Raw genomic sequence first — 343,843 nt, forward strand, 5'->3', positions numbered from 1 at the left:
TCCATCCGGGGCACGCTGCCGCGCCGGCGGACCAGCGCCCAGCCCATCGCCAGCCAGTGCCGCAGCGTACGCGGGGTGAGCACGGCCACGTCGAGCCAGCCGTCGTCCGGCTCGGCGTCGGTGAGCAGGCGTACCCCGCCCTGGAGCCGGCCCACGTTGGCGACCAGCACGGAGCGGGCGCGGCGGCGCATCGGCGGCCGGTCGTCGATCCGGATGGTGAGCCGCATCGGCCGGTCCCGCAGGTGCTTGGCGGCCCCCAGCACGTAGGCCGGCCAGCCGATCCGGGCCTTGGTGGTCTCGGAGGTGTCCGCCAGCATCTGGGCGTCGAAGCCCATCCCGGCCATCACCGCGAAGCACTGGTCGTCGACGACCCCGACGTCCAGCCGGCGCCGGCCGCGCTCGACGGCCACCTCCAGGCCGGCGGCCAGTTCGGTGGAGAGCCCGAGGTTGGCGGCGAGCAGGTTTCCGGTGCCCTGCGGCAGCACGGCGAGTGCGACGTCGGTGCCGGCCAGCGCGGTGACGCAGGCCATCACCGTGCCGTCCCCGCCGCAGGCGAAGACCAGCTCGGCGCCGGCCTCGACGGCCCGCTCGGTCTGCCCCCGGCCGGGGTCCTCGACGGTGGTCTCGTACCAGGCGGGGGCGGGCCAGCCGGCGGCGGCGAGGGCGCCGTCCACCGTCTCGCGGAACTCGTCGAGATCGGTCACCTTCACCGGGTTGACCACCACCGCCGAGCGCGGGGCGTGGTCGTCGGCGGTCACCGGGGGTTGCTGTTCTCCACCATCCACGGCGCAAGTGTGCAGCAACTCGGTGCGGTCAGCGAGCCGGCGGAGACCGACGTCGCAGCTACCGCAAACAGGTTTCAGACGGGCCGACACCGGTGATGGTCCGGTCTCGGCCGGTGGCGGCCCGGCGGGTGGCTCGCCCGGCCGGCGTGGCGGCCCGCCCCGACCCGGGGCCGACGACCCGGACCGGCCGGGGCGGCGGTCACCGGTCGACGGGTCAGGCCGCCGTCCGCAGCGCGGTCTCCACCCGGCGGCGCAGGTCGGCCAGGTCCACGCCCGCCTCGGTGAGCACCAGGGCGCCGAGGCCGCCGCCCTCGCGGAGCAGGCCGAGCAGGATGTGCTCGGTGCCGATGTGGTGGTGGCGCAGCCGCAGCGCCTCGCGCAGCGCCAACTCCAGCACCTTGCGGGAGCGGGGGGAGAACGGGCCGCCGACGGTCCGGCGCAGGCCCCACCGGCGGCGGGGGGCCGGGGCCGCCTCGCGGAACGCGTCCGGCCCGAAGGAGTCCTCGATCCGGGCGACGATCGCCGCCAGGTCGATGCCGATCTCGCGGAGCGCGGCGGCGTCCGCCTCGCCGAGCCCGACGCCGCCGGCGTGCCGCCGGACCCGGGCGCGCAGGTCGTCCGCGCTGACCCCCGCCTCGACCAGCACCCGGGTGGCGAGCGCGTCGCCGTCGGCCAGGACGGCGAGCAGCAGGTGCTCGGTGCCGACGGGGCGCTGCCCCTCGCTCCGGGCCTCCTCGACCGCCCGCCGGACGACCGTACGGGCCCGGTCGGTGAACCGTTCGAACATCACGCCTCCCAGCTTCCTCGGACCGCCGGTCGCCCGGCGTGCTTCTTGTGGACCGCCTGTCGGCTGACCTCGAGCGCGTCGGCGATCTCCTGCCAGGACCAGCCCTGCCGTCGGGCGTTGTCCACCTGGACCACCTCCAGCCGTTCGAGGAGCCGGCGCAGGGCGAGCACCGCCCGCAGGCCGACCCTCGGGTCCGTGCTGCCGGCGGCTGCCGCGAGTTCCGTCGCCTGACTCATGTCGTCAACTTACGTTGACAACGCGGCGTTTGTCAACCCTGGTTGACGGCCTGGCCCCGTCCGCCGATCCCCCCAACACGGCACGACCCGCACGACCGGATGACCTTGTCCCGGGGCGTCCACCGACACGACGGCGGACGCCCCGGTCCGGGTCCCGGCGGTGCTACCGTCCGCTGGTGTTCCGTCGCCGCACCGCCGACCAGCCCGTCGAGGCGGCCTGTCGGCTGCCCGTCGGTCGGGTCGGGTGGGAGGTCGCCGGCGGCAGCGTGGTCGGTCACCACTACCCGGCCAACTTCGACGTCCTGCACGTCGACGCGGAGCTGCCGTTCGTGGCGGTCGCCGACGGGATGGGTGACGGCGAGGGCAGCCGGGTCGCCGGCCGCACCACGCTGGACACCCTGCGCGAACTGGTCCACGCCGGCTGGCCCGCCGTCGGCCCCCGCGAGCTACGCGCCGCGGTCACCGAGGCCCAGATCCGGGTACGGCGGGCCGGCGCGGCCCTGGACGAGCTGACCGGCTGCACGCTGACCGCGCTGCTCGCCGAGCCCGACGGCGAGCTGGCCTGGATCGTCCAGCTCGGCGACTCCCGGGCGTACCGGCTGCGCGACGGCGTACTGGAACTGGTCACCGTCGACCACACGATGGCCTGGCTGGGGGTGTTGCACGGCTGGTGGCCGGCGGCCTCGCCGGAGGCGACCCGGGCCCGCTACCAGCTCCTGCGCTACGTCGGCCACCCCGACCGACCGGACCCGGACCTGCTGGCCGTCCCGCTGCGCGCGGGTGACACCTGGCTGCTCTGCACCGACGGGGTGACCGACCAGGTCGACTACCACCGGCTCCGCGACCTGCTGGCCGAGCCGGATCCGACCCGGGCGGTCCGCGCCCTGCTCGCCGCCACCCTGGCCGAGGGCGGTGGCGACAACGCCACCGCCGTCGTGCTCCGGGTACGCCCGACCCCCTGACCTCGCCGCCGGCCCGGCCCGCCGCCCGGGTGGCGTACACCCGGGCGGGGCCGGCGACCAGGTACGCCACCCGGGCGGCGGGTCGGTGATCCGGCCCCACCACCCGGCCGGCACGACTACCGTCGGTGGGGACGGCGTGGCCGTACGGTGCGGGACGCCCGGGAGGTGAGCCGGATGACCGGATCGGCCGGCACGCCGGTGGTGGCCGGCGTCGGCCCGTCGCCGGAGGACCTGGTGGTGGTCCGGCTGGCCGCCCGGGAGGCCGCCGCGCACGGCCGGGACCTGGCCCTGCTGCACGCCTTCAACTGGCAGGCCGCGTCGGCGGAGCCCACGACGGTCGGCACCCGGGCCGCCGCCGAGGACCTGATCGCCCGGGCCGCCGAGGTCGTCGCCGAGGTCGAGCCGGAGGTGACGGTCAGCGGTGAGATCGTCGAGGGGGCGCCGCTCGCGGCCCTGGTCCGCCGGTCCGAGACGGCGTTCCTGGTGGCGATCGGGGACGGCGGGATGGCCGACTGCCGGGACTGCGTGTCGGCCGACGCGCCCGCCGTCCAGCTCGCCGCCCGCGCCGGCTGCCCGGTGCTGGTGGTCCGCCCCGAACTGCCGTCCGCCGGGCCGGTCCTGGTCGGGGTGGACGGCTCGGCGAGTACCCGGACCACGCTCGACTTCGCCTTCGACTGCGCCGCCCGCCGCCAGGCCCGGATCATCGCGGTGCGGGTGATCGAGCCGGGCCGCCCCGACGACGGCGACGACCTGCTCGCCGAGGCGGTCGCCGAGGCGGCCCGACACCACCCACAGGTCGCGGCGGAGTGCCACACCGTACGCGGCGACCCCGGCGCCGTCCTGGTGGAGCAGTCCCGTTCCGCGCAGGTCGCGCTGGTCGGCGCCCGGGGCGACGAGCCGTGGCGCGGCATGTTGGGCGAGGTCAGCCAGACCCTGCTCTACCACTCACCCACGCCGGTCATCGTCGTCCGTGGATTGGTTTCGGTCGCCCCGAGCGGGCATGACGTCCCCACCGGCCGGGACCAACGGCCCTGACCGGCGGCCACCGCAGGCGCGAAGACTGGACCTGCCCGGGACGAAAACCCGCTTCCGGGTGCAGAACTCCCCGACCCGCGAGAGGCTTTGCCAGCATGGACACCGCTCTCGACCCGCACAGCCCCCTGACCGAAGACGAGCTGCGCCGGCTGGACGCCTACTGGCGGGCGGCGAACTACCTCACCGTCGGGCAGATCTACCTGCTCGACAACCCGCTGCTACGCGAACCGCTGACCCCGGAGCACGTGAAGCCCCGGCTGCTCGGCCACTGGGGCACCAGCCCCGGCCTGAACCTGCTCTACGCGCACCTCAACCGGGTCATCGTCGACCGTGACCTGTCGGCCGTCTTCGTCACCGGCCCCGGTCACGGCGGCCCCGCCCTGGTGGCGAACACCTGGCTGGAGGGCACCTACAGCGAGCTGTACCACGCGGTCGGCCGCGACGAGACCGGCATGCAGCGGTTGTTCCGCCAGTTCTCGTTCCCCGGCGGCATCCCGAGCCACGTCGCCCCCGAGGTGCCGGGTTCGATCCACGAGGGCGGCGAGCTGGGGTACGCCCTCAGCCACGCCTACGGCGCCGCGTTCGACAACCCGGACCTGCTGGTCGCCTGCGTGATCGGGGACGGCGAGGCGGAGACCGGACCGCTGGCCGGTAGCTGGTTGTCCAACGTGTTCCTCAACCCGGCCCGCGACGGCGCGGTGCTGCCCATCCTGCACCTCAACGGCTACAAGATCGCCAACCCGACGGTGCTGGACCGGATCCCCACCGACGACCTGCTGGCCCTGATGGGCGGCTACGGCTACCAGCCGTACGTGGTGGCCGGCGACGACCCGACCCAGGTGCACCAGCTCCTCGCGGCCACCCTGGACCGGGCGTGCGACCAGATCGCCGAGATCCAGCGGGTGGCGCGGTCCGGGGGACCCGTCGCGCGGCCCCGCTGGCCGATGATCATCCTCCGTACGCCGAAGGGCTGGACCGGCCCGGCCCGGGTCGACGGCCGGCAGGTCGAGGGGACCTTCCGCGCCCACCAGGTGCCCATCGACGAGGTGCGGGACAACCCGGAGCACCTGGCCGAGCTGGAGCGCTGGCTGCGCAGCTACCGGCCGGAGGAACTCTTCGACGCCACCGGCGCCCCGGTCGCCGAACTGGCCGCGCTGCCCCCGAAGGGCGACCACCGGATGAGCGCCAACCCGGTCACCAACGGCGGGAAGATGCTGCGCGACCTGCGACTGCCGGACTTCCGCGACTACGCGGTCGACGTCGCGCGGCCGGGCGAGCCGGCGGCCAGCGCGACCGGCGTGCTCGGCCAGTGGGTCCGGGACGTGATCAGCGCCAACCCGCAGACCTTCCGGCTCTTCGGGCCCGACGAGGTCGCCTCGAACCGGCTCGGCGCCGCCTTCGAGGTCACCGACCGGGCCTTCGACGCCCGGATCGAGCCCACCGACGACCACCTCTCCCCCGACGGCCGGGTGATGGAGGTGCTCTCCGAGCACCTGTGCCAGGGCTGGCTGGAGGGCTACCTGCTGACCGGCCGGCACGGCATCTTCACCAGCTACGAGGCGTTCATCCACATCGTCGACTCGATGGTCAACCAGCACGCCAAGTGGCTGAAGGTGACCCGGGGCATCCCGTGGCGGGAGCCACTGGCCTCGCTGAACTACCTGCTCTCCAGCCACGTGTGGCGGCAGGACCACAACGGGTTCTCGCACCAGGATCCCGGCTTCATCGACCACGTGGTCAACAAGAAGGCCGAGGTGGTCCGGATCTACCTGCCACCGGACGGCAACACGCTGCTCTCCACGATGGACCACTGCCTGCGCAGCCGGCACTACATCAACGTGGTGGTGGCCGGCAAGCAGCCCGCACCGAACTGGCTGACCATGGACGAGGCGGTCCAGCACTGCCGGCGTGGCCTGGGCATCTGGGACTGGGCCAGCTCCGACGACAACCAGGAGCCGGACGTGGTGCTCGGCTGCGCCGGCGACGTGCCGACGCTGGAGACGCTGGCCGCCGCCGACCTGCTCCGCCGGCACCTGCCCGAACTGAAGGTACGGGTGGTCAACGTGGTCGACCTGATGCGGCTCCAGCCGCCCTCGGAACACCCGCACGGCCTGCCCGACAACGAGTTCGACACCATCTTCACCCGGGACCGGCCGATCATCTTCGCCTACCACGGCTACCCGTGGCTGATCCACCGGCTCACCTACCGCCGGGCCAACCACGGCAACCTGCACGTGCGCGGCTACAAGGAGGAGGGCACCACCACCACGCCGTTCGACATGGTGATGCTCAACGACCTGGACCGGTTCCACCTGGTCATCGACGTGATCGACCGGGTGCCGGGGCTGGCCGCCCGGGCCGCCCACCTGCGCCAGGACATGGTCGACGTCCGCCAGTCCTGCCGCGACTACACCCGCCGTTACGGCGAGGACGACCCCCGGGTCGCCGAGTGGCGGTGGATCCGGGAGACCGACCCGGCGCTGCGCAGCGGCCAGTGACCCCGATCGACCCCAGCACGGAACGGAGGTTCGCCGCGATGAACAACGACGAGATCCTGGTCGGCTACGACGGCTCCGCCGACGCCACCGTCGCCCTCGACTGGGCGCTGGCCGAGGCCGGGCGCAGCGGCCGTCCGGTCCGCCTGGCGTACGTCTTCGAGTGGCTGACCGTGGCCGGCTGGGTCGGCCCCGGGGTGGCCCCCGGCATCTGGCCGGACGAGAACGCCCGCCGGCAGGTCGAGGAGCTGGTCCACAAGGCCGCGTCGGACGCCGCCGCCGCGCACCCCGGTGCCACCGTGCACGGCGAGGTCTTCGACGGCCCGCCCGCGCTGGTGCTGGAGGAGCGCTCCGTCGAGGCGGGGCTGCTGGTGCTCGGCAGCCGGGGGCACGGCGGGTTCGCCGGCCTGCTCGCCGGCTCCACGGCGGTGTCGGTGAGCGCGCACGCGCACTGCCCGGTGGTGGTGGTCCGCCAGGAGCAGGCGGGGGCCGCCGGCCCGGTCGTGGTCGGCTTCGACGGCTCCGACCCGGCCGTGGCGGCGCTCGGCTTCGCGGTCGAACGGGCCGCCCAGCGGGAAGCGCCGCTGCGGGTGGTCCGGGCCGTCGAACCCGCCGACCAGCGCCGCCCCGCCGAACGCGACACCGACGCCGCCGAACGGGCCGAGGTGGACGGGGCCCTCGCCCGGTGGCGGGAGACCTTCCCCGACGTGCCGGTCACCGTGGACGTCAGCCCGGGTCGCCCGGCGGCCACCCTGGTCGAGGCGAGCCGGGACGCCCAGCTCGTGGTGGTGGGCAGCCGGGGCCGGGGCGGGCTGCGCGGCATGCACCTCGGCTCGGTCGGCCAGCAGCTCATCCAACACGCGCACTGCCCCGTCGCGGTCGTCCGGGAACGCTGAACCCGCCGACTCCGGGTCGTCGACGTGCCGGGACTGCCGGGACCTGCGGGTCGTCGCAGCGACCGGGTCGACGTACCACAGATCCGGCGGAACCGGATAGGCCGAAGTACCCGCCCGGTAGGGCCCGCGTACCGTGCCCCGGTCGGGGCGGAGCGGAGAGGATGGGAGCCGCATCCCCGCCCCCGGAAGCGTCCGGATGGGGCACGATGGGAGAAACGGAAAGGTCGTGACGATGAGCCACGAGACGCCGGCAACGGACCGCCCGCTGACCACCGCGCTCGCGGAGGCCGCCGCGACGGCCGGCTACGCCCCCTCGGTGCACAACACGCAGCCGTGGCGCTGGCGGGTCCTGCCGGACGCCCTGGAACTGCGGGTGGTCCGGGACCGCCAGCTCACCGCCGCCGACCCGGAGGGCCGGCTGCTGGCGCTGAGCTGCGGCGCGGCGCTGCACCACGCCCGGGTCGCGCTGGCCGCCGAGGGCTGGACGGCCGTGGTCGAGCGGCTGCCCGACCCGGCGCACCCGGAGCTGCTGGCCCGGCTGACCGGCCTGACGCGCGCCGGGGCCGCCCCGGACGCCATGCGGCTGGTGCAGTGCATGCAGGTGCGGCACACCGACCGCCGTCCGGTCAGCGACGAGCAGGTGCCCGCCGACGCGATCGGCGAGATCACCCGCGCGGCGAGTGCCGAGGGCGCCCAGTTGCAGATCCTCGACTCCGACCAGGTGATGGAGCTGGCCGCCGCGGCCTCCCACGCCGGCGTCGTCGAGGCGGAGGACCCGCAGACCCGCGACGAGTTGCAGTACTGGACCAACCGGGCCGGCAGCGGCACCGGCCTGCCGCCGGAGGTGCTGCCGCAGGACCAGCCGCAGACCACCGTGCCCGGCCGCGACTTCGGCCGCACCGGCAGCCTGCCGGTCGGTCCCGGCCACGACAAGGCCGCCGGGTACGCGCTGCTCTTCGGCGACGAGGACGAGCCGCAGAGCTGGCTGCGGGCCGGTGAGGCGCTCTCCGCGCTCTGGCTCACCGCCACCCGGCGCGGGGTGTCCGTGGTGCCGCTCTCCGGCGTGGTCGAGGTGCCCGGCACCCGGCAGACGCTGCGTCAGCTACTCAGCGGGCTCGGCTTCCCGTACCTGGTGCTGCGCCTCGGGATCGCGGACCCGGCGCAGGCCGGTCCGCCGCGCACCCCCCGGCTGCCCACCGAGCAGGTGGTGGACACCTCGGCGGTACGCGACCAGCCCGCCTGACGAGCAGGTGCCGGACGATCGGCGGGCGGTAGCATCGCCCGGGTGGCCACCAGCGCACCGCCTCCCCGCAGCGAACACCCGACCCCGTCGCTGGGGCTGAGCCCGCTGTCCCGGGTCCGGCTCGACGAGCTGCTCCAGGAGATGCTGGATCGGGTCGGCGACGTGATGACCAGCCGGGAACGGCTGCGGGCGCTGCTCGACGCGGTGGTCGGCATCGGCTCCGACCTCGACCTGCGCAGCACCCTGCAACGGATCGTGCGGTCGGCCTGCGAGTTGGTCGGGGCCCGTTACGGCGCGCTCGGCGTGATCGGGCCGGACCGGCTGCTGCACGACTTCATCGTGCACGGGATCAGCCCCGAGCTGCACGCGGAGATCGGCGACCTGCCGCACGGGCGGGGCGTGCTCGGCCTGCTGATCGACGAGCCCCGCCCGGTCCGCATGCCGGACATCACCCAGCACCCCCAGTCGTACGGCTTCCCCCCGCACCACCCGCCGATGCACAGCTTCCTCGGGGTGCCGGTACGCATCCGCGACCAGGTCTTCGGCAACCTCTACCTGGCCGAGAAGCAGGGTGCCCCGGAGTTCAGCGAGGACGACGAGGAGATCGTGGTGGCGCTGGCCGCCGCAGCCGGCGTGGCCATCGAGAACGCCCGCCTCTACGCGCTGGCCCACCGGCGGGAACGTTGGCTGGCCGCGACCGCCGAGATCACCTCGGTGCTGCTCGGCGAGGTGCGCCGCACCGACGCGCTGACCCTGGTGGCCCGGCGGGCCCGGGAGGTCTCCGAGGCGGAACTGGCCCTGGTGCTGCTCTACGACGAGGACGCCGGCCAGTTCACCGTCGAGGTGGTCGACTCCGCCGACGGGGCCGCCCGGGAGTTGGTCGGCGCGCTGCTGCCGGCCGCCGAGACCAGCTTCGCCGGCTCGGTGACCGAGCACCGCCACGAGCTGCTGGACGACCTGGCCGAGGCCGCGCCCTGGCCGGTACCGGTGGTGGCCGGCCCGGCGGTGGTCTCCCCGCTCGCCGCCGCCGACACCCTGCACGGCGTGCTGGTGGTCGCCCACCGGCCCGACGCCGGCCGGACCGCCGACGAGGACGTCCGGCTGCTCGCCAGCTTCGCCGGGCAGGCGGCGCTGGCCATGGAGCGCGCCCGGGGCCAGGAGGAGCGCGAGCTGCTGGTGGTCCTGGAGGACCGCGAACGGATCGCCCGGGACCTGCACGACGTGGTGATCCAGCGACTCTTCGCCACCGGGCTGCAACTCCAGAGCGGTGCGATGAACGCCCGCCCCGAGGTCGCCAAGCGGATCAACGCGGCCGTCGACGACCTCGACGCCACCATCCGCGACATCCGCCGTACCATCTTCGAGCTGCGCACCCCGATGAGCGCGGCGCTGCGCACCGAGATCCGGGAGGCGGTCGACGTGGCCGCCGGGTCGCTCGGCTTCCGCCCCGCCGTCGAGCTGGACGGCCCGATCGACAGCGCGGTGCCGGAGGCGGTCCGCCCCGACCTCACCGCCGTGCTGCGCGAGGCGCTGTCCAACGCGGTACGCCACGCCGGGGCCGGCCGGGTCACCGTCGCCGTCCGGGTGGACGCCGGTCGGGTCACCGTGACGGTCACCGACGACGGGGTGGGCTGTGACCCGGCCGCCGCCCGGGGCGGCCTGGTCAACCTCCGTGAACGCGCCGAACGCCACGGCGGCGAATTCGAGGTACGCCGGGTCGAGCCGCACGGCACCCGGCTCCACTGGTCGGTCCCGCTGCGCGACTGATCCGGGGGCGCCCGGTCGCGGCCGTCCGGGGTCAGGTGTCGTCGCTCGTCGGCGCCGTTGCCGGCGGGCGGCGGGGCGTTGGCGCCGGGCGGGACCGGCGGGTCAGTGGCGCTGGCCGAGGAGACGGGTGGCGAGGACGGCGGCCTGGGTACGACGCTCCAGGCCCAGCTTGGCCAGGACGCTGGAGACGTAGTTCTTCACCGTCTTCTCGGCCAGGAACATCTTGCCGGCGATCTCCCGGTTGGTCAGCCCCTCGGCCACGTACTCCAGGATGCGGCGCTCCTGCTCGGTGAGGGTCTTCAGCTCGCGGGGCTGCTCGACGCCGCTGCGGATGCGCTCCAGCACCCGGGTGGTGATCGCCGGGTCGAGCAGCGACTGACCGGCCGCCACCCGGCGCACCGCGTCGACCAGGTCGGTGCCCCGGATCTGCTTCAGCACGTAGCCGGCGGCACCGGCCATGATCGCGGCGAAGAGCGCCTCGTCGTCCTCGTACGAGGTGAGGATCAGGCCCTTGATCGAGGAGTCCACGGCCCGGATGTCCCGACACACGTCGATGCCGTTGCCGTCGGGCAGCCGGGCGTCGAGGATCGCCACGTCCGGCCGGAGCGGGGGGATCCGCCGGGATGCCTCCTGCGCGGAGCCGGACTCGCCGACCACTTCGATGTCACCGCTGCTCTGCAACAGGTCGGCAAGGCCACGACGGACGACCTCGTGGTCGTCGAGGAGGAACACCCGGATCATCCCTCGTTTCTACCCGTCCCGCCCGGCGGGCGCACGGGCCGAAGGTCCCTAACCCGGCGCGTCACCCCGCCGGGGCCGACCGCGCCCGTGGCCGGCCGGCACAGCACCGACGGCGGGTCACCGCACCCGGTCCGGGCGGGGCGGACGGCCGGTGGTCGCCCCGGGCAGGGATGCCCGGCCGGTCGGGACGTCCGGCCCTGCCCGGACCGCCCCCGGGTGACGGACCGTGGAGAGGAACCACCACCGCCACGACGGGTGTCGCCGGGCAGGGGCATCCGCACCCGGACCGTCGGGACCGCCCGCCGGGCGGCGGCACCACGGGTCGTCCGGCCCGGGCGGGCCGACGCCGATCCACGGAAGGAGCATGACCATGGGCACCGGCTTCACCGTCGCGCAGCTACGGGCCGCCGCCACGGACGCCGTCCGCGCGCCTTCGCTGCACAACACCCAGCCGTGGCGGTTCCGGCTCCACGACGGCGGGATCGAACTGTCCGTCGACCCGGCCCGCCGGCTGCCGGCCACCGACCCGAGCGGCTGGGCGGCGCGGGTCGCCTGCGGGGCGGCCCTGTTCAACCTGCGCCTCTCGCTCGCCGTGGCGGGCACCCCGGCGACCGTACGGCTGCGTCCGTACCCGACCGAACCGGACGTGCTGGCCCGGCTGGTCCCGGACCTGCCGCGCCGGCCCTCCCCCGCCGAGCGGAGCCGGTACGCGGCGATCCCGCGCCGGTTCAGCAACCGGGCGCCGTTCTGGCCCGACCCGGTGCCCGCCGACGCCCGCTGGCGGCTCGGCGAGGCGGCCCGCGCCGAGCAGTGCTGGCTGGAACTGGTCATCGGGGTGAGCGCCGTGAACGCCTTCGCCGAGATCGCCCGCAGCGCCCACCGGGTGCTCGAACGCGACCCCGCCTACCGGGCCGAACGCGCCGCCTGGGTCCGCGCCGAGCCCTCCCCCGACGGGGTCCCGACCCGGGCCGGCGGACCGCAGGCCGAACCGCAGGACCTGCTGCCGGCGCGGGGCTTCGGCGGCCTGGACCGGGCACCCGGCCGGGACTTCGAGCCGGAGCCGCTGGTGGCGGTGGTCGGTTCGGCCGGCAACACCGTCGTGGACCAGGTGCTCGCCGGGCAGGCGTTGCAGCGGGTGCTGCTCGCCGCGACCGACTCGGGGCTGGCGGTGTCGCTGCTCTCCCAGCCGATCGAGGTGCCGGGGGCGCGGGAGGCGCTGCGGCTGTCGCTCGGGCGGTACGGCACGCCGCAGATGGTGATGCGGATCGGGTACGGCCAGCCGGGGGTGCCCACCCCGAGGCGGAGCGTGGACGAGGTGCTGGACCTGGCGGCGACCCGAACGTGATGACCTGGCGCGTCGACGGATCGGCCGGCTGCCCGGCCGCCGCACGCCCGTCACCGCACCGTCGTGAGCAGGGCGGCCTCCCGTTCGGGGTCCAGGCCCACCGCCGCCCGCACCGGCCGGCCCGCCCGGGGCGGCACCGCACCCACCCGCCGTAGCCAGCGCCAGGTGTCGCCGATCGTCTCGGCCACCGGGCGGCAGGTCAGCCCCGCCGCGTACGCCTTCTCGACGCCGCGCTCCTGCAACCACCGGTACTCGTGGCCCGGCGGGATCCAGATCGGCAGGTCGTTCCACGGCACCACCCCGGCGGCCAGGATCGGCTCCGGGTCGGTCCACCGCAGCCGGGCGTCGGACCCGGTCGCCGCCACCGCCCCGGTCAGCAGCTCGCCCATCGTGGTGTGCCCGGACCGGCTGATCACGTTGAACGCCCCGCCGACGCCTTCGGCGGCCCGGTCCAACGTCCAGGCGGCCAGGTCCCGCACGTCGACGTACTGCACGGGCAGGTCCGCCGGGCCGGGGGCGAGGACGTCGCCGCCCCGGGCCACCCGGTGCAGCCACCAGGGCAGCCGGCCGATGTCCTCACCCGGGCCGAGGATCAGCCCCGCCCGTACCAGCAGGGCCCGGTCGCCGAACACCTCGGTGGCGGCGAGTTCGCCACCGGCTTTGCAGCGCGGGTAGTCGTCGTCCGAGGTGTCACCCGCCTCAGCCATCACGACGGGCGCCTGCTCGCCGACGCCGGACGGCACCGGTGGGGCGTACACGGATCCGCTGGAGATGTAGGCGTAGTGGCGGGCGGCGCGCAGCAGCGTGGCGGCGTCGAGTACCGCGCGGGGCCGGCCGTCCCAGGTGTCGACCACCAGGTCCCACTCGCCGCCGGCCAGTTCGGCCAGCCCGTCCGGCGCGGACCGGTCGCCCCGCAACCGGCGTACGCCCGGTGGGGTGTCGCCGTGCAGCCCCCGGTTGAGCATGGTCACCGCCCAGCCCCGACGTACCCCCTCGGCCACGAGGGCGGAGCCGACGAACCCGGTGCCGCCCAGCATCAGCAGTCTCATGCGTCCCACCCTGCCGGCCGCGCCGGCCGATCGGCTCACCTGTTCACCGGTAGCGGATCTGCCCTCGGCAGAACCCGCGTGACGCGGCCGGTCCGTGCCGGGACGTCCGGTTCCGGCCCCGACCACCGGCGGATTCCGGCGCGCGTCCGGTTCCATGCCGCCGGTGCCGAAGTGAGCCGTAAATCCGGTTCCACGCCCGGGGCGGGCGGGGTTTCGGACCGGACGTCCCGCCTCGCGGCGGCGCGGGGTACCCGGCCCGGACGGATCGGGCACCCTGGGGCCGGTGTCCCGTGACCGGTGGCACCCCCACGGCGGAATCCCGGCCGGCCCGCAGTCGTTACACCCTCCGTACGACCGCAGCAGCGCCCCCGCCCGGCCAGCCCGGGAGGCGGGCAGCGCCCCGGAATGACCTGGGGCCGCCGGTCGTTACACCTGGTCCGGGCGCGAGTCGCAAGGCCGCCCGGGACTCCTCGAACTTCCCCCGCATGAGCGCCCCGTCGTGGTGCTTGCCCAGTCGTGCCCCCCGGCACGCTCCGGGCCGACCCCCCGAAGGAGCATCCCCATGAACACCACCATCCTGCGCAAGAGCGTTCTCGGTATCGCCGGTCTGGCCTTCGCCGGTGGCGTCTTCGCCGGCCCGGCCACCCACGCCCACGCCGCCCCGGCGATGGACGCCAAGCCCGTCGCAGTCGTGCAGGTCGACAAGCCGGCCGTGGACAAGGGCAAGCTGATCCCGCACGGCGTGCAGGGCGCGCAGTCCCGCATCGACCTGGGTGACGAGCAGACCGCCAACGTCAAGGCGATCATCGACGCCACCAAGAAGTCCGGCATGGACGAGCGGGCCGCCGTGGTCGCCATCGCGACCAGCCTCCAGGAGTCCAAGCTGGAGAACCTGGGCCACCTGGGCGACCGCAACGACCACGACTCCCAGGGCCTGTTCCAGCAGCGGCCGTCCTCGGGCTGGGGCACGGTGGAGCAGATCACCGACCCCGGGTACGCCACGACGGCCTTCCTCAAGGGCCTCAAGCAGGTCGACGGTTGGCAGGACATGCCGCTGACCAAGGCCGCCCAGACCGTGCAGGTCTCGGCGTACCCCGACCACTACGCCCAGTGGGAGCAGCAGGCCGCCGACCTGGTCGCCCAGCACTGGAACGGCTGACCCGCACCCGCAAGCGACCGGTGACACGACGAAGGCCCCGGCTCGATGAGCCGGGGCCTTCGTGACGCTCTGGTGGAACTCATGGAGGCCCTTGTACACCCCTGTTGGGAGGCCAGACGTCTGCTTGCGATGGCCAGACGATGGGCATGACGACGCAGAGTCTCTTGACCGTTCCGGGACCCTGACCCGTCTCACATGGCAGGGACGAGCTGCTCCAGGTTCCGCCAGTCCTTGGCTGCCCAGTCCATCAACTGACGGACGCGCTCCTTACCCTCGTTGATCACGACGTCAACGAAGCACTCACACCTCGCCAGATCCCGACCGTTGAGCATGCACACCGCGATGCCCGCGATCTGCATACCTCTCGACACGGCCACGAGCTGCTGGTCCCAGGGCAGCGGGATGCGCTTGGCGATCTCCCTGCCGAAGACTCTGACCACACGCGGCGTACTGAGCACCTCCAACAGGTAGCTCACCAGGTCGCCGACCCGGTCATGGAGCCAGTCCTTGCCGTCCAGCGCGGCACGGGCAAGGCGAGCGAGTCCCTTGCAGTTCCGCCCCGACCAGTCGCGCGTCAGCCGATCCCACACCCTGTCCCCTGCGTAGCTGGCCGCTTGGGCCACGGCTGCGTCGACCGCTCCGCCAGTGACCGTCGCCTCGATGTACTGGATGGCCTCGGCAACCAGGGCGTCCCGTACTGCGGGTGAGAGCCTCGGGCGTGATCGTGTCGATGCTCGGGATGGACGGGGCGAGCTTGCTGTCCGTTGAGTCTGCGGCGGTGGCTTCGACTTGGCCTTCTTGGGAGTGTGCTTGGCGTACTCGGATAAGCGACCACGAAGGGGGACCTCCGGCCGACCGCGATGCTGCGGACATCTCTGACCTACGTGGCTGACCGGGCGCTGACAGGCGCGCCCGTCCTCGTCACGCGGTCCCCTGCACTTGACCTTCTGCTTACGCGGCCTCTGAGCCATGGCCGTACGTAATCAGACCGGCACTCGACGCGGCAGCCTCCGATCTTGTCGGATCTTGGACAGGTGACAGCCATCAGCCCAGAAGGCCGGGTTTGCACACAGTCGACGAGGTGCACCTGATCCAGGGTCTTATGAACCCGGACTGGGAGGCGCGAGGCTGCTCAGGACCGCTACTCGCCAAAGGAAGACAGTAACAAAGCACACCTAACGTTCTGCGGCATCAAACAACTCGACCATTCCATAGGCGTTGAGGGCTAGCAACTGATCGATCAGGTCGAGGGCTTCGCGTCGCTGACCATGTGAAGTTGCCTGTGCGTATGCTCTGAATACAAGCTGCCCCACCTCCCTCGCGTCTCCAGCCGCACCCGTCGAAATGTCGCCAATATCCGCACCATGGACTTCGGTGAACCGACGAGCACACAAAATTACAAGGGCATCAACGCGATCGGGCGCACGTTCGAGCGTTATTAACAGTTGCGGCACGGCCTCGGAGTATGCCTCTGAGGAGATCAAGGCGGTCAGGACGCGAGAGAATCGACGCAGCCGTTCATTGCGAAGAACGCCAGCAACCTCCGCTGCCACCTCACGAACACCCTTGTCACTATCGTTCATCAGGTGGATGAGGGTGTCCTCTGCCACGGCCGAATTCGTAGCGGCGGGAAGCAAATGAGCGCATGCCATGGCCGCGCCTGTCCGAGCTGCGGCATCTTGGCCCGCAACAACAGCCTGAAGAAGACCTTCCTGCCCCCACTGCACAGCAGCGATAGCCGCCAGGGCGCCGCCGCCTTGCCGTACTTCCGCAGCCTCTGCAGCTAGCATGCGCGGCACAAGTGGCATTACGATCGCAGGGTCGGCGTTGCCGATGTACCTAATAAGTCGAGTTACCGTCTCAACAACAAGCAACCTATCGTCGCCCTGCACTAACAGCTTGAATGCATCGACTGCCTGAGGTCGCGCATGCATCAAGCAACCCGCAACAATCTGGGCAACGCATGCTCGAACTGCTACAGATGGATCCTGCGCCAACCGGTCTAAGACTGGCACTACCAGCGCCGTGCGACGCCCGTCTGAATCGTAAACAAGAAGATACCCCAACGTGAGGGCGAGGCTACCTCTCGCCGTGTTCATACCCTCCGACATGATTACACCGTCGAGCGATTCCCGTTCACCCAACTCATGGTTTGGCCATCTGTCTGCGACAGGGTCCTCTGAGCTCATGATCCGTTCGATGAGCATTGTAATGATGTCAGCGGGAACATCGCTCTTAAGGTAGTTCTTTCGAAGCGGCCAGCCGAGCCATCGGTCGTTCTGCCCAAGGTGAAGCGAAGCAATGTGACGTATAGCTACGAAAACCGGATTGGGATCTGGGAGTGGGTCACCTTCACCCAGGCCCATCAGGATCGCCTCGGTATAGTCGGGATTAATCGAGTCATCGAGCCGCAAGGCAAGTCTTGCGAATCGCACAGGATCCTTCGCCACCTCGCCCTGCAGAACATGCGATAGTTCGCGGGAACCGCCTCGAAAGGTCGTAAAGCTCTCCCGATTCGAGTTGTGTCTCGCCATGGCGCGGAACCAGTCTTCGTCAGACATGTACTGGGCCGCATCCGGTGCAATAGGCGACTCGACCTGACGAACGACGATTGGCTCGGGCTCCTCTGGAGAATCCATTCCCGTGAGACGCCTGAGTTCGCCTAGCCGTCTCCGACCCAGAAGGGACAGCCTGGACTCACCCATGGCAGACAGGAGACAAAAGACGTACCAACCGGGGTTCCTCCTCTCCCACGAGAACCGGAGAGCGACCACCTCGCTCTCCAAACGGCTAAACAGTTCGGGGGACAAGTGAGGAGTAATAGCCTCTATGAGTTGACGGGTTGTCCAGACACCATTGGACATGTAACCGCTTAGGAAACGGGTAGAGCCCTCCAGAAGAAGACTACCCGCCCAATCCGCATAGTGTGAAGCCGCCGCACCTCTCAGACCTTCATACAATAGCCATTGCGCCGCCTCATGCTGGTCTGCTGCCAACTTCTCCAGCAAGGGCCGGGCAGCCGCTGGGTCATTCCCGGCGAAGCTTCGAAGAGCGCTGGCCGCACCAAAAAGCACCGCGTCCTCAAGCTCATGGAAGCTGTCGTCAGGAACTCGATAGCCGAAGTGTGCATCTGCAAGGAGATGCTCCGCCCACGGTCGTTCCGTCAGGCGCATTACGGACAATAAGTAGGGTGTGATTAACTCACAGAAGACCCGCGGAGCACCCTTTGCAGCCCCTGTCGTTAGTCTGATCAGCGCGTCGTCGCCGTCAAGGAGAAGCGCTACCCTTCCGGACTCATCTACAGCCAAAGCATTCGGCCGCAAAGCTAGGTGCGCGACAAGCAGTTCCGCCGCCCATGCAGGCTGATGCTCCGCCAGGTCGTAGGTAAACATCCACAGGTCGTGGCCATAATCTTGTAGCTTGCCAGTACGGATGGCATCGAGGAGGATATCGAAGAGTGGGCGGCTTTCGTGAACGTTTGCAAAACGTACAGTCCAGAGCAGCCAGTTGGCGTACCTTTCACGTCCCGCGTGTGGCGCGAGAAGTTCCGCCATTCGCTCTGGCCTTTCCTTCATCCCACCGAGCGCCATATGCAGCGCGTTGTCCTGGACTCGCTCATCGCCACTAGCGAGCCATTCCTCGAACATCCCCTCGGCGTCAAGGCGATCGAACCAAGGCAAGGTGCGCAGGGACAACCACACTCGACTTTCGAATGGCGGGTTGGCGTCAAGGACTCGGTTCATCATGTCCCAGTCAGCACTCGACGGTTCCGAAAGCGAGCGAACGATGCCGAGCACCACTTCTTTGATGTGGAATCTAACCTGCTCATGCATGAGCAGGCCCTCAACCTCTTCTACGAATCTCCCCGGATCTGATGCCCTGAGATGACTAAGAATCTGACGAACTTGAGATCGCCGGAATAGCTCCTGTTCCCCAGCGAGGAGGAACTCGACGATGCTTTGCCGTTGACTAATCCACGCCCGAGTAAAGACATACCCGAAAAACGCCTCATGGAAGAAGGCGATCCGCTGGCCGTCCCTAACCAAAACATGTTCCGACACCAGCACACCGGCATCGACAGTCAGATCGTCATGGTCAAGGGTCGAGACATCTATCCAAAGCCGCTGCCGCGAACTCATCGCGCTCGCAACGGTTCTAGCGACCTGCGCGAAGCGCGTGCCTTCACGACGATGCAAACAGGCAATCACTTTGCGATCCCAGAAAGCATCAAAAAGACCGTTCGGAGTCTGAAAGGACAGGGCTCCGGCTTGGTCGGCAATGCTCTGCAATAGCACGAGGTGCAGCGGCGATCGGAGTAAATCTACTTGTCGTTGGTCGAGAGAATCTGGATCAAGCCCCATCTTGTCGACCGCGTCTGCCACCTGCGACTCAGATAGCTTCCCTAGCTCTACTCTTGCAGAGCGTTCACCAGTAACCAGTTCCCGAATACGGTGGTCATTCTCAACGTCAAACTTTCGACAAGCGAGCACGATCCGCATCGTCGGGAAAGCGGCAGCCTCTCTAATCGTGTTTGCAATAGCGTCAAAGCTGCGCGGCATCCGCCCCGAGGCGAGACTGACGGCGTCAAGCTGATCTATTACGAGTACAGACGGGCGTTGGCCCGCTACCACCGAGAGCGCGGACACCGGCGAGACTGTCAGCCCAAGCTTTTCACCGAGTTCGGCCGTTGACGCGAAAGCCTCAAGACGATCGAGGCGGAAGCCAAGAACTGCTACATCCTTGGTGGTCAATTCACCGGCCAACTCGTGAAGGACGGCGCTCTTGCCATAACCTGCGTCACCCGTAAGGAGTAGTAGCTGGTCCTCGCCCTCCAATAATTCAACGAGCCTAGCCGTCTCACTCCTGGGAATGGCCGGCTTTATGAGTTCGCGTTCAATCCCGGCGATCCAACCCGCCGTGATGGCAGCGGCATGTTCGGCGATCGTCGCCGTTCGCACTTGTTGGGCGCGCCGTAGTCCGTACTCAGACAAGCCTGCCTCAATAGCCGCAGCATCTAGTCGGACTCCTAGATTCTGCTGAACAAAGTCCCCTAAACCAACTGCAGCCAATCGGCCTGCCGCACCCTCCAGAAGCATGTCAGCAATTACAGCGTTTATGTCATTGAGGCTTCGCTCGTCATGCCACTCGATCCAAAAGCCCCGAAGAATAGTCCATGCTGCCTCAGGCGATCCGAAGATATCAGTAGAGGCAAGCTGATCGAAAGATTCTTTCAGCTCGTCACTTAGAAAATTCTTGGTAAACGAATCTAGGTCGGACGAGCGCCGAGCCCTATCAGCCAACTCTTGAATTGGGCGGGCAGGAATTATGGAGACGAAGTGGAACCTGCGACCAGCGCTGACATGTTTGCGAGCGTTTTCCCAAATACCCTTTTCCTGCAATGACTTGGGAGTCCAGCTGTTCGCGTTACGGTTCTGACGCTTCACCTGGTGGACTTGTATCGACATGCCATCACTAAAAGTAAACTCCGCGCCTTCCGCGAACTCGTCGATATCTTCGACTGTAATAGACATTCCAGCCCCCGATAGAACCCGCAGGACATGCCGTACCGTCCAAGCGCCTTCGTATCGGTTGCCGAACTTGTCAGTCTCGCCGCCAGGTCGCGGACTCATGCTCCGGTCTCCGATTCAATCCAAGCAGAGTACAAGCGTCGTGCAGATGGCCTCGGGCAAGTGGAACTCATAGCATCTATATTGTGGGAACACAGCAATATTTGTCAAACATCTCTGGGAAGTGAATGAGCTGGCCTCATCACAAGGATGCCTCGCCCCTTCCTGTTGCCGAATCAATACAGGTTGCCCAGAGTTACATCACCGTGACCGTTCAGTACTCTGATTCGTATGACAGCGCAACGCATCACCATGCAGTATTGCACCTTCTCAAGGAAGCGCTGGTACTCGTCTTCTGGTACAAGAAGGAATTGCGCAGCTTCCTGACTTCGGTCTTGCAAACCCGGGCCGAGAGGCGTGAAGACCGCTGGATGGAGTTCATCAACTAGATCCAGTAGCTTTCTTCCATGAGGGGGTGCGGCGCGAGCAGCCCTGCTCCAATGCTCATACCGTGGGTCTTCATCCTCCACTCTTCGAACTCCTTTCGAGCGCCATTCAGTGCATCACACTGCTCCTGGGAAAGATAGAACTGGTATGCCTTCACCTTGTCCCAGGCGCCGTACACCTCCTTAAAGATCGGATGCCTTACGACGGCGAGTGTAAGGTAGCGCTCAACGGCAGCAGCGACAGCTTCCTTGGCAACCCGAGGCTCTAGCTTTGGCAAGACATCTACGCCCCCGTCAGTGCTGTAAACAACCACTACTGCCGGAGGAGGACTTGAGTCCAGATAGCGCAACGCATTGTTAAATCGACTACCCCGTGCGGGGTCACCCCGCCCTGCAGCGCGCCCATCGAGAATAACGCCAATCGCGTGGCAATTGCCTTCGGGGTCAACTAAGATAGCGCCGTCCATCGCCGTTAGCTGGCTGAGCATATCTTCCGACAGAGCAAACGGTTCCACGGACCATGCTTGCGGCTCAAGGCGCGCAGCCTCAGTTGCCGCGTCGTCTGAAATCACAAGCATCGCACCATGATCGTTCCGGCTGGCTGCCCTTGCCAAGGCTGCCAGCTTGGAAACATCAGGTCGAGTGAGCTTGCGAGTTACACTATCCGCCAGGATCTCGAAGTCGAGGATATTTGCAGGAAGATGTGCAATTCCATCTCGGACACTGAGTAGTGCAACTGCTCCATGACGGACATCCCAGGAACCGCGTCCAAGGAGCGCAACTTCAAACAGCGCCTCATCTGTCTCATCATAGCCTTTCGAAACGCTTCCCAAACCGTAGATGTCACCATCGTGCATCAAAATCCCAGTTGTTTCCGTGCTTGCTTCAACCAGCTTTCGTACGGCGCGTGTGTCCTGAACCGGCACCGGATTTCGGAGCTTAAGTGCCACCTTAATGGCGTTATTTGCCGGATCGCCGATAATCAGGCGACCAACTCCAGACCGACCCTCGTAGGGCAACGCCGATATGGCACTGAAAAGCAGGTCATGATCTTCGGCGAAGATAGAGCCAGCACGATAAAGGATACCGCGAACGAACTTCGAGGTAGCACTTCTCACAAGTTCCGGGCTTCCGGCACCCAGAACTTCAAGGTCTGCGCCAGCGTCCGGCACAAACAAATTCATGCTCGCACGGTACAGAATCTCCTCTACAAGGGCATGTACCAATGAGGGTGCTAGGCTGAATCGATCGCGCCGAGTTGACTGCAGTCGCGGAACCTTGGCGAGCTCTTCTTTCGCCACATGAATAACTGCGTATACACGGTAATCGCCTACCACAGTCGGACCACCGAAGAAGAACTCTCGGCCGTGGCTTGCATGGTGTTGTTGCAGAGTCTCCACGATTGCCTCGCCCAGCAGCCGACGCTTCAGTCGCCGATGGAACGTCTCATGCATGCCGGGGTGGCTGTGTATCATGTTTCGTTCCTCATGATTATCGTACAGCTCTACTGCTCGCCTTCTCGCTCCAGCGAAATCGCTGGGCTTGTACGGGCCATCCTCGGGCTCGATGCATACGTCATATGCATGCTGTCCTGATATTTGAAAGCCTACAAGCATCGCCTTAGGTTCACCAGCGAACCCGATTGCCTTCAGCGCGCTATCGGAACTATGTTCCAGCGAGGAACGGAACAGGTACTGGTAGCCCCACATGAACTGGTCGATGACCTTCCGCCTAGACATATTTCAACTCTTTTGCAGCTTGAAAGCTCCCAGCCAACTTCTTTGAGCGGCCAGAGGTTTCTATCCGACCCTTTGTCTTGCGTTCCGTCCAGTAGTCACCAGCCAATCCCGGCCGCCCTTGCAGAGATATATATAGCATCATTGCTCCACGATGCGGAGGGTTACCCTCCTGCTCAAGTGCATGACCCTCGCTCCGGTATGTAAACCACAGCGTTGATCGACCCTCCCCCTGTAGGATATTCGCACTCGTAGAAACAGAGTCTGAGATGGCGAAGTAGACCTCGATGCAGAGTTTCGAATAGGACTGGTGAACGACGATGTAGCAGTCCCCCTCGACTGGCTTGCCATCGGCGTCGGTCCAGCTCGATCGAAAAGTAGCCTTCCACGTTCCGCGAATATTCGGGCGCTTAACCAGCCATGCCGGAAACCAGCGCCAAGCAAAAAGGTCAAATGCTAGAAGCAAAAGAACGACGATCGAAGCTACGCCACCGACGAGCCTCAGCCATGTCTCGTTAAGAGGCATGCCCAGGATGAAAGCCAGGCCAAACCAAATGCCTGCTGCAAGAAAGATTAAGCCACGCGTCCAGGCACTGTTTGGCATGGTCAGTCTAGCTCCAGGTATGCAAGGGCAGTGCGAGCGAAGAAGTCCGCCTGCGTTTCAGTCCATGGTTGGGAGTCATGGAACAGGTACTTGATGTTGTTGGCCTCAACCCACCCATCCCGTTCCTTGTACGTCCGAGCGATAGCGTTCAACGTGCCACGCACTCGCTCTGTCCAAGTCGCATGGTTATTGAAAACGCCGTTTGACACGTTGAACACAAGAGACTCGATCAGAAACGAGGGCACGGCATCGATTGCGCCAACATCCACCATTTCATTTTCGAGTCGCTTCAAAATACGCACCGTTCGTTTGTATCGTCGATATGTTCTCTCGTTCTTCGCAACCCCCTCGGACAGATGCTGCTTAGGAAAGTTATGAATCTCGCCCCCGTTATCGGGTCGGATCAGAATGCCCTGACGCTCAGAATGTCGGCTACTGTGTGAGATGAGGGTCTGACAGACAACCACATCCGCCTTAAGGCTTCGTGCAGATTCCCGGACATGTATGGCCTTGTTGCCGCGCTCGACTGCGGCCCGCCCAAACCGGTCTACCAGCGCCGCCTCAACCTCGTTCTTAAACCGCAGTACGTTGTATGACCCGGTGTAGACAGGGATCCCGAAATCTCTCAGCGAGAGCCCCGAAGCGCCATGAATGAACTCGTGTCGAGTCAACCCGGTCAACTCGACAGCAATGTCCACATCACTGTCCCGCACGACGTTTGTGTGATTTGGATATGACCCTTTCGGGTACACATCGTAGGAATTTCCATCGAAAGAGCAGGCCTTGATCGCCTCGGAGATCTGTTCCTTGGTCCACTGGTATCGCACATCTTCACTGTCGCTCGCTTTTCCGGTCCAACCGGCGAGAGTCGCTTCGTTCTTTCTTGGCATTGATTTGCCCCCAACTAATATGAAGTTATATTCTTCTGTCCGCAACATTACGTCAATAGCCATCATGACAGGCAGTGCGCTTCAGATGGTTGCAGGGACAGTAACGCACGGGTCCGACAGCTTAGCGCTTGTCAGGTGCTCAGAGGGACGCGAGGGAAAGCGATCATCCATTGCTCCCCGTGCGGATGTCGTAGAACTTCGTCACCATCTGCAATCCTTCGCCTACTCCTTGACGTCTCTCCTCCCCGCCCGCAGGATGGCCCCGTCGCAACATCCCGCAACCAGCAGGACAGGGAGTGGAACATGCGCCTAACGTTGATCGGCATGGATCCGGAGTCGAACCCGACCGGCTCGCCCACGGTGTACCGCACCGACCGGGACAGCTGGGTGGTGCAGGGTTGGGTGGTGTCGGACCCGGCCGTGTTGGCACAGATGAGCATCCCGGAGGGTGAGTCCTGCGTGGAGATCCCTGACCGGATGCTCCAGTTCTTCAGGCAGGAGGACCGTGGCCTCGATCAGTGAGGGCGAGTTCGATCGGCTGCTCGTGACCTTCGAGCGCGACGCCGTCCACCTGGAGACGCGCGACGCCTACGGCACCGCGGTCGAGCTGCCCTACATGGCGAAGTGGGCCGCCGGCGAGCCGGATGACCTGGCGTGGCTGGAGGACTGGTGCGAAAGCCTGCGCGAGCACGTCAAGGCAGGCCGGTCGGTACGCCGCGCCCGCATCGTGTCTGAACCACTCAGCGACTATCAGCGCTGGTCGCACAGCATCGCCGAGCCCATGGTGGACGCTGGCGAGGACATCCGCTGGGTGCCGCGTCGGTTGGTGTCGTCGCTTGCACTGCCGGGGAACGACTACTACCTGTTCGACGACCGCGTGGCGGTCTTCCTCATCTACGCGGGCAACGGCCTGGCGGTAGACCGGGTGGCGTCCGACGATCCCCACGACCTGCGGCTGTGCCGGTCGGCGTTCGAGGACGTGTGGAAGTTGGCCATCCCGCACCGTGACTACCAACCCGTCTAGCGCTGCCCGCCAGGGCCAGGAGGCTCTCGGCGTCCGCCTCCGTGAGCTACGCAAGGAAGCAGGGCTCACGGGGCGGGCGCTGGCGGCCTTGACCGGCCAGCACTTTACGCGGGTCAGCAAGATCGAGCATGGCGTCCAGCCGCCGACCGACAACGACATCCGCGCCTGGTGCCGAGCCTGCAACGCAGAAGACCAGATCCCGGACCTGACCGCCACGCTGCGGGCGGTGGAGTCGGCGTACCTGGAGTTCCGGCGCCAAAGCCGCACGGGCATGAAGCGAGTACTCGGCGCGCATACCCTCGCCCTGTACGAGCAGACGTCGGTGTTCCGGATCTACGAACACAACGCCATCCCTGGGCTCTTCCAGACCGCCGACTACACAGCGGCGATGCTGTCGTTCTGGATCGACTTCCTGGAGACACCCAACGACCTGGACGAGGCCGTGGCGGTGCGGATGGAACGTCAGCGGGTGCTCTACCAGCGGGGCAAGCGGTTCGTAGTGGTGCTGGAGGAGCAAGCCCTGCGTACCTGGTTCGGGGACGCCACTACCCAGGCCGGGCAGCTGGACCGCCTGCTCGCGGTGATGTCCCTCCCGAACGTCTCGGTGGGCATCGTCCCTCTAATGACCGAACGCCCGGCGGTCGCCTCCACCGGCTTCTGGATCTTCGACAATCTGCTCGTCGCCCTGGAGACGCCCACAGCGAGCATTGAGGTGACCCGACTCCAGGAGATCGAGTTGTACGCCCGGATGTTCGACCGCCTCCAGGTGTCGGCTGTGTACGGCCCCGAGGCACGGGCGATCATCGGCCGCACGATCGATCAACTTAGCCAGTAGCGTCGCAACACTTCGCAACATCGTGGACGACGTCGGCGGCCTGCTCATACCGTCATTGCGGAACTTCGGTAAGACGGACGCCAGGTGCGAAAGGCGGTCGTTGCAGTGGACTCCGGGGACGGCACCCAAGCCGGATGTCCACTGACGACGGGACGAACGGCCGGCCATTCGCCTGGCCATGACGTCTCGACGTCTGTCCGTTCGGTGACGAGGTTCCCTTGGGCTGCCGGACGGCCCGCGGCAACGGTGTCCGTCCGGCAGCCACCCTCAAACAGGCGAAGGGTGAACCGCAATGACGCTTGGTGCGCTGGTTAGCGCCATCTTGTTGGGATTCTTGGCTGGGCTTTTCAGCTTCAAGGTCAAGGAGCGGTGGTGCCCGGAGTGCGGCGCGTCGACCCTGCGGAAGGCCCCGGCCGACGTCCTCAGGAAGCGGGACACAGTCAGCAGCAGGACAGGCACGGCAACCCGTCAGCACGATGAACGCGAACGGTAAGCCCGGCAGGAGCGACGGGCACCCGCCTTCCCCACCTGAACTGCCGATGCCCAAGCCGGGTGACGTGCTGGAGATCGACAAGGCCGCCAGCATCCAGTTCGCGGGCGACCGAGGGTTCCGGTTCCGAGTCATCAAAGTCTGCCCGAAGCCGACGTACTGGGGGTGGGTGTGGCTGACGGGGTACGTGCTCGACAGCAAGGGACAGGCCAAGGATCGGCGGGAGATTTTCGTGCAGCGGGAGGGGCTAAAGTGGGTAAACCACGAGGAGTCTCAACATCGGCGGAACCATCCGAGCCATAAGCAAGCGAGCCGCGATCGAAGCTAAAGCTGTCCCATTCCAGTCCATGAGGCCAAGTGTCACCTCGGTACCATGACCTTGAGGTAGTCAAACTCGCAGACAGGAATATCTCCGCGACTCCCTCAGCAAGGATCGATGCCATAGGTCGCATCGCTTCGTCGCTCACCCTAAGCCGCATAGCGCGATACCCGTTAACGAGGAAAGCAATCTCGTCACCGCCTCTAAAAACCGCCACTGTCGTCCAATCCCTGCGGTCCGGCAAAAAATAGACAGAACGACGTACGAATGGCAACTCAGTGAGCTGACTCAAGGGTTTCACCGCCTCGGTTTGCACGGTTCGATCGAGCGGATCGCCCAGCCGGAGGCTAACTACTTCGGGCCGGTATCGTTTACCTACCTCGTCATATTCCTCTGAGTTGACGCGAAAGAAAAGATCATGGTCTCCGGTCTTCAACCTTATCCCACATGAGGTGATCGAACCCTCTGCGCGAAGTCGGGTTTCCACGTAGTAGTCTTCCAGAAGCGTTGCGTCTCCACCGTAGCTCTGTATGGCGATAGTAGGCGAGTCGCCCAGGTCGAGGCGCAGGGCGTCGCCACCGACGCTGCATGCGTTTGGCAGATTTTCTTCAATCGTGCGACAAGCCCCGGAGCGCTCAAATCTGTTCTCGTAGAGCGTATGCCACGAAGAGATTTCTTTTCGAATGTATCCGGACTTATTTACAAGCACCGTATCATTCCACAAGATACCCATATGTAGGGGGAAAAACAGAATCGGCAAAACCCCCGCCACGCCGAGATTGAAACGAAAACGTTCACGCACCGCGAGAGTCACTGTACCAGCAAGTAGCGAAAAGACTGCAGCAAAGGTGTAGCCTATCGGATGGCTCGCAGTCCTCTGCACTTCCCAAAGCACTCCAATCGTACTTGCCGGCGAGAAGTCGAACGCGAGAATAACGAAGAGTGAACTCATGAATGGCACTAGCGCGAAGGTTGCAGTCGCACGAATCCGCCACCAATGCGGCCTCACAAAAGCTTTCAGGGAGACCCAGAATCTCACCGAAGAGTAGACCTCATCTTGGCGCAAAACTTTTTCAAAATCGTTAGGCGTGTAGTTCCGCAAAACCGAAGACGGCACACGGAAAGCGGCGGCCAAGTTTTTGACCTCCTTCTCATCCGCAGCCAGCGAGTGAAGTAATTCCGACGCGGAAACGACACCTTCGGTTCTTGAGTGGCCCTTCCCTGGGACTCCAGCGTCATTATTCGGGATTCCCCCATCGACACTAGCGCCCATGGCTAGGGTGGGGATTTCCAGCGTCGAGTTGATCCGGCTCACTTTCGGGGAATGAAAGCGTTCTCGCAGGGAGGACTTATTATCATCGGAGTCGAGGTATGCATGGATTGCGTCGAGCATCGCTGCGGTCAGGATTGGCTCCGCCTTGCCATCCTTCCAATTTTCTGAATGCCGGATGATCGACTTCGCACTTGGTGTCTTATTGAGCCACAGCGCAGCTTGAAGTCGCCGCGGCATTAGCGGACCAGTCGCCGCCAAGCATTCCGAGGTCAAACGCTTGAGGGCTCGAATTTCTCCAAGCGTATTAATAGCTTCCCTGCCACTCGGATAGACGAGTTCGCTAAAAGCGGCAACTCGCGACACGTCTTGCCGGGGCACCCCATTCTTCCTATATGCATCAAAAGCTTCACCCCTGGCAGACCTAATCACCTGCAATAGTACATAGTGCATGGCCTCAGGGAGAACATCATCGAACGCGGCATCGGCACCGTAAATATTTCGACGCAGGACGTCGATGAGCGGTGCGCATCGCTGCTCAAGCAATACGGGAGAAACTGTCTTGCCAACCAGGTCAATCAAGCCCTGGATCTGCTCTCGGCGAGTTTCCTCAAGAGTCACTTCAGCTGACCTCCCACCCAATCCAACGAGAGATTACCTGGCCACTGACAGTGACCTCTAGGCGGGGCACTTAAGCGATGGCTGCGCAGTAGTCAGCCCTGCAGATTTAACCAAATTTGCACGATATTGACTTTTTGCATATTATGTTCATAATAATCCCCTGCAAGGTTAGCCTTCTGAAAGGACTTGCGGTGGAGCATCTGATTTCACTCGAAGACGAGTTCATCGCGTTCGTGGAAAATAGATACGCGGAAAATTCATTCTGCGACATGCTCGATTACTGGGCAGAGTTCGGCAATGCAGTCGAGTACACCGCTGGCGACTTTACTCTGTGGGTACAGACAATTTTTTACCTGCGAGAAAGCCCCAGGACTGCCGTAGCCCTAGATCGAAACGACCTGAGCCTTTCCTTCGCGAAAGGCGTACCTGACTGTCTCAATCCACTCATCTGGAACTACTACGTCTCAAGGTATTCGTCGGCTCGGGCGTCAACCACCCAGCAAGCCAAATCTTGACACCCGCCCACCCCAACCCGGGGTGGGCTCGTCATTTTGCGGCTTGTCCTGGCGCTGTCCAAAGCTTGTCCAAGTCCTGCATACGGCCGTCTGGCCTGGTCAGAATGTGGCCAGAACCGCGCTAGCTCTTGGCGGGTGTTGGTCCGGGTCCTAGCTTCGTTGGCGATCCCATTTGAATCGCAGGCGAAAGGAGTCACATGTCCAACACCATCCGCCGAGACGTGTCCTCGGCTGTTGCCAGGCGACGTACGTCGTCGGCTACGACACGGGCAGTCGGTAGGGCTGTCGAGCAGGTTGCGGGTAGCGCAGTGATACACGCGGCCGAGGTTGAGGCCGGGGCCTACGTGGCCCACGTCGGTATGCGGTACACCGAGTCCTTGACACAGCAGGAGCTGCAGGCGGCCGAGATGTACCCTGAGCGCGCGTATCGCTTCAAGGCCATCGCGGACAGCTTCACGGCGCTGGTCGTCAACGAGCTGCAGGAGATGGGGTACGAGTGAAGGCCTTGGTGGTGTTCGTCGTCGCCATCGTGGTCATGGCGAGCCTCATGGGATTCGGTGCGCTGCTGTTCTACTGGCTCATGGACGAGCCGACCGAGCGGGAGCAAGCACTTGAGCGCCAGATCCAGGCCCTGAAGCGTGCCAACCGAATGGGTGTGGCCTACTTCAACGCCCAGGCGCGGATGCACGACGAGATGACCCGAGCCTCCAACGCGCGGAGAGGGCCTACCGGTCGCGCCACTGTCGGCCGGACCGGTGTCCCGCGCCGAGGCGTCATCGACGGCGACTGGCGGTGAGCCGGGAGCCGGTGTCCACCTGGCGGTCGAGGCTGCTGGGGGCGGTACTCCTTCTGGTAGGTACGGCCCTGGCGGCGCGGGTGGTCTGGGAACTGCTTCGCCCGCTGATCTCGTTCCTGACGGTCATTCTCGTTCTGTCGCTCATCTACTGGCTGGTGTTTTCGCGGCGACGGTAGGCGGCAGACAAAGCAAGCCGCATTAGCGGTCTTGCGTAAGTTATCTCACTCAAGGAAGGGAGACACAGTGCCTCTATGCCTAGAAAAGGCCGGAAAGAAATCATCGGCAAGCGCGAGGACCTTGCACGACGGCTGCAGGAGGAAGAGCTTCGCGAGTTGATACACGAGCTGCGGCAAGGGTGGCGCAAGAAGCGCCGCAAGCCACAGCCGGATAAGTAGGTAGATCACGGCCGCATCCACGCCACCAAGCCCGCAGGGCTCCCGGCTTGGATGCGGCCGTCATCCCGCTACAAATACCGACACTCGCCTCGTGGTAGAAGGCTGCCGATCGGTGATGCGGAAATTACTTAACTATCTTGACCAAATTCAAAGATTCCCGCATAAGTGAAGGCGGGCGGGACTGGGCTGCCGGGCAGTATCGGGTCGGTTTGTAGGACGTGATGACTGCCCCGCAGCAAGTGAGCCGGAGTAACCGGTCATTGGATATTTAAGCAAAATTCGACCGCGCAAATCAATGCGCAGGTCTTGTTCAAGATACCCAAACGGCCGCCGCTACTCCGGTCCGCCTCCTAATCGGAAGGAGGACAAGACGTGAGTCAGATCAACAACAAGCCGGTCGCAGTGACCGGCTACAAGGAGAGGAGCCACCCAGAAATCAGGAAGCTGGCGAGAGCCTGCATCGAGCTCGCACAGCTGCGCCAGGGCAAGCAGTCGCCGGGCGAGAAGCCCAGCAAGCCGGAGTCCGTTGCGGAGGATGCGGCATGAGTCGCCTGAGCTGGTACTCACTGAGCTTGCCGCGCGACATGGAGCTGGCCGACGTGACAGCAGTGCTGCGCCCGCTGGCCGCCCGGCCACGCTTCGGCGTGGCTGGCGCGGTGCCCTTGGTGGTGCTTGAGGTCTGGAGCATTGGCGGGCGGGTGTCGTGGCGCCTGGGGCTGGACTACCGGATAGCGCGGAGCTTGTCGCAGCAGATGGCTGCGCACCTGCCCCGGCTGGGTGTTCGGGAGGAACAGGAGATAGAGCGCCCGGTGCTATCCACGGCGGCCGAGATGCGGATGCACGGCTTTGCAATGCCGCTGCGGCTGGAAACCGCCGGAGCGGTGGCCTCGGGACTGCTCGCCGTTCTCGGTGGGCTCGCCGGTTCGGAGACCGGAGTCGTGCAGTGGACGGTCGGGCCCGGTCGTACTCAGCCGCACCCGCCTACCCGACTGGACGTCGGGGAGATCCTCGGGCTGCGTGCGCGCCACGCACCAGATGCCACCGCCCTCAGGTTGTGGCGAGAGAAGGTCACGGAAGCACTGTTTGCGTGCCGGGGCAGAGTCGCGGCAGATGGTCCGACACCGGCCCGAGCGGCGGCGATCGTGCGGAGCCTGGGCGATGCCCTCGCCCTTGCCGACACCGCCCACGCCGGACTACGCAGAAGCCGGGCCAGTGCCCGGTATGCCCGCCGAGTCATCACCGCTGGACGTGCCCCGCTGACATGGAGCTGCCTGCTCTCGGCAGCCGAGCTGGCGGCCGTGATCGGCTGGCCGCTCAAGGAGACGCCGAGCGAACACCTGCCCCTCACCGGCGGCCACATCAACGAGGCCCCGCAGCAACTTCTCGTCGACGAGGACGAGGAAGCAGGCGACGACGGCCGGGTGCTCGGCGAGAGCATGCACGCCGCCCAGCGCGGCCAGCTGGTGGCCATGCCGGTTGAGACTGCCCTGCACCACGTCCAGATCGTGGGCCCGACCGGATCTGGCAAGTCGACACTGCTGGCCTCGATGATCCTGGCTGACATCGCGGCGGGCCGTTCGGTGCTGGCGGTTGAGCCACGCGGGGACTTGATCAATGATGTGCTTGCCCGGATTCCACAAGGCCGGCGCGACCGGGTAGTGGTCATCGACCCAGCGAGCGGCGACCATGGCCGGGCCATCGGCGTCAACGTCCTGGCGTGCCCGCGAGAAGACGCCGAGCGCCACGCCGACGAGGTGGTGCACCTGCTGACCGAGCTGCACGGCGGCAACCTTGGCCCTCGCAGTACCGATGTCCTCCTACACGGGCTCATCACGGCTGCCCGTCTGCCGGACGGCACCTTGTGCGACGTACCCGCCTTGCTTACCAATCCGGCGTTCCGCCGCCAGGCCCTCGCCCAGGTCGGTGATCCGCTGGTGCTATCGCCCTGGTGGGCAGGCTTCGACACCTTGTCCGAGCCGGAACGCGGCCGGTACGTCGCCCCGCTCATGAACAAGCTCCGCCCGATCCTCAGCCGGTCGCACCTGCGCCGGATGCTTGGCCAGTCCGCGCCGAGGTTCGGCCTCGACGGGCTGTTCAACACGCCCGGCACGGTCGTCCTGGTGAACCTCAACCGCGGGCTGCTCGGCACACCAGCCGCGAACATGCTCGGGGCGCTGGTGCTCAGCCAGGCATGGTCCGCCATCCAGCGACGGGCCGCACTGTCACCAGAGAAGCGGGAAGCCGTGTCGATCGTCGTCGACGAGTTTCAAGACTTCCTGCGCCTTCCGGGCGGAGTGGACTTCGGGGACGCTCTCGCTCAGTCCCGCGGCCTCGGGGTGGCCTGGACACTTGCCCACCAACACCTCGACCAACTCAGTTCCGCCCAACAGGCGGGAGTACTGGCCAATGCCCGGTCCCGGATCGTCTTTCGCCCCTCGCCCGGTGACGCCAAGCCACTCGCTGCGGCCCTCGGCGGCGGCGTAACCGCCGACGATCTGCTCAGCCTGCGGGCCTACCAGGCGTGCGTACAGCTCCACCTCGACGGACAGCCGACGCGACCCTTCTCGATCCGCACCCGGTCGCTGCCGCCCTGGACCAGCGACCCAGCCAAGCTCCGCCAGGCCAGCGCCGAGCGCTACGGCATGGACGGCGAAGAACTCGATCAGGCCCTCACCCAGCGGTGGCAAAGCAACCACACCGCCACCAACGCCCCGGTCGGCTTCAAGCGGAGGGAGACCACATGAGCCCGCATCCCGATTCCTCTACCCCTACCGGTCGCCCTGCCTGCCGCGTCGAGCCAATCACGCCGCCGACCTGCGAACGTGTCGTCGTCGCGCCAACGACTGTCGAGCCGTTACCGGCTCGACCCCGGAGCCCACGGGCACAGCTCCTGTGGAAGCGGCTCAGCGACCGCGACATGGCCGTGCTGCACTCCCTGGCCATGCTGCGCCTCCTGACTGGCGATCAGGTGCAGCGGTTGCACGTCGCGGACGGATCGGCTGGAACAAGGGCTCGTCGGGCACGGGCCTTGCTGCAGCGCCTGGCCGAACTCAACCTGGTCGTCCGGCTCGACCGCCGCATCGGCGGCGTGCGCGCGGGCAGCGCCGGATACGTCTACGGACTGAGCGGCCACGGCCAAGCGGTGCTGGCCGTCGACGGGCCCATGGGCGGACGGCGCCGGCGGGCATGGGAGACCAGCCCCAGCTTCATGGGGCACGTCCTCGACGGCAGCGAGGTGTATGTCCAACTGGTCGAAGCGGAACGGGCAGGTGTACTGGAGATCCTGGATTTCCAAGCCGAACCCGCAGCCTGGCGATCGTTCCCCGGTCCCAGCGGACAGGCAGCCATCCTGAAGCCCGACGCCTTTGTCCGTCTCGGTGTCGGTGAGATCGAGTCCAGCGCCTTCCTGGAAGTCGACCGCGGCACCGAAAGCGTGCCGACCCTCGTACGTAGGTGCCGCATCTACGCCGCCTACTGGCACAGCGGCATCGAGCAAGCCGCGCACGCGGTATTCCCCCGCGTGCTGTGGCTGGCCAGCGGCGCACGCAGCGTCGAACGCGTCTCCAGGGCGCTCACCCAACTCCCCGCTGACATCCAACACCTGTTCCACGCATCGTTCCTGGAAGACATGGTCACGGTGCTCACCGCTACGGCCCGGGGAGGCCGCAGTGCATGAGCGGGGCAGAACGGACCCGGCTTCCGCTCGGGCAGATCGTCGTTGGAGACGCACGCCAGCGGTTGGCCGAGCTACCGGATGCGAGCGTCGACACCTGCATCACCAGCCCGCCCTACTGGAACCTCCGCGACTACGGCCACCACGGGCAACTCGGTCTTGAGGCCGACATCAACGGCTGGGTGCGCAACCTGGTCAGCGTCTGCCGCCTGGTCGCCCGGGTACTCAAGCCCGGCGGCTCACTCTGGCTGAACGTCGCGGACTCGTACTCGATCCACCAGCGCCAGGGCGCACCGAAGAAGAGCCTGCTGCTTGGCCCGCAGCGGCTCGCCCTGGCCCTGCTCGACGACGGCTGGCTCATCCGCAACCAAGTCGTCTGGGCCAAGACCAACCCGATGCCGTCCAGCGTGGGCGACCGGCTGAGCTGCACCTACGAGGCGATGTTCCTGCTGGTGCGCTCACCGCGCTACTACTTCGACCTTGACGCGATCCGCCTGCCGCTCATCACCAAGGCGAAGAAGCGCCCCAACGCCTCCGGCTACCGCTACCTCCCGGAGGACGCGCTGCCGCCGGACATCGGGTTCGACGACGACCAAGGTCTCAACCAGCTCAAGGCCGAAGGCCGCGCCGGACACCCGCTCGGTAAGAACCCCGGGGATACCTGGTCCTTACCGACCGCTGGCTACCGGGGTGCCCACTTCGCCACCTTCCCGCTAGTGCTCGCCGAACGTCCGCTGCTGGCCACCTGCCCGGAAAGAACCTGCGCGTCATGCGGCACCCCGTGGAGGCGGGAGGCCGTCGACCGCCAGCAACCGATCCCGACGCTCGGCACGCTGCGACCTGGCTGCCGGTGCAACGCCACCACGCAGCCGGGTGTTGCGCTCGACCCATTCATGGGATCCGGCACTGTCGCCGTGGCGGCCGAGAAGCACGGCCGCCACTGGATCGGCATCGAGCTGAACCCGGCGTACGCAGCCCTTACACAGGAACGGCTCGGCGCATGGCGAAAGCGGCAAGGCCGATGAACCCGCGTCCCGGTACTCCCCGGTGCCGTGCGGCTGTTGTCGCCACCTGCATCAAGAGCGGGTGGCCAGCCGCACCAACACCGAGGAGGGAGTTCCAGAAGATGGAACCCGGAAACGGCAAGACCGGCGTCAAGACACTCGGCCTGAAGCTGCCGGACGAGCTGCACGCCCAGTTCGCCCTGGTGGCGCAGCTCGACGGACTGAGCTTGACCGACGCCATGCGGCGGGCGGTGGAGCTGTACGTCGAACACAAGCAGGCACAGCCGGACTTCGCTGCGCGAGCCGCTGCCGTGCTTGAGGAGATCGAGCGGGAGGCCGCCGCCCGGCGCGGCGCGATCCAGGCGCTGTTCGGGGACACCGGCACGCTGCCCGTCGAGGCAAAGGCTGCGGGCAAGCGGCGGGGCAACGAGGCCCCCGCGCAGGCGTAAGGCATTGCCGCGAAAGGGGGTGGAGGGTTCGCGCGACACGCCGGCCTTCCACCCCCACTTATCCACAGCAAAGCTGCAAAAACCACAGCTTCCAATTAGATTTCGGCCTGACAAAATAGAAGGGAATATGAATGAAGAATCAAGATCAAGAAGATTTGCGCCGGGATCGGCGAGAACATATCCTGCCTGGCCCCAGGACGCGCGGAGGCGCGATGAAATGAAGGAATGGGAGGAAGAAGTGCCTGCTGACCTGCCGGTTTGCACGGACCAAGATCAGGGAACGGATCAAGATCGGGAAACCCGAGACGATGTCACTTTGCGCAGCATGGCATACCAACGGCTGCAAAAGACAACCCGCAAGGACATCATCGAGGGTCTCCGTAACCAGACATCAGACCAGCCACGAACAAGCAGTGCCATCGCTACCGCAAGCCAGGCACCACCGCGCAGCAGCCGCAGCAAGGCTCCAGCAGTTAACGACACGAGCGAGGCGTTCCTCTATGCTCGTGTCAGCACCCGCGACCAAGCCCGTACAGGTGGTGGCGAAGAGGGGTACTCGATCCCCTACCAACGAGAAGCCTGTGAGGCGAAAGCGCAAGCGCTCGGTGCCGTGATCGTCGGGGCCTACATCGATGCCGGAGAAAGCGCCAAGTCGACCCAGCGGCCGCAGCTTCAGGCGATGCTCAAGGATCTCAAGAAACGTCCTATCCGCTACCTTATCGTCCACAAGATCGACCGGCTGGCCAGGAACCGCGAAGACGACATGGCGATTCGGCTGATGCTCGCCCGCGCTGGCGTGGAGCTGGTCTCCTGTACTGAGAACATCACCAACAGCGCCCACGGCCGGTTTCTACACAACATCATGGCCGACACGGCGGAGTTCTACCGTGAGAATCTGGCCGAAGAGGTCATGAAGGGCCTTGTGCGCAAGGCCCAGGAAGGCGGAACACCATTCCGCGCTCCCCTGGGCTACTTGAACGTACGCGAGTTCGTCGAAGGCATAGGTGTCTCCCGGGTCATCCTCGATCCCGAGCGGGCACCCATCGTGCGCTGGTGCCTGGAGCAATACGCCACCGGTGAGTGGACCGTAAACGAACTTGTCATTGCGGCTCGCAGCCGAGGCCTGACCGCCCGTCCCACACGGACCAAGCCCTCCGAACCCATCAACCCAACGAGTATGCACAACCTGCTGCGCAACCCGTACTACATGGGCGTGGTTGCCTACAACGGCTTCCACTACGAAGGACGGCACGAAGCTCTCGTGACTCCCGAGACGTGGTTGCGCATCCAGGATGTACTGGCGGCACACCGGCATGCTGGCGAGAAGGACCGTAAGTGGCCCCACTACCTGCGTGGCTCGATCTTCTGCGGTTCCTGCGGCGGTCGCCTTGTCTTCAGTCGCCATCGAGGCAACGGCGGGATCTACGAGTACTACCACTGCGTCAAGAAGAAGCTGAAGGCCAACAACTGCCGCCGAGGTGGGATTCGGCTGCACGCTGTCGAGGATGGGATCGCCCGGTTCTATCGGACGTTCGAGCCCAGGCCGGAGAGGGTCGCAGAGGTGCGCGACGCCGTCCTGACAGAGTTCGAGGCCCAGCGCGTCGACGCCGAGGTGAACGCCGAGCGCGCCAAGAAGCGCCTGGCTCGGCTCAAGGATGAGCGAGCGAAGCTCATGCAAGCCCACTACGCGGGTGCTGTGCCAGTCGATCTTCTCAAGACCGAGATGGACCGACTCACCCACGCCCTGGCCGAAGCAGAGACGCAGATCACCACGGCGGCATCGAGCCTGGATGAAGTGACCCAGACGCTGGAGGACGCCCTGTTGGTCGCTGGCCACTGTCAGCGGCACTACGCCGCCGCTCCCCCGCCAATCCGGCGTCAGATCAACCAGGGGTTCTTCAAGAAGCTCTACCTGGGCCAGGACGGGACCGTCGAGCGATACGAGCTGACAGAGCCGTTCCGGCAGCTTCTCGGCCCCATGCCGCCGTGCATGCCCTCAGCGACGGGGCCAGTCGGAGACGAGGCCGCCTCAACGGCTGCATCGCCGACCAGCAAGTTTGATCTACAAAAAGAACACACCAGACCGGACTTTGATCTTGTCCGATCTGGTGTGCATCAGCAATACGTGGTGGGCGATACTGGGTTTGAACCAGTGACCTCTTCCGTGTCAAGGAAGCGCGCTCCCACTGCGCCAATCGCCCGTGATCGCGAGCGGACGACGGGATTCGAACCCGCGACCCTCACCTTGGCAAGGTGATGCGCTACCAGCTGCGCTACGTCCGCGTGTCACCGGTTTCCCCGGCGACGGGTTGAACTCTACCCGATGGCAAGATCGCCGCCCGCCCGGCCCCACCCCGTCGACGGTGGCGCTGCTCACCGCCGGGAGACCGACTCACCTCGACAGCGCACCGCATCCCGCCGAGAAGTCTGTCGGGGGTACCGGACCGAGCAGCTTCCCGCTCGCGGTCGGCGCGACCGAGCCGGTGGAGTACCGGCGGGTCGAGGAGCATCGGGCCGTCGCCCGCCCCGGTGGGCCGGCCGCCGGAGCCGACCGGTCGGCCGGGATGCGGGTACGACGGAAAAGGCTCGTCACCTGATCAGGTGACGAGCCTTTTCACTGGTGGGCGATACTGGGTTTGAACCAGTGACCTCTTCCGTGTCAAGGAAGCGCGCTCCCACTGCGCCAATCGCCCGCGCTCTGTACTGCCGAGGTGGGGACGGGATTTGAACCCGCGTACACGGCTTTGCAGGCCGTTGCCTCGCCTCTCGGCCACCCCACCGAGGTTGCCCCCGTCGTGCGTGGCGGCAGCTCCGAGCGGACGACGGGATTCGAACCCGCGACCCTCACCTTGGCAAGGTGATGCGCTACCAGCTGCGCTACGTCCGCGTGTCGCCGGGTGAACCCGGTGACGGATGGAAACTTTAGCCGAGCCGTCGGACCGATGCCAAATCGGGGGTTGCCCCGGCGCGTCCGGGGGTGGACGGGTGTCCACCCCCACCTCCCCTAGAGCATCCTAGGAGACTTGGTGGGCCAGGCCGGAGCGATGCGACCCCACACCCGCCCTGAGCAGGACGGGAAGGCGTCCGGCGTGCCAGGAAGTCGTTGTCCGGCTTCCGACTGCCGCCCGTCCGGCCGGGCGAGTCGGTAACTCCCTGTGCTCGCGTCGATAGGTTACCGTAGCGGCGTGACGAGACGTGCCGCCGCCGATGTCCGCCTGGATTCCCTGCTGCGAACGGCCTGCGACGTGATCGTCGAACGTGGACTGGCCAACACCCGCACCGCCGACGTGGCCGCCGCCGCCGGGGTCAGTCAGGCGCTGGTCTTCTACCACTTCGCCACCAAGGAACGGCTGCTCGCCCAGGCCTTCGCGTACGCCGTCGAGCAGGACCTGGCCCGGCTGGACACGGTGCTCCGGTCCACCGCCCCGCCGCTGGCCAAGCTGCGCCGCATTCTGCGCCTCTACACCCCCACCGGCCGCCCCTGGTCGATGTGGATCGACGGGTGGGCGGAGTCGCTGCGTACCCCGGAGTTGGAGAAGGTCTGCCGCCGGCTCGACCTGCGCTGGCGGCAGGACCTGGCGGCGGTGATCTCCGCCGGGGTCGCCGACGGGACCTTCGACTGCGCCGACCCGGCCGGCGCCGCCTGGCGGATCAACGCGGTGATGGACGGGCTCGCCGTCCAGCTCGCGGTACACGAGCGGGTGATCTCCCGGCGGCAGTTCGGCGAGTGGATCCGGCTGGTCGCGGCGCGCGAGCTGGGCCTCGAAACCGTCCAGCTCGCCTGACCGCGCCGGACCGACCGGCGGGCGGGCCGCCGCAGGACCCCGGCCACCGCCGCAGGACCCCGGCCACCGCCGCAGGAACCCCAGCCACCGCGCCGGACCGGCCGGCGGCGGGGCGGCGGAAACCGCTCGCACCGGCAGGTCGGGCGGGACAATCGAGGGCATGGACCTGCTGGACACCTACCGCCGCAGCCTGGCCGAGTTCACCGACCGGGTGGACCAGGTCGCGCCCGGGCAGTGGGGGGAACCGACCCCCTGCCCGGACTGGGACGTGCGCACCCTGGTCGACCACGTGGTGAGCGAGGACCGCTGGACGGTGCCGCTGCTCGCCGGGCGCACCGTCGGCGAGGTGGGCGACCGGTTCGGCGGGGACCAGCTCGGCGACGATCCGGTCGCCGCCGCCCGGGAGGCGGCGGCCCAGGCCGAGATCGCCGCCAGCCACCCCGGCGCGCTGGACCGCACGGTCGCGTTGGCCGCCGGGCCGACCGCGGCCGGCGAGTACCTGCACCAGCTCGTCGCCGAGCACCTCGTACACGGCTGGGATCTGGCGGTGGCGGTCGGCGCGGACCCCCGGCTGGACCCGGCGGCGGTCGACGCGTGCCTGCGGTGGTTCGCCGGGCGGGCCGCCGGGTACCGGCGGGTGGAGCTGGTCCGGCCGGACGTGGCGGTGCCCGCCGACGCGGACCGCCAGGACCGGTTGATCGCCGCCTTCGGCCGCGACCCGGACTGGACCCCACCGGCCTGACCGGGGCACGGCCGGCGGCCGGCCACCGGACCGGACCCCGGCGGGGCGCTGCGCGGCGGCGAGCGGGAGTCGGGGGCAGGCACCCGCACGTCGGCGCGGTGGCCGGTCAGCCCTCGACCGGGGCGCGGCCGTGGCGGCGGCGCAGCCGACGCCGGGCCGGCGGGTGCACGTTGGCCAGGTCGAGGTCACCGCCGTAGTGGGCGAGCACCCGGGGGTCCATCACCCGCCGCCACACCGGCGGGAGCAGCGCCGCGACCACCATGGTGGCGTAGCCGGCCGGTAGCTGTGGTGAGGCGTCGAAGCTGCGCAGGGTCTGGTAGCGGGATGTCGTTGCGGTACGTCCACGGGCTGCGGCCACGCCGCCGGAACCGGCCGGCCTCCAGCACCGGTGCCCCACCAGGCCAGGAAGCCCTCGAAGGGCAGGGTCGGGACGAGCAGGGCCAGCGGCCAGAGCGGCTTGCCAGTGTCGCGCCAGGCGGTCGGGGCGGCGCTGGTGTCCATCGTCGACCTCCGATCTCGCGGGGTTGTCCCGACCGTGGCAGCCGGTGCGCCGTTTTACAAGAGGCGGCTTCTTGTAAAGAGATCGGGGGTGACCTCGGCGGGGTCGGCCGCCACTGATGACCTTGCCCCGGTCCGGCTCGCCTGGTATCCACTTATGCGCATGCGTAGGAACGCCTGCCCCGGGCCGGCCCACCCGCCGGCCACCGCTCCCACAAGGAGGTTCCGTGCCCAGACCGGAGTGGACACCCCGAACGAGCCGGCGCCGACGCCGGCTCGTTCCCGTACTGGCGACCGCCGCCGTGGTCGCCGCCCTGCTGCCCGGCGGGGCCACCGCCACGGCCGCACCGGGCGACGCCCCGACCCCGAGCCGCTCCGGCGCGTTCACCGACGACACCCACCAGTCCGCCGACGTCGACAACCGCGCCGGTACGGCGGCCCCCGACGCCCGCCAGCGCGGCCTCGCCCGGGCCACCGGCGCCGACGTCCGGTGGAACCGGCTGGGCACCCCGCACGCCCTCGGCCCGGCCCGGGAACCGCTCGCCACCGGCCTGCCCGCCGACCCCGAGGCCGCCGCCCGGCGCTACCTCACCGACAACCGGGACCTGTTCGGGCTGGACGCCGGGGCGGTCGCCGCGCTGGACCGGCTGCTGGTCCGGCCGGTCGGCGACGGGGCGGTGGTGACCCTGCGGCAGCGCTTCGGCGACCTGCCCGCCGGCCACGACGGCCTGGTCACCGTGGCGGTCACCCGGGGCACGGTGCTCGCGGTCAGCTCCTCGCTGGCCCGGGACTCCGCGGCCCCCGCCCCGGCCACCCGCACCGCCGAGCAGGCGTACGCCGCCGCGCTCGCCGACGCCGGCCTGGACGCCGCCGGGGTGGCCAGCCACAGCGTCCGCCAGGTCGCCGTGCCCACCCCGGTCGACGGCAACCGGGCCGCGTACGAGGTGACCCTGATCGGGAAGGCCACCGACCACCCGACCGCCGTCACCAGCTACGTCGACGGGATCACCGGGGCCGTGCTGGTCCGCGAGGACCTGGTCGACTTCGACTCCGACAACCCGAGCTGGGCGGTCTACCCGGCCACCCCGCCGCAGGACCTCGCCCCCGGCCTGGACCCCCGGGTCCGCTGGTGCGCCACGACCGCGCCGAACTGCGCCGCCGCCTTCCGCGACCCGGTCGGCGGGCAGCCCTGGGACCTCGACCTGGCGACCGGCGCACCCACCGGCACCTCCCGGGGCAACTCCGCCAACACGGTGGTCTCCTGGGGCGCCGGCAGCCCGATGGTGAACGCCCCGGACAGCCCGCAGCGCCGCTACGAGTACCCGTTCACCGACCAGTGGCACCAGGCCCGCTGCAACCCGGCGGTGTTCACCTCCGCGCAGCGCAACGACGCCGACGCGGCGACCGCCAACCTCTTCGCCATGCACAACCGGATGCACGACTGGGCCTGGCACCTCGGCTTCACCGAGGCCACCTGGAACCTCCAGGCGGTCAACGTCAGCGGCGCCGGCCTCGGTGGCGACGCCGAGCAGGGGCGGGCCCAGCAGGGCGCGCTGAGCGGCAACCGGAACAACGCCAACCAGGGCACCCCGCGTGACGGGCTGCCCCCGACCACGAACATGTACCTGTGGCAGCCGCAGGCCGGCGGGCCGTACCCGCCGTGCGTGGACGGCGACTACGACATGACGGTGATCGGCCACGAGTACACCCACGCCATCACCAACCGGATGATCGCCGGCCCGGACACCGGGATCAGCGGCCACCAGGGCGGGTCGATGGGCGAGTCGTGGAGCGACCTGCTCGCCGCCGAGTACCTCTACGAGCACGGGATCCGCCCGCCGGGCGAGACGCCGTTCGTCACCGGCGGCTACGTCACCGGCAACCTGGTCAGCGGCATCCGCAACCACGACTTCAGCCGCAGCCCGCTCAACTACTCCGACGTCGGCTACAACACCGGCGGCCCGGCGGTGCACGCCGACGGGGAGATCTGGAGCGCGACCAACTACCGGATCCGCGCCGCCCTGGTCAAGAAGTACGGCCAGGGCACCCCGCAGCGGCAGCTCGACTGCGCCCAGGGCAGGGTCGCCGCCGACACCTGCCCGGGCAACCGGCGCTGGGTGCAGCTCGTCTTCGACTCGTTCCTGCTCCAGGCGGCCAGCCAGGTCAGCATGCTCGACATGCGGAACAACCTGCTCACCGCCGACCTGCTCCGCTTCGGCGGGGCCAACCAGGAGCTGATCTGGGCCGAGTTCGCCCGCTCCGGGATGGGCCGGGACGCCGCCACCAACGGCGCCGCCGACACCGACCCGACGCCGAGCTTCGCCAGCCCGGCCGGCGGCAACGCCACGCTGACCCTGCGCCCGAAGGGCGACAGCGCGGACGCCCCGATCCGGCTCTACGTCGGCGACTACGAGGCCCGGGCCACCCCGGTCGCCGACACCGACCCGGCCACGCCGCTGCCGGACACCTTCGAGGCGGTCGCCGGGACGTACCAACTGCTGGCGGTCGCGCCCGGCTTCGGCCACCAGCGGCTCGACGTGGTCGCCAAGGCCGGCAAGCAGACGTACGTCGACCTGCGGCTGAGCCGCAACCTGGCGTCCACCGCCGCCGGGGCGACCATCACCGGTGACGGGGTGAACCTGGACCGGATCGGCGACGACACCGAGGCCACCAACTGGGCCTCGTTGACCGGGGTGGCCGGCACGGGCGTCACCGTGGCGCTGCCCGGCGACGCGCCGCAGGTGGTGAAGCGGATCAACGTCAGCGGGATGCTCCGCCCGGCGATCACCGGCGACGCCGACGCCGGTTCGCAGAACGCACTGAGCGCGCTGCGCGCGTTCGCGGTGTCGGCCTGCAACGCGAAGACCACCGACTGCGCCGACCCGGCCCGCTGGGAGCGGATCTACACCAGTGCCGACGACGCGTTCCCGGGTGGGAAGTACCGGGCCTACACCCGGGACATCAACCTGCGGTCGTTCCGGGTGCCGACCACCCTCGCCACCCACGTCCGGCTGGAGGTGCTGACCAGCCAGTGCACCGGCGGGCCGGCGTACGCCGGTGAGCAGGACGACGACCCGGCGACCAGCACCGACTGCGCGACCGCCAGCCCGGCGCGCGACCAGGTACGGATCGCCGAGTTCCAGGTGTTCGACAAGTGACACCCGCCGGGGCCGGGTGGTAACGCCACCCGGTCCCGGCGGCCCCGATCAGCGCCGGCCCCGATCAGCGGCGGCCCCCCGATCAGTGGCGGCCCGATCAGCGCCGGCCCCCGATCAGCGCCGGGCCGCAGTCCAGCGCACCGGCCGGCGGGTGGGACCGATGTCGTCCCCGCCGCCGGCGGACCCGGCCCGGGTGAGCTGACGCAGTCGCAGCAGCAGTCCGACGCCGAGGAAGAGCAGCAGGCCGCCGAGGAGGAAGGCCGCCTGCACCACCCCGAAGCCGCCGGGCTGGTTCGCCGAACGGTTCGCCGCAGCCGGCGGCGGCACCTCGGCGACCGCCTCGTCGGTCGGGTCGGCCGCCTCGGTCGGCTCCACCGCCGCCCCGATCGACTCCGGCGACCCGGTCGGCGTCGGGGCGGCTGCCCGCGTGGTGGGGACAGCCGTACCGACGACCTGTCGGGTCGCGCTCTGCCGGGCCAGCAGGCGCAGGTCCGCGTCGTACGCCTCGGCGGCCATGGTGATCCGGCCCCGAGTGACGTCCTCGGCGAAGGCCACCCGGTAGGTGGCGGTGACCGTCCGGTCCGGGCAGAGCGTGCCCGGATCGAGCTGCCGGTCGGTCAGCCGGGCCACGTCCCCCTCGGTCCGGATCTCCAGCGGGAACGAGCCGGACTCCTCGACCCGGTCCATCTTCACCTGGTCCAGCCGCAGCCCCTGCACCGTGAGCACCATCGACCAGCGCACCTTCACGCACCCGCCACCGCCGTTGCGGGACACCACCGCCGAGACCGTCCGCACCTGGTCACCGGCGGTGAACTCGTCCGGCAGGCCACTCAGCTCGGTGGCGAAGCGGTCCGCCGCCGACGCCGGCGCCGGCCCGGCGAGCCCTGTCCCCGACAGGCAGGCCAGCACCACCCCGACCCGCAGCGCGTTCCGCCACACCATCACCACCGCCTCGTCCGCCCCGTCGGTCTGGTCCACCCGCCACGCTATGAGCGGCCCGGGGGAAGCCGGTAGACGGGCGTGTTGGCACAGACCGTGAAGTACGGGACGGATTATCACCGACAGTGGTGAACCGGTCACGACCGACCCGCGACACGCCGGGATTCGTCGCCGGGGCACACTCTCCGGGTGTCCGAACTCTCCGCGGCCTTCGTCCGGCTGCACGCCCGGCTCACCCCGGTCGCCTTCGTCCCCGAGGTGCGGCTGCACCAGGCCGACGAGCCGATCGGGCTCTGGGAGCTGACCGAGGGCGAGTTCCGCAGCGCCCAGCCGCCGCCCTTCTGGGCCTTCGCCTGGGCCGGCGGGCAGGGCCTGGCCCGGTATGTCACCGACCATCCGGACCTGGTCGCCGGCCGCCGGGTGCTCGACCTCGCCGCCGGCTCCGGCCTGGTCGCCATCGCCGCCGCCAGGGTCGGCGCGGCGTCCGTCCGGGCGGTGGAGATCGACGAGCGGGCGGTGGCCGCCGTCGCGCTCAACGCCGAGGCCAACGGGGTACGCGTCGACGCCGAGCTGGGTGACGTCCTCGACGGCGACGCCGGGGACGCCGAGGTGGTGCTCGCCGGGGACGTCTTCTACAGCGAGGCGATGGCCCGGCGGATGCTGCGCTTCCTGCTGCGGGCCGCCCGCTCCGGGGCCCGGGTGCTGGTCGGCGACCCGGGCCGGGCGTTCCTGCCCCGGGAACGCTTCCGCGAGCTGGCCGCGTACGACGTGCCGGTGCCGGAGGCGCTGGAGAGCGTACGGGTGAAGCGCACCACCGTCTGGGAGCTGGACCCGACCCCGCCCGGAGCCGCCCGCTAGCGTGACCGGGTGCTGTTCCGGGGCTGGGGGGCGTCCCTCGACGGACCGTGGCCGGACGTGGCCACGGTCACCGACCACGTCGGCGTCGACCACCTGGTGGTGACCCGGCACGCGCTGGTCCGCCAGGTGCTCGCCGACCCGGTGACCTGGCGGCCCGACAACGCCCTGGACGCGGTGACCCCGATCCCGGTCGCCGCGCTGCGGGTGCTGGCCGGGCACCGGTTCCGGCTGCCGCCGACCCTGGCGAACAACGGCGGCCCCGACCACCCGGCGATCCGGGCGATCGTCGCCGAGGCGCTGCATCCGACCCGGGTGGCCGCCCAACGGCCGTGGCTGACCGCGCTGGTCCGCGAGCGGGTGGCCGGGATCGCCGCCGACCTGGCCGCCGGGAAAGAGGTCGACCTGTACGCCCGGCTCGCCGCCGACCTGCCGCTGCTGGCGCTGGCCCGCCTCGTCGAGCTGCCGGACGCCCCGGTCGGCGCGGTGAAGAACTTCGCCCGGGCGGCGCTGGAGCTGTTCTGGGCACCACTGGACGCCGACCGGCAGCGGACCCTCGCCGCCGAGGTGGGCCGGTTCCACACCGTGCTGCGCGAGTTCGCCGGCACTGGAGGCGGCCTGGCCGGCCGGCTGCGCGCCGCCGGGCACTCCCCCGACGTCCTGGTCGGCGCGCTGTTCTTCCTGCTGGTCGCCGGCCAGGAGACCACCGCCCAGTTCCTCACCCTGCTGCTGCACCGGCTCACCGGCGAGCCCGAGGTACGCGCCGGACTGCGCGCCGGCACCCTCGCCGTCGCCGACGTGGTCGAGGAGGGGCTACGGCTGGAACCGCCGATCGTGACCTGGCGGCGGGTGGCCGCCACGGACGCCACCCTGGGCGGTACGGCGGTACGGGCAGGCACCTCCGTGCTGCTCTGGCTGGCCCGCGCCGGCCGCGACCCGGAGGTGGTGGCCGACCCGGCCGGATTCCACCCCGGGCAGCGCGGGTCGCGCCGGCACCTGGCCTTCGGGGCGGGGGCGCACCGCTGCGTCGGCGCGCAGCTCGCCCGGATGGAGGCGGCGGTGGTGGTGGCCGAGGCCACGCCGCTACTGGACTCGGTGACGGTGCTCCGGCCGCCGTGGTGCCCGGACAATCTCACCTTCCGGATGCCGGACTCGTTCGTGGTCCGGCGCAGACTGCCCACTGGTTGATTGTTCGCATTCCCGGCACCCACGGCCTTCACCGGACCGCATCGGCCGACAGCTCGCCCGTCACCACCGAATCGGCACCGGGCCCGCCACAACATCCAGGATGTAGTCCCCTCCCGCTGCCACGGAGGGGACTACATCCTGGATCGAGCACGATCTTGGGCCGGTGCCCACGGCGGACCATGCGGCCGGCGGGTGAGACGGCGCGCAACACCCGGTGCCCACCACCCGGCACCCAGCCACCCGGCACCCCGCCATCCGGCACCCCGCCACCCGACGCCCACCACCCGCTGCCCGCTGCCCGCTCCCCGCTGCCCGCTGCCCGCTGCCCGCTGCCCGGCGAACGACGAACAACGAACAACGGCCGCCATCCGGCGCCCAGTGACCGGCGACCGGCGACCGGCGACCGGCGACCGGCGACCGGTAGACGCTTGCACGTTTCCCGATCAGCGCTCCGCAGCTCGCCGACCCTGCCGTCGTCACAGGCAGATCCCGTTTCACCTGCTGAAACGGGCGTAACCGACGCCTACGGCGGCGGGTTGGTCCCGATGTGGACGCGCGGTCGCGCGCACGCGTACCGGCCTGGGGGGTGAGGGTGCAGCGCAGGCTCGTCGCCCTGGTCCCACTGCTCGTCTTCGTTGTCCTCCTGCACGTCGCGGTCGCCTGCCGCCCCGTACCGGGGCCTGCCGACCACACCGCCGTCGTGCCCGCAACCCCCGCCGCCGGTCCCGCAACCCCCGCCGCCGGTCCCGCAACAGTGGCCGTCGCACTCGCAACACCTGCCGCCGATCCCCCAGCACCCGCCGTCGCGCCCACACCGCCGGCAGGAGCCACCACAGCGCCGGCAGGAGCCACCGCGAGGGCGGCAGGAGCCACCGCGACGCCGACCAGCCTGGCCCGCCCGCAGCCCCGGATCCTGCCCGGTTCCGCTGCGGCGCTCGGTGCGGCGGTGGACCATCGGCCACGCCTCGTCCTGACGGGCGCGCGGGACGCCCGGGTGACGGCCATGCCCCATGCGGTGAACGCACGCGCCGGCTGGTCGCCCGACTATGCCAGGGTGGCCGCCGTCGGCGGGAAGACCTGCGCGTCGGTCACCCGCACCGGACGTCACCAGCAGTCGACCGACCGCCGTGACCCGGTGGCCCAGGAGGCCCGGTGCGTCCCCGGCGTACTCACCCGGCGGCAGCACACCGGCGACGGGCGTCCGCTCACCGCCGACGCCGTGCCCGACCCGGTCCGGCGGAGCGTCCTGCGCTGCTAGACGGCGCACGCCACATCCACCACCGCCGCCTGTCCGCCGTCCCACGACGTACGGCCGACCCGTTGACCGCCGCGCAGCCTCCCGGATGTGAACCATGCCGTCTTTCCTGCCCTGGCGCGCCCTCCGCGCCGACCTGCCCGCCTCCCTCGTCGTCTTCCTCGTCGCGTTGCCGCTCTGCGTCGGCATCGCCGTCGCCTCCGGCGTACCGGCCGAACTCGGCCTGGTCACCGGCGTTGTCGGCGGCCTGGTGGTGGGCCTCATGCCCGGCAGCAGCCTCCAGGTCAGCGGGCCGGCGGCCGGCCTGACCGTGCTGGTCGCCGAGGCCGTCGACCGCTACGGGCTGACCGGCCTCGGCACCATCGTGGTGGTCGCCGGCCTGCTCCAGGTCGGCCTGGGGCTGCTCCGCCTCGGCCGCTGGTTCCGGGCCATCTCGGTGGCCGTGGTGCACGGCATGCTGGCCGGCATCGGCCTGCTGCTGATCGCCGGCCAGCTCCACGTGCTGGCCGGGGCCGCCACGCCGACACCGGGGCTCGGCGCGTTCGCCGGGCTGCCGGCACTGGTCGCAGACGTCACCGACTCCGGTACGGCACAGGTGTCGCTCGCCGTGGGCGCAGCCACGATCGTGGTCATGGTGCTCTGGGACGCCCTGCCCGGCCGGCTGGGCACCGTCCCGGGCGCGCTGGTCGCCGTCGTGGCGGCGGCCGGGGCGAGCGCGGCGCTGGGGCTGCCGGTGGACACCATCCGGGTGGAGGGGCTGCTGGCGGCGGTCCAGCCGTCGCTCGGGCACTGGGGCACCCTGGCCGACCTCGGGGTACTCGCCACCGTCGTCACGTTCGCCCTAGTCGCCTCGGCGGAGAGCCTGTTCAGCGCGGCAGCGGTCGACCGGCTGCACCAGGGCCCCCGGACGGACTTCGACAAGGAACTCGTCGCGCAGGGCACCGGCAACACGGTCTGCGGCCTGCTCGGCGCGCTGCCGATGACCGCCGTCATCGTCCGCAGCGCCGCCAACGTGCAGGCCGGCGCGCGGACGAAGGCGTCCCGGGTGCTGCACGGGGCGTGGCTGCTGCTGTTCGCCGCCGCCGTGCCCGGCCTGATCGGGCTGATCCCGATGCCCGCGCTCGCCGCCGTGCTGGTACACGCCGGAAGCAAGCTGCTGCCGCTGCGGGCCCTGCCCGCACTGTGGCGGGAGCACCGGGGCGAGGCGGTGGTGCTGGTGGTGACCGCCGCCGCGATCCTCACCACGGACATGTTCACCGGTGTGCTGGTCGGCCTCGGCCTGGCCGTGGTGAAGGCCGCGTGGGAGACGTCCCACGTACGGGTCACCGTCGGAGCCGGCGACGCCGGGCCGATCGACGTCACCATCGCCGGCAACGCCACCTTCCTCCGGCTGCCCACCATCCTCACCACATTGAACGCGCTGCCGCCCGACCGGACCGTCCGGCTGGACCTGCGCGACCTGCGCCATGTCGACCACGCCTGCCGGACGGCGCTGGACGCCTGGATCGAGACGCACAACCGCAACACGGGGGTCAGCGTGCAGGTCGTCGCACCGCGTCCGGCGGAGGACGACCGCACGCGCCCGGTCCGCGCCACCGAGTGAGCGCAGGTCGGGTGCTCAGCCGGCGTCCTCGGCCCAGGTACGCCAGTCGTCGAGCACCCCGTACAGGTCGGGGGTGAGCCAGCCCGGGGCGGAGCGGCGGAACACCCCCGGGTCCATCGCCCCGGCGCCGGTGGGCAGCGCGCCGCGTAGGTGCGGCACCAGCTCGGTCAGGTTGGCCCAGTGCACCAGCTCCGGCTCGGCCGGCCAGGCGCCGATCACCACGCCGGCGGGGATGGCCCGCCGCTCCAGCGCCTCCAGGGTGAGCGCGGTGTGGTTGAGGGTGCCCAGCCCGGCGCGGGCCACCACCACCGCCGGAGCGCCGAGCGAGACGGCCAGGTCCGCGACGGTCCACGGCTCGCCGGACGGACGCAGCCCCATCGGTACCAGCAGCCCGCCGGCCCCCTCGACGAGCACCAGGTCGTGCTTGTCGACCTCGTCGCGGATGGCGTCGACGGCGGTGTACAGCTCCAACGGCTCCAACTCGGCGACCCGGGCGGCGGCCAGCGGGGCGAGCGGATCGGGGTAGCTGGCCAGGGTGCGGCCGGTCAGCGGGGCGGCCAGCCGGGTCACCGAGTCGACGTCGCCGGGCTCGCCGGTGGCCGTACCCGTCTGGCCCGGTTTGACCACCGCGACCCGCAGGCCGGCGGCCTGCGCGGCGGCGGTGATCGCCGCCGTCACCACCGTCTTGCCCACCTCGGTGTCGGTGCCGGTCACCAGCACCGCCCCGGTCCACCCACTCATCAGGACACCCCGGTTCGCGACTGCGGGGCTCGCAGGAACGGCTCACTCCTCGCGCTCACGGCGCACACTCCACGATGACCTCCAGGGCCCGCTCGAAGTCCGCCCGGGTCACCCCGGCCGAGAGAGTCAGTCGCAGCCGGGAGCGGCTGTCCGGGGTGGACGGCGGCCGGAAGCAGCCGACCGCGACCCCCCGGTCGCGGCAGTCGGCCGCCCAGGCGGTGGCGGCCTCCGGGCCGGGGGCGGTCACCGACACCACCGCGCCGTCGGGGGTGGAGACGGTCAACCCGGCCGCGCCGAGGCGGCGCACCGCGTACCCGGCCCGGTCGGCCAGCTCGGCGCGCAGGTCGTCGGCGGACCGGGCCAGCGCCACGGCGGCCCGCACCCCGGCGGCGACGGCCGGCGGCGGCGCGGTGTCGAAGATGAACGTGCGGCCGGTCTCCACCAGGTGCCGGACGAACTCGGCCGGGCCGGCGACCACCCCGCCGGCCCCGCCGAGCGCCTTGGAGAGGGTCGCGGTGACCACCACGTCCGGCTCGCCGGCCAGCCCGGCGGCGGCGACCCCGCCGGACCCGGCCGGGCCGGTGACGCCGAGCGCGTGCGCGTCGTCGACCAGCAGCAGCGCGCCGTGCCGGCGGGCGACGGCGTGCAGCCGGGCCAGCGGGGCGAGGTCGCCGTCGACGGAGAAGACCGACTCGGTGACCACCACGGCCGGGCGGCCGGGCGCGGCGGCGAGCGCGGCGGCCACCGCGTCGACGTCGGCGTGCGCGGTGACCACGGTCTCGGCGCCGGAGATCCGGCAGCCGTCGATCAGCGAGGCGTGGTTGTGGGCGTCGGAGACGAGCAGCGTACGCGGCTGGACGAGGCCCCGGACGGCGGCGAGGTTGGCCAAATAGCCGGAGGAGAACACCAGCGCCCGCTCGACGCCGAGCCACCCGGCGAGGTCGTCCTCCAGGGCGTGGTGGGCGTCGGTGGAACCACGGACCAGCCGGGAGCCGGTGGCGCCCAGGCCGTACCCGGCGAGGGCCCGCCCGGCGGCGGCGGTGACCTCGGGGTGGGTGGCCAGCCCGAGGTAGTCGTTGCCGGCCAGGTCGACCATCGGGTCAGCGGCGGCGCGCGGGCGCAGGGTACGGGTGAGCCCGGCCTTGGCCCGCAGCTCGGCGCGGCGGTCCAGGGCCGCCAGCCAGTCCGCCACCGGTCTACCTCCCTGCCGTCGACCCCGTCTTCCGCGGGCGAAGTTACCACCCGCCGGTCGGTGCCCGGCGGATCCACTCGGTTCACCTTGACCTCAACCCCGCGTCAACTCGCAGGATCGAGTGATGCCAATCCGATCACGCCGGGTCACCAACCTGTCACGCCGCTGTCTCGACGTCGCCCTGCTGGCCGCCGCCGCCGACCCGGGTCGGCCCGCGCCGGTACGGCTGCTGCTGGCCGACCATGTGGCCCCGACCGACCCGGCGGGCGGCGCCGCAGCGGCCGTGTCCCGGCGGAATACGGCCTTGTAGGGTACGAGCCATGCCAGAGATCCTCGACCAGGCCCGGACCCAGGTGCTGGAGAACGGCGTCGGCCTCGACGAGGCCGGCGTCCTCGCCGTGCTGCACCTGCCCGACGAGCACCTTCCCGCCGCCCTCCAGCTCGCCCACGAGGTACGGATGCGCTGGTGCGGCCCGGAGGTGGAGGTCGAGGGCATCGTCTCGCTGAAGACCGGCGGCTGCCCCGAGGACTGCCACTTCTGCTCGCAGTCCGGCCTGTTCACCTCGCCGGTCCGGTCGGTCTGGCTGGACATCCCGTCGCTGGTCGAGGCGGCCAAGCAGACGGCGGCCACCGGGGCGACCGAGTTCTGCATCGTGGCCGCCGTACGCGGCCCGGACGCCCGGCTGATGACGCAGATGCGCGAGGGGGTCGCCGCCATCAAGGCGGAGGTCGACATCCAGGTCGCCGCGTCGCTGGGCATGCTCAGCCAGGAGCAGGTCGACGACCTGGTCGAGATGGGCGTGCACCGCTACAACCACAACCTGGAGACCTGCCGCTCCTACTTCCCGAACGTGGTCACCACGCACTCCTGGGAGGAGCGCTGGGAGACGTTGCGGATGGTCCGCGAATCGGGCATGGAGGTCTGCTGCGGCGGCATCCTCGGCCTCGGCGAGACGGTCGAGCAGCGGGCCGAGTTCGCCGCGCAGCTCGCCCAACTCGACCCGCACGAGGTCCCGCTGAACTTCCTCAACCCGCGTCCGGGCACCCCGCTCGGTGACCGTCCGGTGGTCGAGGGCAAGGACGCGCTGCGGGCCATCGCCGCGTTCCGGCTGGCCATGCCGCGCACCATCCTGCGGTACGCGGGCGGCCGGGAGATCACCCTCGGTGACCTGGGTACCCGGGACGGTCTGCTCGGCGGCATCAACGCGGTCATCGTCGGCAACTACCTGACCACGCTGGGTCGGCCGGCGACCGACGACCTGAAGCTGCTCGACGACCTGAAGATGCCGGTCAAGGCGCTCTCCGCCACCCTGTGACCGCCAGAGCCACCCGGTGACCACGGAAGCCACCCGGTGACCGCCAGAGCCACCGGTGACCACGGAAGCCATCCGGTGACCACGAGAACCATCCTGTGACGACGGGAGCGATCCGGTGACGACACCCGACCCGGGGGCGGCGGGCCGCACCGCGACGGCCGGTCCCCGCCCGGCGGCGACCGGCCCGGCCTGGTGCGACCGCTGCGGCGAGCCGGCCGACCCGGGTGACCACCCGGCCTGCCGGGCGGCCCGCGAGTGGGAACCGCCCCGGTTCTGCGGCCACTGCCGGCGGCGGATGAAGGTGCAGGTCGTACCCGCCGGCTGGGTGGCGCGCTGCGTGGAGCACGGCGAACTGCGGGGCTGACCGGGTTGCCGCAGGGGCGCTGCGGCCGGTGACGGAGTCGGACCTGCCCGCCCGCACGGCGATCCCGGCCGGTGGGCAGTGGGCCCGGTAGGCCCGGTGGACGACCGTGGCCGGTCGCCGTCCGGACGGGACGGCGACCGGCCACGGCACCGGTCACGGGTCAGGCGATGGCGCAGGTGACCCCGTTGAGGGTGAACGCGGTCGGCTTCGGGTTGCTCCCGGTGTGGGTGCCGTTGAAGCCGATGCCGGTGGACGCGCCGGGGGCGAGCGTCCCGTTGTAGGAGAGGTTCGTCGCGGTCACCGCCGCGCCGGTCTGGCTGTACGTCGCCGACCAGCCCTGGGCGACCTTCTGCCCGGCGTTCGGGAAGGTGAAGGCCAGGGTCCAGTTGTTGAGCGTCGTCGTACCGGTGTTGGTGACGGTGATGTTCGCGGTGAAGCCGGTGCCCCAGTCGTTGGCGGCGTACCCGATCTTGCAGGCGCCGGCCGGCGGCGGGGTGGTCGGGGGCGGGCTGGTCGGGGGCGTACCGGTGGTGGTCACCGTCACGGTGGGCGACGGGGTCGAGAGGTTGCCGGCGGCGTCCAGCGCGACCACGTAGAAGGTGTACGAGGTGGCCGGGGTCAGCCCGGTGACCTGGTGGCTGGTGCCGGCGACGGTGGCGACGACGGTGTCCACCGGCCAGGTCTGCCGGTAGACGCGGTAGCCGGTGACCCCGACGTTGTCGGTGGACGCGCCCCAGCCGAGGGTGAGCCCGTTCGTGCCGACCGCCGAGGCGGTCGGGGTGCCGGGCACGGTCGGCGGGCTGGTGTCCGGGCCGTTCCCGGCCGGCGTGCTCACCGCGACCGTCGGCGAGGCGGTGGAGAGGTTGCCGGCGCCGTCGCGGGCGAACACCCAGAACCGGTAGTTGCGGGCCGGCGAGAGCGAGGTCAGGGTCAGGCTGTTGGTGGTGGTGCGGTGCGTCACCAGCGCGTCGCTGCCGACCGTCTCCTGGGTGACGTCGTAGCCGGCCAGGCCGCTGCCGCCGGTGTCGGTGGCGGCCGGCCAGGTCAGCGTCACGCCGGAGGCGGTGAGCCCGGACGCGACCGGGGTGCCCGGCACGCTGGGCGGGGTGGTGTCGGCGGGCGGCGTACCCGGCTCGTCACCCCAGACCCGGGTGGTCCCGGCGTACAGCGGCACCTTGCGGTTCGGCCCGGCGGTGCTCTGGTACGACGGGTCGTTGGTCGGGTCCCAGGTGCCGCCCTCCGGCACCCCGACCTTGAACTGGACCTCCATCCGGTGCTGCGACTGCCCGGCCGGGGCGATGGTGTAGCCGGTGCAGTCCACCTCGACGTACCAGATGTCGGCGGAGAACTGCTTGGCGGTGGCCGGCGACGGGCAGCCCTGGGTGTAGCCGGGGGTGACCTGCACCGGGCCGGTGCCGTCGGGGCGGAAGTAGTAGCGGAACTTCCCGTTGGTCAGCGCGCGGGCCGGGAACGCCGACTTGTTGTAGATGATCGCCTTGAGCCCGGTGGCCCGGGGCTCGGCCTGCATCACGGTGGTCTCGACGGTCAGCTCGTCGAGGTCCGGCCGCTCGGCGGTGGGGAAGCCGGCCAGCGGGGTGCCACCGTACTCGGCGGAGAGCCGGGCCAGGGCCGAGGTGAAGCCGGCGTTGTAGTCGGTGGCGACCTCGTTCATCACGTAGTCGGACCGGCTGTCGGTGTACGCGTCGTTGGCCGAGGACGGGCCGCCGACCAGCGCGCCGTAGAGCACGTGCCGGGTCTCCACGGGGACGGTCTGGCTGTCCCACCAGGAGCCGTGCGCGGTGCGGTGGTGCGGGTTCTTCGGCGCGTTGGCCCCGAACCCGATCACGTAGCTGGAGCTGCGCGGGTTGTCGCCGAGCGCGTAGTTGATCTGCCGGACGGCGAAGTCGTGGTAGCGGGTCCGGCGGGTGGCGTCGGCGGTCCGGTCGCTGTAGACCAGCGCGGCGAACGCGGTGTTCGCGGCGTAGCGCAGCGCACCCCAGGAGTCGAGCACGGCCATCCCGCCGGGCGAGTAGTTGACCTTCGCGCCGTTGACCCCGACGGTCCACCAGTCGAGCCAGCGGTTGGCGTCGTCGACGTACTTCTGCTTGCCGGTCAGGTTGGCCAGCAGCACGTACGCCCCGAACTGCTTGTTGTCCCAGGCGATGGTCCACTTGTAGGACCGGGTGGTCGACTGCGGCTCGGTGCCGAGCTTGTCGTACTCGCTCTCCGCCTTGGCCAGGTAGCCGGCGTCGCCGGTGGCCCGGTGCAGCCAGATCGCGGCCCAGACCAGTTCGTCCTGGTAGCCGCTCCACGACCGGTAGAAGCTGGTCGCGTCGGTGATGCACTCGTGGTAGCTCTTGCGTACCGTGTCGGCGAACGTGTAGAGCTGCTTCGCGTGCCCGAGGAGCTTGTCGGCGTAGGCGGCGTCGGTGGGCCGGAAGACCATCGACGACGCGGCCATCGCCGCCGCCGTCTCCCCCGCCAGGTCCGCGCCGCCGCAGCTCGCGTCGATCTTGTACGCGGGCCGCGCCATCGGCATCACCTCGGCCGGACCCCACCACTTGTGGTCGTCGTCGCCCTTGCCGACCTGCCCGTAGAGGACGTTCGGCGCGGGGTGCGCCTTGACGAAGTAGTCGTTGACGAAGCGCAGGTTGTTGAGCAGCGGGGTGAGCTGCCCGGAGGCGGCGTAGCCGTCGCGGTACTCGACCGCGCCCCAGGCCAGCATGGTGGCGCTGAACGCCATCGGGAAGCCGAACTTGACGTGGTCGCCGGCGTCGTACCAGCCGCCGGTGAGGTCGACGCCGACGTCCGTGCCGTCGGTGAGCGCCGAGTCGCCGCGCCAGGAGACCCGGTTCCAGGACGGCTTTTTGCCGGACTGCTGCGCCTCGTAGAAGAAGAGTGACTTCTGGAGTGCCTCGGCGTAGTTGAAGGTGGGCGCGGCGGCCACCGTGGTGGCGCGGTCCGGGCCGAGCGGCACGGCTCCGGCGGCGGGTGGGAGCGCGCTGACGGCGAGGGCCAGGCCGGTGGTCAACGCGGCGCCGGCGGCGAGCAGGCGGCGGAGCCGGGGTCGGCCGCCGCCCGACCGGCCGGGCCGGTTCGGGTGCTGCATGGCGGAACTCCTGTCGGTGGGTGCCGCCGGCGGCACCCACCGGACGCGGGACGGACGTCACGGGTGGTGGGGCCGCCGGCGGCGGATGGTGGTGGTGCCGCAGGAGTCGCGGGAGCGCTCCCATGGATGAGCGACAATGTAATCGCCGTGTCACCGGTTTGTGAAGAGCGGCCGGCGTGACGACACCGGCCGGACATCGGCGCGTCCGCCTCGGACATTCCTCACACCATCGATGCGTGTCGATGGAAGCCAGGAGTTGTCCCAGGTCAGCTCCGTGCAGCACTCACACCGCCACCCGCCATGGCGGCCCTCGACGCAGCTTCACGTCCTGGAATACGAACGTACTGTTGCCCCCGCCTTCGACGGCGCGGGACAGTACGGCACACCAGTGGTGCCATCGACGCCGCCGCTCCCCCGCTCGACGCTGAGGAGACCCCGATGGCGCTACGACTCGCCGACGGCACCGCCTGGTCCGACACCCTCGCCCGCGCGGTCGCCGCCGTACCCGAGGCGTTCGGTCCCGAGGTGGACGGCGTGACCACCCTGCACAACCTGGTCTCCGGCCGGTGGCAGGCGGTCGGCGCACCCAGCCCGGTACGCACCCCGGTCGACAACACCGTCCTGGTCAACCTGGCCCGGCTGGACGCCGAGACCGCCCGCGCCGCCGTCGCCCACTCCGCCGCCGCGCACCGCGACTGGGCGGCCACCGGCCTCGCCGACCGCAAGGCCCGGGTCACCGACGCCCTGGCCGCCCTCACCGCCCACCGCGACCTGCTCGCCCTGCTGCTGGTCTGGGAGATCGGCAAGCCGTGGCGGCTCGCCTGCGCCGACGTGGACCGCGCCCTCGACGGCGTCCGCTGGTACGTCGAGCAGATCGACCGGATGCTCGCCGACGGCCGGGAACCGCTGTCCGGCCCGGTCAGCAACATCGCCTCGTGGAACTACCCGATGAGCGTGCTGGTGCACGCCGAACTCGTCCAGCTCCTCGCCGGCAACGCGGTCATCGCCAAGACCCCGTCGCAGGGCGGCGCGGTCTGCCTCACCGTGGCGCACGCGCTGATGCGCCGCGCCGGGCTCCCCGCCACGCTGGTCAGCGGCGGCGGCGAGGAACTGTCCGAGGTGCTCGTCCGGGCCCCGGAGATCGGCGCGGTGGCCTTCGTCGGTGGTCGCTCCAACGGCGGGAAGGTGGCCGCCGCGCTGCTCGACACCGACAAGCGGCACTTCATCGAGCAGGAGGGCCTGAACGCCTGGGGCGTCTGGAACTTCTCCCAGTGGGACCTGCTCGCCGGCCACCTGAGAAAGGGCTTCGAGTACGGCAAGCAGCGCTGCACCGCGTACCCCCGGTTCGTGGTGCAGCGCGACCTGGTCGACGAGTTCCTCGACGTGTACCTGCCGGTGGTGCGCTCGATCCGGTTCGGTCACCCGCTCGCCGTCGACGAGACCTGGCGGGCCGGCGACCCGCTGCCCGAGCTGGACTTCGGCCCGCTGATCAGCGCCGCCAAGGCCGACGAGCTGCGCCGCAAGGTCGACGAGGCGGTACGCGGCGGCGCGGTGCCGCTGCACCGGGGCAAGCTGACCGGCGCTCCCTTCCTCGACGGCCAGGACACCTCGGCGTACGTCGCCCCGTCGGTGCTGCTCGCCCCGCCCGGCCGGTCCCGGTTGATGCACGCCGAGCCGTTCGGTCCGGTCGACACGATCGTGGTGGTGGACACCACCGACGAGCTGCTGGCCGCGATGAACGCCTCCAACGGCGCGCTGGTCGCCTCGCTGGCCTGCGACGACGAGGAACTGGCCGGCAAGCTCGCGGTCGACCTCCAGGCGTTCAAGGTGGGCATCAACAAGCCGCGGTCCCGGGGCGACCGGGACGAGCCGTTCGGCGGCCGGGGCGCGTCCTGGAAGGGCGCGTTCGTCGGCGGCGACCTGCTGGTGCAGGCGGTCACCCAGGGCGGCGACGGCCGGCTCTACGGCAACTTCCCCGACTACAGCAGCTACCCGGCCACCTGACCCCGGAAATGGGCAGGGCCCCCGCACCGGGGGCCCTGCCTTTGCACCGTCCTCCGCATCGGAGGTCGGCCCTCGCACCGGGTGGCGTCTCGCCCCCCACCCGGCGCTGTCCGGGTCGTCTGGGTGTGGTGTCGGCCGGTCAGCGGCCCCCACCGGCGGGGCGCGCCCGCTCCGGTCCACCGGCGACCGCGCCGGTGCGGCCGGTGTCGTGGGTGACCGGGCCACCGGCCGGCCGGGCGGCCAGTGGGACGGTCACGGTCAGCAGCGAGCCGTCGCGCTCGACCGGCACCGGCCGGCCCAGCCGGGCCACCGTGCGCATCATCGGCGCGTTCTCCGCCTGGGTGTGCAGCACCAGCGCCGCGTACCCGGACCGCTCGGCGTGGCCGACCAGCCGGCGCAGCAGCGCGGTACCCACCCCCCGGCGCTGCCAGTCGTCCCGGACCAGCAGCGCCAGCTCCGCCTCGTCCCCCTCGGCCAGCAGGTTGGCCATCGCCACGACCGACTCCGCCGCCCCGTCGGAGCCGGTCGTGGTCGCCACCAGGGTCACCCCCCGGGCCGGTGCCAGCAGCCGGCGCAGCCGGGACGGCGAGGGCAGCGCGGCCCCGCTCAGGTAGCGCCGGTGCCGGCTCCGCGCCGAGCAGCCCTCGTGCAGCGCCACCACGCCCGCCAGGTCGTCGGCGGTCGCCGGCCGGACGGTCAGCTCCGCCCCGTCGGGCAGCGCCAGGGTCACCCGGTCCGCCTCCCGGCGGGCCACCGCCGAGGCCAGCTCGACCAGCGCCTGCGCCCGGGCGTACTCCGCCGGGGTGAAGCTGGGCGCCCGCCGGGCCAGCTCGTACGAGCCGCCGGCCGGGTCGTTCAGCAGCATGGTCGTCGCGCCCACCGCGTCGTGCGGGACGGCGGGCGTGGGCCGCCAGACCACCTCGTCCGCACCGAGCATGGTACGGAGCACCTCGCCGGCCCCCTCCGGGTCGCGCACCAGCCGGGTGGCCAGCCCGAGCACCCGGGTCGGCTGGTCGACCAGGCCGCGCGCCTCGCTGCGCGCCACCCAGCAGTCCCGCCCCCGCCCCCGTTCGACGGCCGCGACCAGGTCCGCCTCGTCGATCGTGTCCGGCGCGTCGACGAGGAAGTCGTCGACCGCGCCGGCCTCGGTGGTGTGCACCTGCACGGTGAGGATGTTGACCCCCCGCAACGCGAGACTCGCCGTGAGGACCGACAGATAACCCGGCCGGTCGTCCACGGTCGCTCGGATCCGCCACAGCGCCATGTCCGCTCCCTTCCCCACCCCGAACCCTGCCCGGCGCCTGTTGCCGTGGCGTTGCCCGGCGGTGTCGCACCGGGAACCGTTCACCCAGCTCAGGTGACGGTGGTCACCGGCGGCGGGCCGACCAGGTCGAGCCGGTCACCGAGGATCACCGCGCTGGCCCGGACGAGCTGGGCGAGCCGGTCCACCTCGGTGGCGTGGAACCCGGCGGCGGTCAGCGGCTCGGTGTAATCCCGGGCGACCACCAGCACCAGCCCGGCCCGGCCGAACGGCGCGATCGCGTAGTGCGTGCCGTCGGCGACGGTCAGCGTGCGGGCCCGCAGCGGGGTCACCTCGGGCAGCCGGGGCGGCTCGGGGGCCCGCCAGCTCGCCCGGCCCACGGTCGCCGTCCCGCCACCGGCCCGCGACGCCCAGTCCACCGGGACGACGGCGGCCACCGCCCAGTCCGCGGCGAGCAGGCCGGGCACCGCGTCGACCAGGGTGGCCACCCCGTCGGCGGGGTTCGCCGCGACCTGGGCGAGCAGTTCGGCGTCCTGACCGGTGGTGGTCGGCGCGCCGATCGCCCGCCACACCCCGTCGACGCGTACCCCGGGGATGGCGGCGAGACCGGCCAGCAGCCCCTCGACCCGGGTGGCCCCCGGCCAGACCACGGTGAAGTCGTCCACCGCCCGGCCGCCGAGCCGTTCCAGCACCACCACCTGGACGATGTCCGCACCGGAGACGCCGAGTGTGCGGGCCACCTGGCCGAGCGTGCCGGGGCGGTCCGGCAGGGTCACCCGAACTCTCAGCAACATGTCTGTCCCTCCGCTCGGCGGGCCGGCCGTCACGGCCGACAGGCTGGTCCCAGCCTGCCGGCTGACCATTTCGCCCCTGTTGCAGCGGCATGTCCCGGGCGGAAAATCCCCGACCTTGACAACAAGGCTGAGCTGCCATCAACTATTCGGATGACCGAACCGGCCGTCGACGCGCACCCGGGCGGCGACGGCCCGACCGGCGCGGCGGAGCGGTCCCCGGCGGGGCTGGATCTCGACCGGCTCGGCGGCTGGCTGGCCGGGCACCGGCCGGAGCTGGCCGACGGCCCGCTGCGGGCCACCCTGATCGCCGGCGGCAAGTCCAACCTGACCTACCTGCTGCGCTGCGGCGAGCGGGAGCTGGTGCTGCGCCGCCCGCCGCTGGGGCACGTGCTGGCCACCGCGCACGACATGGCCCGCGAACACCGGGTGATCTCCGCGCTCGCCCCGACCGCCGTGCCGGTCCCCCACGTGGTGCTGCTCTGCGCCGACCCGGCGGTGATCGGCGCGCCGTTCTACCTGATGGAACGGGTGCCCGGCGAGGTGTTCCGCCGCCGCCAGCAGACCGACCCGCTCACCGCCGGGCAGCGCCGCGACCTGGCCTGGGCGATGATGGACACCCTCGCCGCGCTGCACGCCGTCGATCCGGCGCAGGTCGGGCTGGCCGACTTCGGCCGCCCCGGGGGCTACCTCGGCCGGCAGGTGCGCCGCTGGGCCGGCCAGCTCGACCGGTCCCGCAGCCGGGAGCTGCCCGGGATGGACGAGCTGCGGGACGCGCTGGCCGCCTCGGTGCCCGAGGGGGCGAACGCCGGGCGGATCGTGCACGGCGACTACCGGCTGGACAACCTCCTCGCCACCGTCGACCCGGTCTCGGTGCGGGCGGTGCTCGACTGGGAGATGGCCACCCTGGGCGACCCGCTGGCCGATCTGGGGCTGCTGCTGACGTACTGGGACGTGCTCGGTGACAGCGAGCTGGCCGAGGGCAACCCGGTGGCCGACGGGGTCGGCCCGCGCGCCGGCTTCCCCACCGGCGCCGAGCTGATCGACCGGTACGCCGGGCGCAGCGACGTCGACGTCGGGCCCCTGCACTGGCACCTGGCGCTGGGCTGCTTCAAGCTCGCGGTGATCTGCGAGGGGATCCACTACCGGCACACCCTCGGGCAGACGCTCGGTGGGGGCTTCGACCGGATCGGCGAGATGGTGACGCCGCTGGTCGAGCACGGTCTGCACGCGGTCGGGGAGACGTGATGGACTTCGCGTACGACGCCCGTACGGTCGAGCTGCGCGAGCGGCTGGGCGCGTTCCTGGACGAGTGCGTCCTGCCGACCGAGCCGGTGCACGCCGAGCAGGTCGCCGCGGCGGGCGACCCGTGGTCCCGTTCCCCGGTGCTGGCCGACCTGAAGGCCGAGGCGCGCCGGCGCGACCTGTGGAACCTCTTCCTGCCCGATCCGCGCTACGGCGCCGGGCTGACCAACCTCCAGTACGCGCCGCTCGCCGAGCTGACCGGGCGCAGCCCGCACCTGGCCCCCGAGGCGGTCAACTGCGCCGCCCCGGACACCGGCAACATGGAGCTGCTGGCCGAGTTCGGCTCCGAGGCCCAGCGGCAGCGGTGGCTCACCCCGCTGCTGGCCGGCGAGATCCGCTCGGCGTTCTGCATGACCGAGCCGGAGGTGGCCTCCTCCGACGCCACCAACATCGCCACCCGGATCGTCCGGGACGGCGACGAGTACGTGATCAACGGGCGCAAGTGGTGGTCGTCCGGGGCGATGGACCCGCGCTGCGAGATCCTCGTCGTGATGGGCAAGACCGACCCGGACGCCGACCGGCACCGCCAGCAGAGCATGGTGCTGGTCCCCCGGGACACCCCCGGGGTCACCGTCGGTCGGGGCATGACCGTCTTCGGCTACCGCGACGCACCGCACGGCGGGCACGCCGAGATCGACTTCACCGACGTCCGGGTGCCGGCCGAGAACCTGATCGGCGCGCCGGGCGCCGGCTTCGGCATCGCCCAGGCCCGGCTCGGCCCGGGGCGGATCCACCACTGCATGCGGCTGGTCGGGATGGCCGAACGCGCCCTGGAGCTGCTCTGCCGGCGGGCCAACCAGCGGATCGCGTTCGGCCGGCCGCTGGCCGAGCAGGGCGTGGTGCGGGAGTGGATCGCCGAGTCCCGGGTCCGGATCGAGCAGGCCCGGTTGCTGGTGCTCAAGACCGCCTGGCTGATGGACACCGTCGGCAACAGGGGCGCGCACACCGAGATCCAGGCCATCAAGATCGCCACTCCGGCGATGGCCGAGTGGGTGATCGACAAGGCGATCCAGGGGTACGGCGGCGCGGGCGTCAGCCAGGACACCCCGCTCGCCGCCCTCTGGGCCCAGGCCCGCACCCTGCGGCTGGCCGACGGCCCGGACGAGGTCCACCGCTCGTCGCTGGCCAAGCGCGAACTCCGCCGCTGGTCCTGACCGGCAGGCCCGCCGCTGTCGAAGCGCTTCAGGCGGAGGCACGCTCGATGAGTTCGGTCTCCAGCAGGATGTGCGGGGTGGGGATCTCGTCGCCACGGATCCGGGCCACCAGCAGCCGGGCCATCTGCCGGCCCATCTCCTCCACCGGCTGGAAGATCGTGGTCAGCGGCGGGTCGGCCTGCTGGGCGATCGGGGCGTCGTCGAAACCGATCATCGCGACGTCCTCGGGCACCCGGCGGCCCGCCTCGCGCAGCGTCCGCAGCGCGCCGAAGGCCATCAGGTCGGAGGCGACGAAGACGGCGTCCAGGTCGGGGCACGCCTCCAGCAGCCGCCTCATGCCGGCCGCGCCGCTGCCCTCGCTGAAGTCCCCGTACGCGATCATGCGGGGGTCGAGCCCGCCGACGGTGGCCTCGACGGCCTCCCGGTAGCCGACCAGGCGGGCCAGACCGGCGCCCATGTCCTGCGGGCCGGCGATGGTGGCGATCCGCCGCCGGCCGCGTCGGGCCAGGTGCTGCACCGCCTTGCGGGCGCCGCCCACGTTGTCGACGTCGACGAACCAGGACGGCCGGGCCCCGGGCCGCAGCATCCGGGCCGGCCGGCCGCCGAGCACGGTCGGCAGGTCGCGCTCCTCCAGCAGGGTGGGCAGCGGGTCGGAGTCGTGCAGCGACAGCAGCAGCACCCCGTCGACGTGCTGGTTGGTGAGGTGGTGCTCGACCCGTTCCCGTTCGATCGGGGACTGCACCATGGCCAGCCAGAGTTGCAGCGGCGTCTCCAGCAGCCCGGAGCTGACCCCCCGGACGATGCCGGCGAAGAACGGCTCGGTGAAGACCCGCTCCCCCGACTCGGAGACCACCAGCGCCACCGAGTCGGTCCGCTGGGTGACCAGTGCCCGGGCCGCCCGGTTCGGGACGTACCCCAGCTCGGCGATGGCCTGCTGGACGGCGGCCCGCGCCTCCGGACTGACCTGGGGCGAACCGTTGACCACCCGGGAGACCGTGCCCCGCCCGACACCCGCGCGGGCGGCGACCGCGTCGAGGGTCGGGCGCCCGAGTGACCGGGTGCGTTGCGTTGTCATCGTCTGCTCCTCCGACGTCGGACGGTCCCCGCCGCCCGCCCCCGGGGGCGGGCGCGGCGGCGGGGCCGTCCGGAGAACTGGCTGGCCTTCGCCTATTGTGCGGCCAGACCGTTGCGTCGGATCACCTCGGCGTACCACCTGGCGCTGGACTTGGGGATACGGGCCTGGGTGTCGTAGTCGACCCAGACCATCCCGAAGCGCTTGGTGTAACCCCAGGCCCACTCGAAATTATCCATCAGCGACCAGGCGAAGTAGCCCCGCAGGGGCACTCCGGCGCTGATCGCCTCGTGCGAGGCCCGCAGGTGGGCGTCGAAGTACGCCAGCCGGTCGACGTCGTCGACCTGCCCGTCCCGCACGGTGTCGACGAAGGCCGAGCCGTTCTCGGTGACGTACAGCGGCAGGTCGGTGTACTCCTCGTGGACCCGGCGCAGCGTCTCCACCAGACCCGGGGCGTCGATCTCCCAGTCCATGTCGGTGACCGGGACGCCCCGGGTGACGAACCGCACGTCCTCGCTGCCCGGCCAGCAGGACGGCGCCCGCCAGTACTTCTCCGGCTCCGCGCCGGGCACCGGCGCGGCCACCACGTGCCGGCTGTAGTAGTTGACCCCGACCAGGTCCAGCGGGGTGGAGATGATCTCCAGGTCACCGTCGCGGACGTGCCCGAAGTCGGTCACCTCGCCCAGGTCGGCGACGAGGTCGGCCGGGTAGGACCCGCGCAGCAGCGGGTCGAGGAAGAACCGGTTGGCCAGTCCGTCGATCCGGCGGGCGGCGTCGACGTCGGCGGGCGCGTCGGTGGCCGGGGTGACCGGGTAGAGGTTGACCGTGACCCCGAGCTGGGCCTGCGGCAGCGACGCCCGCAGCGCCTGCACGGCGAGCCCGTGGCCGAGCATGAGGTGGTGTCCGGCGCGGACCGCGTCGGCCCCGTCGGAGCGGCCGGGGGCGTGCGCCCCGGAGCCGTAGCCGAGGAACGCCGAGCACCACGGCTCGTTGAGGGTGGTCCAGTACTTCACCCGGTCGCCGACGGCGTCCGCCACCAGGGACGCGTAGTCGGCGAACCGACCGGCGGTGTCCCGGACCGGCCAGCCGCCGGCGTCCTCCAGCGGTTGGGGCAGGTCCCAGTGGTAGAGGGTGAGCCACGGCTCGATGCCGTTGGCCAGCAGTTCGTCGACCAGCCGCCGGTAGAAGTCCAGGCCCTGCTGGTTGGCCGCGCCGGAGCCGCCGGGCTGCACCCGGGGCCAGGAGACCGAGAAGCGGTACGACTTCAGGCCCAGCTCGGCCATCAGCCGTACGTCGTCGGGCATCCGGTGGTAGTGGTCGCAGGCGACGTCCCCGGTGTGCCCGGCGACCACCCGCCCCTCGGTGTGGCTGAACGTGTCCCAGATCGACGGGGTCCGGCCGCCCTCGGTGGCCGCCCCCTCGATCTGGTAGGCGGCGGTCGCCGCGCCCCACAGGAAACCGGGCGGGAAGGTCAGTTCCGGCCCCTGGTCGAGTACGCCGACTGCGGGCGGGTGGGTCGGGTTGCTCACGACTTGACGGCACCTTCCATGATCCCGCCGATGATCTGGCGGCCGAACAGGATGAACACGATCACCAGCGGCACGGTACCGATGGCGGTCGCGGCGAACACCTGCGAGTAGTCGGTGTAGTAGGCGTACGACAGGAACGCCAGCGACACCTGCAGCGTCGGGTTTTCGGGGGTGAGCACGGCGTACGGCCACAGGTAGGAGTTCCAGGTCTCCATGAAGGTGAGCAGGCCGAGCACGGCGGCGGCGGGGCGCAGCGCGGGCAGCACGATGTTCCAGAAGATCCGGAAGGTGCTGGCGCCGTCGACCCGGCCGGCCTCGATCAGCTCGTCGGAGATGGCCTGGATGGCGTACTGCCGCATCATGAACACCCCGAAGGCGCTGACCAGGAAGGGCACGGTCACCGCGTAGAGGGTGTCGTACCAGCCGAAGTCCTGGATCATGCCCCAGAGCGGGATCAGGCCGAGCTGGGTCGGGATCATCATGGTCACGATGATCGTCAGCAGCAGCGCGTTGCGGCCCCGGAACCGCAGCTTGGCGAAGGCGAACCCGGCCAGCGATCCGGTGATCACCACCGAGACGGTGACCACGCTGGAGACGATCACCGAGTTGAGCAGGCCGGTGAGGAAGTTCGCCGCGTCGTTGTCGAGCACCCGGCCGAAGTTCGCGCCGAACTCCCCGGCCGGGGTGAACGGCGGCGGCACGTCGTTGATCTGGTCGAGGCTGCGGGTGGCGATGACCACCATGTAGTAGAAGGGGTAGATCGAGAAGAGCACCGCGAGGACGAGCGCGCAGTACATCAGCGGGCTGGTGCGCCAGAGGCGCTGGGATGCCTGGTTCACGGTACGTCCCTCACTTCACCGAACGGCGGACGAGCAGGAAGTTCACCAGCGAGACCAGGGCGATCATCACGAACATCGCCCAGGCCACCGCGGCGCCGTAGCCGGCGGTGTTGAGGTTCTCGATGCCGAGTTCGTACATGTACATCGCCAGGGTCTGGAACTCACGCTGGTCGCCACCGATGATGTTGCCGTTGCCGAAGACCAGCGGCTCGGTGAAGAGCTGGAGTCCGCCGATGGTGGAGAGGGTGACCACGAAGACGAAGGTCGGGGTCAGCATCGGCAGGGTGATCCGCCAGAACTGCTTCCACTGGTTCGCGCCGTCGATGGCGGCGGCCTCGTAGAGGTCCTTCGGGATGGCCTGCATGCCGGCCAGCAGGATCAGCGTGTTGTAGCCGGTCCACCGCCAGTTGACCATGGAGGCGATGGCGGTCCAGGAACTCCACTTCTGGGCGTCCCAGTCGACCGCGTCGACGCCGACCAGGCTGAGCAGCCAGTTGATCAGGCCGAAGTCGCGCTGGAAGAGCATCCCGAAGACGATCGCGACGGCGGCCACCGAGACCACGTTGGGCATGAAGATGGCCATCCGGAACAGCGTCCGGGCCCGCAGCATGGTGCGGTTGAGCAGGGTGGCCAGGAAGAGCGCCAGGAGTAGCTGCGGGACGGTCGACAGCAGGAAGATGCCGAACGTGTTGACCGTGGCGTTCCAGAAGTACTCGTCGGTGAAGAGCCGGGTGTAGTTGTCGAACCCGATGAAGCTGTGGTCACCGATGAGGTTCCAGTCGTGCAGTGACATCCAGGCGGTGCGGAGCATCGGGTAGAACCCGAAGATGCCGAAGACCACGAAGAACGGGGCGATGTAGAGGTACGGCGAGACCTTGAGGTCGAGGCGGTTCAGCGTGATGGCCCGGCTGCGGTGCCGGGTGGGCGCGGGGGGTGGTGCGCTGGGCGACGGCGGGGCCGTCGTGGCCGACAGGCTCATGCGGGATCCTTTCCCGGCTCCGGCGGGGCCGGTGAGGCGGGCAGTACGCGGAACTGGACGCCATTGGTGGCGTCCGGGAGACTCCCGGACGCCACCGCCGGTGGTGGTGCAGTGATCAGAAGGCGCCCTGCGTGGCGGCATCCTTGACGAACTGCTCCCAGGCCTTGTCCTTGGGCGACTGCCCGTTCTCGTACGACCGCAGCGCCGGCTCGAACGCGTTCTCCTTGACCGCCTGGTGCTTCGGGCCGAGGTGCAGCGGCTGGATCTTCTCGACGCTTCCGCCGAAGATCTTGCCGGTCGGCGCACCGCTGAAGTACTCGTTGGTGTAGCTGGTGAACTCGGGGTTCTTCAGCGCCTCCAGGTTGGTCGGCAGCGGGCCCTTGAGCTTGAAGGCCTCGACCTGGCTCTTCGCGCTGGTCAGGTACTCGGCGAGCTTCGCCGCCTCCTTGGGGAACTTGCTCTGGGTCGGCACGGCGAGCCAGGAGCCGCCCCAGTTGCCCGCGCCACCGGGGACCGGCGCGACGTCCCACTTGCCCTTGTTCTCCGGGCCGGAGTTGTCGGAGACGATGCCGAGCATCCAGGACGGGCAGAAGGTGGCCGCGAAGGTGCCCTGCTTGAAGCCGGCCGACCACTCGGGTGACCAGGTGGCGCTCTGCGAGGAGATCTTCGCGTCGGACATCGCGACCGCGGTGTCCCACGCGGTCTTCACCGCGGCGCTCTTGTCGGCGACGACGTTGTCCTCCTTGTCGTAGAACAGGTCACCGCCCTGCTGGAACATGACCGCGCTGGCCGCCGTGGTGACCGAGTCGATCAGGCCCTTGCCGGTCGCGGCACGGTACTTCTTGCCGGTCTCGATGAAGGCGTTCCAGTCCGGCCAGAGCGCCGCCACCTGGTCCCGCTCGGTCGGCAGCTTGGCCGCCTGGAACAGGTCCTTGCGGTAGCAGACGGCGAGGCTGCCGACGTCGGTGGGCAGGCCGATCAGCCGGCCGTCCGGCGCCTTGCCCAGCTCCCACTTCCAGGGCAGGTACTCCTTGCTGTGGTCGGCCACCAGCGGCGCCAGGTCGGCCCAGTTCGCCGGGTTCGTCTTGAACTCGTTGAGGATGCCCTCTTCCAGGCCGATCACGTCGGCCGCGCCCTTGCCGGTGGCCAGCGCCCGGACGATCTTCGGCCGGTACTCGTTGAGCTGCGCGGTCTTGCGCAGTTCGACCTTGATGCCGGTGTCCTTCTCGTACTGCTTGATGATCTCGTCGTAGCCGAACTCGCCGAAGGTGTCGACGACCAGCTTGCTGGGCTTGCCGCCGGACTCCGTCGCTTCGTCGTCCTTGCCGCAGGCCGCGAGACCGCCGATGGCGGTGACCGCGGCCAGGGCGGCGGCGGCGAGGCGGGTACGCCGCGTGGTGACGCTCATCCTGACCCCTCTTTCGATGGTGAGGCTGGGTGGGTGTGGTGGGGGAGGTGCCGTGCGCGTCCCGGGCCGTCCGGCGTCGGCCGCCGGCTCGGGTCGAGGTGGTCGCGGGTGATCCACGCCACCCCTTGGGAACGCTCCCATGAGATTGCCGGGAGGTGTCAGGGGTGTCAATAGACCGTTGGGAGCGTTCCCAGATCGTTACCGGCGACCGGCCCAGGACCGCCGGAAGATCGACGACGGGCGCTGGCGGATCAGCAGAAGCGGCGCAGCAGGGTGGTCGCCCGGCCCGGGTCGAAGGCCGTCGGGTCGTACCCCGGCCCGGCCCAGTCCCGCATCGTGGCGTGCTCGGGATGGCCCGGGTCGGCCAGCGCGGCCAGCAGGAGCGACTGCCCGGTGGGGCCGCCGACACCCTCCGGCGGGCAGGCCCGCGCCCCGTCCGGACAGCACGGGTAGCGCTCGTCCGGATCGGCGGCGAGGACGTCCTCCACCATCAGGTCGTGCTCCCACCAGTCGCCGAAGTCGTAGAGGTAGCCGAACCGGTCGCCCTTGCCGGCCACCGCGTCCAGCCGGGTGTCCAACTCGTCGCGCAGCGACAGCTCCCCGCCCGGGTCCGGCTCGCCGTACTGCACCCCGTCGATCTCGAACGAGTGCAGGTGGCAGTCCCGCCAGCCCATCGCGTGCTGCACCACCCGGTGCAGCCGGTCGAGGGTGAAGCCACCGGGGACCAGCACCCGCCGCCAGACCGACGGGCGGACCCCGGTCAGGGACACCTTCAGCTCGAAGATCTGGCGTGGCATGCTGCCCCCTCCTCCCGCCGCATAGGCTGCCGGCATGATCTGCCGAGCGTGCCGACAGCGGCGGCACGACGACTGCCCCGGCCGGAAGTGGTGCGACTGCCAGCACCGTACCCCCGCACCCACCCCGCCGGGCACGGGTCCGGCCGGCGAATGAGCGTTCGAATGCCGATTTTCCGGATCTGGCCGGCACCGGCCACCGGCGCGCTGGACGACGCGGAGCTGACCGCGCTCTACGGCCGGGCGGACGAACCCCGGCTCCGGGTCAACTTCGTGGCCAGCGTCGACGGCGCGGTCACCGTGGACGGCTACTCCGCCGGGCTCTCCGGCGAGCCGGACAAGCGGGTCTTCGGCCTGCTCCGGATGCTCTGCGACGGGCTGCTGGTGGCCGCCGGCACGTTCCGGCACGAGGGCTACCGGGCGGTACGGCTCAGCGCACCGCGCCGGGCCTGGCGACGCGAGCGGGGCCTGGCCGAGTACCCGACCCTAGTGGTCGTCTCCCGGTCGCTGGACCTCGACCCGGAACAGCCGGCCTTCGCCGACGCCCCGGTGCGGCCGGTGGTACTGACCACCGGGGCGGCCACCGCACCGGCGGGCCTCGCCGACCGGGTCGACCTGGTCCGCGTCGGCCGGGACACCGTCGACCTCGCCGCCGGCCTGGCCGAACTGCGCCGGCGCGGGCTCGGCCAGGTGCTCTGCGAGGGCGGTCCGCACCTGTTCGGCGCGCTCACCGCGGCCGACCTGGTCGACGAGCTCTGCCTGACCGTCGCCCCGCTGCTCGCCGGGGCCGGCCCCGGCCGGATCGCCGCCGGCGTGGCCGGCCCACCCCGGCGGCTACCGCTGCGGCACGCGCTGGCCGCCGCCGACGGCGTGCTGATGCTCCGTTACGCCCGCGACGACGCCGGGCCGCCGCCCGCCGGGGCAGCGCCCGGCGGCTGAGGCCCCGACGGGTCCGCGCCCGCCGGCTGGGGCCCGCCACGATCCGGGCGACCCGGGTACCCGGACCGCCGTCCCCGCCACGGCGACGGGCGCGGGCACGCCGGCCGGCCTGCCCGCGCCCGGGACGCGGTGGGTGGACCGGAGCCGGCGGAGGAATCGGTCCGCCGGCTCCGGTCCGGGGTCAGTTGACGCTCACGGCCGACCAGGCGGCGGCGACCGTCCGGTACTCGGTGCTGGTGCTGCCGTACAGGTCCGTGGCGGCCGACAGGGTCGCGGTGCGGGCCCCCTTGTAGTTGGTGGTCGAGGTCATGTAGCGGGTCAGCGCCCGGTACCAGATCGCCCCGGCCTTGGTGTTGCCGATCCCGGTGACGGTGCTGCCGTTGCAGGTCGGGCTGTTGCCGTACGACGAGGAGCCGCTGCCGACGGCGAGCAGGTAGAAGAAGTGGTTCGCCACGCCCGAGGAGTAGTGCACGTCCAGCCCACCGACGGAGCTGCTCCAGCAGTCCGCCGACTTGCCGTCCTTGGCCGGCTTGTCCATGTAGCGCAGCGGCACGCCGGTGGAGCGCAGCTTCTCCCCGATCAGGTAGTCGCCCGGGTCCTTGGCGTTGGCCGCGTAGAACTCGACCAGGGTGCCGAAGATGTCGCTGGTGGCCTCGTTGAGGCCGCCCGACTCGCCGCTGTAGCGCAGCCCGGCGGTGTTGCTGGTGACGCCGTGGGTCATCTCGTGCCCGGCGACGTCGAGCGAGGTCAGCGGGTACCAGCCGGAGCCGCCGTCGCCGTAGGTCATGCAGAAGCAGGAGTCCGACCAGAACGCGTTGGCGTAGTTGCTGCTGTAGTGCACCCGGCTGTACGCGCCGACGCCGTCGTTGCGGATCCCGCTGCGGCCGTGCGCGCTCTTGTAGTAGTCCCAGGTCTTCTGCGCGCCGTAGGCGGCGTCCGCGGCGGCGGTCTGCCGGTTGGCCAGGGTGCCGTTGCCGAAGACGTTGGTGGTGCTGGTGACCAGGGTGCCGGTGCCGCTGGTGCCGCCGTTGAGGTCGTAGGTGCGGTGGTTGCCCCGGGTGGGGTCGGCGAGCTGGTAGGTGCCGCCGGAGAGGTTGCTGCCGACGGAGACCGAGCCGGAGTGGTAGGTGTTGCCGGTGCCCTCGCGCTGCACCCCCTCCCAGGAGTCGCGGACCGCGCCGGTGCTGGCGTCCACCAGCACGTGCAGCTCGCTCGGGGTGCCGTCGGCGTAGGTGCCGCCCACCACCACCTCGTACGCGAGGGTGGTCGCGGTGGCGCCGGCGTCGAAGACCAGTTGCGCGCCGGCGACGGAGCGCCGGCCGGCGGTCGACGCGGCGAGCGCGAGCTTGCCGGCGGCGGCCTGGCTCAGCTTCGCCTTCGGGGCGCGCTGCGGGGCGGCGGCGAGGCCGTCGGTGGCGCCGCGCCAGCGGTTGCCCTCGCCGAGGTGGACGATGAGGTCGCCGCCGAGCACGGGCAGGCCGTCGGAGTAGCGGTTGAGCCGGACGTGCTCGGTGCCGTCGGCGTCGGTCACCACGTTGCGCGGGGTGAACGTCTGCCCGTCGGCGGCGAGGCCGGTGCCGGCGTGGGCCCTGAACTGGGCGACGGCGCGGGTGAACGCGTCGCCGGAGACGCCGGGCGCGGCGGAGGCCGCGGTCGGCACCGTGCCGACGCTGGCCAGGAGAGCGGCCGTGGCGAGGCCGCTCAGGAGGGTGGTTCGACGCATCGGGTTCTGCCTCCAACAGGGACAGCCGGGGGGGTACCGGCTGACGACGGCCCGGCGTGGGTGGACCGCGGGCCGGCCATGGAACCGCAGGTTACGACCATGGCGGCAGGCATCGAGAGACGCAAGATCCTCGATGTCGGCTGTGACTATTCTGAACCCGGACGACCCCCTCCTGTCACGACCTGGGCCGAGATTTCTTCGGGGATTTTCCGGCCGCCGCCGCCACCTGCCGCGACGGCGCCGCGCCGACCCCGATGATCGACCAGGAGTGACCGGACGACGCCGGACAGTCACCGGGTCGGCGTCGGTGGGTGGCGTCCGCCGCGTCGCGTGGCAACCTGTCGTACTCCTCGGGCAGGATGCACCACGTGTGCCCTGACCGAGACGACCAGCCGACCGGAGTCCGCCGATGACCGACGACCGGATCGACGCCCCCGGCGAGCCGGTCGGCCGGGTCCTCGGCACCGCCGACGCCACCCCGTTGCAGTTCTGGACGGCCGTCTCGCCGGACAGCTACCTCCAGCTCGACGACGTGGTGGTCACCCGTCGTGAGCTGCCCGACCGGGAACCGGTCACCATCGCCGGAGTGGTCACCCAGGTCCGGGCCCGGCACGAGGGCGCCCAGTTCGACTCGGACGTCTTCGCCATCGCCGACGGCACCCTTCCCGCCCAGGTGCAGGAGGCCGCCGAGATCACCACCACCCGGGTCGACCCGGAGTTCTACGTCCCGCCCCACCCGGGCGCGGCCGTCTACCGCGCCGAGGGGGACGCCCGGGCCCGGGCGCTGCACTTCGACCGGATGGAACGGCGGATCCCGATGGGGATGGGCCGCGACGGCGTGCCGGTCTACCTCAACGCCGACTTCCTCGACGGCAGCCGGGGCGCGCACGTCTCCATCTCCGGCATCTCCGGCGTGGCCACCAAGACCAGCTTCGCCACCTTCCTGCTCTACTCGGTCTTCCGCTCCGGCGTGCTCGGTGGCGACGCGGTCAACGCCAAGGCGCTGATCTTCAACGTCAAGGGCGAGGACCTGCTCTTCCTCGACCACCCCAACACCCGCCTGGACGACCCCACCCGGGCCGCGTACGCGAAGCTCGGGCTCGCCGCCGGCGCCTTCCCCGACGTCCGGGTCTACGCCCCGCCCAGGGTCGGCGACTCCTCCGGCACCCCCGACGTGAGCAGCCGGCTCACCGGGGTGGACGCCTTCTACTGGACGCTGAGCGAGTTCTGCGCCGACCGGCTGCTGCCCTACGTCTTCGCCGACGCCGACGACGAGCGCCAGCAGTACACGATGGTGGTCCACTCGGTCGCCGCCCACCTGGCCCGGTACGCCCAGCCGGCCGACGGCGGGGTCAGCGTCGACGGGGTCCGCCTCGGGTCGTACGCCGACCTGGTCGACCACGTCGTCGAACAGCTCAACGACGACGAGACCCGGGGCGACTGGGCGGGCAGCGCGGTCGGCCTGGGCACCGTCAACGCGTTCGCCCGCCGGCTGATCGGCAGCAAGAAGGACCTGGGCCGGCTGATCCGGGGCGACCTGGCCACCCGCCGCCCGCACTCGATCAACACCGCCGAGAGCGCCCAGGTCACCGTGGTCGACCTGCACAACCTCCCCGACCGGGCGCAGCGCTTCGTGGTCGGCGTGACGCTCAAGAGCGAGTTCGAGCGCAAGGAGAAGGCCGGCACGGCCAAACCGCTGCTCTTCGTCGTCCTCGACGAGCTGAACAAGTACGCGCCACGCGAGGGCTCCTCCCCGATCAAGGAGGTGCTGCTCGACATCGCCGAGCGGGGCCGCTCGCTCGGGGTGATCCTGGTCGGCGCGCAGCAGACGGCGAGCGAGGTGGAGCGGCGGATCGTCACCAACTCGGCGATCCGGGTGGTCGGCCGGCTCGACCCGGCCGAGGCGTCCCGCCCCGAGTACGGCTTCCTCCCGCCCGCCCAGCGGCAGCGCGCGCTGCTGGCCAAACCGGGCACCATGTTCGTCAACCAGCCGGACATCCCGGTCCCGCTCTGCCTGGAGTTCCCCTTCCCGGCCTGGGCCACCCGGGTCTCCGAGGCCGGCCGGGCCCCCTCGGAGACGCTGCGCTCGATCACCCAGTCGGCCGACCCGTTCGTCGTGGTCGGCTCGGCCGCCGACGACGACATCCCGTTCTAGGGGGCTGGCCGCCATGAAGATCCTGCACACCTCCGACTGGCACGTCGGCAAGGTGCTCAAGGGGCAGTCCCGGGCCGACGAGCACAAGCAGGTGTTGGCCGGGGTCATCGAGATCGCGCACGCCGAGCGTCCCGACCTGGTGATCGTCGCCGGTGACCTGTACGACACGGCCTCGCCCACCCCGGAGGCCACCCGGCTGGTCACCCGGGCGCTGACCGCGCTGCGGCGCACCGGCGCGGACGTGGTGGCGATCGGCGGCAACCACGACAACGGCCAGGCCCTCGACGCGCTGCGCCCCTGGGCCGAGGCGGCCGGCATCACCCTGCGCGGCGGGGTCCGGGAAAATCCGGCCGAGCACGTCATCGACGGCACCACCCGCGACGGCGAGCGCTGGCAGCTCGCCGCGCTGCCCTTCCTCTCCCAGCGGTACGCCGTCCGCGCGGTCGAGATGTACGAGCTGACCGCCGCCGAGGCCACCCAGACGTACGCCGACCACCTGGGCCGGGTACTGGCGAAACTGACCGAGGGCTTCACCGAGCCGGACCGGGTGCACCTGGTCACCGCCCACCTCACCGTGGTCGGGGCGGCCACCGGCGGCGGTGAGCGGGACGCCCACACCGTGCTGGGCTACGCGGTGCCGGCGACGGTCTTCCCGGGCACCGCGCACTACGTGGCCCTGGGCCACCTGCACCGCTCGCAGCGGGTGATCGGGCCCGGCCCGATCCGCTACAGCGGCAGCCCGCTGGCGGTCGACTTCGGCGAGCAGGAGAACGTCTGTTCGGTGACCCTGGTCGAGGTGACCGCCCGGACCGCCGCGCAGATCCGGGAGGTGCCGGTGCCGGCGGCGGTGCCGCTGCGCACGGTGCGCGGCACGCTGGCCCAGCTCGCCGAGCTGACCCCGCCGGAGGGCTGGCTACGGGTGTTCGTCCGCGAGCAGCCCCGGGCCGGCCTGCGCGAGGAGGTGCAGGAGCTGCTCCCCCACGCGCTGGAGATCCGGATCGACCCGGAGCTGGTCCCCGCGCCGGGCAGCGGCACCCGGGTCGCCCAGCGGGCCGGCCGGTCCCCCCGCGAGCTGTTCGGCGACTACCTGGACAGCCGGGGCCACGACGACGACGGGGTCCGCGACCTCTTCGACGAGCTGCTGGAGGAGGTGGAGCGCTGATGCGACCGATGCGGCTGGACATGGCGGGCTTCACGGTCTTCCGCGACGAGACCACCGTCGACTTCACCGACGCCGACTTCTTCGCCCTGGTCGGGCCGACCGGCTCGGGCAAGTCCACCGTGCTGGACGCGATCTGCTTCGCCCTCTACGGCACGGTGCCCCGCTGGGGCGGCACCCGGGGGCTGGCGAACGCACTGGCCCCGTCGGCCGTGGAGGCCCGGGTCCGGCTGGTCTTCGAGTCGGCCGGCGACCGGTACGTGGCCACCCGGGTGGTCCGCCGGGACGGCCGGGGCACCGTCAAGACCGCCAACGCCGGGCTGCAACTCATGCCGCCCGGCTTCGACATCACCAAGCTCGACACCGGGCTCAGCCCGGAGGACCTGGGCGAGGTGGTGGCCGGCACGCCGGCCGAGATGGAACGGGCCGTGCTGGAGGCGGTCGGGCTGCCGTACGAGCAGTTCACCTCGTGCGTGGTGCTGCCGCAGGGGCAGTTCGCCGACTTCCTGCACGCCAAGCCGGCCACCCGGCAGCAGATCCTGGTCAACCTGCTCGGCCTCGGCGTCTACGAGGGCGTGCAGAAGCGGGCCACCGAGCGGGCCGGGCAGGCCGAGGCGAAGCTGGAGGCGGTCGACCGGATGCTCGCCGGGCTGACCGGCACCGACGACGAGACGCTGGCCACGGCGACCGCCCAGGCCGAGCGGGTCGGCGCGCTGTCCGGGGCGGTCGCGGCGGCCCTGCCGGAGCGGGAGCAGGCCCGGGCGGCGGCACGCGCGGCGACGGCGGCGCTGGCCGCGCTCGACGCCGACCTGGCCGGGCTGTCCGGGGTCCGGGCGCCGGCCGGGGTGGCCGAGGTGGCCCGGGCGGTGACCACGGCCCGGGAGTCGGTCGACGAGGCGGCGCGCACCGTGGCGCTGGCCGAGGAGCGGGAGGAGAAGCTGCGCGGCGAGCTGGCCGGCGCGGGTGACGAGAGCGCGCTGCGGCTGCTGCTGCGGGCGTACGCCGACGTCGACCGGCTGACCGACGAGACGGCGACGGTCCGGGCGGCGCTGGACGCGGCGCAGGCCGAACACGACGCGGCGGTGGTGGCGCTCGGCACCGCCCGGGAGGCGGCGACGCGGGCCGACGCCGAGCTGGACGCGGCGTTCCGGGCGTACGACGAGGCGCAGGCCACCGAGCAGGCGATGGCGGTCCGGGCGCACCTCACCGACGGCGGGACCTGCCCGGTCTGCGAGCAGCGGGTGCCCCGGGTGCCGCGACTGCCGGCCGGTTCGGCGGTGGCGGAGGCCAAGGCGGCCGGCAAGTCGGCGCGGGCCACCAGCGACACGGCGAAGCGACTGCTCCAGGAGCGGGACGCCGCCGCCCGGGACCGGGAGCGGACCCTGGTCCACGCCCGCGCCCAGCACGACCAACTCACCGCCCGGCTCGCCGAGCTAACCGGCCAACTCGCCGGCGCGGCCACGCCGGAGGCGGTACGCACGGCCCTGGCCGAGCACGCCCGGCTGCGGCAGGCGTTGGACGACGCCGCCGGGACGGTCCGGGCCGGCCGGGACGCCGCCCGGCGGGCGCGCGGCACGTTGGACGCCGCCGAGGAGCGGCTGCGGGCGGCCTGGCGGGCCTTCGACACGGCCCGGGACGGGCTGGCCCGGTTCGGCCCGCCGGCCGCCGACCGGGACGACGTCGCCGCCGCCTGGACCACCCTGGTGGAGTGGGCCGGCGAGCAGGCCCGGCAGCGGCGGGCCGACCGGGCCGGGCTGGCCGGCTCGGTGACCGGGGCGATCACGGCCGCGGAGGCGGTCGAGGAACGGATCGGCGACCTGCTCGCCGCCGCCGGGTTGCCGCCCGCGGACGACCCGGCGCGGGCGGTCGCGGTGGCGCTGGAACGCGCCGAGGCCGAGCTGCGACGGGTCACCGAACGCCGCGCGCAGGCCGGCGAGCTGCGGGAGCAGCGCGCCGAGCACGAGCGCCAGGCGCGTACGGCCCGGGCGCTGGCCGGGCACCTGCGGGCCAACAACTTCGAACGCTGGCTGCTGGCCGAGGCGCTGGACCTGCTGGTCGACGGCGCGTCCCGGATCCTGCGGGAGCTGTCCCAGGGCCAGTACGACCTGGTCCACGACAAGGGTGAGTTCTTCGTGGTGGACCACCACGACGCGGGGCTGCGCCGGGGGGTGCGGACGCTGTCCGGCGGGGAGACGTTCCAGGCGTCGCTGGCCCTGGCGCTGGCCCTGTCGGAGCAGCTCGCCGGGATGTCCACCACCGCGGCGAGCCTGGAGTCGATCGTGCTGGACGAGGGGTTCGGCACCCTCGACGCGGCCACCCTGGACACCGTCGCCGCCACCCTGGAGGGCCTGGCCGCCCGGGGCGACCGGATGGTCGGCGTGGTCACCCACGTGCCGGCGCTGGCCGAGCGGATCCCGGTCCGCTACGAGGTCCGCAAGGACGCCCGCACGGCCCGGGTCGAACGGACCGGCCTGTGAGCGGGGCGGTGACGTGACCGGGCCGAAGCTCTACGTCGACGCCTGGGACCCGTCCTACGGCGCGTCGTTCGAGGCGACCCCGGGCGGGCCCGCCGCACCGAGCAGCGCCCAGGTCGACGCCGACGTCGAGCTGCCGGCGGTGGACTGGCGGGCGATCGGCCCCCGGCCCGGGGTGCCCGCCCCGGACGTGGTGCTGCTCGTCGACGGGGTGCGCCGGATCGACGCCAGCGTGTGGACGGCCGAGGACGACGGCGCCTCGTACCCGGGCATCGCCGCCTCGTACGCGGCCGGGGTGGTCCGCTGTGACCTGGAGCGCGGCGCGGCGGAGCTGGCCGGCGCGCGGGTCGGCCGGGGCCTGTTCACCGCCAGCCCGTCGGCCGAGGAGGTGGTCTGCGGCCGGGTCCGCTACCCGGTGCACCGGGTCGGTGGCTCGGGCGAGCTGAGCAAGCTGCCGGCGGCGGTGCAGGCGCCGCTGACCGCGTTGGAGGTGGCCGTCTCCGACGCCGCCCGTACCGACGGGGACCTGCTGGTGGTGGACGGCCCGCTGCGGGCCCGGCGGCAGCTCCCGCGCACCCTCGGCTACATCAAGACCCAGCACAGCCAGTACCTCGACGCCCGGCTCACCGCCGTGGTGACCGGGCTCGACTCCGGCGAGCGGTCGCCGGTGTTCCGGCTCGGCACCGCCTGGGGCGGCTGGTCGTGGTATCTGCGGCTGCCGGTGGCGACCGGCGCGCCGTGGGCCGGCATCGTCCGGTTGGAGTGCTCGGCCGACCTGCCGCCGGAGGAGGCGATCGCGTTGGCCGACCTGTCGCTGGTCACCCTGCCCCGGTTCGCCTCCTCGCCGTACAAGGACCCGCGTGCCCCGCAGAATCTGGTGCCGATCGCCGGGCTGGAGCGGCGGCTGCGCGGGTTGCTGGGCGACGCGCGGCTGCTGCACCGGGCGCTGGCGATGGCCACCCGGGGTCGCGGAGCGCGGCGCTGATGGGCCGCCGCCGTGGCGACGACCGGATCGTCGCGCCGGTCGACACCGGCCGGGCCGAGCTGGTGCCGGACCCGGACCGGTCCCGCTCCTGGACCCTGCTGCTGGACGACGCCCCGCAGTCCCACGTCGACCTGGCCGACCCGACACACCTGGAGTTCGAGTACGTGCGGCGGCTCGGGGCCGCGCTGGACCTGCTCGCCCCGGCCGGTGCGCCGCTGCGGGTGCTGCACCTGGGCGGGGGCGCGCTGACCCTCCCCCGGTACGTCCAGGCCACCCGGCCCGGGTCGACCCAGCGGGTGTCCGAGGTGGACGGCGCGCTGGTGGAGCTGGTCCGGCGGGAGCTGCCCTGGCCCGCCGACCCGAGGCTGAAGGTGCGGGTCGCCGACGCCCGGGTCACCCTGGAGTCCACCCGGGACGCCGGGTACGACGTGGTGGTCGCCGACGTGTTCGCCGGCGCGCGGACCCCGGCCCATCTGACCAGTGTGGAGTACGCCGCCCAGGTGGCCCGGGTGCTCGCGCCCGCCGGCTGGTACCTGGCCAACCTGGCGGACGGCCCGCCGCTGCGGCACGCCCGCGCCCAGGTGGCCACGGTGCGTTCGGTGCTGCCCCGGGCGGCCCTGGTCGGGGACGCGGCGGTGCTGCGCGGCCGGCGGCACGGCAACCTGGTGCTGGTGGCGGGGCGGGTCGAGCCGCCGGTGCCGGAGCTGACCCGGCGGGCCGCCGGGGACTGGTTTCCCGGTCGGGTGCTGGCCGGGCAGGAGCTGGATCGGTTCGCGGCCGGCGCTGCGGTGGTCACGGATGCGGACGCCACCGACTCCACCCCACCGCCGCCCGGAATTTTTTCGGTCCGCCGTTGATCCGTTGCGGGAAGCCGTCCGTATCACGGGGCGGCCCTTCCCGTGGGCCCGCTGATGTCGGTGGACAGCAGGAGGTCTGGATGAGTGCGGTCGCGGCCGGCTTGCACGGCGAGATGGCCAGGCCAGGGTGGATGTTCGCCCGGGCCCAGCCACAGTCCCGTGCGTCGAGGTCGAGCCGGGGGGTCGACGCCGGTCCCACCGATCGCCAGAATGGCCCGGTGACGCCGCGACCGACGCCCGGACGGCACCAGGCCACGTCGGCGGAGGCGAGCCACTCCGACCAGTTGGTCCGGCTGCTCTACGCCGAACACGCCGGTCCGCTGCTGATGTTCGTGATGCGGCTGACCGGCGGCGACCGGCAGCGCGCCGAGGACATCGTCCAGGAGACGCTGCTGCGGGCCTGGCGCAACGCGCACCGGTTGGGCGTCCAGGGGCAGGGCTCGCTGCGGCCCTGGCTGGTCACCGTGGCCCGCCGGATCGCCATCGACGAGCACCGCAGCGAGCAGGCCCGGCCGGCGGAGACGTACGACCGGGACCTGACGGCGTTCGCCGAGGCGGACAGCACCGACCGGGTGCTGCGCACCATGACCGTGGCGGACGCGCTACGTACGCTGAGTCAGTCGCACCGGGAGATCCTGGTGGCGACGTACTTCCGGGGCCGGACGGTGCCGGAGGCGGCCGAGGAGTTGGGGCTGCCGCTCGGCACCGCCAAGTCGCGGGTCTACTACGCGCTGCGCGCACTGCGCACGGCCCTGCAGGAGAGGGGGGTGACGGAATGAGCCGAGCGGACCACATGGACGTCGCCGCGTACGCGCTCGGCGTCCTGGACGAGCAGGACACCGAACGGTTCGAGGAACACCTCGCGGCCTGCTGGGCCTGCGCCGCCGAGTTGGAGACCATGGTCCCGGTGGTGGGGCTGCTCTCCGACATCGACGGCGAGACGATGATGGCGTTGGAGCAGACCGCGACGGATCCGGCCCTGTTGGACCGTACCCTGGTCGCGGTCCGGACCCATCGGCGCAAGGCGCGGTTCCGCCAGGTGCTCGCCATGGCCGCCGCGGTGGTGGCGGTCGGCGCGCTCAGCGGCGTCGGGGTGGCCACCTTCGGCGGCACCGGCGGCGGTGACGGTCCGGTGGTCGCCGGCCCGACGGCGACCGCGCCGGTCGACGGGCCGCCGAGTCCGCAGCCGACCCGTTCCGGGCCGGCCGTCGGCGGCAACGAGATCGAGGGTGACCAGTTCGACGCCACCGACGGCAGCACCGGGGTGAAGGCCACCATGTGGCTGGCCAGCAAGGAGTACGGCACCTGGATCGGGTTCAACCTGACCAGGCTGCCCGGCCCGCGCACCTGCCGGCTGGTGGTGGTGCGCAAGAACGACACCACCGAGGTGATCTCCACCTGGGGGGTGCCGGGCGGTGGCTACGGCACCAACACCAATCCGCAGGATCTCCAGTTGGAGGCGTCCACCTCGGCGCCGCGCAGCGAGATCGCGAAGTTGCAGGTGCAGTCGGTGGACGCCAACGGGGTGGCGAGCCCGCTGGTCACCGTCGTCCCCTGAACCAGCCGCCGAATCGGCGTCGGCCCGGACATCCGGGTCGGCGCCGATTCGACGTTTCCGGCCGACCGAGGTCCGGCAGCCGGGCATACGTACAGCCGGCCGGTTCGGTTCAACGCTTTCGTTGTGAAATTGTCCACGGTCAATCGTTCAACCTTGACAGTGGACCCTCCGTACTACTCGGTGAACTGCCAAGAATGAGGAGGGCACGTGGCACAGATCAAGCGGACGACCGTCATCGTCGCGAGCGCGATGGTCGCACTTACGGCCTGCGCTCCCGCGGGTTACGACGGGGCGAACTCCAGCGCCGCCGAACCGGTCGCCGTCGCCGCGGCCGAGCCCACCGCGTCGGTCGAACCGGAGGCGTCGGCCTCCCCCGGGGCGCCCGCCGCCGAGCAGGCACCGCCCCCCGCCAACGTCCAACTGACCGACCAACTCGTCGGCAAGAAGGTCGCCCGGATGGGCAACGTCGTGCTGGACCAGGACGGCTTCATCCTGTACCGCTTCGACAAGGACTCCGCCGATCCGCCGTCGTCCAACTGCGTGGACAAGTGCGCCCAGGTCTGGCCGCCCGCGCTGACCGACGGCAACCCGCAGTTGCAGGGCGTCTCCGACGACAAGGTCGGCACCGTCACCCGCCAGGACGGCACCCGGCAGATCACCATCGGCGGCTGGCCGGTCTACCGCTACATCGGCGACAAGAAGCCGGGCCAGTGGAAGGGCCAGGCCGTCGGTGGCACCTGGTTCGTGGTCGACCCGAACGGCAAGAAGAACCTGACCTGCCTGCCCACCGGCACCCCGAAGGCGGTCGCCCCGCCGGCGGCCGGCGGCGCGAACAGCGGCGGCTCGGACTACACCTACTGATCCACCGCCCGCCGGGCCTTCCCCACGAACCCCCGGAGCGGACGAGGGCGGTGGACGCGCCAAACGCCAGCGGGCGCGCCACCGAGGTCCCCCCAACCCCGCACCCACGGCCGCTCGGGCGGTCGGTCCGCCCCGGGATGGAGACACCGCCGACGCGCAGCGCGTCGGCGGTGTCGTCCGTTGCCGGCCGGGGTCGTGGCAGAGTGTCGGGGTGACCTGGGACGAGCCGGCCGTACGCCGGGTGCTGCGACCGCCGGCCGACTACCGGCTGGCGGCCTCCGTCCGGGCACTGACCTTCAGCCCGTACGACCCGTGTGCGCGGATCGCCGCCGGCACCTTCTGGTGGGCCACCCGCACCCCGACCGGCCCGGCCACCCTGACGCTGCACGCCAGCGGCGGGGAGCTGGTCGCCGAGGGGTACGGCCCCGGCGCGGACCAGGTGGTCGAGCGGGCCGACGCCGTCGCCGGGCTGCGTGACGACCTCGCCGGGTTCGCCGACCTGGCCGCCGGGCATCCGCTGGTGGCCGAGCTGGCCGCCCGGCACCGGGGGCTGCGGCTGCCGGCCACCGGGCAGCTCTTCCCCCGGGTGCTGCGGGCGGTCTTCGAGCAGAAGGTCACCGGCAAGGAGGCGTACCGGGCGTACGCGGCGACCGTGCGGCACTTCGGCGAGCCGGCACCCGGGCCGTTCCCGCTGCTGCTGCCGCCGGAGCCGGCCACGGTCGCGGCGACGCCGTACTGGGTGTTCCACCCGTTCGGGGTGGAGCAGCGCCGGGCCGACACGCTGCGTCGGGCCGCCGCCCTGGCGGACCGGCTGGAACGCTGCGCGGACAGCGCCGAGGCGACCCGTCGGCTCACCGCGATCCCCGGCGTCGGCCCGTGGACCGCCGCCGAGGTGGTCCGGATCGCGTACGGGGACCCGGACGCGGTCAGCGTCGGCGACTACCACCTGCCGAACACGGTCGCCTGGGCCCTCGCCGGCGAGGCGCGGGGCGACGACGCCCGGATGCTCGCCCTGCTGGACCCGTTCCGGGGCCACCGGGGGCGGGTCTGCCTGCTGCTGGCCGCCGCCGGCATCCAGGCGCCCCGGTTCGGCCCCCGGATGCCGATCCGCTCCTTCGCCCGGTTCTGAGCCGGGCCGTCAGCGCTGCCCGCCGAGCCGGCGCAGGGTACGGGCCAGCCAGTGCGCGTACCCGTGCTGGACGGCGCGCCCGGCGGGCCCGGCGGCGGCCATGAACCAGCGGTCCGGCCGGCTGAACGCGGTCACCTCGAACGTGACCTGCCCGTCGACGTCGCAACTGACCAGGAACGACTCCTCGCCGCGCTCCGGATGGCCGGGCAGGGTGCCGTACCCGAAGCCGGCCTCCCGCTCACCCTCGACCACCCAGACCACCTCGCACGGCCCCGACACCCGCAGCGGACCCACACCCAGCCCCGGGGTGACCCGCACCCCCGGCGCGGCCCGTGGGGCGTCGGTACGCATCCGTACCCCGGCCGCCCGGTGCAGCCGCCAGCTCAGCACGGCCTCGGCGGCCACCGGAAAGCTGCCGGGCGGCATCGGGTAGCGGTGGCGCAGGTGGTGGTAGCCCGCCGGCAGCGGCCCCCGTCGGGTGGCTCCCACCTCCGGGTACGTCAGCTCGGACACCGCCACCTCCCTGGGCTCCCGTCCAGCGTACGGAGGGTGACGGCGGGCGGGCCGGCGGGCGGACCCGGGGGGCCAGCGGGCGGGCGGGGATGGGCGTGGTCAGGCCCGCTCGCAACGACGCCTGAGCCCGTCGGCCTCCAGCCGCAGGTAGCGGCGCGTCGTCCGGCCGCCGAGCCGGCCGGTCAGCCCGGCGAGCGGGCCGGTGAGCACCACGGCCAGCTCCACCCGGACCCGATCGTCGGCCAGTGGCACGATCCGGTGCTCACCCCGGACGTGCACCCCGGGACTGTCGGACTCCCAGACGAACCAGCGGGGCGGGTCGATCTCGGTGACCCGCCACACGGCCGGCCGCAGTCGGGGCTGTTCCAGCCGGGCGGTCGCCCCCAGGGTGAACGGCCCCGGCTCCAGCCGCCGCGCCGCGCGGACGGAGGCGGTCCACTCCGGCCACCGGTCGACGTCGGTCTGCACCGCCCAGACCCGGTCGATGCCGGCCGCGATCTCCGTGGACGCCTCGAACCGCATGTCACCCTCCCCGTATCCGGCGACGCGGACCCGCGCCGCCCCCGCAACCCCTGACGAGGCTGCCGCCCGGAACGTGACCGTGCGCGCTGGCCACCGCACCGGCGTCTGCCGATTGTGCCCGGGTATCCGGCTATCCGGGTGCCCGTGCGGATGAGCGGATGAGCGGTGCGGCGGGTGCATGGTGGCACCGCCGCCCCCGGCAGTCCCCGGCAAGCCCTGACCCCCGGTGGGGCGGGCCTGGTGGGGGGCTGGTGCGGCGTCCAGAACCGCCTGCCAGGACTGATGTTCCTCGACCGTCGACACCATCTCCAGCGAGCGGTATGCCAGCCAGGCATAAATATGCCTGAGAGGCATATCCGCGTCGAGGAGTAGTCACCCCCGGACAGGGCCTGCCCCGGTGCAAGGATCCAGAACAGGGATCAAGCTGCGCCGGGGCCGGAGCTGAGCGGGCTGCCGGGGCGGGCAGAACAGAGTTACGCGGGCCGCCGGGGCAGGCAGGGCAGAGCTACCCGGGCCGCCGGGGCAGGCAGAAAGAGCTACCGGGCGGCCGGGGCGAGCAGAACGGAGCTACCCGGAACGGCCAGGACCTGGGTGCGGGGCTGCACGGAAACAGCCGGGCCGCAGGGAACTGCGGGGAACGGTTGGGCCGGGGGAACTGCACGGAAACAGCCGGGGCCGCGGGGAACTGCACAGAAACAGGAGGGCCGGGCGGAACTGCACGGGAACAGGTGGGGCCGGGCGGAACTGCACGGGAACAGGTGGGGCCGGGGGGAACTGCACGGGAACAGGTGGGGCCGGGAGGACGACGGGCACGGGTGGGCACCGTCCGGGATGGTCAGGCGGCCTGGTGCAGGTCGGCTAGGCCGAGCGGGGTGTGCCGGCGCAGCAGGTCCTCCAGTTCGGCGACGGTGCCCACCTCGCCGAGCACGTTCTTGCCGCCGCCGAAGCGGGTCGGGTAGCGGTGCACCAGCCGGTAGCGGTGCCGGCCGCGCACCAGCTCGACGGTGACCCGCCAGCGCCCGCAGCAGCCACACACCCACTCCATCCGGCGACGGTAGCTCTGAGCTGCGCAAACGCTATCCGTACGCGGGGGGACGAGGGGCTCGGACGGGGACACGCCGTACCCGGCCGGCGGTGATCTGCCTCACCAGTGTCGGTGGCGTCTGGTTGACTGGTCGCCGTGGACCTGCCGATCAACCCGCCAGTCGAGCCGATGCTGGCCAAGAGCGTGGCCCGCCTGCCCACCGATCCCGGCCTGACGTACGAGCCGAAGTGGGACGGCTTCCGCTGCATCGTGTTCCGGGACGGCGACGAGGTCGAGCTGGCCAGCCGGGGCGGCAAGTCGATGACCCGCTACTTCCCCGAGGTGGTCGAGCAGGTCCGGGCACAGCTTCCCGAGCGGTGCGCGGTCGACGGCGAGCTGATCGTGATCCGCCGGGACGGTCCGGGCGGCCAGCCCCGGCTCGACTTCGAGCTGCTCGCCCAGCGGATCCACCCGGCCGCCTCCCGGGTGAAGCTGCTCGCCGGGACGACGCCGGCCGACTTCGTCGCCTTCGACCTGCTCGCCGTCGGCGACGAGCTGCTGGTCGACCAGCCCTACCCGGTGCGCCGGGAGCGGCTGGAGCGGGCGCTGGCCACGGTCCGCCCGCCGGTGCACGTCACCCAGGTCACCACCGACCCGGAGACCGCCCGGCGCTGGTTCGAGGTGTTCGAGGGCGCCGGGCTGGACGGCCTGATCGTCAAGCCGGCCGACCTGCCGTACGAGCCGGGCAAGCGGCTGATGGCCAAGGTCAAGCATGCCCGTACCGCCGATGTGGTGGTGGCCGGGTTCCGCTGGCACAAGTCGGGGCCGGTGGTCGGCTCGCTGCTGCTCGGGCTCTACGACGACGCCGGGGTGCTGCACCACGTCGGGGTGAGCGCCTCGTTCACCATGGCCCGCCGTCAGGAGCTGCTGGACGAGCTGGCCCCCTACCGGGAGATCGCCGACGAGCACCCCTGGGTGCACGGCGACCACGAGCGTGGCCAGCGCATCCCGGGCGGGGTGAGCCGCTGGACGGGCACCAAGAACCTCGACTGGGAGCCGCTGCGGCCCGAGCTGGTGATGGAGGTCGCCTACGACGCGATGGAGGGCGACCGGTTCCGGCACACCGCCCGCTTCGTCCGCTGGCGGCCCGACCGGGATCCCCGCTCCTGCCGCTACGACCAGCTCGACCGCCCGGTCCGGTTCGACGTCGACCAGGTGCTCCGCGGTGATCCGGCGGCGACCGTCACGCCGGGCACCTCCGCCCCGGCGTAGCCTGGCGGTCCCACACGATCATGGAGGCTCGCTGGTGACCCGCACTGCGCACCGGATCCGCCGGGTCCGGCTCACCCTGGCCGGGCTGGTCGCGGGCGCGCTGCTCGCCGCCGGATGCACACTGCCGGCGTTCGCCCCGCGTACCGAGGACTCCGGGGCCGCGGCGCCCGGCGCCGCCCCCACCTGGCGGGCCTGCCCCGATGTCGCCGACGACCTGGTCGGCCGGGGCGCTCCGGGGATGCGGTACGAATGCGCCGAGGTCGCCGTGCCGCGCAACTGGGGCACCGGGACGGGGGCGACCGCCGGGCCGGGCAGCGGGCAGACCTTCGAGATCGCGCTGCTGCGGGTCCGGTCGACCAAGCAGCGGAACCGGATCGGCTCCCTGGTGATCAACCCGGGCGGGCCGGGCGGCTCCGGCGTGGACACCGCCGTCTACCTCTCGTTCGGGCCGTCGTTCGGTGGGCTGCCCGCCTCGATCACCGACCGGTTCGACATCGTCGGCTTCGACCCGCGCGGGGTGTCCCGGTCCAGCCCGGTGAAGTGCATCTCCGACCCCGACCTGGACGCCAGCTTCGGCTACGACCCGGATCCACGCAGCCAGCAGTCGTTCGACGGCTACCGGGCGCTCAACCAGCGGATCGGCCGGGGCTGCGGCGACAAGTACGGCGACCAGCTCCCGCTCTACGGCACCGAGCAGGCCGCCCGGGACATGGACGCGGTGCGGGCCGCCGTCGGCGACGACAAGCTCACCTACCTCGGCTACTCCTACGGCACCCTGCTCGGCGCGACCTACGCCCAGCTCTACCCGCAGCGGGTCCGGGCCCTGGTCCTCGACGGCGCGGTGGACCCGCAGCAGAAGCTGATCGCCGGGTCGGAGAGCCAGGCCCGGGGCTTCGAGCGGGCGTTCGACAACTTCGACCGCTGGTGCGCGGGCAACGCCGGCCGCTGCCCGATCGCCCCGGACGCCCGGGCCGCCGTGACGTCGGCGATCGACAAGGCGAAGGTCTCCCCGGTACGGGCACCCGACGGCCGGGAGGCCACCTCCGGCTGGGTCTTCTACGCGGTCATCTCCTCGCTCTACACCGAGTCGGGCTGGGAGGAGCTGGCGCGGGCGATCGACAAGCTCGGCGCGGGCGACCCGGCCGACGTGTTCAAGCTCGCCGACGCGTACGCCGGGCGCGACGAGGACGGGCGCTACTCCAATCTCTTCGACGCCAACCTGGCGGTCAACTGCGCGGACGAGACGGAGAAGCCCAGCCTCGACCAGATCCGCCAGTTGCAGACACAGTGGCGGCAGAAGTACCCGTTGTTCGGCCCGTCGCTGGCGGTGGGGATGCTGGGCTGCGTGGAGTGGCCGGGCGGGCGTGACCCGTACCCGACCGGCCGGGCGGACGGCGCGCCGCCGATCGTGGTGGTCGGCACCACCGGCGACCCGGCCACCCCCTACGAGCAGACCGCCCGGCTGGCGTCGATGCTGGGCGTCGGCCGGGTGCTCACCTGGGAGGGTGAGGGGCACACCGCCTACCCGCAGACCTCCTGCGTGACCGACGCCGTGGACGCGTACCTGATCTCGCTCACCGTCCCCCGGGAGGGGCTGCGCTGCCCCGCCCGGTGACGGTACGCGGGCCGGCCAGCGACAGCCGGTCGGACGCCCCCGCCGATCGGCCGGTGCCATGTGACAGGCTGCCGCGCATGACCGAGGTGCTCTTCCGGGAGGCGGTCCGGGCCGACCTGCCCGCCGTCCTCGCCCTGCTCGCCGACGACGTCCTCGGCACGGCGCGCGACCTCGCCGAGGTGGACGAGGCGTACGAGCGGGCGTTCGCCGACATCACCGCCGACCCGCGCAACCAGCAGGTCGTGGCCGAGCGCGACGGTGAGATCGTCGGCTGCTGCCAGCTCACCTACATTCCGGGGCTGGGCCGCCACGGCGTCGAGCGGGCCCTCGTCGAGGCCGTGCGGGTCCGCTCCGACCTGCGCGGTCAAGGGCTGGGCCGGGCCATGATGACCTGGGCGATCGACCAGGCCCGGGCGCGCGGCTGCGGCCTGGTGCAGCTCACCACCGACAAGTCCCGCGCCGACGCGCACCGCTTCTATCGCGGCCTCGGCTTCACCGCCAGCCACGAAGGCATGAAGCTGACCCTCTGATCCGGGGCTCAGCCGTCGACCAGTTGCCCGTCGCGCAGGGTCAGGGTCCGGTCGGCCACCTCGATCAGGCTCGGATCGTGGGTGGCGACCAGGGCGGTCATGCCCCGGGCGTGCACCACCGCGCGGAGCAGGTCCATGATCGCCCGTCCGGTCTCCGAGTCGAGCTGGCCGGTCGGCTCGTCGGCGATCAGCAGGTCCGGTTCGTTGGCCAACGCCCGGGCCACCGCGACCCGCTGCTGCTGCCCGCCGGAGAGCTCGTACGGGCGCTGCCGGGCGTGCTCGCCGAGGCCGACCAGCTCCAGCAGCACCGCCACCCGCTGCTCGCGCTCCGCCGCCGGCACCCGGGCCAGCCGCAGCGGCACCCCGACGTTCTCGGCGGCGGAGAGGATCGGCACCAGCCCGAAGGTCTGGAACACGAAGCCCACCGTGCCCCGGCGCAGCCGCAGCAACTCGTCCTCCCCGGCGCCGGTGACGTCGTGCCCGGCCACCCGCACCCGTCCCGCGTCCGGCTGGTCCAGGCCACCGACCAGGTTCAACAGGGTGGTCTTGCCGGCTCCCGAGCGGCCCCGCACCGCGACCAGCTCGCCCCGGCCGGCGGTGAAGGAGACCTCCCGGACGGCGTGCACCGCGTGCCGCCCCCGGCCGAAGGTCCGGCTCACCCCCTCGACCCGGACCACCTCGTCGGTGACCGGCTCGGCGGCCCGGACGGCGGAAACCTGCTCGCTCATGCGTCACTCCCGTTCGGCTTCGGCGTGGGATCGCCGGGGCGGACCTGCACGTGGTCCGGTTCGAGGTCGAGGCGGACCCGGTCGCGGAGCGCCAGCGCGTCCACGAAGGACGCCGGTAGCTGCATCCGGCCGGTCCGGTCCAGCACCGCGTACTCCTCGCTGACCAGCTCGGTGCTGCCGTCGGCGCCGATCCGCGCGGTGCGGCGTACCTCGGAGGCGGTCCGGCCGTCGCGGATGGCGACGGTCCGGCGGACCTGGGTGGCCACGGCCTGGTCGTGGGTGACCACCACCACGGTCACCCCCAGCTCGGCGTTGATGGTGCGCAGCGCGGTGAAGACCTCCGCGCCGGTCGCCTCGTCCAGCTCACCGGTCGGCTCGTCGGCGAAGAGCACCTCGGGGTCGTTGGCCACCGCCACCGCCACCGCGCAGCGCTGCTGTTCCCCGCCGCTGAGCTGACCGGGCCGCCGGTCCGCGCAGTGGCCCACCCCGATCAGCTCCAGCAGCTCGTCGGCGCGCCGCCGGCCGGCCCGGCGGCCACCGGCCCGGCCGGCCAGCCGCATCGGCAGCTCCACGTTCTCCCGGGCGGTCAGGTACGGCAGCAGGTTCCGGCCGGTCTGCTGCCAGATGAACCCGACGGTGTCCCGCCGGTAGCTCAACCGGCGGCGGGTGGAGAGGGCGAGCAGGTCGTAGTCGGCCACCCGGGCGATCCCCGCCGTCGGGGTGTCCAGCCCGGACAGGATGTTCAGCAGGGTCGACTTCCCCGAGCCGGACGCGCCGACGATCGCCACCAGCTCACCCCGGTCGATCACCAGGTCGAGCCCCTGGAGGGCGACCACCTCGACCCCCTCGGTCTTGAAGATCCGGACCAGGCCGTCGCAGACGATGTGCCCCCGCAGCCGGTCCTGCCCGCCGGCCCGCTCGGCAGCCCGCTGTGCCGCCCGCCGTTGCAGGTCCGCCAGATCGGGTACGACGGGATTCTCCGCAGTAGTGGTCATCTCAGCTCTCCTCTCCGAGCCGGAGCACCTCGCCGAGGCGCATCCGACGGTTGTTCAGGGCCTCCACGGCGACGGCGAAGGCCAGGGCGACCGCGCCGAGCAGCACCATCCCGGCGACCAGGCCGGGTGCGAACGTCACCCGGACGGGCGCGCCGCTGGTGAACGCCGACAGCCCGAGCAGCGGGGTGAGCAGCAGCGGCAGCAGCACCCCGACCAGCGCGCCGGTCAGCACCGACACCCCCACCAGTGGGGCCAGCTCCACCAGCAGCAGGCCCCGCCACTGCCCTCGGGACAGGCCGAGGGTGCGCAGCCGGGACAGCACCTGCCCCCGGGCGCGGGCCCCGGCCAGCACGGTGAAGGCGACCGCGAGCAGGGCCAGCAGGCTGCCCGCCGCCGAGCCGGCGGTGAAGCCGAAGGCCAGCAGCCCGTTCGCGCCGCCGCCGCCCAGCCGCAGCCGGGTCTGCGACCAGGTCACCACAGCCACCCCACGGGGAGGTTCACCGGCGGTCACCGTGCCGCCGGTCTGGAAGCGGCGCTGCCCCTCGTCGCCGGCCCGGCCCAGCGCCCCGGCGTCCACCCGGTCGCCCGCCACCAGGAAGCCGGTGGGCACCGTGACGGAGTCCCGGCGGGGCAGCGCCTGCCAGGGCAGCACCACGTACCGGGTGGTGTTCTCCCGAGCCAGCGGGAAGTCGGCGACGGTGTCGGCCACCGTGAACTCGTACCGCTGGCCCTGCACCGCGACGAAGGCGGACCGCAGGCCGGCGTCGGCCAGGTCGGCGGCGACCGCCGGGGAGACCACCGCCGGCAGCGGCCCGCCGCCCGGTGTCGCGTCGCGCAGCGCGCCGGGCACCGGGACGTCCCGACCGGCGGCCCGCGCCGTCCGGACCAGCCCCGGGCCGTCGACCAGCAGGACGGTGGTCTCGCGGAGCCGGGCGTCGGTGCCGTCGGCGTCGGTGGCCAGCCGCTGCCCCGACTCGTCGACCAGCCCGGTCGCCGCCCGCACCCCGGGCAACCGTTCCAGGGCCGCACCGGTGTCCGGGGCGATCCGGTAGCCCCGGATCAGCGCGTCCGCCGGTACGGCCCGGGTGGCGGCCCGGTCCCGGGTGCTCTCGATGCCGGCGGCGACCACCGCGCAGAACGCGGCGGTGGCGACCGCGAGCACCACCACGACCAGCGGGGTGGCCACCGCCGCCCGGCCGGCCCGGGCGGTGCCCAGGAAGGCCACGCTCCCCCGGGCCCGGGCGGCGAGCCGGCCGGCCAGCCGCAGCGGCCACGGGTACAGCCGCAGCGCCAGCACCGCCGCGGCCACCGCGACCAGCGCCGGCACCGAGACCAGCAGCGGGTCGACCTCGCCGAGGGTGAGGCCCCGGCGGCGCAGCAGCACCACCGCGAGCCCGGCCAGCAGGACCAGGCCGGCTTCGCCGGTGGCCCGGCGGGCGGAGGGCCGCAACCGGACCAGGTCCCGCCGTCCCACCACGCCGGACGGTACGGCCAGCGTGGCCACCGGCAGCGCCAGGGTGACCAGCAGGGCCGCGCCGACGGCGAGCGGCGCGGTGCCGCCGGGCGCGCCGGGCAGCAGGCCGCCGAGCAGCCAGCCGAGCCCGGCGGCGGGCGGGACGACCAGCAGCGACTCGGCCAGGCTGCGCCGGGCCCCGCTGGTGAGGCCGCCGCCGCGGGCCCGGATCAGGGTGAACTCGGCTCGGCGGCGGCGCGCGGTGAGCCCGGCGGCCAGCACGACCAGCCCGGCCAGCGTCGCCAGCACCCCGGCCACGATGACGGCGAGCACGGTACGCGCCGAGGTGACCGCGCGGCTGAATTTCCGCAGCGGAATGTCGACGCCCTGGGTCAGCTCCACGTCGGTGCCGGCGGTGGTCCGCTGCAACCGCTGGATGCCGTCGGTGAGCGGGTCGATCCGGCGTACGTCGATGCCGGCGGCGGCGATCCGGTACCGCCAGGTGAACGACACCGGCCAGCCGGCGGCGACCTGCCGGTCCAGCGCGGCGGCGGCGACCACCCCGACCAGGATGAACGGCTGGGCGTCGCCGGGCGGCTCGACGACCTCCAGCACCGAGGGGAGGGCGTTCCAGATGCCGTCGGCCCGGTCGGTGGGCCGGAACAGCCCCACCACGGTCAGTGGGCCGGCCGGGCCGGTGCCGCCCCTGCTGAGCTCCCGGAGGGTGAGCCGGCTGCCGGTGCGCAGGTTGAACCGGGCGGCGATGTCGGCGTCCAGCGCCACCTGCACCGGCCCGCTGCCGGGGTTCTCGTCCGGCCAGCGCCCGTCGACCAGGGTGGCCCGCTCCTGGATCCCCGGCAGGGCGCGCAGCCCCAGGTCCACCAGGTAGTTGTCCCGGGCCAGGTCCGGCCCGGTGGCCCGGCCGGGTTCGGCCTGCGCCGCGTACCAGCGCTCGGCCACCGCCGCCCGGACGTCGGCCGGCATCTGCTGCTGGAGCGCGTCCAGTTCGGCCGCCCGGCTGGTCACCGGCGGGCCGCCGACGGCCGGCCGGGTGGTGTACGTCAGGTCGCGCATGGCGGCCGGCTCGGCGGCCAGGTGCTCCCGCAGCCCCTGGTCGGCGAGCCGGTTGATCACCCTCGGCACCCCGCTGACGAGCAGGGTGATGACCAGCGTCAGCGCGGCCAGCAGCAGGAACTGCCCACCGTTGGCCCGTACCCGGCGGGCCGCGGCACCGATGCCCATCGCTCGTCCTCCCCGGCCTCGGCCGTCCGTCCGTCCGTTCACCGATCTCCCCCGATCCGCAGCCGGGCCACGGCGACCCGCTGCCGGATCCCGGTGGCCATCGCCGCGCTGCACGCCAGCGCGGCCAGCAGGAGCCCCGCCGCGGTCAGCCCGATCGGCGTCCAGGCCAGTTCGAACGCCGGCTCGGGCACCGGCCGGCCGGCGGCCGGGGTGAGCACGACCAGCGGGGCCATGGTGGCGCCGACGGCCGCGCCGAGCAGCAGGCCGACCCCGACGCCGATCCCGGCGAGGAAGGTCTGTTCGGCGAGCAGCGCCCGGGCCAGCAGCCGGGGCGACGCGCCGAGGGTGTGCAGCACCGCGAACTCACCGAGCCGGTGCCGGGCGGTGGCCCAGACGTCCACCACCAGGCCGACCAGGGCGAGCAGCACCGATCCGAGGGCGGCGGCCAGCAGCCCCGTCCGGGCCCCCTGCCAGTACGGGTCGTCGGCGGCCACCGCCGCCGCCTGCCGGCGGTCGAGCAGGGTGGCCCCGGTCAGCGCGGCGGCGGTCCAGGCCGCTCCGGCGTGCCCCCCGTCGTCGGTGCGCAGCCACCACTCCGGCACCGACCGGACGGTGCCGGAGTCCCGCACCAGCCAGTCCGTCGCGGCGGGCAGGTCCAGCAGCACCCCGTCCCCGGCGGTGGCAGGCAGCGCGGCCACCTCGCCGACCAGCCGGACCGGCAGGGAGACCCCGGACAGGGCCAGCACGACGGTCTCCCCGGGCCGGACGTTCAGCGCGGCCCGGACGGCCGGCGTCATCAGGGCCGGTACGGGTTGGTTCGCGCCGGCCGGGACCACCGCGAAGCGGGAGGCCACCTGGTAGGCGTACTTGCCTCCGGCGAGGTACTTGACCTTTCGGGTGGCGGTCAGCCCGTCGCCGGTGACTCCGACGTCGGCCCGCTGGTCGGGCTGGCCGGTGACCACCGCCCACGCCCCGGTGAGCGGGGTGGGCGTCGGGCGGCCGTCCGGGCCGACGGTGCGTAGTCCACGCACCTCCATCGTGTACCCGACGCCGGCCACGTCCCCGCCGTCGGCCTCGAACCCGGCCAGCCGCAGCCCGTCGACCGCCGGCAGGGCGACGGTGAACGGGGTGACCTGGCCGTCGCTGTCGGTGCTCGCCACGGGCAGCCGCCAGGCCAGCCCGTCGGCCCGGGTGAGCAGCACCGACACGGCGATCCGGTGCGGGACGTAGGCGTCCTCGACCGGGGTGCGGACGGTGCCGGTGAGGCTACGGGCGTCGGCCGGCAGCGGCACCCCGGCGGCCGGTCCCCGGGCGGCGGCGAGCCGCCGGAACAGCTCCGCCGTGGGCTGGTCGGCCAGCCGGTCGCTGAGCTGCACCAGCCCGGTGGCGTGCGCGGCGTCCAGGCCGAGCACGGTGGCCTGCCGGTCGTCCCGGCCGACCCGGATGTCGTCCCGCCAGACCGGCAGCGCCCGGTCCACCCCGGGCAGCGCGGCCAGCGCGGCGGCCCGGTCGGTCGGTGCGACGCCGCTGCGTTCGACCAGCCGCAGGTCGGCGCCGACGGCGTGGTCGGCCTGGTCCACCTGGGACCGTTCCCCGGTGGTGACCAGGGACCAGGCCAGAGTGCTGCCGCCCACCGCGAGGGCGAGCAGCAGCACCGGCCCGGCGTGCGGACGTCGGCCCGCCTGCCACATGCCGAAGATGGTCGCGGTCCACGGGCGGCGGTCGACGAAACGCTCGGCGAACCGGGTGGCCGGTGGGAGCAGCCGCAGCGCCACCACCGCGCCGGCCAGCACCCCGAGCGTCGGGGCGGCGACCAGCAGCGGGTCCAGGCCGAGCCGGTTGCCCGCGCCGGCCAGCGGGGAGGAGTAGCGGCGGAGCTGCACCCAGGCCAGCACGGCGAAGGCGACCAGGGCCAGGTCGAGTCCGGCCCGGCTGACCGCGCCGGCCCGGCTGGGCCGGGACCGGGCGGCCAGGTCGGCCACGTACGTCCCCCCGCCGCGCAGGGTGGGCGCGACCATGGCGACCAGGCAGCCGGCGGCGGTGGCCGCAGCCGCCGCCCAGACCAGGGTGCCGCCGCCGATGGCGCTGCCCAGGTCGACCGGGCCGTCGGCGGCGAGCCGGCGCAGCGCCCCGCCGGCGAGCAGCGGCCCGAGCAGGGCGGCCGGGACGACCACCAGCGTCGCCTCCCGTGCGGCCAGGCCGGCGAGTTGTCGCCGGGCCGCGCCCCGGGCCCGCAGCAGGGCGGTCTGGCCGCGCCGGTCCTCGTGCAGCAGCGCGGCGATCAGCACCAGGGCGTACCCGCCGAGCACCACGATCAACAGCAGCGGGGTGGCCAGCGCGGAGCGTCCGGCCAGGTCGGCGCGGCTGATCCGGTCGATCAGCCGGTCCATCGAGGTGACGGCCTGCGCGGAGGAGCCGAGTCCGGCCGACTCGGGGACCTTCGTCGCGGCGGTGCTGACCGCCCGGCGCAGCTCGGGCAGCCGGGCCGCCCCGACGGCGGCCAGGTCGGGGGCGACCACCCAGGCGGCGGAGACCGAGCCGGGGAAGGTGGCCGCGAAGTCGGTCGGGTCCAGCACGAACGGCCCGTACGAGGATCCGGGCTCGGTGTCGGCGCCGACGGTGAGGCCGGGGGCGAGCCGCCAGTACGTGTCGGCCGGGTCGCGGGGTCGCCAGGTGCCGGAGAGCACCACGTCGGTCCGCCGGTCGGCGCTGCGGTCGCGCATCGGCACCCGGTCGCCGGTGCGCAGGCCGAGCGCGCCGGCGACCTTCTCCGGCAGGGTGACCTGGAGCGGGGCGGCACCGGCCGCCGGCCAGGCGCCGTCGACGAGGTCGGCGTGCCGGGGCAGGTCGTCCAGGGTGGCCAGGGTGGCGAAGACCGGGTCGGTGCCGGACCGGGTCGCCCCGCCGAGGTCGCCGGTGAGTTCCCGCCCGGTGCCGTAGCGGGCGGCGGTGACGGTGACGGGGGTGCCCGCGAGGGCGGCGGTGAAGCCGTCCCGGACGGCCCGGTCCCGGGCGGTGAACTCGGCGGCGTCGCGCCCGCCGGAGCCGCTGACCAGCAGGCTGCGCTCCTCGACGGGCGCGGAGCCGAGCAACGCCCGTTGCCCGGCGTCGACCGCCCGCCGGTTGAAATCGGCGAGCCCGGTCACCAACGCGACCGCGACCAGCGCGGCGGCCACCGCCGCCAGCAGCAGTCCCTGCGCCTCGCGGGCCCGCCTCCACACCAGCTTCATCCGACGCCTCCCCCGGGCCCTGGGTTGGGCCGACGGAGAGGGAGAGCGGTGACGGCCCCGGAAAGGTTCGCGCCCGTTACTTGATCGTTATCCCGGTGCGGCCACCCGGCGGCTGGCGGCGGCCTGCTTGGATCGGCGGCATGGAGACCGCTCTCATCCTGCTGGCCGTGGCCCTCGTCCTGTCCCTGGTGCTCCGGCTGCCCCGCCGCGACCGTCAGGACCGCAGCACGCTCCGGCTGGTGGAGATCGAACGCCGGTTGCAGTTGATGATGGACCAGCTCGGCATTGTCGACCAGGGGCCGGCACTGCCCGGGGTACGGGAACACCTGGCCCGGGGCGACAAGATCAAGGCGATCAAGGCGTACCGGCAGGCGACCGGGGTGGACCTGCGCACCGCCAAGGAGGCGGTGGAGGCGATGGCCGCCGGCCGGTGACGCAGTGGCGGTTCCGGTTCGCCGGTGGCGCCTGGGTCTCGACGGTGCTCGGTCAGCTCGCCGACAGGTCCGGTCGGTGCTCGCTGATCCACGCCTCGACGTCGACCTTCCGCCAGACCTTGCCCATTGCCAGCACGGCCACGGGCTCGGGGAAGTTCCGCTGGTTGGCGATCACGGAGGCGCGTTGCCGGGAGATGTTCCCGAGCATCGCCCTGATCTCCGACACGCCCACGAGGTCCACGGGTTGACGATGACAGCAGGAACCCATCTCGACGCCGACAACTACGGAGGCCGTTGACACTGACAACGGGCAGGGACAACATAGGTGGATGCCCACGCCGAGAATCTCTGCCGCTGGTGACCGACAGCGCCGGGCCGTACGCCCGCACCTGCCGATGCGGCCCCGGTGGCTGTGCCGGGTGTGCGCCGCACCCTGGCCGTGCCCGCCCGCCCGCCCGCCTGCTGCTGACCCTGGAGTACCGACGGGACCGGGTGGCGCTCTCCGTCTACCTGGCCGGTCAGTTGTTCGACGCCACCGCGGACCTGATCGCGTTGAATCCGACCTCGGCCCCGTCCCCGGCGGAACTGTTCGACAGATTCCTGGCCTGGACGGCCCGGACCCCCATGTGATCGACGAATTGGCCGACGTGCCACCGTCGCGCGCTACTCGACGAGCAGCGCCAGCAATCCGGTAAGCGCGACCAGGACCGCCGCCACCCCGCCGAGCACGGCCGGCAGGCTCCTGAGGTATTCCAGGATCACGAAATTCCGGTCCGGTGCCTTACCGCCCCTCTGCCCGCTTCTCGCCACGGCCGCCATGGTGCTTCCCCTGTCCGAACCCGAGCATGTTGAGGTGAACTGGAGCCGCCGACCTCTCCCCACCCGATGCCGGGACATATGCCCTGGTCAGGTGGGCGCAGACGGCGTCCGGACATCCTCCCTTTCATATTCGACGGTAGGGTTGTCGGCTGCTCGACCGCAATAACCGTCACCGGAAAGGTGGTGGATGAATGCCATTTTCACGCGCGTGAGTGGCACTTCCGGGAGATGGTTTCCGAAACCGGAGAGGCCCGGGGTTTCCGCCTTTTCAGGCGGTGTTCTCGTCGGCGGGGCGCTTCGCCCGGCTGGGCTGCACCCGTTTCGGCTCACCCGGCATCTTCGGATGGTCCGGCGGGTACGGCAGGTCGCCCTGGCCGGCGGCGGCGTCCCGGTCCGCCCACTCCAGTAGCGGGGCGAGGTCGAAGGCGTCGGCGTCGATGCCGGCGTGCGGGTCACCGCGCTCGGCCAGCCGGGCCGGCACGGAGCGCAGGTCGAAGTCGTCCGGGTCGACGTCGGGCAACTCGTCCCAGGTGACCGGGGTGGAGACGGTGGCGCGGGCGTTGGCCCGCAGCGAGTACGCGCAGGCGATCGTCCGGTCCCGGGCCATCTGGTTGTAGTCGACGAAGACCCGCTGGCCGCGCTCCTCCTTCCACCAGGCGGTGGTGACCAGCTCGGGGCGACGCCGCTCCAGTTCCCGGGCCAGCGCGATGGTGGCCCGGCGTACCTCGGTGAACGTCCAGCGGGGGGCGATCCGCAGGTAGACGTGCACGCCCCGGCCGCCGGAGGTCTTCGGCCAGCCGGTCGCGCCCAGCTCGGCGAGGATCCCGCGCAGCTCGGCGGCGGCGGTGGCCGCGTGGGTGAAGTCGGTGCCGGGCTGCGGGTCGAGGTCCACCCGCAGCTCGTCGGGGTGGTCGACCTCGGCGGCGCGTACCGGCCAGGGATGGAACACCACCGTGCCCATCTGGGCGGCCCAGGCGACGTGGGCGAGGTCGACCGGGCAGAGTTCGTCGGCGCCGCGCCCGCTGGGGAAGGTGATGCCGGCGGTACGCACCCAGGGCGGCACACCCCGGGCGGGGATCCGCTTCTGGAAGAACATCTCCCCCTCGACCCCCTCGGGGAAGCGTTGCAGGGTGGTCGGCCGGTCCCGCAGGGCCCGCATGATGCCGTCGCCCACCGACAGGTAGTAGTGGAAGACGTCAGCCTTGGTGAAGCCACGCCCCGGGAAGATCACCCGATCCGGGCTGCTCAGCCGGACGGTGTGCCCGGCCACCTCGATCTCGGTCGCCGTCGCCTTCGTGCCACCAGCCATTCCGCGACCATATGCGATGCCCCCGACGTCCGACGTACCGTTGACGGGTGAGTCTTGACGAGAACGAACTGCCCCGTACCGAGGACGAGTGGCGGGTCCGGCTGACCCCGGCGGAGTTCCGGGTGCTGCGCGAGGCCGGCACCGAGCCTCCGTGGACCGGCGAGTACGTCGACACCAAGACCCCCGGGGTCTACCACTGCCGGGCCTGTGGGCTGGAGCTGTTCGCCAGCGACACGAAGTTCGACTCGCACTGCGGCTGGCCGAGCTTCGACGACGCCATCCCGGGCCGGGTCAAGGAGATCCAGGACCGCAGCCTCGGCATGGTCCGTACGGAGATCCGCTGCGCGCGCTGCGACAGCCACCTGGGGCACGTCTTCCACGGTGAGGGCTTCACCCCGAAGGACACCCGGCACTGCGTGAACTCGGTCTCCATCCGGCTGGAGCCGAAGCAGGGCTGACCCCGGCGGCCCCGGACGCAGCCTGAGCCGGACGCGGGCGGACGCAGCCTGAGCCGGACGCGGGCGGAGGCGGGCGGAGACGGAGCCGGCCGGAGACAAAGCCGGCCGGACACGGGCGGAGGCGGGCGGCGCTCAGAGCAGCAGGAGGCTGCCCTCGTCGTCCACCCGGTCGGCGGAGTCGTCGTCGAGCCAGACGCCCCCGGTGGCAAGGTAGCGGAAGCGGTGCTGACCGGGGCCGAGCCGCACGGTCACCGTACGGGTGCCGTCGCGGCGGGCGACCAGCTCGTGCCGGCCGGGTTCCCAGCCGTTGAAGCAGCCGACGACGCTGACCGCGCCGGGCGGGGTGTTCCGGGGCAGGCAGAAGGTGACCCGGGTCTGGTTGCCGAAGAGTTTGCTGCGCTTGATCACGTCATCCTCCGGGGTCGAGGCGTCTCACCAGGCCCAACGCGCGACACGCCGGAGACGAAACGCCGTCGAACCTGATCGGCTTACGGTATTTCGACCCTGTTGGACCCACCCTGGCGCACCCTGATGGCAGATGTTCTGATTCGGGGGGTGTGACAGGTGGCTACCTGCGAGGTCTGCGGCAACGACTACTGGATGACGTTCGAGGTGCGCACGGTCAGCGGTGACGTGCACACCTTCGACTGCTTCGAGTGCGCGGCGCACAAGCTCGCGCCGATCTGCGAACACTGCCAGGTGAAGATCATCGGGCACGGGGTGGAGGTCGGCGGCCGGTTCTTCTGCTGCGGGCACTGCGCCCGCGCGGTGGAGTCCCAGGGCACCGAGATCCGCGACGCGGTTGGCGCCCGCCCCGCCTGACCGCACCGCCCGACCGCGCCACCGCCGGCAGCCCGCTACCGCGCCCACCCTCGGACGACCCGCCGCACCGCGCACACCGTGGGACGACCCGCCGCACGCGCCCACCCCGGGACGGCCGCCCGCCGGGCACACCGAGCGCCCGGCCCGGCCGCGCCCACCCCGGGACGGCCGTCCGCCGGGCACACCGGGCGCCCGGCCGGGCCGCGCCCACCATCGCGGCGTCCCGGGCCTACCATCGCGGGATGCCGGAACCCACCACGCACACGGCGAGCTTCGCCGAGTTGGACGCGCGCACCTTCCACGACCTGCTCCGGCTGCGCATCGACGTGTTCGTGGTGGAGCAGGCGTGCCCGTACCCGGAGCTGGACGGCCGGGACGTCGAGCCCGGCACCCGACACCTCTGGCTGGCCCACGACGGCGCCCCGCTGGCGTACCTGAGGATCCTGGCCGACCCGGGCGGCGTGGCGCGGATCGGCCGGGTGGTGGTGGCGACGGGGGCCCGTGGCGGTGGGCTCGCCGCCCGGCTGATGACCGAGGCGCTGCGGCTGGTCGGCGACCGGCCGTGCGTGCTGGAGGCCCAGGCCCACCTGGCCGGCTTCTATGCCGGCCACGGCTTCACGGTCACCGGCCCCGAGTACGTCGAGGACGGCATCCCGCACATCCCGATGAGCCGGACGAACTGACCCGCCGACCGCTGGGGCCGGCCGACCGCTGCGGCCGGCCGACCGCTGCGGCCGGGTTGACCACTGAGGCGGGCCGACCACCAAGGCCGGGCCGACCGCCCGGCAGACGTGGGGGCGAGCACTCACCTGGGGTCGGGCCGACCACTCGCCGGGGCGGGGCCGGCCCACCGGTCGAGACATTGACGGATACCGCTTTCCTGTGCAACTCTGCGGGGGCAGAGCCGTCACGGGAGCCACAGCAAGGGCACGGGAGGGGGCAACTCCCGGCCGTCCGGGCGTCGTCGACCGACCCCATCACCCCGGAGGCTCCATGTCCACCCTCCCGCGCAGACGACCCGCCGCCCTGGTGGCGTCGCTGCTCACCATCGGCACGATCATCGCGCTGCTGCTCACCACCGCCCTGGCCAACTCGGCGTCCGCCCACGGTTCGGTGGTGGACCCGGCGTCACGCAACTACGGCTGCTGGCAACGCTGGGGCAGCGACTTCCAGAACCCCAAGATGGCCACCGAGGACCCGATGTGCTGGCAGGCCTGGCAGGCCGACCCGAACGCGATGTGGAACTGGAACGGCCTGTTCCGCGAGGGTGTCGCCGGCAACCACCAGGGTGCCATTCCGGACGGCCAGCTCTGCAGCGGCGGGCGCACCCAGAGCGGCCGGTACAACGCCCTGGACACCGTCGGCGCCTGGAAGACCACGCCGACCACCACCAACTTCAGGATCAAGTTCTTCGACCAGGCCAGTCACGGCGCCGACTACATCCGGGTGTACGTGACCAAGCAGGGCTTCAACGCCCTGACCAAGCCCCTGGCCTGGAGCGACCTGGAGTTGGCCGGCCAGATCGGCAACACCCCGGCCTCCCAGTGGACGCCGGACACCGGCGGCGTGTCGATCCAGGTGCCGGCGAACGCGCCGGGCCGCTCCGGCCGGCACATCGTCTACACCATCTGGCAGGCCAGCCACCTGGACCAGTCGTACTACCTGTGCAGTGACGTCGACTTCGGTGGCAGCGGCCCGACCACGCCGCCCACCACCGCCCCGCCGACGACCGCCCCGCCCACCACGCCCCCGCCGACCACCACCCCGCCCACCACCACGCCGCCGACCACGGTCCCGCCGACCACGGTCCCGCCGGCCGGTCGCTGCACGGCCACCTACCGGGTGACCTCGCAGTGGAGCGGCGGGTTCCAGGGTGAGGTCGACGTGACCGCCGGCGCGACGGCGATCAAGGGCTGGACGGTGAACTGGACGTACACGGGCGGCCAGCAGCTCAGCCAGTCCTGGAACGCCACGGTGACCAGCAGCGGGTCCACCGTGACGGCCCGCAACGTCAGCTACAACGGCGCGCTGGCCGCCGGGGCGAAGACGACCTTCGGCTTCCTCGCCTCCGGCACCGGCGCCAACCCGACCCCCACCTGTACCGCCACCCTGTGATGGTGCGGCTGGACGAGCGGGCCACCCGACCGGGGTGACTCACCCTCGCCAGTCGGGACGCAACAACAAGGAAGTAGTGGCCTCCTGGTCGGCGGGAGGCCACTACTTCCTGTATCGAGCACGATCTTGGACGGGCGCCCCGGACGGCACGGGCGCACCGATCCGGCGACCCGGGCGGGCCCGCAAAATGCGTCAGACCAGGCTGTTGACGATGTCGGCGACCGCGCGACGCCGGCCGGTGTAGAACGGGACCTCCTCGCGTACGTGCCGGCGGGCGCCGGAGGCCCGCAGGTCCCGCATCAGGTCGACGATCCGGTGCAGCTCGTCGGCCTCGAAGGCCAGCATCCACTCGTAGTCGCCGAGGGCGAACGAGGCGACCGTGTTGGCCCGTACGTCCGGGTAGCCCCGGGCCATCTTGCCGTGCTCGGCGAGCAGTTCCCGCCGCTCGGCGTCCGGCAGCAGGTACCACTCGTACGACCGGACGAACGGGTAGACGCACAGGTACGGGCGGGGCGCCTCGTCGGCGAGGAACGCCGGGATGTGGCTCTTGTTGAACTCCGCCGGCCGGTGCAGCGCGAGCTGCGACCAGACCGGGGTGAGCGCCCGGCCCAACGTGGTCCGACGGAACCGCAGGTAGGCGTCCTGGAGGGCGTCGCTGGACGACGAGTGCCACCAGATCATCAGGTCCGCGTCGGCGCGCAGCCCGGCCACGTCGTAGGTGCCCCGGACCACCACGTCTTTGGCGGCCAGCTCCTCGAAGAGGGACTCGACCTCACCGGTGACGTTCTCCCGCAGCGCCGGCAGCGCGCCGGTGGCCCGGTACACCGACCACATGGTGTACCGGACGGTGGCGTTGAGCTCCTTGAGCCGGGCCGCGTTGGTCTGCTCGGTCATTGACCCGATCCTCCCAGTGCTTCGATGATCTCCCCGGCCGCCGTCTCGCCGGAGCGGACGCAGACCGGGATGCCCACCCCGTCGTGGCCGGCGCCGGCCAGCACCAGCGTGGGGTGGGACGTGCGCAGCGCCGCCCGGGTGGCGGCCACCCGGCCGGCGTGACCGGGGGTGTACTGGGGCAGCGCGCCACCCCAGCGCTGCACGTGGCTGGCGACCGGCGCGGGCAGCGCCACCCCGAGCACCCGCGACAGCTCCCGGTGCACGGTGCCGACCAGGTCGTCGTCGGTGAGCTGGAGCGAGGTCTCCTCGCCGTACCGGCCGACGGAGGCGCGGACCAGGGCGAGCCCGTCCGGGGCGGCCAGGTGGCCCCACTTGGTGGTGAAGAAGGTGGACGCCTTGATCAGCAGCCCCTCGGTGGCCGGCACCAGGAAGCCGGAGAGCCGGGGCAGCGCCGGCTCGGGCAGGGCCAGGGTGATCAGCGCGACGCTGGCGTAGTCGAGGTCACCGACGGTCGCCGCGATCTCGGGGGCGAACCCGGCGAGCAGCCGGGCGGCGGGCCGGGCCGGCACGGTGAGCAGCACCGCGTCCGCCTCGACCAGCTCCGGGTCGCGGGTCGGCCCGACGGTGAGCCGCCAGCCGTCGGCGGTGGGGGTCAGCTCACGGACCGCCGCGTTCCGGCGGATCGTCGCGCCGCTGGCCGTCGCCGCCGCCTCGACCAGCCGGCTCAACCCGCCGGTCAGGGTGCCGAAGACCGGGGCCCCGGGGGCGCGCGGGGCGGCGGCCTGGGCGGCCCGGACCGCCCCGACCAGGGTGTGCTCCACCCGGGCCGCGCGGGCCAGCGCCGGCATGGTGGTGACCAGCGACAGGTCGTCGGCCCGGCCGGCGTAGACGCCGCCGAGCATCGGGTCGACCAGCCGGTCCACCACCTGGTCGCCGAGCCGGGCGCGGACCAGCGCGCCGACGGCGACGTCCTCGTCGGCGGCGAGCAGCGGTCGGCCGGCGTCCCGGTCGGCGTCCGCCGCCGGCTCCGCCACCGCCGCCACCCGGTCCAGGTCCCCCGGTACGCCCACCAGCGTGCCGGCCGGCACTGGGCGCAGCTCCCCGTCGACGGCGAGCGCGGCCTGCCCGACGGTGGGGTGCACGATCGCCTCGGCCAGCCCGAGCCGGCGGGCCAGCGTCACCGCGGCGGACTCGCCGCCGGCCGGGTCCCGCATCAGGAACGACTCGGCGCCGAGCTCCACCGTACGGCCGGCCAGTTCGCCGGTGCGCAGCTTGCCGCCGAGCGCGCCGGACTGCTCGTACACGGTGATCTCGGTGCCGGTGGGGGTGCGGTCACGCAACCGGACGGCGGCGGCCAGCCCGGTGATCCCGCCACCGACCACCGCCACCCGCCACGGCCGCGCCACGGCGACTCAGCCCTGCTCGTCCCGGCGCGCGGACACCTCGTGCACCAGCGCGACCACCCGGGTCAGCACGTCGGGGTCGGTCTCCGGCAGCACGCCGTGGCCGAGGTTGAACACGTGCCCGGGGGCGGCCCGGCCCTGCTCGACGATCCGCCGCACCTCGGCCTCCACCACCGGCCAGGGGGCGAACAGCACGGTCGGGTCGAGGTTGCCCTGCACCGCCCGGTCCGGGCCGATCCGGCGGCTGGCCACGTCCAGCGGGGTACGCCAGTCCACGCCGACCACGTCGGCGCCGGCCTCGCCCATCGCGCCGAGCAGCTCGGCGGTGCCCACCCCGAAGTGGATCCGGGGCACCCCGGCGTCGGCCAGCCCGGACAGCACGGCGGTGGAGTGCGGCAGCACGAAGCGGCGGTAGTCGGCCTCGGACAGCGCGCCGGCCCACGAGTCGAAGAGCTGCACGGCGGAGACCCCGGCGTCGACCTGTACCCGCAGGAAGGACAGGGTCACCTCGGCGAGGCGGGCGCAGAGCGCGTGCCACAGCTCCGGCTCGCCGTACATCAGCGCCTTGGTCTTCGCGTGGGTGCGCGACGGCCCGCCCTCGACCAGGTAGCTGGCCAGGGTGAACGGCGCACCGGCGAAGCCGATCAGCGGGGTGTCGCCCAGCTCGGCGACGAGCAGCCGGACCGCCTCGTCCACGTAGGACACGTCGTCGCGGGTGATCGGGCGGATCCGCGCCACGTCGTCGGCGGTGCGGACCGGCGCGGCGACCACCGGCCCGGTGCCGGGCACGATGTCCAGGTCGACGCCGGCCGCGGCGACCGGGACCACGATGTCGCTGAACAGGATCGCCGCGTCGACCCGGTGCCGGCGGACCGGCTGGAGGGTGATCTCGGTGACCAGCTCGGGACGGCGGCAGGACTCCAGCATCGCCACGTTGGCCCGGATCTCCCGGTACTCCGGCAGCGACCGGCCGGCCTGGCGCATGAACCAGACCGGGGTGTGCGGGCCGGACTCGCGGCGGCAGGCCCGGACGAAGGGCGAGTCGGCCGGCCCGCCACGGCGGGGTGCTCCGTCTCGGGCGGCAGTGCCCGTGGTGTCGGTGGTCATCGCGGCAATCGTGCCACGGGCCGGGGCGGGGCCGGCGGGCAGCGCCGCGTTTTGTGACCCGCGACCGTTGCGCCCGACGCGGTCCCGCCCCACGCCTCGGCCCGCACCGCACGCCCGAACGCCTGGTACGCCTCGTGCTTCGGCGTGCCGTCCGGGCGGGCGGCGGCGCGGCGGCATAGGCTGCCGGTCATGGCCCCCCCGATCGCGCTCCCGGAGACCTTCGCCCGCGCGGTCTCCGGGCTGCGGTCGGTCACCCCCCGGGAGGAGATCGTCCTGGAGGAGGTCGGCGCACCGCAGCGGCTCGCGCCGTTCGCCTTCGCGCTCTCCGCCGCGGTGCCGCGCGACGAGGACGACGTGGCCACCGGGCGGCTGATCCTGCTGCACGACCCGGCCGGGCACGAGGCGTGGCAGGGCACCCTGCGGCTGGTCACCTACGTGACGGCGGAGCTGGAGGTCGACCTGGCCGCCGACCCGCTGCTGCCCGGGGTGGGCTGGACCTGGCTGACCGACGCCCTGGAGGCGAACGACGCCCGGTACCGGGCGGCCGGCGGCACGGTCACCCAGACCCTGTCGACCCGGTTCGGCGAGCTGGCCGGGCCGCCCGCCGCCGGGGACATCGAGATCCGGGCGTCCTGGACGCCGCTCGGCGAGGACCTGGCCCCGCACCTGCTGGCCTGGTGCGCCCTGCTGGCCTCCACCGCGGGGCTGCCGCCACCCGGGGTCACCGCGCTCGCCGAGCGCCGGCCGGCCGGCGCGGCCTGACCCGTCGGCCGGCCCGCGCCGACCCGGCTCGGGGGCGACCCGGCTCCGGCCCGTCGGCCGACGCCTGCCGGGCGGGCCGGTTGTCCGGTCTCGGGCCGGTTGTCCGCACGGTACGGACCACCGCCGGACACCTGGACGACACACGGCGGACCGGCTGCGCACACCGCATCGCCCGGCGCACTAGGGTTGTCAGGTGACCGACGAACCACCCCTGCGCCGTCGGGCCGTCGAAAGCCGCACCGGAGACGCTCCGCCCTCGGCCGTGCCGGAGCCGGCGGGCGCGGGCACCGAGCAGCCCAGCGGCGGCCCCGTCCCGCTGACCGCACCCCGTGACGGCACCCCCCAGCCGGTGGCCACCCCGGCGGAACTCGACGCCGTCGTGGCCCGCTTCGCCGCGGGCAGCGGCCCGGTGGCCCTGGACGCCGAACGCGCCTCCGGCTACCGCTACAGCCAACGGGCCTATCTGGTGCAGCTCCGCCGGGCGGGGGCCGGCACGACGCTGATCGACCCGCTGCCGCTGCCCGACCTGACGGCGCTGGACGAGGCGATCGGCGGCACCGAGTGGGTGCTGCACGCCGCCAGCCAGGATCTGCCCTGCCTGGCCGAACTGGGGCTGCGCCCGCGCCGGCTGTTCGACACCGAGCTGGCCGCCCGGCTGGCCGGTTTCGAACGGGTCGGCCTGGCGGCGCTGACCGAGCAGTTGCTCGGCTACACCCTGGAGAAGCACCACTCGGCGGCGGACTGGTCGAGCCGGCCGCTGCCCGAGTCCTGGCTGACCTACGCCGCGCTGGACGTGGAGATGCTGGTCGACCTGCGGGACGCGCTGGACGCGGAGCTGGCCCGGCAGGGCAAGTCGGAGTGGGCGGCGGAGGAGTTCGCCGCGCTGATCGCCTGGGGTGCCCGGCCGCCCCGGGTCCGGGCGGAGCCGTGGCGGCGTACCTCCGGCATCCACCGGGTGCGGGGGTCCCGGGCCCAGGCCCGGGTCCGTTCGCTCTGGTACGCCCGGGACCAGATCGCGGCCCGCCGGGACGCCGCTCCGGGTCGGGTGCTGCCCGACTCGGCGATCGTCGCCGCCGCCGAGCTGGACCCGAAGGACGAGAAGACGCTGCTGACCCTGCCCGGCTTCGGGGGTCGCTCGGTACGCCGGCTGGCCCGCACCTGGCTGACGGCGCTGGACGACGCCCGGCAGTTGCCGGAGGACGCGCTGCCGGTCGCGCCGGCGGTGGAGGGTCCGCCCCCGCCGCACCGCTGGGCGGAGCGGGACCCGGTGGCGGCCGGCCGGCTGGCCCGCTGCCGCGAGGTGGTGGTGCGGCTCGCCGGTGAGCACCGCCTGCCACCGGAGAACCTGATCACCCCAGACTCGGTCCGCCGCCTCGCCTGGCAGCCGCCCGACGAGATCACCGGGGAGACCGTGGCGGAGACCCTGCGCGGTTTCGGCGCGCGGGAGTGGCAGCTCTCCCTCCTCCTCCCGGCCCTCGCCGAAGCCCTCCTCACCCCCATCCCCTGATCCCTCGCCGCACCCCGCCGTCCGGTCGGTCACGAGGTCCGGGTCCCGCCACACCACCGGCGGGACGCGAGCCCCGTGCTCGACGAGGCCGGAACGCCACCGTGGGTGTGGGGTGGGCCACACCAGGGGTGGTGACGGGCATGGTTACCGGCGAGTAGCATCCGAGGAAATGCCAGCGCCGGCCGACCCTCATCCGGCCCGTGGCGCCGCCCGGCGGCGCGGCGGCCGAATCATGGTCGAAGAGGAGGCTTGAAGTGCCCCGTGAAGTTCGGAATGTCGTCTTCGTCGACGGCGTCCGCACCCCGTTCGGCAAGGCGGGTGGCATGTACGCCAACACCCGCGCCGACGACCTGGTGATCCGCTGCATCCGCGAACTGCTGCGCCGCAACCCGCAGCTACCCCCGGAGCGGGTCGAGGAGGTGGCCATCGCCGCCACCACCCAGATCGGCGACCAGGGTCTCACCATCGGCCGCACCGCCGCCCTGCTGGCCGGCCTGCCCAAGACCGTGCCCGGCTTCGCCGTCGACCGGATGTGCGCGGGCGCGATGACCGCCGTCACCGCCGTCGCCGGTGGCATCGCCATGGGCGCGTACGACGTCGCGATCGCCGGCGGTGTCGAGCACATGGGCCGGCACCCGATGGGCGAGGGCGTCGACCCCAACCCGCGGATCATCGCGGAGAAGCTGGTCGACCCGTCCGCCCTGGTCATGGGTGCCACCGCGGAGAACCTGCACGACCGGGTCCCGCACGTCACCAAGCAGCGCACCGACGCCTTCGCGCTCGCCTCACAGCAGCGCACCGCCAAGGCGTACGCCAACGGCAAGCTCCAGGACGACCTGGTGCCGGTCGCGATCCGCGACACCGAGGGCGGCTGGGGCCTGGCCACCACCGACGAGGCCCCCCGGGATACCTCGCTGGAGAAGCTGGCCACCCTGAAGACCCCGTTCCGCCCGCACGGCAAGGTCACCGCGGGCAACGCCGCCGGCCTGAACGACGGCGCCACCGCCAGCCTGCTGGCCGACGAGGCCACCGCCCGCGAGCTGGGCCTGCCGATCGCCATGCGACTGGTGTCGTACGGCTACGTCGGCGTCGAGCCCGAGGTGATGGGCGTCGGCCCGATCCCGTCGACCGAGAAGGCGCTGCGCATCGCCGGCCTGACCATCGACGACATCGGCCTGTTCGAGCTGAACGAGGCGTTCGCCGTGCAGGTGCTCGCCTTCCTCGACCACTTCGGCATCGCCGACGACGACCCCCGGGTCAACCCGTGGGGCGGCGCGATCGCCATCGGGCACCCGCTCGCCTCCTCGGGCGTCCGGCTGATGACCCAGCTCGCCCGGCAGTTCGCCGAGCACCCCGAGGTCCGCTACGGCCTCACCGCCATGTGCATCGGCATCGGCATGGGCGGCACCGTGATCTGGGAGAACCCACACTGGACGGAGTCCGGCACGCCGGCACAGCGGGAGGGTGGAGACAAGTGAGCGCGCTCGTGGCACCGAACGAGGTGGTCACCCGGGCGCTGCTGCGCCAGGTGAACGTGCCCGGCCTGGACCGGCCGGCCGCCCTGATCACCCTGGACAACGGCTTCGACCACACCAAGCCGAACAGCTTCGGCCCGGCCGGCCTGACCAGCCTGGACGAGGCGATCACCGCCGCCCTGGCGGCGGACCCGGCGTTCGTCGCGGTCACCGGCAAGCCGTACATCTTCTGCGTCGGCGCCGACATCACCAGCCTGCCGCAGCTCGCCGACCGTGATCAGGCGCTGGCGGTCGGCCGGCTCGGTCACCGGGTCTTCGCCCGGCTCAAGGACAGCGCGGTGCCCACCTTCGCCTTCGTCAACGGCGCGGCGATGGGCGGCGGCCTGGAGCTGGCCCTGCACTGCCACTACCGGACGCTGTCGGCGGGCGCGGCGGCCCTCGCGCTGCCCGAGGTCTCGCTGGGCCTGGTGCCCGGCTGGGGCGGCACCCAACTGCTGCCGAACCTGATCGGCATCCCGGCGGCGACCCAGGTGATCCTGCAGAACCCGCTGATGCAGAACAAGATGCTCAAGCCGAAGCAGGCCGCCGAGCTGGGCATCGCGGACGTGCTGCTGGAGCCGGCCGACTTCCTGGAGCGCTCCCTGGAGTGGGCCGCCGGGGTGGTCCGGGGCGAGGTCACCGTGGTCCGGCCCGAGGTCGACAGGGACATGTGGGCGGGCGTGCTCTACTTCGCCCGGCAGACCCTCGACCAGCGGCTGCACGGCGCGGTCCCGGCCGCGTACCGGGCGTTGGACCTGCTGGAGACGGCGAAGGACGCCGACTTCGCCACCGGCACCGCCGCCGAGGACGAGGCCCTGGCCGACCTGGTCTTCTCCGAGGAGCTGCGCAGCGGCCTGTACGCCTTCGACCTGGTGCAGCGGCGGGCCAAGCGGCCGGCCGGCGCGCCGGACAAGGGCCTGGCCCGGCCGGTCACCAAGGTCGGCATCGTGGGGGCCGGCCTGATGGCCAGCCAGCTCGCGCTGCTGTTCGCCCGCCGCCTCCAGGTGCCGGTGGTGCTGACCGACCTGGACCAGTCCCGGGTGGACAAGGGGGTGGCCTACGTGCACACCCAGGTCGAGAAGGCCGTCAGCAAGGGCCGGATGGACAAGGGCACGGCCGCCAGGCTGTACGGCCTGGTCAGCGGCACGGTCGACAAGGGCGCGTTCGCGGACGCCGACTTCGTCATCGAGGCGGTCTTCGAGGACCTGGACGTCAAGAAGCAGGTCTGGGCCGAGCTGGAGAAGATCGTCAAGCCGGAGGCGGTGCTCGCGACGAACACCTCGTCGCTGTCCATCAGCGCGATGGCCGCCGAGCTGGAGCACCCGGAGCGGGTGGTCGGCTTCCACTTCTTCAACCCGGTCGCCGTGCTGCCGCTGCTGGAGATCGTCCGCGGCGAGCGGACCGACGACGCCACCCTGGCCACCGCCTTCGCCGTCGGCAAGCAGCTCAAGAAGTCCTCGGTGCTGGTGAAGGACGCCCCGGCGTTCGTGGTCAACCGGCTGCTCACCCGGTTCCTGGGCACCGTCTTCGCCGCCGTCGACGCGGGCACCCCGCTGGACGTGGCGAACAGCGCGCTGGACCCGCTGGGCCTGCCGATGCGTCCGCTCGCCCTGCTCCAGCTCGTCGGGCCGGCCGTGGCGTACCACGTGGGCGGCACCCTGCACGCCGCGTTCCCGGACCGGTTCGGCGTCAGCGAGAACCTCCGGCGGATCGCCGACTCGGGTCAGCCGATCGTCGTCGACGACCAGATCAACGACGAGGTGGCCCGGCTGCTGGTGGTCGGGGACCAGCCGCTCACCGCCGAGCAGGTGCGGCAGAACGCGCTCGACGCGCTGGCGGGTGAGATCCGGCTGATGCTCGACGAGGGCGTCGTCGCCGAGGCGCAGGACATCGACCTGTGCCTGATCCTCGGTGCCGGCTGGCCGTTCCACCTGGGCGGCGTCACGCCGTACCTGGACCGGACCGGCACCTCCGAGCGGGTCACCGGGCAGCGCTTCCTGCCGCCGGGGGTGGCCGGCCTGCCCGCCTGAGCCAGCTCCGGAATCCCGCGATCGCGGTGGTCGGTGGCGTCCCCTCGGGGGCGTGCCGGCCACCGCGATCGCCGTTTGCGTACCCTCGTCAGACTCGGTGGGGCTGCGCGGCGGGGCTCCGCCTGGCTAACATCACCCGTTCTCACCTTCGCCTGGAGCTGATCTGATGTCCTCACCGCCGGTCGATCCCTGGTCCGGGCAGCCGGAGCACGACTCGCCGCACGGTCACTACCCGCCGCAGGGCGGGCCGCCGACACCGCCGTCCGGCGGCGGCTGGCCCACCACGCCGTACCCGGCCGCGCAGGCCGGCGGCTGGCCGGCGGCCCCGCAGTCCGGCCCACCGGCCGACCCTTACCCACCCCAGCCGTACGGGGGCTACCCGGCCGCGCCGCAGCAGCCCGCCCCGACGCCCGGCGGCTACCCCGGTGCGGCACCGCCGAGCGGCTACCCCGGTAGCCCGCAGCCCGGCGGCTATCCGGGCGCCCCGCAGCCCGGCGGCTACCCCGACCCCACCCAGCAGTACCCGGGCTTCGCCAGCCAGCCGTTCAGCTCCCCGCCGGGAATGCCGACCGGACCGCAGCCGAGGCAGTCCCGGCTGCCGCTGATCCTCACCCTGGGCCTCGCCGGGCTGTTGGTGCTCTGCCTCGGCGGCGGCGGGCTCGCCTACGTCGCCCTCTCCGGCGACGACAAGGCCGACCCGACGCCGACGCCCACCGCGGGCCCGACGTCCGGCCCGAGCGGCACCCCCACCGAGACGGCCGCACCCACCGTCGAGCCGACCCCCTCGGAGGAGGCCGACGACGACCTCGGCCAGGTCCGGCTGGTGACGCCGGCGACCCTCGGCGGCCGGTCCAAGAGCACCGACCCGGAGCTGCGCCGCATCGCCGACCAGATGGTCCGCGACATGAAGTCCGAGGTCAGCAACGAGACCGGCGCGGTGAGCGCCTTCTACGGCAGCGCCGCCCGGCGCAACATGGTGATGATGGCCGGCGCGTCCGGTCCGGTCATCCTCCCCGAGCAGGAACTCGACGACGCGGTCAAGGGCCTGTCCAGCTCGCTGGCGGTCAAGAAGATGTCGGTCATCGAGCCGGGTCCGCTGGGCGGGGTCGCCAAGTGCGGTGACGGCAAGGCGTCCGGCATCGCGCTGGGCGTCTGTGTCTGGGCCGACCACGGCAGCGTCGGCATGATCGTCATGTACTTCTCCTCGGCGGCCAAGGCCAAGTCCGAGTTCGCCTCCGTCCGGGGGCAGATCGAGAAGCGGGACTGACCCCCGGGCCGACCCGACGGGCCCCGTCCACCACGCGGTGGACGGGGCCCGCCCGTCAGCCGGTCTTCGCGGCTCGCCTCAGCCGGCCGTGGCGGCCCGTTCGGCGGCGCTGCGCAGCACGCAGAACTCGTTGCCCTCCGGGTCGGCCAGCACCACCCAGCCCCCGCCGTCCGCCCGACGCTGGTCGTCGACCTGGACGGCACCGACGGCGAGCAGCCGGGCCACCTCCTCGTCCCGGGTCCGGTCGGTCGGCTGCAGGTCGAGGTGCAGGCGGTTCTTCACCGTCTTGCCCTCGGGCACGGCGATGAAGAGCACCTCCGGCCCGCCCGGGGGCAGCAGCATCGCCTCCGAGTCGCCGGGGAAGTCGTCGGGCTGGCGGGGGCAGTCGAAGACCTGCGCCCAGAAGCCGGACAGGGCGTAGGTGTCGCGGCAGTCGATGCTGATGTTGTGGATCCGTACGCTCACGGGTGTTCCCTCCGAGAGGAATGGACGCGCCCCGGGTAGGTGGAGTGTCAGCGGTGGATGGTGCGGGGCGCGGGACAGGTCATGGTGGACATCAACCGCACCCCCTCTCCTCGATCCGGGCCGACCGCGTGATCATTCCAGAGGCACGAGCGGGCCAGCAACCCCTTAACCCAGCAGCGCGCCGAGCACCGCGAGGGTCGCCATGGACAGGGCGGTGCTCACGATCACCGTCTCCCGGGCCACCGCCCCGCCCTGGCCGTACTCCCGGGCGTACAGGTAGGTGTTCTGCGCGGTGGGCAGCGCCGCGCAGACCACCAGGGCCAGCAGCGCCGCCGACCCGACCCCGGCGAGCAGGCCGACCACCCAGGCGACCAGCGGCTGGAACACCAGCTTCAGCCCGGTGAGCACGGCCACCTCGACGCGGCCCCCGGTCGGGCGGGGACCACCGGCGGTCAGCGAGAGCCCGAGCACGACCAGCGCGGTCGGCACCGCCGCCGCGCCGAGCAGGGCCAGCGGGCCGGCGATCAACTCCGGTGGCCGCCAGCCGAGACCCGAACAGAGCACGCCCAGGGCCGGACCGGCGATCACCGGGTTACGCAGCGGCAGGGTCAACAACCGGCCGGGACGCAGCCGCCGGCCGGCCCCCCGGTCGAGCAGCACCAGGATCACCGGGGTCACCACCAGCACCTGGAACAGCAACACCTGGGTGAGGAAGGCGGCGTCGCCCAGCACCTGCAACGCCACCGGGATGCCCAGGTTCGCGGAGTTGACGTACCCGGCGGCCATCGCCCCGATCGTCGCCTCCCCGGTCGACCGGCGGCGCACCGCGCCCAGGGTGAAGGCCACCGCCATGGTGACGGCGGTGCTCACCGCGAACGCCCCGAGGGCGGCCGGCTGCACCGCCAGCGGGGCCCGGGACAGGGCGGTGAACAGCGCCGCCGGCATGGCCAGGTGGAACACGAAGCCGCCGAGCACCCGCTCGGCCTCCGGGCCCAGCAGCCCCCGCCGCCCGGTCACCCAGCCCAACCCGGTGAGCAGCCAGATCGGTACGAAGGCAGCCAGCACCCGAGCAGCGTACGGGTGCCGTCCGGCGGGCTAGCGGTGCGGCTCGACCCGCCCGGTGGACGGCCCGGTGCGGCCGGCGACCACCGGGGTCGGCTCGGCCGACGGCAGCGTGACGGTCACCTCCAGGCCACCACCCTTCTGCGCGGTGACCTGCACGGTGCCGCCGTGCGCGTCGCAGACCGCCCGGACGATGGACAGCCCCAGCCCGGAGCCGCGCGCCCCGGTCCGCTCCCGCCCGCCCCGGCGGAACGGCTCGAACAGCCCCGGCACGTCCGCCTGGTCCACCTCGAAGCCGGTGTTGCCCACCACCAGCCAGGAGGAATGCCGGTCGGTGCCGGTGCGCACCCACAGCCGGCCGTGCAGGTGGTTGTAGCGGACCGCGTTCTCGATCAGGTTGCCGGCCAGCCGGTCGAGCAGCCCCGGATCGCCGATCACCGGGGCCGACCGGAGCGACGTCTGCACCCGCAGCCCGATCCGCTCCACCTCCCGGGACACCGCGGAGAGCGCGTTGGCGGTGCCGGTCGCCAGGTCGCACTCGGTACGCCGGGCCAACCGACGGCCCGTCTGGGCCTCGCTGCGGGCCAGCACCAGCAGCGCGTCCACCAGGCCGTTGGCCCGTTCGGAGGCGTCCCGGACCACGGTGGCCATCCGGCGGTACTCCGCGGCGTCCGCCTCGTCGTCGCTGAGCGTCACGTCGATCTCGGTCCGCATCACCGCCAGCGGGGTACGCAACTCGTGCGAGGCGTTGGCGACGAACCGTTTCTGCGCCTCGAAGGCGGCGGCTATCCGGTCCAGCATCGCGTCGAAGGTGCGGGCCAGCTCGGCCACCTCGTCGTCCGGCCCGGACCAGCCGATCCGCTGGTCGAGGGTGGCCTCGCCGAGCCGCTGCGCGGTGGCGGTGACCTGGTGCAGCGGGCGCAGCGTCCGGCCGGCCACCCAGTACGCCCCGGCCACCCCGACCAGGCTGATCGCCAGCAGCGCCAGCAGCCCCTTGACCAGCAGCTCGTCGGAGGCGGCGTCGACGAGCTGGCGCTGCCAGACGGCGGCGTCCAGCGAACGCCCGTCGGCCAGCAGCACGGTGGTGCCCGGCCGCAGTTCGTCGGTGGGCCGCAACGCGTCGCGGACCAGCAGCCAGGCCAGCGCCACCAGGATCGCCCCGGCACCGACCAGCAGCACCCCGTTGAGCAGGGTCAGCCGCAGCCGCAGCGTGGGGCGCAGCCGGCGGGTCAGCCCGGCCCGGGCCACCGGCTCGCTGCGCGCGCTCACGCTCCGACCGTCCGGTAGCCGGCGCCGACCACCGTCTCGATCAGCGGCGGATCACCGAGCTTGCGGCGCAGGGTCATCACGGTGACCCGGACGATGGTGGTGAACGGGTCGGTGTTGGCGTCCCAGACCCGCTCCAGCAGCTCCTCGCTGGAGACCACCGCGCCGCGTGCCTTGACCAGTTCGCTGAGCACGCCGAACTCCTTGTTGGTCAGGTCGACCGGGGTGCCGGCCCGGGTGACCACCCGGCGGGCCGGGTCGAGCACCACGTCGCCGACCTGGAGCACCGGCGGGGCGGCCGGGGTGGCCCGCCGGCCCAGCGCCTGCACCCGGGCCACCAGCTCGTCGAAGGCGAACGGCTTGGGCAGGTAGTCGTCCGCGCCGAGGCCCAACCCCTCCACCCGGTCGGCGACGGTGTCGCTGGCGGTCAGCATCAGCACCCGGGTGAGGGTGCCGGAGGCGGCCAGCTCGGCGCAGATCTGGTCGCCGTGCATCCCGGGCAGGTCGCGGTCGAGCACCACCACGTCGTACCGGGTGACGAAGGCGGCCTCGTGGCCGGCGTCACCGTCGTACGCCACGTCGACCGCCATGCCCCGCTTGCGCAGTCCACGCGCGATCGCGTCGGCGAGGGCCCGTTCGTCCTCGACCACCAACACCCGCATCCCGACCTCCTCGCCGACCTGTCCGACAACCTAGCGCCGGTGGCCAAACGGCTGGCCGGAGCACCGCCGGAAAGTTCAGCCGGGCAGCCGCCACACCCCGAGGCTGTCCCCCCGCCGCCAGCAGACCAGCACGTCGGCGTGGTGGGAACACAGCTCCCACCGCTCGGGCAGCACGTCCCGTACCCGCAGCGCGCCGCTGCCGACGTCCAGCTCGGCGAGCAACTGCCGGCCGCCGGCGAGCGGCCGGGTGACGAACACCGTCGTCCCCGGCCGACCCTGCACCAGCCGCCACCCGCCCAGGTCGGCGTGGACCCGGCCGGTCGCCGGGTCGAGCAGGGCGAACGACTCCCGCTGCTGCCCGTCGGCGCGGGCACCGAGCAGCCAGTCCCCGACGGTGAACAGCGGCGCCCAGTCGTCGGCCGCCCAGCGGAGCCGGCCGGTGACCGGGTCGAGCACCCGCGCGCCGGAGGGCGCACCGAGGCAGACGGCGTCCCCGCAGGAGTAGGCGAACGGGGTGCCCAGGTGCGGGACGAGCGGCGTCACCCAGCGGCGGCGGCCGGTGTCGAGGTCGTAGCCGGCCGCCCGGCCCGGCTCCTCGTCCACCAGCAGCACGTCGCCGGCCACCTGGGCCAGCTCGCGGGAGTCGCCGTGGGCCGGCGGGACGGCGAAGGTGAGGCGGCGGACACCGGTGTCGACGTCGTACACCTCGACCCGGCCGGCGGCGGTGACCAGGACCAGCTCCTCGATGCCCCGCGCACCGGCGCGGTACCCGGGGGTGGCCGCTCCGGTCCCGACCGACCAGCGGACCGCGCCGGAGGCCGGGTCGACACCCCGCACGGTGACCCCGTCGACCTCGACGTCCTCCAGCAGCAGCCCGCCGTTTCCGGTCGACACGGCGGAGCCGGGCTGCCGCCAACGCACCCGCCCGTCGGCGTGGTCGAGCAGCATCGTCACCGGTTCGCCGCCCGGGTCGGTGCTGACCACCATGTCGTCGCCGACCTCGTCCAGCACCACGAGCTGCTGGTTGTCGGGCAGCGGCGCCCGCCACCGGATCCGCCCGTCGGCCAGGTCGACGGCGGTGAGCTGGCCGGCGGTCGGCGCGAGGGTCCGCGGGCCGGTGAGCACCAGCAGGTCACCGACGACCAGGTGGGCCGGCTCCGGCAGGTCCGGCACGGGTATCCGGGCCAGCCGGGCCGGGGCCGGGGCCGCGGCGGCGACGGTGAGCAGCACCAGCACGGTGAGCAGGGCGGCACGTAGCTGCCGGCCGACCGGCCGGGGTGGACGCGGCGGGAGGTCGACCAGCTCGTCGTGACCCAGCTCACCCAGGTCGATCACGGTCACCGGGGCAGCCGCCAGACCCCGTACGCGCCGTCGACCAGGCGGCAGAGCAGCAGGTCCGCGTCGGCCTGGCAGTCGCCGGAGACGGCCGGCAGCACGTCGAGCACCCGGGCCCGGGCGGCGGCGACGTCGACCTCGGCGACCATGACCCGGCCCCGGCCAGCCAGCCGGGCCCCCAGCAGCGGCCCGTCCACGGTGGTCCGCTGGGCCAGGTTCCAGGACCCGAGGTCGGCGACCACCCGCCCGGTGTCGGTGTCGAGCACCACGAACGGTCGCCAGATGCCCTGGCCCGGCGCGCTGGCCAGCATCCGGCCGTCCCGCTCGAACGCGGCCAACTCCCACCGGGCGTCGCTCCACACGGTCCGCCCGGTCGCCGGGTCCAACGCCCGCACCCCACCGGCCCGACCCATCGCGCAGATCAGCTTCCCGCACGAGGTGAAGAACGACGGCACCGGCAGCGTCACCTCCCACCGACGGTCCAGCCCGTCGACGCCGTACCCGGTGATCAGGTCGGCGTTCGCCCGGACCAGCAGCAGCAGGTCCCCGACGACCTCGACGTGTACGGCGGAGGGCGATCCGCCCGGGTCGAGGTGCGCGCTGTGCAGGCGTACCCCCCGGCGGGCGTCCCAGACCTCGACCGGCCCGGGCGGCGGGGCGGCCACGATCCGGTCGACGCCGTCGGCCGCGAACCGGTAGCTGGTGGCCTCCGGCGGCATCGGCGCCGACCAGCGGACCCGGCCGGTGTCCGGGTCGACGGAGTGGACGAGCATCGGCCCTTCCGTGCCGTAGTCGGCGAAGAGCAGGTCGTGCCCCGCCTCGACGCCGCTGCCCGGCTGGTGCCACCGCAGCCGCCCGGTGTCCCGCTCGAAGGCGAACGTCCGGAACACCCCGTCCGGTCCCCCCGACGCCCCGGTGAGCAGCAGCAGGTCGGCGTGGACCCGCATCCCGCCGGAGCCGTCGACCAACGGCACCACCACCTGCCACCGCAGGGCCGGTGGCGTCCGGCGGGACGCGGGGACCGTCCAGGCGCTCAGCCGGAAGACGCCGCCGGTGGGGTTGTCCCCCGGTTCGAGCAGGAAGACCTGCTCGCCGTGGAGCAGCGCCGACGCGCCGAGCCGGGCCGGCACCACGAAGGCCGCGCGGGGGACGGCCGGGGCCGCACCGGCCAGCACCGACAGGGCGAGCACCAGCACCACCGCGACCCGCAGCGGCCGGCCGACGGCGCGGGGCGGCCGGCGGGGCGGCTCCGGCCCGACGTCGTCGCGGAGCTCACCCAGATCGATGACCGTCACGCACACCCTTCCCCGACCACCACGGTCTGCCCACCGTGGACACGGGACGCCGCGCACCGGCCGGCAGGTCCGGCGAATCGCCGCCTGTACGATGGCCCGTCGTGGCTGTGCCGGTGGTAGATCCCTCGTTGAACCCGACGTCCGCACCTGAGCTGGTCGAGCCCGACGCGGCCGACCCGGGGCGGCCCCGGCGGCGACCGGGTCGGGCCGACGCGCTGGCCATCGGAGCCTATGTGCTGCTCGGCGTTCTCGTGTGCCTGAACTACTGGGTGGACGTGCAGCACCGGGTGTCGTCCCACCTGCCGACCGACCACAGTTGGTTCGAGTGGCTCTTCACGCACGGCGCGTACTCGGTGCGCCACCTGGAGAACCCGCTGTTCACCGCCCGGCAGAACGCCCCGGACGGGGTGAACATGATGGCGAACACCTCGCTGCTGGGGATGACCATCCCGCTCGCGCCGGTCACCTGGCTGTTCGGCCCGCAGGTGACGTACGCGCTGTACCTGGGCGGGGCGCTCGCCGCGACGGCGGCCACCTCGTACTGGATGCTCTCCCGGCACCTGGTGCGCTCCCGGGCGGGCGCGTTCGTCGGCGGCGCGTTCCTCGGCTTCGCGCCGGGCATCGTGCACCACGCCAACGGGCAGCCCAACTTCGTCTCCAACTTCCTGCTGCCGGTGATCGTGGCCCGGGTGCTGCGGCTGGGTCGGCCCGGCCGGTGGCGACGCGACGGGATCGTGCTGGGCCTGCTGGTGGCGTACCAGATCTTCATCAACGAGGAGATGCTGCTGCTCACCGCGCTGGCCTGCCTGGTGGCGGTCGCCGCGTACGTGGTGCAGCGGCCCCGGGCGGCCCGCGAGCGGGCCGGCGGTTTCCTGGCCGCGCTCGGCGTGGGCGGCGGGCTGGCCCTGCTGCTCGCCGCGTATCCGATCTGGTTCCAGTTCAACGGCCCGCAGTCCTACCGGGGCCTACAGGGCGGGGTGTTCCACAACTGGGGCGAGGACCTGATGGCCTTCGTCACCTTCGCCCGGGACACCGTCGCCGGTGACGAGGCGGTGGAGAAGACCATCGGCCTGACCGAGCAGAACACCTGGTTCGGCTGGCCGCTGGTGCTGGTCGCGCTGGCCGCGCTGGTGCTGCTCTGGCGTCGCTCGCTGGCCGCCCGGATCGCCGGGGTGCTGGTGCTGGTCTTCACCGTGGCGGCGATCGGCCCGAAGGTGCGGTTCAACGGGGTGGAGACCACCGTCGACGGGCCCTGGGCGTACGTCCCGGACGACCTGCCGCTGGTCGAGATGATGATGCCGACCCGGCTGACCCTGGTGGTCACCGGGGCGGTCGGCGTGCTGCTCGCGCTGGCCTGGGACGCGCTCGCCGGCCACGGCCGGTCGGTGGTGCCCGCGCCGCGCGCCGCCGCCGACGACGCCACCGGCACCGGCCGGGCGCGGGCCCGCCGCCGGTGGGTCCGGCCGGTCGGCTACGCGGCGATCGCGCTGGCCGTGCTGCCGCTGTTCCCCCGCCCGCTGCCCGCGCAGCACGTGGACCTGCCGCCGCACTTCATCACCGCCGGCGGCTGGCGGCCGTACGTGCCGGCCGGGCGCACCCTGGTGCCGGTGCCCATCCCGAGCAACGTGCACGGCCTGCCCACGCTGCGCTGGAGCGCGTTGACCGGGCACGAGTTCCCGGTGCCGGGCGGCTACTTCATCGGCCCGAACGAGCTGGGCGAGGGGGTCTTCGGCGCACCGAACCGGCCGACCAGCACGCTGATCTACGCCACCATGGACGCCGGCACGGTGCCCGCGCTGACCGAGGAGAACCGCCGTCAGGCGGTGGCGGACCTGCGCTACTGGCAGGCGTCGGTGGTGGTGCTCGGCGCCCACCCGCGCGAGGCGGTGCTGCGCGAGCTGATGACCGGCCTGCTCGGCCCGGCGCAGCGGGTGGACGACGTGTGGCTGTGGGACGTGCGCCCGCTGGTCGGCTGAGCGGTGACCCGCGCCGGCCGGTCCGGCCGGCGCGGGTTCAGGCGGTCCGGGCCGACAGCGGCCGGACGTCCCACACCCAGACGTCGAGTTCCCGGCGGCCGGGGCCGACCAACTGCTCGACGGCCCGGCGCAGCGGCTCGGCGTTCTGCTGACCCACCGGCAGCACGAGCACCGCGGCGTTCCAGTGCCGCAGCTCGTCCAGGCTGCGGCGCCGCTGCCGGTCGTCCAGCTTGGGGGCGCGTCCGGTGGTGGCGACCTCGTCGAGCAGCCGCCCGATGCCGCTGGGCCGCCCACCGAAGCGACCCGGGTCGCCGGTGTTGCCGTTGCGCGGGGCGAGGAAGTAGCCGCCGGGGATCTTGAAGTCGAGGCCGGTGGAGGCCGCCCAGCGCATGCCGTGGGTGTTGCCCATGCTGGGCACGGGGACCGGCACCAGGGTCTGCCCCGGGCCGACGTACTCCCGCCAGCGGTCGGCGGTGATGAAGTCCGGCACCGGCGGGCGGGAGGTCACCTTCAGCGGCATCGGCACGATCGGCAGCAGGGCGAGCACCAGGGCGGCCACCGCGACGGTCTTGGCGTGCCGCCACTGCGCGCCGCGCAGCGTCCAGGCCCGCTGTACGGCCAGCGCCAGCAGCATGCCGATCACCACGGAGGTGATCAGGGCGAACCGGGTGGGCACCACCGCGTCCAGCAGGGGCAGCCGCACCAGCAGGTCCCACGGCCCGGTCACCAGGTCCCGGCCCCACCAGGAGATCCGCTCGCCGAGGGAGAGCAGCGCGAAGAAGGCACCGGTGACGGCCAGCGCCCGGACCAGCAGCTCGCGGCGCAGCCAGAGCACGATGCCGACGGCGATCAGCGACAGGCTCCAGCCGAAGAAGGCGTTCTCCTCGGAGTAGTTCGGGGCCAGGTTGACGTTGGCCCGCTCGTTGCCGCCGAAGGTCGGCGAGCCGGGAGCGAAGAAGGCCGCGATGTCGTTGCCGTAGTCCTGTACCGCGTCGCTGAGCCCGTGGTACGCCATCGGCCCGGCGAACTGCACGTAGAGCGGGTACGCCAGCAGCGCCCCGGCCAGCACCGCGCAGGCGGACAGCCCCTTGACCAGTGGTCGCCACGCGCCCGACCAGAACGCCGGCCGCTGGGCCACCATGGCGATCAGGAAGATCCCGCAGGCCAGCGCGGTGAAGAGCAGGATCTCCTCGTTGATGAACGCCTGGGTGGTGACCAGCAGGGCGAGCAGCAGGCCGTCGCGCAGCGGCCGGGTGGAGCGGGTCAGCACCATCACCCGCCACACGATGAACGGCAGCAGGAACTGGCTGATGATGTTGGGGTGCCAGCTCGCGTGCGAGAGCATCGCCGGGGAGAAGCCGCAGAACCAGCCGCCGACGGCCGCCGCGAGCCGACGCCCGACGAGGTGCCGGGACAGCACGTGGTACCAGGCCGCGGCGGTGCCGGCGAGACCGAGGGTGACCAGCACCACAAAGGACACCGCCGGTCCGAAGAGGAGAGTGATCGGCACCATCGGGATGCCCAGCGCCAGCACCGCCGTGTTGGCCATCAGGTTGACGCCGTCGGGGTAGTTGAACTGGTCGGTGTAGAACGGGAACTCGCCGTGCAGCACCACCCGCACCGAGTGGGCGAGGAAGAACTGCACCTGCGCCGGATCGCTGCTGTACAGCGAGGCGACCCGGCCGGCCGGGTCGGCCCAGATCCGGCTGGTCACCCAGAGCGCGACGAGCAGGAAGCCGCCGTAGACCACGAGATCCTTGCGGCGGGCCGTCCAGCGCCAGCGCCGCCACCACGCGGCCGACGCCGCGCCGTCACCGTCCGCGTCCGCCGCCCCCTTCCCGGGTACGACGGCGGTGTCCCGCCCGCCGCCCGGTGCCGGCTCCGGGGCCGCCTCGACCGGCGGCGCCTCGACCGTCCGGTCGCGCACGGGCGGCGCCTCGGCCGTCCGGTCGACGGTCGGTGGTGCGCCGGCCCCCCGCAGGTCGGCGGGGGTGGTGCGGGTCACGGGCGGGGGCGCTGTCACGGTGGCCGTCGTGCCGCGGGCAGCGCCCTCGGAGGCGTCGGGTTCCGGTGCGGGGGCGCCACGGGGCTCGGCAGACGTCACAGTCGGCGGAGTCTACCGGAGCCGAGAAATAGCCCGAAATTCACGCTGGTGTCCCTTGTGGTCATCGGGGATACGGCTGCGGGACGGCACCGGGCGTTGCGTACCATGTGGGCTTCCGACAACGACGCCGAGGCGATCGGGGGACGTACAGGTGGCTTCAGTCCGTCGCCACGGCACAACGGCCACCGTGCTGCTCGGCGTGCTGCTGGCCGGCACGGCCTGCGGTCCGGTCGCCGAGCGCCAGGCCCGCGAGTTGCGGGTCGGCTACGACAGCCTGGACGGCACCCTCGCGGTGTGGCCGCCGCGCGGCGAGCTGGCCGGGAACCCGGCCGCGACGACGGCGGTCACCGAGGCGGTCCGCGCCTGGCGTTCGCCGATCGACGACCGGGCCCACCTGCCGTCCTCCGGCATCCTCTGGTCGGGTGAGGTCGACGGGACGCCGCTGGCCCTGGTCGCCGCCGACGTGCCCGGGGAGAGCGCCTCCTGGCTGTTGCAGCTCGCCGGCCGCGACGGCCGCTACGAGGTCACCCGGGCCACCGAGTACACCGACCCCGGTTACCTGGTCTACGCCGACGTGCTGCCGCTGCACCTGGCCGACGGCCGGCGCTACCTGGCCTCGGGCCGGGTGGAGCGGCTGCTCGGCCCGGACGGCCGGGCGCTGATGCTGACCGACGGCCTCACCGGCACGGTGAAGGTGCCCGACTGCCGGGCGGTGCCGGTGACGGCGACCCTGCGGGCCACCGAGGCGCTGCCCCGGGGCCGGGCCGCCGACCGCCTGCTCGACCTGGGCACCGCCACCACCGACCCGCGCTACCCGCTGGTGCGGGACGAGACCGGCTCCGGCCGGCGGGCCCTGGACGGGTTGGACACCTGTGTGCTCGCCGACGAGCACGGGCCGTTCGGCAGCATCCCGCGCCGGATCGGCGACCGCAACGCGCCCCGCTCGGTGCCCGAGTCGTGGCCGCTGGAGAAGGTGGCCGTCCGGGCGATCGGCGAGATGGCCCTCGGCGGCGGCGACCCAGGTGACCTGGAGCAGCTCACCTGGGAGACCGACGCCGGCACGATGACCGCGGTGGTCTACCGCCCGGCCGCCGACGGCACCCCGGTGGTCTCCCCCGCCGACCGGTCCAACCCGCTGCAGACGTACGTGCTGCCGGTGCCGGGGCAACCGCTGGTCGTGCTGACCTGGCGGGGCAACCGGGACGCCTCCCTGTCGGTGCCGCCCGGCACTCCCCGCCTGGTGGACCGCCCCGGTCTGGTGGTGGTGCCGATGCCCGCGACGAAACAGACCTTCAGCCTGGCCACCGCCGAAAAAACCCACTACCGCTCCATCGCCGGCCGCTAACCCAAACCCAACCCCAAACCCCCACCGCCTCGGGTCCGCCGGTGAGGTGGGGTGATCAAGAGGTTTGTGTCACGGATGTCGTCCACCGTGACAGAAACCTCTTGATCACCAACCTCTTGACCACCAGCACGGAGGGGGGTGGGGGTGGGTGGGGGTGGGGGTGGGGGTGGGGGTGGGTCAGTCGGGGGTGGGGAGGCGGACCGCGTCCGCCGGTTGGGCGTCCTGGTCCAGGCGGGAGATCCAGCCGGTGACGTCGCGGGCCACGTCCTGGGCGGTCAGCCGCAGGTCGGTCAGGATCTGCGCCCGGGTGCCGTGCGGGTGCCAGTCGGCCGGCACGCCCAGGTCGCGTAGCGGGACCCGGACGTCGGCGTCCCGCATCGCCTGGCCGAGCGCGTCGCCGACGCCACCGACCCGGACGCCGTCCTCGACGGTGACCACGAGGCGGTGCCCGGCGGCCAGCTCGACCAGCTCGGCCGGGACCGGCCGCACCCAGCGCGGGTCGACCACGGTCACGCCGTAGCCCTGCTCGGCGAGCCGGGACGCCACCTCCATGCCGAGGTGGCCGAAGGAGCCCACCGCCACCAGCAGCACGTCGGTACGCGCCGACTCGGCCAGCACGTCGACGGTGCCGACCCGGCGCACGGCCGGCAGGTCGGCGGCGACGGTGCCGGTCGGGAAGCGGACGATGGTCGGGCCGTCGTCGACCGCCACCGCCTCGCGCAGCTCCTCGCGCAGGCTGGCGGAATCCCGGGGGGCGGCGATCCGCAGGCCCGGCACCACCCCGAAGACCGACATGTCCCAGATGCCGTAGTGGCTCGGCCCGTCCGGGCCGGTGACGCCGGCCCGGTCCAGCACGAAGGTCACCGGCAGCCGGTGCATCGCCACGTCCAGCAGGACCTGGTCGAAGGCGCGGTTGAGGAAGGTCGCGTAGACCGCCACCACCGGGTGCAGCCCGCCCATCGCCAGGCCGGCCGCCGAGGTGGCCGCGTGCTGCTCGGCGATGCCCACGTCGTACACCCGGTGGGGGTGCTTGCGGGCCAGCGTGGCGATGCCGGTCGGCTCGGCCATCGCGGCGGTGATCCCCACCACGTCGGGCCGCTCGTCGGCGATCGCGACCAGCTCGTCGGCGAAGACCTGGGTCCACTTCACCGACGGGGCGGCGAGCAGCTTGCCGGTCTCGGCGTCGAAGGCGCCCGGACCGTGCAGGCAGTCCGCCTCGTCCTCCTCGGCCGGGCGGTAGCCGTAGCCCTTGCGGGTCACCGCGTGCACGATCACCGGGCCGCCGAAGTTCTTCGCCGCGCGCAGCGACGACTCGACCGCGGCGATGTCGTGCCCATCGACCGGGCCGACGTACTTGATGCCGAGGTCCTCGAACATCGCCTGCGGGGCGACCGCGTCCTTGATGCCCTTCTTGACCGCGTGCAGCACCTCGTACATCGGCTTGCCGACGAACGGGGTGTTGCCGAGGGCGTCCTTGACCGTGTCGAGGACCTTCTCGTAGCCGGGGTTGAGCCGCAGCGACGAGAGGTGGTCGGCGAGGCCGCCGATGGTCGGCGAGTAGGACCGGCCGTTGTCGTTGACCACGATCACCAGCGGGTTGCCGGCGGTGGCGATGTTGTTCAGCGCCTCCCAGCACATGCCGCCGGTGAGCGCGCCGTCGCCGACCACGGCCACCACGCTGCGCTGCTCGCCGCGCAGGGCGTACGCCTTGGCCAGTCCGTCGGCGTACGACAGGGCGGTGGAGGCGTGCGAGTTCTCGATCAGGTCGTGCTCGCTCTCGGCCTGGCTCGGGTAGCCGGAGAGGCCACCGCGCTGGCGGAGCCGGTCGAAGCCGTCCTGCCGACCGGTGAGGATCTTGTGCACGTACGACTGGTGGCCGGTGTCGAACAGGAGCCGGTCCCGGGGGGAGTCGAACACCCGGTGCATGGCCAGGGTCAGCTCCACCACACCCAGGTTGGGGCCGACGTGCCCGCCGGTGCGGGAGACCTTGGCGATCAGGAAGTCACGGATCTCGGCGGCGAGGATGTCCAGTTGTTCGGCGGTCATCCGCTTCACGTCCTGCGGACCGCGGACGGCGCCCAGCAGCCGGCCGTGGTGGGCCGTGTCCTCTTCAACACTCATGACGAGAGAGTCTATCGGCCGCCCCCCACTCCGCAGCCCGGCCGTGGATCATCGCAGGTGACGCCCAGGTTCACCGCTCGACGACCAGCCGGCGCGGCGGCACCGGCGGGGTGGCCCCGCGCGGCGGCCCGGACGGCGTCCAGGAGCCCAGCACGGCGGCCCGTCGGGCGCCGGTCACCGAGGGCACCGCGCCGGGCAGGCCGTGCCAGGAGAGCCAGCCGAGCAGCGCGAACGCGTACGCCTCCTTGGCCTGGGCGGGCACCCCCAGCTCGTCGGTGGTGCGCAGCCGCCACCGGCCGGCGCCGAGCGCGGCCAGCCGTCCCCGGAGGGTGGGATTGCGCACCCCGCCGCCGGCCGCCACCACCTCGGTCACCCGGTGCCGGTCGCAGGCGTCGGCCACCGTCCGGGCGGTCAGCTCGGTCAGCGTGGCGAGCACGTCGTCCGGGGCCACCGGCACGCCGAGCGCGGCCAGCCGCGCGTCCAGGTAACCGGGGTAGAACAGCTCCTTGCCGGTCGACTTGGGCGGCGGCGCGGCGTAGTAGGGCTCGGCGAGTAGCAGCGCGAGCAGCCCCGGGTGCACCCGGCCGGCCGCCGCCCGAGCCCCGTCGACGTCGCACGGCCGGCCGAGGAACCGGCGGGCCGCCGCGTCGAGCAGGGCGTTGGCCGGGCCGACGTCGTACCCGAGGACGGGCGTGCCCGGCGCGACCACGGTGAGGTTGGCGATGCCGCCCAGGTTGAGCGCCGCCCGCGGCCCGGCGGCCGGGTCGAGCAGCAGCGCGTCGAACGCGGGGACCAGCGGCGCGCCCTGCCCGCCGGCCGCCACGTCCGCCGCGCGCAGGTCCGACAGCACGGGTACGCCCACCCGGGCGGCCACCCGGGCCGGCGCGCCGAGCTGGAGGGTGCCCCGGGTCACCCCGGCCTCGACCCAGTGGAAGACGGTCTGCCCGGGGGACACCACCGCGTCGGCCGACCCGCCGGCCAGCGCCACCCCGAGCGCGGCGGCGTCGGCGAAGACCTCGCCGAGGGCGTTGTCCAGCCGGCAGACCGCCTCGACGGTGGTGGCCGAGGGCGGCAGCAGCGCGCCGATCCGCTCCCGCAGCCCGTCGTCGTAGCCCAGCTCCCGGTGCCCCAGCGGGCGCAACCGCAGGGTGTCCCCGTCGGCGGTGAACTCGGCGGCGACCACGTCCACCCCGTCGTACGAGGTGCCCGACATCAGCCCGACGATCTTCATCGGGCCAGGCTAGTCAGTCGGCCGGGGGCAGGAACAGGCCGACCAGCTCGACGTGCCGGGTCATCGGGAACAGGTCGTACCCGCGCAGGGCGGCGAGCCGCCAGCCGGCCCCGGTGAAGGTGCGCACGTCCCGGGCGAAGGCGGCCGGGTCGCACGCCACGTACCCGACCGCACGCGGGGCGGCGGCGGCCACGGCCCGCACCACCTCGGCGCCCGCGCCGGAGCGGGGCGGGTCGAGCACCACCAGGTCGACCGGGCCGGTGACCCGGCGGCGGGCCAGCGCGGTCTCCACCCGGGCGGCGACCACCTCCACCCGGGGCAGGTCGGCCAGGTTCTCCCGGGCGGCGGCGATCGCCTCCGCCGAGGACTCGACCAGGGTGACCCGGGCGTCCGGGCCGACCCGGCCGGCGAGTGCGGCGGCGAACAGGCCGACCCCGCCGTACAGGTCCCAGGCGGACTCGCCGGGGCGCGGGGCGAGCAGGTCGAGCACCGCGCCGACCAGGGTGTCGGCGGCGGCCGGGTGGACCTGCCAGAAGGCGGTGGCGGGCAGCGTCCAGTCCCGGCCGGCGGCGACCTCACGGACGGTCGCCGGCCCGTCGACCGGGGTGACGGTGCCGTCGGTGACGGTGGCCACGCTGACGTCCCCGCCGGTGGAGGCGACCGTCTCGACCCCGTCGGCGTCCGGCCAGCGCGCGCCCGACCCGGTGAGCACCGGCAGCCCCTCGATCGCCGGGTGGGCGATCAGGCAACGGTCGATCGGCACCACCTCGTGCGAGCGGTGCTTGAGCAGCCCGGCCCGGCCGGCGGCGTCGACCGCGTACCGGACCCGGGAGCGCCAGCCGAGCGGCCCGCCGGGCAGCGCCTCGACGGTCACCCCGAGCGCGTCGATCTCGGCGTCGGTGAGCCCGCCGAGCCGGAGGAGCTGCTCGCGGACCACGGCGGTCTTCCAGCCGAGCTGGGCGGCCGGCGCGACGTGCTGGAGGTCGCAGCCGCCGCAGCGACCCGGCCGGGCGTACGGGCAGGGCGGCTCGACCCGGTCCGGGGACGGGTCGAGGATCTCGACGGCGTCGGCCCGGGCGAAGCCCCGGTGCAGCTCGGTCACCTCGGCGACCACCCGCTCGCCGGGCAGCGCGTGCCGGACGAAGACCACCTGGCCGTCGACCCGGGCCACGCAGTGCCCGCCGGGGGCGACCGTGTCGACGGTCAACTCGACCCGCTCGGCCTCCTCCAGGCCGCGCCTGTCCTCCACCGGACCGCCGGTACGGGCGGTGCCGGTACGGGCGGCGGTAGAGCGGGCGGTGCCGGTACGGGCGGTCACGGGCGTTCTCCGGTCGACGGGCCGCGCTCGGCGGGCGGGGCGGCGGCCACCGGCGGAACGCTCGGCGGCAGGGTGCTGCGCGGCGCGACCCGGGGGCCCCGGGCCGGGGTACGGGTCAGCGTCTCGTCCAGCCGGTCGAGGTTCTTGGTCGCGGTGGAGGCGAGCTGCCAGGGCACGCTGGTCACCATCACGCCCGGCTCGAAGAGCAGCCGCCCCTTGAGCCGCAGCGCGCTCTGGTTGTGCAACAGGTTCTCCCACCAGTGTCCGACGACGTACTCGGGGATGAAGACGGTGACCACGTCGCGCGGCGACTCCCGGCGGGTGTTCGCCACGAAGCTCAGGATCGGCCGGGTGATCTCCCGGTACGGCGAGTCGATCACGGTGAGCGGGACGGGCAGCTCGCGCCGCTCCCACTCCCCCTGGAGCTGGCGGGTGTCCTTCTCGTCCACGTTCACGGTGACCGCGGTCAGCGTGTCCGGCCGGGTGGCCCGGGCGTACGCGATGGCCCGCAGGGTCGGCTGGTGCAGCTTGCTGACCAGCACGATGGCGTGGTTGCGGGCGGGCAGCACGCCCCGCACCTCGGTCGGCTCCAACTCGGTGGCGACCCGGTCGTAGTGCCGGCGGATGGCCAGCATCAGCAGGTAGATCACCGCCATCGCGGCGATGGCGATCCACGCGCCGAGCAGGAACTTGGTGATCAGCACGATGACCAGCACGGTGCCGGTCATTGCCATGCCGAACCCGTTGATCGCCCGGGAGCGGATCATCCGGCGGCGCGCCTCCGGGTCACGCTCGTGGCGCAGGTGCCGGTTCCAGTGCCGGATCATGCCGGCCTGGGAGAGCGTGAAGGAGACGAAGACGCCGACGATGTAGAGCTGGATCAGCCTGGTCACCTCGGCCTGGAAGCCGACGATCAGCACGATCGCGAAGACGGCGAGGAAGATGATGCCGTTGGAGAACGCCAGCCGGTCGCCCCGGGTGTGCAGTTGCCGGGGCAGGTAGCGGTCCTGGGCGAGGATCGAGCCGAGCACCGGGAAGCCGTTGAACGCGGTGTTCGCGGCCAGGAAGAGGATCAGCGCGGTCATCCCGGCGACCACGTAGAGCAGCACCGAGCCGGAGCCGAACACCGTCTCGCCGAGTTGGGCGGTCACCGTCTTCTGCACGTACCCGTCGGGGCCGGAGATGATCTGGGCCGGGTCCTCGACGAACTGCAGGCCGGTCAGCCGGGCCAGCCAGATGATGCCGATCAGCATGCTGACCGCGATGGTGCCGAGCAGCAGCAGGGTGGTGGCCGCGTTGCGGCTCTTCGGGGCCTTGAACGCCGGCACCCCGTTGGAGATCGCCTCGACGCCGGTCAGCGCGGCGCAGCCGGAGGAGAAGGTACGCAGCAGCAGGAAGACCAACGCGAAGCCGGTGACGCTGTGCTCCGCCTGGATCTCCAGCCCGGCGCTGGGGGCGCGCAGGTCGTCGCCGAGGACGAAGTACCGGACCAGCCCGGTGAGGATCATCCCGCCGATGACGATCACGAAGCCGTACGTCGGGATGGCGAACGCGGTGCCCGACTCGCGCAGCCCGCGCAGGTTCATCGCGGTGAGCACCACCACCGCGGTGACCGCGATCAGCACCTTGTGGGTGGCCACGAAGGGCACCACCGCGCCGAGGTTCGCCACCCCGGAGGAGACCGACACGGCCACCGTCAGCACGTAGTCCACCAGCAGCGCGCTGGCCACCGCCACCCCGGCCCGGGGACCCAGGTTGACCGTGGCCACCTCGTAGTCACCGCCGCCGGACGGGTAGGCGTGCACGTTCTGCCGGTAGCTGGCCACCACGGTGAGCATCACCACGACCACCGCGAGGGCGATCCACGGGGAGAACAGGAACGCCGACGCCCCGGCGATGGAGAGGGTCAGCAGGATCTCGTCCGGGGCGTACGCCACGCTGGACAGGGCGTCGGAGGCGAAGACCGGCAGCGCGATGCGCTTGGGCAGGAGGGTGTGCTGGAGCCGGTCGGACCGGAACGGTCGACCGAGAAGGAGTCGCTTCAGCAGCGAGGTGGGACTGGCCACAAGCGCTAAGGGTACGACCACCGTGCCCCGGTCGCCGGGGGGTGCCTGATCACGCCCACGCGCGCCCGCGCGGTACGGTTCGATCCCCCCGTCACCGGGCCGGACGTGGCAGGCTCGCAGACGACAGGCCGCCGTCGACGGGGGCGCACCTTGGGAGGGACACCGTGCACGTCGTGATCATGGGCTGTGGCCGGGTCGGTTCGACGCTGGCCCACAGCCTGGAGTCCCGGGGGCACTCGGTGGCGGTGATCGACCAGGACGCCGACGCGTTCCGCCGCCTCGGCCCCGACTTCGCCGGCATCACCGTCACCGGCGCCGGCTTCGACGGCGAGGTGCTGCGCCAGGCCGGCATCGAGCGGGCGGACGCCTTCGCGGCCGTCTCCAGCGGCGACAACTCCAACATCATCTCGGCCCGGCTGGCCCGCGAGACGTTCGGCGTGTCCCGGGTCGCGGCCCGGATATACGACCAGCGCCGGGCCCAGGTCTACGAGCGGCTCGGCATCCCCACCGTGGCCACCGTCCGCTGGACGGCCGACCGGATGCTGCGGCACCTGGTCCCCGAGGGCAACGTGGAGATCTTCCGCGACCCCACCAGCACCGTGTCGATCATCGAGGTGCCGGTGCACAAGGACTGGATCGGCCGGCCGCTGCGCCAGCTTGAGGAGGCGGCCGGGTCGCGGGTGGCGTACCTGACCCGGTTCGGCATCGGCACGCTGCCCACCGCGTCCACCGTCGTGCAGGAGGGTGACCAGCTCTACGTCCTGGTCACCGACGACATCGCCGCCTCGGTCACCGCGGTGGCCGCGACGCCGCCCGAAGGAGGGCACTGAGCCATGCGGATCGCCATCGCCGGCGCGGGCAACGTGGGGCGCTCGATCGCCCAGGAACTGATCGAAAACGGCCACCAGGTGATGCTGATCGAGCGGCAGCCCCGGATGCTGCGCCCGGACCGGGTGCCCGCCGCCGACTGGGTGCTGGCCGACGCCTGCGAGCTGGCCAGCCTGGAGGAGGCGGACGTCGCCGGCTGCGACGTGGTGGTCGCGGCCACCGGCGACGACAAGGTCAACCTGGTGGTGTCGCTGCTGGCCAAGACCGAGTTCGCGGTGCCCCGGGTGGTGGCCCGGGTCAACCGGGCCGAGAACGAGTGGCTGTTCACCGAGCAGTGGGGCGTCGACGTGGCGGTCAGCAAGCCACGGGTGATGGCCGCGCTGGTCGAGGAGGCGGTCACCGTCGGCGACCTGGTCCGGCTGATGACCTTCCGGCAGGGCGAGGCGAACCTGGTCGAGATCACCCTGCCGCCGACCGCCCCGTACGTGGGGCAGCCGATCCACGCGGTGCCGATCCCCCGGGACGCGGCGCTGGTGGCGATCCTGCGCGGCAAGCGGGTGCTGGTGCCCAGCCCGGACGACCCGATCGAGGCCGGCGACGAGCTGATCTTCGTGTGCACCGCCGACGTGGAGGACGAGGTGCGTAGGGTGATCCTCGGCCCGGACAGCGTCGAGCGGACCCGCGGCACCGGCTGAGCCGGGTCTCCGGCCGGCCCGCGCCACCGCCGGGGTGTCCGGCCGGCCCGCGCCACACCGCCGCGCAGGCGGGTGGGGATCGGTTCAGGCGCCGGCCAGCGGCTGCGCAGCCGGTTCCCGGGTCACCCGGCGCACCGTCCAGACGGTGATCAGCAGCAGCAGCGCGTACGGCGGGTAGCCGAGGGCGAGCCGGGCCACCCCCAGCGCGGTGTCCTGGTGGGCCAGGTAGAGCCCGGCCTGGACCCCCACCTTGGCCAGCCACACCACGCCCCACAGCACGGTGAGCTGGGTGAAGGTGCGCACCAGTCGGGGGTCGTCCCGCCACTCCGAGCGACCCCTGGCGACCAGCACCGACCAGATCCAGCCCACCAGGGGCTGTCGGATCGCGGCGGAGATCAGCAGGGCGACGCCGTAGCCGATGCCGTAGAGGATGCCCGGGAGGTAGAAGTCCCGCTCGTCCCCGGTACGCCAGGCGATGGCCGCGCCGACGGCGATGCCGAAGAGCCCGTTGACGGCGTGCCGGACCGGCCGGCGCTGGACCAGCCGGACCACCGCGATCAGCAGCGCCACCCCGATCGAGGCGATCACCGCCGGCCGCAGCTCGCCGACCACGTTGGCCAGCACGAAGACCACCACCGGGATGCTCGACTCGACCAGCCCGCGCCAGCCGCCGAGCTGGTCGGCCATCTGCTCGGCGAGGCTGGGCAGCCGCTCGTCGTCCTCCGGGGTGGTCTGCGGCTCGGTGGCCGGGGGCTGTCCCGTCGTCACTTCGGCGACTCCAGCTCGTAGTACGGGTTGTAGATGACCTTGCGGTCGTCCCGGACGGCCACCCGGCCGCGGGCGGTGAGGTGCCGACCCGGCTCGATGCCGACGATGTGCCGCCGGCCCAGCCAGACCAGGGTGACCACGTCGCTGCCGTCGTAGAGGTCCGCCTCCAGGGTGGGCAGGTTGGTACGCGGGGTGTAGACCACCGTGCGGAGCCGCCCGGCGACCGAGACCACCTGCCCCCGCATGCACTGCCGGGCCGGCACGCCACCGGACTCGGCGCTCTCCCGGCGCAGCTCCTGCGCCTCGATCTCGGCCTCGCTGGCGGTGAGCCGTCGCAGGATGCCCCGCAGCGACACCCGGCTCTCGTCGGTCGACATGACCTCCGCGTCACCCTCTCCACGCTGACCGGCGCGCGCCGGCACTGGCCCGGTCCCGGGCGCGGGACCGTCCCGCCAGCGTACGCCGTCCGGCCCGGTCGGCGGGCCGGGCGTCGGGTCCGGATCCGGCCGCAACGTCCGGAACGGACGCCACCCGGGCCGGAGGGCACCGGACCGGGGCAGCGCGCCGGACAGACGGCCGGGCCCGGCGTCGTCACGCTGGTGACGGCACCGGGCCCGGGTGTCCGGTCGGTCAGGCCCCGTCCGGGGCGGGCGCGGTGCCGTCCCCCTCGGCCTGGTCGGCGACCTCGCGGGGCAGCCGCAGCGGCAGCGGCTCACGCACCGGCTTCGCCTCCTGCCCCCGGTCGACCACCAGGCCGTCGAGGCAGGTGGCGAGCGGGCCGGCCACGTCCGGGTCGGTGGCGGCAGCGCCCTGGTAGACGCCGCGGACCATCCAGCGCGGCCCGTCGATGCCGATGAAACGCAGGTCGGTCAGGCCGTCCGGGGTACGCACCCGGGCGTGCAGCTCGGGGCCGTACTCGCCCTGGACCTCCTGGGCGGCGGCCCCGTCGCTGAACAGCGACTGGCGGATCTCCTCGCGCACCTCGTCCCAGATGCCCTCGGAGCGCGGCGCGGCGAAGACGCCGAGCTGGAGCGCGTTGTCCCCGTGCACCAGCACGACCTGCTGGATCACGCCCTGGGGATCGGCCTGCACCCGTACCTCGACGCCGGCCACCGCCGGGATGTGCAGGCTGCCCAGGTCGAGCCGCTGCACGTCGTCCGGTGCCTCGGACATGTCGTACGGGCCGCGCGCCGGGCCCGCCGCCTCGTGCGAGTCGAGGACGTCGGCCCGCTCGTCACGGGCGTGCCGCCCGCCGTCGGCCCGCTTTCGGGAGAAGATCACTGCGCCCACCCTCCGCTGTTCGCACTCACCCTGCCACCTCTTCCGTCCGTTCGCCCGCCCGGTCGATGCCTTCCCGCCCGACCGGGCCACCGGGCGGCGGCACGAGGCCGGCGTGGCCGCCGGTGGACCCGTGTCCGCCGGCACCCCGTCGGGACCCGGGCAGCTCCGCCACCGGCTGGAAATCGACCCGCTCCACCCGCTGGACAACGAGTTGTGCGATGCGATCGCCACGGGAGATCTTCGCCGGTGCGTCCCGATCATGGTTGATCAGGTTGACCAGGATCTCACCCCGGTAGCCGGCGTCGACCGTACCGGGCGCGTTGAGCACCGTCACACCAAGCCTGGCGGCCAGGCCGGAGCGCGGGTGGACCAGGCCGACGTACCCGTCCGGCAGGGCCAGCGCCACCCCGGTGGGCACCAGGGCCCGGCCGCCGGGGGGCAGTTCGACGTCCGCGGCGGCCACCAGGTCGGCACCGGCGTCGCCGGGATGGGCGTACGCGGGCAGGGGCAGCTCCGGGTCGAGCTGCCGTACGGGCACGGGTACGAGGTGGGTCACGGTCTCCCTCTTCCGTCCGGTTCGCGGGGTGACCCTGCCATCCTGCCGGGTCGACCGCCCGTCGTGTTCCGTACCCTGGCAGGAGTGAGCCTGTCGCCTTCCCCGTCGTCGCCGGCGCCGCGCACCACGGCGGTCCCGGCGCACTCCGAGCGGCTCCGCCTGCCGTGGTGGTTCTGGCTGGCCGGGCTGGCGTTGGCCGGGCTGGCCGCGGCCGAGGTCTGGATGGGTGCCGCCGGGACCCGGGCCTGGCTGCCCTTCGTGCTGCTGCTGCCGGCCACCGGGGCCGGCCTGTGGTGGCTGGGCCGGGTCCGGGTCGCGGTCGCCGACGGTGAGCTGCGGGTGGACGACGCCCGCCTTCCCGTCCGGTACGTCGCCGACGTCGTCCCGCTGGACGCGGCCGGCAAGCGGGAGGTGCTCGGCGTGGGGTCGGACCCGCTGGCCTTCGTGGTGCAGCGCCCGTGGATCGGCGGCGCGGTGCAGGTGGTGCTCGACGACCCGGCGGACCCCACCCCGTTCTGGGTGGTGAGCACCCGCCGGCCGGTCGAGCTGGCCGCCGCCCTGCTGGCCGCCCGCGACGCGGGCTGAACCGCCCGCTGGCGTCGCCGCCGCCGGGCGGGGCGTCAGACCATCGCCTCACGGCGGGGCGTCAGGGCAGGGCGTCAGACCAGGCGGGGCGTCAGGGCAGGGCGGGCCGGCCGCCGGGCAGTTCCCGACGCTGCCTGCGCAGGTCGCGCCGGAGCTGGTCGGCCAGCGCCCGGGTGGCCCGGCGGTTGAGGTAGCTGGCGACGGCCGCGCCGGTGAGGAACGGGCCCAGCGTGGTCAGGTTGCGGCCGAAACGCTTGAGCAGGGTGTCGCGCAGCTCCCTGCGGGCGGCGGTGCCGAGCACCGCGCTGACCCCCACCCCCGGCATCATCGGGTTGATCCCCCGCTGGCTGGCCCAGGACTGCACCAGGGCGATGCTGCGCGGGGTGCCGCCGGCGGGCAGCGGCGCGCCGTAGATCTCGTGCAGCTCGCCGATCAGCTTCAGCTCGATCGACACCACGGCGATCGTCTCGGCGGCCAGCAGCACGGGCGCGGAGAGCAGGGTCGGGGCGACCGTCCACTCCACCGCGGCGACTCCCCCACCGGCCGCGCCGACCCCGGCGGTGGCCCGGGTCGCGTTGCGGACCAGCCGGTCGGCGAGGGCCTCGTCGTCCAGCCCGGGGAAGTGCCGGCGCAGGGTGGCCAGATCCCGGACCGGGATGTGCGGCGCGACGTCGGCGACCGTCTCGGTCATCCAGCGCAGCGCCGCCTTCGGCTTGAACAGGTCGGCGAGCCCTCGGCTGCGGGCCTGCCCGACCAGTCTGGTGAGCAGTTGCCGGCGACGGGCGGGCAGGATGTCGTCGGCGGTCAGCGCCGCCACCGTCGCGCCCAGTTCGTCGTCGGCGCGGTCCGCCGGGCCGCCGCCCGGGGACGGCGGGTCACCCGGGCCGGTGCCGGTGTCGGCGGCCGGGTCGGCACCGGTCGACGGCCCGACCGGGTCGGCACCGCCGGACCGCTCGCCGCGCTCGCTCATCCGCCCTCCCGAGGTTCGGTGGGCGTGGTCTCCGCCCACTACGAGTCAAGCAGCAACCCGCCGCCCGCGCACGGCAGCCCAGACAGCGGCGGCCCCGCGAGGAGGCCGCCGCTGGTGTGATGTCGTGCTCAGACGCACTCGCGACAGATCAGGTCGCCGTTGCGCTCCACCGCGAGCTGGCTGCGGTGGTGGACCAGGAAGCAGCGTCCGCACCGGAACTCGTCCTGCTGCATCGGGAGGACCTTCACGGTCAGCTCCTCGTCGGCCAGGTCGGCACCGGGCAGCTCGAAGCTCTCGGCCACCTCGGCCTCGTCGACGTCCACGGCGCCCGACTGTGAGTCGACCCGCCGGGCCTTGAGCTCTTCCAGGCTGTCCTCGCCGAGGTCGACCTCGTCGCGACGCGGGGCGTCGTAGTCGGTGGCCATCGGTTTCACTCTCCCATATCGATGTTGTCGCTTCCGGTTGTAACGCCGGGCGACGCTGTTTCGGTTCCCACTGGCCGGCCACCACTTCGTGTCGGTCACCCGACCCGACGGCCCTCGGGTCGAGGCCGCCAGGGCACTCCCCCCGACGAGCGCGGTACCTTACCCCCCTCCCGGGCGAGGCATGTATACCGCCCTCGCGGCAGAGATGTACGCCCCTCCGCCCCGAGTTGTTCCCAATGTGACTCAGGCGACACGAAGATAGGGGTAGTACTACCCGGTTCCCGGTTGGCGCGCCGGCATGTCGGACTGTTTCCACGCGACTGCCGGACAAGCGTTAACCTCAGCGGCGTACTCGACGGCCGGCGGGGCGGCCCGACCGCCGGTGCCGCCGCCACCCACTCACTGTCCGGGGAGCGCCCAGATGAGCTTTGCGCGAGTGCGAGCACTCGTTGTCGTCGGTCTGCTGGCGGTCGTCGCCCTGGTCTTCGTCGTCGTGACGGTGGTCCGCGACACGCAGGGCAAGGCCGGCGCGGCCGGTAGCTGTCCCGAGGGCTGGCCGCTCGCCGACGTCACGCTGCGCGAGCAGAAGGACGTCAAGATCAACGTCTACAACGCCACCGACGAGGTCGGCCGGGCCGGCACCGTCGCCGACGACTTCCGCAACCGCAAGTTCCAGGTGAAGAAGGTGGGCAACGCCCCCAAGGGCGTCGACGACGTGGCGGTGCTGCGGTACGGCCCCAAGGGGGTCGGCTCCGCGCACCTGCTGCGGGCCTACTTCCTCGACAACGCCAGCACCGAGTACGACCCCAAGCGCAAGGACGACACGGTGGACGTCCTGCTGGGCAACGGCTTCCAGCAGCTCGCCACCACCACCGAGGTCAACCAGTCCCTCGGCGACCTCGGCGCGCCGGTCGCGCCGGAGGGGTCCTGCCCGATGCCGGTCAAGAAGTAACCATCGCCACACGCCGACGGCGGCGTCCCCGGTCGGGGGAGCCGCCGTCGGCGTCGCGGTGGACGCCGGTCACGGCCCGCCGGAGGCGTCGAGGTCGGCGAGCCGGTCGTGCAGCGGCGCGAAGAGCGCGGGCGGGGCGGCGAGCACCAGGTCCGGCCCCGGGGGCAGGCCACGCAGCCCGGTGACCCGCAGCCCGGCCTCGGCCGCCACCAGCCCGCCGGCGGCCAGGTCCCAGGCGGCCAGGCCCTTCTCGTAGTACGCGTCCACCCGCCCCTCGGCGGCCTGGCAGAGGTCGAGCGCGGCGGCGCCCATCCGGCGGATGTCCCGCACGTGCGGGATCAGCTCGGCGACCACCCGGGCCTGGTGGGTACGGCGACCCGCGTCGTAGCCGAAGCCGGTCGCGACCAGGGCCTGACCCAAATCGGTCTCGGTGGAGCAGCTCAGCCGCCGGCCGTCGCGCCACGCGCCGCCGCCCAGGGTCGCGGTCCACTCGTCGCCGGTGAGCACGTTGCGGACCACCCCGGCGACCACCTCGCCGGCCACCTCGGCGGCGAGCGAGACCGCGCAGTACGGCAGTCCGTAGAGGTAGTTGACGGTGCCGTCGATCGGGTCGACGATCCAGCGCACCCCGCCCGGGGCGGCGGTGCCCGCCCCCGCGCCGTACTCCTCGCCGAGCACCGTGTCGTCGGGGCGGAGCGCGGCCAGCGCCTCGCGTACCTGCCGCTCCACCGCCCGGTCGGCGGCGGTGACCACGTCGGTGACGGTGCTCTTGGTGGCGGCGACCGAGACCCCCTCGGCCCGCATCCGGTACGCGGTGGCCGCGGCGTCCCGGGCCACCTCGATCGCGATCGCCAGCAGTTCCTGTGACGACGCCGAACGAGTCATGATTCGTCCCCTTCCCGCACGACCGGGACGCCCGGCACACGCGCGGTTATCATCCTTACAAAGTCCACATCTGCGCCGAATCGGCGGTCCCGACCGCCGGTACGCCGTGCGCCGCAGGATGATCGCCGCAGACGGCGTTACAATTCACCCTGCCCACGCGCCACGGACCGCCGCCGAACGGCCGGACCGGGACACGGGGGTCCCTCATCGACATCGCCCGGCACGGTGCGCCACGCCGCGTCCGGACGACCCGGCCGTGCCCGCTCTTCGCCTCCGGAAGGTCATTCGTGACAGAACCCCGCCAGACCGGCGCCGACGTTCGCTCGCTCACCGACACCCTGATCGCGCACGCGCAGAGCGCGGGCGGCCAGTTGACGTCGGCCCAGCTCGCGCGCACCGTCGAGTCCGCTGAGGTGACCCCGGCCCAGGCCAAGAAGATCCTTCGGGCGCTCTCCGAGGCGGGCGTGACCGTGGTGGTGGACGGCTCCGCCAGCACCCGCCCCCGCCGGGTGGCCGCCGCGCGGTCCGCCACCCCGGCCTCCCGGGCCACCACCGCCAAGACCACCAAGAAGGCCGCCGCGCCCGCCCCGAAGCAGGCGCCGGCCGCCGAGGAGGCCACCGCGCCCGCCCCGCGCAAGGTGGCTCCGCGCAAGGCCGCCACGACGGCGGGGGTGGCCGCCAAGGCCGCCGCGCCGGCCGCCAAGGCGACCAAGTCCACCCGGGCCACCAAGGCGACGGTGGCCGCCGCCGGCGCCAGCAAGGCCGCCGGCAAGAAGGGCGAGGGCGCCGAGGGGGAGATCGACCCCGAGGAGCTGGCCGCCGAGATCGAGGACGTGGTGGTCGAGGAGCCGGCCGAGCTGGCCCAGGCCGCCGAGACCGACGCCGCCGCCTCCGCCACCGACAACGACTTCGAGTGGGACGACGAGGAGTCCGAGGCGCTCAAGCAGGCGCGCCGGGACGCGGAACTCACCGCCTCCGCCGACTCGGTCCGGGCCTATCTCAAGCAGATCGGCAAGGTTCCGCTGCTCAACGCCGAGCAGGAGGTCGAGCTGGCCAAGCGGATCGAGGCCGGCCTCTACGCCGCCGAGCGGCTGCGCGCCGCCGACGAGGGCGAGGAGAAGCTCACCCGCGAGATGCAGCGCGACCTGCTCTGGATCTCCCGGGACGGCGAGCGCGCCAAGAACCACCTGCTGGAGGCGAACCTCCGGCTGGTGGTCTCGCTGGCCAAGCGCTACACCGGGCGCGGGATGGCCTTCCTCGACCTGATCCAGGAGGGCAACCTCGGCCTGATCCGCGCGGTCGAGAAGTTCGACTACACCAAGGGCTACAAGTTCTCCACGTACGCCACCTGGTGGATCCGGCAGGCGATCACCCGCGCGATGGCCGACCAGGCCCGCACCATCCGCATCCCGGTGCACATGGTCGAGGTGATCAACAAGCTCGGCCGGATCCAGCGCGAGCTGCTCCAGGACCTGGGCCGCGAGCCCACTCCGGAAGAGCTGGCGAAAGAGATGGACATCACACCCGAGAAGGTGCTGGAGATCCAGCAGTACGCCCGGGAGCCCATCTCGCTGGACCAGACCATCGGCGACGAGGGCGACAGCCAGCTCGGCGACTTCATCGAGGACTCGGAGGCCGTGGTCGCGGTCGACGCCGTCTCGTTCTCCCTGCTCCAGGACCAGCTCCAGCAGGTCCTCCAGACGCTCTCCGAGCGTGAGGCGGGGGTGGTACGGCTGCGCTTCGGCCTGACCGACGGCCAACCGCGTACGCTCGACGAGATCGGCCAGGTGTACGGGGTGACCCGGGAGCGGATCCGGCAGATCGAGTCCAAGACGATGTCCAAGCTCCGGCACCCGTCACGCTCCCAGGTGCTGCGCGATTATCTGGACTGAGCCGTCCACGTCAACAAGTCGTGTCGGTTTGATCACCAGCCGTAGAACACTCAAAGGTGATCGGGCGGATGCGGGTTTGTGATCGTTGACGTGGCACCCTTGGTACACGGCACACTGTCTTCCCTGCCATGTGTGACCTCGGTCCCCCGCGGGCACACTGGGAAGGCAGGGCCTGGCAAGGGTGTTGCACGATGAGTGAGCAACGACCGAAGAGAGTGTTCATCGGTGACGACCAGAGGAGGAAGGCGATGACCCCGACCCTCACGCCGCCGCCCGAGACGGTGGCTCCCCCAGCCGCCGATGAACGGTGCGACCGCTGCAATGCTGCCGGCAAGCTCCGGATCACTCTGGCGGGTGGGAGCGAGCTGGTGTTCTGTGGGCACCACGCGAACAAGTACGCCGAGGATCTCGTGCGGATCACGGTGAAGTACGCGACGGACCCGGAGTTCAGCTGGCGTGGCGCCGATCTGATGGCGAACTGAACCCGTAACAGACCCCGCGACGACATAGCCGGCCGGAGGCCCCCTGGGGGCCTCCGGCCGGCTTTTCGCACACCCACCCCACCGGGTGCGGAACGCGCCACCCACCCCCACCGGGTGCGGAACGCACCACCCACCCCATCCGGGGGTGCGGAACGCGCCACCCGCCCACCTGGGTACGGAACGCGCCACTCACCCCACCGGGTGCCGAACGGCTGGTGGGATCAGAGGGTCTGCACGGTGGCGATCCGCTCCTCAAGCTGCTCGATGGTCGCCTGGGCGCTCGGCGGCCCGCCGCAGAGCCGGCGCAGCTCCGCGTGGATCTTGCCGTGCGGCAGCCCGGTGCGGTGGTGGCGGGCGGCCACCAGAGCGTTCAGTTGGCGACGCAGGGCCACCCGACGCTGGGCGGCACTCATCGGTACCGGCGGCGCCGCCGGGGCCGCAGCGGCCGGCTCAGCGGCCCGCGCGGCGGCCCGCCGACGCTGGGCGGCGAGCTGGTCGGCCTGCCGCCTGGTGAGCAGCAGCGACACCTGGTCGGCGGTGAGCAGACCGGGCAGGCCGAGGTACTCCTCCTCCTCCGGGGTGCCGGCCTGGGCGGCGGTGCCGAAGGACGCCCCGTCGAAGATCACCTGGTCCAGCTCGGCGGTCGCGGAGAGCGCGGTGAACCGCTTCTCCAACTCGCCGCTGGCCTGCTCGTCGCGCTGGGCACGCTCCAGCAGGTCGTCGTCGAAGCCCTCCCGGTCCTTGGGCTTGCCCAGCACGTGGTCCCGTTCGACCTCCATCTCGCTGGCCAGCCCGAGCAGGTGCGGCACGCTCGGTACGAAGACCGAGGCGGTCTCGCCGGTGCGGCGGGCCCGGACGAACCGCCCGATGGCCTGGGCGAAGTAGAGCGGGGTGCTGGCGCTGGTGGCGTAGACGCCGACCGCCAGACGGGGGATGTCGACGCCCTCGGAGACCATCCGCACCGCGACCAGCCACCGCTGCCCGGACGCCGCGAACGTCGCGATCCGCGCGGACGCGCCCTGGTCGTCGGAGAGCACCACGGCGGCCTTCTCGCCGGTCACCTGCTCGATCAGCTTGGCGTACGAGCGGGCGTTCTGCTGGTCGCTGGCGATCACCAGGCCACCGGCGTCGGCCATCCCCGCGTTGCGCAGCACCGTCAGCCGGGCGTCGGCGGCCCGTAGCACCTGCGGCATCCAGTCGCCGGCCGGGTCGAGGGCGGTCCGCCATGCCTGGGCGACGAGGTCCTGGGTCATCGGTTCGCCCAGCCGCGCCGCCAGCTCGTCCCCGGCGTTGGTGCGCCACCGGGTCTCCCCCGAGTACGCCAGGAAGAGCACCGGCCGGACCACGCCGTCGCGCAGCGCGTCGGAGTAGCCGTAGACCGAGTCGGCCCGGGACCGCAGCAGGCCGTCCCCGCCCCGCTCGTAGCTGACGAACGGGATCGGGTTGTCGTCGGAGCGGAACGGCGTACCGGTGAGCATCAGCCGGCGTACCGCGGGCTCGAAGGCCGCCTTCACCCCGTCGCCCCAGGACCGGGAGTCGCCGGCGTGGTGGACCTCGTCGAGGATGACCAGGGTGCGCCGGGTCATGGTGCGCCGCCGGTGCACCTGCGGGGCCATGCCGACCTGGGCGTAGGTGACGACCGCGCCGTGGAAGTCGGCGGACGAGTGCAGGTCGGCGTTGCGGAACGCGGCGTCGAGCTGGATGCCGACCCGGGCGGCGGCCTGCGCCCATTGGGTCTTCAGGTGCTCGGTCGGCGCGACCACGGTGACCGCCTCGATGGTGCCGTCCACCAGCAGCTCGGCGGCGATCCGCAGGGCGAAGGTGGTCTTGCCGGCACCGGGGGTGGCGACCGCGGTGAAGTCCTCGGTCCGGCGGCGCAGGTACTCCACCATCGCCTTGCGCTGCCAGGCGCGCAGGGGCGGGAACGTCTCGAGCGCCGGCAACCGGGCTGCCACGCATGGCTCCTCTCCGACCGCACGACGGCGGACCCGGGGCGAGGGCCACGGGTACCGCCGCCCATGAAAACGCCTCCGCGCAGAAGATGCCGCGAAGGCCGGCTCAGCATAACCAGCCGGGGCTGGTCCACCCAGCCGACGCCACGCTGGTCACATCCGCCACCCCGCCCGCGCACTCCCCGCAGCCGCCCGCTCACCGGCCGCCGGGCGGTGGTGGGCGGCCGAGGTCGGTCTTCGGGGGACGCATCGGCGCCACCGGGGCCGACCAGCGACGCCGCAGGGCCACCAGCCGGAGGGCGAAGACCAGCACCGCCGCCCCGGTCAGGTTCAGCGCGCCGGCACGCCCGAGGCCGTCCAGCAGCACCACCATGATCGACCCGGCGAGCGCGGCGACGGCGTAGATCTCCCGGCGCAGCACCACCGGGATCTCGGCGGTGAGCAGGTCCCGGCCGAGGCCGCCACCGATCGCGGTGAGCATGCCGATCACCACCGCGCCGACCGCCGGCACGTGGGCGTCGAGTGCCTTGAGCGTGCCGGTGACGGTGAACAGGCCCAGCCCGGCCGCGTCGAGCACCAGCACGGTGGTGCGCAGCCGGGCGAGCTGCGGGTGCAGCCAGAACACCGCGGCGGCGGTGACCGCGGCGGTGGTGGCGTACCGCCAGTCGGCGAAGGCGAGCGGCGGCACCTCGTCGATCACCAGGTCGCGGAAGATCCCGCCGCCGAGCGCGGCCACGAAGCCGACGAAGACGACGCCGAAGAGGTCGAGCCGTTTGGCCACCGCCGCGGAGGCCCCGGAGGCGGCGAAGACGGCCACCCCGGTGAGATCGGCGAGGAGCAGGGCGGTGGAGGTGGTCACACCGCCGAAGATTACGTGGGCGGCTCGTCGAGCCGCCCCGGATCACTCGCGGTACGAGTCGTAGATCTCCTTGCACTTGGGGCAGACCGGCGACCCCGGCTTGGCGGCCTTGGTGACCGGGAACGTCTCGCCGCAGAGCGCCACCACGTAGGTGCCCATGACGGCACTCTCGGCGATCTTCTCCTTGCGCACGTAGTGGAACATCTCGGGGCCGGTGTCGGCGTCCTTCAGCTCCGGACGCTCAAGAACCTCTGTACTCACTTCTCCACCTCCAACTTTCCAGTTTTGCAGGTCGGCTCCGCCCGGTCCACTTCAGCCCACCTCGACGGCGGCCCGTACGGTACCGAGGTGACCAACTTTCACATCCGTCACGGCGCCGAGGTCGCCGACGCCCTGCGCGACGGCCGGCCCGTCGTCGCCCTGGAGAGCACCATCGTCTCGCACGGTCTGCCCCGACCGGACAACCTGCGGGTCGCCCGGGAGATCGAGCAGGCGGTCCGGGACGCCGGTGCCGTCCCCGCCACCATCGGCATGGTCGGCGGCGAGCTCGTCGTCGGCCTCGACGACGCCGAGCTGACCCGCCTGGCCACCGTCGACGGGGTGACCAAGCTCTCCGTCCGCGACCTGGCGGTGGCCGCCGCCACCGGCGCGGACGGGGCGACCACCGTCGCCGCGACCAGCGCGGTGGCCGCCGCGGCCGGGATCGGTGTCTTCGCCACCGGCGGCCTGGGCGGGGTGCACCGCGAGGCGGCGCAGACCTTCGACGAGTCGGCCGACCTGATCACCCTGGCCCGGACGCCGATCGCGGTGGTCTGCGCCGGGGTCAAGTCGATCCTCGACGTCGGGGCCACGCTGGAGCGGTTGGAGACCCTCGGGGTCGCGGTGGTTGGCTACCGCACCCGCCGCTTCCCCGGCTTCTACCTCACCGACGCCGGTTTCGACCTGGACTGGTCGGTGGACTCCCCCGAGCAGGTGGCGGACGTGCTGGCCGCGCGGCAGCAGCACGGCGTGCACGGCGGCGGGCTGATCGTGGCCAACCCGCTGCCGGTCGACGAGCAGCTCGACCCGGCGCTGCACGACCGGACCCTGACCGAGGGCCTGGCCCGGCTGGAACAGGACGGGGTGACCGGCAAGGCGGTGACCCCGTTCCTGCTGGCCCACTTCCACTCGGCCACCGAGGGCGCCAGCCTGGCGGTCAACGTCCGGATCATCCTGCGCAACGCCGACCTGGCCGCCCGGATCGCGGTCGCGGCCCGGCGTACCCAAGCATGACCGGTCCGGCCCGGATCGTGGTGGTCGGCGACCTGATCACCGATGTGGTCGCCGTGCTGGCCGGTCCGCTGGCCACCGGCTCGGACACCCCGGCGACGATCCAGGTCACCGGCGGCGGACAGGCCGCCAACACCGCCGCCTGGATCGCCGCCCAGGACGTGCCGGTGACGCTGGTCGGCGCGGTCGGTGACGACAGCGCCGGACGGGACCGGGTGGCCGAGCTGGAACGGGCCGGGGTGGACTGCGCGGTCGAGGTGCACCCGGGGGCCGCCACCGGGACGGTGATCGTGCTGGCCACCGCCGTCGAGCGGACCATGGTCACCGAACGGGGGGCGAACCTGCGGCTGACCGAGGGGCACGTCGACCGGGCCCTGGCGGCGGTGCCCGACGCCGCCCACCTGCACCTGTCCGCGTACTGCCTGCTGGACGCCGGGTCACGACCGGCCGGGCTGCGCGCGCTGGCCGCCGCCCGCGAGCGCGGGTTGACCACCAGCGTCGACGCGGCCTCCGCGGCCCCGCTGCGGCGGGTCGGCGCGGCGGCCTTCCTGTCCTGGGTACGCGACGTCGACCTGCTGCTGGTCAACGCGGACGAGGCGGGTGTGCTGGCCGGCGGGCTGGACCCGGCGGCGCAGGCGCGGGCGCTGTCGGCGGCGGCCCGGCGGGTGGTGGTGAAGCGGGGCGGTGCGGGCGCGGTCTGGGTGGACCGGCGGGCGACCGTCGGCGTGGCCCCGGCCCGGCGGGTCGCCGTGGTGGACGTCACCGGTGCCGGCGACGCCTTCGCGGCGGGCCTGCTCACCACCTGGACCGCCGGCGCCGACCCACGCGCCGCCCTCACCCGCGCCGCCGACCTGGGTGCCCTGGCCGTCTCCACCCTCGGCGCCCGCCCCACCCCCTGACCGGCGGGGTCAGGGTTCGGCGTCGATGATCTTGTGCGGCTGCTCCTCGGCGGCGAGGGTCATCGGCGGGGTCTCGTCGCGGTGGCGGGGCTGGAACCTGCTGGCGAGGCGGTGCTGCTCCTTGGGCGGGCGGTCGTTGGCGAGCAGCACCGCGAGCCAGGGGATGAGGATCATGCCCAGGGCCACCAGGGGCAGCCACAGCCAGAGCAGCGGGGCCTTCGTGCCGACCAGGATCGCACCGCCGATCACGCAGGCCACCCGGATGCCCATCATCAGCACATAACGCTTCTGCCGGCTGGTGAGCTGGTCGTCCTGGCTGCGCGAGGCGTCGGTGATCAGAATCGGCTGGTACGCCTGGCGCTTCACCATGGACCTCCTAGAGGGGGTTACGCCCCATCCTGTCACCGCCCCTCCTTGATCAGCGAAAATCGGGCCAACCGGCAACGTGTTACGTGCGTGGTACGCTGCGCCGGTGGGCAGCCGGTTCAGCTTCACCGACGAGGCGTTGGCAAACCTGCGGGTCTACGACGTCACGCCCGGGGAAGTCTGGGAGGCCCTGCACAGCACCCGCCGGGTGATCCGGCACCTCGGCGACGACGTGCGGGTCGTCTACGCCGCCAACCGTCGCGGCCGGCGGCTGGCCGTCCTGCTCGCCGAGGCCGACGGCACCGACCACGACTGGGACATCCTCTCCGCCCGCGAGCTGAGCGACGTCGAGGCCAAGCGCTACGACGAGGCCGTGCGGAGAACGCGCCGATGAGGAGGCCACGGCGATGAACCGTAACGACGCCAGCAAGCGGTTCCACGACGGCGACCACGCGTTCGCCGAGCTGATCGACGACAGCCAGCCGGTGGAGCTGCCCACCCCCGACACCGACGTGCCGATGGTCAGCCGCTCGGTCCGGCTGCCGCTGGAGACGTACGACCGGGTCCGGGCGGCGGCGGAGGCCCGCGGCATCGGGGTCACCACGCTGATGCGGCAGTGGATCGAGGCCGGCCTCGCCGACCTGGACGACTCGGCCACCGTCTCCCTCGCCGACGTGCGCCGGGCGCTCGCCTCGCTCTCCCGCCCCACCGCCGCCTGACCGGTCGGCTACAGCGGCGACGCCGGCCGCTCCAGCGGACGCCCCCGGGCGCGCTGCGCGTCCCCGACGGCGATCCCGGCCAGCACCAGCACGCCCAGTCCGAGCCCGCCGATCGCCGGCAGCCGCAGCGCCACCGGGGTCAGCCCGACCAGCAGCACCACCCCGATCAGCCGGCTGCGGGAGACCCGACCGAAGATCTCGTACTCGAAGCGGGCCCGGGCGGCCAGGAAGAGCGCCGGCCCACCCAGCACGAACACCGGCCAGCCCGGCGCCGTCTGCCCACCGGGATGGGCGATCACCAGTTCGTAGCCGACGCCGGTGAGCAGCACACCGGCCACGATGACCAGATGGGTCCAGGCGGCGGACTCACCCAGCACGCCCGGCGAGCGGGCCACCTTGATCGCCTCGGCCAGCACGTGCCCGGCCCGCTGGAAGTAGATCCACCAGAGCAGCGCGGTGGTGAGGAACGACAGGGTGAACGCGAGCGCCCCGGCGGACGAGAATTCCTCGCCGCTGTAGGTCAGCCCGATCACCAGGATCGTCTCGCCGAGCGCGATGAGGAAGAACTGCTGGTAGCGCTCGGCCAGGTGCTCCCCCGTCACCGCCCAGCCGGAGGCCCGCGCCGAGCCGCGCCCCGGCAGCGGCCAGCCCAGCGCCAGACCGACGTAGTCCCAGGCCAGGGCCAGCGTCCAGAGTGCCGGCCGGGCCGCCGGCAGCAACGCGCCGACCAGCCACGGCACCGCGCTGGCCGCCGCCCAGAACAGGATCCGCACGGTGACCGACCGGCGCGGGTGCCCCCGCAGGGCCAGGGTGAGAAAGAGCGGCCGACCGACCTGGATCGCCACGTACCCGAGCGCGAAGAGGAGCGCCCGTTCGGCGAACGCCCGGGGAACGGCGATCGCCATCACCATGCTGGCGAACATCGAGGCGACCACCACGAACTGGATGGCCGCCCGATCCGGCTCGTACCGGCTGGTCACCCAGGCGGTCATGGACCAGACCAACCAGAGTGCGAGGAAGAGCAGCACGGTCTGCGCGGTCTCCCGCAGCACGTCCCGGTCGGAGGCCGTCACGTCGTCGATCAGCCGCTGGGAGACCCGGGTCAGGGCGAAGACGAAGACCAGGTCGAAGAAGAGCTCCAGGAAGGTGGCCCGGGGCGAACTCACCCCACCACGCAGCAACGCCGCGCCCCGCTCGTCCGCCATGGCCCACCCGTCGCCGCCGTCGGGGATCTCAACGAGCGGCGCGCGGCGCGGTTGCGTCAGCCCTTGCCGGCCTTCGCCGCCGCCTTGGCCTGCTGCTTGTACTCGCGCACCCGGCGCAGCGACTCGGCGTCGGTGATGTCGGCGACCGACCGGTACGCGTCCGGGTCGCCGTAGCCGCCGGCGGCCTCCCGCCAACCGTCCGGACGCACGTCGTAGCGCTTGCCGAGCAGGGCGACGAAGATCTGCGCCTTCTGGGTGCCGAAGCCGGGCAGGTCACCGATGCGACGCAGCAGTTCCCGGCCGTCGGGCAGGTCGGCCCAGAGCCGGGCGGCGTCGCCGTCGTACCGGTCGACCAGGATCTGGCACATCTGCTGCACCCGACCGGCCATCGCCCTGGGGAAGCGGTGCAGCGCGGGCGGCCGGGCGAAGACCTCCACCAGCGCCTCCGGGTCGTACCCGGCCAGTTCCCGGGCGTCCGGGTCGTGGCCGAGCCGTTGGGCCAGCACGTACGGCGAGGCGAACGCCTTCTCCATCGTCACCTGCTGGTCGAGGAGCATCCCCGTCAGCAGGGCGAGTGGGCTGCGCTCCAGCAGCCGGTTGGCCTCGGGTTCGATGGGCAGCGCGAGCATCATGGCCCCCATCCTGCCCGCCCGCCGCGGTCGGACCGCGCCGACTCCCCGAAGCCGACCTGCCGGTACCGGCACCCGCCTGACGTGAGGCACCCTGAACGTTGCCAGCCTCCGGGCCGTCTGGGCTACCGTGAGATCGGTGGCGCTTCCGCGCGGCCAGTCCATCGAATTCTTGAGAGCGCGAGCATGGCTGACCTGAGCAGCGCCCGATGGCGCAAGAGCACCCGTAGCAGCTCGAACGGCGGAGCCTGCGTCGAGGTTGCCGACAACCTCCCCGGCGTCGTTGCCGTTCGTGACAGCAAGGACCCGTCCGGCCCGGTGCTCGCGTTCGACCCGGGCGTCTGGAAGTCGTTCGTGGGCTTCGCCAAGCAGCCCTGACCCGACGAAGGAGAGGCCCCCTCGGCATCGCGCCGAGGGGGCCTCTCCGCCGTGGGCGCTATCGGACCGGGTACGCCCCAGCGGCGCACTCATCGAGGAGCGGGATCGGGCTCATGTCGATCACGTCGGGACGACGCGGCACGGCCCGGTGGACAGGGGTGGTGTCCACCGGGCCGTGCCGCGTCGCGGATCGTCAGTTGACGACGAAGAGCAGCCGGTTCGGCGAGCCGGTACCCGGGCTGGTCACCACGCCGGTGGTGGCGTTGCTGGTCAGGTAGCTGGCGACCTGGGCCGGGGTGTAGGAGGGGTTGGCCGAGAGGACCAGGGCGGCGGCCCCGGCGACGTGCGGGGACGCCATCGAGGTGCCGCTGATCGAGTTGGTGGCGGTGTCGTTGGTGTTCCAGGACGAGGTGATGCTCGAACCGGGGGCGAAGATGTCGACGCAGGTGCCGTAGTTCGAGTAGGAGGCCCGCGCGTCGGTGCTGGTGGTGGCGCCGACGGTGATCGCCGAGGCGACCCGCGACGGCGAGGAGTTGCAGGCGTTGGCGTTGGAGTTGCCGGCCGCCAGCGCGTACGTGATGCCCGAGCTGATCGAGTTGGCCACCGCGCTGTCGAGGGTGGTGCTGACGCCACCGCCGAGGCTCATGTTGGCCACGGCCGGCTTGACGGCGTTGGCGGTCACCCAGTTGACGCCGCTGATCACGCCGGTGGTGCTGCCGCTGCCGGCGCAGTTGAGCACCTTGACCGCGATCAGCCGGACGCCCTTGGCGACGCCGTACTTGGTGCCGCCGACGGTGCCGGCGACGTGGGTGCCGTGGCCGTTGCAGTCGGTGTTGTTGGTGTCGACCGTGTTGGTGCCCCAGGTGGCCCGGCCGCCGAAGTCGGTGTGGGTGGTCCGGATGCCGGTGTCGATGATGTACGCCCGCACGTTGGTGGCCGTGTTCGGGTAGGTGTAGCTGGAGTTCAGCGGCAGGTTCCGCTGGTCGATGCGGTCCAGGCCCCAGGACGGCGGGTTGGTCTGGGTCGCCTGGGCGGTCATCACCCGGTCCTGCTCGACGTAGGCCACCGAGGGGTCGGCGGCGAGCCGGCGGGCCTGGCCGGCGCTCATCTTGGCGCTGAAGCCGGTGAGCGCGGCGCTGTAGACGTCGGCGACGCTGCCGCCGTACCGCTTGGTGAGGCTGGCGGCCCGGTCGGGCACCGCGGTCTGGGCGGCGCGGCTGTTGGCGGCGCCGACGGCGTCGCCCTTCAGCACGACCAGGTAGCTGCCGCTGATCGCACCCGGGGTGGAGGCGTAGCGGATCTGACCGGTGGGGGCGGCGAGTGCGGGGGTGGCGGCGGCGACGGAGAGGGCGGCAGCGGCGGCAGCAACGGCGACCGCGCGGATCGCGCGACGCCGGGGAACGGACACGTCGGACATCGTCTGAACTCCCAACCGGGTACGACCGGACAGGCTGGTGACCGGTCCGAACGTCCCATCGACGGATGTTGGTGGGAATGCTAGTCAGACATCGACGCATGTAACAGATATAACTACCTGTGATTGATCTGGTGTTATGGATGTCGCGGGTGCTGGCCGCCGGCCGCCCCCACGCCAGGCAGGATGACGAGGTGGACCGACACGACATGCTGCTCTCCCCCGCCGGCGTCGAGGCGCTGCGCGCCGCGCTCACCCGCGCCGACTTCACCGCCAACGGCATCGCCAACCGGCTCGGCCCGCAGGCCACCGGCGGGGTGGCCCGCAACGACTTCCGGGCCGCGCTGCGCGCCACCGAGGACGGTGACCCGCTGGCCACCCTGATCCGGGTGTTCATCTGCGACCAGACCGAGCCCGAACCGGCGGTCGCCGCCGCGCTCGCCCCGCTCGACCTCGCCGAGGCCGTCGCCGGCGGGCTGGTCGAGCCGTCCGGCGACGGCCTGCGCGCCGGGGTGGACCTGGAGCCGTACGGCGACGCCTGGTGGGTGCTCGCCGACGTGCCGGCCAGCGCCCGACCGGGCCAGCCGCTGCACAGCGAACACGTGCTCGGCATCGGCGGGGCCACCCAGACACTGATCGGGGCGACCGTGCGCCGCCCGGTGGAGACCGCGCTGGACCTGGGCACCGGCTCCGGGGTGCAGGCCGTACATCTGGCCACCCACGCCCGCCGGGTCACCGCCACCGACGTCTCGGAGCGGGCGCTGCGCTTCGCCGCCACCACCGCCGCCCTGAACGGGCAGGACTGGGAGCTGCTGCGCGGCGATCTGGTCGCCCCGGTCGCCGGCCGCCGCTTCGACCTGGTGGTCAGCAACCCGCCGTTCGTGGTGGGTCCCGGCACCACCACCCACGTCTACCGGGACTCCGGCCGGGTCGGCGACGCGATCGGCGCCGAACTGGCCGCCGCCGCGCCGGGCCTGCTCACCGAGGGCGGCACGATGCAGTACCTGGCCAACTGGGTGCACGTGGCCGGCGAGGACTGGGCGGAACGGGTGACCGGCTGGTTCGCCGGCACCGGTCTGGACGCCTGGGTGATCCAGCGCGAGGTCGCCGACCCGATGGCGTACGTGAACCTGTGGCTGACCGACGTCGGCGAGGCGACCGACCCGCAGCGGATGGCGGCCTGGCTGGACTGGTTCGACGCGCACAAGGTCGAGGCGATCGGCTTCGGCATCGTCTCGCTGCGCCGGGGCGGCCACGCCGACCCGACAATCCGGGTGGAGGACCTGCGCCAGCGGGTCGAGCCGCCACTGGGCGACCAGGTCACCGGCTGGTTCGACCGGCAGGACTTCCTCCGGGAGCGGGACACCGACGGCCTGCTCGCCGCGCACTACCGGGCCGCCCGGGGGCTGCAGCTACGGCAGGAGGCGACCATCGGCGACGAGGGCTGGGCAGTGGACCGGCAGGTCCTGACGATGCCGCACGGGCTGCGCTGGTCCGAGGAGATCGACCCGCTGGTGCTGGCCCTGGTCGGCGGCTGTGACGGTCGGCTGCCGCTACGCGACCAGCTTGCCCTGCTCGCCGCCGCGCACGACGTCACCCCCGACGAGTTGGCCGACGCGGCCGGCCCGATCGTGGCACACCTGGTCGAGCGGGGCATCATCGAGCCGGTGGCCGGCTGATGCGGGCGGTGGTGCAGACCGTCAGCCGGGCCAGCGTCACCGTCGACGGCGAGGTGGTCGGCGAGATCGCCGACGGCCTGCTGGTGCTGCTGGGAGTGACCCACTCGGACACCCCGCAGGTGGCCCGGACCATGGCCCGCAAGGTGCACGAACTGCGCATCCTCGACGACGAGCGCAGCGCCGCCGAGACCAGCGCCCCGATCCTGGTGGTCAGCCAGTTCACTCTCTACGGCGACGCCCGCAAGGGCCGCCGTCCCACCTGGACCGCCGCCGCCCCCGCCGAGCTGGCCGAACCCCTGGTCGCCGCCGTGGTGGAGGCGCTCCGCGAACGCGGCGCGAAGGTCGAGACCGGCCGCTTCCGCACCCACATGCTGGTGCAGAGCACCAACACCGGCCCCCGCACCATCCTCCTAGACCTCTAACCCCACCCACCCCCACCCCACCCCCACCCACCCCCACCCCCTCGCCCACGCCCCGCCCCAGGCCGGTGATCAAGAGGTTTACGTCAGGAATCAGGTGGCGGATGACGTAAACCTCTTGATCACCGGGGGCAAAGGGGGCGGGAGGAGGGAGGAGGGAGGGAGGGGGAGGGGGTTAGGAGAAGAGGCCGCGGCGGTGGAGGGACTGGCGGAGCCAGGCGTCGAGTTGGGCGGCCCAGTCGGTGCGGTCGGCGGTGGCGTGGTCGACGGTGAACCGGCCGAACGCGTCCCGGCCCTCGGTGAAGACCCCACCCCGCTTGTCCATCTCCAGCACCACCTGCACCTGGTGCGGGTCGGTGACGAAGGTGACCTCCAGCTGGTTGATCGCGCGGGCGTACTGCGGCGCGGGGTGGAACTCGATCTCCTGGTAGAACGGCAGGCTCTGCCGTACGCCGTAGATGTGGCCACGCTCCACGTCGGCGCGGGCGAACCGGAAGCCCAACCGCAGCAACGCCTCCAGCAGCCGCTCCTGGGCCGGCAGCGGGTGCACCGACACCGCGTCCAGGTCGCCCTTGTCCACCGCGCGGGCCACCTCCAACTCGGTACGCAGCCCCATCGTCATGCCGTGCAGGTGCTGCCCGTACAGGTCGGTCAGCGGGGTCTCCCACGGCACGGCGAACCGGAACGGGATGTCGTACCGCTGCCCGGCCGCCAGCCGGAACGGGCCGGTGATCTGCTGGCGGCCGAACTCCTGGCTGGTGTCGTACTCGGAGTCGGCGCTCTCCACCTCGACCCGGGTGACCAGGCCGAGCGCCACGTACTCGACGTCCACGGCGTGGTCCCCGCCGGCCACGTGGACCTGCCCCTCCAGCACCCCGCCGGGGCGACAGTGCGGGTTGGCGAGCACGGTTTCCACCGAGGGACCGCCGACACCCATCGCCTGCATGAGCCGCTTGAAGACCACCATGTCCTCCGTTGCCTGTCGGATGCCGGCCCGGGTGGCCGACCGCTGGCACGGTAACCGGGCCCGACAAGACCGTCCCGGGCCGACACCCGCACCCGACCGGATTCCTGTCGGGTCCCCGATCGCCTCACCCCCGTTTCACGTCCCGGTTGGAAAGCTGTTCATCACCGGCGCCACTGGGGCCGGTACGCGGCAGAGAATGCGGAAACGGGGAGAGACAGAGATGGCCCTGCAGATGATCGAGAACCAGACGCGCCCGGCCGTCACCATCGACGCCGAGCCCGGCACCGACACCCTCACCGACCTGGACGCCACCGACGAGCGCGGCGTCTCCACCGATCTGGTCCGGGCCTACCTCAACGGCATCGGCCGGACGAAGCTGCTGACCGCGGCCCAGGAAGTCGAGCTGGCCAAGCGGATCGAGGCCGGGCTGTTCGCCGAGGAAAAGCTGTCGACCTGCACCCCCGTCTCCGCCGACCTGCGGTCCGACCTGGAACTGATCGTGACGCAGGGCCGCGCCGCGAAGGACCACCTGCTGGAGGCGAACCTGCGGCTGGTGGTGAGCATCGCCAAGCGCTACACCGGACGGGGGATGGCCTTCCTCGACCTGATCCAGGAGGGCAACCTCGGCCTGATCCGCGCGGTCGAGAAGTTCGACTACGCCAAGGGTTACAAGTTCTCCACGTACGCCACCTGGTGGATCCGGCAGGCGATCACCCGCGCGATGGCCGACCAGGCCCGCACCATCCGCATCCCGGTGCACATGGTCGAGCAGGTCAACCGGATGGTCCGGGTCCGCCGCGAACTGTCGGTCACGCTGGGTCGGGAGCCCACCGTCAGCGAGGTGGCCCGGGCCCTGGAGATCCCCGAGTACCAGGTCATCGAGCTGATCTCGTACGACCGGGAGCCGGTCAGCCTGGACCAGGCCGTCGGCGAGGACGGCGAGAGCGCGCTCGGCGACTTCGTCGCCGCCGTGGACCCGCGTGCGGAGCCGGGCGACGCCGCCGCGAACGGCGAGCTGCGCAACGAGGTACGGATCGTCCTGGCCACCCTCTCCCAGCGGGAGCAGGCGGTCATCCGGCTCCGATTCGGCCTGGACGACGGCCGGCAGCGCACCCTCGACGAGGTCGGCAAGGAGTTCGGCCTGTCCCGGGAGCGGATCCGGCAGATCGAGAAGGTCACCCTGCTCAAGCTGCGCGCCCCGGAGCGGGCGCAGCGCCTGGAGGCGTACGCCTGCTGAGCGGGACCGTGCGGTGCAGGCCCCTGGCGGTTCGCCGGGGGCCTGTGCCGTGTCGCGCCCCGGATGCCGTACCGCTCGGGCCGGCGCGGAGCGCGCGGCCGGGTCCCGGTCAGAGCCGGCGGGGGCCGGTGTCGGGGCGGGCACCGGCCGTGCCGACGTTGACCGTCGCGTGCAGCACCGAGATGCCGTCCGGCCGGGCCAGCACCGGGTTCAGGGTGAGCGACCGCACCCGGGGCTGCTCGTCGGCGAGCCGGCCCACCCGCAGCAGCAGGTCGACCAGGGCCGCCCGGTCCACCGGCGCCGCGCCCCGGTGCCCGTGCAGCAGCGGCGCCGCCCGTGGCTCGTCGACCAACTCGGCGGCGTCCCGGTCGGTCAGCGGCACCGCCCGCCAGGCCCGGTCGCCGAGCAGCTCGGTCGCCACGCCGCCCAGCCCGAAGCCGACCACCGGCCCGAACGCCGGATCCTCCACCAACTCCACCACGCAGGCCACCCCGGGCGGCACCATCGGCTGCACCAGGACCTCCGCCCCGAAGGCCGGCGTCAGCTCCGCGTACGCCCGGCGCAGCGCCACCGGGTCGGCCAGGTCGAGCCGGACGGCGCCGAGGTCGAGCCGGTGGCGCAGGGCCGGCGCGGCGGCCTTCAACGCCACCGGCCAGCCCAACCGCTCGGCGGCGGCGACCGCCTCGTCGGCCGTGCCGGCCGGCGTCGACTCCACCACGTCGATCCCGTACGCGGTGAGCAGCGCCGCCGGGTCGGCGGTGTCGGCACGCAGCGCGGCCTGCCCGGCGTACCGGTCGAGCCGGGGCAGCGCGGGCAGCACGCCCGGATCGCGGCGCAGCCAGGCGGCGTACCGGGTGACCCGGGCCAGGGCCCGGACCGCCTCCTCGACGCTCGGGTACCCGGGCAGCCCGGCCGGCACCCGGCCGGCGAGGAAGGTGGCCACGGTGGGCTTGCCGGCGGCGAGCGCCGCCGGCAGGGCGGCGGCGAAGTCCGCCTCCTCCACGGTGAGCTGCCCGGGCAGCGGTGGGGCGAAGACGGCGACCAGCGCGTCCACCCCGTCGTCGGCGACCGCCCCGGCCAGGGCGGCGGTGAACTCGGCGGCCCCGGCGTGCGGGCCGACGTCGCGCGGGTAGCCGTCGGCGACGGTGAGGCCCTGCGCGGCGCAGGCCGTGGCGGCCAGCCCGGTCAGCGCCGAGGAGTTGCCGACCACCGCCACCCGGGGACCGGTGGGCAGCGGCTGGTGGGCCAGCAGCACCCCGACGTCGAGCAGCTCGGCCACGGTGTCCACCCGGACCACCCCGGACTGGGCGAACAGGGCGCTGACCGCGGCCTCGTCCAGCGCCGGCCCGTCGCCGAGACCGGCCGGGCGGGCCAGCGACGCCAACGCCACCACCGGCTTGTCCCGGCCGATCCCGCGGGCCAGCCGGGCGAACTTGCGCGGGTTACCGAAGGTCTCCAGGTAGAGCAGGATCACGTCGGTGCCGGGGTCGTCCTGCCAGTACTGGAGAAGGTCGTTGCCGGAGACGTCGGCCCGGTTGCCGGCCGACACGAAGCTGGACAGGCCCAGCCCCCGGCGGCGCGCCTCGGCCAGCAGCGCCACCCCGAACGCGCCGGACTGGCTGAAGACACCCACCCGACCGGCCGCCGGCAGCGCCGGGGCCAGGGTGACGTTGAGGCGTACCTCGTCGTCGGTGTTCGCCACGCCCAGGCAGTTCGGGCCGACGACCCGCATGCCGGCGGCGTGCGCCGCCCGGACCAGCGCCCGCTGCGCCGCCGCGCCCGCCGGCCCGGCCTCGGCGAAGCCGGCGGAGATGACCACCAGGCCGTGCGCGCCGGCCGCCGCCGCGTCGGCGACCACCCCCGGCGTCGCCTCGGGGGCCACCGCGACGACCGCCAGGTCGATGTCCACCCCGGCGTCGGCCGCCGACGGGTACGCGGGCAGCCCGGCCACCGTGCCCGCGCTCGGGTGCACCGGCACGATCGCCCCCCGGTAGCCGCCGTCACGCAGGTGCCCGAGGACGGCCGCGCCGACGCCCTGGCCGGTGGCGCTGGCCCCGTAGACGGCGACCCCGCGCGGGGCGAGCAGCCGGGCGATGGAGCGCGCCTCGGTCCGGTGCTCCCGACCGCGCTGCACCTCCAGGGTCGCCTCGGTGGGGGCGATCGGGAAGGTCAGGTGCACCACGCCGTCGGCGAACTGGCGCTGCACCTGGTAGCCGAAGTCGGCGAAGACCCGCAGCATCGCGCCGTTGGAGGGCAGCACCTCGGCCACGAAGTGCACGATGCCGTACCGGCGGGCGGCGTCGGCCAGATGTTCCAGCAGCACCGAGCCGATCCCCCGGCCCTGGTGGGCGTCCTCGACCACGAAGGCCACCTCGGCCTCCGGGGCACCCGGCCCCAGCCGCTCGTAGCGGCCGACGGCCACGATCCGGTCACCGGCCAGCACCACGAACGCCTCCCGGTCGCGGTGGTCGACGTTGACGAACCGGCGCAGGTCCCGCTCCGGGATACGCGGGTACGGCGAGAAGTACCGCAGGTAGCGGGTGCGCTCGGAGAAGCGCCCGTGCATCGCCACGATCCGCGGCGCGTCCTCCGGCCGGATCGGGCGCAACTGGACGGTGCTGCCGTCGCTGAGCAGCACGTCCACCGGTTGGTCGACAGTGGTCACCGCGTCCGGTCCCTCCCCAGGCCCCGGGCTCAGTCGCGCGGGTCGTACGGGTCCAGCCCGAGCAGCGGGAACACCGCCTTGCGGGTGGCCGCCACGGCCCGGTCCACCGAGTTCGGCTCCCCCGTCGGCTGCCACGGCTGGTAGGACGGGTCCACGTCGTCGGTCATCCGCAGCGGGATGTCCCGCCCCGGCATCCGCCGCGCGGCCAGCCCCCGCCAGCCCGGCGGGGTGAGGGTGGCCGGGTCGACCGGCCCGCCGGCGGCCACCGCGAGCAGGTGCGTCCAGGCCCGGGGGACCACCTCGACCAGGGCGTACCCGCCGCCGCCGGTGGCCACCCAGCGGCCGTCGCACAGTTCGTCGGCGAGCGCCCGCAGCGCCAGGTAGGTGGCCCGCTGCCCGTCGACCGACAGGTGCAGGTCGGCCAGCGGGTCGATCCGGTGGCCGTCCGCGCCGCACTGGGTGACCAGGATCTGCGGCCGGAACGCCCGCAGCACCGACGGCACGACCGCGTGGAAGGCGCGCTGCCAGCCGGCGTCGCCGGTGCCGGGTGGCAACGGCAGGTTGACGGCGCTGCCCTCCGCGCCCGGCCCACCGGTCTCGTCGGGGAAGCCGGTGCCGGGGAAGAGCGCGAGCGGGGTCTCGTGCAGGCTGACCGTGAGCACCCGGGGGTCGTGGTAGAAGACCTCCTGTACGCCGTCGCCGTGGTGCACGTCCACGTCGACGTACGCGACCCGCTCCGCGCCCAGGTCGAGCAGGCGGGCGATGGCCACCGCCGGGTCGTTGTAGACGCAGAACCCGGCCGCCCGGTCGGGCATCGCGTGGTGCAGCCCACCGGCCACGTTGACCGCGCGCCGGGCCTCGCCCCGCCAGACCGCCTCGGCGGCGGCCACGCTGGCCCCGGCGATCAGGGCGCTGGACTCGTGCATCCCGTCGAAGACCGGGTTGTCCGAGGTGCCCAGCCCGTAGCCGGCGAACAGCGGGTCGCGCGGGGCGGCCCGGACCGCGTCCAGGTAGTCCGGCAGGTGCACCCGGGTCAGCGTCGCGTCGTCGGCCGGTTCGGGGCTGACCAGCCGTACCCCGGGCCGGTCCAGGACACCCAACTCCCGGGCCAGCGCGATCGTCAGCTCGACCCGGACCGGGTCCAGCGGGTGCTCACCCATGTCGTAGGCGAGCAGCGACTCGTCCCACACCACCAGCGTGTCGTCCGACATGAGGCCATCGTCGCACGATCGTGGCCGGCCACCCACCACGTGTGCTGGTCAGCCGCCCGGTGTCTCCCCGGTGGCCACCGGCCGGGCCGGGTCGGCCACCCACCCGCTCCACGACCCGACGTAGAGCGCGGCGTCCGGGCGGCCGGCCAGGTGCAGCGCCAGGACGGCCTGCGCGGCCGTCACCCCCGACCCGCAGTACGCCGCCACCGGCGCGTCCCCGGTCACCCCGGCGGCGGCGAACCGCGCCCGCAGCGCCTCGGCGGCCGGGAATCGGCCCTGCGTGACGTACTCCGGGGCGGGCAGGTTGACCGCGCCCGGCACGTGCCCGGCGACCGGGTCCACCGGCTCGGTCTCGCCCCGGTAGCGCGGGGCGGCCCGGACGTCCAGCAGCACCCCGTCGCCGGCCGCCGCGAGGCGGGCCGCACCGGCCGTGTCCAGCACCGGCAGCGCGCCCGGCCGGACGGTCACGTCGCCGGCCGGCGGGGCGGGCACGTCGGTGACGCCGGGCAGCCCGGCGGCACGCCAGGCCGGCCAGCCGCCGTGCAGCAGCCGGACCGGCCGGTGGCCCGCCCAGCGCAGCGTCCACCAGGCCCGGGCGGCGGCCATCCCGTCGCCGCCGTCGTACACGACCACCGGGTGACCGGCGCGGACCCCGGCGGCCCGCAGCGCGGCCTGGAGCGCCGCCGGGTCGGGCAGCGGGTGCCGGCCGCCCGCGCCGGGCGGGCCGCAGAGCGCGGTGTCCAGGTCGACGAAGACCGCGCCGGGCAGGTGCCCGGCGGCGTAGTCGTCCCGGCCCGGCGGGCCGGTCAGCCGCCAGCGGACGTCGAGGAGGGTGGGCGGATCGGGCTGGGCCAGCGCGGCGGCGAGCCGGTCCGGCTCGATCAGTGGCGCGTCGGTACCGGACATGGCGTCCAGTGAACACCATCCGGGCAGCGACCTCGCGGTTCGCCGCAGGTCGATCACCGTATGCCGGGGTAGCATCGACCACCGGGAGGCCGCTGACGTGAAGCATGACCTGGTCGACACGACCGAGATGTACCTGCGCACCATCCTCGAACTCGAGGAGGAAGGGGTGCCGCCGCTGCGTGCCCGGATCGCCGAGCGGTTGCGGCAGAGCGGGCCGACCGTCAGCCAGACCGTGGCCCGGATGGAACGCGACGGGCTGCTCACCGTCGAGGGCGACCGGCACCTCACGCTGACCCCGTCGGGTCGGGGCACCGCCGTCGCCGTGATGCGCAAGCACCGGCTCGCCGAGCTGCTGCTGGTCAACGTGATCGGGATGCCCTACGAGGAGGCCCACGAGGAGGCCTGCCGGTGGGAGCACGTGATGAGCGACGCGGTGGAGAAGCGGGTCTACGACCTGCTCAACCGCCCCACCCGGTCGCCGTACGGCAACCCGATCCCGGGCCTTGAGGAGTTGGGCTCGCCGGAGCCCGAGGCAGCCGACACCGCCGAGGGTGAGCGCAACCTCGCCTTCCCCGGGCTGACCGGTCAGGTCGTCGTCCGGCGGATCTGCGAGAGCGTGCAGACCGACGCCGACGTGCTGCGTCAACTGCACGCCGCCGGGGTCGACCCGGGGGCCACGGTCACCGTCGCCCAGGAGCGGGACGGGGTGTTCATCGACCGTTCGGGCGAACGGGTCCGGCTGCCCCGCGAGGTCGCCTCCCGGGTCTTCGTCGCCGCACACTGACCCGGCGTCGGCGCCCACCGACCCGGCATCGGAGCGCCCTGGCCCGGGCGGTGCCGGGCGCCGGCCCGGGCGGGCATCACCCGGACCGGGGCCGGGAGGTCAGAGTGACCGGGTGTCGAGCTTGCGGGCCAGGTCGACCAGCCGGCCGGCCACCTCGCCGGCGGTCGCCCGGTCGTCGTCCGGCGGGCAGGTCCAGCGGAGCGTGACCAGCCGGTCCTCGGTGGCGAGCCAGCCCACCTCGGCGGTCGGGCCGTGCTTGGCGGCCTTCGCCCCGGTCCGCCGGTAGGCGGCCTGGCCCAGCTTCGACACCTTCGCCGCCCCGTCGGGCAGCACGTCGGCGGTGAAGGTGGGCACGTCGATCGAGGTGTCGGTGACCGTCAGGGTCAGCTCCGGCCAGGTCGCCCCGGTGGCCCGGACCACGCAGGTGTGGGTGTCGCCCCGGTCGCTGGCCGCCGCCACGTCGAACCGGACCTCGGTGTGCTCCTCGATCACCGCGTAGTCGAGCAGCTTGCAGGCCCCGCCCGACGAGGCGGCACCCACCTCGACCGTGATCGGCTGCACCGCCGGCATCCGCACCGGGTCGACCTCCGCCGCACCACAGCCCGTCATCAGCAACACACCCAGGCCGGCGAGCCAGATCCGCCCGTGCACGCACACCTCCATGATCGTCGGCGGAGGCCCGCCGGGGAGTCCGTCGGACACCGTACGGGTTGGTTCCGCCGGACGGAAGTCCTCGACCGTCCCGGCTGCGGTGCGATCATGTCGACGGGAAGTCGCGCATCGTCCGCAGTGGAGACAGCAGCACGAACAGCGCCGCGCTCCACGTGCCGAGCGCACAGACCAGTAGCGCCGGACGCAGCCCCCAGTGGCTGCCGAACGCGCCGCCGAGCAGGGCGCCGAGCGGGACCGTCCCGAAGCAGATCCAGAGGAACGCGGCGTTCACCCGGCCGAGCAGCTCCGGCGGGGTGATCCGCTGCCGGTACGACAGGACCGACACGTTGAACAGCACCGCGTTGGCCGAGAACGCGGCCAGGCCGACGACGTAGAGCGCCAGCCCCCAGCCGGGCCGGGCCAACGGCACCAGCAGGTAGAGCGGCCCCGGCACGGCCATCGCCACCCAGATCACCCGGGCCGACCCGATCCGCCGGGACAGCCGGTCGGCCAGCGTACCGGCGACCAGCCCACCGACCGCCCCGAGCGAGAAGACCAGCCCGACCGTCGCCGGCCCGGCCCGCAGCTCCCGGACCAGGTAGGTGACCTCCAGCGAACTGGTGCCGGTGGCGAAGAAGTTGGACGTGGCGGTGCAGGCCAGGATGCTCCGCAGCACCGGCTGCCGGCGGACGAACCGGAGCCCCTCGGTGAGCGCCGCCCGCATCGACACCGGACCGGCGACGGCCGGACGGTCCCGGGCCGGAGGCCGGACCAGCAGCAGCGTCACCGCGCTGAGCAGGAAGGTCAACGCGGTGCCGAGGAAGGTCCGGGCCGCGCCGACCAGCCCGGTCAACGCCCCGCCGACGGTCGGCCCGACCAGCGAGGCGGCGTCCTGGCTGACGGTCAGCCGGGCGTTCCCCTCGACCAGCCGGTCGGCCGGGACGAGCAACGGCACGATGCTCTTGTACGCCACGGTGAAGAGCACGGTGAGCACGCCGGAGAGCCCGACGACGACGTACAGGAGGGGCAGGGTGAGCTGCCCGACCAGCGCGGCCACCGGCAGCGACAGCATCAACGCGGCCCGGCCCAGGTCGCAGCCCACCATCAGCCGGCGCAGGTCGACCCGGTCGGCGAGCAGCCCGGCCGGCAGCGAGAAGAGCAGGTACGGCAGCCAGGCCAGCACGGTCAGCAGCGAGACCTGGAGGACGCTCGCGTGCATCACGCCGGCGGCCAGCAGCGGCACAGCCACCCCGGACATCCGGGTCCCCAGCTCGCCGATCGTCTGACCGCCCCAGAACAGGGCGAAGGCCCGGTCGCGCCACAGTGGCCGGCGCACCAACCGGTCGTCGGTCAGCCCTACCGTCACAGCTCCCCCGTCCGTCGCCCCAAACTAGGCGGGTCGACCCACCGGGGCATCCGAATTAGGTCAGTCGTCGACGTACGGGCAGTGCCGGCAGCCGCGCCCGCAGCAGGTGCCGCGCCGGGCCAGGAAGCCGGCGCTGAGGACGAAGAGCCCGGTGGCCGGGTCGAGGTAGCCGGCCTCACCGGCGGCCAGCGCGGCGGCGTGCGCGGCCAGCACCCGTGCCCGGCCGGGGTGGTCCGGCGGCAGCCGGGACGGGTGCGGCTCGGTCAACGGCCGGTCCGCCAACGGACGTCGCTCGCCACTCATCGCGGCGAGTCTACGGACCCCCGAGGACTGGCCGCGCCGCCGCGCCCGGCGACCAAAGCGCGCCACCCGACCGGGCTCGGACGCGCAGGCGAGCACCGTCCCGCGGAACGTCGGGGGTCGGTCAGCCGAACCAGTGGAGCGACTGACCGTGCGAGCGGGTCCAGGCCAGCGGGGTCCCGTCCCGGGTGAGCAGGTTGTACAGCGCCCCGTCCGGAGGTGCCGGCAGCCCGTGGTGACCCAGCACGGCTGCGGCCTCGTTGGCCACCCAGTGGCCGGGCAGCCCCCGTACCAGGTCGGCGAACGCTGCCCGGCGCGGCGGCGGCACCTGGTAGAGCACGGAGGTGTGGAGCACCACCAGCGTCGCGCCGGCCGGTGCCCGCGCGGCCAGCGCCGGCAGGTCGTCCACCAGGTCGCCGCGGACCAGTTCCGGCGGGTCGGCGGCGGCCACCGCCGCCGCGGCCCGGAGCCGGGCGCGACGGTGGGCGTGCTCCGGCCAGATCAGCGCGTCGAGCCAGGCGACGTCGGCCGGGTCGGTCACGTCGAGTGGATTCAGGTCCAATCCGGCCCGCCACACCACCTCCGGCCGGGTGGTCGGCGGGGTCACCCCGGTGGCCAGACAGTCGAGCACCGGCTCACCCGGGCCGAGCAGGTGGTCGCCGTAGCGGTACCCGTACCGGTCCGGGTAGAGGCAGAGCCCGGCGGACGCGCCGACCTCCAGCAGCGCCAGCGGCTGGGGCAGCGCGGCCAGCACCGGCAGCAGCGCCGCGCACCGGCCGGCCTCGTTGGTCTGCACGGCCCGGGTGCGCATCGCCGCCTCGACCGCCGGCCAGTGCGCCACGGTGTGGTCGCGGAACGCGGCCGGGTCCTCGACCGGGCCGCCGAGCCAGCGGACGACGCCGAAGAGCAACTGCGGCTGCCGCCGGGCCGGCGGCAGGGCACCGAGCAGCGCCAGCAGCTCGTCGTCCTGGGCGACCGCACGGGCCAGCCGCTCGTAGACCGGCGAGACCCCGTGTGCCTCACGGGCGGCGAAGTCGGTGTACCGGGCGGCGACCGTCATCACCCGATGATCGCAGCGGCGCCCACACCGCACCGCCCCACACCGGCCGGGCGGGTGGTGATCCGGGCCACGGCGGCGGGATGGCGGTATCGGAGGTCCCCGGACACCGCGCCCTCGGCGTACCGGAGTGGATCACCGGCCTGACCCGGCGGGAGCGCGGGCAGGCACCCGGTACGCCGCGACGCCCCGGACCCGATCGGATCCGGGGCGCCGCGCACGCCGGGTAGGTCAGCTACAGCCGCTGGTGGAGCCGCAGCCCTCGCAGACGTAGCAGCTACCGGCCGGACGCATCTTCGTGCCGCAGGTGAAGCAGAGCGGCGCGTCGGCAGCCTTGCCGATCACGGCCTCCAGCAGCTCGGTGGAGGAGCCCACCGTGGGCGCCGGCTTGGCGGCGGCCACGTCGGCCAGCTCCAGGGCCGGCTGGGCGACCGGGCCGGTCTTCGGCTCCGCCACCTCGACCGGGGCCGACGAGGCCATCGCGGTCAGCTCCGCGGCGCTCTCCGCCTCGGCCTCGGCCCGCAACTGGGCGGCCCGCTCGCTGGCGGTGAAGATGCCCAGCTCGGCGCGACGGTCGTACGGCAGGAAGTCGAGCGCCAGGCGACGGAAGATGTAGTCCATCACCGAGGCCGCCATCCGCACGTCCGGGTCGTCGGTCATGCCGGCCGGCTCGAAGCGCATGTTGGTGAACTTGCTGACGTACGTCTCCAGCGGGACGCCGTACTGGAGGCCGATGGAGATGGCCACCGAGAAGGCGTCCATCACTCCGGCCAGGGTGGAGCCCTGCTTGGACATCTTGAGGAAGACCTCGCCGAGGCCGTCGTCCGGGTAGGACGACGCGGTGAGGTAGCCCTCGGCACCACCGACGGAAAAGCTGACCGTCTGCGACGGGCGCTTCTTCGGCAGCCGCTTGCGCACCGGCCGGTACTCGACGACCTTCTCCACCGCCGTCGGGGCGGCCGTCTCGACGGCGGCCGCCGTGGCGGTCTTGTTCGGCTTGGCGACCGACAGCGGCTGACCGACCTTGCAGTTGTCCCGGTAGATCGCCAGCGCCTTCAGGCCGAGCTTCCAGCCCTCGAAGTAGATCTTCTCGACGTCCTCGACGGTCGCCTGCTCCGGCATGTTGACCGTCTTGGAGATGGCGCCGGAGATGAACGGCTGGACGGCCGCCATCATCCGCACGTGGCCCATCGGGGCGATGGACCGCTCACCCATCGCGCAGTCGAAGACCGGGTAGTGCTCCGGCTTGAGGCCGGGGGCGTCCACCACGTGACCGTGGTCGGCGATGTGCTCGACAACCGCCTCGACCTGCTCCTCGGGGTAGCCGAGACTGCGCAGGGCGCGCGGGACGGTCTGGTTGACGATCTGCATCGAGCCGCCGCCGACCAGCTTCTTGAACTTGACCAGCGCCAGGTCCGGCTCGACGCCGGTGGTGTCGCAGTCCATCATCAGGCCGATGGTGCCGGTCGGGGCCAGCACGCTGGCCTGCGAGTTGCGCCAGCCGTGCCGGTCACCGGTCTTGTTGCCCTCGGTCCACTGCTTGGTGGCCTCCCGCTGGATGGCGGTGGCCACCGTGCCGGACGGCCTGATGGCGTCGTTGGCGGCGGCGTGCTTGCGCATCACCCGCTTGTGCGGCTCGGCGTTGCGGGCGTAGCCGTCGTACGCGCCGACGATGCCGGCCAGCTCGGCCGAACGGCGGTACGCGGTGCCGGTCATCAGCGAGGTGACCGCCGCGGCCACCGAGCGCCCCTGCTCCGAGTCGTACGGCAGGCCGGAGGCCATCAGCAGCGCGCCCAGGTTGGCGTAGCCGATGCCGAGCTGCCGGTAGGCGCGGGTGGTCTCGCCGATCTTCTCGGTCGGGAAGTCGGCGAAGCAGATCGAGATGTCCATCGCGGTGATGACCAGCTCGACCGAGCGGACGAACTTCGCCACCTCGAAGTTGCCGTCGGCGCGGAGGAACTTCATCAGGTTGAGCGAGGCCAGGTTGCACGAGGAGTTGTCCAGGTGCAGGTACTCCGAGCACGGGTTCGACGCGGTGATCCGCCCGGTCTCCGGGCAGGTGTGCCAGTCGTTGATGGTGTCGTCGTACTGGAGGCCGGGGTCGGCGCACTCCCAGGCGGCCTGGGAGATGGTGCGGAACAGCTTCTGGGCGTCGACCGTCTCGATGGTCTGCCCGTCGAGCCGGCCGCGCAGGTCGAAGCCGCCGCCGTTCTCCACCGCCGTCATGAACTCGTCGGAGACCCGGACCGAGTTGTTGGCGTTCTGGTACTGCACGCTGACGATGTCGTTGCCGCCGAGGTCCATGTCGAAGCCGGCGTCCCGCAGCGCGCGGATCTTGTCCTCCTCGCGCGCCTTGGTGATCACGAACTCCTCGATGTCGGGGTGGTCCACGTCGAGGATGACCATCTTGGCCGCGCGCCGGGTGGCGCCGCCGGACTTTATGGTTCCCGCGCTGGCGTCCGCGCCGCGCATGAAGCTGACCGGGCCGGAGGCGGTGCCGCCGGAGGAGAGCAGCTCGCGGGAGGAGCGGATCCGGGACAGGTTGACGCCGGAGCCGGAGCCGCCCTTGAAGATCAGCCCCTCCTCCTTGTACCAGTCGAGGATCGAGTCCATCGAGTCGTCGACGGCCAGGATGAAGCAGGCGCTGACCTGCTGCGGCGACGGCGTGCCGACGTTGAACCAGACCGGCGAGTTGAAGCTGAACACCTGGTGCAGCAGCATCCAGGTCAGCTCGTGCGCGAAGACCTCCGCGTCGGCCGGGCCGGCGAAGTAGCCGTGCTCCTCGCCGGCCTTGCGGTAGGTGCTGACCACCCGGTCGATGAGCTGCTTGAGCGACCACTCCCGCTCCGGGGTCCCCACCGCGCCCCGGAAGTACTTGGTGGTCACGATGTTCGCCGCGTTGACGCTCCAGGACTCGGGGAACTCCACCCCGCGCTGCTCGAAGTTGATCGAGCCGTCCCGCCAGTTGGTCATCACGACGTCGCGGCGCTCCCACGCCACCTCGTCGTACGGGTGCACGCCCTCGGTCGTCCAGACCCGCTGCACCTTGAGGCCCGTCGTCGCGCCGTTCCTGGTCCGCGACCGGCTGGTTGTCACGCCATCCCCCGCCATCTCATCGGCCCCCTCGTCTGCACGGCCACCCGCCGCGCCTTGTCACTGTCAGAAATCAGAAGAACGTCATCAGGTACGGCCGGCGGCCTCGACCGCGTCGGCGCGGGCCCGCGCGGCGGCCCGTAGCGTCTCGATCTCGCGCTCGAAGTCGGCCAGCGAGTCGAACGAGCGGTAGACGCTGGCGAAGCGGAGGTAGGCCACCTCGTCCAGGTCGCGCAGCGGGCCCAGGATCGCCAGCCCCACGTCGTGGCTCGGGATCTCGGCGGCCCCCTTGGCCCGGACGGTCTCCTCGACCTTCTGGGCGAGCAGCGCGATCGAGTCCTCGTCGACCGGCCGGCCCTGGCACGCCTTGCGCACCCCGCCGATGATCTTCGTCCGGCTGAACGGCTCGGTCACCCCGCTGCGCTTGACCACCGCGAGCACGGCCTCCTCGACCGTGGTGAACCGCTTGCCGCACTCCGGGCAGGACCGGCGACGACGGATGAGCTGACCGTCGTCGGCCTCCCGCGAGTCGACCACCCGGGAGTCGGCGTGCCGGCAGTACGGACACCGCATCGCCTGACCTCCTTGATCGACCGTGGGCCCGCGCCGCCCGCCTCCGGGCACGCGTCGACCCGGCGAGGCCAGCTTCGATGGCCGTCGCCGTCGTCAACGGTACGGGAGTGCGGTCGGTAGTCGAACCCAACCTGTAGGCGACTTACGCCCGTGTGACTACTACATCTAGGGGTCGACCGTAGGCCGCCGACCGAGCCCGGTCAAGTTGGCCGGCGTGTCCGGCGCGTCACGTCACCGTGTCCCGAACCACCTCCACCGGCGACCGCGCGACGGGGTGCCGCCCTTCCCAACCGGGCGGACCGCCGGGAGGTTATCGCCCGTCCGGGCGACACGCCGGAAACGGACGACCACCGCGAAGCGGCCGACCGGTCGAACAGGAGTTCTACCCCGGACGTACCATTTACCAGAACACGCGTTCGAGATGCCAGGATTTCGCCCCGACACGCCGACGGCACGTCGTACAGATGTTTGAAAATGACCGATCTCACCTATACGGTCATGAACGATCGGGCTCGGCGCATCACGTCGGTCCGGCCACCGCCACACCCGCACGCACCACGAGCCGCCAAGGCACCCAGCGCCGACCAGGGAGGACGGACGTGACCGAGGACCGGGCCAGCCGGCCGAAGAACCCGCAGCCGATCGCCGAGGCGGGTCCGCCGGCCACTCGGCGCCCCCGCGCCGCCCGCAGCCGGACCGGTCAACCGGCCGTACGCCCGGTCACCCCGGTGGTCAGCGGCTTCCCCGACCCGGCCACCGTCGACCTCACCGCACGGCAGCGCCGAATCCTGGAGTTCATCCGTAGCTGGGTCGAGCGGCACGGCTACCCGCCGAGCGTCCGGGAGATCGGCGAGGCGGTCGGGCTGGTCTCCCCGTCCAGCGTCGCCTACCAGCTCAAGGAGCTGGAGAAGAAAGGCTTCCTGCGCCGCGACCCCAACCGCCCCCGGGCGGTGGACGTCCGCGCCCCGCACGACGCCGACGACGAGCTGAGCCGGGCACAGCGCCCCACCCCGGCGTACGTGCCGATGCTGGGCCGGATCGCCGCCGGTGGGCCGATCCTGGCCGAGCAGGCGGTGGAGGACGTCTTTCCGCTCCCCCGCGAGCTGGTGGGCGAGGGCGAGGTCTTCATGCTCCAGGTCAAGGGCGACTCGATGCTCGACGCGGCGATCTGCGACGGCGACTGGGTGGTGGTCCGGCAGCAGCCGACCGCCGAGGCCGGCGACATCGTGGCCGCCATGCTCGACGGCGAGGCGACCGTCAAGACCTACCGGCGGCGCGACGGCCACGTCTGGCTGATGCCGCAGAACCCGGCCTTCGACCCGATCGCCGGCGACGACGCCACCATCATGGGGCGGGTCGTCGCCGTGCTGCGCCGGATCTGACCGCACGCGCACCCGGGCCGTCTCCGCAGGGAGGCGGCCCGTCGTGCGCTGCGGGTCTCCCGTGCCGACGGCCCGCCGGGTCCCGGGCTCGGCACCGCTGCCCCGCCGCGCCCCGGGCTCCTCATCTCTGGGCCGCCGGGTCCCGGGCCCGTCGTCGCTGGGCTGCCGGATCCCGGGCTCGGCCCCGGTGGACCGCCGGGGCCGGACTCATCGTGCCGGGGCCGCCGCCGGCACGCCGGGTCGCGTCCCCGCCGGTCGTCGTGGACCGGTCAGTAGCGTTCGCCGCGGGGAGGCGGGCCGTACTGGCCGCCCCGCCGCTCGTCATGGCCGTCGCCGTGGCGCGGGCCGGAGCGCGGCTCCCGGGGGCCCCGCTCGCGGCGCGGTGGTTCGGCCCGCCCACCGCCGTAGACGCCGTCGCCGCCACGCGGTCCACCACCAGCCGGCGCACCTCCGCGCCCACCGGCCGGGGCACCCCCGCGCCCGCCGGCCGGGGCACCCCCGCGCCCGCCGGCCGGGGCGCCACCGCGCCCGCCCGCCGGGGCACCACCGCGCGGGGCGGCGCCGTTCGGCGTACCACCGCGCGGGGCGGCGCCGTTCGCCGGGGGGCCACCGGTCGGGGCGCCGCCGTAGACACCGCCACCGGCCGGACGGCCACCACCGTAGACGCCGCCACCCGCCGGACGGCCACCGCCGCCACCAGGGCCACCGCCACCAGCCGGACCGCCACCGGCGGGTCGGCCGGCGGGCGCGGGGGCAGCACCGGCGGGAACACCACCGGCCGGGGGCCGGCCGCCGCCGTAGACCGCGCCGCCGGCCGGTCTGGCCGGCGCACCGGCGGCCGGTGGGGCACCGTAGACGCCGTTGCGCGGCCGGTCACCCGGTTCACCGCCCCGGGGCCGGTCCTCGGCCGGGAAGCCGTCACCCCGGTCGATCGCGCCCGAGGAGTACACCTCGTCGCGGTCCGGGCCGTCCGGCTCGTCGCCGGCCGCCGCGACCCGACGCCGGGACCGCAGGATCCCGACGATGCCCGTCCCGACCAGCAGCGCGCCGATCACCCCGACCGCCCCGATCAGGTACGTGATCTGGTCCAGGCTGAGGCCGTCGTACCAGGACTTCTCGGCCGCCGGCTTGGCCGCCGCCGCGCCCTCCAACTCCTCCGCGCCCTTCGAGGACGGGGTGTACGCGAGGATGTCGATCGGGTCCTCCGGGGCGAGTTCCCCGCCGTCGGAGACGGTGACGAACTGGCTGCCGTCCGGCGTGTACGAGATGGCCTCGCCGAACGGGTCGGCCAGCGCGGTGACCCGGGGCTTGCCGGTGGTCAGCGCCGCGACCAGGTCGTCGTCGCGTACGTCGTACTCGAAGGCGTCCGCGTAGGTGCGCAGCACCACCTTGCTGCCGTCGGGCGACCGGGCCGCCCCGGTGATCGCCACCCGCCCGATGATGTTGAGCGGGTTGTCGGTGGTGGTCTTCGGCAGGGTGATCTCGCCGACCTTCTTCATCGGCACCGGCTCGGGGTCGCCGGCGCTGTTGAGCTTCGCCTCCGGGGTGTAGATCTCCGCCTTGCCGCTCGGCACCTTGGTGATCACCAGGGGCAGCCCGTCCGCGCCCACCAGCAGCGCCTCCGCGTCGTGCGGCTTGCGCTCCGGGTACGACAGCCGGTGCAGCACCGGCCGCTTGGACCCGCTGACCGGCATGGTCCAGACCGCGACCCGGGTACGCCGCTCCTTGCTGGTGACGTTGTCGCCGGTGTCGGCGATCCAGAGCGTCTTGCCGTCCGGCGAGAGCGCCAGGTCCTCGGTGTCGAACGGGCCGTCACCGGAGTACTGGACCGGCTCCTTGGCGATCTTGCACTTGGTGTCGAGGAAGAAGACCCGCTTGCGGCTGTCCTCCAGGGTGCCGTCGTTGATCACGATGTAGCCGGTCTTCGTGGCGACCAGGCCGGAGAGCTCCCGCAACCGTTCGTCGGTGACCGTGCACTTCTTCTTGCCGGCGGGTGCGGCGGTGACCGGTGCCGCCGCAGCGGCGGCGGGTGCCACGGCCGCGCCGAACAGGGCGACGGCAACCGTGACCGAGGAGACAGCGCGGCGCATGGCGTCAGTGTCGCATGCCACGATGAACCTCAGGTCACACCGGAGCCGCTCAGCGGGTACCGGCGACCGCGTGCTCACCGGCAGCCACGAAGGGCGCCAGTTCGGCCGCGAGCGCCTCCCCCACCCGCACGTGCAGCAGGGTCCCCTCCGGCAGGTGGGAGGTGCTGAGCACCTCACCCTGCCGGTGCAACCGGGCGACCAGGTCACCCCGGTCGTACGGCAGCACGGCGCGGACCTCCACCGCCGGGCGGGGCAGCCGCTCCTCGATCGAGGCGCGCAGCCCGTCGATGCCGAGCCCGCTGTACGCGGAGACGAAGAGCGCCCCGGGCCACAGCCGCTTGAGCCGCAGCAGGGTCTCCTCGTCGGCGGCGTCGGTCTTGTTGACCACCAGCATCTCGGGCAGCCGGTCGGCGCCGACCTCGGAGAGCACCTCGCGGACCGCGCGGACCTGCTCCTCCGGGTCGGGGTGGGTGCCGTCGACCACGTGCACCACCAGGTCGGCCTCGGCGACCTCCTCCAGCGTCGAGCGGAACGCCTCGACGATCTGGTGCGGCAGGTGCCGGACGAACCCGACCGTGTCGGAGAGGGTGTAGAGCCGCCCGTCCGAGGTGGTCGCCCGGCGGGTGGTCGGATCCAGGGTGGCGAAGAGCGCGTTCTCCACCAGCACACCCGCGCCGGTGAGCCGGTTGAGCAGGCTCGACTTGCCGGCGTTGGTGTAGCCGGCGATGGCCACGGCGGGCACCGCGTTACGGGACCGACGGGCCCGCTTGGTCTGGCGTACCGTCTTCATGGCCTTGATCTCCCGGCGCAGCCGGGCGATGCGGTGCCGGATGCGCCGCCGGTCGGTCTCCAGCTTGGTCTCACCGGGACCACGCAGGCCCACGCCGCCGCCGGCGCCGCCGCCCCGGCCGGAACCACCGGTCTGCCGGGAGAGCGTGTCACCCCAACCGCGCAGCCGGGGCAGCAGGTATTCGAGCTGGGCCAGCTCGACCTGCGCCTTGCCCTCCTTGCTCTTGGCGTGCTGGGCGAAGATGTCGAGGATCAGCGCGGTGCGGTCGACCACCTTGACCTTGGTGCGCTGCTCCAGGTTGCGGAGCTGGGACGGGGAGAGCTCACCGTCGCAGATCACCGTGTCGGCGCCGGTGGACAGGACGACCGCGCCCAGGTCGTCGACCTTGCCCCGGCCGACGTAGGTGGCCGGGTCGGGGCGGTTGCGGCGCTGGATCAGCCCTTCGAGCACCTGCGAGCCGGCCGTCTCGGCCAGCGCCGCCAGCTCGGCCAGCGAGTTCTCGGCGTCGCTCTGGCTGCCCTCGGTCCACACCCCGACGAGGACGACCCGCTCCAGCCGGAGCTGGCGGTACTCGACCTCGGTGACGTCGGTCAGCTCGGTGGAGAGGCCGGGGACCCGCCGCAACGCCTGCCGTTCCGACAGCTCGTACTCACCGGTGGTGGCGTCGATCTCGTCGTCCGAGAAGGGGGCCTGGGTCTCCTGGTCTCGCAAGCTGCGTCTCCTGTCCGTTCTGTGCCTGTACCGAGCAATCCTGACATGTGCCAACGCCGAACGCGACCGCTATATGCCCGTGGTGAACGTCGCCGAACTCGGGGGCGGCTGCCGCCGGACCTCGGCGGGCGAGTAGAAATGCGGACGAGCCGCCAGCGACGACGGAGGTATTTCCGTGGCCATCACCAGACTGCCGAGTGCCGGATTCTCGATCACCATCCGGATCGCGGTCCCCGCGGACGCCTCCTCGATCGGCCGGCTGACCACCTCGGTCGGCGAGGCCGGTGCGATCGTCACCGCGCTGGACGTGGTCGACTCCGACCCTACCCACGTGATCGTGGACCTCACCTGCGACACCGCCGACACCGGCCACGCCGACCAGGTCGTCGAGGCGCTGACCGCGCTCGACGGGGTGGACGTGCGCAAGGTCTCCGACCGGACGTTCCTGCTGCACCTCGGCGGCAAGATCGAGGTCAGCTCGAAGGTCGCCCTGCGCACCCGCGACGAGCTGTCCCGGGCGTACACCCCGGGGGTGGCCCGGGTCTGCATGGCGATCGCGGAGAACCCGGCGGACGCCCGGCGGCTGACCATCAAGCGCAACACGGTCGCCGTGGTCAGCGACGGCTCGGCCGTGCTCGGCCTGGGCAACCTCGGGCCGGCGGCGTCGCTGCCGGTGATGGAGGGCAAGGCGGCGCTGTTCAAGCGCTTCGGCGGGGTGGACGCCTGGCCGGTGGTGCTCGACACCCAGGACACCGACGAGATCGTGGCGATCGTCAAGGCCATCGCCCCCGCGTACGGCGGGATCAACCTGGAGGACATCGCCGCGCCGCGCTGCTTCGAGATCGAGGCCCGGCTGCGGGAGGCGCTGGACATCCCGGTCTTCCACGACGACCAGCACGGCACCGCGATCTGCGTGCTGGCCGCGCTGACCAACGCGCTGCGGGTGGTGGGCAAGCAGCTCTCCGACGTCCGGGTGGTGGTCTCCGGAGCCGGCGCGGCCGGCACCGCGATCATGAAGCTGCTGCTGCGCCAGGGCGTCGGCGACATCATCGCGTACGACCGGCAGGGCGCGCTGCACCGTGGCCTGACCGGGCTGAACCCGGCCTGGCAGTGGCTGGCCGAGAACACCAACCGGGAGAACTACGCCGGCGACCTGGCCGGCGCGGTCCGGGGTGCGGACGTCTTCATCGGGGTGAGCGCCCCGAACCTGCTCACCGGCGACGACGTCGCCACCATGGCCAAGGACGCGATCGTCTTCGCGCTGGCCAACCCGGACCCGGAGGTCGACCCCCGGGAGGCCCGCAAGCACGCCGCGATCGTCGCCACCGGCCGCTCCGACCAGCCGAACCAGATCAACAACGTGCTCGCCTTCCCCGGTGTGTTCCGGGGCATGCTGGACGCGCACGCCGAGGAGTTCACCGAGGAGATGGCGATCGCCGCCGCCCGGGCCATCGCCGACGTGGTCGGCGAGGACAAGATCAACCCGACGGTCATCGTCCCCAGCGTCTTCGACTCCCGGGTCGCCCCCGCGGTCGCGGCCGCCGTCCGCGCCGCCGCCCAGAACCCCGCCGCGACCCCGCCCCCGGCCGCCGACCCCGGCCCCGCCGACCTCCCCGAGATCGCCGCCAACGCCAGCGCCACCCCCTAACCCCCCACCCCGCCCCCCTGCCCCCCACCCTCGCCCGTGTCCACCGCCCGTGTTGATCAAGAAGTTTGCGTCACCGCCGCTGGGCTCAGTGACGTAAACCTCTTGATCAACGCGGAGAGGGTGGGGTGGGGGTGGAGTGGAGGGGGTGGGTGGGGGTTAGGGGAGGGGGTGGGTGAGGGTGCCGGTGGCGGTCAGGAGGGCGGGGCCGGCGAGCCAGCAGGTGTCGCCGGTCAGTGTGACCGTGAGGCGGCCGCCGGGGACGTCGACCGTGATCGTGCCGGTGTCCTGGCCGGTGTCGCCCAGGGCCACGGCGGCGACGGCGCAGGCGCCGGTGCCGCAGGACAGCGTCTCGGCCGAGCCGCGCTCGTAGACCCGCATCAGCACGTGGCCGTCGGTGCCGTCCACCGGGTCGCCGGGGGCGGTGAACTCGACGTTCACCCCGTGCGGGAAGACCACCGGGTCGAACTCGGGCGCGCGGGTCAGATCCAGGCCGGCCAGGTCGACGCCGGCGGGGAGCGCGCAGACCAGGTGCGGGTTGCCGACGTCCACCGCCGCGCCGGGCAGGGTCAGCCCGTCCAGGACGGTGCTCGACGCGGCGTACACCCGGGGGCGGCGCATCTCGACGGCGATGGTGTCGCCGTCGACGCGCGCGCGCACGACGCCGGCCCGGGTGGCCACCGGCAGCGCCGCGCCCTCCGGCGTGGCCAGCCCGGTCTCCACCAGATAGCGGACGAAGACCCGGGCCCCGTTGCCGCACATCTCGGCGAACGAGCCGTCGGAGTTCCAGTAGTCCATGAACCACTCGGCCTCGCCGGCCAGGGCCACCCCCTCGGGGTGCTTCGCCGCGCGGATCACCCGCAGCACACCGTCGCCGCCGACGCCGCGCCGCCGGTCGCAGATCGCGGCGACCCGGCCGGGCGTCAGGTCGAGGGTGCCGTCCGGGTCGGGCAGGATGACGAAGTCGTTGCCGGTGCCATGGCCCTTGGTGAACTCCACGCCCCCATCATCGCCGATGGTCGGCGACCGTTCGCAGCGCACCGTCGAGGAAGGCCGGCGACGCCGAGTCCAGCCAGTGGATCCGCGGGTCGCGCCGGAACCAGGAGCGCTGCCGGCGGACGAAACGCCGGGTGGCCCGGACCGTCTCGTCGTGCGCCTCCGCCTCGGTCAGCTCCCCGGCGAGGAAGCGCAGCACCTGCTGGTAGCCGAGCGCCCGGCTGGCCGTCCGCCCCGCCGGCAGGCCGTGGTCGACCAGCTCACGGACCTCGTCGACCAGCCCGTCGGCCCACATCCGGTCCACCCGCAGCGCGATGCGCTCGTCCAGCAGCGCGGTGTCCAGATCCACCCCGAGCTGCACCGACGGGTAGTAGGGCGTGGGCGCCGGCAGTGACGCGGTGAACGGCGCCCCGGTCAGCTCGATCACCTCCAGGGCCCGGACGATCCGCCGCCCGTTGCCCGGCAGAATGCCGGCCGCCGCCACCGGGTCGGCCTCGGCCAGCCGGGCGTGCAGCGGGGCCGGGCCGACGACGGCCAACTCCGCCTCCAGTCGTTGGCGTACCGCCGGGTCGGTGCCGGGGAACTCGAACTGCTCCAGCACCGCCCGCACGTACAGCCCTGAGCCGCCGACCAGCAGCGGCACCCGGCCCCGGGCCAGGATGTCGTCGACCGCCGCCCGGGCCAGCCGCTGGTACTCAGCGACGCTGGCCGGCTCGGTGACCGGCCAGAGATCCAGCAGGTGGTGCGGCACGCCGTCCCGCTCGGCGACGGTGAGCTTGGCGGTGCCGATGTCCATGCCCCGGTAGAGCTGCATCGAGTCGGCGTTGACCACCTCGCCGTCGAGGGCGTGCGCGAGGGCGATACTCAACGCGGACTTGCCCGCCGCGGTCGGCCCGACCACGGCGACGACGCTGCCGCTCACCGCGACCCGCCGGCCGGTCGCTGGGCGTTCCTGCCCACCCGCCGGCCCGCCGGGTGCGCGGCGACAAGCTGCCGTTCGAGGCGGTCCGCGGCACGGCCGGCGAGCCGCCACGCCGTTCCGCTCGCCCGCCGGGTGGTCACGCCCGCTCCCAGGAGGCCACGAAGTAGCCAACGCCGTAAGGTGCCGAGTGGTGGCGCAGCTCGCCACGCCAGTCGCCGCCCGTCGCCCGGACCGCGCCGGCCAGCACCTGCCAGGGCGCCCGGCCGGCGACCCTCAGCTCCGCCGACCGCACCGGGTCCAGGCCGAGCAGGGCCTCGGCGTCCGCGTCGGCCAGGGCCCGGGCCACCCCGTCGTCGTACGCCCCAGCGCGCGGGTCGTCGTAGCCGGGTGACGTCGGGCCGTGGCAGGCCGACCCGTCCCCCATCACCAGCAACGCCCACGGCTGGTCCGACCCGATCCGGGCACCGGCGGCGGCGCACTCCCGCATCGGCGCGTCAGGCGCGACGCTCACCATCCGCCAGCCGGCCGGTGCGGGTGGCGTTCGCGCGGCGTTTGGCGTCCGCGCGGCCGGGGGCGCTACCTGCACCGTCCGCCCGGCGGGTGGCGTTACGGGCGCGACGCTCGCCGTCCGACCGGCCGGTAGCGGAACGCGACGGAGCAGCCAGGCACCGACCAGCAGACTCAACGGCAGGCCGTCGGTGCCGATCGCGCCGTCCGGCCGATCGCCGAGCCTGACCTCCAGGGGCAGGCCCCACGGCGCGAAGCTGCCCCGGTACGGGGAGTCCAGGTCGGCGGTGCGCTCGCCGGAGCCGACCACCACGACGGTCGTCGCCCCGGCGGCGTACAGCCCGGCGACGGCGGTGTCGCAGGCGACGCGGAGCGCGTCCAGCTCGGGCGCGGCGGCACCGGCCAGCTCGGGCACGATCAGCGGCGGATGGGGGCAGACGGCGGCGGCGACCAGTGGCACCAGGCAACCGTAGCGGCCCGCCGGTCGTCGGCGTCCCTGGCCCGCCCGGGCCCGATCCCCCGACCCCGCCACAGCCGGCGACGCATGGCCCGGCGAAGCCCGGCGACGCAGAGCAGCGGACGGTACGGCGAAGCCCGGCGACGCATGGTTCGGGGAAGCAGGTCAGCGGACGGTACGGCGAGGGCGGCGGCGGATGGTCCGCTCGTGTTCGATTCCCCGATCCGGGCGGGGCCGGCGGCGCTGGTCGGCCCTGGCTGTGGCCCAGGCGCTGGAGCGGCGGCGGTTGGCGCGGCCAGTCCGCCCGCGCCCGACCCGGCGACCATGGCGACCGGCATCGTCGAGGTGTTCGCCAAGGCCGGCTACGAGGTGGTCTCGGTGACCCGGGGCGCGGAGAAGTCCGCCAGGATCTTCGAGGCGGTCAAGACCTCACTCAACAAGGGCGTGGTACGCGGCAGAGTCAGCACCGTCCACGAGTTCGTACCGGCTCCGGCCCAGTCCGCCGGCCCTTCCGGCTCAGCCCGGCTGGCCACCCCAGCCGCCCTGCACCATGGTCTGGAACCGCCACTGCCCACCCACGCGGACCAGCAGGTCGGCGTAGCGCACCCGCTGCCGTACGCCGTCGAGGGTGAACTCGGCCTCGGTGAGCACCACGACCAGACTCCGGGTGAGAAAGTACGGCGTCCGGCGGCTCTCCATCAGCAGGTCGCCGCCCCCGCCGAGCACGCCCCCCATCATCTCCAGGTACGCCGCGCGGTCGAGCTGCCGGGCGGAGCCGTCGCCCGACGCGTCGTCGGTGACCGTGTTGAGCGGAAACATCGCCAGGGCTGCGGTACCCGCCACGTCGCCCGCCTCGGCCAGGGCGTCGTAGCGGCGGAACCACTCGTCCAGCTCGGCGAGGTCGGCGGCGTCGGGTACGAAGCCCGGGTCGGCCGGGGGTGTGATCCGGCTACGGGACTGGGCCATCCTGCTCCTCCTCCCCCACCCGGAAACCGGGCGGCGAGCGTCGTGTACGACGTACCGTACATCGTACGGCCGATTGCGACACTCCCCCCGCGGAGCCTGTCTGTGGGTGCTAGGACACCGTATGGTCACGGTCAGAGACAGGCGCTCGACGCGGACCGGGTCGGACCTGTGACAATGCCGGGAGCAAGTTGGCTGCGCCGTGGCGGCGATCGCGGGAGGTTTCCCGTCGACGCCGGGAGAACGAGGATGGGCACATGAGCGACTGGACTGCCTTCGGACGGGTGGACGCGGACGGCACCGTGTACGTGAAGACCGCCGAGGGCGAGCGGGTGGTCGGATCCTGGCAGGCGGGAGCCCCTGAGGAAGGGCTGGCCCACTTCGCCCGCCGCTTCGCCGACCTGGTGACCGAGGTGGACCTGACCGAGGCGCGGCTCAACTCGGGCGCGGCCGACGCGGGCGGTTCGCTGACCACGATCCGGCGGATCCGCGGTTCGCTGGCCGAGGCGCACGTGGTCGGCGACATCGACGCGTTGGCCGCCCGGCTGGACAAGCTCGCCGCCGTCGCCGAGGAGAAGGCCGGCGAGGCCCGGGCCGCCCGGGAGGCCGCCCGGGGCGAGGCGCTCGCCCGCAAGACCACCCTGGTCGAGGAGGCCGAGAAGCTGGCCGCCGAGTCGACCGGCTGGAAGACCGCCGGCGACCGGCTCAAGGAGATCCTCGACGAGTGGAAGACCATCCGCGGCGTCGACAAGAAGGCCGACGGAGAGCTGTGGAAGCGTTTCGCCGCTGCCCGTGACGGCTTCACCCGGCGTCGGGGTGCCCACTTCGCCTCCCTCGACCAGCAGCGCAAGCAGGCGCAGACGGTCAAGGAGGAGCTGGTCGCCGAGGCCGAGAAGCTCAACGAGTCCACCGAATGGGCGGCGACCGCCAACCAGCTCAAGGACCTGATGAACCAGTGGAAGGCCGCCCCGCGCGCCTCCAAGGAGGCCGAGCAGAAGCTCTGGGAACGGTTCCGCGCCGCCCAGGACGCCTTCTTCAGCCGGCGCAGCGAGGTCTTCTCCGCCCGGGACAACGAGCAGCGGGCCAACCTGGAGCGCAAGCAGGCACTGCTGGCCGAGGCCGAGGCGCTGGACGTCGACGGCGACCCGAAGGGCGCGCAGGCCCGGCTGCGGGACATCCAGGCCCAGTGGCACGAGGCCGGCCGGGTGCCACGGGAGGCCGCTGCCGGCCTGGAGCGGCGGCTGCGGGTCATCGACGAGAAGGTCCGCGAGGTCATGGACTCGGCCTGGCGACGGACCACCAAGGAGGACAACCCGCTGCTCGCGCAGATGCGGGTGCAGGTCGCCGAGGCCGAGGAGCGGCTGGCCCGGGCGCAGGCCGCCGGGGACGCCCGCCGGGTCAAGGAGGCCGAGCAGGCGCTCGCCTCCAAGCGCCAGTTCCTCCAGCTCGCCGAGCAGGCCGGCTGAGCTGACGCGTTCCGGAAGCCCTCGGCCCCAGCTCGGGACCGAGGGCTTCCGCGTCCCCACCCCAGCACCGCACCCCTTACCGCCACACCCCTCACCGCCACACCCCTCACCGCCACACCCGGACCCCACCGCCGCACCGCATCCCCACCCAGGGACCGCACCCCGCACCGCACCGCACCGCACCGCACCGCACCGCACCGCACCGCACCGCACCGCACCGCACCGCACCGCACCGCACCGCACCGCACCGCACCGCACCAAGATCGTGCTCGATCCTGGTTGTAGTGGCATCCCGGCTCCGCGATGCCACTACAACCAGGAAGTAGCGCGGCCGCAGCAGTGCGACAGTGGCAGAGCAGCCGCCGCCGCGAAACGGCCAGTCGCGGAGCAGCATCGCGCGGAGCAGCATCGCGCGGAGCAGGCATCGCGCGGAGCAGGCATCGCGCTACGGCAGTCGCGGAGAGCAGGCGTCCCGGAGCGGCGGGGGCGGGGCGGGCGCGGGGAGCCGGCGGTTGACGCATCGAGATCGGCTGATCAGAATGGGCGAGAGAGTCAGGTCGGGCCACCGGCGCGAGGGCAACCGACGACGGGCACCGTCGTCGGGAGTCGCCGGTGCACAGCCGCGAGTGGCCGCGTCCACGTGACACGGCGCGCCGCGCACTTTCCGCGTACCCCCTGGGGGAGCGGGACGGGCGGGTCGCGGCCGGCGTTCCCTGGTCTTCCGCCCCGCGCCGCCGTCGCGGCGCCGGGCATCCGAAGTGGAGCTCGCATGCACCGACCCACCGCCCTCGGCGGCGCGCTCGCCGCGCTCGCCACCGCCGCGGCCGGCGTCCTCGTCGCCGCCGTCGTCAGCACCACCCCGGCCGCCGCCGCTGTCGGCGGTACCGGCACCGGCTACCTGCACACCAGCGGCAACAAGATCGTCGACAGCACCGGCGCCACGGTCCGGCTGACCGGTATCAACTGGTTCGGCATGGAGACCGACAACAGGACGTTCCACGGTCTCTGGTCGAACAACCCGTGGCGGGGCCAGCTCGACAAGATGGCCAGCCTGGGCTACAACACGTTGCGCATCCCGTACTCGAACGACGCGCTGAAGCCGGGCGCGACGGCCAGCGGGATCAACGACTTCGTCAACCCCGACCTGGTCGGGCTCTCCCCGTTGCAGATCCTCGACAAGGTCATCGACTACGCCGGCAGCAAGGGGATGCGGGTCATCCTGGACCGGCACCGGCCGACGGCGGCCGGGCAGTCGCCGCTCTGGTACACCTCGACGGTCTCCGAGACCACCTGGATCAACGACTGGAAGGCGCTGGCCCAGCGGTACGCCGGGAACACCACGGTGATCGGCGCGGACCTGCACAACGAGCCGCACGCCGAGGGCACCAACCCGGCCGCCACCGGCGCCTGCTGGGGCTGCGGGGACACCACCCGGGACTGGCGGCTCGCCGCCGAGCGGGCCGGCAACGCCGTTCTCGGGGTGCAGCCGAACTGGTTGATCTTCGTGGAGGGGGTGAGCTGCCCCAGCGGTGGCTTGTCGAACGTCTGGGACAACGACCCCAGCAACGACGAGGACTGCGGCTGGTGGGGTGGCAACCTGTCCAAGGCCGGCCAGTTCCCGGTCCGGCTGAACGTGGCCAACCGGCTGGTCTACTCGCCGCACGAGTACGCCACCAGCGTCTACGAGCAGGACTGGTTCAAGGCCGCCGACTACCCGGCGAACATGCCGGCGATCTGGGACAGGTACTGGGGCTACCTGCACAAGCAGAACATCGCGCCGATCATGATGGGCGAGTTCGGCACCACCCTGGCGGACCCGCGGGACAAGGTGTGGCTGGAGAAGCTGATGGCCTACACCGGCACCGGGGTCAACGGCATGTCCTTCACCTACTGGTCGTGGAACCCGAACTCGGGTGACACCGGCGGCATCGCGCTGGACGACTGGACCAACATCAACACCGCCAAGCAGGCGATCCTCCAGCCGTACCTGATCGCGCCGGTGGGTGGCGGCGGCCCGACGCCGACGCCCACCGGCGGCCCGACCACGTCGCCGTCGCCGACCACGTCGCCGACGACGCCCCCGCCGGCCGGCGGCTGCACCGCCAGCTACAAGCAGGTCAACTCCTGGCAGGGCGGTTTCCAGGGCGAACTGACCGTGAAGAACGCCGGCACCGCCGCCGTCAACCCGTGGTCGGTGACCTGGAACTGGCCGGCCGGGGTGACCCTGGCCAGTGGCTGGAACGCCACCGTCACCCAGTCCGGCACGACGGTGACCGCCGCCGCGCCGACCTGGGCCTCGTCGCTGGCGGCGGGCGCCTCGGTGACCGTGGGCTTCACCGCCAACGGCACCGCCGCCGCCCCCGGCTCGGTGAAGTTGAACGGCGTCGCCTGCTGAGACGCCGCGGCGTCGCCCGCTGACCGCACCGACCGTGAATCCGACGGCCGGCACCGAAAGGTGCCGGCCGTCGGCCTTTCTGCGCAGGTAGGAACACTCGACACCGGGGCTTTACATCGATGCCCATCTGTGTTTGTATCAGGAAAGCGCTTACCTGCTTCGAGGGGCAGCGCAGCACGGGAGCCGCTTCTCACCCCGGAGCGGTCCACACCGGCAGGGACACGGGCCACTGTCCCCGGCCGCCCCTGGCGCCACGGCCACCGCGTCAGGTGGCGGGCCGAAGGTCCGCGAACCCGCAACCACCGAAGGGAAGCACCATGCGCATCACGTCACGACGTCGGACGACGCTGCTCGCCGCAGCCGCCACCGCCTCGGTGCTCGTCACCGGGGCCCTCACCGCCGCCACCGCGCCGGCCTCCGCCGCGCCGACCGACCTGGTCGGCTGGGCCACCCAGAACGGCGGCACCAGCGGCGGCGGCAGCGCCGCCGTCACCACCGTCACCAGCGCCTCCGCGCTGACCACCGCGGTCGGCTCCACCAGCGCGGCGGTGATCCGGGTCTCCGGCACCATCACCTGCTCCGGCATGCTGCGGGTCCGGTCCAACAAGACCATCCTCGGCAACTCGGGCGCGACCATCTCCGGCTGCGGCCTCAACATCAGCGGCGACCGCAACGTCATCATCCGGAACATCACGTTCAAGAACTGGAACGACGACGCGATCAACGTGCAGGAGTCCGCGACCAACGTCTGGGTCGACCACAACACCTTCACCAACGGCTACGACGGCGCGGTGGACATCAAGCGGGGCTCGGACTACATCACCGTGTCGTGGAACCGGGTCTACAACCACGACAAGTCGATGCTGCTCGGGCACAGCGACGACAACGCCAGCCAGGACACCGGGCACCTGCGGGTGACCTACCACCACAACTGGTTCGACGCGAGCACCCAGCGCCACCCCCGGGTCCGCTTCGGCAACCCGGTGCACGTCTACAACAACTACTACTACAAGAACAGCGGTTACGGCGTGGCCTCCACCGAGAACGCCGGCGTGCTCGTCGAGGGCAACTACTTCGACAGCGTCAGCGACCCGTACCACCTGGGTGAGGGCGACTCCGGGCCGGGCACCCTGGTCGCCCGGAACAACTACTTCGTGGGCTCCGGCAGCGGCCAGACCGGCGGCAGCGTGAAGAGCATCCCGTACTCGTACACCCTGGACAGCGCGAGCAGCGTCAAGTCGATCGTGACGGGCGGTGCGGGCGCCGGTCGGATCACGGTCTGACCCTCCGCACGCTGGTCGGGGCCCGCCGCACGGCGGGCCCCGATCGCGTCAGTGCGCGGCGCAGCCGGTCGTCGGCGCGGGCGCCGCCGCCGGCGCGCCGATCGTCGGCAGCCCGAGCAACACCCCGGGGGTACGCGGGGAGCGCCCGGCCTCGGCGGCGTCCCCGGCCCGGGTACGCCGGTGCGACAGCGGCTCGCCGTCGGCGTTCAGGTGGTGCGGGGCGGCGTAGGTGACCGTGGTGTGCACGATGTCACCGGGCCTGATCCGACCGGCGGCGGACCCGACCGCGCCGAGCTGACCGGCCGCACCGGCCGCGCCCGGCGCACCGGGCTGACCGATCGCACCGGGGGCACCGAGCTGGCCGATCGCACCCGCCGCGCCCGTCGCGAAGTGCACCAGGCGGCCGTCGCGGGCCCGGCCGGACATCCGGCCGGTGCGCTCGTCCTTGCGGCCCTCGCCGACGGCGACCAGCACCTCGACGGTCTCGCCCAGCAGGCGCTTGTTCTCCGCCCAGGTGATCTCCTCGACACAGGCGATCAACCGCTCGTAGCGCTCCTGCACCACCTGCTTCGGAAGCTGGTCGGCCATGGTGGCGGCCGGGGTGCCGGGGCGCTTGGAGTACTGGAAGGTGAACGCCGAGGAGAACCGGGCCGCCCGGACCACGTCCAGGGTGCGCTGGAAGTCGGCCTCGGTCTCGCCCGGGAAACCGACGATGATGTCGGTGGTGATCGCCGCGTCCGGCATCGCCGCCCGGACCTTCTCGATGATCCCCAGGTACCGGTCCGACCGGTACGACCGGCGCATCGCCCTGAGCACGTCGTCCGAGCCGGACTGCAACGGCATGTGCAGCGAGTGGCAGACGTTCGGCGTCTCGGCCATCGCGGCGATCACGTCGTCGGTGAAGTCCTTCGGGTGCGGGCTGGTGAACCGGACCCGCTCCAGCCCGTCGATGTCGCCACAGGCGCGCAGCAGCTTGCCGAAGGCGTACCGGTCGCCGAACTCGACGCCGTAGGAGTTGACGTTCTGCCCGAGCAGGGTCACCTCCAGCACACCCTCGTCGACCAGGGCACGGACCTCGGAGAGGACATCGCCGGGGCGGCGGTCCTTCTCCTTGCCGCGCAGGGCGGGCACGATGCAGAACGTGCAGGTGTTGTTGCAGCCCACCGAGATCGACACCCAGCCGGCGTACGTCGACTCGCGCCGGGTCGGCAGCGTGGACGGGAAGATGTCGAGGGATTCGAGGATCTCCACCTCGGCGGCGGCGTTGTGCCGGGCCCGCTCCAACAGCACCGGCAGCGCGCCGATGTTGTGGGTGCCGAAGACCACGTCCACCCAGGGGGCCTTGCGGACGATGTCGCCGCGGTCCTTCTGGGCGAGACACCCACCGACGGCGATCTGCATCCCCGGATGCCGGTCCTTCACGGGCCGCAGATGACCGAGGTTGCCGTAGAGCCGGTTGTCGGCGTTCTCCCGGACGGCGCAGGTGTTGAACACCACCACGTCCGGGTCGTCGCCACTGTCGGCGGCGCGGACGTAGCCGGCCTGCTCCAGCAGGCCGGAGATCCGCTCGGAGTCGTGCACGTTCATCTGGCAGCCGTAGGTGCGCACCTGGTATGTGCGCGGGCTGCTGGCGGCTGCGGTAGTCATGACGTGCACAGCGTATCCGGGCCCACCGGAAAGACCGAAAGAGGAGCAGCCGTGTGCCGAAGCATCAAGACCCTGCGTGAGCCGTACGTCCCGGCGGTGACCCCGGCCGACATCGAGGCGGCCGCGTTGCAGTACGTCCGGAAGATCTCCGGGTTCCGGGCCCCGGCCGCGCACAACGCCGAGGCGTTCGACGCGGCGGTGCGCGCGGTGGCCGCCGCCACGGCGACCCTGCTGGACCAGTTGGAGGTCCGTGGCTACCGCCCCGCCGGCACCCGCTGACCGGTCCTCGGCGCGCCCGGCCGCACCAGGCTCCGCCCGCCGCACCGGCCCGAGCCGCCCGGGCCAGGGGCCGATCCGCCGCCGCCGACCCCGACGCGCCCCGGGCACCCGGGGTGGGCCGGTGACCGCCCCGGGTCGGCCGGCGGCCCAGACTGCCGGCCGACTCGGGGCGGTCAGGCGGCGGCGAGCGCCGGGTTGACCGAGTCGGGCGCCCACCGGGACCGGTGGCAGCGGGACCAGCCCCGGCAGCCCGGGTGTGACAGGGTGCAGAGCCGCTGGCCCGACAGCACCTCGCCGTCGTCGGTCTCGGTGACGTCGAAGTGCACCGGACGGATCGTGCCGTCCGGCGCGACCAGCAGGTGCCGGCCGGCGTCGAGGGTGTCGTCGGCCAGCAGGCAACGACGGTCCAGCAGCCGGGCCAGCGTGGCGACGGCGCTCAACTCGGGCAGCGACTCGGGCACCCCGTAGCAGTCCACCATCGTGCCGAACACCCCGGGCGTCGCCCAGACGTCGCAGACCACCGCGTACCTGGGCAGCCGCGCCGGGTCGGCGACGGCGAGGGGCATCACCACCCGACCGAGCGCCTCGGCCAGGGCCGGGTACACCTCGACGGGCGCGGCCCGGTCGATTCTCCAGTTCCACAGCTCGGTCATGCCGCCTCCTCGCTGCGTTAGTCCCACCGGCCTCCGGATCGGGCCTTACTGACGATGGTGGGGGGCATTTGACCTCAGCCGGGGGCAAGTTACCGGTCTGTGACCATTCCGGGCAAAATTTCCTCGGGCACCGTTGCTCCGAGTAGCGGGAAGATGACAGTTTATCGGGTATGGTGCCCGGCGCGGCGCAGGCGACACCGCGCGTTGCCCCGGCTTCGGCGGCTAGCGGACCACCACCATCGAGTCACCGCGCGGCAGCAGTTCGCCGATCACCGTGCCGCCGGGCACCTCACCGGCGACCAGCAACCCGCCGGAGGTCTGCGCGTCGGCCAGCAGCAGCCGGTCCGCCTCGCCGGCCGGCCCGAAGTCGGTCCATGGGCCCACCCAGTCCAGGTTGCGGCGGGTGCCACCGCTGACGTACCCGTCCCGCACCGCCTCCCGCGCGCCGGGCAGGTAGGGCACCCGGGCGGCGTCGATCGCCACCGTGAGGCCGCTCGCCCGGGCCAGCTTGGAGCCGTGCCCGAGCAGCCCGAAGCCGGTCACGTCGGTGCCGCAGCGGATGCCGGCCGCGACGGCGGCGCGGGCCGCGTCCCGGTTGAGGGTGGTCATCAAGGCCACCGCCTCGGCGAAGACCTCCCCGGTGGCCTTGTGCCGGGTGTTCAGCACCCCGACGCCGAGCGGCTTGGTCAGCGACAACGGCAGCCCGGCCCGGCCGGCGTCCAGGGTGATCAGCTCCTCGGGGCGGACCACGCCGGTCACCGCCAGGCCGTACTTGGGGCCGTCGTCGTCGACGCTGTGCCCGCCGGCCAGGTGGCAGCCGGCCTTCCGGGCCACCTCCTGGCCACCGCGCAACACCTCCCGGGCCAGCTCCAGCGGAAGCACGTCGCGCGGCCAGCAGAGCAGGTTGAGGGCGACCAGCGGGGTGCCGCCCATGGCGTACACGTCCGACAGGGCGTTCGCGGCGGCGATCCGGCCCCAGTCGTACGCGTCGTCGACGACCGGGGTGAAGAAGTCGGCGGTGGTGACCAGGCCGGTCCGCTCGTCGAGCCGGACCACCGCCGCGTCGTCGCCGTTCTCCAGGCCCACCAGCAGGTCGGCGGTGCCGGTGGCCGGGCCGAGACCGGCGACCATCGCCTCCAGCTCGCCCGGGGGGATCTTGCACGCGCAGCCGCCGCCACGGGCGTGCTCGGTCAGCCGGACCCGGTCGGTCATCCCCCCATGATCTCCGCTGGTCGGCGTGGTCGCCACCCGACGGGCCACCGCGGTGACGGAATTCGGACGCCGGGGCGCACCCGGGACCGGTGTTACCTCTCCGTGACCCGATGAGCTGTGTTCCGCCACATCGCCCCGCCTACAGTGGCCCAACCGGGGGTCGACCGACCCCGCTTTCCGCGACGGACGACAGGGACGGTGGACGACGTGGCGACCGGCGAACCGCTGATCGTGCTGGACGGGGTCAACAAGTGGTTCGGCCCGCTGCACGTGCTGGACGACGTGTCACTCTCCGTCGGTAAGGGTGAGGTCGTCGTCGTGATCGGCCCGTCCGGCTCCGGCAAGTCGACGCTCTGCCGGACGATCAACCGACTGGAGCCGATCGACGACGGCACGATCACCTTCGACGGTCAGCCGCTGCCGGCCGAGGGTCGGGCGCTGGCGAAGCTGCGCAGCGAGGTCGGCATGGTCTTCCAGTCGTTCAACCTCTTCGCGCACAAGACCATCCTGGAGAACGTCACCCTCGGGCCGGTCAAGGTCCGCAAGGAGAAGCCGGCCGCCGCCCGCGAACGCGGCCTGGCCCTGCTCGACCGGGTCGGCATCGCCAACCAGGCCGACAAGTACCCGGCCCAGCTCTCCGGCGGCCAGCAGCAGCGGGCGGCGATCGCCCGCGCGCTGGCCATGCAGCCCAAGGCGATGCTCTTCGACGAGCCGACCAGCGCGCTCGACCCGGAGATGGTCGGTGAGGTGCTGGACGTGATGACCTCGCTGGCCCGCGACGGCATGACGATGGTGGTGGTGACCCACGAGATGGGCTTCGCCCGGCACGCCGCCAACCGGGTCATCTTCATGGCCGACGGGCAACTCGTCGAGGACGCCCCGCCGGCGGAGTTCTTCGCCAACCCGACCAGCGAGCGGGCCCGCGACTTCCTCTCGAAGATCCTCACGCACTAGGCGTCCGTAGTGGAGCGCGCCGTCCCCGGTGGGTTCCGACGAAGAAGGAGATCAGTATGCGTATGAAGCGCGTGGCGGCAGTCGCCGCGGCGGCCACTCTGGCGCTCGGCCTGGCCGCGTGTGGCGGCGACGACGCCGACGAGGGCACCGGCGCGGGCAGCAAGTCCTTCGCCGCCGGCAGCACCATGGAGAAGCTCAACAAGGCCCAGAAGATCAAGGTCGGCACCAAGTTCGACCAGCCCGGCTTCGGCCAGAAGGGCCTGTCGGGCAAGCCGGAGGGCTTCGACGTCGAGATCGCCAAGCTCATCGTCAAGGAGCTGGGCATCCCCACGGACAAGATCGAGTACGTCGAGACGCCGTCGAAGGTCCGTGAGGACGCCATCGTCAACGGCACCGTCGACCTGGTCGCGGCGACGTACACGATCAACGACAAGCGCAAGGAGCGGATCGCCTTCGCGGGCCCGTACTACGAGGCCGGCCAGAACATCCTGGTCAAGAAGGACGACACCACCATCACCGGCCCGGACTCCTTCAAGGACGGCACCAAGAAGGTCTGCTCGGTGACCGGGTCCACCCCGGCCGAGGAGATCAAGAAGTACATCAAGGACGTCGGCACCCAGCTCGTGCTCTTCGACACCTACCCCAAGTGCCGCGACGCCCTCAAGGGCGGCCAGGTCGACGCCGTCACCACGGACAACGTGATCCTGCTCGGGTACATCGCCGAGGACGAGGCGTCGTTCAAGCTGGCCGGCGACAACTTCACCAAGGAGCCGTACGGCATCGGGGTGAAGAAGGAGGACAACGACTTCCGCACCTTCATCAACGACACGCTGGACAAGGCGTTCGCCGATGGGAGCTGGAAGAAGGCGTGGGACGACACCGCCGGCAAGTTCGGCGCCGAGCTGGGCACCGCCCCGACCGTCAACCGCTACTGATCTGACCTCGATCTGGAGGGTGGGGAGGAACACCGACCCGTGAACGTGCTCATCGACAAGTTCGACGTCTTTGCGGGTGGTTTCTGGCTCACCCTCCAGATCTGCGTGCTCGCCGCGATCGGCGCCCTGGTGCTGGGCGCCGTCGTGGCGGTGCTCCGCATCTCGCCGGTGCCACCGCTGCGCGCCGTCGGCACCGGCTACGTGAACATCTTCCGGAACATGCCGCTGACCGTGGTGATGTTCTTCGCCGCCTTCGGCCTGCCGGCGCTCGGCTCCAACGCCGACTTCCTGCGCGTCCCCGGGCTGGACTCGCTGTTCACCCGGCTCGGCACCGACCTGCCGTACTTCCGCTTCACGCTGCTCGCCCTGGTGCTCTACACCGCGGCGTTCGTCTGCGAGGCGCTGCGGTCCGGGGTGAACGCGGTGCCGCCCGGTCAGGCCGAGGCGGCCCGCTCGCTCGGCCTGACCTTCGGTCAGAACCTGCGGCACGTGGTGCTGCCGCAGTCCTGGAAGGCGTCGGTCGTACCGCTCGGCTCGGTGATCATCGCAATGATCAAGAACTCCGCGCTGATCGGCTTCTTCGGCGTGGTCGGCGACCTCTCCCAGACCGCCGACCAGCTCACCTCCGCCGAGGGCTATGCCTTCATCCCGGTCGCCATCGGCATCTCGATCGGCTACCTGATCATGACCGTGCCGCTCGGCGCCCTGCTCGACCGGCTGGAGAAGCGACAGGCGGTGGCCCGATGAGTCAGCAGACCAGCGTCCTGTACGACGTCCCCGGCCCCCGCCAGCGGCGGATCACCCTGATCGGCAGCATCGCGGCCATTGTGCTGCTGGCCGTCGGGGCGTACTTCCTGATCTACCGGCCGCTGGACGACAAGGGCCAGTTCTCGATGGAGCTGTGGGGGCCGCTGGTCGACCCCTCCAACGAGAACTTCTCCCAGGTGTGGGACCGGATCGGCTTCGGCCTCAAGAACACCCTGACCGCCGCCGCGCTGGCCATCGTCGCCTCGCTGGTGGTCGGCACCCTGCTCGGGTTGCTGCGGATCCAGCTCAAGAGCCTGACCCGGCGACGGTTCACCGGGATGGCCGCCCCGCTGGCGTACCTGCTGCGCGGGCTGAGCATCACGCTGTCGGCGGTCACCCGGGTCTGCGTCGAGGTGTTCCGGGGCCTGCCGGTGGTGCTCACCATCTTCTTCGTGGCCCGGGGCTTCCCCGAGTTCGGCATCTCCTTCGACACGCTGTGGTACCTGGTCATCGGCCTGACCGTCTACAACTCGGTGGTCATCGCCGAGATCCTCCGCTCCGGCATGGAGGGACTGCCCGGCGGGCAGGCCGAGGCCGCCGCCGCGATCGGCCTCTCCCCCGCGCAGACGACCCGGATGATCCTGCTGCCGCAGGCGTTCCGGATCATGCTGCCGGCGCTGATCAGCCAGCTCGTCGTGGTGCTCAAGGACACCTCGCTGGGCTTCATCATCAGCTACGAGGAGACGCTGAACATCGGCAAGCAGATCATCGGCGTACTGGACAACCCGATCCAGGTCTACGTGGTGATCGCCGCGATCTTCATCACGGTCAACTACTCGCTGTCGAAGCTGGCCCAGTACGTCCAGCGCCGGCTCTCCCGGGGCCGCAAGTCGGCCGGTACCCCGGCCCAGCAGCCACCGGCCACCGCGCTGATCTCGCAGGCGGAGGGCGGCGGCGCGGGCGGTACGGGCGGCAACTGACCCACCCCTGACGGCACGAGGGCCGGCCCGGATTTCCGGGCCGGCCCTCGCCGTGTCGGTGCGGTCCTCGCCGTCTCGGTGCGGTCCTCGCCGTGTCGGTGCGGTCCTCGCCGTGTCGGTGCGGTCCCGTGTCGTGTCAGTCGGTCCTCGCTGTCGGTCCGGTCCTCGCCGTGTCGGTGGGGTCCTCACCCGTGTCAGTGGGGTCCCGCGTCGTGTCGGTGGCCCCTCATGCCGGGTCGGTGCGGTCCCGCGCCCCGTGTCGGTGGTCCCACGTCGGGTCGATGAGGTCCCTCACGCCGGTCGGTTGAGGTCCCCCGCTGGTTCGGGGAAGTCCCCGCCCGGGTCGGGGAAGTCCCTCACCGGCCACCCACCGGGCGGTGGGCGGCCATTGGCGGGATCAGCGGGCGATCTCGGTGACCCGGGACTCGCGGACCACGGTCACCCGGATCTGACCCGGGTAGGTCAGCTCCTCCTCGATCTGCTTGGCCACGTCCCGGGCCAGGACCGCCGCACCGATGTCGTCGACGTCGTCCGGCTTGACCATCACCCGGATCTCCCGACCGGCCTGCATGGCGAAGACCTTCTCCACGCCGATCTTCCCGGCCGCGATCTCCTCGATCCGCTCCAGCCGCTTGACGTACGCCTCCAGGCTCTCCCGCCGCGCCCCGGGCCGGCCACCGGAGCAGGCGTCGGACGCCTGGGTGAGGACCGCCTCGATGGTCTGCGGCGGCACCTCGTTGTGGTGCGCCTCGATGGCGTGCACCACGTCCTCGCTCTCGCCGTACTTGCGGGCCAGGTCGGCGCCGATGATGGCGTGGCTGCCCTCCACCTCGTGGGTGAGCGCCTTGCCGATATCGTGCAGGAACGCCGACCGTTTGATGGTCGGCACGTCCAGCCGCAGCTCCGCGGCCATGATCCCGGCGATGTGCGCGGTCTCCACCAGGTGCTTGAGCACGTTCTGCCCGTACGACGTCCGGTAGCGCAGCCGGCCGAGCAGGGTGACCAACTCGGGGTGGATCTCGGTGATGCCCACCTCGACCAGCGCGTCCTCGGCGGCCCGGTGGCACAGCTCCTCCACCTCCTGCCGGGCCAGATCGTGCACCTCCTCGATCCGGTGCGGGTGGATCCGCCCGTCGAGGACCAGCTTCTCCAGGGTGAGCCGGCCGACCTCACGACGGACCGGGTCGAAGCAGGAGAGCAGCACCGCCTCGGGGGTGTCGTCGATGATCAGGTTGACCCCGGTCACCGACTCGAAGGCGCGGATGTTGCGCCCCTCCCGGCCGATGATCCGCCCCTTCATCTCGTCCCCGGGCAGGTGCAGGACGCTGACCACGCTCTCTGCGGTCTGCTCGCTGGCCACCCGCTGGATGGCGTCCACCACGATGTGCCGGGCGCGCTGCTCGCCGGTGGCGCGGGCGTCGGACTCGATGTCCCGCACCAGCAGCGCCGCCTCCCGCTTGGCCTGGGTCTCGATCGCCTCGATCAGCTCCGTCCGGGCGGACTCGGCGGTGAGCCCCGCGACGCGTTCCAACTCCCGGCGACGCTGCTCCTCGGCCACGGTCAGCGCGGCCTCCCGCGCGCTGATCCCCGCCTCCCGCTCGGCCAGCGCCGCGCTGGCGGCGGTGAGCTGCCGCTCCCGCTCGGCGAGCCGCTCCACCTCCTCGGTGTGCAGCCGCTCCCGCTCGTCCATCCGGGCGGCCCGGCGCTCCACCTCGGCCGCCTGCTCGCGGGTGGTCGCGGCGAGCACCGCCACCTCCCGCTCACCGCTGCGTCGGGCGCTGGCGCGTAGCTGCTCGGCGTCCGCCTCGGCCTGCTTGTGGGCGCGTTCCAGGACGGTGTCCGCCTCGGCGCGGGCGTCGTCGAGCACCCGGCGGGCCTCCGCGCGGGCCGACTTCGCCTCGGCCTTGGCGCCAGCCGCCTCGGCGCGGGCCGCCGAGGCGGCGGACTTCGCCACGTCGATGGTGCTGTTCACCTCGTCTGCGGCGGTCCGCAGCGCGGCCAGCGACTGTTCCTGGCGGTCCTTCTCGGCGATGAAGGCGGGGTCCTCCGGGGCCGGAGCAGCGCCGATCCGACGCACCGTACGCACGCCGACCAGGACGGCGCCGACCACCACCAGGGCGAGGACTCCGACGATGACCAGGAGCACCACGTCGAAGGCGCTCATGCCGACATCCCATCGCGGCGGTCGGGTTGAACGACAGCAGCGCGGCGGAGGCGACCTTGCTTGCGCGTGCCCATGACCGCGCCGCCGCCCGGAGAGTCACCCGGATCGGCGGGCTGCCACGCCGCGCCGGCGCACCCGCGCTCGCCGTCACCCCCTGGGGACCCCCGGTCCCTGTGCCGACCCGCCATGGCCGCCTCCCCAAACGTCTACGCCACAGGTGACGGTGCCGATGGGCACGCGCCTCTGCGGCTCTGGACGCCCGACCGAGCGGCTGGCCGTGGGTGTAGCTCTCCATCGGCGGTGCCCGTGGGGCACCGCCGACAGCCGGGTGCAGTTGTCGGTTCGGCTCCGGACCGGCTGTCCGGAGCGGCCGTCAAAGGCCGGTGGAGCTGGCCAAAGTGATGCGGTTCTGTTACGCGATCTATGTTGTGCGCTTAGCCTGCGCTGGTCGGGCAAAGTGAGCCTGTATGGCGAGGCTAGGTCGCGGAAGGCCGTTCGGTCAAGAACTCATGATCAAACCCCCCGAACGGAGAGAAGTGGAGAGGTCACCCACCGGTGATGCCAGGCCGGACACCGGAGGACAAACACACCCCCACCGACCCGCCCCCAGGTCACCTAGCCGACCTGCTCACGACCGCGTCGCGCCCGACGACTCCCGCAGGATCGCGCTTACTCGCGCCAAGATCGCGCCACGCGAGCAAGATCGCCCCACACGGACAAGATCGCGCTACGCGGACAAGATCGCGCTACGCGGACAAGATCGCGCTACGCGGACAAGATCGCGCTACGCGGGCAAGATCGCGCTACTTCCTGGATGTAGTGGCCTCCGGCGCGACGGACACCACTACATCCAGGATCGAGCACGATCTTGCTAATGGACGGACCCGACAGGACCGGACAGGGCAGGGGCAGGGCAGGGGCAGGGCAGGGGCGGGGACAGGGGAGGGGCAGGGGCGGGGGGCGGGGAGGGCAGGAACGGGCAGACAGGAGCGGGGTACCACACCCGGCGTCCCATCCTCACGCACCAGGGCGGGCCCCCTCGGCCACCAAGGCGACCGTGCCGCAGGGCCGGGCGGGGCGCCGCCTGGCAGGGCCAGCGGGCACGACGGGGGAAGCAGGCAGGGCAGGGCAGGGCAGGGCAGGCGATCTTCACCGAGATGGGCCGCCAACCACCTGCGCGGCATCGCCTCGCTGGCCGGCGATGACGCCAACCCGGTCCCCCCGGCGATCAACAGCAGCCCGGCGGAGGGGCAGCCGGCACCGCTGGCCCTCAGTCGAGCGGGCGGGCACCCCGGTCCAGTTCGCCCTCGGCGTCGGCGAGGGCGTCGGCGTCGATCTGCTCGGCGAACTCGGCCGCCTCGGCGCTCTGCGCGGCGAGCGCGTCCTTCACCGCCCGGATCGCCACGCCGGGCGGGTAGCCCTTGCGGGCGAGCATGCCGACCAGCCGGCGGAACACCGCGTCGGGCTCACCCCGGGCGGTACGCAGCTTGCGCTCCACCAGGGCGCGGGCGGTCTCCGCCTCGGTCTCCTCGTCCAGCTCGCCGAGGGCCTCGCTGGCCACCTCGCCGGCCACACCGCGCTGGCGCAACTCGTTGGCGAGCGCCCGGCGGGCCAGCCCCCGACCGGTGTGCCGGCTGGCGACCCAGGCCCGTGCGAAGGCCGCGTCGTCGATGATGCCGACCTCGTCGTAACGGTCGAGCACCTGGGCCGAGACCTCGTCGGAGATGCCCTTCTTCGCCAGCGCCCCGGCCAGCTCGGCCCGGGTACGCGGACGGACCGCGAGCTGCCGCAGGCAGATGTCCCGGGCCGCCTCGGCCTCGTCGCGGAGGGTCGCCCCGGCCGTCGCCGGTTCGTCGCGGGGGGTCGCCTCGGCCGACGCCGGCTCGGTCTCGTCGGACCGCCCCCGGCGACCGCCCCGAGGGCGGGGCGGGGTGTTGGCGTCGCCCGCCCGGGGTGGGCCGGCGTCCCAGCCCCGCCCCGTGCGGGCCCGTCGTCCTGCCACGGGTCAGCGGCCGGTCAGAAGTCGACCGGCGGCAGCTCCGGGCCACCGGCGGCGTCGCCGGCGCCGACCCCGACGCCGAGCTTCTCCAGGATCTTCTTCTCGATCTCGGCGGCCACGTCCGGGTTCTCCTTGAGGAACTCCCGGGCCTTCTCCTTGCCCTGGCCGAGCTGGTCGCCGTCGTAGGTGTACCAGGCGCCGGACTTGCGGATGATCGCCTGCTCCACGCCGACGTCGATCAGCGAGCCCTCGCGGGAGATGCCCTTGCCGTACATGATGTCGAACTCGGCCTGCTTGAACGGCGCGGCCACCTTGTTCTTCACGACCTTGACCCGGGTGCGGTTGCCGACCACGTCGGTGCCGTCCTTCAGGCTCTCGATGCGGCGCACGTCGAGCCGGACCGAGGCGTAGAACTTCAGCGCCCGACCACCGGTGGTGGTCTCCGGGCTGCCGAACATCACGCCGATCTTCTCGCGGAGCTGGTTGATGAAGATCGCCGTGGTGCCGGTGTTGTTGAGCACACCGGTGATCTTCCGCAGGGCCTGGCTCATCAGCCGGGCCTGGAGACCCACGTGGCTGTCGCCCATCTCGCCCTCGATCTCGGCGCGCGGTACCAGCGCGGCGACCGAGTCGATCACGATGATGTCGATCGCGCCGGAGCGGACCAGCATGTCGGCGATCTCCAGCGCCTGCTCGCCGGTGTCCGGCTGGGAGACCAGCAGGGCGTCGGTGTCGACGCCGAGGGCCTTCGCGTATTCCGGGTCGAGCGCGTGCTCGGCGTCGACGAAGGCGGCGATGCCGCCGGCCCGCTGGGCGTTGGCCACCGCGTGCAGGGCGACCGTGGTCTTACCGCTGGACTCGGGGCCGTAGATCTCGACGACCCGGCCCCGGGGCAGACCGCCCACGCCGAGCGCCACGTCGAGGGCGATGGAACCGGTCGGAATGACCGAGGTCTGGATCACCGGCCGCTCGCCCAGCCGCATCACCGAGCCCTTGCCGAACTGCTTGTCGATCTGAGCGAGAGCAAGGTCGAGTGCCTTCTCCCGGTCGGGCCCTGCGGCCATGTTTGCCACCCCTGCCTTCGCCGGCGTCTTTCCTGAGCTTCGCGTCACGCGGACACGCTAGGCGCTAGGTCCGACAGAAAACCAGCCGACGGGCCGTGAGCTGTGGACGAGCACCCCGCTGTGGACAATAGCCGAACAGGTGTACGAGTCGGCAAGCGACACGCGGAAGTGGCGTAACGGCTGCTCACCGTAGCCGGACGGGCACCCGGTCGGGGTAGGCGGCGACCACCGCCCGCCACACCACGTGGGTCTCCTCACCTGCGGCGAGGGCCTGCGTGATGGTCCGCCCACCGAGTTGGGAGAGCACCTGGTCGCTGGCGATGCTGGCCGCGTAACCCGGCCCGAATGCCTCGTCCAGCCGGGTCCAGAAGTCGGTCAGCCGCACGTGATCACTCCTCCTCGTCGGGTGCCGTCGGCGGCACCGGACGCAACGCTAGCGCCACCAGGGGCACCACCGCGATCGCCGCCAGCAGGGTGAGCGCCGGGTAACCCGCCACCCGTACGACAAACCCGCTGGCCGCCGCCGCACCCGCCCCGGCCAGCCCCATCGTCAGGTCCGACAGCCCCTGCACGCTGGGGCGTACCCCGGCCGGCACCGACTCCGACAGCAGCGTCGAACCGGCCACCATGGTCGCCGACCAGCCGAGCCCGAGCAGGGCGAGGCCGGCCGAGAGCCGGGGCGTGTGGTGCCCGGCGGTGCCGGCCACCGCGCAGGCCAGCAGCAGGGTGCCGACGCCGCCGAGGATCACCGCGCGCCGGCCCAGCCGGTCGGTGAGCCAGCCCACCACCGGGGAGAGGGCGTACATGCCGGCGATGTGCAGGCTCAGCACGATGCCGACCACCCGCAGCACGTCCGCGTCGGAGTGCGACTCGCCGAGGCGTACCGGGGTCATCGCCATCACCGCGACCATCACCAGGTGGCCGACCGCGACGGCCGCGATGCCCAGCCGGGCGGCCGGCCGCTCGCGGACCACCCGCCAGGCCGCCCGCAGACCCGCCCGCCGCGCGGCGGGCGACGCGTCGGCGTCGGCCGGTGCCGCGTCGGCCGCCGCCAACCGCCGCGCGGTGAGCAGCGGGTCCGGCCGCAGCAGCACCAGCAGTACGACCGCGGCGACCGTGAACGCGACGGCGCTGAACGCGAACGGGCCGGCCAGCGGCGGCAGGCCCCAGCCCCGGGTGACCCCGTCGGCGAGCGCGGCGAAGTTCGGTGCCGCCACCGCCCCGATGGTGGTGGCCCAGACGATCAGCGAGAGCTGGCGGCCCCGGCGGGCCGGCTCGGCGAGGTCCACGGCCGTGTAGCGGGCCTGGAGGTTGGCCGCCGTGCCACCGCCGAAGAGCAGCATCCCGAGGAAGAGCAACGGCACCTGGCCGGTGACCGCGGCGAGCACCACCAGCAGGCCCCCGACCGCTCCGGTCAGGTACGCCAGCACCAGCCCCGGGCGGCGACCGTACCCGGTCATGATGCGGGTGACCGGGACGGCGAGCAACGCGGCGCCGACCACGCCGCAGCTCTGCGCCAGCCCGGCCACGGCGGTGCCGGCGACCCGGGCGGCGAGCAGCGCCCCGACGGAGATCCCGATGGTCACGCCGACGCCACCGACGATCTGGGTGGCGAACAGCAGTCGCAGCGTGCGCCGCTGGATCGGGGCGACGTCGGGCCGGGCGGGCACACGCAGGTCGGCGGTCATCGGTGGCTCCTGGTTTCGGGGAGCCACCATCGTCGCGCAGCCGGCCCGCCGGCCGCACCGGGGTTCACGCCGAGCCGGATCGGCCGGGCGCCGCGTCGGGGCGGCCCGGTCGACCATGCCCGGCCGGTTGCCCGGACCGGGTCGCCGGCACTCCGCTGTGCCGCCGTCGGACCGGTCAGCCGGCCAGTGCGCGGGCGGCCACGGTGAGGTCGGCCACCGGCCCCCGGTACGCGACGTCCTGGTCATCGGCGCGCAGCACCGCCGACGGGTGGATGGTGGCCAGCAGCCGGGCGGCGGGCGCGTCGGCGACCTTCCCGGCGCGGTCCACCGGCACCCGGGTGAAGTCCTCCGGGCGCTGCGCCGACGCCGGCCAGGCCAGCAGCTCGCCCCGCTGCCGGGTGACCCGGAACGACGGGCCGAGCAGCGCCTTCGCCGCGGTCGCGCCGAGCACCACCACCAGCTCGGGGCGGAGCCGGGCGAACTCGGCGACCAGCCAGGGCCGGCAGGCGGTGATGTGCACCTGGTCCGGGGTCTGGTGGATCCGGCGCCTGCCCCGCAACTCGTGCCGGAAGTGCTTCACCGCGTTCGTGATGTACAGGTGGGCGGGGTCGAGGCCGGCGTCGTCCACCGCCCGGCGCAGCAGCCGGCCGGCGGGGCCGACGAAGGGCAGCCCCTTCTGGTCCTCCAGGTCGCCGGGCTGCTCGCCGACGAAGACCACCCGGGCACGCTCGTCGCCCCGGCCGAAGACCGTCTGTGTGGCGTCCCGGTACAGCTCGCAGCCCTGGCAGCCGGCCGCTGCGGCGCGCAACTCGGCCAGGGTGTCGGCCTGGGGCGGGATGAACTGCTGGGCACCGGGTGCGTCGGTCTGCTCGGCCATGGCGACTGTTCTACCCGGTCCGGCGGCGGCCACCCGGGCGGACCCGCCGACGCCCACCCGCCGAGACCTCCCGCCGGCCCGCCCCGCCCGTGCCCGGCCGCCCGGCCCCGCCACCGGTACCCCGGCCGGCGCTCCGTGGCCGTGCTGCCGGACCGGCCGGGGTCAGGCGGCCCGGCCGGCGCTCCGTGGCGGTGCTGCCGGACCGGTCGGGTCAGGCGGTGAAACCGGTCCGGCCGACCGGGCGGACCGCCGCCGCCACCGCGTCGGCCAGCGGCGCGACGTCGGCGTCGTCGAGCGGGCTCACCGTGATCCGCACGCCCGGCCCGGCCCCGATCCGGTAGAGGCCGCCGGGGGCGACCGACCAGCCGGCGTCCCGCAGGGCGGTGACCGTGGTGGTCTCGTCGGGCACCGGGAGCCAGACGTTGATGCCGCTGCGGCCGTGCCCGGTCAGGCCCCGGGCCGCGAGCGCGGCGAGCAGGCCGGCGCGGCGGTGTTCGTACGCGTCGGCGGCCCGGCGTACCAGCGTCGCGGTGGCCGGGTCGCGCCAGAGCGCCACCACCAGTCGTTGCAGGACGGTGGAGACCCAGCCGGCGCCCACCCGGGCCCGGCCGGCCACCCGGCACACCGTGGCCTCGTCGCCGGCCAACACGGCCAGCCGCAGGTCGGGCCCGAAGGGCTTGCTCACCGAACGGACGAACGCCCAGGCCGGGACGGCCCCGGCCAACGGGTGCAGCGGCAGCCGGGCCAGCTCGGCGGCGTGGTCGTCCTCGATCAGCAGCAGGTCGGACCGGCCGGCGAGCAGCTCCCGCAGGGCATCGGCCCGGTCGGCGGAGACGGCGGCGCCGGTCGGGTTCTGCGCCCGGCTGGTGACCACCAGCGCCCGTGCCCCGAGGGCCAGCGCGTCGCGTACGCCGGAGACGGTGGGCCCGTCGTCGTCGACCGGCACACCGACCGGCCGCAGCCCGAGCGCGGCCACCAGGTCGAGCAGGTTGGCCCAGCCCGGGTCCTCCACCGCCACCGCGTCGCCGGGGCGCAGGTGAGCGGCGAGCAACCGCTCGATGCCGTCGAGCGCGCCCCCGGTGACGGTCAGCTCGTCGGCCGGCACGCCGTCGGCGGCGAGCCGGGCCCGGGCCGCCTCGGCGAGGGCGGGATGCACGGCGGTCTCGGCGTACCCGGTGGGTGGGCCGATCTCGGCGGCGAGGGCGGCCAGGTACGGGCCGAGCGGCGGCAGCAGCCGGGGGTCGGGCTGCCCCTGGGACAGGTCGCGGGTGCCGGGCGCGGGTGCCAGGTGCCGGACGGCGCGGCGGGTGGCGACCGGCGGCCGGGGCCGCACCCGGGTGCCGTGCCGGCCGGCGGTGACGACCAGGCCGCGCTGGCGTAGCTCCTGGTAGGCCCGGGCGACGGTGGCCGGGCTGACGGCCAGCTCGGCGGCGAGGGACCGGACGGGCGGCAGCCCGGCGCCGGGCGGCAGCGCGCCGGTCCGGATGCCGGTCTCCACGCTGGCCGAAATCGCGGCCGCCGTCGCTCCGCCGATCTGATAATGTGCTGCCACAGTTACCGGATCGTACTAGAACAAAGGTGGGATGGCACATGTACCCCCCGACCGCCCGCACCACCGCCACCCGCATCCGCGACCGGATGAGCTACGACCGGGCCGCCGCGCACGCGGTGCTCGACGAGGCGTACCACTGCGTGCTGGGGTTCGTGGTGGACGGTGAGCCACGGCTGCTGCCCACCCTGCACGTACGCGTCGGCGACACCCTCTACCTGCACGGCTCCACCGGCAGCCGGCCGCTGCTGGCCGCCCGGGGCGACGCCGGGCTGCCGGTCTGTGTCACGGTGACCCTGCTCGACGGCCTGGTCTACGCCCGGTCGCAGTTCCACCACAGCGCCAACTACCGGTCGGTGGTCGCGCACGGCACCGCCCACCTGGTGACCGACGAGGGCGACAAGCGCACGGCGATGGCCGCCCTGGTGGAGAAGGTGGGTGTCGGGCGCGGTGCCGACAGCCGCCCGCCGAACCGCCGGGAGCTGGCCGAGACGGCCGTGCTGGCGCTGCCGCTGCGCGAGGTGTCGGTGCGCTCCCGCGGCGGCGGGGTCGGCGACGACCCGGCTGACCTCGACCTGCCGCACTGGGCCGGGGTGGTGCCGCTGCGGTTGACCGCCGGTCCCCCCGAGCCCGACGCCGGGGTGACCGTGCCGGTGCCGGCCTACCTGCGGCCGGCCGGTTCGCCGTGGCGGGAGCCGGTGCCGCTGGGCGGTGCGCACGTGCTGCTGGAGCCGCTGGAGCTGGCGCACGCCGACGAGCTGTACACCGCCACCGCCGAGCCGGAGGTCTGGGCCCATCTCGGCCACCCGCTGCCGGCCGACCCGGACGCGATGCGGGCGATCGTCGCCGCTGCCCTGGCCGCCCGGCGGGGCGGGGAACGGGTGCCGTGGGTGCAGCGCTGCGCCCGGACGGGGGCGGTGATCGGCACCACCTCCTACTACGAGGTCGATCCGGAGCGGCGTTCCGTCGCGATCGGGCACACCTGGCTCGGCCGGCCGTGGTGGCGCAGCGGGGTCAACACCGAGGCGAAGCTGCTGCTGCTCACCCGGGCCTTCGACGAACTGGGCGCGGTGCGGGTGGTCTGGCACACCGACATCCGCAACACCCGGTCGCAGGCGGCGATCGAACGGCTCGGCGCGCACCGGGAGGGCGTGCTGCGGATGCACCGGCAGCGTCCGGACGGCTCCTGGCGGGACACCGCACAGTACGCGATGACCGTCGATGAGTGGCCAAACGCACAGGTCAAGCTGCGAGAAAGGCTTCGCCGTACGGCCCCGGTGGGGTGAGGATGACCGGCGTGCTGGGCATCACTGACATCTGGACGTACGCGTTGGGCACCGTGGCGATCATCCTGCTGCCGGGGCCGAACTCCCTCTTCGTGCTCTCCACCGCCGCCAAGCGGGGCGTGGCGGCCGGCTACCGGGCGGCCGGCGGGGTGTTCCTCGGCGACTCGGTGCTGATGATCCTCTCCGCCGCCGGGGTGGCGTCGCTGCTCAAGGCGTACCCGCCGCTCTTCCTGGTGATCAAGTACGCGGGTGCGGCGTACCTCGGGTACGTCGGGGTGACGATGCTGCGCGGGGCCTGGCGGCACTGGCGCGACCGCAACGACCCGCAGGCGCCACGGCTGATCGACGCCGCGGAGCCGGCGGCGCTGCGCAGCCCGTTCCGCAAGGCGCTGGTGATCAGCCTGCTCAACCCGAAGGCGATCCTCTTCTTCATCTCGTTCTTCATCCAGTTCGTCGACCCCGGCTATGCCTGGCCGGCGCTGTCGTTCCTGCTGCTCGGGCTGATCGCCCAGGTGACCAGCGCGCTCTACCTGACCGCGCTGATCTTCGCGGGCACCTTCCTGGCCGTGCAGTTCCGGCGTCGGCGGCGGCTCTCGGCGGGAGCCACCACCACCGTGGCGGTGCTCTTCCTGGGCTTCAGCCTCAAGCTCGCCACCGCCTCGGTCTGAGCCGGCCTCAGGGCCCATGGCCTTGTTGCGGAGCTGGCCGGGGCTCAGGTGCCGTCGCCTCCGCCACCGCCGCCGATGCCGCCACCGCCCCCGGTGCCACCCAACCCGTAGCCGGGTGGCACCGGCTCGTCCGGCCGCCGGCTGACGTGGGCGGACTCGTTGAGCCGGGCGGACCAGTGGGCGTTCGCCACGGCCGCCGCGTGCCGGTTGATCGCCTCACGCAGCCAGCCGTCCACGACGGTGACCCAGTCCCGCTGGTCGGCCCCGGTGTGCCAGATCCGGAACCGGCTGATGCTCTGGTGGCTGATGCCGGCCAACGATTGCCGACGGTCCAGCCAGACCAGCACCTCCAGACCGGCCGAGTTGGCCACGAAGGTCAGCTCCAGTTCGGTGATCGGGCCGGCGTACAGCGGCGCGACCCAGTAGCCGAGGCGCTGGTGCACGGGCAGGGTCTGCTCCACCCCGGGCAGCCGGCTGCGTACCAGGCCCGCCTGCCGCATCGCGAAGCCGAGCGTGTCCAGCGCCGCGAGCACGTGCTGCTGGCTGGGCAGCGGGTGCACGAAGACCGGCACCATCGCCCCCTGGTCCAGGTCCGGATCGACCGACACCTCGGTACGCAGCCCGGTACGCAGGCTCATCAGCGGCACGCCGTCGAAGATGGTGATCGGCGTCTCCCACGGCAGGGGCAGGGCGAAGTCGATGGCCCGTCGCCGCCCGGCCGGTACGACGAACCGCCCTCCGATCGGCACCTGGTGGTACTGCACCTGCCGACGGGGTGAGTCCGGGTCCTCCGGTTCGGCGTTGACCACCAGACCGAGCACGACGTGTCGTACCGGCACGTCGTCCGGCCCGGCGGTGAGCGTCACCCGCCCGGGCAGGCGCAGTCCCGGCCGGGTGCTCGGGTTGGTCAGGGTGGTGCTCACCGACAGTCCGGTCCAGCCGGACTCCCGGGACACCCCGGTCAACCGCATCCCGCCTCCCGTCGCCCACCCGCCCCGTCGTCGTCGCCCGCCCGTCCCCCCTTCGGGCCCACGGGTTCCCCGCTGGCCGTCCCCGCACTCCTCGCCGGCCCGCCCGAACGGCGCTCCGGCCTGGTTGATCCACTCCGTTTCGGCGGTGTGGCGGCATCCGGCCCGCTCGGATACCGCCACATCGCCGTTCCGGAGTTGATCTCACCGGTGGGACGTCAGCGGAGCCGCCGCCCCCGGGGCACCGGGTCGGTCTCGTCGTCGAACTCGCCGATGACCTCCTCCAGCAGGTCCTCCAGCGCCACGAAGCCGATCGGCCGGGTGGGGCCGCCGCCGTTGCGGACCAGCGCGAGCTGGGCCTGGTCGGCACGCATCGCGGCCACCGCCTCGGTGACCGAGGCGGTGGACGGCAGGGTGAACGAACGGGTCATCAACTCACCGGCGGTGGCCGACCGGCCGGTGGTGACCACCCGGACCGCCTCCCGGACGTGCACCAGCCCGCACACCTCACCACCGGCGTCCAGGACGGCGAGCCGGGACCGGCCGCTGTCCCGGCTGACCTGCTCGATCCGCTCGGCGGTGTCGTCCCGGTGGACGGTGACGATCTGGTCGAAGGGTTCCATCACCTGCGCGACGGTGGTGCCCTGCAACTCCAGCATGCTGGTCAGCATCTGGTGCTGCTCCGCGCCGAGCAGGCCGTGCTCGCGGGACTGCTCCAGCAGCATGCGCAGCTCGTCCGGGCCGTGGACCTGGGCGAGCTGGTCCTGCTGCTGTACCCCGACCAGCCGCAGCATCACGTTGGCCAGCGCGTTGAGCAGGGACAGCACCGGCCGGGCGACCCGGGCGAAGGCCCGGAACGGCAGCGCCAGCAGCGTCGCCGAACGCTCGGCGTCGGTGATCGCCCACGACTTCGGGGCCATCTCACCGACCACCAGGTGCAGGAACGTCACCAGCCCCAGCGCGAAGACCAGCGCGACCACGTGGCTGGCCGCCGCCGGCAGCCCGACCGCGTGCAGCAGCGGGCTGAGCAGGTGCTCGATCGCCGGTTCGGCCAGCGCGCCGAGGCCCAGGGTGCAGAGGGTGATGCCGAGCTGCGCGCCGGCCAGCATCAGGGAGAGTTCCCGGACGCCGTCCAGCGCGGCCCGCGCCGCCCGGCTGCCACCGACCGCCCGCTGTTCCAGGCGGTAGCGCTTGGCGGCCACCAGGGCGAACTCGGCGGCCACGAAGAAGCCGTTGAGGGCGAGCAGCAGCACCGAGACCAGCAGTGCGACGGCGGGGCTCATGCCTGCTCCTCCCCGCCACCCGCGGCGCCGGCCCTGGTGAGCCGGACCGAGTCGGCCACGTGCCGGTCCACGGCGAGCACCTCGACCAGGGCCTTCGGCCGCGCGCCCGGCTCGTCGCCGTCGGCCGGCAGGGCGATCTCCAGCCGGTCACCGACCTCGGGTACCCGGCCCAGCTCCCGCATGACCAGCCCGGAGAGGGTGTCGTACTCGGGGGCCTCGGGCAGCGAGATGCCGGTGCTGTCGGCGACCTCGTCGATCCGCCAGCGGGCCGGCACCACCCAGGAGCCGTCGTCCTGCCGGGCCGGGGCCCGGTCCGGCGGGTCGTCCTCGTCCCGGATCGGGCCGACCAACTCCTCGGCGATGTCCTCCAGCGTGATCACCCCGGCGAAGCCGCCGTACTCGTCGACCACGCAGGCGAGCTGCCGGTGCCCGGACCGGAGCCGGTCCAGCACCGTCGGCAGCGGCAGCGTCTCCGGCACCAGCAGCGGGGGTACGGCCACCGCGCTGACCGGGGTGGTGGCGCGCTCCGCCGGGGGTACGCCGAGGACGTCGGCGATGCCAACCACGCCGACCAGGTCGTCGACGCCCTCGGTGCCGCGTACCGGGAAGCGGGAGTGGCCGGTGTCGAGCAGTTCGACGATCCGGCTGACCGGTTCGTGCGCCCGTACCGTGTGCACGTCGACCCGGGGCACCATGGCCTCCCCGGCGGTCAGCTCCCGGAAGTCGAGCCCCCGGTCGAGCAGGTCGGACATCTCGGCGTCGAGGTGCCCCTCCTCCCGGGACTCGGCGATGATCTGCTCCAGGTCGGCCGGGGTGGCGCCGCTGGGCAACTCCTCGATCGGCTCGATGCCGACCCGGCGCAGCAGTCGCACGGCGGCCCGGTCGAAGAGCGTGATCAGCGGCCCGGCGACCTTGAGGTAGATCAGGGTGGAGCGGCTCAGCGCCCGGGCCAGCGGCTCGGGGCGGGCGATGGCCAGGTTCTTCGGGGCCAGTTCGCCGAGGACCATCTGCACGACGGTGGCGATGACCAGTGCGAGCGCCACCGACAGCGGCAGGCTGACGGTGGTGGGGACGCCGACGCCGCCGAGAAGTTCGGCCAGCCCGGCGCCCAGGAAGGGCTCGGCGGCGTAACCGACCAGCAGGGCGGTCACGGTGATGCCGAGCTGGGCGCCGGAGAGCATGAACGACAGCCGCGCGGTGACCTCCAGGGCCCGGGCGGCCTTGGCGTCGCCGTCGTCGGCGAGCTGCTTGAGCTTGCCACGGTCCACGGCGACGTAGCCGAACTCCTGGGCCACGAAGTAGCCGGTGGCGGCGGTGAGGACGATGATGAGTGCGAGGCCGACGACGATCAACACGGGTCGCTCAGGGCTCCCGGGGACGTCGGGGTGAGGGGCTGCCGGGCACGACCCGGCTGGCTACTGCTGCCCTCCTGGGCAGAGGAGTCGATCATTCGGCAATTCTATCGGCGGGGGCTGTGGGTCCGCTGAAGGTGGGGGCAAAGAGCCCGGGTCGTCCGCTATTCGCCCGATCGGGGCTGGTGGGCGGCCAACTCGTCGACGTCGAGCAGGCTGCGGTCGACCCGTCCCGACCGGTAGGCGGCCCGGCCGATCATCTGGGCCGCGACCGGGGCGGTGGCGAGCTGGAAGACGCCGACCAGGGCGATCATGCCGAGGTCGGCGGGGCTGCGCAGCCGCAACGCCAGCCCGACCAGCAACAGCAGCACCCCGAGGACCTGCGGCTTGGTCGCGGCGTGCATCCGGTCCAGCACGTCCGGGAAACGCAGCACGCCGATCCCGGCGGCGAGGCTGAGCAGCGCCCCGGCCACCAGGGCGACCGCGGCCAGCCAGTCGACCACGGTGCCGGCGGTCACGACTCCTCCCGGGCGGCGAACCGGACCAGGGCGACCGAGCCGACGAAGCCGAGCAGGGAGAGCACCACCAGCACGGGCAGCGTGGTGGCGTGCCGGTTCACCGCCGCCTCGGCGCCCACCGCGCCGAGCATGGTGGCGAGCAGCAGGTCGGCGGCGATCACCCGGTCCAGCAGCGACGGGCCCCGGTAGATCCGGGCCAGGGCCAGCAGCGCGGTGACCGAGAGCAGCACGGTCAGCACGACGGCGAGGACGGCGGTCACGGTGCCTCCTGGGGTTCGGTGGTGAGCTGCCGCAGCTCGGCGTCGGAGCCGACGGCCCGGACGATCCGCTCCTCGACGGCGAGCACCCGGTCCCGGCTGCCGGCCAGGTCCGCCGGCGAGCGCACGTCGAGCACGTGCACGTAGAGGACGCCGCCGGCCCGGTCCACCTCGACGATCAGGGTGCCCGGCACCAGGGAGAGCAGTTCGGCGGTGAGCGCCAGGTTGAGGTCGGTGCGGATCCGCAGCGGCACCCCGATGATCGCGCCGTGCGGCCGGTAGCCGGGGCGTACCGCGATGGCGGCGACGTGGATGCTGGCGCTGACCAGTTCGGCGACGAAGCTCACCCCGAGCACCAGCACCGCCCGGGGGCGCAGCCGGCCGCCGAAGGTGACCGGCGGGAGCGGGAAGAACAGCAGCACCGCCCCGCCGACCAGCAGGCCACCGAGGATGTTGCCGGGCGAGAACTGCCCCCAGAGCAGGTTCCAGACGACGACCAGCCAGCCGAGCGCGATGAGCTGGTCCCGCCGGCGTCCGGTCCGGCGGGGCGGCGACGTCCCGGTCACGGTGGCCCGCCGGGCAGGACCGCCCGTACGTACGGGGTGCGCTGGCGCAGGTCGACGGCCGCGTCGGCGGTGACCCGGAACAGCGGGCCGGCGGCGAGGGTGAGGGCGAGCCCGAGGACCACCAGCGCGGTGGTGGCCCCGACCATCAGGCCGGGCAGCCGGGTCACCGGTTCGGCGGTGGCCAGCAGCGGGGCCCGCCAGAACGCGATGTTCCACACCCGGGAGGCGGCGTAGAGGGTGAGCAGGCTGGTCACCGTCCCGGCGACGACCAGCACCCAGGGCAGCGGGCCGCCGTGCGCCACGCCGGCCTGGAGCAGGCCGAGCTTGCCGAGGAAGCCGGAGAACGGCGGGATGCCGGCCAGGTTCATCGCCGGGACGAAGAAGAGCACCGCCAGCATCGGGGCGACCCGGGCCAGCCCGCCGAGCTGGCGCAGGTCGGTGCTGCCGGCCCGCTCCTCGACCAGCCCGGCCACCAGGAACAGGGTGGTCTGGATGGTGATGTGGTGCACCACGTAGAAGATCGCGCCGGAGAGCGCGGCGGTGGTGCTCAACGCCACGCCGAAGATCATGTAGCCGATGTGGCTGACCAGGGTGAACGAGAAGAGCCGCTTGATGTCGGACTGGGCCACCGCGCCCAGGACGCCGACCACCATGGTCAGCCCGGCCACCACCATGAGCAGGCTGGCGACCTGACCGCCGGGGAAGAGCAGCGTCTCGGTGCGGATGATGGCGTAGACGCCGACCTTGGTGAGCAGGCCGGCGAAGACGGCGGTGACCGGGGCCGGCGCGGTCGGGTAGCTGTCCGGCAGCCAGGCGGAGAGCGGGAAGACCGCCGCCTTGATCCCGAAGGCGAGCAGCAGCATCAACTGCAACGCCAGCCGTACCCCGTCGGGCAGCGCGTCGAGGCGGGCGGCGAGCTGCGCCAGGTTGAGGGTGCCGGTGGCCGCGTACACCAGGCCCACCGAGGCCAGGAAGATCATCGAGGAGAGGATGCTGACCACCACGTACGTCGAACCGGTCCGGATCCGGGTCTCGGTGCCGCCCAGGGTGATCAGCACGAAGCTCGCCGCGAGCAGGATCTCGAAGCCGACGAAGAGGTTGAACAGGTCACCGGCGAGGAACGCGTTGCAGATCCCGGCGGCCAGCACCAGGTACGTCGGGTGGTAGATGCTCACCGGCGCGGACTCGGTGGTCTCCCCGCGCCCCTGCCCGATGGAGTAGAGCAGCACGCAGAGGATGACCGCCGAGGAGACCACCAGCATCAGCGCGGCGAGCTGGTCGGCGACCAGCACGATGCCGACCGGCGGCGGCCAGCCACCCACCTCGGTCACCACCGGCCCGTGCCGGTGCGCCCGCACCAGCAGCAGCACCGCGACCACCAGGTTGGTGGTGAGCGCGACCACGCTGACGGTGCGCTGCGACCGGGGCCGGTTCGCCAGGATCAGGGTCAGCGCGGCACCGAGCAGCGGCACCACCACCGGCAGCGGCAGGAGGTGGGTCACCCCGCACCGCCCGACCGGCGCGGCCGGCGTGCCGGCTCCGGGTCCACCTGTTCCGGGTCGTCGTCCGGGCCCTCGCCGCCGAGGTCGGCGTTGGCCACCTCGTTGCGGTGGGCGAGCTGGACGATCTGCTGGTCCTCCAGGTCGTCCTGCACCTCGTCGTTGCCGCTGAGGTACCAGCTCCGGTACGCCACCGCGGCGAGGAAGGCGGTCAGCCCGAAGGTGATCACGATGGCGGTGAGCACCATCGCCTGCGGCAGCGGGTCGCTCATCCTCCCGACCGGGCCGGTGCCGACCACCGGTGCCGCGCCGGCCCGGCCGCCGACCAGGATGAGCAGGTTCACCGCGTTGCCGAGCAGGATGACGCCGAGCAGGATCCGGGTGAGGCTGCGTTCCAGCAGCAGGGTCACCCCGCTGGCCGCGAGCACGCCCACGGCGACCACCAGCACCAGCGTCGGTCCCGCCCCGCCCTCCCTCACCGCCGGTCCCCCTCGTGGTCGACGACCAGCCCGTGTTCGGACTTGCCGGCCGCCTCGATGTGCCGGTCCACCTCGGCCCCGAGGCTGCGCAGGATGTCCAGCACCAGCCCGACCACGATCAGGTAGACGCCGACGTCGAAGAAGAGCGACGTCACCAGGTACGGCCCGCCGAGCCCGGGCACCGGCAGGTCGATCTTGACGCTCTCCAGCACGGTGCCGGTGGTCAGCAGGGCGACCACGCCACTGCCGACCGAGACGGCCAGGCCGGCGCCGAGCACCGTGCCTGCCCCGACGGGGGCGGCCTCGGCCAGTTCGTAGCGGCCACCGGCGAGGTAGCGCACGGCCAGCGCCAGGCCCGCCACCAGACCGCCGGCGAAGCCACCGCCGGGCGCGTTGTGGCCGGAGAAGAGCAGGAACAGGGAGAAGAGCACCACGGTGTGGAAGAGCAGCCGGGTGACCACCTCGAAGACGATGGAGCGGCGTCGCTCGTGCAGGGTCGCCCCGCCGCGCAGCCAGACCGGGCGGCCGTCGGCGCGGGGCGCGGACGGTTCGGCGCGACGCGGTCGCGGCCCGGTACGGGACCGCTCGAAGATCAGACTGGCCACCCCGGTGGCCGCCACCACCAGCACCGAGACCTCGCCCATGGTGTCCCAGGCCCGGATGTCCACCAGGGTCACGTTGACCACGTTGCGGCCGTACCCCCCGGCGACGGCGAGGGCCGGGAAGTCGGTGGAGATGGGCCCGGCGGTGCGGGCAGCGGCGGTGACCAGCGCCAGACCGGCGAGCACCGCCCCCACGCCGACGCCGACCAGCCGGCGGGCCCATCGGCTGCGCCGCAGCGGCCGGGCGGAGAAGCGTTCCGGCAGCCGCCGCAGCACCAGGACGAAGACGGCGATGGTGGCGGTCTCCACCAGGAACTGGGTCAGCGCCAGGTCGGGCGCGCCGTGCAGCACGAAGAACATCGCGGTGCCGTAGCCGGTCACGCCGACCAGCAGCATCGCGGTCAGCCGCCGCCGGGCACCGACCGCGAGGACCGCCGCGGCCGCGGTGACCAGCCCCACCACGAGCTGCAACGGGGTGTCCCAGAGGACGATCCGGGTCCGCCACGGACTCGTGCTGAGCAGGGCCGCGCCGGGCACCAGCACCAGGGCCAGCAGGATGGTGCCGAGGTACAGCGGCAGGGAGCCGCGCTGGGTGGCGCCGGTGACCTCGATGGCCAGCCGGTCGAACCGGTGGGTCGCCCACTCGTACCCCTGGTTGCCGCCCACCGGGCTGCGCAGCCTGGCCAGCACCGGGGCGAGCGGGCCGCGGACCGCGTGCAGCAGCGCCCCGCCGGCCAGCGCCAACGCGGAGAGGCCCAGCGCCGGGGTGGGGCCGTGCCAGAGGGCCAGCTTCTCGTGCGGCGGGCCGAAGAGCGCCGCGTACGGGCCGAGCAGGCCGTCCAGCGCGGCGGCGGCGGGGCCGGCGACCAGCCCGGCCACCGCGAGCAGGGCCGGCGGGGCGAGCATCGGCAGCGCGGCCGGTGCCGGCTCGGTGCGGGGCACGTCGGGGCGGGTGGCGAAGGCGCCCCAGAGGAAGCGGATGCTGTAGGCGACGGTGAGGGCGGTGCCCAGGACCAGCCCGGCCAGCACCAGCGGCCGGTCGGTGAGGGCGGCGAAGACCGCCTCCTTGGCGACGAAGCCGAGCAGCGGCGGCACGCCCGCCATCGAGGCCGCGGCGAGCGTGGCGACCACCGCCAGCGCCGGTGCCCGACGGCCGAGGCCGGAGAGGTCCCGCAGGTCGCGGGTGCCGACGTCGTGGTCGATGATGCCGACGACGAGGAACAGCGCCGCCTTGAACAGGGCGTGCGCGAGCAGCATCGCCACCCCGGCCAGCGCGGTGTCGGCGGTGCCGGCCCCGAGCACCACCGCCAGCAGCCCGAGCTGGCTCACCGTGCCGTACGCCAGCAGCAGTTTCAGGTCGCACTGGCGCAGCGCCGCCCAGCCGCCGACGATCATGGTGACCAGGCCGAGGGTGAGCAGCACCGGCCGCCACGGGCCGGCGTCGGCGAGCACCGGGGCGAGCAGACCGATCAGGTAGACGCCGGCCTTCACCATCGCCGCCGCGTGCAGGTAGGCGCTGACCGGGGTGGGGGCGGCCATCGCCACCGGAAGCCAGCCGTTGAACGGCACGATCGCCGACTTGGCCAGCGCGCCGGCCAGGATCAGCAGCACCGCGGCGACCAGCGTCCCGCCGCCGGGCAGCGGCCCGCCGACGATCTCCGACCAGCGGTAGGTGCCGGCGTGGGCGCCGAGGATCAGGAAGCCCAGCAGCATGGCGAGGCCGCCGAGCGTGGTGACGGTCAGCGCCTGGGCCGCCGCCCACCGGCTGGAGCGACGCTCGGTGCTGTGTCCGATGAGCAGGTACGAGAAGACGGTGGTGAGTTCCCAGAAGACGTAGAGCAGCAGCAGGTCGTCGGCGAGGACCAGGCCGAGCATCGCCCCGGCGAACGCGACCAGCACCGCGACGAACCGGGACAGCCCCACCGCGCCGGGCGCGAAGTACCGGCCGCAGTAGACCAGGACCAGCGCGCCGACGCCGCCGACCAGCAGGGTCATCAACCAGGACAGCGTCGTCATCCGCAGCGCCACGTCGAGGTCGAGCTGGCCGACCCAGTCGTACGTCTCGACGACCGCGCCGCCGGCGCGGACCGTGGGGGTGCGGGCCAGCGCCCAGCCGAACGCGGCGGCCGGCACGAGCGCGAGTGGGTAGCAGGCGCGCGGACCCCACCACCGGACCAGCAACGGCGCGAGAAGCGCCGCCACCAGGTGGAGGAGCAGCAGTACGAGCACGCGTCCTCCCGTCGCACTGGCGGCGCGCTCGGCAGCGTGGTGCCGGTCCGTTCTGCCCCGCTCACCCGGGCGGAATGTCCCGGTCAGGACCGATCACACGCTAGATGGGCGCACTGTGGGTGGTTTTGCGGGAAACTTACCTTCTGGCGCCGCGCCGGCCCCTCGCCTGCTCGGTGAGTGCCGGTGGCGGCCGGTCGGGCCGGGCCGAACGGTCGGCGGGGACCGGGGCGACACCAGCCCACCCGCGCCGGCTGTGGAGCTGATGACCTGGATGGATCGCGGCTCGTCGCCCCACCGACACCGGCCCAGCCCGGTCCAGTCCAGCCCGACCCAGCCCGGTCCGGCCCAGCCCGGTCCGGCCCAGCCCGACCGGCGATGCCCGCCGGGCTGTCCCCAGGTGGCGGGTGACCCGGGCAGGCGGGCGGGTGAGCGGGTGGGCGGTCAGCCCGTCGGGTTGTCGCCGCCGGGCAGGGCGGGCGCCAGGCCCCGGCGGGCCTCGACCATCAGGTCGGGGCGGCCGAGCTGGAGGGCCACCTTGTTGACCACCCGCTGGGCGACGGCGAGCGAGCGCACCGAGAGCAGCCTGCCGCGACTCTCCCGGCGGAGGACGAAGTAGTGCACCGCGACCCGTACCTGACCACGGTCGGCGGCGCTGGCCTGGGCGGTGGAGACGACCAGTTGCCGCAGGCTGCCGGCGAGCCGCTCGGCGAGTTCCAGCTCGGGACCGCGCAGGCTGGCCCGGACGGCGGCGAGATGGCCGTCGACCTTGCGGATGAGCACGTCGGTGCCGGGCGTCGGGCCATGCTCCTCGACGGACATCCGACCCCCTCCACCCGACACTGCGTTGCGGGTGAAGTTACTTTATGTTGTGGGTCACAAGCAAGCAGTTAAGTAAGACTTAACACATCTACCACCCCATGCGTCACGTATGTCCTGTAAACGGGACAGACCGCTACCCGGGCTAGGCCGGATGTCACACCGCCGAGGCAGGATGGGGGCATGACGGGGCAGCGGGGTGGATCGGGCGCGGCGGGCATGCCGACCGGGTTCGGCCCGGCCACCCGGGAGTGGTTCACCGCCGCCTTCGCCGCCCCGACCGCAGCGCAGACCGGGGCCTGGCGCTCGGTCGCGGCCGGGCGCAACGCCCTGGTGGTGGCGCCCACCGGCTCCGGCAAGACCCTCGCGGCGTTCCTCTGGTCGCTGGACCGGCTGGCCCAGGAGCCGCCGCCCGCCGAGGCCCGGCAGCGCTGCCGGGTGCTCTACGTCAGCCCGCTCAAGGCGCTCGCGGTCGACGTCGAGCGCAATCTGCGGGCCCCGCTCGCCGGCATCCGGCAGGCGGCCACCCGGCTCGGCGTCCCGCCCCCGGAGATCACCGTCGGAATGCGCACCGGCGACACCCCGGCCGACGAGCGCCGGGCCTTCGCCCGTACCCCGCCGGACGTCCTCATCACCACCCCCGAGTCGTTGTTCCTGCTGCTCACCTCTGCGGCCCGGGATTCACTGCGCGGCGTCGAGACGGTCATCGTCGACGAGGTACACGCGGTCGCCGGCACCAAACGCGGCGCTCACCTGGCGCTGTCCCTGGAACGCCTCGACACGTTGCTGGCCCGCCCCGCGCAGCGGATCGGCCTCTCCGCCACCGTCCGGCCGGTGGACGCCTGCGCCCGATTCCTCGGCGGGGCGCATCCGGTCGACGTGGTGCAGCCCGCCACCGCCAAGACGATCGAGGTGAGCGTCCAGGTCCCGGTGGAGGACATGACCCGGCTCGACGAGCCGGAGCGGCCCCCGGAGGACGACCTCGGCGGGCCCGGTCCGCGTCGGGCGTCCATCTGGCCGGCGGTGGAGGAACGGGTCTTCGCGCTGATCCGGGCGCACCGCTCGACCATCGTCTTCACCAACTCCCGGCGCAGCGCCGAGCGGCTCTGCGCCCGGCTCAACGAGCTGGCCGCGGACGAGCTGGTCGCGGACGAGTCGGTCGCGGACGAGTCGGTCGCCGCTGTGCCCGCCGCCCCGAACAGGCCACCGGCCGAGGTGATGGCCCAGTCGGGCGCGGCGGCCGGCGCGTCCCCGGTGATCGCCCGCGCCCACCACGGCAGCGTCTCCCGGGAGGAACGCAAACAGATCGAGGAGGCGCTCAAGTCCGGCCGGCTGCCCGCCGTGGTGGCCACCTCCAGCCTGGAGCTGGGCATCGACATGGGCGCGGTCGACCTGGTGGTGCAGATCGAGGCCCCGCCGAGCGTCGCGGCCGGCCTGCAACGGGTCGGCCGGGCCGGGCACCAGGTGGGCGCGGTGTCCCGCGGGGTGGTCTTCCCCAAGCACCGGGGCGACCTGCTCTCCTGCACCGTGGTCGCCGAGCGGATGGCGACCGGTGCCATCGAGGAGCTGCACTACCCGCGCAACCCGCTGGACGTGCTCGCCCAGCAGATCGTCGCCATGGTCGCCCTCGAACCCTGGGCGCTCGGCGACCTGGCGGTGCTGGTCCGCCGGGCCGCGCCCTTCGCCGAGCTGCCCGACTCGGCGCTGCACGCCGTGCTCGACATGCTCTCCGGCCGCTACCCGTCGACCGCCTTCGCCGAGCTACGTCCCCGGCTGGTCTGGGACCGGGCCGCCGACGTGCTGACCGGCCGACCGGGTGCCCAGCGGCTCGCCGTCACCAGCGGTGGCACCATCCCCGACCGGGGGTTGTTCGGGGTCTTCCTGGCCGGGGCGGAACGCGCCGCCCGGGTCGGCGAGCTGGACGAGGAGATGGTCTACGAGTCGCGGGTCGGCGACGTCTTCCTGCTCGGCTCCTCCTCCTGGCGGATCGAGGAGATCACCCCCGACCGGGTGCTGGTCTCCCCCGCCCCCGGCCAGGCCGCCCGGATGCCGTTCTGGAAGGGCGACCAGCTCGGCCGGCCGGTCGAGCTGGGCCGGGCGATCGGCGCGCGGGTCCGGGCGCTGCTGCGGCAGGACGACGACGCCGCCCGGGCGGCGCTGCGCGACGGCGGGCTGGACGACTGGGCCGCCGGCAACCTGATGGCCTACCTGCGGGAGCAGCAGGCCGCCACCCGGTCGTTGCCCGACGACCGCACGGTGCTGGTCGAGCGGTTCCGCGACGAGTTGGGCGACTGGCGGCTCGCCGTGCACAGCGTGCTCGGCGCCCGGGTGAACGGCCCCTGGGCGCTGGCCATCGGCCGCCGGCTCGCCGAGCGGTACGGGGTGGACGCCCAGGTCATGCCCGCCGACGACGGGATCGTAGTGCGGCTGCCGGACACCGCCGAGGAGCCGCCCGGCGCGGACGTGGTGGTCTTCGAGCCGGCCGAGATCGCCCAGCTCGTCGAGGAGTCGGTGGGCACCTCCGCGCTGTTCGCCGCCCGGTTCCGCGAGTGCGCCGCCCGGTCGCTGCTGCTGCCCCGACGGGACCCGCGCCGCCGGCAGCCGCTGTGGCAGCAGCGCCAGCGCGCCGCCCAGCTACTCGACGTGGCCCGCGAGTACGCCGACTTCCCGGTCACCCTGGAGGCCGCCCGGGAGTGCCTCCAGGACGTCTTCGACCAGCCCGCCCTGGCCGAGCTGATGCGCGACCTGGCCAGCCGGAAGGTGCGCCTGGTCGAGGTGGAGAGCGAACGGCCGTCGCCGTTCGCCCGGTCGCTGCTCTTCGGCTACGTCGGCGCGTTCCTCTACGAGGGGGACGCCCCGCTGGCCGAGCGCCGGGCCGCCGCGCTGGCGCTGGACTCGGCCCTGCTCGGTGAGCTGCTCGGCCGGGTGGACCTGCGCGAGCTGCTCGACCCGGCGGTGCTCGCCGAGACCGAGCGGCAACTGCGCTGGCGCACCGACCAGCGCCGCCCCCGCGACGCCGAGGACGTGGTGGAGCTGCTCCGGGTGGTCGGCGACCTGACCGGGGCGGAGCTGGCCGAGCGGGGCGTACCGGTGGGGTGGCTGGCGGAGCTGGCGGCGGCCCGCCGGGTGCTGCGGGTCCGGATCGCCGGCGAGGAGCGCTGGGTGGTCGTCGAGGACGCCGCCCGGCTGCGCGACGCGCTGGGCGTGGCGTTGCCGGTCGGGGTGGCCGAGGCGTACCTGGCGCCGGTGGCCGACCCGGTCGGTGACCTGCTCGCCCGGTACGCCCGCACCCACGGGCCGTTCGCCGCCACCACCTGCGCCGCCCGGTTCGAGCTCGGGGTGTCGGTGGTGGAGCTGGCGTTGCGCCGGCTCGCCGCGACCGGGCGGGTGGTCTCCGGTGAGTTCGCCCCGGACACGGTGGGCACCCAGTGGTGCGACGCCGAGGTGCTGCGGCTGCTGCGTCGCCGGTCGCTCGCCGCGCTGCGCCGGGAGATCGAACCGGTGCCGCCCCGGGCGCTGGCCACGTTCCTGCCCCGCTGGCAGCAGGTCGGCTCGTCGGCGCGGGGGGTGGAGGCGGTGGCCGCCGCGATCGAGCAGCTACAGGGGGCGACGGTGCCGGCGTCCGCGCTGGAACGGCTGGTGCTGCCCGCCCGGGTCGCCGACTACTCCCCCGCCCAGCTCGACGAGCTGTGCGCCAGCGGCGAGGTGCTCTGGGCCGGCTCGGGGGCGATCTCCGGCGGGGACGGCTGGGTCACCCTGGCGTACGCCGACGTCGCGCCGTTGTTGCTTCCCCCGCCGGACGGGGCGCTGGCCCTCACCCCGCTGCACACCGCGCTGCTGGACGCGCTCGCCGATGGGCAGGCGCTGTTCTTCCGGGCGCTGTCCGACCGGGTCGGCTCGGACGACGACACCGCGCTGACGGCCGCGCTCTGGGATCTGGTCTGGGCCGGGCAGCTCACCAACGACACGCTCGCCCCGCTGCGGGCGGCGCTCGGCGGCGGCGGGGCGCACCGGTCCCGGCCGGCCGCCCCGCGTACCCGCTACCGCCGCCCCGGTCGGGTCGCGCTGCCCGCTTGGGGTGGCCCGCCCACCGTGGCCGGGCGGTGGTCCCGGCTGCCGGCGCGGGACACCGACCCCACCCGGCGGGCCGCCGCCCTGGCCGACCTGCTGCTGGAGCGGCACGGGGTGGTGACCCGGGGCGCGGTGGTCGCCGAGCAGGTGTCCGGCGGGTTCGCCGCCGTCTACCCGGTGCTCGCCGCGCTGGAGGAACGGGGCGCGGCCCGGCGCGGCTACTTCGTGGAGGGGCTGGGCGCGGCCCAGTTCGCCGTCCCCGGGGCGGTGGACCGGCTGCGGGCGCTCGCCGACCCGGCCGACGGGGCGCGGGGCCGGGGTGGCGGGCCGACCGTGGTGCTCGCCGCGACCGACCCGGCCAGCCCGTACGGCGCGGCGCTGCCCTGGCCGGAGCGGGTGGTCGACTCCGGCGACGGTGCCGCCCCGGCCAGCGGGCACCGGGCCGGCCGCAAGGCCGGGGCGCTGGTGGTGCTGGTCGGCGGCGACCTGACGCTGTACGTCGAGCGGGGCGGGCGGACGATCCTCTCCTTCACCGACGACCCGGACGCGCTCACCGCCGCCGGCAAGGCGCTCGCCGACGCGGTGCACTCCGGCGCGTTGGGGGTGATGTCGGTGGAGCGGGCCGACGGCGAGGCGGTGCACGCGTCGCCGCTGCGGGACGCGCTCACCGCCGCCGGTTTCCGGGCCACCCCACGCGGCCTGCGGCTGCGCGGCTGACCGGGGTCCCGGGCCGGGTCAGCCGAGCGTGGCGAGGACGTCGTTGTAGCGCTTCTGCTCGGCCACGCTGGTACGGGTGTCGAGATAGTTGAGCACCACCGCGCCCGCCCGGTACGCCTTGATCCCCCACACGTCGGTCTGGTTGGTGGCGGTCGCCTCGTCCGGGAAGACGTAGACGGAGACCGCGTCGGTGGCGAGCAACTGGGCGCAGCCCACGCCGAGGCCGTTCGGCCCGCAGTCCTTCGACCGGTCGCGCAGGTTGGGCACCTTCAGGCCGGCGTCCTTGAACGCGTCGACCACCTTCCGGGCGGCGGGGGCGCTCTTCGCCTTGGTCGGCATCACGAAGGGCGGGGTGGAGGGACTCTCCGACGGGGTGGTGCCCGGCTTGGCGCCCTTCGGCGCGGCACCGTCGGCCGGAGCGCCCTCGGCGGTGGCCGGTGTTCCCGACCGGCCGTCGGCCCACGCCCCGCCGTCCCGCTTGTCGGCGGGGTCGTCGCCGCAGGCCGACAGGCCCAGGGCGACGAGGACGGTGGCGGTCGCGGAGAGGATACGAAGGCGTTTCGTCACCCCGGCAGTCTGCCGAACCCGGTGGGCCGCCGGCACCGGCCGGTCGGCCGATCGGCCTCCCCGGTCAGTGGTAGGCGTTCGCCGGCTAGCCTGCCGGCATGACCCCGACCGCCTGGATCTCGCTGACCACCGACTACGGGCTCACCGACGGCTTCGTGGCCGCCTGCCACGGGGTGATCGCCCGGATCGCCCCGGCGGTACGGGTGGTCGACGTGACCCACCTGGTGCCACCGGCGGACGTCCGGCGGGGCGCGGCGGTGCTCGCCCAGACCGTGCCGCACCTGCCGTACGGGGTGCACGTGGCGGTGGTGGACCCGGGGGTGGGCACGTCCCGGCGTCCGGTGGCGCTGGTCACCCCGGGCGGGTTGCTGGTCGGGCCGGACAACGGGCTGCTGCTGCCCGCCGCGAGGGCGCTGGGCGGGGTCACCTCGGCGGTCGAGCTGACCGCCCCGGGGTGGCTGGCGTCCGAGGTCTCCGGCACCTTCCACGGCCGGGACGTCTTCGCCCCGGTGGCGGCCCGGCTGGCCCTCGGCGCGCCACCGGCGGACGCCGGCCCGGCGGTGGACCCGGCGACCCTGGTCGAGTTGCCGGCGCCGGTGCTACGGCGGGAGGCGGACGGCTTCACCGCCGAGGTGCTCACCGTGGACCACTTCGGCAACGTGCAGCTCGCGGCGGACGCCGAACTGCTGGCGTCGCTGCCCGGCGAGGTGGAGGTGGCCGGCCGGCCGGCGGTGCGGGGGCGGACGTTCGGCGACGTGCCGGCCGGGTCGCTGGTCCTTCTCGTCGACTCCGCCGGCCTGGCCGCGGTGGCGTGCAACGGCGGGCGGGCGGCGGACCTGCTCGGGGTGGCGGCGGGCGCGGCGGTGACGGTGCGGGGGCGTACCACGGGGTGATCTGCGCTCCCTGCCGGACGTCCGGTGTGGAATGCTGCTGAGGTGGGTGAAGTGTGGGTTCCGGTGGGCTGTCCGTGTTGCGCGTCCCGGACGGGTGGGGGCACCTGCCCGGTCTGTTTCTGGACCGACGACGGCCAGGGTGACGCCGACGCCGACCTGGTGCGGGGCGGCCCGAACGGCGACCTGAGTCTCACCCACGCCCGGCTGAACTTCGCCGTGTACGGGGCCAGCCACCCCCGCTACCAGGACATGGTCCGCCCGCCCCGCCCGGACGAGCGGCCCTGAGCCGGCCGCCCCGACGGGTCGTGCCCGGCGTCGCGCCACCGGTGGTGGCACCCGGGGTTCCCCGCTCGGCCGAGGCAGAATGACCGGGTGCCCGAAGGCGACACCGTCTGGAACACCGCCCGCGTCCTGCACCGGGCGCTCGCCGGCACCCGGCTGACCGGCAGCGACTTCCGGGTGCCCCGGCTGGCCACCACCGACCTGACCGGCTGGACCGTGGGCGAGTCGGCCAGCCGGGGCAAGCACCTGCTGCTGCGCCTGACCGCACCGCCGGAGGCGTCGGCGACCGCGTGCTGGACGCTCCACTCGCACCTGCGGATGGACGGGGCCTGGCGGGTGTACGCCCCGGGGGAACGCTGGACGGCCCGACCGGCGCACCTGGTCCGGGTGGTGCTGCACGGCCCGGGGGCGGTGGCGGTCGGCTACCACCTGCACGAGTTGGCCCTGGTGCCCACCGCCGAGGAGGAGACCCTGGTCGGACACCTCGGCCCCGACCTGCTCGGCGACGACTGGGATCCGGACGAGGCGGTCCGCCGGCTCGCCGCGCGGCCGGCGACCACCATCGGCGAGGCGCTGCTGGACCAGCGCAACCTGGCCGGGGTGGGCAACCTCTACAAGTGCGAGGTGCTGTTCCTGCGCGGGCTGTCCCCGTGGACGCCGGTCGGCGCGGTGCCCGATCTGGCCGGCACCGTGGCCCTGGCGCAGAAGCTGCTCGCCGCCAACCGGGGCCGGTGGACCCAGAGCACCACCGGCTCCCTGCTCCGGGGCCGGACCAGCTACGTGTACGGCCGGCGCGCCCAGCCGTGCCGCCGTTGCGGCACGGCCGTGCGCAGGGATGAGCTGGGCGAGCGGGTCACCTACTGGTGCCCGACCTGCCAGCCGGCGCCCGGGCCGGCAACGCCCCTGACCTGCCCTCCCGCCTGACGGGACGACCGCCAGACACGGACGAATGGGTAATTCCTATCGGGCCGTCCAGGTCGCATGCTGCGTTTGAGTGCTCACCGTTCGTCACCACCGGACGCGACCGACCACCACGCCGAGGTGCTGGTCGGCGCGCCCCCACGCCCGGGGAGAGCCATGGCCCTGTTCCGCAGACTGCGCCCCCGCTGGACGAACCGGGCGGTCCGCGCCGACCGCGCCGACGGTCCCACCGTGCCGCTGGCCCGGACCGGCGGGTCCGGGTCCGCCCCGGCAAGCCTGGATCCGGCCGCCGTGCCGCGCTGCTTCGGCACCGTGCCGAACTTCGCCAGCAGCCCGCTGCCGGTACGGGACGCCCAGGGCCGGGTGTTTCCCGGAACCGGCATCCGCAAGTTCGTCGACGCGCTCCCGCTGCCCGGCCCAGGGGGCCGCAACGAGCTGGGCGGGTACCTGCCGGTCGCCACCCCGGACACGATCAGCTACCCGGGCTGCGACTACTACGAGCTCGGGCTGGCCGAGTACACCCAGCGGCTGCACCGGGACCTGCCCACCACCCGGCTGCGCGGCTACCGCCAGCTCAACCTGGGCACCGACCCGGACGGGCACAACACCGTCGCCCCGCCGGAGCGGCCGTACCACCTCGGCCCGATGATCGTGGCGCGACGTGGACGCCCGGTCCGGGTCAAGTTCGTCAACCAGCTCCCCACCGGCCGGGCCGGCGACCTCTTCCTCCCGGTGGACCCGAGCATTCCCGGGGCGGGCCCCGGGCCGCTGGACGGGCCGGCGCCCTACCCGCAGAACCGGGCGGTGCCGCACCTGTCCGGCGCGCACACCGGCTGGATCAGCGCCGGCAACCCGTGGCAGTGGGTGACCCCGGCCGGCGAGATCACCCCGTACCCGACCGGGCCGGGGCTGACCCACGTGCCGGACATGCCGTCCCCCGGCGCGGGGGCCACCACGCTCTACTACCCGAACGAGCAGAGCGGCCGGCTGATGTGCCTGCACGACAACACGCTCGGGCTGTCCCGGCTGACCGTCTACGCCGGCCAGCTCGCCCTCTACCTGCTCACCGACCCGGCGGAGGAGCGGCTGGTCGCCGACGGGGTGCTCCCCGCCGACCAGGTGCCGCTGGTGATCCAGGACAAGACCTTCGTCCCCGACGACGCCCAGCTCGCCGCCGAGGACCCCACCTGGGACCGGGAGCGCTGGGGCACCCGGGGCAACCTGTGGCACCCGCACGTCTACCAGCCCCGGCAGGACCCGTACCGGGACTCCGGGCGTAACCCGACCGGCCGTTGGGACTACGGACCGTGGCTGCCCGGCGCGGACGGCCGGGAGGCGGCCCGACGCGGCCCGGTGGACAACCCGCACCACGATCCGGTCGCCGTGCCCGAGGAGCCACCCCGGGCGCCCGGGGTGCCGCATCCGAGCGCCGTGCCCGAGGCGTACGGGGACACCATGCTGGTCAACGGCGTCGCCTACCCGTACCTGACGGTGCAGCCGACGGCGTACCGGTTCCGGATCGTCAACGCCTGCGCCGACCGCGGCCTCAACCTCCAGCTCTACCGGGCCGGTTCGGACGCCGCGATGTGGCGGGCCGACGGCAGCCTCGCCGACGCCGACGCGGGCGAGGTGCCGATGGTGGCCGCCGTCCGCGCCCCCGGCCGGCCGGCGGACTGGCCCACCGACGGGCGGGACGGCGGGGTGCCCGACCCGGCGGCGACCGGCCCCCGCATGATCCAGATCGGCAACGAGTGCGGCCTGCTCCCCGCCCCGGTGCCGGTGCCGAACCGCCCGGTCGGCTACCGGTACGACCGGCGCGACCCGACGGTGCTCAACGTGGACTCGGCCGCGCTGCTGCTCGCCCCGGGCGAGCGCGCCGACGTGGTGGTCGACTTCTCCACCGTGCCGCCGGGCGGCACGGTGCTGCTCTACAACGACTGCCCGGCCCCGCTGCCCGGCTTCGACCCCCGCTACGACCAGCACACCGACGCCCCGGACCGGACCGCCGAGGGCGGTGGCGCCGGCACCCTGGCCGGGTACGGCCCGAACACCCGGACCCTGCTCCAGTTCCGGGTGGCCGGCACCCCGACCCGGCGGTACGACCCGGACCGGCTGGCCGACCGGCTGCCCGCCGCGTACGCGGCCAGTCAGCGCCCGCCGATCGTGCCGCAGCCGGCGTACGACCGGGCGTTCGGCACCCGCACCGGGCAGCCCACCGTCGCGCCGGCACACGCCAGCTCGGTCAGCTTCACCCCACCGGGCGGCACCGCCCCGGTCACCCTGCCCGTCGAGGTGAAGAACGTCGGCGCGGTGTTCGAGCCGGAGTACGGGCGGCAGGCCGGCCGGCTCGGTGTGGCCCACCCGAACGCCGGTCCGCTCGGCCCGGCGTCCCTGCCGCTCGGCCCGGCCGACCCGGCGACCGAGATCCTGGTCGTGGCCGACCCGGTGGTCGGGGTGGCCGACGGCACCCAGCTCTGGCGGATCGGCGGGGTCGGGCGGCAGACCCACCCGGTCCGGTTCGACGGCTGCGACGTGCAGGTGGTCAACCGGATCGGCGGGGACGGCACGGTCCGCGCCCCGGACGGCGGCGAGCTGGGCTGGAAGCAGACCGTCCGGGTCAACCCGGCGGAGGAGGTGGTGGTGGCGCTGCGCCCGGTGGTGCCGCCGCTGCCGTTCAAGGTGGGTGACAGCGTGCGGCTGCTCGACCCGACCCGGCCGGCCAACGTCCGGGTCGGCTCCACCCCGGTCAGCCCGCTCGACGGCCGTCCGGCGGCGGTGGCGAACCAACTCGTCAACCTGGGCTGGGAACACCGTTGGTCCAGCGGCGCGGCGGGGCTGCGCGACCTGGGCATGAGCCGGCCGCTGGTGCTGCGGGTCGCCCCGAAGGCGCCGACCGGGCTGACCGCCACCGCGATGCCCGGCTCGGCGACCGCCCTGCCGGCGATCGCGCTGGCCTGGACGGGCAACGGCAGCCGCCCACCGGCCACCAGCCACCTGCTCCAGCGGGCCACCGACGCCGGTTTCACCGTCGGGCTGACCACGATCACCGTGGCGGCCACGGCCACCCGGTACACCGACGCCTCGGTGACCCCGGGCGTCAGCTACCACTACCGGATCCGGGCCGAGAACGCGGTGAGCTGTTCGGCCTGGTCGAACAGCATCCCGGCGGCGGTACGACTCACCGCGCCGAGCGGGCTGGTCGCGGCGCTGCCGGCGGCGACGCCGCTCCGGGTGGCGCTACGGTGGGTGAACCGCTCCTTCGCCACCGGGATCGACGTGCAGCGGGCCACCAACCCCACCTTCACCAGCGGGCCGGGCACCACCGCCGTGCCGGTGGCGGACAACCACCTCGACCCGGCGGTCGCACCGGACACCACGTACTACTACCGGGTGCGTACGACGTACCTGGGGGCGGCGTCACCGTGGTCGACGGTGGCGACGGTCACCACGCCGCCGGTGCCGGGACCGCCGACCGGGGTCGCCGCGGCCGTCAGCGTCCCCGCGCCGGACACCGCGACGGTGGCGCTGAGCTGGACGGCGAGCACGCCGACCGGCCCGGGCGCGGGTTTCGTGGTGCAGCGCGCGGTGGACCCCCGGTTCAGCCGGGAGGTGGCCACCTTCACCGTCACCGGGCGGGGCTTCACCAACAGCGGGCTGGCCCGGGGCGTGACGTACCACTACCGGATCCGCTCGTTCAACGTGGTGGGCAGCTCCCCGTGGACCGGCCCGGTGCCGGTCAGCACGCCCGGCTGAGGCTCAGCGGGTGCGCAGCGGGTCGCCGGCCGCCCGCAGCTCGGCCAGGGCCGAGGCGACGCCGTGCAGCAGGTCGGTCGCCTCCAGCAGCCGGGAGGCGGCCGGATCGGCGGTGTCCGGACGGGCGTCCTCGGCGACGTAGCCGGCCGCCGCGACGACCAGCCCCTCGTAGGCGGTCACCCCGCTGTGCAACTGGTCGAGCAGGGCGCGGTGGGCCTCGGCGAGCCGGGGCCGGGCCTCGCCCGGGGCGAGTCGCAGGGCGCGTTCCACGCTGGCCGTCCGGCCGGCCAGGTCGCGCAGCGAGCGGTCGGCGGCGGCGGCCTCCAGCACCGCCGGCTCGGCGAGGCCGGTCAGCCGGGGCGCCATCCCGGCCAGGGTGAGCGCGGCCCGGTCCAGCCGGGCCCAGGACTCGGCGGCGGTGGTGCCCCGCAGGGCCAGCCGGGACCGGAGCCGCCGCGCCTCGGCCAGCACGCCGGGACCGACCGGGAGCCGTTCGACGGCGGCGATCAACCGGGCCCGGGAGCGGGCGGCGGCCTCCGCCGGGTCGAGCGCGGGCGGGGCGGGGCGGGCGGCGAGCGCGCGCAGGTCGATCCAGCGCCAGGCGGCCAGCGCGACGGCACTGCCCGCGGCGCCGGCCCAGGCCGCGTCGGGCAGCCCGAGCCCCGCGTACGGGGTCAGCACGGCCGCCGCGCCGGACAGCCCACCGGCCAGGACACTCCACCGTCGGGCGGAACGCCGCAGTCGACTCAGTCGACGGAAGTGTCGCGCTCGCTCGTCCGCCACCCGTACCTCCTCGTGCCGGCCGCTCAGCCGGCGGCGGTGGTGTCCCCCGTGCCGCGGTCGCGGCTCATGCTGGCCCGGATCTCGTCCAGTCGGGCGGCGGCGGCCGGATCCGCCGCCGGTGCGGCCGGCTGGGCCTGCTGCTGTGCCGCCGGCTGTTCCTGCCGGCCGCCGAGCTGGTCGCCGGCCATGCTGGCGCGGATCTGCTCCAGCCGGGACGACCCGGCGCTGTCGAGGGCCGACTTCTGGATCTCCAGCATCCGCCCCTCGACGGAGTTGCCGGCCAGCTCGGCCCGGCCCATCGCGTTGGCGTAGCGGCGTTCGATGCGGTCCCGCACCTCGTCCAGCGACGGGGTGTTGGTGGGGGCGGTCAACGACGACATCGACTCCAGCGAGCGGGCCACGCTCTCCTGCATCTTGGCCTGCTCAAGCTGGCTGAGCAGCTTGGTCCGCTCGGCGAGCTTCTGCTGCAGGATCATCGAGTTGTTCTCGACCGCGCGGCGGGCCTGGGCGGCGGCGCCGAGTGCCTGGTCGTGCAGGGTCTTCAGGTCCTCGGTGGCCTGCTCGGCGGAGACGAGCTGGGTGGCGAGCACCTGGGCGGACTGCTCGTAGCGACCGGCCTCGGTCTCGTCGCCCCTGGCCCGGGTCTGGTCGGCGAGGACCAGCGCCTGCCGGGCGTTGGCCTGCAACCGCTCGACCTCGGACATCTGCCGGGAGAGCTTCATCTCGAGCTGACGCTGGTTGCCGATCACCGCCGCCGCCTGCTGGACCAGCGCCTGGTGCTGGCGCTGCGCCTCCTCGATGGCCTGTTGGATCTGCACCTTCGGATCGGCGTGCTCGTCGATCTTGGCACCGAAGAGCGCCATCAGGTAGTGCCAGCCCTTGACGAACGGGTTCGCCATCTCCGCGGTATCCCCTCAGTAGCGTCGCTGCGCCTCGGCCACGCCGGGCCGGACGGGCCACCCGGCGTGCCCCCATCGTCGCAGCAGGACGCCAGCAGGGCCGGTCGTACCGCAGGAGCACTCCGGCGGCCTGCGATCAACACTACGCGGCGGGGGCCACCCCGGCCACGTCGCGGGACCGGTCGACGGTCAGGCGGCGCAGACCACGTCGCGCTCGCTGGGGCGCACCCGGGTGCTGCGCAGGGTGGCCTTGAGCGGCGAGTCCTGGCGGACCGAGACGGCGACCGCGCCGTCGGAGGTGACCTGACGCACCCCCCGGCCGGTGGCCCTGCGCACGGCGTCGACCGGCTCGTCCTGCACCGGCAGCAGCACGCCCGGCATCTGCTCGGCGAGCGCGACCGTGTCGCTCACCTCGCGGAGCAGCTCGGACAGGCGGGCACCGAGCGCGTCGCAGATGGCGGCGAGCAGCTCGCTGGAGGGTTCCTTCTGGCCGCGCTCGATCTCGGACAGGTAGCCGAGGCTGACGTTGGCGGCGGTGGAGACCTCGCGCAGGGTGCGGTGCTGACCCTGCCGGCGCGCCCGAAGTGCGTCACCGATCACCCGGCGTAGCAGGACCATCGCACCTCCCCCTGACGGGATTCCCTCTCCTGGCGACCGGTCACCCGCGCCGGACGCGGTGGACCGCGCCGCCGCCGACGCCGTACGCCGGAGCCTTCCCGCAACCGTACCCGTTGGCCGGCCTGACGACATCCCACCCTGCCTGTCGGATCTGAACAGCGGGTCACCGGCGGCCGGGGGCGGTCGTCCGTACGCCGGTGACCGGCCCGTCGTCCGGGGTCTGCCCGGCGGCCCGGCCGGCCCGGCGGAGCTGGGCCGCCAGCAGGCGCAGCGCCTCGGTCACGGCGGTGTCCCGGATGTGGTCCCGCTCCCCGTCGAGGTCGAGCCGCCGGACGGCCGCCCCGGCCGGCCCGGCCGCCGCGACGTACACCAGGCCGACCGGTTTGCCCGCCTGCGGCTCCGGACCGGCCACCCCGGTGGTGGCGAGCCCCCAGTCGGCGCCGCAGCGCCGCCGGCCGCCCTCGGCCAGGGCGACGGCCACGTCCGGATCCACCGGTCCGCGCGCCGCCAGCAACTCCTCGGGTACGTCGGCGAGCTGCGCCTTCACGTCGGTGGCGTAGGTGACCAGGCCGCCCCGGTAGACGGCGCTCACCCCGGCGATCGCCACGATCGAGGCGGCGAGCAGCCCGCCGGTCAGGGACTCGACGGTGGCCAGCGTCTCGCGCCGCTCGTGCAGGCGGTGCACCACCTCCGCCGCCGGACTCCCGACCGGCGGCCCGTGCCCCGCGTCAGTCCCCATCCGACTCCCCTTCCGCGTACCGGTGCCCGTCCCATCCTCCCGGACGACGCAGGGGCGGGCGGGCTCAGGGGCGGTCAGGCGCGGGGGCGACGGAGCCGGAGGGCCTGGGCCACGTAGTCGAAGCCGGTGACCACGGTCACCAGCACGGCGGCGGCCATGATCCAGGGGCCGACGTCGGCCAGGCCGGCCGGCATCGGCCAGAGGTACCAGGCGATGGCGAGGATCTGGAGCGCCGTCTTGATCTTGCCGCCCCGGCTGGCCGCGATCACCCCATGCCGGATCACCCAGAAACGCAGCACGGTGATGCCCAGCTCACGGGCGAGGATCACCGCCGTCACCCACCAGGGCAGCCGGTCGTACCAGGAGAGCAGCACCAGGGCGGCACCGGTGAGCGCCTTGTCGGCGATCGGGTCGGCCACCTTGCCGACCGAGGTGACCAGGCCGAACCGGCGGGCGATCCAGCCGTCCACCAGATCGGTCGCCGAGGCGACCGCGAAGATCAGACAGGCGGCGATCCGCCACCCGGTGTGGGTCAGCCCCGAAGTGATCACCGAGACCGCGAAGACCGGCACCAGCATCAGGCGCAGCAGGGTCAGCCCGTTGGCCGCGTTGAGCACCGGCACCCGGGGGACCGCCGACGCCGACTCCGTCGCCCCGGTCACGTCCGCACCCCGTTCGGGTCGCCGTGGCGTACCTGGCACCACACCACGTGGCTCCCCCGCCTTCTCCGGGCCCGCCGTCACCGTTCCGCGCCGGGCGCCGCCGAGATCATCTCATCCGGCACCGCGACCAGGTCCACACCCTCGGTCGCGGTGACCGTCGCCCGGACCAGGTCACCGGGGCGCAGCGCGGCCAGGTCGACCCCGCCGCCGACCGGCGCGACCAGGGTGGTCGACCCGTCGACCTCGGGGGCCTGGTGCGCCGCCCGCCCCTCCACCACGCCGTCGTCGACCGAGTCGACCAGCACTTCCACCGGGTTGCCGACCCGTTCCTCGGCCCGCTGCGAGCAGAGCTCGTCGGCGAGCGCGGCGAGCCGGTCGTACCGGCGCTTGATGGTGGCGGCGGAGACCTTGCCGGACAGGCCGGCGGCCTCGGTGCCGTCCTCGTCGCTGTAGTCGAACACGCCGATCGCGTCGAGCCGCGCCTCGGTCAGGAACCGCACCAGCTCGTCGAAGTCCTGCCGGGTCTCGCCCGGGAAGCCGACGATGAAGTTGCTCCGCGCGCCGGCCTGCGGGGCCAGCGCCCGGGCGGAGGCCAGCAGCTCCAGGAACCGGTCGGTGGAGCCGAACCGGCGCATCCGGCGCAACACCGGCTCGCTGGAGTGCTGGAACGACAGGTCGAAGTAGGCGGCCACGCCGGGCGTGCCGGCGATCGCCTCGACCAGGCCGGGCCGGGTCTCGGCCGGCTGGAGGTAGCTGGCCCGCACCCGGACGATCCCGTCGATCGCGGCGAGCTGCGGCAGCAGCTTCTCCAGCGCCCGCGGATCGCCCAGGTCCTTGCCGTACGAGGTGGAGTTCTCGCTGACCAGCACCAGCTCCCGGACGCCCGTCTTGGCCAGCCACTCCGCCTCGGCGAGCAGCTCGTCCGGGGTACGCGAGACGAACGCGCCCCGGAAGGCGGGGATGGCGCAGAACGCGCACCGCCGGTCGCAGCCGCTGGCCAGCTTCAGCGAGGCCACCGGGCCGGTGTCGAGCCGGCGGCGCAACACCTGGCGCAGGTGGGCCGGGGTGTGCTCGTCGGTCTCGACGGCCGCCCGGGTCGGGGTGCCGTGGCCGGGCAGCGAGACCGCCGCGCCGCGCCGGGAGACCGGGGTGAGCGGCAGCAGCTCACGACGGTCACGCGGGGTGTGCGCGTCGACCGTCTCGCCGGCGACGACCGCGTCCAGCCGGGCCGAGATGTCCGGGTAGTCGTCGAAGCTGAGCACGGCCTGCGCCTCGGGGAGGCTGTCGGCCAGCTCCCGGCCGTACCGCTCGGCCATGCAGCCGGCGGCGACCACCTTGGCGCCGGTGTCGGCGGCGGCGAGCAGCGTCTGGATCGAGTCCTGCTTGGCCTTCTCCACGAAGCCACAGGTGTTGACGACCACCACGTCGGCGCCCTCGCCGTCGGTGGTGACCTGCCAGCCGTCGGCGTGCAGCCGGGCGGCCAGCTCCTCCGAGTCGACCTCGTTACGGGCACAGCCCAGGGTCAGCAGGGCGACGCGGCGGCCGTCGGCGGCGGTGGGAGAGGTGGCAGACACCATCCGAGGGTACCGGGCGGCCGGGCCGGCACCACCAACGGCGGCCCGCCGGCATCGACCGGCCCCCTCCCGGGCCGCCGCCGGCCGCCGGGAACCCGGTCAGACCGCCGCCGCGCCCACCCGGACCAGCCGGTCCAGCAGGGCGACCTCGGTGCCGGCCAGGCCGGTGGAGCAGAAGACCGACACCTGGTCCGCGCCGGTCCGCCCGGGAACCGCGCCGGCCAGCACCGCGCCCAGGTCACGCAGCCGTCCCGGGTACGGCCCGACGGCGGTCAGCATCGGTGGGTCGTACGCCGCCGCCTGGGCCGGCGAGTCGGTGACCAGCAGGTCGGCGGCGTCGAGCAGGTCGGTGCCGAACTCGTGCCGGTGGACCTGCTTGAAGCCGACGGTGTTGAGGTGGGTGCCCGGGGCGAGGTCGGCGGCGTCCAGCACCGGGGTGGTGCTGGTGGTGGCGAGCACCACCACGTCCCGGTCGCGGACCGCCGCCGGGGCCGAGCCGACGGCGCGGGCCGGCACGCCCAGCTCGGCGCGGACCCGGGCGGCGAACGCCTCCCGCCGGGCGGCCGAGCGGCTGTGCACGGTCACCTCGCGCAGCCGCCGGACCGCCGCGGCGGCCCAGACCTGGGTCCACGCCTGCGCGCCCGAGCCGACCACGCCCAGGGTGGCCGCGTCCGGGCGGGCCAGGGCGTCGACCGCCACCCCGCCCAGCCCCCCGGTACGCCGGGAGCCCAGCTCCTCGCCGACGGCGACCGCCCGCACCGCCCCGGTACGGCCGTCGTGCAGCACCACGAGCTGTTCGCCCTGCGGGTGGCCGAAGGTGTCGTAGGAGCGGAAGCCGTACCACTCGCCGGCGAGGTGGCCGGCGGTGAGCACCATCCGCCCGCCGCCGAGCGGGACGGACGCCCGGGGCGGGGCGACGAGCCGCCCGGCGTACCCGGCCAGCAGGGCATCCCGCATCGCCGCGACCGTGGTCGGGGCGTCCAGGGCGGCGGCGACCTCCCGATCGGTGAAGAACAGCGTCATGCCGTCCATGCTGCAACCTCACGTTGACTTCAACTCAACCGGTGGTGGGACGGATCACCGTCACCGTCCCCCCGGGCGGTGCTAGCGTCGGCCGTGGTGGCCCGCGCGGCCACCCCGGACGAGTCGTGGGCGTACCCGGTCAGGCCAAGACGCCCCGTGCCACAACCGACTCGTCCCTGGCCCCGGTGGTCGGGGCCACTGCCCGAGGTGATGCCCGATGGCCTGGATCGTGCTGGTGCTCTCCGGACTGCTGGAGACCGCGTGGGCGGTCTCGCTCGACCGCAGCGCCGGCTTCAGCCGCCCGCTCCCCTCGATCGTCTTCGCGGTGACCCTGGTGGCCAGCATGCTGGGCCTGGCGTACGCGCTGCGCGAGATTCCGGTCGGCACCGGGTACGCGGTCTGGGTGGGCATCGGAGCGGTCGGCACCACGCTGGTCGGCATGGTCGCGCTGGGCGAGTCGGCGAGCCTGCCCCGGCTGCTCAGCCTGCTGCTGGTGGTTGCCGGCGTGGTCGGCCTCAAGCTCTTCCACTGAGCCGACCCGGAAAGCTCTTCCACCGGGTCGACCCGGCGGCCGGCACCGGCCGGCACGAACCGGGCGGGCGGTTGACGGCACGGTGCGTAGTTTCCGCCGTGGCTGGGTAGTGATCGGCCGACCGCAGCACTCAAGGCTCCCCACGGAGGACGTCATGGCCGACCCCCACGCGACCGCCCGCCCGCGCACCAACGCCGCCCGGATCTGCACCATCCTGGCCTTCGTCTTCGCCGTCGTCGCGCTGCTGATCAGCCCGGTCATCTTCGGCATCATCGGCCTGGTGCTGGGCATCGTCGGCGCGGTGCTCGGCGACAAGCCGCTGGGCTGGTACGCCGCCGCCGCCAACGTGGTGGCCATCATCCTCGGCATCGTGATCGTCAACGCCCTGGTCAACTGAGCCGACCCGCCACCGCGAACGGGCCCCCGGCACGCCGGGGGCCCGTCGGCACGTGCCGACCCGCGTCCGCCGCCGGGACCCGGTCGCCGGTCAGTCCTCGTCGCCGCGCAGGCCGACCAGGACCTCCTCCAACTCGTCCGGCTTGACCAGGACGTCCCGGGCCTTGGACCCCTCGGACGGGCCGACCACCCCCCGGGTCTCCATCAGGTCCATCAGCCGACCCGCCTTGGCGAAACCGACCCGCAGCTTGCGCTGGAGCATCGAGGTGGAGCCGAACTGCGAGGTGACCACCAGCTCGACCGCCTGCACCAGCAGGTTCAGGTCGTCGCCGATGTCCTCGTCGATCTTCTTCTTGGTGTCCTGCGCCGGGGCCAGCACGTCCGGGCGGAACTCCGGCTCCCGCTGGCCCTTGCAGAACTTCACCACGTCGGCGATCTCACGCTCGGTGACCCAGGCGCCCTGGATCCGGATCGGCTTCGACGCGCCCATCGGCAGGAACAGTCCGTCGCCCCGACCGAGCAGCTTCTCCGCGCCCGGCTGGTCGAGGATGACCCGGGAGTCGGCCAGCGACGAGGTGGCGAACGCCAGCCGGGACGGCACGTTCGCCTTGATCAGGCCGGTCACCACGTCGACCGAGGGCCGCTGGGTGGCCAGCACCAGGTGGATGCCGGCGGCCCGGGCGAGCTGGGTGATCCGGACGACCGAGTCCTCCACGTCGCGCGGGGCGACCATCATCAGGTCGGCCAGCTCGTCGACGATCACCAGCAGGTACGGGTACGGCCGCATCTCCCGCTCGCTGCCCGGCGGTGCCTTGATCTCCCCGTTGCGCACCTTGCGGTTGAAGTCGTCGATGTGCCGGACCCCGTTGGCGGCGAGGTCGTCGTAGCGCATGTCCATCTCGCGGACGACCCACTCCAGCGAGTCGGCCGCCTTCTTGGCGTTGGTCACGATCGGCGTCACCAGGTGCGGGATGCCCTCGTACCCGGTCATCTCGACCCGCTTCGGGTCGATCAGCAGCAGCCGCACCTCGTCCGGGGTGGCCCGGGTCAGGATCGACACCAGCAGGGTGTTGAGGCAGCTCGACTTCCCGGCGCCCGTGGCGCCCGCGATCAGGATGTGCGGCATCTTCGCGAGGTTGGCCACCACGTAGCCGCCCTCGATGTCCTTGCCGAGCGCCACCACCATCGGGTGGTGGTCGCTGGTCGCCACCCGCGAGCGCAGCACGTCGCCGAGCGCGACATTCTCCGGGTCGGTGTTCGGGATCTCCACGCCGACCGCGCTCTTGCCCGGGATCGGGCTGAGGATCCGTACGTCCGGCGACTTCACCGCGTACGCGATGTTGCGGGAGAGCTGGGTGATCCGCTCGACCTTGACGCCGTGGCCCAGCTCGACCTCGTACCGGGTCACCGTCGGGCCCCGGGTGAAGCCGGTGACCTCGGCGTCCACGCCGAACTGGTCGAACACGCCGGTCAGCGCGGCGATCACCTCGTCGTTGGCCTTGCTGCGGGTCTTCGGGGCGGCGCCGCTGCTGAGGATGTTGGCCGGCGGCAGGGTGTAGTCGCCCGCCAGCCCGGTCAGCGCGAGCTGCTCGGCGCGGGTGGGCGGGGCCGAGTGCTCCGGCGGCTCGACCGGCTTGCGGCTGGCGGGCACCCGGTTCGCCGGTCGGCGCGGCAGCACGATGGTCTCCTGGAGGTCGACCTCCGGGCCGACGTCGTCGAAGTCGTCCGGATCCGGCGTCGGCGGCACGGCCTTCCTCGCCGGGCGGCGGCGGGCCGGCTTCGCGGCGGCCGGTTCCTCCTCCTCCGCCGGGGCCGCCGGCGGGGCGACCAGCGTGCCGGCGAGCAGGCCGAGCCGTTCCGGGATCTTGTTGATCGGGGTGGCGGTCACCACCAGCAGGCCGAAGACGAGCAGCAGGATCAGCAGCGGCACCGCCACCCAGGCGGTCACCGCCCGCTCCAGCAGGTCGCCGACCCCGGCCCCGATCAGGCCACCGGCGTAGTCGCGCTGCACCGGGTCGACCGGGTCCTGTCCGATGTGCAGCATCGCCGCGGTGGCGACCAGCATGGAGCCCCAGCCGACCAGCCCCCGGCCCCGGTGCTCCGGATCGGTCGGGGTGCGCATCAGCCGCCAGGCACCGATCATCAACAGCACCGGCACCACGATCGCGATCGCGCCCAGGAAGAGCCGCACGGTGTCGGCGAGCCGGGCGCCGACCGGGCCGGCACCGGAGAACCAGATGCCCACCGCGCTGAGGATGGCGACCCCGAACAGCAGCAGGCCGGCACCGTCGCGGCGGTGCTCCGGATCCAGGTCGCGGGCGGAGGCGGCCTGCCGTCCGGCGGCCCGGAACGCCCAGCCGACGCCGTGCGCCAGCCCCATCCACAGTGCACCGACCGCCCGGCCGACGTAGACCGCCGGGCCGGGCCGGGACGCCGGCCGCCGCCGGGGCGTCGCCCGGGTGGCCTTCTTCGCCGGCTGGCGGGCACGGCTGTTCGTGGTGCCGCGCGGCGACGCGCCGCGTCGCCGGCTCGCCTGAGAGGTACGGCCCGCCATAGAGTCACCGTAACGGCGTGGCCCGGCAGATCGCCGCTTTTCCGGGTCGTGTCCGCGCGTCGCAGCACGGACCACACCCGCAGACGTGTTATTCGCCTCAGAAGGGATGCCCGATGGCGTCGCCGGCATTCGAGGACCGTCCGGACCCGCTGGCCGGCCACCCGCAGGCCCTGCGACCGCTGACCGCCGACCTGGTCGCCGCCGTGCTGGGCAACCGGGGCTACGCCGTCACCACCGATCCGGACGGCGACCTCGTCGGCCGCTGGGACGAGAGCCTGATCTGGTTCCTCCGCCAGGGCACCGACGGTGAGCTGCTCCAGGTCCGCACCATGGCGGGACCGCACTTCGGCATCGAACACGTGCCCGCGCTCTACGCCTTCTGCAACTCGTGGAACCACGACCGGCTCTGGCCCAAGGCGTTCGTGCACGTCGACGACGACGGGCGGGCCCGGATCTGCGGTGAGGTCATCACCGACCTGGAGCGCGGGGTCACCCCGCACCAGCTCGACCAGCTCCTCGACTGCGGCATCTCCACCGGCTGCCAGCTCGCCACCGCCGTCGGCCGGCTCCCCGGCGGGACGAGCGGGTGACCGCCGAGTTCCGGCCCCGCCCCGACGGACCGGCCGCCACCGGCCGGCGGGACCCCGGCCTGGTGGCCGCGCTCGCCGACGCCGGGGACCGGCCCGACGGTGAACCGCGCTTCGCCGAACTCGACCGGATCGCCGCCCGCGCCGACGCGCTCGGCGACGCGCACACCGCGCTGGACGCCCGGTTCGCGCTGGTCGAGGCGTACCTGCGGCACGGCGAGCGGTGGCGGGTGGTCGAGCCGGTGCGCCACTGCCTGGCCGCCGTCGACCGCGCCCCGGGCCTGCTCGACGCGCGCCCCGGCGACGCGGAGCTGCTGCTGCGGCACCTGCGGCACGCGGTGGAGGCCGCCATCGGCACGCCCCGGATCGGCCTGGACCAGGCCCGTGCGCTCCTCGCCGAGCTGGCCGAACGGGCCGGTGCGGAATCCGGCGTGGTCGCCCAGCTACGCTGCCGGCTCGCCGACCACCAGGGCGACGAGCCGACCGCCCGGCGCTGGCACGCCCGGTGGAGCGTCGCCGACCCGGACCCGGTGGCCGGCTGCCCCGGCTGCCTGCCGGCCCGCCGGGCCGAGCTGCTGGCCGGCTGGGGGGACGAGCCGGCCGCGCTGGACGCGTTGCGGCCGGCGCTCGACGGCGCGGTGGACTGCACCGACCAGCCGGAACGGGCCCTGACGGTGGCGCTGCTGCCCTGGCTGCGCACCGGCGAGACGGCACGCGCCGGGCCGGCGCACCTGCGGGCGTACCGGCGGCACCGGCGGGAGCGGACGGCGTTCCCGTACCTCGCCGCGCACCTGCGGTTCTGCGCGCTGGCCGGGCACCCGGAGCGGGGACTGGACATCCTCGCCGAGCAGCTCCCCCGGCTCGACCACCCGTACGACGACCTGTCCGCGATGGAGTTCGCCGCCGCCGGGGCACTGGTCTGCGCGCTCGCCGCCGAGTCCGGCCGGGACGGCCGGCGGCTGCGCCGTCCCGGGTACGGGGATCGGCCCGCCGCCGAACTGGACGTGGCGACGCTCGGCACCGACCTGCTGGCGCTGGCCACCCGGCTGGCGGGCAGCTTCGACGCCCGCAACGGCACCGGGCACCACGCCGGGCGGATCGCCGCCTGGCTGGCCGAGCGACCGGTGGGCGAGCCGGTGCCGCTGCCGGCGGACGACGTGATCACCGACCCGGCCGACGAGCCGTTCCTACCCTCCGCCGAGGAGTTGGCGCCGCTGAGCCTGGCCCTGCTCACCGCCGTGCTGGACCGCCGGGGCGACGTGTACGCGGTGGACGCCGCCGGGGTGGTGGTCGGCCGTTGGGACGAGGCGGTCGTCCAGTTCCGGCAGCTCGGGCGGCGCGGCGAGATCCTGCACGCCCGGGTGGTGGCGGCCCGGCGGCTGCCGGCGGGCCGGCTCGCCGAGGCGTACGAGTTCTGCAACGCCTGGAACCACGACCGGCTGCTGCCGAAGGCGTACGTGCACGAACTGGCCGACGGTGAGCTGGTGCTGGCCGGGGACGTCACCACCGACCTGGCGCACGGGGTGGCCCCGGCCCAGCTCGGCGTGCTGGTCGACGCGGCGGTGGCGACCGGCGTCGCGTACGCCGGGGCGGTCGCCGCGCTGCCCTGACCGTCGCCCGGACAGCTCACCGCCGGGCCCGACCCGCCGCACCGCTGGGGTGGAACCGACACCGGCCGGCGCGTCGCCGTGCCGCTGGACGCCGGCCGGCGCGTGGTCGGCCCGGGAGCGGCCCGAGCCGGCTGTGTCCGGGCGTACCCCGGATCCGGCGCGGCCCCCGACCACCGGGCGGTGGTGATCGGGGACCGCGGTCCGGATCGGGCGGCGACCGGGTGGCCGCAGCCAGCTACCGCCATAGTCGGCCCCGAGCCGGGTACGGCCGGATCAGACCTCGACGACGGTCGGGACGATCATCGGACGGCGGCGGTACGCGTCGTTCACCCAGCGCCCCACGGTGCGCCGGACGATCTGCTGGAGCTGGTGCGGGTCGGTGATCCCGTCCGCCGCGGCCCGGTTCAGCGCCTCGGTGACCAGCGGGATCACCGGGTTGAACGCCTCCGGGTCCTCGGAGAAGCCCTTCGCCGACAGGGTCGGGCCGGCGACCACCTTGCCGGTGACCGAGTCGACCACCACGGTGGTGGCGATGAAGCCACCGTCGCCGAGGATCCGCCGCTCGGTGAGCAGCGACTCGCTCACGTCCCCCACGGCCAGGCCGTCGACGTAGACGTACCGGCTCTTCACGTGCCCGACCAGGCTGGCCCGGCCCTCGACCAGGTCGACCACGTCGCCGTCCTCGCAGATCACCACCCGGTCCGGGGCGACCCCGGACTCGATGCCGAGCCGGGCGTGCGCGCGCAGGTGCCGCCACTCGCCGTGCACCGGCATCAGGTTGCTCGGGCGTACCACGTTGAGCAGGTACAGCAGCTCACCGGCCGGGGCGTGACCGGAGACGTGCACCTTGGCGACGTCCTTGTGCACCACCACCGCGCCGGCCCGGGCCAGCCGGTTGATCACCCGGTAGACCGAGGTCTCGTTGCCGGGCACCAGCGACGACGCCAGCACCACCGTGTCGCCGGGGGCGATGGTGATGTGCCGGTGGTCGCCGCTGGCCATCCGGCCCAACGCGCTCATCGGCTCGCCCTGCGAGCCGGTGGACATCAGCACGATCTGCTCGGGTGGCAGCGTGGTCGCCTCGTCGATCCCGACGACCAGGCCGGCCGGGATGTTGAGCAGGCCGAGGTCCCGGGCGATGCCCATGTTGCGGACCATCGACCGGCCGATCAGCGCGACCTTGCGGCCGTGCTCGACCGCCGAGTCGAAGACCTGCTGCACCCGGTGCACGTGCGAGGCGAACGAGGCGACGATGATCCGCCCCTTCGCCTTCGCGAAGATCGAGTCGAGCACCGGCCCGATCTCCCGCTCCGGGGTGACGAAGCCGGGGATCTCCGCGTTGGTGGAGTCCGACAGCAGCAGGTCGACACCCTCCGCGCCGAGCCGGGCGAAGCCGGCCAGGTCGGTGATCCGGCCGTCCAGCGGGAGCTGGTCCATCTTGAAGTCGCCGGTGTGCAGCACCAGCCCGGCCGGGGTGCGGATGGCCACCGCGAGCGCGTCCGGGATCGAGTGGTTGACCGCGAAGAACTCGCACTCGAACGGCCCCAGCCGCTCCCGCCCGCCCTCCCGCACGGTCAGCGTGTACGGCTGGATCCGCCGCTCGGCCAGCTTCGCCTCGACCAGGGCCAGGGTGAACTGGGAGCCGACCAGCGGGATGTCCGGCTTGTGGGCGAGCAGGTACGGCACCGCGCCGATGTGGTCCTCGTGCCCGTGGGTCAGCACGATGGCCTGGACGTCGTTGAGCCGGTCCAGGATCGGGCCGAAGTCGGGCAGGATCAGGTCCACGCCGGGCTGCTCGACGTCGGGGAAGAGCACCCCGCAGTCGACGATCAGCAGCTTGCCGTCGAACTCGAAGACGGTCATGTTCCGGCCGATGGCGCCGAGTCCGCCGAGCGGGATGATCCGCAGGCCGCCCTCCGGCAGCGGCGGGGGCTGTTCACCCTCGATGTGCGCCTCGGTCACGCGTCCACCTCATTCTGCGACGCCGCAACCCGGCGTCCGTCGTGTCGTTTGATCATTCGGACAGGTCCAGGCCCGCCGCCGCACAGTCGGCGCGGAGCTGGCGTAGTTCGTCGTCGGTGGCGCCCACCAGCGGCGGGCGCACCGGGCCGGCCGGCAGCCCCTGGGCCGCCAGGCCCGCCTTCACCAGGATGGTGCCCTGGGTGCGGAAGATCCCGGTGAACAGCGGCAGCAGCCGCCGGTGCAGGGCCAGCGCGGTGCCGGTGTCGCCCGCCTCGTACGCCTCGATCATCCGCTTGGCGAGAGCGCCGGTGAAGTGGGTCGAGGTGCCGACCAGGCCGACACAGCCGACCGCGAGCGCGGGCAGGGTGAGCGAATCCTCGCCGCTGTAGTAGGCCAGGTCGGTGCGGCTGGTGACCCAGCTCGTCGCGGCCAGGTCACCCTTGGCGTCCTTGACCGCGACGATCCGCTCGTGCGCGGCGAGCCGCACCAGGGTCTCGGTCTCGATCGGCACCCCGGCGCGGTGCGGGATGTCGTAGAGCATCACCGGCAGGCCGGTGGCGTCGGCCACCGCGCTGAAGTGCCCGACCAGGCCGGCCTGTGGCGGCTTGTTGTAGTACGGGGTGACCACCAGCAGGCCGTGCGCGCCGGCCTTCTCCGCCGAGGCGGCCAGCTCGATGGTGTGCCGGGTGTCGTTGGTGCCGACGCCGGCCACGATCTGTGCCCGGTCGCCCACCGCCTCCGCCACCGCCCGGATCAGGGTCTCCTTCTCCGCGTCGGTGGTGGTCGGCGACTCACCGGTGGTGCCGTTGAGCACCAGTGCGTCGTTGCCCTGCTCGTCGACGAGGTGGGCGGCGAGGCGCACGGCACCGTCGAGGTCGAGGGACCCGTCGGCGGTGAACGGGGTCACCATCGCCGTGAGCAGTCGCCCGAACGGGCGCGCAGCGCCCCGGTCGGGGGCGGCAGGGTGGTCGTGCGTCATGCTCACAACCTAGCGGACGACCACCGGGCGTCCGGTGGGGAAGGGCTCAGGACGACAGTGCGTGCGGGCTGGTCGCCACCTCGGTGCCGTCGGGCAGGGTGGCGACGACGAAGTCGGCGAACACGTTCGGGGCGACCCGCTGGAGCTGCCGCAGGCACTCCACGGCCAGCTCCCGGATCTCCACGTCGGCGTGCTCGGTGGCCCGCATCCCGATGAAGTGCCGCCAGGCCCGGTAGTTGCCGGTCACCACGATCCGGGTCTCGGTGGCGTTGGGCAGCACCGCCCGGGCCGCCTGCCGCGCCTGCTTGCGGCGCAGCGTCGGGTTCGGCTCGTCGGCGAACCGCTGCTCCAGCCCCTCCAGCAGCTCGGTGTACGCCCGGACGCTGGCCTCGGCCGCCTCGACGAACCGCTTGTGCAGCTCCGGGTCGGCGGCGATCACCGCCGGCTCGACCATGGCGGCGTCCCGCTCCGGGACGTACCGCTGGGAGAGCTGGGAGTAGGAGAAGTGCCGGTGCCGGATCAGCTCGTGGGTGAGGGAGCGGGACACCCCGGAGAAGTAGAAGCTCACCGAGCCGTGCTCCAGCACCGACAGGTGGCCGACCTCCAGGATGTGCGCCAGGTAGCCGGCGTTGGTGGCGGTGGCCGGGTTCGGCTTCTTCCAGCTCTGGTAGCAGGCCCGGCCGGCGAACTCGGCGAGCGCCTGGCCGCCCTCGGCGTCGGTCGACCACGGCACCTCGTCCGGGGCCTGGAACTGGGTCCACGCGATCAGCTTGACCTGGGGCTGCACCATCTCCGGCATGCCTGGGACTGTAGTGGCCGGGCGGGCTGCGGGGAAAGTTGGGCTCGCGGGCGGTGACGCCGCCCACGGCTCAGACGTACAGGGCGGTGAACGGGGCCCAGGGCAGGTTGCGCAGCACCGAGAAGGCGAGCCAGACGGCCAGGAAACCGCCGATCACCGGGGAGCTGAGCCGCAGCTCGGGCAGCCGCCAGCCGAACGCCTGCCGGCCGGCCCAGGCGACGAAGAGGTACGCCAGGAAGGGCAGCGCGAAGACGAAGAGGAAGTGGTGCCGGGCGGCGGCCGGCAGGTCGCCGTGCAGCACGTACCACAGCGCGCGGGTGCCCCCGCAGCCCGGACAGTCCAGCCCGGTGACCAGCTTGAGCAGGCAGCTCGGGGCGGCGTCCGGGTCGCTGGTGGTCGGGTCGCTGACCAGCGCGTACGCCATCCCCGCGGCGACGCAGCCGAGCGCCGCCAGGGGCACCGCCCAACGCGGCGAGCGGGCGTGCAGCCGGAGCACGAAGCGGGTGATCCGGTCCGGCTCGGCCGGCTGCCAGGCCACCGGCGGCCCGGCCGACCAGGATCCGGGCGGCACCGCGCCGGACGTACCGCCCCCGGCCCAGCCGCCCGCCCCGGCAGTGCCGTCGACCGCGGGTGACGGGGCGTCGGCCGCCGTCGTACCGCCCCCGGCCGGGGTGGCGCCGCTCGGCGCGAGGCCGACCGACGTCGGGTTCGTGTCCTGCGCCGGGCCCGGCCCGTCAACGCTCGTCACGGGCTCACGGTACACCGGTGAGGCTGCGCAACGCGGCGGCCAGCGGACCGGCGAGGTCCCCGCCGACGGGCGGGGCGACCGCGTCCAGGCCGAGCCAGCCGGCGAGCCGGTGCAGCTCGGCGGCGAGCGCCACGGCGGTCTCCCCCGGGTCGACGCCGGGCTCCTGCCAGGCCGCCGGCACCAGCAGCACCCGGGCCTTCCGGTCGGCCTTGAGGTCGACCCGGGCGGTGAAGCGTTCCCCCTGGAGGAAGGGCAGCACGTAGTAGCCGTGCACCCGCTGCGGGGCCGGCACGTAGATCTCGATCCGGTAGCCGAAGCCGAAGAGCCGCTCGGTGCGGGCCCGCTCCCAGACCAGCGGGTCGAACGGGCTGACCAGGGTGTGGTGGCGGACCCAGCGGGGCAGCCGGGCGTCGGCGTGCCGCCAGGCCGGCTGCCGCCAGCCCGGCACCGTCACCGGCACCAGCTCGCCGGCCTCGACCAGTTCGGCGACGGCCTGCCGGGCCCCGGCCAGCGGGAGCCGGAAGTAGTCCCGCAGCTCCGGCTCGGCGGCCACCCCCAGCGACCGGGCGGCCACCCCGACCAGGGTGCGGTACGCCTCGGCGTCGGTCGGGGTGGGAGCGGCCAGGACGGCCGCCGGGAGCACCCGTTCGGGCAGGTCGTAGCGGCGGGCGAAGGAGGTGGTCCGGTCGGCGGCGGTGACCTCGCCGGCCCAGAACAGGAACTCCAGCGCCCGCTTCACCGCCGACCAGTTCCACCCCCAGTTGCCGGTCTCCCGGGGCGCGTCGTGCTCGATCTCGGCGGCGGTCAGCGGCCCACGGGCGGCCACCTCGGCACGGACCCAGGCGACCAGCTCGGGCTGTTCCTGGGCGATCCGCCGCATGCCGCCCCAGGCGTCGGAGCGGGCCTTGGCCATCCGCCACCGCAGCGCGGCGTGCAGACCCACCGGCACCAGCGACGCCTCGTGCCCCCAGTATTCGAACAGCTCCCGGGGGCGGCGGTAGGCGGCGGTGTCCAGCAGGGCCGTCGGGTAGGGCCCGAGCCGGCTGTAGAGCGGCAGGTAGTGCGCCCGTTGCAGCACGTTGACCGAATCCATCTGGATCAGCCCGACCCGGTCGAGGACCCGGCGCAGGTGCCGGCGGGTGGGCACCCCGACGGGCGTCGGGTCGGCGAAGCCCTGGGCGGCGAGCGCCACCCGCCGGGCCTGGGCGAGGGAGAGCGATTCCGGTGCGGTCATCGCCGCCGACCCTAAACCAGCGGTACGACGCCGGAGCGGACACTGGACCGACCGCCCGCCGAGGCATAGAACGGACACATGCTCACCATCCGCCGCGAGGAGCCGGACGACGCCGAGGCGATCGCCCGGGTGCACATCCACGGCTGGCAGGCCGGCTACGCCGGGATCATGCCGGACGAGGTGCTGGCCCGGCTCAACCCGGTGGCCTGGGCGCAGCGCCGGCGGGACCTGGGCACCGCCGACCCGGAGCACCCGTTCACCACCCTGCTCGCCGAGGTGGACGGGGTGCCGGCCGGCTTCACCACCTTCGGGCCGTACCGCAACAACCAGGACCGGGGCGACCTGGACCCGACCCTCGGCGAGGTGGTGGCGATGTACGTGGAGCCGGCGCACTGGGGCGACGGGACCGCACGGGCCCTGCTCGCCGCCGCCCGGGACGGGCTGGTGGCGCGCGGTTGGCGGGAGTACCGGCTGTGGGTGCTGGCGGGCAACGTCCGGGCCCGCCGCTTCTACGAGCGGGCCGGGCTGTCAGCCGACGGGGAGCGGTCCCGCTACCCGGTGCCGCTCGCCGGTGGACGTCCCCCGGTCTGCCTCGACGAGCTGCGGTACGTCGGCCGGCTCGCCGGCTGACCCGGCCGGTCGCGCGGGTCCGACCGGCCGGCCGCCGACCGGCGCGGCCCAGGTGCGGATCGGCGGCAGCACCAGCAGCGCGAGGCTGATCCAGACGTAGGTGTTGCTGCCCAGGAAGCCGTCCACGCCGGTGAAGTCCTTCTCCCAGGCCCAGACGATCCGGCTGCACAGCAGCCCGTAGGCGACCACCGCGAAGGCCAGCAGGACACGCCGCCGGCGGCTGCCGGCGGGCGCGGCGACGGCGTTGTCGACCAGCAGGATCAGCCCCGGGATCAGCCAGACCAGGTGGTGCACCCAGGTGACCGGGCTGACCAGGCACATCAGCGCGCCGGTCAGGGCCAGCCCGGTGGCCTCGTCGCCGAGCCGCGCGGCGGCGCGGGCACGCCACGCCCAGACGACCAGGGTGGCGAGCACCAGCACCAGCCAGGCCAGGCTGCTCGGGTGCTCCGGGTGCAGCCGGGCCACCATCCCGCGCAGCGACTGGTTGGAGACGAAGGCCAGCTCGCCGACCCGGTCGGTGTTCCACAGCGCCGAGGTCCAGAACTCCCGGGTGGCGTCGGGGAAGAGCGCGGCGGCGAGCAGCGTCGCGGCGACCGCGGCGGCGACCGCGGTGACCGCGGCCCGGAACCGTCGGGTGATCAGCAGGTAGACGATGAAGACGCCCGGGGTCAGCTTGATCGCGGTGGCCAGGCCGATACCGACCCCGGCCCACCGGTTGCCGGCCGGCAGCAGCCGCAGCAGGTCGAGCGCGACCAGGAAGAGCAGCAGCATGTTGACCTGGCCGAAGTTGACCGTCTCCCGCATCGGCTCGAACGCGGCGGCCAGGCAGAGCGCCACCGCCAGGACGAACCACCGGGTCCAGCCGGCCCGCCGGGCGACCGGGTCGAGCAGCCACCAGATCAGCACCGCGCTGACCAGCACGCTGGCGGCCACGCTCACGGTGATCGCGACCGGCCACGGCAGGTACGCCATGGGCAGCATCACCAGGGCCGCGAACGGTGGGTAGGTGAAGCCGTACTGGGTGCCGGGCTTGAGGTAGTCGTAGATCTCGCCGTGGTCGTGGACCCAGAAATCCAGCGCGCCGTAGTAGACCTTGAGGTCGAAGAAGCCGTGCCGGACGGCTGCCACGGAGAGGAAGGCGGCCACCGCGACGGCGAGCACGACCACCCCCACGACCTGCCCGGCCGTCCGCTTGGCACCCTGCGCCACCGTCGTCTCCCTCGCTGTGCCCTAGGCTTTCGTGCCATGGCTCTGGGGTACGTCCGCCCGGCGCGTCCGGAGGACGCCGCCGAGATCGCCCGTGTCCAGCTCGCGACCTGGCGGGTCGCGTACCGCCGGATCCTGCCCCGACACGTGCTCGACAACCTCGACGAGGCGTGGCTCGCCCGGCGGTGGAGCGCGGCGGTGCAGGAGCCGCCCTCGGGCGCGCACCGGGTGCTGGTCGCCGTCGAACAGGCCGAGCAATCCTATCTGGTGGGGTTCGCCGCTTCCGGGCCGGCGGACGCCGAGGCGCTCGCCCCGGGCGAGCCGGCGGACGCGCTGGGCACCGGGGTGGCCGCGGTGACCGACCTGCTGGTCGAGCCGCGCTGGGGCCGGCGCGGGCACGGCAGCCGGCTGCTCGCCGCCGCCGTGGACGGTTGGCGGGAGGACGGCCTCACCCACGCGGTGGCCTGGGCGTTCGACGGTGACGAGGCGACCCGGAAGTTCCTCACCAGCACCGGCTGGGAGCCGGACGGCGCGGCCCGGGCGTTGGACGTGGACGACATGCTCGTCCCCCAGCTCCGGCTGCACGTCGCGGTCCCCGGCGAGCCGACCGACGGGTCCTGACCGGCCGCCGCACCGCGCGCCGGGCGGGCCGATGTCGGCGGTCGCCCCTAGGGTGACCACATGGCCGCAGTCACCACGCCCCGGCCGGCCCGCGCCGCCGGGCCGGACCGCGCCGGGCGGCGGGCGGATCCACCGGGCCGGCCCGGTTCCGCCGGCCGGGCCGGTCTTCCCCGGCCGGCAGCCGATCCGGAGTAGGAGACGATCATGTTCAGGGAGACGAAGGCGTTCAGTGGCTTCTCGGTGGACGACACCGACCGGGCCCGGGAGTTCTACGAAGGCACCCTCGACCTGCGGGTGTCGCAGTCGGGCGGCCCGGGTGGCCTGCTGATGCTGCACCTCGCCGGCGATCGGGACGTGGTGGTCTACCCCAAGGCGGACCACCTCCCGGCGGTCTTCACCGTGCTCAACTTCCCGGTGGACGACGTCGACCGGGCGGTCGACGAGCTGACCGCCCGGGGGGTGCGGTTCGCGCGCTACCCGGGGCTGCCGCAGGACGACCGGGGGATCATGCGCGACAACGGGCCGACGATCGCCTGGTTCACCGACCCGGCCGGCAACATCCTGTCGGTGATCGAGCAGGGGTGACCGGCGCGGTTCCCGGCGGCGCACCGGGAACCGCGCCGGCCGGGTCAGCCCTTGTCCGCGCCCTCGTTGGCGTCCCGGACGAAGTACCGCTGGAAGACCACGAAGATGATCGCCACCGGGATGGTGGCCAGCAGCGCCGCGCCCAGCTTCAGCGGATACTGGGTGCCCTTGCCGAGTGAGCCGCTGACCAGGTCGGCCAGCCCACGCGGCAGGGTGAACAGGCCCGGGTCCTGGACGGCGACCAGGCTGTGCGGGAACTCGTTCCAGGAGCTCTGGAACGACAGGATGGTCAGGGTGATCAGCGCCGGCTTCGCCATCGGCAGCACCACCGACCAGTAGGTGCGGAAGACGCCGGCACCGTCGATCCGGGCCGCCTCCTCCACGCTGACCGGCACCGACTCGAAGAACTGTTTCATGATGAACACGCCGGCCGCGTCGGCGAGCAGCGGCACGATCAACCCGGCGTAGCTGTTGTAGATGCCGAGCTGGTTGAGCACGAGGAACTTCGGGATCAGCAGCACCACGCCGGGCACCGCCATCACCGCGATGACGGCGGCGAACAGCCCGGAGCGGCCCTTGAACCGCAGCCGGGCCAGGGCGTACCCGGCGAGCGAGTCGAGGAAGACCCGACCGAGGGTGACCAGCACGGTCACCAGCAGCGAGTTGCCGAGCCAGAGCGGGAAGTTGGTGCCCGCGAAGATCCGTTCGAAACCGGCGAGGGTCACCGGGTCGGGCAGCGGCGAGAGCGGGTTGGCCGCCGCGTCCGGTTCGGTCTTGAACGAGTTGCCGAGCTGGATGACGAACGGATAGAGGAAGACCAACCCGAAGAAGATCAGGATGGCGTACCCGAGGAACCGGCTGACCAGGGCGTGGGGGCCGTGGTCGGGGCGCGACCGGGCGGGTGCCGGGGCCGGTGGCCGGTCGGTGCGCGTGGTCATGACGACGACCTCCCGAGCAGTCGACGCCACCGGCCACGCCGGGGCGCGTCGTCGTCCCGCTCGGCCAGCAACCGGCGCTGCACCACCGTCAGCACGATGATGATCAGGAAGAGCACGAACGAGATGGCCGCCCCGGAGCCGTAGTCGAACTCGCGGAACGCGGTCCGGTACGACAGGTACGCCGGGGTGACCGTGGTCTTGGCCGGATCACCCTGGCTCATCACGTACACCTGGTCGAAGACCTGCCAGGAGCCGATCAGGCCGAGGGTGAGCACCAGGAACATGGTCGGCCGGATCATCGGCAGGGTGAGGTGCCGGAACCGCTGCCAGCGGGTCGCGCCGTCCAGGGTGCTGGCCTCCTCCAGCGCCACCGGGACGTTCTGGAGGGCGGCCAGGAACATCAGCATGAACGTGCCGGAGGTGGTCCAGACGACCAGCGCGATGAGGGAGACCATCGCGACGCTCGGCCCGGACAGCCAGTCCCACCAGCTCAACCCGAACGGCCCGCCGTCGGCGAGGGCGGCCGGCGCGGTGTCCACCCCGACCACGCCGAGCAGCAGGTGCAGCACGCCCCGGGGGTCGGCGAACCACTGCGGCCCGGAGATCCCGAACACGGCCAGCAGTTGGTTGACCGCACCGGAGTTGGCGAACAGGAAGAGGAAGACCACGCTGATCGCCACCGAGCTGGTGACCGACGGGAAGTAGAAGGCGCTGCGGAAGAACGCCTTGCCCTTGAGCATCCGGTTGTTGACCACCAGGGCGAGCCCGAGGGCCAGCGCGGTCTGCGCGGGCACCACGATCGCCACGTAGTAGGCGTTGTTGCGGATGCTGGTCATGAAGTCGCGGCGGGCCAGCCCGTCCTCGGTGAACAGGCTGGTGTAGTTGTCCGCCCCGACGAACGGCACCCGGCCGGTGAACGGGCTGCCCTGGCCGTTCCAGTCGGTGAGGCTCACCCAGAACGCCATCAGGATCGGCAGCAGCATGAACAGCCCGAGGATCACGATCACCGGGGCGACGAACAGCCAGCCGGCGACGTTCTCGTTGCCTCGGATGCCGCGTCCCGGGCGACGCGGCGGGCGGGTGGTCGCGGTGGCCGGTGCCGCGAGTGCTTCGGTTGCCATCTCCCCTCCTTCGACTCGCGCGGGTTCCGGGGCGCGCCGTCGGTGCCGGCGCGCCCCGGTCGCCGTCAGCTACCGCCGAGCGCCGCCTTGGCGTTCTTGTCGAAGTTGCCGAGGATGGTCTTCGGGTCGCTGCTGGCCAGCCCCTGCAGGCCGGTGTCCAGGTCGCTGACGACGCTGTCCATCTTCGGGGCGTTCACCGGGCCCTGGGCGTACTCGGCGCCGTCGATGAACGGCTTGTCCGCCGGGAAGGCGGCGGTGTACTGGTCGCGGACGGACTGCCGGGACGGCATCACGCCGAACGCCTTGGCGAAGGCCATCTGCTGGTCACCGGCGGTCATCGCCTCGACGAACTTGATCGCCTGGTCCTTGTACTTCGACTTCGCCGCGATGCCCCAGCACTGGGTGAAGGAGAGCGTGCCCTGCCCCTTCGGCCCGGCGGGCAGCGGGACGACCTTGTACTTCACGTTCGGGAAGTCGTTCTGCAGGGCACCCTTGATCCAGTTGCCCTCGATGGTCATCACGGCCTTGCCCTTGCCGAACGCCTCACCGGACCAGCCGGCGTCGAGCTGCTTGGGGTAGCGGGCCAGCCCCTCGGTGAGCAGCGACTTGACGTACGTGAGGGCGGCCAGGTTCTCCGGGGTGTCGGCGGTGGGCTGCTTGCCGTCGGCGCTGAGCAGCCAGCCGCCGTTCTGCACCAGGAAGGCGCCGATCCGGTCCCGGGTGTCGCCGAGCGCCAGCGGCACCTGACCCTTCGCCTTGATCTTCTTGGCGCTGGCGGTGAGCTGGTCCCAGTTGGTCGGGATGTCGGCGTCGGTCAGGCCGGCCTTCGCCCACAGGTCGGTGTTGATCTGGAGGGCCAGGGTGGAGAAGTCCTTCGGCGCGCAGTACAGCTTGCCGTCGTAGGTGAACGTGGTGCGCAGGCTCTCATAGAAGTCCGCCGAGTTGGCGACCTTGTCGCCGTACGGCTCCAGCGCGCCGACGCTGGCGTAGTCGGCGAACCGGGCCGCGTCGACGTAGAAGACGTCCGGCGGGGTGCCGCCGGCGAGGGCCTGGCCGAGCTGCTGGGTGAGGTCCTGGGCCGGGGTGACGGTGGCCTGGTTGCCCGAGCTGCCGGCCCACTTGGCGGCGGCCTCCTGCACCGCCTTGGTCTCGGCGTCCCCGGAGGAGCCGATCAGGATCTGCAGGTTGGCCGGGCCGCTGGACTGTGCGGCGTCGGTGCTGTCGTCGTCGAACCCGCTGCCGCAGGCGGCGGAGCCGAACAGCGCGACGGCGGCGAGGCCGGCCACCGCCGCGCGGGTGAGGGATCGAGGTGCCATCGGTTTCTCCTGGGTGGGGATGGGTGTCAGGCGGTGTGCCGCAGAACCAGCGAGGGCTGGAGCAGCACGGGGGCAGGGGTCCGCCGGGGTCCGTCGAGCACGGCGGTGAGCAGGTCGACGCAGCGGGCGGCGGCGTCGCCGAGGGGTTGGCTGACACTGGTCAGCCCGATCGCGGCGGCGACCGGGGTGTCGTCGAAGCCGATCACGGACACGGGCGGCTCGACGGCGCGGGCGGCCTGGAGGGCGCCCAGGGCGAGGGAGTCGCTGGCGCAGACCAGTGCGGTCGGCGGCGTGGCGGCGGCGAGCAGGTCGCGGGCGGTGTGTTCGCCCTCGGCGATGCCGTCGGCGGTCTCCCGGTCCAGCCCGGTCGGGTCCACGTCGACCTCGCGCAGGGTGTCCCGCCAGCCGGAGCGCCGGTCGTCGCCGACGCCGGAGCCGGCGGGCCAGCCGATCCAGCCGATCCGCCGGTGACCGGCGGTGAGCAGGTGCCGGGTGGCCTGGGCGGTGCCCTCGGCGCCGTCCACGTCGACCCAGCAGTGCGCGTCCGGGTCGTCCCAGGGCCGGCCGAAGGTGACGAACGGCACGCCCCGGGCGGCGAGCCAGGCGGTACGCGGGTCGCCGTGGTCGGTGCCGGTGAGCACGAAGCCGTCGAGGTCGTACGCGCCGAGCAGGTCGTCGTAGGTGGCGATCTCCCGCTGCGGGTCGGCGGCGGTGTAGAGCATCGTGCGGTAGCCGGCCACCTCGGCGGTCTCGGTGAGGCCGTGCAGGAAGCGGTCGAGCACCGAGCCGTTGATCCCGTCCCGGGTGGGCTCGATCCGGACCGCGATCAGCCGGGAGCGGCCGGTGCGCATCTGTCGGGCGGCCTGGTTGGCGCGGTAGCCGAGGGCGATGATGGCGTCCTGGACCCGCTGCCGGGTCTCCTCGCGGACGATATGCGGCGCGTTGATGACGTTGGAGACGGTTTGCCGGCTCACCTGAGCGTGCCGGGCCACCGTTGCGATGGTCACCTTTTCTGCCACCTGATACCTCTCGCCATCTTGAACGATCCAATTCGGATACGGCACTATTAGATCGTTCAAGTTTCTGGAATGTTTCGCACTTTGCACGGCCCCGGACGGCTTGTCAAGATGTCGTCCGCACCCGAGATGATCTGGAGTCGAAGTCGTGACCGAACGCCACCTCCAACCCCTGCTGCACGATCTGGTCGGGGTGGTCCTCGCCCCCACCAGCGCGCTGGGTGACCGGGCCGGGCAGATCCGCCCGGCCGGCGTCCAGGGCGTCTTCCACGCCGACGCCCGGGTGCTCTCCCGCGCCGAACTGCGCGTCGACGACCGCGAACCGGAGGCCGTGACCCACGGCGTCGACGGCCCGCACGGTGCCCGTTTCGTCGGGCTCGCCCGCTGGCTGGGCGACCCCGGCCCCGACCCGACCGTCCGGGTCGAGCGGGTCCGTCGGGCCGGACCGCACGGGATCGACGAGGAACTGAGCGTCATCTCCACCGCCGCCGCCCCGGTCCACGCCACGGTCAGCGTCGAACTCGGCTGCGACCTGGCCCCGATCGCGGTGGTGAAGTCCGGCGCCGGCGCCACCCCACTGGGCGCGAAGCTCGGCCGGCCCGGCGAGCTGAGCTGGACGGCCGACGACATCACCGTCACCGTCACCGCCGAGGACGCCCAGGTCGACGCCGACGGGGCACGGGCCACCGCGCCCCGGCTGGTCTGGCCGGTCGCGCTGCCCGCCCGTGGCCGGGTGACGCTGCGCTGGCGGCTGCGGGTCGACGACCCGCGCGCCGTGGTCGCCGCCGTGACCAGCGAGCCGAGCTGGTCCCGGCCCGAGGTACGCGCCGACGACCGGCGGCTGGCCCGGCTGCTCGACCGCTCCCTGGACGACCTGCGCGCGCTGCGGCTCACCGACACCGTGCAGCGGCAGGACGTCTTCCTCGGCGCCGGGGTGCCCTGGTTCCTCACCCTCTTCGGCCGGGACAGCCTCTGGGCGGCCCGGATGATGCTGCCGCTCGGCACCGAACTGGCCGCCGGCACGCTGCGGGTGCTGGCCCGCCGGCAGGGCAGCCGGATCGACCCGGCCACCGGCGAGGCGCCCGGCAAGATCCTGCACGAGCTGCGGCGCGACGAGTTCCAGCTCCCCGACGAGGGGGTCCGGCTGCCCCCGGCCTACTTCGGCACCGTCGACGCCACCATGCTCTGGGTGGCGCTGCTGCACGACGCCTGGCGCTGGGGGCTCGCCGCCGACCAGGTCGAACCGCTGCTGCCGCACCTGGAGGCGGCGCTGCACTGGCTCGGTGACCACGCCGACGCCGACGGCGACGGCCTCGTCGAGTACGTCGACACCACCGGCCACGGCCTGGCCAACCAGGGCTGGAAGGACTCCGGCGACTCCATCCGGTTCCGCGACGGCCGGCTCGCCGCGCCGCCCATCGTGCTGGCCGAGGTGCAGGGGTACGCCTACCAGGCCGCGATGAACGGCGCCGACCTGCTCGACGCCTTCGGCCGGCCCGGCGCCGACCGTTGGCGCGGGTACGCCGCCCGGCTGGCGGACACCTTCCGGGCCTCGTTCTGGGTCGACGGCGGCGCGGACGGCCCCCGACCCGCCCTCGCCCTGGACCGGGACAAGCGCCCCGTCGACTCCCTGACCAGCAACATCGGTCACCTGCTCGGCACCGGCCTGCTCTCGGCCGAGGAGGAGGCCCGGGTGGCGGCCCTGCTCGCCGCCGACTCGCTGAGCGGCGGGTTCGGGCTGCGGACCATGTCCACCGACGACGCCGGGTTCAGCCCGCTGTCGTACCACTGCGGGTCGGTCTGGACCCACGACACCGCGATCGTGCTGGCCGGGCTGGCCCGGGGCGGCTTCCACCGGGCCGCCCTCGGCCTGGCCGAGGGGCTGCTCGGCGCCGCCGAGGCGTTCGACTACCGGCTGCCCGAACTGCACGGCGGTGACGCCCGCGACCTGCTCGGCCGGCCGGTGCCGTACCCGGCGGCCTGCCGGCCGCAGGCGTGGTCGGCGGCGTCGGCGGTGCTGCTGCTCCAGGCCGGCGCCGGCCTGCACCCCGACGTGCCGAACGGGCGGGTCTCCGTGCGTCCCCTCGCCGGACCGGAGTTCGGCGCGCTGACCGTCCGGGGGCTCCGGGTGGCCGGCGTCCCGGTCGACGTGCACGTCGACCACACCGGCCAGCCCACGGTCACCGGCCTCCCCGCCGGCCTGCACCTCACCCCCACCATCCCCGCTCCCCGACCCGCCCCCGCCGCTCACTGACCCACGCCCACCCGCCCGCGTCGATCATGGAGTTCACAGTGCCGTCAGCTCCATGATCGACAGGCCGGGCGAGGGGGAGCCCCTCGGAGACCCGCTCGTCGAGCAGGTGGATGGCGAGGCCCCGGCGGGGTGCCCACGCCGGCAGGTGACCGGCCGGCCCGACGCCGGGGTCAGCGGCGGAGTTCGGCCACCAGTTCGTCGTCCTCCATCGCGCCGGTGGGGGTGAAGCCGAGCGAGGTGTAGAGGCGGGCCGCGGCGGTGTTGTCCGGGTGGTACGACAGCCGGACCGGGTGGCCGCCGTCCTGCGCCCCCAGCCACTCGGCGAGGGTGCGGACGGCGGCCCGGCCGATCCCCCGGTCCTGCTCCGCGGCGTCGACCACCATCCCGCCGATCCACCGGGACCCGTCGTCGTCCACGCCCCACATGACGTGGCCGACCACGCTCTGGTCGGCGTACACCGCCAGCGACGTCCAGACGTCGGAGCGCATGGTCAGCACCAGGTAGCGGGCCGCCAGCGCGGGCACCCGGTCCCGCTGGTCGTCGCGGGGCGCCACGTCGGCGACGTCCCGCCAGTTGGCGTCGTCCACCGGGCGCAGGGTGACCCGCCGCCCGGCCCGGTCGGTATGTCCAGAATCAAGCACCGGGGCAGCCTAGGGGCCACCCCGGTGCGCCGCGAACGGATTAGCCGGCGTTCAGCCGAGCAGGTCGTCCAGGCCGACGGTCAGACCCGGCCGGTGCCGCACCGCCCGCGCCGCCAGCAGCACCCCGGGCATGAACGAGGCCCGGTCGTACGAGTCGTGCCGGATGGTCAGCGTCTCGCCGAGGGTGCCGAAGAGCACCTCCTGGTGGGCGACCAGACCGGTGGCGCGGACCGCGTGCACGCGTACCCCGTCGATGTCGGCGCCGCGCGCACCCGGCACCTCGTCGCTGGTGGCGTCCGGCACCGGACCGAGGCCGGCCTCGGCGCGGGCGCGGGCGATCTGCCGCGCGGTGTGGGTGGCGGTGCCGCTGGGCGCGTCGAGCTTGCGCGGATGGTGCTGCTCGATGATCTCGACCGACTCGAAGTGCCGGGCCGCCCGCGCGGCGAACTGCATCATCAGCACCGCGCCGATGCCGAAGTTGGGGGCGATCACCACGCCGACGGCGGGCCGCCGCTCCAGCCACCCGCGCACCCGCTCCAACCGCTGCTCGGTGAAGCCGGTGGTGCCGACCACCGCGTTGATGCCCTGGTCGATGCACCAGTGCAGGTTGTCCATGACGACGTCGGGGGTGGTGAAGTCGACGACCACCTCGGCACCGGCGTCGGAGGCCGCGAACAGGCCGTCGCCCTGGTCGACCATGGCCACCAGTTCCATGTCCCCGGCCGCGTCGACCGCCCGGCACACCTCGACGCCCATCCGGCCCCGGGCACCCAACACGCCGACCCGGATCGGCTCCCGCTGGCCCTTCTCCTGCTCGTCAGTCACGGGGCACAACCTATCCCAATCGGGACGCCGGCCTCCCGGGGACCACCACCGTCCCACCGGCCGGCGGGCTCAGGCGGAGAAGTCGTGCTCGCCGAACGGGCCGACCACAGCCAGCGACATCGGGCGGCCCAGCAGCTCGGCGGCGAGGGAGTTCACGTCGTCCGTGCTGACCGCGTCGACCCGGGCGAGCAGCTCGTCCACCGGCATCAGGTCGCCGTAGAGCAGTTCGCCCTTGGCCAGCCGGCTCATCCGGGACCCGGTGTCCTCCAGGCCCAGCACGAACGAGCCCTTGCTCATCCCCTTGCCCCGGGCCACCTCGGCCTCGGTGAGCCCGTCGGCGGCCACCCGGGCCAGCTCGGCGCGGGTCAACTCCAGCACCTCGTCCACCTTGCCCGGCGCGCAGCCGGCGTAGACGGCGAACAGGCCGCTGTCGGCGTACTGGCTGGCGTAGGAGTAGACCGAGTAGGCCAGCCCCCGCCGCTCGCGGATCTCCTGGAACAGCCGGCTGGACATGCCGCCACCGAGCACGTTGTTGAGCACCCCGAGGGCGAACCGCCGCTCGTCGGTGCGGTCGATGCCGGGGCAGCCGAGGATGACGTGCGCCTGCTCGGTCTCCTTCGGCTCGACCAGGATGCCGGCCGGCTGCACAGGTACCACCGGGGTGGCCGAACGGTACGGGGCCGGCGCGGCCGGGTCGGTGTCCAGCGGCGTGCCGCGCAGCGCCTGGCGGACCAGCTTGACCACGGCGGCGTGGTCGAGGTTGCCGGCGGCGGCGACGACGATCTGCGGCGGGGTGTACCGGCGGCGGTAGAAGGACTCGATCTGCCGACGGGACATCGGGGTGACCGTCTCCTCGGTGCCGGAGATCAACCGGCCGAGGGGGTGGTCGCCGTAGACGGCGCGGGCGAACAGGTCGTGCACCTCGTCGCCGGGCTCGTCGTCGTGCATGGCGATCTCTTCGAGGATGACCCCGCGCTCGGTCTCCACGTCGGCCGGTTCGAGGACCGAGTCGGCGACCGCGTCGCACATCACGTCGATCGCCAGCGGCAGGTCCTCGTCCAGCACGCGGGCGTAGTAGCAGGTGTATTCCTTGGTGGTGAAGGCGTTGGTCTCGCCGCCCACCGCCTCGATCTCCGAGGAGATCTCCAGCGCGGTGCGCTTGTGGGTGCCCTTGAAGAGCAGGTGCTCCAGGAAGTGCGCGGCACCGGCCTGCGGGCCGGTCTCGTCCCGGGAACCGACCGCGACCCAGACCCCGAACGAGACGCTGCGCATCGCCGGGATCGCCTCGGTGAGCACCCGCAGCCCGCTGGGCAGGACGGTCCGCCGCACGGTGCCGCCCAACGGGTCGTCACTGAGCGTACGGGTCACCGCCCGGGACGTCCCACCGGCGCGACCGGGCTGGGCCCCGGTCGCGTGCCGGACGGCGTCGGACGACGCCGCCCCCCGTCGACCCGCAGGGAAAGACGAACGCTGGGCCCGACTCACGGAAACCTGCTCTCACTTCGACGAGGGGTGGGTGGTACGGAGGGACGGACCGGCCGGGTGGCGACGTCGTCACCACCCGGCCGGATCACCGCCTAGCTGTGCCGGGTCCGGCGGCGCGGACGCTCGCCGCCCTCGCCGCCCTCGCCGCCGCCACCCTGACCACGGTCACCGCGCTCCGGGCCACGACCGCCCCGGTCGCCACCCCGGTCGCCCCGGTCCCGCGGGCCACGGTCGCCACCGCGACCGGCCGGACGCTCGCCACCGGCGGCCTCGCCGGCCACCGGCGCCTCCGCGCCCTCCGGACGGACCTTGTCCAGGTAGATCTTGCCGCGGGCGTCGATGTCCGCGATCTCCACCTCGACCTTGTCGCCGACGTTGAGGAAGTCCTCGACCTTGTCGACCCGCTTGCCGTCGCCCACCTTGGAGATGTGCAGCAGCCCGTCGCGGCCCGGCAGCAGCGAGACGAACGCGCCGAACGCGGCGGTCTTGACCACCGTGCCGAGGAACCGCTCGCCGACCTTCGGCAGGGTCGGGTTGGCGATCCCGTTGATCCGGTCCACCGCGGCCTGGGCCGCCGGCCCGTTGGTCGCGCCGACGTAGATCGTGCCGTCGTCCTCGATGGAGATCTCGGCGCCGGTCTCGTCCTGGATGGCGTTGATGGTCTGGCCCTTCGGGCCGATCACCATGCCGATCTTGTCGACCGGGATCTTGACGGTGGTGACCCGAGGCGCGTAGTCCGACATCTCGGCCGGGCCCTCGATCGCCGCCTGCATCACGCCGAGGATGGTCTGCCGGGCCTCGTTGGCCTGCTGCAGCGCGGCGGCCAGCACGTCCGACGGAATGCCGTTGAGCTTGGTGTCGAGCTGGAGCGCGGTGACGAACTCCGGCGTGCCGGCGACCTTGAAGTCCATGTCACCGAACGCGTCCTCGGCACCGAGGATGTCGGTCAGCGTCACGTACTGGGTCTTGCCGTCCACCTCGTCCGAGATGAGGCCCATCGCGATGCCGGCCACCGGCGCCTTCAGCGGCACACCGGCGCTGAGCAGGCCCAGCGTCGAGGCGCAGACCGAACCCATCGAGGTCGACCCGTTGGAGCCGAGCGCCTCGGAGACCTGCCGGATGGCGTACGGGAACTCCTCGCGCGACGGCAGCACCGGGATCAGGGCCCGCTCGGCGAGCGCGCCGTGGCCGATCTCACGCCGCTTCGGCGAGCCGACCCGGCCGGTCTCACCGGTCGAGTACGGCGGGAAGTTGTAGTTGTGCATGTAGCGCTTGCGGTTCTCCGGAGAGAGGGTGTCCACCATCTGCTCCATGCGCAGCATGTTCAGCGTGGTGACGCCCAGGATCTGGGTCTCGCCCCGCTCGAACAGCGCCGAGCCGTGCACCCGGGGCAGCACGCCGACCTCGGCGGTCAGCGCCCGGATGTCACGCGGGCCACGCCCGTCGATGCGCACCTGGTCGCGCAGCACGCGGTTGCGCACCTCGGACTTGGTCAGCGACCGGAAGGCGGCGGACAGCTCCTTCTCCCGGCCCTCGAACCGACCGCCGAGCTCCTCGGCGACCTTGGCCTTGACCCGGTCCAGGGCCTCCTCGCGGTCCGCCTTGCCGGCGATCTGCAGGGCCTCGGCCACCTCGGCGCGGACCAGCTCGGCCACCGCCTGGTAGACGTCGTCCTGGTAGTCCAGGAACACCGGGAACTCGGTGACCGGCTTGGCGGCCACCTCGGCCAGCTCGCTCTGCGCGCGGCACAGCTCGCGGATCGCCGGCTTGGCGGCCTCCAGGCCGCTGGCCACGACCTCCTCGGTCGGGGCGGTGGCGCCGCCCGCGATCAGGGCCACGGCGTTCGGCGTCGCCTCGGCCTCGACCATCATGATCGCCACGTCGCCGTCCGGCAGCGTACGGCCGGCCACGACCATGTCGAAGGTGGCCCGGGCCAGCTCCTCCAGGGTCGGGAAGGCGACCCACTGGCCGTCGACGTGCGCGACCCGGGTCGCCCCGATCGGGCCGGAGAACGGCAGGCCGGAGAGCTTGGTGGACATCGAGGCGGCGTTGATCGCCACCACGTCGTACGGGTGCTGCGGGTCGAGCGCGAGGACGGTCTCGACGACCTGGACCTCGTTGCGCAGGCCCTTGACGAACGACGGGCGCAGCGGCCGGTCGATCAGCCGGCAGGTGAGGATCGCGTCCTCGCTCGGCCGGCCCTCGCGGCGGAAGAACGAGCCGGGGATCCGGCCCGCGGCGTACATCCGCTCCTCGACGTCGACGGTCAGCGGGAAGAAGTCGAACTGCTCCTTCGGCTGCTTACCGGCGGTGGTGGCGGAGAGGACGACCGTCTCGCCGAGCTGGGCGACGACGGAGCCGGCGGCCTGACGGGCCAGCCGACCGGTGGAGAAGGTGATCTCACGGGTGCCGAAGGACCCGTTGTCGATCACGGCGGTGCGGGATTCGGTGCCGAGGTTGGTCTCGGTCATGTGCGGTGGTGCTCCTTCGTGTCGGGGGCCCACGACACGGGGAGCTGCTCAGACGGCCGGTCTTCGATCGAAGCGCCCGGGGTGCCGGCATGATGCCGGGTCACCCGGAGGCCACTACCGGAGACCGGTACGCTGACCGGCTCCCTCTCGGGTGGTCGCGCGGCCCTGTTTTTCAGTGGTACCGGAACGGGGGAGCAGCCGCAGGCCACTCCCCCGTCACGTCACCGGCGCAGACCGAGCCGCTCGATGAGCGACCGGTAGCGGCTGATGTCCTTCTTCTGGACGTAGTTGAGCAGCCGACGCCGCCGGCCGACCAGCAGCAGCAGCCCACGGCGGCTGTGGTGGTCGTGCTTGTGCACCTTCAGGTGCTCGGTCAGCTCGGCGATCCGCTTGGTGAGGACCGCGACCTGGACCTCCGGCGAACCGGTGTCGCCCTCGGCGGTCGCGTACTCCGTGCGGATCTTGGCCTTGGCTTCCTGGTCGAGCGCCATGTTCTCCCTGTTTCGATGGGTTGATCACTGATGTCCGTCGGCGGGTCCGGTGGGACCGGGGACGGACGAACCTCGCACCCGCGGCGTCGTGCAGGCACGCGAGGCCCCGCGTCGGTCGTCCGACGTCTCGGCAAGACTACCAGCCCGGATCGGAACCGCCCGGTCAAGGGGCGGCACGACGGCCCGCGCGCCCCTCAGCCGAGCGTCCGGCGGGTCCGTTCGACGTCCTCGGCCATCTGTGCGAGCAACGGCTCGATCGTGTCGTAGCGGCGCTGCTCACGCAGGTGGGCGACGAAGTCCAGGGCCAGCCGCTCGCCGTACAGGTCGCCGGTGAAGTCCAGCGCGTACGCCTCCACCCGGCGCTCCCGGCCGGAGAAGGTGGGGTTGGTGCCGATCGACACGGCGGCGGCCAACGACTCCCGCTGCCCCCGGCGGACCAGCCGGGCGGCGTACACCCCGTCGGCGGGCACCGCCGCGTACCGGTGGCAGAGCAGGTTGGCGGTGGGGTAACCCAGCTCACGTCCGCGCTGGTCCCCCCGGACCACCACGCCCTCCAGCCGGTGCGGCCGGCCGAGCGCCGTCGCGGCGGCGGCCACGTCGCCCGCGTCGACGCAGGAACGGATGTACGTCGAGGAGAAGACGGTGCCGGCCTCGGCGACCAGCGGCGCCCCCTCCACCCCGAAGCCGAAGGTGCGGCCCAGCCGCTCCAGCAGCGCCACGTCACCGGCGGCCCGGTGCCCGAACCGGAAGTTGTCCCCCACCACGACCAGCGCGGCGTGCAGGTGCGCCACCAGGATGTCGTGCACGAACGCCTCGGCCGGCAGCCGGGAGAACTCGGCGGTGAACGGCACCACGCACAGCACGTCGACCCCGAGCGCCTCGATCAGCTCGGCCTTGCGGGCCGGCTCGGTGAGCACGGCCGGGTGGGAGCCGGGGCGGACCACCTCGGCCGGATGCGGGTCGAAGGTCACCACCACCGACTGGACGCCCAGCTCCCGGGCCCGGGTCACGGCGTGCCCGATGGTCGCCTGGTGCCCCTTGTGCACGCCGTCGAAGACGCCGATGGTGACGACCGACCGCCCCCAGCCACCGGGCGCCGCGTCGTACCCCCGCCACCGCTGCATGCCGCTCCTCCACTGCTCTCCCGCGTCGCCCGCGAGGTCCGTCGCACCGGCCGTCGGCCGGACCCGCCCCACCGTCAGGCCGGGGCGAGCACGATCTCCGCGCGGGCCCGGCCGTCCCGCTCGCTGACGATAGCGATCAGGCCGCCGTCCGGACCGAACACGGCGTACGGCCCGGCGATGCCGGCCGGGTCGAGCGGGCCGCCGTGGGAGAGCACCTTCGCCTCGTCGGCGCTGGCCTCCCGGCGCGGGAAGAACCGGTCGGCGGCGGCGTCGAGCGGCAGGTTGACCACCTCGGGCGCGCGTTGTTCCAGCTCGTCGAGGGTGGCCGCCTCGGCGAGGGTGAAGCCGCCGACGGCGGTACGCCGCAGCGCGGTCAGGTGCCCGCCGACCCCGAGCGCCAGCCCGGCGTCCCGGGCCAACGCCCGGATGTACGTCCCGGACGAGCAGGTGACGTCGACGTCCACGTCCACCAGGTCCGGCCGGTCCCGGCGGATCGCCAGCACGTCCAGCCGGGAGACGGTGACCCGGCGCGCGGGCAGCTCGACGGCCTCCCCCTCGCGCACCCGCTTGTACGCCCGCTCGCCGTTGATCTTGATGGCGCTGACCGCGCTCGGCACCTGGTCGATCTCGCCGGTCAACGGCCCGAACGCCTGGTGGACCGCCGCGTCGGTCAGCTCGCCGGCCGGGGTGGTGGAGATCACATCACCCTCGGCGTCGTCGGTGACCGTGGCCTGCCCGAGCCGGACGGTGGCGGTGTAGCTCTTGCCCGCCCCGATCACGTACGTCAACAGCCGGGTGGCCCGGCCCACCCCGATCACCAGCACGCCGGTGGCCATCGGGTCGAGGGTGCCGCCGTGCCCCACCCGGCGGGTACGCGCCAGCCGGCGGATCCGCGCCACCACGTCGTGCGACGTCATGCCGCCGGACTTGTCCACCACGATCAGACCGTCACCACTCACGACCGGCAAGCCTGCCAGACCGGGTCGCCCCGCCCGCCACCGCAGGGCACCATCCGGCGCGCCCCGCCGGCACCGCCGGGCCGGGAAGGCCACCCCGGGTGGGGGCCGCCCGGCTCAGCGGACCGCGCCGACCACCGCCCACCCGCCGGTCCGCAGCCGGAGCAGCAGCGCGGCGAGCCGGATCACGATGAACAGGGTGAGCCCGGCCCAGATCCCGCCCAGCCCGAGATCCAGCCCGTAGGCCAGCCAGATCGCCGGCAGGAAGCCGCCGAGCGCCGCGACGATGGTCAGGTTGCGCAGGTAGCGGACGTCGCCGGCACCGATCAGCACCCCGTCGAGGGCGAAGACCACCCCGGCCAGCGGCTGCATCGCCACGAACCAGGGCCAGGCCACCATCGCCTGGTCGCGTACCTGGGCGTCGGAGCTGAACCAGGACGGGACGACGCCGGCCCCGGCGGCGATCAGCACCGCGAACCCCACCCCGCAGACGCCGCCGAGCAGCGCGAACCGGCGCGCGAGGGCGCGGGCCCCGGCGGCGTCGCCCGCGCCCAGCGCGGCGCCGATCAGCGCCTGCGCGGCGATCGCCAGGGCGTCGAGCACCAGCGCGGTGAAGAACCACAGTTGCAGGGCGATCTGGTGGGCGCCCACAGCGGCGGCGCCGAACCGGGCGGCGACCGCGGTGGCGGACAGGAAGCTGGCCTGGAAGGCGACCCCCCGGACCAGCAGGTCCCGGCTGAGCGCCAACTGCTGCCGGATCAGCCGGGGCCGGGGCCGGAGACTGACCCGCTCGCGTACCAACGCCGCCGCGAAGAGGCCGCCCGAGATGGTCTGGGCGATCGCGTTGGCCACCGCCGAACCGGTCAGGCCGAGCCCGGCCGGATAGACCAGCAGCGGGCAGAGCAGGGCGGAGAGCAGGTTCGGGCCGAGCACGAAGAGCAGCGGGCGGCGGGTGTCCTGGATGCCGCGCAGCCAGCCGTTGCCGGCGGCGGCCAGCAGCAGCCCGGGGGCGCCCAGCGCCGCGATCCGCAGCCACTGCCCGGCCGCCGCGGCCACCTTGCCACCGTCGCCGGCGAGGATACCCGCCAACGCCCCGCCGCCGAGCTGCATGCCGAGCGCCACCAGCACCCCGGCCCCGAGGGCCAGCCAGGACGCCTGGACCCCCTCGGCCACCGCGGCGGCCCGGTCGCCGGAGCCGAACCGCCGGGCGGCCCGCCCGGTGATGCCGTACGCCAGCACGGTGCCGAGCCAGGCGGTGAGCGTCATCACCGTGCCGCCGACGGCGAGCGCGGCCAGCGGCACCCGGCCCAGGTGCCCCACCACGGCGGTGTCGACCAGGACGTAGAGCGGTTCGGCGGCGAGCACCACCAGGGCGGGCAGGGCGAGCGCGGCGATCCGGCGCGGCGGCGCGATCGACGTGTCGGCGGGGGCGGTCTGGCTCATCGCCGCCGATACTGACACGCGACCAGTAAGGAACACAATCCCCCGCAGCACTTACCCGAGAGGCCCTGGCGTATCGCGTCGGCACACCCTCCCGGGGCCGTACGGTGAGGCCATGGCGGCCCGCGTCGACCCGATCGTCGACTGCACCCACCCGGCCTGGTGGCGACGGTGCTTCGGCGAGCTGCTCGGCACCTTCTTCCTGGTGCTGGTCTCCGTCGGGCCGGGCGTGGTCAACCAGCGCCTCGGCGACGAGGCGGTCAGCCGGACCGCTGCGGTGATCGCCCCCGGCCTGATGCTGGCCTCGATCATCCTGTTCATGGGCACGGTCTCGGGCGCCCACCTCAACCCCTCGGTGACGCTCGCCTTCGCCCTGCGGCGGGACTTCCCCTGGCGTCGCGTCCCCAGCTACCTCGCCGCCCAGTTCGCCGGCGCGGTGGGCGCGGCGGCACTCCTCGCCGGGCTGCTCGGCGGCCACGGCACCGCCGGCCTGACGGTGCCCGGCCCCGGCGTCGGCACCCCGCTCGCCCTGGTCTGGGAGCTGATCCTCACCGTCGGCCTGATCAGCACCATCCTCGGCACGGCCTCGGGCGCGCAGAACGTCGGGCCGCTGGCCGCCGTCGCGGTCGGCGGGTACCTCGCCCTCGGCGGGCTCTGGGCCTCACCGCTCACCGGCGCCTCGATGAACGCGTTCCGCTCGCTGGGCCCGGCCCTGGTGTACGGGCAGGGCCGGGGCTGGTGGGCGTACCTGCTCGGTCCACTGCTGGCGGTGCCGGTGGCGGTCGGGATCGCGGCGCTGCTGCGCGGCCCGGGTGGCGGTCGGGCCAGCCGACGCAGCGCACAGGGCCGGTACTGACCCGGGATCCGGCCGACCGCCAGAGTGCCACCCCGGCGCCGACCTCGTGTCGACCCCGCAGCCGGACCGCCGGCCCCCGCGAGGCATACCGGGCCGACCACAACATCCAGGATGTAGTGGCGTCCCCCGCCCTGGAGGGGACTACATCCTGGATCGAGCACGATCTTGGGCAGGTGCGTACCGGCGGACCGTGCGGCCGGTAGGCGAGACGGTCTGCCGACGATCAGGGTTCGGCGTATCGGGCGAGGGTGGCACCGGCAGCGGGCAGCAGTCAGCAGGCGTCACCGCCGGACGGCGGGCGTCGCTGGCAGGCGGCGGGCGTCACCGCCGGACGGCGGGCGTCGCTGGCAGGCGGCGGGCGTCACCCCCGACGCTGGGCGTCACCACTGGGCGCTGGGCGTTCACCCCGCCGGGCGCTGGGCGTTCACCCCGCCGGGCGCTGGGCGTTCACCCCGCCGGGCGCTGGGCGTCACTGGCGGACGCTGGGCGTCACTGGCGGGTGTCCATCGACGTCTGCAGCGCGCGACGCATCTGCTCGCGGGCCTCGTCGGTGGTCTCGGGCTTGGGCTTGGTCGCCATGGCGGTGTCCTTCCAGGGTGTGGACCACCGGAACAGGTGGCCCGACGGGCGGTCCTGCTGAGCGCCGGGAGGCGGTCCGGGATCGCCGGAGCGGCTCGCCTGGCAGCGTGAGCCCGGGTCGGTCTGACCCTGGAGGGAGGCGGCACCGGGTGCGGCACCACCGCCCACGACCTGCGTCGCAGCGCGACATCGGTCGTTCCCAAGTTAACGTTTACTTTCCACATACTGCCCACTCTTCCCGCCATCTGGACCGGCGTGATTGGTGGGCCCACCCGACGGCACAGCGGGACAAAGCACGACCCGGGCCCGCCGGGCGAACGGCCGGCACCAGTACGGAGGAGGAAACGGCGAGCCGACCGGACGGACCCGAGCGCCCCAACGGCCAGCGAAATCCGGCCCGCCCACGGCGGCTTGTGACCCCTGAGGCCGGTGGGCGCGTCGCTTCAGGCGCGGCCGGCGCACGGACCGCTCAGGCCCGATGGGCGAGGCGGCCCGGCACACAGACCGCTCGGGCACGACGGGCAGGGCGGCCGGCGCACGGACCGCTCAGGCGTGACGGGCAGGGGTCTTCGGCGCACGGACCGCTCAGGCACGACGGGCAGGGGCGGCCGAGAGGCGACCGGCAGGGCGGTCGGCGGACGGATCCCCCAGGGACGACGGCCGGGCGGTCAACGGACGGTGGGACGGTCAGCGGGCCAGGAAGTGCCAGCCGAGCCACCACCAGAAACCGAACACCCCGATCCGACCGACCGGCACCGGGCCGACCTCGTAGCGCATCACGTAGGCGCAGACGTCCCCCAGCGACGGCACCCGGGAGCCCTCCCGGCGGGAGGCCCACTCGACCACCGCGAAGAGCACCAGCGAGGTGAGGAAGCCGGTGACGGCGAGGGTCCGCATCATCGCCGCACCAACCCCCAGAACGCGGCCAGCCAGGCGAACCAGGCGGCCGAGCGGACCATCTCGTCCTCCAGCAGCGGATCGGCCAGGCGGGAGAAGGTGGGGAACTCGTCGCCCACCGCCATGACGAAGGTGGCACCCTCGAGGATGCCGAAGAGCGCCGCCGGCAACAGCCACCAGACGGTGCCCCGACCGAGCCGGCGCGGGGCCGGGCGGCGGGGCACCCGGTTGCCCAGGCCGAGCCAGATCAACGCTCCGCCGGTGCCCAGCGTCCAGAGGTTGGCCTGGGCCGAGAACGACGGCAGTTGCCCGCCGACCAGCGACAGGCAGGCCAGCACCGGCACGGTGACCACCGGCCTGTCCCAGGCGCGGGAGGCGTTCACGGTGAGCTCGTGCGGCTGCTCCATCCTCCGATTCTCCCCGTGCTCACCTTGTGCGGGAAGACCGACACCCGCCGGAGTCGGGTCAGGGGGCGGTCAGCGCGCCCGGCAACTCCGCCCTGATCAGGCCGATGACCTGGTCAGCGTCGCCCCGGCCGGTGAAGCCGGCGGCGAAACGGTGACCTCCGCCACCCAGGGCCACCGCCACCGCGCTGACGTCGACCGCGCCCTTGCTGCGCATCGAGACCGCCCACTCGTCCGCGCCGACCTGCTTGAGCACGCACGCCACGTCCGCCTCGGCGGTGCAGCGCACCGAGTCGATCAGCGACTCCAGCACGTACGGCCGTTGGTCGTGTCGGGCCAGGTCGTCGAGGGTGGCGTACGTCCAGACCAGGCCGTGACCGGCGGCGGCCTCCGGTTCGAGGCGGGCCCGGCCCAGCACCTCACCGAAGAGCCGGACCGCGCCGAACGGCCGGGTGTCGAATACCTGCCGGGAGATGTCCCCGGGGCGGATGCCGGTGGCGAGCAGCCGGGCGGCCAACTGGTGCACCGCCGGGGTGGTCGCCTCGAATCGGAACGAGCCGGTGTCCGTGGTCAGCGCGACGTAGAGGCAGGCCGCGATCTCGGCGTCCAGGGGCACGTCGAGCCGGGCGAGCAGGCCCTCGGCGACCACCGAGGTGGCCGCCGCCCGGGGGTCCACCAGGTGCACACCGCCGAACCCGGTGTTCGAGGCGTGGTGGTCCAGCACCAGGGCGGTGCCGGCGGTGTCCAGCCGGTCGACCAGGTCGCCGAGCCGCGACTCGCTCGCCGCGTCGAAGCAGACGACCAGGTCCGGGTCGGGGTACGCCTCGGTCGCCGGTACCAGCAGGTCGAGACCGGGCAGCCAGCGGAACGGCTCGGGCACCTCGGGCGGCCCCGGGAAGGTGGCCTGCAACTGCCGTACGCCGAGCCGGCGCAGGCCCAGCCCGAAGCCGAGCATGCTGCCCAGCGCGTCCCCGTCCGGGTTGACATGGCAGATCAACAGCACCCGGGCGTCGGCCGGCAGCCCGCGTACCGCCGCGACGGCGGCGGCCCAGTCGTCCTCGCCGGGGCCGGTGGACGGCCACTCGGCGCGTACCCCGCCGGCCGTGCCCGGGGCGGCGGTCACCGCCGGTCCGTCGCGGACGGGGTGTCGTCGCTGTCGTCGCCGTCGGTTTCGTCGTCCTCGTCCTCGTCGACCCGGTACGGCTGGGCGTCGCCCGCGTACTTCGCCTGGGCGGCGAGCCGCTGCACCTCGGCGTCGGCGTGCCGGGCCTGGGCGAGCAGGTCGTCGATCTGCTTGACCTGGTCCTGTACGTCGTCCAGGACGAAGGTCAGCGACGGCGAGTGGCGCAGCCCGAGGGCCTTGCCGACGGTGCTGCGCAGCATGCCCTTGGCGCTCTCCAGGGCGGCGGCGGTGCTGGCCTGCGCCGTCGCGTCACCGAGCACGGTGTAGAAGACGGTGGCGTCCCGCAGGTCGGCGGTGATCCGGGCGTCGGTGATGGTGATCATCCCGAGCCGGGGGTCCTTGATCTGGCTCCGCACCACCGACGCGACCAGTTCGCGAATCCGCTCGGCGTGCCGGCGAACCTTGGCCGGATCAGTCATGTCCCCCACCTCCAGGGCGTTCCTTTCGCGGCCGGAACTGCGGCGCCGAACGCCACCAGTACCGACCGCCCAACAACCCGAACACTACCCGCGCGGCGGGCCCGGTCGCGCGTCGCCATCCCAGCCCACCCCCGCCACGTTGATCAAGAGGTTTGCGTCACGCGCCCGGCGTGTCGATGACGCAAACCTCTTGATCAACGTGGCGGGGGTGGGGGAGACGGCGGGAGGAGACGGGGGTTAGTCGTTGGTGTTGTGGAGGTGGCGGTGGACCGAGAGCAGTTCGGTCTCGGGGCGGGTGGCTACCAGGCGTTCGCAGGAGTCGAGCACCTCGCGGACGTGGGCCGCCTCGGCGGCGACCACGGCCACCCCGATCTCGGCTCGACCGTGCAGGTCGAGCGCTCCCACCTCGGCGGCCGACACCTCGAAGCGGCGCAGCGCCGCCACGATCGGCCGTACATATGATCTCTTTGCCTTGAGCGACCGGGAGACGCCCGGCAGCAGCAGGTCGAAGACCGCGGTTCCGGTGAACATCACCCCGGACGTTACGGACGGCCACCGACATGATCAAGGGGTTTACGCCGGTCGGCGTAAACCCCTTGATCACTGGGTCAGCGTCGGATCAGCCGCGCGGCTTCTCCCGCATCTCGAAGGTCTCGATGACGTCGCCGACCTGGACGTTGTTGAAACCGCCCAGCGTCAGACCACACTCGAAGCCCTCGCGGACCTCCGTCGCGTCGTCCTTGAACCGCTTGAGGGAGCTGATCGTGAGGTTGTCCGCCACGACCGCCCCGTCCCGCAGCAGCCGCGCCTTGGCGTTGCGGCGCATGATGCCGGACCGGACGATACAACCGGAGATGTTGCCGATCTTGGACGAGCGGAAGACGTCGCGGATCTCCGCGGTGCCCAGCTCGACCTCCTCGTACTCCGGCTTGAGCAGCCCCTTGAGCGCGGCGTCGATCTCCTCGATGGCCTGGTAGATGACCGTGTAGTACCGGATCTCCACGCCCTCGCGGTCGGCGATCTCGCGGACCTTGTTGGCGGCCCGCACGTTGAAGCCGATGATCGTGACCGCCTCGGACGAGGCGCTCGCGAGCATGACGTCGCTCTCGGTGATCGCACCCACACCACGGTGGATGATCCTGAGCTGGACCTCCTCCGGGATGTCGAGGTTGAACAGCGCGTCCTCGAGGGCCTCCACGGAACCGGAGACGTCGCCCTTGAGCACCAGGTTGAGCGAGGTCTTCTCGCCCTCCTTGAGCTGCTCCATGAGCGTTTCGAGGGTGGCCCGGCCACGGGAGTTGGCGAAGGACGCCGCCCGCCGCCGTGCCTGCCGCTGCTCGGCGATCTGCCGCACCGTGCGGTCGTCCTCGGCGGCCAGGAAGGTGTCACCCGCACCCGGCACCGCGGTCAGACCGAGCACCAGGACCGGACGGGCCGGACCGGCCTCGGCGACCTGGTTGCCGTTCTCGTCGAGCATGGCCCGGACCCGGCCGTGCGCCCCACCGGCGACGATCGAGTCGCCCGCCCGCAGGGTGCCCTTCTGCACCAGCACCGTCGCCACCGCGCCGCGACCCTTGTCCAGGTGCGCCTCGATGGCCACACCCTGCGCCGGCCCGTCGATCGGAGCGGTCAGCTCCAGCGACGCGTCGGCGGTCAGCAGGACCGCCTCCAGCAGCTCCTCGATGCCGATGCCCGGCTTCGCCGCCACGTTGACGAACATGGTGTCGCCGCCGTACTCCTCGGCGACCAGGCCGTACTCGGTCAGCTGCTGGCGGACCTTGTCCGGGTTGGCCTCCGGCTTGTCGACCTTGTTGACCGCGACCACGATCGGCACCTCGGCCGCCTTGGCGTGGTTCAACGCCTCGATGGTCTGCGGCATGACGCCGTCGTCGGCCGCCACCACCAGCACCACGATGTCGGTGACCTGGGCACCACGGGCACGCATGGCGGTGAACGCCTCGTGACCCGGGGTGTCGATGAAGGTGACCGCCCGGTCCTCGCCCTCGTGCGGGACGTGGACCTGGTACGCGCCGATGTGCTGGGTGATGCCACCCGCCTCGCCGGCCACCACGTTCGCCTTACGGATCGCGTCGAGCAGCTTGGTCTTACCGTGGTCGACGTGACCCATGACGGTCACCACCGGCGCACGGCTGACCAGGCGGTCCTCCGCGACCTCGGCGTCGAGGTCGATGTTGAACTGCGCGAGCAGCTCGCGGTCCTCGTCCTCCGGGCTGACGATCTGCACGTCGAAACCGAGGTGCTCACCCAGCAGCAGCAGGGTCTCGTCGGAGCAGGACTGGGTCGCGGTGACCATCTCGCCCAGGTTGAACATCTCCTGGACCAGCGAACCCGGGTTGGCGTTGATCTTGTCAGCGAAGTCCGACAGCGAGGCGCCACGGGAGAGCCGGACGACCTGACCCTGACCCCGGGGGGCACCCGAGCTCATGGTCGGGGCCGACAGGTTGTCGAACTCCTGTCTGCGCTGCTTCTTGGACTTGCGGCCACGGGTCGGCCGACCACCCGGACGCCCGAAGGCACCCGCGGCGCCGCCGCCACGGCCACGACCGCCGCCACCGGGACGACCGCCGCCACCGGCCGGGGCACCCGGACGGAACCCGCCACCCGGCGCACCACCGCCACCGCCGCCGCCGGGGCCACCACGGTAGCCACCGCCAGCGCCGGCACCGCCGCCGCCACCGGGACCGCCACGGAAGCCACCGCCACCGCCGCCGCCACCGGGCCGGAACCCGCCGCCACCGCCACCGGGACGACCAGCGCCGCCACCGGGACCGCCACGACCGCCACCGGGACCGCCGGGACGACCGGTGGTGGGCCGCTGGCTCGGCATCGAGGCCGGGCTGGGACGCGGCGGCATGGAGGCCGGGCTCGGACGCGGCGGCATGCCGGCCGGGCTCGGCCGGGGACCGCCGGCACCGGCGGCCGGGGGCCGCTGCTGCTGGCCACCCTGGATGCCGAACGGGTTGTTACCGGCGCCGCGCGCCGGCGGACGACCGCCGGGCCGGGCACCCGGGCCCGGGGCCGGGCCACCGGGACGACCGGCGGCCGGGGAACCCGGACGCGGCGGCACGGCGTTCGGGCCGGGACGCGGGCCCGGACGCGGGCCACCCTCGGTCGGAGGTTCCCGGCGGACGTTGTCGCGCTGCTGCTGGCGGGCGGCCTGGGCGGCCTTGACCGCGGCCTCCTGCTCAGCCTTCAGCGCGGCGGCGCGGGCCTCGGCCGCGGCCACCTCGATGTCGTGTGCGCTCGCCGGCTTGGCGACCGGGGTCGCCGGTTGCGGCGGGCCGGGGACCGGGCCCTTGGGCTTCGGTCCAGGGGTCGGCGCGGCCGGCCGCCGGGGCGGCATCGGCTTGGCCGAGACCCGGGGGGCACCCGGGGTCGGGGACGGCGTCGGGGACGGTGCCGGGCTCGGGGCGGCCGCCTGCGGGGCGGACGACGCCGAGTTGCCGGCGGACGCGACGAATGCGCCACGCAGTCGCCGGGCGACGGGCGCCTCGACGGTGCTGGACGCGGACTTCACGAACTCGCCCATTTCCTTCAGCTTGGCGAGAACTGTCTTACTCTCGACCCCGAGCTCCTTAGCAAGCTCGTGTACGCGGGCCTTACCTGCCACTGCACTCCTCACTCCGAGGTCGTGCGGGCAGCACCCGCAGCGACCTCACTCGTGCACTTGAAGCCTGGTCATTTCAGGGACTTCATCGTGTGCTCATGTCGGTCGTCCTACCTTGCTAGCGACCCTCGCCCGGTCGGGTTGACCGGACGTCGTGGTTGACGCGTCGACGTACTCCGCGACGGCGCCGTGGTCGGGGACCCCGGTGATGCGCAGCGAACGCCCGAAGGCGCGACGCCGCACCGCCAGCGCGAAGCAGGCCGGATCCGGGTGCATGTTCGCCCCCCGACCCGGCAGACTACGGCTCGGATCGGGCCGGAGACAGTGACCAGCCTCGTCACCGACCGCGACGATCCGCAGCAAATCGCTGGCCGGCGCACGTTGCCGGCAACCCACACAGGTGCGCTCCGGCTGCGCGCGTCGAACCACTGGAGAAAGTCTACCCCTAGCTGCCAGAGATCGCTCCGCCCGGCTCCGGGACGTGACCGGCCCCGCCCCGACCGCCGGTCACCGCCTGCTCCGCGTCCGACCGGATGTCGATCCGCCAACCGGTCAATCGGGCGGCAAGCCGGGCATTCTGCCCCTCGCGGCCGATGGCCAACGAGAGCTGGAAGTCCGGCACGGTCACCCGGGCCGTCCGGGTGGCCAGATCGACCACCTCGACCCGGAGCGCCTTGGCCGGCGAGAGCGCGTTGCCGACGAAGGTGGCCGGGTCGTCCGACCAGTCGATGATGTCGATCTTCTCGCCGTGCAGCTCGCTCATCACCGCGCGGACCCGCTGGCCCATCGGGCCGATGCACGCGCCCTTGGCGTTCACGCCCTGCACGGTGGAGCGTACGGCGATCTTGGTGCGGTGACCTGCCTCACGGGCGATCGCCCCGATCTCCACCGTACCGTCGGCGATCTCCGGCACCTCCAGCGCGAACAGCTTCTTCACCAGCGCCGGGTGGGACCGGGACAGGGTGATCTGCGGGCCGCGCATCCCCTTGGTCACGTGCACCACCACGCAGCGGATCCGCTCGCCGTGGGTGTACCGCTCACCGGGCACCTGCTCGGACTGCGGCAGCACGCCCTCCAGCTTGCCCAGGTCGACGCTGACGATGCCCTTCTCGGACCGCGCCTCGTGCGCCTGCACCACGCCGGTGACCAGGTCGCCGTCGCGGCCGACGTACTCGCCGAAGTGCACCTCGTCGGTGGCCTCCCGCAGCCGCTGGAGGATCACCTGCTTGGCGGTCATCGCGGCGATCCGGCCGAAGTCGTGCGGGGTGTCGTCCCACTCCCGTACCACGGTGCCGTCGTCGTCCAGCTCCTGGGCGTAGACCAGGGCGGCCCCGTTCTTACGGTCGATCTCCACCCGGGCGTGCGACTCGGCGCCGTCGGTGTGCCGGTAGGCGGTCAGCAACGCGGTCTCGATCGCCGCGAGGATCGTGTCGAACGGGATCTCCCGCTCGCGCTCGAGTGCGCGCAGCGCCGCGAGGTCGATGTTCACCTCTCCTCGTCCTCCACATCATCTTCGTCGTCGATGTCGTCCATGTCGTCGCCGGCCTCGTCGTCGCCGTCGAACTCGGCCGCCTCGTCGATCTCGTCGAGGCGGTTGAACTCGACCTGCACCCGGCCGGGGCCGAGCTCGGCGTAACTGTGTTCCACGCGGCCGGACCCGGTCTCCAGCACCACGCGCTCGTCGTCGGCCGCCGCCACCCGACCGGTGACCTGACGGTCGCCGGCGGGCTGCTCGCCGCGCTGCTCGGGCAGGTCCGCCACCCGGGCGGTCACCTTGACCAGCCGGCCGACGTTGCGCCGCCAGTGCCGGGGCAGGGTCAGCGGACGGTCCACCCCGGGGGAGCTGACCTCCAGCTGGTACTCCCCCGCCACGATGTCGCCGCCGGACTCCTCGGCCGCGTCCAGGGCCGCCGAGACGGCCCGCGAGACGTCCGCGACGGCGTCCAGGTTGATCCCGCCGTCGGCGTCCACGATCACCCGGACCACGTGCCGCCGGCCGGCCCGGGAGACGGAGAGGTCCTCCAGGTCGTAGCCGGCCCCGGTGATCACCGGCTCGATCACGTCGCGCAGCCTGGCGCGGCGCGCGGCCAGGTCGCCCCGGGGTGCGCCCGCACGGTCCCCGCCCCGGGGGCCGTCGGTGCGACGGGGTCGCCCCGTCGGCCCCGCCGGCCTGGTGGCACGGCCACGCTGCGTCATCTGCGCATCCTTCTCCTGATCGGCGGCGGCCGTCGGACCGCCACGCCGGGACGCCACCGGGGCGGACGCGCCGGTGGCTGCGCAGAGCGTAACGCGCCGTCGGGGCAGCGGCCCCGGCGGCGCACCGACGGCGGTCGCCCACCTACGGGCACCCATGGTGTTGACTTGTCCGGTGGCCACGGGCAGAACGACAACGCACCACGGCGGAACGGGGCAATCCCGGCGGGCCGTGCTGCGCGCGGGCGCGCTCCTGGCGGCCGGTGCCGCCGCCGTACCGCTGACCGGCTGTGATCTTTTCGACGGCGACCGACCCGACCCGGCACCCGACCCGCTGGAACCGCTCGCCGCGGAGTCCCGCGCGCTGGCCGACCGGCACCGGGCCGCGGTCGCCGCCGACCCGGGGCTGGCCGACCGGCTCACCCCGATCGCCGAGGCGCACACCGCGCACGCCGACGAGCTGCGCCGGCTGATCGGCCGCCCGGAGCCGTCCGGCCCGGCGACGCCGAGCCCGGGCGCGACCGGCGGCGGGGACCGGGCCGCCGTCCTCGCCGACCTGCGGGCGGCCGAGCAGCGCGGCCGGGACAACGCGGCGAAGGCCTGCGCCGACGCCCCGGGCGAGCGGGCCGCGCTACTCGGCTCGGTCACCGCCGCCCGGGCCACCCACCTGGAGGCGCTGAAGTGACCCGGCACACCGCCCCGTCCGCCCCCGGCGACGCCCTGTCCGCCGCGCTCGCCGCCGAGTACGCGGCGATCTACGCCTACGGCCCGATCGGGGTACGGCTGACCGACGCCGACCGGCGCTCCGCCCGGGCCGCCGAGGCGGCCCACCGGTCCCGCCGGGACGCGCTGGTGCTCCAGCTCAGCACCGGCGGCGGTCAGCTCCCCGCCGACCAGGCCGGCTACGCGCTGCCGTTCCCGGTCACCGACCGGGCCAGCGCCCTGCGGCTGGCGGTGCAGGTGGAGGAGCGCACCGCGGCCTTCTGGCGGGCGGTGCTGCCGGTCACCACCGGGGCGGACCGCACCCGGGCGCTCAACGCGCTGACCGACTGCGCGGTGCGGGCCACCCGGTGGCGGAACACCGCCGGGGTGACCCCGGTGACCGTGCCGTTCCCGGGTCGCCCGACCTGACCGGGCCCGGCCGGGTCGGCAGCCGGACCGGCCGGACCGGCAGCCGAACCGACACCCGGGGCCCGGCCCGACCGGGCAGGTCAGGCCGTCGCCCGCCCTCCGGTTGCGGTCCGCATACGGGGTATGCATACTCCGTTGCCATGTCCATCCGTCACGGCCTGCTCGCCCTGCTCGAACGCGGCCAGATGTACGGCTACCAGTTGCGGGCCGCGTTCGAGGAGTCGACCGGCTCGACCTGGCCGCTGAACATCGGGCAGGTCTACACCACCCTCAACCGCCTCGAACGCGACGGCCTGGTCCGCCCGCTGCCCGAGCACGAGGGCGGGCAGCGGCCGTACGAGATCACCGACGCCGGACGGGCGGACCTGGCCCTCTGGTTCGCCACCCCGATCAACCGCAACGACCGGCCCCGGGACGAGCTGTCGATCAAGCTGGCCCTGGCGCTGACCACCCCCGGGGTGGACGTCCGGGCGGTGGTACAGACCCAGCGGAGCGCGACCATGCGTACCCTCCAGGAACTGACCCGGTTGAAGTACGCCAGCGACCGGCCGGAGGACCTGCCCTGGCGGCTGGTGCTCGACGCGATGATGTTCCAGGCCGAGGCGGAGGTCCGCTGGCTCGACCACTGCGAGACCAGCCTGGTCCGGTACTCGCCGGCACCATCCCCCGGTCCCGCCGCCGTCCGACCCGGGGCGGTGGACCGGACCGAGGAGGAGGCCCGCCGGTGACCGGACAGGCTGACGTGGTGCTCGAACTGCGCGAGGTCCACCGCACCCACGGCAGCGGGGAGGCCGCCGTGCACGCGCTGCGCGGGGTGAGCCTCACCGTCGCACCGGGTGAGCTGGTGGCCGTGATGGGTCCCTCCGGGTCGGGCAAGTCGACCCTGCTCACCCTGGCCGGCGGGCTGGACCGGCCCACCGGCGGGGAGGTGCTGGTCGAGGGGGAACCGCTCGGGACGCTGGACCGGCGCCGCCTGGCCCGGCTGCGCCGCCGCCGGATCGGCTACGTCTTCCAGGACCTCAACCTGCTCGGCAGCCTCACCGCGGCGGAGAACGTGGCGCTCCCGTTGGAGCTCGACGGCGTCGGGGTACGGCAGTCCCGCCGGGCGGCGCTGGCGGCCCTGGACGAGGTCGGCCTGACCGGGCTCGGCGGGCGCTTCCCGGACGAGATGTCCGGCGGGCAGCAGCAGCGGGTGGCGATCGCCCGGGCGCTGGTCGGCCAGCGGCGACTGGTGCTGGCCGACGAGCCGACCGGGGCGCTGGACTCGCAGACCGGAGAGGCGGTGCTGCACCTGCTGCGTAGCCGGGTCGACGCGGGCGCGGCCGGGGTGCTGGTGACCCACGAGGCCCGGCACGCCGGTTGGGCGGACCGGGTGGTCTTCCTCCGCGACGGCGTCCTGGTGGACTCGACCGCGCCGCTGGTCGGGGTGGAGCAACTGCTCTCCGGCAGCGGTCGGTGAGCCGCCCCGGACGGTCCGGACGGTCCGGACGGTCCGGCCGGATCGCCGGTGCGCTCGGGTCCTGGCGGGCCGCGCTACGGATCGCCCGGCGGGAGGCCCGCCGGGCGCGGGGACGGACCGCGCTGGTGCTGGCCATGATCGCCCTGCCGGTGCTGGCGCTGACCTTCGTGGCGGTCAGCTACGACATGGCCGAACTCACCCGGGCCGAACGCTTCGACCAGCGGCTCGGCGACGCCGACGCGGAACTGCGCTGGGTGATGCAGAACCCGGGCCACCAGGACGTCTGGGGGGAGGGCTTCTGGCCCCGGCAGGGTGACGAGGTGGCCCGGACACGTCCGGTCAGCGTCGAGGAGATCACCGCACTGCTGCCGCCGGGCAGCCGGGTCAGCCTGGTCCGCTGGTGGATCCCGTTCGAGGTGCGGGCCGACGAACTGACCAGGACGCTGGCGGGGCGGGCGCTGGACCTCACCGACCCGCTGCCCCGCTCGGCGGTGCGGCTGCTCGCCGGCCGGCCGCCCACCGCGCCCGACGAGGTGGCGCTCAGCGCACCTGCCCGCCGGCTGCTGGACGTCCCGGTCGGCGGGACGGTCACCTCGGGCGACGGCGCCCGCCGCTGGCGGGTGGTCGGGCTGGTGGAGTTCCCGGACAACCTGGGCGAGGTGGTCGCCCTGCCCCCGACGGCGGTGCCCCGGGCCGGTCAGAGCCCGGACGAGAGCTGGCTGGTCGACCTGCCCGGCCCGGTGGACGCGGCGCTGGTGGAACGGCTCAACGCCCACGGCGTCACGGTCAGCGCCCGGACACCGGTGCCCGGCGGGCAGCCCACCGGCGCGGGCGGGTTGCGCACCGCGCTGCCCGATCCGACCCTGGCCGGGAACGCGGTGCTCGTCGGCGGGCTCGGCCTGCTGGAGGTCGTCCTGCTGGTCGGGCCGGCCTTCGCGGTCGGGGTCCGCCGGCGACGCCGGGACCTGGCGCTGGTCGCGGTGGCCGGCGGCGACCCGGTGCACCTGCGCCGGATCGTGCTCGCCGACGGGGTGGTGCTCGGCGGGCTCGGCGCGGCGCTCGGGCTGCTGCTGGGCGTCGCCGCCGCGTTCGCCGGCCGGTCGCTGGTCGAGGAGTACGTGGTGGGCGCGCGGATCGGCGGGTACCGGGTCTTCCCCGTCGCGCTCGTCGTGATCGCGGGGGTGGCGGTGCTGGCCGGCGTGCTGGCCGCGCTCGCCCCGGCGCTGACCGCCGCGCGGCAGGACGTGGTGGCCGGGCTGGCCGGTCACCGGACCGCGCCGCCGCACCGGCACCGTTGGCTGGTGGTCGGGGTGGCACTCACCGTGCTGGGCTCCGCGGTCGCGGCCCTCGGCGCCGGGTGGGGCAACCAGACGGTGATCCTCGCCGGGCTGATCCTGGGCGAGCTGGGCCTGGTCTTCGGTACGCCCGCGCTGATCGGCCTGCTCGCCCGGGCCGGGCGGATGCTGCCGCTGGCACCCCGGATCGCCCTGCGGGACGCCAGCCGCAACCGCTCCTCGGCCGCCCCGGCCATCTCGGCGGTGATGGCGGCGGTCGCCGGCAGCGTCGCCCTCGGCGTCTACGTGGCCAGCGACGACGCCCGCAACCGGGCCGACTGGCAGCCGGGGATGCCACCGGGACGGGTGGTGCTGCTGCGGGCCGACGCGTCCGGCTCCGACCCGCTGCCCCCGCTGCCGCGGGTCACCGAGGTGATCCGGGCCGAGCTGGGCACCGACGCGGTGGCCCCGCTGGCCGTGCCGGCCTGCGTCCACGAGTCGCCCGACGAGTACTGCACGGTGACGCCGGTGCTGCCACCCGGCCGGGCCTGCCCGTACGACGGCGAGTCGTACCGGTCGGCCGAGGTACGCCGGCGGGCGCTGGCCGATCCGCGCTGTGTCCGGCCGGGACCGAACCCGGACGGCATGTACCTGCCCACGCTGGTCGACGACGGGACCGTCCTTCCGGCGGTCAGCGGCGCACCGCCGGCCGAGGTGGCGGCAGCCGCCGCCGTGCTGCGCGCCGGGGGCGCGGTGGTCACCGACCCCCGGTACGTGGTCGCCGGCCGGCTGGCGGTCCGGGTCGACCGGACGGTCTCCGGCGACCCGGCACCGGAGACGGTCACCGCCACCCTGCCCGGGTACGTCCTGCGCGGCGGGGTGGCGGTCCACCGGCTGGTGCTCTCCCCGGCGGCGGCGGCCCGGATCAGCCTGACCGCCCAGCAGCTCGGCTTCGCGGTCGACATCCCCGCCGCGCCCGCCCAACGCCAGCTCGACCGGACCGTCACCGCGCTGCGGCCGTTGCTGCCGATGGCGGTGGAGGTGGAGCGCGGGCCGCCCGCCTCGGATCAGCGACCGCTGCTGCTCCTGCTGGCGGTCGGCTCCGGGGTGATCACGGTGGGCGCGGCCGGGGTGGCCACCGGGCTCGCGGCGGCGGAGGGCCGCCGGGACCTGTCCACCCTCGCCGCGGTCGGGGCCAGTCCCCGGGTACGCCGGCTGCTCTCGCTCTGTCAGGCGGGGGTGATCGCCGGGGTGGGCTCGGTGCTCGGCATCGTGGCCGGCCTCGGCTCGGCGGTGATCATCCTGACCTCGGTGAACCGCCAGTACGCCCAGGCGTGGCCGGTCGAGGTGCCGTACCCGATGGTGGTGCCGTGGCAGACCCTCGGCGCGCTGGTGCTGGTACCGCTGGTGGCGATGCTCGGCGCCGGCCTGCTCACCCGCTCCAAGCTGGCGGTCGAGCGCCGACTGGACTGAGCGGCCGACCGGACGGGACCGGGGCCGTCCGGTGGGTGCCGCGCGGCGTGCCGACGCGGCAGACTGACCGGGTGTCCGTACTGGGAAGCCTGACCCGTCGGCTCGGTCACCACGAGTGGTTCGGGGCCACCATGCGCCTGCTCGTTCCCGCCGACCGGATCGTCGGGCGGCTCACCCGGGGCCGGGTGGTCGCGCTCGGGCTGGTCCCGTCGCTGGTCCTCACCACCACCGGACGCCGGTCCGGCCAGCCGCGCAGCAATCCCCTGCTGTACGTGCCGGACGGCGACGGGTACGTGGTGATCGGGTCGAACTGGGGCCAGCAGCACCAGCCGGGCTGGGCGATGAACCTGCTGGCCCGGCCGGAGGCCGAGGTGGACGTCAGGGGGCGTCGGCTCGCCGTCCGGGCCGAGTTGGCCACCGGGGCCGAGCGGGAGCGACTCTGGCAGTTGCTGGTCACCGAGTGGCCGGCGTACCGGACGTACGTGCGGCGGGCCGGCGGCCGGGAGATCAGCATCTTCCGGCTGGTGCCGACCGGCCCGGCCCGGACCTGAGGCGGCCCGACGGGCGCGGCACGACGGGCGCGGCCGATGGTCGTGGCTAGGGTGGGAAACGGCACGTCGGCGCACCCGCGGGCGGCGACCTGGTGGGGACGGAGGTGTCCGGGGTGGACGGCGACGGCACGGACCTGGCGGCCGACCCGCACCGGGACGACCCCCGCTGGCGGGTCGCCGAACGGACGGCCGACGCGGCCCGGCGGCGCTTCCCGGCGGACATCCTCGCCGTCGCGGTGCACGGCCCGCTCGCGCACGGCGACGACGACGGGGGCGGGGACGGCGAGGTCGGGCTGCTGCTGGTCACCTACCGGGCGGGCACCGGGCCGACGCCGTCCACCCGGCGGGTGGACCGGGTGCTGGTCGACCTGACCGTGGCGGGCGCCGACGACTACCTGCGGCAGGCCCGCGCGCTGACCCCGCTCTGGCCGCTCACCGCCGACCGGTACGTCACCACCACCGCCCTGTACGACCCGACGGGCTGGCTGCGCACCCTGCGCGACGAGCACCTGGGCCGGCTCGCCCGGGCCCGCCCGGCGGAGTTCACCGCCGCCGCCCGGCAGTCCTGGTACCGGGGCTGGGCGGCGCACGCCCGGGCCGCCCGGCTCGCCGAGTGGTACGAGACCGACCAGGCGCTGCTGATGCTCGGTGAGGCCCGGCTGGCGGCGGCCACGGTGACCGGGCTGCTCAGCCGGACCTACTTCCGCGACCCGGGGGACGCGGTGCGGCGTACCGGGCTGGCCGGGGCGGACATGACCGAGGTGGGCAAGGTGCTCGCCGGGCAGGCCGACGAGCTGGCCGCCCGGGGCCGGCCGGTCGACGGCACCGTGGACGACCTGCTCACCGACTGACCGTCAGCCGAGCCCACCCTGGATGCCGATCAGGGTGCCGACCAGGTACGTCGCCCCGGCCGCCGCCGCGCCGAGCAGGAGCTGACGCAGGCCGCCGGACCACCAGGGGCGGCTGGTGAACCGGGCGACGATCGCCCCGGCCACGAAGAGCCCCACCCCGCCGACGCCGAGCGCCAACCCGAGGCTGGAGAAACCGAGCAGGTAGCTCAGCAGCGGGATCAACGCGCCCATCGAGAAGCAGAGGAACGACGAGATCGCCGCCGCCCACGGGCTGGGCTGCTCGTCGGGGTCGACGCCCAACTCCTCCCGGACGTGCACCCGCAGCGCCTCCTCCGGGTTGCGGCGCACCGCCTCGGCGACCTGCATGGCCAGGTCGCGGGGCAGGCCCCGGGCCACCCAGACGTCGGCCAGCTCACGGGCCTCCGCCTCCGGGTGCCGTTCCAGCTCGCGGCGCTCCTTGGCGACCTCGGCGGCGACCTGCTCGTTGGCCGAGCGGACGCTGGTGTACTCGCCGAGACCCATCGAGATGGCGCCGGCGACCAGACCGGCGGTGCCGGTGAGCACGATGCTGCGCGGCGACACCCCGCCGCCGCCGACGCCGGCGATCAGGGCGATGTTGGTGACCAGGCCGTCCATCGCGCCGAAGACGGCCGGCCTGAGCCAGCCGCCGGACACGTCCGCGTGGTGCGCCTCGCGCAGCGCCGCCGGGGTCTCGGTCACGGCAGGGTCAGGATCTCGTACCCGTCGTCGGTGACGACGATGGTGTGCTCGAACTGGGCCGTCCACTTCCGGTCCTGGGTGACCACCGTCCAGCCGTCGTCCCACATGTCGTACTGGTAGGTGCCGAGGGTGATCATCGGCTCGATGGTGAACGTCATGCCCGGTTCCATGATGTCCGTGGGCCGGGGACTGTCGTAGTGCGGCACGTACAGGCCGCTGTGGAACGCCTCGCCGATGCCGTGGCCGGTGAAGTCGCGGACCACCCCGTAGCCGAAACGCTTGGCGTACGACTCGATGACCCGGCCGACCACGTTGATCTGGCGGCCGGGTCGGACCGCCTTGATGCCCCGCATCATCGCCTCGTGGGTGCGCTCGACCAGCAGCCGGGCCTCCTCGCTGACCTCGCCCACGCAGAACGTGGCGTCGGTGTCGCCGTGCACCCCGTCCAGGTACGCCGTGACGTCGACGTTGATGATGTCGCCGTCGGCGAGCACGGTGGAGTCCGGGATGCCGTGGCAGATCACCTCGTTGAGGCTGGTGCAGCAGGACTTGGGGAAGCCCTTGTAGCCCAGCGTCGACGGGTAGGCGCCGTGGTCGACAAGGAACTCGTGCACCACCCGGTCGATCTCGTCGGTGGTCACCCCGGGCTTGCAGTGCTCGCCGGCGAGCTGGGTCGCCTGCGCGGCCAACCGGCCGGCGACGCGCATCTTCTCGATGGTCTCCGGGGTCTGCACGTGCGAGCCGCGCCACTCCTGCGGGCGCTTCTTGCCCACGTACTCCGGTCGGACGATGTGGCCAGGGACCGCTCGCCACGGGGAGAGCGTGCCTGGGGTCAGCGGCGCACGGACGGTCATGCCGACAGACTATCGCCGCGCCCCCCGGTGACCCCCGCCACGGCCCGGCCCCGGGGGTCGTTGCCGTGGTAACCGGGCTGTGCCATTGTGGCTGCGTGGATCAAGGGGGCGCACCTGCCGTCTTCTCCGCGAGCGCGGAGCTCGCCGGAGACCACGTCCACGTCACGGTGACCGGCGAGGTCGACATGGCGACCGCCGACACGATGGTGCAGACCACGCTCCGCGAGCCCGCCCGGCAGGTCACCCTGGACCTGCGGGCGGTCACCTTCTTCGACTCGGCCGCCATCCACGCGGTGGTCCAGCTCGCCGAGCGTTTCCCGGGCGCGCTGACCGTCTTCCCGTCCCGCCAGGTCAGCCGGGTGCTGGAGATCTCCGGCCTGGGCGACCAGGAGTGGCTCCGGCCGGCCTGAGCCACTGCGCCGCGCCGGGTCCCCGGTCGGCCGCCGGCGCCGCGCCACGCCGACTCAGTCGGCCAGCCGCCGGCGCAGCGACACCTCGGTCCCCGCCTCGGTACGGCGTACCGTCAGCTCGCCCAGCGCCTCGATGAGCGCGAGTCCCCGGCCCCGGAAACCCGCCCCGGTCGACTCCCGCCACCGGCCGCTGTCCCGCACCGTCGCCACCACCGTGCGGTCGGCGAGGGCGACCTCGACGCCGATCGTCGGATCGGTCGGCGAGACCGGGTGCTCGATCGCGTTCGCGGCGGCCTCGGAGACCGCGACGGTGAGGTCGAACCGGTCGTTCTCCGCCACCCCGTGGGCGATGAGGAAGTCCTCCAGCCGCTTGCGGAGCACGCTGAGCCGGGTCGGGTCGGCGGGCAGCCGCAGCGCGAAGCGGTTCAGCTCGGCGGCCTCCAGGGCCAGCACCGCGACGTCGTCGTGCCGGTTCCGCCCGCCGACCCGGTCGACCACCGCGTCGACCAGGTCGGCGAGGTGCTCGGCCCCGCCGCCGGCGTCCGCCCTGAGCTGGGCCAGCGCCGCGTCGATGCCGGCGTGCCGGTCCTCGATCAGCCCGTCGGTGTAGAGCAGCAGCCGCTCGCCGGGGGCGAGTTCACCCTCGACGGTGCGGTAGCCGGTGCCGGCGATCGCGCCGATCGGCGGCCCGAGGGCCCGCTCGTGCAGGAACGCCACGTCCGCTCCCCGGATCAACAGGGGGGACGGGTGGCCGGCACTGGCGTACCGCAGCCGGCCGGTGCGGGGGGAGAAGGAGAGACAGAACACGGTGGCGAACGACTGCCGCTCGGTCGAGCCGACGAGCCGGTTGAGCCGGGTCAGCGACTGCCCGGGGTCGAAGCCCTCCAGCAGGTACGCCCGCAGGCCGTTGCGGAGCTGGCCCATGGCGGCGGCGGCCGGTACGCCCTTGCCCACCACGTCGCCGATGACCAGGACCACCTCGTGGTCGGCGACACCGATCACGTCGTACCAGTCGCCGCCGACCTCGACCTCGGTGCTGCCGGGCAGGTAGCGGCTGGCCAGCACCGCACCGGGGAGCTGGGGCAGCGAACGGGGTAACAGGCTGTGCTGGAGGGTGGTGGCGATCCGGTGCTCGGCCTCGTAGAGCTGGGCATTCTCCAGCCGTACCCCGACCAGGCGGGCCAGCTCGGTGACCGCGGCCTGCTCGGTGCCGTCGCCGTCGCGTCGCCACACCCGCAACTCGCCGAGCTGCGCGCCGGTGGTGCCGGTCAACGGGAGCACCTGCGAGGGCTCGTCGGTGTTGATGGCCCCACCGCCGTCGGCCTCGTGGCGCGCGCCGGTGGCGGTGACCACCACCCGGGCCGCCTCGGCGAGGTGCAGCGCGTGCCGGGCGGCGACCTGCGCCACCTCGGCGGTGGACTTCGCCGTGTTGACCGCCACGGCGGCGTCGGCGAGCGCCCGGAGCCGCCGGATGACCTGCCCGCGCAACTGGCCCAGCTCGACGTTCGCCCGGACCCGGGCGATCAGCTCCGCGCCAGAGAAGGGCTTGGTCAGGTAGTCGTCGGCACCCACCGAGAGTCCGGCGACCGCCTCGGCGCAGCCGGCCCGGGCCGAGAGCAGCACGATCGGCACGTGCCGGGTACGCGGGTCCGCCCGCAGCGCGGTGACCAGGCCGAAGCCGTCCAGCCGGGGCATCATCACGTCGGTGAGCACCAGGTCGAAACTGCCGCCGGTGGCCTGTTCGAGGGCTGCCACCCCGTCCGGTACGGCCACCACCTCGTACTCGGCACCGAGCAGGCGGGTGACGTGTACGCGCAGATCGGCGTTGTCGTCGGCGAGCAGGACCCGGCCCGCCCGGCCGGTCCCGCCACCGGTCGGGACGGCCCCTTCCCCGTCGGTCCACAGTGCGGTCTCCGCGACGTAGAGCGGGGCCTGCCGGGACTCGGTGGTCGGCAGCGGTGCGCCGTCCGCCACCCGGCCGGCGGGCAGGTGCCCGGAGCCGAACGGGACGGTCACCGTGACGGTGGTGCCGTGGTCCACCCGGCTGCGCACCGCCGCCCGGCCGCCGTGCATCTCGACCAGCTCACGGACCAGCGCCAGCCCGATCCCGGTGCCCTCGTGGGTACGCGAGCGCACCCCCGGCACCCGGTGGAACCGCTCGAAGACGTACGGCAGCTCCTCGGCGACGATGCCCACGCCGGTGTCGGAGACCTCCAGCCGGGCCCCGCCGTCGGTCGCGCCCACCCGGACCCGGATCTCCCCGTCGAAGGTGAACTTCAGCGCGTTGGAGAGCAGGTTCAGGACGATCCGCTCCCACATCTCCCGGTCCAGGAAGACCGGCGCGGGCAGCGGTGGGCAGTCCACCACGAGCCGCAGCCCGGCCCGCTCGGCGGCGGAACGGAAGGTGCTGGCCAGCCGGGCGGTGTATTCGGCGAGGTCGGTGGGCTGGTAGTGGGCGGCCATCCGGCCGGACTCCAGCCGGGAGAAGTCGAGCACCGTGTTGACCAGCTTGAGCAGCCGCAGCGCGTTGCGGTGCATCACGGTCAGCCGGTCGGCGTACGGCGCGGGCAACGCCGGATCGGCCAGCAGGTCCTCCAGCGGGCCGAGGACCAGGGTCAGCGGGGTACGGAACTCGTGGCTGACGTTGGCGAAGAAGTTGGTCTTGGCGCGGTCCAGCGCGGCCAGCTCGGCGGCCCGGGTCCGCTCCTGCTCGTACACCCGCTGCCGGCCGACCGCCCGGGAGACCTGCGCGGTGATCAACTCGACGAAGTCGCGGTACTCGTCGTTGAGCGGCAGTCGCGCGGAGAGGCCGGCCACCAGCACCCCGGCGGGCTCGTTGGTCGCGGTGAGCGGCAGCACCAGGGCCCGCTCGGCGACGGCCTCCGGCACCGCGCCCAGCAGTTCGGCCACGTCGACCTCGCCGGCGACGCCACCGGCGGCGACCCGGGCCAGCACGGCGGGCGGCTCGGCCGGCACCCGCCGCGGGTCGACGCCGCTGACCCCGGCCAGCACCGGGTGGCCGGTCTCGTCGGTCAGGTAGACCAGGGCGAACGGGAGGTCCGCCCGGTGCCCGTCCAGCACCGCCACCGCGGCCCGCCCGAGCTCCGGCATGCTGCCGGCCGCGCCGAGCTGGGAGCCGAGCTCGGCCAGCGCCCGCAGCCGGCGTTCCCCGAGGACCCGGCCGGTGGTCTCGTTGACGAAGCAGAAGACGCCGTTGACGCCACCGTCGGCGTCCCGGATCGGGTCGTAGGAGACGTCGAAGTAGACCTGCTCCACGAAGCCGTACCGGTCGATCAGGAACGGGTGGTCCTCGCCCCGGTACGGCGCACCGGTGCGGCGCACCTCGTCCAGCAGCGGGCCCAGCACGGCCCAGGACTCCGGCCAGTGCTCCCGGGCGGGCCGGCCGAGGACGTCCGGGTGCTTGCCGCCGATGGTGGGCCGGTAGGCGTCGTTGTAGAAGGCCAGGTGGTCCGCGCCCCAGAACATCGCGATCTGGGCCCGCGAGGAGAGCATCATCCCGACCGCGTGGCAGAGCGCCGCCGGCCAGGTGTCGGGGGTGCCCAACGGGCTGGCCGCCCAGTCGTGCTCGCGGAGCCGGCGGCCCATCTCGCCACCGGCGGTGAAGGACTCGGCCAGCGACGGCGGCAGCTCGGGGTCGGCGGACGGCAGGGCGCCTCGTCCGTTCTCACCCACCTGGGCCGAGCTCATCCGCGCCCCCCGCTCCGGCCGTCCGTTCCCCGACGCCTCGGCGAACGCCGGCCGCGTCCCGTCTTCTACCCCGACGGATCAGCAACGTAACGCATCGGCTCCCCCGGACGCTGGTTACCCATGCCTCACGCTGCGGTCATCCGGCGGACGACCCGTCGCGCCGGGCGGGCGGGGGCCGCGGGACGGCCCGTCGCGCCGGGCGGGCGGGGCTGCGGGGCGGCTCAGAACACCGGCAGGCCGTCGATGCTGGCGGCATTCTTCGTCGCCCGGTAGGTGACCAGGTCGTCGGCGGTGCGGCGGGAGTGTGAGGTGAGCAACAGGTCGCGGTCGCCCCGGTAGTCCATCAGCGGCACCGCGTAGCCGCAGGAGTCGCTGACCCGCTCCACGTCCACCCCGATCACCGCCCGGACGGCGTGCAGGTCGGGCGGGTCCGGGAAGTCGGCCAGCAGCGCGCCGAAACCGGGGTCGGTGACCGGGGTGGCGACGCCCCGGCCGTGCAGCCGGAGGATCTTGGGCGGGCCGTCGAAGGCGCAGAACATCAGCGTGATCCGGCCGTTGTCCCGCAGGTGGGCGATCGTCTCCGCGCCGCTGCCGTGGTAGTCGAGCCAGGCCACCCGGTGCGGGCCGAGCACCACGAAGGTGCCGCGCATCCCCTTGGGCGAGACGTTGACGTGCCCGTCGACGTCGCTGGGCGCGGTGGCCACGAAGAACATCGGCTGCGCCTCGACGAACTCGCGCAGCCGCCCGTCGAGTGCCGGATACACCTTCCCCATACCGCCATCCTGCCGCCCTCGGCGGCATCCCGGGAACACGGTTCCCGTCAGCCGGTCCGGCCGGCCCGCTCGGCCGGCCGGACCGGGACGGTCAGTCGGGGCGGGCCGCCCGGACCAGCGCGGTCACCGGACGGGGGTCGTCGTCGTTCTCCGGGTGCCACTGCACGCCGAGCAGGAACCGCCGGGCCGGGTCCTCCACCGCCTCGACCACCCCGTCGTCGGCCCAGCCGGTGACGGTGAGCCGGCCCGGGTCGGCCACCCCCTGATGGTGGTACGAGTTGACCCGGTCCACCCCGGCCAGCACCGCCGCCGTCCGGCTCCCCGCCGCGAACCGCACCGGGTGGGCGCCGTACACCCCGGGGGCCGGGCGGTGCCGGTGGTGGCCCACCACGTCGGGCAGGTGCTGGTGCAGGGTGCCGCCGTGCGCGGCGACCAGCAACTGCATCCCCCGGCACACCCCGAGCACCGGCAGGTCGGCGGCGAGCGCCGCCGCGAGCAGGGTCAGCTCCCCGGCGTCCCGGTCCGGCCGGGGCTCGGTGCGCGGGTCGACCGGCCGGTCGTAGCGCTCCGGGCCGACGTCCGCGCCGCCGGCCAGGAGCAGCCCGTCGAGGACGGCGACCAGGTCGGCGTCCAGGTCGTCCGGGGGCAGCACCACGGCCCGGCCACCGGCGGCGGTCACCGCCCGGACGTACGCCTGGGGCACCAGCGCCGCCGGCACGTCCCGCCACACCGCCCAGCTCGCCGGCTCGACGTACGAGGTGATCCCGATCAGCGGCCGGCTCACAGCGGGGTGACGTACGCGCCCGTGATGCCGCCGTCCACCACGAACTGCGCGGCGGTCATGAACGACGAGTCGTCGCTGGCCAGGAAGGCGACCGCGGCGGCGATCTCCTCCGGTGCGCCGAACCGGCCCATCGGCACGTGCACCAGCCGGCGGGCCGCCCGCTCCGGATCCTTGGCGAACAGCTCCAGCAGCAGCGGGGTGGCGACCGGGCCGGGACAGAGCGCGTTGACCCGGATCCCCTCCCGGGCGAACTGCACGCCCAGCTCCCGGGTCATCGCCAGCACCCCGCCCTTGCTCGCCGTGTACGCGATCTGCGAGGTGGCCGCACCCATCAGCGCCACGAAGGAGGCGGTGTTGATGATCGACCCCTTGCCCTGCCGACGCATGTGCGGGATCACGTACCTGCAGCAGAGGTAGACGCTGGTGGTGTTGACCCGCAGCACCCGCTCCCAGGCGTCCAGCCCGGTGTCGAGGATCGAGTCGTCGTCGGGCGGCGAGATGCCAGCGTTGTTGAACGCCACGTCCACCCGGCCGTGCCGGGCGGCCACCCCGTCGAAGAGGTCCCGGACGGCCGCCTCGTCGGCCACGTCGGTACGGACGAACTCCCCACCCACCTCCCCGGCGGCCCGTTCGCCGGCCTCGGTGTCGATGTCGACGCAGACCACCCGGGCCCCCTCGGCGGCGAACCGACGCACGGTGGCCAGCCCGATCCCGCTGCCCGCCCCGGTCACCACGGCCACCCGGTCCTGTAGACGACCCTGCACGTTCACTCCTCCGTACTGATGAAGACGTTCTTGACGTCGGTGAAGGCGTGCAGCGCGTCCGGGCCCAGCTCGCGGCCGAGTCCGGAACGCTTCATCCCACCGAACGGGGTCCAGTAGCGCACCGAGGAGTGCGAGTTGACGCTCAGGTTGCCCGACTCCACCGCCCGGGCCAGCCGCAGCGCCCGGCCGACGTCGCGGGTCCAGATCGAGCCGGAGAGGCCGTACTCGGTGTCGTTGGCGAGCCGGACCGCGTCGGCCTCGTCGTCGAAGGGGAGCACCGAGACCACCGGCCCGAAGATCTCCTCCCGCCAGTGCCGGTCGGCCGGGGAGTCGGCCAGCAGCACCGTCGGGGCGTGCCAGAAGCCGGGGCCGTCGGGGCGGGAACCGGTGAAGGCGACAGTCGCGCCGTCGACGTAGCCGGCGACCCGGTCGCGGTGGGCGGCGGAGATCAGCGGTCCCATCTCGGCGGTCTCGGCGGCCGGGTCCTCGACCCGGAAGGCGCGCACCGCCGGTTCGAGCAGCTCCAGGAACCGGTCGTACACCGGGCGCTGGACCAGGATCCGGGACCGGGCGCAGCAGTCCTGGCCGGCGTTGTCGAACACGGCGTACGGCGCGGTGGCCGCCGCCTTCTCCAGGTCGGCGTCGGCGAAGACCAGGTTGGCGCTCTTCCCGCCCAACTCCAGGGTGACCCGCTTCACCTGCGCCGCGCAGCCGGCCATGATCCGGGTGCCGACCTCGGTGGAGCCGGTGAAGCAGACCTTGCGGACGGCCGGGTGGGTGACGAACCGCTCGCCCACCACGCCGCCCCGGCCGGGCAGCACGGTGAACACGTCCGCCGGCAGGCCCGCCGCCCGGCCCAGCTCGGCCAGGCGCAGCGCGGTCAGCGGGGTCAGCTCGGCGGGCTTGAGCAGCACCGTGTTGCCGGCGGCCAGCGCCGGGGCGAAGCCCCAGCCGGCGATCGGCATCGGGAAGTTCCACGGCACGATCACCCCGACCACGCCGAGCGGCTCGTGGAAGGTGACGTCCCAGCCGCCCGGCACCGGGATCTGCCGCCCGGTCAGCCGTTCCGGCGCGCCCGCGTAGTAGTCGAGCACGTCCCGGACGTTGCCCGCCTCCCACCGCGCGTTGCCGATGGTGTGCCCCGAGTTGCGCACCTCCAACTGCGCCAGCTCCTCCAGGTGGGCGTCCACCAGGGCGGCGAACCGCCGCAGCACCCGCCCCCGGTCCCCCGGGGCCACCCTCCGCCAGCCCTCGAACGCCACCGCCGCCCGGGAGATCGCCGCATCCACCTCGGCGGTCGACGCCTCCGCCAGCTCCGCCACGACCTCCCCGGTCGCCGGGTTCCTCACCTCGGTCACGCGTCCCACCCTCCCGTTCCTCGCCGATCCCGCACTGCCGGCCCCGCGCGGTGCCGCTCGCCACCACGAACCGGCGGCCGACGGTGCCCGGTCACGACGGGTGGGGTCGGGTCAGAGACGCTCGAAGCCACGGGCCAGTTCCCAGTCGGTAACGGCGGAGTCGAAGGCGGCGAGTTCGACCCGGGCCATGTTGGCGTAGTGGGCCTGCACCTCGGGGGTGAAGGCGTGCCGGGCCAGCTCGGAGGACTCCCAGCCGGTGAGGGCGTCGCGCAGGGTGGCCGGGACCCGGTCGGCGTCCGGGTCGTCGTACGCGTTGCCGGTGCACTCGTCGGCCAGCGTCAACTCCTGTTCGATGCCGTGCACGGCGCCGGCGACCAGGGCGGCGATCGCCAGGTACGGGTTGACGTCCGCGCCGGGCACCCGGTTCTCCACCCGCATGCCCTGCCCGTGGCCGACCAGCCGCAGCGCGCAGGTACGGTTGTCGATGCCCCAGCGCAGCGCGGTCGGGGCGAACGAGCCGGGCTGGTAACGCTTGTAGGAGTTGACGTTCGGGGCGAAGAGCAGGCTGAACTCCCGCATGGTGGCGAGCAGCCCGGCCAGCACCCGCTGCCCGGTGACGCTCAGGTGCGCCGGACCGTCGCCGAGCAGCGCCGAGCGGCCGTCGGCGTCGCGCAGCGAGAAGTGGATGTGGCAGGAGTTGCCCTCCCGGGCGTTCGGCTTGGCCATGAAGGTGAGCGACATGCCCTCCTGGGCGGCGATCTCCTTGGCCCCGTTCTTGTAGATCACGTGGTGGTCGGCGCAGGCCACCGCCTCGTCGTAGCGGAAGGCGATCTCGTGCTGGCCGAGGTTGCACTCGCCCTTGGCGCTCTCCGGGGTCAGCCCCGCGCCGGCCATCTCGGTGCGGATCCGGCGCAGTAGCGGCTCCACCCGGGCGGTGCCGAGCAGCGAGTAGTCGACGTTGTACTGGTTGGCCGGGGTCAACTCCCGGTAGCCGCGCCGCCAGGCGTCCTCGTACGAGTCGCGGTAGAGGACGAACTCCAGCTCGGTGCCGGCGTACGCGGTCAGCCCGTGCCCGGCCAGCCGGTCGAGCTGCCGGCGCAGGATCTGCCGGGGCGAGGCGACCACCGGGCCGCCCCCGTCCAGCCACTCCAGGTCGGCCAGGAGCAGGGCGCTGCCCGGCTGCCAGGGCATCCGGCGCAGGGTGTCCAGGTCGGGACGCATCGCGAAGTCGCCGTAGCCGCGTTCCCAGCTCGACATGGCGTACCCGTCGACGGTGTTCATGTCGACGTCCACGGCGAGCAGGTAGTTGCAGCCCTCGCTGCCGTCCGCGACCACCCGGTCGAGGAAGAACGGGGCGTGGAACCGTTTGCCCTGGAGGCGGCCCTGCATGTCGACCAGGGCGAGCACCACGGTGTCGATCTCGCCGTCGGCGACGGCGACCCGGAGCTGTTCCAGCGTGAGCGGAGCTTTCCTCATCCGTGCGCCTCCATCACCAAGGTCTACCGGCCTAGCGGATCACCGTCAATGCCCGCCGGCCGGGCACCGGCAAACCCCGGCGCCCGGCGGGTCGTGGTCAGGCCGGCTCGTCGGCCCGCGCGCCGTCCGCCGCCGGGGCGGGGCACCGCGATCCGGCCGAGCAGCGGGATGCCGGACGGGCTCCCGTACAGCTCCAGTACCCAGTATCCCGGCCCGCCGAGGGTGCCGATACCCGCGCAGAACGGAGCGGGCCAGCCTGGTCCGGGCTGGCCCGCTCCACTGCGCTCTACGCCCGATGGGCCGCCCACTCGCCGGTCCAGGCGGCGAGGTCGTGCACCCAACTCTCGGTGCCCTGCCGTGACTTGGCGGCCCACTTCGAGGCGTTTCTCGACGCGAAGTCGTCCAGGACCTCACGGTCAGCACTCGCCCAGGCGGGGAACTGGGCCAGCCAGTCCTCCGCCTGCTCCGGGGTGTGGCCGCTGCCGATCAACCACTGGACGAGCAACGCCAGCTCGACCCACGACGCCGCCTTGGTCGCGTACGCCCAATCGACAATCCGCAGCCCACCCGACGTCACGATCAAGTTGGCCGGGTTGAGGTCGGAGTGCACGAGCGAGTCGCCGTCCATCCCCGGATGCGCGAAGCCGAGCCGGCCCCCGGGGTGAACAACGGCACGCCCGGCGCAGGGGTCTCCTGAAGCCCCTTCATGGCCACGGCGAGCACATCGAGATCAGGGCTACCGGGCGACAGGTCGGGGTGGGGACCGTCGAGACGCTCGGCCCCCACCACCAACCAGCCGTCGGACTCGAAGTGCCACAGGATGGCGGGCGGATACCCGTCGATGGCCTTGGTGACCGCCAGCTCGTAGCGCAGTGACCGGACGCCCAGGTCCGCAGAGGCGGCCTTGACGAAGACCTTGTCGGTCGAGCCGATGACGGTCGACGCGATCTCCGCATGGTTGCCACCCGGAGCCGGGTACACGCCGATGATGCCGCCGACTCGTTCGGCGACCGCCGCCCGCACGGCGTCGGGCAACGCGGTCCACTCACTGCGCATGGTCTACCTCTCGCTGTTACTCGCCGCCGGGCTGCGGCGGGTTGGGCGGGCAGCACGACTCGGCCTCACCGTGCCAGAAATCCAGGTCAACCCGATAGCCGGTGGCGTGCAGCGCCGCGAGCGTGAAGGTCACGGCGGTGCCGTCCATCATCCCCTCGGTCAGGATGGGGAAATGGTGAACGAAGCCCCCGGCGATCTGCTCACAGGCGGCGGCGTACGGCACGGTGTGTTGCAACACGGAGTGCCACACCGCGTCCACCGGGAGGGTCGGCACGACGCGGCCGATCGACCCGTCCGGCAGCGGCATCCCGAAGTCGGCGTTCCCGACATTGTCGGCGTGCGCCTTGAGGAAGATGAAGAATTGCTCGACGGCCCGCTCCGCCCGACTCCGAGGTTGAGAAGCGCCTCGCCAACCGGCTCGATCGTCAGGCAATCCTGAGCCGTGACGACGGGCCCCAGTTCATCGCCGTGATCGACGAGCACGTACTACGCCGCTCCGACGAGGTATTCCGCAAGGTGGTGGAGGAGCAGATCGAGCACCTTCTCGCCGCTGCCGAGCGGCCGAACATGAGCGTCCACATCCTGCCTGACGAGATCGCCATGCATGTCGGACTGACCGGTCCCTTCATCCTGGCGAGGGGCGCAGACGGCAACTGGGTGGGTAATCTGGAAAATCAGTTGGGCGGGATCGTTGTCGACCGCGACGCTGACATAGCTACCCTGCTGTCACGGTGGGAGTCGGTGCGCAACGAGGCGCTGCCCCGCCGGCAGTCGATCGAGCTGATGAAGGAAGTTGTGAAGTCATGGACCTGATCGGCGCGACCTGGCGCAAGTCCACCCGCAGCGGCTCCGGCGGCGGCGACTGCGTGGAAGTGGCAGACAACCTGGTCGGCATCGTAGGCGTACGGGACAGCAAGGACCCGGCCGGCCCGGTGCTCACCCTCGAACCGAAGACCTGGAAGGCGTTCGTCGGCTTCGCCAGGCGACACTGACCAGTAACGCAGCACAGGCCCCCAGCGGGATGCTGGGGGCTTTCTTCCTTCCGGCACGCGGGCACGCCCCGGTGGCACTCCTCGTCGATCCCGTCGGCCACGTGCGACGCCTTGGCCATGCGGTACTGGCCCTCGCTGATCCGCCCGTACGGGGGCCAGCGGCCTGGTGCCGTCGACCATGACGGTCATGCCCAGCCCGGCATCCCGTCGAGGCTGATCTCGTCGGCGCGCTGACCAGGTCTGCCGCCTTCTTGTCGTAGCCGAGGTCTTCCACCTCCTGGACCAGCGTCTTCACGGTCGGGAACTCGCCGACCACGGTTGCCCGGTGGTCGGCGGTGGCGTCGTGGCCACTGCTCACCTCCCCGAGGTGGTCCCGATACTTTAGGGAATGGGTCCCCGGTACGAGTGCGGCCCAGCCTCGTCCCGCCGATCACCATGGTCAATACGTCCCGGGTACCGAACTCGTTAAGCGGAAATGGCGTTGCCGGTAGGACCCGGCGGCCCGCATGCTTGTGCCTGTGACCAGGCCCGATCGCGACGGGCCGAGGCCGGGCGCTCGGCAGGAGCCCGGTCCAGGGCGGGGCGGGACGCCCACCTCTCTCTCACGTACGGCGTGCTGCCGTACCCGACGAGCGTCCCGCCCCGTCACCCCCATCGACACCGAGCTGGCCGACCTGGCAACCACGCGCACCGCGCTACGCAGCCTCGCCGCCAACGTCGGAGACACCCGCGCCCCCACCCGTCGGCAGCGGACGGTTTGCGGTCGGGCGTCAGGAACTGGATGGGCTGAGGTGTCGTCCTCGTCCGCGACACGAAGGACCGCGACGGCGGCACCCTCGACTTCACGCCGGGCACCTGGCAGTCGTTCGTCAAACTGGCCAAGCAGCTCGGTCCCGTTGCCTGACCCTGTCCCCTCAGCACGCCAGGGCCTCTCCGCGCGATGCCGAGGGGCCCTCGTCACGAGCGGCATTGACCGGGGTAGGGCACCAGTCGCGCTCTTCGTCGACCCAACGCCCACCAGTTACGCCTTGGCCTGGGCGGGACCGGGCCATCGCTTGCCCACTCCGCTTTGATCCACTCGCTTGGGCGGATGTTGCGGTATCCCTGCGACCGGATACCGCAACATCCGCCCAAGCGAGTGGATCTTGCCGAGGCAACGGCAACACCCGACCGGACGGGCCGGGACAGACGGGCGGCCGGCAAACACCCGACCGAACAAGCCAGGACGGAGCGGACATGCCGGGACGGGGCGGACAGACGGGCCGGGGCGGGGCGGGGCGGACAGACGGGCCGGGGCGAGGCGGGCCGGGACGGGGCGGACGGCCAGGCCGGGCCGGGACGAGCCGGGACGGACGGCAGGTGGGGGGCGGTCAGGTGAGCAGGAGGCCGGCCACCCAGATCGCGGCGACGACCAGCCCGGCCAGGAACTCCACCAGCATGGACAGGCCGGCCGCCTTCAACGCCTGCACGGTCGCCGGCCAGGCGAGCTGGTTACTGCCCAGCCGCAGCCGCTCGGCCCCCCACACCCCGCCGACGAAGCCGATCACCAGGCCGATCACCGGGATGACGAAGAACCCGACCAGCCCGAGCAGACCCCCGACGAGCAGTGACGACGTGGGTACGCCGGTGCGCTTGAGGTTGCGCCCCGGCCAGGCGTACTTGATCACCGCACCGGCGGCGGCCACCACGGTGGCCGCGCCGAGCACCGCCCAGCGGCCCGGCCCGGCGCCTCCGAAGATCGCCCAGACCAGCACCCCGCCCCAGCACAGCGGCAACGCCGGCAGGCCGGGCACCACCACCCCGGCCAGGCCGGCGACGATCGCGATCGCCGCGACCACCACGACCGCCGCCTCGCCGTCGGTCAGGCTCACCCCGCCACCTCTCCCCCGCCGGGTCCGATCCCGGTCACGCCGTCACCATGACAGACCACCCACGCCCACACCGACCGGCCACGCCCTGACCGGCCACGCCCCGGCCGGCCACGCCCGGCCACGCCCCGACCGGGCCGATACCGACCGGCCACGCCCCGACCGGCCACGCCCCGACCGCGCCCCGACCGGGCCGATACCGACCGGCCACGCCCCGACCGGCCGATACCGACCGGCGTGGCCCGGCAGGTCACCCCGCCGTCTCGCCGCGCAGCCGGGCGGTGATCCGGTCCGCCGGGCCGGGGCCGCCGAACCAGCGGCCCTGCCCGGTGTCGCACCGCAACGCCCGCAGCCGCTCGGCCTGCGCCCCGGTCTCCACCGCCTCGGCGGTCACCGACAGCTCCAGGGCGTGCGCCAACCGGACCAGGGCGTCCACGATCCGCTCGTCACGGTGGTCGGCGGGGGCGTCCCGGTCGTCGCCACGGATGCCCTCGACGAACGGGCCGGCCAGCTTCAGGCAGTGGATCGGCAGCCGCCGCAGGTACGCCAGGTTGGAGTAGCCGGTGCCGAAGTCGTCGACGGCCAGTCGTACGCCGAGGTCGGCCAGCCGGTACAGCGACCGCAGCGGCTCCCCGGCGGTGCCCATCACGGCGCTCTCGGTCAGCTCGAGCTGCAACAGCTCGGCCGGCAGGCCGCTCTGCCCGAGGGCGCTGGCCACGGTGTCCACGATGGCCGGGTCGTCGGCCTGCCGGGCGGCCAGGTTCACGCTGACCACCAGCTTCGCCCCGGGGAACTCGCGGTGCCAGGCCCGGGCGTCCCGGCACGCCTGCCGGAGCACCCACTCACCGAGCCGGACGATCAGCCCGGTCTCCTCGGCCAGCCCGATGAACTGGTCCGGCCCGACCAGGCCCAGCTCCGGATGGCACCAGCGGACCAGCGCCTCCACCGCGGTCATCGAGCCGTCCAGCAGGGAGACGATCGGCTGGTAGTGGACCACGAACTCGCCCCGGTCGAGGGCCGCCGGCAGGCCGGCGGCGAGGGCCGACCGGGCGATGTCGGCGGCGCTGCGCTCCGGGTCGTACACCGCCCACCGGCCCCGGCCCTCCGCCTTCGCCCAGTACAGGGTGGTGTCGGCGGCCTTCATCAGCTCGGAGACGCTGGTCTCCCCGGCCGGGCACTCGACCACCCCGACGCTGGCGGAGACGGCGAGCTGGTGGTCGCCGACGAGCACCGGCGCGGCCACCGCGGCCAGCGCCAGTTCGGCGACGCCGACCGCGTCGTCGATCCCCTCCGCCCCGTTGACCAGGATGACGAACTCGTCGCCGCCCATCCGCGCCACCAGGTGCCCCCGGCCGTTGACGCAGTCGGAGAGCCGGTGGGCGATGGTGACCAGCAGCTTGTCACCCAGGTCGTGCCCGAGGCTGTCGTTGACCGCCTTGAAGCCGTCCAGGTCCAGGAAGCAGACGCCGATCCGCTGCTCCGGCCCGGCGTTCTCGACAAGCTGGCCGAGGGTCTCGAAGAAGAGCGTCCGGTTGGGCAGGCCGGTGAGCGGATCGTGCAGCGCCTGGAAACGGAGCCGCTGTTGGAGTTCGTACCGCTGGGTGATGTCCTCGATCATCGCCACGGTGAACCGGGGCCGGCCGTCGTCGTGCCGGATCAGCGAGACGGCCAGGTCGGTCCAGACGATGCTGCCGTCCTTGCGGTGGTAGCGCTTCTCCACCCGGGCACTGTCGCGCTTGCCCTCGATCAGCTCCTGGTAGAGCTCCCACATGCCGGCGGCGTCCTCGGCGTGGAACAGCGACGCCACGTTGGTCTGCCGCAGCTCCCCGATGGTGTAGCCGAGCATGTCGGCGAAGGACTGGTTGACGTCGATGATCTGCCCGTCCACGCCGGCGATGCCGATGCCGATGGCCGCGCCGGTGAAGACCGCCCGGAACCGGGCTTCGCTGTCCCGCAGCGCCCGCTCCACCGAGTCCCGGGCCTGCCAGGCGGAGCGGGCGATCCGCTCCTGCTGGCTGAAGGTGCGGTCGCGCAGGGCCCGGGCGAACCCGGTGGCCAGCCCACCCTGCAACCTGGCCACCCGGGTGGCCAGGTCGGGCGGGCCGACGGCGGGTACCAGCACCCGGCCCGCTAGGCGCTCGCCGAGCGCCCGTACCGACCAGTCCAGGATCCTCGGCTCGGTCAGGTGCGCCTCCACCATCGCCCGGCCCACGTCCTCGGCCGGAACGGTGGAGAACTCCTCGGCGAGCAACGCCTGGGTCAGTCGTACGGTGTGCACGAGCAGCAGCCGCTCGGTCTCGGCCGCGCTCAGCGGTACGAAACCGAGCCGGCGTACCGCCCGGGCCCAGTCGGCGGCGTAGCCCTGGACTCCCGGGCGGTCGGCGTCGGCGCCGCCGGAATCCGGGACGGCGGACATGTCGGCTCAGCCGGCGGGACGGTCGTACCGGGCGACGCCACCGAACGCCCCGAACCGCTCGGGGTGTTCGTCCACGTCGGACGGCGAGTCGGGCCGCCACAGCGGCATGTGCACCACGCCGGGCGCCAGGAGCGTCCAGTCGCCGAAGAAACCGGTGATCTCGGCGCGGGACCGGAGCGTGATCTCGGTGTCGGTCCGGGCGGAGAGCCGCTGCGCGTCCAGCATCTCCTGCGGCTGGTCCTCGAAGGTGGAGTGGGAGATCACCAGGAAGCTGCCGGGCGCGGCGGCGGCCCGCAGGGTGGCCAGGATGTCGACGGGGCGGTCGGCGTCCGGGACGAAGTGCACCACCCCGGCGAGCAGGATGCCGACCGGCCGGTCGAAGTCGATCAGGCCGCTGGACCGGGCCTCGTCCAGGATCAGCTTCGGCTCCCGCAGGTCGGCGCGGACGGCGACGGCCCGGTCGTTGCCGGCGAGCAGCTCGTGGCTGTGCGCCACGGCGACCGGGTCGATGTCGACGTACACGATCCGGGCCTGCGGGTCGGCGGCCTGCGCCACCTCGTGCACGTTGCCGACGGTGGGGATGCCGGAGCCGATGTCGAGGAACTGGTCGATGCCGGAGTCGAGCAGCACCCGGACCGCGCGGCGCAGGAACTCCCGGCCGGACCGCATGGTGGCGGCCAGGTTCGGGGTCATCCTGGCGATCTGCTCGGCGAGCCGCCGGTCGATCTCGAAGTTGTGCGCGCCGCCGAGGAAGTAGTCGTAGACCCGGGCGGCGCTGGGCCGGCTCAGGTCGATCTCGGCGGGAAGTCCATCCGGCGTCTGCATCTACCTGGCCCCCAGTTCGTCGCCGCGGTGCGGGAGGGCACCGGCGTCGGGGCGTGCGCGGGCACGCGGAGCCGCACCGGCCGACCCGCGGGTCGTGTGGTGCTGACCACTCTAGGCCCGTCCGTCGAGGTACGGGAGGTCAGCTCGCGGTCGGCTCAGTCGGCCGACTCCAACATCAGCGAGATGCCCTGTCCCACGCCGACGCACATGGTGGCCAGCGCCCGCCGGCCGCCCCGGCGGCGCAGTTCGAGGGCGGCGGTCAACGCGAGCCGGGCCCCGCTGGCGCCCAGCGGGTGCCCGAGGGCGATCGCCCCGCCGTTGGGGTTGACGTGCTCGGCGTCCTCCGGCAGGCCGAGTTCGCGGAGCACCGCGACACCCTGCGCGGCGAACGCCTCGTTCAGCTCGACCACGTCGACGTCGCCGAGGCCGACCCCGAGCCGGTCGAGCAGCCGCCGGGTGGCCGGCACCGGCCCGATCCCCATGATCCGGGGCGGTACGCCGGCCGCCGCCGCGCCGCCGATCCGCGCGAGCGGGGTGAGGCCGTACCGGGCGACGGCGGTCTCGGAGGCGACCAGCAGCGCGACCGCGCCGTCGTTGACCCCGGAGGAGTTGCCGGCGGTGACGGTGCCGCCGGCCCGGAACGGGGTGGGCAGCGCGGCCAGCTTCTCCAGCGAGGTCTCCCGGGGGTGCTCGTCCACCTCGACCAGCTTCGTCTCGCGGCGGCCGGCCGGCACGGTCACCGGCACGATCTCCTCGGCGAACCGGCCGTCGGCCTGCGCCTTGGCGGCCCGCTGCTGGGAGCGCAGGGCGAACTCGTCCTGGGCGCGGCGATCCACCCCGAACTCGGCGGCCACGTTCTCGGCGGTCTCCGGCATCGAGTCGATGCCCCAGCCGGACTCCATCAGCGGGTTGACCAGCCGCCAACCGAGCGTGGTGTCGTACACCTCGGCGGCGCGGGAGAAGGGGCTGGTCGCCTTCGGCAGCACGAAGGGCGCCCGGCTCATGCTCTCCACCCCACCGGCGACCACCAGGTCGGCCTCGCCGGCCACGATGGAGCGGGCGGCGGTGGCGAGGGCGTCGAGGCCGGAGCCGCAGAGCCGGTTGACGGTGCTGCCCGGGACCTCCTGCGGGAGGCCGGCCAGCAGCGCCGCCATCCGGGCCACGTTGCGGTTGTCCTCGCCGGCCTGGTTGGCGCAGCCCAGCACCACGTCGTCGACGCGGGCCCAGTCGACCGCCGGGTGGCGGGCGACCAGCTCGCGGAGCACGTGGGCGGCCAGGTCGTCGGGGCGTACCCCGGCGAGGGCGCCGGCGTACCGGCCGATCGGGGTACGGACTCCGGACACGAGGTATGCCGCGGTCATCGGACGCACGTCCTTCGGGGGTGAGAAGGGGCTGGCGGTGCCGGGCGTCGCCCGGGTCACGGGGACGTCCGGCGCCAGGATATCCGCGCCCGGAGCGGATAGGTTGGCGGCATGGCCCGGGCCCAGTTCAGCGCAGAGACCTCCGGCGGCGGCGAGTTCGTCCGCCAGCCCAACCGGTTCACCGGTCGGGTCACCCCGCACTCCACCTCGCCCGTCGGCGGCGGCCCGGACGACCAGGACCGCTGGCCGTTGGAGGCCGGCCGCTACCGGCTGGTCTGGTGCCGGGCCTGCCCGTGGGCGCACCGGGCCCGGATCGTGCGCAGCCTGCTCGGCCTGGACGAGGTGATCTCGCTGGGCACGGTCGACCCGATCCGGGACGAGCGGGGCTGGCGGTTCACCCTCGACCCGGACGGCTACGACCCGGCGCTCGGCATCGGTTTCCTCTCCGAGGCGTACCTGGCCACCGACCCGGACTACACCGGGCGGGTGACCGTGCCGGCGCTGGTGGACACCCTGACCGGCCGGGTGGTGAGCAACGACTATCCGCAGCTCACCCTGGACCTGTCCACCGAGTGGCGGCGGTTCCACGCCCCGGACGCGCCGGACCTCTACCCGGTGGAGCAGCGCCCGGAGCTGGACGCGCTGATGGCCGAGATCCACCGGGACGTCAACAACGGGGTGTACCGGTGCGGCTTCGCCACCTCGCAGCAGGCGTACGACGAGGCGTACACGGCGCTCTTCACCCGGCTGGACGCGCTGTCGGAGCGGCTGTCCGGCCGGCGTTACCTGATGGGCGGGGCGATCACCGAGGCGGACGTGCGGCTGTTCACCACGCTGGTCCGCTTCGACGTGGCGTACCACGGGCACTTCAAGTGCAACCGGCAGAAGCTGACCGAGCTGCCGGTGCTGTGGGCGTACGCCCGGGACCTGTTCCAGACCCCGGGTTTCGGCGAGACGGTGGACTTCGACCACATCAAGCGGCACTACTACGCCACCCACCGGGAGATCAATCCGAGCGGCGTGGTGCCGCTCGGCCCGGACACCTCCGGCTGGACCACGCCACCCGGTCGTGACTGACCGGCGGGTCGGCCCCGCCCGTGCCGCCGCCGCGTCGGCCGCCGTCGGCTGCGTGCTGACCGGCACGGTCGCGGTGGCCGTCGCCGTGGTCGCCGGTCCCGGTCCGGGTCCGACCGGGTACGTCAGCGAGGCCGGCATCGCCGGCAGCGGGTACGCCCCGACGTACCGGATCGGGGTCTTCGCCCTGGCGGCGGCGCTGCTGCTGGTCGCCGCCGCGCTGCCGGCGGCGCTGCGGGTCGCGGCGGCGCTGCTGACCGCCGGCGCGGCCTGCACGGTGCTCTCCGGCGCGGTGACGTGCAGCGCCGGCTGCCCGCTGCCGCCGTTCGAGACGGCGACGGTGGCGGACCTGGTGCACGGCGGGGCGAGCATCGCGGCGGTCGGAGCGACGGTCCTCGCGATGCTGGTGCTCGGGTTCGCCGCGCCCGCGCCGCCGGCACTGCGCCGGGTGGCCCGGCTGGGCGTGGCGGTGGCGCTGCCGCTGTCCGGGGCGATCGCGGTGGGGCTGGTGACGGCGGGCCGGGGCGGGCTGGTGGGCGGGCTGGAACGCCTGGTCCTGCTGGCCTGCGCCGGTTGGGGCCTGGTCACCGCGACGGTGCTGGCCTCGGGCCCGCGCCGGACACCGGACGGCGCGCACCGAAGGTGACGAACGGGTCACCGGACGGTGAACGCCCCTGTAAGGAGCCTCACGCCATGCACTCCTTCCACCTGTCGTTCGGCCGGGAGTAGCGTCGGCAGGCGATGACCAACGTCTGGCACCTCACCGTGCGCCTGTACGTCGACCTCCGACGGCAGGCCAGCGGCATCTGTCCGGCGCAGCCGCGCTCCTGACGCTGCCCCGTTCACCTCCACCAGACCTGGACACCCTCATGGCCTCCGCCCTGCGCAAGATCCCCTTCTCCGTACAGATCCTGCTCGGCCTGGTACTCGGCGTGGCGCTGGGCTTCCTCGCCCGCGCCAACGACCTGAGCTGGCTGGCCAGCACCCTCGACACCGTCGGCGGGCTCTTCGTCCAGTTGCTCAAGCTGGCCGTACCCCCGCTGGTCTTCACCGCCATCGTGGTCAGCGTGGTCAGCCTGCGCGGCGTCGCCAACGCCGCCCGGCTGGCGCTGAAGACGCTGCTCTGGTTCGGCGTCACCGCCCTGATCGCGGTGAGCGTCGGCATCGGCATCGGCCTGCTCACCGACCCCGGCCGGGGAGTGACCCTGGACGTCGGCAACGCGACGCCGCCGAAGACCACCGGCTCGTGGACCGACTTCCTCACCGGCGTCGTCCCGACCAACCCGGTCGGCGCGTTCGTCGACGGCAACGTCCTCCAGATCGTCTTCCTCGCCCTGGTGGTCGGGGCCGCCGCGCTGCTGGTCGGCCAGGCCGCCGAGCCGTTCGTCGACCTCAACCGCGCGGTGCTGAGCATCGTGCAGAAGGCCCTGTGGTGGGTGATCCGGCTCGCCCCGATCGGCACCCTCGGCCTGATCGGCCACGCGGTCGCCTCGTACGGCTGGGACCTGCTGGCCCCGCTGGCGCGGTTCACCACCGCCGTCTACGTCGGCTGCGCGATCGTGCTGTTCGTGGTCTACCCGCTGCTGCTGGTGGCGGCCGGCCGGCTCAACCCGCTGCGCTTCTTCGCCGGCGCCTGGCCGGCGATCGAGCTGGCGTTCGTCTCCCGCTCCTCGGTGGGCACCATGCCGGTGACCCAGCGCTCCGTCGAGCGCCTCGGCGTCCCCCGCGAGTACGCCTCCTTCGCGGTCCCGTTCGGCGCGACCACGAAGATGGACGGCTGCGCCGCGATCTACCCGGCGTTGGCGGCGATCTTCGTGGCGCAGGTCTTCGGGGTGGACCTCGGCGTCGGCGACTATCTGCTGATCGCGTTCGTCTCGGTGGTCGGCTCGGCGGCCACCGCCGGCCTGACCGGCGCGATCGTGATGCTCACCCTGACCCTGAGCACGCTGGGCCTGCCGCTGGCCGGTGCCGGCCTGCTGCTGGCGATCGACCCGATCCTGGACATGATCCGCACCGCCACCAACGTGGCCGGGCAGGCCCTCGTCCCGACCATCGTGGCCGCCCGCGAGGGCACCCTGGACCGCGCCGCGTACGACGCCGCCGGCCGGCAGGACCTGACCGACGCCGACGAGGCCGACCGGCCGACCCGACGGGAAGACCTGACTCCCGCCCCCGCCTGAGCCGCCGCCTCCGGGTGCGTTTCTTGTCGTCGGAGCGACAAGAAACGCACCCGAACCACTCCACACCCCGAACCCCCGCCAGCCCCGACCTCCGCACGGCCCGGACCACCGCACGGCCCGGACCGCCCCGCACGGCCCCGACCACCGCACGGCCCGGACCGCCCCGCACGGCCCCGACCACCGCACGGCCCGAACCGCCCCGCACGGCCCCGACCTCCGCACGGCGCGGGCCGGGGTTCGGCCGGTTCTCCCCCGCACCGGCCCGTTCCGCTCCCGTACCGGAGGATCACCGCATGAGTGCCCTGTTCACCCCGCTCGCCCTGCGCGGCGTCACGCTGCCCAACCGGATCGCCCTCGCCCCGATGTGCCAGTACAGCGCCGGCCCGGACGGCCTGCCCACCGACTGGCACCGGGTGCACCTCGGATCCCGGGCCGTCGGCGGCGCCGGTCTGATCCTCACCGAGGCCACCGCGGTCGTCCCCGAGGGGCGGATCAGCCCTCAGGACACCGGGATCTGGTCCGACGCGCAGGTGGACGCCTGGCGTCCGATCACCGCGTTCGTCGCCGGTCAGGGGGCGGTGCCGGCCGTGCAGCTCGCGCACGCCGGGTTCAAGGCCAGCACCCACCGGCCCTGGGCCGAGCGGCGGGGCGGCGTGCCCGACACCGAGGGCGGCTGGACGCCGGTCGGACCGAGCGACGCGCCTTTCCTCCCCGATTACCGGCAGCCGTCCGCGCTGGACCCGGCCGGGATCGCCGCCGTGGTGTCGGCCTTCGCCACCGCCGCCGGCCGGGCCCGCGACGCCGGCTTCGCCGCCGTGGAGATCCACGCCGCGCACGGCTACCTGCTGCACGAGTTCCTGTCCCCGCTGACCAACCAGCGCACCGACGGCTACGGCGGCGACCGGGCCGCCCGGATGCGGCTCACCCTGGAGGTGGCCCGGGCGGTCCGCGCCGCCGTCGGGGAGCGGGTGCCGGTGCTCGCCCGGATCTCGGCCACCGACTGGGTCGACGGCGGCTGGACGGTGGCGGACAGCGTGGTCCTCGCCGCCGAGCTGGCCGCGGCCGGAGTGGACCTGGTGGACGCCTCCTCCGGTGGGGCCTCGGCCGGGGCGGTCATCCCGGTCGGCCCGCGCTACCAGGTGCCGCTGGCCGCGCGGATCCGCCGCGAGGCGGGCGTGCCGACCGGTGCGGTCGGCCTGATCGTCGAGCCGGAGCAGGCCGAGCAGATCGTCGCCACCGGCGAGGCCGACCTGGTGCTGCTGGGCCGCGAACTGCTGCGCGACCCGTACTGGCCGCGTCGCGCCGCCGCCAAACTGGGCGCCACCCCCGACTGGCCCGACCAGTACGCCCGCGCCTTCTGACGGCCGCGCCCCGCAGCCCGTCGAGGAGGTGCCGGCGGGCCTGCTCGTACCGCCCGCCTGACTCCTCGCCCTCGCGCCCCGACCCGCTCAAGCCGGGCCGCACCGGCCGGCGGCCACGGTCAGCCGCCGGCCGGTGCGGCCGACGGCTGTCCGCACGCCCCCGCCAGGCACGCACGTCAGCCGGTGGATCGAGCCGGCAGCCGCGCCGGCCGAGGCGGATCAGCCGGCCAGGTGCCCCCAGTGGTTCTCCAGCTCACGCCACGGGCCCTGGGCGGCGACCCGGCCGTCGCGGAGCACCACCACGTGGTCGGCGCGGACCAGCGCCGCCCGCTTCGACGTGGAGCCGACCACGGTCACCCCGTGCTCGCGGAGCGCGGCCCAGAGCGCCAGCTCCGTGGTGACGTCCAGCGCGGACGACACGTCGTCGGCGACCAGCAGTTCGGTACGCGGCGCGAGCGCCCGGGCCAGCGCCAGCCGCTGCAACTGCCCACCCGAGAGCCGGGTGCCCTTGTGGCCGATGAGCAGCCCCAGCCCGCCCCCGGCGGCGGCCAGGTCGTGTTCGAGTTGGGCGGTCGTCACCGCCCCGGCGGCGTCCACGTCGTGGCCGAGGGCGATGTTGTCGGCGACCGTACCGGAGAGCACCCGGGGTAGCTGGCCGACGTAGCCGACCTGCTGAGGACGCAGGAACAGCTCCGGCTCGACCACCGGCTCGCCGTTCCAGCGCAGCTCGCCGGTGTGGTGCACGATCCCGGCCAGCGCCCGCAGCAGCGACGACTTGCCGGACCCGACCGGCCCGACCACCAGCACCAGTTGGCCGCGCTCGACGGTCAGGTCGACGTCCCGTACGGCCAGCATGCCGTCGGAGTGCACCGCCCCGAACCCGGCCAGCTCCAGCCGGCGCAGCGGGCGGCGCGGCGGCGGCTCCGGCGCGGGCGCGGTGCCGGCGACCAGGTCCACCCCGGGCACCTCCGCCGAGTACGTCCCGACCCCGGCCATCGCCACCGTCCGGCGGGTCCAGACCCGCGCCGACGGGTAGTGCGAGACCAGCGACGCGGTCGTCCAGGCGAACCAGCGGGCCGCGCCGAGAGTGGAGACGGCCACCAGGGTGGCGCCCCCGGAGAGCCCGCCGGCCAGGTAGAGCGCCCAGGCGCCGATCGGCAGCAGCCCGCTGACCACCGACGGGGTGGACCGGGCCCAGACCTGCACCGAGATCTCCCGCCGCTGCCGGTCGCTGCGGACCAGGTCCAGCGCGGAGAGGTGGGCGAGCACCGGCCGGGTCGCGCCGGCCAGTTTCACCGTCCGGGCCGCCGACAGCGCGGAGACCAGCGCGGTGGCGAAGGCCGCCCGGGCCGCGACGGTGCCCCGGGCGGAGCGTTCCAGCCCGGGGCCGTACAGGGTGGCGGCGAGCCCGGAGACGGCCATCGTGCCGAGGAAGAACAGCGCCGGGACGAAGCTGCCCGTCACCAGCGTCATGCTCACCATGACCACCAGGGCGATGAGCTGGTCCATCAGGTTGTCGGCGAGCTGCACCACCCGTTCGGTGTCGCCGCTCTGGGCCACCACCTCCGCCGGAGTGTGCGCGCTGGTCCGGCGGGGGCCGGTCTGCCCGTGCACCAGGCGCAGGCTCATCCGCAGCATCTGCCGCACCCACCACTGCGGGAACCACAGGTTCGTCCAGTACGGCAGCGGCAGGATGACCAGCATCGCCGCGGCGATGCCGATCGCCGGCAGCCAGGGGCTGCCGCCGTCGACCACGTCCGCCCAGAGCCAGGGCAGCACCGCGCCGTCCAGGCCGAGCACCGTCATCACCATGAAGATCCCGACCGAGACCAGGCCGTACCGGGGATCGTTGGTGCCCAGCCGCAGGATCTCCCGCATGGTCCGGGCCGGGGCGGCCGGCGGCAGCGGTGGCGGGTCGACCGTCGGTACGGCCACCGCCGTCCGCTGCGCCACCGGCGCGTCCGCCTCCGGGTGCCCGGCGGGTCCGGGTCGGGGAAGCTCGTCGGCGTCCGGCCACGGCTCCCCCGGCCCGTCGAGCAGGTCCACCCCGCCCCGGGCCGGGGCACCGCCGATCGGGGCGTACGCGGCGGCGTGGCTGGTCGCGAGCAGCTCGGCGAAGCGGGCCGAGGAGCGCAGCGGCCCGGCCTCCAGCACCGCGCCGTCGGCCATCACCACCACCTCGTCGCAGCGCTGCACCGAGGAGAGCCGGTGCGCGATGACGATGCCGATCCGGTCGGTGAGCAGTCGTTCGGTGGCTTCCCGTACCCGGATCTCGGTGACCGGGTCGAGCCGGGCGGTGGCCTCGTCGAGGATCACCACGTGCGGGTCGCGGACCAGGATCCGGGCGAACGCCACGAGCTGCTCCTGCCCGGCGGACAGCACGTGCCCGCCGTCGCCCAGCCGGGTCCGTACGCCGTCCGGAAGCTCCGCGATCCAGCCGGCGAGCCCCAACTCCTCCAGTGCCCGGCTGGCGTCGTCGAGCAGCTCCGGGTCGAACAGGGCGACGTTCTCGGCGAGGGTGCCGGCCAGGATCTCGGTACGCTGCGGCACCACGGCGATCCACCGGCGCAGCTCCTCGACGTCCAGGTCGCACAGGTCTGTGTCGCCGAGCAGGACGGTGCCGCTCGGCACCTCGACCGCCCGGGTGAGCACCTTGGCCAGCGTCGACTTGCCCGAACCGGTGCGCCCGACCAGGGCGTACGACCGTCCCCGGGCGAAGTTGAGCCGGACGTCGCACAGCGCCGGCTTCCGCTCGCCGTCCCCGGTGGCCGGGTAGTGGAAGGTGAGCCCCTGGATGGTCAGGTCCCCGTCGGTGGGGGTGGCCCCGCCGGAGGGCTCCTGCCGGGAGTCGGAGAGGAGTTGCACCCGGGCCCAGGCGCCGAGCGCGTACTGCAGGTGCGGCACCCAGCGGGCGATGTGCTCGACGGTGGCGCCGAAGCTCAGCGCGAGCAGCCAGATCGCGGTCAGCCGGGCGCCGTCGACCCGGCCGGTGGCCAGCGCCCAGGCTCCGGCGAGCACCACCGCGGCGATGCCGACCCGGATGGTGCCAGCGGCGACGCTGGTGACCCGGGCCGACATGACGAAGACCCGCCGGCAGCGGGCCAGCACCTCGGCGGCCCGTCGGGCGTAGAGGCGCAGCACGTACGGCTGGGCGAGGCTGGTCCGTACGTCGTCCTGGCCGTGCACCGCCTCCTCCATCACCGCGGCGAGGTCGGACCAGGCTTCCTCCTCGGCCATCCGGGCCGGGGCGATGGCGGCGGTGGGGCGGCGCAGCAGTACCCCGAGCAGCGCGGTGAGCAGCACCATGGTGACGCCGGCCGGCCACCAGACGAACAGGGCGCTGACCGTGGCGAGCAGGCAGATCATCAGCCCCTGGAAGAGCCGGACGCCGGTGTTCCGCAGCTCGGAGGCGACCTGGTAGACGTCGTTGTCGATCCGGTCGAGCAGTTCGCCGACCGGGGTGGTCTCCAGGGTGGGCAGGTCCTGCCCGAGGGCGATCCGGCACAGCCGGCGGCGCACGTCGGCGGACCAGTCGGCGGTGACACCGGCCATCAGCAGCCCGACGACCATGTCGGTGAGGACGGCGACGACCAGCGCCACGACCAGCGCGGTGAACCAGCCGGCGGAGCGGTGCACCAGCACCGGTCCGGCGACCGCCGACGCGGCGGCCTGGCCGGCGGCACCGAGTACGACCAGCAGGACCACGACCGCCACGCGGCGGGGCGCGGAGGCCCAGAGATCACGGAGCAGGCGCATGCAGATTCCTCCGGACTCGGGGTGGCGGTACCCCCAGCCTGGTCTTCCGGCCGCGTCCGCTCAACACATTTTCCGCCCCCCACCGCGACACCCCAGGAACTCCGCGCGGTGATCAAGAGGTTTCTGTCATCGGGGTGCCTTCCCACTGACAGAAACCTCTTGATCACCGCGGAGGTACACGGGGGGTGGGGGGAGGGTGGGTGGGGGAGGGGTGGGGTGGGGTGGGGTTAGAAGAGGATGGTGGCTAGGGTGCCGACTGGGCGGAAGCCGCACCGCTCGTAGACCCGGCGGGCGGGCAGGTTGAAGTCGTTGACGTAGAGGCTCACCGTCGGCGCGACCCGGACCAGCGCGTCCCGTACCACGGCGGCCATCGCGGCGGTGGCGATCCCCCGCCCCCGCCACTCGGGGGCCACCCAGACCCCCTGTACCTGGGCGGTGCGCTGGGTCACCACCGCCAGCTCGGCCTTGAACACGACCACCCCGTCGACGAAGCGGGCGTACGCCCGGCCCGCCCGGACCAGGTCCTCGACCCGGCGGCGGTAGGCCCGGCCGCCGTCCTCGGCCAGCGGCGAGACGCCGACCTCCTCGGTGTACATGGCGACAGCCGCCGGGAAGAGCCGGTCCACCTCGCCGGCACCGACCCGACGCACCTCCGGGTCGGTCGCCACCCGGGGCAGCGCGTCGGTGGCCAGCAGCGGCTGGTTGGGACGGACGTCCCGAGCCGGGCCCCAGTGGTCGGCGAGCCGGTCCCAGAGGCCGAGCACCGCGTCGGCGCGCCCGACGATGGACGAGCAGAGCCGCTCCTCGGCGGAGAGCTGCTCGGCGAAGGCGGCGACCGCCGAGTCGGTGGCGAGCACGGGGGTGAGGTTGCCGCCGAGCCAGCAGATCGACTCCAGGTTGCGGCGGGTGCCGTAGCCCAGGATCCGGCCCTCCGCCCGCCACCAGGCCAGCCCCCGGGCGGCGACCCGCTCGGCGACCTGCGCGCCCGCGAACGGGTCGAGGTCGAGCAGCCGCTCGACCGCGCGGCGCTCCGACTCCCCCAGTTGACGTACCGGCACCGTCAGCACGCTTACCAGCCTGCCAGATGAGGGCGGGGGCCCGCCGGCCGACCGGCGCAGACCGCGACCGACCGGCATCGGCTTGCCCGCCACCACGCCCCCGGCCGTCCGTAGGCCCCGGCACCGCCCGAGGGCCCGCCGAGTGCCCCCGCCCTCAGGCACCGCACGACGGCACCGCACGACGGCACCGCACGACGGCACCGCCCAGGGACCGCCCAGGGACCGCCTGGGACCGCCCAGGGACCGCCTGGGACCGCCCAGGGACCGCCTGGGACCGCCCAGGCCCGCCCAGGGACCGCCGGTGGCGGCGCAGCGCGTAGGCGGCGGGCACTGCGAGATACTTGTCGGCGACACGTTGGCGATATATCGTTGATGCATCAGCGACAGTTACCGGAAGGAAGACAGAATGGGATTCCACCGACAGATCCACGCGATGCACGAGGCCCGTCGACGCGGCTTCGGCTTCCCGCCCGTACCGCCGGGCCCGCACGGGCACGGGGGCTGGGGCGGCGGCCGGGGTGGTCGCGGGCGGGGCCGGGGACGCCGACCGAACGTCCGGGGCGCCGTGCTGGCCCTGCTCACCGAGCGGCCGATGCACGGCTACGAGATGATCCAGGAGATCGACTCCCGCACCGGCGGCGCCTGGCGGCCCAGCCCTGGCTCGATCTACCCGACCCTCCAGTTGCTGGAGGACGAGGGGGTCATCGCCGCCAGCACCGACCCGTCCGGCGGCGGGCGCAAGCGGTTCGACCTGACCGACACCGGTCGGGAGGAGGCCGCGACGGCGGCGCAGACCCCGCCCTGGGCGGAGTTCGCCGAGGACACCGTCAATAGCTGGCACGACATCCGGGACGCCGGGACGCAGGCCATGTCCGCGCTACGGCAGGTGATGATGACCGGCACCGACGACCAGCGGGAACGCGCCGCCCAGGTGCTCGACGAGACCCGCCGCAAGCTGTACGCGATCCTCGCCGAATCCGAGTGACCGCCAGCGGCCCGGTACCCGGAAAGGGCGGCCCTCCCCTCGGGGAAGGCCGCCCTTTCCGACCGCGCGTCAGCGCACGGGTCAGTGCACGGGTCAGTGCACGGTGACCGTGGCGCCGGGGACGAGGCCGCGCAGCTCCTCGGGAAGCTCCGCGCCCATCTCGTCGGCGATCCGCAGCGCCTCCTCGATCAGCGTCTCCACGATCCGCGCCTCGGGGACGGTCTTGACGACCTGCCCCTTGACGAAGATCTGCCCCTTGCCGTTGCCGGAGGCGACGCCGAGGTCGGCCTCGCGGGCCTCACCCGGGCCGTTCACCACGCAGCCCATCACGGCCACCCGCAGCGGCACCGGTAGCCCCTCCAGGCCGGCGGTGACCTCCTCGGCGAGCTTGTAGACGTCCACCTGGGCCCGGCCGCAGGACGGGCAGGAGACGATCTCCAAGCCCCGCTCGCGCAGGCCCAGCGACTCCAGGATCTGGTTGCCGACCTTGATCTCCTCGACCGGCGGGGCGGACAGCGAGACCCGGATGGTGTCGCCGATCCCCTCGGCCAGCAGCGCGCCGAAGGCGACCGCCGACTTGATGGTGCCCTGGAACGCCGGGCCGGCCTCGGTCACGCCTAGGTGCAGCGGGTAGTCGCACTGCTCGGCGAGTTGGCGGTACGCCCGGATCATCACCACCGGGTCGTTGTGCTTGACCGAGATCTTGATGTCCCGGAAGCCGTGCTCCTCGAACAGCGAGCACTCCCACAGGGCCGACTCGACCAGCGCCTCGGCGGTGGCCTTGCCGTACTTGGCCAGCAGTCGCTTGTCCAGTGAGCCGGCGTTGACGCCGATCCGAATCGGCGTACCGGCGGCGGACGCGGCGGCGGCGATCTCCTTGACCTTGTCGTCGAACTGCCGGATGTTGCCCGGGTTGACCCGGACCGCCGCGCAGCCGGCGTCGATCGCGGCGAAGACGTACTTCGGCTGGAAGTGGATGTCGGCGATGACCGGGATCTGTGACTTCTTGGCGATCGCCGGCAGCGCCTCCACGTCGTCCTGGCTGGGCACGGCGACCCGGACGATCTGGCAGCCGGACGCGGTCAGCTCGGCGATCTGTTGGAGGGTGGCGTTGACGTCGGAGGTGAGGGTGGTGGTCATCGACTGCACCGACACCGGCGCACCCCCACCAACCGGCACCGAGCCGACCATGATCTGGCGGCTGGCCCGGCGCGGGGCGAGCGGCGGGGGCGGCACGGCGGGCATACCGAGACTGACAGCGGTCACTTCAGCACTCACCTTGTGAAGAGCGTGATCGGGTTGATGATGTCCGCGGTGGCGGTGAGCAGCGTGAACGCGCCACCGATCAGGATCACCGCGTACGTGAGGGGCATGAGCTTGAGGTAGTCGACCCGACCCGGGTCGCGCCGGCCGATCTTGGCGTACAGCCAGGAGCGGGACCGTTCGAACCAGGCGATGGCGATGTGGCCGCCGTCGAGCGGCAGCAACGGCAGCAGGTTGAACACGCCGACGAAGAAGTTCAGCGAGATGAACAGCAGCACCAGCATCTGCCAGACGCCGTTCTCCAGCGCCTCGCCGCCGAGCCGGCTGGCGCCGACCACGCTGATCGGGGTGTCCTTGTCCCGTTCGCCGCCGGTGACGGCGGTCCACAGGGCGGGGACCTTGTCGGGGATCCGCTTGAGCGCCTGGTAGGTGCCGACGGCCAGGTCCTTGGTGTAGCCGGCGGTGGCCGGGATCGCCTCGACCGGGCCGTACGTGACGGTGGCCGGGACGCCGGGCGGGAGCATCGGGCCGGCGACGCCGAGGGCGGCGACGGTGGCCGGGGCGCCGTTCGGGTCGTCCAGCGGCTTGCGCTGCACGGCGGCGAGGTCGGCCTGGACCTGACCGGGGACGCCGTCACGCTCGTAGCTGATCGTGGCCGGCTTGCCCACCGGCAGCTCGCGGACGGTCTTGACCAGCGCGGTGTAGTCGGCGACGGAGACCCCGTTCACCGCGATGATCTTGTCGTCGTCGCGCAGCCCGGCCTGCTTGGCGGGGCTCACCGGGTCGCCCGGGGCGCACTCGCGCTGGACGTCGGTGGGGACGACGCAGTCGACGACCTTGACGTGCGCCGGCAGCGGGTTGGGGATGTTCTTGTTGGGCAGGCCCATGAACATGGCGGCCAGCCAGATCGCGATGACGGCGAGGGCGAAGTGGGTGACCGAGCCGGCGGACATCACGATCGTCCGCTTCCAGACCGGGTAGCGCCACATGGCCCGCTGCTCGTCGCCCGGCTCGACGTCGTCGTCCTGCGGCGTCATGCCGACGATCTTGCAGAAGCCGCCGAGCGGGATGGCCTTGAGGCCGTACTCGGTCTCCCCCCGGCGGAACGACCAGATCGTCGGGCCGAAGCCGACGAAGTAGCGGGTGACCTTCATCCCGAACGCCTTGGCGGTCAGCATGTGACCGGCCTCGTGCAGGCTCACCGAGACGAGGATCGCCAGGGCGATCACCACCACCCCGAGCAGATAGAGCATCAGGCTTCCTTCCCCGACCCCGAGATGATCTCCTGCGCGTGCGCGCGCGCCCACGATTCGGCGGCGAGCACGTCCTCGACGGTACCTGGTTCGCCGAAATCGGGAGCCTCCTCCAGCACCCGCCGGAGGGTGTCGACGATCCCGAGGAAGGGCAGCCGGCCGGCGACGAACGCCGCGACGCACTCCTCGTTCGCCGCGTTGTAGACCGCCGGGCGGCAGCAGCCGGCCTCGCCGGCCGCCTTGGCCAGCGCCACCGCCGGGAACGCCGCGTCGTCCAGCGGGGTGAACTCCCAGGTGTGGGCGGCCGTCCAGTCGACGGCCGGGGCGGCCCCGGGCACCCGGTCGGGCCAGCCGATGCCGAGCGCGATGGGCAGTCGCATGTCCGGCGGGCTGGCCTGGGCGAGGGTGGAGCCGTCGACGAACTCGACCATCGAGTGGATCACCGACTGGGGGTGCACCATCACGGTGATGTCGGCGTAGGGCACGGCGAACAGCTCGTGCGCCTCGATCACCTCCAGCGCCTTGTTGACCATGGTGGCCGAGTTGATCGTGACGACCGGCCCCATGTTCCAGGTGGGGTGGGCGAGGGCCTGCTCGGGGGTGACCCCGGTCAGCTCGTCGCGCCGCCGTCCCCGGAACGGCCCGCCGCTGGCGGTGACGACCAGCCGCCGCACCTCGCCGCGCGTCCCGCCGCGCAGGCACTGGGCCAGCGCCGAGTGCTCCGAGTCGACCGGCACGATCTGCCCCGGCCGCGTCACCGCGGCCCTGACCAGCGGGCCGCCGGCCACCAGCGACTCCTTGTTGGCCAGGGCGAGGGTACGACCGGCGCGCAGCGCGGCCAGCGTCGGCGCGAGCCCGAGCGACCCCACCACCCCGTTGAGGACCACGTCGCAGGGCCACTCGGCCAGCTCGGTCATGGCGTCCGGGCCGGCGACGATCTTCGGCAGCTTGAAGTCCCCGGTGGCCCAACCGCGCCGGCTCGCCTCGGCGTAGAAGGCGAGCTGGAGGTCCTGCGCGGCGGACGCCCTGGCCACCCCGACCGCCTCGACGCCCAGCTCCAGGGCCTGCGCGGCGAGCAGCGCCACGTTGCCGCCACCGGCACCGAGCGCCACCACCCGGAACCGGTCCGGGTTGCGTTTCACGATGTCGACGGCCTGGGTGCCGATCGATCCTGTCGAGCCGAGCAGGACGAGGTCGCGGGGAGTTGTCACCCGGCCATTCTGCCCCGGCGGCGCTGTGGGTCGGCTGGGAGCCTCAACCCACCCCGCCCACCAGGGGCGCTCCGCCTTCCGGCCACCCGGATGATCCACACCAGATCGCCGAGGTGGGGGTGTTTACCCGGACTGGACACCCCCATTTCGGCGAAACGGAGTCGATCAGGCGCGGCGGACGAAGGTCTCCAGCTCCTCGCCGCCGTACCAGTCGGTACGCCGGCCCACCTGGGTCATGCCGAGCCGGCGGGCCACCGCCATCGACGCGTCGTTGCCGGGCGAGACCACCGCGTACACCTCGGGGGTGCCGGTGGCGAGTTCCCGGTCCACCAGCACGCGGGCCGCCTCGGTGGCGTACCCGTGGCCCCACGAGTCCGGGTGCAGGTGCCAGCCGACCTCGATGTCGTCGGTGGGCACGTCCTCGTCCCGGCCGGGCAGCGGCCTGAGCAGGACGGTGCCGACCACGATCCCGCGGTCCCGCGCCTCGACCGCCCAGGTGCCGTACCGGTCGCCGTGGTCGGCGTGCCGGGCCCGCCAGACGGCCAGCCGGTCCGCCGCCTGCGCCGGCTCGGTCAACGGCAGGCCGGGGGCCGTGCCGAGCCAGCGCACCACCTCGTTGCGGGAGTAGATGTCGAAGATCCGGGCCAGGTCGGCCGGGGAGTCCGTCCAGTTCCGCAGGATCAGGCGTTCGGTGGTGAGCGCGTCCATGTCGCGGGATGGTAGTGCGTGCGCGGAGCTTCGAGGGGGAACAGAGGCACGATGGGCAACGCCTGGCAGCGGACGAGACGGATCACCGACGCCGCGTTCCGACCGGTACGCGGCCGTGACCTGTCCCTGCACGCCGCCGCGATCACCTTCTACGGAGCGATCGCCGTGGTCCCGGTAGCCCTGCTGGCGATCTGGCTCACCTCGCTGGTCGCCGGGGGCGACCGGGTCCGCCGGCTCACCTCCTACGCGGTCGACACGCTCCCCGACGCGATCGGCGCACCCGCCGCCGTGGACGCACTCGTCGCGGCCGGGGTCCGGCTGACCCCGCTGCTCGCCCTCGCCTCCCTGCTACCCGCCTCCCTGTACGGAGAAGGACTGCGCCGGGCGTTCGTCTCGGTGGCCGCGTCACACACCGGCGAGTCACTGGTCGGCTGGCGGGGCCGACTGCTGCTGCTGCCACTGCTCGCCCCCGCCCCGGCCCTGGTGCTGTCCATCCTCATCGCGCTTCCCACCACCACCCGGCTGGTCCGGCAGGGCGGCTGGACCGGCGCGCTCGGCATCGTGCTGTCGTTCCTGGCGGTCTGGCTGGTGCTGACCCCGGTGCTGATGTGGGTGTTCCGGGTGGTCGGGCCGGCCTCCCCGGACTGGCTGTCGACCCTCGCGGTCGGCTCGTTCACCGCCGCCAACCTCGCCGGCTTCCTGCACGGCTTCGTGCTCTTCGCCTCCCTGCCGCTCGACCTGGGCACGCCGTTCGGCGGCTTCGACCCGATCGGGGCCGGCGTGGCGGTGCTGCTCTGGCTCTACCTGTTCCACGTGATCGTGCTGGCCGGCTACTCCGCCACCCTCGCCCTGTCCCGCTGGCGGTCCCGCCGTACCGTCGTCGGGACGGCAGCGGACAGCCGGCCCGGAAGGCGGCCCCGCGAGGGCGCGGACGGTACTAGGCTGCCCGGGCATGAGCGATGCGAGTGAGCTGCCGTCCCGCGCCGACGTGGTGATCGTCGGGTCCGGTCACAACGGGCTGGTCTCCGCCGTCCTGCTGGCCCGCGCCGGGCTGGACGTGCTGGTGCTGGAGGCGGCGGAGGTGATCGGCGGGGCGACCCGCACCGAGAACCCGTTCCCCAAGGTGCCCGAGCTGCGTCACTCCACCGGGTCGTACCTGCTGGGGCTGATGCCGCCGGAGCTGCTCGCCACCCTCGACGTGCGCATTCCGGTGCTGCGCCGCGACCCGCACTACTTCCTGCCCACCCCGGGCGGGCTCGGCGCGCCGTACCTGCTCTTCGGCAGCGACACCGCCGCCACCCGGCGGCAGCTCACGGAGTTCTTCTCCCCCGCCGACGTGGCCGCCGACGACGCGCTCCAGGCCGAGCTGGCCCAGCTCCGGGCGGACCTGGCCCCGGCCTGGCTGGCCGAGCCGCTGCCGGTGGAACAGACCGCCGAACGGTACGTCCGTCCCGCCCTGCGGCAGGTCTTCGTCGACCTGGTGGCTGGCTCCGTCGCCGACTACCTGGCCCGCTTCGACTTCCGCTCCGAGCTGCTGGTCAGCATGTACGCGGTCACCGACGGGCTGTCCGGCCTGAACGCCGGCCCGGACGACCCGGGCACCGGCCACAACTTCCTGGTGCACAACATGTGCCGGCTGCCCGGCTCGGACGGCACCTGGATGATCGCCGAGGGCGGCATGGGCACCGTCTCCCGGACCTTCGCCGAGGCCGCCCGCGCCGCCGGGGCCAGGATCCGCACCGGTACGCCGGTGCGCGCGGTCACCCTGGACGGTGGCGCGGCCAGCGGGGTGGTCCTGGCCGACGGCCGGCAGGTCGCCGCGCAGGTGGTGCTCGGGGCCTGTGACCCGTACCGGCTGATCGACCTGCTGCCCGACGGCGCGCTGCCGGCCCCGCTCGGCGCGCGGATGGCGGCGGTCCGCCGCCCCGGCACCACCCTCAAGCTCAACCTGGCACTGACCGGGCTGCCCCGCTTCTCCTGCCTGCCGGCCGGCGCGCCGAGCCCGTTCGGCTCCACCATCCACCTGCTCCCCGGCTCGGCGTCGCTGGTGGGCGACGGCGGCGAGCCGCCGATGACGGCGCTGCGCGCGATGTGGGCGGACGTGCGGGCCGGGCGGCTGCCGGCAGAGCCGACCATCGAGTGGTACCTGCACACCACCGTCGACCCGTCGTTGTCCGACCCGGCCGGGCACCACTCCTCGGCGCTGTTCGTCCAGTCGGTGCCCTACGAGCTGGCCGGCACCACCTGGGCCGAGGCGCTGCCCGGCTACGTGGAGAAGCTGGTCGCCATCTGCGAGCGGTACGCACCGGGCACCGGCGACCTGATCGCCGACGCGGTGCCGCTGCCCCCGCCGGGCATCGAGGCGCACTTCGGCATCACCGGCGGGCACATCCACCACGTCGACAACACCGTGTCGTTCACCGACCGGATGCCGTACGCCACCGGGATCGACGGCGTGTACGCCGGCAGCGCCGGCTGCCACCCGGCGGGCAGCGTGATCGGCGCGGCTGGGCACAACGCCGCCCGGCGGATCCTCGCCGACCTGGGCCGCTGACCCCGGCGGCTCGCCGGGTTCGTCGCGCTGGCTTTCGCGGCCGGTGCCACCACCGCCACGACCGCCGTGGTCGGGGCGGCGCCGGCCGGAATGTCAGGAGGTCAGGAGGTGACCGCCGGGGCGGGGGTGTCGGCGTCCACCCGGTGGGCGCGGACCTTGTGGCCGACGCTGGTGAGGCAGCGACCGGACGGCAGGTCGAACTTCCAGCCGTGGAGCTGGCAGGTGAGCTGGTCGCCGTCGACGATGCCGAACCGGGTCAGGTCCGCCTTCAGGTGCGGGCAGCGGCGCTGCACCACCCAGTCACCCAGGGTGACGTCCTCGGCGTCGGTGCTCCGCTCGTGCTCGTCGTACCAGCCCTCGGCGTACTGGAGGCGCTCCTCGGACAGGCACTTGAAGAAGGCGTAGACGAACTCGTTGTACTGGCCGATCCGGGCCGCCGAGAAGCGGCAGGACAGGAAGAGCGAGTTGACCCAGTCCACCTCGCCGATGTGCAGCAGGTGCTCGATCAGCGACCGCTCGGTACGGAACCGGTACCGGACCTTCTCGTCCGCGTACGGCCGGACCTCCTTGCCCGGGAAGTCCACCACGATCGACTCGACCGACTCACCGTCGTAGCCGACCAGGTCGAAGCGGACCGGACCGCCGACCCCCTTGGCCAGGTAGATCGACTCGTCCAGCAACGGCTCGATCCGACGCTTCATCTCGCCGAGCACGTCCACCTCGGGGTGCCGCCAGGACGCCTTCTCCGCCTCGATGATCGGGCGCTTGCGCTCCCGCATCTCCGCCAGGTGGGCCACCTTGTCCGCGAAGAACTCCGCCACCGGCACCGGGTGGGTGGTGGTCGCGCCGGAGGTGGTCACCTCGGCGACGCTGCCGGGCAGCAGCACGATGCCGTTGGTGCCGCCGACCTTCGCGTACTCGGCCAGGAACACGGACTGGTCGGGGAAGATGTTGCCCTCGTCGCCGTGGATGTCGTTGAACTGCCACAGCGCGTCGTCCAGGAAGCACGGCGGGCCGGCGATCGGGAAGACGTGGTCGGCCTTCAGGTCGTCGATGTAGCGCCAGGTGCGGTCGAACTGCCGGTCCCGCTTCTGCTTGCCGAACGCGGTCTTCGCCGACTGCGGCAGCTCGTAGACCATCGGGTACCAGATCGCGCCGGAGAACTGGAGCAGGTGCGCGTGCACGTGGCCCAGGTCGGCGAAGACGCTCAGGTCGGTCGGCCGGGCGTCGTTCTGGTTGAGCAGCCGGACGCCGTCGTACTCCACCCAGAGCGAGGAGTCACCGATCGGGCCGTCGGTCGGGCTGGTCAACGCCTGGATCATGATCTTCAGGCCGCCGTCCAGCTCCACGACCTGCTCGTTGGGCGCCCGGAGGAACTTGGTGAAGCCCAGCGCCCGCAGCTCGTCCTCCATCTCCGAGGTGGGGAACTCGGGCAGCAGGACGGTCGCCTCCTTCGAGACGAAGTCACGCAGGTGCTTCGCGTCGAAGTGGTCCCGGTGCAGGTGCGAGACGTACAGGTAGTCGACCTGACCCAGGGTCTCCCAGTCGAGCAGGGAATTGTCGGGGAAGGGGAACCACGAGGCGAAGTAGGCCGGATTGACCCACGGGTCGCACAGGATGCTGCCCGCGGCCGTGTCGATCCGCATGCTGGCATGTCCCGTACCGGTCACTCGCACCGCAGTCCCCCTCAAAAAGACAATCAAGGTGTACGTCAGAACGCTACCGGAGGCAGTGTGGTCGACGCTCCGCGACGCCGGTAGTGCCGATCCGCCCGGCCGGGAGGGGGTCCTTCGGCCCGGATGCGCCGGCCGGGCCGGCGCGACGGGCCCGGCGGCGACCGGCGGGGCGGGGAGCGCGGCTCCCCCGCTCGACACCCACCATCAGGTCGGACCCCGCACCGGGCCCGGCGCGGGGCGTGCCAGACTAACCGGAGATCCGATCGCGAGGGAAGGACCGACAGTGGCAGGAAGCGAGCCGGTAACCGCGCCAGATCAGCACAAGCCCGGGCACCGCAAGGCCGGGCGGATCGGCGCGGTGCTCTCCGCGTTGGCGCTGCTGGCGATGCTGTGCGGCAACCACGAGGGCAAGGTCGAGGACATCTGGCTGATCGGCCTGGCCGTGCTGCTGCTGGCGATCGTCGTCGGCGACGCCGTGCTGCGCCGCAACGGCCTGCGCTCCTGACCGCGCCGCCCGTAACCGTGGAAGGGCCCGCCCCGGTCGGGGCGGGCCCTTCGTCGCGTCGGCCCTCGGCCGGCCACCGCTCAGCGGCCGAAGAGGATGTCCTGTACGTCCTTGAGCGCGGCGTCGACCTCGGCCTCGAAGTAGCCGCCGGGGACCAGCCCGAAGCGGAGGGTGTCCAGGTCCTTCGGGTTCACCGGCATCTGGTTGCGGCCCTGCATGCCGCCCAGCAGGCTCTCGAAGAACCGGTCGACCTGGTCCGGGTCGTAGCCGCTGCCGAACCGGCGCACCTGGAAGCTGCGGCGGATCTGGTCGACCTGGTACAGGTCGCTGCCGGGCGGGCCGGCCATCGGCGGACCCACCATCGGCGGGCCACCGACCGGCGGACCGGCCATCGGCGGGCCACCCAGCCCCGGCTGCGGCATCGGCGGCGGACCCGCCGGACCCCGGCCGCGCATGTCCCGCTCGGGCATCCGGTCCCGCTCGGGCATCCGGATCTCGGCGGTCATGTCGGTACGGCCGTGCCGGCCGGCCTCGAAACCGTCGAAGCGCTCCTCGTCCTGGCCGCCGTAGCCGCCCGGACCGGCCGGCAGGCCACGCGGCGGCGGGCCGCCGCGCCCCATCGGACCGCCCGGACCGGGCCCCATCGGGTTGCCTGGGCCGGGCCCCATCGGACCGCCCGGACCCGGTCCCATCGGGCCGCGCGGGCCGTCGTACCCGCCGCGCGGCGCGTCGTACCCGCCGGCGAAGGCGCCGGTCGGCTCGTCGTAGCGGCTGGCGTAACGGTCCGGCGGGCCGGACTGGGCCGGCATGGCGCGCGGCGGCATCGGCTGCGGCGCCGGCGACAGGCCCCGGTGGTCGTCGCGCATCGGCGGGGCGAGCCGGTCCGCCGCACGCGGGTCGACACCGCGCGGGTCAGCGCCACGGCCGCCCATCCCGGCGCGCTCCTCCAACTCGGCGAGCTGCCGCTCGACCCGGTCCAGGTGCAGGTCGACCTGCCACTCGTCATAGCCGTTGAAGCGGACCCGGAAGACCACGTCATGGACCTCCTGGGAGGCCACGGGAGCACCGACCGGCTGACCGGCGAGCGTCGCCTCGACCCGGTCGAGGAAAGCGTCGACCTCGTCGACCTTGTAGCCCCGGCGGAGCGCCTTACGCCGGAAACGCTGACCCTGACTCGCCACTATGTCTCCTGGTCTCGTACCGCTACGCCCGGTCACGCCCGCGCGGCGCGTCGCTGTCCCTGTCCGCGGCGGCAGCCAACTGCCCGCACGCACCGTCGATCTCACGCCCCCGGGTGTCGCGCACCGTAGTGGAGACGCCGGCCTCGCGCAACCTCCGGACGAACTCCCGCTCCACCGGCTTGGTACTGGCGTCCCAACGGCTACCCGGTGTCGGGTTGAGCGGGATGAGGTTGACGTGCGCCAGCTTGCCGGCCAGCAGCCGTCCGAGCAGATCGGCCCGCCAGGGCTGGTCGTTCACGTCCTTGATCATCGCGTACTCGATCGACACGCGGCGCCCCGTCGCGGCCACGTAGCCCCACGCTGCGTCCAGCACCTCGGCTACCTTCCAGCGCTGGTTGACCGGCACGAGTTCGTCGCGCAGATCATCATCGGGCGCGTGCAGCGACAGCGCAAGAGTCACCGACAGGTCTTCGCTGGCCAGTCGGCGGATGGCCGGGACCAGGCCGACCGTGGAGACGGTGATGTGCCGCTGCGACAGGCCCAGCCCCTCGGGAGCCGGGGCGACCAGCCGGCGGATCGCCGCGACCACCCGGGAGTAGTTGGCCAGCGGCTCGCCCATCCCCATGAACACGACGTGCGACAGCCGGGGCGGTGACCCGGCGACCGCCCCCGAGGCGGCCACGCCGGCGAGGTAGACCGCCTGGTCGACGATCTCGGCGGTGGACAGGTTGCGGGTCAGCCCGGCCTGGCCGGTGGCGCAGAACGGGCAGGCCATGCCGCAGCCCGCCTGGCTGGAGATGCAGACGGTGACCCGGTCCGGGTAGCCCATCAGCACGCTCTCCACCAGCGCACCGTCGTGCAGCCGCCACAGCGCCTTGCGGGTCGCGCCGTCGTCGCAGGCCAGCTCGCGGACCGAGTTGAGCAGGGTGGGCAGCAGCGCCCCGGCCAGCCGCTCCCGGGTGGCCGCCGGAAGGTCGGTCATCGCGGCCGGGTCACGGACCAGCCGGCCGAAGTAGTGCTGGGAGACCTGCTTGGCCCGGAAGGCCGGCTCGCCCAGCTCGGTGACGAGCGCCTGCCTGCCCGGCAGGTCCAGGTCGGCGAGGTGGCGGGGCGGCATCGCCGGGCGTCGGCCGGGGGCGTCGGGGTCAACGGGGATCACAGGCAGGCTCGTCATGGCTGGTCCAGTCTGTCACGCCGTTCGTCGAACTCACCCGGCCGGAGGTGCCGAATCGGCCCCCACCCGGCGGACCACGCGGACGGCGGGGGGTGATTCATCCCTCAACCCACCGCCGGTACGAGCACCGCCAGCAACAGGTAGGCGGTGGGGACGGCGAACAGGATCGAGTCCAGCCGGTCCATCAGGCCACCGTGCCCGGGCAGCAGGCTGCTCATGTCCTTCACACCGAGGTCCCGCTTGATCATCGACTCGGCCAGGTCGCCCAGCACGGCCGCGCCGGAGACGGCCACCCCGAACAGCGCGCCCCACCAGGGCGCCACGTCGAAGAGGAGCCAGAGCAGCAGCGCGCTCCCGCCGGCCGCGGCGGTGACCGAGCCGGCGAAGCCCTCCCAGGACTTCTTCGGGCTGATCCGGGGGGCCATCGGGTGCCTGCCGAAGGACACCCCGGCGGCGTAACCGCCGGTGTCGGAGAGCACCACCGCGACCACGGTGACCAGCACCCGCAGGTGGCCGTCGTCCGGGGCCGCCGCGAGCAGCGCCGCGAAGCCGCCGAGGAACGGCACGTACACCGCGATCAGGGTGGCGGCGGTGATGTCGCGCTGGAAGCCGGCCGGGCCGTCGCCCAGCCGCCAGATCATCGTGCCGAGCACGGTGACCAGCAGCCCCAGGCTCAGCGCGTCCGGCCCGGCGAACCAGGCCAGCCCGACGGTGAGCACGCCGCCGGCGAGCAGCGGCAGCAGCGGCGGGTGGGCGCCGCTGCGCCGGACCGCGCGGGTCATCTCCCAGATGCCCACGCCGATCGCGCCGGCCAGCACGGCCAGGAAGGCCGGAAGATAGAAGAAGAGCGGCACCAGGATCAGCGCGCCGAGCCCCAGCCCGACCCCGATGGCGGCCGGGAGGTTGCGGCCGGCCCGACCCGTCGACGCCTGCTGGGTGGCCGGGCGGTCGGCGCTGGCCCGCCGCCGGCCCCGCTGCCGCCGGCCGGTCGGCGGCGTCCCGGGCTCGGGCTCGGGCTGCGTGCGCACCGGCGGGAACTGCGACGTGGGCAGGTCGTCGTCCCGCACCGGGGCGAGCTGTGAGGTCGGCGCGTCGTCGTCGCGGACCGGGGGGAACTGCGCCGTCGGGGCGTCGTCCTCGCCGCCCGGGCCGCGTCCACCGACTCCGGCGCGCTGACCGTCCGGCAGCGGACGGCCCCGGACGCCGGCCGGCCGGTCGCGGCCGTAACGCTCGTCGGCGGGCACGTCGTACGGGCCGACGTCCGGCTCGTCGTGCCGGCGGGGCGGGGCCTGCGGCCCGGCGTACAGATCAGGGCCGGACTGGCGGGTCCACGGTTCGACGTCCCGCTCCGGCCAGGGCAGCGCCGGGGGACGGTCCGGTAGGTCCCAGCCGCGAGGTTCGGCTCCGCTGTAGGGGTCGAGGTGGGACATCACGCACCGAACGACGGTACGGGTTTCACCACATGACGCAAGACCAAGACCATCCCCTACAGGCGTGACTGCTCCGGTTGACCGGGCCGACGGCCGGCCGATCCCCGCCGTTCACCGTGCGGTGACCCGGGAATCCTGCCGAGCCTACTGCACCGGGCTTCCCGCCACGGCGGACGTCGCCCCGGCGGGGGCCGTACGACGGCAGCGGCACCGGCGCTCCGCCACCTCGGGTGGCGGCACACCGGTGCCGCGGCGGTACGGAAGGCGGGCCGCTCAGACCTCGAGCAGCTCCGACTCCTTGTGCTTGACCAACTCGTCGACGGTGGCGGCGTAGCGCTGGGTCAGGTCGTCGAGTTCCTTCTCGGCGCGCCGGCCGTCGTCCTCACCGACCTCGCCGTCCTTGACCAGGCGGTCCAGCTCCTCCTTGCCCTTGCGGCGGATGTTGCGCACCGCCACCTTGGCTTCCTCGCCCTTGTGCCGGGCCACCTTGATCATCTCGCGGCGGCGCTCCTCGGTCATCTGCGGCAGCAGGATGCGGAGCTGGTTGCCCTCGTTGTTCGGGTTCACGCCGAGGTCGGAGTCGCGGATCGCCTTCTCCATGGCGTTGATCTGCGAGTTGTCGTACGGCTTGATGATGACCATGCGCGGCTCGGGGACCCCGATGGACGCCATCTGGGGCAGCGGGGTGGGCGTGCCGTAGTAGTCGATGATGACCTTGGAGAACATGGCGGCGTTGGCGCGACCGGTACGGATGGCGCCGAACTCCTCCTTGGCGTGCTCGACCGCACGCTCCATCTTCTCCTCGGCCTCGAGGAGGGTGTCGTCGATCACCGGTCTCCTCGCCTCCTTCTGTTGCTCGTCGTGGGCTGAAGCTGCTCTGGTGTCGGAGGACCGCTGCGGTGGCCGGTGGGCCGCTCAGGCGGTGATCAGCGTACCGATCTTGTCGCCGCCGACGGCACGGATGATGGTGTCCTCGCCCTGGGCACCGAAGACCAGCATCGGCAACCCGTTCTCCATGCAGAGGCTGAACGCCGCCGCGTCGGCCACCCGCAGGTTGCGTTGCAGCACCTCGGAGAAGGTGATCGAGTCGAACTTGCTGGCGTCCGGATCGATCCGGGGGTCGGCGCTGTACACGCCGTCCACGCCGTTCTTGCTCATCAGCACCACGTCGGCGCGGATCTCCAGCGCCCGCTGGGCGGCCACCGTGTCGGTGGAGAAGTACGGCATCCCGGCGCCCGCGCCGAAGATCACCACGCGTCCCTTCTCCAGGTGCCGGATCGCCCGCAGCGGAATGTACGGCTCGGCGACCTGGGCCATCGTGATCGCGCTCTGCACGCGCGTCTCGATGCCCTCCTTCTCCAGGAAGTCCTGCAGGGCCAGGCAGTTCATCACCGTGCCCAGCATGCCCATGTAGTCCGCACGGGCCCGGTCCATGCCCCGCTTCTGCAACTCCGCGCCGCGGAAGAAGTTGCCGCCGCCGACCACCACGGAGACCTGCACGCCCCGGCGTACCACGGTGGCGATCTGCCGGGCGATGGCCTGCACGACGTCGGGGTCGACGCCGATCGCCCCACCGCCGAACACCTCACCGGAGAGCTTCAGCACCACCCGACGGGCCCGGCCGGGCGGCGGTGACGCCGGGTCGTCCGCCTCCAGGCTCCGGTCGTTCACAACCTGCGTCATCCGCCCCGTCCCTTCCGCGCGCACGCCGACCGCGCCGCGCCACCGCGTACCTGCCCGTTGCCGACCCTATGTGACGAGGAGGCCGCGGTGCCTGTCACGTACACCGGCGGCCTCCTCGTCGACGTTGCTTGCCCGCACCGGCGCGTCACGCGCCCGGCCGGCGGCTCAGGCCTGGCCGACCTCGAACCGCAGGAAGCGGGTGACCTCGATACCGGCCTCGGCCAGCACCTGCTTGACGGTCTTCTTGTTGTCGGCGACCGACGCCTGCTCGATCAGGACGTAGTCCTTGAAGAAGGCGTTCACCCGGCCCTCGACGATCTTCGGCAGGGCCGCCTCGGGCTTGTTCTCCTCGCGGGCGGTCTGCTCGGCGATGCGCCGCTCGGACTCGACGACGTCGGCCGGCACCTCGTCCCGGGTGAGGTACTTCGGCCGCATCGCGGCGATCTGCATGGCGGTGGCGCGGGCGTCGGCGTCGCCGGCCTCGTCGCTCTTGCCGGTGTACTCCACCAGCACGCCGACCGCCGGCGGCAGGTCCTGGCTCTTGCGGTGCAGGTAGACCGCGACGGTGCCGTCCAGCACGGCGAAGCGGTTGAGCACCAGCTTCTCGCCGATCTTGGCGGACTGCTCCTGGACCAGCTCGGCGACCGGCTTGCCGTCGATGGTGCTGGCGAGCAGCTCCTCGGTGGTGCTGACGCCGCTGCGCTCGCCGTGCTCGACGAGCTGCTGGGCCAGCTCGATGAAGGCGTCGTTCTTGGCGACGAAGTCGGTCTCGCAGTTGAGCTCCAGCAGCGCCTTGCCGGAGTGCGCGATCAGGCCGTTGGCGGCCGTCCGGCCGGCACGCTTGCCGACGTCCTTGGCACCCTTGACGCGCAGGATCTCGATGGCCTTGTCGAAGTCGCCCTCGGCCTCGGTCAGCGCCTTCTTGGAGTCCATCATGCCGGCGCCGGTCAGGTCGCGGAGCTTCTTGACGTCCGCCGCGGTGAAGTTGGACATGACTCTCTCTTCGGTGTTGGAGACTGCGGTGGGATGGTCTGAGGTGCCGGTTACCCGGAACGGGACCGGATGTGCCCGGCATACCCGCCGCGCCCCGCCGTCCGAGGCAACGGACGACGGGGACGCGACGGTGCGGTCACTCGGCGGCGACGGTCGCCGGCTGCTCGGCGGCGGGCTGCTGCTCGGCGGCGGCCGGCTGCTCGGCGGCGGCGGCGGGCTGCTCGGCGGCGGCGGGCTGCTGCTCGTCGGCCTTCTTCGGCTCCTCCAGCAGCTCGCGCTCCCACTCGGCCAGCGGCTCGTCGCTGCCGACCTGGCCCGGCTCGGGCTTCTCGTCGGTGCCGCGACGGCGGCCGGAACGGGCGATCAGACCATCGGCGACGGCGGCGGCCACCACCCGGGTCAGCAGCTCGGCCGAGCGGATCGCGTCGTCGTTGCCCGGGATCGGGAAGTCGACCTCGTCCGGGTCGCAGTTGGTGTCGAGCACCGCGATCACCGGGATGCCCAGCTTGCGGGCCTCGTCGACGGCGATGTGCTCCTTCTTGGTGTCGACCACCCAGATCGCGGCCGGGAGCTTCTGCATGTCCCGCAGACCACCGAGGGTCTTGGTGAGCTTGGTCTTCTCGCGGAAGAGCTGCAGGGTCTCCTTCTTGGTGTAACCGGCGGCGGTGCCGCTCAGGTCACCCAGCGCCTCCAGCTCCTTCATCCGCTGCAGCCGCTTGTACACCGTCTGGAAGTTGGTCAGCATGCCGCCGAGCCAGCGGTGGTTGACGTACGGCTGACCGACCCGGGTCGCCTGCTCGGCGATGGCCTCCTGGGCCTGCTTCTTGGTGCCGACGAAGAGGATGCTGCCGCCCTCGGCCACCGTGTTGCGGACGAAGTCGTACGCCTTCTCGATGTAGTCGAGGGTCTGGCGCAGGTCGATGATGTAGATACCGTTGCGCTCGGTGAAGATGAAGCGCTTCATCTTCGGGTTCCAGCGCCGGGTCTGGTGCCCGAAGTGGACACCGCTCTCCAGTAGCTGACGCATCGTCACGACGGCCATGGTGGGTACTCCTAGTTTGTCCCTGGTTGTCCCGTCCGGCCGGCGGCCGGACGCCTGGCGCCCGGTCGTCGGCCATGGCGGACCCGACCAAGATCGGGACCAGGGAGGCCGTCGCCCCACAGCGAATCGTGGAGAGGGCGCGCGAGGTCGACCGCGCGAGGCGGTCGCCAGTCGACCAGTGTACGCCCCCACCCCGTCGCCTGACCTCGGGGTGCGCACCCCGACCCTCGCCCGGGTGCGCTCCCGCCCCGGGCGTCAGCGGGCGGCGAGCGCGGCGGCGACGAAGAGGACCAGGCCCACGGTGAGGTAGGCGGTCGGCGGGCGCAGCCAGCCCCGGCTGCCGTCGGCCAGGGCCAGCCCGCCGGTACGCAGCCCGTACAGGCCGGCGGCGAAGATCGGCAGCCCGGCCACCAGGAAGGTGCCGACCACGACGTGCGACGCCGAGACCGGGTCGCCGGTCACGCCGTACAGCAGCACCCGCAGCGCCGGCGCCTCGAAGACCAGGACCAGCAGCCCCAGCAGCACCGCCAGCGCCGGCCGACGGGTGCGGTAGACGCCGTCGGAGGTCGGGCCACCCGCCCGGTACGCCCCGTCGGGGCCGGCCGCGCCGTCCAGGCGGGGCGTGATCGGGGACATCGGCCCGGTCGGCAGCTCCAGCGGGTGGGCCGACTCGGCCGGCCGGCTGGGCTCGACGATCGGGTAACCGCCCAGCGGCGCCGTCCGGACCGGTTCGGGGCGGTCGGCCCCGCCACCGGCGAGCGGACCCACACCGCCGGCGCCGAGCGTGCCGGAGTCGGCGGCGAACCGGCCGGTTCCGGTGTCGCCGAGCCGGCCGGTTCCGGTGTCGCCGACACCCCGGAGGGAGGTGCCGCCGAGCGGGCCCGCGCCGGTGTCGGCGAGTGAGCGGGCGGCACCGAGCGAGCCGGCATCCGGGTCACCGAGCCGGCCGGTTCCGGTGTCACCGAGCCGGCCGGTTCCGGTGTCGCCGACACCCCGGGGCGAGGCGCCGCCGAGCAGGTCGGCGCCGGTGTCGCCGAGCGGGCCGACGCCACTCACGCCGGCCTCCCGGGCGGCCCGCCGGCCGGAACGGTCGGTGGGCAGCTCACCGGAGACGTCCGGGTCGTCCCGTTCGGCCCGACGGGACCGGGTCGGGCGGTACCCGTCGGAGTCGCCCCGCCCGTCACCCAACGGGTCGGCGGCGTCGAAGTGCCCCGGGTCGTACCGGTTCGCGTCCGGGTACCGGCTCTCCTCCGCGCCCCGCTGGTCGGGGGTGCGGAAGTCCTCGTCGCGCCGGCGGGATCCACCCGTCGGCCGCCAGTCCGACTCGTCGTACGCGCGCTCCCGACCGGCCGGGTACCAGCGTGACTCCTGCTCTTCGGGGTAGCTCCGTCGTGCGTCCACGTCCGGCACCGTATGCGACCGGCCCGTCCCGCGCCATTCGCCGGCTGACCGGCCCGGGGTCACCGGGACGGCCGGATCGGATCACCGGACCCGCACCCGGGGCGGGGAGCGGCGTCACCGGAGGGCGGCCGGCCGGCGCGCGGGGTGCGGTCGGGCCCGGATCCATAGCACGGCGTACCCGTGATCGTCCGGTCGTCCACAGGGCGCTCCGTCGTCCACAGCCGGCCCGCCGGAGGCGACGTTCACCCGGCCGCCGGCGGCACCGTGGTCGACATGACGAAGCGGAACCAGGCGGTCGGCGCGTACGGCGAACGGTGCGCCGTACGGCACCTGATCGGGGCGGGGCTGCGCCCGGTGGCCCGCAACTGGCGCTGCCGGGAGGGCGAGATCGACGTCATCGCCTGGGACGGCCCGGTGCTCGCCTTCTGCGAGGTGAAGACCCGCCGCACCGACGCCTACGGCAGCCCGGCCGAGGCGGTCGTCCCGGCCAAGGCCCGACGGCTGCGCGGGCTCGCCGCCCGCTGGCTGGCCGAGACCGGGACCACCGCCGACGAGGTGCGCTTCGACGTGCTGTCGGTGCGGCTGCCGACCGCCGGTCCGGCCCGGGTCGAGCACGTCAAGGGGGCGTTCTGATGGCCCGCCGGCGCTGCCCGGGCGGGCCGACCGGGGCCGCCGGACGGCGGGCGGGGGTGCTGCCGTGAGCTACGCCAAGGTGCTCAGCGTCGGGCTGGTCGGGGTCACCGGCCACCTGGTCGAGGTGGAGGCCGACCTGTCCCCCGGGCTGCCGGCGGTGGTCATCTCCGGGCTGCCGGACACCGCACTGCACGAGGCACGGGACCGGGTCCGGGCGGCCGTGGTCAACTCGGGCCAGCGCTGGCCGAACCGGCGGATCACCCTCAACCTGCTCCCCGCGACGATGCCCAAGTACGGCTCGGCGTTCGACCTGGCCATCGCGGTGGCGCTACTCGGTGCCGCCGGGGAGCTGCCGCTGCTGCCGATGGAGCAGGTGGTGGTCCTGGGCGAGCTGGGGCTCGACGGCACCGTCCGGCCGGTCCGGGGCGTCCTGCCGATGGTCACCGCCGCCGCCCAGGCCGGGCTGGACCGGGTGGTCGTCCCGGTGGGCAACGCCGCCGAGGCGGCGGTGATCCCCGGCATCCGGGTCCGCGCCGTCGACACCCTGCACCGGCTCGTCGCCTACGTCCGGGACGGGACCGCCCTGCTGGACCCACCGGTCGCCACCTCCCCCGGGGCGAGTCCCGGGCCGGATCTCGCCGACGTCGCCGGGCAGGGGCTGGGCCGGCGGGCGCTGGAGGTGGCGGCGGCCGGCGGGCACCACCTCGCCCTGGTGGGGCCGCCCGGTGCCGGCAAGACCATGCTCGCCGAACGACTCCCGTCGATCCTTCCGGAACTCGACGACGACGCCGCACTGGAGGTCACCGCGTTGCACTCGATCGCCGGTACGCTGCCGCCCGACGGGCGGCTGCTGCGCCGCCCGCCGTTCCAGGCCCCGCACCATTCCGCCACCGTGCCGTCGCTGGTCGGTGGCGGCTCGGGGCTGGCCCGGCCCGGCGCGGTGTCGCTGGCCCACCGGGGCGTCCTCTTCCTGGACGAGGCCGCCGAGTTCAGCAAGGGCGCTCTGGAAGCGCTGCGGCAGCCGCTGGAGAGCGGCCACATCCATCTCACCCGGGCCCGGGGCGGCACCCGGTACCCGGCCCGGGTGCAGTTGGTCCTGGCGGCCAACCCCTGCCCCTGCGCGCGACCGGCGGGCGACGCGCACTGCGACTGCACCCCGCTCGCCCGGCGACGCTATCTGGGCCGGCTCTCCGGTCCGCTGCTGGACCGGATCGACCTACAGGTCCAGGTCCTGCCGGTACGGGCCGCGGAGTTGATGGGGGTCGACGCCGACGGCGAGCCGTCGGCGGTGGTCGCCGCCCGGGTGGCGGCGGCCAGGACGGCAGCCGCCGCCCGGTGGGCACCGGTCGGGCACCGGCTCAACGCCGAGGTGTCCGGCCCGCTGCTCCGCCGCCCACCGTGGCGGCTCGCCGCCACCGACACCGAGGAACTGCGGGGCCGGCTCGACCGGGGTTCGCTCTCCGCTCGCGGCTTCGACCGGATCATCCGGCTGGCCTGGACGATCGCCGACCTCGACGGCCGGGCCCGGCCGGACCGGGAGGACGTCCGGGAGGCCATCGGGCTCAGGACGGGGGAGGTCGCGTGAACGCCACCGAGGACCTGCTCGCGCGGGTGGCGCTGACCTGGCTGACCGAGCCGGGCACCTGGTCGGTGCACCGGCTGGTGGACCGGCTGGGCCCGCCCGCCACGCTGGACCTGCTGCTGGGCGGGGGCGCACCCGACGAGCGGCTGGCCGCGACGGTGGCGGCCCGGCTGCACGCGGGTGACCCCCGGGCGGCGGCGTCGGAGGCAGTCACGCGGACCGACCGGCTCGGAGCCCGGATCGTCACGCCGGGCGACGAGGAGTGGCCGGTCCGGCTGGGCGACCTGAGCCGGCTCGTGCTGCCGGGGGCGAGCCGGAAGGTCGATCTGGAGACCGCGCCGCCACTGTGCATCTGGGTACGCGGTGGCTGGCCGCTGGCCGACGTGCTGGACCGGTCGGTCGCGGTGGTCGGTGCCCGGGCCGCCACCGGGTACGGGCTGCACGTCGCCACCGACATCGGGTACGGGCTGGCCGACCGGGACTGGACGGTGGTCTCCGGTGGCGCGTTCGGCATCGACGCCGCCGCCCACCGGGGCGCGCTGAACGCCGGCGGCGTGACGGTGTCCGTGCTCGCCTGCGGGTTGGACCGGCCCTACCCGATGGGCAACGCCGCCCTCTTCGACCGGATCGCCGAGACCGGGTTGCTGGTCAGCGAGTGGCTGCCCGGTGCCGAGCCGCTCCGACCCCGGTTCCTGATCCGCAACCGGGTGATCGCCGCCGGCACCCGGGGCAGCGTGCTGGTGGAGGCGGCGGCGCGCAGCGGCGCGACGCAGACCATGCACCGGGCGGTGGCGATGGGGCGGCCGGCGATGGTGGTTCCCGGCCCGGTCACCTCGGCCATGTCGGTCGGCGCGCACGAACTGCTCCGGGAGCAGCGGGACGCCCGACTCGTCACCGGGGTCGCGCACGTGTTGGAGGAGGTCGGGCGGATCGGGACCGACCTGGCGCCACCCGCCCGGGGCCCGGACCGCCCGACGGACACCCTGGACGACGAGGCCACCATGCTGCGCGAGTCGATGCCCCGGCGCGGGACGATCGGAGCGGACGCCCTGGCCGCCCGAGCCGGCGTACCGGTCCGGACGGCGCTGCGCAAGCTCGCCCTGCTGGAGGAGTTGGGCCTGGTGACCCGGCGCGACGCCGGCTACGCCCTCGCCCCACCGCCCGGCCAGCGGTGACGGGTGTTCCTCAGCACCGACCCCCGGTCGGCCGCGCGCGCCGCTGGTCTTGCGCGGGATGGGATGGGACGATCCATCGCGTGTCGATTCACCGCCGCTCATTCCTCGGCCTCGGATTCGCTACCGCCATCGGCCTGACCGGCTGCCAGCAGAGTCCCGCCGGCGGGCAGACCGGATCCTGGCAGGCGCCCTCCGGTCCGGAGGGCAGTGGTCAGGGCGGCGCGGCAGCCGTCGGGACGGGAACCGGTTCGGCTCGGGGCCGCACCCCCACCACCGCGGCGAAACCGAGGCCGCTGGCCGGCGTGCTCCAGCGGTACCTCCAGCCGACCACCGAGAACCCGCAGCACCCCACGTACGCGGGCGCGGTGGCCCTGGCGCTGACCGACGGTGAGCCGACCGACCACCTCGCGGTGGGGGAAGCCCTGCGGTACGCCGCGGGTCCGGTGCTGCTCGCGGCCGAGAAGCGGGTCGCCATGCGACCCGACTCGATCTTCGACCTGGCCTCGCTCACCAAGGTCTACACCTCGATCCTCGCGTTGCAGCAGGTCGACAAGGGTCGGCTCGACCTCGACGCGCCGGTGGTCCGCTACCTCCCCGAGTTCACCGGCACCGGCAAGTCCGCCGTCACCGTGGCGATGCTGCTGGCCCACACCAGCGGCCTACCGGTCGGCGCGAAGGTGACCGGCTACACCACGATGGCCGAGCGGTGGCGCGCGGTACTGACCACGCCGCTGGTCGCCGGAGCCGTGCCGGGCCGGGTGTTCCGCTACTCCAGCGTCGGCCTGATGGTCATCGGCAGGCTCGTCGAGAAGGTCACCGGGCAGAGCCTCGACCGGGCCCTGAAGACCGGCCTGACCGAGCCGCTGGGGCTGCGGTACACGGGCTTCAACCCGAACACCTGGCTCAGTACGACCGACCGGGCCAACCGCCTGGTCGCCACCGACGCCCGCTCCTCCCGGGGGCTGCTGCGGGGCGTGGTGCACGACGACGTGGCCAACCACCTCGGCGGCATCGCCGGACACGCGGGCATCTTCAGCACCGCCGAGGAGGTCGCGGTCATCGGGCAGTTGCTGCTCGATGGCGGCACGTACGGCGGGAAGCGGGTTCTCGCCGAGAGCACCGTCGCCCGGATGCTGCGCAACGCCAACTCCGGGCTACCCGCGGTCGACCCGGACCGGCCCGGACGCACCTCCGACCACGGCCTCGGTGTGGTACTCAACCAGCCCTGGTTCATGGGCAGGCTGGCCCGGCCCACCACCTTCGGGCACACCGGTTTCACCGGCACCTCGTTCCTGGTCGACGCCGACCGGCGCCGGGTGCTGGTCCTGCTCACCAACCGGGCGCACCCGAACTGGAGCTGGGCGGACCCGGACCCGGCCCGGGTCGCCGTGGCGAACACCTTCGCCTAGCCGGCGCAGCCACCGTGAGCCGGCGCGGCCCGGGTACCCGGGTCACCCACCAGGCCCTGCCACCGGCGATGCGGACGGCGGTGGACGAGTTCGCCACCCACCTCGCCCAGGTGCGCGACCGGTCCGCGCACACCGTCCGGGCGTACGTCGCCGACGTGGTCGCCCTGCTCGACCACGCGGTCCGGATGGGCTGCGCCGACCCCGCCGAGGTGGACCTCACCGTGCTGCGTAGCTGGCTGGCGAAGCAGCGGACGACGGGTGCCGCGCGCAGTTCCTCGGCACGCCGCGCCGCGGCGGCGCGTACCTTCAGCGCCTGGGCGCACCGGGCGGGGGTGCTGCCGACCGACGTGGCCGCCCCGCTGGCCACCCCGAAGGCGCGCCGGGAACTGCCCACGGTGCTCCGCGCCGACCAGGCGGCGGCGCTCGTCGAAGCACCGGACACGGTGGGTGTCCACGGGCCGGCCGGCCTCACGGCCAGTACGTCGAGGCGGGAGCGGTCCGGGACGGCGGGCGGGCCACCGGATCGGGGCGACGAGCCCTCGGCGGGCACCGTGCCGGCCGAGCCGATCCTGCTGCGGGACCGGGCCCTGCTCGAACTGCTCTACGCCACCGGAGCGCGGATCAGCGAGGTCTGCGGGGTGGACACCACCGACGTCGACCCGGGCCGCCGGGTGATCCGGGTCCTCGGCAAGGGCAACCGGGAACGCTCCGTCCCGTACGGACTGCCGGCGCAGCGGGCGCTCGACCGGTGGCTGGAGCTCGGCCGACCGGCGCTGGCGGTCCCGGGCTCCGGTCGGGCGCTGCTCCTCGGTGCCAGGGGCGGACGGCTCCACCCGACCACGGCCCGGCGGATCGTCGCCGGCTACGCCCGCGCCGCCGGGCTGCCCCCGACCAGCCCGCACGGGCTGCGCCACTCGGCAGCCACCCACCTGCTGGAGGGCGGTGCCGACCTGCGGGCGGTGCAGGAGCTGTTGGGCCACTCCTCGCTGGCGAGCACCCAGATCTACACCCACGTGTCGGTGGAACGGCTACGGGCCGCCTACCGCCAGGCCCATCCCCGGGCCTGAGCCGGGCCCACGCCGGCGATCGGGAGGCCGGTGATCGGGAGGCCGGTGATCGTCTGCGGGCTACCATCACCGGATGAGCGTCCCGCAGCCGCCCGAGCCGATCCCCGGGGCCCGACTGCTCTTCTCCCTCGACCCCTCGGTCAGCCATCTCAACCACGGCTCGTTCGGCGCGGTGCCGATCGGCGTGCAGCGGGTGCAGCAGCGCCTACGTGACGAGATGGAGGCCAATCCGCTGCGCTTCCTCGGTACCGGGCTGGTCGACCGGATCACCCACGTCCGGCGGCACCTGGCCGCGTTCCTCGGTGCCGACCCCGACGGCACCGCGCTGGTCGGCAACGCCACCACGGGCGTGGCGGTGGTCCTCCAGTCGCTCGGCCTGGGTGCCGGCGACGAGGTGCTCAGCACCGACCACGGGTACGGCGCGGTCGCCCTCTCCATCGCCCGGGAGTGCCGGCGCACCGGCGCGTCCGCCCGCACCCTGCACCTGCCGCTGGCCGCCACCGACGAGCAGCTCGTGGAGATCGTCCGCGCCGGGCTGCGCCCCGGACGGACCCGGCTGCTGGTCGTCGACCAGCTCACCTCGGCCACCGCCCGGCTGCTGCCGGTCGCCGCGCTCGCCCGGGTGGCCCGCGAGCACGGCATCCCCGTCCTGGTGGACGCCGCGCACGCGCCGGGGATGCTGCCGGTGCAGGTCGGCGCGCTGGGCGCCGACTTCTGGGTGGGCAACCTGCACAAGTGGGGGTACGCCCCGCGCGGCACCGCCGTGCTGGTGGTCGCCCCACCGTGGCGGTCCCGGATGGAGCCGCTGGTGGTCTCCTGGGAGCAGGCGGCGGGCTTCCCCGGCAACGTCGAGTGGCAGGCGACCCTCGACTACACCGGCTGGCTGAGCGCCCCGGCCGGGCTCTACACGCTGCGCAGCCTCGGGGTCGACCGGGTGCGGGCGCACAACGCCGCGCTGGCCGCGTACGGGCAGCGGGTGGTCGGGGACGCCCTCGGGGTGGCGCCGGCCGACCTGCCGGACCCGGGCGGACCGGCGGTGTCGATGCGGATCGTGCCGCTCCCCCCGGGGATCGGCGGCACGCTGGACGAGGCCCGGGCGTTGCGCGCCCGGATCGCCGAGCGGCTGGCCATCGAGGTGGCGGTGATGACGTGGAACGGGCACGGCTGGCTACGGCTCTGTGGACAGGTCTACAACACCCCCGACGAGTACGAGCGGTTGGCCGTCCGGTTGCCGCCGCTGCTGGCCCGGGGCTGATCGGGTGCCGCCGGTGCGCTGACCGCACCGGCAGGCGGCCCACCCCGCACGCCGCTCCACGCCGTCCGGCGCGGCGGCGGGGACGCCGACCGGCCAGGCGGCGGGGACGCCGACCGGCTCCCGGGCGGGGACGCCGACCGGCCAGGTGGTGACGGTCTCCGAGGCGGCGGGAAGCGACGTCGGCAGCAGCCGGACCGGCCCGAGCCCGAGCAGGGCCAGCGGGTCGAGGTATTCCGCGCCCCGGCGCAGCCCCCAGTGCAGGCAGTCCCCGGCGGGCCGCCGAGGTGCGGGGCGCTGCGGGGCGGTGGGGCAGCCCGGATGACCGGCCAGCAGGACGCCCAACGGTGCGCCCGCCGCGACGACATCGCCAGGGTGGACGTCGGGGTGGACCGGCTCGTAGGTGGTCCGCAGGCCCGCCGGGTGGCCGACGGTGACCACCGGTCGGCCCGCGACCAGGCCGGCGAAGAGCACCGTGCCGGCCCCGGCGGCGCGGACGGTGGCACCGGGCTCGCCGGCCAGGTCCACGCCTCGGTGGCCGGGCAGCCAGGGCTGTGGCGGCGGGTTGAACCGGCGGACCGGCCGGGGCGTGCCGTCGAGCGGCCAGCGGAACACCGGGCCCGGCGTGGCCCGCGCCGGTGTCGACGGTGGTGGGGAGGCCGACGCGGGCACCCACCCGGGGATCCACGGCGAGCCGAACATGATGACGACGGCGCCGAGGGCCGCCGCGTGCCGTAATCGTGTCCGCATGGTCGCAGCATGCCGAGACCGGCGGGCCACCGCCACGGACATGCTGTCCGCTGTGGACGGCGGGCGGCCCTGTGGACAACGCCCGGCCGGCCCGCCGATCTGCTAGGTGGGGCTCGCCGCCGGGGCGGCACCGGGCCCGCCTAGACCGGTCGCCCACCGGTCTAGGCTGGGGCCACGCACACCGAGGCACAGACCGGGGGCCGTGATGAGCACCGTGCACGACGTGAGCCGACCGTCGCGGGTCGCCGATCCGGACGAGGGGATCAGCCCGGAGGAGCTTCAGCTCGCCGCCCGCAACCACGGCATACCGCTCGAAGCGCTGCGCTACGACGTCACCCCCGCCGGCCTGCACTACCTGCTCATCCACTACGACATCCCGGATCTCGACCCGGCCGGCCACGCGCTGACCGTGGAAGGCGCGGTGCGCCGGCCGCTCCGGCTCGGTCTGGCCGAGCTGCGGGAGCGTCCCCGGGTCACCCGCCGGGTGACGCTGGAGTGCGCCGGCAACGGTCGGGCCCTGCTGCATCCGCGCCCGGTCAGCCAGCCCTGGCTGGTGGAGGCGGTCGGCAACGCCGAGTGGACCGGCACCCCGCTGGCCCCGCTGCTGCGCGAGGCCGGGATCGCGCCGGACGCGGTGGACGTGGTATTCACCGGCGCCGACCACGGCGTGGAGCGCGGCGTCGAGCAGGACTACCAGCGGGCCCTGCCGGTCGCCGACGCGCTCCGCGAGGAGGTGCTGCTGGCGTACGAGATGAACGGCGCTCCCCTGCTGCCGCAGCACGGCGCGCCGCTGCGGCTGATCGTCCCCGGCTGGTACGGCATGGCGCACGTCAAGTGGCTGCGCTCGATCACGGTGCTGACCGGGGAGTTCGACGGCTACCAGAACGCGGTGGCCTACCGGCTGCGGCGGGAAGCCGACGACCCGGGCGAGCCGGTGACCCGGATCGAGCCGCGGGCCCTGGTCCGCCCGCCGGGCTTTCCCGACTTCATGTCCCGTACCCGGGTGCTGCGGCCGGGTCCGTGCACGGTGGACGGACGGGCCTGGTCGGGACACGCGCCGGTGGTGGCGGTGGAGGTGACCACGGACGGCGGAACGAGCTGGGCACCGGCCACCCTGGACCCGCCGAGCGGCGGCGAGTGGTCCTGGCGGCGCTGGCGGTACGAGTGGGCCCCGGAGCCGGGCCGGTACGCGCTGGGCGCCCGCGCCACCGACGGGTCGGGGCGCACCCAGCCGGTCGAACAGCCGTGGAACCGGGGTGGCTTCGCCAACAACCTGGTCCAGCGGGTCGGCGTGGTGGTTGTCGCGGAGTGAGGTGCCCGGGTCGGGCGGTGGCCCCGGCCGGCGGGTGGGGACGCCGGCCGGGGGCGCGGATCAGCCGCCGAAGCCGGAGTCGGCCGGCAGGGAGATGTCGGGCTTCTCCAGCTCCTCGACGTTGACGTCCTTGAACGTCATCACCCGGACGTTCTTGACGAACCGGGCAGGGCGGTACATGTCCCACACCCAGGCGTCGTGCATCTCGACCTCGAAGTAGACCTCGCCGTCGGAGTTGCGCACGTGCAGGTCGACCTGGTTGGCCAGGTAGAAGCGGCGTTCCGTCTCCACCACGTAGGAGAACTGGCGGACAATGTCGCGGTACTCCCGGTAGAGCTGTAGCTCCATCTCGGTCTCGTACTTTTCGAGGTCTTCCGCGCTCATCGCACTCCGCCTTCCATGACCACATCCTGCCCCACCGGCGCCGGAGGCCGAGGCTGCTCGCCCAACGCCACGCCGACGGTACCCCCTGCCGAGCCCGAGCGCTCCATCGGCTCGGGAGCCGGGCCGCCGACCGGTCGGCGGGCCCGCGGTGGGGCACCCTCCCGACCGGAGACGACGGCCACGTTGACGTACGAGAACCGGTGCTCCACGCAGGGCCCACGCTCCCGCAGGGCCTCGGTGTGCTCGGCGGTGACGTACCCCTTGTGCTCGGCGAAGCCGTAGCCCGGATACCGCCCGTCCAGCTCCACCATGAGCCGGTCCCGGGTGACCTTGGCCAGCACACTGGCCGCCGCCACGCAGGCCGCCACCCGGTCACCCTTCCAGACCGCCAGCCCCGGCACGTCCAGCCCGTCCACGCCGAACCCGTCGGTCAGCACGTAATCCGGCCGGGTGGTCAGCGACGCCAGCGCCCGGCGCATCGCGGCCAGGTTGCACACGTGCAGACCCCGGGCGTCGACCTCCTCGGCCGGGATGACCACCACCGCGTACGCCAGCGCCCGCGCGACCACCTCGGCGTAGATCCGCTCCCGGCTGGCCGGGGTGAGCAGCTTGGAGTCGGCCAGGCCCTCGATCTCGCCGCGCCGCCCCTCGGGGAGCACGGCGGCGGCGGCCACCAGCGGCCCGGCGCAGGCGCCCCGGCCTGCCTCGTCCGCGCCCGCGACGTACCGGAAGCCCCGCCGTTGCAGGGCCCGCTCCAGCGCGTAGAGCCCGCCGTCGCGGCGCACCACCGTGCGCGGCGGCGTCAGCACGACCCACCCGGCCCCGGGACGGCACCGGCGGGATCGGCGGCGCCCCCCACCTGGACCAGCAGTCCGGGCAGGTCGGCCGGGTAGTAACGGTCGGCGGTGGCGGTCAGCTCGGGCACCGACCACCAGCGGTGCCCGCGGACACTGGCCCGCTCGATCTCGTCGAAGCCGGCCGTGTCCACCTCCCAGCCGGGCACCCGGACCAGGAAGAACTCCTGTTCCTGGCGGTACCACACGCCGTCGAAGGGGAACTCGATCGTCTCGGACCGCACCGACTCGCCCAGCTCCGCCGGATCCAGCCGCAGCCCGGTCTCCTCGGCCAGCTCGCGGGCCGCGCCAGCGGCCGGGGACTCGCCCGGGGCGAGCCCGCCACCGGGGGTGAACCAGTACCGGTGGCCCGGACGACCGGGGTCGATGCCCTCGAACAGGAGGACCCGGCCGGACGCGTCGACGAGCAGCACGCGGGCCGCGCGGCGAGGGGTGTAGACGGTCACCGCACCAGCCTGCCAGACACCGCCGACGCTCGGCCACGCCCCGGGGCGACCGGGCCGGTCAGGAGTTGGGAATCCCGTCGAACGACTTCGGCACGCTGAGCCAGGTGGCCCGGTCGAACGGCCAGAAGACGGTGAAGGCGCGGCCCACCACCTCGCCCTCGGGGATGGTGGCGCTGTCGATGTTGCGACCGGACTGCTGCCAGTGCTCCAGCGAGTCGCCGGAGGCCGAGCGGTGGTCACCCATCACCCAGAGCCGCCCCTGCGGGACGGTGATGTCGAACTCCTGGTCGGCGGGCTTGTCCTGCTGGCCGTTCGCGGAGTAGATGTACGGCTCGTCGAGCGACTTGCCGTTGATCGTCAGGCGGTCCTGCGCGTCGCAGCAGACCACGTGGTCGCCGCCGACCCCGATCACCCGCTTGATGAAGTCCTCACCGTCGGGGTTGCCGCTCCACTCGGTCGGTGCCTTGAACACCACCACCTCGCCCCGGTGCGGCGAGCGGAAGTCGTAGACCAGCTTGTTGACCAGCACCCGATCGTCGATCTTGAGGGTGTTCTCCATGGACGGGGACGGGATGAAGAAGGTCTGCAGCACGAATGCGCGAACCAGCACCGCCACCAGGATCGCGACGCCCAGGAGAATGGGCAGTTCCTTCCAGAAGGAGCTGCGCGGCTTGTCGGTCTGCTCGTCAATCACGGGTGGAGCCTACGTCCCCGGGAGCGCGCCGGCCGTCCGGAACGCGCGACAACGGAAATCAGGGCGGTGGCCGGGAGCAGCAGGGCGACATCGCCCACCGGGGTGGGCGAGACCGGCGGCGGCCCGGCGGGAGCGGCAGCCGGGCGGGAGAGCCCGTCGAAGGTCTCCGGCACCGGCAGGGACGCCCACCGGGAGGACGGCCAGACCACCATGAAGGCCCGGCCGATCACGTTGTCGATCGGCACCGGCCCCTGACAGCGGGCGTCCTGGGAGACGAGCCGGTGGTCGCCCATCACGAAGATCTGCCCCGGTGGCACGACCACCTCGTCGAACCGGCGGGACCGGCACTCCTTCGGGTTCGGCGGGACGTCCAGCGGCGAGTCGCGGACCACGTACGGCTCGTCCAACGGGACGCCGTTGACCAGCACCCGGCCCTGCTCGTCGCAGCACTCGACCCGGTCCCCGGGGAGCCCGATGACCCGCTTGATGAAGTCCTTCTCGCCGGGGCGGCTGACCCCGACCAGGTCGCCGAGGGTACGCCCGACCTTGCCGGTGATGCCGGCGGGCGGCGTGGGGGTCTCCTGGGCGACCCACTTGTCGGTGCCCCGGAAGACCACCACCTCGCCGCGCACCGGGTCACGGACGTCGTAGACGACCTTGTTGACCAGGACCCGGTCCCCGATCAGGAGGGTGTCCTGCATCGAGCCGGACGGGATGAAGAACGCCTGGAGCAGGAACGTGCGGATCAGCACCGCGAGGCAGAAGGCCACGATCAGCAGGAGCGGCAACTCCTGCCAGAGGGGCATCTGCCGGCGGCCGGGACGGTTCCGCCGACGCCACGGATCGGCCGTGCCTTCTGAGTCAAGCACCTGCACCACGCCACTCCCCGGTCCGCAGAGACGACACTACCGCCCGGGAGCCTCGTCGAGGCCCCACGGGCGGTAGTGGACAGTCGTGGCACCGCGACCGACGTCGCGACACCCACCGCCGTCCTGCGCCCGTGCCGACCAGCGTAGTGCGATCTGGTCGAGACGACATCCGGGCAGGTCAGGCGGCGTGGCGAACGGGAAGTCAGCTGGGCTGCTTCTCCCGCTTCTCCTTGATCTTGGCCTTCTTGCCGCGCAGCTCACGCAGGTAGTAGAGCTTGGCGCGGCGGACGTCACCGCGGGTCACGATCTCGATCCGGTCGATGCCCGGGCCGTTCAGCGGGTACGTCCGCTCGACCCCCACACCGAAGCTGACCTTGCGGACCGAGAAGGTCTCGCGCAGACCGTCACCCTGGCGGCGGATCACGACGCCCTGGAAGATCTGGACCCGGGACCGGTTGCCCTCGACGACCCGAGCGTGCACCTTCACGGTGTCACCGGCACGGAAGTCGGGGAGGTCGGTGCGCTTCGACTGGGCGTCAAGGGCGTCCAGGATGTTCATCGCGATGTCCTCGTGAGGCTCACGGCGCACCGTCACTCGGTGCGCGGATGGGTGATTCTGATCATCGGACGGTGGCCGGCACGCCGACCCCGGTCGAAGATCCTCGCAGCCGTCCACGGGCGCGGACGGGCGCGGCAACCCCCCTACTTTGCCACATCCCCCGGCGGCGGCGGAAATCCGACCCGGTCCAGCGCCGCCACGTCCCGTTTGTCCAGGCTCTGCGGGGGCAGCGCGGCGATCAGGTCGGGACGTCGGCTGGCCGTCCGGGTCAGTGCCTCGTCCCGCCGCCAGCGGGCGATCCGCCCGTGGTCGCCGGAGCGGAGCACCGCCGGCACCTCGTGGCCGCGCCAGCTCGCCGGCTTGGTGAACATCGGGGCTTCCAGCAGGCCGTGGGCGTGCGACTCGTCGTCCAACGAGCCGGCGTTGCCGAGCACCCCGGGCAGCAGCCGGGTGACCGCCTCCAGGATCACCAGCACCGCGACCTCGCCGCCGAAGAGCACGTAGTCGCCGAGGGAGACCTCGGTGACCCGCATCCGGGTCGCGGCGTGGTCGAGCACCCGCTGGTCGATGCCCTCGTACCGGCCGCAGGCGAAGAGCAGGTGCGACTCGGCCGCCAACTCGTGCGCCATCGCCTGGGTGAAGGGCACCCCGGCCGGCGAGGGCACCAGCAGCCGGGGCAGGGTGAGGCCGTTCGGGCTCAGCTCGTCGGGGGCGAGGGCGTCCAGCGCCTCGCCCCACGGCTCCGGCCGCATGACCATGCCCGGCCCGCCGCCGTAGGGCGTGTCGTCGACCGTGCGGTGCACGTCGTGGGTCCAGCTCCGCAGGTCGTGTACGGCCAGCCGGAGCATGCCGTGCTCCCGGGCCCGACCGATCAGCGACAGGTCCAGCGGGGCGAAGTACTCCGGGAAGATCGACACGATGTCGACGCGCATGTGGTGGCTTCCGGTCTAGAGGTCGAGCAGACCAGCCGGCGGGTCGACGACGACGCGACCGCCGGCCAGGTCGACCTCCGGGACGATCGCCTTGACGAACGGGATCAGCGCGGTCCGCCCCTCGGGGCGGCGCACGACGAGCAGGTCGGAGGCGGGGGCGTGGTCGATCTTCGCCACCTCGCCCAGGTGCTCGCCGTCGGGGGTGACCACGGCGAGGCCGACCAACTGGTGGTCGTGGAACTCCTCCGGGTCCTCCGGCGGGGCGACGCCGGCGCTGTCCACCCCGATCAGGGTGCCGCGCAACGCCTCGGCGACCTCGCGGTCGAGGACCCCCTCGAAGGCGACCAGCATCCGACCCTGGTGCCAACGGGCCGACTCGATGGTCAGCTCCGCGGGAACCTCGAAGGCCACCCCCGGTCCGGGACCTTCCGGCGCGGCCGCCGCCGGCTCGGTGCGTGGCACCCCGCTGCGCGCCGACGAGGTGGTCGGGGGCTTCGGCCCCGGCTCGGTGCGTGGCACCCCGCTGCGCGCCGACGAGGTGGTCGGGGGCCTCGCCCCCGGCTCGGTGCGCAGCACCGCGCCGGGGGCGAAACGCGCCTCGGGCTCGTCGGTCCGCACCTCCACGGTGACCTCACCGCGGATGCCGTGCGGCTTGCCGATCCTGCCGACGATGAGCAGCATCAGTACGAGTCGACGATGTCGACGCGTACCCCGCGTCCACCGATGGAGCCGATCACCTGGCGCAGTGCCTTGGCGGTCCGGCCGGACCGCCCGATCACCGTGCCGAGGTCCTCCGGGTGCACGCGGACTTCCAGCCGCTTGCCCCGACGGGAGTCGACCATGCGGACGCGCACGTCGTCCGGGTGGTCGACGATTCCCTTGACCAGGTGCTCCAGCGCGGGACGCAGTGGCATGTCAGGCCTGCTCACCGGCGTCGGCAGCAGCGGCCGGGGCCTCGGCCGGAGCCTCGGTCTTCGGCGCCTCGGCCTCGACCTTGGCGGCCTTCTTCGCCGGCTTGGCCGGGGTCTCCGGGGCCAGGCCGGCGGCGGCCTTCGCCTCGGCCTCGTACGCCGCCTTGCGGTCGGCGCGCTCGGCGGCGACCTTCAGCGGCGGCGGGGCCGGCAGGCCCTTGAACTTCTGCCAGTCGCCGGTCAGCTCCAGCAGCCGCTGGACGGCCTCGCTCGGCTGCGCGCCGACCGAGAGCCAGTACTGGACCCGCTCCGACTTGACCTCGATGATCGAAGGGTCTTCCTTCGGCTGGTACACACCCACGAACTCGATCGCGCGACCGTCACGCTTGGTGCGCGAGTCGGCGATGACGATGCGGTACTGCGGGTTGCGGATCTTGCCCATCCGCAGGAGCCGGATCTTTACGGCCACAGTTGTTTCGCTCCTGTTGCGATTTCACCGGCCCGACATGCGGGGCGGTGCACGGGTGAGAGCCGACCGGCACAGTGGGGTTGGGCCGGAGACTGCTCGGTGGACTGGCGACACGCCCGGGTTAGAGGGCGCCGGACGCGCGCCGGATACCAGCGACCCATTCTGCCAGATCGCGCGCCGATCTCTCGCACCGGACCCGGCCCGGTCGCCCCGACCGGGTCAAGTGTGAGGCAGCACACGGTCAGCGGGCCGGTGGCCGGTCCCAGCCGGACGGGAGGACGTCCGGCACCGTCCAGGCGGCCGGCGGGTTGAAATCGCACCAGGTGCCGTCGAACGGGAACCTGCCGGCCTCGGCACGGGCGATCACCCGCTCCCCCTCGGCCCGGACCGCCCTGGCGTCGGCCACCCAGTAGTGACCGGGGAAGGCGAGGCGCTCGACGAACTCCTCCTCGTCCTTCCACCGCCAGCTCCGGTCCGGGCGGACCACCACGTCGAGGTCCTGGTCGACCACGTCGACCCCGGCCACCGGGCCGTCGTCCCAGCGGACGCCCGGTTCCTCCAGGTTGACGTACCAGTGGGCGAAGCGGTCGTCGGCGTCCCGGAACCACCACACGGAGTGGGCGGCCCCGGTGGGCAGGAACTTCAGCAGCGGCGGGCCGTGCCACCGGCCGTGCGCCAGCCGGTAGGCCGACGTGATCCACTCGGCGAACGGCATCGCCCGCATGCCCAGCCCCGCCTCGGTCACCTCGTTGGCCACCGGGGAGTCCCGGGCGAGCCAGAGCAGCAGACCGCGCGCGTCGTCGCTGACCACCCGAGCCGGCCGGGCCCAACCGATCCGGCCGTGCCGCACGTTACGGTGCATGACCAACCGCCCCGGCGCGAACCGGTCGGCCGGGGCGGTGGGCCGCACGTCAGTAGGCGCGGGCCAGGATGGCGACCAGGTCCGACTCGTCCTCCGAGTCCGGCACCGAGCCGTCGGCGCGGAGCAGGCAGCGGACGGTGACACCCTGACCGTTCGCCTCGGCCTCGCCCGGCACGCCGACCGCCGACCACGGCACCTTCGCCCAGCCGGTGGCCGCCGCCTCGATCGCCTCCGCGAGGGTCGACACCGTCACGGTGCGCGACTCGCGGTGCGCGAGGGCCTGGTCGTGCAGCGTCTGCTGGTCGGCCACCAGGGCCGCCAGGACCGCGTCGACCACGTCCGCCACCGCAGTGGGGGCCTTCGATCCGTCCGTACGCCGGACCACGACCGCGTTACCGGCGGCCAGGTCACGCGGGCCGACCTCGACGCGTACCGGGTAGCCACGCAGCTCGGCGTCGACGGCCCGGCGGCCGAACGGGGTGTCGGTGCGGTCGTCGAGGGCCACCCGCACGCCGGCGTCACGCAGCGCGTCGCACAGCTTGGCCGCCGCCTCGCCCACGCCCTCGCCGGCCTTGACCACCATCACGTACGCCTGGACCGGCGCCAGCTTCGGCGGCACCCGCAGGCCGTTGTCGTCGCCGTGGGCCATGATCAGGCCGCCGAGCATCCGGGTCGAGGTGCCCCAGGAGGTCGTCCAGGCGTGCTCCCGGCCACCCTCGGCCGAGGAGTAGCTGATGTCGAAGGCCTTGGCGAAGTTCTGCCCCAGCTCGTGGCTGGTGCCGAGCTGGAGGGCCTTGCCGTCGCCCATCATGCCTTCGCAGGTGTAGGTGGCGGTCGCCCCGGCGAACCGCTCGCGGGCGGTCTTCAGGCCGACCACCACCGGGATGCCCAGCACGTTGACCATCAGATCCTCGTACGCCTCGTGCAGGATCCGCCGGGCGTAGGCGCGGGCGTCGGCGCGGGTGGCGTGCGCGGTGTGCCCCTCCTGCCAGAGGAACTCGCTGGTGCGCAGGAAGATCCGGGGGCGCAGCTCCCAGCGGACCACGTTGGCCCACTGGTTGAGCAGCAGCGGCAGGTCCCGGTACGAGTCGATCCACTTGGCCATGAACTCGCCGATCACCGTCTCGCTGGTGGGGCGCACCACCACCGGCTCGGCGAGCTGCTTGCCGCCACCGTGGGTGACCACCGCCAGCTCCGGCGAGAAGCCCTCGACGTGCTCGGCCTCGCGCTTGAGGTAGCTCTCCGGGATGAACAGCGGGAAGTACGCGTTCTCCGCGCCGGCCGCCTTGATCCGGGCGTCCATCTCGGCCTGCATCCGCTCCCAGATGGCGTAGCCGGCCGGACGGATGACCATGGTCCCCCGGACCGGGCCGTTGTCGGCCAGCTTCGCCTTGGCGATCAGGTCCTGGTACCAGCGGGGAAAGTCCTCCGCACGGGGAGTGAGCACGCGTGCCATGACCGCACATCCTATGCGCTCCGTGCCGGGCCGCCGCCATCGGGCGCGCTCCCGACCCGCCCGCGTCGGATGGCGGCGGCCCGGCATGGAGCGCGCCCGATGGCGGCTGCTGGTGCGTGACGGTCGGATCGCGCGGGCTGTGGCTGGAGTCGCCGCGGGCGCGAGTCGACCGCCGCTCCGGGTCGCCCCCGGCGCTCACTCGGCGGTGCTCGCCTCCCGGTGCCCCCTCGGGCTCCCGCACGCGACCCACGCCCGCCGCCCGGCGGGTCACGCCGGTCGTAGACTTCGACCACCATGGCTGAGCTGAGGGACTCCGCGCGCCAGCGGCTGCGGGACACGATCGTGGACGCCGCCCGCGCGCAGACCGTCGCCGCCGGCTGGGACGGCGTACGGATGGGCGGGGTGGCCACGGCCGCCGGGGTGAGTCGGCAGACCGTCTACAACGAGTTCGGCAGCAAGGCGGGCCTGGCCGAGGCACTCGCCCGGCGCGAGGTCGACCGGTTCGTCGGCGACGTCCGCGCCGCGCTGCACACGCACGGCACCCACGTCCGGGCCGGCGCGTACGCCGCGATCCGGCACACCCTCGCCGAGGTGGCCGACAACCCGCTGATCAAGTCGATCCTGACCAGCGCCCGGGGCGGCTCGGACGAGTTGCTGCCGTACCTCACCACCCGCGCCGAGTTGGTGCTCGCCGAGGCATCCGGCGCGCTGATCGAGTGGACCGGCACCCACCTACCGCAGGCCGATCCGGCCCGGCTGGCGTTCGCCGCCGACACCATCGTGCGGCTGGTGGTCAGTCACATCGTGCTACCCCGGGCACCCGTCGACGACATCGCCGGCTCCCTGGCCGACCTCGGCCTGCGGCTCTTCCTGAGTACGGCCGATCCAACCACCTGACGCGCCCCGCGCCCCGCGCCCCGCGCCCCGCGCCCCGCGCCCCGCGCCCCGCGCCCCGCGCCCCGCGCCCCGCGCCCCGCGCCCCGCGCCCCGCG

The 343,843-nt window shown here is 73.2% G+C and carries 300 protein-coding genes, 5 tRNA genes, 8 pseudogenes and 1 riboswitch (1 of these 314 running past the window's edge); of the genes and pseudogenes, 130 read left to right on the forward strand and 183 right to left on the reverse strand.

Going from position 1 to position 343,843, the window contains the following annotated elements; translation table 11 throughout:
- The 3 genes from ACIQG9_RS12815 to ACIQG9_RS12825 all read right to left on the reverse strand — a co-directional run.
- On the reverse strand, positions 1-785 hold the 5' portion of the coding sequence (locus ACIQG9_RS12815) for a diacylglycerol/lipid kinase family protein (RefSeq protein ID WP_400401080.1). The gene continues 223 nt to the left of window position 1, outside the view; 785 of the gene's 1,008 nt are visible here — the first part of the coding sequence; its start codon is at positions 783-785; its stop codon lies beyond the left edge, outside the window.
- Positions 786-999: 214 nt separating this feature from the next.
- Positions 1,000-1,572, reverse strand: coding sequence for a Clp protease N-terminal domain-containing protein (locus tag ACIQG9_RS12820; RefSeq protein ID WP_400401666.1), 573 nt, complete (start codon positions 1,570-1,572; stop codon positions 1,000-1,002).
- Positions 1,572-1,808 carry an HTH domain-containing protein gene (locus tag ACIQG9_RS12825; RefSeq protein WP_091116773.1) on the reverse strand — a complete coding sequence of 79 codons (237 nt, stop codon included), beginning with the start codon at positions 1,806-1,808 and terminating at the stop codon, positions 1,572-1,574. Before ACIQG9_RS12825 ends, ACIQG9_RS12820 begins: the two co-directional genes overlap by 1 nt.
- Before the next feature lie 176 nt (positions 1,809-1,984).
- Between ACIQG9_RS12825 and ACIQG9_RS12830 the strand changes: the two genes are divergently transcribed.
- From ACIQG9_RS12830 to ACIQG9_RS12855, 6 genes are all read left to right on the forward strand, one after another.
- Positions 1,985-2,770 carry a PP2C family protein-serine/threonine phosphatase gene (locus tag ACIQG9_RS12830; RefSeq protein WP_400401082.1) on the forward strand — a complete coding sequence of 262 codons (786 nt, stop codon included), beginning with the start codon at positions 1,985-1,987 and terminating at the stop codon, positions 2,768-2,770.
- A 174-nt stretch (positions 2,771-2,944) separates the two neighbouring features.
- Positions 2,945-3,805, forward strand: coding sequence for a universal stress protein (locus tag ACIQG9_RS12835; protein WP_400401084.1), 861 nt, complete (start codon positions 2,945-2,947; stop codon positions 3,803-3,805).
- A 95-nt stretch (positions 3,806-3,900) separates the two neighbouring features.
- Positions 3,901-6,303: a phosphoketolase gene (locus ACIQG9_RS12840; RefSeq protein WP_400401086.1), complete on the forward strand. Its 2,403-nt coding sequence runs from the start codon at positions 3,901-3,903 to the stop codon at positions 6,301-6,303.
- A 38-nt stretch (positions 6,304-6,341) separates the two neighbouring features.
- A complete protein-coding gene (locus ACIQG9_RS12845; protein WP_400401088.1) occupies positions 6,342-7,196 on the forward strand; it encodes a universal stress protein in 855 nt (284 codons plus the stop codon).
- Positions 7,197-7,428: 232 nt separating this feature from the next.
- Positions 7,429-8,439: an Acg family FMN-binding oxidoreductase gene (locus tag ACIQG9_RS12850; RefSeq protein ID WP_400401090.1), complete on the forward strand. Its 1,011-nt coding sequence runs from the start codon at positions 7,429-7,431 to the stop codon at positions 8,437-8,439.
- Positions 8,440-8,535: 96 nt separating this feature from the next.
- Positions 8,536-10,206 (forward strand): GAF domain-containing protein, encoded by a 1,671-nt coding sequence (locus ACIQG9_RS12855; RefSeq protein ID WP_400401668.1) that lies wholly within the window; start codon positions 8,536-8,538, stop codon positions 10,204-10,206.
- Positions 10,207-10,308: 102 nt separating this feature from the next.
- Here the strand turns inward: ACIQG9_RS12855 and ACIQG9_RS12860 are convergent, their stop codons facing one another.
- Positions 10,309-10,947: a response regulator gene (locus ACIQG9_RS12860; RefSeq protein WP_400401091.1), complete on the reverse strand. Its 639-nt coding sequence runs from the start codon at positions 10,945-10,947 to the stop codon at positions 10,309-10,311.
- Positions 10,948-11,317: 370 nt separating this feature from the next.
- Here ACIQG9_RS12860 and ACIQG9_RS12865 point away from each other — a divergent pair, with 370 nt between their 5' ends.
- Positions 11,318-12,292, forward strand: coding sequence for an Acg family FMN-binding oxidoreductase (locus ACIQG9_RS12865; protein ID WP_400401670.1), 975 nt, complete (start codon positions 11,318-11,320; stop codon positions 12,290-12,292).
- A 50-nt stretch (positions 12,293-12,342) separates the two neighbouring features.
- Here the strand turns inward: ACIQG9_RS12865 and ACIQG9_RS12870 are convergent, their stop codons facing one another.
- The gene (locus ACIQG9_RS12870; protein ID WP_400401092.1) at positions 12,343-13,341 is read right to left on the reverse strand and encodes an NAD-dependent epimerase/dehydratase family protein; all 999 of its coding nucleotides are present in this window, start codon (positions 13,339-13,341) and stop codon (positions 12,343-12,345) included.
- 562 nt (positions 13,342-13,903) lie between these two features.
- Here ACIQG9_RS12870 and ACIQG9_RS12875 point away from each other — a divergent pair.
- Positions 13,904-14,500 carry a hypothetical protein gene (locus tag ACIQG9_RS12875; protein WP_400401094.1) on the forward strand — a complete coding sequence of 199 codons (597 nt, stop codon included), beginning with the start codon at positions 13,904-13,906 and terminating at the stop codon, positions 14,498-14,500.
- Between the two features lie 191 nt (positions 14,501-14,691).
- Here the strand turns inward: ACIQG9_RS12875 and ACIQG9_RS12880 are convergent, their stop codons facing one another.
- Together ACIQG9_RS12880 and ACIQG9_RS12885 are read right to left on the reverse strand one after the other, a co-directional pair.
- On the reverse strand, positions 14,692-15,090 hold the full coding sequence (locus ACIQG9_RS12880) for a hypothetical protein (protein WP_400401096.1): 399 nt from the start codon (positions 15,088-15,090) through the stop codon (positions 14,692-14,694).
- 585 nt (positions 15,091-15,675) lie between these two features.
- Positions 15,676-20,031: a hypothetical protein gene (locus ACIQG9_RS12885; RefSeq protein ID WP_400401098.1), complete on the reverse strand. Its 4,356-nt coding sequence runs from the start codon at positions 20,029-20,031 to the stop codon at positions 15,676-15,678.
- 302 nt (positions 20,032-20,333) lie between these two features.
- On the opposite strand from ACIQG9_RS12885, the gene ACIQG9_RS12890 reads away from it, so the two are divergent.
- Positions 20,334-20,516 carry a hypothetical protein gene (locus ACIQG9_RS12890; protein ID WP_400401100.1) on the forward strand — a complete coding sequence of 61 codons (183 nt, stop codon included), beginning with the start codon at positions 20,334-20,336 and terminating at the stop codon, positions 20,514-20,516.
- Here ACIQG9_RS12890 and ACIQG9_RS12895 read toward each other — a convergent pair.
- The 3 genes from ACIQG9_RS12895 to ACIQG9_RS12905 are packed head-to-tail and all read right to left on the reverse strand — an operon-like array spanning position 20,513 to position 23,806.
- Entirely contained in the window at positions 20,513-22,222 is a 1,710-nt protein-coding gene (locus ACIQG9_RS12895; protein WP_400401102.1) for a diadenylate cyclase, read from the reverse strand. The two genes, ACIQG9_RS12890 and ACIQG9_RS12895, sit on opposite strands and share 4 nt — an antisense overlap.
- Before the next feature lie 22 nt (positions 22,223-22,244).
- Positions 22,245-22,853, reverse strand: a complete 609-nt coding sequence (locus tag ACIQG9_RS12900) for a hypothetical protein (protein WP_400401104.1) — start codon at positions 22,851-22,853, stop codon at positions 22,245-22,247.
- Positions 22,854-22,855: 2 nt separating this feature from the next.
- Positions 22,856-23,806: a hypothetical protein gene (locus ACIQG9_RS12905; RefSeq protein WP_400401106.1), complete on the reverse strand. Its 951-nt coding sequence runs from the start codon at positions 23,804-23,806 to the stop codon at positions 22,856-22,858.
- A gap of 240 nt (positions 23,807-24,046) precedes the next feature.
- On the opposite strand from ACIQG9_RS12905, the gene ACIQG9_RS12910 reads away from it, so the two are divergent.
- From ACIQG9_RS12910 to ACIQG9_RS12920, 3 genes are read left to right on the forward strand one after another with little or no spacing between them, the layout of a single operon-like run.
- Positions 24,047-24,265 carry a hypothetical protein gene (locus tag ACIQG9_RS12910; protein WP_400401108.1) on the forward strand — a complete coding sequence of 73 codons (219 nt, stop codon included), beginning with the start codon at positions 24,047-24,049 and terminating at the stop codon, positions 24,263-24,265.
- Entirely contained in the window at positions 24,249-24,767 is a 519-nt protein-coding gene (locus tag ACIQG9_RS12915) for a DUF6879 family protein (RefSeq protein ID WP_400401110.1), read from the forward strand. The genes ACIQG9_RS12910 and ACIQG9_RS12915 overlap by 17 nt, the downstream gene beginning before the upstream one ends.
- Positions 24,748-25,602 (forward strand): helix-turn-helix domain-containing protein, encoded by an 855-nt coding sequence (locus tag ACIQG9_RS12920; RefSeq protein WP_400401112.1) that lies wholly within the window; start codon positions 24,748-24,750, stop codon positions 25,600-25,602. Before ACIQG9_RS12915 ends, ACIQG9_RS12920 begins: the two co-directional genes overlap by 20 nt.
- A gap of 624 nt (positions 25,603-26,226) precedes the next feature.
- Here the strand turns inward: ACIQG9_RS12920 and ACIQG9_RS12925 are convergent.
- Complete coding sequence (locus ACIQG9_RS12925; protein ID WP_400401114.1) at positions 26,227-28,302, reverse strand: hypothetical protein; 2,076 nt, start codon at positions 28,300-28,302, stop codon at positions 26,227-26,229.
- Between the two features lie 191 nt (positions 28,303-28,493).
- Here ACIQG9_RS12925 and ACIQG9_RS12930 point away from each other — a divergent pair, with 191 nt between their 5' ends.
- The 9 genes and pseudogenes from ACIQG9_RS12930 to ACIQG9_RS12970 all read left to right on the forward strand — a co-directional run.
- A complete protein-coding gene (locus ACIQG9_RS12930) occupies positions 28,494-28,817 on the forward strand; it encodes a hypothetical protein (RefSeq protein WP_400401116.1) in 324 nt (107 codons plus the stop codon).
- Between the two features lie 197 nt (positions 28,818-29,014).
- Positions 29,015-29,317: a hypothetical protein gene (locus ACIQG9_RS12935; protein WP_400401118.1), complete on the forward strand. Its 303-nt coding sequence runs from the start codon at positions 29,015-29,017 to the stop codon at positions 29,315-29,317.
- Positions 29,314-29,613 carry a hypothetical protein gene (locus tag ACIQG9_RS12940; RefSeq protein ID WP_400401120.1) on the forward strand — a complete coding sequence of 100 codons (300 nt, stop codon included), beginning with the start codon at positions 29,314-29,316 and terminating at the stop codon, positions 29,611-29,613. Before ACIQG9_RS12935 ends, ACIQG9_RS12940 begins: the two co-directional genes overlap by 4 nt.
- A 767-nt stretch (positions 29,614-30,380) precedes the next feature.
- Positions 30,381-30,554, forward strand: coding sequence for a hypothetical protein (locus ACIQG9_RS12945; RefSeq protein ID WP_400401122.1), 174 nt, complete (start codon positions 30,381-30,383; stop codon positions 30,552-30,554).
- Positions 30,551-32,752 (forward strand): type IV secretory system conjugative DNA transfer family protein, encoded by a 2,202-nt coding sequence (locus tag ACIQG9_RS12950; protein ID WP_400401124.1) that lies wholly within the window; start codon positions 30,551-30,553, stop codon positions 32,750-32,752. The genes ACIQG9_RS12945 and ACIQG9_RS12950 overlap by 4 nt, the downstream gene beginning before the upstream one ends.
- A gap of 173 nt (positions 32,753-32,925) precedes the next feature.
- Positions 32,926-33,684, forward strand: a complete 759-nt coding sequence (locus ACIQG9_RS12955; RefSeq protein WP_400401126.1) for a replication-relaxation family protein — start codon at positions 32,926-32,928, stop codon at positions 33,682-33,684.
- On the forward strand, positions 33,681-34,706 hold the full coding sequence (locus ACIQG9_RS12960) for a DNA-methyltransferase (protein ID WP_400401128.1): 1,026 nt from the start codon (positions 33,681-33,683) through the stop codon (positions 34,704-34,706). The genes ACIQG9_RS12955 and ACIQG9_RS12960 overlap by 4 nt, the downstream gene beginning before the upstream one ends.
- Before the next feature lie 101 nt (positions 34,707-34,807).
- Positions 34,808-35,134, forward strand: a complete 327-nt coding sequence (locus ACIQG9_RS12965; RefSeq protein WP_400401130.1) for a hypothetical protein — start codon at positions 34,808-34,810, stop codon at positions 35,132-35,134.
- Between the two features lie 325 nt (positions 35,135-35,459).
- Positions 35,460-36,593, forward strand: a pseudogene (locus ACIQG9_RS12970) (recombinase family protein); the annotation flags it as partial.
- A 667-nt stretch (positions 36,594-37,260) separates the two neighbouring features.
- Here ACIQG9_RS12970 and ACIQG9_RS12975 read toward each other — a convergent pair.
- From ACIQG9_RS12975 to ACIQG9_RS12995, 5 genes are all read right to left on the reverse strand, one after another.
- Positions 37,261-37,335: transfer RNA gene (locus ACIQG9_RS12975), tRNA-Val, on the reverse strand.
- A gap of 9 nt (positions 37,336-37,344) precedes the next feature.
- Positions 37,345-37,417, reverse strand: a tRNA-Gly gene (locus ACIQG9_RS12980).
- A gap of 335 nt (positions 37,418-37,752) precedes the next feature.
- Positions 37,753-37,827: transfer RNA gene (locus ACIQG9_RS12985), tRNA-Val, on the reverse strand.
- Between the two features lie 16 nt (positions 37,828-37,843).
- Positions 37,844-37,914 (reverse strand) — tRNA-Cys (locus ACIQG9_RS12990).
- Positions 37,915-37,948: 34 nt separating this feature from the next.
- Positions 37,949-38,021 (reverse strand) — tRNA-Gly (locus ACIQG9_RS12995).
- Positions 38,022-38,319: 298 nt separating this feature from the next.
- Here ACIQG9_RS12995 and ACIQG9_RS13000 point away from each other — a divergent pair.
- Together ACIQG9_RS13000 and ACIQG9_RS13005 are read left to right on the forward strand one after the other, a co-directional pair.
- On the forward strand, positions 38,320-38,919 hold the full coding sequence (locus tag ACIQG9_RS13000) for a TetR/AcrR family transcriptional regulator (protein WP_400401132.1): 600 nt from the start codon (positions 38,320-38,322) through the stop codon (positions 38,917-38,919).
- Between the two features lie 160 nt (positions 38,920-39,079).
- On the forward strand, positions 39,080-39,661 hold the full coding sequence (locus tag ACIQG9_RS13005) for a TIGR03086 family metal-binding protein (protein WP_400401134.1): 582 nt from the start codon (positions 39,080-39,082) through the stop codon (positions 39,659-39,661).
- A 106-nt stretch (positions 39,662-39,767) separates the two neighbouring features.
- Here the strand turns inward: ACIQG9_RS13005 and ACIQG9_RS13010 are convergent.
- Positions 39,768-39,983, reverse strand: a pseudogene (locus tag ACIQG9_RS13010) (alkane 1-monooxygenase); the annotation flags it as partial.
- A 403-nt stretch (positions 39,984-40,386) separates the two neighbouring features.
- Between ACIQG9_RS13010 and ACIQG9_RS13015 the strand changes: the two are divergent.
- Positions 40,387-43,317 carry a M36 family metallopeptidase gene (locus tag ACIQG9_RS13015; RefSeq protein WP_400401136.1) on the forward strand — a complete coding sequence of 977 codons (2,931 nt, stop codon included), beginning with the start codon at positions 40,387-40,389 and terminating at the stop codon, positions 43,315-43,317.
- 114 nt (positions 43,318-43,431) lie between these two features.
- On the opposite strand, the gene ACIQG9_RS13020 is transcribed toward ACIQG9_RS13015, so the two are convergent.
- A complete protein-coding gene (locus ACIQG9_RS13020; protein WP_400401138.1) occupies positions 43,432-44,295 on the reverse strand; it encodes a hypothetical protein in 864 nt (287 codons plus the stop codon).
- Between the two features lie 150 nt (positions 44,296-44,445).
- Here ACIQG9_RS13020 and ACIQG9_RS13025 point away from each other — a divergent pair, with 150 nt between their 5' ends.
- The 4 genes from ACIQG9_RS13025 to ACIQG9_RS13040 all read left to right on the forward strand — a co-directional run bounded on the left by ACIQG9_RS13025 (position 44,446) and on the right by ACIQG9_RS13040 (position 49,157).
- Positions 44,446-45,114 (forward strand): class I SAM-dependent methyltransferase, encoded by a 669-nt coding sequence (locus ACIQG9_RS13025; RefSeq protein ID WP_400401140.1) that lies wholly within the window; start codon positions 44,446-44,448, stop codon positions 45,112-45,114.
- Positions 45,115-45,123: 9 nt separating this feature from the next.
- The gene (locus tag ACIQG9_RS13030) at positions 45,124-46,299 is read left to right on the forward strand and encodes a cytochrome P450 (protein WP_400401142.1); all 1,176 of its coding nucleotides are present in this window, start codon (positions 45,124-45,126) and stop codon (positions 46,297-46,299) included.
- 1,015 nt (positions 46,300-47,314) lie between these two features.
- Positions 47,315-47,557 (forward strand): hypothetical protein, encoded by a 243-nt coding sequence (locus tag ACIQG9_RS13035; protein WP_400401144.1) that lies wholly within the window; start codon positions 47,315-47,317, stop codon positions 47,555-47,557.
- A gap of 94 nt (positions 47,558-47,651) precedes the next feature.
- The gene (locus ACIQG9_RS13040) at positions 47,652-49,157 is read left to right on the forward strand and encodes a SulP family inorganic anion transporter (RefSeq protein WP_400401146.1); all 1,506 of its coding nucleotides are present in this window, start codon (positions 47,652-47,654) and stop codon (positions 49,155-49,157) included.
- A 15-nt stretch (positions 49,158-49,172) separates the two neighbouring features.
- Here the strand turns inward: ACIQG9_RS13040 and bioD are convergent, their stop codons facing one another.
- The gene (gene bioD / locus ACIQG9_RS13045; protein ID WP_400401148.1) at positions 49,173-49,898 is read right to left on the reverse strand and encodes a dethiobiotin synthase; all 726 of its coding nucleotides are present in this window, start codon (positions 49,896-49,898) and stop codon (positions 49,173-49,175) included.
- A gap of 55 nt (positions 49,899-49,953) precedes the next feature.
- On the reverse strand, positions 49,954-51,090 hold the full coding sequence (locus tag ACIQG9_RS13050) for an 8-amino-7-oxononanoate synthase (protein WP_400401150.1): 1,137 nt from the start codon (positions 51,088-51,090) through the stop codon (positions 49,954-49,956).
- Positions 51,091-51,214: 124 nt separating this feature from the next.
- On the opposite strand from ACIQG9_RS13050, the gene ACIQG9_RS13055 reads away from it, so the two are divergent.
- The 3 genes from ACIQG9_RS13055 to ACIQG9_RS13065 all read left to right on the forward strand — a co-directional run bounded on the left by ACIQG9_RS13055 (position 51,215) and on the right by ACIQG9_RS13065 (position 52,770).
- Positions 51,215-51,400: a hypothetical protein gene (locus ACIQG9_RS13055; protein WP_400401152.1), complete on the forward strand. Its 186-nt coding sequence runs from the start codon at positions 51,215-51,217 to the stop codon at positions 51,398-51,400.
- A 10-nt stretch (positions 51,401-51,410) separates the two neighbouring features.
- The gene (bioB, locus tag ACIQG9_RS13060) at positions 51,411-52,406 is read left to right on the forward strand and encodes a biotin synthase BioB (protein WP_400401154.1); all 996 of its coding nucleotides are present in this window, start codon (positions 51,411-51,413) and stop codon (positions 52,404-52,406) included.
- 115 nt (positions 52,407-52,521) lie between these two features.
- Entirely contained in the window at positions 52,522-52,770 is a 249-nt protein-coding gene (locus tag ACIQG9_RS13065) for a hypothetical protein (protein ID WP_400401156.1), read from the forward strand.
- A gap of 160 nt (positions 52,771-52,930) precedes the next feature.
- Here ACIQG9_RS13065 and ACIQG9_RS13070 read toward each other — a convergent pair whose 3' ends face one another.
- Complete coding sequence (locus ACIQG9_RS13070) at positions 52,931-55,879, reverse strand: glycoside hydrolase family 9 protein (protein ID WP_400401158.1); 2,949 nt, start codon at positions 55,877-55,879, stop codon at positions 52,931-52,933.
- Positions 55,880-56,317: 438 nt separating this feature from the next.
- Between ACIQG9_RS13070 and ACIQG9_RS13075 the strand changes: the two genes are divergently transcribed.
- Positions 56,318-57,883, forward strand: a complete 1,566-nt coding sequence (locus ACIQG9_RS13075; RefSeq protein ID WP_400401160.1) for an aldehyde dehydrogenase family protein — start codon at positions 56,318-56,320, stop codon at positions 57,881-57,883.
- Between the two features lie 139 nt (positions 57,884-58,022).
- Here the strand turns inward: ACIQG9_RS13075 and ACIQG9_RS13080 are convergent, their stop codons facing one another.
- Positions 58,023-59,147, reverse strand: coding sequence for a GNAT family N-acetyltransferase (locus ACIQG9_RS13080; RefSeq protein ID WP_400401162.1), 1,125 nt, complete (start codon positions 59,145-59,147; stop codon positions 58,023-58,025).
- An 89-nt stretch (positions 59,148-59,236) separates the two neighbouring features.
- Positions 59,237-59,938 (reverse strand): amino acid-binding protein, encoded by a 702-nt coding sequence (locus ACIQG9_RS13085; RefSeq protein ID WP_400401164.1) that lies wholly within the window; start codon positions 59,936-59,938, stop codon positions 59,237-59,239.
- Between the two features lie 150 nt (positions 59,939-60,088).
- Between ACIQG9_RS13085 and ACIQG9_RS13090 the strand changes: the two genes are divergently transcribed.
- Both ACIQG9_RS13090 and ACIQG9_RS13095 read left to right on the forward strand, forming a co-directional pair.
- Positions 60,089-61,183, forward strand: a complete 1,095-nt coding sequence (locus ACIQG9_RS13090) for a phosphotransferase family protein (protein ID WP_400401166.1) — start codon at positions 60,089-60,091, stop codon at positions 61,181-61,183.
- Positions 61,183-62,394, forward strand: coding sequence for an acyl-CoA dehydrogenase family protein (locus ACIQG9_RS13095; protein ID WP_400401168.1), 1,212 nt, complete (start codon positions 61,183-61,185; stop codon positions 62,392-62,394). The genes ACIQG9_RS13090 and ACIQG9_RS13095 overlap by 1 nt, the downstream gene beginning before the upstream one ends.
- A gap of 28 nt (positions 62,395-62,422) precedes the next feature.
- Here the strand turns inward: ACIQG9_RS13095 and ACIQG9_RS13100 are convergent, their stop codons facing one another.
- The 6 genes from ACIQG9_RS13100 to ACIQG9_RS13125 form a co-directional block, all read right to left on the reverse strand.
- Entirely contained in the window at positions 62,423-63,469 is a 1,047-nt protein-coding gene (locus ACIQG9_RS13100) for a LacI family DNA-binding transcriptional regulator (RefSeq protein ID WP_400401170.1), read from the reverse strand.
- A 92-nt stretch (positions 63,470-63,561) separates the two neighbouring features.
- On the reverse strand, positions 63,562-64,995 hold the full coding sequence (locus ACIQG9_RS13105; RefSeq protein ID WP_400401172.1) for a GH1 family beta-glucosidase: 1,434 nt from the start codon (positions 64,993-64,995) through the stop codon (positions 63,562-63,564).
- Positions 64,992-65,834, reverse strand: a complete 843-nt coding sequence (locus ACIQG9_RS13110) for a carbohydrate ABC transporter permease (protein WP_400401174.1) — start codon at positions 65,832-65,834, stop codon at positions 64,992-64,994. The genes ACIQG9_RS13105 and ACIQG9_RS13110 overlap by 4 nt, the downstream gene beginning before the upstream one ends.
- 10 nt (positions 65,835-65,844) lie before the next feature.
- Entirely contained in the window at positions 65,845-66,813 is a 969-nt protein-coding gene (locus ACIQG9_RS13115; RefSeq protein ID WP_400401176.1) for a carbohydrate ABC transporter permease, read from the reverse strand.
- A 115-nt stretch (positions 66,814-66,928) separates the two neighbouring features.
- Entirely contained in the window at positions 66,929-68,221 is a 1,293-nt protein-coding gene (locus ACIQG9_RS13120) for an ABC transporter substrate-binding protein (RefSeq protein ID WP_400401178.1), read from the reverse strand.
- Between the two features lie 251 nt (positions 68,222-68,472).
- A complete protein-coding gene (locus tag ACIQG9_RS13125; protein ID WP_400401180.1) occupies positions 68,473-69,018 on the reverse strand; it encodes a plasmid pRiA4b ORF-3 family protein in 546 nt (181 codons plus the stop codon).
- A gap of 150 nt (positions 69,019-69,168) precedes the next feature.
- Between ACIQG9_RS13125 and ACIQG9_RS13130 the strand changes: the two genes are divergently transcribed.
- Entirely contained in the window at positions 69,169-69,954 is a 786-nt protein-coding gene (locus ACIQG9_RS13130; protein ID WP_400401182.1) for a pyrimidine reductase family protein, read from the forward strand.
- Between the two features lie 181 nt (positions 69,955-70,135).
- Here ACIQG9_RS13130 and ACIQG9_RS13135 read toward each other — a convergent pair whose 3' ends face one another.
- The gene (locus ACIQG9_RS13135) at positions 70,136-71,677 is read right to left on the reverse strand and encodes a M4 family metallopeptidase (protein WP_400401184.1); all 1,542 of its coding nucleotides are present in this window, start codon (positions 71,675-71,677) and stop codon (positions 70,136-70,138) included.
- Positions 71,678-72,086: 409 nt separating this feature from the next.
- On the opposite strand from ACIQG9_RS13135, the gene ACIQG9_RS13140 reads away from it, so the two are divergent.
- From ACIQG9_RS13140 to ACIQG9_RS13180, 9 genes are all read left to right on the forward strand, one after another.
- On the forward strand, positions 72,087-73,832 hold the full coding sequence (locus ACIQG9_RS13140) for an ATP-binding protein (protein WP_400401186.1): 1,746 nt from the start codon (positions 72,087-72,089) through the stop codon (positions 73,830-73,832).
- Between the two features lie 13 nt (positions 73,833-73,845).
- On the forward strand, positions 73,846-74,994 hold the full coding sequence (locus ACIQG9_RS13145) for an exonuclease SbcCD subunit D (RefSeq protein WP_400401188.1): 1,149 nt from the start codon (positions 73,846-73,848) through the stop codon (positions 74,992-74,994).
- Complete coding sequence (locus ACIQG9_RS13150; protein ID WP_400401190.1) at positions 74,994-77,468, forward strand: AAA family ATPase; 2,475 nt, start codon at positions 74,994-74,996, stop codon at positions 77,466-77,468. Before ACIQG9_RS13145 ends, ACIQG9_RS13150 begins: the two co-directional genes overlap by 1 nt.
- Positions 77,469-77,481: 13 nt before the next feature.
- Entirely contained in the window at positions 77,482-78,450 is a 969-nt protein-coding gene (locus ACIQG9_RS13155; RefSeq protein WP_400401192.1) for a hypothetical protein, read from the forward strand.
- Entirely contained in the window at positions 78,450-79,307 is an 858-nt protein-coding gene (locus ACIQG9_RS13160) for a spermidine synthase (RefSeq protein ID WP_400401194.1), read from the forward strand. Before ACIQG9_RS13155 ends, ACIQG9_RS13160 begins: the two co-directional genes overlap by 1 nt.
- Before the next feature lie 80 nt (positions 79,308-79,387).
- A complete protein-coding gene (locus ACIQG9_RS13165) occupies positions 79,388-80,086 on the forward strand; it encodes a sigma-70 family RNA polymerase sigma factor (protein WP_400401196.1) in 699 nt (232 codons plus the stop codon).
- A complete protein-coding gene (locus ACIQG9_RS13170) occupies positions 80,083-80,865 on the forward strand; it encodes an anti-sigma factor family protein (protein WP_400401198.1) in 783 nt (260 codons plus the stop codon). The genes ACIQG9_RS13165 and ACIQG9_RS13170 overlap by 4 nt, the downstream gene beginning before the upstream one ends.
- A gap of 207 nt (positions 80,866-81,072) precedes the next feature.
- Positions 81,073-81,726 carry a hypothetical protein gene (locus tag ACIQG9_RS13175; protein ID WP_400401200.1) on the forward strand — a complete coding sequence of 218 codons (654 nt, stop codon included), beginning with the start codon at positions 81,073-81,075 and terminating at the stop codon, positions 81,724-81,726.
- A gap of 211 nt (positions 81,727-81,937) precedes the next feature.
- Positions 81,938-82,855 (forward strand): DNA-3-methyladenine glycosylase family protein, encoded by a 918-nt coding sequence (locus ACIQG9_RS13180; RefSeq protein ID WP_400401202.1) that lies wholly within the window; start codon positions 81,938-81,940, stop codon positions 82,853-82,855.
- Between the two features lie 9 nt (positions 82,856-82,864).
- Here the strand turns inward: ACIQG9_RS13180 and ACIQG9_RS13185 are convergent, their stop codons facing one another.
- The 3 genes from ACIQG9_RS13185 to ACIQG9_RS13195 form a co-directional block, all read right to left on the reverse strand.
- The gene (locus ACIQG9_RS13185; RefSeq protein ID WP_400401204.1) at positions 82,865-83,368 is read right to left on the reverse strand and encodes a DUF1990 family protein; all 504 of its coding nucleotides are present in this window, start codon (positions 83,366-83,368) and stop codon (positions 82,865-82,867) included.
- Positions 83,369-83,467: 99 nt separating this feature from the next.
- On the reverse strand, positions 83,468-83,890 hold the full coding sequence (locus ACIQG9_RS13190) for an SRPBCC family protein (protein ID WP_400401206.1): 423 nt from the start codon (positions 83,888-83,890) through the stop codon (positions 83,468-83,470).
- A gap of 835 nt (positions 83,891-84,725) precedes the next feature.
- Positions 84,726-84,935 (reverse strand): hypothetical protein, encoded by a 210-nt coding sequence (locus ACIQG9_RS13195; RefSeq protein WP_400401208.1) that lies wholly within the window; start codon positions 84,933-84,935, stop codon positions 84,726-84,728.
- 135 nt (positions 84,936-85,070) lie between these two features.
- Between ACIQG9_RS13195 and ACIQG9_RS13200 the strand changes: the two genes are divergently transcribed.
- The 3 genes from ACIQG9_RS13200 (at position 85,071) to ACIQG9_RS13210 (ending at position 88,331) form a co-directional block, all read left to right on the forward strand.
- Positions 85,071-86,186: an ATP-dependent DNA ligase gene (locus ACIQG9_RS13200; protein WP_400401210.1), complete on the forward strand. Its 1,116-nt coding sequence runs from the start codon at positions 85,071-85,073 to the stop codon at positions 86,184-86,186.
- A 31-nt stretch (positions 86,187-86,217) separates the two neighbouring features.
- On the forward strand, positions 86,218-87,801 hold the full coding sequence (locus tag ACIQG9_RS13205) for an alpha/beta hydrolase (protein ID WP_400401673.1): 1,584 nt from the start codon (positions 86,218-86,220) through the stop codon (positions 87,799-87,801).
- A gap of 77 nt (positions 87,802-87,878) precedes the next feature.
- Positions 87,879-88,331: a GNAT family N-acetyltransferase gene (locus ACIQG9_RS13210; RefSeq protein WP_400401212.1), complete on the forward strand. Its 453-nt coding sequence runs from the start codon at positions 87,879-87,881 to the stop codon at positions 88,329-88,331.
- Between the two features lie 8 nt (positions 88,332-88,339).
- On the opposite strand, the gene ACIQG9_RS13215 is transcribed toward ACIQG9_RS13210, so the two are convergent.
- From ACIQG9_RS13215 to ACIQG9_RS13230, 4 genes are read right to left on the reverse strand one after another with little or no spacing between them, the layout of a single operon-like run.
- Positions 88,340-89,059: an ABC transporter ATP-binding protein gene (locus tag ACIQG9_RS13215; protein ID WP_400401214.1), complete on the reverse strand. Its 720-nt coding sequence runs from the start codon at positions 89,057-89,059 to the stop codon at positions 88,340-88,342.
- Positions 89,056-90,054 (reverse strand): ABC transporter ATP-binding protein, encoded by a 999-nt coding sequence (locus tag ACIQG9_RS13220; protein WP_400401216.1) that lies wholly within the window; start codon positions 90,052-90,054, stop codon positions 89,056-89,058. The genes ACIQG9_RS13215 and ACIQG9_RS13220 overlap by 4 nt, the downstream gene beginning before the upstream one ends.
- Before the next feature lies 1 nt (position 90,055).
- Positions 90,056-92,749: an FtsX-like permease family protein gene (locus ACIQG9_RS13225; RefSeq protein ID WP_400401218.1), complete on the reverse strand. Its 2,694-nt coding sequence runs from the start codon at positions 92,747-92,749 to the stop codon at positions 90,056-90,058.
- A 38-nt stretch (positions 92,750-92,787) separates the two neighbouring features.
- A complete protein-coding gene (locus ACIQG9_RS13230; protein WP_400401220.1) occupies positions 92,788-95,979 on the reverse strand; it encodes an FtsX-like permease family protein in 3,192 nt (1,063 codons plus the stop codon).
- A gap of 140 nt (positions 95,980-96,119) precedes the next feature.
- Between ACIQG9_RS13230 and ACIQG9_RS13235 the strand changes: the two genes are divergently transcribed.
- Positions 96,120-96,413 (forward strand): DUF6793 family protein, encoded by a 294-nt coding sequence (locus tag ACIQG9_RS13235; RefSeq protein WP_400401223.1) that lies wholly within the window; start codon positions 96,120-96,122, stop codon positions 96,411-96,413.
- 52 nt (positions 96,414-96,465) lie between these two features.
- Here the strand turns inward: ACIQG9_RS13235 and ACIQG9_RS13240 are convergent, their stop codons facing one another.
- On the reverse strand, positions 96,466-96,654 hold the full coding sequence (locus ACIQG9_RS13240) for a hypothetical protein (RefSeq protein ID WP_400401225.1): 189 nt from the start codon (positions 96,652-96,654) through the stop codon (positions 96,466-96,468).
- A gap of 88 nt (positions 96,655-96,742) precedes the next feature.
- Between ACIQG9_RS13240 and ACIQG9_RS13245 the strand changes: the two are divergent.
- Positions 96,743-97,043, forward strand: a pseudogene (locus ACIQG9_RS13245) (hypothetical protein).
- A gap of 457 nt (positions 97,044-97,500) precedes the next feature.
- On the opposite strand, the gene ligD reads toward ACIQG9_RS13245, so the two are convergent.
- Positions 97,501-98,541, reverse strand: coding sequence for a non-homologous end-joining DNA ligase (ligD, locus tag ACIQG9_RS13250; protein WP_400401227.1), 1,041 nt, complete (start codon positions 98,539-98,541; stop codon positions 97,501-97,503).
- Between the two features lie 47 nt (positions 98,542-98,588).
- On the opposite strand from ligD, the gene msrB reads away from it, so the two are divergent.
- The gene (gene msrB / locus ACIQG9_RS13255) at positions 98,589-98,999 is read left to right on the forward strand and encodes a peptide-methionine (R)-S-oxide reductase MsrB (protein ID WP_400401229.1); all 411 of its coding nucleotides are present in this window, start codon (positions 98,589-98,591) and stop codon (positions 98,997-98,999) included.
- Positions 99,000-99,131: 132 nt separating this feature from the next.
- Here msrB and ACIQG9_RS13260 read toward each other — a convergent pair whose 3' ends face one another.
- On the reverse strand, positions 99,132-99,407 hold the full coding sequence (locus ACIQG9_RS13260; RefSeq protein ID WP_400401231.1) for a glycoside hydrolase: 276 nt from the start codon (positions 99,405-99,407) through the stop codon (positions 99,132-99,134).
- 156 nt (positions 99,408-99,563) lie between these two features.
- Here ACIQG9_RS13260 and ACIQG9_RS13265 point away from each other — a divergent pair, with 156 nt between their 5' ends.
- The 3 genes from ACIQG9_RS13265 to ACIQG9_RS13275 all read left to right on the forward strand — a co-directional run bounded on the left by ACIQG9_RS13265 (position 99,564) and on the right by ACIQG9_RS13275 (position 101,936).
- Positions 99,564-99,821 (forward strand): Prokaryotic metallothionein, encoded by a 258-nt coding sequence (locus tag ACIQG9_RS13265; protein ID WP_400401233.1) that lies wholly within the window; start codon positions 99,564-99,566, stop codon positions 99,819-99,821.
- A gap of 242 nt (positions 99,822-100,063) precedes the next feature.
- Positions 100,064-100,504 carry a GNAT family N-acetyltransferase gene (locus ACIQG9_RS13270; RefSeq protein WP_400401235.1) on the forward strand — a complete coding sequence of 147 codons (441 nt, stop codon included), beginning with the start codon at positions 100,064-100,066 and terminating at the stop codon, positions 100,502-100,504.
- A gap of 310 nt (positions 100,505-100,814) precedes the next feature.
- Entirely contained in the window at positions 100,815-101,936 is a 1,122-nt protein-coding gene (locus ACIQG9_RS13275; protein WP_400401237.1) for a lytic polysaccharide monooxygenase, read from the forward strand.
- A 192-nt stretch (positions 101,937-102,128) separates the two neighbouring features.
- Here ACIQG9_RS13275 and hemQ read toward each other — a convergent pair whose 3' ends face one another.
- From hemQ to hemE, 3 genes are read right to left on the reverse strand one after another with little or no spacing between them, the layout of a single operon-like run.
- Positions 102,129-102,830: a hydrogen peroxide-dependent heme synthase gene (gene hemQ, locus ACIQG9_RS13280; RefSeq protein ID WP_400401239.1), complete on the reverse strand. Its 702-nt coding sequence runs from the start codon at positions 102,828-102,830 to the stop codon at positions 102,129-102,131.
- The gene (gene hemG, locus ACIQG9_RS13285; RefSeq protein WP_400401241.1) at positions 102,827-104,236 is read right to left on the reverse strand and encodes a protoporphyrinogen oxidase; all 1,410 of its coding nucleotides are present in this window, start codon (positions 104,234-104,236) and stop codon (positions 102,827-102,829) included. The genes hemQ and hemG overlap by 4 nt, the downstream gene beginning before the upstream one ends.
- A 6-nt stretch (positions 104,237-104,242) precedes the next feature.
- Complete coding sequence (gene hemE, locus ACIQG9_RS13290; protein WP_400401243.1) at positions 104,243-105,340, reverse strand: uroporphyrinogen decarboxylase; 1,098 nt, start codon at positions 105,338-105,340, stop codon at positions 104,243-104,245.
- A gap of 189 nt (positions 105,341-105,529) precedes the next feature.
- Between hemE and ACIQG9_RS13295 the strand changes: the two genes are divergently transcribed.
- The 5 genes from ACIQG9_RS13295 to ACIQG9_RS13315 all read left to right on the forward strand — a co-directional run bounded on the left by ACIQG9_RS13295 (position 105,530) and on the right by ACIQG9_RS13315 (position 112,420).
- Positions 105,530-106,102, forward strand: coding sequence for a DUF3000 domain-containing protein (locus ACIQG9_RS13295; protein WP_400401245.1), 573 nt, complete (start codon positions 105,530-105,532; stop codon positions 106,100-106,102).
- Between the two features lie 193 nt (positions 106,103-106,295).
- Positions 106,296-107,609 carry a ribonuclease D gene (locus ACIQG9_RS13300; RefSeq protein WP_400401247.1) on the forward strand — a complete coding sequence of 438 codons (1,314 nt, stop codon included), beginning with the start codon at positions 106,296-106,298 and terminating at the stop codon, positions 107,607-107,609.
- A gap of 254 nt (positions 107,610-107,863) precedes the next feature.
- Positions 107,864-109,087 (forward strand): thiolase family protein, encoded by a 1,224-nt coding sequence (locus ACIQG9_RS13305; RefSeq protein ID WP_400401249.1) that lies wholly within the window; start codon positions 107,864-107,866, stop codon positions 109,085-109,087.
- Entirely contained in the window at positions 109,084-111,153 is a 2,070-nt protein-coding gene (locus ACIQG9_RS13310; RefSeq protein WP_400401251.1) for a 3-hydroxyacyl-CoA dehydrogenase NAD-binding domain-containing protein, read from the forward strand. The genes ACIQG9_RS13305 and ACIQG9_RS13310 overlap by 4 nt, the downstream gene beginning before the upstream one ends.
- A gap of 166 nt (positions 111,154-111,319) precedes the next feature.
- Positions 111,320-112,420: a hypothetical protein gene (locus ACIQG9_RS13315; protein WP_400401253.1), complete on the forward strand. Its 1,101-nt coding sequence runs from the start codon at positions 111,320-111,322 to the stop codon at positions 112,418-112,420.
- Between the two features lie 78 nt (positions 112,421-112,498).
- Here the strand turns inward: ACIQG9_RS13315 and ACIQG9_RS13320 are convergent, their stop codons facing one another.
- From ACIQG9_RS13320 to ACIQG9_RS13345, 6 genes are all read right to left on the reverse strand, one after another.
- Entirely contained in the window at positions 112,499-112,885 is a 387-nt protein-coding gene (locus ACIQG9_RS13320; protein ID WP_400401255.1) for a VOC family protein, read from the reverse strand.
- A gap of 165 nt (positions 112,886-113,050) precedes the next feature.
- The gene (locus tag ACIQG9_RS13325; RefSeq protein WP_400401257.1) at positions 113,051-113,950 is read right to left on the reverse strand and encodes an AEC family transporter; all 900 of its coding nucleotides are present in this window, start codon (positions 113,948-113,950) and stop codon (positions 113,051-113,053) included.
- 30 nt (positions 113,951-113,980) lie between these two features.
- The gene (locus tag ACIQG9_RS13330; protein WP_400401676.1) at positions 113,981-115,180 is read right to left on the reverse strand and encodes a sensor histidine kinase; all 1,200 of its coding nucleotides are present in this window, start codon (positions 115,178-115,180) and stop codon (positions 113,981-113,983) included.
- Positions 115,181-115,212: 32 nt separating this feature from the next.
- The gene (locus tag ACIQG9_RS13335) at positions 115,213-115,875 is read right to left on the reverse strand and encodes a response regulator transcription factor (RefSeq protein WP_400401259.1); all 663 of its coding nucleotides are present in this window, start codon (positions 115,873-115,875) and stop codon (positions 115,213-115,215) included.
- Between the two features lie 75 nt (positions 115,876-115,950).
- Positions 115,951-117,216 (reverse strand): PQQ-binding-like beta-propeller repeat protein, encoded by a 1,266-nt coding sequence (locus ACIQG9_RS13340; protein WP_400401261.1) that lies wholly within the window; start codon positions 117,214-117,216, stop codon positions 115,951-115,953.
- On the reverse strand, positions 117,213-118,505 hold the full coding sequence (locus ACIQG9_RS13345) for a PQQ-binding-like beta-propeller repeat protein (RefSeq protein WP_400401263.1): 1,293 nt from the start codon (positions 118,503-118,505) through the stop codon (positions 117,213-117,215). The genes ACIQG9_RS13340 and ACIQG9_RS13345 overlap by 4 nt, the downstream gene beginning before the upstream one ends.
- A gap of 128 nt (positions 118,506-118,633) precedes the next feature.
- Here ACIQG9_RS13345 and ACIQG9_RS13350 point away from each other — a divergent pair, with 128 nt between their 5' ends.
- On the forward strand, positions 118,634-120,481 hold the full coding sequence (locus ACIQG9_RS13350; protein ID WP_400401679.1) for a hypothetical protein: 1,848 nt from the start codon (positions 118,634-118,636) through the stop codon (positions 120,479-120,481).
- Between the two features lie 37 nt (positions 120,482-120,518).
- Here the strand turns inward: ACIQG9_RS13350 and ACIQG9_RS13355 are convergent, their stop codons facing one another.
- Complete coding sequence (locus tag ACIQG9_RS13355; protein ID WP_400401682.1) at positions 120,519-122,408, reverse strand: hypothetical protein; 1,890 nt, start codon at positions 122,406-122,408, stop codon at positions 120,519-120,521.
- Between the two features lie 328 nt (positions 122,409-122,736).
- On the opposite strand from ACIQG9_RS13355, the gene ACIQG9_RS13360 reads away from it, so the two are divergent.
- Positions 122,737-123,930 (forward strand): hypothetical protein, encoded by a 1,194-nt coding sequence (locus ACIQG9_RS13360; RefSeq protein ID WP_400401265.1) that lies wholly within the window; start codon positions 122,737-122,739, stop codon positions 123,928-123,930.
- 177 nt (positions 123,931-124,107) lie between these two features.
- Here the strand turns inward: ACIQG9_RS13360 and dxs are convergent, their stop codons facing one another.
- From dxs to ACIQG9_RS13380, 4 genes are all read right to left on the reverse strand, one after another.
- Positions 124,108-126,051 (reverse strand): 1-deoxy-D-xylulose-5-phosphate synthase, encoded by a 1,944-nt coding sequence (gene dxs, locus ACIQG9_RS13365; protein ID WP_400401267.1) that lies wholly within the window; start codon positions 126,049-126,051, stop codon positions 124,108-124,110.
- 70 nt (positions 126,052-126,121) lie between these two features.
- Positions 126,122-127,282, reverse strand: coding sequence for an anhydro-N-acetylmuramic acid kinase (locus ACIQG9_RS13370; RefSeq protein ID WP_400401269.1), 1,161 nt, complete (start codon positions 127,280-127,282; stop codon positions 126,122-126,124).
- A gap of 13 nt (positions 127,283-127,295) precedes the next feature.
- Positions 127,296-128,531, reverse strand: a complete 1,236-nt coding sequence (locus ACIQG9_RS13375) for a class I SAM-dependent RNA methyltransferase (RefSeq protein WP_400401685.1) — start codon at positions 128,529-128,531, stop codon at positions 127,296-127,298.
- A gap of 65 nt (positions 128,532-128,596) precedes the next feature.
- A complete protein-coding gene (locus ACIQG9_RS13380) occupies positions 128,597-130,666 on the reverse strand; it encodes an APC family permease (protein ID WP_400401271.1) in 2,070 nt (689 codons plus the stop codon).
- Between the two features lie 164 nt (positions 130,667-130,830).
- On the opposite strand from ACIQG9_RS13380, the gene ACIQG9_RS13385 reads away from it, so the two are divergent.
- A complete protein-coding gene (locus ACIQG9_RS13385) occupies positions 130,831-131,496 on the forward strand; it encodes a potassium channel family protein (RefSeq protein ID WP_400401273.1) in 666 nt (221 codons plus the stop codon).
- Positions 131,497-131,499: 3 nt separating this feature from the next.
- Positions 131,500-132,189, forward strand: coding sequence for a potassium channel family protein (locus tag ACIQG9_RS13390; protein ID WP_400401275.1), 690 nt, complete (start codon positions 131,500-131,502; stop codon positions 132,187-132,189).
- Positions 132,190-132,273: 84 nt separating this feature from the next.
- On the opposite strand, the gene ACIQG9_RS13395 is transcribed toward ACIQG9_RS13390, so the two are convergent.
- The 4 genes from ACIQG9_RS13395 to dut all read right to left on the reverse strand — a co-directional run bounded on the left by ACIQG9_RS13395 (position 132,274) and on the right by dut (position 134,794).
- A complete protein-coding gene (locus tag ACIQG9_RS13395; protein WP_400401277.1) occupies positions 132,274-132,957 on the reverse strand; it encodes a DUF3159 domain-containing protein in 684 nt (227 codons plus the stop codon).
- Positions 132,954-133,334 carry an OB-fold nucleic acid binding domain-containing protein gene (locus tag ACIQG9_RS13400; RefSeq protein WP_400401279.1) on the reverse strand — a complete coding sequence of 127 codons (381 nt, stop codon included), beginning with the start codon at positions 133,332-133,334 and terminating at the stop codon, positions 132,954-132,956. The genes ACIQG9_RS13395 and ACIQG9_RS13400 overlap by 4 nt, the downstream gene beginning before the upstream one ends.
- 253 nt (positions 133,335-133,587) lie before the next feature.
- A complete protein-coding gene (locus ACIQG9_RS13405; protein ID WP_400401281.1) occupies positions 133,588-134,238 on the reverse strand; it encodes a DUF3710 domain-containing protein in 651 nt (216 codons plus the stop codon).
- A 25-nt stretch (positions 134,239-134,263) separates the two neighbouring features.
- Entirely contained in the window at positions 134,264-134,794 is a 531-nt protein-coding gene (gene dut / locus ACIQG9_RS13410) for a dUTP diphosphatase (protein WP_400401283.1), read from the reverse strand.
- Between the two features lie 90 nt (positions 134,795-134,884).
- On the opposite strand from dut, the gene ACIQG9_RS13415 reads away from it, so the two are divergent.
- Positions 134,885-135,379, forward strand: coding sequence for a DUF3093 domain-containing protein (locus ACIQG9_RS13415; protein WP_400401687.1), 495 nt, complete (start codon positions 134,885-134,887; stop codon positions 135,377-135,379).
- A 91-nt stretch (positions 135,380-135,470) separates the two neighbouring features.
- On the opposite strand, the gene ACIQG9_RS13420 is transcribed toward ACIQG9_RS13415, so the two are convergent.
- Entirely contained in the window at positions 135,471-136,349 is an 879-nt protein-coding gene (locus ACIQG9_RS13420) for a hypothetical protein (RefSeq protein WP_400401285.1), read from the reverse strand.
- A gap of 128 nt (positions 136,350-136,477) precedes the next feature.
- Entirely contained in the window at positions 136,478-136,774 is a 297-nt protein-coding gene (locus ACIQG9_RS13425; protein ID WP_067315205.1) for a DUF4193 domain-containing protein, read from the reverse strand.
- Positions 136,775-137,210: 436 nt separating this feature from the next.
- Here ACIQG9_RS13425 and ACIQG9_RS13430 point away from each other — a divergent pair, with 436 nt between their 5' ends.
- Positions 137,211-137,726 carry a LytR C-terminal domain-containing protein gene (locus ACIQG9_RS13430; RefSeq protein WP_400401689.1) on the forward strand — a complete coding sequence of 172 codons (516 nt, stop codon included), beginning with the start codon at positions 137,211-137,213 and terminating at the stop codon, positions 137,724-137,726.
- A 69-nt stretch (positions 137,727-137,795) separates the two neighbouring features.
- Here the strand turns inward: ACIQG9_RS13430 and ACIQG9_RS13435 are convergent, their stop codons facing one another.
- Positions 137,796-138,611 (reverse strand): inositol monophosphatase family protein, encoded by an 816-nt coding sequence (locus ACIQG9_RS13435; RefSeq protein ID WP_400401288.1) that lies wholly within the window; start codon positions 138,609-138,611, stop codon positions 137,796-137,798.
- 287 nt (positions 138,612-138,898) lie between these two features.
- Between ACIQG9_RS13435 and ACIQG9_RS13440 the strand changes: the two genes are divergently transcribed.
- Both ACIQG9_RS13440 and ACIQG9_RS13445 read left to right on the forward strand, forming a co-directional pair.
- The gene (locus ACIQG9_RS13440; RefSeq protein WP_400401290.1) at positions 138,899-140,503 is read left to right on the forward strand and encodes an RNA polymerase sigma factor; all 1,605 of its coding nucleotides are present in this window, start codon (positions 138,899-138,901) and stop codon (positions 140,501-140,503) included.
- Between the two features lie 248 nt (positions 140,504-140,751).
- Positions 140,752-140,985 carry a hypothetical protein gene (locus ACIQG9_RS13445; protein ID WP_400401691.1) on the forward strand — a complete coding sequence of 78 codons (234 nt, stop codon included), beginning with the start codon at positions 140,752-140,754 and terminating at the stop codon, positions 140,983-140,985.
- 221 nt (positions 140,986-141,206) lie between these two features.
- Here ACIQG9_RS13445 and ACIQG9_RS13450 read toward each other — a convergent pair whose 3' ends face one another.
- From ACIQG9_RS13450 to ACIQG9_RS13460, 3 genes are all read right to left on the reverse strand, one after another.
- Positions 141,207-142,940, reverse strand: coding sequence for a DEAD/DEAH box helicase (locus tag ACIQG9_RS13450; protein ID WP_400401292.1), 1,734 nt, complete (start codon positions 142,938-142,940; stop codon positions 141,207-141,209).
- A 193-nt stretch (positions 142,941-143,133) separates the two neighbouring features.
- Positions 143,134-143,796 carry a trimeric intracellular cation channel family protein gene (locus tag ACIQG9_RS13455; protein WP_400401294.1) on the reverse strand — a complete coding sequence of 221 codons (663 nt, stop codon included), beginning with the start codon at positions 143,794-143,796 and terminating at the stop codon, positions 143,134-143,136.
- A 42-nt stretch (positions 143,797-143,838) separates the two neighbouring features.
- Complete coding sequence (locus tag ACIQG9_RS13460) at positions 143,839-144,057, reverse strand: DUF3039 domain-containing protein (protein ID WP_088946800.1); 219 nt, start codon at positions 144,055-144,057, stop codon at positions 143,839-143,841.
- 87 nt (positions 144,058-144,144) lie between these two features.
- On the opposite strand from ACIQG9_RS13460, the gene ACIQG9_RS13465 reads away from it, so the two are divergent.
- Both ACIQG9_RS13465 and ACIQG9_RS13470 read left to right on the forward strand, forming a co-directional pair.
- Positions 144,145-145,068 carry a pseudouridine-5'-phosphate glycosidase gene (locus ACIQG9_RS13465; RefSeq protein WP_400401296.1) on the forward strand — a complete coding sequence of 308 codons (924 nt, stop codon included), beginning with the start codon at positions 144,145-144,147 and terminating at the stop codon, positions 145,066-145,068.
- Positions 145,065-145,964: a carbohydrate kinase family protein gene (locus tag ACIQG9_RS13470; protein ID WP_400401298.1), complete on the forward strand. Its 900-nt coding sequence runs from the start codon at positions 145,065-145,067 to the stop codon at positions 145,962-145,964. Before ACIQG9_RS13465 ends, ACIQG9_RS13470 begins: the two co-directional genes overlap by 4 nt.
- Before the next feature lie 9 nt (positions 145,965-145,973).
- Here ACIQG9_RS13470 and ACIQG9_RS13475 read toward each other — a convergent pair whose 3' ends face one another.
- Positions 145,974-146,333 (reverse strand): DUF3099 domain-containing protein, encoded by a 360-nt coding sequence (locus ACIQG9_RS13475; RefSeq protein WP_400401300.1) that lies wholly within the window; start codon positions 146,331-146,333, stop codon positions 145,974-145,976.
- A gap of 103 nt (positions 146,334-146,436) precedes the next feature.
- On the opposite strand from ACIQG9_RS13475, the gene ACIQG9_RS13480 reads away from it, so the two are divergent.
- Together ACIQG9_RS13480 and ACIQG9_RS13485 are read left to right on the forward strand one after the other, a co-directional pair.
- The gene (locus tag ACIQG9_RS13480) at positions 146,437-146,724 is read left to right on the forward strand and encodes a hypothetical protein (RefSeq protein ID WP_400401302.1); all 288 of its coding nucleotides are present in this window, start codon (positions 146,437-146,439) and stop codon (positions 146,722-146,724) included.
- Positions 146,725-146,737: 13 nt separating this feature from the next.
- Positions 146,738-147,049 carry a hypothetical protein gene (locus ACIQG9_RS13485; protein ID WP_400401304.1) on the forward strand — a complete coding sequence of 104 codons (312 nt, stop codon included), beginning with the start codon at positions 146,738-146,740 and terminating at the stop codon, positions 147,047-147,049.
- 8 nt (positions 147,050-147,057) lie between these two features.
- On the opposite strand, the gene ACIQG9_RS13490 is transcribed toward ACIQG9_RS13485, so the two are convergent.
- Both ACIQG9_RS13490 and ACIQG9_RS13495 read right to left on the reverse strand, forming a co-directional pair.
- Complete coding sequence (locus ACIQG9_RS13490; protein ID WP_400401306.1) at positions 147,058-148,254, reverse strand: low temperature requirement protein A; 1,197 nt, start codon at positions 148,252-148,254, stop codon at positions 147,058-147,060.
- Between the two features lie 56 nt (positions 148,255-148,310).
- Entirely contained in the window at positions 148,311-148,886 is a 576-nt protein-coding gene (locus ACIQG9_RS13495) for an HhH-GPD-type base excision DNA repair protein (protein WP_400401308.1), read from the reverse strand.
- Positions 148,887-149,069: 183 nt separating this feature from the next.
- Here ACIQG9_RS13495 and ACIQG9_RS13500 point away from each other — a divergent pair, with 183 nt between their 5' ends.
- On the forward strand, positions 149,070-149,261 hold the full coding sequence (locus ACIQG9_RS13500) for a DUF397 domain-containing protein (RefSeq protein WP_400401310.1): 192 nt from the start codon (positions 149,070-149,072) through the stop codon (positions 149,259-149,261).
- A 193-nt stretch (positions 149,262-149,454) separates the two neighbouring features.
- Here the strand turns inward: ACIQG9_RS13500 and ACIQG9_RS13505 are convergent, their stop codons facing one another.
- Positions 149,455-150,678, reverse strand: a complete 1,224-nt coding sequence (locus ACIQG9_RS13505; RefSeq protein WP_400401312.1) for a S8 family peptidase — start codon at positions 150,676-150,678, stop codon at positions 149,455-149,457.
- Positions 150,679-150,869: 191 nt separating this feature from the next.
- On the opposite strand from ACIQG9_RS13505, the gene ACIQG9_RS13510 reads away from it, so the two are divergent.
- Positions 150,870-152,354 (forward strand): methyltransferase, encoded by a 1,485-nt coding sequence (locus ACIQG9_RS13510; RefSeq protein WP_400401314.1) that lies wholly within the window; start codon positions 150,870-150,872, stop codon positions 152,352-152,354.
- Positions 152,354-152,776, forward strand: a complete 423-nt coding sequence (gene dtd / locus ACIQG9_RS13515) for a D-aminoacyl-tRNA deacylase (protein ID WP_400401316.1) — start codon at positions 152,354-152,356, stop codon at positions 152,774-152,776. The genes ACIQG9_RS13510 and dtd overlap by 1 nt, the downstream gene beginning before the upstream one ends.
- Positions 152,777-152,948: 172 nt before the next feature.
- Here dtd and ACIQG9_RS13520 read toward each other — a convergent pair whose 3' ends face one another.
- Positions 152,949-153,737 carry a sporulation protein gene (locus tag ACIQG9_RS13520; protein ID WP_400401694.1) on the reverse strand — a complete coding sequence of 263 codons (789 nt, stop codon included), beginning with the start codon at positions 153,735-153,737 and terminating at the stop codon, positions 152,949-152,951.
- 223 nt (positions 153,738-153,960) lie between these two features.
- Between ACIQG9_RS13520 and sigB the strand changes: the two genes are divergently transcribed.
- Entirely contained in the window at positions 153,961-154,977 is a 1,017-nt protein-coding gene (sigB, locus tag ACIQG9_RS13525) for an RNA polymerase sigma factor SigB (RefSeq protein WP_400401318.1), read from the forward strand.
- Positions 154,978-155,086: 109 nt separating this feature from the next.
- On the opposite strand, the gene ACIQG9_RS13530 is transcribed toward sigB, so the two are convergent.
- The 3 genes from ACIQG9_RS13530 to ACIQG9_RS13540 are packed head-to-tail and all read right to left on the reverse strand — an operon-like array spanning position 155,087 to position 159,759.
- The gene (locus tag ACIQG9_RS13530; protein ID WP_400401320.1) at positions 155,087-157,642 is read right to left on the reverse strand and encodes a GNAT family N-acetyltransferase; all 2,556 of its coding nucleotides are present in this window, start codon (positions 157,640-157,642) and stop codon (positions 155,087-155,089) included.
- A gap of 29 nt (positions 157,643-157,671) precedes the next feature.
- The gene (locus ACIQG9_RS13535) at positions 157,672-158,853 is read right to left on the reverse strand and encodes an acetoin utilization protein AcuC (RefSeq protein WP_400401322.1); all 1,182 of its coding nucleotides are present in this window, start codon (positions 158,851-158,853) and stop codon (positions 157,672-157,674) included.
- Positions 158,854-158,901: 48 nt separating this feature from the next.
- Positions 158,902-159,759, reverse strand: coding sequence for a sulfurtransferase (locus ACIQG9_RS13540; protein WP_400401324.1), 858 nt, complete (start codon positions 159,757-159,759; stop codon positions 158,902-158,904).
- Between the two features lie 97 nt (positions 159,760-159,856).
- Between ACIQG9_RS13540 and ACIQG9_RS13545 the strand changes: the two genes are divergently transcribed.
- Entirely contained in the window at positions 159,857-160,543 is a 687-nt protein-coding gene (locus ACIQG9_RS13545) for a metal-dependent transcriptional regulator (protein WP_400401326.1), read from the forward strand.
- Positions 160,544-160,642: 99 nt separating this feature from the next.
- Here the strand turns inward: ACIQG9_RS13545 and ACIQG9_RS13550 are convergent, their stop codons facing one another.
- The 6 genes from ACIQG9_RS13550 to nrdR all read right to left on the reverse strand — a co-directional run bounded on the left by ACIQG9_RS13550 (position 160,643) and on the right by nrdR (position 167,583).
- Complete coding sequence (locus tag ACIQG9_RS13550) at positions 160,643-161,194, reverse strand: hypothetical protein (RefSeq protein WP_400401328.1); 552 nt, start codon at positions 161,192-161,194, stop codon at positions 160,643-160,645.
- Positions 161,195-161,300: 106 nt separating this feature from the next.
- Positions 161,301-162,560 (reverse strand): MFS transporter, encoded by a 1,260-nt coding sequence (locus ACIQG9_RS13555; RefSeq protein WP_400401330.1) that lies wholly within the window; start codon positions 162,558-162,560, stop codon positions 161,301-161,303.
- 60 nt (positions 162,561-162,620) lie between these two features.
- Positions 162,621-162,863 (reverse strand): DUF5522 domain-containing protein, encoded by a 243-nt coding sequence (locus ACIQG9_RS13560; protein WP_400401332.1) that lies wholly within the window; start codon positions 162,861-162,863, stop codon positions 162,621-162,623.
- 121 nt (positions 162,864-162,984) lie between these two features.
- Complete coding sequence (locus ACIQG9_RS13565; RefSeq protein ID WP_400401334.1) at positions 162,985-163,920, reverse strand: DUF2332 family protein; 936 nt, start codon at positions 163,918-163,920, stop codon at positions 162,985-162,987.
- A gap of 228 nt (positions 163,921-164,148) precedes the next feature.
- Positions 164,149-167,028 carry a vitamin B12-dependent ribonucleotide reductase gene (locus ACIQG9_RS13570; protein ID WP_400401336.1) on the reverse strand — a complete coding sequence of 960 codons (2,880 nt, stop codon included), beginning with the start codon at positions 167,026-167,028 and terminating at the stop codon, positions 164,149-164,151.
- 69 nt (positions 167,029-167,097) lie between these two features.
- Positions 167,098-167,583, reverse strand: coding sequence for a transcriptional regulator NrdR (gene nrdR, locus ACIQG9_RS13575; protein ID WP_400401338.1), 486 nt, complete (start codon positions 167,581-167,583; stop codon positions 167,098-167,100).
- Between the two features lie 599 nt (positions 167,584-168,182).
- On the opposite strand from nrdR, the gene lexA reads away from it, so the two are divergent.
- A complete protein-coding gene (lexA, locus tag ACIQG9_RS13580) occupies positions 168,183-168,965 on the forward strand; it encodes a transcriptional repressor LexA (protein WP_400401340.1) in 783 nt (260 codons plus the stop codon).
- 269 nt (positions 168,966-169,234) lie between these two features.
- Here lexA and ACIQG9_RS13585 read toward each other — a convergent pair whose 3' ends face one another.
- Positions 169,235-171,055: a hypothetical protein gene (locus ACIQG9_RS13585; RefSeq protein ID WP_400401342.1), complete on the reverse strand. Its 1,821-nt coding sequence runs from the start codon at positions 171,053-171,055 to the stop codon at positions 169,235-169,237.
- Positions 171,056-171,104: 49 nt separating this feature from the next.
- Positions 171,105-172,556, reverse strand: a complete 1,452-nt coding sequence (gene hflX, locus ACIQG9_RS13590; RefSeq protein ID WP_400401344.1) for a GTPase HflX — start codon at positions 172,554-172,556, stop codon at positions 171,105-171,107.
- Positions 172,557-172,731: 175 nt separating this feature from the next.
- Here hflX and ACIQG9_RS13595 point away from each other — a divergent pair, with 175 nt between their 5' ends.
- Entirely contained in the window at positions 172,732-174,204 is a 1,473-nt protein-coding gene (locus ACIQG9_RS13595; RefSeq protein ID WP_400401346.1) for an NAD-dependent malic enzyme, read from the forward strand.
- A 156-nt stretch (positions 174,205-174,360) separates the two neighbouring features.
- Here the strand turns inward: ACIQG9_RS13595 and dapF are convergent, their stop codons facing one another.
- From dapF to ACIQG9_RS13610, 3 genes are read right to left on the reverse strand one after another with little or no spacing between them, the layout of a single operon-like run.
- Complete coding sequence (gene dapF, locus ACIQG9_RS13600) at positions 174,361-175,200, reverse strand: diaminopimelate epimerase (RefSeq protein WP_400401348.1); 840 nt, start codon at positions 175,198-175,200, stop codon at positions 174,361-174,363.
- Between the two features lie 7 nt (positions 175,201-175,207).
- Entirely contained in the window at positions 175,208-176,230 is a 1,023-nt protein-coding gene (gene miaA / locus ACIQG9_RS13605; protein WP_400401350.1) for a tRNA (adenosine(37)-N6)-dimethylallyltransferase MiaA, read from the reverse strand.
- Positions 176,231-176,255: 25 nt separating this feature from the next.
- Entirely contained in the window at positions 176,256-177,086 is an 831-nt protein-coding gene (locus tag ACIQG9_RS13610; protein WP_400401352.1) for a hypothetical protein, read from the reverse strand.
- 315 nt (positions 177,087-177,401) lie between these two features.
- On the opposite strand from ACIQG9_RS13610, the pseudogene ACIQG9_RS13615 reads away from it, so the two are divergent.
- Positions 177,402-177,545 (forward strand): annotated as a pseudogene (locus ACIQG9_RS13615) (3-hydroxyacyl-CoA dehydrogenase NAD-binding domain-containing protein); the annotation flags it as partial.
- A 54-nt stretch (positions 177,546-177,599) separates the two neighbouring features.
- Here the strand turns inward: ACIQG9_RS13615 and ACIQG9_RS13620 are convergent.
- The gene (locus ACIQG9_RS13620; protein ID WP_400401712.1) at positions 177,600-178,049 is read right to left on the reverse strand and encodes a hypothetical protein; all 450 of its coding nucleotides are present in this window, start codon (positions 178,047-178,049) and stop codon (positions 177,600-177,602) included.
- Positions 178,050-178,303: 254 nt separating this feature from the next.
- Here ACIQG9_RS13620 and ACIQG9_RS13625 point away from each other — a divergent pair, with 254 nt between their 5' ends.
- The 3 genes from ACIQG9_RS13625 to ACIQG9_RS13635 all read left to right on the forward strand — a co-directional run bounded on the left by ACIQG9_RS13625 (position 178,304) and on the right by ACIQG9_RS13635 (position 183,190).
- Positions 178,304-179,512 carry a DUF349 domain-containing protein gene (locus ACIQG9_RS13625; protein ID WP_400401354.1) on the forward strand — a complete coding sequence of 403 codons (1,209 nt, stop codon included), beginning with the start codon at positions 178,304-178,306 and terminating at the stop codon, positions 179,510-179,512.
- Positions 179,513-180,281: 769 nt separating this feature from the next.
- On the forward strand, positions 180,282-181,907 hold the full coding sequence (locus ACIQG9_RS13630; RefSeq protein WP_400401356.1) for a cellulase family glycosylhydrolase: 1,626 nt from the start codon (positions 180,282-180,284) through the stop codon (positions 181,905-181,907).
- A gap of 317 nt (positions 181,908-182,224) precedes the next feature.
- Entirely contained in the window at positions 182,225-183,190 is a 966-nt protein-coding gene (locus ACIQG9_RS13635; RefSeq protein ID WP_400401358.1) for a polysaccharide lyase family 1 protein, read from the forward strand.
- Positions 183,191-183,238: 48 nt separating this feature from the next.
- On the opposite strand, the gene miaB is transcribed toward ACIQG9_RS13635, so the two are convergent.
- Positions 183,239-184,837: a tRNA (N6-isopentenyl adenosine(37)-C2)-methylthiotransferase MiaB gene (gene miaB / locus ACIQG9_RS13640; RefSeq protein WP_400401360.1), complete on the reverse strand. Its 1,599-nt coding sequence runs from the start codon at positions 184,835-184,837 to the stop codon at positions 183,239-183,241.
- 51 nt (positions 184,838-184,888) lie between these two features.
- On the opposite strand from miaB, the gene ACIQG9_RS13645 reads away from it, so the two are divergent.
- Complete coding sequence (locus ACIQG9_RS13645) at positions 184,889-185,116, forward strand: DUF2277 domain-containing protein (protein WP_400401362.1); 228 nt, start codon at positions 184,889-184,891, stop codon at positions 185,114-185,116.
- Between the two features lie 173 nt (positions 185,117-185,289).
- Here ACIQG9_RS13645 and ACIQG9_RS13650 read toward each other — a convergent pair whose 3' ends face one another.
- Both ACIQG9_RS13650 and selD read right to left on the reverse strand, forming a co-directional pair.
- The gene (locus tag ACIQG9_RS13650; RefSeq protein WP_400401364.1) at positions 185,290-185,769 is read right to left on the reverse strand and encodes a hypothetical protein; all 480 of its coding nucleotides are present in this window, start codon (positions 185,767-185,769) and stop codon (positions 185,290-185,292) included.
- Positions 185,770-185,991: 222 nt separating this feature from the next.
- Positions 185,992-186,981: a selenide, water dikinase SelD gene (selD, locus tag ACIQG9_RS13655; RefSeq protein WP_400401366.1), complete on the reverse strand. Its 990-nt coding sequence runs from the start codon at positions 186,979-186,981 to the stop codon at positions 185,992-185,994.
- A gap of 198 nt (positions 186,982-187,179) precedes the next feature.
- Here selD and ACIQG9_RS13660 point away from each other — a divergent pair, with 198 nt between their 5' ends.
- From ACIQG9_RS13660 to ACIQG9_RS13675, 4 genes are read left to right on the forward strand one after another with little or no spacing between them, the layout of a single operon-like run.
- Positions 187,180-187,935, forward strand: coding sequence for an amino acid ABC transporter ATP-binding protein (locus ACIQG9_RS13660; RefSeq protein ID WP_400401368.1), 756 nt, complete (start codon positions 187,180-187,182; stop codon positions 187,933-187,935).
- Between the two features lie 56 nt (positions 187,936-187,991).
- A complete protein-coding gene (locus ACIQG9_RS13665; protein WP_400401370.1) occupies positions 187,992-188,870 on the forward strand; it encodes a glutamate ABC transporter substrate-binding protein in 879 nt (292 codons plus the stop codon).
- Positions 188,871-188,909: 39 nt separating this feature from the next.
- On the forward strand, positions 188,910-189,617 hold the full coding sequence (locus ACIQG9_RS13670) for an amino acid ABC transporter permease (protein WP_400401372.1): 708 nt from the start codon (positions 188,910-188,912) through the stop codon (positions 189,615-189,617).
- Positions 189,614-190,597: an amino acid ABC transporter permease gene (locus ACIQG9_RS13675; RefSeq protein WP_400401374.1), complete on the forward strand. Its 984-nt coding sequence runs from the start codon at positions 189,614-189,616 to the stop codon at positions 190,595-190,597. Before ACIQG9_RS13670 ends, ACIQG9_RS13675 begins: the two co-directional genes overlap by 4 nt.
- 397 nt (positions 190,598-190,994) lie before the next feature.
- On the opposite strand, the gene rny is transcribed toward ACIQG9_RS13675, so the two are convergent.
- The 7 genes from rny to ACIQG9_RS13710 all read right to left on the reverse strand — a co-directional run bounded on the left by rny (position 190,995) and on the right by ACIQG9_RS13710 (position 199,941).
- Positions 190,995-192,761, reverse strand: coding sequence for a ribonuclease Y (rny, locus tag ACIQG9_RS13680; RefSeq protein ID WP_400401376.1), 1,767 nt, complete (start codon positions 192,759-192,761; stop codon positions 190,995-190,997).
- Positions 192,762-194,031: 1,270 nt separating this feature from the next.
- A complete protein-coding gene (locus tag ACIQG9_RS13685) occupies positions 194,032-194,763 on the reverse strand; it encodes a regulatory protein RecX (RefSeq protein ID WP_400401378.1) in 732 nt (243 codons plus the stop codon).
- Between the two features lie 14 nt (positions 194,764-194,777).
- Positions 194,778-195,824 carry a recombinase RecA gene (gene recA / locus ACIQG9_RS13690; protein ID WP_088978017.1) on the reverse strand — a complete coding sequence of 349 codons (1,047 nt, stop codon included), beginning with the start codon at positions 195,822-195,824 and terminating at the stop codon, positions 194,778-194,780.
- Positions 195,825-196,008: 184 nt separating this feature from the next.
- Positions 196,009-196,209 (reverse strand): DUF3046 domain-containing protein, encoded by a 201-nt coding sequence (locus ACIQG9_RS13695; protein ID WP_400401380.1) that lies wholly within the window; start codon positions 196,207-196,209, stop codon positions 196,009-196,011.
- 4 nt (positions 196,210-196,213) lie between these two features.
- Positions 196,214-197,512 carry an MFS transporter gene (locus ACIQG9_RS13700; RefSeq protein ID WP_400401382.1) on the reverse strand — a complete coding sequence of 433 codons (1,299 nt, stop codon included), beginning with the start codon at positions 197,510-197,512 and terminating at the stop codon, positions 196,214-196,216.
- Between the two features lie 175 nt (positions 197,513-197,687).
- Positions 197,688-198,389, reverse strand: a complete 702-nt coding sequence (locus tag ACIQG9_RS13705; protein WP_400401384.1) for a UdgX family uracil-DNA binding protein — start codon at positions 198,387-198,389, stop codon at positions 197,688-197,690.
- Between the two features lie 211 nt (positions 198,390-198,600).
- Entirely contained in the window at positions 198,601-199,941 is a 1,341-nt protein-coding gene (locus ACIQG9_RS13710; protein ID WP_400401386.1) for an aminotransferase class I/II-fold pyridoxal phosphate-dependent enzyme, read from the reverse strand.
- A 38-nt stretch (positions 199,942-199,979) separates the two neighbouring features.
- Here ACIQG9_RS13710 and ACIQG9_RS13715 point away from each other — a divergent pair, with 38 nt between their 5' ends.
- Both ACIQG9_RS13715 and leuE read left to right on the forward strand, forming a co-directional pair.
- Positions 199,980-201,224 (forward strand): bifunctional pyridoxamine 5'-phosphate oxidase family protein/GNAT family N-acetyltransferase, encoded by a 1,245-nt coding sequence (locus tag ACIQG9_RS13715; protein WP_400401388.1) that lies wholly within the window; start codon positions 199,980-199,982, stop codon positions 201,222-201,224.
- 2 nt (positions 201,225-201,226) lie between these two features.
- Complete coding sequence (gene leuE / locus ACIQG9_RS13720) at positions 201,227-201,892, forward strand: leucine efflux protein LeuE (protein WP_400401390.1); 666 nt, start codon at positions 201,227-201,229, stop codon at positions 201,890-201,892.
- Positions 201,893-201,936: 44 nt separating this feature from the next.
- Here leuE and ACIQG9_RS13725 read toward each other — a convergent pair whose 3' ends face one another.
- The 10 genes from ACIQG9_RS13725 to ACIQG9_RS13770 form a co-directional block, all read right to left on the reverse strand.
- Positions 201,937-202,863, reverse strand: a complete 927-nt coding sequence (locus ACIQG9_RS13725) for a sporulation protein (protein ID WP_400401392.1) — start codon at positions 202,861-202,863, stop codon at positions 201,937-201,939.
- Between the two features lie 215 nt (positions 202,864-203,078).
- Positions 203,079-204,143: a hemolysin family protein gene (locus ACIQG9_RS13730; protein WP_400401394.1), complete on the reverse strand. Its 1,065-nt coding sequence runs from the start codon at positions 204,141-204,143 to the stop codon at positions 203,079-203,081.
- Positions 204,140-205,498, reverse strand: a complete 1,359-nt coding sequence (locus ACIQG9_RS13735; RefSeq protein ID WP_400401396.1) for a hemolysin family protein — start codon at positions 205,496-205,498, stop codon at positions 204,140-204,142. The genes ACIQG9_RS13730 and ACIQG9_RS13735 overlap by 4 nt, the downstream gene beginning before the upstream one ends.
- A 161-nt stretch (positions 205,499-205,659) precedes the next feature.
- Entirely contained in the window at positions 205,660-206,013 is a 354-nt protein-coding gene (gene mnhG / locus ACIQG9_RS13740) for a monovalent cation/H(+) antiporter subunit G (RefSeq protein WP_400401398.1), read from the reverse strand.
- Complete coding sequence (locus ACIQG9_RS13745; protein WP_400401400.1) at positions 206,010-206,273, reverse strand: monovalent cation/H+ antiporter complex subunit F; 264 nt, start codon at positions 206,271-206,273, stop codon at positions 206,010-206,012. Before ACIQG9_RS13745 ends, mnhG begins: the two co-directional genes overlap by 4 nt.
- Positions 206,270-206,836, reverse strand: coding sequence for a Na+/H+ antiporter subunit E (locus ACIQG9_RS13750; RefSeq protein ID WP_400401402.1), 567 nt, complete (start codon positions 206,834-206,836; stop codon positions 206,270-206,272). The genes ACIQG9_RS13745 and ACIQG9_RS13750 overlap by 4 nt, the downstream gene beginning before the upstream one ends.
- Complete coding sequence (locus ACIQG9_RS13755) at positions 206,833-208,338, reverse strand: Na+/H+ antiporter subunit D (protein ID WP_400401404.1); 1,506 nt, start codon at positions 208,336-208,338, stop codon at positions 206,833-206,835. The genes ACIQG9_RS13750 and ACIQG9_RS13755 overlap by 4 nt, the downstream gene beginning before the upstream one ends.
- Positions 208,335-208,814 carry a Na(+)/H(+) antiporter subunit C gene (locus ACIQG9_RS13760; protein WP_400401407.1) on the reverse strand — a complete coding sequence of 160 codons (480 nt, stop codon included), beginning with the start codon at positions 208,812-208,814 and terminating at the stop codon, positions 208,335-208,337. The genes ACIQG9_RS13755 and ACIQG9_RS13760 overlap by 4 nt, the downstream gene beginning before the upstream one ends.
- Positions 208,811-211,645 (reverse strand): Na+/H+ antiporter subunit A, encoded by a 2,835-nt coding sequence (locus ACIQG9_RS13765; protein ID WP_400401409.1) that lies wholly within the window; start codon positions 211,643-211,645, stop codon positions 208,811-208,813. The genes ACIQG9_RS13760 and ACIQG9_RS13765 overlap by 4 nt, the downstream gene beginning before the upstream one ends.
- A gap of 441 nt (positions 211,646-212,086) precedes the next feature.
- On the reverse strand, positions 212,087-212,464 hold the full coding sequence (locus tag ACIQG9_RS13770) for a hypothetical protein (RefSeq protein ID WP_400401413.1): 378 nt from the start codon (positions 212,462-212,464) through the stop codon (positions 212,087-212,089).
- 180 nt (positions 212,465-212,644) lie between these two features.
- Between ACIQG9_RS13770 and ACIQG9_RS13775 the strand changes: the two genes are divergently transcribed.
- Positions 212,645-217,249 (forward strand): ATP-dependent helicase, encoded by a 4,605-nt coding sequence (locus ACIQG9_RS13775; protein WP_400401417.1) that lies wholly within the window; start codon positions 212,645-212,647, stop codon positions 217,247-217,249.
- A gap of 18 nt (positions 217,250-217,267) precedes the next feature.
- On the opposite strand, the gene ACIQG9_RS13780 is transcribed toward ACIQG9_RS13775, so the two are convergent.
- Positions 217,268-217,816, reverse strand: a complete 549-nt coding sequence (locus ACIQG9_RS13780; RefSeq protein ID WP_400401419.1) for a hypothetical protein — start codon at positions 217,814-217,816, stop codon at positions 217,268-217,270.
- A 98-nt stretch (positions 217,817-217,914) separates the two neighbouring features.
- Between ACIQG9_RS13780 and ACIQG9_RS13785 the strand changes: the two genes are divergently transcribed.
- From ACIQG9_RS13785 to ACIQG9_RS13800, 4 genes are all read left to right on the forward strand, one after another.
- A complete protein-coding gene (locus ACIQG9_RS13785) occupies positions 217,915-218,709 on the forward strand; it encodes an S-adenosyl-l-methionine hydroxide adenosyltransferase family protein (protein ID WP_400401423.1) in 795 nt (264 codons plus the stop codon).
- A 51-nt stretch (positions 218,710-218,760) separates the two neighbouring features.
- The gene (locus tag ACIQG9_RS13790; RefSeq protein ID WP_400401425.1) at positions 218,761-218,994 is read left to right on the forward strand and encodes a CPCC family cysteine-rich protein; all 234 of its coding nucleotides are present in this window, start codon (positions 218,761-218,763) and stop codon (positions 218,992-218,994) included.
- Between the two features lie 87 nt (positions 218,995-219,081).
- Complete coding sequence (locus ACIQG9_RS13795) at positions 219,082-219,915, forward strand: DNA-formamidopyrimidine glycosylase family protein (RefSeq protein WP_400401426.1); 834 nt, start codon at positions 219,082-219,084, stop codon at positions 219,913-219,915.
- A 153-nt stretch (positions 219,916-220,068) separates the two neighbouring features.
- Positions 220,069-223,665, forward strand: coding sequence for a hypothetical protein (locus tag ACIQG9_RS13800; RefSeq protein ID WP_400401697.1), 3,597 nt, complete (start codon positions 220,069-220,071; stop codon positions 223,663-223,665).
- Positions 223,666-223,668: 3 nt separating this feature from the next.
- Here ACIQG9_RS13800 and ACIQG9_RS13805 read toward each other — a convergent pair whose 3' ends face one another.
- The 7 genes from ACIQG9_RS13805 to ACIQG9_RS13835 form a co-directional block, all read right to left on the reverse strand.
- Complete coding sequence (locus ACIQG9_RS13805; RefSeq protein ID WP_400401428.1) at positions 223,669-224,448, reverse strand: hypothetical protein; 780 nt, start codon at positions 224,446-224,448, stop codon at positions 223,669-223,671.
- Between the two features lie 23 nt (positions 224,449-224,471).
- Positions 224,472-225,347, reverse strand: coding sequence for a PspA/IM30 family protein (locus ACIQG9_RS13810; protein WP_400401430.1), 876 nt, complete (start codon positions 225,345-225,347; stop codon positions 224,472-224,474).
- Between the two features lie 189 nt (positions 225,348-225,536).
- Positions 225,537-225,965 carry a helix-turn-helix domain-containing protein gene (locus ACIQG9_RS13815; protein WP_400401432.1) on the reverse strand — a complete coding sequence of 143 codons (429 nt, stop codon included), beginning with the start codon at positions 225,963-225,965 and terminating at the stop codon, positions 225,537-225,539.
- A gap of 163 nt (positions 225,966-226,128) precedes the next feature.
- On the reverse strand, positions 226,129-226,704 hold the full coding sequence (locus tag ACIQG9_RS13820; RefSeq protein WP_400401434.1) for a CinA family protein: 576 nt from the start codon (positions 226,702-226,704) through the stop codon (positions 226,129-226,131).
- Between the two features lie 74 nt (positions 226,705-226,778).
- Positions 226,779-227,366 carry a CDP-diacylglycerol--glycerol-3-phosphate 3-phosphatidyltransferase gene (gene pgsA, locus ACIQG9_RS13825; protein ID WP_400401438.1) on the reverse strand — a complete coding sequence of 196 codons (588 nt, stop codon included), beginning with the start codon at positions 227,364-227,366 and terminating at the stop codon, positions 226,779-226,781.
- Between the two features lie 77 nt (positions 227,367-227,443).
- Positions 227,444-228,943: a 30S ribosomal protein S12 methylthiotransferase RimO gene (rimO, locus tag ACIQG9_RS13830; protein ID WP_400401440.1), complete on the reverse strand. Its 1,500-nt coding sequence runs from the start codon at positions 228,941-228,943 to the stop codon at positions 227,444-227,446.
- A 96-nt stretch (positions 228,944-229,039) separates the two neighbouring features.
- Positions 229,040-229,963 (reverse strand): ornithine cyclodeaminase family protein, encoded by a 924-nt coding sequence (locus ACIQG9_RS13835; RefSeq protein WP_400401442.1) that lies wholly within the window; start codon positions 229,961-229,963, stop codon positions 229,040-229,042.
- Between the two features lie 93 nt (positions 229,964-230,056).
- A riboswitch (guanidine-III (ykkC-III) riboswitch) is annotated at positions 230,057-230,122 on the forward strand.
- Between the two features lie 58 nt (positions 230,123-230,180).
- Here ACIQG9_RS13835 and ACIQG9_RS13840 point away from each other — a divergent pair.
- Together ACIQG9_RS13840 and ACIQG9_RS13845 are read left to right on the forward strand one after the other, a co-directional pair.
- Entirely contained in the window at positions 230,181-230,495 is a 315-nt protein-coding gene (locus tag ACIQG9_RS13840) for a DMT family transporter (protein WP_400401447.1), read from the forward strand.
- A gap of 154 nt (positions 230,496-230,649) precedes the next feature.
- Positions 230,650-230,892, forward strand: coding sequence for a hypothetical protein (locus tag ACIQG9_RS13845; RefSeq protein WP_400401451.1), 243 nt, complete (start codon positions 230,650-230,652; stop codon positions 230,890-230,892).
- Positions 230,893-230,982: 90 nt separating this feature from the next.
- Here the strand turns inward: ACIQG9_RS13845 and ACIQG9_RS13850 are convergent, their stop codons facing one another.
- Complete coding sequence (locus ACIQG9_RS13850; RefSeq protein WP_400401455.1) at positions 230,983-233,445, reverse strand: DNA translocase FtsK 4TM domain-containing protein; 2,463 nt, start codon at positions 233,443-233,445, stop codon at positions 230,983-230,985.
- A 113-nt stretch (positions 233,446-233,558) separates the two neighbouring features.
- On the opposite strand from ACIQG9_RS13850, the gene ACIQG9_RS13855 reads away from it, so the two are divergent.
- Together ACIQG9_RS13855 and ACIQG9_RS13860 are read left to right on the forward strand one after the other, a co-directional pair.
- Positions 233,559-234,035, forward strand: coding sequence for a YbjN domain-containing protein (locus ACIQG9_RS13855; RefSeq protein ID WP_400401457.1), 477 nt, complete (start codon positions 233,559-233,561; stop codon positions 234,033-234,035).
- Complete coding sequence (locus tag ACIQG9_RS13860; protein ID WP_400401459.1) at positions 234,032-235,642, forward strand: YbjN domain-containing protein; 1,611 nt, start codon at positions 234,032-234,034, stop codon at positions 235,640-235,642. The genes ACIQG9_RS13855 and ACIQG9_RS13860 overlap by 4 nt, the downstream gene beginning before the upstream one ends.
- Positions 235,643-235,915: 273 nt before the next feature.
- On the opposite strand, the gene ACIQG9_RS13865 is transcribed toward ACIQG9_RS13860, so the two are convergent.
- The 5 genes from ACIQG9_RS13865 to ACIQG9_RS13885 all read right to left on the reverse strand — a co-directional run bounded on the left by ACIQG9_RS13865 (position 235,916) and on the right by ACIQG9_RS13885 (position 241,364).
- Entirely contained in the window at positions 235,916-237,604 is a 1,689-nt protein-coding gene (locus ACIQG9_RS13865) for a ribonuclease J (protein ID WP_400401461.1), read from the reverse strand.
- A gap of 52 nt (positions 237,605-237,656) precedes the next feature.
- Complete coding sequence (gene dapA, locus ACIQG9_RS13870; RefSeq protein WP_400401463.1) at positions 237,657-238,583, reverse strand: 4-hydroxy-tetrahydrodipicolinate synthase; 927 nt, start codon at positions 238,581-238,583, stop codon at positions 237,657-237,659.
- Positions 238,584-238,629: 46 nt separating this feature from the next.
- Complete coding sequence (gene thyX, locus ACIQG9_RS13875; protein ID WP_400401699.1) at positions 238,630-239,373, reverse strand: FAD-dependent thymidylate synthase; 744 nt, start codon at positions 239,371-239,373, stop codon at positions 238,630-238,632.
- A 79-nt stretch (positions 239,374-239,452) separates the two neighbouring features.
- Positions 239,453-240,130, reverse strand: coding sequence for a DUF2752 domain-containing protein (locus tag ACIQG9_RS13880; protein ID WP_400401465.1), 678 nt, complete (start codon positions 240,128-240,130; stop codon positions 239,453-239,455).
- A gap of 4 nt (positions 240,131-240,134) precedes the next feature.
- Positions 240,135-241,364, reverse strand: a complete 1,230-nt coding sequence (locus tag ACIQG9_RS13885) for a winged helix-turn-helix domain-containing protein (RefSeq protein WP_400401468.1) — start codon at positions 241,362-241,364, stop codon at positions 240,135-240,137.
- 78 nt (positions 241,365-241,442) lie between these two features.
- On the opposite strand from ACIQG9_RS13885, the gene ACIQG9_RS13890 reads away from it, so the two are divergent.
- Positions 241,443-241,994, forward strand: a complete 552-nt coding sequence (locus tag ACIQG9_RS13890; RefSeq protein ID WP_400401470.1) for a GNAT family N-acetyltransferase — start codon at positions 241,443-241,445, stop codon at positions 241,992-241,994.
- Here the strand turns inward: ACIQG9_RS13890 and ACIQG9_RS13895 are convergent.
- Positions 241,893-243,203, reverse strand: a complete 1,311-nt coding sequence (locus ACIQG9_RS13895; protein ID WP_400401472.1) for a glycosyltransferase 87 family protein — start codon at positions 243,201-243,203, stop codon at positions 241,893-241,895. The genes ACIQG9_RS13890 and ACIQG9_RS13895 overlap by 102 nt on opposite strands.
- Positions 243,204-243,239: 36 nt before the next feature.
- Between ACIQG9_RS13895 and ACIQG9_RS13900 the strand changes: the two genes are divergently transcribed.
- Together ACIQG9_RS13900 and ACIQG9_RS13905 are read left to right on the forward strand one after the other, a co-directional pair.
- Positions 243,240-243,821: a GNAT family N-acetyltransferase gene (locus tag ACIQG9_RS13900; RefSeq protein WP_400401474.1), complete on the forward strand. Its 582-nt coding sequence runs from the start codon at positions 243,240-243,242 to the stop codon at positions 243,819-243,821.
- Between the two features lie 204 nt (positions 243,822-244,025).
- Positions 244,026-244,406 carry a VOC family protein gene (locus tag ACIQG9_RS13905; protein ID WP_400401476.1) on the forward strand — a complete coding sequence of 127 codons (381 nt, stop codon included), beginning with the start codon at positions 244,026-244,028 and terminating at the stop codon, positions 244,404-244,406.
- A 44-nt stretch (positions 244,407-244,450) separates the two neighbouring features.
- Here ACIQG9_RS13905 and ACIQG9_RS13910 read toward each other — a convergent pair whose 3' ends face one another.
- From ACIQG9_RS13910 to ACIQG9_RS13925, 4 genes are all read right to left on the reverse strand, one after another.
- Positions 244,451-245,344, reverse strand: coding sequence for a carbohydrate ABC transporter permease (locus ACIQG9_RS13910; protein WP_400401478.1), 894 nt, complete (start codon positions 245,342-245,344; stop codon positions 244,451-244,453).
- Positions 245,341-246,465, reverse strand: coding sequence for a carbohydrate ABC transporter permease (locus tag ACIQG9_RS13915; RefSeq protein WP_400401480.1), 1,125 nt, complete (start codon positions 246,463-246,465; stop codon positions 245,341-245,343). Before ACIQG9_RS13915 ends, ACIQG9_RS13910 begins: the two co-directional genes overlap by 4 nt.
- 65 nt (positions 246,466-246,530) lie before the next feature.
- A complete protein-coding gene (locus ACIQG9_RS13920; RefSeq protein WP_400401482.1) occupies positions 246,531-247,781 on the reverse strand; it encodes an extracellular solute-binding protein in 1,251 nt (416 codons plus the stop codon).
- A gap of 26 nt (positions 247,782-247,807) precedes the next feature.
- Positions 247,808-248,788 carry a LacI family DNA-binding transcriptional regulator gene (locus tag ACIQG9_RS13925; protein WP_400401484.1) on the reverse strand — a complete coding sequence of 327 codons (981 nt, stop codon included), beginning with the start codon at positions 248,786-248,788 and terminating at the stop codon, positions 247,808-247,810.
- 157 nt (positions 248,789-248,945) lie between these two features.
- Here ACIQG9_RS13925 and ACIQG9_RS13930 point away from each other — a divergent pair, with 157 nt between their 5' ends.
- Entirely contained in the window at positions 248,946-251,051 is a 2,106-nt protein-coding gene (locus tag ACIQG9_RS13930) for a glycogen debranching N-terminal domain-containing protein (protein WP_400401486.1), read from the forward strand.
- A gap of 170 nt (positions 251,052-251,221) precedes the next feature.
- Here the strand turns inward: ACIQG9_RS13930 and ACIQG9_RS13935 are convergent, their stop codons facing one another.
- The 8 genes from ACIQG9_RS13935 to ACIQG9_RS13970 form a co-directional block, all read right to left on the reverse strand.
- Positions 251,222-251,692: a GNAT family N-acetyltransferase gene (locus ACIQG9_RS13935; RefSeq protein WP_400401488.1), complete on the reverse strand. Its 471-nt coding sequence runs from the start codon at positions 251,690-251,692 to the stop codon at positions 251,222-251,224.
- Positions 251,693-251,743: 51 nt separating this feature from the next.
- A complete protein-coding gene (gene dapB / locus ACIQG9_RS13940) occupies positions 251,744-252,517 on the reverse strand; it encodes a 4-hydroxy-tetrahydrodipicolinate reductase (RefSeq protein WP_400401490.1) in 774 nt (257 codons plus the stop codon).
- A 69-nt stretch (positions 252,518-252,586) separates the two neighbouring features.
- Positions 252,587-253,885 carry a M16 family metallopeptidase gene (locus ACIQG9_RS13945; RefSeq protein WP_400401492.1) on the reverse strand — a complete coding sequence of 433 codons (1,299 nt, stop codon included), beginning with the start codon at positions 253,883-253,885 and terminating at the stop codon, positions 252,587-252,589.
- Positions 253,886-254,094: 209 nt separating this feature from the next.
- Positions 254,095-256,473, reverse strand: a complete 2,379-nt coding sequence (locus ACIQG9_RS13950) for a polyribonucleotide nucleotidyltransferase (RefSeq protein ID WP_400401494.1) — start codon at positions 256,471-256,473, stop codon at positions 254,095-254,097.
- Between the two features lie 221 nt (positions 256,474-256,694).
- Positions 256,695-256,964: a 30S ribosomal protein S15 gene (rpsO, locus tag ACIQG9_RS13955; RefSeq protein ID WP_091246098.1), complete on the reverse strand. Its 270-nt coding sequence runs from the start codon at positions 256,962-256,964 to the stop codon at positions 256,695-256,697.
- A 194-nt stretch (positions 256,965-257,158) separates the two neighbouring features.
- Positions 257,159-258,088 (reverse strand): bifunctional riboflavin kinase/FAD synthetase, encoded by a 930-nt coding sequence (locus tag ACIQG9_RS13960; protein ID WP_400401497.1) that lies wholly within the window; start codon positions 258,086-258,088, stop codon positions 257,159-257,161.
- Between the two features lie 74 nt (positions 258,089-258,162).
- On the reverse strand, positions 258,163-259,047 hold the full coding sequence (gene truB / locus ACIQG9_RS13965) for a tRNA pseudouridine(55) synthase TruB (RefSeq protein ID WP_400401499.1): 885 nt from the start codon (positions 259,045-259,047) through the stop codon (positions 258,163-258,165).
- Between the two features lie 114 nt (positions 259,048-259,161).
- Positions 259,162-260,487, reverse strand: coding sequence for an MATE family efflux transporter (locus tag ACIQG9_RS13970; RefSeq protein WP_400401501.1), 1,326 nt, complete (start codon positions 260,485-260,487; stop codon positions 259,162-259,164).
- A 112-nt stretch (positions 260,488-260,599) separates the two neighbouring features.
- Between ACIQG9_RS13970 and ACIQG9_RS13975 the strand changes: the two genes are divergently transcribed.
- A complete protein-coding gene (locus ACIQG9_RS13975) occupies positions 260,600-261,340 on the forward strand; it encodes an MIP/aquaporin family protein (RefSeq protein WP_400401503.1) in 741 nt (246 codons plus the stop codon).
- A 1,266-nt stretch (positions 261,341-262,606) separates the two neighbouring features.
- On the opposite strand, the gene ACIQG9_RS13980 is transcribed toward ACIQG9_RS13975, so the two are convergent.
- The 9 genes from ACIQG9_RS13980 to rimP form a co-directional block, all read right to left on the reverse strand.
- A complete protein-coding gene (locus tag ACIQG9_RS13980) occupies positions 262,607-262,816 on the reverse strand; it encodes a DUF6186 family protein (RefSeq protein WP_400401701.1) in 210 nt (69 codons plus the stop codon).
- Positions 262,816-263,223, reverse strand: coding sequence for a hypothetical protein (locus ACIQG9_RS13985; protein WP_400401505.1), 408 nt, complete (start codon positions 263,221-263,223; stop codon positions 262,816-262,818). Before ACIQG9_RS13985 ends, ACIQG9_RS13980 begins: the two co-directional genes overlap by 1 nt.
- A gap of 58 nt (positions 263,224-263,281) precedes the next feature.
- Entirely contained in the window at positions 263,282-264,343 is a 1,062-nt protein-coding gene (locus tag ACIQG9_RS13990; protein ID WP_400401507.1) for a bifunctional oligoribonuclease/PAP phosphatase NrnA, read from the reverse strand.
- On the reverse strand, positions 264,340-264,822 hold the full coding sequence (gene rbfA, locus ACIQG9_RS13995) for a 30S ribosome-binding factor RbfA (RefSeq protein ID WP_400401509.1): 483 nt from the start codon (positions 264,820-264,822) through the stop codon (positions 264,340-264,342). The genes ACIQG9_RS13990 and rbfA overlap by 4 nt, the downstream gene beginning before the upstream one ends.
- A gap of 237 nt (positions 264,823-265,059) precedes the next feature.
- The gene (locus tag ACIQG9_RS14000) at positions 265,060-265,353 is read right to left on the reverse strand and encodes a DUF503 domain-containing protein (RefSeq protein WP_400401511.1); all 294 of its coding nucleotides are present in this window, start codon (positions 265,351-265,353) and stop codon (positions 265,060-265,062) included.
- Positions 265,354-265,441: 88 nt separating this feature from the next.
- The gene (infB, locus tag ACIQG9_RS14005) at positions 265,442-268,453 is read right to left on the reverse strand and encodes a translation initiation factor IF-2 (protein ID WP_400401513.1); all 3,012 of its coding nucleotides are present in this window, start codon (positions 268,451-268,453) and stop codon (positions 265,442-265,444) included.
- A gap of 93 nt (positions 268,454-268,546) precedes the next feature.
- Positions 268,547-268,879, reverse strand: coding sequence for a YlxR family protein (locus tag ACIQG9_RS14010; RefSeq protein ID WP_400401515.1), 333 nt, complete (start codon positions 268,877-268,879; stop codon positions 268,547-268,549).
- Positions 268,880-268,895: 16 nt separating this feature from the next.
- Positions 268,896-269,939: a transcription termination factor NusA gene (gene nusA / locus ACIQG9_RS14015; RefSeq protein WP_400401517.1), complete on the reverse strand. Its 1,044-nt coding sequence runs from the start codon at positions 269,937-269,939 to the stop codon at positions 268,896-268,898.
- Positions 269,936-270,646, reverse strand: coding sequence for a ribosome maturation factor RimP (gene rimP / locus ACIQG9_RS14020; protein WP_400401519.1), 711 nt, complete (start codon positions 270,644-270,646; stop codon positions 269,936-269,938). Before rimP ends, nusA begins: the two co-directional genes overlap by 4 nt.
- 172 nt (positions 270,647-270,818) lie before the next feature.
- On the opposite strand from rimP, the gene ACIQG9_RS14025 reads away from it, so the two are divergent.
- From ACIQG9_RS14025 to ACIQG9_RS14055, 7 genes are all read left to right on the forward strand, one after another.
- On the forward strand, positions 270,819-271,328 hold the full coding sequence (locus tag ACIQG9_RS14025; protein ID WP_400401521.1) for a hypothetical protein: 510 nt from the start codon (positions 270,819-270,821) through the stop codon (positions 271,326-271,328).
- Positions 271,325-271,774 carry a ferritin-like domain-containing protein gene (locus ACIQG9_RS14030; RefSeq protein ID WP_400401523.1) on the forward strand — a complete coding sequence of 150 codons (450 nt, stop codon included), beginning with the start codon at positions 271,325-271,327 and terminating at the stop codon, positions 271,772-271,774. Before ACIQG9_RS14025 ends, ACIQG9_RS14030 begins: the two co-directional genes overlap by 4 nt.
- A 140-nt stretch (positions 271,775-271,914) precedes the next feature.
- Positions 271,915-272,502 carry a PadR family transcriptional regulator gene (locus ACIQG9_RS14035; protein ID WP_400401525.1) on the forward strand — a complete coding sequence of 196 codons (588 nt, stop codon included), beginning with the start codon at positions 271,915-271,917 and terminating at the stop codon, positions 272,500-272,502.
- Entirely contained in the window at positions 272,499-273,233 is a 735-nt protein-coding gene (locus ACIQG9_RS14040) for an ABC transporter ATP-binding protein (RefSeq protein WP_400401527.1), read from the forward strand. The genes ACIQG9_RS14035 and ACIQG9_RS14040 overlap by 4 nt, the downstream gene beginning before the upstream one ends.
- On the forward strand, positions 273,230-275,980 hold the full coding sequence (locus tag ACIQG9_RS14045) for an FtsX-like permease family protein (protein WP_400401529.1): 2,751 nt from the start codon (positions 273,230-273,232) through the stop codon (positions 275,978-275,980). The genes ACIQG9_RS14040 and ACIQG9_RS14045 overlap by 4 nt, the downstream gene beginning before the upstream one ends.
- A gap of 71 nt (positions 275,981-276,051) precedes the next feature.
- Positions 276,052-276,531 carry a nitroreductase family deazaflavin-dependent oxidoreductase gene (locus tag ACIQG9_RS14050; RefSeq protein ID WP_400401531.1) on the forward strand — a complete coding sequence of 160 codons (480 nt, stop codon included), beginning with the start codon at positions 276,052-276,054 and terminating at the stop codon, positions 276,529-276,531.
- 113 nt (positions 276,532-276,644) lie between these two features.
- A complete protein-coding gene (locus ACIQG9_RS14055) occupies positions 276,645-277,382 on the forward strand; it encodes a nucleotidyltransferase domain-containing protein (protein ID WP_400401533.1) in 738 nt (245 codons plus the stop codon).
- Positions 277,383-277,385: 3 nt separating this feature from the next.
- Here ACIQG9_RS14055 and ACIQG9_RS14060 read toward each other — a convergent pair whose 3' ends face one another.
- Entirely contained in the window at positions 277,386-278,102 is a 717-nt protein-coding gene (locus tag ACIQG9_RS14060) for a VIT1/CCC1 transporter family protein (RefSeq protein WP_400401535.1), read from the reverse strand.
- Positions 278,099-278,956, reverse strand: coding sequence for a type I methionyl aminopeptidase (map, locus tag ACIQG9_RS14065; RefSeq protein WP_400401537.1), 858 nt, complete (start codon positions 278,954-278,956; stop codon positions 278,099-278,101). The genes ACIQG9_RS14060 and map overlap by 4 nt, the downstream gene beginning before the upstream one ends.
- Before the next feature lie 95 nt (positions 278,957-279,051).
- Here map and ACIQG9_RS14070 point away from each other — a divergent pair, with 95 nt between their 5' ends.
- Positions 279,052-279,366 carry an STAS domain-containing protein gene (locus ACIQG9_RS14070; protein ID WP_400401540.1) on the forward strand — a complete coding sequence of 105 codons (315 nt, stop codon included), beginning with the start codon at positions 279,052-279,054 and terminating at the stop codon, positions 279,364-279,366.
- Between the two features lie 54 nt (positions 279,367-279,420).
- On the opposite strand, the gene ACIQG9_RS14075 is transcribed toward ACIQG9_RS14070, so the two are convergent.
- The 9 genes from ACIQG9_RS14075 to ACIQG9_RS14115 form a co-directional block, all read right to left on the reverse strand.
- Entirely contained in the window at positions 279,421-283,074 is a 3,654-nt protein-coding gene (locus ACIQG9_RS14075) for a SpoIIE family protein phosphatase (RefSeq protein ID WP_400401543.1), read from the reverse strand.
- Between the two features lie 221 nt (positions 283,075-283,295).
- Complete coding sequence (locus ACIQG9_RS14080) at positions 283,296-283,847, reverse strand: pyridoxamine 5'-phosphate oxidase family protein (protein ID WP_400401546.1); 552 nt, start codon at positions 283,845-283,847, stop codon at positions 283,296-283,298.
- A 91-nt stretch (positions 283,848-283,938) separates the two neighbouring features.
- Positions 283,939-284,631 carry a gamma-glutamyl-gamma-aminobutyrate hydrolase family protein gene (locus tag ACIQG9_RS14085; protein ID WP_400401549.1) on the reverse strand — a complete coding sequence of 231 codons (693 nt, stop codon included), beginning with the start codon at positions 284,629-284,631 and terminating at the stop codon, positions 283,939-283,941.
- Positions 284,628-285,395 (reverse strand): 3-oxoacyl-ACP reductase, encoded by a 768-nt coding sequence (locus ACIQG9_RS14090; protein WP_400401551.1) that lies wholly within the window; start codon positions 285,393-285,395, stop codon positions 284,628-284,630. Before ACIQG9_RS14090 ends, ACIQG9_RS14085 begins: the two co-directional genes overlap by 4 nt.
- A 2-nt stretch (positions 285,396-285,397) precedes the next feature.
- Positions 285,398-286,753, reverse strand: coding sequence for an aldehyde dehydrogenase family protein (locus ACIQG9_RS14095; protein ID WP_400401554.1), 1,356 nt, complete (start codon positions 286,751-286,753; stop codon positions 285,398-285,400).
- Between the two features lie 111 nt (positions 286,754-286,864).
- Complete coding sequence (locus ACIQG9_RS14100; protein ID WP_400401555.1) at positions 286,865-288,229, reverse strand: glutamine synthetase family protein; 1,365 nt, start codon at positions 288,227-288,229, stop codon at positions 286,865-286,867.
- 286 nt (positions 288,230-288,515) lie between these two features.
- Positions 288,516-288,806, reverse strand: coding sequence for a hypothetical protein (locus tag ACIQG9_RS14105; RefSeq protein ID WP_400401703.1), 291 nt, complete (start codon positions 288,804-288,806; stop codon positions 288,516-288,518).
- Positions 288,807-288,808: 2 nt separating this feature from the next.
- Positions 288,809-289,285 carry a hypothetical protein gene (locus ACIQG9_RS14110; RefSeq protein ID WP_400401557.1) on the reverse strand — a complete coding sequence of 159 codons (477 nt, stop codon included), beginning with the start codon at positions 289,283-289,285 and terminating at the stop codon, positions 288,809-288,811.
- A gap of 16 nt (positions 289,286-289,301) precedes the next feature.
- Positions 289,302-289,592 (reverse strand): hypothetical protein, encoded by a 291-nt coding sequence (locus ACIQG9_RS14115; RefSeq protein ID WP_400401560.1) that lies wholly within the window; start codon positions 289,590-289,592, stop codon positions 289,302-289,304.
- Between the two features lie 53 nt (positions 289,593-289,645).
- Here ACIQG9_RS14115 and ACIQG9_RS14120 point away from each other — a divergent pair, with 53 nt between their 5' ends.
- From ACIQG9_RS14120 to ACIQG9_RS14130, 3 genes and pseudogenes are all read left to right on the forward strand, one after another.
- On the forward strand, positions 289,646-290,098 hold the full coding sequence (locus ACIQG9_RS14120; protein WP_400401705.1) for a DUF5753 domain-containing protein: 453 nt from the start codon (positions 289,646-289,648) through the stop codon (positions 290,096-290,098).
- Positions 290,089-290,277, forward strand: a complete 189-nt coding sequence (locus ACIQG9_RS14125; RefSeq protein ID WP_400401562.1) for a DUF397 domain-containing protein — start codon at positions 290,089-290,091, stop codon at positions 290,275-290,277. Before ACIQG9_RS14120 ends, ACIQG9_RS14125 begins: the two co-directional genes overlap by 10 nt.
- A 793-nt stretch (positions 290,278-291,070) precedes the next feature.
- Positions 291,071-291,181, forward strand: a pseudogene (locus ACIQG9_RS14130) (DUF397 domain-containing protein); the annotation flags it as partial.
- Positions 291,182-291,647: 466 nt separating this feature from the next.
- On the opposite strand, the gene ACIQG9_RS14135 reads toward ACIQG9_RS14130, so the two are convergent.
- The 4 genes from ACIQG9_RS14135 to pcaF form a co-directional block, all read right to left on the reverse strand.
- Positions 291,648-292,148 carry a DUF456 domain-containing protein gene (locus tag ACIQG9_RS14135; protein ID WP_400401564.1) on the reverse strand — a complete coding sequence of 167 codons (501 nt, stop codon included), beginning with the start codon at positions 292,146-292,148 and terminating at the stop codon, positions 291,648-291,650.
- A gap of 247 nt (positions 292,149-292,395) precedes the next feature.
- Entirely contained in the window at positions 292,396-294,561 is a 2,166-nt protein-coding gene (locus tag ACIQG9_RS14140) for a putative bifunctional diguanylate cyclase/phosphodiesterase (protein ID WP_400401567.1), read from the reverse strand.
- Positions 294,562-294,567: 6 nt separating this feature from the next.
- The gene (locus ACIQG9_RS14145) at positions 294,568-295,386 is read right to left on the reverse strand and encodes an SAM-dependent methyltransferase (RefSeq protein WP_400401570.1); all 819 of its coding nucleotides are present in this window, start codon (positions 295,384-295,386) and stop codon (positions 294,568-294,570) included.
- A gap of 155 nt (positions 295,387-295,541) precedes the next feature.
- The gene (pcaF, locus tag ACIQG9_RS14150) at positions 295,542-296,747 is read right to left on the reverse strand and encodes a 3-oxoadipyl-CoA thiolase (protein ID WP_400401573.1); all 1,206 of its coding nucleotides are present in this window, start codon (positions 296,745-296,747) and stop codon (positions 295,542-295,544) included.
- Between the two features lie 111 nt (positions 296,748-296,858).
- Between pcaF and ACIQG9_RS14155 the strand changes: the two genes are divergently transcribed.
- The 4 genes from ACIQG9_RS14155 (at position 296,859) to ACIQG9_RS14170 (ending at position 301,362) form a co-directional block, all read left to right on the forward strand.
- A complete protein-coding gene (locus ACIQG9_RS14155; RefSeq protein WP_400401575.1) occupies positions 296,859-297,824 on the forward strand; it encodes a glutathione S-transferase family protein in 966 nt (321 codons plus the stop codon).
- On the forward strand, positions 297,817-298,467 hold the full coding sequence (locus ACIQG9_RS14160) for a DUF998 domain-containing protein (RefSeq protein WP_400401578.1): 651 nt from the start codon (positions 297,817-297,819) through the stop codon (positions 298,465-298,467). Before ACIQG9_RS14155 ends, ACIQG9_RS14160 begins: the two co-directional genes overlap by 8 nt.
- A 235-nt stretch (positions 298,468-298,702) precedes the next feature.
- Positions 298,703-300,001, forward strand: a complete 1,299-nt coding sequence (locus ACIQG9_RS14165) for a dicarboxylate/amino acid:cation symporter (protein WP_400401707.1) — start codon at positions 298,703-298,705, stop codon at positions 299,999-300,001.
- Between the two features lie 293 nt (positions 300,002-300,294).
- Positions 300,295-301,362: an NADH:flavin oxidoreductase/NADH oxidase gene (locus ACIQG9_RS14170; protein WP_400401581.1), complete on the forward strand. Its 1,068-nt coding sequence runs from the start codon at positions 300,295-300,297 to the stop codon at positions 301,360-301,362.
- A gap of 219 nt (positions 301,363-301,581) precedes the next feature.
- Here the strand turns inward: ACIQG9_RS14170 and ACIQG9_RS14175 are convergent, their stop codons facing one another.
- Both ACIQG9_RS14175 and ACIQG9_RS14180 read right to left on the reverse strand, forming a co-directional pair.
- On the reverse strand, positions 301,582-305,118 hold the full coding sequence (locus tag ACIQG9_RS14175) for an ATP-binding cassette domain-containing protein (protein ID WP_400401583.1): 3,537 nt from the start codon (positions 305,116-305,118) through the stop codon (positions 301,582-301,584).
- Between the two features lie 227 nt (positions 305,119-305,345).
- Entirely contained in the window at positions 305,346-306,185 is an 840-nt protein-coding gene (locus ACIQG9_RS14180) for a GNAT family N-acetyltransferase (protein ID WP_400401586.1), read from the reverse strand.
- 397 nt (positions 306,186-306,582) lie between these two features.
- Between ACIQG9_RS14180 and ACIQG9_RS14185 the strand changes: the two genes are divergently transcribed.
- Complete coding sequence (locus ACIQG9_RS14185) at positions 306,583-307,161, forward strand: PadR family transcriptional regulator (protein ID WP_400401589.1); 579 nt, start codon at positions 306,583-306,585, stop codon at positions 307,159-307,161.
- Positions 307,162-307,254: 93 nt separating this feature from the next.
- Here ACIQG9_RS14185 and ispG read toward each other — a convergent pair whose 3' ends face one another.
- The 4 genes from ispG to ACIQG9_RS14205 all read right to left on the reverse strand — a co-directional run bounded on the left by ispG (position 307,255) and on the right by ACIQG9_RS14205 (position 311,596).
- Entirely contained in the window at positions 307,255-308,427 is a 1,173-nt protein-coding gene (gene ispG / locus ACIQG9_RS14190) for a flavodoxin-dependent (E)-4-hydroxy-3-methylbut-2-enyl-diphosphate synthase (protein ID WP_400401592.1), read from the reverse strand.
- A gap of 8 nt (positions 308,428-308,435) precedes the next feature.
- Positions 308,436-309,677, reverse strand: coding sequence for a M50 family metallopeptidase (locus ACIQG9_RS14195; RefSeq protein ID WP_400401595.1), 1,242 nt, complete (start codon positions 309,675-309,677; stop codon positions 308,436-308,438).
- Positions 309,677-310,888, reverse strand: coding sequence for a 1-deoxy-D-xylulose-5-phosphate reductoisomerase (dxr, locus tag ACIQG9_RS14200; RefSeq protein WP_400401597.1), 1,212 nt, complete (start codon positions 310,886-310,888; stop codon positions 309,677-309,679). The genes ACIQG9_RS14195 and dxr overlap by 1 nt, the downstream gene beginning before the upstream one ends.
- Positions 310,889-311,053: 165 nt before the next feature.
- Entirely contained in the window at positions 311,054-311,596 is a 543-nt protein-coding gene (locus ACIQG9_RS14205) for a GNAT family N-acetyltransferase (RefSeq protein WP_400401599.1), read from the reverse strand.
- Between the two features lie 51 nt (positions 311,597-311,647).
- On the opposite strand from ACIQG9_RS14205, the gene ACIQG9_RS14210 reads away from it, so the two are divergent.
- Positions 311,648-312,565 (forward strand): YhjD/YihY/BrkB family envelope integrity protein, encoded by a 918-nt coding sequence (locus ACIQG9_RS14210; protein ID WP_400401602.1) that lies wholly within the window; start codon positions 311,648-311,650, stop codon positions 312,563-312,565.
- Entirely contained in the window at positions 312,549-314,150 is a 1,602-nt protein-coding gene (locus ACIQG9_RS14215; RefSeq protein WP_400401604.1) for a phytoene desaturase family protein, read from the forward strand. The genes ACIQG9_RS14210 and ACIQG9_RS14215 overlap by 17 nt, the downstream gene beginning before the upstream one ends.
- A gap of 101 nt (positions 314,151-314,251) precedes the next feature.
- Here ACIQG9_RS14215 and ACIQG9_RS14220 read toward each other — a convergent pair whose 3' ends face one another.
- Positions 314,252-315,826 (reverse strand): Rieske 2Fe-2S domain-containing protein, encoded by a 1,575-nt coding sequence (locus ACIQG9_RS14220; protein ID WP_400401606.1) that lies wholly within the window; start codon positions 315,824-315,826, stop codon positions 314,252-314,254.
- Positions 315,827-316,109: 283 nt separating this feature from the next.
- On the opposite strand from ACIQG9_RS14220, the gene ACIQG9_RS14225 reads away from it, so the two are divergent.
- A complete protein-coding gene (locus ACIQG9_RS14225; protein WP_400401609.1) occupies positions 316,110-316,331 on the forward strand; it encodes a DUF2631 domain-containing protein in 222 nt (73 codons plus the stop codon).
- 80 nt (positions 316,332-316,411) lie between these two features.
- Here the strand turns inward: ACIQG9_RS14225 and ACIQG9_RS14230 are convergent, their stop codons facing one another.
- The 8 genes from ACIQG9_RS14230 to ACIQG9_RS14265 form a co-directional block, all read right to left on the reverse strand.
- A complete protein-coding gene (locus tag ACIQG9_RS14230) occupies positions 316,412-317,512 on the reverse strand; it encodes a DivIVA domain-containing protein (protein WP_400401611.1) in 1,101 nt (366 codons plus the stop codon).
- Positions 317,513-317,534: 22 nt separating this feature from the next.
- Positions 317,535-318,686, reverse strand: coding sequence for a 23S rRNA (adenine(2503)-C(2))-methyltransferase RlmN (rlmN, locus tag ACIQG9_RS14235; protein WP_400401613.1), 1,152 nt, complete (start codon positions 318,684-318,686; stop codon positions 317,535-317,537).
- 104 nt (positions 318,687-318,790) lie between these two features.
- A complete protein-coding gene (locus tag ACIQG9_RS14240) occupies positions 318,791-320,116 on the reverse strand; it encodes a phosphatidate cytidylyltransferase (protein ID WP_400401615.1) in 1,326 nt (441 codons plus the stop codon).
- Positions 320,117-320,389: 273 nt separating this feature from the next.
- Complete coding sequence (frr, locus tag ACIQG9_RS14245; protein WP_400401617.1) at positions 320,390-320,947, reverse strand: ribosome recycling factor; 558 nt, start codon at positions 320,945-320,947, stop codon at positions 320,390-320,392.
- An 84-nt stretch (positions 320,948-321,031) separates the two neighbouring features.
- On the reverse strand, positions 321,032-321,799 hold the full coding sequence (pyrH, locus tag ACIQG9_RS14250; RefSeq protein ID WP_400401619.1) for a UMP kinase: 768 nt from the start codon (positions 321,797-321,799) through the stop codon (positions 321,032-321,034).
- Between the two features lie 165 nt (positions 321,800-321,964).
- On the reverse strand, positions 321,965-322,792 hold the full coding sequence (tsf, locus tag ACIQG9_RS14255; RefSeq protein ID WP_400401621.1) for a translation elongation factor Ts: 828 nt from the start codon (positions 322,790-322,792) through the stop codon (positions 321,965-321,967).
- A gap of 136 nt (positions 322,793-322,928) precedes the next feature.
- Entirely contained in the window at positions 322,929-323,834 is a 906-nt protein-coding gene (rpsB, locus tag ACIQG9_RS14260) for a 30S ribosomal protein S2 (protein ID WP_400401623.1), read from the reverse strand.
- Between the two features lie 255 nt (positions 323,835-324,089).
- A complete protein-coding gene (locus ACIQG9_RS14265; protein WP_400401625.1) occupies positions 324,090-325,244 on the reverse strand; it encodes a hypothetical protein in 1,155 nt (384 codons plus the stop codon).
- A 264-nt stretch (positions 325,245-325,508) separates the two neighbouring features.
- Here ACIQG9_RS14265 and ACIQG9_RS14270 point away from each other — a divergent pair, with 264 nt between their 5' ends.
- From ACIQG9_RS14270 to ACIQG9_RS14300, 7 genes and pseudogenes are all read left to right on the forward strand, one after another.
- Positions 325,509-325,868, forward strand: coding sequence for a YraN family protein (locus ACIQG9_RS14270; RefSeq protein WP_400401627.1), 360 nt, complete (start codon positions 325,509-325,511; stop codon positions 325,866-325,868).
- Positions 325,869-325,932: 64 nt separating this feature from the next.
- Positions 325,933-327,453: a YifB family Mg chelatase-like AAA ATPase gene (locus ACIQG9_RS14275; protein ID WP_400401629.1), complete on the forward strand. Its 1,521-nt coding sequence runs from the start codon at positions 325,933-325,935 to the stop codon at positions 327,451-327,453.
- Positions 327,450-328,625, forward strand: coding sequence for a DNA-processing protein DprA (locus tag ACIQG9_RS14280; RefSeq protein ID WP_400401631.1), 1,176 nt, complete (start codon positions 327,450-327,452; stop codon positions 328,623-328,625). The genes ACIQG9_RS14275 and ACIQG9_RS14280 overlap by 4 nt, the downstream gene beginning before the upstream one ends.
- Before the next feature lie 80 nt (positions 328,626-328,705).
- Complete coding sequence (locus ACIQG9_RS14285) at positions 328,706-330,034, forward strand: serine hydrolase domain-containing protein (protein WP_400401633.1); 1,329 nt, start codon at positions 328,706-328,708, stop codon at positions 330,032-330,034.
- Positions 330,035-330,102: 68 nt separating this feature from the next.
- Positions 330,103-330,466, forward strand: a pseudogene (locus ACIQG9_RS14290) (site-specific integrase); the annotation flags it as partial.
- Positions 330,467-330,597: 131 nt separating this feature from the next.
- Positions 330,598-331,101, forward strand: a pseudogene (locus ACIQG9_RS14295) (tyrosine-type recombinase/integrase); the annotation flags it as partial.
- Positions 331,102-331,174: 73 nt separating this feature from the next.
- Positions 331,175-332,356 carry an aminotransferase class V-fold PLP-dependent enzyme gene (locus ACIQG9_RS14300; RefSeq protein WP_400401635.1) on the forward strand — a complete coding sequence of 394 codons (1,182 nt, stop codon included), beginning with the start codon at positions 331,175-331,177 and terminating at the stop codon, positions 332,354-332,356.
- A 180-nt stretch (positions 332,357-332,536) separates the two neighbouring features.
- On the opposite strand, the pseudogene ACIQG9_RS14305 reads toward ACIQG9_RS14300, so the two are convergent.
- Positions 332,537-333,145, reverse strand: a pseudogene (locus ACIQG9_RS14305) (murein hydrolase activator EnvC family protein); the annotation flags it as partial.
- A gap of 181 nt (positions 333,146-333,326) precedes the next feature.
- Between ACIQG9_RS14305 and ACIQG9_RS14310 the strand changes: the two are divergent.
- Complete coding sequence (locus tag ACIQG9_RS14310; protein ID WP_400401637.1) at positions 333,327-334,415, forward strand: sulfite oxidase; 1,089 nt, start codon at positions 333,327-333,329, stop codon at positions 334,413-334,415.
- Between the two features lie 60 nt (positions 334,416-334,475).
- On the opposite strand, the gene ACIQG9_RS14315 is transcribed toward ACIQG9_RS14310, so the two are convergent.
- From ACIQG9_RS14315 to proS, 12 genes are all read right to left on the reverse strand, one after another.
- Positions 334,476-334,799 carry a DUF2469 domain-containing protein gene (locus tag ACIQG9_RS14315; protein WP_007075222.1) on the reverse strand — a complete coding sequence of 108 codons (324 nt, stop codon included), beginning with the start codon at positions 334,797-334,799 and terminating at the stop codon, positions 334,476-334,478.
- Positions 334,796-335,608 carry a ribonuclease HII gene (locus ACIQG9_RS14320; protein WP_400401639.1) on the reverse strand — a complete coding sequence of 271 codons (813 nt, stop codon included), beginning with the start codon at positions 335,606-335,608 and terminating at the stop codon, positions 334,796-334,798. Before ACIQG9_RS14320 ends, ACIQG9_RS14315 begins: the two co-directional genes overlap by 4 nt.
- On the reverse strand, positions 335,602-336,099 hold the full coding sequence (locus ACIQG9_RS14325; RefSeq protein WP_400401641.1) for an NUDIX hydrolase: 498 nt from the start codon (positions 336,097-336,099) through the stop codon (positions 335,602-335,604). The genes ACIQG9_RS14320 and ACIQG9_RS14325 overlap by 7 nt, the downstream gene beginning before the upstream one ends.
- Positions 336,100-336,157: 58 nt before the next feature.
- Positions 336,158-336,793 carry a signal peptidase I gene (lepB, locus tag ACIQG9_RS14330; protein WP_400401643.1) on the reverse strand — a complete coding sequence of 212 codons (636 nt, stop codon included), beginning with the start codon at positions 336,791-336,793 and terminating at the stop codon, positions 336,158-336,160.
- A complete protein-coding gene (lepB, locus tag ACIQG9_RS14335) occupies positions 336,790-337,671 on the reverse strand; it encodes a signal peptidase I (protein WP_400401645.1) in 882 nt (293 codons plus the stop codon). Before lepB (ACIQG9_RS14335) ends, lepB (ACIQG9_RS14330) begins: the two co-directional genes overlap by 4 nt.
- A 193-nt stretch (positions 337,672-337,864) precedes the next feature.
- Entirely contained in the window at positions 337,865-338,221 is a 357-nt protein-coding gene (rplS, locus tag ACIQG9_RS14340; RefSeq protein WP_007456548.1) for a 50S ribosomal protein L19, read from the reverse strand.
- A gap of 143 nt (positions 338,222-338,364) precedes the next feature.
- Complete coding sequence (gene trmD / locus ACIQG9_RS14345) at positions 338,365-339,153, reverse strand: tRNA (guanosine(37)-N1)-methyltransferase TrmD (protein WP_400401647.1); 789 nt, start codon at positions 339,151-339,153, stop codon at positions 338,365-338,367.
- Between the two features lie 15 nt (positions 339,154-339,168).
- Positions 339,169-339,831, reverse strand: coding sequence for a ribosome maturation factor RimM (gene rimM / locus ACIQG9_RS14350; protein ID WP_400401710.1), 663 nt, complete (start codon positions 339,829-339,831; stop codon positions 339,169-339,171).
- Positions 339,832-339,833: 2 nt separating this feature from the next.
- Positions 339,834-340,094, reverse strand: coding sequence for an RNA-binding protein (locus ACIQG9_RS14355; RefSeq protein WP_172862164.1), 261 nt, complete (start codon positions 340,092-340,094; stop codon positions 339,834-339,836).
- Positions 340,069-340,533, reverse strand: coding sequence for a 30S ribosomal protein S16 (gene rpsP / locus ACIQG9_RS14360; RefSeq protein WP_400401649.1), 465 nt, complete (start codon positions 340,531-340,533; stop codon positions 340,069-340,071). The genes ACIQG9_RS14355 and rpsP overlap by 26 nt, the downstream gene beginning before the upstream one ends.
- A gap of 241 nt (positions 340,534-340,774) precedes the next feature.
- The gene (locus ACIQG9_RS14365) at positions 340,775-341,395 is read right to left on the reverse strand and encodes a DUF402 domain-containing protein (protein WP_400401651.1); all 621 of its coding nucleotides are present in this window, start codon (positions 341,393-341,395) and stop codon (positions 340,775-340,777) included.
- A 49-nt stretch (positions 341,396-341,444) separates the two neighbouring features.
- Positions 341,445-342,851, reverse strand: coding sequence for a proline--tRNA ligase (gene proS, locus ACIQG9_RS14370; RefSeq protein ID WP_400401653.1), 1,407 nt, complete (start codon positions 342,849-342,851; stop codon positions 341,445-341,447).
- 294 nt (positions 342,852-343,145) lie between these two features.
- On the opposite strand from proS, the gene ACIQG9_RS14375 reads away from it, so the two are divergent.
- A complete protein-coding gene (locus tag ACIQG9_RS14375) occupies positions 343,146-343,748 on the forward strand; it encodes a TetR family transcriptional regulator (RefSeq protein ID WP_400401655.1) in 603 nt (200 codons plus the stop codon).
- Positions 343,749-343,843: the final 95 nt, after the last annotated feature.

This window comes from Micromonospora sp. NPDC092111 (assembly GCF_044755745.1).
GTDB lineage: Bacteria > Actinomycetota > Actinomycetes > Mycobacteriales > Micromonosporaceae > Micromonospora.

What these genes read in the sequence shown, in the direction of transcription:
- ACIQG9_RS12820 (WP_400401666.1), bottom strand. Translation starts at nt 1,572, where the DNA reads ATGTTCGAACGGTTCACCGACCGGGCCCGTACGGTCGTCCGGCGGGCG.
- ACIQG9_RS12825 (WP_091116773.1), bottom strand. Translation starts at nt 1,808, where the DNA reads ATGAGTCAGGCGACGGAACTCGCGGCAGCCGCCGGCAGCACGGACCCG.
- ACIQG9_RS12835 (WP_400401084.1), top strand. Translation starts at nt 2,945, where the DNA reads ATGACCGGATCGGCCGGCACGCCGGTGGTGGCCGGCGTCGGCCCGTCG.
- ACIQG9_RS12840 (WP_400401086.1), top strand. Translation starts at nt 3,901, where the DNA reads ATGGACACCGCTCTCGACCCGCACAGCCCCCTGACCGAAGACGAGCTG.
- ACIQG9_RS12845 (WP_400401088.1), top strand. Translation starts at nt 6,342, where the DNA reads ATGAACAACGACGAGATCCTGGTCGGCTACGACGGCTCCGCCGACGCC.
- ACIQG9_RS12850 (WP_400401090.1), top strand. Translation starts at nt 7,429, where the DNA reads ATGAGCCACGAGACGCCGGCAACGGACCGCCCGCTGACCACCGCGCTC.
- ACIQG9_RS12860 (WP_400401091.1), bottom strand. Translation starts at nt 10,947, where the DNA reads ATGATCCGGGTGTTCCTCCTCGACGACCACGAGGTCGTCCGTCGTGGC.
- ACIQG9_RS12865 (WP_400401670.1), top strand. Translation starts at nt 11,318, where the DNA reads ATGGGCACCGGCTTCACCGTCGCGCAGCTACGGGCCGCCGCCACGGAC.
- ACIQG9_RS12870 (WP_400401092.1), bottom strand. Translation starts at nt 13,341, where the DNA reads ATGAGACTGCTGATGCTGGGCGGCACCGGGTTCGTCGGCTCCGCCCTC.
- ACIQG9_RS12875 (WP_400401094.1), top strand. Translation starts at nt 13,904, where the DNA reads ATGAACACCACCATCCTGCGCAAGAGCGTTCTCGGTATCGCCGGTCTG.
- ACIQG9_RS12885 (WP_400401098.1), bottom strand. Translation starts at nt 20,031, where the DNA reads ATGTCTATTACAGTCGAAGATATCGACGAGTTCGCGGAAGGCGCGGAG.
- ACIQG9_RS12895 (WP_400401102.1), bottom strand. Translation starts at nt 22,222, where the DNA reads ATGTGGGGCTACCAGTACCTGTTCCGTTCCTCGCTGGAACATAGTTCC.
- ACIQG9_RS12900 (WP_400401104.1), bottom strand. Translation starts at nt 22,853, where the DNA reads ATGCCAAACAGTGCCTGGACGCGTGGCTTAATCTTTCTTGCAGCAGGC.
- ACIQG9_RS12905 (WP_400401106.1), bottom strand. Translation starts at nt 23,806, where the DNA reads ATGGCTATTGACGTAATGTTGCGGACAGAAGAATATAACTTCATATTA.
- ACIQG9_RS12910 (WP_400401108.1), top strand. Translation starts at nt 24,047, where the DNA reads ATGCGCCTAACGTTGATCGGCATGGATCCGGAGTCGAACCCGACCGGC.
- ACIQG9_RS12935 (WP_400401118.1), top strand. Translation starts at nt 29,015, where the DNA reads ATGTCCAACACCATCCGCCGAGACGTGTCCTCGGCTGTTGCCAGGCGA.
- ACIQG9_RS12950 (WP_400401124.1), top strand. Translation starts at nt 30,551, where the DNA reads ATGAGTCGCCTGAGCTGGTACTCACTGAGCTTGCCGCGCGACATGGAG.
- ACIQG9_RS12955 (WP_400401126.1), top strand. Translation starts at nt 32,926, where the DNA reads ATGGCCGTGCTGCACTCCCTGGCCATGCTGCGCCTCCTGACTGGCGAT.
- ACIQG9_RS12960 (WP_400401128.1), top strand. Translation starts at nt 33,681, where the DNA reads ATGAGCGGGGCAGAACGGACCCGGCTTCCGCTCGGGCAGATCGTCGTT.
- ACIQG9_RS12965 (WP_400401130.1), top strand. Translation starts at nt 34,808, where the DNA reads ATGGAACCCGGAAACGGCAAGACCGGCGTCAAGACACTCGGCCTGAAG.
- ACIQG9_RS13005 (WP_400401134.1), top strand. Translation starts at nt 39,080, where the DNA reads ATGGACCTGCTGGACACCTACCGCCGCAGCCTGGCCGAGTTCACCGAC.
- ACIQG9_RS13040 (WP_400401146.1), top strand. Translation starts at nt 47,652, where the DNA reads ATGCCGTCTTTCCTGCCCTGGCGCGCCCTCCGCGCCGACCTGCCCGCC.
- bioD (WP_400401148.1), bottom strand. Translation starts at nt 49,898, where the DNA reads ATGAGTGGGTGGACCGGGGCGGTGCTGGTGACCGGCACCGACACCGAG.
- ACIQG9_RS13055 (WP_400401152.1), top strand. Translation starts at nt 51,215, where the DNA reads ATGCCAATCCGATCACGCCGGGTCACCAACCTGTCACGCCGCTGTCTC.
- bioB (WP_400401154.1), top strand. Translation starts at nt 51,411, where the DNA reads ATGCCAGAGATCCTCGACCAGGCCCGGACCCAGGTGCTGGAGAACGGC.
- ACIQG9_RS13070 (WP_400401158.1), bottom strand. Translation starts at nt 55,879, where the DNA reads ATGCAGCACCCGAACCGGCCCGGCCGGTCGGGCGGCGGCCGACCCCGG.
- ACIQG9_RS13075 (WP_400401160.1), top strand. Translation starts at nt 56,318, where the DNA reads ATGGCGCTACGACTCGCCGACGGCACCGCCTGGTCCGACACCCTCGCC.
- ACIQG9_RS13080 (WP_400401162.1), bottom strand. Translation starts at nt 59,147, where the DNA reads ATGGCGCTGTGGCGGATCCGAGCGACCGTGGACGACCGGCCGGGTTAT.
- ACIQG9_RS13085 (WP_400401164.1), bottom strand. Translation starts at nt 59,938, where the DNA reads ATGTTGCTGAGAGTTCGGGTGACCCTGCCGGACCGCCCCGGCACGCTC.
- ACIQG9_RS13090 (WP_400401166.1), top strand. Translation starts at nt 60,089, where the DNA reads ATGACCGAACCGGCCGTCGACGCGCACCCGGGCGGCGACGGCCCGACC.
- ACIQG9_RS13095 (WP_400401168.1), top strand. Translation starts at nt 61,183, where the DNA reads ATGGACTTCGCGTACGACGCCCGTACGGTCGAGCTGCGCGAGCGGCTG.
- ACIQG9_RS13100 (WP_400401170.1), bottom strand. Translation starts at nt 63,469, where the DNA reads ATGACAACGCAACGCACCCGGTCACTCGGGCGCCCGACCCTCGACGCG.
- ACIQG9_RS13115 (WP_400401176.1), bottom strand. Translation starts at nt 66,813, where the DNA reads ATGAGCCTGTCGGCCACGACGGCCCCGCCGTCGCCCAGCGCACCACCC.
- ACIQG9_RS13120 (WP_400401178.1), bottom strand. Translation starts at nt 68,221, where the DNA reads ATGAGCGTCACCACGCGGCGTACCCGCCTCGCCGCCGCCGCCCTGGCC.
- ACIQG9_RS13125 (WP_400401180.1), bottom strand. Translation starts at nt 69,018, where the DNA reads ATGCCACGCCAGATCTTCGAGCTGAAGGTGTCCCTGACCGGGGTCCGC.
- ACIQG9_RS13130 (WP_400401182.1), top strand. Translation starts at nt 69,169, where the DNA reads ATGAGCGTTCGAATGCCGATTTTCCGGATCTGGCCGGCACCGGCCACC.
- ACIQG9_RS13135 (WP_400401184.1), bottom strand. Translation starts at nt 71,677, where the DNA reads ATGCGTCGAACCACCCTCCTGAGCGGCCTCGCCACGGCCGCTCTCCTG.
- ACIQG9_RS13140 (WP_400401186.1), top strand. Translation starts at nt 72,087, where the DNA reads ATGACCGACGACCGGATCGACGCCCCCGGCGAGCCGGTCGGCCGGGTC.
- ACIQG9_RS13145 (WP_400401188.1), top strand. Translation starts at nt 73,846, where the DNA reads ATGAAGATCCTGCACACCTCCGACTGGCACGTCGGCAAGGTGCTCAAG.
- ACIQG9_RS13150 (WP_400401190.1), top strand. Translation starts at nt 74,994, where the DNA reads ATGCGACCGATGCGGCTGGACATGGCGGGCTTCACGGTCTTCCGCGAC.
- ACIQG9_RS13160 (WP_400401194.1), top strand. Translation starts at nt 78,450, where the DNA reads ATGGGCCGCCGCCGTGGCGACGACCGGATCGTCGCGCCGGTCGACACC.
- ACIQG9_RS13165 (WP_400401196.1), top strand. Translation starts at nt 79,388, where the DNA reads ATGAGTGCGGTCGCGGCCGGCTTGCACGGCGAGATGGCCAGGCCAGGG.
- ACIQG9_RS13170 (WP_400401198.1), top strand. Translation starts at nt 80,083, where the DNA reads ATGAGCCGAGCGGACCACATGGACGTCGCCGCGTACGCGCTCGGCGTC.
- ACIQG9_RS13190 (WP_400401206.1), bottom strand. Translation starts at nt 83,890, where the DNA reads ATGCGGTTCGAGGCGTCCACGGAGATCGCGGCCGGCATCGACCGGGTC.
- ACIQG9_RS13195 (WP_400401208.1), bottom strand. Translation starts at nt 84,935, where the DNA reads ATGGAGTGGGTGTGTGGCTGCTGCGGGCGCTGGCGGGTCACCGTCGAG.
- ACIQG9_RS13210 (WP_400401212.1), top strand. Translation starts at nt 87,879, where the DNA reads ATGACCGAGGTGCTCTTCCGGGAGGCGGTCCGGGCCGACCTGCCCGCC.
- ACIQG9_RS13215 (WP_400401214.1), bottom strand. Translation starts at nt 89,059, where the DNA reads ATGAGCGAGCAGGTTTCCGCCGTCCGGGCCGCCGAGCCGGTCACCGAC.
- ACIQG9_RS13220 (WP_400401216.1), bottom strand. Translation starts at nt 90,054, where the DNA reads ATGACCACTACTGCGGAGAATCCCGTCGTACCCGATCTGGCGGACCTG.
- ACIQG9_RS13225 (WP_400401218.1), bottom strand. Translation starts at nt 92,749, where the DNA reads ATGGGCATCGGTGCCGCGGCCCGCCGGGTACGGGCCAACGGTGGGCAG.
- ACIQG9_RS13230 (WP_400401220.1), bottom strand. Translation starts at nt 95,979, where the DNA reads ATGAAGCTGGTGTGGAGGCGGGCCCGCGAGGCGCAGGGACTGCTGCTG.
- ACIQG9_RS13235 (WP_400401223.1), top strand. Translation starts at nt 96,120, where the DNA reads ATGGAGACCGCTCTCATCCTGCTGGCCGTGGCCCTCGTCCTGTCCCTG.
- ligD (WP_400401227.1), bottom strand. Translation starts at nt 98,541, where the DNA reads ATGGCTGGTGGCACGAAGGCGACGGCGACCGAGATCGAGGTGGCCGGG.
- ACIQG9_RS13270 (WP_400401235.1), top strand. Translation starts at nt 100,064, where the DNA reads ATGCCGGAACCCACCACGCACACGGCGAGCTTCGCCGAGTTGGACGCG.
- ACIQG9_RS13275 (WP_400401237.1), top strand. Translation starts at nt 100,815, where the DNA reads ATGTCCACCCTCCCGCGCAGACGACCCGCCGCCCTGGTGGCGTCGCTG.
- hemQ (WP_400401239.1), bottom strand. Translation starts at nt 102,830, where the DNA reads ATGACCGAGCAGACCAACGCGGCCCGGCTCAAGGAGCTCAACGCCACC.
- hemE (WP_400401243.1), bottom strand. Translation starts at nt 105,340, where the DNA reads ATGACCACCGACACCACGGGCACTGCCGCCCGAGACGGAGCACCCCGC.
- ACIQG9_RS13295 (WP_400401245.1), top strand. Translation starts at nt 105,530, where the DNA reads ATGGCCCCCCCGATCGCGCTCCCGGAGACCTTCGCCCGCGCGGTCTCC.
- ACIQG9_RS13315 (WP_400401253.1), top strand. Translation starts at nt 111,320, where the DNA reads ATGTCCTCACCGCCGGTCGATCCCTGGTCCGGGCAGCCGGAGCACGAC.
- ACIQG9_RS13335 (WP_400401259.1), bottom strand. Translation starts at nt 115,875, where the DNA reads ATGCGGGTGTTGGTGGTCGAGGACGAACGGGCCCTCGCCGACGCGATC.
- dxs (WP_400401267.1), bottom strand. Translation starts at nt 126,051, where the DNA reads ATGAGTGTTGAAGAGGACACGGCCCACCACGGCCGGCTGCTGGGCGCC.
- ACIQG9_RS13370 (WP_400401269.1), bottom strand. Translation starts at nt 127,282, where the DNA reads ATGAAGATCGTCGGGCTGATGTCGGGCACCTCGTACGACGGGGTGGAC.
- ACIQG9_RS13390 (WP_400401275.1), top strand. Translation starts at nt 131,500, where the DNA reads ATGCGGATCGCCATCGCCGGCGCGGGCAACGTGGGGCGCTCGATCGCC.
- ACIQG9_RS13400 (WP_400401279.1), bottom strand. Translation starts at nt 133,334, where the DNA reads ATGTCGACCGACGAGAGCCGGGTGTCGCTGCGGGGCATCCTGCGACGG.
- ACIQG9_RS13420 (WP_400401285.1), bottom strand. Translation starts at nt 136,349, where the DNA reads ATGAGCGAGCGCGGCGAGCGGTCCGGCGGTGCCGACCCGGTCGGGCCG.
- ACIQG9_RS13425 (WP_067315205.1), bottom strand. Translation starts at nt 136,774, where the DNA reads ATGGCCACCGACTACGACGCCCCGCGTCGCGACGAGGTCGACCTCGGC.
- ACIQG9_RS13435 (WP_400401288.1), bottom strand. Translation starts at nt 138,611, where the DNA reads ATGACTCGTTCGGCGTCGTCACAGGAACTGCTGGCGATCGCGATCGAG.
- ACIQG9_RS13445 (WP_400401691.1), top strand. Translation starts at nt 140,752, where the DNA reads ATGACCCCGACCCTCACGCCGCCGCCCGAGACGGTGGCTCCCCCAGCC.
- ACIQG9_RS13470 (WP_400401298.1), top strand. Translation starts at nt 145,065, where the DNA reads ATGACCGGTCCGGCCCGGATCGTGGTGGTCGGCGACCTGATCACCGAT.
- ACIQG9_RS13475 (WP_400401300.1), bottom strand. Translation starts at nt 146,333, where the DNA reads ATGGTGAAGCGCCAGGCGTACCAGCCGATTCTGATCACCGACGCCTCG.
- ACIQG9_RS13485 (WP_400401304.1), top strand. Translation starts at nt 146,738, where the DNA reads ATGAACCGTAACGACGCCAGCAAGCGGTTCCACGACGGCGACCACGCG.
- ACIQG9_RS13490 (WP_400401306.1), bottom strand. Translation starts at nt 148,254, where the DNA reads ATGGCGGACGAGCGGGGCGCGGCGTTGCTGCGTGGTGGGGTGAGTTCG.
- ACIQG9_RS13495 (WP_400401308.1), bottom strand. Translation starts at nt 148,886, where the DNA reads ATGATGCTCGCGCTGCCCATCGAACCCGAGGCCAACCGGCTGCTGGAG.
- ACIQG9_RS13500 (WP_400401310.1), top strand. Translation starts at nt 149,070, where the DNA reads ATGGCTGACCTGAGCAGCGCCCGATGGCGCAAGAGCACCCGTAGCAGC.
- ACIQG9_RS13505 (WP_400401312.1), bottom strand. Translation starts at nt 150,678, where the DNA reads ATGTCCGACGTGTCCGTTCCCCGGCGTCGCGCGATCCGCGCGGTCGCC.
- dtd (WP_400401316.1), top strand. Translation starts at nt 152,354, where the DNA reads ATGCGGGCGGTGGTGCAGACCGTCAGCCGGGCCAGCGTCACCGTCGAC.
- sigB (WP_400401318.1), top strand. Translation starts at nt 153,961, where the DNA reads ATGGCCCTGCAGATGATCGAGAACCAGACGCGCCCGGCCGTCACCATC.
- ACIQG9_RS13535 (WP_400401322.1), bottom strand. Translation starts at nt 158,853, where the DNA reads ATGTCGGACGACACGCTGGTGGTGTGGGACGAGTCGCTGCTCGCCTAC.
- ACIQG9_RS13540 (WP_400401324.1), bottom strand. Translation starts at nt 159,759, where the DNA reads ATGTCCGGTACCGACGCGCCACTGATCGAGCCGGACCGGCTCGCCGCC.
- ACIQG9_RS13560 (WP_400401332.1), bottom strand. Translation starts at nt 162,863, where the DNA reads ATGAGTGGCGAGCGACGTCCGTTGGCGGACCGGCCGTTGACCGAGCCG.
- ACIQG9_RS13565 (WP_400401334.1), bottom strand. Translation starts at nt 163,920, where the DNA reads ATGACGGTCGCCGCCCGGTACACCGACTTCGCCGCCCGTGAGGCACAC.
- ACIQG9_RS13570 (WP_400401336.1), bottom strand. Translation starts at nt 167,028, where the DNA reads ATGGCGGGGGATGGCGTGACAACCAGCCGGTCGCGGACCAGGAACGGC.
- nrdR (WP_400401338.1), bottom strand. Translation starts at nt 167,583, where the DNA reads ATGCGGTGTCCGTACTGCCGGCACGCCGACTCCCGGGTGGTCGACTCG.
- ACIQG9_RS13585 (WP_400401342.1), bottom strand. Translation starts at nt 171,055, where the DNA reads ATGCGCCGCGCTGTCTCCTCGGTCACGGTTGCCGTCGCCCTGTTCGGC.
- ACIQG9_RS13620 (WP_400401712.1), bottom strand. Translation starts at nt 178,049, where the DNA reads ATGGCCCAGTCCCGTAGCCGGATCACACCCCCGGCCGACCCGGGCTTC.
- ACIQG9_RS13625 (WP_400401354.1), top strand. Translation starts at nt 178,304, where the DNA reads ATGAGCGACTGGACTGCCTTCGGACGGGTGGACGCGGACGGCACCGTG.
- ACIQG9_RS13630 (WP_400401356.1), top strand. Translation starts at nt 180,282, where the DNA reads ATGCACCGACCCACCGCCCTCGGCGGCGCGCTCGCCGCGCTCGCCACC.
- ACIQG9_RS13635 (WP_400401358.1), top strand. Translation starts at nt 182,225, where the DNA reads ATGCGCATCACGTCACGACGTCGGACGACGCTGCTCGCCGCAGCCGCC.
- miaB (WP_400401360.1), bottom strand. Translation starts at nt 184,837, where the DNA reads ATGACTACCGCAGCCGCCAGCAGCCCGCGCACATACCAGGTGCGCACC.
- ACIQG9_RS13650 (WP_400401364.1), bottom strand. Translation starts at nt 185,769, where the DNA reads ATGACCGAGCTGTGGAACTGGAGAATCGACCGGGCCGCGCCCGTCGAG.
- selD (WP_400401366.1), bottom strand. Translation starts at nt 186,981, where the DNA reads ATGACCGACCGGGTCCGGCTGACCGAGCACGCCCGTGGCGGCGGCTGC.
- ACIQG9_RS13665 (WP_400401370.1), top strand. Translation starts at nt 187,992, where the DNA reads ATGCGTATGAAGCGCGTGGCGGCAGTCGCCGCGGCGGCCACTCTGGCG.
- ACIQG9_RS13675 (WP_400401374.1), top strand. Translation starts at nt 189,614, where the DNA reads ATGAGTCAGCAGACCAGCGTCCTGTACGACGTCCCCGGCCCCCGCCAG.
- rny (WP_400401376.1), bottom strand. Translation starts at nt 192,761, where the DNA reads ATGAGCGCCTTCGACGTGGTGCTCCTGGTCATCGTCGGAGTCCTCGCC.
- recA (WP_088978017.1), bottom strand. Translation starts at nt 195,824, where the DNA reads ATGGCCGCAGGGCCCGACCGGGAGAAGGCACTCGACCTTGCTCTCGCT.
- ACIQG9_RS13700 (WP_400401382.1), bottom strand. Translation starts at nt 197,512, where the DNA reads ATGACCGCCGACCTGCGTGTGCCCGCCCGGCCCGACGTCGCCCCGATC.
- ACIQG9_RS13705 (WP_400401384.1), bottom strand. Translation starts at nt 198,389, where the DNA reads ATGGCCGAGCAGACCGACGCACCCGGTGCCCAGCAGTTCATCCCGCCC.
- ACIQG9_RS13715 (WP_400401388.1), top strand. Translation starts at nt 199,980, where the DNA reads ATGTACCCCCCGACCGCCCGCACCACCGCCACCCGCATCCGCGACCGG.
- leuE (WP_400401390.1), top strand. Translation starts at nt 201,227, where the DNA reads ATGACCGGCGTGCTGGGCATCACTGACATCTGGACGTACGCGTTGGGC.
- ACIQG9_RS13725 (WP_400401392.1), bottom strand. Translation starts at nt 202,863, where the DNA reads ATGCGGTTGACCGGGGTGTCCCGGGAGTCCGGCTGGACCGGACTGTCG.
- ACIQG9_RS13730 (WP_400401394.1), bottom strand. Translation starts at nt 204,143, where the DNA reads ATGAGCCCCGCCGTCGCACTGCTGGTCTCGGTGCTGCTGCTCGCCCTC.
- ACIQG9_RS13770 (WP_400401413.1), bottom strand. Translation starts at nt 212,464, where the DNA reads ATGTCCGTCGAGGAGCATGGCCCGACGCCCGGCACCGACGTGCTCATC.
- ACIQG9_RS13775 (WP_400401417.1), top strand. Translation starts at nt 212,645, where the DNA reads ATGACGGGGCAGCGGGGTGGATCGGGCGCGGCGGGCATGCCGACCGGG.
- ACIQG9_RS13785 (WP_400401423.1), top strand. Translation starts at nt 217,915, where the DNA reads ATGACCCCGACCGCCTGGATCTCGCTGACCACCGACTACGGGCTCACC.
- ACIQG9_RS13800 (WP_400401697.1), top strand. Translation starts at nt 220,069, where the DNA reads ATGGCCCTGTTCCGCAGACTGCGCCCCCGCTGGACGAACCGGGCGGTC.
- ACIQG9_RS13810 (WP_400401430.1), bottom strand. Translation starts at nt 225,347, where the DNA reads ATGGCGAACCCGTTCGTCAAGGGCTGGCACTACCTGATGGCGCTCTTC.
- ACIQG9_RS13815 (WP_400401432.1), bottom strand. Translation starts at nt 225,965, where the DNA reads ATGGTCCTGCTACGCCGGGTGATCGGTGACGCACTTCGGGCGCGCCGG.
- ACIQG9_RS13820 (WP_400401434.1), bottom strand. Translation starts at nt 226,704, where the DNA reads ATGGGGACTGACGCGGGGCACGGGCCGCCGGTCGGGAGTCCGGCGGCG.
- rimO (WP_400401440.1), bottom strand. Translation starts at nt 228,943, where the DNA reads ATGGTGTCTGCCACCTCTCCCACCGCCGCCGACGGCCGCCGCGTCGCC.
- ACIQG9_RS13835 (WP_400401442.1), bottom strand. Translation starts at nt 229,963, where the DNA reads ATGACGCTGTTCTTCACCGATCGGGAGGTCGCCGCCGCCCTGGACGCC.
- ACIQG9_RS13840 (WP_400401447.1), top strand. Translation starts at nt 230,181, where the DNA reads ATGGCCTGGATCGTGCTGGTGCTCTCCGGACTGCTGGAGACCGCGTGG.
- ACIQG9_RS13845 (WP_400401451.1), top strand. Translation starts at nt 230,650, where the DNA reads ATGGCCGACCCCCACGCGACCGCCCGCCCGCGCACCAACGCCGCCCGG.
- ACIQG9_RS13850 (WP_400401455.1), bottom strand. Translation starts at nt 233,445, where the DNA reads ATGGCGGGCCGTACCTCTCAGGCGAGCCGGCGACGCGGCGCGTCGCCG.
- ACIQG9_RS13855 (WP_400401457.1), top strand. Translation starts at nt 233,559, where the DNA reads ATGGCGTCGCCGGCATTCGAGGACCGTCCGGACCCGCTGGCCGGCCAC.
- dapA (WP_400401463.1), bottom strand. Translation starts at nt 238,583, where the DNA reads ATGACGCACGACCACCCTGCCGCCCCCGACCGGGGCGCTGCGCGCCCG.
- thyX (WP_400401699.1), bottom strand. Translation starts at nt 239,373, where the DNA reads ATGGTGCAGCCCCAGGTCAAGCTGATCGCGTGGACCCAGTTCCAGGCC.
- ACIQG9_RS13885 (WP_400401468.1), bottom strand. Translation starts at nt 241,364, where the DNA reads ATGACCGCACCGGAATCGCTCTCCCTCGCCCAGGCCCGGCGGGTGGCG.
- ACIQG9_RS13890 (WP_400401470.1), top strand. Translation starts at nt 241,443, where the DNA reads ATGCTCACCATCCGCCGCGAGGAGCCGGACGACGCCGAGGCGATCGCC.
- ACIQG9_RS13900 (WP_400401474.1), top strand. Translation starts at nt 243,240, where the DNA reads ATGGCTCTGGGGTACGTCCGCCCGGCGCGTCCGGAGGACGCCGCCGAG.
- ACIQG9_RS13905 (WP_400401476.1), top strand. Translation starts at nt 244,026, where the DNA reads ATGTTCAGGGAGACGAAGGCGTTCAGTGGCTTCTCGGTGGACGACACC.
- ACIQG9_RS13910 (WP_400401478.1), bottom strand. Translation starts at nt 245,344, where the DNA reads ATGACCACGCGCACCGACCGGCCACCGGCCCCGGCACCCGCCCGGTCG.
- ACIQG9_RS13915 (WP_400401480.1), bottom strand. Translation starts at nt 246,465, where the DNA reads ATGGCAACCGAAGCACTCGCGGCACCGGCCACCGCGACCACCCGCCCG.
- ACIQG9_RS13920 (WP_400401482.1), bottom strand. Translation starts at nt 247,781, where the DNA reads ATGGCACCTCGATCCCTCACCCGCGCGGCGGTGGCCGGCCTCGCCGCC.
- ACIQG9_RS13950 (WP_400401494.1), bottom strand. Translation starts at nt 256,473, where the DNA reads ATGACCGAGACCAACCTCGGCACCGAATCCCGCACCGCCGTGATCGAC.
- rpsO (WP_091246098.1), bottom strand. Translation starts at nt 256,964, where the DNA reads ATGGCGCTCGACCAGGAAGCCAAGGCCAAGATCCGCACGGAGTACGCG.
- ACIQG9_RS13960 (WP_400401497.1), bottom strand. Translation starts at nt 258,088, where the DNA reads ATGCAGCGGTGGCGGGGGTACGACGCGGCGCCCGGTGGCTGGGGGCGG.
- ACIQG9_RS13970 (WP_400401501.1), bottom strand. Translation starts at nt 260,487, where the DNA reads ATGAGCCAGACCGCCCCCGCCGACACGTCGATCGCGCCGCCGCGCCGG.
- ACIQG9_RS13975 (WP_400401503.1), top strand. Translation starts at nt 260,600, where the DNA reads ATGGCGGCCCGCGTCGACCCGATCGTCGACTGCACCCACCCGGCCTGG.
- ACIQG9_RS13980 (WP_400401701.1), bottom strand. Translation starts at nt 262,816, where the DNA reads ATGCGGACCCTCGCCGTCACCGGCTTCCTCACCTCGCTGGTGCTCTTC.
- ACIQG9_RS13985 (WP_400401505.1), bottom strand. Translation starts at nt 263,223, where the DNA reads ATGGAGCAGCCGCACGAGCTCACCGTGAACGCCTCCCGCGCCTGGGAC.
- rbfA (WP_400401509.1), bottom strand. Translation starts at nt 264,822, where the DNA reads ATGACTGATCCGGCCAAGGTTCGCCGGCACGCCGAGCGGATTCGCGAA.
- ACIQG9_RS14000 (WP_400401511.1), bottom strand. Translation starts at nt 265,353, where the DNA reads ATGTTCACCGGAACCGCGGTCTTCGACCTGCTGCTGCCGGGCGTCTCC.
- rimP (WP_400401519.1), bottom strand. Translation starts at nt 270,646, where the DNA reads ATGACGCAGCGTGGCCGTGCCACCAGGCCGGCGGGGCCGACGGGGCGA.
- ACIQG9_RS14035 (WP_400401525.1), top strand. Translation starts at nt 271,915, where the DNA reads ATGTCCATCCGTCACGGCCTGCTCGCCCTGCTCGAACGCGGCCAGATG.
- map (WP_400401537.1), bottom strand. Translation starts at nt 278,956, where the DNA reads ATGACCGTCCGTGCGCCGCTGACCCCAGGCACGCTCTCCCCGTGGCGA.
- ACIQG9_RS14075 (WP_400401543.1), bottom strand. Translation starts at nt 283,074, where the DNA reads ATGAGCTCGGCCCAGGTGGGTGAGAACGGACGAGGCGCCCTGCCGTCC.
- ACIQG9_RS14080 (WP_400401546.1), bottom strand. Translation starts at nt 283,847, where the DNA reads ATGGGGAAGGTGTATCCGGCACTCGACGGGCGGCTGCGCGAGTTCGTC.
- ACIQG9_RS14100 (WP_400401555.1), bottom strand. Translation starts at nt 288,229, where the DNA reads ATGAGGAAAGCTCCGCTCACGCTGGAACAGCTCCGGGTCGCCGTCGCC.
- ACIQG9_RS14110 (WP_400401557.1), bottom strand. Translation starts at nt 289,285, where the DNA reads ATGCGCAGTGAGTGGACCGCGTTGCCCGACGCCGTGCGGGCGGCGGTC.
- ACIQG9_RS14115 (WP_400401560.1), bottom strand. Translation starts at nt 289,592, where the DNA reads ATGCCGCTGCCGGACGGGTCGATCGGCCGCGTCGTGCCGACCCTCCCG.
- ACIQG9_RS14125 (WP_400401562.1), top strand. Translation starts at nt 290,089, where the DNA reads ATGGACCTGATCGGCGCGACCTGGCGCAAGTCCACCCGCAGCGGCTCC.
- ACIQG9_RS14140 (WP_400401567.1), bottom strand. Translation starts at nt 294,561, where the DNA reads ATGTCCGCCGTCCCGGATTCCGGCGGCGCCGACGCCGACCGCCCGGGA.
- ACIQG9_RS14145 (WP_400401570.1), bottom strand. Translation starts at nt 295,386, where the DNA reads ATGCAGACGCCGGATGGACTTCCCGCCGAGATCGACCTGAGCCGGCCC.
- pcaF (WP_400401573.1), bottom strand. Translation starts at nt 296,747, where the DNA reads ATGACCGCGGCATACCTCGTGTCCGGAGTCCGTACCCCGATCGGCCGG.
- ACIQG9_RS14155 (WP_400401575.1), top strand. Translation starts at nt 296,859, where the DNA reads ATGGCCCGGGCCCAGTTCAGCGCAGAGACCTCCGGCGGCGGCGAGTTC.
- ACIQG9_RS14170 (WP_400401581.1), top strand. Translation starts at nt 300,295, where the DNA reads ATGAGTGCCCTGTTCACCCCGCTCGCCCTGCGCGGCGTCACGCTGCCC.
- ACIQG9_RS14175 (WP_400401583.1), bottom strand. Translation starts at nt 305,118, where the DNA reads ATGCGCCTGCTCCGTGATCTCTGGGCCTCCGCGCCCCGCCGCGTGGCG.
- ACIQG9_RS14185 (WP_400401589.1), top strand. Translation starts at nt 306,583, where the DNA reads ATGGGATTCCACCGACAGATCCACGCGATGCACGAGGCCCGTCGACGC.
- ACIQG9_RS14195 (WP_400401595.1), bottom strand. Translation starts at nt 309,677, where the DNA reads ATGCTCTATCTGCTCGGGGTGGTGGTGATCGCCCTGGCGATCCTCGTC.
- ACIQG9_RS14205 (WP_400401599.1), bottom strand. Translation starts at nt 311,596, where the DNA reads ATGGACGCGCTCACCACCGAACGCCTGATCCTGCGGAACTGGACGGAC.
- ACIQG9_RS14210 (WP_400401602.1), top strand. Translation starts at nt 311,648, where the DNA reads ATGGGCAACGCCTGGCAGCGGACGAGACGGATCACCGACGCCGCGTTC.
- ACIQG9_RS14215 (WP_400401604.1), top strand. Translation starts at nt 312,549, where the DNA reads ATGAGCGATGCGAGTGAGCTGCCGTCCCGCGCCGACGTGGTGATCGTC.
- rlmN (WP_400401613.1), bottom strand. Translation starts at nt 318,686, where the DNA reads ATGACGAGCCTGCCTGTGATCCCCGTTGACCCCGACGCCCCCGGCCGA.
- ACIQG9_RS14240 (WP_400401615.1), bottom strand. Translation starts at nt 320,116, where the DNA reads ATGTCCCACCTCGACCCCTACAGCGGAGCCGAACCTCGCGGCTGGGAC.
- pyrH (WP_400401619.1), bottom strand. Translation starts at nt 321,799, where the DNA reads ATGACGCAGGTTGTGAACGACCGGAGCCTGGAGGCGGACGACCCGGCG.
- tsf (WP_400401621.1), bottom strand. Translation starts at nt 322,792, where the DNA reads ATGTCCAACTTCACCGCGGCGGACGTCAAGAAGCTCCGCGACCTGACC.
- rpsB (WP_400401623.1), bottom strand. Translation starts at nt 323,834, where the DNA reads ATGGCCGTCGTGACGATGCGTCAGCTACTGGAGAGCGGTGTCCACTTC.
- ACIQG9_RS14270 (WP_400401627.1), top strand. Translation starts at nt 325,509, where the DNA reads ATGACGAAGCGGAACCAGGCGGTCGGCGCGTACGGCGAACGGTGCGCC.
- ACIQG9_RS14300 (WP_400401635.1), top strand. Translation starts at nt 331,175, where the DNA reads ATGAGCGTCCCGCAGCCGCCCGAGCCGATCCCCGGGGCCCGACTGCTC.
- ACIQG9_RS14315 (WP_007075222.1), bottom strand. Translation starts at nt 334,799, where the DNA reads ATGAGCGCGGAAGACCTCGAAAAGTACGAGACCGAGATGGAGCTACAG.
- rplS (WP_007456548.1), bottom strand. Translation starts at nt 338,221, where the DNA reads ATGAACATCCTGGACGCCCTTGACGCCCAGTCGAAGCGCACCGACCTC.
- trmD (WP_400401647.1), bottom strand. Translation starts at nt 339,153, where the DNA reads ATGCGCGTCGACATCGTGTCGATCTTCCCGGAGTACTTCGCCCCGCTG.
- ACIQG9_RS14365 (WP_400401651.1), bottom strand. Translation starts at nt 341,395, where the DNA reads ATGCACCGTAACGTGCGGCACGGCCGGATCGGTTGGGCCCGGCCGGCT.
- proS (WP_400401653.1), bottom strand. Translation starts at nt 342,851, where the DNA reads ATGGCACGCGTGCTCACTCCCCGTGCGGAGGACTTTCCCCGCTGGTAC.
- ACIQG9_RS14375 (WP_400401655.1), top strand. Translation starts at nt 343,146, where the DNA reads ATGGCTGAGCTGAGGGACTCCGCGCGCCAGCGGCTGCGGGACACGATC.